This window comes from Marinobacter sp. W-8, from assembly GCF_044342215.1.
Classification (GTDB): domain Bacteria; phylum Pseudomonadota; class Gammaproteobacteria; order Pseudomonadales; family Oleiphilaceae; genus Marinobacter; species Marinobacter nauticus.
The window spans coordinates 2,972,981-3,428,674 of record NZ_CP172297.1 but is presented as its reverse complement, the minus strand read 5'-3'; the positions used below and the strand labels follow the sequence as shown (position 1 = coordinate 3,428,674).

Annotated in this window: 415 protein-coding genes, 2 tRNA genes, 2 other RNA genes, 6 pseudogenes and 1 riboswitch (1 of these 426 running past the window's edge); of the genes and pseudogenes, 229 read left to right on the top strand and 196 right to left on the bottom strand. The window is 57.6% G+C overall.

The annotated features are described in order from the left end of the window. The 3 genes from ACF8YQ_RS15995 to ACF8YQ_RS15985 all read right to left on the bottom strand — a co-directional run. Positions 1–118 carry the 5' end (the start) of an SIMPL domain-containing protein gene (locus tag ACF8YQ_RS15995; protein WP_226595953.1) on the bottom strand. 593 nt of this gene lie to the left of the window's left edge, so the window shows 118 of its 711 coding nt (coding positions 1–118); its start codon is at positions 116–118; its stop codon lies off the left edge, out of view. A 95-nt stretch (positions 119–213) separates the two neighbouring features. After that, positions 214–1,146, bottom strand: coding sequence for a ChaN family lipoprotein (locus ACF8YQ_RS15990; protein ID WP_396621965.1), 933 nt, complete (start codon positions 1,144–1,146; stop codon positions 214–216). 91 nt (positions 1,147–1,237) lie between these two features. Continuing rightward, positions 1,238–1,420 (bottom strand): hypothetical protein, encoded by a 183-nt coding sequence (locus ACF8YQ_RS15985; protein WP_011786883.1) that lies wholly within the window; start codon positions 1,418–1,420, stop codon positions 1,238–1,240. A gap of 127 nt (positions 1,421–1,547) precedes the next feature. Between ACF8YQ_RS15985 and dauA the strand changes: the two genes are divergently transcribed. Further along, the gene (gene dauA, locus ACF8YQ_RS15980; protein ID WP_396621964.1) at positions 1,548–3,284 is read left to right on the top strand and encodes a C4-dicarboxylic acid transporter DauA; all 1,737 of its coding nucleotides are present in this window, start codon (positions 1,548–1,550) and stop codon (positions 3,282–3,284) included. Positions 3,285–3,445: 161 nt separating this feature from the next. Next, positions 3,446–5,404, top strand: a complete 1,959-nt coding sequence (locus ACF8YQ_RS15975) for an ion channel DMI1 (RefSeq protein ID WP_396621963.1) — start codon at positions 3,446–3,448, stop codon at positions 5,402–5,404. Between the two features lie 24 nt (positions 5,405–5,428). Here ACF8YQ_RS15975 and ACF8YQ_RS15970 read toward each other — a convergent pair whose 3' ends face one another. The 3 genes from ACF8YQ_RS15970 to ACF8YQ_RS15960 are packed head-to-tail and all read right to left on the bottom strand — an operon-like array spanning position 5,429 to position 7,667. Next, positions 5,429–5,818, bottom strand: coding sequence for a CBS domain-containing protein (locus tag ACF8YQ_RS15970; protein WP_011786880.1), 390 nt, complete (start codon positions 5,816–5,818; stop codon positions 5,429–5,431). 14 nt (positions 5,819–5,832) lie between these two features. After that, a complete protein-coding gene (locus ACF8YQ_RS15965) occupies positions 5,833–6,183 on the bottom strand; it encodes a P-II family nitrogen regulator (RefSeq protein WP_114433808.1) in 351 nt (116 codons plus the stop codon). Continuing rightward, positions 6,180–7,667 carry a DUF1538 domain-containing protein gene (locus tag ACF8YQ_RS15960; protein WP_396621962.1) on the bottom strand — a complete coding sequence of 496 codons (1,488 nt, stop codon included), beginning with the start codon at positions 7,665–7,667 and terminating at the stop codon, positions 6,180–6,182. Before ACF8YQ_RS15960 ends, ACF8YQ_RS15965 begins: the two co-directional genes overlap by 4 nt. Positions 7,668–7,978: 311 nt before the next feature. Between ACF8YQ_RS15960 and ACF8YQ_RS15955 the strand changes: the two genes are divergently transcribed. From ACF8YQ_RS15955 to ACF8YQ_RS15935, 5 genes are all read left to right on the top strand, one after another. Further along, positions 7,979–9,571, top strand: a complete 1,593-nt coding sequence (locus ACF8YQ_RS15955) for an isocitrate lyase (RefSeq protein ID WP_113879193.1) — start codon at positions 7,979–7,981, stop codon at positions 9,569–9,571. Positions 9,572–9,954: 383 nt separating this feature from the next. Continuing rightward, positions 9,955–11,130: a hypothetical protein gene (locus tag ACF8YQ_RS15950; protein ID WP_396621961.1), complete on the top strand. Its 1,176-nt coding sequence runs from the start codon at positions 9,955–9,957 to the stop codon at positions 11,128–11,130. Between the two features lie 52 nt (positions 11,131–11,182). Then, positions 11,183–11,521 (top strand): hypothetical protein, encoded by a 339-nt coding sequence (locus tag ACF8YQ_RS15945; protein WP_011786875.1) that lies wholly within the window; start codon positions 11,183–11,185, stop codon positions 11,519–11,521. 15 nt (positions 11,522–11,536) lie between these two features. Beyond that, positions 11,537–12,322, top strand: coding sequence for a C39 family peptidase (locus ACF8YQ_RS15940; RefSeq protein WP_396621960.1), 786 nt, complete (start codon positions 11,537–11,539; stop codon positions 12,320–12,322). Positions 12,323–12,326: 4 nt separating this feature from the next. Then, positions 12,327–12,791: a hypothetical protein gene (locus ACF8YQ_RS15935; protein ID WP_199454020.1), complete on the top strand. Its 465-nt coding sequence runs from the start codon at positions 12,327–12,329 to the stop codon at positions 12,789–12,791. A gap of 6 nt (positions 12,792–12,797) precedes the next feature. On the opposite strand, the gene ACF8YQ_RS15930 is transcribed toward ACF8YQ_RS15935, so the two are convergent. Both ACF8YQ_RS15930 and ACF8YQ_RS15925 read right to left on the bottom strand, forming a co-directional pair. Continuing rightward, positions 12,798–13,859: a transporter gene (locus ACF8YQ_RS15930; RefSeq protein ID WP_396621959.1), complete on the bottom strand. Its 1,062-nt coding sequence runs from the start codon at positions 13,857–13,859 to the stop codon at positions 12,798–12,800. Continuing rightward, positions 13,856–15,238 carry a sigma 54-interacting transcriptional regulator gene (locus ACF8YQ_RS15925; protein WP_396621958.1) on the bottom strand — a complete coding sequence of 461 codons (1,383 nt, stop codon included), beginning with the start codon at positions 15,236–15,238 and terminating at the stop codon, positions 13,856–13,858. Before ACF8YQ_RS15925 ends, ACF8YQ_RS15930 begins: the two co-directional genes overlap by 4 nt. Before the next feature lie 261 nt (positions 15,239–15,499). Between ACF8YQ_RS15925 and ACF8YQ_RS15920 the strand changes: the two genes are divergently transcribed. Further along, the gene (locus ACF8YQ_RS15920; RefSeq protein ID WP_396621957.1) at positions 15,500–17,317 is read left to right on the top strand and encodes an SLC13 family permease; all 1,818 of its coding nucleotides are present in this window, start codon (positions 15,500–15,502) and stop codon (positions 17,315–17,317) included. Between the two features lie 7 nt (positions 17,318–17,324). Here ACF8YQ_RS15920 and ACF8YQ_RS15915 read toward each other — a convergent pair whose 3' ends face one another. After that, positions 17,325–17,933 carry a TetR family transcriptional regulator gene (locus tag ACF8YQ_RS15915; RefSeq protein ID WP_396621956.1) on the bottom strand — a complete coding sequence of 203 codons (609 nt, stop codon included), beginning with the start codon at positions 17,931–17,933 and terminating at the stop codon, positions 17,325–17,327. A gap of 222 nt (positions 17,934–18,155) precedes the next feature. Here ACF8YQ_RS15915 and ACF8YQ_RS15910 point away from each other — a divergent pair, with 222 nt between their 5' ends. The 3 genes from ACF8YQ_RS15910 (at position 18,156) to senA (ending at position 24,045) form a co-directional block, all read left to right on the top strand. Further along, positions 18,156–19,331 carry an efflux RND transporter periplasmic adaptor subunit gene (locus ACF8YQ_RS15910; RefSeq protein ID WP_396621955.1) on the top strand — a complete coding sequence of 392 codons (1,176 nt, stop codon included), beginning with the start codon at positions 18,156–18,158 and terminating at the stop codon, positions 19,329–19,331. Then, the gene (locus tag ACF8YQ_RS15905) at positions 19,331–22,444 is read left to right on the top strand and encodes an efflux RND transporter permease subunit (protein WP_396621954.1); all 3,114 of its coding nucleotides are present in this window, start codon (positions 19,331–19,333) and stop codon (positions 22,442–22,444) included. The genes ACF8YQ_RS15910 and ACF8YQ_RS15905 overlap by 1 nt, the downstream gene beginning before the upstream one ends. A 254-nt stretch (positions 22,445–22,698) precedes the next feature. Next, positions 22,699–24,045 carry a selenoneine synthase SenA gene (gene senA / locus ACF8YQ_RS15900; RefSeq protein ID WP_396623319.1) on the top strand — a complete coding sequence of 449 codons (1,347 nt, stop codon included), beginning with the start codon at positions 22,699–22,701 and terminating at the stop codon, positions 24,043–24,045. Here senA and ACF8YQ_RS15895 read toward each other — a convergent pair. From ACF8YQ_RS15895 to ACF8YQ_RS15840, 12 genes are all read right to left on the bottom strand, one after another. Further along, positions 24,015–25,586, bottom strand: a complete 1,572-nt coding sequence (locus ACF8YQ_RS15895) for a cation:proton antiporter (RefSeq protein WP_396621953.1) — start codon at positions 25,584–25,586, stop codon at positions 24,015–24,017. The genes senA and ACF8YQ_RS15895 overlap by 31 nt on opposite strands. A gap of 78 nt (positions 25,587–25,664) precedes the next feature. Beyond that, positions 25,665–26,600 (bottom strand): alpha/beta fold hydrolase, encoded by a 936-nt coding sequence (locus ACF8YQ_RS15890; protein WP_396621952.1) that lies wholly within the window; start codon positions 26,598–26,600, stop codon positions 25,665–25,667. A 103-nt stretch (positions 26,601–26,703) separates the two neighbouring features. After that, positions 26,704–27,990 (bottom strand): phosphoribosylamine--glycine ligase, encoded by a 1,287-nt coding sequence (gene purD, locus ACF8YQ_RS15885; protein ID WP_014422718.1) that lies wholly within the window; start codon positions 27,988–27,990, stop codon positions 26,704–26,706. Between the two features lie 22 nt (positions 27,991–28,012). Then, positions 28,013–29,593 carry a bifunctional phosphoribosylaminoimidazolecarboxamide formyltransferase/IMP cyclohydrolase gene (purH, locus tag ACF8YQ_RS15880; protein ID WP_396621951.1) on the bottom strand — a complete coding sequence of 527 codons (1,581 nt, stop codon included), beginning with the start codon at positions 29,591–29,593 and terminating at the stop codon, positions 28,013–28,015. Between the two features lie 104 nt (positions 29,594–29,697). After that, the gene (gene fis, locus ACF8YQ_RS15875) at positions 29,698–30,015 is read right to left on the bottom strand and encodes a DNA-binding transcriptional regulator Fis (RefSeq protein WP_011786861.1); all 318 of its coding nucleotides are present in this window, start codon (positions 30,013–30,015) and stop codon (positions 29,698–29,700) included. Continuing rightward, the gene (gene dusB, locus ACF8YQ_RS15870) at positions 30,012–31,010 is read right to left on the bottom strand and encodes a tRNA dihydrouridine synthase DusB (protein WP_011786860.1); all 999 of its coding nucleotides are present in this window, start codon (positions 31,008–31,010) and stop codon (positions 30,012–30,014) included. The genes fis and dusB overlap by 4 nt, the downstream gene beginning before the upstream one ends. 208 nt (positions 31,011–31,218) lie before the next feature. Then, positions 31,219–32,484, bottom strand: a complete 1,266-nt coding sequence (locus ACF8YQ_RS15865) for a DUF3426 domain-containing protein (protein ID WP_222448642.1) — start codon at positions 32,482–32,484, stop codon at positions 31,219–31,221. 73 nt (positions 32,485–32,557) lie between these two features. Further along, on the bottom strand, positions 32,558–33,454 hold the full coding sequence (gene prmA, locus ACF8YQ_RS15860; protein WP_022993098.1) for a 50S ribosomal protein L11 methyltransferase: 897 nt from the start codon (positions 33,452–33,454) through the stop codon (positions 32,558–32,560). Between the two features lie 2 nt (positions 33,455–33,456). Continuing rightward, positions 33,457–34,803, bottom strand: coding sequence for an acetyl-CoA carboxylase biotin carboxylase subunit (accC, locus tag ACF8YQ_RS15855; protein WP_011786857.1), 1,347 nt, complete (start codon positions 34,801–34,803; stop codon positions 33,457–33,459). A gap of 18 nt (positions 34,804–34,821) precedes the next feature. Further along, on the bottom strand, positions 34,822–35,292 hold the full coding sequence (gene accB, locus ACF8YQ_RS15850; protein WP_121207727.1) for an acetyl-CoA carboxylase biotin carboxyl carrier protein: 471 nt from the start codon (positions 35,290–35,292) through the stop codon (positions 34,822–34,824). Positions 35,293–35,318: 26 nt separating this feature from the next. Then, positions 35,319–35,759, bottom strand: coding sequence for a type II 3-dehydroquinate dehydratase (gene aroQ / locus ACF8YQ_RS15845; protein ID WP_011786855.1), 441 nt, complete (start codon positions 35,757–35,759; stop codon positions 35,319–35,321). Between the two features lie 255 nt (positions 35,760–36,014). Then, positions 36,015–37,628 carry a diguanylate cyclase gene (locus tag ACF8YQ_RS15840; RefSeq protein WP_226595933.1) on the bottom strand — a complete coding sequence of 538 codons (1,614 nt, stop codon included), beginning with the start codon at positions 37,626–37,628 and terminating at the stop codon, positions 36,015–36,017. A 213-nt stretch (positions 37,629–37,841) separates the two neighbouring features. Here ACF8YQ_RS15840 and ACF8YQ_RS15835 point away from each other — a divergent pair, with 213 nt between their 5' ends. Both ACF8YQ_RS15835 and ACF8YQ_RS15830 read left to right on the top strand, forming a co-directional pair. Next, positions 37,842–39,833 carry an EAL domain-containing protein gene (locus ACF8YQ_RS15835; RefSeq protein ID WP_396621950.1) on the top strand — a complete coding sequence of 664 codons (1,992 nt, stop codon included), beginning with the start codon at positions 37,842–37,844 and terminating at the stop codon, positions 39,831–39,833. A 22-nt stretch (positions 39,834–39,855) separates the two neighbouring features. Then, the gene (locus tag ACF8YQ_RS15830) at positions 39,856–40,908 is read left to right on the top strand and encodes a DUF2333 family protein (protein WP_011786852.1); all 1,053 of its coding nucleotides are present in this window, start codon (positions 39,856–39,858) and stop codon (positions 40,906–40,908) included. An 87-nt stretch (positions 40,909–40,995) separates the two neighbouring features. Here ACF8YQ_RS15830 and ppa read toward each other — a convergent pair whose 3' ends face one another. The 3 genes from ppa to rpiA form a co-directional block, all read right to left on the bottom strand. Next, positions 40,996–41,523 (bottom strand): inorganic diphosphatase, encoded by a 528-nt coding sequence (gene ppa / locus ACF8YQ_RS15825; protein ID WP_014422707.1) that lies wholly within the window; start codon positions 41,521–41,523, stop codon positions 40,996–40,998. 97 nt (positions 41,524–41,620) lie between these two features. After that, positions 41,621–42,760 (bottom strand): acyl-CoA dehydrogenase family protein, encoded by a 1,140-nt coding sequence (locus tag ACF8YQ_RS15820; RefSeq protein WP_014422706.1) that lies wholly within the window; start codon positions 42,758–42,760, stop codon positions 41,621–41,623. Between the two features lie 146 nt (positions 42,761–42,906). After that, entirely contained in the window at positions 42,907–43,584 is a 678-nt protein-coding gene (gene rpiA, locus ACF8YQ_RS15815; protein ID WP_396621949.1) for a ribose-5-phosphate isomerase RpiA, read from the bottom strand. Between the two features lie 135 nt (positions 43,585–43,719). On the opposite strand from rpiA, the gene ilvA reads away from it, so the two are divergent. Together ilvA and ACF8YQ_RS15805 are read left to right on the top strand one after the other, a co-directional pair. Then, on the top strand, positions 43,720–45,255 hold the full coding sequence (gene ilvA / locus ACF8YQ_RS15810) for a threonine ammonia-lyase, biosynthetic (RefSeq protein ID WP_219194283.1): 1,536 nt from the start codon (positions 43,720–43,722) through the stop codon (positions 45,253–45,255). Positions 45,256–45,405: 150 nt separating this feature from the next. Further along, complete coding sequence (locus tag ACF8YQ_RS15805; protein ID WP_022993092.1) at positions 45,406–45,570, top strand: hypothetical protein; 165 nt, start codon at positions 45,406–45,408, stop codon at positions 45,568–45,570. Here the strand turns inward: ACF8YQ_RS15805 and ACF8YQ_RS15800 are convergent. The 6 genes from ACF8YQ_RS15800 to ACF8YQ_RS15775 form a co-directional block, all read right to left on the bottom strand. After that, positions 45,552–46,187: a 5-formyltetrahydrofolate cyclo-ligase gene (locus ACF8YQ_RS15800; RefSeq protein WP_396621948.1), complete on the bottom strand. Its 636-nt coding sequence runs from the start codon at positions 46,185–46,187 to the stop codon at positions 45,552–45,554. The genes ACF8YQ_RS15805 and ACF8YQ_RS15800 overlap by 19 nt on opposite strands. Positions 46,188–46,191: 4 nt before the next feature. After that, a non-coding RNA gene (gene ssrS / locus ACF8YQ_RS15795) (6S RNA) lies at positions 46,192–46,372 on the bottom strand. 61 nt (positions 46,373–46,433) lie between these two features. Next, the gene (locus ACF8YQ_RS15790; RefSeq protein WP_094625425.1) at positions 46,434–46,730 is read right to left on the bottom strand and encodes a cell division protein ZapA; all 297 of its coding nucleotides are present in this window, start codon (positions 46,728–46,730) and stop codon (positions 46,434–46,436) included. Continuing rightward, entirely contained in the window at positions 46,730–46,936 is a 207-nt protein-coding gene (locus ACF8YQ_RS15785) for a TIGR02449 family protein (RefSeq protein WP_011786845.1), read from the bottom strand. The genes ACF8YQ_RS15790 and ACF8YQ_RS15785 overlap by 1 nt, the downstream gene beginning before the upstream one ends. Positions 46,937–47,054: 118 nt before the next feature. After that, on the bottom strand, positions 47,055–48,332 hold the full coding sequence (locus ACF8YQ_RS15780) for an ABC transporter permease (protein WP_396621947.1): 1,278 nt from the start codon (positions 48,330–48,332) through the stop codon (positions 47,055–47,057). Next, a complete protein-coding gene (locus tag ACF8YQ_RS15775; protein ID WP_396621946.1) occupies positions 48,329–49,042 on the bottom strand; it encodes an ABC transporter ATP-binding protein in 714 nt (237 codons plus the stop codon). The genes ACF8YQ_RS15780 and ACF8YQ_RS15775 overlap by 4 nt, the downstream gene beginning before the upstream one ends. Before the next feature lie 69 nt (positions 49,043–49,111). On the opposite strand from ACF8YQ_RS15775, the gene ACF8YQ_RS15770 reads away from it, so the two are divergent. Then, positions 49,112–49,627 (top strand): DUF3299 domain-containing protein, encoded by a 516-nt coding sequence (locus ACF8YQ_RS15770; protein ID WP_014422699.1) that lies wholly within the window; start codon positions 49,112–49,114, stop codon positions 49,625–49,627. A 4-nt stretch (positions 49,628–49,631) separates the two neighbouring features. On the opposite strand, the gene ACF8YQ_RS15765 is transcribed toward ACF8YQ_RS15770, so the two are convergent. Further along, positions 49,632–50,213 carry a DUF2796 domain-containing protein gene (locus tag ACF8YQ_RS15765; protein ID WP_396621945.1) on the bottom strand — a complete coding sequence of 194 codons (582 nt, stop codon included), beginning with the start codon at positions 50,211–50,213 and terminating at the stop codon, positions 49,632–49,634. A gap of 184 nt (positions 50,214–50,397) precedes the next feature. Between ACF8YQ_RS15765 and ACF8YQ_RS15760 the strand changes: the two genes are divergently transcribed. The 5 genes from ACF8YQ_RS15760 to ACF8YQ_RS15740 all read left to right on the top strand — a co-directional run bounded on the left by ACF8YQ_RS15760 (position 50,398) and on the right by ACF8YQ_RS15740 (position 55,840). Next, on the top strand, positions 50,398–50,994 hold the full coding sequence (locus ACF8YQ_RS15760) for a UPF0149 family protein (protein WP_011786840.1): 597 nt from the start codon (positions 50,398–50,400) through the stop codon (positions 50,992–50,994). A 12-nt stretch (positions 50,995–51,006) separates the two neighbouring features. Beyond that, a complete protein-coding gene (gene pepP / locus ACF8YQ_RS15755) occupies positions 51,007–52,326 on the top strand; it encodes a Xaa-Pro aminopeptidase (protein ID WP_396621944.1) in 1,320 nt (439 codons plus the stop codon). Between the two features lie 4 nt (positions 52,327–52,330). Continuing rightward, complete coding sequence (gene ubiH / locus ACF8YQ_RS15750) at positions 52,331–53,617, top strand: 2-octaprenyl-6-methoxyphenyl hydroxylase (protein WP_396621943.1); 1,287 nt, start codon at positions 52,331–52,333, stop codon at positions 53,615–53,617. Next, positions 53,607–54,833, top strand: a complete 1,227-nt coding sequence (locus tag ACF8YQ_RS15745) for a UbiH/UbiF/VisC/COQ6 family ubiquinone biosynthesis hydroxylase (protein ID WP_396621942.1) — start codon at positions 53,607–53,609, stop codon at positions 54,831–54,833. The genes ubiH and ACF8YQ_RS15745 overlap by 11 nt, the downstream gene beginning before the upstream one ends. A 92-nt stretch (positions 54,834–54,925) precedes the next feature. Continuing rightward, the gene (locus ACF8YQ_RS15740; protein WP_396621941.1) at positions 54,926–55,840 is read left to right on the top strand and encodes a DUF808 domain-containing protein; all 915 of its coding nucleotides are present in this window, start codon (positions 54,926–54,928) and stop codon (positions 55,838–55,840) included. 19 nt (positions 55,841–55,859) lie between these two features. Here the strand turns inward: ACF8YQ_RS15740 and ACF8YQ_RS15735 are convergent, their stop codons facing one another. The 9 genes from ACF8YQ_RS15735 to ubiE form a co-directional block, all read right to left on the bottom strand. Beyond that, positions 55,860–56,579 carry a 16S rRNA (uracil(1498)-N(3))-methyltransferase gene (locus ACF8YQ_RS15735; RefSeq protein ID WP_396621940.1) on the bottom strand — a complete coding sequence of 240 codons (720 nt, stop codon included), beginning with the start codon at positions 56,577–56,579 and terminating at the stop codon, positions 55,860–55,862. Beyond that, positions 56,579–57,361 carry a twin-arginine translocase subunit TatC gene (tatC, locus tag ACF8YQ_RS15730; protein WP_396621939.1) on the bottom strand — a complete coding sequence of 261 codons (783 nt, stop codon included), beginning with the start codon at positions 57,359–57,361 and terminating at the stop codon, positions 56,579–56,581. The genes ACF8YQ_RS15735 and tatC overlap by 1 nt, the downstream gene beginning before the upstream one ends. Next, a complete protein-coding gene (gene tatB / locus ACF8YQ_RS15725; RefSeq protein WP_014422691.1) occupies positions 57,358–57,813 on the bottom strand; it encodes a Sec-independent protein translocase protein TatB in 456 nt (151 codons plus the stop codon). Before tatB ends, tatC begins: the two co-directional genes overlap by 4 nt. An 11-nt stretch (positions 57,814–57,824) precedes the next feature. Beyond that, positions 57,825–58,052, bottom strand: a complete 228-nt coding sequence (gene tatA, locus ACF8YQ_RS15720) for a Sec-independent protein translocase subunit TatA (RefSeq protein ID WP_222448658.1) — start codon at positions 58,050–58,052, stop codon at positions 57,825–57,827. 86 nt (positions 58,053–58,138) lie between these two features. Further along, the gene (locus ACF8YQ_RS15715; protein WP_011786831.1) at positions 58,139–58,468 is read right to left on the bottom strand and encodes a phosphoribosyl-ATP diphosphatase; all 330 of its coding nucleotides are present in this window, start codon (positions 58,466–58,468) and stop codon (positions 58,139–58,141) included. 12 nt (positions 58,469–58,480) lie between these two features. Further along, positions 58,481–58,897, bottom strand: a complete 417-nt coding sequence (gene hisI, locus ACF8YQ_RS15710) for a phosphoribosyl-AMP cyclohydrolase (protein ID WP_014422688.1) — start codon at positions 58,895–58,897, stop codon at positions 58,481–58,483. A 27-nt stretch (positions 58,898–58,924) separates the two neighbouring features. Then, positions 58,925–60,568 (bottom strand): ubiquinone biosynthesis regulatory protein kinase UbiB, encoded by a 1,644-nt coding sequence (gene ubiB, locus ACF8YQ_RS15705; protein ID WP_396621938.1) that lies wholly within the window; start codon positions 60,566–60,568, stop codon positions 58,925–58,927. Continuing rightward, positions 60,565–61,206: an SCP2 domain-containing protein gene (locus ACF8YQ_RS15700; protein WP_396621937.1), complete on the bottom strand. Its 642-nt coding sequence runs from the start codon at positions 61,204–61,206 to the stop codon at positions 60,565–60,567. Before ACF8YQ_RS15700 ends, ubiB begins: the two co-directional genes overlap by 4 nt. Continuing rightward, a complete protein-coding gene (gene ubiE / locus ACF8YQ_RS15695; protein ID WP_058341856.1) occupies positions 61,206–61,988 on the bottom strand; it encodes a bifunctional demethylmenaquinone methyltransferase/2-methoxy-6-polyprenyl-1,4-benzoquinol methylase UbiE in 783 nt (260 codons plus the stop codon). The genes ACF8YQ_RS15700 and ubiE overlap by 1 nt, the downstream gene beginning before the upstream one ends. A gap of 116 nt (positions 61,989–62,104) precedes the next feature. Between ubiE and ACF8YQ_RS15690 the strand changes: the two genes are divergently transcribed. Next, positions 62,105–62,383, top strand: a complete 279-nt coding sequence (locus ACF8YQ_RS15690; RefSeq protein ID WP_094625439.1) for a polyhydroxyalkanoic acid system family protein — start codon at positions 62,105–62,107, stop codon at positions 62,381–62,383. 6 nt (positions 62,384–62,389) lie between these two features. Here ACF8YQ_RS15690 and ACF8YQ_RS15685 read toward each other — a convergent pair whose 3' ends face one another. Together ACF8YQ_RS15685 and ACF8YQ_RS15680 are read right to left on the bottom strand one after the other, a co-directional pair. Next, positions 62,390–63,139 carry an FFLEELY motif protein gene (locus tag ACF8YQ_RS15685; protein WP_121207708.1) on the bottom strand — a complete coding sequence of 250 codons (750 nt, stop codon included), beginning with the start codon at positions 63,137–63,139 and terminating at the stop codon, positions 62,390–62,392. Between the two features lie 81 nt (positions 63,140–63,220). Further along, positions 63,221–64,144: an alpha/beta hydrolase gene (locus tag ACF8YQ_RS15680; RefSeq protein WP_396621936.1), complete on the bottom strand. Its 924-nt coding sequence runs from the start codon at positions 64,142–64,144 to the stop codon at positions 63,221–63,223. Between the two features lie 347 nt (positions 64,145–64,491). On the opposite strand from ACF8YQ_RS15680, the gene ACF8YQ_RS15675 reads away from it, so the two are divergent. From ACF8YQ_RS15675 to ACF8YQ_RS15660, 4 genes are all read left to right on the top strand, one after another. Further along, positions 64,492–65,862, top strand: coding sequence for a WS/DGAT domain-containing protein (locus tag ACF8YQ_RS15675; RefSeq protein ID WP_396621935.1), 1,371 nt, complete (start codon positions 64,492–64,494; stop codon positions 65,860–65,862). Positions 65,863–66,041: 179 nt separating this feature from the next. Further along, positions 66,042–67,175 (top strand): porin, encoded by a 1,134-nt coding sequence (locus tag ACF8YQ_RS15670; RefSeq protein WP_396621934.1) that lies wholly within the window; start codon positions 66,042–66,044, stop codon positions 67,173–67,175. Positions 67,176–67,430: 255 nt separating this feature from the next. Continuing rightward, complete coding sequence (gene nosP / locus ACF8YQ_RS15665) at positions 67,431–68,591, top strand: nitric oxide-sensing protein NosP (protein WP_396621933.1); 1,161 nt, start codon at positions 67,431–67,433, stop codon at positions 68,589–68,591. Further along, the gene (locus tag ACF8YQ_RS15660) at positions 68,512–70,839 is read left to right on the top strand and encodes a NahK/ErcS family hybrid sensor histidine kinase/response regulator (protein ID WP_396621932.1); all 2,328 of its coding nucleotides are present in this window, start codon (positions 68,512–68,514) and stop codon (positions 70,837–70,839) included. The genes nosP and ACF8YQ_RS15660 overlap by 80 nt, the downstream gene beginning before the upstream one ends. A gap of 19 nt (positions 70,840–70,858) precedes the next feature. On the opposite strand, the gene ACF8YQ_RS15655 is transcribed toward ACF8YQ_RS15660, so the two are convergent. Beyond that, on the bottom strand, positions 70,859–71,536 hold the full coding sequence (locus ACF8YQ_RS15655; protein ID WP_058342435.1) for a response regulator transcription factor: 678 nt from the start codon (positions 71,534–71,536) through the stop codon (positions 70,859–70,861). Between the two features lie 334 nt (positions 71,537–71,870). Here ACF8YQ_RS15655 and ACF8YQ_RS15650 point away from each other — a divergent pair, with 334 nt between their 5' ends. From ACF8YQ_RS15650 to ACF8YQ_RS15640, 3 genes are read left to right on the top strand one after another with little or no spacing between them, the layout of a single operon-like run. Beyond that, a complete protein-coding gene (locus ACF8YQ_RS15650; protein ID WP_396621931.1) occupies positions 71,871–72,824 on the top strand; it encodes an ABC transporter substrate-binding protein in 954 nt (317 codons plus the stop codon). Beyond that, positions 72,821–73,597: an ABC transporter permease gene (locus tag ACF8YQ_RS15645; RefSeq protein ID WP_396621930.1), complete on the top strand. Its 777-nt coding sequence runs from the start codon at positions 72,821–72,823 to the stop codon at positions 73,595–73,597. The genes ACF8YQ_RS15650 and ACF8YQ_RS15645 overlap by 4 nt, the downstream gene beginning before the upstream one ends. Next, positions 73,590–74,261, top strand: coding sequence for an ABC transporter ATP-binding protein (locus ACF8YQ_RS15640; protein WP_396621929.1), 672 nt, complete (start codon positions 73,590–73,592; stop codon positions 74,259–74,261). Before ACF8YQ_RS15645 ends, ACF8YQ_RS15640 begins: the two co-directional genes overlap by 8 nt. A 38-nt stretch (positions 74,262–74,299) precedes the next feature. Here the strand turns inward: ACF8YQ_RS15640 and ACF8YQ_RS15635 are convergent, their stop codons facing one another. Genes ACF8YQ_RS15635 through ACF8YQ_RS15620 form a run of 4 tightly spaced genes read right to left on the bottom strand, consistent with a single transcriptional unit; the run spans position 74,300 to position 78,026 of the window. Continuing rightward, positions 74,300–75,103, bottom strand: a complete 804-nt coding sequence (locus ACF8YQ_RS15635) for an ABC transporter permease (protein WP_396621928.1) — start codon at positions 75,101–75,103, stop codon at positions 74,300–74,302. Between the two features lies 1 nt (position 75,104). Then, on the bottom strand, positions 75,105–75,827 hold the full coding sequence (locus ACF8YQ_RS15630) for an ABC transporter ATP-binding protein (protein WP_396621927.1): 723 nt from the start codon (positions 75,825–75,827) through the stop codon (positions 75,105–75,107). Continuing rightward, positions 75,824–76,798: a YVTN family beta-propeller repeat protein gene (locus ACF8YQ_RS15625; RefSeq protein ID WP_058341846.1), complete on the bottom strand. Its 975-nt coding sequence runs from the start codon at positions 76,796–76,798 to the stop codon at positions 75,824–75,826. Before ACF8YQ_RS15625 ends, ACF8YQ_RS15630 begins: the two co-directional genes overlap by 4 nt. A gap of 40 nt (positions 76,799–76,838) precedes the next feature. Further along, positions 76,839–78,026: an ABC transporter substrate-binding protein gene (locus ACF8YQ_RS15620; RefSeq protein WP_227537561.1), complete on the bottom strand. Its 1,188-nt coding sequence runs from the start codon at positions 78,024–78,026 to the stop codon at positions 76,839–76,841. Between the two features lie 163 nt (positions 78,027–78,189). Between ACF8YQ_RS15620 and ACF8YQ_RS15615 the strand changes: the two genes are divergently transcribed. Beyond that, complete coding sequence (locus ACF8YQ_RS15615; protein ID WP_396621926.1) at positions 78,190–79,431, top strand: histidine kinase; 1,242 nt, start codon at positions 78,190–78,192, stop codon at positions 79,429–79,431. 3 nt (positions 79,432–79,434) lie between these two features. Next, positions 79,435–80,091: a response regulator transcription factor gene (locus ACF8YQ_RS15610; protein ID WP_058341844.1), complete on the top strand. Its 657-nt coding sequence runs from the start codon at positions 79,435–79,437 to the stop codon at positions 80,089–80,091. 27 nt (positions 80,092–80,118) lie between these two features. Here ACF8YQ_RS15610 and ACF8YQ_RS15605 read toward each other — a convergent pair whose 3' ends face one another. Together ACF8YQ_RS15605 and ACF8YQ_RS15600 are read right to left on the bottom strand one after the other, a co-directional pair. After that, a complete protein-coding gene (locus ACF8YQ_RS15605) occupies positions 80,119–80,775 on the bottom strand; it encodes a pentapeptide repeat-containing protein (protein ID WP_396621925.1) in 657 nt (218 codons plus the stop codon). 73 nt (positions 80,776–80,848) lie between these two features. Then, the gene (locus ACF8YQ_RS15600; protein ID WP_396621924.1) at positions 80,849–82,696 is read right to left on the bottom strand and encodes a methanol/ethanol family PQQ-dependent dehydrogenase; all 1,848 of its coding nucleotides are present in this window, start codon (positions 82,694–82,696) and stop codon (positions 80,849–80,851) included. Between the two features lie 361 nt (positions 82,697–83,057). On the opposite strand from ACF8YQ_RS15600, the gene pedF reads away from it, so the two are divergent. From pedF to ACF8YQ_RS15565, 7 genes are all read left to right on the top strand, one after another. Continuing rightward, positions 83,058–83,486, top strand: a complete 429-nt coding sequence (gene pedF / locus ACF8YQ_RS15595) for a cytochrome c-550 PedF (protein WP_396621923.1) — start codon at positions 83,058–83,060, stop codon at positions 83,484–83,486. Positions 83,487–83,557: 71 nt separating this feature from the next. Continuing rightward, positions 83,558–84,514 carry a substrate-binding periplasmic protein gene (locus ACF8YQ_RS15590; protein ID WP_396621922.1) on the top strand — a complete coding sequence of 319 codons (957 nt, stop codon included), beginning with the start codon at positions 83,558–83,560 and terminating at the stop codon, positions 84,512–84,514. A 145-nt stretch (positions 84,515–84,659) separates the two neighbouring features. After that, on the top strand, positions 84,660–86,435 hold the full coding sequence (locus ACF8YQ_RS15585; RefSeq protein ID WP_114334585.1) for a PQQ-dependent methanol/ethanol family dehydrogenase: 1,776 nt from the start codon (positions 84,660–84,662) through the stop codon (positions 86,433–86,435). 204 nt (positions 86,436–86,639) lie between these two features. Continuing rightward, the gene (locus tag ACF8YQ_RS15580; RefSeq protein WP_058341837.1) at positions 86,640–88,160 is read left to right on the top strand and encodes an aldehyde dehydrogenase family protein; all 1,521 of its coding nucleotides are present in this window, start codon (positions 86,640–86,642) and stop codon (positions 88,158–88,160) included. Between the two features lie 229 nt (positions 88,161–88,389). Beyond that, positions 88,390–89,031 (top strand): TetR/AcrR family transcriptional regulator, encoded by a 642-nt coding sequence (locus ACF8YQ_RS15575; protein WP_121207676.1) that lies wholly within the window; start codon positions 88,390–88,392, stop codon positions 89,029–89,031. A 47-nt stretch (positions 89,032–89,078) separates the two neighbouring features. After that, on the top strand, positions 89,079–90,062 hold the full coding sequence (locus ACF8YQ_RS15570) for an MDR family oxidoreductase (RefSeq protein WP_396621921.1): 984 nt from the start codon (positions 89,079–89,081) through the stop codon (positions 90,060–90,062). A gap of 40 nt (positions 90,063–90,102) precedes the next feature. After that, the gene (locus tag ACF8YQ_RS15565) at positions 90,103–90,681 is read left to right on the top strand and encodes a peroxidase-related enzyme (protein WP_014422652.1); all 579 of its coding nucleotides are present in this window, start codon (positions 90,103–90,105) and stop codon (positions 90,679–90,681) included. 12 nt (positions 90,682–90,693) lie between these two features. Here ACF8YQ_RS15565 and ACF8YQ_RS15560 read toward each other — a convergent pair whose 3' ends face one another. After that, positions 90,694–92,802, bottom strand: a complete 2,109-nt coding sequence (locus ACF8YQ_RS15560) for a 4Fe-4S binding protein (RefSeq protein WP_396621920.1) — start codon at positions 92,800–92,802, stop codon at positions 90,694–90,696. A gap of 226 nt (positions 92,803–93,028) precedes the next feature. Between ACF8YQ_RS15560 and pqqA the strand changes: the two genes are divergently transcribed. The 11 genes from pqqA to ACF8YQ_RS15505 all read left to right on the top strand — a co-directional run bounded on the left by pqqA (position 93,029) and on the right by ACF8YQ_RS15505 (position 103,592). Then, positions 93,029–93,100 (top strand): pyrroloquinoline quinone precursor peptide PqqA, encoded by a 72-nt coding sequence (gene pqqA, locus ACF8YQ_RS15555; RefSeq protein ID WP_007153157.1) that lies wholly within the window; start codon positions 93,029–93,031, stop codon positions 93,098–93,100. A gap of 55 nt (positions 93,101–93,155) precedes the next feature. Then, the gene (gene pqqB / locus ACF8YQ_RS15550) at positions 93,156–94,073 is read left to right on the top strand and encodes a pyrroloquinoline quinone biosynthesis protein PqqB (protein ID WP_396621919.1); all 918 of its coding nucleotides are present in this window, start codon (positions 93,156–93,158) and stop codon (positions 94,071–94,073) included. Positions 94,074–94,081: 8 nt separating this feature from the next. Further along, on the top strand, positions 94,082–94,837 hold the full coding sequence (gene pqqC / locus ACF8YQ_RS15545; RefSeq protein WP_114433881.1) for a pyrroloquinoline-quinone synthase PqqC: 756 nt from the start codon (positions 94,082–94,084) through the stop codon (positions 94,835–94,837). Between the two features lie 10 nt (positions 94,838–94,847). After that, positions 94,848–95,111: a pyrroloquinoline quinone biosynthesis peptide chaperone PqqD gene (gene pqqD / locus ACF8YQ_RS15540; protein ID WP_023009649.1), complete on the top strand. Its 264-nt coding sequence runs from the start codon at positions 94,848–94,850 to the stop codon at positions 95,109–95,111. Beyond that, positions 95,108–96,241 (top strand): pyrroloquinoline quinone biosynthesis protein PqqE, encoded by a 1,134-nt coding sequence (gene pqqE / locus ACF8YQ_RS15535; RefSeq protein ID WP_396621918.1) that lies wholly within the window; start codon positions 95,108–95,110, stop codon positions 96,239–96,241. The genes pqqD and pqqE overlap by 4 nt, the downstream gene beginning before the upstream one ends. Continuing rightward, positions 96,222–98,045, top strand: a complete 1,824-nt coding sequence (locus ACF8YQ_RS15530; protein WP_396621917.1) for a prolyl oligopeptidase family serine peptidase — start codon at positions 96,222–96,224, stop codon at positions 98,043–98,045. The genes pqqE and ACF8YQ_RS15530 overlap by 20 nt, the downstream gene beginning before the upstream one ends. Before the next feature lie 92 nt (positions 98,046–98,137). Beyond that, a complete protein-coding gene (gene ercA / locus ACF8YQ_RS15525) occupies positions 98,138–99,301 on the top strand; it encodes an alcohol dehydrogenase-like regulatory protein ErcA (RefSeq protein ID WP_014422645.1) in 1,164 nt (387 codons plus the stop codon). Continuing rightward, entirely contained in the window at positions 99,285–101,039 is a 1,755-nt protein-coding gene (locus ACF8YQ_RS15520; protein ID WP_396621916.1) for an ATP-binding protein, read from the top strand. Before ercA ends, ACF8YQ_RS15520 begins: the two co-directional genes overlap by 17 nt. Positions 101,040–101,370: 331 nt before the next feature. After that, positions 101,371–101,658: a hypothetical protein gene (locus tag ACF8YQ_RS15515; RefSeq protein ID WP_014422636.1), complete on the top strand. Its 288-nt coding sequence runs from the start codon at positions 101,371–101,373 to the stop codon at positions 101,656–101,658. Between the two features lie 44 nt (positions 101,659–101,702). Beyond that, the gene (locus ACF8YQ_RS15510) at positions 101,703–103,079 is read left to right on the top strand and encodes a class II fumarate hydratase (protein ID WP_396621915.1); all 1,377 of its coding nucleotides are present in this window, start codon (positions 101,703–101,705) and stop codon (positions 103,077–103,079) included. 30 nt (positions 103,080–103,109) lie between these two features. Continuing rightward, the gene (locus ACF8YQ_RS15505) at positions 103,110–103,592 is read left to right on the top strand and encodes a CDP-archaeol synthase (protein ID WP_396621914.1); all 483 of its coding nucleotides are present in this window, start codon (positions 103,110–103,112) and stop codon (positions 103,590–103,592) included. Between the two features lie 2 nt (positions 103,593–103,594). Here ACF8YQ_RS15505 and ACF8YQ_RS15500 read toward each other — a convergent pair whose 3' ends face one another. Next, positions 103,595–104,566 (bottom strand): metallophosphoesterase, encoded by a 972-nt coding sequence (locus tag ACF8YQ_RS15500; protein ID WP_222448684.1) that lies wholly within the window; start codon positions 104,564–104,566, stop codon positions 103,595–103,597. A gap of 160 nt (positions 104,567–104,726) precedes the next feature. On the opposite strand from ACF8YQ_RS15500, the gene msrA reads away from it, so the two are divergent. The 3 genes from msrA (at position 104,727) to ACF8YQ_RS15485 (ending at position 106,671) form a co-directional block, all read left to right on the top strand. Continuing rightward, complete coding sequence (msrA, locus tag ACF8YQ_RS15495) at positions 104,727–105,377, top strand: peptide-methionine (S)-S-oxide reductase MsrA (RefSeq protein ID WP_396621913.1); 651 nt, start codon at positions 104,727–104,729, stop codon at positions 105,375–105,377. Between the two features lie 10 nt (positions 105,378–105,387). Beyond that, positions 105,388–105,813, top strand: a complete 426-nt coding sequence (msrB, locus tag ACF8YQ_RS15490) for a peptide-methionine (R)-S-oxide reductase MsrB (RefSeq protein WP_396621912.1) — start codon at positions 105,388–105,390, stop codon at positions 105,811–105,813. A 93-nt stretch (positions 105,814–105,906) separates the two neighbouring features. Further along, positions 105,907–106,671, top strand: a complete 765-nt coding sequence (locus tag ACF8YQ_RS15485) for a lysophospholipid acyltransferase family protein (RefSeq protein ID WP_396621911.1) — start codon at positions 105,907–105,909, stop codon at positions 106,669–106,671. Between the two features lie 19 nt (positions 106,672–106,690). Here ACF8YQ_RS15485 and ACF8YQ_RS15480 read toward each other — a convergent pair whose 3' ends face one another. Continuing rightward, positions 106,691–107,668: a calcium/sodium antiporter gene (locus tag ACF8YQ_RS15480; protein WP_011786811.1), complete on the bottom strand. Its 978-nt coding sequence runs from the start codon at positions 107,666–107,668 to the stop codon at positions 106,691–106,693. A gap of 463 nt (positions 107,669–108,131) precedes the next feature. Here ACF8YQ_RS15480 and mqo point away from each other — a divergent pair, with 463 nt between their 5' ends. Together mqo and ACF8YQ_RS15470 are read left to right on the top strand one after the other, a co-directional pair. Continuing rightward, on the top strand, positions 108,132–109,613 hold the full coding sequence (gene mqo, locus ACF8YQ_RS15475) for a malate dehydrogenase (quinone) (protein WP_396621910.1): 1,482 nt from the start codon (positions 108,132–108,134) through the stop codon (positions 109,611–109,613). Between the two features lie 44 nt (positions 109,614–109,657). Next, positions 109,658–111,328, top strand: coding sequence for an acetolactate synthase large subunit (locus ACF8YQ_RS15470; protein ID WP_396621909.1), 1,671 nt, complete (start codon positions 109,658–109,660; stop codon positions 111,326–111,328). On the opposite strand, the gene ACF8YQ_RS15465 is transcribed toward ACF8YQ_RS15470, so the two are convergent. Both ACF8YQ_RS15465 and ACF8YQ_RS15460 read right to left on the bottom strand, forming a co-directional pair. Then, entirely contained in the window at positions 111,325–112,212 is an 888-nt protein-coding gene (locus tag ACF8YQ_RS15465) for a chemotaxis protein (RefSeq protein WP_396621908.1), read from the bottom strand. The genes ACF8YQ_RS15470 and ACF8YQ_RS15465 overlap by 4 nt on opposite strands. Positions 112,213–112,395: 183 nt before the next feature. Continuing rightward, positions 112,396–112,992: an exopolysaccharide biosynthesis protein gene (locus tag ACF8YQ_RS15460; RefSeq protein ID WP_396621907.1), complete on the bottom strand. Its 597-nt coding sequence runs from the start codon at positions 112,990–112,992 to the stop codon at positions 112,396–112,398. 502 nt (positions 112,993–113,494) lie between these two features. Between ACF8YQ_RS15460 and ACF8YQ_RS15455 the strand changes: the two genes are divergently transcribed. After that, a complete protein-coding gene (locus ACF8YQ_RS15455; RefSeq protein ID WP_396623318.1) occupies positions 113,495–113,752 on the top strand; it encodes an HNH endonuclease in 258 nt (85 codons plus the stop codon). Between the two features lie 89 nt (positions 113,753–113,841). On the opposite strand, the gene ACF8YQ_RS15450 is transcribed toward ACF8YQ_RS15455, so the two are convergent. Further along, positions 113,842–114,573 (bottom strand): hypothetical protein, encoded by a 732-nt coding sequence (locus tag ACF8YQ_RS15450; protein WP_396621906.1) that lies wholly within the window; start codon positions 114,571–114,573, stop codon positions 113,842–113,844. Positions 114,574–114,595: 22 nt separating this feature from the next. Between ACF8YQ_RS15450 and ACF8YQ_RS15445 the strand changes: the two genes are divergently transcribed. The 5 genes from ACF8YQ_RS15445 to ACF8YQ_RS15425 all read left to right on the top strand — a co-directional run bounded on the left by ACF8YQ_RS15445 (position 114,596) and on the right by ACF8YQ_RS15425 (position 118,006). Continuing rightward, positions 114,596–115,270 carry an SOS response-associated peptidase gene (locus tag ACF8YQ_RS15445; protein WP_396621905.1) on the top strand — a complete coding sequence of 225 codons (675 nt, stop codon included), beginning with the start codon at positions 114,596–114,598 and terminating at the stop codon, positions 115,268–115,270. A gap of 104 nt (positions 115,271–115,374) precedes the next feature. Beyond that, entirely contained in the window at positions 115,375–116,103 is a 729-nt protein-coding gene (locus tag ACF8YQ_RS15440; RefSeq protein ID WP_396621904.1) for a TIGR04255 family protein, read from the top strand. A gap of 18 nt (positions 116,104–116,121) precedes the next feature. Beyond that, the gene (locus tag ACF8YQ_RS15435) at positions 116,122–116,493 is read left to right on the top strand and encodes a hypothetical protein (RefSeq protein ID WP_396621903.1); all 372 of its coding nucleotides are present in this window, start codon (positions 116,122–116,124) and stop codon (positions 116,491–116,493) included. Beyond that, complete coding sequence (locus ACF8YQ_RS15430) at positions 116,490–117,095, top strand: hypothetical protein (protein WP_396621902.1); 606 nt, start codon at positions 116,490–116,492, stop codon at positions 117,093–117,095. The genes ACF8YQ_RS15435 and ACF8YQ_RS15430 overlap by 4 nt, the downstream gene beginning before the upstream one ends. A gap of 491 nt (positions 117,096–117,586) precedes the next feature. Continuing rightward, positions 117,587–118,006: a hypothetical protein gene (locus ACF8YQ_RS15425; RefSeq protein WP_396621901.1), complete on the top strand. Its 420-nt coding sequence runs from the start codon at positions 117,587–117,589 to the stop codon at positions 118,004–118,006. Positions 118,007–118,097: 91 nt separating this feature from the next. Here ACF8YQ_RS15425 and ssrA read toward each other — a convergent pair. The 3 genes from ssrA to smpB all read right to left on the bottom strand — a co-directional run bounded on the left by ssrA (position 118,098) and on the right by smpB (position 120,593). Beyond that, positions 118,098–118,463, bottom strand: a transfer-messenger RNA (tmRNA) gene (gene ssrA / locus ACF8YQ_RS15420). Positions 118,464–118,557: 94 nt separating this feature from the next. Further along, positions 118,558–119,976, bottom strand: coding sequence for a wax ester/triacylglycerol synthase family O-acyltransferase (locus tag ACF8YQ_RS15415; RefSeq protein ID WP_396621900.1), 1,419 nt, complete (start codon positions 119,974–119,976; stop codon positions 118,558–118,560). Between the two features lie 134 nt (positions 119,977–120,110). After that, positions 120,111–120,593 (bottom strand): SsrA-binding protein SmpB, encoded by a 483-nt coding sequence (gene smpB / locus ACF8YQ_RS15410; protein ID WP_011786782.1) that lies wholly within the window; start codon positions 120,591–120,593, stop codon positions 120,111–120,113. 179 nt (positions 120,594–120,772) lie between these two features. On the opposite strand from smpB, the gene ACF8YQ_RS15405 reads away from it, so the two are divergent. From ACF8YQ_RS15405 to ACF8YQ_RS15395, 3 genes are read left to right on the top strand one after another with little or no spacing between them, the layout of a single operon-like run. Continuing rightward, entirely contained in the window at positions 120,773–122,359 is a 1,587-nt protein-coding gene (locus ACF8YQ_RS15405) for a sodium-dependent transporter (protein WP_396621899.1), read from the top strand. 51 nt (positions 122,360–122,410) lie between these two features. After that, the gene (locus tag ACF8YQ_RS15400) at positions 122,411–122,857 is read left to right on the top strand and encodes a type II toxin-antitoxin system RatA family toxin (protein WP_222196608.1); all 447 of its coding nucleotides are present in this window, start codon (positions 122,411–122,413) and stop codon (positions 122,855–122,857) included. Continuing rightward, on the top strand, positions 122,857–123,135 hold the full coding sequence (locus ACF8YQ_RS15395; RefSeq protein ID WP_199452724.1) for an RnfH family protein: 279 nt from the start codon (positions 122,857–122,859) through the stop codon (positions 123,133–123,135). The genes ACF8YQ_RS15400 and ACF8YQ_RS15395 overlap by 1 nt, the downstream gene beginning before the upstream one ends. 270 nt (positions 123,136–123,405) lie before the next feature. On the opposite strand, the gene ACF8YQ_RS15390 is transcribed toward ACF8YQ_RS15395, so the two are convergent. Then, the gene (locus tag ACF8YQ_RS15390; RefSeq protein WP_222196610.1) at positions 123,406–123,738 is read right to left on the bottom strand and encodes an outer membrane protein assembly factor BamE; all 333 of its coding nucleotides are present in this window, start codon (positions 123,736–123,738) and stop codon (positions 123,406–123,408) included. Between the two features lie 122 nt (positions 123,739–123,860). Between ACF8YQ_RS15390 and fur the strand changes: the two genes are divergently transcribed. Beyond that, entirely contained in the window at positions 123,861–124,280 is a 420-nt protein-coding gene (gene fur / locus ACF8YQ_RS15385) for a ferric iron uptake transcriptional regulator (RefSeq protein WP_014422607.1), read from the top strand. Between the two features lie 52 nt (positions 124,281–124,332). On the opposite strand, the gene recN is transcribed toward fur, so the two are convergent. Further along, entirely contained in the window at positions 124,333–126,012 is a 1,680-nt protein-coding gene (recN, locus tag ACF8YQ_RS15380) for a DNA repair protein RecN (protein WP_396621898.1), read from the bottom strand. A 260-nt stretch (positions 126,013–126,272) separates the two neighbouring features. Between recN and grpE the strand changes: the two genes are divergently transcribed. From grpE to greA, 7 genes are all read left to right on the top strand, one after another. Beyond that, on the top strand, positions 126,273–126,881 hold the full coding sequence (gene grpE / locus ACF8YQ_RS15375) for a nucleotide exchange factor GrpE (protein WP_031211578.1): 609 nt from the start codon (positions 126,273–126,275) through the stop codon (positions 126,879–126,881). A gap of 93 nt (positions 126,882–126,974) precedes the next feature. Beyond that, a complete protein-coding gene (gene dnaK, locus ACF8YQ_RS15370) occupies positions 126,975–128,900 on the top strand; it encodes a molecular chaperone DnaK (protein ID WP_023011656.1) in 1,926 nt (641 codons plus the stop codon). Positions 128,901–128,978: 78 nt separating this feature from the next. Beyond that, complete coding sequence (gene dnaJ, locus ACF8YQ_RS15365; RefSeq protein ID WP_014422603.1) at positions 128,979–130,103, top strand: molecular chaperone DnaJ; 1,125 nt, start codon at positions 128,979–128,981, stop codon at positions 130,101–130,103. A gap of 11 nt (positions 130,104–130,114) precedes the next feature. After that, positions 130,115–130,918 carry a 4-hydroxy-tetrahydrodipicolinate reductase gene (dapB, locus tag ACF8YQ_RS15360; RefSeq protein ID WP_278800422.1) on the top strand — a complete coding sequence of 268 codons (804 nt, stop codon included), beginning with the start codon at positions 130,115–130,117 and terminating at the stop codon, positions 130,916–130,918. 345 nt (positions 130,919–131,263) lie between these two features. Next, positions 131,264–132,394 (top strand): glutamine-hydrolyzing carbamoyl-phosphate synthase small subunit, encoded by a 1,131-nt coding sequence (carA, locus tag ACF8YQ_RS15355; RefSeq protein ID WP_278351146.1) that lies wholly within the window; start codon positions 131,264–131,266, stop codon positions 132,392–132,394. Positions 132,395–132,476: 82 nt separating this feature from the next. Next, on the top strand, positions 132,477–135,695 hold the full coding sequence (gene carB, locus ACF8YQ_RS15350; RefSeq protein WP_396621897.1) for a carbamoyl-phosphate synthase large subunit: 3,219 nt from the start codon (positions 132,477–132,479) through the stop codon (positions 135,693–135,695). A gap of 4 nt (positions 135,696–135,699) precedes the next feature. Then, entirely contained in the window at positions 135,700–136,179 is a 480-nt protein-coding gene (gene greA, locus ACF8YQ_RS15345; protein WP_011786769.1) for a transcription elongation factor GreA, read from the top strand. Between the two features lie 78 nt (positions 136,180–136,257). Here the strand turns inward: greA and yhbY are convergent, their stop codons facing one another. Then, entirely contained in the window at positions 136,258–136,566 is a 309-nt protein-coding gene (gene yhbY, locus ACF8YQ_RS15340; protein ID WP_011786768.1) for a ribosome assembly RNA-binding protein YhbY, read from the bottom strand. 279 nt (positions 136,567–136,845) lie between these two features. Between yhbY and ftsH the strand changes: the two genes are divergently transcribed. From ftsH to pnp, 13 genes are all read left to right on the top strand, one after another. Continuing rightward, on the top strand, positions 136,846–138,789 hold the full coding sequence (ftsH, locus tag ACF8YQ_RS15335; protein WP_181800037.1) for an ATP-dependent zinc metalloprotease FtsH: 1,944 nt from the start codon (positions 136,846–136,848) through the stop codon (positions 138,787–138,789). Between the two features lie 97 nt (positions 138,790–138,886). Next, positions 138,887–139,717, top strand: a complete 831-nt coding sequence (folP, locus tag ACF8YQ_RS15330; protein ID WP_396621896.1) for a dihydropteroate synthase — start codon at positions 138,887–138,889, stop codon at positions 139,715–139,717. Continuing rightward, entirely contained in the window at positions 139,717–141,060 is a 1,344-nt protein-coding gene (gene glmM, locus ACF8YQ_RS15325; protein WP_396621895.1) for a phosphoglucosamine mutase, read from the top strand. Before folP ends, glmM begins: the two co-directional genes overlap by 1 nt. 79 nt (positions 141,061–141,139) lie before the next feature. Next, a complete protein-coding gene (tpiA, locus tag ACF8YQ_RS15320; protein WP_396621894.1) occupies positions 141,140–141,898 on the top strand; it encodes a triose-phosphate isomerase in 759 nt (252 codons plus the stop codon). Between the two features lie 24 nt (positions 141,899–141,922). Then, positions 141,923–142,306: a preprotein translocase subunit SecG gene (secG, locus tag ACF8YQ_RS15315; protein ID WP_226595858.1), complete on the top strand. Its 384-nt coding sequence runs from the start codon at positions 141,923–141,925 to the stop codon at positions 142,304–142,306. An 8-nt stretch (positions 142,307–142,314) separates the two neighbouring features. Continuing rightward, positions 142,315–142,399, top strand: a tRNA-Leu gene (locus tag ACF8YQ_RS15310). Positions 142,400–142,712: 313 nt separating this feature from the next. After that, the gene (rimP, locus tag ACF8YQ_RS15305; protein WP_011786762.1) at positions 142,713–143,174 is read left to right on the top strand and encodes a ribosome maturation factor RimP; all 462 of its coding nucleotides are present in this window, start codon (positions 142,713–142,715) and stop codon (positions 143,172–143,174) included. 54 nt (positions 143,175–143,228) lie between these two features. After that, positions 143,229–144,722: a transcription termination factor NusA gene (gene nusA, locus ACF8YQ_RS15300; protein WP_011786761.1), complete on the top strand. Its 1,494-nt coding sequence runs from the start codon at positions 143,229–143,231 to the stop codon at positions 144,720–144,722. 20 nt (positions 144,723–144,742) lie between these two features. After that, complete coding sequence (infB, locus tag ACF8YQ_RS15295; protein ID WP_396621893.1) at positions 144,743–147,289, top strand: translation initiation factor IF-2; 2,547 nt, start codon at positions 144,743–144,745, stop codon at positions 147,287–147,289. Continuing rightward, entirely contained in the window at positions 147,289–147,720 is a 432-nt protein-coding gene (gene rbfA / locus ACF8YQ_RS15290; RefSeq protein WP_011786759.1) for a 30S ribosome-binding factor RbfA, read from the top strand. The genes infB and rbfA overlap by 1 nt, the downstream gene beginning before the upstream one ends. Then, on the top strand, positions 147,717–148,640 hold the full coding sequence (truB, locus tag ACF8YQ_RS15285; protein ID WP_014422592.1) for a tRNA pseudouridine(55) synthase TruB: 924 nt from the start codon (positions 147,717–147,719) through the stop codon (positions 148,638–148,640). The genes rbfA and truB overlap by 4 nt, the downstream gene beginning before the upstream one ends. An 80-nt stretch (positions 148,641–148,720) precedes the next feature. After that, positions 148,721–148,990: a 30S ribosomal protein S15 gene (gene rpsO / locus ACF8YQ_RS15280; protein WP_014422591.1), complete on the top strand. Its 270-nt coding sequence runs from the start codon at positions 148,721–148,723 to the stop codon at positions 148,988–148,990. A 345-nt stretch (positions 148,991–149,335) separates the two neighbouring features. Then, the gene (pnp, locus tag ACF8YQ_RS15275) at positions 149,336–151,450 is read left to right on the top strand and encodes a polyribonucleotide nucleotidyltransferase (protein ID WP_396623317.1); all 2,115 of its coding nucleotides are present in this window, start codon (positions 149,336–149,338) and stop codon (positions 151,448–151,450) included. A gap of 213 nt (positions 151,451–151,663) precedes the next feature. On the opposite strand, the gene ACF8YQ_RS15270 is transcribed toward pnp, so the two are convergent. The 3 genes from ACF8YQ_RS15270 to ACF8YQ_RS15260 all read right to left on the bottom strand — a co-directional run bounded on the left by ACF8YQ_RS15270 (position 151,664) and on the right by ACF8YQ_RS15260 (position 154,921). Then, positions 151,664–152,539 (bottom strand): alpha/beta hydrolase, encoded by an 876-nt coding sequence (locus ACF8YQ_RS15270; RefSeq protein WP_396621892.1) that lies wholly within the window; start codon positions 152,537–152,539, stop codon positions 151,664–151,666. Continuing rightward, the gene (locus ACF8YQ_RS15265) at positions 152,509–154,377 is read right to left on the bottom strand and encodes a DUF4105 domain-containing protein (protein WP_396623316.1); all 1,869 of its coding nucleotides are present in this window, start codon (positions 154,375–154,377) and stop codon (positions 152,509–152,511) included. Before ACF8YQ_RS15265 ends, ACF8YQ_RS15270 begins: the two co-directional genes overlap by 31 nt. Before the next feature lie 79 nt (positions 154,378–154,456). After that, positions 154,457–154,921 (bottom strand): DUF3015 domain-containing protein, encoded by a 465-nt coding sequence (locus ACF8YQ_RS15260; RefSeq protein ID WP_011786753.1) that lies wholly within the window; start codon positions 154,919–154,921, stop codon positions 154,457–154,459. 309 nt (positions 154,922–155,230) lie between these two features. On the opposite strand from ACF8YQ_RS15260, the gene ACF8YQ_RS15255 reads away from it, so the two are divergent. Continuing rightward, positions 155,231–155,659: a hypothetical protein gene (locus ACF8YQ_RS15255; RefSeq protein WP_041655081.1), complete on the top strand. Its 429-nt coding sequence runs from the start codon at positions 155,231–155,233 to the stop codon at positions 155,657–155,659. 67 nt (positions 155,660–155,726) lie between these two features. On the opposite strand, the gene ACF8YQ_RS15250 is transcribed toward ACF8YQ_RS15255, so the two are convergent. The 6 genes from ACF8YQ_RS15250 to ACF8YQ_RS15225 all read right to left on the bottom strand — a co-directional run bounded on the left by ACF8YQ_RS15250 (position 155,727) and on the right by ACF8YQ_RS15225 (position 161,743). Continuing rightward, on the bottom strand, positions 155,727–156,428 hold the full coding sequence (locus tag ACF8YQ_RS15250) for an ABC transporter ATP-binding protein (RefSeq protein WP_222533963.1): 702 nt from the start codon (positions 156,426–156,428) through the stop codon (positions 155,727–155,729). Between the two features lie 9 nt (positions 156,429–156,437). After that, a complete protein-coding gene (gene livG / locus ACF8YQ_RS15245; protein ID WP_011786750.1) occupies positions 156,438–157,193 on the bottom strand; it encodes a high-affinity branched-chain amino acid ABC transporter ATP-binding protein LivG in 756 nt (251 codons plus the stop codon). Between the two features lie 5 nt (positions 157,194–157,198). Beyond that, complete coding sequence (locus ACF8YQ_RS15240) at positions 157,199–158,470, bottom strand: high-affinity branched-chain amino acid ABC transporter permease LivM (protein WP_396621891.1); 1,272 nt, start codon at positions 158,468–158,470, stop codon at positions 157,199–157,201. After that, entirely contained in the window at positions 158,470–159,393 is a 924-nt protein-coding gene (livH, locus tag ACF8YQ_RS15235; protein WP_014422583.1) for a high-affinity branched-chain amino acid ABC transporter permease LivH, read from the bottom strand. Before livH ends, ACF8YQ_RS15240 begins: the two co-directional genes overlap by 1 nt. A 162-nt stretch (positions 159,394–159,555) precedes the next feature. After that, positions 159,556–160,668, bottom strand: a complete 1,113-nt coding sequence (locus ACF8YQ_RS15230; RefSeq protein WP_011786747.1) for a branched-chain amino acid ABC transporter substrate-binding protein — start codon at positions 160,666–160,668, stop codon at positions 159,556–159,558. Between the two features lie 163 nt (positions 160,669–160,831). After that, positions 160,832–161,743, bottom strand: a complete 912-nt coding sequence (locus ACF8YQ_RS15225; protein ID WP_396621890.1) for a TPR end-of-group domain-containing protein — start codon at positions 161,741–161,743, stop codon at positions 160,832–160,834. A gap of 175 nt (positions 161,744–161,918) precedes the next feature. Between ACF8YQ_RS15225 and ACF8YQ_RS15220 the strand changes: the two genes are divergently transcribed. Beyond that, the gene (locus ACF8YQ_RS15220) at positions 161,919–162,443 is read left to right on the top strand and encodes a MarR family winged helix-turn-helix transcriptional regulator (RefSeq protein ID WP_396621889.1); all 525 of its coding nucleotides are present in this window, start codon (positions 161,919–161,921) and stop codon (positions 162,441–162,443) included. Positions 162,444–162,490: 47 nt separating this feature from the next. Here the strand turns inward: ACF8YQ_RS15220 and lon are convergent, their stop codons facing one another. Then, complete coding sequence (gene lon / locus ACF8YQ_RS15215; RefSeq protein ID WP_121207592.1) at positions 162,491–164,941, bottom strand: endopeptidase La; 2,451 nt, start codon at positions 164,939–164,941, stop codon at positions 162,491–162,493. Between the two features lie 138 nt (positions 164,942–165,079). On the opposite strand from lon, the gene trxA (ACF8YQ_RS15210) reads away from it, so the two are divergent. After that, positions 165,080–165,943 carry a thioredoxin gene (trxA, locus tag ACF8YQ_RS15210; RefSeq protein ID WP_396621888.1) on the top strand — a complete coding sequence of 288 codons (864 nt, stop codon included), beginning with the start codon at positions 165,080–165,082 and terminating at the stop codon, positions 165,941–165,943. Between the two features lie 82 nt (positions 165,944–166,025). Here the strand turns inward: trxA (ACF8YQ_RS15210) and ACF8YQ_RS15205 are convergent, their stop codons facing one another. After that, complete coding sequence (locus ACF8YQ_RS15205; protein ID WP_396621887.1) at positions 166,026–167,390, bottom strand: KamA family radical SAM protein; 1,365 nt, start codon at positions 167,388–167,390, stop codon at positions 166,026–166,028. 662 nt (positions 167,391–168,052) lie between these two features. Here ACF8YQ_RS15205 and aceE point away from each other — a divergent pair. Together aceE and aceF are read left to right on the top strand one after the other, a co-directional pair. After that, entirely contained in the window at positions 168,053–170,716 is a 2,664-nt protein-coding gene (gene aceE / locus ACF8YQ_RS15200) for a pyruvate dehydrogenase (acetyl-transferring), homodimeric type (RefSeq protein WP_396621886.1), read from the top strand. Positions 170,717–170,726: 10 nt separating this feature from the next. Beyond that, positions 170,727–172,385 carry a dihydrolipoyllysine-residue acetyltransferase gene (gene aceF / locus ACF8YQ_RS15195; RefSeq protein WP_396621885.1) on the top strand — a complete coding sequence of 553 codons (1,659 nt, stop codon included), beginning with the start codon at positions 170,727–170,729 and terminating at the stop codon, positions 172,383–172,385. Positions 172,386–172,414: 29 nt separating this feature from the next. Here aceF and ACF8YQ_RS15190 read toward each other — a convergent pair whose 3' ends face one another. Genes ACF8YQ_RS15190 through ACF8YQ_RS15180 form a run of 3 tightly spaced genes read right to left on the bottom strand, consistent with a single transcriptional unit; the run spans position 172,415 to position 178,681 of the window. Then, positions 172,415–173,638: a hypothetical protein gene (locus ACF8YQ_RS15190; protein ID WP_396621884.1), complete on the bottom strand. Its 1,224-nt coding sequence runs from the start codon at positions 173,636–173,638 to the stop codon at positions 172,415–172,417. 19 nt (positions 173,639–173,657) lie between these two features. Continuing rightward, positions 173,658–174,755, bottom strand: coding sequence for a hypothetical protein (locus tag ACF8YQ_RS15185; protein ID WP_396621883.1), 1,098 nt, complete (start codon positions 174,753–174,755; stop codon positions 173,658–173,660). After that, entirely contained in the window at positions 174,752–178,681 is a 3,930-nt protein-coding gene (locus ACF8YQ_RS15180; protein WP_396621882.1) for an ABC transporter permease, read from the bottom strand. The genes ACF8YQ_RS15185 and ACF8YQ_RS15180 overlap by 4 nt, the downstream gene beginning before the upstream one ends. Before the next feature lie 147 nt (positions 178,682–178,828). Here ACF8YQ_RS15180 and ACF8YQ_RS15175 point away from each other — a divergent pair. Then, positions 178,829–179,698, top strand: a pseudogene (locus tag ACF8YQ_RS15175) (acyl-CoA dehydrogenase family protein); the annotation flags it as partial. Between the two features lie 456 nt (positions 179,699–180,154). On the opposite strand, the gene ACF8YQ_RS15170 reads toward ACF8YQ_RS15175, so the two are convergent. Continuing rightward, positions 180,155–181,294, bottom strand: coding sequence for a DcaP family trimeric outer membrane transporter (locus ACF8YQ_RS15170; protein ID WP_396621881.1), 1,140 nt, complete (start codon positions 181,292–181,294; stop codon positions 180,155–180,157). A 162-nt stretch (positions 181,295–181,456) separates the two neighbouring features. On the opposite strand from ACF8YQ_RS15170, the gene ACF8YQ_RS15165 reads away from it, so the two are divergent. From ACF8YQ_RS15165 to astB, 6 genes are all read left to right on the top strand, one after another. Beyond that, complete coding sequence (locus tag ACF8YQ_RS15165) at positions 181,457–182,920, top strand: exonuclease domain-containing protein (protein WP_396623315.1); 1,464 nt, start codon at positions 181,457–181,459, stop codon at positions 182,918–182,920. Between the two features lie 44 nt (positions 182,921–182,964). Next, positions 182,965–184,182, top strand: coding sequence for an aspartate aminotransferase family protein (locus tag ACF8YQ_RS15160; RefSeq protein WP_396621880.1), 1,218 nt, complete (start codon positions 182,965–182,967; stop codon positions 184,180–184,182). Between the two features lie 249 nt (positions 184,183–184,431). Continuing rightward, positions 184,432–185,448 carry an arginine N-succinyltransferase gene (locus ACF8YQ_RS15155; RefSeq protein WP_396621879.1) on the top strand — a complete coding sequence of 339 codons (1,017 nt, stop codon included), beginning with the start codon at positions 184,432–184,434 and terminating at the stop codon, positions 185,446–185,448. A gap of 27 nt (positions 185,449–185,475) precedes the next feature. Next, positions 185,476–186,573, top strand: a complete 1,098-nt coding sequence (astA, locus tag ACF8YQ_RS15150) for an arginine N-succinyltransferase (RefSeq protein WP_396621878.1) — start codon at positions 185,476–185,478, stop codon at positions 186,571–186,573. Beyond that, the gene (gene astD / locus ACF8YQ_RS15145; protein ID WP_396621877.1) at positions 186,561–188,036 is read left to right on the top strand and encodes a succinylglutamate-semialdehyde dehydrogenase; all 1,476 of its coding nucleotides are present in this window, start codon (positions 186,561–186,563) and stop codon (positions 188,034–188,036) included. Before astA ends, astD begins: the two co-directional genes overlap by 13 nt. 14 nt (positions 188,037–188,050) lie before the next feature. Continuing rightward, positions 188,051–189,391, top strand: coding sequence for an N-succinylarginine dihydrolase (gene astB, locus ACF8YQ_RS15140; RefSeq protein ID WP_113879247.1), 1,341 nt, complete (start codon positions 188,051–188,053; stop codon positions 189,389–189,391). Between the two features lie 11 nt (positions 189,392–189,402). Here the strand turns inward: astB and ACF8YQ_RS15135 are convergent, their stop codons facing one another. Then, complete coding sequence (locus tag ACF8YQ_RS15135; protein ID WP_014422565.1) at positions 189,403–190,047, bottom strand: TetR/AcrR family transcriptional regulator; 645 nt, start codon at positions 190,045–190,047, stop codon at positions 189,403–189,405. A gap of 163 nt (positions 190,048–190,210) precedes the next feature. Between ACF8YQ_RS15135 and ACF8YQ_RS15130 the strand changes: the two genes are divergently transcribed. Together ACF8YQ_RS15130 and ACF8YQ_RS15125 are read left to right on the top strand one after the other, a co-directional pair. Beyond that, complete coding sequence (locus ACF8YQ_RS15130; RefSeq protein WP_396621876.1) at positions 190,211–191,302, top strand: efflux RND transporter periplasmic adaptor subunit; 1,092 nt, start codon at positions 190,211–190,213, stop codon at positions 191,300–191,302. Continuing rightward, the gene (locus tag ACF8YQ_RS15125) at positions 191,302–194,328 is read left to right on the top strand and encodes an efflux RND transporter permease subunit (RefSeq protein ID WP_396621875.1); all 3,027 of its coding nucleotides are present in this window, start codon (positions 191,302–191,304) and stop codon (positions 194,326–194,328) included. Before ACF8YQ_RS15130 ends, ACF8YQ_RS15125 begins: the two co-directional genes overlap by 1 nt. Positions 194,329–194,352: 24 nt before the next feature. Here ACF8YQ_RS15125 and ACF8YQ_RS15120 read toward each other — a convergent pair whose 3' ends face one another. The 6 genes from ACF8YQ_RS15120 to ACF8YQ_RS15095 all read right to left on the bottom strand — a co-directional run bounded on the left by ACF8YQ_RS15120 (position 194,353) and on the right by ACF8YQ_RS15095 (position 199,605). Then, positions 194,353–195,411 carry a succinylglutamate desuccinylase gene (locus ACF8YQ_RS15120; protein ID WP_396621874.1) on the bottom strand — a complete coding sequence of 353 codons (1,059 nt, stop codon included), beginning with the start codon at positions 195,409–195,411 and terminating at the stop codon, positions 194,353–194,355. A 171-nt stretch (positions 195,412–195,582) separates the two neighbouring features. Further along, positions 195,583–196,305 carry an ABC transporter permease gene (locus ACF8YQ_RS15115; RefSeq protein ID WP_014422561.1) on the bottom strand — a complete coding sequence of 241 codons (723 nt, stop codon included), beginning with the start codon at positions 196,303–196,305 and terminating at the stop codon, positions 195,583–195,585. A 3-nt stretch (positions 196,306–196,308) separates the two neighbouring features. Then, a complete protein-coding gene (locus ACF8YQ_RS15110; protein ID WP_014422560.1) occupies positions 196,309–197,013 on the bottom strand; it encodes an ABC transporter permease in 705 nt (234 codons plus the stop codon). Between the two features lie 47 nt (positions 197,014–197,060). Continuing rightward, the gene (locus tag ACF8YQ_RS15105) at positions 197,061–197,813 is read right to left on the bottom strand and encodes a transporter substrate-binding domain-containing protein (RefSeq protein ID WP_014422559.1); all 753 of its coding nucleotides are present in this window, start codon (positions 197,811–197,813) and stop codon (positions 197,061–197,063) included. Between the two features lie 106 nt (positions 197,814–197,919). After that, positions 197,920–198,690: an ABC transporter ATP-binding protein gene (locus tag ACF8YQ_RS15100; protein ID WP_022990754.1), complete on the bottom strand. Its 771-nt coding sequence runs from the start codon at positions 198,688–198,690 to the stop codon at positions 197,920–197,922. A gap of 153 nt (positions 198,691–198,843) precedes the next feature. Further along, positions 198,844–199,605 carry an FCD domain-containing protein gene (locus tag ACF8YQ_RS15095; RefSeq protein WP_113879253.1) on the bottom strand — a complete coding sequence of 254 codons (762 nt, stop codon included), beginning with the start codon at positions 199,603–199,605 and terminating at the stop codon, positions 198,844–198,846. A 221-nt stretch (positions 199,606–199,826) separates the two neighbouring features. On the opposite strand from ACF8YQ_RS15095, the gene ACF8YQ_RS15090 reads away from it, so the two are divergent. The 6 genes from ACF8YQ_RS15090 (at position 199,827) to ACF8YQ_RS15065 (ending at position 205,841) form a co-directional block, all read left to right on the top strand. Continuing rightward, a complete protein-coding gene (locus tag ACF8YQ_RS15090) occupies positions 199,827–200,252 on the top strand; it encodes a heme-binding protein (protein ID WP_113879254.1) in 426 nt (141 codons plus the stop codon). A 15-nt stretch (positions 200,253–200,267) separates the two neighbouring features. Continuing rightward, positions 200,268–201,740, top strand: a complete 1,473-nt coding sequence (locus ACF8YQ_RS15085; RefSeq protein WP_396621873.1) for an FAD-linked oxidase C-terminal domain-containing protein — start codon at positions 200,268–200,270, stop codon at positions 201,738–201,740. After that, on the top strand, positions 201,733–202,800 hold the full coding sequence (gene glcE, locus ACF8YQ_RS15080; RefSeq protein ID WP_396621872.1) for a glycolate oxidase subunit GlcE: 1,068 nt from the start codon (positions 201,733–201,735) through the stop codon (positions 202,798–202,800). The genes ACF8YQ_RS15085 and glcE overlap by 8 nt, the downstream gene beginning before the upstream one ends. A gap of 2 nt (positions 202,801–202,802) precedes the next feature. Beyond that, entirely contained in the window at positions 202,803–204,011 is a 1,209-nt protein-coding gene (glcF, locus tag ACF8YQ_RS15075) for a glycolate oxidase subunit GlcF (protein WP_396621871.1), read from the top strand. Positions 204,012–204,117: 106 nt separating this feature from the next. Next, the gene (locus ACF8YQ_RS15070) at positions 204,118–204,555 is read left to right on the top strand and encodes a DUF4124 domain-containing protein (RefSeq protein WP_396621870.1); all 438 of its coding nucleotides are present in this window, start codon (positions 204,118–204,120) and stop codon (positions 204,553–204,555) included. An 83-nt stretch (positions 204,556–204,638) separates the two neighbouring features. Next, complete coding sequence (locus ACF8YQ_RS15065) at positions 204,639–205,841, top strand: multidrug effflux MFS transporter (RefSeq protein ID WP_396621869.1); 1,203 nt, start codon at positions 204,639–204,641, stop codon at positions 205,839–205,841. 6 nt (positions 205,842–205,847) lie between these two features. Here the strand turns inward: ACF8YQ_RS15065 and ACF8YQ_RS15060 are convergent, their stop codons facing one another. Genes ACF8YQ_RS15060 through ACF8YQ_RS15045 form a run of 4 tightly spaced genes read right to left on the bottom strand, consistent with a single transcriptional unit; the run spans position 205,848 to position 209,639 of the window. Next, positions 205,848–206,645, bottom strand: a complete 798-nt coding sequence (locus tag ACF8YQ_RS15060; RefSeq protein ID WP_396621868.1) for an ABC transporter ATP-binding protein — start codon at positions 206,643–206,645, stop codon at positions 205,848–205,850. Beyond that, complete coding sequence (locus ACF8YQ_RS15055; RefSeq protein WP_226374347.1) at positions 206,642–207,649, bottom strand: iron chelate uptake ABC transporter family permease subunit; 1,008 nt, start codon at positions 207,647–207,649, stop codon at positions 206,642–206,644. The genes ACF8YQ_RS15060 and ACF8YQ_RS15055 overlap by 4 nt, the downstream gene beginning before the upstream one ends. After that, on the bottom strand, positions 207,646–208,671 hold the full coding sequence (locus tag ACF8YQ_RS15050; RefSeq protein WP_396621867.1) for a FecCD family ABC transporter permease: 1,026 nt from the start codon (positions 208,669–208,671) through the stop codon (positions 207,646–207,648). Before ACF8YQ_RS15050 ends, ACF8YQ_RS15055 begins: the two co-directional genes overlap by 4 nt. A gap of 8 nt (positions 208,672–208,679) precedes the next feature. After that, positions 208,680–209,639, bottom strand: coding sequence for an ABC transporter substrate-binding protein (locus ACF8YQ_RS15045; RefSeq protein WP_396621866.1), 960 nt, complete (start codon positions 209,637–209,639; stop codon positions 208,680–208,682). A 129-nt stretch (positions 209,640–209,768) separates the two neighbouring features. Here ACF8YQ_RS15045 and ACF8YQ_RS15040 point away from each other — a divergent pair, with 129 nt between their 5' ends. The 4 genes from ACF8YQ_RS15040 (at position 209,769) to ACF8YQ_RS15025 (ending at position 214,667) form a co-directional block, all read left to right on the top strand. Beyond that, on the top strand, positions 209,769–210,722 hold the full coding sequence (locus ACF8YQ_RS15040) for a LysR family transcriptional regulator (protein ID WP_222179431.1): 954 nt from the start codon (positions 209,769–209,771) through the stop codon (positions 210,720–210,722). Between the two features lie 95 nt (positions 210,723–210,817). Beyond that, positions 210,818–212,848 carry a TonB-dependent receptor domain-containing protein gene (locus tag ACF8YQ_RS15035; RefSeq protein ID WP_396621865.1) on the top strand — a complete coding sequence of 677 codons (2,031 nt, stop codon included), beginning with the start codon at positions 210,818–210,820 and terminating at the stop codon, positions 212,846–212,848. An 11-nt stretch (positions 212,849–212,859) separates the two neighbouring features. Beyond that, a complete protein-coding gene (locus ACF8YQ_RS15030; RefSeq protein ID WP_396621864.1) occupies positions 212,860–213,726 on the top strand; it encodes an ABC transporter substrate-binding protein in 867 nt (288 codons plus the stop codon). An 86-nt stretch (positions 213,727–213,812) separates the two neighbouring features. Next, a complete protein-coding gene (locus ACF8YQ_RS15025; RefSeq protein ID WP_396621863.1) occupies positions 213,813–214,667 on the top strand; it encodes a hypothetical protein in 855 nt (284 codons plus the stop codon). Here ACF8YQ_RS15025 and ACF8YQ_RS15020 read toward each other — a convergent pair. After that, entirely contained in the window at positions 214,664–215,629 is a 966-nt protein-coding gene (locus tag ACF8YQ_RS15020) for a calcium/sodium antiporter (RefSeq protein WP_396621862.1), read from the bottom strand. The two genes, ACF8YQ_RS15025 and ACF8YQ_RS15020, sit on opposite strands and share 4 nt — an antisense overlap. 90 nt (positions 215,630–215,719) lie before the next feature. After that, a complete protein-coding gene (gene rhtB / locus ACF8YQ_RS15015; RefSeq protein WP_222179426.1) occupies positions 215,720–216,340 on the bottom strand; it encodes a homoserine/homoserine lactone efflux protein in 621 nt (206 codons plus the stop codon). Between the two features lie 75 nt (positions 216,341–216,415). Here rhtB and ACF8YQ_RS15010 point away from each other — a divergent pair, with 75 nt between their 5' ends. Together ACF8YQ_RS15010 and ACF8YQ_RS15005 are read left to right on the top strand one after the other, a co-directional pair. Beyond that, entirely contained in the window at positions 216,416–216,571 is a 156-nt protein-coding gene (locus ACF8YQ_RS15010; protein ID WP_022990772.1) for a hypothetical protein, read from the top strand. Between the two features lie 154 nt (positions 216,572–216,725). Continuing rightward, positions 216,726–217,493, top strand: coding sequence for a ParA family protein (locus ACF8YQ_RS15005; protein ID WP_396621861.1), 768 nt, complete (start codon positions 216,726–216,728; stop codon positions 217,491–217,493). A 12-nt stretch (positions 217,494–217,505) separates the two neighbouring features. Here ACF8YQ_RS15005 and ACF8YQ_RS15000 read toward each other — a convergent pair whose 3' ends face one another. Then, complete coding sequence (locus ACF8YQ_RS15000) at positions 217,506–218,453, bottom strand: RDD family protein (protein WP_396621860.1); 948 nt, start codon at positions 218,451–218,453, stop codon at positions 217,506–217,508. Beyond that, the gene (locus tag ACF8YQ_RS14995) at positions 218,453–220,135 is read right to left on the bottom strand and encodes an Hsp70 family protein (protein ID WP_396621859.1); all 1,683 of its coding nucleotides are present in this window, start codon (positions 220,133–220,135) and stop codon (positions 218,453–218,455) included. Before ACF8YQ_RS14995 ends, ACF8YQ_RS15000 begins: the two co-directional genes overlap by 1 nt. 150 nt (positions 220,136–220,285) lie before the next feature. On the opposite strand from ACF8YQ_RS14995, the gene ACF8YQ_RS14990 reads away from it, so the two are divergent. Continuing rightward, on the top strand, positions 220,286–220,954 hold the full coding sequence (locus tag ACF8YQ_RS14990) for an alpha/beta hydrolase (RefSeq protein ID WP_396621858.1): 669 nt from the start codon (positions 220,286–220,288) through the stop codon (positions 220,952–220,954). 27 nt (positions 220,955–220,981) lie between these two features. Here the strand turns inward: ACF8YQ_RS14990 and ACF8YQ_RS14985 are convergent, their stop codons facing one another. Next, a complete protein-coding gene (locus ACF8YQ_RS14985) occupies positions 220,982–221,626 on the bottom strand; it encodes a hypothetical protein (protein WP_396621857.1) in 645 nt (214 codons plus the stop codon). A gap of 196 nt (positions 221,627–221,822) precedes the next feature. Here ACF8YQ_RS14985 and ACF8YQ_RS14980 point away from each other — a divergent pair, with 196 nt between their 5' ends. The 4 genes and pseudogenes from ACF8YQ_RS14980 to ACF8YQ_RS14965 all read left to right on the top strand — a co-directional run bounded on the left by ACF8YQ_RS14980 (position 221,823) and on the right by ACF8YQ_RS14965 (position 224,206). After that, positions 221,823–222,071 (top strand): hypothetical protein, encoded by a 249-nt coding sequence (locus ACF8YQ_RS14980; RefSeq protein WP_031210043.1) that lies wholly within the window; start codon positions 221,823–221,825, stop codon positions 222,069–222,071. A 142-nt stretch (positions 222,072–222,213) separates the two neighbouring features. Further along, positions 222,214–222,777: an NADPH-dependent FMN reductase gene (locus ACF8YQ_RS14975; RefSeq protein ID WP_396621856.1), complete on the top strand. Its 564-nt coding sequence runs from the start codon at positions 222,214–222,216 to the stop codon at positions 222,775–222,777. A gap of 120 nt (positions 222,778–222,897) precedes the next feature. After that, positions 222,898–223,074, top strand: a complete 177-nt coding sequence (locus ACF8YQ_RS14970) for a hypothetical protein (RefSeq protein WP_396621855.1) — start codon at positions 222,898–222,900, stop codon at positions 223,072–223,074. 138 nt (positions 223,075–223,212) lie between these two features. After that, positions 223,213–224,206 (top strand): annotated as a pseudogene (locus tag ACF8YQ_RS14965) (serine hydrolase domain-containing protein). Between the two features lie 191 nt (positions 224,207–224,397). Here the strand turns inward: ACF8YQ_RS14965 and ACF8YQ_RS14960 are convergent. From ACF8YQ_RS14960 to ACF8YQ_RS14950, 3 genes and pseudogenes are all read right to left on the bottom strand, one after another. Continuing rightward, the gene (locus ACF8YQ_RS14960; protein ID WP_396621854.1) at positions 224,398–225,597 is read right to left on the bottom strand and encodes an ImmA/IrrE family metallo-endopeptidase; all 1,200 of its coding nucleotides are present in this window, start codon (positions 225,595–225,597) and stop codon (positions 224,398–224,400) included. A 12-nt stretch (positions 225,598–225,609) separates the two neighbouring features. Then, the gene (locus ACF8YQ_RS14955; protein ID WP_396621853.1) at positions 225,610–225,894 is read right to left on the bottom strand and encodes a type II toxin-antitoxin system HigB family toxin; all 285 of its coding nucleotides are present in this window, start codon (positions 225,892–225,894) and stop codon (positions 225,610–225,612) included. Positions 225,895–226,208: 314 nt separating this feature from the next. Next, positions 226,209–226,550, bottom strand: a pseudogene (locus ACF8YQ_RS14950) (type I restriction enzyme HsdR N-terminal domain-containing protein); the annotation flags it as partial. 261 nt (positions 226,551–226,811) lie between these two features. On the opposite strand from ACF8YQ_RS14950, the gene ACF8YQ_RS14945 reads away from it, so the two are divergent. The 3 genes from ACF8YQ_RS14945 to ACF8YQ_RS14935 all read left to right on the top strand — a co-directional run bounded on the left by ACF8YQ_RS14945 (position 226,812) and on the right by ACF8YQ_RS14935 (position 230,180). Next, positions 226,812–229,010: a hypothetical protein gene (locus tag ACF8YQ_RS14945; protein ID WP_396621852.1), complete on the top strand. Its 2,199-nt coding sequence runs from the start codon at positions 226,812–226,814 to the stop codon at positions 229,008–229,010. After that, a complete protein-coding gene (locus tag ACF8YQ_RS14940) occupies positions 229,010–229,558 on the top strand; it encodes a hypothetical protein (protein ID WP_396621851.1) in 549 nt (182 codons plus the stop codon). The genes ACF8YQ_RS14945 and ACF8YQ_RS14940 overlap by 1 nt, the downstream gene beginning before the upstream one ends. Positions 229,559–229,637: 79 nt before the next feature. Then, on the top strand, positions 229,638–230,180 hold the full coding sequence (locus tag ACF8YQ_RS14935; protein ID WP_224851318.1) for a hypothetical protein: 543 nt from the start codon (positions 229,638–229,640) through the stop codon (positions 230,178–230,180). A gap of 607 nt (positions 230,181–230,787) precedes the next feature. On the opposite strand, the gene ACF8YQ_RS14930 is transcribed toward ACF8YQ_RS14935, so the two are convergent. Both ACF8YQ_RS14930 and ACF8YQ_RS14925 read right to left on the bottom strand, forming a co-directional pair. Further along, the gene (locus tag ACF8YQ_RS14930) at positions 230,788–231,051 is read right to left on the bottom strand and encodes a tyrosine-type recombinase/integrase (protein ID WP_328798077.1); all 264 of its coding nucleotides are present in this window, start codon (positions 231,049–231,051) and stop codon (positions 230,788–230,790) included. Between the two features lie 193 nt (positions 231,052–231,244). After that, the gene (locus ACF8YQ_RS14925; protein ID WP_206853207.1) at positions 231,245–231,496 is read right to left on the bottom strand and encodes a hypothetical protein; all 252 of its coding nucleotides are present in this window, start codon (positions 231,494–231,496) and stop codon (positions 231,245–231,247) included. 289 nt (positions 231,497–231,785) lie between these two features. Here ACF8YQ_RS14925 and ACF8YQ_RS14920 point away from each other — a divergent pair, with 289 nt between their 5' ends. The 3 genes from ACF8YQ_RS14920 (at position 231,786) to ACF8YQ_RS14910 (ending at position 234,258) form a co-directional block, all read left to right on the top strand. After that, positions 231,786–232,811: a lipid A deacylase LpxR family protein gene (locus ACF8YQ_RS14920; protein WP_206853205.1), complete on the top strand. Its 1,026-nt coding sequence runs from the start codon at positions 231,786–231,788 to the stop codon at positions 232,809–232,811. A 114-nt stretch (positions 232,812–232,925) separates the two neighbouring features. Further along, entirely contained in the window at positions 232,926–233,249 is a 324-nt protein-coding gene (trxA, locus tag ACF8YQ_RS14915) for a thioredoxin (protein WP_224851316.1), read from the top strand. Between the two features lie 55 nt (positions 233,250–233,304). Continuing rightward, positions 233,305–234,258: a LysR family transcriptional regulator gene (locus ACF8YQ_RS14910; RefSeq protein WP_206853203.1), complete on the top strand. Its 954-nt coding sequence runs from the start codon at positions 233,305–233,307 to the stop codon at positions 234,256–234,258. Between the two features lie 125 nt (positions 234,259–234,383). Here the strand turns inward: ACF8YQ_RS14910 and ACF8YQ_RS14905 are convergent, their stop codons facing one another. Beyond that, a complete protein-coding gene (locus ACF8YQ_RS14905) occupies positions 234,384–235,007 on the bottom strand; it encodes a glutathione S-transferase (protein ID WP_224851315.1) in 624 nt (207 codons plus the stop codon). Between the two features lie 231 nt (positions 235,008–235,238). Between ACF8YQ_RS14905 and ACF8YQ_RS14900 the strand changes: the two genes are divergently transcribed. Further along, complete coding sequence (locus tag ACF8YQ_RS14900) at positions 235,239–235,835, top strand: TetR/AcrR family transcriptional regulator (protein WP_110651750.1); 597 nt, start codon at positions 235,239–235,241, stop codon at positions 235,833–235,835. A gap of 54 nt (positions 235,836–235,889) precedes the next feature. Then, positions 235,890–236,903 (top strand): NAD(P)-dependent alcohol dehydrogenase, encoded by a 1,014-nt coding sequence (locus ACF8YQ_RS14895; protein ID WP_206856395.1) that lies wholly within the window; start codon positions 235,890–235,892, stop codon positions 236,901–236,903. A 118-nt stretch (positions 236,904–237,021) separates the two neighbouring features. On the opposite strand, the gene ACF8YQ_RS14890 is transcribed toward ACF8YQ_RS14895, so the two are convergent. Further along, entirely contained in the window at positions 237,022–237,918 is an 897-nt protein-coding gene (locus ACF8YQ_RS14890; protein ID WP_206856391.1) for a LysR family transcriptional regulator, read from the bottom strand. Between the two features lie 156 nt (positions 237,919–238,074). On the opposite strand from ACF8YQ_RS14890, the gene ACF8YQ_RS14885 reads away from it, so the two are divergent. The 22 genes from ACF8YQ_RS14885 (at position 238,075) to ACF8YQ_RS14780 (ending at position 267,520) form a co-directional block, all read left to right on the top strand. After that, positions 238,075–239,577: an aldehyde dehydrogenase family protein gene (locus ACF8YQ_RS14885; protein WP_206856389.1), complete on the top strand. Its 1,503-nt coding sequence runs from the start codon at positions 238,075–238,077 to the stop codon at positions 239,575–239,577. A gap of 58 nt (positions 239,578–239,635) precedes the next feature. After that, positions 239,636–240,802, top strand: a complete 1,167-nt coding sequence (locus ACF8YQ_RS14880; protein ID WP_396621850.1) for an alkene reductase — start codon at positions 239,636–239,638, stop codon at positions 240,800–240,802. 260 nt (positions 240,803–241,062) lie between these two features. Then, complete coding sequence (locus ACF8YQ_RS14875; protein ID WP_396621849.1) at positions 241,063–241,830, top strand: hypothetical protein; 768 nt, start codon at positions 241,063–241,065, stop codon at positions 241,828–241,830. Positions 241,831–241,935: 105 nt separating this feature from the next. Beyond that, on the top strand, positions 241,936–242,406 hold the full coding sequence (locus tag ACF8YQ_RS14870; RefSeq protein ID WP_396621848.1) for a (2Fe-2S)-binding protein: 471 nt from the start codon (positions 241,936–241,938) through the stop codon (positions 242,404–242,406). After that, positions 242,403–244,601 (top strand): molybdopterin cofactor-binding domain-containing protein, encoded by a 2,199-nt coding sequence (locus tag ACF8YQ_RS14865; RefSeq protein ID WP_396621847.1) that lies wholly within the window; start codon positions 242,403–242,405, stop codon positions 244,599–244,601. The genes ACF8YQ_RS14870 and ACF8YQ_RS14865 overlap by 4 nt, the downstream gene beginning before the upstream one ends. 46 nt (positions 244,602–244,647) lie before the next feature. Beyond that, positions 244,648–245,838 carry a c-type cytochrome gene (locus tag ACF8YQ_RS14860; RefSeq protein ID WP_396623314.1) on the top strand — a complete coding sequence of 397 codons (1,191 nt, stop codon included), beginning with the start codon at positions 244,648–244,650 and terminating at the stop codon, positions 245,836–245,838. Positions 245,839–245,870: 32 nt separating this feature from the next. Next, positions 245,871–246,980 carry an XdhC family protein gene (locus tag ACF8YQ_RS14855; RefSeq protein WP_206856377.1) on the top strand — a complete coding sequence of 370 codons (1,110 nt, stop codon included), beginning with the start codon at positions 245,871–245,873 and terminating at the stop codon, positions 246,978–246,980. A 119-nt stretch (positions 246,981–247,099) separates the two neighbouring features. Further along, complete coding sequence (locus ACF8YQ_RS14850; RefSeq protein ID WP_206856375.1) at positions 247,100–247,519, top strand: organic hydroperoxide resistance protein; 420 nt, start codon at positions 247,100–247,102, stop codon at positions 247,517–247,519. Next, positions 247,519–248,676, top strand: a complete 1,158-nt coding sequence (locus ACF8YQ_RS14845) for an iron-containing alcohol dehydrogenase (protein ID WP_222180566.1) — start codon at positions 247,519–247,521, stop codon at positions 248,674–248,676. Before ACF8YQ_RS14850 ends, ACF8YQ_RS14845 begins: the two co-directional genes overlap by 1 nt. Before the next feature lie 11 nt (positions 248,677–248,687). Continuing rightward, positions 248,688–249,725, top strand: coding sequence for an NADP-dependent oxidoreductase (locus tag ACF8YQ_RS14840; RefSeq protein WP_224851312.1), 1,038 nt, complete (start codon positions 248,688–248,690; stop codon positions 249,723–249,725). A 30-nt stretch (positions 249,726–249,755) separates the two neighbouring features. Then, a complete protein-coding gene (locus ACF8YQ_RS14835) occupies positions 249,756–250,439 on the top strand; it encodes a type 1 glutamine amidotransferase domain-containing protein (protein ID WP_206856369.1) in 684 nt (227 codons plus the stop codon). 149 nt (positions 250,440–250,588) lie between these two features. Continuing rightward, positions 250,589–251,752: an MFS transporter gene (locus tag ACF8YQ_RS14830; RefSeq protein WP_206856367.1), complete on the top strand. Its 1,164-nt coding sequence runs from the start codon at positions 250,589–250,591 to the stop codon at positions 251,750–251,752. A 97-nt stretch (positions 251,753–251,849) separates the two neighbouring features. After that, entirely contained in the window at positions 251,850–253,049 is a 1,200-nt protein-coding gene (locus ACF8YQ_RS14825; RefSeq protein WP_206856364.1) for an efflux RND transporter periplasmic adaptor subunit, read from the top strand. 10 nt (positions 253,050–253,059) lie between these two features. Continuing rightward, positions 253,060–256,254 carry an efflux RND transporter permease subunit gene (locus ACF8YQ_RS14820; RefSeq protein ID WP_396621846.1) on the top strand — a complete coding sequence of 1,065 codons (3,195 nt, stop codon included), beginning with the start codon at positions 253,060–253,062 and terminating at the stop codon, positions 256,252–256,254. After that, positions 256,247–257,650 carry a TolC family protein gene (locus tag ACF8YQ_RS14815; protein ID WP_224851309.1) on the top strand — a complete coding sequence of 468 codons (1,404 nt, stop codon included), beginning with the start codon at positions 256,247–256,249 and terminating at the stop codon, positions 257,648–257,650. Before ACF8YQ_RS14820 ends, ACF8YQ_RS14815 begins: the two co-directional genes overlap by 8 nt. Positions 257,651–257,877: 227 nt before the next feature. After that, positions 257,878–259,326, top strand: a complete 1,449-nt coding sequence (locus tag ACF8YQ_RS14810; protein WP_224851308.1) for a YfcC family protein — start codon at positions 257,878–257,880, stop codon at positions 259,324–259,326. 25 nt (positions 259,327–259,351) lie between these two features. After that, complete coding sequence (locus ACF8YQ_RS14805) at positions 259,352–260,581, top strand: arginine deiminase (RefSeq protein WP_396621845.1); 1,230 nt, start codon at positions 259,352–259,354, stop codon at positions 260,579–260,581. Between the two features lie 18 nt (positions 260,582–260,599). Continuing rightward, entirely contained in the window at positions 260,600–261,601 is a 1,002-nt protein-coding gene (locus ACF8YQ_RS14800) for an ornithine carbamoyltransferase (RefSeq protein WP_023010693.1), read from the top strand. A 1-nt stretch (position 261,602) separates the two neighbouring features. Then, positions 261,603–262,511: a carbamate kinase gene (arcC, locus tag ACF8YQ_RS14795; protein ID WP_396621844.1), complete on the top strand. Its 909-nt coding sequence runs from the start codon at positions 261,603–261,605 to the stop codon at positions 262,509–262,511. A gap of 251 nt (positions 262,512–262,762) precedes the next feature. Next, a complete protein-coding gene (locus ACF8YQ_RS14790) occupies positions 262,763–263,674 on the top strand; it encodes an HlyD family secretion protein (protein WP_396623313.1) in 912 nt (303 codons plus the stop codon). Beyond that, positions 263,667–266,399: a ribosome-associated ATPase/putative transporter RbbA gene (rbbA, locus tag ACF8YQ_RS14785; protein WP_396621843.1), complete on the top strand. Its 2,733-nt coding sequence runs from the start codon at positions 263,667–263,669 to the stop codon at positions 266,397–266,399. The genes ACF8YQ_RS14790 and rbbA overlap by 8 nt, the downstream gene beginning before the upstream one ends. 2 nt (positions 266,400–266,401) lie before the next feature. Beyond that, on the top strand, positions 266,402–267,520 hold the full coding sequence (locus ACF8YQ_RS14780; RefSeq protein ID WP_206853159.1) for an ABC transporter permease: 1,119 nt from the start codon (positions 266,402–266,404) through the stop codon (positions 267,518–267,520). A 28-nt stretch (positions 267,521–267,548) separates the two neighbouring features. Here the strand turns inward: ACF8YQ_RS14780 and ACF8YQ_RS14775 are convergent, their stop codons facing one another. The 6 genes from ACF8YQ_RS14775 to ACF8YQ_RS14750 all read right to left on the bottom strand — a co-directional run bounded on the left by ACF8YQ_RS14775 (position 267,549) and on the right by ACF8YQ_RS14750 (position 272,274). Further along, positions 267,549–267,962 carry a hypothetical protein gene (locus tag ACF8YQ_RS14775; protein WP_224851484.1) on the bottom strand — a complete coding sequence of 138 codons (414 nt, stop codon included), beginning with the start codon at positions 267,960–267,962 and terminating at the stop codon, positions 267,549–267,551. Positions 267,963–268,098: 136 nt separating this feature from the next. Next, entirely contained in the window at positions 268,099–269,022 is a 924-nt protein-coding gene (locus tag ACF8YQ_RS14770) for a helix-turn-helix domain-containing protein (RefSeq protein ID WP_224851483.1), read from the bottom strand. A gap of 32 nt (positions 269,023–269,054) precedes the next feature. After that, a complete protein-coding gene (locus tag ACF8YQ_RS14765; RefSeq protein ID WP_224851482.1) occupies positions 269,055–270,290 on the bottom strand; it encodes a PLP-dependent aminotransferase family protein in 1,236 nt (411 codons plus the stop codon). Positions 270,291–270,412: 122 nt separating this feature from the next. Further along, positions 270,413–271,537, bottom strand: coding sequence for a radical SAM protein (locus ACF8YQ_RS14760; protein ID WP_226610424.1), 1,125 nt, complete (start codon positions 271,535–271,537; stop codon positions 270,413–270,415). After that, positions 271,534–271,932: a Phenylacetic acid catabolic protein gene (locus ACF8YQ_RS14755; RefSeq protein ID WP_396621842.1), complete on the bottom strand. Its 399-nt coding sequence runs from the start codon at positions 271,930–271,932 to the stop codon at positions 271,534–271,536. The genes ACF8YQ_RS14760 and ACF8YQ_RS14755 overlap by 4 nt, the downstream gene beginning before the upstream one ends. After that, positions 271,933–272,274 carry a hypothetical protein gene (locus tag ACF8YQ_RS14750; RefSeq protein WP_224851479.1) on the bottom strand — a complete coding sequence of 114 codons (342 nt, stop codon included), beginning with the start codon at positions 272,272–272,274 and terminating at the stop codon, positions 271,933–271,935. It lies immediately after the preceding gene. Between the two features lie 293 nt (positions 272,275–272,567). Here ACF8YQ_RS14750 and ACF8YQ_RS14745 point away from each other — a divergent pair. After that, positions 272,568–272,882 (top strand): annotated as a pseudogene (locus ACF8YQ_RS14745) (GFA family protein); the annotation flags it as partial. Positions 272,883–273,686: 804 nt separating this feature from the next. On the opposite strand, the gene ACF8YQ_RS14740 reads toward ACF8YQ_RS14745, so the two are convergent. The 4 genes from ACF8YQ_RS14740 to ACF8YQ_RS14725 form a co-directional block, all read right to left on the bottom strand. Then, positions 273,687–273,762 (bottom strand) — tRNA-Phe (locus ACF8YQ_RS14740). A 119-nt stretch (positions 273,763–273,881) separates the two neighbouring features. Further along, positions 273,882–274,154 carry an oxidative damage protection protein gene (locus tag ACF8YQ_RS14735; RefSeq protein ID WP_014422534.1) on the bottom strand — a complete coding sequence of 91 codons (273 nt, stop codon included), beginning with the start codon at positions 274,152–274,154 and terminating at the stop codon, positions 273,882–273,884. Positions 274,155–274,218: 64 nt separating this feature from the next. After that, positions 274,219–275,283, bottom strand: a complete 1,065-nt coding sequence (mutY, locus tag ACF8YQ_RS14730) for an A/G-specific adenine glycosylase (protein WP_224851478.1) — start codon at positions 275,281–275,283, stop codon at positions 274,219–274,221. Further along, complete coding sequence (locus ACF8YQ_RS14725) at positions 275,283–277,508, bottom strand: AsmA family protein (protein WP_396621841.1); 2,226 nt, start codon at positions 277,506–277,508, stop codon at positions 275,283–275,285. The genes mutY and ACF8YQ_RS14725 overlap by 1 nt, the downstream gene beginning before the upstream one ends. 196 nt (positions 277,509–277,704) lie before the next feature. Between ACF8YQ_RS14725 and ACF8YQ_RS14720 the strand changes: the two genes are divergently transcribed. The 5 genes from ACF8YQ_RS14720 to hisF all read left to right on the top strand — a co-directional run bounded on the left by ACF8YQ_RS14720 (position 277,705) and on the right by hisF (position 281,045). Beyond that, a complete protein-coding gene (locus ACF8YQ_RS14720; RefSeq protein WP_396621840.1) occupies positions 277,705–278,166 on the top strand; it encodes an SRPBCC family protein in 462 nt (153 codons plus the stop codon). 102 nt (positions 278,167–278,268) lie between these two features. Continuing rightward, on the top strand, positions 278,269–278,862 hold the full coding sequence (gene hisB, locus ACF8YQ_RS14715; RefSeq protein WP_011786615.1) for an imidazoleglycerol-phosphate dehydratase HisB: 594 nt from the start codon (positions 278,269–278,271) through the stop codon (positions 278,860–278,862). A 27-nt stretch (positions 278,863–278,889) separates the two neighbouring features. Continuing rightward, complete coding sequence (gene hisH, locus ACF8YQ_RS14710) at positions 278,890–279,531, top strand: imidazole glycerol phosphate synthase subunit HisH (RefSeq protein WP_396621839.1); 642 nt, start codon at positions 278,890–278,892, stop codon at positions 279,529–279,531. Continuing rightward, positions 279,525–280,262, top strand: a complete 738-nt coding sequence (gene hisA, locus ACF8YQ_RS14705) for a 1-(5-phosphoribosyl)-5-[(5-phosphoribosylamino)methylideneamino]imidazole-4-carboxamide isomerase (protein ID WP_023008635.1) — start codon at positions 279,525–279,527, stop codon at positions 280,260–280,262. Before hisH ends, hisA begins: the two co-directional genes overlap by 7 nt. Positions 280,263–280,271: 9 nt before the next feature. Beyond that, positions 280,272–281,045, top strand: a complete 774-nt coding sequence (hisF, locus tag ACF8YQ_RS14700) for an imidazole glycerol phosphate synthase subunit HisF (protein ID WP_023008634.1) — start codon at positions 280,272–280,274, stop codon at positions 281,043–281,045. On the opposite strand, the gene ACF8YQ_RS14695 is transcribed toward hisF, so the two are convergent. From ACF8YQ_RS14695 to gpmM, 4 genes are all read right to left on the bottom strand, one after another. Next, on the bottom strand, positions 281,042–281,860 hold the full coding sequence (locus ACF8YQ_RS14695; protein WP_014422528.1) for a divergent polysaccharide deacetylase family protein: 819 nt from the start codon (positions 281,858–281,860) through the stop codon (positions 281,042–281,044). The genes hisF and ACF8YQ_RS14695 overlap by 4 nt on opposite strands. Further along, the gene (locus tag ACF8YQ_RS14690) at positions 281,857–283,263 is read right to left on the bottom strand and encodes a S41 family peptidase (RefSeq protein WP_014422527.1); all 1,407 of its coding nucleotides are present in this window, start codon (positions 283,261–283,263) and stop codon (positions 281,857–281,859) included. Before ACF8YQ_RS14690 ends, ACF8YQ_RS14695 begins: the two co-directional genes overlap by 4 nt. Before the next feature lie 84 nt (positions 283,264–283,347). Next, complete coding sequence (locus ACF8YQ_RS14685; protein WP_396623312.1) at positions 283,348–284,448, bottom strand: murein hydrolase activator EnvC family protein; 1,101 nt, start codon at positions 284,446–284,448, stop codon at positions 283,348–283,350. Between the two features lie 56 nt (positions 284,449–284,504). Then, a complete protein-coding gene (gene gpmM, locus ACF8YQ_RS14680; protein WP_396621838.1) occupies positions 284,505–286,052 on the bottom strand; it encodes a 2,3-bisphosphoglycerate-independent phosphoglycerate mutase in 1,548 nt (515 codons plus the stop codon). Between the two features lie 200 nt (positions 286,053–286,252). On the opposite strand from gpmM, the gene ACF8YQ_RS14675 reads away from it, so the two are divergent. Together ACF8YQ_RS14675 and secB are read left to right on the top strand one after the other, a co-directional pair. Then, positions 286,253–286,669 (top strand): rhodanese-like domain-containing protein, encoded by a 417-nt coding sequence (locus ACF8YQ_RS14675; protein WP_011786607.1) that lies wholly within the window; start codon positions 286,253–286,255, stop codon positions 286,667–286,669. A gap of 132 nt (positions 286,670–286,801) precedes the next feature. Continuing rightward, positions 286,802–287,299, top strand: a complete 498-nt coding sequence (gene secB, locus ACF8YQ_RS14670) for a protein-export chaperone SecB (protein WP_011786606.1) — start codon at positions 286,802–286,804, stop codon at positions 287,297–287,299. Positions 287,300–287,365: 66 nt separating this feature from the next. On the opposite strand, the gene trmL is transcribed toward secB, so the two are convergent. The 5 genes from trmL to traF all read right to left on the bottom strand — a co-directional run bounded on the left by trmL (position 287,366) and on the right by traF (position 292,407). Next, a complete protein-coding gene (trmL, locus tag ACF8YQ_RS14665) occupies positions 287,366–287,830 on the bottom strand; it encodes a tRNA (uridine(34)/cytosine(34)/5-carboxymethylaminomethyluridine(34)-2'-O)-methyltransferase TrmL (RefSeq protein ID WP_396621837.1) in 465 nt (154 codons plus the stop codon). Then, entirely contained in the window at positions 287,830–289,008 is a 1,179-nt protein-coding gene (locus ACF8YQ_RS14660) for an acetyl-CoA C-acetyltransferase (RefSeq protein WP_396621836.1), read from the bottom strand. The genes trmL and ACF8YQ_RS14660 overlap by 1 nt, the downstream gene beginning before the upstream one ends. Positions 289,009–289,133: 125 nt before the next feature. Beyond that, entirely contained in the window at positions 289,134–289,874 is a 741-nt protein-coding gene (locus tag ACF8YQ_RS14655) for a pteridine reductase (RefSeq protein WP_014422521.1), read from the bottom strand. A gap of 13 nt (positions 289,875–289,887) precedes the next feature. Then, positions 289,888–291,009, bottom strand: a complete 1,122-nt coding sequence (locus ACF8YQ_RS14650) for a multifunctional CCA tRNA nucleotidyl transferase/2'3'-cyclic phosphodiesterase/2'nucleotidase/phosphatase (protein ID WP_396621835.1) — start codon at positions 291,007–291,009, stop codon at positions 289,888–289,890. 141 nt (positions 291,010–291,150) lie between these two features. Then, on the bottom strand, positions 291,151–292,407 hold the full coding sequence (gene traF, locus ACF8YQ_RS14645) for a conjugal transfer protein TraF (protein ID WP_396621834.1): 1,257 nt from the start codon (positions 292,405–292,407) through the stop codon (positions 291,151–291,153). Between the two features lie 442 nt (positions 292,408–292,849). Here traF and ACF8YQ_RS14640 point away from each other — a divergent pair, with 442 nt between their 5' ends. From ACF8YQ_RS14640 to ACF8YQ_RS14620, 5 genes are all read left to right on the top strand, one after another. After that, positions 292,850–293,527 (top strand): hypothetical protein, encoded by a 678-nt coding sequence (locus tag ACF8YQ_RS14640; protein WP_396621833.1) that lies wholly within the window; start codon positions 292,850–292,852, stop codon positions 293,525–293,527. Further along, the gene (locus ACF8YQ_RS14635; RefSeq protein WP_396621832.1) at positions 293,511–294,506 is read left to right on the top strand and encodes a DUF4402 domain-containing protein; all 996 of its coding nucleotides are present in this window, start codon (positions 293,511–293,513) and stop codon (positions 294,504–294,506) included. The genes ACF8YQ_RS14640 and ACF8YQ_RS14635 overlap by 17 nt, the downstream gene beginning before the upstream one ends. Before the next feature lie 18 nt (positions 294,507–294,524). Then, positions 294,525–295,364: a hypothetical protein gene (locus ACF8YQ_RS14630; protein ID WP_396621831.1), complete on the top strand. Its 840-nt coding sequence runs from the start codon at positions 294,525–294,527 to the stop codon at positions 295,362–295,364. Positions 295,365–295,548: 184 nt separating this feature from the next. Continuing rightward, positions 295,549–298,527, top strand: a complete 2,979-nt coding sequence (locus ACF8YQ_RS14625; RefSeq protein WP_396623311.1) for an SPOR domain-containing protein — start codon at positions 295,549–295,551, stop codon at positions 298,525–298,527. A gap of 157 nt (positions 298,528–298,684) precedes the next feature. Then, positions 298,685–300,229: a flagella assembly protein FlgT middle domain-containing protein gene (locus tag ACF8YQ_RS14620; RefSeq protein WP_396621830.1), complete on the top strand. Its 1,545-nt coding sequence runs from the start codon at positions 298,685–298,687 to the stop codon at positions 300,227–300,229. 20 nt (positions 300,230–300,249) lie between these two features. Here the strand turns inward: ACF8YQ_RS14620 and ACF8YQ_RS14615 are convergent, their stop codons facing one another. The 8 genes from ACF8YQ_RS14615 to yegQ form a co-directional block, all read right to left on the bottom strand. Further along, positions 300,250–300,711: a SufE family protein gene (locus tag ACF8YQ_RS14615; protein WP_396621829.1), complete on the bottom strand. Its 462-nt coding sequence runs from the start codon at positions 300,709–300,711 to the stop codon at positions 300,250–300,252. Next, on the bottom strand, positions 300,708–301,250 hold the full coding sequence (sufT, locus tag ACF8YQ_RS14610) for a putative Fe-S cluster assembly protein SufT (protein ID WP_022990808.1): 543 nt from the start codon (positions 301,248–301,250) through the stop codon (positions 300,708–300,710). The genes ACF8YQ_RS14615 and sufT overlap by 4 nt, the downstream gene beginning before the upstream one ends. A 25-nt stretch (positions 301,251–301,275) precedes the next feature. Further along, on the bottom strand, positions 301,276–301,632 hold the full coding sequence (locus ACF8YQ_RS14605) for an iron-sulfur cluster assembly accessory protein (protein WP_230715810.1): 357 nt from the start codon (positions 301,630–301,632) through the stop codon (positions 301,276–301,278). 12 nt (positions 301,633–301,644) lie between these two features. Continuing rightward, positions 301,645–302,898, bottom strand: a complete 1,254-nt coding sequence (locus ACF8YQ_RS14600; protein ID WP_396621828.1) for an aminotransferase class V-fold PLP-dependent enzyme — start codon at positions 302,896–302,898, stop codon at positions 301,645–301,647. Between the two features lie 5 nt (positions 302,899–302,903). Beyond that, on the bottom strand, positions 302,904–304,190 hold the full coding sequence (gene sufD / locus ACF8YQ_RS14595; protein ID WP_396621827.1) for a Fe-S cluster assembly protein SufD: 1,287 nt from the start codon (positions 304,188–304,190) through the stop codon (positions 302,904–302,906). Between the two features lie 15 nt (positions 304,191–304,205). Continuing rightward, the gene (sufC, locus tag ACF8YQ_RS14590; RefSeq protein ID WP_396621826.1) at positions 304,206–304,967 is read right to left on the bottom strand and encodes a Fe-S cluster assembly ATPase SufC; all 762 of its coding nucleotides are present in this window, start codon (positions 304,965–304,967) and stop codon (positions 304,206–304,208) included. A 209-nt stretch (positions 304,968–305,176) separates the two neighbouring features. Next, positions 305,177–306,625, bottom strand: a complete 1,449-nt coding sequence (gene sufB / locus ACF8YQ_RS14585) for a Fe-S cluster assembly protein SufB (protein WP_014422511.1) — start codon at positions 306,623–306,625, stop codon at positions 305,177–305,179. A 518-nt stretch (positions 306,626–307,143) separates the two neighbouring features. Beyond that, a complete protein-coding gene (gene yegQ, locus ACF8YQ_RS14580; RefSeq protein ID WP_396621825.1) occupies positions 307,144–308,466 on the bottom strand; it encodes a tRNA 5-hydroxyuridine modification protein YegQ in 1,323 nt (440 codons plus the stop codon). Positions 308,467–308,654: 188 nt separating this feature from the next. Here yegQ and ACF8YQ_RS14575 point away from each other — a divergent pair, with 188 nt between their 5' ends. Beyond that, positions 308,655–309,011 carry a helix-turn-helix domain-containing protein gene (locus ACF8YQ_RS14575; protein ID WP_396621824.1) on the top strand — a complete coding sequence of 119 codons (357 nt, stop codon included), beginning with the start codon at positions 308,655–308,657 and terminating at the stop codon, positions 309,009–309,011. On the opposite strand, the gene fabB is transcribed toward ACF8YQ_RS14575, so the two are convergent. Both fabB and fabA read right to left on the bottom strand, forming a co-directional pair. Next, positions 309,012–310,223 carry a beta-ketoacyl-ACP synthase I gene (fabB, locus tag ACF8YQ_RS14570; RefSeq protein ID WP_396621823.1) on the bottom strand — a complete coding sequence of 404 codons (1,212 nt, stop codon included), beginning with the start codon at positions 310,221–310,223 and terminating at the stop codon, positions 309,012–309,014. 11 nt (positions 310,224–310,234) lie between these two features. After that, the gene (gene fabA / locus ACF8YQ_RS14565) at positions 310,235–310,744 is read right to left on the bottom strand and encodes a bifunctional 3-hydroxydecanoyl-ACP dehydratase/trans-2-decenoyl-ACP isomerase (RefSeq protein ID WP_011786589.1); all 510 of its coding nucleotides are present in this window, start codon (positions 310,742–310,744) and stop codon (positions 310,235–310,237) included. A 202-nt stretch (positions 310,745–310,946) separates the two neighbouring features. Between fabA and ACF8YQ_RS14560 the strand changes: the two genes are divergently transcribed. Continuing rightward, entirely contained in the window at positions 310,947–311,462 is a 516-nt protein-coding gene (locus ACF8YQ_RS14560) for an SRPBCC family protein (RefSeq protein WP_396621822.1), read from the top strand. Between the two features lie 71 nt (positions 311,463–311,533). Here the strand turns inward: ACF8YQ_RS14560 and ACF8YQ_RS14555 are convergent, their stop codons facing one another. Next, the gene (locus ACF8YQ_RS14555) at positions 311,534–312,718 is read right to left on the bottom strand and encodes an NnrS family protein (RefSeq protein ID WP_396621821.1); all 1,185 of its coding nucleotides are present in this window, start codon (positions 312,716–312,718) and stop codon (positions 311,534–311,536) included. A 123-nt stretch (positions 312,719–312,841) separates the two neighbouring features. Between ACF8YQ_RS14555 and ACF8YQ_RS14550 the strand changes: the two genes are divergently transcribed. Continuing rightward, positions 312,842–313,213 carry a SirB2 family protein gene (locus ACF8YQ_RS14550; RefSeq protein ID WP_153741699.1) on the top strand — a complete coding sequence of 124 codons (372 nt, stop codon included), beginning with the start codon at positions 312,842–312,844 and terminating at the stop codon, positions 313,211–313,213. A 1-nt stretch (position 313,214) separates the two neighbouring features. Here the strand turns inward: ACF8YQ_RS14550 and ACF8YQ_RS14545 are convergent, their stop codons facing one another. The 3 genes from ACF8YQ_RS14545 to ACF8YQ_RS14535 all read right to left on the bottom strand — a co-directional run bounded on the left by ACF8YQ_RS14545 (position 313,215) and on the right by ACF8YQ_RS14535 (position 316,019). Next, complete coding sequence (locus ACF8YQ_RS14545) at positions 313,215–314,036, bottom strand: ion transporter (protein ID WP_219193606.1); 822 nt, start codon at positions 314,034–314,036, stop codon at positions 313,215–313,217. 77 nt (positions 314,037–314,113) lie between these two features. Beyond that, complete coding sequence (locus tag ACF8YQ_RS14540; protein WP_396621820.1) at positions 314,114–314,572, bottom strand: EVE domain-containing protein; 459 nt, start codon at positions 314,570–314,572, stop codon at positions 314,114–314,116. An 88-nt stretch (positions 314,573–314,660) separates the two neighbouring features. After that, positions 314,661–316,019: a nitrate/nitrite transporter gene (locus ACF8YQ_RS14535; protein ID WP_396621819.1), complete on the bottom strand. Its 1,359-nt coding sequence runs from the start codon at positions 316,017–316,019 to the stop codon at positions 314,661–314,663. Positions 316,020–316,290: 271 nt separating this feature from the next. Here ACF8YQ_RS14535 and ACF8YQ_RS14530 point away from each other — a divergent pair, with 271 nt between their 5' ends. The 3 genes from ACF8YQ_RS14530 to ACF8YQ_RS14520 all read left to right on the top strand — a co-directional run bounded on the left by ACF8YQ_RS14530 (position 316,291) and on the right by ACF8YQ_RS14520 (position 318,732). Beyond that, on the top strand, positions 316,291–316,752 hold the full coding sequence (locus ACF8YQ_RS14530; RefSeq protein ID WP_226596713.1) for a universal stress protein: 462 nt from the start codon (positions 316,291–316,293) through the stop codon (positions 316,750–316,752). Between the two features lie 46 nt (positions 316,753–316,798). After that, positions 316,799–318,304 (top strand): MFS transporter, encoded by a 1,506-nt coding sequence (locus tag ACF8YQ_RS14525; protein ID WP_396621818.1) that lies wholly within the window; start codon positions 316,799–316,801, stop codon positions 318,302–318,304. Between the two features lie 170 nt (positions 318,305–318,474). Next, positions 318,475–318,732 (top strand): ankyrin repeat domain-containing protein, encoded by a 258-nt coding sequence (locus ACF8YQ_RS14520; protein ID WP_224851489.1) that lies wholly within the window; start codon positions 318,475–318,477, stop codon positions 318,730–318,732. A gap of 82 nt (positions 318,733–318,814) precedes the next feature. On the opposite strand, the gene ACF8YQ_RS14515 is transcribed toward ACF8YQ_RS14520, so the two are convergent. Continuing rightward, positions 318,815–320,407, bottom strand: coding sequence for an antiporter (locus ACF8YQ_RS14515; protein WP_224851455.1), 1,593 nt, complete (start codon positions 320,405–320,407; stop codon positions 318,815–318,817). Between the two features lie 256 nt (positions 320,408–320,663). Then, a complete protein-coding gene (locus ACF8YQ_RS14510) occupies positions 320,664–321,815 on the bottom strand; it encodes an NnrS family protein (protein WP_226609524.1) in 1,152 nt (383 codons plus the stop codon). Between the two features lie 114 nt (positions 321,816–321,929). Between ACF8YQ_RS14510 and ACF8YQ_RS14505 the strand changes: the two genes are divergently transcribed. After that, positions 321,930–322,493: a YIP1 family protein gene (locus ACF8YQ_RS14505; protein ID WP_396621817.1), complete on the top strand. Its 564-nt coding sequence runs from the start codon at positions 321,930–321,932 to the stop codon at positions 322,491–322,493. On the opposite strand, the gene ACF8YQ_RS14500 is transcribed toward ACF8YQ_RS14505, so the two are convergent. Next, on the bottom strand, positions 322,490–323,155 hold the full coding sequence (locus tag ACF8YQ_RS14500; RefSeq protein ID WP_396621816.1) for a hemolysin III family protein: 666 nt from the start codon (positions 323,153–323,155) through the stop codon (positions 322,490–322,492). The genes ACF8YQ_RS14505 and ACF8YQ_RS14500 overlap by 4 nt on opposite strands. A gap of 207 nt (positions 323,156–323,362) precedes the next feature. Between ACF8YQ_RS14500 and wrbA the strand changes: the two genes are divergently transcribed. Beyond that, a complete protein-coding gene (wrbA, locus tag ACF8YQ_RS14495; protein ID WP_396621815.1) occupies positions 323,363–323,962 on the top strand; it encodes an NAD(P)H:quinone oxidoreductase in 600 nt (199 codons plus the stop codon). Between the two features lie 54 nt (positions 323,963–324,016). Here the strand turns inward: wrbA and ACF8YQ_RS14490 are convergent, their stop codons facing one another. The 9 genes from ACF8YQ_RS14490 to ACF8YQ_RS14450 all read right to left on the bottom strand — a co-directional run bounded on the left by ACF8YQ_RS14490 (position 324,017) and on the right by ACF8YQ_RS14450 (position 332,322). Next, positions 324,017–324,730, bottom strand: a complete 714-nt coding sequence (locus ACF8YQ_RS14490) for a Crp/Fnr family transcriptional regulator (RefSeq protein ID WP_114434496.1) — start codon at positions 324,728–324,730, stop codon at positions 324,017–324,019. 102 nt (positions 324,731–324,832) lie between these two features. Further along, positions 324,833–326,347 (bottom strand): cytochrome D1 domain-containing protein, encoded by a 1,515-nt coding sequence (locus tag ACF8YQ_RS14485; RefSeq protein WP_396621814.1) that lies wholly within the window; start codon positions 326,345–326,347, stop codon positions 324,833–324,835. A 38-nt stretch (positions 326,348–326,385) separates the two neighbouring features. Beyond that, on the bottom strand, positions 326,386–327,246 hold the full coding sequence (gene cobA / locus ACF8YQ_RS14480) for a uroporphyrinogen-III C-methyltransferase (RefSeq protein WP_396621813.1): 861 nt from the start codon (positions 327,244–327,246) through the stop codon (positions 326,386–326,388). An 11-nt stretch (positions 327,247–327,257) separates the two neighbouring features. Beyond that, positions 327,258–328,457 carry a heme d1 biosynthesis radical SAM protein NirJ gene (gene nirJ / locus ACF8YQ_RS14475; protein WP_396621812.1) on the bottom strand — a complete coding sequence of 400 codons (1,200 nt, stop codon included), beginning with the start codon at positions 328,455–328,457 and terminating at the stop codon, positions 327,258–327,260. Positions 328,458–328,590: 133 nt separating this feature from the next. Then, positions 328,591–329,112, bottom strand: coding sequence for an Lrp/AsnC family transcriptional regulator (locus ACF8YQ_RS14470; RefSeq protein WP_153740630.1), 522 nt, complete (start codon positions 329,110–329,112; stop codon positions 328,591–328,593). Further along, positions 329,087–329,587 (bottom strand): Lrp/AsnC family transcriptional regulator, encoded by a 501-nt coding sequence (locus ACF8YQ_RS14465; protein WP_023012285.1) that lies wholly within the window; start codon positions 329,585–329,587, stop codon positions 329,087–329,089. Before ACF8YQ_RS14465 ends, ACF8YQ_RS14470 begins: the two co-directional genes overlap by 26 nt. Further along, the gene (locus ACF8YQ_RS14460) at positions 329,571–330,107 is read right to left on the bottom strand and encodes an AsnC family protein (RefSeq protein WP_396621811.1); all 537 of its coding nucleotides are present in this window, start codon (positions 330,105–330,107) and stop codon (positions 329,571–329,573) included. The genes ACF8YQ_RS14465 and ACF8YQ_RS14460 overlap by 17 nt, the downstream gene beginning before the upstream one ends. Continuing rightward, a complete protein-coding gene (locus ACF8YQ_RS14455; RefSeq protein WP_396621810.1) occupies positions 330,104–330,568 on the bottom strand; it encodes an AsnC family transcriptional regulator in 465 nt (154 codons plus the stop codon). Before ACF8YQ_RS14455 ends, ACF8YQ_RS14460 begins: the two co-directional genes overlap by 4 nt. A gap of 29 nt (positions 330,569–330,597) precedes the next feature. Next, the gene (locus ACF8YQ_RS14450) at positions 330,598–332,322 is read right to left on the bottom strand and encodes a cytochrome D1 domain-containing protein (RefSeq protein WP_396621809.1); all 1,725 of its coding nucleotides are present in this window, start codon (positions 332,320–332,322) and stop codon (positions 330,598–330,600) included. 224 nt (positions 332,323–332,546) lie between these two features. Between ACF8YQ_RS14450 and ACF8YQ_RS14445 the strand changes: the two genes are divergently transcribed. Genes ACF8YQ_RS14445 through ACF8YQ_RS14425 form a run of 5 tightly spaced genes read left to right on the top strand, consistent with a single transcriptional unit; the run spans position 332,547 to position 336,001 of the window. Beyond that, positions 332,547–332,915, top strand: a complete 369-nt coding sequence (locus ACF8YQ_RS14445) for a cytochrome c (protein WP_224851443.1) — start codon at positions 332,547–332,549, stop codon at positions 332,913–332,915. A 14-nt stretch (positions 332,916–332,929) separates the two neighbouring features. Further along, the gene (locus tag ACF8YQ_RS14440; RefSeq protein WP_224851442.1) at positions 332,930–334,132 is read left to right on the top strand and encodes a cytochrome D1 domain-containing protein; all 1,203 of its coding nucleotides are present in this window, start codon (positions 332,930–332,932) and stop codon (positions 334,130–334,132) included. Between the two features lies 1 nt (position 334,133). Beyond that, positions 334,134–334,859, top strand: coding sequence for a hypothetical protein (locus ACF8YQ_RS14435; RefSeq protein WP_224851441.1), 726 nt, complete (start codon positions 334,134–334,136; stop codon positions 334,857–334,859). Positions 334,860–334,872: 13 nt separating this feature from the next. Continuing rightward, entirely contained in the window at positions 334,873–335,655 is a 783-nt protein-coding gene (locus ACF8YQ_RS14430; protein ID WP_396621808.1) for a CbbQ/NirQ/NorQ/GpvN family protein, read from the top strand. Continuing rightward, complete coding sequence (locus ACF8YQ_RS14425) at positions 335,627–336,001, top strand: hypothetical protein (protein WP_396621807.1); 375 nt, start codon at positions 335,627–335,629, stop codon at positions 335,999–336,001. The genes ACF8YQ_RS14430 and ACF8YQ_RS14425 overlap by 29 nt, the downstream gene beginning before the upstream one ends. Before the next feature lie 254 nt (positions 336,002–336,255). On the opposite strand, the gene ACF8YQ_RS14420 is transcribed toward ACF8YQ_RS14425, so the two are convergent. The 6 genes from ACF8YQ_RS14420 to ACF8YQ_RS14395 form a co-directional block, all read right to left on the bottom strand. Beyond that, positions 336,256–336,495, bottom strand: a complete 240-nt coding sequence (locus ACF8YQ_RS14420) for a cytochrome C oxidase subunit IV family protein (protein ID WP_396621806.1) — start codon at positions 336,493–336,495, stop codon at positions 336,256–336,258. A 10-nt stretch (positions 336,496–336,505) separates the two neighbouring features. Continuing rightward, on the bottom strand, positions 336,506–337,081 hold the full coding sequence (locus ACF8YQ_RS14415) for a cytochrome c oxidase subunit 3 (protein ID WP_396621805.1): 576 nt from the start codon (positions 337,079–337,081) through the stop codon (positions 336,506–336,508). 11 nt (positions 337,082–337,092) lie between these two features. Then, positions 337,093–338,916: a nitric oxide reductase activation protein NorD gene (locus ACF8YQ_RS14410; protein WP_396621804.1), complete on the bottom strand. Its 1,824-nt coding sequence runs from the start codon at positions 338,914–338,916 to the stop codon at positions 337,093–337,095. 14 nt (positions 338,917–338,930) lie between these two features. After that, a complete protein-coding gene (locus tag ACF8YQ_RS14405) occupies positions 338,931–339,881 on the bottom strand; it encodes a 4Fe-4S binding protein (protein WP_224851437.1) in 951 nt (316 codons plus the stop codon). A 61-nt stretch (positions 339,882–339,942) separates the two neighbouring features. Next, entirely contained in the window at positions 339,943–341,358 is a 1,416-nt protein-coding gene (locus tag ACF8YQ_RS14400) for a cbb3-type cytochrome c oxidase subunit I (RefSeq protein WP_396621803.1), read from the bottom strand. 10 nt (positions 341,359–341,368) lie between these two features. Beyond that, complete coding sequence (locus tag ACF8YQ_RS14395) at positions 341,369–341,818, bottom strand: cytochrome c (protein WP_094623702.1); 450 nt, start codon at positions 341,816–341,818, stop codon at positions 341,369–341,371. A 190-nt stretch (positions 341,819–342,008) separates the two neighbouring features. Between ACF8YQ_RS14395 and ACF8YQ_RS14390 the strand changes: the two genes are divergently transcribed. Further along, on the top strand, positions 342,009–342,926 hold the full coding sequence (locus tag ACF8YQ_RS14390) for an AEC family transporter (protein WP_396621802.1): 918 nt from the start codon (positions 342,009–342,011) through the stop codon (positions 342,924–342,926). Between the two features lies 1 nt (position 342,927). Here the strand turns inward: ACF8YQ_RS14390 and ACF8YQ_RS14385 are convergent, their stop codons facing one another. Together ACF8YQ_RS14385 and cadR are read right to left on the bottom strand one after the other, a co-directional pair. Next, positions 342,928–343,581 carry a cation transporter gene (locus tag ACF8YQ_RS14385; RefSeq protein WP_396621801.1) on the bottom strand — a complete coding sequence of 218 codons (654 nt, stop codon included), beginning with the start codon at positions 343,579–343,581 and terminating at the stop codon, positions 342,928–342,930. 64 nt (positions 343,582–343,645) lie between these two features. Beyond that, a complete protein-coding gene (gene cadR / locus ACF8YQ_RS14380; protein ID WP_011786550.1) occupies positions 343,646–344,110 on the bottom strand; it encodes a Cd(II)/Pb(II)-responsive transcriptional regulator in 465 nt (154 codons plus the stop codon). 104 nt (positions 344,111–344,214) lie between these two features. On the opposite strand from cadR, the gene ACF8YQ_RS14375 reads away from it, so the two are divergent. Both ACF8YQ_RS14375 and ACF8YQ_RS14370 read left to right on the top strand, forming a co-directional pair. Next, a complete protein-coding gene (locus tag ACF8YQ_RS14375) occupies positions 344,215–345,834 on the top strand; it encodes a BCCT family transporter (protein ID WP_022990840.1) in 1,620 nt (539 codons plus the stop codon). Further along, positions 345,806–346,267, top strand: a complete 462-nt coding sequence (locus tag ACF8YQ_RS14370) for a universal stress protein (RefSeq protein ID WP_011786548.1) — start codon at positions 345,806–345,808, stop codon at positions 346,265–346,267. Before ACF8YQ_RS14375 ends, ACF8YQ_RS14370 begins: the two co-directional genes overlap by 29 nt. An 18-nt stretch (positions 346,268–346,285) precedes the next feature. Here ACF8YQ_RS14370 and ACF8YQ_RS14365 read toward each other — a convergent pair whose 3' ends face one another. Both ACF8YQ_RS14365 and ACF8YQ_RS14360 read right to left on the bottom strand, forming a co-directional pair. Continuing rightward, on the bottom strand, positions 346,286–347,803 hold the full coding sequence (locus tag ACF8YQ_RS14365) for a deoxyribodipyrimidine photo-lyase (RefSeq protein WP_011786547.1): 1,518 nt from the start codon (positions 347,801–347,803) through the stop codon (positions 346,286–346,288). Then, positions 347,803–347,943 carry a DUF2256 domain-containing protein gene (locus ACF8YQ_RS14360; protein WP_011786546.1) on the bottom strand — a complete coding sequence of 47 codons (141 nt, stop codon included), beginning with the start codon at positions 347,941–347,943 and terminating at the stop codon, positions 347,803–347,805. The genes ACF8YQ_RS14365 and ACF8YQ_RS14360 overlap by 1 nt, the downstream gene beginning before the upstream one ends. Before the next feature lie 68 nt (positions 347,944–348,011). On the opposite strand from ACF8YQ_RS14360, the gene ACF8YQ_RS14355 reads away from it, so the two are divergent. The 7 genes from ACF8YQ_RS14355 (at position 348,012) to ACF8YQ_RS14325 (ending at position 356,342) form a co-directional block, all read left to right on the top strand. Then, complete coding sequence (locus ACF8YQ_RS14355) at positions 348,012–349,700, top strand: HAD family hydrolase (protein ID WP_396621800.1); 1,689 nt, start codon at positions 348,012–348,014, stop codon at positions 349,698–349,700. 123 nt (positions 349,701–349,823) lie between these two features. Continuing rightward, a complete protein-coding gene (locus ACF8YQ_RS14350; protein WP_396621799.1) occupies positions 349,824–350,540 on the top strand; it encodes a response regulator in 717 nt (238 codons plus the stop codon). Further along, positions 350,527–351,993, top strand: coding sequence for an ATP-binding protein (locus ACF8YQ_RS14345; protein ID WP_396621798.1), 1,467 nt, complete (start codon positions 350,527–350,529; stop codon positions 351,991–351,993). Before ACF8YQ_RS14350 ends, ACF8YQ_RS14345 begins: the two co-directional genes overlap by 14 nt. 110 nt (positions 351,994–352,103) lie before the next feature. After that, positions 352,104–353,363 carry an ABC transporter substrate-binding protein gene (locus tag ACF8YQ_RS14340; protein WP_396621797.1) on the top strand — a complete coding sequence of 420 codons (1,260 nt, stop codon included), beginning with the start codon at positions 352,104–352,106 and terminating at the stop codon, positions 353,361–353,363. 53 nt (positions 353,364–353,416) lie between these two features. Beyond that, a complete protein-coding gene (locus ACF8YQ_RS14335; protein WP_396621796.1) occupies positions 353,417–354,343 on the top strand; it encodes a carbohydrate ABC transporter permease in 927 nt (308 codons plus the stop codon). Beyond that, positions 354,336–355,205: a carbohydrate ABC transporter permease gene (locus ACF8YQ_RS14330; protein WP_396621795.1), complete on the top strand. Its 870-nt coding sequence runs from the start codon at positions 354,336–354,338 to the stop codon at positions 355,203–355,205. The genes ACF8YQ_RS14335 and ACF8YQ_RS14330 overlap by 8 nt, the downstream gene beginning before the upstream one ends. 18 nt (positions 355,206–355,223) lie before the next feature. After that, a complete protein-coding gene (locus tag ACF8YQ_RS14325) occupies positions 355,224–356,342 on the top strand; it encodes an ABC transporter ATP-binding protein (RefSeq protein WP_396621794.1) in 1,119 nt (372 codons plus the stop codon). 21 nt (positions 356,343–356,363) lie between these two features. Here ACF8YQ_RS14325 and ACF8YQ_RS14320 read toward each other — a convergent pair whose 3' ends face one another. Continuing rightward, positions 356,364–357,614: a hypothetical protein gene (locus ACF8YQ_RS14320; protein ID WP_396621793.1), complete on the bottom strand. Its 1,251-nt coding sequence runs from the start codon at positions 357,612–357,614 to the stop codon at positions 356,364–356,366. 77 nt (positions 357,615–357,691) lie between these two features. Continuing rightward, on the bottom strand, positions 357,692–359,224 hold the full coding sequence (locus ACF8YQ_RS14315) for a cryptochrome/photolyase family protein (RefSeq protein WP_396621792.1): 1,533 nt from the start codon (positions 359,222–359,224) through the stop codon (positions 357,692–357,694). A gap of 177 nt (positions 359,225–359,401) precedes the next feature. Between ACF8YQ_RS14315 and hemN the strand changes: the two genes are divergently transcribed. Beyond that, a complete protein-coding gene (gene hemN, locus ACF8YQ_RS14310) occupies positions 359,402–360,811 on the top strand; it encodes an oxygen-independent coproporphyrinogen III oxidase (RefSeq protein ID WP_396621791.1) in 1,410 nt (469 codons plus the stop codon). 77 nt (positions 360,812–360,888) lie between these two features. On the opposite strand, the gene ACF8YQ_RS14305 is transcribed toward hemN, so the two are convergent. Next, a complete protein-coding gene (locus ACF8YQ_RS14305) occupies positions 360,889–362,907 on the bottom strand; it encodes a methyl-accepting chemotaxis protein (protein ID WP_396621790.1) in 2,019 nt (672 codons plus the stop codon). Positions 362,908–363,191: 284 nt separating this feature from the next. On the opposite strand from ACF8YQ_RS14305, the gene ACF8YQ_RS14300 reads away from it, so the two are divergent. Together ACF8YQ_RS14300 and ACF8YQ_RS14295 are read left to right on the top strand one after the other, a co-directional pair. Beyond that, complete coding sequence (locus tag ACF8YQ_RS14300) at positions 363,192–364,187, top strand: peptidase U32 family protein (protein WP_396621789.1); 996 nt, start codon at positions 363,192–363,194, stop codon at positions 364,185–364,187. 12 nt (positions 364,188–364,199) lie between these two features. Continuing rightward, positions 364,200–365,114: a U32 family peptidase gene (locus ACF8YQ_RS14295; RefSeq protein ID WP_396621788.1), complete on the top strand. Its 915-nt coding sequence runs from the start codon at positions 364,200–364,202 to the stop codon at positions 365,112–365,114. Here the strand turns inward: ACF8YQ_RS14295 and ACF8YQ_RS14290 are convergent. Genes ACF8YQ_RS14290 through ACF8YQ_RS14275 form a run of 4 tightly spaced genes read right to left on the bottom strand, consistent with a single transcriptional unit; the run spans position 365,096 to position 370,657 of the window. Next, positions 365,096–365,566, bottom strand: a complete 471-nt coding sequence (locus ACF8YQ_RS14290; RefSeq protein WP_224851421.1) for a cytochrome c — start codon at positions 365,564–365,566, stop codon at positions 365,096–365,098. The two genes, ACF8YQ_RS14295 and ACF8YQ_RS14290, sit on opposite strands and share 19 nt — an antisense overlap. A gap of 48 nt (positions 365,567–365,614) precedes the next feature. Then, a complete protein-coding gene (locus tag ACF8YQ_RS14285; RefSeq protein ID WP_396621787.1) occupies positions 365,615–368,716 on the bottom strand; it encodes an efflux RND transporter permease subunit in 3,102 nt (1,033 codons plus the stop codon). After that, positions 368,713–370,035, bottom strand: coding sequence for an efflux RND transporter periplasmic adaptor subunit (locus ACF8YQ_RS14280; RefSeq protein WP_396621786.1), 1,323 nt, complete (start codon positions 370,033–370,035; stop codon positions 368,713–368,715). The genes ACF8YQ_RS14285 and ACF8YQ_RS14280 overlap by 4 nt, the downstream gene beginning before the upstream one ends. Continuing rightward, positions 370,019–370,657: a TetR/AcrR family transcriptional regulator gene (locus ACF8YQ_RS14275; RefSeq protein WP_396621785.1), complete on the bottom strand. Its 639-nt coding sequence runs from the start codon at positions 370,655–370,657 to the stop codon at positions 370,019–370,021. The genes ACF8YQ_RS14280 and ACF8YQ_RS14275 overlap by 17 nt, the downstream gene beginning before the upstream one ends. 202 nt (positions 370,658–370,859) lie before the next feature. Here ACF8YQ_RS14275 and ACF8YQ_RS14270 point away from each other — a divergent pair, with 202 nt between their 5' ends. After that, positions 370,860–372,191: a ferric reductase-like transmembrane domain-containing protein gene (locus ACF8YQ_RS14270; RefSeq protein WP_396621784.1), complete on the top strand. Its 1,332-nt coding sequence runs from the start codon at positions 370,860–370,862 to the stop codon at positions 372,189–372,191. A gap of 158 nt (positions 372,192–372,349) precedes the next feature. On the opposite strand, the gene ACF8YQ_RS14265 is transcribed toward ACF8YQ_RS14270, so the two are convergent. Further along, complete coding sequence (locus ACF8YQ_RS14265) at positions 372,350–372,538, bottom strand: hypothetical protein (RefSeq protein ID WP_224851416.1); 189 nt, start codon at positions 372,536–372,538, stop codon at positions 372,350–372,352. A gap of 71 nt (positions 372,539–372,609) precedes the next feature. Here ACF8YQ_RS14265 and ACF8YQ_RS14260 point away from each other — a divergent pair, with 71 nt between their 5' ends. The 7 genes and pseudogenes from ACF8YQ_RS14260 to ACF8YQ_RS14230 all read left to right on the top strand — a co-directional run bounded on the left by ACF8YQ_RS14260 (position 372,610) and on the right by ACF8YQ_RS14230 (position 377,863). Continuing rightward, complete coding sequence (locus ACF8YQ_RS14260; protein WP_396621783.1) at positions 372,610–373,086, top strand: AraC family transcriptional regulator ligand-binding domain-containing protein; 477 nt, start codon at positions 372,610–372,612, stop codon at positions 373,084–373,086. Further along, the gene (locus tag ACF8YQ_RS14255) at positions 373,050–373,256 is read left to right on the top strand and encodes a helix-turn-helix transcriptional regulator (RefSeq protein WP_396621782.1); all 207 of its coding nucleotides are present in this window, start codon (positions 373,050–373,052) and stop codon (positions 373,254–373,256) included. The genes ACF8YQ_RS14260 and ACF8YQ_RS14255 overlap by 37 nt, the downstream gene beginning before the upstream one ends. Before the next feature lie 60 nt (positions 373,257–373,316). Next, positions 373,317–373,520, top strand: a riboswitch (cobalamin riboswitch). Positions 373,521–373,662: 142 nt separating this feature from the next. After that, positions 373,663–375,417 (top strand): annotated as a pseudogene (locus ACF8YQ_RS14250) (ribonucleoside triphosphate reductase); the annotation flags it as partial. Then, positions 375,410–375,556, top strand: a complete 147-nt coding sequence (nrdD, locus tag ACF8YQ_RS14245) for an anaerobic ribonucleoside-triphosphate reductase (protein WP_048496192.1) — start codon at positions 375,410–375,412, stop codon at positions 375,554–375,556. The pseudogene ACF8YQ_RS14250 and the gene nrdD, both read left to right, overlap by 8 nt. A gap of 1 nt (position 375,557) precedes the next feature. Further along, positions 375,558–376,262: an anaerobic ribonucleoside-triphosphate reductase activating protein gene (locus ACF8YQ_RS14240; RefSeq protein WP_396621781.1), complete on the top strand. Its 705-nt coding sequence runs from the start codon at positions 375,558–375,560 to the stop codon at positions 376,260–376,262. Positions 376,263–376,297: 35 nt separating this feature from the next. Next, a complete protein-coding gene (locus ACF8YQ_RS14235) occupies positions 376,298–376,660 on the top strand; it encodes a DUF488 domain-containing protein (RefSeq protein ID WP_183576864.1) in 363 nt (120 codons plus the stop codon). Positions 376,661–376,768: 108 nt separating this feature from the next. Further along, a complete protein-coding gene (locus ACF8YQ_RS14230) occupies positions 376,769–377,863 on the top strand; it encodes a methyl-accepting chemotaxis protein (RefSeq protein ID WP_396621780.1) in 1,095 nt (364 codons plus the stop codon). Between the two features lie 197 nt (positions 377,864–378,060). Here ACF8YQ_RS14230 and ACF8YQ_RS14225 read toward each other — a convergent pair whose 3' ends face one another. Next, positions 378,061–378,507, bottom strand: coding sequence for a hypothetical protein (locus ACF8YQ_RS14225; protein WP_226596650.1), 447 nt, complete (start codon positions 378,505–378,507; stop codon positions 378,061–378,063). A gap of 64 nt (positions 378,508–378,571) precedes the next feature. Between ACF8YQ_RS14225 and ACF8YQ_RS14220 the strand changes: the two are divergent. Further along, positions 378,572–378,679 (top strand): annotated as a pseudogene (locus ACF8YQ_RS14220) (DUF2892 domain-containing protein); the annotation flags it as partial. Here ACF8YQ_RS14220 and ACF8YQ_RS14215 read toward each other — a convergent pair. The 4 genes from ACF8YQ_RS14215 to ACF8YQ_RS14200 are packed head-to-tail and all read right to left on the bottom strand — an operon-like array spanning position 378,659 to position 383,796. Then, positions 378,659–380,980 carry a heavy metal translocating P-type ATPase gene (locus tag ACF8YQ_RS14215; protein WP_396621779.1) on the bottom strand — a complete coding sequence of 774 codons (2,322 nt, stop codon included), beginning with the start codon at positions 380,978–380,980 and terminating at the stop codon, positions 378,659–378,661. The pseudogene ACF8YQ_RS14220 and the gene ACF8YQ_RS14215 sit on opposite strands and share 21 nt — an antisense overlap. Before the next feature lies 1 nt (position 380,981). Further along, positions 380,982–381,578 carry a c-type cytochrome gene (locus ACF8YQ_RS14210; RefSeq protein ID WP_396621778.1) on the bottom strand — a complete coding sequence of 199 codons (597 nt, stop codon included), beginning with the start codon at positions 381,576–381,578 and terminating at the stop codon, positions 380,982–380,984. 8 nt (positions 381,579–381,586) lie between these two features. Beyond that, a complete protein-coding gene (locus ACF8YQ_RS14205; protein WP_226596647.1) occupies positions 381,587–382,192 on the bottom strand; it encodes a cbb3-type cytochrome c oxidase subunit II in 606 nt (201 codons plus the stop codon). Then, a complete protein-coding gene (locus ACF8YQ_RS14200; RefSeq protein ID WP_058341681.1) occupies positions 382,189–383,796 on the bottom strand; it encodes a cbb3-type cytochrome c oxidase subunit I in 1,608 nt (535 codons plus the stop codon). The genes ACF8YQ_RS14205 and ACF8YQ_RS14200 overlap by 4 nt, the downstream gene beginning before the upstream one ends. A 343-nt stretch (positions 383,797–384,139) precedes the next feature. On the opposite strand from ACF8YQ_RS14200, the gene ACF8YQ_RS14195 reads away from it, so the two are divergent. Beyond that, positions 384,140–384,454 (top strand): hexameric tyrosine-coordinated heme protein, encoded by a 315-nt coding sequence (locus ACF8YQ_RS14195; protein ID WP_201785338.1) that lies wholly within the window; start codon positions 384,140–384,142, stop codon positions 384,452–384,454. Between the two features lie 43 nt (positions 384,455–384,497). On the opposite strand, the gene ACF8YQ_RS14190 is transcribed toward ACF8YQ_RS14195, so the two are convergent. Then, the gene (locus ACF8YQ_RS14190; RefSeq protein ID WP_396621777.1) at positions 384,498–385,211 is read right to left on the bottom strand and encodes a succinate dehydrogenase iron-sulfur subunit; all 714 of its coding nucleotides are present in this window, start codon (positions 385,209–385,211) and stop codon (positions 384,498–384,500) included. Positions 385,212–385,332: 121 nt separating this feature from the next. Here ACF8YQ_RS14190 and ACF8YQ_RS14185 point away from each other — a divergent pair, with 121 nt between their 5' ends. Beyond that, on the top strand, positions 385,333–386,403 hold the full coding sequence (locus tag ACF8YQ_RS14185) for a tellurite resistance/C4-dicarboxylate transporter family protein (RefSeq protein WP_396621776.1): 1,071 nt from the start codon (positions 385,333–385,335) through the stop codon (positions 386,401–386,403). Positions 386,404–386,424: 21 nt separating this feature from the next. Here ACF8YQ_RS14185 and ACF8YQ_RS14180 read toward each other — a convergent pair whose 3' ends face one another. Beyond that, positions 386,425–387,663, bottom strand: a complete 1,239-nt coding sequence (locus ACF8YQ_RS14180; protein WP_396621775.1) for an FAD/NAD(P)-binding oxidoreductase — start codon at positions 387,661–387,663, stop codon at positions 386,425–386,427. 289 nt (positions 387,664–387,952) lie between these two features. Between ACF8YQ_RS14180 and ACF8YQ_RS14175 the strand changes: the two genes are divergently transcribed. Genes ACF8YQ_RS14175 through ACF8YQ_RS14165 form a run of 3 tightly spaced genes read left to right on the top strand, consistent with a single transcriptional unit; the run spans position 387,953 to position 391,686 of the window. Further along, positions 387,953–389,743: an assimilatory sulfite reductase (NADPH) flavoprotein subunit gene (locus ACF8YQ_RS14175; RefSeq protein ID WP_396621774.1), complete on the top strand. Its 1,791-nt coding sequence runs from the start codon at positions 387,953–387,955 to the stop codon at positions 389,741–389,743. Further along, complete coding sequence (locus tag ACF8YQ_RS14170; RefSeq protein WP_264186955.1) at positions 389,743–391,443, top strand: NADPH-dependent assimilatory sulfite reductase hemoprotein subunit; 1,701 nt, start codon at positions 389,743–389,745, stop codon at positions 391,441–391,443. The genes ACF8YQ_RS14175 and ACF8YQ_RS14170 overlap by 1 nt, the downstream gene beginning before the upstream one ends. 15 nt (positions 391,444–391,458) lie before the next feature. Then, positions 391,459–391,686, top strand: a complete 228-nt coding sequence (locus tag ACF8YQ_RS14165; RefSeq protein ID WP_396621773.1) for a hypothetical protein — start codon at positions 391,459–391,461, stop codon at positions 391,684–391,686. A 40-nt stretch (positions 391,687–391,726) separates the two neighbouring features. Here the strand turns inward: ACF8YQ_RS14165 and ACF8YQ_RS14160 are convergent, their stop codons facing one another. Both ACF8YQ_RS14160 and ACF8YQ_RS14155 read right to left on the bottom strand, forming a co-directional pair. Continuing rightward, a complete protein-coding gene (locus ACF8YQ_RS14160; RefSeq protein WP_396621772.1) occupies positions 391,727–392,185 on the bottom strand; it encodes a hypothetical protein in 459 nt (152 codons plus the stop codon). Positions 392,186–392,202: 17 nt separating this feature from the next. Further along, positions 392,203–392,874: a hemerythrin domain-containing protein gene (locus tag ACF8YQ_RS14155; RefSeq protein WP_396621771.1), complete on the bottom strand. Its 672-nt coding sequence runs from the start codon at positions 392,872–392,874 to the stop codon at positions 392,203–392,205. A 242-nt stretch (positions 392,875–393,116) separates the two neighbouring features. Between ACF8YQ_RS14155 and ACF8YQ_RS14150 the strand changes: the two genes are divergently transcribed. Together ACF8YQ_RS14150 and ACF8YQ_RS14145 are read left to right on the top strand one after the other, a co-directional pair. Beyond that, a complete protein-coding gene (locus ACF8YQ_RS14150; protein WP_396621770.1) occupies positions 393,117–393,959 on the top strand; it encodes an iron-sulfur cluster assembly protein in 843 nt (280 codons plus the stop codon). A gap of 100 nt (positions 393,960–394,059) precedes the next feature. Further along, complete coding sequence (locus tag ACF8YQ_RS14145; protein ID WP_396621769.1) at positions 394,060–395,046, top strand: bacteriohemerythrin; 987 nt, start codon at positions 394,060–394,062, stop codon at positions 395,044–395,046. On the opposite strand, the gene ACF8YQ_RS14140 is transcribed toward ACF8YQ_RS14145, so the two are convergent. From ACF8YQ_RS14140 to ACF8YQ_RS14130, 3 genes are all read right to left on the bottom strand, one after another. Then, on the bottom strand, positions 395,021–395,566 hold the full coding sequence (locus ACF8YQ_RS14140) for an SCP2 domain-containing protein (protein ID WP_396621768.1): 546 nt from the start codon (positions 395,564–395,566) through the stop codon (positions 395,021–395,023). The genes ACF8YQ_RS14145 and ACF8YQ_RS14140 overlap by 26 nt on opposite strands. Positions 395,567–395,655: 89 nt before the next feature. After that, positions 395,656–396,315, bottom strand: coding sequence for a two-component system response regulator NarL (narL, locus tag ACF8YQ_RS14135; RefSeq protein WP_011786531.1), 660 nt, complete (start codon positions 396,313–396,315; stop codon positions 395,656–395,658). A 28-nt stretch (positions 396,316–396,343) separates the two neighbouring features. Beyond that, positions 396,344–398,200 (bottom strand): histidine kinase, encoded by a 1,857-nt coding sequence (locus tag ACF8YQ_RS14130; RefSeq protein ID WP_396621767.1) that lies wholly within the window; start codon positions 398,198–398,200, stop codon positions 396,344–396,346. 188 nt (positions 398,201–398,388) lie between these two features. Here ACF8YQ_RS14130 and ACF8YQ_RS14125 point away from each other — a divergent pair, with 188 nt between their 5' ends. The 14 genes from ACF8YQ_RS14125 (at position 398,389) to ACF8YQ_RS14060 (ending at position 417,166) form a co-directional block, all read left to right on the top strand. Further along, entirely contained in the window at positions 398,389–399,654 is a 1,266-nt protein-coding gene (locus ACF8YQ_RS14125; protein WP_396621766.1) for a nitrate/nitrite transporter, read from the top strand. Positions 399,655–399,784: 130 nt separating this feature from the next. Further along, positions 399,785–403,528, top strand: a complete 3,744-nt coding sequence (locus ACF8YQ_RS14120; protein WP_226596629.1) for a nitrate reductase subunit alpha — start codon at positions 399,785–399,787, stop codon at positions 403,526–403,528. Further along, entirely contained in the window at positions 403,525–405,102 is a 1,578-nt protein-coding gene (gene narH, locus ACF8YQ_RS14115) for a nitrate reductase subunit beta (protein ID WP_224851395.1), read from the top strand. Before ACF8YQ_RS14120 ends, narH begins: the two co-directional genes overlap by 4 nt. A gap of 10 nt (positions 405,103–405,112) precedes the next feature. After that, on the top strand, positions 405,113–405,853 hold the full coding sequence (gene narJ / locus ACF8YQ_RS14110) for a nitrate reductase molybdenum cofactor assembly chaperone (RefSeq protein ID WP_222179374.1): 741 nt from the start codon (positions 405,113–405,115) through the stop codon (positions 405,851–405,853). A gap of 19 nt (positions 405,854–405,872) precedes the next feature. Then, the gene (gene narI / locus ACF8YQ_RS14105) at positions 405,873–406,553 is read left to right on the top strand and encodes a respiratory nitrate reductase subunit gamma (protein ID WP_153740666.1); all 681 of its coding nucleotides are present in this window, start codon (positions 405,873–405,875) and stop codon (positions 406,551–406,553) included. Positions 406,554–406,613: 60 nt separating this feature from the next. Continuing rightward, positions 406,614–407,420, top strand: coding sequence for a peptidylprolyl isomerase (locus ACF8YQ_RS14100; RefSeq protein WP_396621765.1), 807 nt, complete (start codon positions 406,614–406,616; stop codon positions 407,418–407,420). 322 nt (positions 407,421–407,742) lie between these two features. After that, positions 407,743–408,492 carry a Crp/Fnr family transcriptional regulator gene (locus tag ACF8YQ_RS14095; RefSeq protein WP_224851393.1) on the top strand — a complete coding sequence of 250 codons (750 nt, stop codon included), beginning with the start codon at positions 407,743–407,745 and terminating at the stop codon, positions 408,490–408,492. Between the two features lie 55 nt (positions 408,493–408,547). Further along, positions 408,548–408,949 carry a ribonucleotide reductase subunit alpha gene (locus ACF8YQ_RS14090; RefSeq protein WP_226596626.1) on the top strand — a complete coding sequence of 134 codons (402 nt, stop codon included), beginning with the start codon at positions 408,548–408,550 and terminating at the stop codon, positions 408,947–408,949. A 143-nt stretch (positions 408,950–409,092) separates the two neighbouring features. Beyond that, positions 409,093–411,198 (top strand): transcriptional regulator NosR, encoded by a 2,106-nt coding sequence (gene nosR, locus ACF8YQ_RS14085; protein ID WP_264192179.1) that lies wholly within the window; start codon positions 409,093–409,095, stop codon positions 411,196–411,198. An 82-nt stretch (positions 411,199–411,280) separates the two neighbouring features. Further along, complete coding sequence (nosZ, locus tag ACF8YQ_RS14080) at positions 411,281–413,176, top strand: TAT-dependent nitrous-oxide reductase (protein WP_121207435.1); 1,896 nt, start codon at positions 411,281–411,283, stop codon at positions 413,174–413,176. Between the two features lie 337 nt (positions 413,177–413,513). Continuing rightward, complete coding sequence (locus tag ACF8YQ_RS14075; RefSeq protein WP_396621764.1) at positions 413,514–414,782, top strand: nitrous oxide reductase family maturation protein NosD; 1,269 nt, start codon at positions 413,514–413,516, stop codon at positions 414,780–414,782. After that, positions 414,779–415,711, top strand: a complete 933-nt coding sequence (locus tag ACF8YQ_RS14070; protein WP_396621763.1) for an ABC transporter ATP-binding protein — start codon at positions 414,779–414,781, stop codon at positions 415,709–415,711. Before ACF8YQ_RS14075 ends, ACF8YQ_RS14070 begins: the two co-directional genes overlap by 4 nt. Beyond that, complete coding sequence (locus tag ACF8YQ_RS14065) at positions 415,708–416,538, top strand: ABC transporter permease (protein WP_396621762.1); 831 nt, start codon at positions 415,708–415,710, stop codon at positions 416,536–416,538. Before ACF8YQ_RS14070 ends, ACF8YQ_RS14065 begins: the two co-directional genes overlap by 4 nt. A gap of 22 nt (positions 416,539–416,560) precedes the next feature. After that, positions 416,561–417,166: a nitrous oxide reductase accessory protein NosL gene (locus ACF8YQ_RS14060; RefSeq protein ID WP_396621761.1), complete on the top strand. Its 606-nt coding sequence runs from the start codon at positions 416,561–416,563 to the stop codon at positions 417,164–417,166. Between the two features lie 219 nt (positions 417,167–417,385). On the opposite strand, the gene moaA is transcribed toward ACF8YQ_RS14060, so the two are convergent. The 3 genes from moaA to ytfE form a co-directional block, all read right to left on the bottom strand. Then, positions 417,386–418,378: a GTP 3',8-cyclase MoaA gene (gene moaA / locus ACF8YQ_RS14055; RefSeq protein WP_014422443.1), complete on the bottom strand. Its 993-nt coding sequence runs from the start codon at positions 418,376–418,378 to the stop codon at positions 417,386–417,388. 151 nt (positions 418,379–418,529) lie between these two features. Beyond that, positions 418,530–420,815: a nitric-oxide reductase large subunit gene (locus ACF8YQ_RS14050; RefSeq protein WP_396621760.1), complete on the bottom strand. Its 2,286-nt coding sequence runs from the start codon at positions 420,813–420,815 to the stop codon at positions 418,530–418,532. After that, complete coding sequence (ytfE, locus tag ACF8YQ_RS14045) at positions 420,808–421,491, bottom strand: iron-sulfur cluster repair protein YtfE (RefSeq protein ID WP_396621759.1); 684 nt, start codon at positions 421,489–421,491, stop codon at positions 420,808–420,810. Before ytfE ends, ACF8YQ_RS14050 begins: the two co-directional genes overlap by 8 nt. A gap of 216 nt (positions 421,492–421,707) precedes the next feature. Between ytfE and ACF8YQ_RS14040 the strand changes: the two genes are divergently transcribed. Genes ACF8YQ_RS14040 through ACF8YQ_RS14030 form a run of 3 tightly spaced genes read left to right on the top strand, consistent with a single transcriptional unit; the run spans position 421,708 to position 422,812 of the window. Continuing rightward, positions 421,708–421,932 carry a hypothetical protein gene (locus ACF8YQ_RS14040; protein ID WP_226596613.1) on the top strand — a complete coding sequence of 75 codons (225 nt, stop codon included), beginning with the start codon at positions 421,708–421,710 and terminating at the stop codon, positions 421,930–421,932. A 23-nt stretch (positions 421,933–421,955) separates the two neighbouring features. Further along, on the top strand, positions 421,956–422,348 hold the full coding sequence (locus ACF8YQ_RS14035; protein ID WP_224849464.1) for a YbaN family protein: 393 nt from the start codon (positions 421,956–421,958) through the stop codon (positions 422,346–422,348). A 26-nt stretch (positions 422,349–422,374) separates the two neighbouring features. Then, complete coding sequence (locus ACF8YQ_RS14030) at positions 422,375–422,812, top strand: Rrf2 family transcriptional regulator (RefSeq protein ID WP_224849467.1); 438 nt, start codon at positions 422,375–422,377, stop codon at positions 422,810–422,812. 69 nt (positions 422,813–422,881) lie between these two features. Here ACF8YQ_RS14030 and ACF8YQ_RS14025 read toward each other — a convergent pair whose 3' ends face one another. Together ACF8YQ_RS14025 and ACF8YQ_RS14020 are read right to left on the bottom strand one after the other, a co-directional pair. Next, the gene (locus ACF8YQ_RS14025) at positions 422,882–423,955 is read right to left on the bottom strand and encodes a fatty acid desaturase family protein (RefSeq protein WP_396621758.1); all 1,074 of its coding nucleotides are present in this window, start codon (positions 423,953–423,955) and stop codon (positions 422,882–422,884) included. A gap of 45 nt (positions 423,956–424,000) precedes the next feature. Further along, a complete protein-coding gene (locus tag ACF8YQ_RS14020; protein WP_396621757.1) occupies positions 424,001–425,107 on the bottom strand; it encodes a ferredoxin reductase in 1,107 nt (368 codons plus the stop codon). Positions 425,108–425,302: 195 nt separating this feature from the next. On the opposite strand from ACF8YQ_RS14020, the gene ACF8YQ_RS14015 reads away from it, so the two are divergent. Further along, entirely contained in the window at positions 425,303–425,926 is a 624-nt protein-coding gene (locus tag ACF8YQ_RS14015; RefSeq protein WP_396621756.1) for a TetR family transcriptional regulator, read from the top strand. A gap of 12 nt (positions 425,927–425,938) precedes the next feature. On the opposite strand, the gene ACF8YQ_RS14010 is transcribed toward ACF8YQ_RS14015, so the two are convergent. After that, the gene (locus ACF8YQ_RS14010; RefSeq protein WP_114434538.1) at positions 425,939–427,363 is read right to left on the bottom strand and encodes a wax ester/triacylglycerol synthase family O-acyltransferase; all 1,425 of its coding nucleotides are present in this window, start codon (positions 427,361–427,363) and stop codon (positions 425,939–425,941) included. Between the two features lie 215 nt (positions 427,364–427,578). Between ACF8YQ_RS14010 and ACF8YQ_RS14005 the strand changes: the two genes are divergently transcribed. From ACF8YQ_RS14005 to ACF8YQ_RS13990, 4 genes are all read left to right on the top strand, one after another. Then, complete coding sequence (locus ACF8YQ_RS14005) at positions 427,579–428,472, top strand: bile acid:sodium symporter family protein (protein ID WP_396621755.1); 894 nt, start codon at positions 427,579–427,581, stop codon at positions 428,470–428,472. A 3-nt stretch (positions 428,473–428,475) separates the two neighbouring features. Further along, entirely contained in the window at positions 428,476–428,856 is a 381-nt protein-coding gene (locus ACF8YQ_RS14000) for a CidA/LrgA family protein (protein ID WP_224849475.1), read from the top strand. Beyond that, entirely contained in the window at positions 428,849–429,586 is a 738-nt protein-coding gene (locus ACF8YQ_RS13995; protein ID WP_022990872.1) for an LrgB family protein, read from the top strand. The genes ACF8YQ_RS14000 and ACF8YQ_RS13995 overlap by 8 nt, the downstream gene beginning before the upstream one ends. 101 nt (positions 429,587–429,687) lie before the next feature. Continuing rightward, entirely contained in the window at positions 429,688–430,068 is a 381-nt protein-coding gene (locus ACF8YQ_RS13990; protein WP_224849477.1) for a hypothetical protein, read from the top strand. 120 nt (positions 430,069–430,188) lie between these two features. Here ACF8YQ_RS13990 and ACF8YQ_RS13985 read toward each other — a convergent pair whose 3' ends face one another. Next, positions 430,189–430,653, bottom strand: coding sequence for a hypothetical protein (locus ACF8YQ_RS13985; RefSeq protein ID WP_396621754.1), 465 nt, complete (start codon positions 430,651–430,653; stop codon positions 430,189–430,191). A 149-nt stretch (positions 430,654–430,802) separates the two neighbouring features. Here ACF8YQ_RS13985 and ACF8YQ_RS13980 point away from each other — a divergent pair, with 149 nt between their 5' ends. The 3 genes from ACF8YQ_RS13980 to ACF8YQ_RS13970 are packed head-to-tail and all read left to right on the top strand — an operon-like array spanning position 430,803 to position 433,221. Continuing rightward, complete coding sequence (locus ACF8YQ_RS13980; RefSeq protein WP_396621753.1) at positions 430,803–431,189, top strand: PepSY domain-containing protein; 387 nt, start codon at positions 430,803–430,805, stop codon at positions 431,187–431,189. Beyond that, a complete protein-coding gene (locus ACF8YQ_RS13975) occupies positions 431,189–431,860 on the top strand; it encodes a response regulator transcription factor (RefSeq protein ID WP_022990876.1) in 672 nt (223 codons plus the stop codon). The genes ACF8YQ_RS13980 and ACF8YQ_RS13975 overlap by 1 nt, the downstream gene beginning before the upstream one ends. After that, positions 431,860–433,221: a sensor histidine kinase gene (locus tag ACF8YQ_RS13970; protein WP_396621752.1), complete on the top strand. Its 1,362-nt coding sequence runs from the start codon at positions 431,860–431,862 to the stop codon at positions 433,219–433,221. Before ACF8YQ_RS13975 ends, ACF8YQ_RS13970 begins: the two co-directional genes overlap by 1 nt. Here the strand turns inward: ACF8YQ_RS13970 and ACF8YQ_RS13965 are convergent. From ACF8YQ_RS13965 to tmpT, 4 genes are all read right to left on the bottom strand, one after another. Beyond that, on the bottom strand, positions 433,188–434,747 hold the full coding sequence (locus ACF8YQ_RS13965) for a SpoVR family protein (RefSeq protein WP_141067038.1): 1,560 nt from the start codon (positions 434,745–434,747) through the stop codon (positions 433,188–433,190). The two genes, ACF8YQ_RS13970 and ACF8YQ_RS13965, sit on opposite strands and share 34 nt — an antisense overlap. Beyond that, a complete protein-coding gene (locus tag ACF8YQ_RS13960) occupies positions 434,744–436,039 on the bottom strand; it encodes a YeaH/YhbH family protein (protein ID WP_396621751.1) in 1,296 nt (431 codons plus the stop codon). Before ACF8YQ_RS13960 ends, ACF8YQ_RS13965 begins: the two co-directional genes overlap by 4 nt. A gap of 20 nt (positions 436,040–436,059) precedes the next feature. Beyond that, positions 436,060–437,982 (bottom strand): PrkA family serine protein kinase, encoded by a 1,923-nt coding sequence (locus ACF8YQ_RS13955; protein WP_396621750.1) that lies wholly within the window; start codon positions 437,980–437,982, stop codon positions 436,060–436,062. A gap of 258 nt (positions 437,983–438,240) precedes the next feature. After that, a complete protein-coding gene (tmpT, locus tag ACF8YQ_RS13950; RefSeq protein WP_396621749.1) occupies positions 438,241–438,900 on the bottom strand; it encodes a thiopurine S-methyltransferase in 660 nt (219 codons plus the stop codon). Between the two features lie 74 nt (positions 438,901–438,974). Between tmpT and ACF8YQ_RS13945 the strand changes: the two genes are divergently transcribed. The 3 genes from ACF8YQ_RS13945 to ACF8YQ_RS13935 all read left to right on the top strand — a co-directional run bounded on the left by ACF8YQ_RS13945 (position 438,975) and on the right by ACF8YQ_RS13935 (position 442,701). Next, complete coding sequence (locus ACF8YQ_RS13945) at positions 438,975–439,910, top strand: D-2-hydroxyacid dehydrogenase (RefSeq protein WP_396621748.1); 936 nt, start codon at positions 438,975–438,977, stop codon at positions 439,908–439,910. A 139-nt stretch (positions 439,911–440,049) separates the two neighbouring features. After that, a complete protein-coding gene (malE, locus tag ACF8YQ_RS13940) occupies positions 440,050–441,267 on the top strand; it encodes a maltose/maltodextrin ABC transporter substrate-binding protein MalE (RefSeq protein WP_396621747.1) in 1,218 nt (405 codons plus the stop codon). Between the two features lie 78 nt (positions 441,268–441,345). Continuing rightward, positions 441,346–442,701 carry a YihY/virulence factor BrkB family protein gene (locus tag ACF8YQ_RS13935; RefSeq protein WP_114434550.1) on the top strand — a complete coding sequence of 452 codons (1,356 nt, stop codon included), beginning with the start codon at positions 441,346–441,348 and terminating at the stop codon, positions 442,699–442,701. Here ACF8YQ_RS13935 and ACF8YQ_RS13930 read toward each other — a convergent pair. The 4 genes from ACF8YQ_RS13930 to ACF8YQ_RS13915 form a co-directional block, all read right to left on the bottom strand. Further along, entirely contained in the window at positions 442,684–443,733 is a 1,050-nt protein-coding gene (locus ACF8YQ_RS13930) for an HDOD domain-containing protein (RefSeq protein WP_226596595.1), read from the bottom strand. The two genes, ACF8YQ_RS13935 and ACF8YQ_RS13930, sit on opposite strands and share 18 nt — an antisense overlap. Before the next feature lie 90 nt (positions 443,734–443,823). Continuing rightward, positions 443,824–445,053, bottom strand: coding sequence for a hypothetical protein (locus ACF8YQ_RS13925; protein WP_228223726.1), 1,230 nt, complete (start codon positions 445,051–445,053; stop codon positions 443,824–443,826). 276 nt (positions 445,054–445,329) lie between these two features. After that, the gene (locus ACF8YQ_RS13920; protein WP_396621746.1) at positions 445,330–446,064 is read right to left on the bottom strand and encodes a 16S rRNA (uracil(1498)-N(3))-methyltransferase; all 735 of its coding nucleotides are present in this window, start codon (positions 446,062–446,064) and stop codon (positions 445,330–445,332) included. Between the two features lie 11 nt (positions 446,065–446,075). Continuing rightward, positions 446,076–447,425, bottom strand: coding sequence for an adenosylmethionine--8-amino-7-oxononanoate transaminase (locus tag ACF8YQ_RS13915; protein ID WP_011786491.1), 1,350 nt, complete (start codon positions 447,423–447,425; stop codon positions 446,076–446,078). 199 nt (positions 447,426–447,624) lie between these two features. Between ACF8YQ_RS13915 and ACF8YQ_RS13910 the strand changes: the two genes are divergently transcribed. Next, positions 447,625–448,113, top strand: coding sequence for a DUF2505 domain-containing protein (locus ACF8YQ_RS13910; RefSeq protein WP_224849507.1), 489 nt, complete (start codon positions 447,625–447,627; stop codon positions 448,111–448,113). 9 nt (positions 448,114–448,122) lie between these two features. On the opposite strand, the gene ACF8YQ_RS13905 is transcribed toward ACF8YQ_RS13910, so the two are convergent. The 7 genes from ACF8YQ_RS13905 to ACF8YQ_RS13875 form a co-directional block, all read right to left on the bottom strand. After that, on the bottom strand, positions 448,123–448,869 hold the full coding sequence (locus tag ACF8YQ_RS13905) for an amino acid ABC transporter ATP-binding protein (protein ID WP_011786489.1): 747 nt from the start codon (positions 448,867–448,869) through the stop codon (positions 448,123–448,125). Between the two features lie 13 nt (positions 448,870–448,882). Then, the gene (locus ACF8YQ_RS13900; RefSeq protein ID WP_031210002.1) at positions 448,883–449,554 is read right to left on the bottom strand and encodes an amino acid ABC transporter permease; all 672 of its coding nucleotides are present in this window, start codon (positions 449,552–449,554) and stop codon (positions 448,883–448,885) included. 71 nt (positions 449,555–449,625) lie between these two features. After that, on the bottom strand, positions 449,626–450,384 hold the full coding sequence (locus ACF8YQ_RS13895; protein WP_222533877.1) for a transporter substrate-binding domain-containing protein: 759 nt from the start codon (positions 450,382–450,384) through the stop codon (positions 449,626–449,628). A 205-nt stretch (positions 450,385–450,589) separates the two neighbouring features. Further along, positions 450,590–451,459, bottom strand: coding sequence for a methylenetetrahydrofolate reductase [NAD(P)H] (gene metF / locus ACF8YQ_RS13890; RefSeq protein ID WP_141067046.1), 870 nt, complete (start codon positions 451,457–451,459; stop codon positions 450,590–450,592). A 12-nt stretch (positions 451,460–451,471) separates the two neighbouring features. Next, positions 451,472–452,866, bottom strand: a complete 1,395-nt coding sequence (gene ahcY, locus ACF8YQ_RS13885; protein ID WP_226596592.1) for an adenosylhomocysteinase — start codon at positions 452,864–452,866, stop codon at positions 451,472–451,474. Positions 452,867–453,315: 449 nt separating this feature from the next. Then, positions 453,316–454,506: a methionine adenosyltransferase gene (metK, locus tag ACF8YQ_RS13880; protein WP_023008553.1), complete on the bottom strand. Its 1,191-nt coding sequence runs from the start codon at positions 454,504–454,506 to the stop codon at positions 453,316–453,318. A 143-nt stretch (positions 454,507–454,649) separates the two neighbouring features. Continuing rightward, positions 454,650–455,651, bottom strand: a complete 1,002-nt coding sequence (locus ACF8YQ_RS13875) for a metalloregulator ArsR/SmtB family transcription factor (protein WP_396623310.1) — start codon at positions 455,649–455,651, stop codon at positions 454,650–454,652. Between the last annotated feature and the right edge of the window lie 43 nt (positions 455,652–455,694).

Here is a 455,694-nt window from a genome sequence, read left to right as displayed (position 1 = left end):
CCATGCCCTTGACCGTTACGAAGCGGTCGGCCGTGCGCAGTCCCATCAAGCCCTGGCTCAGCAGGGAGGCGGCAACAATGGCGCACAGGCCAATAATCAGTGCAGAGACAACTTTCATGGCTTACTCCTTGCGGTTCGGAAAACGTCCTGATGTCTGCGCAGGTTAACGGGAACCGGGGCTGCTGGGAAGGTGCGCCTTACGCGCCACGTTGGTCACTGGCAGCGGGTGCCAGAGTGGCGGCTGAAGCGTTCCTGCATGGCGCTACGCTGCCGTTCTGCATCCCGGTATTCCGGAGGCAGGGGCAGAATAAAGTAAAGGTAGTCACCCTTGTGACGGTTTGCTGCCACCGGCATCGCCTGTTCCGGGGGCGACCATTCAACCGGTGAGAGCACTGCAATGCTCAGCTCTGGTGCCCGCTGCTCAAGGACCGCAACGGTACCGAGCCGCTGTTCGCTGTGGAAGGTGCCGGTGGTGTGCAAAACCTGATGTCCGGGGTGTTCATTCAATGCAGTCAGTATCCGCTCGGCCATGGTGTTGTCCCGCAACAGCTGGGCCTGATAGGTGCTCAGCAGGCGCCCGGTCAGTTCTGTCTGTTCCGCACCGTGGCTGCCGGCAATGGCGTCGACGAATTTGTCACGGTAGTCCGGGGTATCCAGGAAGGCCTGTTCGGGCAGGGCGGCGCGTTGTGCTTCTGGAAGGCGTTGCAGATAGTCCATCCCCTCACGGCCGACACAGCGCACGATATCTGCCGGGGCGTTGGCCGCGATAACCGGCAACTGGTGTTCGCGGGCAAATTCCACCAGGGGCCGGTAGGAGCCTTTGTAGTTCTCCCAGGCGCCCGCGTCTTCGATCATTTCCGTTTCGCCGGTTTGTCCGGCCAGGTAGGCATCCAGGGCATCCTGGTGGTTCAGGTTGAACTGCTCCATGGTCAGGATCTGCCGGGGGTTGTGCCGGTACAGCGCCTGTTGGAGGTGGGCCTGCAACAGGTGCGAGGCATGGTGGCCGTGGTATTCCCCCGTCACCACCACATCGGTGTCTGCCAATTGCCGGGCCAGCTCTGCGACCGTGAGGATATCGCCGGTGTCGGCGTCGACGATCACGGCATCGTACTGGCTGACGGGCGCGGGCCGGTTCTCTGTGCGCATGACTGTGCATCCTGTGAAGGCGGCAACGGTTACAAGCGTCAGGACAAAGCGGGTGGCGTAAGCTTTCATATCCGATTGTACGTTGCCGGAGTCAGTCAGTTTTCTGGCCGCTGTGCTCGCGCCAGTCTGGCCCGAGCCGCTCTTCCACATATTCACGAATGAACTGACGCACCTTCTGGGAGGGAGTCACGTCCTCCTGCTTGCAAAGGGCCTCGAAAACTTTCTTCTTTTCAGGGTCAATCAACAGGGTCAGCCGGGCAGTTCGGTTTTCCATGGTGTTTCTGGTTCTCAACAGGTTCAGCGAAGATAGTTACAGACTAGAATGTTAATCATATTAACATTGAGTGTACAGACGATGAGCATATAATGTAACCAAATGCCTGGCCTGAGAGAGTCTGTTCATGCCCCATCGCGCCCATCTCTTTTCTCTTCGTACCGCTCACGCCGTTCGCGAGGCCTGCGTTGATGAACCCTACAGCAGCGGGCGCTTTTTCAAAGACCTGATGGCTGGCGCCACGGTTGGCATCATTGCCATTCCGCTGGCGATGGCGCTGGCGATTGCCTCCGGGGTTGCGCCGCAGTATGGCCTTTATACCGCTATCATAGCCGGTTTTCTGATTGCCCTGTTTGGCGGCAGCCGCTACAGCATTTCCGGACCAACGGCCGCTTTTGTCGTGATTCTCTATCCGATCGCCCAGAGCTATGGCCTGGGTGGCTTGCTGCTGGCTACGCTGATGTCCGGTGTGTTGCTGGTGATTATGGCGGTGATGCGCCTGGGCCGCTTTATTGAGTATATCCCCGAATCCGTCACTCTGGGATTCACCGGTGGCATTGCCGTGGTGATTGCCACCTTGCAGGTGAAGGACTTCTTCGGGCTCTCCATTGACGCGATGCCGGAGCATTACTGGGACAAGCTGGCGGTCCTGGGCCAGCAACTACCGGCGCTGGATGGGCTGAGCACGCTGGTGGCAGTGGTCACCCTGGCGGTGATGCTGCTCTGGCCAAGGCTGAAAACCCCGGTGCCGCCTCATCTGCCGGCGGTGATTGTCGGCAGTCTGCTGGCGTTGTGGCTGAATGCCGGTGGTGCAACTATTGAGACCGTGGGCTCACGCTTCAGTTACCTGCTTCCTGATGGCAGCACCGGCGCTGGCATACCTCCGTTTTTGCCGGAATTCGCCTGGCCCTGGCAGCAGGCCGGGGCGGATGGACAATCCCTTGGCCTGTCCTGGGACCTGTTCCGGGAGCTGATTCCGGCCGCCTTCGCCATCGCCATGCTGGGGGCCATCGAATCCCTCCTCTGTGCGGTGGTGCTGGATGGCATGACCGGTAAACGCCACAGTGCCAACAGTGAGCTGATGGGGCAGGGCATTGGCAATATTGTGGTGCCGTTCTTTGGTGGTATCACGGCCACCGCCGCTATTGCCCGGTCTGCCGCCAATTACCGGGCCGGCGCTGAATCGCCGGTGGCTGCGATGATTCATGCGCTGGTGGTGCTGCTGGCGCTGGTCTCCCTGGCCGGCATCCTTGCCTATCTGCCCATGCCGGCCATGGCCGCGTTGCTGGTGATGGTGGCCTGGAACATGAGTGAGGCGCCGAAAGCCGTGCACCTGCTGAGAACCGCGCCCCGCAGCGACATCCTGGTTTTCCTGACCTGCTTCGGCCTGACCGTGGCCCTGGATATGGTAATTGCCATCACCACCGGGGTGTTACTGGCCGCTGTGCTGTTCATGCGGGAAATGGCACAAATGACCAGGGTGACAGACATTACCGGCAACAAACGAGTGCAGCAGGTTGGAGTGCCGGAGGGTTGGCAGGTGTTCAAGATCAATGGTCCGCTTTTTTTCGCAGCCGCTGACCGCATCTTCGGCGAGCTGGCAGACTTGTCCCAGCAGGCTAAGGGCCTGGTGCTGTATATGGACGGCGTGACCATTCTCGATGCCGGCGGCCTGGCGGCGTTGAACAAGCTGATCGCCAGTTGCCGGAAAACCGGTACCCGCATTGTAATGGCCGACTTACAGTTCCAGCCGTTGAGAACCCTGGCCCGCGCTGGTGTAAAACCGGAGCCCGGAGTGAGCTATTTCTACCCGACTCTGGAGGCGGCGCTGGCTGAGTTGTCAGAGATGGACTGGCAGACCTAAAAAAACGGGCAGTTGGCATAACACGCCAGTGATCAACATAAGAATGCCTGAAGGCCGCATCATGTCAGGGCTAACCTTCCGGGACTGTTTGAACTATCCTAGGCGACAGAACCAGAAACCGGCAAACCGTTTGCCGCAGGAACGACGCTATAAGGGACCGAATGCTGCCATTTCGAATTATCGACCGGATCAAGTTCATTGTGGAGCGCCAGCTGGTCAAGGGGGCTGGTTTTCAGCTGCTGGTGGTTGGTGGCTTTATTGCGCTGATATCGCTGATTGGCGGTCTGCTGGTAGTGCTGCCCCAGGCCGGCGAGTTTGAAAGTGCCGGGCATGCCATCTGGTGGGCATTTTTGCGCCTGACCGATCCGGGTTACCTGGGAGACGATGTGGGCACCTGGCAACGCATTGTCTCTACTTTGCTGACGATAATGGGCTACGTGGTGTTCATGGGTACCCTGGTGGCCATTCTTACCCGTTGGCTGATTGCCAAGATGGAAGACCTGGAGCGGGGTCTTACCCCGGTGACTCTGAAGAACCATATCGTCGTGCTGGGCTGGACTGCCCAGACGCCGCCGCTGGTATCGGAACTGTTCGGCTCGTCCGGTCGTATGGCCCGGTTTCTGGAAAAGCATGACACACAGAAGTTGCGCCTGGTGTTGCTGGCGGAAGAGGCCAGTGCCGAGCATTTGCACGAACTGATTCGGGAGCCCGGTATTGGCCGGCGTGCCCGGGAAGTGATTCTGCGCAGTGGCTCAGCCATTCAGCCGGAAGCCTTGCATCGGGTTGCCTGCCTGGATGCGGCTGCGGTGATTGTGCCCAGCCAGGTGCACGAGGGGGGCTCGCTGGTAACCTCCGATGTTGAAACCGTGAAGGCGCTGTTGTCCATCGCCGCCCAGGCCAGGCACTACAACGCCCGGCTGCCCTTTGTGGTGGCTGAAATTCAGGACATGCGTAAACTGCCCGTTATCGAGCGGGCCTACCCCGGGGCCGTGGAAGTGGTGGCCGGTGATGCCACCATCAGCAGGTTGATGGTTCAGAACGTCATCCACCCGAACCTTTCCGAGGTCTACAACGAGTTGCTGACCGCCGGTGAAGGCAACGAGATTTTCGTGCGTGGGGGAGAAACCGCTGAAGGCCTGACCTTGGCAGAGCTGGCAAGCCAGCGGCCCAATGCGATTGTCCTGGGTTTGTTGCATCCAAACCCGAGCGGGGGCTGGCAGGTCAATCTGTTGGCAGATTCCGGCACGGTCATCCGCAACGAAGACCGGGTTGTGCTTCTGGCCCGGGATTACCAGCATACCGTGGCCGTGCCAAAGGCGGCGACGTTGCCGAAGCTGGAGCGAAGACAAAATCAGGCCCTGCCAGAGCCGGTTCCAGGTGTCCACCGGGTGCTGGTACTGGGCTGGAACCGCAGGGTGCCGACCATGGCGGCCGAGTTTGCCAGCTATGGCAGTCGGGTTTTTGAACTCGATCTGGTGTCGGCGATTCCGTTGGATGACCGGAATCGGGAAATGCAGCGTTACGGCGTTGACCTGTCGAAAGTAAACGGTCGCCTGCTGGAAGCCGACTACATGGTGGAAGAGGACCTTCGACGCCTTGATCCAGCCGGATACGACACAGTGATGTTGCTCAGCAGTGATCGAGTTGGCTCCGGAGAGGAAGCCGATGCCCGTGCCATGGTGGGCTATCTCCAGTTGGAAGATGTTCTGTCGGCCGCCCCCAGGCGACCGCAGATTATTATGGAACTGAGTGACCCGGACAACCGCCATCTGTTGTACGGCCACAAGAGCGAGATGCTGATCAGCCCGATGATCCTCAGTCATGTACTGGCTCAGGTGGCCCTGCGGCGAGAACTGCGGGTGGTGCTGGATGAACTGTTCACGGAGGGTGGGGCAGAAATCCAGTTCCGGAACCCCCACGACTACCCGTTGCCGGCCAGCGCGGATTTCCAGGTGCTGGAAAAGATTGTGGCGGAGCGCGGGGAAATTGCCCTGGGTGTTTATCGGGCCGGAGCGGATGAACGCGGGCGCCATTTGCAGATGAATCCGCCCCGGAGCCAGTACCTGGATCTGCGCGATGGCGATCAGCTGTTGGTGCTTTGCCTGGGGTCGGAAAACTGAGTCGGCGCCCCGGGGCCGGTGTTTCTAGTCGACGGTATCCAATAGTGCCTGCATGATGTCGTCCATGACCACGAACCCGGAAATGTCGTTGTCACACAGCACCAGCAGGCGTTTAACCCGATACTCGGTCATCAGTCTGGCCGCGTATTTCAGCGCCAGGTTCTCACCTACGCTGATCACCGGTTTGGCGCACACATCGTAGACGTTCAGCAAATCGATGTCGCCATCCTCCGAGATGACGGACTTGAGAATATTGGTATAGGTAATCAGCCCCCAGGCATCGTGCTCATTCTGGCGCTCCACCACCAGGGATTTCACATTGTGCCGCTTCATCAGGGACAGCGCCTCGCGAATGGTAGCGAAGGGCGAAATCCTGATGATGTCGGTGACCATCACGTCTTTGACCAGTTTCATTGTCTGTGCTCCGGTTACAGAGAGTCTTTCAGATGTTGCTCAAATTTTTCCACCTGAGCCATGTCGATGCCGCCCAGGTGTTCCAGTGGTACGGTGAAGATCATCCCCTGTGAATCTTTGGCGTCGGGCATGATGACTTTCTGGACGGCCTTCAGTACATCCAGCGACAGTCCTTTCTCCAGAACCATCAGCAGGACGCTCTGGCTGCCATCATAGGTCAGGCCAAAGAAGGTCTTTTTCGCGGTGTTGCTGATGCCCCGGCCGGACATCACAGTGATTCCTCCGGCGCCGCAATCCCGGGCAGCATCAATACACTCCTGCTCCAGGTCTTCAGGAACAATGGCCACCAGTGCCGAGAATTTCATGGTGTCTCCTTACGTGCTTCTGCAAGATACTGGGATACGATGGCATAGGCCATCACCGTTACGATAGGAAAGATTGAAGCAAAGGCAATCAGCCCGAAGCCGTCGATAAGAACGCTGCGTCCGTCAATACTGCTGGCCAGACCAATGCCCAGGGCGGTAACCAGGGGAACCGTGACCTCCGAGGTGGTGACGCCGCCCAGATCATAGGCCAGCGCAACGATGTAGCGGGGTGCAATCAGCGTCAGGCCGATCACCAGGATGTAACCGCCCATGATGTAGTAGTGAATGGAGTCGCCGGTGATGATCCGGTGAACACCTATGGTGATGCCAACGGCAACCCCGACTGCCACCAATATGCGAATGACATTGCCGTTCAGGGTGCCCCCGGCGGCTTCTTCCGCCTGCCTGCCGATGGCAATCAGCGCCGGTTCCGCCATGGTCGTGGCAAAACCGATCATCAGGGCGAAGAGGTACACGTAGAGATAATTGTCTCTGGCCGTCAGTTGTTCGGCCATGCTGGTGCCAATCGGAAACAACCCCATCTTGAGACCGATAACAAAGGCATAGAGCCCCAGAATCACCAGCGCAAAACCAAAGATAACCTTGCGTGGGTTGGGGAGTTTGCGGCGCAGCACCAGATACTGAAAGAACAGCACAGTGATGATGATGGGCAGAACATCCCGAATCATGGTGACCAGGTCCAGCAGGACGCCGACCACGCCGGACGGTTTGGCTTCTCCGGTATCCGCTGAGAGCGAGATACCTTCGGCTTCGGCAGAACCGGAGTACACCAGCATGCCGTAAACCTGCACGGTGATCATCGGTACCATCACCGCCAATGCAACCAGCCCGAAGCCATCTATCAGCGGGTTCCGGCCACGTATCGAGGCCGCCAGGCCGATACCCAGTGCGGCAATCAGTGGCACGGTCACGACATTGGTGGTGACACCGCCGGAATCGTAGGCCAGACCGACGATTTCCTTCGGTGCAAACCAGGTGACGATCACCACGATGACGTAACCGGTAATCATGAACCAGTGTAACGGGTAGCCGAAGATGGTCCGAAAAATGCCGAGGGCCACCACGAAACCAACGGACAACGCCACCAGCACCCGGAGTGTCAGGCTGTCGATGCGCCCCTCGCTGATGGTTTGCGCCTGCTCGGCCACCGCAATCAGGGCTGGCTCGGCGATCACCGCAGAGAAGCCCATAGCAAAGCCGAAGGCCAGGAGAATGACCAGGGAACCGCGCCGCGCAAATTGGTTCGACAGGCTCTTTCCTACCGGGAATATGCTCAGTTCAAGCCCTTGCAGAAACAGTGCAACGCCTATGGCAACCACGAATAGGCCAGCAACCATGCTGATCAGGTTGTCCGGTACCTGCTGGAGAATGGCGATCTGAAAGAACGTAACCACGACCATAATGGGAAACAGGTTCTTCAGGGCATGCAGGAGTGAATGACCGAAGGCGTGGAGATAGAACACAGAATGCCCCTGTAACCCGTGGATGGTGGTGGTTGCTGATATGGGTCAAGTGCCTGAATCATAGCACGCTGTAGTCTGCCCGAAATGACCCGCCTCAATAATAGGCCGTTAGCCTGTCGACAGGGATTATGTGTATTCATTTAAAAAATGCCGAAAATACACCATATAAATTTCAATTATAAATTCGAAAGCACTAAAGTTACGCCCAACGTCACCACCAGCCCGGTTAACCCGGCCGGTGGCTGGCTCCGGAGGCTGCTGGCAGCAGCGCTCCGAACCTTTTGAACACAAACGTAGAAAGGATAGAGACCATGCCTTACGCACAAGACGTCGACCAAATCGCTTCCATTCTGAAGCAGAACCCGACCTGGAACGCCATCAACCCGAAGCACGCGGCCCGCATGCGCGCCCAGAACAAGTTCAAGACTGGTCTGGACATCGCCAAGTACACCGCCAAGATCATGCGTGAAGACATGGCTGCTTACGATGCCGATTCTTCCAAGTACACTCAGTCTCTGGGTTGCTGGCACGGTTTCATCGGCCAGCAGAAGATGATCTCCATCAAGAAGCACTTCGGTACCACCAAGCGTCGTTACCTGTACCTGTCTGGCTGGATGGTTGCCGCCCTGCGTTCCGAGTTCGGCCCGCTGCCTGACCAGTCCATGCACGAGAAGACCGCTGTTTCTGGTCTGATCGAAGAGCTGTACACCTTCCTGCGTCAGGCCGATGCCTGGGAACTGAACCACCTGTTCCGCGCCCTGGAAGAAGCTGAAAACGCTGGCGACACTGCCAAGGCCGAAGAGCTGATCAAGCAGATCGACAACCACGAAACCCACGTTGTGCCCATCATTGCGGACATCGACGCTGGTTTCGGTAACGCTGAAGCCACCTACCTGCTGGCCAAGCAGATGATCGAAGCTGGTGCTTGCTGTATCCAGATCGAGAACCAGGTTTCTGACGAGAAGCAGTGTGGTCACCAGGACGGTAAAGTAACCGTTCCTCACGCCGACTTCCTGTCCAAGATCAACGCGGTTCGCCTGGCGTTCCTGGAACTGGGTGTGGACGACGGTGTGATCGTTGCCCGTACTGACTCCCTGGGTGCTGGCCTGACCAAGCAGATCGCTGTAACCAACGAACCGGGTGACCTGGGCGACCAGTACAACAGCTTCCTGGACGGCGAGTACATCGACGACGCTTCCCAGATCGAGAACGGCGACGTTGTGATCAAGTCCAACGGCAAGCTGCTGAAGCCGAAGCGCCTGGCCTCTGGCCTGTTCTGCTTCAAGCCGGGTTCTGGCGAAGACCGTGTTGTTCTGGACTGCATCACCAGCCTGCAGAACGGCGCAGACATGCTGTGGATCGAAACCGAGAAGCCGCACGTTGGCCAGATTGCTGGCATGGTTAACCGCATCAAGGAAGTGGTACCCGACGCCAAGCTGGTTTACAACAACAGCCCGTCCTTCAACTGGACCCTGAACTTCCGTCAGCAGGTATTCGATGCCATGCAGGAAGAAGGCAAAGACGTATCTGCCTACGACCGCGCCAAGCTGATGAGCGCCGAGTACGACAACACTGAGCTGGGTCAGCTGGCTGACGAGTGGTGCCGTAACTTCCAGCGTGATGCGTCCCGTGAAGCCGGTGTATTCCACCACCTGATCACTCTGCCGACGTACCACACTGCGGCTCTGTCTACTGACAACCTGGCCAAGGGCTACTTCGGTGACGAAGGCATGCTGGCCTACGTTGCTGGCGTACAGCGTCAGGAAATCCGTCAGGGCATCGCCACTGTGAAGCACCAGGACATGGCCGGTTCCAACATCGGTGATGACCACAAAGAGTTCTTCGCTGGTGAAGCGGCTCTGAAGGCCGGTGGTAAAGACAACACCATGAACCAGTTCGGTTAATCGACCGGTTCAGGTTGTCCGGCAGGCACCCGCAGGTGCCTGCCAACTACCACAAACCCCGCATGGCTATCGCCCTGCGGGGTTTTGTTTTTTAACACTGGCGGATTTTTCCAGGTTGCTGATATTCGGGGACAAAAGCGAAATGGCTGATATGTAGCCACCGTTTGCTGTTTCACCAGCGCAACAGTTCGTCAGTTCACAGTTGTTTTCTGGTGTTCTCGAAATTTTTATTTCTCTTTATTTTTCAATGTCCTGAGTAATTTATTTGGCTTCTGGCACGGGAATCGCTCTTGTCTTCTGCGGGTCTGGACCTTGGCTTACCCGAATGCTGGCGGGATGGGTTGGACCCCTTTAAGCCAATACCATCAAAAGGACATGACATCATGAATACCAAGAAAAATCTGCTAGCCGCTGCCATCGCCATGAGCATGGGTATCTCCGGATTTGCACTGGCTGACCAGGGTGGGGACGGTGACCCCAACAACAATGCCAATGACAATTCCGCTGCCAATACCAACTATTCCGGTAACGCGGACTCTGGCAACGACAACTCCACCAACAACTCCGATAACTCGGACAGCTCCGATAACTCCAACAATTCAGACAACAGCACCGATGTAGCGGACTCTTTCAAGATTGCCGACAGCGGAAACGACATGTCTGATAACTCGAATAATTCGGACAACTCCAATAACTCCGATAATTCGAACAACTCGGATAATTCCGATAATTCGGACAGCAGCACCAACGTGAACGACGCCTTCAAGATTGCCGACAGTGGCAATACCGATGCGTCTGACAACTCCGATAATTCGGATAACTCGGATAATTCCGACAATTCGGACAACAGCACCAGTGTTAACGATGCCTTCAAGATTGCCGACAGTGGCAATACTGATGCATCAGACAACTCCGATAACTCGGATAACTCTGACAACAGCACCAACGTCAACGACTCCTTCAAGGTTGCTGATAGTGGCAATGACATGTCAGACAACTCGGATAACTCCGATAATTCGGACAACTCAGATAACTCTGACAACTCCGATAACAGCACCAACGTGAACGATGCCTTCAAGATTGCCGACAGCGGCAACACCGATGCATCGGACAACTCGGATAATTCCGACAATTCGGACAACTCAGATAACTCTGACAACTCCGATAATTCCGACAACAGCACCAACGTGAACGATTCGTTCAAGATCGCGGACAGTGGCAACAGTGACAGTTCTGATAACTCCACCAATGCCACCGATTCCTACAACAGTGACAGCAGTGACAACTCAGACAACAGCACCACCACGCTGAACCTGTCGTTGGAAGTGTTCATGAACGATGCAGAGCTTAACGGCTCGGTCTCTGGCACCAATGTCACCTATGGCAGCGCCAACGGTGAAGGTTCCTATGTGGATACCCGCACTGGTAACGAGATCAGTGGTGGCTCCGCCAACTTCACCGGCGTCGGGGCATTTGCCCAGAATGCTGGCGTTGGCAGCGTAACCCAGGCCAATGTAAGCGTAATGTCCAACCTGAGTACCGGTGGTGGCAGCAACTGAGACAGGTCGGGCTGCCCGGCCAGGGCAGCCCGGTTTTGTCGGGAGATGTGTCATGGCCAGATTCATCAACAGGATGCTGATGGCTGCGCTGGTGTCTGTGGCGTCTGCAAGCTGGGCCGGGGATTGGCCTGATGCGGAACCAATGAGTGCTGATCAGTTGGAGGCTGCCAGCGGGCGACAGGGAATTCCGCTCCAGTGGCAACTCAATGAGTCAGAACAGAACGCTCTGGTCTCTGGCAATGTGTTGTCTGGCCCGGTCAAGACGGGAGACAACCGTATCAGTGATCAGGCTTTCGGCAACATGAGCGGCATTGCCACCGTCATCCAGAACACCGGCAACCAGGTGGTCATTCAGGACAGCACGCAAATCAATATTCTCATCAACCATTGAGGAGGGGCGGCCGCCATGGCTACCAATCGCATCGGGAACCGTCAGGAACGCATCCGTCAGGTGCGGTCGGCAACTCCCGTAGCACCCAGGCGTGGCGGCCTTTCCCGCCGGTCGCTTTTCAGGGGTTGTCTGGCCGGTGTGATGGCCGGAATGTTGTCAACCGCCGGTCACGCCGGCACCGTGTTGGTCCCCGGGCCTGCCGGGGATGTTCCGGTGTCTGTCACCAGTTTTCAGAATCAGCGATTTTCAGCTGTGTTCCAGCAGGAATACGATTTCAGCTGTGGCTCGGCGGCACTGGCATCGTTGTTGTCTTTTCACTACGGCGATGAGGTCAGTGAGCAGGAAGTATTTCAAGGCATGTGGACTCTGGCGGATCAGGACAAAGTGCGTCAGCAGGGCTTCTCCATGCTGGATATGAAACGGTATCTGGAGTCCGAAGGTTATCTGGCGGACGGATTCCGCATGCCGCTAGCCGGCCTTCGGGATCAGGTTCGCGTTCCGGTAATTGCTCTGGTAACGCTGGGAGGTTATCGACATTTTGTGGTGATCAAGGGCATCAGTGATCAGGAAGTGCTGGTGGGCGATCCGGCCCGGGGGCTTAAAGCCTACAGTTGGGCAGAATTTCAGAAGCATTGGGATGGCTCCGCCTTCGTGATACGCAGCCATCTGGATATGGGGCGAGCCAGTTTTCTGGATCGGGACGACTGGCCGGGCCTGGCCCGGGCACCTCTATTCAAGGGGCTTGGCTCACCGGCATTGGGACATACCCTGCCATACTGGCCCAGTACACAGGAGTGGTAAGACCATGGTTAAAGGATGGGCTGTTCTGATTACTCTGAGTCTGCTAGCCGGGCCGGTTCATGCCGAGCTGAGACTACCTGTTACCAGCCTGGCGGATACCGAGCTGGATCAGCTCCGGGGCGGCTTTGTGATGAACAATCTGGAGATCTCCATCGGCCTTGAGCAGGTACTGGCCGTGAACGGTCAGACCCTGGTGGTGAACCGCCTGACCATTCCGAATCTGAATGATCCCATGGCCGCAGACAGACTCAGTACCCAGTTGGCATCCATTCAGGGAGCCTGGGAGAGCGGAGCAGGGCAACTGGCGCTTGATACCGCAGTGGCCGGCTCGGGCGGCTGGATGACGGTCATCCAGAACAGCCTGAACGGAACCACTATCCAGAACATCCGGCAACTGAATATTGAACTGAACAACCTCGGTGGCGCCTATCGGTTGCCTCGGGATTTCAGTCTGCCCATGTTGCCGTGATCAGCCTCAGAGATTGATCGGCAGCTTGAGGGTGATCTCGCTGTTTGGAGCATTGTCGGTGACTCCCACCGCCACGGTGAGGCTCATGGTGGTTGAGGGCGATAGCCGGTGCGACAGCCCAAAGGACAAGGAGCCCACCTGAATTCGGTCGAAGTTGGACGAGAACAGGTCGTTGCCATGTTCAAAGGTGGTTTTGCGAATGACAGAATGATCGTAGCCCAGGCTGAACGAAGTGCGTTCATTAAACGCAAAGCCCATTCCGAAGCCGAATCGCACCACATCGCCAGGGTCGACGGTGCCGCCGTTTTCAAAGCCCTGCTCTTCCTTGATGGTCCAGGCGTAGCTCAGGTTTCCGAACAGAACCGCCGGGTCGCTCGGGTAGATAAAGGAAAGTCCCGGTTCCACCGCCCAGAAGCCTGAACCGGTGGGGCGGTTGGCCAGCTCTACCCCGATGGGGTTGCCGCTGCTGTCGGTAATGATTCGCTGGTCGACATCGTAGGGGCCTTCGCCGGTGGGCGCCCGGGCCCGGAACGTACCGATCAGGTAAGGCCAGCCATCGAGGCCATCGTTGAGCTGGTAACGTATCGATAACTCGGCATCACCGATGCCATCACCGGACGATTCCCGGACGGTATCGACCGGCGTTCCCTGAAACACTTCCCGTTCCCGAAGGTCTTCCCGAATGCTCAGGTAGGGCAATCGCAGGCTGCCTTCCAGCCGGCTGGTGAAACCGTATTTCAGGGATAACGCGCTGACGAAGATATCGCGTTGGATCTCGGAGATGTTGATCAATCCCACCAACAGAGCCGGAATGACTGTGTACCCCTCAACCGCCACGCGGGTGGCGTTGCTGTGGGCATGGGAAAACGATGGCTCGATGGTAAATCGCCCGGGCCGGGTGACGATACCCCGGTCTGCGGTAATGGAGGCAATCGTGGTTGCGCTGTCCTGGGCCGCCGCTTCCCGCTGCTCGGTGGTTCCGGCGGTGCGTTCATCCGGAGCAGGCGGTTCGGCCAGGGCAAGCGGAGTAAGGCATAGGCTGAAGCTGAACAGGGCCAGACGTTTCATGACAGATCTCCATGATCGCGTTTCTTGGGAAGGCCGTGGTTCGACGGTGGTTGCAGCTGGTGTTTTTCCAGCAGTCGGTAAAACGACACTCGGGAAATATTCAGTAGCCTCGCCGCCGCCGAGACGTTGTGATGCGTCAGGGCAAGGCTGGTCGCGATGGCTTCCTGGTCGGCCCGGGCCCGGTAGGCCTCCAGGCTGAACTGGTCGATGTGTGTGGGTAATGTGGCCGGAGGCAGCCCCAGGTCTTCGGGCTGGATGTTTAATTGCCGGGCAAGCAGAACGGCCTGCCGGAGCCGGTTCTGCAGTTCCCGCAGATTGCCCGGCCAGGAATGTGCGGCCATGGCCAGCAAAGTGGCGTTACCAAGCCGGTAGTGTTCTCCCTCGAATGCGCCCAGGGCCCGGCGGGCCAGGTACGGAAGGTCTTCCAGACGTTCCCTGAGTGGTGGCAGGGTCACCGTGAGGTTACCAAGCCGGTAGAAAACGTCGCTTCTGAAATTGCCCTGGGCGACTTTCTGGTCCAGCTGGGAATTGCAGGTGGCGATTACCCGTACATCCACCTGCACGGCATGGTTCGAGCCCACGGGTTCGATCGTGCCTTCCTCAAGAAAACGCAGGATGGCAGATTGCTGCATAAGGCCCAGTTCGTCGGCACCCAGTAGCACCAGAGAGCCGCCATTGGCGGCTTCGATACGGCCTTTTCTGGATTTCAGAGCGTGCGTGAAGGCACCCCGCTCATGGCCGAACAGTTCGCTCTGGGTCAGGGACTCTGGTAACGCGGCGCAGTTGATGACAACCAGAGGCCCGTGATGGCGCGGCGAGTGTTCATGGATAAACCGGGCCGCTGCCTCCTTGCCGGTGCCATTCTCCCCGTAAACGATGACGGGTTCATGGGTCGCTGCAAAGCGTCGCAACAGGCTGCGAGCCTGACGAATGGCCGGCGATGGGCCATCCAGTACATAGTCCTGATAACTGAGCAGTTCCGGTCCTGTCAGGTGCGCACTCAGGGAATGCATGCCCCACATGTGGCCCAGACTGTTGATCAGTCGTTGGTGGTCCAGTGGGAGGGTATGGTAATCCTGGCAGTAGTCGCGGATCAGGCGACAGACCGCCGCGTCATTCAGTTGCCGTCGCCTGACCATGGCCAGCCAGGAGGTTACCGGAAGCATCTCCAGCCAGCCTCTGATGGTCTCCAGGGCGGCCGGGTCCTGGTCAGCCAGAACACAGACCCCAACGGGTTTGCCCAGATAGTCGGGCATTGGCAGTACGGGGGCATGCCGACTACTGATGACGGTCAGCTGCCACCCGGGAAGGCTGGGCTGCCGTGTATTTTCAGCATCAGGGGCCGCTGACAACCAGACAAGCGGTCGTTTCTGTTCCATAGCTTTGCTCCGGCAAAGGGACTGAACAACCGACAACGCTGCATTCGAAAATGAGAGGGGACTGCTGCGGGAACTGCTATAGTCGACCACGACCCTGTGACCTGCCTGGGCTTCCATGCAGGTAATGTCTCAGCTGATCGATAGCAGGTTTTGCACCAGAATCGGGTAATCCCGTTAATACAGATGCTTGCTGATGGCTCCGGAGCCGGTGCAGGCTCGATCTGTAAAACTTATTGACGGTTATGGAGGAAGTCGAGGGGCATGGTAGCGGATCAATGGATTGTGTTTGCCGTTCTGTTTGTCACCCTGGCTGCGTTTATCTGGAACCGGTTGCGGTTTGATGTTGTCGCCATGCTGGCGCTGCTGGCGGTGGCTATCGCAGGGCTTGTGCCGGTTGACAGCGTATTTGCTGGTTTCGGGCACCCGGCCGTGATTACCGTGGCGGCGGTGTTAGTCATTAGCCAGGGACTGGTGAACGGTGGTGTGGTGGACCAGGTGGCGCGGCTGCTGGCCCGGGTAGGGAACAATGCCGTGCTTCAGGTGCTGACCCTGACCCTCGTGGTGGCCGTGTGTTCGGCATTTATCAACAATGTGGGGGCACTGGCGCTTCTGATGCCGGTCGCCATCTGGATGTCCCGGGAAGCCGGGCGTTCTCCGTCACTGCTGCTGATGCCGCTGGCATTCGGGTCGCTGCTGGGCGGCACCATTACGCTGATTGGTACCCCACCCAACATTATCATCGCCAGCTATCGTGAAGTCGGAGCCTTCGGGCTGTTCGACTTTGCTCCCGTGGGGCTGGCAATTACCCTGGCGGGCATCGTCTTTATCGGGCTGATTGGCTGGCGCCTGACACCTAAGCGGGAGGATCCTGCCGCCGGCGAGAAACTGTTCAGCGTGGGCGATTACCTGACGGAGCTGAAACTGACCGAAGGTTCTGACTATGCCGGTAGCACCCTGCACAACCTGCTGACGGCCGGAGACAGCCAGAACAATCTGGTGGTCTTGTCGTTGATCCGCGATGACAAAACAACGCCGGCACCCTCAACCTTTACCATTCTGCGTGAAAATGATGTCCTGCTGGTGGAAGCCGATACTGAGAGTCTGGGCGAGTTTCTGGAGATCACCGGTCTGACGTTGGCTTCGGGCGCGCCGAACGAGGAAGTAGAGAAGGATGGCACCGGGGGCAAAGGGCGTCGGCAACAGGCGGAGGATGAGCTGGTTGCTGGCGATGCCCGCTTGATCGAGGCGGTTGTGACTCCCGGTTCACAGCTGGTCGGCCGTACCGCAAACCGTCTGAATCTTCGGGAGCGCTACAGTGTCAACGTCGTGGCCGTCGCCCGGCAGGGCCACCGTCTCAAACAGCGGCTGGCGGATATCCGTTTTCGTTCCGGTGATATCCTGCTGGTGCAGGGCTTCGAGGAGACGCTTCCGGCTAATCTGAGGACGCTGGGCTGTCTGCCGCTGGCTGAGCGGGGGCTGGCGTTTGGCCGGGAGAAACGCCTTGGGCTGGCCGGCGGGCTGTTTGCAGTTGCCATCGTCAGTATTGTCGCCGGCTGGGTGACGCCTCCCGTTGCTCTGGTGGCCTGCGCCGTTGCCATGGTGCTGGCCGGACTGCTGGAGGCCAGCGACGCCTACAAGGCCATCGACTGGTCGGTAGTGGTATTGCTGGCGGCGATGATTCCGGTGGGGCAGGCCCTGGAAACCACCGGCGGCGCCGACCTTATTGCCCGTCAGATTCTGGCCATCAGTGAAGGGCAAGCACCCTGGCTGGTGCTGTCCATTATTCTTGTCGGCACTATGTTGTTGTCCAATGTGGTGAACAATGCCGCGGCGGCTATTCTGGTCGCACCTATTGCCCTGGGCGTTGCGGGTCAGTTGGGGCTGTCGTCGGATGCCACCCTGATGGCGGTCGCCATTGGTGCATCCTGTGCGTTTCTGACGCCGATCGGGCACCAGTCCAATGCGCTGGTGATGGAGCCGGCGGGTTACCGGTTCGGCGATTACTGGCGCCTGGGGCTGCCGCTGTCTGTGGTGGTCACGGCCACGGCCGTGCCGGTTATTCTCTGGGTATGGGGCTGACTGGAGCTCAGGCGTCGGGCTTGCCCAGCAGACCGCTGAAAACGGTTTCGACCAGCACTGGCGCAACCTCCGCCAGAGGCAGGCGTTCAGGTTTGGCCAGCCAGTCGAAGAACAGCCCCAGCATCTGGGTATGCACCAGATAGCCCGCCAGTTCCGGGCTCAGGCCCGGGCGCAGTTGTTTCGCGTTTTCAGGGCTGCGGAAAATGTCGGTGACAAAGGCAATGCCCTCTTCCGCAAGCTCCCGATGTTTGTTCAGGGCCTGATCAGACTCGTTACGGTGGAAAAGTATGTAGTACACCCGGAAGTACCGTTCGTCTTCGGCCAGCTTGCTGAGCGCTATAATGCAGAGATGCTTCAGGTTGGTCAGGCTGTCCTGGCTGGTGGCCGCTTCATCAAGCATTTCGCCAAGGGGTGCGCGAACGCGCTCCAGCATGGCATCCAGGATGTCCTGCTTGTTGCGAAAATGCCAGTACACCGCGCCCCGGGTAACACCGGCGGTACGGGCGATTTCTTCCAGCGATGCCCGGGCGACGCCTTTCTCCATGAATACGCTTTCGGCGGCATCAAGAAGGGATTCGCGGGTGGCTTCCGCCTCGGCTTTGGTCTTTCTCGCCATGATGGAGTCTTCCGGTGGTGTGTTGCGCCGGGTGTTGTCCGGCCCCGTCAGGGTATGAAACGCCTGCGGGGAAATACGTAAGTATACCGGAAAGCAGTTTACATACATACATGGATGAATGTATCTTGCCTGATCTTTCCGATTACCATTCCGGGCTGGCTTGCCCGGACACAAATTTATTATTGATGACACGATCTGTTTCGGTGTTCAGGAGACCGCGCCATGCCCGTTGAAATGTATCATCGCCCTAGCGCCCGTAAGGGACTGATGTTTTTTGGTTTATCTGCGCTGCTGGTGTTGGCAGGGTGCAGCAGTGAAGATGGCGAGGGTCAGCAGGCTGGCGCGGGCGGAATGCCTCCGGCGGCGGTGGTAGTGCAACAGGCGGAGCCGGCCGATGTCACGGTAAGGCAGGATTATGCCGGCCGTGCCCGCGGTGCCCGGGAGGTTGAAGTCCGGGCCCGCATCAGCGGCATTCTGGAGCAGCGGCTATACGAAGAAGGCCAGATGGTGCGGGAAGGCGATGCCTTATTCCGTATCGACCGCAAGCCCGCAGCGGCAGCACTGCAGCGAGCCCGGGCCCAGCGACAGGTTGCCGAGGCGGATGTCCAGCAGGCGGAACGGGAATGGAACCGTATTTCCTCGCTGTTTGAGCGCAACGCCGTCAGTGAACGGGATCGTGACTCGGCGCAGTCAGCACTGGAACTGGCCCGCGCCAATCTGGCCGTGGCCAATGCCGGCGTGGCCCAGGCTGAACTGGATCTCGGGTATACCGATGTCACGGCGCCGATCAGTGGCGTGACCAGTCTGGAGGATTTTCCGGAGGGCAGCCTGATCGATACCGGCACCCTGTTGACCACCATTGTTCAGCTGGACCCGGTTCACGTTCGCTTTGCGCTGCCGGAAAACGACGCTAACATTCGCCGTGCTGCTCGTGAGGGCATGGTGCGGGCAGACCAGGAGCAGAATGTCTCGGCGCGCCTGATTCTGGCCGACGGCAGCGAATATGGCCTTGATGGCCGCATCGACTTTACCGCTTCAACCCTCGACCCCCGCACCGGCACAGTGTCGGCCCGAGCCGTGTTCCCGAATCCGGAGCATGTGATTGTGCCAGGGCAGTTTGTCCGGGTACGGGTGGAACTGCAGAGTTTTGACGATGTGATTACCGTGCCCGAGAAGGCGGTAACCCAGGGGCAGAATGGCCCCGTGGTCTATGTGGTTGATGAAGAAAGCAAAGCCCGGGTCCGGCAGGTGGAGCTTGGGCCAGTGAGTGATGGCCAGCAAATCCTTCTGAGCGGCCTGGAAGCAGGCGATCGCTACATTGTCAGTGGTCTGGTGAACCTCCGTGATGGCGCCGCCGTCAACGTCACCAATCCGGATAGCCCGGAGGAGGCCAACTGATGCTGAGAACATTCATCGACCGGCCGATCTTCGCATCGGTTATCTCGATCATCATTACCCTTGGCGGGGCGCTGGCCCTGCTGGGTTTGCCGGTGGAACAGTACCCCAACGTGGTACCGCCTCAGGTGGTGGTGGACGGCCGCTTCCCGGGAGCCAGTGCAGATGTGATTTCAGATTCGGTGGTGGCGCCGCTTGAGCAGGAAATCAACGGCGTGGACGACATGATCTACATGGAATCCAGTGCCACCGACTCCGGCAGCTTTCGGGTGACGGTGTCGTTTGAAATCGGAACCGATCCGGACCAGGCCACGATCAACGTCAACAACCGCGTGCAGCAGGCTTTGGCCCGGTTGCCCCAGACCGTCCGGGACCAGGGCCTGAAGGTGGAATCCCGTTCCACCTCAATCCTGCAGGTGATTACCCTGTCGTCACCGGACAACTCCATGGATGTGGTGGAAATTTCCAACTACGCGCTGCTGAACGTGCTGGATGAGCTGGTGCGGCTGCCGGGTATCGGTGATGCCTCGCTGTTCGGCGCCCAGGATTACTCCATGCGTATCTGGCTGCGCCCGGACAAACTGGCCCAGTTCGAGCTGACACCGGCGGATGTGGCTGGCGCCCTGCGGGCCCAGAATGCCCAGTTTGCCGCTGGCCGGATCGGGGCAGAGCCGGCGCCGGAAGGCCAGGCGTTCACCTTCAGTGTGTCCGCTCCGGGCCGGCTCACCAGCCCGGAAGAATTTGGCGAAGTGATTCTTCGCAGTGATGATCAGGGCGCGTCGTTGCGCCTGAAAGACGTGGCACGGATTGAGCTGGGTGCCCAGAACTACGATTTCGCCGCCATCTACAACGGCGGAGCCACGGTGCCGATGGGGGTGTATCTGCAGCCGGGCGCCAATGCGCTGGATGCTGCGGAAGCCGTCAACGAAGCCATGAAGGAAATTGCCGACCGTTTCCCGGAAGGCCTCGAATACAATGTTCCCTACGACACCACCCGCTTCATTGATATCTCCATTCAGGAGGTGATCTCCACCTTCATCGTGGCGGTGCTGCTGGTGGTTGTGGTGACCTTCCTGTTCCTGCAGCATTTCAACGCCACGTTGATTCCGTTGATCGCCATTCCGGTATCCCTGGTGGGCACTTTTGCCGGCATGCAGGCCATGGGGTTCTCGGTCAACCTGCTGACCCTGTTCGGCTTGATACTGGCCATCGGTGTGGTGGTGGATAACGCCATCATCATCATGGAAAACGCGGAACGGCTGATCAAGGAAGAGGGCATGTCGCCCTACAATGCCGCCGTGACTACGGTCAGCCAGGTATCCGGGGCCGTGGTGGCGTCCACACTGGTGCTGGTGGCGGTGTTTGCACCGGTTGCGTTCCTGGGTGGGCTCAGCGGTGAACTCTACCGGCAGTTTGCCATCACCATTGCGGTATCTGTGGTGATCTCTGGTGTCGTGGCTCTGACGCTGACGCCCGCCATGTGTGCCCTGTTGCTCGGCCATGAAGGCAAACAGCTCACCGTATTCCGCTGGTTTGATGCCGGTTTCGACAAGGTCACCAATGGTTTCTCGGCGGTGGTGGACTGGCTTCTGCGCCACGCCGTGATCGGCGTGCTGCTGTTTTCCGCCATGATTGGTGGCACCGTTTTCCTGCTCAACAAGATGCCGTCCGGGCTGGTGCCCCAGGAAGACCAGGGTTTTGTGCTGACGGCTTATTCATTACCGGCCACGTCCTCCCTCAGTCGCACCGAAGCCACCCGGGACGAGCTGGCGCAGAACATGCTGCAGCTGCCTGAGGTGAAAGATGTCGTCGCCTTTGCCGGTTTTGACATTATTTCCAGTGCCTTGCGCACCAACAGCGGTGTCGCGTTCGTAACGCTGGAGGACTGGGCTGAGCGGGAAGGCGAAGGTCAGGGCGCGGCCGATATTGCCAACAAGATTATGGGTATCGGGTTTGGCATGCCGGAAGCCTTTGTTATTGCCTTCACCCCGCCACCGATCCAGGGGCTGTCGACCACCGGTGGCGTGGAAGGTTACATCCAGGCCCGTGGTGGCCGGACACCGGCCGAGATCAAGGCGATGGCCGACCGGTTCAGCCAGGCTGCGAATCAGCGCCCGGAGCTGACCAACGTCCGGGTGACCCTGGATACTGGTATCCCACGCTATCAGGCGATTGTCGACCGGGAAAAAGCCCAGGCGGCAGGTGTGCCGGTTGACCAGATCTTCACCACCATGCAGAGCACGTTTGGCGGCCTGTATGTGAACGACTTTACTCTGCAGGGGCGGAACTGGCAGGTGACCTTGCAGTCTGAAGGTGAATTCCGAAGCCATCCCGATGACCTGCGCAAAGTGTTCGTGCGCTCCTCCTACGGCGAAATGATTCCGCTGAGTTCTCTGGTGGAGCTTGAGCGGGAAAGCGGACCAGATATCCTGAACCGCTTTAACGTCTACCCCGCGGCCAAGCTGCTGGCAGACCCGACACCGGGCCATACCACCGGTGAAGCGCTGGCTGCGCTGCAGGAAGTTGCCAGCCAGCAGTTTGACCGCAACACGCTGCTGGGCTGGACCGGTGAAGCCTATCAGCTGCAGGATTCTGCGGATTCTGGCGTCCTGGCCTTCGGCATGGGGCTGCTGCTGGTGTTCCTGATTCTGGCGGCCCAGTACGAGCGCTGGGGCCTGCCGGTGGCGGTGGCCACCGCGGTGCCGTTCGGTGTGTTCGGGGCGGCACTGGCCTCGCTGTTGCGAGGGTTCCCCAACGACATCTACTTCCAGGTAGGGTTGCTGGTGCTGATTGGCCTGGCGGCGAAAAACGCGATTCTGATTGTTGAGTTCGCCGCCCAGAACCGGCAAACGGGCATGAGCTCGTTTGAGGCCGCCAGCACCGCAGCCCGCCAACGCTTCCGGGCGATCATGATGACCGCGCTGACCTTCATCGTGGGTTCTTTGCCGCTGGCCTTCAGTACCGGCGCGGGTGCCGTGAGCCGGCAGGAGATCGGCACGGTGGTGGTTGGCGGCATGCTGGTGGCCAGTACCCTGGCCTTGTTCTTCGTGCCCTTGTTCTACAAGCTGATCGAAGACCTGGCGGACTGGCGGCGTAAACGCAAGAAGGCCGCCTGAGGTGGCCTGATTTCCGTCGCCTATCGTGCTGATAGCGATCGAACCGCCGTGGGTTTCTGCCCTCGGCGGTTTTTTCTTTGTTACTCTTCACTGGAGTATGAAGCCGCGTCGGGAAGGCGTGTCCAAAAACCGCTCCTTGCGGCACATCCATGTGGCGCTTCTGCTCCGCCATCCATGGCTCCGCACATTTTTGGACACGCCTTCCCGACACGTCTTCCCATACCTTGGGAGTAACACGAGAGAGCGTGGCACTGATGGTGGTTGACGACATGAAATCTCAGCTTCTAGCTGAACTTGAGCTGGCTCGCAGCCGGACAGAACAGCTGATTATTACCTTGCCTGAAGAGAAACTGGATGTTCCGTATCATCCGGGTGTGAACCCACCGCTCTGGGAAATGGGCCACGCCGCCTTCTTCTACGAAGTCTTTGTCTTCAACCTGCTGGACGGAACACCGAGCTACGATCCCTCCATGGATGACCTGTGGGATTCATTCCATGTCGATCACAAAGACCGCTGGAGTCGGGATCTGTTTCCCGGCCGGGAGGAAACTCTCAAGTATTTCAACACCATCTACGACCGGGTTGCCGAACGCATCAAGGGTGGGGAACTGAGCGACCAGGAGCTGTATCTCTACCGCTACGCCATTTATCACCAGAACATGCACATCGAGTCGCTCATCTGGTGTCGGCAGACAGTCGGCTATCCGGCGCCTTTGGATTACAAAGGTGATCGGCCTGCTCCGGGCGAGTCGATCAGCGGTGATGCTCAGATCCCGGCCGGTCGCTGGGTTATTGGCATGCCCGGTGAGTCGCAACAGTACGCGACCGAAGACTTTGCCTTTGATGCCGAGAAGCCCCGTTTTGAGGTCGAGCTGCCGGCGTTTGCCATCAGTCGCACGCTGGTGAGCAACGGAGAATTCCAGGCGTTTGTAGACGATGATGGTTACAGGCGTCCCGAACTCTGGTCGTTCGGCGGCCGCAAATGGCTGGAATCGGAGCAGGACGTCAGCCTGGTCCATGGGGTTGGCGAGCCAATGATGCGGCTGCCCCGACATCCGCTGTATTGGCGGTGGCATGACGAACAGTGGCAGGTACGGGTGTTCGACCGCTGGCTGCCGTTGCAGCCAGACGCTCCGGTTACCCATGTCAGTTACTGGGAGGCGGAAGCCTTCTGTACCTGGGCCGGGCGGCGGTTGCCGACCGAGTATGAATGGGAAGTGGCCGCGCTGGGCAATAAACCGGGTAGGCCTTTTCGGCGTTTTCCGTGGGGTAATGAGTCACCGGATGCTGTGCGGGCGGATATGAATGCCCGGACCATCGCTCGTAACCCGGTGTCGGATTACCCGGCCGGCGATAGCCCGTTTGGCTGCCGGCAGATGGTTGGCTCTGTGTGGGAATGGACCAGCAACGAGTTCCTGCCCTATGACGGCTTCAAGGTAGATATGTACCCGTTCATGTCGACCCTGCAGTTTGCCACGCACAAAGTCACCAAGGGCGGCAGCTGTGCCACCTCATCCAACCTGATCCGTGGCACCTACCGGCAGGCGTATCTGCCGTTTCGCAGTGATGTTTACACCGGGTTCCGCACCTGCGCCGCCTGAATTCCTGATTTGTCCATAAGGTGACTTGCCAGGGCCACACCGGTCTCACTCATCGTGAGGTAGGCATCATTGGCGCCGGCTTCGCGAATTTTCACGGCTTCATCGGCATACATGGTGTGCGCCACGATATAGCCCTCGAAGCCGAGCTTGCGCAGCATCCGCGCGGCGATAAGCTTGCCTTCGATGTCACTCATTGCCAGCACCACCGAGTTGAGTTCCGGCATGTGCAGACCTTCCCAAAAGGTGGTGTCTTCGGCGTCTGCAAAGACGACATTGCGCCCATCTTTCTGGTGTTTCTCGGTTTTGGCAGGGTCTGAGTCGATCCCCATGATTCGCGTTTCATGGGGCGCAAGCCAATCGTAAGCCGCAGTGCCTGTTCGCCCCATGCCCATCACCAGAACCCGTGTATTACCCAGCGAGATAGGTTGCTCATCAGGATGACGTTTCTGACTCTCGAAACGAACCAGCTTGTGGGCAACATGCTCGTAAATACTGTGGGAAAAACGGTTGAGCGGCGCCGAAAATACAAACGACAGGGAAACCGATATCGCCAGCGGAACCAGCCATTCTGGCAGGGCAACACTGGCGACAATGAGCCCGAATTCACTGTAATTTGTGAGTGACAGCGAGGTGAGGAAGCTACTGCGAGCCCGCAGGCGGAAAGCCAGCAGCAGGAAGTAGAACAGGATGCCTTTGAGTGGCAAGAGCAAGGCTGCTACTGCCGCAAAGATCAGAGCTTGCTGGTCTGGCAGGCCGCCAATCCCGATCTGTAGGAAAAAACCGACCAGGAAGATTTCTTTTACGCTCCAAAGGGACTTGGCCAGTTCCTGGGAGCGGGGATGGTTGGCCAGCATGGCGCCGAACACCAGTGCACCCAATTCCGAACTCAGGCCCACAGCTTCAAACCCAAGACCGCCAACCACCAGGGCCAGCAGAAGCCCGAGCAGTACCAGCAGTTCGTCGTGCCCGCTGGCATCCAGCAGCCGGTAGAGCAGCGGCCGGAGCAACGGAAGGCCGAAGACAATGACGGCCCATTCTGAGGGTGTTTTGCCGGCCGCGAGACTCATCACCACCAGTGCAATCAGATCCTGCATGATCAATATGCCAATAGCGACCCGGCCGTGGAAGGCTCTGAGTTCCCGTTTGCTTTCCAGTACCTTGGCGGCCAGTACGGTGCTGGAAAAGGACAGGGCGATCGCCAGCATCAGGGCCGTTGTCCAGTCCAGGTCAAAAAGCAGGTAGAGGCCGGGGGCAAACACCACACAGGTAATCGCGAAGTGGAGCAGACTGCCGCCGATGACTTCCGGGCTGACAATGGAGCGTAGCTTCAGCTTCAGGCCGACTGTAAACAAGAGCAGCAAAACGCCAAGATGAGCAATGTGGGCCAGTACATCGGTAGGCTCTGCGGTGATGCTGGTAGTCGCGCTGAGGCCGCTGAGCACAAAGCCGGCGGCCAGATAGCCAACCAGAGGAGGCAAACCGATTCCCTTGACGAGAAGGCCGATAACAAAGGCAAAACTTATCCAGATGGCTTCAGGCATGGGCGAATCTTCTGACGACGGAATCCAAAGCTCTGAAGCCTACCTTTTTTTCGGGCCTAGCTGTAGTGGCGAATGGTTTCAGGGCTGCCGGTCGGCAAGAAAGTCCCGGAACAGGGCTGCCGATTCCTCCGGCGCCTCCACCATCGGCGCATGGCCGATCTCTTCCAGAATCGCCTTGCGCGCGTTCGGGATGGCCTCGACAAAGACATCGGCGTTGCGGTAGTCAATCACCCGGTCGAGTTTGCCCCAGACCACCAGAACCGGCGCCTGGATGTTGGTGATGGCGTTGCGGAAATCCGGCTCGAAGCCGGTGTCTCGGATGGCCCGGAAAATGACTTCGTTGACTTCCCGGTTGGCGATGGCCTTTTCTTCCATCACGTCAAAGATCGGCCAGGGCACGAAAGGGCGTTTTTCCAGAGCGAAGTCCAGCAGGCGGTCGAAATCGCCTTCCCGTTTCGGGATCAGCGGGTTGTCGCCATCCATGACCAGTTCCACCAGCTCACTTTCATATTCGAAGATACCGGCAGGGTCGAACAGTACGGCTGTGTGAACCTGTTCTGGATGGGTGGCAGCGTAGAGGGCAGTGATGGCGCCGCCCATGGAGTTGCCCATCATGTGGAAGCGTTCCACCCCGAGCTCCTTCAGTATCTGGTGGACGTAATCTACCTGATCCTCAAAACGGTAGCCGATGTCCAGGGGTTTACTGCTGTCGCCATGGCCTGGCAGATCAAGGGCATAGATGTTGAACTCACCCTGGAACTCTTTGGCCAGACGGGTCCAGTTATCCTTGTTGGCGCCGAAGCCGTGAATCAGCACCAGGGTGTCACCATCAACCGGTTCTTCGCTGCGAAGATAGGCAATGTCCAGACTGCCAACGGTGACTTGCGCGGGCTCCAGGCCGGCGCTTGAGCGTTCCCAGCCAATGGCGTTTTCGTAGATGCTCTGGCGGGAGCAGGCGCTGACCAGCAGGGTAACGGTCAGCAGCAGGAACAGCTTGAGGGGGGGGCGGCGCACAGGGAACTCCTTTTCGTTATGACTATTGTTGAATGCCAACACTAACCCATAAAAAAGCCCGGTCAATGACCGGGCTGACGCTGTTACTCGGCGAGCCGGAGCCTCAGCTCTGCTCCCGGGCAATGGCCCGGTAGGCAATGTCGTTGCGGTAGAACATCCCGTTCCAGCTGATTTTCTTTGCCAGCTCATAGGCCCGTTGCTGGGCTTCGGTGACGGTGTTGCCCAGAGCGGTAGCGCAGAGCACGCGGCCCCCGGCAGTGACGACATCGTCGCCGTTGAGTTTGGTGCCGGCGTGGAAGACCTTCTCACCTTCTGTTTCACCGTCCGGCAGGCCGGAGATGACATCGCCCTTGTCGTAGCTGGCGGGATAGCCACCGGCAGCGAGTACAATGCCGACAGAGGCGCGTTCATCCCACTCGGAATCGCACGCGTCCAGCTTGCCATCCACGGCGGCCTGGCACAGTTCCACCAGATCTGACTTCATGCGCAGCATGATCGGCTGGGTTTCCGGATCGCCAAAGCGGCAGTTGAACTCAATGACCTTGGGTGCACCGCTGGTATCGATCATCAGGCCGGCGTACAGGAAACCCTTGTACGGGTGGCCCTCCGCCGCCATGCCGTTGACCGTGGGGTAGATTACCTCGTCCATGATCCGCTGGTGCACATCGGCAGTGACCACCGGGGCGGGGGAATAAGCTCCCATGCCACCGGTGTTGGGGCCGGTGTCGCCGTCGCCTACGCGCTTGTGGTCCTGGGACGTGGCCATGGCCAGTACGTTCTTGCCGTCGACCATCACGATGAAGGAGGCTTCTTCGCCGTCCAGAAACTCTTCCACCACCACGCGGCTGCCGGCATCGCCAAAGGCGTTGCCTGCGAGCATGTCGCGGATGGCATCTTCGGCTTCTGCCAGGGTCATGGCGACGATTACACCTTTACCGGCGGCCAGGCCGTCGGCTTTGACCACGATGGGTGCGCCTTTTTCACGCACGTAGGCGAGGGCCTCGTCGACATCGGTGAAATTGGCGTAGTCGGCGGTGGGAATCTTCTGGCGGGCCAGGAAGTCCTTGGTGAAGGCCTTGGAGCCTTCCAGCTGGGCGGCGCCAGCGCTGGGACCAAAGATGCGCAGGCCGCGGGCTTCAAATTTGTCCACCACGCCGGCCACCAGCGGGGCTTCCGGGCCAACGATGGTCAGGCCGACGTTGTTCTGCTCGGCGAAGTTGGCCAGGCCGTCCAGGTCCATGACGTCCAGGTCGACGTTTTCCAGATTCGGTTCCCGGGCGGTGCCGGCGTTACCCGGTGCGACAAACACTTTATCCGCTTGCGGTGACTGGGCGGCTTTCCACGCCAGGGCGTGCTCACGTCCGCCACTGCCAATAACCAGAATGTTCATGTGTTACTCCTGAGTTCTTTGATCAGTGACGGAAATGGCGCATGCCGGTGAAGACCATGGCGATGCCATGCTCGTTGGCGGCATCGATCACTTCCTGGTCGCGCATGGAGCCGCCGGGCTGAATCACGGCGGTAATGCCGGCTTCGGCCGCGGCGTCGATGCCGTCACGGAACGGGAAGAACGCATCCGAGGCCATGACGGAACCCTTCACTTCCAGGTTTTCGTCGGCGGCTTTGATGCCTGCAATCTTGGCGCTGTAGACGCGGCTCATCTGGCCGGCGCCGACGCCGATGGTGCGGCCGGCTTTGGCATAGACGATAGCGTTGGATTTAACGTACTTGGCCACTTCCCAGGCGAACAGCAGGTCGTTGAGTTCCTGTTCGGTGGGCTGGCGCTCGGTGACCACTTTCACGTCTTCCATAGCTACCATGCCCAGGTCACGATCCTGCACCAGCAGGCCACCGGTCACCCGCTTGTAGTCCATGGTCTGGGCGCGTTCACCGTCGAACTCGCCGCAGGCCAGCAGGCGTACATTCTTCTTGGCGGCCACAATCTCGACCGCTTCCGGCGCTACGCTCGGGGCGATGATCACTTCCACGAACTGACGGTTCACGATGGCTTTAGCCGTCGCCGCATCCAGTTCCCGGTTAAAGGCGATGATGCCACCAAAGGCAGATGTCGGGTCGGTGGCAAAGGCCAGGTCGTAGGCCTGCAGGATGTCGGCACCGATGGCCACGCCACAGGGGTTGGCGTGCTTGACGATGACACAGGCCGGGTCGGCAAAGGGTTTCACACATTCCAGCGCCGCATCGGTGTCCGCCACGTTGTTGTAGCTCAGTTCCTTGCCCTGAAGCTGTTTGGCGGTGGCCACACAGGCTTCCTTCGGGTGGCGCTCGGCGTAGAAGGCAGCGCGCTGGTGCGGGTTCTCGCCGTAACGCATGTCCTGAACCTTCACGAACTGGGCGTTGAAGGTGCGGGGGAAGTCGGCGTTGTCGTTATCCGGGGTACGGCCGCCCAGGTAGTTGGCGATGGCACCGTCATAACCGGCCGTGTGCTCGAAGGCCTTCACGGCCAGATCGAAGCGGGTGCTGTAGGTCAGCTCGCCGTCGTTGTCCGCCAGCTCTTTCAGAACCCGGCTGTAGTCGGAGGCGTTCACAACAATGGCGACATCGTTGTGGTTCTTGGCGGCGGCGCGAACCATGGTAGGGCCGCCGATGTCGATGTTCTCGATGGCGGTGGCCAGGTCGCAGTCCGGGTTGGCCACGGTGTCCTCGAACGGGTACAGGTTCACCACCACCATGTCGATGGGATTGATTCCGTGCTTAGCCATGACGGCATCGTCGGTGCCACGCCGGCCCAGAATGCCGCCGTGGATTTTCGGGTGCAGGGTTTTGACCCGGCCATCCATCATTTCCGGGAAACCGGTGTAATCGGACACTTCGGTGACCGGTACGTTGTTTTCCTTGAGCAGGCGGAAGGTTCCGCCGGTGGAGAGCAGCTCGACGCCGCGTTCGGTGAGGGCACGGCCGAAATCGACGATGCCGGTTTTATCACTCACGCTGATCAGGGCGCGACGGACGGGGGTGTTTGCCTGGTTTGCCATGGGTCACTTTCTTCGCTGGTCAGATAAGCCGGATTGTAAGCCTGGGTGCAAATAACAAGGGCCTCGCGAACGCATCCGGGAGGCCCTTGTGGGGTCAGGTCTGATTATAGCAGACCGTATTGCTTGAGTTTCTTGCGCAGGGTGCCGCGATTCAGCCCGAGCATGGTGGAGGCCTTGGTCTGGTTGTTGCGGGTGTATTTCATCACCTGCTCCAGCAGCGGGGCTTCCACTTCTGACAGTACCAGTTGGTACACGTCGGTAACCGGCGCGCCATCGAGTTGCTCAAAGTAGTTCTTCAGGGCAACTTCTACGCTGTCACGCAGAGTGACGCTGTTGCCGCTGTGGTTTACCGTGTGCAACTGATGCAGATCATCGTTGGCCGGGGTGCTTAGGGATTGATTTGCCAAAGTCTCAGCGGTCATGCTGCGAATACCTCTCCATTTCGTAAGCCTGCAAAATACTGTGCGATGCTGTCTTTCTGCTCCAGCGCATCATCGATGGCGTTGAAGCGTTGTCGGAACTGTTTGCTGTCATCATGGGACTGCAGATACCAGCCCACGTGTTTTCTGGCGATACGCACGCCCATCAATTCGCCGTAGAAACGGTGCAGTTCTTCCAGGTGCCCGGCCAGAATCCGCTCCACTTCATCCATGGGAGGTTGTGGCAGGTGCTCTCCGGTTTCCAGATAATGAAGAATCTCCCGGAAAATCCAGGGCCGGCCCTGGGCACCCCGGCCAATCAGCAAGCCGTCGGCACCGGTATGGCTGAGTACCTGCCGGGCCTTCTCCGGCGTGGTAATGTCGCCGTTGGCGAATACCGGAATGCCAACGCTGGCCTTGACCTCTGCGATGGTGTCGTACTCCGCGTCGCCGTTGTATTTGTCTGCGCGGGTACGGCCGTGTACGGCCAGAGCCTGAATGCCGGCATCTTCCGCCATCCTGGCGATGACCGGAGCATTGCGGTTGTCTCTGTCCCAGCCGGTTCGCATTTTCAGGGTCACCGGCACATCTACCGCCTTCACCACGGCTTCCAGAATTTCCCGCACCAGCTTCTCGTCTTTCATCAGGGCCGAACCGGCGGCCTTGTTGCAGACTTTCTTGGCCGGACATCCCATGTTGATGTCGATGATCTGAGCACCGAATTCAGCGTTTTGCCGGGCTGCATCGGCCAGCATCTCGGGGTCGCCGCCGGCGATCTGGACCGATCTGGGCTCCGGTTCGCCTTCGTGATTCAGGCGAGTCCGGGATTTACGCGTATGCCAGAGCTTGCTGTCCGCTATGACCATTTCCGATACCGCCAGCCCGGCCCCCATTCGCCGGCATAAAAGCCGGAAAGGGCGATCGGTTACACCGGCCATGGGTGCAACAATCAGCGGGTTGGGCAGGGTGTACGGCCCGATTTTTGCCGTTGGCAGCATGATCTGAGTCCGTGTCACAGCGGGTTAAGCAAAATTCGGTTGGAGCGGTTGTTCAATTTCTGACCGCTCCGGTCTCCGAAGGGCGGTAATGATACCGCCGGGGGCAAGCTGATTGAAGGGGCGAAAGCGTTAAAAAATTGATTATTTTTCGCGCTTTCTGGTTGACTTTTGCGCTGTCAACTGTCGGCCCGAAGGCTATTGATTCGCATCAAGGCGCCCAGGGACGAAAGCTCAGGTTGTAGTTGACGGCATCCCGTCCGGGGTCGCGTATCCGGATGGCGATCCGCACCGGCGTCTCTACCGGCATGCTGGCAAGTTCTGCGGCCTCACCGGCCAGGTACTCTTCTGGCGTAAAGGTGCTTTGGGCCACCACATCGCCATTGAGGTTGGAGAAGGTCAGAGCTATCGCCGGGAACGGCTGCTCAAAGCCGGCGCGGTTGAGAATCACGGCATCGACAATGAGTTGATCCCGGTTCTCCGGGTCGGTACGCACCACCAGTTTACGGCTCTGGATAGCCTCGACATTCACCAGGGGTTTGAGTTCGCATCCGGCAATCTCGCAGCCCTTCTCGTAGAACGGTCGGAGCTGGGGGATGGCAGAAAGCCGGTCAAACTGGTACCAGGTAACCTGGGCAATCAGTACGCCCAACAGGGACAGCACCGCCAGTGCCCAGAATACGGTTCTGAGCCGGCCTCCGCCGTTACCGACGGATACAGGATCCCGTCGCAGGTCATGGTAGAGGGTGTCTGGCGCCGCTTGCTTGCGGGTACGGCTGACAATCGGGTCGCCCACGCGATCGTCATCCGCCAGGCTGAGGTCCGTGATATCCGGTTCCGTGGACGGCTCCGCTGAAGAGGTCTCCTTGGCGGGTAGGGTTGTTTCATCGGACTCGCTGTCCTCACGGCGAAGCGGCTCCGGCCGTGTTTCGGCAGCAGGGGACGTCTGAGGCGATTCCTGTTCCGGTTCGGGCTGCGCCGGGGCAGGGCGCTGAGGCTTCGCTGATTCTGGCTGAGCCGATGGCTTCGCGGGCTCGTCGTCGTTGAGCATGGCTTCGGCCCAGCTCTCGTCGATATTCTGGTTTTCCGGCGTCAGGTCGTCGTCGCTGAAGCCGGATTCCTCGGGCTCGTCGAAATTGCGGAAGCTGTCGCTGAGCTCATCATCTGAGAACGTCAGTTTGCTGCCGGCATAGCGGCCTTCGGTGGCATCTTCCTCGGGGTTGTCCGCAAAGATCAGTTCCTCTTCATCGTCGAACCGGCCGGGCCTGGGTGCTCCGGTTTCAGAGCCAGATGATGAGGGCGACGGGCGGGCCCCAGCATTATCTTTGCCAGAGACCACCTGGTGTTCGACCGCATTGAAAATCTTCATGCAGTTCCCGCAGCGTACCTTGCCCCTGGCGACGCTCAGCTGTTCGTCTGTTACCCGGAAACGGGTCTCACAGTTGGGGCATTGGGTCTGCAGGCTGCTCTGGGTCATGCTTCGTTCCTGAAAGCTCGATCTCTGGTCGATCACTACGATGGAGGCAGTTTAGACATAAACGCCTGTGTCGTCATCCGTCCTTGCGCCGTCCTGTGAGGCGTATCCAGTCTTCTTTCTGTTCCGGTTCGTCCATGATGAACCAGGGCTCATAGGCTTCCATCACGTCACGGGCCTGATTGAACAGGATGCCGGACAGTACCAGATCCCCGCCGGGCCTGGTCAGTTCGGCCAGTCTCGGTGCCAGGCCGATCAGCGGCTGGGCAAGGATATTGGCCAACATGATATCGGCTCGGGTGTCCGGATCGTTGCCGGGCAGGTACAAATCCAGGCGGTTATCTTCAACGCCATTCCGGCGGGCGTTGTCACGGCTGGCTTCCAGGGCTTGGGGATCGGTATCGACGCCAACGACATGTTCTGCCCCCAGTAACAGGGCGGCCAGGCCCAGAATGCCGGAGCCACAACCGTAGTCGGTCACTTGCTTGCCCGCGACATCCTGGCCGTCAAGCCATTCCAGGCACAGCGCGGTGGTCGGGTGGGTGCCGGTGCCGAAAGCCAGGCCGGGGTCGAGCAACAGGTTGGCGGCGTCCGGGTCTGGCGCCTCGTGCCAGCTGGGCACAATCCACAGGCGTTCACCGAACTGCAGCGGGTGGAAGTCGTCCATCCAGGCCCGCTCCCAGTCCTTGTCTTCCACCAGGGTAACGTCAATGTCGGCCAAAGACTGTTGGGTCTGCTGGTGCCAGGCGTCGCGAATCTCCGCCAGTAACTGTTCGATATTGCGATCAGACTGGAACAGGCCAGTGACGGTGGTCTGGCTCCAGAGGGGGGTGGTGCCCGGGTCGGGCTCGTACAGCGGCTGGTCGGCGGCGTCTTCCATGGAAACGGCATCGGCGCCCATTTCCATTAACAGATCTTCCAGCTGATCCGCAGTGTCCGGATCAGCTGGAATCTGGAGTTGTATCCAGGGCATGGTTAATCCCGCATCAGTTTCTCAAGGTAGTGGATGGTGAAGTCTACCTGTTTAAAGCCACCATCGCGTACCAGTTTTCGATGCAGGGGTTGGTTGGTCTTGATGCCCTCGACCAGCATTTCGTCCAGCGCATTCTTCATGCGCCGGCGGGCGATCTCCCGGTCGTCGCCCCAGGTAATCAGTTTGGCCACCAGGGAATCGTAATACGGCGGTACGGTGTAGCCGCTGTAAAGGTGGGAATCCACGCGGATGCCGTTGCCGCCAGGAGCGTGGAAATGACTGATCTTGCCAGGGCTGGGCACGAAGGTTTTCGGGTCTTCGGCGTTGATCCGGCATTCAATGGCATGGCCGGAAATGTGGATCTGGTCCTGGCTGTATTGCAGTGGCAGACCGCTGGCAATACGCAGCTGCTCGCGCACAATGTCCACACCAGTGACCATCTCAGAGACCGGATGCTCAACCTGTACCCGCGTGTTCATTTCAATGAAGTAGAACTCGCCGTCCTGATACAGGAATTCGAAGGTGCCGGCGCCGACGTAGCCGATTTCCTTGCAGGCATCCACGCAGGCCTTGAGCGTTCGCTCGCGGGATTCCTGGTTGATGTTTGGCGCCGGCGCTTCTTCAATGACCTTCTGGTTGCGGCGCTGCATGGAGCAGTCCCGGTCACCCAGATGGATGACGTTGCCGTGCATGTCGGCCAGAACCTGGACTTCCACGTGGCGTGGGGTTTCCAGGAACTTCTCCAGATACACGGTGGGATCGCCGAAGGCATTCTTGGCTTCGCTCTGGGTGATCTGTACTGCTTTCAGCAGGGCGGCTTCAGAGTGCACCACCTGCATGCCTCGGCCACCACCACCAGAGGCCGCCTTGATCATCACCGGGTAGCCAATCTGCTTCGCCAGCTTGAGGGTGCGTTCGTCGTCGTCCGTCAGCGGGCCGTCGGAGCCGGGAACTGTGGGTACGCCGGCCTTTTTCATGGCTTCGATGGCGGACACCTTGTTACCCATCAGGCGGATGGTCTCTGCACGGGGGCCGATAAAGCGGAAACCGCTTTTCTCGACCTGCTCAGCGAAGTCGGCATTCTCGGCCAGGAAACCGTACCCGGGGTGGATGCCCACCGAATCGGTCACTTCAGCGGCGCTGATGATGGTCGGGATATTGAGGTAGCTGTCTGTGGCACTGTTTGGGCCAATGCAGACAGATTCGTCGGCAAGGCGAACGTGCATCAGGTCGCGGTCTACCTGGGAGTGTACCGCAACGGTTTTGATGCCCAGCTCCTTGCACGCGCGGAGAATACGCAGGGCGATTTCACCGCGGTTTGCGATCAGAACTTTTTCTAACATGGCCATGGTTAGCAATCACCGAATTCAGGAAATGACGACCAGGGGCTGGTCAAACTCAACCGGCTGGCCATTTTCGACCAGGATTTCGGTAACGGTACCGGCCTTGTCGGCTTCGATCTGGTTCATCATCTTCATGGCTTCAACAATACAGATCACGTCACCCACGTTAACTTTCTGGCCCACTTCAACAAAGGAGCTGGCGGTGGGGGACGGCGCACGGTAGAAAGTGCCAACCATCGGGGATTTCACGGCGTGCCCCGAGGGGGCTGCCGGAGCCGAGGATTCCGCAGCCGGGGCGGCATCAGCCGCGGGTGCCGGAGCCGGGGCAGCGGCCTGGGGGGCTGGTGCCGCGTAATGGCTGACGTAATGTCCACCGGCGGCGGGCTCGCGACGGCGGGAAATGCGAACCGAATCGTCGCCTTCCTGGATCTCCAGTTCTTCGACGTCTGATTCCTCAAGGAGCTCAATGAGTTTCTTGATTTTGCGAATATCCATAACTGTTCCAGTCCCGTTTCTGTGTTCTATCGGTGAATTCGTTGCAGGGCTGCCTTCAGGGCGAGATCGTAGCCCTGGCTGCCCAGCCCGCAGATAACGCCTTCGGCGATATCTGAAAAATAAGAGTGATGGCGGAAAGGTTCCCGCGCATGCACGTTTGAAAGATGCACTTCAATAAAGGGAATGCCCGACGCCAGCATGGCATCCCGAAGGGCCACGCTGGTGTGGGTGAAGGCGGCGGGATTGATGATGATGAAATCCACCCCTTCAGCCCTGGCTTCATGCACTCTTTCTATCAATTCATATTCCGCGTTTGACTGCAGGTGTAACAGATGATGGCCTTTCTCAGCCGCCTTGCTGCGCAAGCGGTCGTCTATATCGGCCAGGGTTTCGTGGCCATAGACCTCGGGCTCTCGGGTTCCGAGCATATTCAGGTTCGGGCCGTGGAGCACAAGAATGGTCGACATGGTTCTGTCTGCCTTGATGGTTTTTTAACAGGATCGCCGAAGATGACGGCACGTTACCCCAATGGTGCGTGCTTGTTATCCCCAGATCAACACTTTTTGACAATCCTGCCGGTTGTCCATTGCTCTGAAAAGGTTACACAGCAACCTGCTGTCACGCGATGACATTTCGTTGATGACAATCATTGTTGATCATGGCGGTGAATGTCGGTATTCGACATTGGTTTCATGGGCCGGGCGATTGCCCGGCCCGGAAGGTCAGGTCTCAGCCAGGGTCACGCAGTTGCGGCCGTGCTCCTTGGAGGTATACAGGGCGCGGTCTGCGCGCTCGCACAGGGCCTGGGCGGTTTCACCCTGCCAGTCGGCAATACCGCAACTGAAGGTGACATTGAATTCCCGGTCGCCGGCCTGCTGGGTGAGCTCGGAGAAGCGCTCACGAATTTCGTTGAGGACATTGCGGGCATCGCCCGGGCGGGTGTTCGGCAGGATGATGGCGAACTCTTCTCCACCGTAGCGGCCAATATGATCGGTCTTGCGCAGACGTTGTTTCAGGAACATGGACAGGCTGCGCAGAATCCGGTCGCCAATCGGGTGGCCAAAGGTGTCGTTTACCTTCTTGAAGAAGTCGATATCGATCATGGCAAAGCACATGGGCTGATCTTTCTGGCGCGCACGCACGATTTCCTGCTCCAGCAGATGCAGGGTGTGGGTGTGATTGAACAGGCCGGTCAGGCTGTCGCGGATCATCAGTGCCAGCAGTGAGCGGGCCCGCCGACCCCGGTTGTGCAGGGTCGCAATCAGGTGCTTGGGATCGATGGGCTTGGTCAGGAAGTCGTCACCGCCCAGGCTCATGGCGTGCAGCTGTTTGCTGACGTCCTCTTCCGCCGACAGGTAAATGATGGGAACACTGTGGAAACGATCCTGCTGGCGGATGACACGGGCAATCTCCATGCCGGTGCAGCCGGGCATGTACATGTCCAGGATGATGATTTCTGGTGAGAACTCCTCCAGGGCATGAATGATCTGCATCGGATCGGTGATGATGTGAGCGGTCATTCCCGCCTTTTTCAATACCGTTTCCATGTATTTGGCCTGGGCCCGGGAATCGTCCAGGACCAGCACCTTGTAGGGCTCGACAGTGTTGCCGTGGGTATAGGTTTCGATTTTTTCAATCAGCTGGCCAGGATCCACCGCCGGGTAAAAGAATTCCTCCCCGCCACAGCGTGAGGCCCGTAACCGGGTTTCAATGCTGCCATCCTCGTCGCTGACAAAAATGATGGGGATCGGAGTGTCGTGTTGCTCCTGTAACTGTTCCACGGTCGCAATGCCGTCATTATCTCTGCCGCCGAAGCTTACATCCATCAGGATGGTTTCCGGTTTGCTGAGCGCACAGGCCTCAATCAGGCCTGCTGATGCACTGAAGGCGGAAGCGCGAAAACCGAAAAATTCCAGTTGCCGGATCAGTCGTGAGGCCATCTCTTCGTTCGACAGGGCGATATAAACTGGCGTGCGACGATACTGCTGGGGTGCGCTGGAAGTGTCCTGGTCGGTGCGGCGCTGGGTGGATAGGCGCAGGTTTTCGGTGGCATCTTCCAGGGCCTTGGCTTTGGCATCGTCCAGGGGGGTGTCCTGATGCCAGTCGGTCAACAGGGACAGGATCAGCTCGCCGGCAGCCGCGTGGCTGTCCATTTCGAAACGCCGGGCATAACGAACGAGTTTGTCGGCTGCGGCGGTCAGATCGTCCCGGTGGGCTGGCGCCTGACTGCGGTCGTCGCGGATTTTCTGCCAGGTATCAAGCACCACCCGGGCCTGGGTGGTGACACGGCGGGCGAAATGCTGCCTGAGTTTCTCTTTCTGGCTTTCGTCGTTCATGGTGCTCCGGCCTGTCTGTCCAATTGTTGATCGCGATATCCGTCTGCGCGAATTTTTGCCATTTATGAGTTATACAGAGGCTTTATGGTCCTTGTGTAGAGTCTATAGTGTTTAATGTTGTGGGCGTAGGTTGCGCTATGTAAATGTTTGTCAACTCTGCGGCCCGGGTCACAGCTAACCTGATACTCGTTTCTCTGATGGAGCCCCGATGTGATGGCAGGGATGCTCGACAACTTTTATAACCGCAGGCAGCGAGGGGAAATTACCTTGCAGACCTTGCTGTTGCTATTCGCTGGCACTCTGCTGACGCTCACGCTGGTGGTTGCGTTCGTGACCAGCTATGGCTATTTCCGGGACTATGTTGCCGATCAGCTGGCGGCTCATGCTCGCGATGGAGCCACTGCAACCGGGCTTTCGCTGTCCAATGCCATTGACGGCGCTGACCCGGTCGCCTCGGCGTCACTGATCGATGCGGTGTTCGACAGTGGCCGCTATCTGGCGGTTGAGTACCTGGGGCACGATGGCGAGGTGATTGCCGGTCGGCGCATGCCACTGCAGGCTAATCGTGCACCGGAGTGGTTTGTCTCCCTGGCTGCGCTGCCCTTGCCGGAGGCGGAAGCGGAGGTGGTCAGGGGCTGGAGCCGGTTGGGTAAGGTGCGTGTGGTGAGTCATCCGGGCCGGGCCTATGACGATCTCTGGCGTATTACCCTGGGGTTGGTGCTGTCCGCCCTGGTGATCGACATTGGAGGTTTACTGGGGCTGTTTCTGCTACTCCGGCGGACATTGAAGCCTCTGAAAGAGGTGGAGGTCCAGGCGCGGGCCCTTGGCCAGCGGGATTTCCGGAAGCGAGTGAGTATTCGCTCCACCCGGGAGCTGAACCGGGTGACGGAAGCCATGAACCAGATGGCGGATGATCTGGGCCAGTTGTTCGAGGGGCAAGGCAAGCTTATCCAGCATTTGCGGCGTGTGAACAATGAAGATCCGGTGACGGGATTGGCAAGCCGCAGCGCCTTTGACCAGCGCATGAAGGTGGAAGTGGAATCGGAAGAGAAATCGGCGCCCGGTGTTCTGATCATGCTCCAGTTGGCTTACTTCGCGGATTATAATCTGGCCTATGGCCGGGACGAGGGGGACCGATTGCTGCGCCAGGTTGCTGCCGGTATCCGTGCCTTTGTCGCCCGCCATGCTGAATCCTTCGCCGGGCGCAGAACCGGCGCGGAATTCGCCGTGTTTGTGCCCGGGGCTTCGGCAGCGGATGTGCGTATCTGGGCCGAGCAGCTGGTGCAGGAGTTGGATGGAATTTACTCCGACCTTTCCGCCCCGATGGATGCCCATGTGCATGCGGGCCTGGCGGTGGCGAGGCCCGATGAAGGTGTCAGAGCCTTGTTGGCCGCCGCTGATGAAGCCCTCAGGACCGCTCAACAACGGGAGGAGTCCTGCAGTCTGTTGCTTCCCGATTCCGGCGTTGAGAACCACCATAATATGGAGACCTGGCGAACCATTATTGCTCAGGCGATTCGGGAAGATAACCTGTCGCTCTGGCTCCAGCCAATGGTGCAGGGTGACGATCAGTCACTGGTCCATTATCAGGTGTTCTCCCGTATTGAGTCTGCAGAAGGGCCGCTGAAAGCCGGTTTGTTTGTGCCCATGGCCGAGCGATTGGGGCTGGTGAGCGATATCGACCGTATGCTGCTTACCCGGGCGCTGGAGTGTCTTGAACACCACCCGGAACGACGGCTGGCGGTATCACTGGGTAGTAATTCGATCGCGTCTGATAGCTTCCGTGACGATCTGCTGACCATGGTTACCCGGGCGGGGCGCACAGCCGGGCGCTTGTGGGTCGGTATTGCCGAAGTGACCATTCAGCATCACCGCAAAGCCGTCAGCTCTCTGGTAAGAGAGTTGTCGCGGCTTGGTGTACCGGTGCTGGTTGACCGGTTCGGCGTGGGCGGCGTGCCATTCAGTTATCTCAAGCGGCTGCCGTTCAGGGCCGTTCGGATTGATCACAGCTTCATCCACAACCTGGACCGTCATGATGAAAACCGGTTCTGGCTGGAGTCGGTTGTGGGTATTGCCCATAGTCGGGGGGTGAAGGTGTACGCTACGGGAGTAGAAACCGCGGCGGAATACTCGGTACTCTGTAGACTGGGTATTGACGGCGCCATGGGCTACCATCTTGGCAGACCATTTGCCGCAGACACGTAATCAACAGGAGATCAGGAGTCTTATGCCTGGCAAGATCAGACAGTACTTCAGGGACAAGAAAGACGATGTGCAGGATTACACCGGCGGTAGCGGTGTCATTGGCAAGTTGGTGGTTGCCTTGCTGGTGGTCTACCTGCTGATTGCGATGGTTCTGGGTATCTACTGGAGCAGTGAGCCAGATACCTTTTCTGTACGTGATCACACCCGTACGCTGGCAAGCACCATGGATAGGGAGCCGGTGACCGGTTTTGCCACCACCGCCACCATGATCCGTATTGCCGAGACATTGCTGGATAAGCCCGGCGGTTATATTTCCAACGACATCGCGCCTCCCGGTCTTTGGATGGACAATATGCCGAACTGGGAATATGGCGTGCTCGTGCAGTTGCGGGATCTTTCCCGGGCGATGCGTAAGGATATCAGTCGTTCCCAGAGCCAGTCAGCGGAAGACCCGGATCTGACCATTGCAGAGCCCCAGTTCCACTTTGACAGTGAAAGCTGGGCCATTCCATCGACCGAGAACGAGTACCGGCGTGGCATCAATGCGCTCAAGCGCTATTTGAATCGCCTGTCTGATCCGGCCCAGGCGGACGCCCAGTTTTTTGCCCGGGCGGATAACCTGAACAACTGGCTGGCGGATCTGGAAACCCGGCTGGGCAGCTTGTCCCGTACGCTCAGCGAGAGCGTGGGCAAGGCGTCGGTGTCGGATGCCGTGGCTAATCTGAATCCGGATGATCCTCTGGCGGAAGAGACCGGTGGCGAGGATGTCAAAACCTCGTGGACCAAAATTGATGATGTCTTTTACGAGGCGCGAGGCAGTGCCTGGGCGTTGCTGCATATTTTCCGGGCGGTGGAAGTGGACTTCCGGAAGGTGTTGCAGGACAAGAACGCCATGGCGAGCGTAAAGCAGATCATTATCGAACTGGAGGGCACCCAGGCTTCCATGTGGAGTCCGGTGATTCTCAATGGCAGTGGTTTCGGTGTGCTGGCCAACCATTCGTTGACCATGGCGGCTTATCTGTCACGGGCGAATGCTGCGATCAGTGATATGCGGGACCTGTTGTCGCGGGGCTGATAAGCGCCGTTGTCTGAGCTTTGGCTCAGGCACAAAAAAGCCGGGCAGTCGTTAGACTTGCCCGGCTTTTTTATGTTCGAAGCGTGATCAGCCCTTGTAGGCGTTGATGGCGTCTTCGATAGCTTTCTTGGCGGCTGCAGCGTTGTCCCAGCCCTGCACTTTCACCCACTTGCCGGGTTCCAGAGTCTTGTAGTTCTCGAAGAAGTGACGGATCTGATCACGCAGCAGTTCCGGCAGGTCTTCGATTTCACGAACGTTGTGGTAGGTCTGGGTCAGCTTGTCGTGGGGCACGGCCACCAGTTTGGCATCACCACCGGCTTCGTCTTCCATGTTCAGTACGCCTACCGGGCGGCAACGAATAACCGAGCCAGCCTGCACCGGGTACGGGGTGACCACCAGGACGTCCAGTGGGTCGCCGTCGTCGGCCAGGGTGTGGGGGATGAAGCCGTAGTTGGCCGGGTAGAACATCGGAGTGGCCATGAAACGGTCAACCAGCAGGGCGCCCATGTCCTTATCCAGTTCGTACTTGACCGGAGAGCTGTTGGCCGGGATTTCGATGGCAACGTAGATGTCTTCTGGCGGGTTCTTGCCAGCGGGGATGTTGTCGAATTGCATGTGCGATCCTTCCTGGTACGTTAGGGTTCGTTTAACTGCGTTTAAAAAGTGGGCGCAATTATACGGAAGTCTCTTGCCATTCGAAACTAAACCTTGGTCACAGCCTGATCTGTTTGGCAATCAGCTCCTTCATGATTTCCGTGGTGCCGCCGCCAATGGACAGAATCTTGGCATCCCGGTACAGCCGCTCCACCACCGACTCCCGCATATAGCCCATACCACCAAACAGCTGTACCGCCTCGCGGGTGACTTTTTCGCACACGTCCACGGCGAAGTTCTTGGCCATAGCCACCTGTTTAATGGGGTTTTTCCCGGCCTGCATCAGTGCGGCACAGCGGTAGGTGTATTCCCGGGCGATGTCGATCTGGGTGGCCATGTCAACGAGTTTGTGGCGGGTGACCTGAAAGCCGGCAACGGGGCGGCCGAAGGCCTGGCGTTGTCTGGTGTAATCCAGAGCGGCTTCGTAGGCGATCTGGGCGGTCATGTAGGCCATGACGGACAGGCTCAGGCGTTCAGCCAGGAAGTTGCTCATGATGGCGATAAAGCCTGCGTTTTCGGCGCCGATCAGGCGGTCGGCCGGTACCCGGCAGTCCTCGAAGAAGAGCTCGGCGGTGTCGCTGGCCCACCAGCCCATTTTCCGGAGTTTGTTGCCGGTGGTGAAGCCTGGTGTGCCTTTGTCGATCAGCAACAGGCTGATGCCGCCGTGGCCTTCGCCCCCGGTGCGCACGGCGACGGTGTAATGGTCGGCGCGGATGCCGCTGGTGATGAAGGTTTTGCTCCCGTTGACGATGTAGTGGTCGCCGTCTTTTACGGCACGGGTTTTCAGGTTGGCGACGTCGGAGCCGCCACCGGGTTCGGTCACGGCCAGGGCGGCGATTTTGTCGCCGCGCAGGACGGGCGGCACGATCTGTTCGCGAATGTCTTGTTTTGCCCACTTGGCCACCGGCGGCAGGCCGATATCCAGGGAGCCGATACTGGCCACGAAGCCGCCAGAGGTGGATCGCATCAGTTCCTCGGAAACTGCGACTTTCATAAAGATATCGCCTTCACCGATGCCGCCCAGAGTTTCAGGGAAGCCGATGCCCAGGAGTCCGGCGTCGCCGGCGAGTTTATAGATTTCACGGGGGAATTCACCGGCTTCTTCCCAGTCGTCAATATGGGGCCGTACGTGGGTCTCAATGAATTTCCGGGCGGTTTGGCGCACCTGTTCATGGGTTTCGTTGAAGTAGTCAGACACGGATTGGCTCCCTGTGTTCTTGTTTTGCGATGAGGTGAGTGTCGCGCAATCCCGGTCACCAAGCAAGCGCTTGGTTTGGGTTTGTTCCGGCAATAAAAAAGCTGGCCCGAATGGCCAGCTTGTCAGGCGGAGTGCCTTACAGGGGTTTATGCACCGCGGGCAATGCTTTTCACCCCGTCACGTGTGCCGAGTAGCAGCAGGTCGGCCGGGCGGCGGGCGAACAGTCCGTTGGTGACCACGCCGACAATGTTATTGAGCTTTTCTTCCACTACCAGCGGGCGGGAGATATCCAGGTTGTGGATGTCGATGATGATGTTGCCGTTGTCAGTGACAAAACCGTCCCGGTAAACCGGGTCGCCCCCGAGTTTTACAATCTCGCGGCCGACATGGCTGCGGGCCATGGGGATAACTTCCACGGGCAGCGGGAATTCGCCCAGGATGCCGACTTTCTTGGACTCATCGGCGATGCAGATAAAGGTCTTGGCGACGGCAGCTACGATCTTCTCCCGGGTCAGGGCACCGCCACCGCCTTTGATCAGTTCCAGGCTTTCATTGGTTTCGTCGGCACCGTCGACGTAAAACTCGATTTCGTTGACGGCGTTGAGGTCATACACCGGGATGCCGTGTTTTTTCAGCCGTTCAGCGGTCGCCTCGGAGCTTGCGACGGCACCGTCGAAGTCGTTGCGGTACTCGGCCAGGTAGTCGATGAAAAAGTTGGCGGTGCTGCCGGTGCCCACCCCGACAATGCTGCTCGGTTCCAGGTGAGGGGCGATGTGATCCACTGCAGCTTTGGCAACGGCTTGTTTCAGTTCGTCCTGGGTCATGGGGGGGCTCCCGGAGGTTTGCGTTGAATTTGGGCACTATTATACGCCTGCAGCAACTCTGCTTATAGACGGCAAGCGTGCAAACTTTCTACACTGTGGGTTTTTCCTGATCACTCACCAGCAACCGGAATCATCATGCCGCAACGCTATATCAAGAAGATACTCGATGCGCGCGTCTACGACGTGGCCATCGAAACACCCCTGACTGAAGCCCGTAGTCTTTCCAAGCGCTTTGGCAACAATATTATGCTCAAGCGTGAAGACCTTCAGCCGGTGTTTTCCTTCAAGATTCGCGGCGCCTACAACCGGATTGCTCAGCTGTCGGAAGAACAAAAGGCCAAGGGAGTTATCTGCGCCTCCGCTGGCAATCATGCCCAGGGCGTGGCTCTGGCCGCCAAGAAGCTGGGCATCAAAGCCGTTATCGTGATGCCGCAGACGACCCCGGAGATCAAGGTACGCTCAGTTCGCGACCACGGTGCCAGAGTGGTTCTCAAGGGTGATGCTTTTGATGAGGCTGCGGCCCACGCTCAGGAGCTGATCCAGAAACACGGGTACACCTACATCCCGCCCTACGACGACCCGGACGTTATCGCCGGTCAGGGCACTGTAGCCATGGAAATCATGTGGCAGTTCAGCAAGCCGATTCATGCCATCTTCATCTGTGTCGGTGGCGGCGGGCTGATTGCCGGCATGGCCGCTTACATCAAGTACCTGCGCCCGGAAATCAAAGTGATCGGTGTGGAGCCGGAAGACTCCAACTGCCTGCAGGCGGCGATGAAGGCCGGTGAGCGTGTGGTGCTGGATGAGGTGGGCATCTTCGCCGATGGCGTGGCGGTCAAACAGATCGGTAAGTATCCCTGGGAAATCTGCAAGGATCACGTAGATGAAGTGATCACAGTGTCCACGGATGAGATCTGTGCGGCCATCAAGGATGTGTTTGAAGATACTCGTTCCATTGCCGAACCGGCAGGCGCTCTGGGTGTGGCGGGTATCAAGAAGTACATCGAGCGGGAAAAGATCGAGGATGAAAACCTGATCGCCACCCTCAGTGGTGCCAATATGAACTTCGACCGACTGCGCTATGTGTCCGAGCGCACCGAAGTGGGAGAGAGGCGCGAGGCGATTCTGGCGGTAACGATCCCGGAGAAACCGGGCGCGTTCAAAACGTTCATCAATGCGCTGCACAAGCGCAGTATCACCGAGTTCAACTACCGCTATGCGGATGCTCAGAACGCCACCATTTTCGTGGGGATCCAGATTGCCGCTGGCGGACATGGCCGGGAAGAACTGGTGCAGGATCTTCGGGAAAGCGGCTACTCGGTGGTCGACCTTACCGACAGCGACCTGGCCAAGCAGCATATTCGCCATATGGTCGGGGGCCATGCGCCGACGATTACCAATGAAAAGGTGTTCCAGTTTGAATTTCCCGAGCGCCCGGGAGCTTTGTTGAAGTTTCTGATGTCGCTGGGAACGCGCTGGAATATTTCCATGTTCCACTACCGCAATCATGGTGCGGCCTACAGCCGGGTGCTACTGGGCGCTCAGGTTGAGGACAATGAGGTGGCGGACTTTGAGAGGATGCTCGACAAGGTTGGCTTTCGTTATGAAAACATGACTGACAATGAGGCTTATCGGCTGTTTTTGGGAGCAGGCAACGGGCGTTCCACCTGAGGGTGGAGCGCCACAACTCTTACATAACGGTAATCTGTCAAAAATTGTAAAAATCAAGTTACGTGTTAGTCTTTCGTCTAATTCTGCGAATCAGTAATAGTCGTCTGATTTTCCTGCCAATTGAATGAAAGAATAACGGGAATCCAAGAAATGGGGAGCAAGCCTGACATCATTCGTGCCATTGTGCTCATCTTTGCTGTCGGCCTTGTGATTACGGGTTTTACGTCCATTCAGGCGTCTGAGGACAAGCGTGCCGACCGCGAAGCATCTGCAGTAGGTTATGTTCTGTCTGCCAATCAGGGCCTGAAACGGTAACAACGCTTATCCGTTACCACACCGTGTAAAGGCACATCCCAGGGCTCAATTGGCAACTGTTCCACGCGCTGAAAATCGTGGGCCAGGCCAACCAGTTTTGGTGCCATGCAGGGCCTGATCCGGCTGAACGCGAAGGTTCGGTCGTAGAAGCCGCCGCCCATACCCAGTCGCCCTCCGGTTTCGTCAAACCCCACCAATGGAAACAGCACCGCATCCAGTGCCCAGGCCGGCTTGCGTCTTGAACGCGGGAACGGGGGTTCTGGAATGCCGAAGCAGTTTGCCGTCAGTTGTACGCCATCAAAATAGGCGCTGAAAACCAGCTTGCCCGGGTAGATCGGGTGCAGAATGGGCAGGTAGAAATGAATGCCTTTTTTACGCGCCAGGTCGATGTACAGGGACGGGTCAATTTCGCCGTCGTTGGCCAGGTAGATGCCAATGTGGCGGGCTCTATGCAGATCGGGGTTCTTCAGCAGGTTAAGGGCCAGGTTTTCCGAGGCTTGCGTCTGTTGCTCGAAGGTCAGTGACCGGCGTTTGTGTCGCAAATGCCTGCGTAATTCGGATCGGGAGAATTTATCGGGATGGGATTCAAACGGTTGTGGCGGCTGAAACTGAGTCAAAATAAAGCTTCCCGGGCTGCCGTTATCGGATGTAGCCCTTGAACCCAGAAGTTCAAGGTCGGTGGCCGCTGTGACATATTAGGCTTTCCCTCTTGGGGGACATGCTCACAATGCCCTGAAGTAGCCACCTGGGTAATGCGCATCGGCTCGAGGACGTACCCGACCAGCGAACAGCCCAGGAAGTTGGTTCCATTATACGGGCAGGGCCGGGGAGGATTGCAACCCCGTTTCCGGATTCTTTCCGGATCAGTTGCCCGAAGGCTCTCCCAGCGCTTCATCAAGCCGGTTATCCATGGCACGCAGGATGCTGCTGGTGGCGTCCGACATGGTGTCGCGTTCCAGCAGTTCATGGGTGATGTTTAGGGCGGCCATTACGGCAATGCGTTCGGTACCGAACACCTTGCCGCTGGAGCGGATTTCGCGCATTTTGGTGTCCAGATGCCGGGCCGCACGCAGCAGGGCTTCCTGCTCTTCCTGCGGACAGGCCACCAGGTATTCCTTGTCGAGAATCCTGACTTCCACGGTGGTTGAGGTCTGTGACATCAGTGGTGCTCCAGTGCCCGAAGACGGCCGATCATGGCTTCAATCTTGTTTTTGGCAAGATCGTTTTTGTGCATTAGCTGGGCCCGTTCCCGGTTCCAGTCGTCCTGCAGCTCCCTTAGCAGGGCGTTGTCTTTCTCCAGCTTGTCGCAGCGCTCAATCAGCTTGTCCAGCTTGTCCGCTAATGCCTGTACTTCGGACTGTTCCATGACCTGCCCAACATCAGTGATTTTGATGAGAGTTACTATAAGTGCGCGCGCCAGACCGGTCAATTTACCGCATTGTCATGGCGCGCCCGTCGTGAGGCCTGTCACCTTTTGCGTCAGTTTAGTTGGGTTCCTGTGCTCCGAACCCCTGCCGTCGGCCAGCACGCCACGTGTTCAATGCGGGCAGGGCGGACACTAGCAGGGCAGAGAGCGGCACTGCCACCAGTAACAGCCACTCCTCCCGGGCCAGCGGCCGAAGCCGGATTTGCAGTCCGTAGTGTTCCAGTAGCCAGGGGCTGAGGCCGGCGATGGCGGCAGCGCCGAGCAGCAGGGCGAACAGGCAACTGGCCAGGGCAAGCCCGACGCACTCCAGGCTGTACAGGCCGACAATCAGCCCCGGTGAAGCTCCGGTCGCTCGCAAAACGGCAATCTCCCGTTGCCGCTGGGCTTGCAGGGTGAGCAAAACCGCAATCAGTCCCACCAGGCTGGTGATCACGACAAAGCCGCTGATGCCCAGCAGGGCTTTTTCAAATTGCCCCATCATCCGCCAGAGCTCGCTCAGGGCCACACCCGGCAGGATGGCCGACAGAGGTTCCTCGCGGGCCTGGTTCAGCTCCCGTTGAACCTGGAAGGTGAGGATCGGGCGGTCCAGGCCAATGAACACGGCGGTGATGGTGTCCGGTGTGTAATCCCGGTTACGGGCCTGGTCGGCCGACAGGGTCCGGCCCGGGATGGCCACGCCGGATTCCCAGCCCACATGCATGGCTTCCATGGCTTCAAGGCTGATGTAAACCGCCTGGTCGACGGGCGTGCCGGTTGGCGCGAGAATGCCGGATACCCGGAATGGCAGGTCCTTGTGATTCGAGAAGCTGGTGCGGCCACCGCCATGGGAAAGGACCAGGTCGTCGTTCAGTTTATGGTCAAGCTGCCGTGCCACGCCGGCGCCGATCACCACGTCAAACAGGTCAGAAAACCAGTCTCCGCTCGCCAGGGTCAGCGGTTGGTCGTTGCCATAGCGGAAGCGGGCCAGGAACTGCTCGTTGGTGCTGACAACCCGAAAGCCGCGGTAGCTGTCGCCCAGGGAAATAGGTATCAGCCAGTCGATGCGGCTGTCCTCAGTCATGGACTGATAGGTGGACCAGCGAATGTTGTTGGTGGCATCACCGATGTGGAACACCGTGTAAAGCAGCAGATTCAGCTGGCCACTGCGGGCCCCTACGATAAGGTCGGTGCCGCTGATGGTACTGGTGAATGATTGTCGGATTTCTGTGCGCAGGTACTGGATGCCAAGCAGCAGGGTTACGCTCAGCGTCAGGGTCAGGCAAACGAGAGCCAGTACACGGCGCCGGTACCACAGACTGGCGGCGGAGAGGAAGATGGTGAGCTTGAGCTTGTTCATGGCGCCACCTCCAGGGCCATGCGATGATGAAAGTGCCTGGCCAGTGACTGATCGTGGCTGACAAATACAACCGAGCTGTTACTGCGCGCGGCCAGAGTTAGCAGTAGTTCAAGAAAGCGGTCCCGATTGTCGCTATCCAGAGCAGACGTGGGCTCATCTGCAAGAATGATCTCCGGAGCGCCGATCAGCGCGCGGGCGGCGGCCACCCTCTGCTGCTGGCCGATCGATAGCCGGGTCACTCCCTGGTGCCAGTGGCTTTGCGGAATGCCCAGTTGTGTCAGCAGGTGTTGGGCAGCTTCGGTGGCGGAGGGTATCGCACGCGAATGGCGCAGATTTGAGAGCCGGCAAGGCAAAAGTGCATTGGTCACAGCGCTCAGATAGGGCACCAGGTTGAACTGCTGGAAGATGACGCCCATATGATCGGCGCGAAGTCGATCCCGGGCGCCGGCCTTCATGGTGGTCAGTTCCTGATTCAGCAGCTGAAGGCTGCCACGGCTGGGCGTGTGCATGCCTGCGAGTAGTCCCAACAGCGTACTTTTACCCGTACCACTGGGGCCGTGCAGGAACAGGTGTTCACCCCGTGTCAGCTGAATATCGGGGAAGGCCAGTTCTCGAGCCTGGTTTTGCCATCGGAAGTGCAGATTCCGGGTTCGGATGGCCAGAGTGTCCGGGCGGGAACTGTCCGGCGGTTGTCGCGTCTTGCTGTTCATATCCGTATCGTGCTCGCCGTTGTATGATGGCGCCGGTTGCTGATCTGGTTTTTTGGAGAACCCGTGTTGATGTTCACTGATGTTCTGTCCCGCAAGCTGCTTGCCTGTCTTGGACTGGGCTTGTTGTTATTGGTTTCCCTGGCGGTCCGTGCCGAGCCCCGGGAGATCGACTGGCTTGAGTTAATGCCTGCGGAAGATCTGGCGCTGCTCGAGACTATGCCGGAAATCGAACATGAGGGCGATGGCCCGCCCCTGTTGCCGGACGAAATCATGACCGGGCGGGTGGTTCCGGAAATGGGCAACGTCGAGGGCCGGATTCCGGGCTTTGTGGTACCTCTGAAAACCACGGACGATATGCGCATTCTCGAGTTCTTCCTGGTGCCCTACTACGGCGCCTGCATCCATGTGCCGCCACCACCCCCAAACCAGATCATCCACGTAAAATACCATGAAGGGTTTACCCTGGAGGCTCTATACGACCCGGTCTGGATCGAGGGTGAACTGGTGATTGAGCGAACCGAGAATGATCTCGGCACTTCCTCCTATTCCATGGTGGCGCAGTCGGTAGAACCTTACACCGAGTAACGGTTCAGCGGCCAACCCGGAATTGCTGGTCGCCGGCTTCCAGTCTTGTGGCGCCTTGGCCTTCAGGGCCGATCCACTGAACATCCAGGTGTTCCAGTGCCGGAAAGTGCTTCACCATCGGTGTGGTCAGTGTCTGGTGATCGGCAAGTCCGTCACAGGTCAGTGATTGGGTAATCTCGATATCGCTGTGGTCGTTTGCTTGCCCGTCCTCGTGATCGTGGTCATGGTGTTCGTGCGCATGGTCACTGTGATGGCGGGTCGCCTCGGGCCACGAGCTGTGAACGCTGGCATCTTCCACGTTGCAGTTGCCATCCTCAGTGTTAATCAGAGGGGTCGACATCAGCCACTGCTCCAGATCCGCCAGTTGCCGATGCTGTTGCTCTGTGCGTGGCTCGTGCTCGAAGCCAAGCAGATTGTATGCGGGTGAGCGAAGGAAGACATCGGCGGTGTTGGTGTCTATGGCTACCTGGAGCTCCGCGTGGCCATGTTGATGGGCGCTGGGGTTGTTGGCCGCGCCCGCGGGCAGCGGAGCCAGTACGGCGCTTGCCAGTGCCACGGTCATGAGAGGCATAACGTATCTGCGCATCGGGTCATCCTGTCCATATCTGATATGTTATAACATTTTTGTCTGACGTGAAGATAAAAGCAACCCCGCCTGCCCGGGTATTCGTGCCAGGATTTCCCCAGAATGCTAGGATACGGTATTCGTCGGGGCACCGCCCCGGCGCGTATCTGAACGTACACCACCGATTTAAGGAAACGGCAGCTTCATGTCCGAAACCGATACCTCCGCCGCCCGTGCGGCTGAATTTGAACGCTGGGCCAACGTGTTTACCGCGCACAAGGCGTTCAGCCACCCCTCTGAGCTGCATGGCGTGCTCTGTGGCCGGCTGGCGGCAGGCTCCCGTATTGACGAGCCCGAGTGGCTGGCTATGGTTTGCGAACACATGGGGCTGGCTGATGAAGCGGCTGAAGAGTCGGATGACCTCGCCCCCTTTATGAACAGCGCCTACGGTAAAACGCTCAAGCAATTGCAGTCCACCGACATGAGTTTTCAGCCGTTGTTGCCAGATGACGACTATGCCATCGAACAACGACTGGAAGCCCTGGTGGCCTGGGTTCGAGGATTTCTGGAAGGCATGGCGCTGGCGGCCGGCGCTTCTCTTGGCCAGGCTCCGGATGAGATCCGGGAGCTGATCGAGGATATGGTAGCCATCAGCCAGCTGTCGGAGGACGAAGAATCCGACGACGAAAGTGAACAGCAACTGCTTGAAATTACCGAGTACGTGCGTCTTGGCGCGCTGGCGGTGTTCACCGAGTTCAATGAGCCGGAGAAACCGGCAGGCGATTCGCCCACCCTGCACTGATCAGGAGCTATCATGGCTGTGACCATTCCCGTGAAAGAGTTTGCTGAGCGCCGTCGCAAGTTGATGGACCGGATGGCCCCGGACAGCATCGCCATTTTGCCTGCGGCGCCGGAGCGGGTGCGTAACCGTGATGTGTTGCACCCGTTTCGTCAGGACAGCGATTTCCAGTATCTGACCGGCTTCGGGGAGCCCGAGGCGGTGCTGGCCTTGATTCCCGGCCGGGAACACGGCGAAACGGTGCTGTTCTGCAAGGAGCGGAATCCGGAGAAAGAGCTCTGGGATGGGTTTCTGGTGGGGCCTGAGGGCGCCATCGAACGTTACGGCTTCGACGATGCTTTCCCCATTGCGGATATCGACGATATTCTGCCCGGCATGATTGAAGGCCGCAGCCGGGTCTATTATCCGCTGGGCAAGGATCCGGCATTCGATAACCGGGTAATGGACTGGCTCAAGGTGATTCGCAGCAAGGTTCGTTCCGGTGCGCATCCGCCCGGGGAGCTGGTGGCGCTGGAGCACCTGCTGCATGATATGCGGCTGTACAAGAGTGCTGCCGAAATCAAGGTGATGGCAAAGGCCGGCCAGATCAGTGCCGAGGCCCACTGCCGGGCCATGAAGCGGGCTCGTCAGGGCGGGTATGAGTACAATCTTGAAGCTGAACTGATTCATACCTTTATGGAGCATGGTGCGCGCTCTACCGCTTATCCCTCCATCGTAGGTGGTGGTGCCAACGGCTGCATCCTGCACTACATCGAAAATGCGGCACCGCTGAAAGACGGCGACCTGGTACTGATAGACGCGGGTTGTGAGTTGGAATGCTACGCCTCGGACATCACCCGCACCTTCCCGGTCAGTGGCAAGTTCAGCCCGGAACAGAAGGCGCTTTACGAAGTGGTGTTGGCGGCCCAGTACGCGGCGATCGATGCGGTGAAGCCGGACAATCACTGGAACCAGCCCCATGAAGCGGCTCTGAGGGTGCTGACCCAGGGCCTGATCGATCTGGGCCTGCTCGCAGGCACGCTGGAAGATGCTCTGGCCAACGAATCCTACAAACCTTTCTTTATGCACCGCACTGGCCACTGGCTGGGGCTGGATGTCCATGATGTTGGCGATTACAAGGTGGGCGATGCCTGGCGGGTACTGGAACCGGGGATGGCGTTGACCGTTGAGCCAGGGCTGTATATTGCGCCCGACAATACCGACGTAGAGCCGCGCTGGCGGGGTATTGGCATCCGTATTGAAGACGATGTGGTGGTCACCAAAGAGGGTTGCCGAAACCTGACCGAGGGCGTGCCGAAGACCATTGCCGATATTGAAGCTCTGATGGCGGACTGATTCAGTGAATACCGAGCGCGTGGATACTGACCTGATCATTGCCGGTGGCGGCCTGGCCGGAGCCACTCTGGCCCTGGCCCTGGCGCGCCTGGTGCCGGAACTGAAGGTAACGGTAGTTGAGGCGTTTCCGCTGTCGCCAGAGGCGTTGCCGGAGGATTACCAGCCCAGCTATGACAGCCGGTCGACGGCACTGGCCTGGGGCTCCCGCCTGATCTTTGATCAGTTGGGGCTGTGGCGGCAGTTGTCTGAGCACGCCACCCCGATCCGCCACATTCATGTCTCTGACCGGGGTCGTTTTGGCGCTACCCGTCTGCATGCCAACGAACACGGTCAGGATGCCCTGGGTTATGTGGCAGACAACCGCTGGATGGGCCTGTGTCTGATGCGGGCTTTGCTGGACACCAGGGTAAGTTGGCAGGCGCCGGCTCAGGTGGAAGGCATGAAGCCCGTGGCTGGCGGTGTCCGGGTGGCCATCCGGAAGGATGGCGCGCAGGAGGAATTGACCGCGCGTTGTCTGGTGATCGCCGATGGCGGGCGTTCCGGGCTGCGGGAGAAGCTGGGCTTTGTAACCCGCACCGAAGCCTATGGTCAGAACGCGCTGATAGCCAATGTCTCCACCAGCGACAGCCACCAGTTTACGGCTTATGAACGTTTTACTGAGGCCGGTCCCATGGCTTTGCTGCCCCATGGTTCCCCGAAGCGGCCGGGGCATCAATCGGCCCTGGTCTGGACCCTGGAAGACGAGGCTCTGGCCGAGATCCTGTCACTGTCGGATGAACAGAAATGTCAGAAACTGCAGGAACGGTTCGGTTGGCGTCTTGGGCGTTTTACCCACATTGGCCAGTGCCATCATTATCCCCTGAACCTGACCACGGTAGATGAACCCGCCCGCCCGGGGGTTGTGCTGGTTGGTAATGCCGCTCATGCCCTGCACCCGGTGGCTGGCCAGGGCTTTAACCTGGCACTCAGGGGGTTAATGACCCTGGTGGAACAGTTTCGTCGGGCGGTTGATGAAGGGATTTCTATTGGTGAACTTTCGGTACTGGGGCGTTACCAACAACTGCATCGGCAGGACTGGCAGCAGACGGTGCAGTTCTCCGATTCCCTGATCCGGATATTTAAGCAGCCGCTGGCGCCCGTTGCCGCGGCCCGGGATGCCGGGCTGGTGGGGCTGGATCTGTTGCCGGGGGCCAAACGCTGGTTCGCCCGCAAAGCCATGGGCACCGGTGGGCGCAAGCCGCTGGTAGGCTCCGGAGTGTCATCTTTCGAGGCGGAAAAACATGACAGGTGAGTCGGTGGGTGCGGCGTGTTTTGACATTCTGGTGGTTGGTGGCGGAATGGTTGGCTCGGCCCTGGCTCTGGGGTTGTCTCGGCAAGGCTGGAATACCGGGCTGGTGGAAGGAGCCCGGGTTCAGGATCTGTTGGCCCCGGGAGCGACCGCCAGCCATACCGATGACTTCGAGCCCCGGGTCAGCGCCATCTCCCTGGCCAGTGAGCAGCTGCTGGAGCGTCTACGGGCCTGGCGCCATGTCCAGGCCGGCAGGCATTGCGGCTATCGTGGCATGACGGTCTGGGATGCCGACGGCACCGGTCGAATTCACTTCGATGCGGCTGAACTTCATGCTGATACCCTGGGTACCATTGTTGAGAACCGGTCGATTGTCCGCGCTTTGTTTACCGAGCTGGCGGACAGTAACGTTACGGTGATGGATGGTGTGCGTGTGCAGGGCTGGAGTGCCGGAGCCGGAATCCAGTTGGACGATGGCCGAACGCTGTCCGCCAAACTGGTGGTCGGGGCCGATGGTGCCCAGTCGCGGCTGCGCCAGTGGTCGGGACTGGCGACCCGGGAATGGGATTACGATCAGCAAGCGATTGTGTGCACCGTCCGTACCCGGCAGCCGCACCAGTACACTGCGTGGCAGCGTTTTTCGCCCACCGGGCCGCTGGCGTTTTTGCCGTTGTTGACGGAGTCTGGAGACGAGCACTATTGCTCTATCGTCTGGTCACAGGATACGGCCGAAGCCCGCCGCCTGATGGCGTTGGAGACCGAGCAATTCCGGTTGGAGCTGGAGCGGGCGATTGAGCAGCAGCTCGGGGTTATCGAGTCCGTTTCGCGCCGCTTTGCGTTTCCGCTGCGTCAGCGTCATGCCAAGGAGTATGTTGCCGACGGCCTGGCACTGGTGGGCGATGCTGCCCACACCATTCACCCGCTCGCCGGCCAGGGTGCAAACCTCGGCTATGGCGATGTGTCGGCCCTCCTGGACGAGCTGGGGCGGGCCAAAGAGCTCGCACTTTCGCCGGCAGACCAGACCGTATTGGCTCGTTATCAGCGCCGTCGTAAAGGCGAGAACCTGGCGATGATGGCGGCCATGGAGGGCTTCAAGCAGTTGTTTGCCCGGGATGAGCTGGCCATCCGGTGGTTGCGCAATACCGGTATGCGCTGGCTGGACAACCTGGCGCCGCTGAAGAACCGCATTGCCGCCGAGGCTATGGGTATAAAACGCTAACGGTTGTCCATTCTGAGTCGCCGGAACTGTTTTCCGGCGGCCTGTTTTCGTAAACTCCTCGCCTTCGTGTGCAATTTGCAAAGGAACTGTCTATGGCCGGCTCCAGCCTGCTCGTATTACTTGATGACATTGCTGCCGTACTGGATGACGTGGCGGTGATGACCAAAGCTGCTACCAAGAAAACCGCCGGCGTGCTGGGCGATGACCTGGCGTTGAATGCGCAGCAGGTCACCGGTGTTCGACCTGCCCGGGAAATCCCGGTGGTGTGGGCGGTCGCCAAGGGTTCGTTTATTAACAAGGCCATTCTAGTGCCGGCGGCACTGGCCATCAGCTTTTTTGTACCCTGGCTCATTACCCCGCTGTTGATGCTCGGTGGTGCCTTCCTGTGCTTTGAGGGGGCCGAGAAGCTGGTTCACAGGTTCCTTCACAAAGAACAGGAAGAGAAGCACCGCCAAGAGCTACGGGAGGCCCTGAAAAAGCCGGAGGTGAACCTCAAGGCTGTTGAGAAAGACAAGATCAAGGGCGCGATCCGGACCGACTTTATTCTCTCCGCAGAGATTATCGCCATCACGCTTGGTACCGTGGCAGACAAGAGCTTCGGAATGCAGTTTGCGGTGCTGACGGTGGTGGCGTTGATGGTGACCGTCGGCGTGTATGGGCTGGTGGCGGGTATTGTGAAGCTGGACGACGCCGGCCTTTACCTGAGCCAGAAAGCCAGTGCCTTCGCTCAGAAGCTGGGGCAGGGCATTCTGTGGCTGGCGCCCTGGATGATGAAAACCCTGTCGGTGCTGGGCACCATTGCGATGTTCCTGGTGGGTGGCGGTATTCTGACCCACGGCATTCCGGCGGTGTACGACGCCATTCACCATGTGGCCGGCATGGTCTCATCGGTGCCGGAGGTGCTGGTCACCACGTTGGGGGATGGCCTGTTCGGGTTGCTGGCGGGGGCTGTTCTGGTACTAGTGATCACACCGGTCTCGAAACTCTGGCAGCGCAAGGCGGCGTAACCTTCTCACGCCTGTCAGCTCACAGGCAGGCGTCAAACAACCGGCTGACCAGCACCGGTACAGCGGTTTCTACCCGCAGGATACGGGGGCCGAGGTGCACGCTCTGGCAGCCGGCTTCTTCGAGTTTACCCACTTCGTAGTCGGTGAAGCCGCCTTCCGGGCCGATGCACAGGGCGGCGGGTTCGTTCAGGTGGGTGGGGCAGGGCGCTGCCATGCCGGGGTGGGCGACCAGTGCCCGTTTTCCTTCCAGCAAGGCCGGTAATTCGTCTTCCACGAAGGGTTTGAACAGTTTGCGGATATGCACCAGTGGCATCACCGTGTCCTTTGACTGTTCCAGGCCCAGCGTGAGGTTTTCCCTCAGGTTGTCGTCTGACAACCAGGGCGTTTGCCAGAAGCTCTTTTCCACCTTGTAGCTGTTGATCAGCCAGATATCTTTCACGCCCAGAGAGGCGCAGGTTTGCAGCACCCGGCGGAACATCTTGGGGCGTGGCATGGCAAGGATCAGGGTCAGCGGCAGGGCGGCCGGTGGCGGGGTGTCCAGCGTTAGCTGCAGTTCCGCTTCGGAGTCGTTCAGCTTGAGTACTTCACCGTACCCCATCAGGCCGTTGACCCGGCCCACCGGAATGCGGTCGCCGGCACTGGCCTTGAGTACGGTTTTCAGGTGTTGCAGCCGGCGGCCCTGAAGCCGGGCACGGTCTGGGCTGACGAAGTCTTCGTCCAGCAGCAGGGCCAGGTTCATCAGGCTTCCGGTTCGTCTTCGGCGACCTGTTCACGCTCGCGGTAGGCCAGGCGGCCAAAGATGATGCCAAATTCGAACAGAATCCACATCGGCACCGCCAGCAGCGTCTGGGAGATGATGTCTGGCGGGGTCAGCAGCATGCCGATGATAAAGCAGCCGACGACCACGTACGGACGCTTGGCGGCGAGATCCTGCGGCGTAGTGGCGCCGGTCAGAATCAGTAGTACCGTCGCAATGGGGATTTCAAACGCAATGCCGAAGGCAAAGAACATCTTGAGCACGAAGTTCAGATAACTGCTGATATCAGGCAGTTCGACAATGCCCTCCGGGCCGATGGCGGTAAAGAAACCAAACACCAGCGGAAAGACCACGAAATAGGCGAAAGCCGCGCCAGCGTAGAACAACAGCACGGAAGTAAACAACAGCGGGAAGGCCAGCCGCTTTTCATGGGCATAGAGCCCGGGCGCCACAAAACTCCAGAGCTGGTAGAGAATGATCGGAATGGCGACAAATACCGCCAGAACCAGTGCCAGCTTCAGGGGCGCAAAGAAAGGCGAGGTGATGTCGGTGGCGATCATGGTCTGGCCGACCGGCAAAAGTTCGCGCAACGGCTGGGACAGCAGAAGATAGAGTTCGTTGGCAAACGGATAGATGACGGCGAAACAGATAATCACCGCCAGCACCATTTTCAGTAGCCGGTTGCGCAGCTCGAGCAAATGCTCGATCAGGGGCATTTCCTGCTGTTCAGACGACGTCTGCTGGCCGTTTTGGGTGGCACTCATGAATGCTTGTCCGAAGGGCTGGTCGGTGAGGATTCACTGGGTTGATCGCTGGCCGCCGCCTCGTCCCTGACGGGTTCATGCGGAGGTTCGGGCTGGTCGTCCGCCTCCGGAGAGGGGGGCGTGACCCGCCGGGTTGCCGGCGCCGGCCTGGGCTTGCGGGTCTGATCGTCCGGCAGGATCATGTGCTCGTACTTTTTCGCCTCATCCAGGGCGCCGCGCACGGTCTTCTCCACATCGTCCAGGCCCACATCACCCGCCTTGCGCAGCTCCTCCCGGAGTTCTTCGGCCTTCAACTGCCGGTCCAGTTCACTGGTGAACTGGCTGACCATGCGCCGGGCGCCACCGATCCAGCGGCCAGCCGCCCGCGCCGCCGTCGGCAAACGCTCCGGGCCGAGCACGAGCAATGCAATCACGCCGCAGATCAGCAGCTCTAGAAAGCCGATGTCGAACATTCAGGGGGTGCTCAGCCTTGCTTTTCTTTGGGCTTGTCTTCCGCCTGGGCTTGGTGCTCGGCGTTCTGTTTTTCCAGCGGTTGCTGTTCGGCGTTCTTCTCTTCCTCGTCGTTCATGGATTTCTTGAATCCACGGATGGCGCCGCCGAGATCGCTGCCGATGTTCCGGAGTTTCTTGGTTCCGAATAACAGGATGACGATGCCAAGTACGATAAGAAGTTGCCAGATGCTGATACCCATGAGGGTTCCTCGTTCAAATGTTGCTGTTGCATGACATTGTACGCCAACCGCTACCCCTTGCGGAAATACCCCTTGGGGGTACTCCTTTACGGATTCCGGGAGGCTTTTTCTTCCAGGCCTGACAGGTCGAAGCGGCTGGCCAGTTCATCCAGAACATCCTTCGGGCCCAGGCCTAACCGTGACAGCATCACCAGGCTGTGAAACCAGAGGTCGGCCGTCTCGTACACCAGGTCCCGGGTTTCGCCGGAATGCTCTGCATCCTTGGCAGCGAGCAGCGTCTCGGTGCACTCTTCGCCCACCTTCTCCAGAATCTTGTTCAGCCCCTTGGCATGCAGGCTGGCGACGTAGGACGTGTCGGGATCCGCGTCTTTGCGGGCTTCCAGTACCTGTGCCAGTCGTTCCAGTACATCACTCACGGTGTCTGCTCCTCAGTTGCTGCCGTAGATGGTGTTCGGGTCTTTGAGAACCGGATCGGCGCTCACCCACTGACCATCTTTCAGGGTTCGGTAAAAACAGCTTCGCCGGCCAGTATGGCAGGCAATGCCGCCTTTTTGTTCCACTTTCAGCAGCACCACATCGGCATCGCAATCGAGCCTGATATCCCGGAGCACCTGCTGGTGCCCGGAGCTCTCGCCCTTGCGCCAGAGTTTGCCACGGGAACGGGACCAGTAAACCGCCTGTCCTTCCTCAACCGTGAGCCGGAGAGATTCCCGGTTCATCCAGGCCATCATCAGGACATCGCCATTATTGGCGTCCTGGGCAATGGCCGGCACCAGACCGTCTTCTGTCCATTGGATCTCGTCGAGCCAGTCAGGCTGTACGACGTTAGCGGGAGAATCTTGCATTTTTATGAATCCTGAATCTTTGATGGTTCAGCGACTGCCCCGGAGCATGACGCCTGCCGCTCCGGCAAGCAAGACCCAGCTCCAGACCGGCAGATCGGCCAGCCATTGCCCGGCGTGGGGCTGGCTGCCCACCAGGGCCGCGCCTGCCAGAACCAGGGCGATGAAGCCCCGGCGCCAACGGCGTTCGCTGCGCATTTGCTGCTCTTTCATCAGCGCCAGGGTTGCCCGGTTTTGCGCTTCGGTGGGGCCGCTGGAGCGTATCTGTAGTAATGCGTCGTGAACCAACTGGGGCATCTCTGGCGATTGTTCGAGCCATGATGGCAGGTGATTCTGCAGAGACTTGATCAGGCCTGACGGACCGATGCGTTTACGCATCCAGTCTTCCAGAAACGGCTGGGCGGTACTCCACAGGTCCAGGTCCGGATAGAGCTGGCGGCCAAGGCCTTCGACATTGAGCAGGGTTTTCTGTAACAGCACAAGTTGTGGCTGCACTTCCATGTTGAAGCGCCGAGCGGTCTGGAACAGGCGTAACAGAAAGTGACCAAAGGAAATATCCTTCAGGGGGCGCTCGAAGATGGGTTCGCACACCGTCCGAATGGCGGCCTCAAACTCGTTGACGCGGGTTTCCGGCGGCACCCAGCCAGACTGGATGTGCAGTTGTGCTACCTGGCGGTAATCCCGGCGGAAGAAGGCCAACAGGTTGTGGGCGAGATAGCTCTGGTCGTCGGGGGCCAGAGTGCCGACGATGCCGAAGTCGATGGCAATGTACTTCGGGTCGGCGGGATTGCTGACATCGACAAAGATATTGCCCGGATGCATGTCAGCATGGAAAAAGCTGTCACGGAATACCTGGGTAAAGAAGATCTCCACCCCTTTTTCCGCCAGTACCTTCATGTTGACGCCCGCCTTTTCAAGGGCGGGTACATCGGCAATAGGAATGCCGTGAATGCGTTCCATCACCAGCACCGATTTGCGGGTGTAGTCCCAGTCGATAAAGGGTATGTAGATCAACGGGGAGTTCTCGAAATTCCGGCGCAACTGGCTGGCGTTGGCGGCTTCCCGTTGCAGATCCAGTTCGTCATGGATGGTGGCGTCATAGTCTGCCACCACCTCCACGGGGTGCAGGCGCTTACCCTCAGACCAGTACTTTTCGAGCAGGCCGGCCATCAGGTACATCAGGCCCAGATCCTGGCGGATGACTTTTTCGATGCCGGGGCGCAAAACCTTGACCACCACCTTCTGGCCGTTGGGTAGGGTTGCGGCGTGCACTTGAGCCACCGACGCCGAGGCCATGGGGTCTGGACTGAACTCGGCAAACAGTTCCGAGACAGGCGCAGCCAACGATTTCTCGATAATGCCTCGGGCCTGTTCACTGGGGAACGGTGGAACCCGATCCTGTAGCTGTTTCAGGGATTCGGCCATGTCATCCGGCAATAGATCCCGGCGCGTGGAGAGAATCTGTCCGAACTTGACGAAAACCGGGCCCAGCTCTTCCAGGGCCAGGCGCAGGCGGTCACCCCGGTTCAGTTTTGGCTGCGGGAACAGGTGCCAGGGTGCCAGCAGAAAAAAGATTTTCAGCGGTGTGGGCAGTTCAGACAAGGGCAGAAACGTGTCCAGCCGGTAGCGGCAGAATACCCAGGCAATTCGGAACAGGCGTTGCAGGCGGGTCACAGGGTCTCCGTATTGTTATCGCTACCGGGTGCTTGCAGTTGCTTCAGCCGAGCCTCCAGGCGTTCGGTGCGCAGGCTCAGCTCATCGATATCCTGAAATGTGGCCTCCAGCTCCCGCCGGCCGGGCAGAGTGCGGCTCTCTTCGTGGACATATTCCTCCACATTGGCGTTCATGGTGCTGAAAGCCTGGCGGCTCCACTTGACTGCCTGGCGGATGCGTTTGCCGATGAAATGGGCCGGCACATCGCCCAGGTGGTTTGCCATGGCCGCTTCCCAATCCGGTTGCAGCTGGTTCAGAGCGCGCTGCAACTGGTGGGCCAGGGCCGTGTCGCCCTCCACCGTCAGGCGTTCGTCGGCAAATACCCGGTCATCGCCCAGTGCCAGGGCGGCAAAGGCGACCGGCCGCCCGGTGATGATTAACACCGGTTGCGGATCGGGCTGGCTGCGAACCTGTACCCGTTCGCCAACGCGATTCAGGGTCCAGTGCATGGTGACCGGGGCCGTAATGGTGAACTGAACCGGCCCGCCCAAGGCGCCCAGCAAGGCGCGCTGGCCGGCCGGGTCCAATGTCAGCGCCCGGTTCAGGGCGCCCTCAATAATGGCGCCTGTCGCAGAAAGCAGGGTCGGGCCGGGGAGCATCAGGGCTTGATTCCCACGTGCAGGGCCACGATGCCGCCGGTCATGTTGTAGTACTTGCAGTTCACCAGGCCGGCGTTTTCCATCATGCCTTTCAGGGTTTCCTGGTCCGGGTGCATGCGGATGGACTCGGCCAGGTACTTGTAGCTTTCGCTGTCACCGGCAATCAGTTGGCCCATCAGCGGCAGGGCGGTGAAGGAGTAGGTGTCGTAGGCCTTGCTCAGCAGCGGGTTGGTGGGCTTGGAGAATTCCAGCACCATCAGTTTGCCGCCGGGCTTCAGTACCCGGGCCATGTCGCGCAGGGCCTGGTCTTTGTCGGTGACGTTACGCAGGCCGAAGGCAATGGAAACCGCCTGGAAATTGTTGTCCGGGAACGGCAGGTGTTCGGCATCGGCCTGCACGTATTCAATGTTGCCGGCATAGCCCCGGTCGGTCAGGCGGCTGCGGCCTACCTGCAGCATGGAGGCGTTGATATCGGCCAGCACTACCTTGCCGGACGGGCCTACCAGGTCGGAGAATTTCATGGTCAGGTCGCCGGTGCCACCGGCAATGTCGAGCACCTGGTGGCCGGGGCGAACACCGCTGAGCTCGATGGTGAAGCGTTTCCACAGGCGGTGGATGCCCATCGACATCAGGTCATTCATGAGGTCGTATTTGCCGGCCACGCTATGGAAAACCTGGGCTACCTGGCTGGCTTTCTGGCTCTTCGGTACATCGCGGAACCCGAAATGGGTGACGTCGTCCTGGCCGTTGCCGGGAGTGCCCGGTGCTTGCTGCTCGCTCATGGGTGTTCGTCCTGTCAGAATCTAAGGTTGGTATTCTAACCTTTGAGGGGTTGGCTACAAGTTTATTGCCGGCTTACACTGTAAAACCGTTTCCAAATCACCGAGAAAACTGATTCATGTCTGTTATCGATATCCATCGCGCCCATTCCCTGGACAAGGCCCATGCCCGCGAGGCCGCCGAAACCCTGGCCAAGGACTTGTCTCGGCAGTTCGACGTTAACTATCAGTGGGAAGGCGACCTGCTTAAATTCAAGCGCAGCGGCGTGAAAGGCCAGCTGGAAATTGCCGAGAGCGACCTGCATATCCGCCTTGAACTGGGCATGATGCTGCGACCGTTCAAATCCCGCATCGAGCAGGAAATTCATTCCCAGCTGGACCAGATCATCCAGGCCTGAATCCCGCTACAGGTCATCCGGCAGGGAGAAAGGGGTCGGGTGGCCCGCCAGAATGTTGTCCATCACTCGTTGTTCCCGGCTGAGCAGGCGATCAATCAGCAGGTCGACCCGATTCATTTTCCGAAAGGCGCTGTAGCCCCGGTGCAGAAAGCTGTGCAGATCACCCAGGTCGGCCATCTCGGCCGGACCGCGGGTCATGGACAGTAGCCAACCGAGGGTGCGGTTGCGAACGTAGCGATCCAGTTCCTGCCCGGTTTCCGCCACCAGAGCCAGTTGTCGCTCGCGAATTGCAAGCTGTTTGCTGGCGCGATAAGCCTCGCAGTAACGCTCATCATCAAGACCTGTTGCCGAAAAGCCCTGCTGCGCAAGTATCTCTGCCAGCTCAAGATCGAGGCTCTGGGTAATCAGGTTGAGCTCGACCAGGCCGGCAAAGGTGGCCAGCAGGTGGTCGGGAAGCCATTTCACCATTTTCGGGAACACCCGGTCGATGTTGTCATCACGGCGGGTCATGCCGGCAGGGGCATAGAGGTCGGTCAGCAGAAATTCCAGGCCGGTGTGGTAGCCCGGGTGACGGTATAAATCCTGGTGCGTGTTTTTCAGCCGCTCTGCCTGCCAGTCTGCCACCTGGTGGGCCTCGTCCCGCAGGGGGTGCCCGGCCTTGTGTTGGCGGAAATCGTGGTATTCCAGCAGCAGGCGTTTCAGGCGGTGGGCGTTCTCCGTGTGCACATCCGTGGCAACCAGCCGCTCACGATACATTAAAGGCTCCAATCAACCGGGCAGAAAAGCGCCAGTTTAACGAAGCCTTGGCTCTGGCGCACCTGCCCGTTACGGTTGAATTCAGCCCTGGGCGGCAGCCTCAAGGGTTTCCAGACCCGGCACCCATTCCTTGCTGTCCAGCGTGATGAAATGGCTGGGAGCTTCGGTTTCGACAATGCGCATGGTTGTGGGGCTGGTGCGGGCGCTGGCCAGCATGGCCTGGCGATCCAGTATTCGGTCGGTGCCCGGTATCAGGAAAGTCCCGTGGCGCACATGGCGATACACCGAGGTGTCGGTTCGGGCCATCCATTCCATGATGTTCTCGATGTTGCGAACAATGGTCAGATGGTCTTTGGTGGCGTAGAACAGTTTGCTCAGCAATTGGCGCTTGCGCGGGTTCATCTTGCCGAAGAAGGTCTGACCATAGGCCGACTGGGGGGCGCTGTTGATCAGGCGAATCAACCAGGGCCACATGCCATGGCTGACCGGTTCGAGCAATGTGGTTACCAGCGCATGCAATTTGCCCTGGGGCAGGACCGGTGCTTCCAGGACCACTTCCACATTTTCGTATAGTTCCGGCCACTGCCGGATGGCCTCCAGAATCACCGCGCCACCCCGGGAATGGCCGTGGATCCGAATGTTCTCGGTGCTGGGCAGGTTCTGCAGCGACTGGTTCAGGATGCAGGCATCGTATTCGATGGTGCCTTCCAGGTGTTTGATGGGCACTTCCCAGGCCGGATTCTCTGGCGTTACACCGTTCACCGGGATGTGATAGTTGCTGCAGGTGAGCAAAATCAGTTCGGTGGTGGGGCCATCGTAGGCCTGGGTAAAGTAACAGTGATTCTCAAGAAAGCCATGCACGCCAATAACGGTGTGCTCTGCTGTGCCACTGTGATTACGCACAGACACAGCACCCCGGCCCACGCGGTAAACCCGGCCGGAAAACATTTCGGAATAGGCGCTTTCGATCGGTTTGATCAGCTTGCGAACATGACTGGCTTTCATGATTCATCTCCCTCCGGCCGCTTTTCGTTGTGTTATTGGTTTTGCTGAGCCGGTATGACATTTGTACTGTGAATGCCGAACGGGTTTAGTGGCGCCAGTGCCTGCAAAAATGGTGTGTTGAGGCCAATTGGCCAATCCGGGACACGGTTTTATAACCATCGCACCGGACCATATAACCAGTATAGGACTGAACAGTTACTCACGTGTAATTTTTTGTAACTGTGCGCATGGTGTCCGAGGATGGAGCCGCTATCCGGACTCTGGCACAATGCCGGATTGGTTTTCTTTCCTACAGGCACGCTATTGATCGGGGATAATCGGGTTTGAGCCAGGAGCAATCGCATCTCATGCTGCCTTCGGATTCAGCCTGGCTGGCTTTGGAGCGGCCGGACAACCCCATGACCATCACCATCATGCTCCGGGTGGACGGGCTGACCGCCGGCCGTTTCCGGGAGTTTCTTGAGGTTTACTGGTCGGCCTGGGAACGCTTTGGTTGCCGCCCGGTGTGGAAAGCCCCGGCCTGGTACTGGCAGCCGGACGCTACCTTTAATGTGGCGCACCACCTGGATGTGGCGCTGGACCGGTTTGACCAGCACCAGCTGCAGGACTGGGTGTCTGCCCGACTGAACGAACCCCTGCCGCTTTATCGCCCGGCCTGGAAATTCTGGCTGGCCCCTAACGCCGAAGGCGGCGCTGCCCTGCTGCTGCGATTGCACCATTGCTATGCCGATGGTTTGTCGCTGTTGAGTATTTTCGACCAGTTGTGCCCGGCCTCGCCCCGGCAGTACCCGGCGGTATACGGTGCCCCGGAGCAGCCCCGGGTAGGGCGCTGGCTGGAAACCGCCCAGCAATGGCTGGGCTCACAGCTTGCCCGCTACGGCGCCACCACACAGACGGATTCAGAAAAGCCGGAGACCGGCCTGGAGCAAGCCCTTGCGGCCCGCACCGTACAGAACGGGGCGCGACTGATGCATGAGCTGAGCGAATTCCTGGCCGAGGAAGAAGATTCCCCCTCTGATCTCAAGCGGCCGCTGGCCGGCCAGCGCAATTGCCGGTGGTCGGCTCCGGTGCCGCTGGAGCGCTTTCGCGCCATTGCCCACCAAACCCGCACCACCATCAACGATGTGCTGCTGGCCTGCGTGGCTGCAGCGGTACGCCCGCGGCTGGGCATGACACCGGAACAGCTGGACGATGCGGTGATGCACGCCGCCGTGCCGGTAGACATCCGCACCCGCTTGCCCGAAGGCATCAAGCCCGAAGCCGGCGAGCCCGGCAACTGCTTCGGTACCGTGTTTGTGCCACTGCCGGTAGATGGCGAAAGTGCCCTGGAGCGGTTGTTCCGCATCAAGCATGAAACCCGCAAACTCAAGAAGAGCTGGCAACCGGGCCTGGCCTGGGGCCTGACTGCCTGCGCCTCCCTGCTGCCAGACATCGGCCGCAAACCCCTGGCCGACCTGTTCTTTCGCAAGGCCTCGGCCGTGGTTTCCAACGTACCGGGCACTCCGGAAACCCGTTACCTGGCTGGTTGCCCCATTACCGAGCAGATGTTCTGGGTGCCCCAGGCCGGCGATATCGGGTTGGGTGTGAGCATTGTCAGCTATGCCGGGCAAGTGCAGTTTGGTGTCGTGGCAGACGAGGCCATTTTGGCCAACCCTCATGAGTTTCTTGATGACTGCTTGTCTGAACTGGACCAGTTCCCGGGTGGTCTTTCCACGTAGTCGTACTTCCAAAGTTTCATTTCAGATGCCTCCCAAATGAGCAGAAAACCTGCTCGCTGGAAGCATTCCCCCCTCTTGTTGCATCACCGACCATGGAAATCAGGCGTCAGACCTCGCCTGGAGCGATCGGATAACCGGTCCTCTTATCCCAGATTTGCAAAAAAACAACCGGGGGATGTATGAAAAACAACAACTTCAGAAAGTCAGGGTTGGCCATTGCCATGATGGCGGCCATGGGAGCCAGTGCCGGAGCCAATGCGGCCATTGAACTGTACAATGAGGATGGCACCAGCTTTTCGGTGGATGGCTACTTCAATGCGTTTTACGTGAACCGTGATGACAAGCAGAAAGACGTTCGGGATTCCCGCATCAAGATGGGCTTTCTTCCTAACACCATCGGTTTCAATTTCAGCAAGGAAATGGGTGATTTGACCCTGGGCGGACGGTCGTCGTTCTGGACCACAATCAACGACAGTCTGGAGGTTGGTAAAGCGACAGACACCGCCATCGACGTGCGCCAGTTCTACGCCACGGTAGACGGCGATTTTGGTCAGGTACTGATCGGTAAGGACTTTGGCCTGTACGCCCGTTCTAACATTTTTCTCGATGAAATTCTGATGGGCTTCGGCTCCCCGGGCCTTGCCGCCGGTGGCGTTTCCTTCGGCAATATCCGCGCGGGCTACCCATACCCGACACCCTCCGCCCAGATTACCTATCGCTCGCCGGATATGAGTGGCCTCAAAGTTGCGGTCGGGGTACTGGATCCCGCCGATACGGTGACCGGTTCCGATGATGAAAACGCCGCACCCCGCTTCGAGTCTGAGATCACCTACAGCGCCAACCTGAACGACGTTGCCCTGACGGGTTGGGTGAATGGCCGCTACCAGTCTGCCGAAAATGGCACTACGACTGTGGACAGCACTGGGCTTGGATACGGCATCAAGGCTTCGGTTGCTGGACTGACCCTGGCCGCTTCCGGTTTTACTTCCAAAGGAGATAATCCTGTTCTTGCGGTTAACGCTCCTATTCAAGAAGAAGACGCTGACGGTTTTCTTGTTCAGGGTTCCTATGCCTTCGGTTCTAACCGTGTAGTGATTTCTTATGGTGAAACTGATGCAGACCCGAACGGTCTTGGTCCAGCTGGTCTCGGGGACTTCGAGACTGAGAGCACCACAATCGGGCTTTTCCACGACGTTAACAGTAACTTCAAGCTGGTGGCCGAGTACAACATGTTCGAGCAGGAGCGCAAGTCCGATGGTACAAAACAGGAAGACGCCAATACTCTGGCATTGGGTGCCGTTGTGATGTTCTGAGGAGCTTCGCTCCTCTCTATGGCCTTGCAGGTAGCCGGCAGGACGCCGGTGCGCCTGCGATGGCCGTCTCAGACTAAAGTGCCGGTTTGCTCTTGCCAAAACCTGGCTGCGTCACCGGACATTGATTCAAGGGGAGGATAATCAATGGCTTATGGAAGATTTGGCGCGCCGACAAAGTGCACTGAAGTCGCATTGGCTGGTGGTTCAGGAGGCGTAGAATCAGTGTCAGATTCCCGCATTCCGAGCAGGCTACCGATGAAGTCAGTCAGTCAGTTACCCGCAGTGCGAGTCGCCAGTTCCAGCGTCCGCAAGCCCGAGCTGGCTGCCGCAGAGCTTGCCAGGCAGCTTGTGCACGACAACCTGGGTTGCGTGCTGTTCTTCTGTTCTGTTGAGTACGACCTGCAGAAACTGGGCCCGGCTCTGCAAAAAGCCTTCTCTGGTGTGCGTGTCTACGGTTGCACCTCGGCCGGTGAGATTACCGAGCAGGGATACGACCGGGGCTGCATCAGCGCCATCGGGTTTGATGCCCGTTACTTCGCCATCGATTGTGCTTTGATTCGGCAGTTGGATCGATTCACCCTGCAGGACGCTCAGGGTGTCATTGACCAGATGCTGGCCACCTGCCGGGATGCCAACCTGGCGCCGGTCAAGGGTAATACCTTTGCCATTACCTTGCTGGATGGTCTTTCCAGCCGGGAAGAACTGGTACTGGCGACTCTCAATGCGGCTTTAGGCACAATCCCTCAGTTTGGTGGATCTGCGGGGGACGACGAGCGCCTGGCCGATACCCACGTTTATTACGATGGTGAATTTCACTGCGGGGCGGCCACCGTCATGCTGATCAATACCCCGCTGGATTTCCGGGTGTTCTCGACCCACCACATGGAACCGCTGGATGAAAAGCTGGTGGTTACCCGGGCCTGCCCGCAAAGCAGAACCGTCTATGAGTTGAATGCAGAGCCTGCGGCCGACGTTTATGCGCGGATGGTCGGGGTGTCGTCGGAGCAACTGGACCGCAAGGTGTTTGCCCTGCGGCCCCTGGGCGTTCGAGTGGGCGGGAACTATTTCGTTCGCTCTATCCAGAGAGTCAATCCTGATCGCAGTCTCACGTTCTATTGCGCAGTGGAGACTGGCATTGTGATGACCGCCATGGCGCCGGGTTCGCTCCTGGACAGTGTACGAACCCAGATTGAAGCCTCCGAGCGGGTGGTCGGCACACCGCTGGTGACACTGGGGTGCGACTGCTTTTTACGCCGGCTCGAAGCCGAGCTGACCGGCCAAAGTGACGCCGTTTCCGAATTCCTCAAAGCGCACCGTGTGGTGGGGTTCAATACCTATGGGGAGCAATTCAACGGCATGCACATTAATCAGACCTTTACGGGGGTGGTCATTGGCCAGCCTGAGTTCAGTACCTGATCTCCCCGAATCTTCCGGCGAGTCCGCCAAGGACCAACGCATTGCAGAGCTGGAGGCTGAAAACCGGCGCCTGCGTGACATCCGGGACGCGCTGATTGTTCGGGTGGAGTCTGGCTCTGCCCACAAGCCGGAGCCCTACGCGGCGTTCGAACACTCGGTGATACTGGCTGAGCAGGTCCGTGAGCGCACGGAAGCCCTGAACCTGACCATGGAAGAACTCAAAGCCAGCAACAAGGCTCTGAGTCGTGCCCGGGAAGAAGCTGAGACCTCGCGGCAGCGATTGAGTGATGCCATTGAAAGCATTGCCGACGGATTTGTGCTGTTTGACCGCGACCACTGCCTCATCCAGACCAATAGCCGGTTCCGGAGCTACTGGCGTCACGCGGGGGTGCCGGTACCCCAAGCAGGCACGCCCATTGAAGCGGTGAAAGCCCTGGCCCTGAGTTCCGGCCTGGTGGTTGAAGAGCACAGTCACGAAGACGCCGAAGGAACAGTGTTCCTGCTCTCTAACGGCCGCTGGGTACAAATGACCGAGCGTACCACCCGTGAGGGTGGTCAGGTGGTGCTCTACTCCGATATTACCGACGTCAAGAACAGTGAAATGGCCCGTCGCATCAAGGCGCTGGAAGAAAGCGAGCGCTGGATCCGGGTCGTCACCGACCATGTGCCGGCGTTGATTGCCTATGTAGGGGCAGACCTCACCGTCCAGTTCTGCAACAAGGTTTATCAGGCCTGGTATGGTCGTAATGGTGTGTCGCCACTGGGCAAGCGTCTGGAGCAAGTGCATTCCGATGAGTTCTACCAGCGTCTGCTGCCCCAGATACTGGAAGTACTGGACGGGCACAGTGTGAACTTTGAGTTCGAGGAAACCGGCGAGCATGGTGAACAGCGGTACATGTTGCGTTCCTATGTGCCCAACAGGGATGAAACCGGCGAGGTGACCGGCTTTTTTGTTCTGATCCGAGACATCACTGAAAGGCGCAAGACCGCGATCGCGCTGGAGCAGGCCTACGACGATCTAGAGCACCGGGTGCGAGAGCGCACCGCCGCCTTGACAGGCCTGAACCAGCAACTCCGGCAGGAAATTTCGGAACGTTCTGCAGTGGAAGCCCGTCTCCGGGAAGCGAAGCAGGAGGCTGAACAGGCCAACCTGTCCAAAACCAAGTTCCTGGCTGCTGTCAGTCACGATCTGCTGCAGCCGCTTAATGCCGCACGCTTGTTCACCAGTGCATTACTTGAGCAGAGCTTCGGGCCCAAGGCCGAGAGCCTTGTGCGTTCGGTCAGTACTTCGTTGGATGATGTAGAGAATCTGCTGGGCACACTGGTGGATATTTCCAAGCTGGATGCCGGAGTGATCACTCCGGACGTGACCGCCTTTGATCTCCGGGATCTGCTCAATAACATCGCCCGGGAGTTCCGGCAGATGGCCCTGGCTGAAGGGCAGCGGCTGGATTTCGTGCCCTGCTCTGCAGTGGTTCAGTCGGATTCACAGTTGCTGGCGCGGATACTGCGAAACTTCCTGACCAATGCCATTCGTTATACCGGCCAGGGCCGGATTCTGCTTGGTTGCCGTCGCGAGCATGACCACGTGTTGCTGCAGGTCTGGGACACCGGGCCAGGTATTCCGGCAGACAAGCTCACCGAAATCTTTCAGGAGTTTAAACGGATTCGCCCCAAGGGTGCCCAGGCAGACAAAGGGCTGGGCCTGGGCCTGGCTATCGTTGACAAGATTGCCCGGATGTTGGGCCATGAGGTCTCGGTATCATCTGTTGAGGGAAAAGGCTCCGTGTTCAGCGTCCGGGTGCCCCTCGGAGAACTTCAGCCAGCCCAACCGGCACCCCGAGGGCCTCACCTGCCGATGCTCGATAGTGGTTTGAAAGGCGCCCGGGGGTGGGTGATCGATAATGACCTGGCTATCTGCCAGGGGATGAAGACATTGCTGGAAGGCTGGGGTTGCCGGGTCACCACAGCCGTTTCTGCCGAGGGCCTGGCAGGGCAGGTAGATGTGGCAAGGGCTCCGGTAGATCTGATACTGGCGGATTATCACCTGGATAATGATGAAAATGGCGTCGACGCGGTGGCAGTGATCAATGCTCAGCGCTCACAGCCAGCGCCGGTCCTGATGATCACCGCCAACTACACCAATGAACTGAAACAGCATATCCGGGAGCTTGGTTACCTGTTGATGAACAAACCGGTCAAACCGCTTAAGCTCAGGAGTGTACTCAATCACGTGATGCGTTGCTGAGTGCTGATGCCGGCTGCGTTCAGCGTTTGAGATACTGACTGAAGTCCACATCCCCAGCCGATAGGATAGCCTGTACCCGGTTGTGAACACCGAGCTTTCTCAGGATCGCGGAGACGTGGGCCTTGACCGTGGTTTCTGCGATGTTGAGGTTGTAGGCAATTTGCTTGTTGGATTCACCCTTGGCCATACGTTCCAGCACCAACAACTGGCGCCGGGTGAGAGAGTTCAGTAGTTCCGGCGAAATCAGGTTCTCATCGCTTCGAGTACGCCGGTGGGAGCTTTCTTTACTTGTGCGGATAATGTCTGATGGCAGGTAAACATTGCCGTTCAGTATCTGCTGGATGGCCTCAGTCATCTGGGCCCGGGGTGAGGACTTGGTGATAAACCCTACCGCGCCATAGGTGATCGCCTGCAGCACTATCTGTTTGTCTTCCTCGGCAGAGACAATCACTACGGGAATGGTGGGTGCTTCGTTACGCAGGGTAATCAGGCCGTTGAGCCCGTGCATGCCGGGCATATTCAGGTCCAGTAGGATCAGGTCCAGGTCGTCATTCTCGCGGGTGATTTCCAGAGCGCTGTCCAGGTCATCGGTTTCGATGATTTCACTGCCTTCGAAACCGGAGGCGATAACGCTGCTGATGGCTTCCCGGAACAGCGGGTGGTCGTCGGCAATCAGAATCTTATACGCCGGTTCCATGGTTGCTTCTACCTGCTTGTTTTCATTGTCGGGGATGGCTTCCGAGTCATGATAGCGGTTTTCGGAAGACAGTGCGGCATCGAGCTCGTTCAGCATGGCGGCCTCCTGTGCAGAGAATCGCCGGAATCGGTTCCGATCCTCTGTTTATTATTGTGATGGTTTCATTACACGCCATCTTGGTCTCGGGTTGAATGCGACCATCGCACCAAAAAACAGGCACCAAAGTACTATTCTTGCCGGGCTGCGGGCTTCGTATCGTGTAGTAATGAGCCTACAACCAACAATAACGACCGTCTCCGCATTCTCTCTTGCTGATCCATGGATCAAACAGGCAATGGCCGCACTGCTATGTTTTCTTTTGAGTCTTGCTGGCGGTGTCCATGCCCGGGAAGAAGCATCTGACCTGCCCGTGCTGTCTGTCAGCGTGTTGCAGTTTGGAACCGCCCACTGGGAGCTCGATCATCTCCTGCATCGGGAGCTGGACCGGGAATATGGCTATCGGCTGGAGTTGAAACCGGTTGCCAATCTGCCTGCCTCCAGGCTGGCGGTCACCAGCGGTTCGGTGCACGGCGCTGTAGCCGATCTGCTGTGGGCACAGTCGCGATTCCAGGCCGGCACGCCCTACCTGTACGTGCCGTTCTCCTCCCAGATTGGCGATATCGTCGTCGCTGACAACTCTCCGATTCGCTCGGTGGCGGATCTGGCCGGCAAGCGCATCGGCGTTGCGGGCGGGCCGGACAGCAAGGGCTGGATACTGCTCAAGAAAGTCGCACAGCGCCAGGGAATCAATCTGGAAGAATCTGACGGAGTTCAGTTCGCAGCCCCGCCCTTGTTGAGCCAGGCGCTAAAACGCGGGCAGGTGGATGTCATCGTTACCTACTGGCATTTTGCGGCCCGCCTGAGGGGCGATGGCGGCTGGCGATCGGCGTTTGGTATGGCTGACCTGCTCACTGAGCTGGACCTGGATCGCAACCTGCCGGTGCTTGGTTATGTCTTTCCAGAGCGCTGGGCGCGAGACAATAGCCTGCTGATGGATCGGTTTGCAGCTTCCCTGCAACAGGCCAAAGCCGAGCTGGCGGAGAGTACATCCTACTGGCAGCGCTTGCGTCCTCTCATGGGAGATCCGGACGACAGTGTTTTCGCAGCACTGCGAGAGGGCTTTGTCGCCGGGACGCCTGCGCCGCAAACGGACCAGAGAATCGCTGACCTACAGCGTTTGATGACCCTCACCGGCGCCGACCCGGACAACCTTATGCCGGCCCATCTGTTTTACCAGAGGCAGCCGTGAAAGGCCGAGCCGGCCGGCCGCCGCTGTGGAGCTACTGGGTAGTCCTGCCGTTGTTTGTCCTGCTCTGGGGATTCATTGCCTGGCTGCTTCAGTCGCCCTTGCTGCCGACGCCTCTGAACGTGCTCGGCACCCTGATTCGTGAATCGGCCACCGGCGAGCTCTGGCATCATCTGGGCGCGACCCTCGGGCGTGTGGTGGTCGCCTTTATTCTGGCCATGATCATCGGTACAGCCATCGGCATCGTCATGGGCCGTTCGCCAACCACCAATGCCCTTTTCGATCCCTTGCTGGTGCTTTTGCTGAACCTGCCGGCCCTGGTCACCATCATCCTCATGTATGTCTGGTTCGGCCTGGTGGAAGTGGCGGCCGTGATGGCGGTCGTGATCAACAAAGTGCCCAACGTGGCGGTTACTGTCCGGGAAGGTGCCCGTAGCCTGGACTATAGGCTCGAGGAAATGGCCACCGTTTACGAGTTCACCCGATGGCAACGATTGCGGGAAGTCTGGGTACCCCAGCTGTTTCCCTATCTCATGGCGGCTACAAGAGGCGGCCTGGCCCTGATCTGGAAAATCGTTCTGGTGGTGGAGCTGCTCGGCCGTTCCAGCGGCGTTGGCTTCCAGTTGCATATGGCGTTTCAGGTTTTCGACGTGGCCGCCATTCTTGCCTACAGCCTGGCGTTTATTGCCGTCGTCCAGCTGATTGAACTGGCCATCCTCCAGCCCCTTGAGCGCCGCTCCAGTCGCTGGCGACAGCCGGGGGCGGCTCATGCTTGAGCTCAGAATCGCAGGCCGCGATTTCGGCCAGCCTGTGCTCGGAGAGGTCTTCGCAACCATAGAACGAGGCGACCGCATCTGCCTTCTGGGCCCATCGGGTATCGGCAAGACCACGCTACTGAACGCGATTGCCGGCCTCGATAAATCGGTTTCGGACGAGGCGGTTATTGGTCGCGACAAGCTCCGGGTGGGCTACCTGTTTCAGGAACATCGCCTGCTGCCTTGGCGCAGTCTGGATGCGAATCTGAAACTGGTGGGTGCCAGTGATCAGGAGGCTGAAAGCTTATTGGAACAGGTGGGATTGTCCGGTTATGGCCATTACCTGCCGGACCAGCTGTCCCTGGGAATGGCCAGAAGGGCGGCCCTGGCCCGTTGCCTGGCGGTGAAGCCGGATTTGCTGTTGTTAGATGAACCCTTCGCCTCACTTGACCCAGTGATGGCAGGTGAGCTTAAGGCGTTGATTGCCGGAATTTTGGATTCGCATCCGGATATGGCGATGATCTGTGTTACCCATGATGGCGGAGATGCAGAGATATTGGCGAACCGTCTGTGGTATCTCGACGGCAAGCCTGCGCGTCTTCAGTGGGATGACGCGATCGGTGAGCCCGGATTGATCGATGGGCTGCTTGGGGCGCTTCGTGATCCGGATTTGGCTGGTCTCTGAATCCGTGCAAGTCCGCTCCCCTACAACTGCCCCGAACACTATGCGGGCCTTCCGCCCAGTATTTTCGTGCGTTGCGGCCGGAAGCCAGCAGTCGCGAGCAAAGCGAGGGTAACTGTCACGCCGGCGGTAATCCCGTAGGCCATCGGGTTCCACTCCAGATACAGCGAAAACCGGATCGCCTCCACGGCGTGGGTAAACGGATTGAACTGGCAGATCCAGTAGAGCCAGGGACTGGCTTCGTTCATGCGCCAGAGCGGATAGAGCGCCGAGGACATGAAGAACATCGGGAAGATTACGAAGTTCATCACCCCTGCAAAGTTCTCCAACTGTTTGATCCATGTGGCGATCAATAGCCCCAACGCGCCCAGCATCAGGCTGGTAAGAATCAACGCTGGCAATACGGCCAGGTAGCCCCAGAGCGGTGGCTCTACATCCATCAGCAGTGCCAGCAGCAGGAACACATACACCTGGCCGATGGACACCACACCCATGGCCAGCAGTTTGGTCACCAGCAGGAAGGGCCGGGGCAGGGGACTCATCAGCAACACACGCATACTGCCCAACTCCCGGTCGTAGACCATGGACAAGGCGCCCTGCATGCTGTTGAACAGGATGATCATGCCGCACAGCCCGGGGGCAATGTAGGTCTCGTAGGTGATGTAGGTCTGATAGGGCGGGATGATGGAAATGCCCAGTACCGCCCGGAACCCGGCAGCGAATACCACCAGCCAGAGCAGTGGCCGGACCAGGGCGCTGGCGAAGCGGGTGCGCTGCTGCAAGAACCGCAACCATTCTCGAGTCTGGATGCCTACGAAACAATGCCAGTAGTGAGCTGCTTTCATATCAGCTGGCTCCGGTCAGGGAATGGAAGGTTTCGGCCAGGTCCCGGGTGCCGGCGGTTTCGCAGATGGCCTGGCCTTTACCGTCAGCCAGCAACTGGCCCTGGTGCAGGATCAGGACCCGGTCTTCCGCACGGACTTCCTCGATCAGGTGGGTAGCCCAGAGCACGGTCAGGTCGTCTTCCTTGCATAGGGTTCTTACGTGTTCGTTGAGCGCTTTTCGGCTGGCCACGTCAAGGCCCACCGTGGGTTCGTCGAGCAACAACAGCGAGGGTTCATGCAGCAAGGCGCGGGCAATTTCCACCCGCCGTCGGTGGCCGCCGTTGAGCTGGCGGACGGCATCGTTGGCCCGATCCAGCAGGCTGAAGCGTTCCAGCTCCCGGTCACCCCGAGCCCTGGCTTCCTTGCGGGAAAGGCCATGCAGCGCGGCGTGGTACTGCAGGTTCTGGCGAACGGTCAGATCCAGGTCCAGGGCGTTCTGCTGGAACACCACGCCGATCTGGCGCATGGCATCGGCAGGCTGCTTTTTCAGAGACTGCCCGGCCATGAAGATATCGCCCTGCTGCAGGGCTAGTAGCCGTGTGAGCAGCCCGAACAGGGTTGATTTGCCGGCACCGTTGGGTCCGAGCAAGGCGTGGAAGCGGCCAGAGGTCAGCGCAAAGCTGACCTCCCGGAGCACCGGCTTGTCGCCGTAACGAAAGCTGAGGTTGCTCGCTTCGATGGTCATGAAGTCGGGTCGATGACCACACCCCAGGGGTAGCGGCCTACCTTGATGGACTTGATCACCTTCAGGTCTTCCACATCAATCACGGACACGTCACCGGAGACCCCGTTGGTGGTGTAAAGGTGCTTTTCGTCTTTATCCAGGTCCAACTGCCAAACGCGGCTACCTACCAGAAGATAGTCCAGGACTTCGTAGGACTGGGCATCTACGACCGCCACATGGTTTGAGGGGCCCAGGGCCACGAAGGCATATTTGCCATCAGAGGTCAGCTCGATACCCACCGGCTGGACCCGATCCGGGCTAACGCCGGGTACCTTGAATGACATCTCGTGGACCTGCTCCAGGTTGTCTACATCAATGATGTGGACGGTACCGCCGATTTCAGCAGAGGCCCAGGCGATTTTACTGTCCTTGCTGAACTCGACATGGCGCGGGCGCTGGCCAACAACGATGTTTTTCTCGATCTCGAAGGTTTCGGTGTTGATCCAGTGCAGCATGCTGGTGGTTTCGGAGGTGTTTACTGCCCACTTACCATCCGGGCTCACCGCCATGCCTTCGGGTTCGATACCCACATCAATCTGGGCCAGGACCTCCTTGGTCTCAACATCCACCACGGTCACGATCGCATCATCTTCGTTGGCGATGTACAGATGTTTGTTGTTAGGGTGCAGGGAAAACTGCTCCGGGTCCTCCCCTGAGGGCAAAGTGTCAACAATCTTGCGGGTGGCCAGGTCAAAAACCTGTACGGTATCGTCATCGCTGGCGCAGATGTAGAGCTTGGTGTAGTCCTTGGACAGCAGAATGCCCCGGGGGCGCTGGCCAACATCGATGGTTTCGACCACTTCCTGGGTTTCGGTATCGATGATGGAAAGCGTGTTGTCCTTCTCATTGGAGACATAGGCCAGGCTGGCCAGTGCGGGCGTGGAAAGGCCAATCATGGCAGCCAGTGCCGTTTGCTTGAACAGGGTTCTCATGGGTAACTCCTTCTTGTTTTGAGTACTGCCGCCTCGGCGGTCAGTTGTTGATTCGGCATTTACTTTCCGGCTTGTCGTAGCCGAGGGTGTCCATCTCGCTTTCGGGATGCAGGAAACCCTCAAAGGGCGCCTGAGCAACCAGGCCCCTCGGGTGAACCAGCGGAATCGGCTGACGGAGTTGGCCATTCCAGTCCCGGAAGGTGAGCTTCCGGCCCTTGAAGCCAGCAAGGTCAAATTTGTCGCTGAACAGGAAGTCCCTGATGGCAGGCGCATCGGCTTTACTGATGGCCGTCACAGCGGTGCCGATGGCTCGCACTGCAGCCCAGGCCGCGTAGTCTTCGCTGTTCATATTTCGGCCTGACAGTTCCCGGAACCGGTTCTGAAGCTGGGCAGCGCCCCAGCTTTCGACCACCCGGTGCCAGGCAACCGGTGTCATGCCCTGGGTTCCCACCACCGGGCGCGGCAGCCAGGTGTTGAACGGCACGTACTCACCAAAATCACCCCGGACATCGGCGACGACTACCGCATCGTAGTCGTCGCCCTGGGTAAACAGGGGCAGTTCCTTTGAAGCGGTCCGGCGCAGATCCGCATCGAAGGTCCAGGGCTTATCTTCAACGATGTCTAATCCAAAACGCTTGCTGGTGCGGCGGAAGGCCTCGGCCCAGGCTTTGTCTTCTGGTGTCGGGCCGGTTATCAGAAACAACTCCTGCCAGCGGCGTTGCTTCAGCCACTGCCCCAGGGCATCCGTCAGCATGGCGTGGCTGGGTATAGTGTGTAACAGGTTAGCGTGGCAGCTGGCGGTCCTCAGGGCATTGTCCCGGGCACCGGCATTAAACAGCAGTGTTTTGTCGTCGGCACTTTCGACAACCTTGCGGAGGGTTTGGCCGGGAATCCGGGTAATGATCAGGTCGATACCGGCGTCCTGCAGTTCGGTAAAGGCGGCCAGGGCAGTCTCTTCAGAATCCGTCACACGGGTTTCCAGAAGATAGTTCTGCCCCAGAAACTTGCCGGAGGTGTTGTTGTCTGCCAGGGCAAGCTCAGTACCTCTCAAACCGGCATCTTCCGGTTCCGGGATGACATTGGAAAGTACCGGCCCCTGATCGGGTACGAACTGCAGGTAACCGATACGAATATCCAGGGCAAACGCGGGTGTGGCTGTTGCTAAGGCGCCGATCAGCGTGCATCGGGTAACGGCTGTCATCAGGGTCTGTCTGATGGAGAGGGTCATGGCATTCTCCGGGTTTTTATTGTCCTTCCAGCTTATGGAAGGGAAATCCTCCCGGAAATATTCAGAAAGTAGGAATGTGCCGGTACTAAAGAACTATTCCTGCAAAAAATGGCCGCCGTAGCATGTAGGTAAGGCCTCTAAATACCGCCAGATGGATAACGACATGACCGCCTACCGGAAACTTTCCCTGCTGATGCTGGCCGTTTTCCTGCTTGTATATGCAGTGGGCGGGGTGTTCTACACCCTTCAGGCGAGGGGAGATATTGAGCGGGAACTTGGGTCAGTGATGGAGCTGGCCGCAAGTCTTCCAGCACCAACGCAGCTGGCGCCGGAGCTGGTACCGGAAATGCGGCATCTCAGACCGGTTTCCGTTGGTGAGGCGGTTTCGGGTACCACACGGGAAATGCCGGATTGGTTTTATCGCCTGATGGCAGATGGCATTCCCGCTCAGGCGGTGAACGGCTGGCAGCTGGATCCTGCAGACGAAATTGAAGAAATCTGGGAGAGCTTTGTGCTGATCTCCGCGGCCTTTTTGCTTGGCATGACTCTTTGCTTTGTGGCCCTTGGTTGGGCTATCCGGCAGGGATTGCGGCCCCTGGCGGAGCTTGGTGAGGCTATGGCGAGTGTTGAGCGGGGCCAGCTGGCATCGAGGCTGGGTGCACAGAATCTGCAGGAGGTGAACGACCTGGTGGCGCACTTCAATACCATGGCGGCTGCCCTGGAGCAGGAGCAGAAAACGGTGCGCGAGCTGATGACGGAACTTTTACGGGTCCAGGATCGGGAGCGTGAACACATAGCCCGGGTTCTGCATGACGACCTGGGTCAGTATCTGACCGGTATTCGCGCCCAGGCGAGGGCATGGCTGTACGACCCGGCGCTGAACAGTGAACAGAAAAAACAGGCCAGTGAACTTGCGCATCATTGCGAAACTGTGCAAAAGCACTTCCGGCACCTGTTGCAGGACTTGCATCCGTTGGTGATGGAGCAGCTGGGACTGAACTCGGCCATAAGCCACCTGGCCGAGCAGTGGCAACAACTCAGTGGCCTTAGCTGCCAGTTAGAGCTGGATGAGTGCTTGCCGGAACTGACCGGTGAGCAGCAAACACACCTTTACCGTTTCTTGCAGGAAGCATTAAACAACATTTCCCGACATGCCCAGGCTACACGGGCATCACTGACAGTTGCCCAGTCAAGCGGTGCGCTGGAGGTGGTGGTTTGCGATAACGGTCGTGGTACCGGGGATCTGTCGGGCTGTCGCGGTTTGGGGTTGCGTTCGATGCGCGAACGGGCCCGTTGTCTGGGTGGCCGGATGGAACTGTTCAGCCATCTGGGAGAGGGTACCCGGGTATTGCTGGCGATGCCGGCGGCGGGAGCGGGTTCGCCTTCGGCCGGTTCAGGAGGTTAACGAATGAAACTAATGATTGTGGATGATCACCTGGTTGTCCGGCAGGGTATCGCCAACCTGCTGCGCAATCTGTTGCCGGCAGTCGCGATTACTGAGCTGGACAACGGGCAGGATGCCGTTGCCCGATATGGCAGTATTCAACCCGATGTGCTGATGCTCGACATGGGCCTGCCGGATATTTCCGGCCTTGAAGTGGCTCGGCGTATCCGCCAGCGCTGGCGGACTGCGGCCATTCTGTTTTTTACCATGCACGATGAACTACCCATGGTTCGGCAGGCGCTTGATGTGGGCGCGATGGGGTTTGTGTCGAAGAACTGTGCTCCGGAAGAACTGGCTGATGCCGTTCGAAGGGTAGGCGCCGGCCAGCCCTACATTGAACATCCGATTGCGACCCGGCTTGCCTTGAACCGGGAACGCCCTGTGGACCGTCGTCTGCGGGATATGACCCAGCGCGAAATGGAAGTGTTGCTGATGTTTGCCCGTGGTGATGCCGTGGCCAGAATCGCGGAACGCCTGTGCGTTAGCAGCAAAACCGTTTCCAACCATCTGGCGTTACTGAAAAGCAAGTTGCAGGTGGAATCGTCCATCGAACTGGTGCACCTGGCCGTTGATGCCGGGCTGGTGCGTTTCGGGCAGGGGCTTGATGCTGGCAATGCCTGAGCCGGACCCCGCCCTCTCCGGGTGCGCTTACCAGTCAAAGGGGCAGTCTGTGCAGCCTTCCATAAACGTGCCTTCAAAGGTGGCAAAGTGAATCCTTGCCCCGGATAACCGGGCCTTGGCAAGGTTGGCGTGCCCGAACTTGGCTTCCTGCAGGTCTGCTCCGGTCAGGTCTGCTCCTTGCAGGTTTGCTTTGGGCAACCAGGCAATTTCAAAGCTGCTGAACGGTGCCCGGGTATCGGCCAGTGTTGCTCCTGAAAAGCGGGAAAAGGCGAAGTTGGCGCCGGAAATATCCGTTCCGGTGAAGTCCGCTCCCTGGGCAAACAGGTATTCGCCTTGAAGGCCTGGCAGGGTAGCATTACGAACCTTGGCGCCGCGCAGGGATGCCCGGTAGAGCTGTAGCCGGTAGCCTGTGGCATTGTCCAGTTTTGCACCATTGAGGTTGGCACCCCGAAGGTTTGTGTGGTTTAGGGTGGCACCAGTCAGGTTTGATCCCCGCAAATCTGCGCCGCGAAGGTTCAGGTTTGACAGGTCTGCGGCTCGCAAGTCAGCGCCCGGGCAAGCGGTTTCTGCCTCCAGTTTGCAACCGTTGATCACCTGAACAGTGTCCAGGTGGGCCATGTCATCGTTGGCCATGGCCGGAAAAACAGCCGAGGTCAGGAGGGTTGCTGTGATCCATGATTTCATGTCTGGCTCTCTTTTTTATGGACATTCTTTGGCATGAAAAGGCCCGGCATTGCCGGGCCTGGTAGGTCGGCACTCAGCGTGAAGCCTGTGCCCATGACGGCAGCTTGAACACCCAGAATGATCCGCCCTGGGAAATCGGTTTGGTCAGCTCAGCCATGTCGCCGCCCCAAAGGGGTACAGCGCCGCCATAGCCGGAGGTGACACCGATGTACTGCTCGCCATCCATTTCCCAGGTGATGGGTGGGGAAATGATTCCGGAGCCGGTCTGGAACTTCCAGAGCTCCTCCCCGGTTTCGGCGTCAAAGGCTTTGAGAAAACCGTCGCCAGTCCCGGTGAATACAAGCCCACCCTTGGTCGTGAGCACACCGGCCCATAACGGCATCTTCTCTTTATGCTCCCACTCGATCTCACCAGTGAGGGGGTTCATCGCTCTCAACACGCCTACGTGGTCATCGTACATGCGTTTGATGCGGAAGCCCTGGCCCAGATAAGCAGCCCCTTTCTTGTAGGTGACTTCTTCAGTCCAGTAGTCTTCTTTCCAGTGGTTGGCGGGAATGTAGAACAGGCCAGTATCCTGGCTGTAAGCCATTGGGTTCCAGTTCTTGCCGCCCAGGAAGGGCGGTGATACTTCAATGGCTTCGCCCCGGGTTTCACCTTCCGGAACAGGTGGCGGCCGCTGGCCTTTGACTTCAATAGGGCGACCGTTCTTGTCGATACCCTTTGCCCAGGTGATGTTGTCCACAAACGGGAAGCCTTTCTTGAATTCGCCGTTGGTGCGGTCCACCACATAGAAAAAGCCGTTGCGGTCGGCGTGGGCAGTGGCTTTGACCTGCTCTCCGCCTTCGGTGTACTCAAACAGTACTAACTCGTTGTTGCCGGAGAAGTCCCAGGCATCGTTGGGGGTATGCTGGTAGAACCATTTCACCTCGCCGGTGGTTGGGTCTACGCCAACCTGTCCTGATGTGTATAGGTTGTCGTAATCGGCCGGATCTCCACCGGGCGCTGTTCTGGCCCAGGTATTCCAGGGGGCCGGGTTGCCGGCACCGATGATGATGGTATTGGTTTCCGGGTCAAAACTGGCGCTTTGCCAGGGCGCTCCGCCGCCGTGGCTCCAGGCTTCTACCTTGCCGGTCGGGCTGTTGGGGTCATCCGGCCAGCTGGGAGCCCTAGGGTCGCCGGTGGGGGTGCTTTTCTCGCCGTTGAGGCGCCCGTAATGGCCTTCAACGAAGGGACGCATCCAGACTTCCTCACCGGTGTCCGGATCGCGGGCGAAGAGTTTGCCCACCACACCGAACTCGTCTCCGGAAGAGCCGTGGATCAGCAGAACCTTTCCGGTTTTCTGGTCTTTCACCAGCGTCGGGGCGCCGGTCATGGTGTAGCCTTCTTCGTGGTCAGCGAACTTCTTGCGCCAGACGATTTTCCCGGTGTCTTTATTCAGGGCCACAATGCCCGCATCCAGAGTGCCGAAGAAAACCTTGTCGCCAAAAATGGCAGCGCCGCGGTTCACCACATCACAGCAGGGCCGAATGCCTTCCGGCAGACGATGGTTGTATTCCCATAGCCGTTCCCCGGTTTTTGCATCGAGTGCATACAGCCGGGAGTAGGAGCCGGTAACGTAGATCACGCCGTCGTGTACCAGCGCCTGAGACTCCTGGCCCCGTTGTTTTTCATCCCCGAACGAGAATGACCAGGCGGGAACCAGCCTCTCGATATTGTCCTTGTTGATGGTTGTCATCGGGCTGTAGCGCTGGGCCTTGGGGCCGATACCATAGCCCAGAACATCCTGGGTGGTTTCGGCGTCGTTTACGATGTCTTCCCAGCTCACTTCTTTTGCCTGAGTGGTCATGCTCAAGGCGCCCGCAGTCCCCATCGCCAGGGCCAGGCTGATGCCCCTGATCAGTGGATGTTGTCGACGATTCATATTCCTTCCCCTTGATTGTTGTTGTGAACAGCGCGTTAAGAACGCTGACGTTCCGAGTATTGGCAAATGCCCGGTAGTCCGGCGACGGAAAATGACAGGTGATGTTCGGGAAAATGTCAGAAATTATCGGGAAAATTTCCCGGATGATCGGTTTCTTGCTGAAAAATGGCTGGATTTTCGTTTTGAGGATGCTGCCTTGTGCTTTCGCCTTCGCCCGGATCGTGTACTACCAAGGAACTAAGCCGGAAACCCCAAAGTGGCATTCGGAACAGCGGTACAGGTTCTTAGACTGTCTGGCAGTGAGTTGGCAACCGACAAATCCAATAGCCAACACTGGGGCAACCACAAAGAGGTAGCAACAATGACAATGCCTATTTCAATCAGACCGCTTATTGCCATCGTGCTGGCAGGTGCTGCCGGTTTGGTCATGGCTCATGGCAACGTGACACCACAGCCGGTAAACACCGGTAACCTGCCTTCTCTTGGCGACGAAGTGCGTATCGAGAATCCATTCCGTGAAGGAAATGAGTTGAGTGAGTACTACAGTGAAGCCGTGAAAGTGGGCGAAAGCGCCTATGCCGGCAACTGTGCCAGTTGCCATGGTATTCGTGCCATGTCGGGCGGGCTGACGCCGGACCTGCGGGAGCTGACGGAGTGGGATGACGAGTACTTTATTACCCGGGTGCGTAACGGTACCGACCGGGGTATGCCGTCCTGGAAGAAAAGCCTGGATCAGAACGCAATGTGGGCCATCCGGACCTATGTTGAGTCTCTACCCAAGCCTGAATAACGCCATGATTGTCCAGATGCTCTGAACATAGCCGGCCCTGTGCCGGCTCGCTGTCGTTGGGGGAACCAATAATGAAAACAATTCTATCCTTTCTGATCTCTGTGCTCTTGTCGCTGCCCGTGGTGGCCCAGGAGGTTAACGATGGTGACGAGCTGCTGAACAGGCCGGCGGATCGCACTTACGATATCGTTCTGGATTCCGGTTACCTGAAAGTGGGGGTATATCGGGACTTTCCTCCCTACTCCTATGAGGTGGATGGGCAGCCCCGGGGTATTGATGTGGAACTAGGGAAGCTGATTGCACAGGAAATGGGTGTGGAGTTCCGGGTGCACTGGATCATCCCGGACGAAGAGCTGGGAGATGACCTGCGCAACAACGTGTGGAAAGGCCACTACCTGGACAAGCAGCGGCTGGCGGACGTGATGATGCGGGTGCCTTACGACAAGCAGTACGCCTACATGCAGGATTCCACCGGTGAATACATCAATGAGCAGGTGGTGCTGTTCGGCCCCTACCAGCAGGAAACCTGGCAAATTGCCTATAACCCGGAAAAGCTCGATACCGTCGATACCGTGGCGGTGTTCCAGTACCACCCCATCGGTGTTGAGATTGATACCTTGCCGGATTTCTATCTGAGTTCCGCGTTGCAGGGGCGAATGCGCAACCAGGTGCGCCACTACCCCAACGTCAGGGCAGCGTTTGAAGCCATGCGCAATGGCGAGGTCAGTGCCGTTATGGGGATGCGAGCAGAAATCCACCATGAGCTGGCAAAGCCTGAGAATGAGGCCTTTATGCAGGCCCAGAATGGTTTCCCGGGGTTGATGAAGCAGGTCTGGGATGTGGGAATGGCGGTCAAGCATACCCACCGTCAGCTGGGTTATGCCATTGAGGGAATTGTTAATCGACTGGTTACCGAGGGAACCCTTAATGAGGCTTTCACCGGAATGGAGCTTGCTTACAGCGTGCCGGGCTATTACCGGGATTTCCTGAGTGAGGAAGCCATTGCGCAGGCAGAAGGCCAGAAATAGGGCGGGTCTTACTACCAAGTGATGAGAAAACCTGTCCGTGGGGGCAATTGTTGAGTTTGCGAGGTTTGCGAAAAATCAACGCAGGGTCGGGAAAACTTCCCGGTTCGGCTCGAAACTGACAACAAGAGACTTGGAGAGCGCAACCATGAGATCGAACAAATTCGGGATTCGCATTGCCGCCAGTGCACTGGCACTGGCCGTATCCTGCGGGGCCCATGCGGTAACCGATGAAGATATTCTGAAAGACGCCGAAACCACCGACGACATCGTTAGCTATGGCATGGGCCTCCAGGGCCAGCGCTTCAGCCCGCTGACGGATCTGAATACTGATAACGTAAAGCACCTGCAGCCGGTGTGGGGTTTTGCCTTTGGTGGTGAGAAAATGAGGGGGCAGGAATCCCAGCCCATGATCAAGGATGGCGTGATGTATGTAACGGCTTCCTATTCCCGTGTCTATGCCATTGATGTGAAGACCGGTGAGGAAATCTGGCAGTACGATGCCCGGCTGCCGGATGGCATCATGCCTTGCTGCGACGTGGTTAACCGGGGTGTGGCGCTGTATAACGACAAGGTGATCTTCGGCACCCTGGACGCAAAGCTGGTGGCGCTGAATAAAGACACCGGCAAGCCCATGTGGATCAAGAAAGTAGCTGATTACCAGGCAGGTTATGCCATCACAGCTGCACCACTGATTGTTAAGGGCAAAGTGATCACCGGCGTATCCGGCGGTGAATTCGGTATTGTGGGTAAGGTAGAGGCCTACGACGCTAACACTGGTGACCTGATGTGGACCCGTCCGACCGTTGAAGGCCACATGGGGTACGTCTACAAAGACGGCAAGAAAATCGAGAGCGGTATTTCTGGTGGTAAAGCCGGACAGACCTGGCCGGGCGATATGTGGAAAAATGGTGGTGCTGCAACCTGGCTGGGCGGCACCTACGATGAAGAGACCGACTCTCTGTTCTTTGGCACAGGCAACCCGGCTCCCTGGAACTCTCATCTGCGCCCGGGCGACAATCTGTTCTCGTCTTCACGCCTGGCCATTGATCCTGATGATGGCAGCATCAAGTGGCACTTCCAGACCACGCCCCATGACGGCTGGGATTACGATGGCGTAAACGAGTTGATCTCGTTTGATCTTAAGGAAAACGGCAAGACCATCAAAGCGGCGGCTACTGCTGACCGTAACGGCTTCTTCTACGTGCTTAACCGCGAGAACGGTGATTTCATTCGCGGCTTCCCGTTTGTCGACAAGATCACCTGGGCTGAAGGCCTGGATCCGGAAACCGGCCGGCCGATCTTTGCCGAGAACGGTCGCCCTGGCGATCCCTCGAACTCTGAAGCTGGCAAGGGTGAAACGGTAGTGGCCCAACCGGCCTTCCTGGGCGGCAAGAACTGGATGCCCATGGCCTACAACCCGCAAACCGAGCTCTTCTACGTGCCGTCGAACGAGTGGTCGATGGACATCTGGAACGAGCCAGTTTCCTATAAGAAGGGCGCGGCTTTCCTGGGTGCTGGCTTCACCATCAAGCCCGCGAATGAAGACTATATCGGCGTGCTCCGGGCCATGGATCCGAAAACCGGTGAGGAAGTCTGGCGCTACGAGAACCCGGCCCCTCTTTGGGGTGGCGTAATGACCACTGCGGGAGACCTGGTGTTCACAGGAACCCCGGAAGGCTACCTGAAAGCCTTTGATGCGAAGACTGGCGAAGAACTCTACAAGTTCAATACCGGTTCAGGCGTGGTTGGTACACCGGTCACCTGGACCATGGATGGCGAACAGTACGTGTCAGTCCTCTCTGGCTGGGGTGGTGCTGTACCCCTTTGGGGCGGGGAAGTGGCCAAGGTGGTCAAGGATTTCAACCAGGGTGGTATGGTCTGGACGTTCAAGCTGCCCAAGGATCGTGTTGCCGCTAAATAAGCTGAGTTGAGTGTCTCTTCGGGCTGCCTGCGGGTGGCCCTTTTTTTATCTTTGCGATTGCTGGCACCCCGGCATCTACTACCAAGGTACCAGTGGTTCCCCTCCAACGAATCATTCACGAATCAGCGTGTGGCGACTACATTGAATACGTAAACGCGAAAGGCCGCGTTGCCAAGCGACAAACACAACAAAGAGGTCAACGTCATGATCTACGCACAACCAGGTAAGGAAGGCTCCGTTGTTTCATTCAAATCCCGCTACGAGAACTACATTGGCGGTGAATGGGTAGCGCCGGTAAAAGGTCAGTATTTCGAAAATATCACGCCGGTCACCGGCGAGGTTTTCTGTGAAATTCCGCGTTCCAGCGCTGAAGACATCGAGCTGGCGCTCGACGCCGCCCACAAGGCCGCGCCGGCCTGGGGCAAAACATCCCCTACAGAGCGTTCCAACATCCTGCTTAAAATTGCTGATCGTATCGAGGCCAATCTCGAAAAGCTGGCGGTGGCGGAGACCTGGGACAACGGCAAGGCCGTTCGTGAAACCCTGAATGCCGACATCCCGCTGGCGGCCGACCACTTCCGTTACTTCGCAGGCTGCCTGCGCGCCCAGGAAGGTCACATGGGTGAGATCGACCACAACACCGTAGCTTATCATTTCCATGAACCGCTGGGCGTGGTTGGTCAGATTATCCCCTGGAACTTCCCGCTGCTGATGGCGGCCTGGAAGCTGGGCCCATGCCTGGCCGCCGGTAACTGCACCGTGCTGAAACCCGCCGAGCAGACCCCGGCCAGCATCCTGGTGCTGATGGAAATCATTGGCGACTTGCTGCCGCCGGGCGTGCTCAACATTGTCAACGGCTACGGCATCGAAGCCGGCCAGGCCCTGGCCACCAGCAAGCGTATTGCCAAGATCGCCTTCACTGGCTCCACCCCGGTTGGCTCGCACATCCTCAAGTGTGCAGCCGAAAACATTATTCCGTCCACGGTTGAGCTGGGTGGCAAGTCCCCTAACATCTATTTCTCTGATGTGATGAAGGCAGAGCCGGAGTTCATCGACAAGTGCGTGGAAGGCCTGGTGCTGGCGTTCTTCAACCAGGGCGAAGTCTGCACCTGCCCGTCACGGGCGCTGGTTCAGGAAGATATGTTCGAAGAGTTCATGCAGAAAGTGGTTGAGCGCACCAAGGCCATCAAGCGTGGCAACCCGTTGGATACCGACGTTCAGGTTGGTGCTCAGGCGTCCAAGGAACAGTTCGACAAGATCATGTCGTACATGGAAATTGGTCGTCAGGAAGGCGCGGTTGTGCTGACCGGTGGTGACCGCGAGCACCTGGAAGGCGAGTTCAACAACGGTTTCTACATCCAGCCGACCCTGTTCAAGGGCGACAACAAGATGCGGGTGTTCCAGGAAGAAATCTTTGGCCCGGTGGTGGGTGTCACCACCTTCAAAACCGAGGAAGAAGCCCTGGCCATCGCCAACGACACCGAGTTTGGTCTGGGTGCCGGCGTGTGGACCCGCGACACCAATCTTGCGTACCGCATGGGCCGCAATATCCAGGCCGGTCGGGTCTGGATGAACTGCTACCACGCATACCCTGCCCACGCGGCCTTCGGTGGTTACAAGAAGTCCGGTGTTGGCCGCGAGACCCACAAGATGGCGCTGGAACACTATCAGCAGACCAAGTGTATGTTGACCAGCTACGACACCAACCCTCTCGGATTCTTCTGATCCGGATGCGTCGGGGCTGTCTGCATCGGCCCCTTTTTCGTGTGACCGCACAAGGACGGTGCTTTTGTTGAGCCCGGCGTCTGCCGGGTGGCTCCTGCTGGAGCCCGGGATGTTTTACCACTCTCCTTAGGCCCTTCCCAGGGCCTTTTTTTATGCCATTTGTTTTTTGTAGACGACTGGTCTAAAGTGTTTTCAGGTTTTTGTAGACGAGCGGTCTAAAGTAAGCGTAATGGCAGAATCCAAGACACCCCAACGCAGGCGCGGCAGGCCACCCAAGAGCCAGAACGTCAGCTATCAGGATACCCGGCAGGCGTTGATTGAATTCGGGTTGGCAGTGCTGACCGAGAAGGGCTATTCCTATACCGGTATCGACGAAATCCTGAGGCTGGCCGGCGTACCCAAGGGGTCGTTTTATCACTACTTCGACAACAAAGAAGCGTTCGGCCGGGCGCTGATCGAAGCCTACGGTGACTTCTTTGCCCGTAAACTGGAGCGATCCTTCGCTGACGATTCCCGGCCACCGCTTTCGAGGCTGGAGGCGTTTGTTCAGGACGCCAAAGCGGGCATGAAGAAATATGACTACCGGCGAGGCTGTCTGATCGGCAATCTGGGGCAGGAAATGGCGGCCCTCCCGGAAAGTTTCCGAGAGCTTTTGAGCGATACTTTTCGGGATTGGGAAGCCCGGGTTGCCCGAGTTCTTCAGCAGGCCCGACAAGCGGGTGATATCCCGCAAAGCGCGTGCTGCGAGTCGTTAGCGCAGTTTTTCTGGATTGGCTGGGAGGGCGCTGTGCTCAGGGCCAAACTGGAGCAGTCAGCTCAGCCGCTGGATCGGTTTGCCCAAGGATTCATGGCGCTTGTACAAAGAGCCTGAGAGCTCGATACGCAAGTTCACTGATTAAACGGAGAACGGGAGGCAACATGTTCAAAGCAATTGTGATTGAAGGCAGTCGGGGTGATCAGCAGGTGGCCCTGAAGTCTGTTGACGAGACCCAGTTGCCGGAAGGCGACGTCACGGTTGAAGTGGCTTACAGCACCCTGAATTATAAGGATGCGCTGGCGATTACCGGCAAGGCGCCGATTGCCAAAACCTATCCCATGGTGCCTGGTATTGACCTCGCCGGGGTTGTGACGGAATCCGACAATCGGGATTTCAAGCCCGGCGACCAGGTCGTGCTGAACGGTTGGGGTGTGGGCGAAAAACACTGGGGCGGGCTGGCTGAGAAGGCACGCCTCTCCGGAGACTGGTTGATTCCGCTGCAAGCACCGTTTACTCCGCGCCAGGCCATGGCTATTGGCACCGCGGGTTACACCGCCATGTTATGCGTGATCGCCCTGGAGAAGCAGGGCGTCAAGCCGGATTCAGGTGACATCCTGGTAACCGGAGCAACCGGAGGTGTTGGGAGTGTGGCGGTAGCGATCCTGGCTAAACTCGGATACTCGGTGACTGCGGTAACCGGCCGGCCCGAGGAGGAAGGGTATCTTAAGTCCCTGGGGGCGAAGCAGATTCTGGATCGGGCTGAGTTGACGGAGCCCGGCAAGCCGTTGGCCCGTGAAACCTGGGCGGGGGCTATTGATGTGGCCGGCGGACAAGTGTTGGCGAATGTCTGTGCGGCCATGAAGTATCGCGGTGTTGTTGCTGCCTGCGGTCTGGCGGCAGGGATGGACTTTCCGGCTACAGTCGCTCCGTTCATTCTTCGAGGCGTGACCTTGTGCGGTGTTGATAGTGTTATGGCTCCGAAAGCTGATCGCCTGTACGCCTGGAAGCGTCTGGCCGAGGACCTGTCCCCGGAGCTCCTGGACAGCATGATTACCGAGGTGTCCTTTGACGATGCTATCGGTGCCGCCGGACAGTTGCTCGAGGGCAAGTTGCGGGGCCGCGTGGTGATTCCGGTCGCCGGTTAACCGGCGTTTTGAACAGACTGAAAACAACAGAGGATGCAGAATGTCGGACCCAAAAGAACAACCGATCAGCCGGTTTCCGGTGCCAGAGCTGGGCTCGTTGCCCAGCGACATCCGCGACCGGATTCTGAAAGTACAAGAGAAGTCGGGGTTCATTCCTAACGTCTTCCTGGCGCTGGCACATCGCCCCGACGAGTTCAGAGCGTTCTTCGATTACCACGATGCTCTGATGGAGAAGGAGAGCAACCTGACCAAGGCTGAACGCGAGATGATTGTGGTGGCGACCAGCAACCTGAATCAGTGCCAGTACTGCGTGGTAGCTCATGGCGCAATCTTGCGGATCCGGGAGAAAAACCCACTGATTGCCGATCAGGTGGCGGTGAATTATCGCAAAGCGGATATCTCCGAGCGCCAGAAGGCGATGCTGGATTTTGCCGTGAAAGTGTCGCAGTCGGCCTATGCCGTGAATGAGGACGACTTTGCCACATTGCGCGCGCACGGGTTTACCGATGAGGACGCCTGGGATATTACAGGCATCACGGCCTTCTTCGGTCTGTCCAATCGCATGGCCAATGTCACCAGCATGCGGGCTAACCCGGAATTCTATTCGCTGGGGCGCTGAGTGCAGGGGCGTTTACGCCCCTGCTGCATCTGTGGCCAGAATCCGAGCCTGTTTCTGCCGCTGTTTGGCCTGAACAATGGCGTCTACGCACTGATTCTGGTCCCGCAGAATCACAACGCACTCCAGGCACTGGATGCATTCGTCGTAGTCCACCCGGCCATCCTTGCGGATGGCGTTGATACCGCATTCGTTTTTGCAATGCTGGCAAGGCTGGCCACAGCGTTTGACCCTCTCCAGCCAACTGAACACTCGCAGTCGCCCCAGCACCGCCAGTCCTGCTCCCAGCGGGCACAGATAACGGCAGTAGAACTTGTGAACGAACAGGCTGATCGCCAGTAAGGCGAGGGCGTACATTACAAATGGCCAGTGCCTGACGAAATACAGAGTAATGCTGGTTTTGAACGGCTCCACTTCAGCCAGTTGCTCGGCCAGGGTCAGTGAAAAGAACGCGGTGGTCACAAGCCCGGCCAGTATCGGGTATTTCAACAGGATGAGCCGGCGGTGCCAGCGCTCAGGTATTTTTATCTGCCGCAATCCGAGCCGCTGACCTATCCACGCGACCAGTTCCTGGAGTGCGCCAAACGGGCAGAGCCAGCCGCAAAAAAGCCCGCGCCCCCAGATAAACAGGGTGACAAAGGTGTAGGTCCATAGAATGAATATCACCGGGTCCAGCAGAAATACGTTCAGGGAGAAGCCATCCCAGAGAGCCAGCAACAAGGTATAGATGTTTACGACCGAGAGCTGCCCCTGGGCATAAAAGCCAATAAAGAAGAGCGTGAAGAGCAGAAAGCCCCAGCGGAAGCCGTGCACCAGCCGGGGATGGCGTGTCAGGGTTTTCTGGCGCGCAAAGAACACCGTCAGTATGGTCAGGCCAGCGACCAGCAGGCTGATCTGCCACCATCGTTCTTTCCAGAGCCCAATCCAAACCGGTTGCTGGCCTTCATTAAAGTCTGGTGCCACCTCGACCGGTTCAAACAGGTCCGGGGAAAAAGTCACGGGCAGCGTGAAGCGTGCGTGGTCGGTGATCAGGTGATTTCGTGGCGCAGTGATGTCCAGATGGAACGATGCCTCGGAACCCGGGTTGAAGCCCGCATTGCCGCCGACCCGGAACAGGTTCATGGCGGCCATATCGGGTGCGCCCGGAGCCATAATCTGTTGATTCGGTTCGAGCCAGTTCAGATCCCTCATCTCGATGGCCAGCTCATTCTGATTGAGACCGATTCGGCTGGGCGTACTGCCGGGCACAAAGGCTTCGCTGACATGAGAATATACGCCTTGTGACATCACCATAATGACTTTGCCTCGATCATTCAGGCGTTCTTGAAACGCTTTGTAGCCTTCGTCGCCAAGCAGGTTTCGCCCCACCATGGGTGAATTCACATAGGCAAAATAGATCTCTGTAAATGGCTCGCCGGATGGAGGCGACAGGTCGGTTGGGTAGTCCGTCAGCGGGCGGCCCAGCTTCGCCTCCACCTCCTGCGCTGAGAGTGTCCGCTTCTGGACGTAGCCGCGGTCCAGCAGTTGTTGCCAGGTCAGAGGTTCATAATAATCTTGTCGGGCCCTTGTGGGGGCCGCCTGGGCGAACCCTTCCAGCTTGCTTCTGGCAACTTGCAAGGCGGAGGAGAGTATTGTGTCATTGATGATCAGCACAGAAACCGTGGCCTTGCTCACACCATCAAAGTAGACCTGTTGGCCACCTGTGTCGCGACTGGAACGACTGGACGCCTGAACGATGATCTGGTCTTTCAGGGACCGCCCTTCATACTGCGCCACAAATTCGTTCAGAGGTGCTTCGCCCAGGCCATGCAGAAATACAGGCTCGTGATGGTGAAGTACGTCGACGCCCGTGAATCGGCCTTTGGTGTCCAGGCCGATCATCATGGTGATCGGCTTGCCCGCGAATCCCTGCAAGGTAACAAAATCGGTTGAGACATAGGCGTAGCCCAGCAGTTCCTGGAGCTGGTACACGGGGTAGACGGGAAAGTCCGGCAACTTGTCCTCAATGACGGTTGCTGATGGAAACAGAGACTGAATGACGGCCCTGGGCTCCGGTGGCGGCTCAGCCGCGTAGGCAGAGGCTGTGAACACCAGTGAGAGCAAGAGCATCAGGCGCCCCACCATGAGAAGTCTCCTGTGATTGTTATTATTTCTCTCATGGTAGGGCAGGGCCGGTGGGGCTCAATTCAACCTCCGGGCCAAAGGTCTGCTACTTTCAGGCGGGCAAAAACGGTCCCAAAGTACCATATGGCGTGGCAGGCACTGTGATTAGCATGAAAGTGATCGTGGGCGCTTGCCTGCGGTGCCCATAAATGCCAAGCACTAACAATCATGACAAGAGGTGAGCATCATGTGGACCAAGCCAGCTTATGAAGACCTTCGCATCGGTTTTGAAGTGACTATGTACTTCGCTAACCGCTGAGCCACGAATAGCCAGCCCCCGGGCTGGCTATTTGCGTTCTGCTCGGGAGGTTGCCATGCAGATTCGAATTCTGGGTTCAGGGGCCGGGGGCGGTTTTCCCCAGTGGAACTGTAACTGCCGGAATTGTGCCGGTTTTCGGGCCGGTACCCTGAATGCCCGTGCCCGGACCCAGTCATCCATTGCCATCAGCGACGATGGAGAGCGTTGGATTCTTTTCAATGCCTCACCGGATATCCGGGCCCAGCTTGCGGACTTTCCAGCCATGCAGCCGGGGCGTTCGCTACGCGACACCGGAATCTCGGCCATCGTCCTGATGGACAGTCAGGTTGATCACACCACCGGATTGCTGTCACTGCGGGAAGGGCTGCCGCTGGACGTTTGGTGTACTTCGCAGGTGCACAGCGATCTGTCCACCGGCTTCCCGCTGTTCGAGATGCTCCGGCACTGGAATGGCGGCCTGAATTGGCAAGCCATTGAGCCGAACGAAGATACGGCGTTCACCATACCGTGCGCGCCAACTCTGGCGCTAACGGCTATTCCGCTCCTGAGTAACGCTCCGCCTTATTCTCCAAGGCGAGACCAGCCTCACCCTGGCGACAATATTGGCCTATTCATTGAAGACTCCGCCAGTGGTCAGAGCGTTCTATACGCGCCCGGCCTGGGGCAGCCGGATGACCGGATCAAAGCCTGGATGGCCCGAGCTGACGTGCTGTTGGTAGATGGTACCGTTTGGCATGATGATGAAATGATCCGCCAGGAAGTCGGCACCAAAACCGGTCAACAGATGGGGCATCTCGCGCAGGCCGGGCCGGGTGGCATGATTGAGCTGCTGGACACATTGCCGGGCGCGCGCAAGATCCTCATTCACATCAACAATACCAATCCCATCCTTGATGAGGCCTCGCCAGAGCGCGCTGAGCTTGCGGCGCATGGTATCGAGGTGGCGTGGGATGGCATGCACATACACCTGTGAGGTCTGCCATGAACGCACAAGTTACGCCTGCCCTGCATCGGGACGATTTCGAGGCCGCGCTGCGTGCCAAGGGCGGCTACTACCATATCCATCATCCATTCCATCGGGCCATGTACAGCGGTGGATGCACACCTGCCCAGATCCGGGGGTGGGTGGCAAATCGCTATTACTATCAGATCAACATCCCCCAGAAGGATGCGGCCATCATGGCGAATTGCCCGGATGCCAGCGTTCGTCGTCTGTGGTTGCAGCGTATTCTGGATCACGACGGTCATGATGACGATGCCGGAGGCATTGAGGCCTGGTTGCTTCTGGCCGAAGCTGTGGGCCTGACGCGAGAGGAGGTGATTGATCAGCGGCACGTGTTACCGGGTGTCCGTTTTGCGGTCGATGCCTACCTCAACTTTGCCCGTCGGGCCACATGGCAGGAGGCTGCCTGTTCCTCGCTGACCGAGCTGTTCGCGCCGGAGATTCATCAGTCTCGTCTGGACAGCTGGCCAGATCATTATCCCTGGATTGAGGCGGAGGGTTATCGGTATTTCCGCAAGCGCCTCTCTGAAGCGCGCCGGGATGTGGAGCATGGTCTGAGTATTACGCTGGATCATTTTGTCTCGGCCGCGGACCAGCAGCGTGCGTTCGAGATCCTGCAATTCAAACTCGATATTCTCTGGACCATGCTGGATGCCATGACCATGGCGTATGTTCACGAGACACCGCCCTATCATACAGTGACAGATCAGCCGGTGTGGCATCGTGGTCTGTAAGGAGGTAACCATGGCTCAGGTCCCCCGCTTGCGTCGAGGTTTCCGGTTTCAGTGGGAGCCGGCACAGCAAAGTCACGTTCTGTTGTATCCGGAGGGCATGGTCAAGCTTAATGGCAGCGCCGGTGCCATACTGGCGGAAGTGAACGGTTCTCGCACCAGTACCGAGATTGTCGAACTTCTGGAGCGGGCGTTTCCGGAGGCTGGTCCCCTGTCAGCCGACGTCGAGGACTTTCTCGCCGAGGCAACCCGTCAACACTGGATTGAATGGCTATGAGTGGTGAACACGAAACGGTTGGTCACCCGCTCTGGCTGCTTGCTGAGTTGACCTACCGCTGCCCGCTCCAATGCCCGTATTGTTCCAATCCGCTGGATTATGCCGATCAGGCGCATGAGCTTTCGACGCGCCAGTGGCTGGAAGTGCTGAAGCAAGGCCGGGCAATGGGGGCCGCCCAGCTGGGCTTTTCCGGTGGCGAGCCCCTGGTGCGGCAAGACCTGCCGGAGTTGATCGCCGGTGCCCGGGGCATGGGTTACTACACCAACCTGATCACATCGGGCCTGGGACTGACGGAGGCGAAGGTTCAGGATTTTGCCGAGGCAGGGCTGGATCATATTCAGGTCAGCTTTCAGGCATCGGATCCTGAGCTCAACAATGCGCTGGCTGGCTCCAGAAAGGCCTTTGATCAGAAGCTGGCCATGGCGAGGGCGGTCAAGGCGGCGGGCTATCCGATGGTGCTCAACTTTGTGATCCATCGTCACAACATTCATCAAATGCCTGACATTCTTGCGTTGTGTGAGAAGCTGGGAGCCGATTATGTTGAGCTGGCCACTTGCCAATACTACGGGTGGGCGTTTGCCAACCGGGAAGGGCTGATGCCCTCGAGAGATCAATTGGTAACGGCTGAGGCCGCCGTGAATCGCTACCGCACTGATCTGCTTGCGCGGGACCATCCGATGAAGGTGATCTTCGTAACCCCAGATTACTACGAAGAACGTCCAAAAGCCTGTATGAATGGCTGGGGCAGCCTGTTCCTGACCGTTGCCCCTGACGGAACGGCGCTGCCTTGTCACAGCGCCCGGCTTCTGCCGATTGAGTTTCCCAATGTGACCGAGCAGTCGCTGGAGGATATCTGGTATCGCAGTCCCGGGTTCAATCATTACCGTGGTGACCTCTGGATGCCTGAACCCTGCCGTTCCTGTGACGAAAAAGGCAAGGATTTCGGGGGGTGCCGCTGTCAGGCTTACCTGTTGACCGGGAACGCCGACAATGCCGATCCGGTTTGCGGAAAGTCACCACATCACGACCGGATCCTGGCCGCCCGAACGGCAGCCGATCACGCGACGGCTGGTCTGGAGGATCTGATCTACCGAAACGCCCGGAATTCCCGTGTCATTTGCCGGGGATGAAATCCTGTCGGCCCGCACGGCGTGTCTTGAAACTCAGCAGTTTTCGGAACTGAAAGCCGACGGCGGGCTAGTGTACTGGCTGGCTTCTGAGCCCGGCTCCGGGCGTGTAAACCTGTGGCGCTTTGACGGCGAGCGGACACGAAGAATCGAGACCGGTAACGGTGTCGGCAGTCGCCTGAACGGATACGGTGGCGGTGCCTTTGCGGTGATGGGGCGATTCATATGCTGGGTGGCAGAGGATCAGAGTCTCTGGCAGCTGGATCTTGGAACGGGCGTTCGGCTCAGCCTGGTCGCTCCCTCCGGGGCACGGTGGGGAGGGCTGGTGGCAGACCCCCACCGGCAGCGCTGGTTGGCCGTACGAGAATACGGCGATCAACAGGCCCTGGTGGCGATTGACTCGTCTGGACAGATTGCGGTGCTCGACGACCGTTTTGACTTCTACAGCGCGGCGGCGCTCAGTCCGGACGGCAAGGCCTTGGCCTGGGTCAGTTGGCAGCTCCCGGACATGCCTTGGGATAGGTCCATGTTGTGTCTGGCGCGGCTTGGTGCCAACGGCGATGTGCGGGATGCGCTGGTTGCGGAACCGCCGGGAGGCGGGTCTGTCCAGCAGCCCCAGTTCGATGATAGCCAGCTCTGGGTTCAGTCAGATCACCTTGGCTGGTGGCAGCCGTTTCGGGTGGATCGAAATCACCACTCGTTGCGTTGGACCGCAGGAACTGAGGTCATGGCCGATCACGCCAATGCGCCCTGGCAGCTCGGGGAGCGGCATAGTTGCCCCCTGTCTGGCGGGGGGTGGGGGCTGGTCCGTTATGTCAGGGGGTGGGCCGAACTCTGGATTGATCGAGACGGCCGGCGTCGCCGGGTGGCATCGTCTTACTCGGATTTCCGGTGGCTGTCTGCGTGGAGTAATAGCCTCGTTTGTCTGGCCCGACGACCGGATAGCGCGGATCACATTCTCAGGATTGATCCGGACACCGGAAGGGAGGAGGTATTGAGTGCGGCCACTTCACCGATCGCAGAACGCGACTGGGTCTGGCCGGAGACGGTGTGCCTGCCTCCAGATGACCAGTTTTCGTTCGAGCTGCAAAGCTTTCTGTACCAACCGGCAAAGCCAGCCAAGGCCTCACCGCTCATCATCCTGGCCCATGGCGGACCGACCTCGGCTGCCTACGCTACCTTCAATGCCCAGATACAGTTCTGGTGTCAGCACGGGTTTGCGGTAGCGGACGTGAATTACACCGGCAGCACCGGTTTTGGTCGGGCATATCGTCAGGCGCTGGCTGGCAACTGGGGACGAGCCGATGTTGCCGATGTTGTAAGGGTGAAACATGCGCTTGGCGCCAGCCGCGGGATAGACCCTGAGCGGGTGTTTATCCAGGGGCGCAGTTCCGGTGGCTATACCGCGCTGATGGCAGCCATGCAGCCGGGACAGTTATTTCGTGGTCTCGGCAGTGTGTTTGGCGTGACCGAACCGTTGAAGCTGAAGGCAGCCACCCATCGGTTTGAGTCGGGCTATCTTGACTGGTTGTTGGGCCCACCGGGTTCTCGATGTGTTAACTGGCGTTCCCGGACACCGGCCCTCCAGGCAGGCCGGATTGCGTGTCCGGCGCTGTTTTTTCAGGGCGGAAAGGACCGGGTGGTGGTGCCGGAGCAAACCCGGGAAATGGTGGCGGCTCTCAGAGCGGCAGGCCAGTGCGCCGAAATGGTCTGGTTTGATGAGGAGGGGCACGGTTTCCGTTCCCCGGAGAATCAGGTCACGATGCTGGACACACTATGGCGCTTCTATCGCAGACTGGCAGAGTGAGCCGGCCTTAGCCAAAAGGCCGATGAAGCGCTCGCCAAGTTGCGTTAATATGTCAGTTACTCCTATAACAACAACCGTACGCGTCAGGCCCCATGAGTTACGACATTTCTGCTTTGCGAAAGTTTGTCTCTCCGGAGATCGTGTTCGGCGCGGGATCACGCCGATCGGTGGCCAATTTTGCCAGCAATTTCGGGGCGCGCCACGTGTTTCTTGTCTCGGACCCCGGTGTCCAGGCTGCCGGGTGGGTTGGTGAGATTGAAACGCTCCTGAAAGAAGCCGGCCTGGCCTGTACCACTTACACCGCAGTTTCCCCCAATCCCAAGGTGGATGAGGTGATGGCGGGCGCCGAGCAGTACCGGTCGAATGACTGTGACGTTATCGTCGCCATTGGCGGAGGCAGCCCGATGGACTGTGCCAAGGGCATCGGTATTGTCGCCACGCACGGTCGGAGCATTCTGGAGTTCGAAGGGGTGGATACCATCACCAATCCCCCTCCGCCCTTGATACTGATTCCGACGACGGCGGGAACCTCTGCCGACGTATCCCAGTTTGCGATCATTTCGGACCCCAATCGGCGCTTCAAGTTTTCCATTATCAGCAAGGCGGTCGTGCCGGATGTCTCTCTGATTGATCCGGAAGTCACGGAAACCATGGGTGCTTATCTGACCGCCTGCACCGGGGTGGATGCGCTGGTTCACGCCATTGAAGCATTTGTGTCTACCGGCAGCGGACCGCTCACCGACACGCACGCTCTCGAAGCCATCCGACTGATCAACCGGAACCTGGAGCCATTGGTTGCCAACCCGGCGGATCCGGTATTGCGCGAGCAGATCATGCTGGCCTCCATGCAGGCGGGCCTGGCCTTTTCAAATGCCATTCTTGGGGCAGTACACGCCATGTCGCATAGCCTTGGGGGCTTCCTGGACCTGCCCCACGGATTGTGCAACGCGCTATTGCTGGAGCACGTGGTGGCCTACAACTTCCCGTTTGCCGAAGACCGCTTCCGGCGTGTGGCGGAGGCGATGGATATTGATACCCGGGGAATGAGTAATGCCCAGGTCAAAAAACACCTGATGGCCCGTATTGTTGCGCTCAAGAAAACCGTCGGCCTCGAAGCCCGGTTGAAAGAGCTGGGTGTGACGACATCGGATATCCCCTATCTTTCAGGCTATGCATTAAAGGACCCCTGCATACTGACCAACCCAAGGAAGTCGTCGCTTCGGGATGTTCAGGTGGTTTATGAAGAAGCCCTCTGAATCGTCTGACAGTGGTTTTGGCGTTGGTGATCTGCTGGGACTTGGCAGTCAGTCGGTGCGTAAGAATTATTATCCGGCCTTGCAGGAACGTATTGAGGAATTGGAGCGGGAGCGCAACCGTTACAAATGGCTGTTCGAAAACGCGCTGCATGGCATTTTTCAGGCCAATCTGCGGGGTGGTTTTCTGGCCTGCAACCCGGCGATGGCGCGGATTTGCGGATACGACAGCCCTGAACAGCTTCAGCACCGGATGATCCGGCTTCGCGAACAGCTTTTTTTCAGCGCCGCAGAGTTTGATGTCATTCGCCAGGAATTGCTGGATTACGGCAGCCTTAGCGCGCGGGAGGCCCGTTTTCGTCGGGCCGATCAGTCGGCCGTCCATGTCGCCGTGACCATGCTGCGGCGGCCAGACCTCGGGCCTGAAGTGGTGGAAGCCTTTGTTGCTGATATCACTGACCGCGTTCAGGCCCGGGAAAAGCTCGAACAGCTCAACGCAGAACTGGAACGCCGGGTGGAGGAACGCACTGAAGCGTTGCAGAACGCCAACGTGGACCTCCGCTATCAGATTGAAGAGCGCGAGAAAGTTGAGCAGGAGTTGGTGATCGCTGTCGATGCCGCCAAAGATGCAAACCGGAGCAAAGACAAGTATCTGGCCGCCGCGAGTCACGATTTACTTCAGCCGTTGAATGCCGCCCGGCTCATGATCTCGGCGTTGCAGGACAGCACCCTGCCCGATGCCGAACGCCGGATGGTGCACCAGGCCCACCGTGCTCTGGAAGGCGCAGAGGATCTTCTGGCCGATTTGCTGGACATCTCCAAGCTGGATCAGCAGGCGATGAAGCCCGATCTGGTGTATACCGACGCCGATGAGCTGGCGCGCAGTCTCGGCAGCGAGTTTGAGGCCGTGGCGGCCAACGCAGGGCTTGGTTTTCGGGTCCGTTCTTCACCGGCCATGGTGCGCACGGATCAACGTATGCTCACCCGTATTCTTCGAAACCTGCTCAGCAATGCTTTCCGTTACACGCGGTCCGGTGGTGTGATGCTGGCGGTGCGTGTGCGGGATGATGACGTTCGGCTCGAAGTCTGGGATACCGGCGTCGGGATTGATGCCGCCAAGCTCGATGAAATCTTTACCGAGTTTCATCAGATCCTGCCGCAGGGAGGCGGTGGCAGGCAAGGGGTTGGCCTTGGGCTGGCCATTGTCGAGCGTATGGTTCGGGTTCTGGGCTATCGGATTGACGTGGCGTCAAGACCCGGGCTTGGCTCTCGCTTCACCGTAACGCTGCCACGCGTTCCCGTGCCAACGTTGCAGGCCTTCGCGAAGCCTGCCCCGGCCGTGTCGACAGACCGCGGTTTTGAGGGAGCTCCGGTTCTGGTCATTGATAACGAGCCAGCCGTCCTTGAGAGCATGGCGATGCTTCTCAGTCGATGGGGGTGTGTCGTGATTACGGCCGGTGGCCGGGATCATGCCCTGGCCCGACTGGATGAATCCGGCTTGACTCCGAGAGCCGTGCTTGCGGATTACCATCTCGATGATGGCCAGACCGGTTTTGATGCCATTCACTCGGTGCGGCGACATCTGGCGATGGACCTGCCCGGGGCCATCATTACGGCTGATCGCAGTGACGAGACGCGGGCATTGTTACGAGCCCAGTATCTTCCTGTATTGAATAAACCGGTCAAGCCCAACCGCCTGCGTGCATTGCTGACCAGCCTGATTGCCTCGTCGTCGTTCTGACGCTGTAAGACCGTCTTACAGACTCCCGTGCATTCCAGCCGCAATACTTCCTGAAGCCGGTTTTCCCCCGGCCACGATAGACAATCTTCACGATGCTCCGGTTGAGCCGGTCAACATTGGTGGCGATGGCGACCTTTACGCCCCGGATCGGATAATGGCCGTCTTGAGTGGTCATGACATTTCCCTCTTAAAAAGCCTTTCCTGACCCGAGCGTTCGGCAATGATGAGGGCAATCAGTATGAGGCGCAGACCGCCGACTTTGGCAATTGCCAGAGCCCGGTGCCTGAGAGCGACTACACTTATCGCTGAGTGCTTTCAGGAGGGACATGTCATGACCACTCAAGACGGCCATCTTACTAACCACGAAGTCACCATCTGCCTTGCCGGTGGTGCCGTGCTGGGTCCGTTCAATGCCACCTGGAGCCAGGACTCCGGCGGTGATGTGCGAGAACTGGTGCGCGAGTACGATGCCTTTCTGCAGGGCGAGAAGCAGAGCCGCTTCAAGTTTCACCTGCACGACACCTACACCAATACCGTGCACACACTGATTCTGAATTTTGAGCAGGTGACCGGCATCTGCGACCATGTCCGCCTGAAATCCCATGGTAACGGCACGTGAGGGCCGCTGTGGGAAGCTATCGAGCGTGACATAAGGAGGATGTAATGACCGAGTTCAGAACTGAAAAAGACAGCCTGGGTGAGGTCCGGGTGCCGGCAAAAGCGCTCTGGGGCGCGCAGACCCAGCGTGCGGTGGACAATTTCCCGGTCAGCGGGCAGCCGATGCCGCCCGAATTCATTGCCTCTGTGGTTCAGGTCAAACGTGCGGCGGCCCAGGCCAACGCGTCACTGGGCTTGCTGGAGCCGGAACTGCGTGATGCCATTTGTGACGCCTGCGACCGGTTGCTGAAAGGGGAACATGCGGATCAGTTTCCGGTGGACCGTTACCAGACCGGCTCCGGCACCAGCACCAACATGAACGTGAACGAGGTGATCGCGGCTCTGGCGGGCGAGCAGGGCGTGGAGGTTAATCCCAATGATCACGTCAACATGAGCCAGAGTTCCAACGACGTGATCCCGACCGCGATCCATGTCAGCGCTGTGCTGGCAGTGAAAAGCCGGCTGCTGCCGGCGCTGTCGCATCTCCGGGGAGTGATCTACGGCCGGGAGGCTGAACTGTCCGGGCAGGTGAAGACCGGGCGCACTCATCTGATGGATGCCATGCCGGTGACACTTGGCCAGGAGCTCAGAACCTGGCGGGAGCAGGTCGCGGCGACCGAGCTGCGTCTTGAACGGGCCATGGAGGATCTGGCGGCATTACCCCAGGGCGGTACTGCCGTGGGTACCGGGGTGAATGCGGCGTCGGAGTTTGCTGGCCAGTTTGTGAAGTTTCTGAAGCAGAATACGGGCTATCCGTTCCGGTCGCTGGAGCACAAGTTTCTGGGGCAGAGTGCGGTTGATGCACCTGTGGCACTATCTGCCCAGTTTCGTGGTGTGGCCGTGGTGCTCACAAAAATCGCCAATGATCTGCGCTGGATGAACAGTGGCCCGATCCATGGTCTGGCGGAAATCAGCCTGCCGGCCTTGCAGCCGGGCAGCAGCATCATGCCTGGTAAGGTGAATCCGGTGATACCGGAATCGGTGGCGATGGTGAGTGCCCAGGTGACCGGGCTGGATGCGGCTGTCGCCATGGCGGGCCAGTCCGGCAACTTCCAGTTGAATGTGATGCTACCACTGGTGGGCGCAAATCTGCTGGATATGTGCGGGTTGCTGGCCAATGCCTCGAACCTGCTGGCGGACAAGGCCCTGCAAGGGTTCACCGTTAATACCGAAAACCTGAACGCTGGGGTGGGTCGAAACCCGGTTCTGGTGACGGCATTGAACCCTGAAATCGGCTACGCCCTGGCCGCGGATATTGCCAAAGAGGCATACCGTAGCGGGCGCCCGGTTATCGACGTTGCCGAGGAGCGGAGCGGATTGAGCCGCAAACGGCTTGAGGAACTGATGGACCCGCTCAAGCTGACCCGGGGTGGCCTGACCTGATCTGGCCGGCTGTTAACAGGGGAAAGCAGAGTGCTGTTGTCGCTTGAGTTGTTTGTCATGCTGGTGCTGGCCAACGGGTCTCCGGTGGTTGTGGCGCGGTTGTTTCATCAGCATGGCAGCTGGCCCCTCGATGGTGGCCGGCTGTGGCGCGATGGCCGACCGCTGCTGGGGTCCAGCAAAACCTGGCGCGGGTTGGTATCCGGCGTTCTGACCTGCGCTCTGTTCGCCCTGTGGGTGGGGCTGGGCTGGCTGTTCGGGGCGCTGTTTGCGTTGCTGTCGCTGTGGGGCGATATGCTCAGCAGTTTTACCAAGCGCCGTATGGGACTGGCTTCCAGCGCCCGGGCGGTCTGGTTGGATCAGCTGCCCGAGGCGATGTTACCCATGGTGCTGGCCTGGTACTGGCTGTCGCTGCCATTGTGGGAAGCTATGGCGATTGCCCTTCTGTTCGCACTGTCCAATATGCTGTTCTCTCCGCTGTTTTTCCGCCTGGGTATTCGTAAACAGCCACACTGAACTCAAGGCCCGCGGGTGAGGGTGTGAATGGTCACTTCCGGAGGGCAGTTCAGGCGCACATTCAAGACCGAAGTGCCGGCTCCTGGTGAGGTGTAGCCTTGCATGCCGTTCACCTGCCAGAGCCCGCGGCCAAGGCGCCTCGGGCAATCGGAATCGAGCGTCAGCGGGATGCCACCAGGCAAACAGAGCTGCCCACCGTGGGTGTGGCCGCAGAGGAACAGGTCGTAACCGGCGTGGGCGGCTTCCCGCCAGATCTCCGGCGTGTGGCTGAGCAACAGGCTGATCCCCCCTGCTGGTATGTCGTCGCCGGCCCGGTGCAGGTTGTGAACCTTGTAATAATGGGCATCGTCCACGCCAGCCAGGTACAGGCGGCTGTCGCCCCGCTCCAGCGGTACCATTTCATTCATCAGTAGCCGATAGCCCATGTCTTCAAGAGCCGGCACCATTCGTACACTGTCGTGGTTGCCCAGCACGGCATAGGCGTCGCCGTGAATGGCCTGGCGCAGTCTGGCCATACCGTCCAGAGCATCGTCTACAGGGCCCCAGGTGCGTTGGCGGTAATCGCCGGTCAGAACGCACAGATCGTAATCCAGCGGGGCGATTTGCCGTATAACTGCCTGCAGGTTGGCTTCGTCCATATCGACATGCAGGTCGGTCAGGTGAAGGATGCGGAAGCCCTCGAAGGCCGAAGGGAGATCGGGCAACACGAAGGTGTTGTGCTCGGTGGTGAGTTTCAAACTGTTGGCCTGAGCCCGCCGTAGCAGGCCCACGGCCTTCAGGCAGAAACGAATCAGTTTCGGAGCGTTGGTCAGGTTTTCCAGATGGAACGAGCGCTTGTCCCGCCCGAACACCCGGGCTTCGGTTTCCCGCTCAATGCCGAGGCGTTGACGGGCATGGACGGGCCCGAGCCTCAGGCTCAGGCGGTAGTGGAGCAGCTCGTCCTGATCTTCCGATACGCGAACCCTTGCGGTCATGCTGTTATCCCTGATGCCGAGCGGAACCTTATCAGTGGTTCCTGTCTTAATTATGGTTGTTGCCCTGGGTAGTGCAAATTACAGGTGCTGATTTGGCTTTTCAGTATTGAGACGCCACAATCAGTGATCATTCGACGATGTATAGTGTACGGAGTGGCCCATGACCGATGCATGTAATCTGCCCGGCCTGAGTGTTCCCAGGAGTCGTTTCCCGGACCCTGAACAGGATCTGCCTGAAGCCGCCGGAGAGTCCCGGCTCGTGCTGGCGGGCGGCTGTTTCTGGTGTGTGGAAGCGGTCTTTCTGGCGGTTGACGGTGTTCAACGTGTGACCTCCGGTTATGCTGGCGGTGAGGCCAGTACCGCGAACTACGAGGCGGTCTGTACCGGGAAAACCGGGCATGCCGAAGTCATCGAGGTTTACTACGATCCGGAACGGGTCAGCTTCGGCCAACTGCTGAAGCTGTTTTTCTCGGTGGCCCATGATCCCACCCAGCTCAACCGACAGGGTAACGATGTCGGCAGCCAGTATCGCTCCGCGATATTCTATGAGACCCCAGAGCAGCACGATGTAGCCGAGGCGTATATCCGCCAGTTGGATGCCGCCGGCGTGTATCCGGATCGCATCGTGACTACCCTGGAACCCCTTGAAGCCTTTTATCCGGCCGAGGAGCACCACCAGAACTTTGCCGCCCGTAATCCCTGGCAACCGTACATCATGGCGGTAGCGGCACCAAAAATGGAAAAACTGGCCAACACCTGGCCCGAACAGCTGAAGCCCGAATTCAGCAAAGACGACCCGGACCAGGCTTGAGGAGGCACCCATGTCTGTATCTGCAGCAGGCTATGACCTGACACCGTTAACCCGGGCAGAAGTGGAAGCCCGGGCTGAGCATCTTTCTGAGGAAGAACGCCGGGTGCTGCTCGATCACGGCACCGAGCGTCCCTTCTGTGGCACGTTGCTGGATAACAAAATGTCCGGCACCTATCACTGCCGGTTGTGTGATTTGCCGCTGTTCAGCTCCGATTCCAAGTTTGATTCCGGCACTGGCTGGCCAAGTTTTTTCCAGCCCTTCGCCCCGGAGCATATCCGATACCTGGAGGACTCCAGTCTTGGAATGACCCGTATCGAAATTCGTTGCCCCCGTTGCGACAGCCACCTGGGCCATGTGTTCCCTGATGGGCCGCCGCCCACCGGGCAGCGTTATTGCCTGAACTCCATTGCAATGGTGTTCTCTGAATCGAACTAGAGTCTGAATATCGCGAGCTCTTTGTTGCGGCTATAATGCGCCTTTCTTTTTAGGGCCGACCGATCTGAAATCGGCTCTGGTGAAAGGTGATCGATGGTCAGACTGAAATTAAACCCGCTCACTGAATCGGCTACCCTGCTCCGACGTGCCGGCGTCGTGATTGGTTCCGTAGGGCTGACGGCGCTGTACTCGCTGTTGATCCTGTTGCGTGCGCTGTTCGGGCGCCTGAACCGGCCGATTGTCGACAAATATTGCCGGGAATGGTCGGCGGCGTTGTTGCGGCTGGTTCGGGCCAGCCTGGTTGTTCGCGGAGAAGTGCCGGACTTCAACGATGGCCGGCGCTACATCATCATGAGCACCCATGCCAGCCACTACGACATACCGGTCAGTTTTGTGTCACTGCCAGGTTCAATCCGCATGCTCGCCAAAAAAGAGCTGTTCAGCATTCCCCTGCTGGGTCAGGCCATGAGAGCCGCCGAGTTCCCGTCCATTGATCGTTCCCATCGCAATCGGGCGGTGAAGGATCTGGAGAAGGCCCGCCGGATGATGGAGAGTGGCATTGTGTTGTGGGCAGCCCCCGAAGGCACCCGTTCTCCGGACGGTCAGCTGTTACCGTTCAAGAAAGGCTGCTTTCACCTGGCCCTGGATACTCAGGCTGTGATTGTACCGGTGGCGATTCGGGGGATTCATCGGGTGCTGCCCGCGCGCACCTGGCAGATTAACCTTGGGCAGCCGGTGGATGTGCGCGTGGGCACCCCCATCGACACGGCAGGAAAAAGCAAGGACGACATTGCGGAGATTATGGCGGGCGTGCGGGAGAATCTGGAGGAATTACTGGGCAACGGCGAGGCAGAATAAGCTGCCCCGCCGGCGATGCTCAGGCGGCGGAGACCACGGTAGAGAACAGATAGCCGGTGTAACCGATGTAAACGGCCAGCAGCAGGGCACCGTCAACCCTCGATACGAGTTTGCGCCAACCGGTCAGGCCGAAGCCCATGACCAGAAGGGCCAGAGTCAGGCCCAGCATTAACGTCCAGTCCCGGTACAGCACCTCAGGGTCTACCGACAACGGTTGAATCGCCGCGGCGAGCCCCACCACGGCCAGGGTGTTGAAGATGCCTGAGCCCAGGATGTTGCCCAGAATCAGATCGTGCTCGTTCTTCTTCACGGCGGCAATAGCTGAGGCCAGCTCCGGCAGTGATGTGCCGATAGCGACAATGGTCAGGCCTATGATCAGATCACTCACACCCAGGCTCTGGGCAATAGCGACCGCACCCCAAACCAGAAGCCTTGAACTGACAATCAGCAGAATCAGCCCGATTACCAGCCAGATAATTGCGGTTTTCAGGGGCATGGGGTGGGCAACGATTTCGGACTCAGCATCCCCTCCAAGCGGGTCAGCTTTGCCACGTATCCCCTGATAGATGGACCAACCCATTACCGCGGCAAAGACGCCCAGAAGCACCCAGCCATCCAGTCGGCTCAGCTCTCCGTCGATCAGTTGCGCACCGGCAATCAGAGTGAGTACGACCAGTAGTGGCAGTTCTTTGCGGATGACCTGTGAGTGCACAGCGATCGGCGCGATGATGGCCGTCAGGCCAACAATCAGGGCGATGTTGGTGATATTGGAGCCGTACCCGTTTCCGAGAGCCAGGCCGGGGTTGCCGTCAGACGCAGCCATGGCAGAGACCGCAAGTTCCGGAGCAGAGGTGCCGAAGCCGATAATGACCATGCCGATCAGTAGCGTAGGCATGCCCAGGTGTTTCGCGGTGGCGGCGGCTCCTTCCACAAATTTGTCCGCGCTCCAGACCAGCAGGATCAGGCCGGCAATAACGGCACCGATGGCCATCAACATAGAGAAACCTCAAAAAGATTAACGTCGGAAACTCCGGCCCATGGCCCGGAGGAAAGTGTTTGGCGCACAAGATACCGTATTAGGGGGCGATTGGTCAGCACTGAGATGCGCGCCGTTGCAGGTAATTACGGATGATCCAATGGTTGGGTGCCGGGGTATCAGACTAAAGTGGCGCTGATATTGTTAACAAAACACGAGACAATCCCGGCAAAACGATAAAATGACGGGCAATGTGCCAACACACCGGTAATCGCACCACTGGTGCCAGCCGTGCCCGCAACCGACACGCATCAATTGATAATCGCAATTTATTCTTTCGGCGAAAATCGGGATAATTGCGCGCAATTTCAGACCGGAAGCTCACGGCAGCGCCGTCTACCTCGCGCCAGGCCGGCTTCCGACAGGCCACTTTGCTGATCGTGGAGTGGCAGCAGGCTTCAACACTAAGCTAGGGTGAAAACCAATGGCCGTTAGACAGGCAGATGTAGTGCTGGTCGGTGGGGGCGTCATGAGCGCGACCCTCGGCATGATGCTCAGGCAGCTGGATCCGTCCCTGGACATCGTCATGGTGGAACGTCTTGACCACGTTGCCCATGAGAGCACCGACGGATGGAACAATGCAGGTACCGGGCATGCCGGCTACTGCGAGCTGAACTACACCCCCGAAACCGATGATGGCGATGTCGAGATTGAGCGGGCGTTGAAAATCAATGCCCAGTTCGAGGTGTCGTTGCAGTTCTGGTCTTACCTGGTTGAGCTGGGCATCCTGCCGGAGCCGACTTCTTTCATTAATCGTACGCCACACCAGAGTTTCGTCTGGGGCGAGAAAGACGTGGCGTTTCTAAAGCGCCGTTACGAGCGTCTGAGCGGGCACCACCTGTTCCAGGAAATGGAATACACGGAAAGCCCGGAGGATCTCGAAGAGTGGATGCCGCTGGTGGTTCGCCACCGTGATCCTATGCAGCGTGTGGCCGCGACCCGAATCAAACATGGTTCCGACGTGGATTTCGGTTCACTGACCCGAAGCATGGTGAAGTGGCTGGAAACCCAGCCCAACTTTGAACTGATGCTCAGCAGCCCGGTGCACTACATTGACCAGCGCGACAATGGCCGCTGGAAACTGCGGGTGAAAAACCAGAAAACCGGCGAACTGACCAAGCTGGAAGCCGGTTTCGTGTTCCTCGGTGCTGGTGGTGGCGCGCTGCCGTTGCTGCAGAAGTCTGGCATTGATGAGGCCCGCGGTTACGGTGGCTTCCCGGTCAGTGGTCAGTGGCTGGTGTGCCAGAAGCCGGACATCGTCAAGGAGCACCATTCCAAAGTGTACGGTAAGGCACCGATTGGCGCGCCGCCGATGTCGGTCCCGCACCTGGATACCCGCATCATCAATGGCGAACCTGCCCTGCTGTTCGGGCCGTTTGCTGGCTTCACCACCCGCTTCCTGAAGCAGGGCTCCATCTTCGATCTGATTGGTTCGGTGCGCGCAACCAACCTGCGCCCGATGCTGTCAGTCAGCAAGAGCAATATGGACCTCACCCGTTATCTGATCGGCGAAGTGTTCCAGTCTCATGCAGACCGCGTGAATTCCCTGCGCAACTTCTTCCCGGATGCCCGCGAGGATGACTGGAAGTTGCAGATGGCTGGCCAGCGGGTGCAGATTATCAAGCAGACCGAAGAGGGTGGCGGCAAGCTTGAGTTCGGCACCGAGATTGTCGCAGCCAAAGACGGCACCCTCGCCGCCTTGCTGGGTGCCTCTCCCGGGGCCTCCACCGCGGCTAACGCTATGATCAATGTGCTTGAGCGCTGCTTCCCGGAGAAGATCAAGAGTGAGCAGTGGCAGTCCCGCATGAAGGAGCTGGTGCCATCCTATGGCCAGTCTCTGGTGGATAATGAGGAGCTGCTCAACAGCGTTCGTGAACGGACCCTGTCAACGCTCAAGCTCAGGTAATGCTATCCTCTTGATTTGAGAATTCTCAGATCAAGAGGACAGTTATGGCCAATGATCATCGTCAGGCGCTTAACGGCGCCGAAGTGTTTATCCGGGCACTTGAGAATGAAGGCGTAAAATACATTTTCGCCGTGCCCGGCGAAGAGAATCTCGCCTTCCTGGAAGCGTTACGCAATTCCAGTATCCGTCTGGTGCTGAACCGGCATGAACAGGCTGCCGGCTTTATGGCGGCGACCTATGGGCGACTGACTGGCCAGGTGGGAGTTTGCCTGTCCACGCTTGGGCCGGGCGCCACCAACCTGGTGACGGCTGCCGCCTATGCCCAGCTGGGCGGTATGCCCATGATGATGATCTCCGGCCAGAAGCCGATCAAGTCCTCCAAGCAGGGGTTGTTCCAGATTCTGGATGTGGTAGATCTGATGCGGCCGCTCACCAAATACACTCGCCAGATCAGCAACGCCAACACCATTCCCGCCAAGGTTCGTGAAGCTGTTCGCCTTGCCTCGGAAGAGCGCCCCGGCGCTGTGCACCTGGAGTTGCCCGAGGACATTGCCGAGGAGTGCGCCGAAGCGGGCATTCATATCTTTAATCCCAGTGATGCCCGCCGGCCAACGGCCAGTGAGAAGAGCCTGGACATGGCCTGCGACATGCTGCGCAGGGCCCATCATCCACTGATCATGATTGGTGCCGGCGCCAACCGTAAACGGGTATCCAAAGCCTTGCTGCATCTGGTGGATGTGACGGGTATTCCGTTCTTCACCACTCAGATGGGTAAGGGTGTGATTGATGAGCGTCATCCCCGTTACATGGGCAATGCAGCCCTGTCCGCCGGCGATTTCGTTCACTGTGCCATCGACCGGGCGGATCTGGTGATCAACGTCGGCCACGATGTAGTGGAGAAGCCGCCCTTCTTTATGACTCCGGGCGGTAAAAAAGTCATCCATGTGAATTTCAGTGGAGCCGATGTCGACCCAGTGTATTTTCCGCAGCATGAGGTGGTGGGTGACATTGCCAACAGTGTGGAGTACATGGCCGAGCACTGCGGCCAATGTGCCAACCACGATTTCACCGGCCTGATGGAAGTGAAACAGGCAGTCGACAAGCATCTTCAGGAGCGGGCCACTGATGACCGCTTTCCGGTGATCCCCCAGCGCATTGTCCACGATGTCCGATCGGTGATGCCGGATGACGGCATCATTGCGCTGGATAATGGTATGTACAAACTCTGGTTTGCCCGTAACTACCCGGCTTACGACAACAACACCGTGCTGCTGGACAATTCTCTGGCCTCCATGGGCGCAGGCCTGCCCAGCGGCATGATGGCGGCCATGCTCTATCCGGAACTGAAGGTTATGTCGATCTGCGGCGATGGCGGCTTCATGATGAACAGCCAGGAGCTGGAGACAGCTGTTCGCCTTGGTTTGAACCTGGTGGTGCTGATCATCAACGACAGTGCGTATGGCATGATCAAATGGAAGCAGGGCCAGGATGGCTATGAAGATTTCGGGCTGGATTACCGCAACCCGGATTTCGTGAAGTACGCTGACTCCTACGGTGCCATTGGCCACAGGGTTACCCGTGCCGAGGAATTGCGCCCCACCCTCGAGCGCGCACTGGAGGCCGGTGGTGTCCACCTGGTGGATGTGCCGGTGGACTACAGCGAGAACCGGCGAGTCTTTGATGAAGAGCTGGCGGAGCTCACCTGCCGGCTTTAGCCGGCCTGGGCAGCTCCGCGCAGCATGGCCTGTAACAGTTCCTCTGCGTCAAACTTGGTCAGGGCCTCGTTGGCCCCGACCTGATTGGCGTAGCTCAGGCTCATCTCACTGTTCAGTGAAGTATGCAGGATGATGTAGGGTTGCTGGAGGCTGGCATTATCCCGGATATCGAAAGTAAGCTCGTAGCCATCCAGGCCCGGCATCTCAATGTCACTCACCAGGATGTCGATCGGGTGCCCTAACTCATGCTCCCGGAGAAGAGCCTGCAGAGCTTCGTCGCCATTGGCGGTCACGTGATAGCTGATGTCTTTGCTGTCGAGGACGTCAGACAGCTGCTTTCGGGCCACCTGAGAGTCATCCACCAAGAGGATGTTCAGGGATTTGAGTGTCTCGCTCTGTACATCCGTAAGAGCCACGGTCTGGGCGTCGAGCGATTCCGGGTAGACCTTGGCGAGGAGGAGCTCGACATCCAGCAACTGGATAATGTCGCCATCCACATCCAGCAGGCCGGTAATAAAGGCGTTGGCGCCCAGGGCCTTGGGCGGCGGCATCACGCTCTTCCAGTCTGTCTCGATAATCTGCTGAACACTGCGCACCAGAAAGCCGATTTCCTGGCGCTGGATGTCGGTAACAATGATGGAGGCTTTTTCCTGCTCCTCGCGGGTAAGCGCCGGGTAGCCTACGGCCGCAGACATATCAATGACCGGCACGGCCGAGCCCCGGAAGGTTGCGGTTCCGATCACGGCATGGTGGCTGTGGGGCAGTTTGGTTAACCGCTGAAACGGAAGTATTTCCCGGATTTTCAGAGTGCCAATGCCAAACAGCCGCGAGCCGAACAGGCGGAACAGCAGGAGTTTCTGGGACTGCTTCGCTTTGCTGGACATAAACCGATCCTTGCAAAAAAGATAAAAGCTCCTTGCCGGAGCTCACGGTAATGATTCGTGCACTGACGACCACAAAACAAGGTGCCAGCGATCAAAAGGTTATGTAGCAATAGTAGCAGCTTTATACGCAGCCATTCGTTATCAGCTTTGTATCAAATGGTGACAGGTTTTCTGCCAGTTCGCTTACCAGGGTAGGTTGGTAATCACAAACCATCCGGTGCCACCGGTGGTGGCGACTGCAACCAGAGCCAGCAGCCCGTCCCGGGCGACAATGGACAGCCCGAACGCCATCAGTGCCAGGCCGCCGCCATTGGCGCTGAAGGGAATAAGTTCCATCAGCGGCATGGCAGCGGCAATCGCCATGCAGATCAGCGCCATCAGATACTGACCCGCACCTGATACGAGCCAGGGCAGCCGTCGCTGGGTCCAGCGATCGACAAAAGCCGCAGGCTTGTCCGCCCATTGCAGCGCCTTAAACAGTTTCTGTTTCGAAATATGGCGTTTCGATAAGCGGGAGGGAATCCAGACCGAGCGACGCTGGAACCGCAACTGGCCCAGGGTGAGCAGAACCAGCAAGCCCAGTAAGGTGGGTACGCCGGGAATGTCGCCAATAAGCGGCGCCACCGTTACCAAGCCGGCCAGCAGGACCAGCGGGCCAAAAGAGCGCTCACCCACTGCGGTCATCAGATCCCCGACTGATACCCGATCCTGATTCCGGGTATGGTCCCGTATTCTGGCGACCAGTTCCGTCAGGCTTTCCGGGTCGTTTGGCTGGTTCATGGTTGGCTTCCTTTTCCAGAGTGCTGCGAAGGTGCTGCAGGAATTGAGTCATTCCAGAAACGAAAAAAGCCCCTGAAATCAGGGGCTTTTCTCTTGCAAGGTGGTGGAGACGGCGGGAATTGAACCCGATGCCGCACCTGTTTTTACGCCCACAGAAAACCACAATAGCCCATAAAACAGCCACTTACAAAAACGGCATTCCACACAGAACCACTCAAAAACACAGTTGCGTTGACACTTTGTGGACACCTTAGGTTTACATGGCGGTCAAGCTTCTCTATTCTTTTTACCAATCTTCTTGGGTAGTTCGAATGTATTCGGCTGCCTTTAACTTGCCAGTTCGAGTCACTCGGCTGGTTCCTTCATTCTCGCTTTAGCGGGGTGTAGGGAGCCTGTTTTATTGCCGGGTAACTTCGTGTCGCAGAATAGATCCAACCTTAAAAAGCACCGTTCCATAGCCTTCTCACGCCAGAAAGGTCTTTGCTACTACTGCAATAAGCCCATGTGGCAGGAAAACATTGAGCGATACGCAAAAGAGCATGGCATTTCGCTAGCTCGTGCAAAGTATTTCCAATGCACCGGTGAACACCTGGTTGCTCATAGCGAAGGCGGTCCTGCATCTCGAAAGAACATTGTTGCAGCCTGTTTGTTCTGCAACCGAGGCAGGCATCAAAGAAAGAACCCACCTAGCCCCAAGGAATACGCTCACCTCGTTCAGAAGCGTCTGGATAAGGGCGCCTGGAACAGTCATCTGTTGTAGATCGAACCGTGACAATGAAAGGGCAAAGCAGTCCTATAGCCATTGAGCGTTAAGTAAGCTACCTTTCGGGATTGTCCCTGCTGTCCTAATCAAAGGAGTTGGTTTTGAGGTTCCTGGGAATAGTTGCCGCCGTATTCGTTGCCAACCTGATAACGCTTGTTTTCATTGCCATTGCATTTGCCCTGCTGATCTCGGACCAAGGCCAGGCTTTCATGCGCCACCTTGGCTATGACATATCGCCATTGGTTTCTGCGTACCATCAAACCCAGACCAAAGAATGGAACGATCCCAGGGTAAGACGTCTGACGTCTATAGAGATCACACCGCCACCGAAAGAACCCGAGCCTGTGCAACCAAAGCCGGCGCCCAAAACCGCAGATAACAAACCTGATCGCCATGCTATCCAGACAACACTGAACACCTGCAGGTTTTGGAACAACGAATACCGGAAAGACGGTACAGACCGCAGTAAAGGCTTCCGGGATGCGGCCTGCAACAGGTACGAAAGGCTCAGTGGAAGCGATGTAAACCGAGTTATAAGCCTTGCTACCGCTCCCCAGCGTCAGACCACAAGCCAGCAGAGCAACACCAGGCAATCGCAACAGGCAAACAATGACAATCGTCAACACGAAGCCTACTGCAAAAGGCTTCAGGAAAAGATCGACTACTATGATGCCAAACTCAGGTCTGGCGGTGATGGTAGCTACATGACCTACTGGCGAGGTGAGCGCCGAAAGGTCAGCAACAAATACTCCTGGGAATGCCTGCGGAAATAACCTTGCAGTAGTGGGGTAGCCTTCACTATAAACCTGTAGGTACATTCATTGAGGAGGCGCAAACACCATGTGCGGCCGATTCAACGTATCCGACGACCCCTTAGTCCAGGGCCTCCTGGACGAACTCGGCATCCCGCTCCGGATCGAGCCCCGCGTTAACATCGCCCCCGGAGCCAAAGCCCAGATCGTCTACGAAACCCACCGAGGCCGCACTCTACAGGACGCCATCTGGTCACTGCTCATAGAACGCAAACCAGACGGCACCGGCTACCGCCCCTCGCCAAAGTACAGCACCTTCAACGCCCGATCGGGCAGCCTGGGCACCAGCCCACTCTGGAAGAAACGCTTTCACAGCCAGCGTGCCATTATCCCGGCCAGCGGCTTCCATGAATGGACAGGTGAGAAAGGCCACAAGCAGTGCTACAACATCCACCCGGCCGACAGCGCCATAGCCTTTGCCGGCCTGTATGAGCTGTGGGACTTCCAGGAAGAAGTAGTACCGTCATTCACCATCATCACCCTGCCACCACACCCCAGGTTCAGCCACATCCACCCAAAAAGCATACCGCTCATGCTCAACCGGAAAGACTTCGACATGTGGCTGGACCCAAACCTGACTAACACAGACCCATTCCAGGGCTTACTCAAAACCCGAATCCGGCAACCACTGCTAGTAGAGCCAATCAGTTCGCCTACTGACTTCAACGGTATTGGGTCGGCCTTCTTCATCCATCCAGACTGATCTAGTCCTTGCGTAGCGCTGTACATTGAATTGGGGTGAAAAACTTCTTCTATTGGTCCATAATTCGCTCACGAATGAACTTTCGACTACGCGGGCGACGCTTTGTGGATTTGAAACTAAGCAACGATTCTATTGTAGAAGCTTTATTTGAGCTTAGGTTTAATAGTACTTTTGCCATGCCAAGTTCGGCATTTGCGGGACTTTTGTACTCGAAGCTACGGTCAGAGTATCCAAAGTTTGAGGAGCTCCCAGCGGCGAGTGTTCCTGAAGACGTAAGAACGAAAGATCCGCGTTTCCGTTATTCTCCAACTCATCGACTGACTGGTGACAACTATTCAGTTTCTGTAGGTGAGTCGGTTTGTGTAGTTTCTTGTCGAAAGCCTTATGGCCACTGGGAACACTTTAAACCGAAAATTGAATCAGTTTTGAACGAGGTCAAAGAGATTGGCGTCGTGGAATCTGTCGAGAGAACTGGTTTAAGGTATATTAATATCATCCCAAATGGCGTTGACCCTAAAGCCCAGTTCTCAAATCTACAGTTTGTCGCTTCATTAGCTGATCTTGATCTTTGCGAGTACATGACGTCGATACGTACAGAGATTCCTTCGGGGCGTTTTGTAAATATTGTTACGGTTTCTGCTAATGGTGAGGCAGTCAGCTCTGACAATCGTGACTCGGTTAGGGGGCTTATTTTTGATATAGATACTATATGCAAAGGTCCTCTTTTGGATTTTTGGTCAGAGGTTTCTGATTTGTTAGAAGAGGCTCATGCTGTGGAGAAGGAGATCTTTTTCAAAGGTCTCAGTGAATCTGGAAAGGATTTCTTGAAATAATATGGTAGGGAGTTTGCTATGTACGGTGAAATCATGCCCGCTTTAAATCCCGCGTTTTCTGCATTGGCTGCAGCTGCTGCGTCGGTTCCGTCTGGTTTTTGTGACGATGGCAACCAACAGCACCAACATTCTAGTCAGGTGTGGGCATCTGCTGCTATACATGTTCATCGGCAAGGCTCCGCACAGAATATAGATGGCTTTAATGGTTATTACGTCGTGCGGTCAGAGGGGGGTAGTAACTCTACTCTTTCCCTTTTTCAGGATAATGCGACTGAAAAGCTCAGAGAGGCAGGTAGTCGAGTCTCTCAGCATCTTCTACGTAATGAGACTGACTTTGACGATAATATAAAATCTATGATATCAGAGAACCTTTGGGAGCTTTACGGTTGACTGATTCGGTTCAGAAGGTAATGAATGTTGCCGAGACATTCTTGCCTTCTTACCTTACCCCCGCACAGAAGGAAGATTTGGTTTCGGAGCTTAGGAAGTTCCCTAACATTGTTAATTATTATCTTTCCTCTGGATTTGAGGATGAGGCTCTTCAAGGGGATGTGTGGTCAAATTTTGAGATTATAAATTTTGACTCCGGCGATAGGAGGGCTTGTTCAGGTATTATACTCTCAAATAGTTGTGATATTAGTCCTGATAATGAAAGGCACTTGCCTGTAAATAATGTGTTGTTTGCTCCTCTTCTTTCTCTTGATAAGCTCAAGAACTTTTTGTCAGCAAATCAGGTTCCTGTTGGAAAGGTCGAGAGCATTTTCCAAGGGATTAAATCTCAAAGTAATACTTCTACATTCTTTCTTCCTGGTATGCCGGGTGTTATTGAAGATTCAGTTGTTCTTCTCAGTGACGTGCACGTCGTGCCTGCTTCTTATTTCAAGGAAAACTGTAAAAAGAGTTTGACCTTGAGTATGCATGGTTTTTATATTTTTTTGATAAAGCTTTCTATTCATTTTTGTAGATTTAATGAAAGGGTTTACCGCTTTTAAAAGTGTGTCACGTCATTTTGAGTCTTGCTCTTTGATTTTATCTAAAAGCTTCATTGCCATTTCTGTCGCATTCATTGTAAAGTCTTCGGATCCAGTGGCACTGCTGCTCTTCGCAAATATTCGGTTTGCCATTCTTGCTTTTATTTGATCTTGGTCGTCTTTTCCAGGCTTGCGATGAAAGGAGATAGTGCTTTTAGATCGAGAGATTTTTCTAAGTAACTGTTGTGCTTATCTCTATGCTTTTTTGATTCTCTCGCCAGATAAGCTGACGGTGACCTGGCTATCAACATGACGATGCGATATGCGCATTTGTCGCCTAAACATTTGTATAGTGCGGTTGAATTTAGGCCAATAATTCGGGGTCTTGAGTGAAACCGATTACACGGTGGAAGCTCTATTGCGGTAGGATCTCTAATCGATTGGTTTTGTCTCTGCAATATGGCTTGCAGTTAATATCGACGGATTAGAATTAGTCAAAAAAAGGAATGAGTATGAACTTTAGGGCAAGTTTCCTCGCTCTGGTTGCTGTGTTGCCGCTAAGTGTGTCTTCTGCCGAATACCTTGATGGTTGGGATTCTGAGCCTTTTTATGAGGCAGTCAACTTTTGTCGCAGTTCGATAGTTTATCCAGGCACTCAGGATTATATAGGTAAAGCTGAAGAAAGCGGCACTCCCAGTGAACAAGCACGTGAGGATGCGTTAAAAACTATGCCGGTTCTTGATTCCTTGGCAACACCGATATGCTTCTGCGTTGTGAGTGAAATAGCGAAAGATCATGCCCCCTCTGATTATCCTGAGAGTGTCGATTTAGAGGCATACATGCAGGTTCCGCGTTGTGCAAACGCCATGAAAGAGCGAATGGAATGGATTCAAAGCAACCCGGAAGAGGTTAGATCTCTCCGTCTCCGGTAATGTTAGATTTTTGAGCGTTGACACTAAAGCGAAATTTTGACGTCCACAAACGAAAAAAGCCCCTGAAATCAGGGGCTTTTCTCTTGCAAGGTGGTGGAGACGGCGGGAATTGAACCCGCGTCCGCCAGCACTAGGCCTTGAGGTCTACATGCTTAGTGTCCTTCTATTGATTTAACCTCTGGCGACCCGAAGGTCAGGGTGCAAGAGGCGAGCTCTTTAATCTTAGCCGAACACCAGTGAGCTCTGGTGAACGGAGCAGCCTATAAGCGATGACGTCCTGGGATGTTGCTACTGAGTTATAGGCGCCTCAGCCAGGACGACTGGAACGGCTTACGCCGCCAGTGCGTAGTTTTCGTCGTTTGCGACTATTACGTTGCAGCTTTGGATTTACGAGATTCGCTGCCATCTCGGCATGCACCCAAGGGTTCGTCACCGGCGTCGAAGCCAAGTCGTCCCCTTGTTAATTCAGTATATGTGTCCGGATTGCCAGACTTCAAGGCTTCTTTGTGTAACGGCGTTACTATTTGTACCTACCGCTGGCTCTGGTGAGCCTAGGAGGCCTGGCGGAAACCGCCGGCGCCGGCTTTCTCGAGTGCAGCCTGATGCAGATTCTCGAAGCTGTCACGGAAATAATCCATCACCTCGCCCGGGTCGGCTTTAATGCCTTTGTCGACGGTTATGCCGAACTGTACCGTGCCAGCGTAACTGAAAATGCTCATGCCTATACCGATGTTGCCGCTCTGGGGCACCCAGAACATGGGTTGAACCAGTTTGCTGCCCGCCAGGTAAACCGCATGGCGTGGTCCGGGAACGTTGGTCAGAACTGCTGAAGCCTTGTTGCTGAGCAGGTCCAGTGCCCGGCGTTCGAGAATGTCCGGGCCGCGGCCAAACAGGTCCAGCAGGCTATAGGTTACCTGGGCCTGGTATGACCGTTTGAGCCGGTTCATGTTTTCCTGAACCTGGCGAAAACACATGATTGGATCTGTTACCTCAACGGGCAGGCACACCAGCACCAGGCCAAACTGATTGCCGAGGTTTTCGATGGGTTGGTCCAGCGGTCTCAGGTTGAAAGGAACGGCAACCCGAATGCCGCAGTCCGGAATGCTCTGGCCGTGCTCCGTAAAATGCCGGGTCAGCGCACCGGTCGCGGCGCAAAGCAATACGTCGTTGACGGTTCCGCCCAGTGTCCGCGCGCACTGTTTCACGGTTTCCAGTTCAAGGGGCTCGGCCCAGGCCACTTGTTTGCGGCCCAGCAGCGGGCTTTTCAGGCTGGTTTTGGGCTCGAAAGGGGCAAGTCCCAGTTTGGCCAGGTCCAGAACAATATCGCCGGCGGTGGTGGCCAGCTTCAGTGGGTAGTCAGGCTCTTTGCGAATGGAATCCACGAACAGGTTGGCCTGTCCCCAGGCCGCCTGAGTGCTGTCTACAATCCGGTGCAGGAACCGGCTGGCGGCTGTGCCATTGGGTTTTGCGGGTAGCTTTGAGTGTGCAACGCGCTCTAGCTTGGGTTCAGGAGTGCGATCGGTCAGCGAAAGCAGTACCCGCACCAGGGAAATGCCATCGGCAATACAGTGGTGAATCCTGATTAACAGGGCGCAGCCGTTCTCATAGTTGTCGATGTAGTGTATCTGCCAGAGTGGGCGGCGGAAATCGAGGGCGGTGCTGTTGAAGTCACTGGCCAGGGCCTGAAGCTCCTGCTTGCCGGCATTTCCCGGCAGAGCGATGGTGTGCAGGTGATTGTCCAGATCGAACAGGGGATCGTCTTCCCAATAGACCTTGTCACCTTTGTCAACGATGCGTTGCCGAAAGCGCCGGAATTTCAGGAAACGTTCTTCCAGGGTGCGCTTGAGTCGCTTGAGCGGAATGGGGTGTTCAAAGGCCAGTACCGCGGAAATCATCATGGGATTTTCCGGGGTATCCATGCGTAACCAGGAGCGATCGACCGAGGTCATGGCCGTCCGTTTTGCTGACATAAGCCCTCCCTAGGCTCTGTGCCGGAGTCCGGGCCGCCTGGTACTGCCATCGGGGCCAACTGACGAAAGGCCTAAAAGTATAGGAGGCTTTTTGAAATCAGCAAAGAGAGTGCATATGCGACACAGTTTTGGTGTCAGGTGTTGGCCTCGCGCATGATGCGCTGTTTCTGGCGGTTCCAGTCGCGTTCTTTCTCGGTGGCGCGCTTGTCGAACAGCTTCTTACCCTTCACCAGGGCGATCTCGCATTTTACCTTGTTCTTTTTCCAGTAGAGCGCGAGCGGGATGCAGGTATAGCCTGCCTGATTCACCTGGCCGACGATCTTGGCGATTTCCTTGGCGTGCAGCAGCAGTTTGCGGGTGCGGGTCGGGTCCGCAATCACATGGGTAGAGGCGGTGTTCAGAGGCGTGATGTGGGAGCCCAACAGCCAGGCTTCGCCATCCTTCAGCAGTACATAGGCGTCAACCAGTTGTGCCTTACCGGCACGCAACGACTTCACTTCCCAGCCAAGCAGGGCCAGGCCAGCCTCGAAGCGCTCCTCAATATGGTATTCGTGCTTCGCCTTCTTGTTCAGGGCGATGGTGTTGCTGGTTGGGGCGTTTGCTTTCTTCTTGCTCATGAATCCTGTCCGGGATCGGAAGAATGACGGTGCTGGTCTTGTCAGTACGCCAGCAAAGCGCGCATTGTAGCGCAGGAGTGCAAGAAGGGTCACGGATTCGCCGTCTGGCTCGGGTTTAGTGTCGTTCCTGCAGGCTTGCTTCGGCTACAATGATGCGCTCGTCACTGCCTGGGGAAGTAATGCTGCGCAAGTACCAGACGTCAATAGGGTCGTTTACCCGAAAATCCACCTTTTTCTGGGCTTCTGTGGGTGCCACGGTCGGCCTGGCCAATCTGTGGCAGTTTCCCTATCTGGCCAGTATCCACGGCGGCGGCTTGTTTATCTTGCTGTACCTGGCCTGTCTGCTGATTGTTACCCTGCCGCTGATGGTGACGGAGGCTGTGATTGGCCGTCATGCCCGGCATGGGATTGTGCTGGCCATGGACGGTATGGTGAAAAACGCTGGCTGCTCACCGTTCTGGCGACTGGCGGGGCCGCTAAGCATTCTTGCGGCGTTCGTGGTGCTCTCCTTTACCGCTGTTTTTGGCGGTATTGTTCTGGCTTACATCTTTTTCGGTGCAACTGACCGTTTCGAGGGTGCTTCGGCGGCCTCAGCAACTGCTGTTCTGTCGGAGTTGGTGTCGGACCCGGGCCACTATCGGCAGTTTATGGCCTGGCATGTTTTCTTCGTGATTCTTGTGGTTGCGGTTTCGGCCCGCGGGGTGGTCAAGGGCCTGGAGCGATCGATGCGCATGATCGTACCCTGCACCCTGCTGTTGATGTTGGTGCTGTTCGGGCTGGCAGCCATGGGGGGGAGCTTGCAGTCCGGGATAGATCACGTTCTGGTGATGCGGCCGGAGCAGGTAACAGCGGCCAGTATCAAGGCAGCGTTCTTCCATGCTTTTTATACCTTGGGTCTCGGAATGGGGGTGTGGGCAATATTTGGCGCCTATTCCACCAGCCATACCCGCCTGAAACGCTCAATACTGGCTGTGGTGTTGATGGACACCCTGGTCGCCATCATGGCCGGATTGATGATGTTTTCAGTTGCAGCGGACGGTAGCAGCCTTGAGGGTGAACGGGGTTTCAGCCTGCTTTTTGTTTCCCTGCCGGTCGCGCTATCAGGCTTACCCTACAGTCAGGTGGTGATCGCGTCGGTTTTCCTGCTGGTGGTGCTGATTGTCTGGGCGACGGGGTTGTCTCTGCTCGAACCGGTGGTGGGATGGTTCCGGGAGTGGACCGGGGCGCCTCGGGGCTGGTCTGCGGTCATTGTCGGGCTTGCAGTCTGGTTCGCCGGGCTGGCTTCCCTGTTCTCCTTCAATCTGTGGGCAGATTACCGCATAGGCGGTGCCACTGTATTTCGATGGCTGGAACTGGCCGCCGGTGGCATTGTGATACCGGCGGTGGCTATTCTCATTGCCACATTTGCCGGCTGGTGTATCACCCGGCGCTTCGCGGCAACCATTCTGGGCAATGCGCCGGTTGTGTTCCGGAGAATCTGGTTCTGGGTCATGCGCCTGGTGCTTCCTGTTGTGGCGGCCTGGATCGGGCTACAGTACACGCTTTTCTCACTCGGCAACCTGTGTGACAACGGCAGTGCGGCTATCTGGTGCCAGCAAACTCCGGCATCTGCCGAGGCGCAGAAGGGGGCTCCCGAAGATAGCGAGGTTCAGGAAGATGCACTTCCGCAGGCACCTGAAGAGGCCGTGCTGCCAGCAGAGAATGGACAATCCGAACCTGACGAAAACGCCCCCAAAGAGGGCGATATCCTTTATCATAGTGTCTGAACAGTCCGGCTGGGCTGTAATGACGTTCGAAATGCAGGAAATCCGGTTTACATGCCACATCAGATCGACAAGACCGCATTGGTCATGCACTCGGCGGAGCGTATGTTTCATCTGGTCAACGACATTGCCCGTTACCCTGAGTTCTTGCCCTGGTGTGCCGGGGCAGAAGTCCATGAACAGAACGATGCTGAAATCATGGCCTCACTGGATATCGCCAAAGGGGGCGTTCGTCACCGGTTGACAACACGCAACCAGTTGCTGATGCCAGAGACCATTGAAATGAAGCTGGTGGATGGGCCGCTCAGAAATCTAACGGGTCGCTGGCACTTTCGGGCTCTGGACGATAATGCCTGCAAAGTAATTCTGACCCTGGAATTCGAGTTTTCCGGCTCGCTTTCACGAATGACCTTTGGCCCGGTATTTAATCAGGCGGCCAACACCATGGTGGATGCTTTCTGTCGTCGGGCAGACGAGGTGTATCGCGGAGGAATCATGTGATGGAAGTGGAAGTAGCCTATGCCCGCCCGGACAAGCAGCAAATAGTGCCAGTGGTGGTACCTCCGGGTACCACCGCCCTTGAAGCGGTGAAGCTCTCGAAGATTGCGGAGATCTTTCCGGAGATCGATGCGGACACTATCGATATGGGGGTGTTTGGCAAGGTGGTAAAAACCCCGGCCGAGCATGTCCTGAGAGAAGGCGACCGGGTGGAGCTGTACCGCCCGCTCAAGATTGATCCCAAGCAGGCACGCCTGAACCGGGCTAAAAAGAAAGCGTAAGCGCTAGTGTCCCGTCTGGCTAATTCCTTAACCTACTGAGCTTCTGAAAAACCGAAGAGCTAGGCGTGCTGGTGAAGGTTTGGTGGTTCCAAATCGAGCCAGCAGAACGACGTTCTTCGGTTTTTCAGAAGCTCCCGGAGGGCTTGTCTCTGAGGACTCTGAGCCCTGTGTTGCCAGTCCTTGATGTGGAACCACCACATCTGCAGACTGGCGCCTTGGTCAGAGTCCTCAGAGGCAAGCAGTAGATTAAGGAATTAGCCAGACGGGACACTAGTAGGCTGGCGTTTCTTCCAGAAGCTGGGCTTCGTAGTGGCTCAACTGATCATTCTCGTAGTAAACGATGATGCGCTGCTCTTCGATGTCGTTGCCCCGGCGCTGAAAGGTGTAAACAAAGTATTCCCGGGACGGGTCGACGGGGTTCAGCATCAGCGGGGTTCCCAGCAGGGCGTGAACCTGGCTTCTGGGCATGCCTTCAGACAGTTCTTTCAGCTCCTCGTCGGTCACAATGTTGCCCTGCTGGACATTGATTTTGTAAACGCCCGGAAAAACACAGCCGGACAAAGATAAAATGCTAATAAGAACGATAGCGGGGAGCTTTTGCATCGCCGGGGGAAATCCTCTATCTTGAATTCGCCTGCGTTAAGCAGGTGTGAAACGGGTCATCCGTCGTACTGCGGCTTCATCATACCGGAAGCCGTGAGGCACACCAAAGAGCGAATGGTAACATGTCATCTGAAAACGCCGAATTACGAAAAGTCGGTCTGAAGGTTACTCTGCCAAGGGTCAAGATCTTCAATATCCTTGAGAATGCCGAAGAACATCACCTGAGTGCTGAAGACGTTTATAAAAAGCTGCTGGACCAGGGCGATGACGTGGGCCTGGCGACAGTCTACCGGGTGCTGACCCAGTTCGAAGCTGCAGGCCTCGTGTTGCGTCATAATTTCGAAGGCGGTCACGCGGTGTTCGAGATGGCCGGCGATGATCATCACGACCACATGGTCTGCACCCAGACTGGCGAAGTTGTTGAGTTCGTCGACGAGGTCATTGAGGAGCGCCAGCAGAAGATTGCGGCAGAGCACGGCTATGAGATTGTCGATCACAGCCTGATCCTTTACGTGAAGCCGCTGAAGTCCGATAAGAAATAAAAAAGGGCCAGCGACAAGGCTGGCCCAGAAGCTCTCCGAAACGAGAGGGGGATTAGTGATGGGTTGCCTGGCCCTTTACAAACATCTCCCGGGCATGGGCTATCGTCTGTTCTGTCATGTGCACCCCGCCAAGCATCCTTGCGACTTCGCTGATTCTGCCCTGATCATCCAGGGGCTCGATGCGTGAATAGGTCGCGTCTTTTTCCGTAAATTTGCTGACGAACAAATGCTGGTGGCACTGGGCCGCCACCTGGGGCAGGTGCGTGACGCACAGTACCTGGCCATTCTCACCGAGTGCTCTCAGCAGGCGGCCTACGACCTCCGCGGTGCCACCACCGATGCCGACATCCACCTCATCGAACACCAAAGTTGGTGTGGTGGAGGTTTGTGCCACAACCACCTGAATGGCCAGGCTGATGCGGGAAAGCTCACCGCCGGAAGCCACCTTGGCCAGCGATCGGGCGGGTTGGCCCGGGTTGGCACTCACCAGGAATTCCACCTCTTCCATGCCGTGAGGGGCAGGTTCGTCATCACTGTTCCGGCTCAGGTGGCTGACAAACTGCACCGATGGCATGCTCAATTGTGCCAACTCCCGGGCGATTCGCTGGTCGAGCTCCATGGCGGCATCCCGGCGAGTTTCTGTCAGCTTGGTGGCCAGGGCGTCAAACCGTGCCCGCAGGTTTTCCAGCTCGGCCTGAAGTTGTTCCAGGCTGCCTTCGCCGCCATCCAGTTCGGCCAGCTCCTGGCTCAGGCGTTGATGCAATTCCGGTAACTCCTCCGGGGTGATCCGGTGTTTGCGCGCCATCTGATAAATGGCGCTGAGCCGTTCTTCCACTTCGTTCAGTCGGACCGGGTCGGCTTCGTAGTCGTCTACGAAGCGGCGCAGGTTGTCGCCGGCTTCTGAAATCTGAATCTGTGCTTCGTTCAGCATCTGGATGGTGTCGGTCAGTGCCGGGACATCAACCGGCAGTTGCTCCAGTTGGTGCAGTGCCTGGCGCACCAGGTCTGCGGCCGAAACCTCATCTTCAGTGCATAGCAGGGCGGCCTGGTGGCTGCTGTGAAGTACGGCGTCGGCCTGGCTGAGCTGTGCCTGTTCGGTTTCCAGGGTTGTCTGTTCATCCTCGCCCAGCGCCAACCTGTCCAGCTCTTCCACCTGATAGCGCAGCAGCTGTAAACGGGCCTCGGCCTCATCAGCATTGTGCTGGCGTTGCTGTAGTTTCTGACGCGTCTGGTGCCAGGCTTTCCATGCAGATCGGGTTTCGTCGGCCAGGCTTTCCGCGCCGGCGAACTCGTCCAGCAGCTTTCGGTGAGTTTCCTTACGCAGCAGGGATTGATGCTGGTGCTGACTGTGGATATCCATCAGCAGGCCGCCCAGTTCTTTCAATTGTGACAGCGGGCAGGGCTGGCCATTAATGAATGCCTTGGAGCGGCCGTCCTTGCTGATGGTCCGGCGCAGGATGCAATCGTCCTTGTCGTCCAGCTCATGGCTGTCCAGCCAGGACCGGGCTTCGGGGATGCGGGATATATCGAAGCTGGCGGTAATGTCGGCACGCTTGGCGCCATGGCGAATAGCGCCGGCATCGGCCCGGCCTCCCATGGCCAGGCCAAGGGCATCAAGCACAATCGACTTGCCGGCGCCGGTTTCCCCAGTCAGGGCTGTCATACCGCGGTTGAACTGGAGTTCAACCCTTTCTGCAATGGCGTAGTTCGATACCGTGAGTTGTGTGAGCATGCCGCAACCTCCGCTCGTTCTTGAGCAAGTAATAACTCTAACCACTGTTCGTTCATACAGTTGCTGTGAATATATACAGGGTTTTTCCGGTTTGCAAACAGGAAATGATGAAAACATCAAAGATTGCGTGGGTGACGGTTGAAACCCGGGAAGTGGGCCCCATATCGGTTCGCAAAGCGATTCTTTCCTGCTTTCTGCACAAGCGGGAGTGGTTATTTCTGCAGGCCTCCGTGGCCGTGAAAACGTTATCAGGAGTTGTCATGAGTGCTGACGAAAAGCGCAACGAACAGGTAGAAGAACGCAACGAGGCAGCAGAAGCTGCGGCGGAAGAGCAGGCTGCAGGTAACCAGGATGCCGAGCAGTCACCGGAGCAGGGCTCCGAGCTGGATGTGCTGCAGCAGAAACTGCAGGAGTACCAGGAGCAGGCCTTGCGGGCACAGGCGGAGATGCAGAATGTTCGCCGCCGGGCCGAGATTGATGTGGAAAAAGCTCACAAGTTTGCGCTCGAGAAGTTTGTGAAAGAGCTGTTGCCGGTGGCCGACAGTCTGGAGAAGGCGGTCGAAAGCACCGAGGGTCACGAAAACGCAGGCGAGCTGGTTGCGTCCATTCGCGAAGGTGTGGAAATGACCCTTACGCTGTTCATGAACAGCCTGAAGAAATTCAACGTTGAACAGCTCAACCCGGTGGGTGAGCCGTTCGATCCGCAGCAGCACGAAGCCATGTCCATGGTGCCGGCGCCGGATGCCGAGCCTAACAGCGTGGTTGCGGTTGTGCAGAAAGGTTATCTGCTTAATGGCCGGGTAGTTCGTCCGGCGATGGTCGTGGTGGCGAAGGCAGAAGACGCGCCAAAAATCGACGAGCAGGCTTGAAAAGTCGAGCAGAGCGCCAATATAGCGATTAAACAGCAAAGGCCGGGGTAGGCATTCTCCGGAACAGCATTCAGAAAGATTTGGAGTGATTCGATGAGCAAGATTATTGGTATCGACCTGGGAACCACAAACTCCTGTGTGGCCATCATGGATGGCGACAAGGTAAAGGTAATTGAAAACGCAGAGGGTGATCGCACCACCCCGTCCATCATCGCCTACACCGATGACAACGAGACTCTGGTTGGCCAGTCAGCCAAGCGTCAGGCGGTGACCAACCCGCACAACACTCTGTACGCCATCAAGCGTCTGATTGGTCGTCGTTTTGAAGACGATGTGGTTCAGAAAGACATCAAGATGGTGCCCTACAAGATCGCCAAGGCAGACAATGGTGACGCCTGGGTTGAGGTGAAGGGCCAGAAAATGGCGCCGCCGCAGGTGTCTGCAGAAGTTCTGAAGAAAATGAAGAAAACTGCAGAAGACTACCTGGGTGAAAAGGTAACTGAAGCGGTTATCACCGTGCCCGCGTACTTCAACGACAGCCAGCGCCAGGCCACCAAAGATGCCGGCAAGATCGCTGGCCTGGAAGTGAAGCGGATCATCAACGAGCCGACCGCTGCTGCCCTGGCTTATGGCCTGGACAAGAAGAGCGGTGATCGCACGGTTGCTGTGTACGACCTGGGCGGTGGTACCTTCGACCTGTCCATCATTGAAATTGCGGACGTAGACGGCGAGCACCAGTTCGAAGTGCTGGCCACCAACGGTGACACCTTCCTGGGTGGTGAAGATTTCGACCTGAAAGTGATTGAATACCTGGCCGACCAGTTCAAGAAAGACAGCGGCATCGATCTTCGCGGCGACTCTCTGGCCATGCAGCGTCTGAAAGAAGCGGCGGAGAAGGCCAAGATCGAGCTGTCCAGCAGCCAGCAGACCGACGTAAACCTGCCGTACATCACTGCAGATGCGTCTGGTCCCAAGCACATGAACGTGAAGCTGACCCGTGCCAAGCTGGAATCGCTGGTAGAAGACCTGGTTCAGCGCAGTCTGGAGCCCTGTAAGGTGGCTCTTCAGGATGCGGGCATGAAGGCCGGTGAAATCGACGAGGTTATTCTGGTCGGTGGTCAGACCCGTATGCCGCTGGTGCAGGAGAAAGTAAAAGAGTTCTTCGGCAAAGAGCCCCGTAAAGACGTGAACCCGGACGAGGCCGTCGCCATGGGTGCAGCGATTCAGGGCGCGGTACTGTCTGGCGACGTGAAAGACGTACTGCTGCTGGACGTAACCCCGCTGACCCTGGGTATCGAAACCATGGGTGGCGTGGCCACTCCGCTGATCGAGAAGAACACCACGATTCCGACCAAGAAATCGCAGACCTTCTCTACAGCGGATGACAACCAAACTGCAGTGACCATTCACGTGGTTCAGGGTGAGCGTAAGCAGGCGGCACAGAACAAGTCTCTGGGTCGTTTCGATCTGGCCGACATTCCGCCGGCACCGCGCGGTGTGCCGCAGATCGAAGTAACCTTCGATATTGATGCCAACGGTATCCTGAACGTGTCTGCCAAAGACAAGGCGACCGGCAAGGAACAGTCCATCGTGATCAAGGCCTCTTCTGGTCTGAACGATGACGAGATCGAGAAGATGGTTCGCGATGCGGAGGCCAATGCCGAGGAAGATCGCAAGTTCGAGGAGCTTGTCCAGGCCCGTAACCAGGGTGATGCCATGGTACACGCCGTGCGCAAGACCCTGAGTGAAGCCGGCGACAAGGTCTCCGACAGCGAGAAGGAGTCCATCGAGGCGGCCATCAAGGATCTGGAAGAGGCCCTCGAGGGTTCTGATAAGGAAGCGATCGAAGCCAAGACTCAGAAGCTGACCGAAGTGTCCTCTGAGCTGGCTCAGAAGATGTACGCGGATCAGGCCGACCAGGCTCAGCAGGCCGGTGGCCAGGAAGAAGGTCAGGCAAAGAGTGCTGACGACGCCGTCGATGCCGAGTTCGAGGAAGTCAAAGACGACGACAAGAAGTAATTCCGAAGTACATCAAGTAGTTGGGGAAACGCGGGCCGGGCTCGCGTTTTCCTCGTTATAAAAACAGGGTTTTGAAGCATGGCCAAGCGCGATTATTACGAAGTACTCGGGATCTCCCGGGATGCGGACGAAAAGGAAATTAAGCGGGCGTATCGAAAGCTCGCGATGAAGTACCACCCGGACCGTAACCCGGATGACAAGGATGCCGAGAACAAATTCAAAGAGGCCAGCGAAGCCTACGAAATCCTGGCGGACTCCAGTAAGCGCGCCGCCTACGACCAGTTTGGTCATGCCGGTGTAGACGGTCAGGCCGGCGGCGGCTTTGGCGGCGGTGGCGCCAGCTTCTCCGACATCTTTGGTGATGTGTTCGGTGACATCTTCGGTGGTGGTGGCCGTGGCCGAACCACCCGCGGTGCAGATCTTCGCTACACCCTGGAGCTGGATCTGGAAGAGGCCGTTAAGGGCAAGACCGTCAAGATCAACATCCCTGGCCATAAAGAATGTGAAGCCTGTGACGGCAGTGGCGCAGAAAAAGGCTCTCGCCCGGAAACCTGTGGCACCTGCCAGGGCATGGGTCAGGTCCGGATGCAGCAAGGCTTCTTCACCGTACAGCAAGCCTGTCCTACCTGTCGTGGCTCCGGCCAAATCATCAAGAACCCGTGTAAGAGCTGTCACGGCCAGGGTCGGGTGCGCCAGGAGAAAACCCTCTCGGTCAAGGTGCCGCCAGGTGTTGATACTGGCGACCGTATTCGCCTGTCCGGCGAAGGTGAGATGGGTGTAGACGGAGGGCCTCCTGGAGACCTTTATGTACAGGTCGCCGTTCGTGAGCATTCCATTTTCACCCGTGACGGTCGCAATCTTTACTGCGAAGTGCCCATCAGCATCGTCGACGCCACCCTCGGTGGCGAGCTGGAAGTACCAACGCTGGATGGCCGCGTAAAGCTCAAGATTCCGCCTGAGACCCAGACCGGCAAACTGTTCCGTCTGCGCAACAAAGGCGTCAGCCCGGTCCGCGGTGGCCCGGCCGGTGATTTGTTGTGCCGGGTGATTGTGGAAACGCCGGTGAACCTCACCAAACGCCAGAAGGAGCTGCTGGAAGAATTCCAGCAAACCCTGGATGGTAACAACGGAACTCATCATGCCCCCAAGAAAACCTCATGGTTTGAGGGTGTGAAAAACTTCTTCGACGAAATGAAATTCTGAGGGTAGAGCAGATGAGGGTAGCGATCATCGGCGCCGCCGGGCGCATGGGTAAAGTGCTGATCGAAGCTGTCGACGGTACCGAAGGCCTTGAGCTCGGCGCTGCCATCGTCGAGCCGGGCAGCAGTCTGATTGGCGCCGACGCCGGTGAAATGACCGGCATCGGCAAAACCGGCGTAAAAATGGCCGCCAGCCTGGACGACGTCAAAGACGACTTCGACGTACTGGTGGACTTCACCTTCCCGGACCTGACCCTGGAAAACGCGAAGTTTTGCAGCGCTAACGGCAAAATGCTCGTGATCGGTACCACCGGCATGACCGACGCCGAAAAAGAGCAGCTGGCCCTGGCCGCCGAAAACACTCCGGTCGTTTTTGCGCCCAACATGAGCGTGGGCGTCAACGTCGTCCTCAACCTGCTGCGCACCGCCGCGGCAACGTTGGGTGATGACTACGACGTGGAAATCATCGAAGCACACCACCGCCACAAAAAAGACGCTCCCTCGGGCACTGCTCTGCGTATGGGTGAAGTGGTGGCTGATGCTCTCGGTCGCGACCTTAAAGAGTGTGCCGTCTATGGCCGTGAAGGCTTCACCGGCGAACGCACCCGCAAGGAAATCGGCTTCGAAACCATCCGCGCCGGTGATGTGGTGGGTGACCACACCGTTCTGTTCGCCACCGAGGGCGAGCGCATTGAGATTACCCACAAGGCGAGCAGCCGGATGACGTTTGCTAAAGGCGCCATGCGGGCCGCGTTGTGGCTGAAGGGTAAGGCGGCTGGTCTTTACGACATGCAGGATGTTCTGAACCTGAAAGGTTGAGGTTGAGCTACATACTCAGAGGCTGCGGGAGCAGGGCGCCTTCCCGAAAATTTCGGAGGCCATGGATGGCCGGAGAGAAGCGCACATGGAAGTGCTTGTAGCGGTTTTCGGGAAGGTGCCCTGCTTCCGTGGCCGGAGTTTGCGTCAGGCCGAGAGCAATTCGGCGTGGACAAAAAACGCCAAAATCGCTTACAATAAGGCGATTTGACTGCACCAAGCGTACCTTTGAAAAGTTTATAAAAGCGGGACCGGGTTTTTACCTTGTCTCGCTTTTTTGCAACCTGAGATTATGCGCTTGCGTTCCTGTTCGTGACGAACTTACGCCACTCGATGAGGATACAAGCCTTGAGCACACCAGCAATCCTTGCACTCGCAGACGGAAGCCTCTTCTACGGCACCGCCATCGGCGCAGACGGAGAAACCAGCGGCGAGGTAGTGTTCAACACTGCCATGACCGGCTACCAGGAAATCCTGACCGATCCGTCCTACTCCCGCCAGATCGTTACCCTGACGTATCCGCACATTGGCAACACCGGTGTTAACGAAGAAGATGTAGAATCCGACCGCATCCAGGCCGCTGGCCTGATCATCCGGGATCTGCCCCTGCTCGCCAGCAGCTGGCGAAACAAGGGTAGCCTTGATGACTACCTGCGAAGCAACAACATTGTTGGCATTGCGGACATCGACACCCGCCGTCTGACCCGCATCCTCCGGGACAAGGGCTCCCAGAATGGGGCCATCGTCGCTGGTGAAAACGCTACTGCCGAACGCGCACTGGAACTGGCTAACGCCTTTCCCGGCCTCAAAGGCATGGACCTGGCCAAAGAAGTCACCTGCAGCGAAGCCTACCAGTGGAATCAGGCCGAGTGGGATCTGGTAAGCGGCTACAGTGACCGCTCCGAAGGCAAATTCAAGGTGGTGGCCTGGGATTACGGCGTAAAATACAACATTCTGCGCATGCTCGCGGCCCGCGGTTGCGAGATCACCGTCGTGCCCGCGCAAACCCCGGCCTCTGATGTGCTGGCGATGAATCCCGATGGCATCTTCCTGTCCAACGGCCCGGGTGACCCCGAGCCTTGCGACTATGCTATCAAGGCCATTCAGGAAGTGCTGAAAACCGAGATTCCGGTATTCGGCATCTGCCTGGGCCACCAGCTGCTGGCCCTGGCCAGTGGTGCAAAAACCATGAAAATGGGCCACGGCCATCACGGTGCCAACCATCCGGTGCAGGACATTGCCAAAGGCACTGTGATGATTACCAGTCAGAACCACGGCTTTGCTGTGGATGAAACAACCCTGCCCGCCAATGTGGAAGCGACTCACAAATCGCTGTTTGACGGCACTCTGCAGGGCATTCGCCGCACCGATAAGCCGGCCTACAGCTTCCAGGGTCACCCGGAAGCCAGCCCGGGCCCCCACGATGTGGCTCCGCTGTTTGACGAGTTTATCCAGCTGATGGAAGCGCGATCTGCCTGAGGGCAAGGCCATCAACGATAGCTCACCGGCGCTGAATACCGCGCTGCAAGAATTCAAAAGTTGCTGACAGGTTTACCAAGACATGCCAAAACGTACCGACATTAAAAGCATCCTGATCCTGGGCGCCGGCCCCATCGTGATCGGGCAGGCGTGCGAATTCGACTACTCCGGAGCCCAGGCCTGTAAGGCGCTGCGCGAAGAGGGCTACCGGGTGATCCTGGTGAACTCCAACCCGGCCACCATCATGACCGACCCGGCCATGGCCGATGCCACCTACATCGAACCGATCACCTGGAAGACGGTCGAAAAGATCATCGAAAAGGAAAAGCCGGACGCCCTGCTGCCCACCATGGGTGGTCAGACTGCGCTGAACTGTGCGCTGGATCTGGAAAAGCACGGCGTGTTGGAGAAGCATGGCGTTGAAATGATTGGCGCCAACGCTGACACCATCGACAAGGCCGAAGACCGCGACCGCTTCGACAAGGCCATGAAGAAAATCGGTCTGGAGTGCCCGCGCGCGGCCATCGCCCATTCCATGGACGAAGCCTGGAAGATCTCCGAAGACATCGGTTTCCCGTGCATTATCCGTCCATCGTTCACCATGGGTGGTTCTGGCGGTGGTATTGCCTACAACAAGGACGAGTTCGAGGAGATCTGTACTCGCGGTCTCGATCTGTCCCCGACCAACGAGCTGCTGATCGACGAATCCCTGATCGGCTGGAAAGAGTACGAGATGGAGGTTGTTCGCGACAAGAACGACAACTGCATCATCGTCTGCGCAATCGAGAACTTCGACGCCATGGGCGTGCACACCGGTGATTCCATTACGGTGGCCCCCGCCCAGACCCTCACCGATAAGGAATATCAGATCATGCGGAACGCCTCGCTGGCGGTGCTGCGTGAGATTGGTGTGGAAACCGGCGGTTCCAACGTGCAGTTCGGTATCAATCCGGATACCGGCCGTATGGTGGTGATCGAAATGAACCCCCGGGTGTCGCGTTCCTCGGCGCTGGCGTCCAAGGCCACCGGTTTCCCGATCGCCAAGGTCGCAGCCAAGCTGGCCGTCGGGTACACCCTTGATGAGCTGCAGAACGAGATCACCGGCGGCGTCACCCCGGCCTCGTTCGAGCCGTCCATTGATTACGTGGTTACCAAGATTCCCCGGTTTACCTTCGAAAAATTCCCCCAGGCCGACGCCCGCCTGACCACCCAGATGAAATCTGTGGGTGAGGTTATGGCCATTGGTCGGACCTTCCAGGAATCGGTGCAAAAGGCATTGCGTGGCCTGGAAGTGGGTTCCGAAGGCTTCGATGAAAAGCTGGAAGATCTGGACTCCGAGAACAGCCGCGAAACCCTGACCCGGGAGCTGAACGTACCCGGTGCCGAGCGTATCTGGTACATCGGCGATGCGTTCCGCGCCGGCATGACCGTGGACGAAGTGTTCCGCCACACCAAGGTAGACCCCTGGTACCTGGTGCAGATCGAGGACATCGTGCGCGAAGAACAGGCCCTCAAGTCGGCCGGTAAGGCCGATATCGACAAGGCCACCCTGTTCCGCCTCAAGCGCAAGGGCTTCTCCGATGCCCGCCTGGCCAAACTGCTGGGTATTTCCGAAGTCAGCCTGCGCAAGCTGCGTCACGACCTGGGCATTCGCCCGGTGTACAAACGTGTCGATACCTGTGCGGCGGAATTTGCCTCTGATACCGCCTATATGTACTCCACTTACGAGGAAGAGTGCGAGGCGGAGCCGTCCGACCGCGAGAAGATTGTGGTCATCGGCGGTGGCCCCAACCGTATCGGCCAGGGCATCGAGTTTGACTACTGCTGCGTGCACGCGGCTCTGGCCATGCGTGAGGACGGCTACGAAACCATCATGATCAACTGCAACCCGGAGACCGTGTCGACCGATTACGACACCTCCGACCGGTTGTATTTTGAGCCGATCACCCTGGAAGACGTGCTGGAAATCATCAACGTCGAGAAGCCCAAGGGTGTAATCGTCCAGTACGGCGGTCAGACTCCGCTGAAGCTGGCGCGTGGCCTGGAAGCCGCCGGTGTGCCCATTATCGGCACCAGCCCGGACGCCATTGACCGCGCCGAAGATCGCGAGCGCTTCCAGCAGATGATCCAGCGCCTGGGTCTGAAGCAGCCGGAAAACGCCACTGTGCGCAGCCACGAGGAAGGCATCGTGGCGGCCCGCGAGATTGGCTACCCGCTGGTGGTGCGCCCGTCGTACGTGCTGGGTGGCCGGGCCATGGAAATCGTCTATGACGAAACCGAACTGGTGCGCTACATGCGTAACGCGGTGCTGGTCTCCAATGACAGCCCGGTTCTGCTTGATCACTTCCTGAATGCTGCCATCGAGGTGGATATCGATGCCATCAGTGACGGCACTGATGTTGTGATCGGCGGTATCATGCAGCACATTGAGCAGGCCGGTGTTCACTCTGGTGATTCCGCCTGCTCCCTGCCGCCGTACAGCCTGAGCAAGCAGGTACAGAACGACATGCGCGAGGCCGTGAAGAAAATGGCCATCGAGCTGGATGTTATCGGCCTGATGAACGTGCAGCTGGCCTATCAGGACGGCGAGATCTACGTGATCGAAGTGAACCCCCGGGCTTCACGTACCGTGCCGTTCGTGTCCAAGGCCATTGGGGTGTCGCTGGCGGCGGTCGCGGCCCGGGTTATGTCCGGCAATAGCCTGAAAGAACTGAACTTCACTCAGGAAATCGTGCCGACCTACTACGCGGTGAAAGAGTCGGTGTTCCCGTTCAACAAGTTCCCGGCCGTGGACCCGATCCTCGGGCCGGAAATGAAATCCACCGGTGAGGTGATGGGCCTGGGCGACAGCTTTGATGAAGCCTTTGCCAAGGCCGCTCTGGCCGTGGGCGAGCGCTTGCCGGCCCAGGGCGTGGCCTTCATGTCGGTGCGCGATGTCGACAAGCCGGGTGCGGCCAGTGTCGCCCGCGACCTGGTGGATGCTGGCTTCAAGATTATTGCCACCACCGGCACCGCCAAAGCGCTGGAGTCCGAAGGCATTGCCGTTGAAAGGGTGAACAAGGTTCGCGAGGGTCGCCCGCACATTGTGGATGCCATCAAGAATGGTCAGGTTCAGCTGATTATCAATACCACGGAAGGTCGCAAGGCGATTTCTGACTCGGCGCAGATTCGCCAGTCTGCCTTGCAGACCAAAGTAACCTACACAACCACACTGGCAGGTGGCGAAGCTTTCTGCCGTGCCATCAAATTTGGCCCGGAGCGCACCGTTCGTCGCCTCCAGGAACTACACGCAGGAAAGTAAGGCTATGGCTGACAGAGTACCGATGACCAAGACGGGCGAAGCCCGTCTGCGTGAGGAGCTGAAAAAGCTGAAGTCCGAGGATCGGCCGCGGGTGATTGCGGCCATTGCCGATGCCCGTGAGCACGGTGATCTGAAGGAAAATGCTGAGTACCATGCGGCCCGGGAGCAGCAGAGCTTTATCGAAGGTCGCATCCAGGAAATCGAAGGCAAGCTTTCCGTGGCCCAGGTGATTGATGTGACCACCATGGAGAACACCGGCAAAGTGATCTTTGGTACCACCGTGCATCTGGTCAACATGGAAACCGACGAAGAGGTTACCTACCAGATCGTGGGTGAAGATGAGGCGGACATCAAGGCTGGCAAGCTGTCGGTGTCCTCGCCGATCGCCCGCGCACTGATTGGTAAGAACGAAGGTGATGTGGTGGCGATCCGCATCCCCTCAGGTACCGTGGAGTACGAGATTTCCGAAGTGGAATATATCTGACTCGGTTGTGCTGATCGGGCACAAAGAAAAAGCCGGCACTGGGGAACCAGGCCGGCTTTTTCGCGTCTCAGCTTACGCTTATTTGTTGCGCAGCAGATTCGACAGCTTGGGGTTCGGCTTCTTCGCCCGACGCAGAATGACGGCGATTTTGCCGATTGTCTGTACCAGCTCGGCGCCAGAGCTTTCGCACAGGGCCTGAATGGCTTCCTGGCGGACTTCGCGATCCTGGCTGGCAACTTTGATCTTGATCAGCTCATGGTCGTTCAGGGCACGGTCCAGTTCGTCCTGCAGCCCTTCAGACAGGCCTTTGTCGCCAACGATGATGACGGGCTTTAGGTTGTGGGCAATAGCCCGGTATTCCCGGCGCTGTTCCGGTGACAGACTCATGATGTAATCTCTTAATAGGTGCAATTAACAAAAGGTCAGCGGTGAATCCGCTGGCAACCACGTATAATTCAGCGATTGTAACAGATAGCGACTCATGACAAATGGCCGTATTCACGTACAGAGGGTGTTGTAATTCCGGTCAGAGCGTCCCATATAGGTAGTATCGCGATCGGTTCCGGATGGGCCGTTTCTGGTTTACCGGCGTACAATTGGTGTAAGGTGTCGGAAAAGGATTGGCGGCCTTCAGGCGCTGATCCTGCAATTCACAGGTGATGATCCTTGAACGATATGGCAAAAAATCTGGTTCTCTGGCTAATCATAGCCGCCGTGCTGCTGATGGTGTTTCAGAATTTCTCTCCCACCACCACCGGCCAACAAGTTAACTATTCCCAGTTTGTCGAGATGGTCCAGCAGGGCCAGGTGCGGCAGGTGACCATTGATGGTCTGCAGGTGCAGGGTGTCCGCAACGACGGTTCCCAGTTCCAGAGCATCCGGCCACAGGTGTCTGACAACAAGCTGATGGATGACCTGCTCGCCAACAACGTCGAAGTGATCGGCAAAGAGCCCGAGCGCCAGAGCCTGTGGACGCAGCTGCTGGTGGCCGCGTTCCCGATTCTGATCATCATCGCATTGTTCGTGTTCTTCATGCGCCAGATGCAGGGCGGCGGTGGCGGCAAAGGCCCCATGTCGTTCGGCAAGAGCAAGGCGCGCCTGATGAGTGAAGACCAGATCAAAACCACGTTTTCCGATGTCGCGGGTGTCGACGAAGCCAAGGAAGACGTGAAAGAGCTGGTGGATTTCCTCCGGGATCCCAGCAAGTTCCAGCGCCTTGGTGGTCGCATCCCGAAGGGCGTATTGATGGTGGGCCCTCCCGGTACCGGTAAGACCCTGCTTGCCAAGGCCATCGCGGGCGAGGCCAAGGTGCCGTTCTTCTCTATCTCCGGCTCCGACTTCGTGGAAATGTTTGTGGGCGTGGGTGCCTCCCGTGTTCGCGACATGTTCGAGCAGGCGAAAAAGCAGAGCCCCTGCATTATCTTCATCGATGAGATCGATGCGGTTGGCCGTCACCGCGGTGCCGGTATGGGCGGCGGTCACGACGAACGTGAGCAGACCCTCAACCAGCTGCTGGTGGAAATGGACGGCTTCGAAGGTAATGAAGGCGTTATCGTGATTGCCGCGACCAACCGTCCAGATGTACTGGACCCGGCATTGCTGCGCCCGGGCCGGTTCGACCGCCAGGTGGTGGTGAGCCTGCCGGACATCATTGGCCGTGAGCAGATTCTGAAAGTGCACATGAAAAAAGTGCCGCTGGCCGACGGTATTGATCCTGCGGTTATTGCGCGGGGCACGCCGGGCTTCTCCGGTGCCGATCTTGCCAACCTGGTTAACGAAGCGGCCCTGTTTGCGGCCCGTCGTAACCAGCGCCTGGTCTCCATGGAAGAGCTGGAGCTGGCCAAAGACAAGATCATGATGGGCGCCGAGCGCAAGTCCATGGTGATGAGCGAGAAGGAAAAGCGGAACACGGCTTACCATGAGTCTGGTCACGCGATTGTGGGCCGTCTGATGCCTGAGCACGATCCGGTCTACAAAGTGAGTATTATTCCTCGTGGCCGCGCCCTGGGTGTGACCATGTTCCTCCCGGAAGAGGACAAGTACAGCCATTCCAAACGCTATCTGATCAGCTCGATCTGTAGTCTGTTTGGTGGCCGTATCGCCGAAGAGCTGACCCTGGGCTTCGATGGTGTCACCACTGGTGCGTCCAACGACATCGAGCGGGCCACGAGCCTGGCCCGGAACATGGTGACCCGCTGGGGGCTGTCCGAGAAGCTTGGCCCTTTGCAGTACGACACCGATAGCGAGGAACCCTTCCTCGGCCGTTCCGCGGGGCAGGCACATACGGTGTACTCGCCGGAGACCGCCCAGCGGATTGACGAGGAAGTTCGCAACATCATTGATGAGTGCTACGAAAAGGCCAAGCAGATCCTGATTGATAACCGGGACAAGCTGGACATGATGGCCGAAGCACTGATGAAGTATGAAACCATCGATCGTTACCAGATTGACGACATCATGGCTGGCAAGGAACCTCGGCCGCCCAAGAACTGGGGTGACAGTGGTCCTGCCGGGGGCGTCAAAGCCGAAGAGCCTGAGCAGGCGCCGGAGCCCAGAAGCTCTGACGACGGCCGGCAACCTGGCGTCGGGCGTCCTGCCGGCGAGCACTGACTCGCCGTCAAAGCCTGAGTAACTGAATGCGCCGCCCGGGCCCCCGGGCGGCGTTTGTTTTTGTCTCTCCGAAAACTCTGCCTGTGGTAGTCGCGTTATGAAAATGAACTTTGCCGGTCACGAACTGGATCTGTCTCGGTGCCACGTGATGGGCATTCTGAACGTCACCCCTGACTCGTTTTCCGATGGCGGATACTTTAATTCCAGGGAGGCTGCACTCGTGCGGGCCCGGCAGATGGTCAGCGACGGGGCTACTTTCATTGACGTAGGCGGTGAATCGACTCGCCCCGGTGCAACTGAAGTGTCGACCCAGGAAGAGCTGGACCGCGTGTGTCCGGTAGTTGAAGCCATTGCCAAAGAGCTGGATACCGTGATTTCAGTGGACACCAGCAATCCCGTGGTCATGGCGGAAACCGCCCGGCTGGGTGCCGGCCTGATCAACGATGTCCGCGCCCTGCAGCGCGAAGGCGCGCCCGATGTGGCGGCAAAAGCCGGCATTCCGGTGTGCATTATGCACATCCAGGGTGAGCCGGATACCATGCAGGACGATCCCCGGTACCGGAATGTGCGGCGGGAAGTCAGCTCTTTTCTGACGGAGCGTATGCGAGTAGCTGAGCAGGCCGGTATTCGTGCCGATAACATTATTCTTGATCCCGGCTTTGGCTTCGGCAAAAGCGTGGAGCACAACTATCAGCTGCTCGCCACCCTTGAGCAGTTGCATATTCTCCGACACCCCTTACTTGTCGGGGTCTCGCGAAAGTCCATGCTGGGTGCGGTCACCGGTCGCGATGTGAATGAAAGGTTGCCGGCCAGCCTCGCTGCCGCGACAATATCGGCCATGAAAGGGGCGAGCATCCTCAGGGTGCACGACGTTAGGGAAACTGTGGACGCCGTCAGGATCGTGACGGCAGTGAAGGAGGCAATCTGATGACCCAGCGCAAATACTTTGGTACCGATGGCATTCGTGGCCGGGTCGGAGACAGTCCGATTACGCCGGAGTTCATGCTGCATCTGGGTTGGGCTGCGGGGCAGGCGTTCAAGCGTGCGGGCCAGCGCAACAGCGTACTGATCGGTAAGGATACCCGGTTGTCCGGCTATATGTTTGAGTCGGCACTGGAAGCTGGTCTGGCCGCGGCGGGTGTAGATGTCAAGTTGCTGGGTCCTATGCCGACCCCCGCGATTGCCTACCTCACTCGTACCTTCCGGGCATCTGCCGGTATTGTCATCAGTGCCTCCCACAACCCTCATCACGATAACGGCATCAAGTTTTTTTCCTCCGCCGGTACCAAGTTGGACGACGCCCTGGAAGCCGAGATCGAGCGCTGGCTGGATCAGCCGATCAAGGTGTGTGAGCCGGAAGAGCTGGGCAAGGCGAGCCGGGTAGACGATGCGCCCGGACGCTATGTTGAGTTCTGCAAGAGTACGGTGCCGAACGAATTTACTCTCGATGGCATGCATCTGGTGCTGGACTGTGCTCACGGTGCTACCTATCACGTGGCGCCAAAAGTGTTCCGTGAGCTGGGGGCAAAGGTGACCGTGATTGGCGCCGAACCGGATGGTCTGAACATCAATCTGAACGTGGGCTCTACTCACCTCGACGCCCTGAAACAGGCGGTTGCCGAGAAAAAGGCGGATCTTGGGATTGCCTTCGACGGTGACGGCGACCGGGTGTTAATGGTGGATCGGGATGGCTCCGAAGTGGATGGCGACGAGCTGCTGTATATCCTGGCTTCCCAGCGCCAGGCTGAAGGGCGGCTGAACGGTGGTGTGGTTGGTACTTTAATGACCAATCTGGGTGTTGAGTTGGCTCTGCGTGAAATCGGCGTCGAGTTCGAGCGGGCCAAGGTCGGCGATCGTTATGTGATGGAGCGCCTGTTGGCCAATAACTGGCTGATTGGAGGCGAGGGTTCCGGACATATGGTAATCCGGGATTGCACCACCACGGGTGACGGTATTGTCTCTGCGTTGCAGGTTCTGCTGGCAGTGCGGAAGTCCGGCAAGACCATGGGAGAACTGCGGGCCGGTATGAGCAAGCTGCCGCAGAAAATGATCAACGTACGCGTTGCCGAACGGTTTGATCCGTTGGGTAGGGCGGATATTGTTGAGGCTATGGCCCGGGCAGAGGCTACGTTGGGGGATGCCGGGCGCATTCTGCTGCGGGCATCCGGCACCGAGCCCCTGATCAGGGTAATGGCCGAAGGCCAGAGCGCAGACGATATTACCCGAGTGGTGGAAGAGCTCGCCCGGGTAGTGGAGCGCTCAACACCCTGATTTCGAAGGGTGGTTGTGTACCGCGGGTGACTGCTGTATAGTTCCGCCTCCCTTTTGTTCGGGACTGTCGAGGACAGAGATGCGTCGCAGAATTGTTGCCGGAAACTGGAAAATGAACGGGTCGAAAGACCTGGTGAAACAGCTGGTTGGCGCAGTTCGCGAACATTCCGGCAGTGTTGGCGAAGAAGTGGAGGTGGTTATTGTCCCTCCTGCCATCTACCTGGGCCAGGTTGCCGAGCAGGGAGGTGAGCGGATCGCTACCGGCGTGCAGAATGTGTCCCAGTGGCAATCTGGCGCGTATACCGGAGAGATCTCTGCCGAAATGGCCCGCGATATGGGTTGTGGCTATGTGCTGGTTGGCCACTCCGAGCGCCGGCAGTTGTTTGGTGAGACGGATTCTGTGGCGGCCGCCAAGGTGGAGCAGGTTCTGTCGAGCGGTTTGGTCGCGGTGCTGTGTGTTGGTGAAACGCTCGCAGAGCGGGAAGCCGGTAAAGCCGAAACGGTGGTTGCCGAGCAGGTTCGCAACGGGCTGGCAGTTGTAGCTGGCGACCAGTGGTCCAGGGTTGTTGTGGCGTATGAGCCGGTCTGGGCTATCGGAACCGGAAAAACCGCGACAGCAGGTGATGCCCAGGCCATGCATTCGGAAATCCGCAAGGTGCTGGCTGGTATGAATGCGCCAGCTAATGAGATTTCGGTACTTTACGGCGGCAGTGTAAAAGCGGATAATGCGGCCGCTTTGTTTGCAGAGCCGGATATTGATGGCGGTCTCATCGGTGGTGCATCGTTGAAGGCCGAAGAATTTATCAGCATTTGCCGGTCTTTCCCGGCAGGTGTCTAAGCCGACACGTTTACGAGAGTCTGTATGGATTGGTTGGAAACACTGGTAGTTGTTGTTCACGTCGTGATCGCCGTGGCGCTGGTGGGCCTGGTTCTGATCCAGCAGGGCAAAGGTGCAGACGCCGGCGCAGCCTTCGGTGGTGGTGCGTCCCAGACCGTGTTTGGTAGTCAGGGCAGCGGAAGCTTCCTGACGCGGATGACCACCTTTATGGCGGTTGTCTTTTTTGTGACAAGTTTTTCGCTGGCAATTTTTGCCAAGCAGCGCGCCGAAGTGGCTGGCGAGGCAGGTATTCCGGTTGTTCAGGAATCGTCTCAGGCAGGTGCGCAAGCTGAGCAGGCTCCCTCTGCTGATGAGCCTGCAGCTAACAGCGAATCCGAGGGTGGGGACGCGCTCCCCGAACTCGAGTAAAGAATGATGCCCGGGTGGTGAAACTGGTAGACACGCCATCTTGAGGGGGTGGTAGCGAAAGCTGTGCCGGTTCGAGTCCGGCCCCGGGCACCATATTAAAAGAAGACGGCTTGGCAAACCCAGGCCGTTTTTTTTGGTCAGTCCTTGACCAGTCCGCGTGGCGTCACTATACTCCCGCGGATATTGGAGCCTGCGAGTATCGAGGCTTCCAGGCAGGCCAGGTGTCTGTCGGCAGAGCGCTTGAAAGGGTTGGCGCTTTGCGAATTCTTGCAACAAAAAGCCCCATATTTCAGGGGCTTTTTGATTAAGGGGCCTGGCGCAAAGGGCCCTGGTGCATAAAAGGGCTGATTAACAGCCCTTTTTTTGTTTTTGTACCCTGAAAATTCGGAAACGGAGGCGGCGACACTTGTCAGCCAAACTGAAACAACTGGAAGACATCCTGCGCCCGGTGGTCGAGGGGCTGGGTTATGAGTTCTGGGGAATTGAATTCCGCTCCCATGGACACCATTCCAAGCTTCGGGTGTTTATTGATGATGCCGAGAACGGCATCGCGATCGACGACTGCGAGAAAGTCAGTCGTCAGGTCAGCGGGGTGATGGATGTGGAAGACCCCATCCAGACCGAATATACGCTGGAAGTGTCTTCGCCCGGTATGGACCGGCCGCTGTTCCGGCTGGAGCAGTACGAGGCATTTATTGGTCATAAAGTGCAGATCAAACTGCGTATGGCGTTTGAGGGCCGGCGCAAATTCCTGGGCCTGATCAAAGGGGTGGAGGGCGACGACGTGGTAGTTGTAGTAGATGACCACGAATACCTGTTGCCCTTCGACAGTATCGAAAAAGCCAACATCGTGCCGGTTTTCGAGTGACACATTCGAATAAATCTATAGATGTATCGTTTATTTTGAGGGCAGGGCAATCCCATGAGTAAAGAGATCTTGCTGGTAGTGGAATCCGTCTCGAACGAGAAAGGTGTCGAGAAGGATGTGATTTTCGAGGCGATTGAACTCGCACTCGCTACCGCTGCCAAGAAACGTTATGAAGACGAAGAGGCGGATATCCGGGTTGCCATTGATCGCCGCACCGGAGAATACGAAACCTTCCGCCGCTGGCTGGTGGTCGATAATGATGCCGTTCCTGCGTTGGGCACTGAGCTGACCCTGCAGGAAGCGGAAGAGATCGACACCAATCTGAAGCCGGGTGATATGTACGAAGAGAAGGTGGAGTCTGTGGCGTTCGGGCGCATTGGTGCCCAGGCGGCCAAGCAGATCATCTTCCAGAAAGTGCGCGAAGCCGAGCGCATGAAGATTGTCGACAGCTACCGCGATCGTATCGGTGAGCTGGTGTCCGGTACCGTCAAGAAGGTGACCCGGGACAATGTGATTGTGGATCTGGGTGGCAACGCAGAAGCTCTGCTTCCCCGTGAGCACCTGATTCCCCGTGAAACCTTCCGGATGGGCGATCGCGTTCGTGCTCTGCTGCTGGAGATTCGCACCGATCATCGCGGACCACAGCTGATTCTGAGCCGTACCGATTCGCAAATGCTGATCGAGCTTTTCCGCATCGAGGTTCCCGAGATTGCCGAGGAGCTGATCGAGATTCGCGGTGCCGCTCGCGATCCGGGCTCTCGGGCCAAGATTGCGGTGAAGACCAACGACCGCCGTATTGATCCGGTTGGCGCTTGTGTTGGTATGCGGGGCTCCCGCGTACAGGCAGTGTCTAATGAGCTGGGCGGTGAGCGTGTGGATATCGTGCTTTACGACGATAACCCGGCTCAGTTGGTCATCAACGCGATGGCGCCTGCTGAGGTGGCCTCCATTGTCATGGATGAAGACCGTCACACCATGGATGTAGCCGTTGCCGAAGATAACCTGGCGCAGGCCATTGGCCGGAACGGCCAGAACGTTCGTCTGGCGACCGAGCTGACCGGTTGGACCCTGAACGTGATGACGGAAGAAGAAGCCGGTGAGCGCCAGGAGCAGGAATACAACCGCCTGCTTGAACACTTTACCGCTCATCTGGATGTTGATGAAGAATTTGCCGGTGTTCTTATCGAGGAAGGCTTTACCTCCATTGAAGAGGTGGCCTACGTACCGATGGAAGAAATGCTGGCGATTGAGGGCTTTGACGAGGAAACCGTCACTGAATTGCGCCGTCGTGCCAAAGACGTATTGCTGAACCAGGCGCTGGCCAGTGAAGAAGCCCTGGAGGGCGCTGAGCCCGAAGACGATCTTCTGAACATGGACGGCATGGACCGGGCGCTGGCATTCAAGCTTGCCGGCATGGGCGTGCGCACAATGGAAGATCTGGCGGAGCAGTCGATTGATGAGCTGCTCGAAATTGAAGGTATGGATGAAGAGCGTGCTGGTCAGTTGATTATGACTGCGCGCGCACCCTGGTTTGAAGACCAGGCCTGATTCGGGAGAGGAGGACCAGTATGGCTGAAGTAACGGTAAAACAACTGGCCGCAGATGTAGGCGCTCCCGTGGATCGTTTGCTGAAGCAGATCGTGGAAGCGGGCCTGAAAGCTCGCAGCGAAAACGACGCTGTCACCAGCGATGAGAAGCAGCAGTTGCTGGCCTATCTGAGAAAAAACCATGGCGAGGCGGAAGCTGAACCGCGGAAGATTACACTCAAGCGCAAGACCACGACGACGCTTAAGGCCGGCAAGGCCAAGACTGTCAACGTAGAAGTGCGCAAGCGCCGCACCTATATCAAGCGTGCAGAGCTGCAACCCGAACCGGAAGCTGAGGCGCCGGTAGCGGAAGAGCCGGTACAGGCACCGGCCGAAGAGCAGGCACCGGTGGAAGAAGCGCCGAAGGTCGCAGCGGAAGCTGCACCTGCCGAAGCCCCCGAAACGGAAGCTCCGGCCGCAGCGGAAACCGAAGCCAAAGCTGCTCCGGAACCTGCTGCAGAATCCACAGAGCCTGCCATCGCGCCGGAGGATATTCCCATGCCTCCGCCTGAGGATGAAGGTCGGGATCGCAAGCCGAAGAAGAAAAAAGAGAAGGTGCGTGAGCGCGGCGATGATATTGAAGAAGGCAAGCCGAAGAAGAAGCAGGCTGGCCATCGCGGTCCTCGCAGCCGTCCGGTAGAAGAACCGGTAGTACTGAGCGAAGACGAAGAGGAAACCACTCTTCGCAAGCCGCTGCGGGCCAAAAAGAAACCGAAAGAAAAGCGTCATGCTTTCGAGAGGCCCACAAAGCCCATGGTCAGAGAAGTACAGATTCCGGAAACCATCACCGTTGGTGATCTCGCCCAGCGCATGGCCGTCAAGTCCGCTGATGTTATCAAGACCCTGATGGGTATGGGGGTGATGGCAACCATCAATCAGGCGCTGGATCAGGAAACGGCGATCCTGGTTACCGAAGATCTGGGCCACAAGCCGAAAGCGGTGAGCGAGGATGCTTTCGAGGAGGAAGTCCTGAGCGAAATCACCGGCCCGGATGAAGGCAAAGAGAAGATCAAGCGCGCGCCGGTTGTCAGTGTTATGGGTCACGTTGACCATGGTAAGACCTCACTGCTGGACTACATCCGCCGCGCCAAGGTTGCCGCCGGCGAATCCGGTGGTATTACCCAGCATATCGGTGCCTACCACGTAGAAACCGACCACGGCATGGTGTCCTTCCTGGATACCCCGGGCCACGCGGCGTTCACTGCCATGCGTGCCCGCGGTGCCCAGTGTACCGATATCGTTATCCTGGTGGTGGCGGCTGATGACGGCGTTATGCCGCAAACCAAGGAAGCCGTTGAGCACGCCCGTTCTGCCGGCGTACCGATCGTGGTTGCCATCAACAAGATGGACAAGGAAGAAGCCGATCCGGACCGCATCAAGAACGAGCTTTCAGCTCTGGAAGTCATTCCGGAAGACTGGGGCGGCGACGTTCAGTTCGTGCCTGTTTCTGCACACACCGGTATGGGCATCGATGACCTGCTGGAAGCCGTCTTGCTGCAGGCTGAAATCCTTGAGCTTGAAGCGTCCCCGGATGCAGCGGCGAAAGGTGTTGTGGTTGAATCCAGCCTGGAACGCGGCCGTGGTTCTGTTGCTACCGTGCTGGTTCAGAACGGTACGCTTCGCCAGGGCGACATGGTGGTGGCCGGTTCCTTCTTCGGTAAGGTGCGCGCCATGACAGACGAAGCCGGGCGCCAGGTGAAAGAAGCCGGCCCGTCGATTCCGGTCGAGATTCTGGGCCTGAATGGCACGCCAGACGCCGGTGACGAATTCTTCGCTGTGGCAGACGAGAAAAAAGCCAAAGAGCTGGCTGAATTCCGTCAGACCCGTGAGCGTGAGCAACGTCTCCAGCGCCAGCAAGCTGCCAAACTCGAGAACATGTTCGAGAATATGGGCAAGGACGAGGTCAAGACCCTTAACGTCGTACTCAAGACCGACGTGCGTGGTTCTCTGGAAGCCATTACCAAGGCCCTGCAGGACCTGGGCAACGACGAGGTTCAGGTGAAGATTGTTTCGTCTGGTGTTGGCGGTATCGCCGAGACCGACGTCAGCCTGGCCATGGCCACCAACGCCGTTATTTTCGGTTTCAACGTGCGTGCGGATACCGCATCCAAGCGTCTGGTTGAGCAGGAAGGTCTGGATCTGCGCTATTACAGCATCATCTATAACCTGATTGATGATGTGAAAGCGGCTTTGACAGGCATGCTCAAGCCGGAATTCCGCGAAGATATCGTGGGCATTGCCGATGTGCGTGACGTATTCCGTTCGCCGAAGTTTGGTCAGGTGGCTGGCTGTATGGTGACTGAGGGCACCGTATACCGTAACAAGCCGATCCGCGTACTGCGTGACAACGTGGTGATCTTTGAAGGCGAGCTGGAATCCCTGCGTCGCTTCAAGGACGATGTGGCGGAAGTTCGCAACGGTATGGAATGTGGTATCGGTGTTAAAGGCTACGACGTGAAAGTGGGCGACCAGATCGAAGTATTCGATCGCGTCCGTGTTGAACGTCAGCTTGAGTCCACGGGGGCCTGATGGCACGGGAATACAGTCGCGTAGATCGCATCGGCGATCAGATGCAGCGAGAGCTGGCGCAGCTGATCCAGCGCGAGGTGAAGGATCCTCGCGTTGGTATGGTCACGGTTAATGATGTGAAAGTCAGCCGTGACCTCGGCTATGCCGATATCTATATTTCGTTGCTGTCCACCGAGGAACTCACCGAAGATTCACCCGAAGTGCAGGACTCCCTGACGGTGTTGAACAAGGCCTCCGGGTTTCTGCGCGGGCAGGTTGGTCGCGCCATGAAATTGCGTGTGGTGCCCCATCTGCGGTTTCACTTCGACAAACTGTTGGGGCAGAGCCGCAAGATGGATCGCCTGATCCGCGAAGCGGTTGGCGACAAGCCTGCCGTGCCCCGGGACGACAACGATGACCCGGTTTCCGATAACCCGGAGCGTGACGCTTGAGCCGAAGACGCAAAGGCCGTGACGTAAACGGCATCCTGGTAATCGACAAGCCCCAGGGCGTTACCTCCAACGGGATTCTGCAGCAGGTCAAGCGCCTGTATGGTGCGGCGAAGGCCGGCCATACCGGTGCGCTTGATCCGCTCGCCACTGGCGTGCTGCCCCTGTGTTTTGGTGAGGCCACCAAGTTCTCCCAGACCATGCTGGACAGTGACAAGGCGTATATCACCACCGCACGCCTGGGCATCCGGACAGAAACCGGAGACAGCGAAGGGGCTGTGGTGGAGGAAAAGCCGGTTCCCCACTTCAGTGAGGAAGAAGTGGAGGCCGTACTGGCCCGGTTCCGTGGCGACATTCAGCAAGTGCCCTCCATGTACTCGGCTCTGAAGCATCAGGGCAAACCACTGTACGAATACGCCCGCGAGGGTATCGAAATTGAGCGCCCGGCCAGGCCGGTGACCATTTACGAGCTCAAATTGTTGGCGGTTCGGGAACAGGAGCTGGATCTTGCGGTTACCTGTACCAAGGGTACGTATATCCGCTCACTGGTTGAGGATATTGGGGAAGTTCTGGGCTGTGGAGCTCATGTCAGTGCTCTGCGTCGCACCCTGGCCTCCGGCTACACCCTGGCAAATGCCCACGATGTCAAAGACCTGGAAGCCATGCGCGAGCGCGGGGAAAGCCTGGATGGCCTGCTGTTGCCGCCGGAAACCGCCCTCACCATGTTTCCCGAGTACCGATTGTCCGGCGTGCCGCTGGTATCGATCTTGAACGGACAACCGGTTAGAATACCGGGTCAGCCTTTTGAAGGTTTCGTCCGCCTGTATGGCGAGCATTCCTTCGTAGGGCTGGCAGAAGCATTGCCGGAAGGCGATGGCACTCAACTGGTGCCTCGCCGTCTGGTCAAGAACAGCAAACGGTAAACGCCTTTTGCTGATTAGCCGGGCTGTAGAGATGCGCGGTTCGGCTGAATAGGTATGCATCGCAACCAATGAGGTGAAATATGGCACTGTCTGCCAGTGAGAAAGCTCAGATCGTTAAAGATTTTCAGCAAGGTGATGGCGATACCGGTTCCCCTGAGGTTCAGGTAGCTCTGCTGAGCGCCAACATCAACAAGCTGCAGGATCACTTCAAGGCCAACAAGCAGGATCACCATTCCCGCCGCGGCCTGATCCGGATGGTAAACCAGCGTCGTAAGCTGCTGGACTACCTCAAGCGTAAAAACGCTGACCGTTACCTGGACCTGATCCAGCGTCTGGGTCTGCGTCGCTAATCCGGTTTAGCGACCTGATGGCTGGCCCGGGGGTTCCCGGGTTCAGCCGTGCTTCTCTCCCGCTCCCTGCCTTGCTCATTCCGAACAAGCAGGAAGCGTTTTTTGCTGCAGTTGATTTGTCTGTGAAACCGAAGGATTTTCCCTGTCACAATGGAAAGCCGCTATTGATAGCAGGTTGTTGAAAAGCCCGGGAACTCTGGCCGGGGTTTTGCAACAGCCTGTTAGCTTTCAGACGGGTTGCCTTTCGGTTCACTGATCAGACTGCTGCAGTTGTTGGAAAATGGCGAATGAATGGGTCATTGGCCAGAATCAAAACCGCTGAAAATGCAGGAGTTTATTGTGGAACTGCAACCACGTATCAAGACATTTGAAATGGGTGGGGAAACCTTCACCCTGGAAACCGGTCGTATTGCCCGTCAGGCAACCGGCTCGGTACTGGTAAGCACCGGCGACACTGCCGTTCTGGGCACCGTTGTTGGCGCCAAAGAGCCCAAGCCGGGCCAGGGCTTCTTCCCCCTGACTGTGAACTACCAGGAAAAAACCTACGCCGCCGGTAAAATCCCGGGTGGCTTCTTCAAGCGTGAAGGTCGTCCGTCCGAGAAAGAGACGCTGACCTCCCGCCTGATCGACCGTCCGATTCGCCCGCTGTTCCCGAACGGCTACATGAACGAAGTTCAGGTTGTGCTGACGGTTATGTCTGCCAGCAAGAACCACGATCCGGATATCGCTGCCATGATTGCTGCATCTGCAGCCCTGGCCATCTCCGGTATCCCGTTCGACGGCCCGATTGGTGCTGCCCGTGTGGGTTACACCAACGAGAAAGGCTACTTCCTGAACCCGACCTTCGAAGAGCTCAGCACTTCCCTGCTGGACATGGTTGTGGCCGGTACCGACGAAGCGGTGCTGATGGTTGAGTCCGAGGCCAAAGGCCTGACAGAGGACCAGATGCTGGGCGCCGTACTGTTCGGCCACCAGGAAATGCAGACTGCGATCACTGCCATCAAGGAATTTGCTGCCGAGAACGGCAAGCCGCGCTGGGAATGGCAGCCCGAGGCGGAAAACACTGAGCTGCTGAACGCCATCAAGGCCGAGTTCGGTGGTGCCATCGAAGAAGCCTACGCGATTCGCGACAAGATGGCCCGTTACGAGCGTCTGGGTGAGATCAAATCTGCTGCCGTTGAAAAACTGGCCGGTGAAGAAGAAGGCCAGCCTTCCGAAGAGGAAGTGAAGAAGTACTTCGGCAAGGTCGAGAAGTCTGTCGTTCGTCTGCAGGTTATCGAAGGCAAGCCGCGTATCGATGGCCGTGACAACAAGACCGTTCGCCCGATCAAGGTGGAAGTTGGCGTACTGCCGTCCGTTCACGGTTCCGCCCTGTTCACCCGTGGTGAGACCCAGGCTATCGTTACCGCTACGCTGGGTACCACCCGTGACGTGCAGATCATCGATGCCCTGGAAGGTGAGCGCAAGGACCCGTTCCTGTTCCACTACAACTTCCCTCCGTACTCCGTAGGTGAAGCTGGCCGCATGGGCAGCCCGGGCCGTCGTGAAATTGGTCACGGTCGTCTGGCCAAGCGTGGTGTAGCCGCGGTTATGCCGACCATCGAAGAGTTCCCGTATGCCATTCGTGCGGTTTCCGAGATCACTGAATCCAACGGTTCCAGCTCCATGGCTTCCGTGTGTGGTTCTTCCCTGGCCCTGATGGACGCTGGTGTGCCCCTGAAGGCGCCGGTGGCCGGTATCGCCATGGGTCTGGTCAAGGAAGGCGACAAGTTCGCGGTCCTGACTGACATCCTGGGTGACGAAGACCACCTGGGCGACATGGATTTCAAGGTTGCCGGTACCAAAGACGGCGTTACTGCGCTGCAGATGGATATCAAAATCCAGGGTATTACCGACGAAATCATGGAAATCGCCCTGGAGCAGGCCAACGCTGCGCGTCTGCACATCCTGGACGAGATGAACAAAGTGATCGCCGAGCCCCGCGCCGAGCTGTCTGAGCGTGCGCCGAGCATCACTACCATCAAGATCCATCCGGACAAGATCCGTGATGTTATCGGTAAGGGTGGCGCTACCATCCGTGGTATCTGCGACGAAACCGGTGCGTCTATCGACCTGGACGACGACGGCAACGTGAAGATCTACGCCGACAACGCAGCAGCTGCACAAGCCGCCGTGAATCGGGTGAAGGAAATCACTGCCGAGATCGAAGTGGGTGCTATCTACAAGGGCCGCGTTGAGCGCATTGTGGACTTCGGTGCCTTCGTTAACATCCTGCCTGGCAAGGATGGTCTGGTGCACATTTCCCAGATCTCCGAGCGCCGTATCGAGAACGTCACTGACGAGCTGAGCGAAGGTCAGGAAGTTCTGGTCAAGGTGCTGGATGTGGACAACCGTGGTCGCGTTAAGCTGTCCATGAAGGAAGTTAAGGAAGGCGAGCAGCCGACTGACTTCGCTGACTAAGATGATTCTTGGTTAGAAAAACCCGCCCGGCTTCAAGTCTGGCGGGTTTTGTCGTTTATGGGCCTTGTAGTTTTAGTGCCTGCAGCGGTTGTGGGAAGCCTTTCCAAAAGACGCTACGAGCACATCCATGTGCGCTTCTTTCGGGCCGTCCATGGCCCTCAAGACTTTTGGAAAGGCTTCCCACAACCGCTGCGCTAGACCTTGTGCTTGCCTCTAAAGGTCTTTTTTCATGAATTCCAGTACTGCCTCCCTGTATGCGGGAATCACAAACGTCGCCGCATGGGGCGTATCGGTCTGCAAGAACTCCTTGGGTTGCTCCGCCGCCTCATACAACCGGACACCGTGCTCAAACGGAATGATGCCATCCCGAACGCTGTGGATAATCATCACCGGCACCGGTGACACGCCTGCGATCTTGTCGGTGCCTTCGTAGTCATCCGGGATGGTCCAGCTCAGGGGGTACTGGAACGGCCAGGTGAGCCAGAAAAGGTCGAGTTTTTCCCGGGCAATGTAGCGGAAGCCGGAGAAGGTGCCGTCGAGGATGATGCCGTTTAGCTCTGGTTGTTCGTCTCGCTGCACCCATTCGCTGGCCAGGGCGATACCGAGGGCGCCGCCGAGGCTTTGGCCGAGGATATAGAGCGGGTGTTCACTATCGGCGCGGCGTTGGGCCAGCCAGCGCAGTCCGGTTTCCACGTCGTGCAGTGCGCCTTCGATATCGGGGGCGCCGGTGGATTGGCCGTAACCGCGATAATCGATGGTGAACACGTTGTAGCCCTGTTCTGGCAGCCAGGCGGCGTTGAGGATGTGTGCGCTGATGTTCTGGGCGTTGCCGTGCAGGTAGTAGATGGTGCCCTTGGCGGGTTCGTCGGTGAGGGCAGGGAGCCACCAGCCGTGGAGGGTTTCGCCGTCCGCGGTCTTGAGGTAGATGTCTTCGTATTCCAGGTTGAGTCGGTCCGGGGTGATGTAAGTGGCATTGTCCGGATAGAAGAACACGCTGCTGCATCCGGTTTGCAGCAGCGTGGTGATGGCCAGCAGGGTGATGAGAGCCGTTTTGGTATTCAGAAGTAAGCGTGTAGGCCGGCTTGCCATGTGCTTTGGTACCTGTCGTAGTGGTCTTCCCGGGTGAATTTGGCGAATAGGCTGAATTCCCGGCCAATGTGCCAGTTGGCTTCGGCGTAAAACTGGTCTTGCCGGTGTTGGCTGCTGACGATCCAGGCTTTGGTTTTTACGCCGGTCAGCAGGCTGAAGCGGTTGTTCTGGTGCAGCAGGCCGAGGTCTGCGCCCGGTGCGAAATCGTAGCCCCGCTTGATGTCATCATCGATTTCCACATCGGCCGTGGCAATGGTGAAGGCTTGGGTGTTCTGGCCCAGGCTCCAGCTGCCGCCGGCTCCGCCTTCGAGATAGGGGGCCAGTACGCGGTCATTGCCGGTGTCCGTGCGGCGGCCGCCGAAGCCAACTTGCCAGGAGATCGGTGCAAAGAACTGGTTCCGGGGGCTCAGGGAGCGTATTTCCACGCCGGTGATCTGTTCCACCTGAAGTTCGTCGTTTTTGTGGTAGAGCCTGGCGTCCAGGCGCAGGAATTGAAGCTGTGCACCGGTACGGTAACCGGCGGGCGGATCCAGTACGTCGTGGTAGGCCGGCCGGATGGTCAACTGGGTGAAATCGCTGTGGGCGAGCTGGCCGGAACCGAGACTCAGGCGAAAGGTGTCATGCCCCTGATCGTCGCGGATCTCCGGTTCGGGCACGTCTGGAAGTTCTGCCGCATCCTCAATCTGGCTGCGGGCGACCAGTAGTTGATGAGACAGCGGCGCCGCGTGTTCCCGGGGCCAGCCTTCGGCTTCGCTCTGGTAGCGTACGTAATCGTACGTGGCATCCAGGAGTTGGGCGCGGTCGTCTTTACCAAGCTTACGGACTTCCGGGTCGTTCACTGCCACATAGCCATTGGCCAAGGCTGCGGCGATGGTCTGGTGGTCTGCGGGCAGGCTGTCCAGGCTATGGGCTACCGAGGTGGCGGCAGACGGGCGGTAATGGATGCTTTCAAGCAGGCCGGCATCTCTCACCCAGCGCACGGTGTCAGACGGGATAGCGTGAGTGCTTACTTCGTCGAGCAGGTCTGTTCCCGGGCGGGCGGCATCGATCAGGGCTAACAGGCGGTAGGCGCAGTTCTCATCGAAGAAATAGTAATCAAAGTTCTTGTCCTGAATTTCCCAGGTATGGGCCAGCAGGGTGTCAACCTCCTGTTGGTCGAGATTCAGGGTGTACTCCCAGAGATCCCGGTGTTCGATGTCGTTGTACAGCCGGATCATTTCGTAATAGGGCTTGATGGAGGTAATGCCTGGATAGCCCCCGAAAATACCCCGATAGGCAAACAACAACTCGCTGTCATGTTCAGCGGCATCGGCTGCGTAGGAAATAGTGTTGGCAAGCAGCAGATCGGTTTCTTCGTCATCCTGGGGGGGATCGAGCCGCAAGAAGGTGTGTCCGAACATGGATGAGGGACTGTTCAGGTAGGACGCAGCAAACACCAGGGTGACTTTCTCGGTATTCAGTGTGCCTGCCCATTCCTCGAAAGCGGGGCAGTTTACCGGTGTATCCGGCAACTCCAGTTGTTCTCTCAGCCAGGCATCCCGGGCCGGGAATCGACAGCGGGCGTGGCTATCACCACCTCCGGGACGTTGTATGGCCTCCAGGGTGGCTTCCAGCTCGGCTCTGGGCGATGTCTTGCCGTTGTCACTCAGAAAGAACGCCGGGTCATCGGCCTGGCTGGTGTAATCGGAACCGAACCTGTCCTGATGATAGTGGCCGAGGGTCAGCCAGGTTGGATGAAGGTGAAGGTTGTCAGGCAGTGTAACGGTTTCTGCCTGTGCCCAGGCGGTACTGCATGCAAGCCATAAAACGGCCTGCCCGGTGCGAAGGGTAAAGCCCATGGAGTTGGTAGTTCCGGATTGGTGGCTCTGGGGTTTGTGCGCCGTCCCTGGCGCCATTCTGTTCCATTGTCGCCCGTGATCAGGCGGCCACGTATTTGCTCAGAGCGTCGTTCTGCTCCAGCAGGGCCACGATGGCGTCTACGGCTTCACCTGAGGTGGTATCAGCGTTGGGGAAAATGGAAGCAAAGTTGTCTTGCAGTACTTTGCGGAAGGTATCACGGTCAGTTTCTTCTACACCCAGCAGGACTGCCAGAGTATCCAGGTTTTCGCCAGAACCGCGGGACATGTCGCGGGCAACCTTATCGATGTTGCTGTCCATGTACATGGCCATGGATTGAACAGACTGGTTGGTCTGGCAACCCAGAGTGCCGGTGGTCATGCCGAAGGTCTGGTTACCGAAGGTTCCGTTGGTGGTAGCGGCCAGGACATGTGGAGCAATGCCGGACTGCCCTTTCCAGATCATGGCACCCACGCCACAGCCGGGCTGTGCGAACGCCATGGAGGAAGCACCAAGAAGAATTGCACCTGCGATCAGTTTTTTCATTATCCACTCCTTTCTGTGGTTATAGCTTTGTCGCATACCCTGCAGCGTTCGAATTCCGTGGCTGCAAGACAACGGCCAGTGTCTGGTTTGGTTAAAAGACCGTCTGTTTGAGTATAGATCAAAACCTGAAATCGCAAGTTAAGCCACTGTTAAAAAAGGTAGCGGCCTGATACACAGAAATACGAACATGTGTTCATATTTCTAAATCGAACAAAAAATCATCTGTTAGCCGCTATTGTTATATAGAGTGTATTTCAGTATAGTGCGCGCGGCCATGAGGGCCATGCAACAACATATGGAGAGTTTGTTTTGAAAAAAGCGCTTATTGCATCAACACTCGTTCTGGCCGGCGCTATGTCCGGTTGTTCCTCCCTCAACGTAAGCTCCAGCTCCATGCCTGTTACTGCTCCTCTGCAGACAGACGTGAAAGCAGACGTTGAAGTAGGCGAGAAGATTTCTGGCAAGGCTTCCGTTACCAAGGTTCTGTTCTTCACCATCGGTAGCGACAAGCAGTTCTCTGACGGCGTTTCCTACGGTGGATCCACCGGCGGTGGCCTGCCCTTTGGCGATCCGGTTGCCAAGGCCAAGTCTGCAGCAGCTTACAAGGCCATTGAGTCTTCTGGCGCAGACATCATCGTAGCTCCGCGTTACACCGTTGAAACTGAAGACTTCGTTGTTTTCGGTACCATCAACGTAACCGTTGAAGGCTACAAGGGCACCATCAAGAGCATCAAGTAAGCTTTTGTGAGTCCCAAAGAAAAGCCGGAGCGCTGATTGCCTCCGGCTTTTTTGGTTCTAGAGTGGGTTAACCACCCAGGTAGGCATCCCTCACTTCCGGATTGGCCAGCAGGTTCGTGCCGGTGTCGTGCAGGCGGATACGGCCGGTTTCCAGCACATAGCCCCGGTCTGCCAGGCTCAGGGCCTGGTGAGCGTTCTGCTCCACCAGGAACACCGTAATCCCTTCCTCTCTCAACTGGCCGATGATCTCGAAGATCTGCTGAATGATGATCGGCGCCAGCCCCAGTGACGGTTCGTCCAGAATGATCATTCTGGGTTTGCTCATCAGCGCCCGGCCGATGGCCAGCATTTGCTGTTCACCGCCGGACATGGTGCCGGCCCGCTGATGTTCACGCTCTTTCAGCCTCGGGAACAGCTCATAAACGTGATCCTGGCTTTTGCGGATTTCCGATTTGGTGTTGAAGAAACCGCCCATGTGCAGGTTCTCTTCCACCGTCAGCCCGGGAAACACCCGGCGGCCTTCGGGCACAATGGCAATGCCGGAGCGCATGATGTTGGAGGTGGCTTCATTGGTAATGTCGCGGCCTTCCAGAATCACCCGCCCTGAGCTGGCCTGCGGGCTGCCGCAGACGGTCATCAGCAGCGTGGTTTTGCCGGCGCCGTTGGCGCCGATCAGTGACACAATCTCGCCCTTCTTCACTTCCACGGATACGCCGTGCAGGGCCTCGATTTTGCCATAGTGGGTATGTACGTCTTCCAGTACCAGCATGGTGTCTCCTCAGGCCTCGCCCAGATAGGCTTTGATCACATCGTCGTTCTGGCGAACTTCGTCCGGTGTGCCGGCAGCCAGGGGGCGTCCCTGGTTGATGACGGTAATCCGGTCTGAGATGTCCATAACCAGGCTCATATCGTGCTCAATCAGCAATACGGAAACGTTGTAGTCCTCTTTCAGGCTGACAATCAGCTGGTTGAGGTCTTTGGTTTCCGCCGGGTTCAGGCCTGCGGCTGGTTCGTCCAGCATCAGCAGTTTCGGTTCGGTCACCATGCAGCGTGCAATTTCCAGCCGGCGCTGCTGGCCATAGGCCAGGTTGCCGGCCTCCCGGTTGGCCAGTTCCAGCAGGCCAACCCGATCCAGCCAGTAGGCGGCCCGGTCAAGGGACTTGCGTTCCCGCTCCCGGTAGTCGGGTGTCTTGATCAGGCCGGATATCAGGTTGGTGTTCAGGTGCCGATGCTGGGCCACCAGCAGGTTTTCCACTACGGTCATCTGGCCGAACAGGCGCACGTGCTGGAACGTTCGCACCATGCCCAGTCGGGAAATCTTGTAGTCCGGTTTACCCTGGACTTCATTACCTTCAAACAGGATCTTCCCGCCCGTGGGCTTGTAAAAACCACTGATGCAGTTGAAGACCGTGGTTTTGCCGGCCCCGTTGGGGCCGATGATGGAGACTATTTCGTGTTCCTGCACGTCCAGGCTTACCTGGTCGACTGCCAGCAGGCCGCCGAAGCGCATGGACAGATTCTGTACTTCTAACATGTCTGTCACTCCTGGCGTCTGAGTTCAATGTGAATGCGGCGCATGGGCATCAGCCCCTGTGGCCGCCAGACCATCATCAGCACCATGGCGGCACCGAACACCAGCATCCGGTAGTCGGAAAACTCCCGGGCCAGTTCCGGCAGGATGGTCACGGCAACGGCTGCAAGCACGACGCCCAGCTGCGATCCCATGCCGCCGAGCACCACGATCGCCAGGATGATGGCAGACTCAAGGAACACAAACGACTCCGGGCTGATAAAGCCCTGCTTGGAGGCAAATACAGTGCCGGCAAACCCGGCAAAGAACGCGCCAATGGTAAAGGCGGAGAGCTTTACCGCGGTGCGGCTCAGTCCCAGGGATCGGGCCGCAATCTCGTCCTCCCGCAGGGCTTCCCAGGCACGGCCAACGGGCATGCGCATGAACCGGCGGATGATCAGGGCTGTGATCACGGCCAGAACCAGAGCGATCAGGTAAAGGAATATCACCTTGTGCTCGCCGCTGTAGGCGATACCGAAGGTCTCATGGAAGGAGGTGTTGCCTTCTTCGCGCACCCTACGGCCGAATTCCATGCCGAACAGGGTAGGGTCGGGAATGCCGCCAATGCCGTTGGGGCCGCCGGTGACGGCCGTCCAGTTATTGAGCAGAATCCGGATGATTTCACCGAAGCCGAGGGTGACGATGGCGAGATAGTCCCCTCGTAACCGCAGCACCGGGAAGCCCAGAACCAGGCCAAACAAGGCCGCCAGGCAAGCCCCGATAGGCAGCGCCATCCAGAAGGAGATGCCGGCGTATTGGGACAGCAGGGCAAAGGTGTAGGCGCCAACCGCGTAGAACGCCACGTAGCCAAGGTCCAGCAGGCCGGCAAGACCGACCACGACGTTCAGGCCCAGTGCCAGCATGACGTAGATCAGGACCAGAGTGGCCAGATCCACAGCACCTCGGGAAACGAAGAAGGGCCAGAACAGGGCCAGAACGACAATGCCGGTAAGCACCCAGGATTCGATTTTCGCCCGCTTGTTCTCGGCCATCGGCTCCTTCTGGGTTTTGGGCATTGGGCTGGGGATGCTCTTGAGCCCGCCCATGATCTGATCCCGGAACAACTGGAACAGGAACACGATCACCGCGGCCAGCAACACGAGGACGACTGTGCTGGTGTCGGCGCCGGTCAGGGTCACGCTGATGCCCTGGGCTTCCAGATTAAAGCCGATGATCGGGTAGGAAATAATCAGTGTGATGATCGCGCAGAAGAGCGCGTGTCTGAAATTGTTGGCAGCCATCAGATCTTCTCAACCTCCGGTTTGCCCAGCAGTCCGGTGGGTTTGAACAGCAGAATCAGAATGAGCAGGCTGAACGACACCACATCTTTGTATTCACCACTCAGGTAGCCCGAGGTCATACTCTCGGCAACGCCGAGGATGAGGCCGCCCAGCATGGCGCCGGGAATGCTGCCGATACCGCCAAGGACGGCTGCGGTGAAGGCTTTCAGGCCGGCAATAAAGCCGAAGAGTGGATCCACAGACCCGTAATACATACCAAGCAACAAGCCGGCGACGGCTGCGAGGGCTGCACCAATCACGAAGGTTGCCGAGATGATGCGGTTGGTATCGATGCCCAGCAGGTTTGCCATGCCGAGATCCTGCGAGACCGCGCGGCAGGCCCTGCCGATACGGGAGCGGGAGATGAACAGGGAAAGTGCGGTCATACAGATCAGGGTAGTGATGAAGATGGTGATCTGAATGTAGGAGATGGACATCGGGAAGGTATCTTCGGAGCCGAACTGGAAACCACCTTCAATCAACGCCGGGAAGCCGATGTTGCGGGAGCCCTGGGCGAGGTGGACATAATTCTGCAGGAAGATGGACATGCCGATGGCGGAGATCAGTGGAATCAGGCGGTGACGCCCGCGTACCGGCCGATAGGCCACTCGTTCCACGGCCCATCCCATGGAGCTGGAGACAATCACCGCGCATATAAGCGCAACGATCAGTACTAGGGGTAACCAGGCGATACCGAGGGTGGCCAGGCCCGTTATGGCGATCAGCGCGGTGTAGGCGCCGATCATGTAAACCTCACCATGGGCAAAGTTGATCATGCCGATGATGCCGTAAACCATCGTGTAGCCGATGGCGATCAGGGCGTAAGTGCTCCCGATCGTCAGCCCGTTAATGAGCTGTTGAAAAAAATACAGGAGGTCTTGCATGTTTGTGGAACTCCGAAAGCCCGCTCCCTCGCCTGGCTGCGACCGATCACTGGTGTCGCCGGTGCGGATGCAGTGAGGGTCTGCAGGAGCCCAGAAAAACACCTTCCCCCGGATCGCGGTGGGAAGGTGCTCTCATTATTACCGTTAGTTAACGATTTTGGCTCAGTTTACCGGAGTTTTACTACCGTCTGAATGCCATTCGTACACCACAAACTCGAACGACTTCATGTCGCCGGCTTTGTCGTACTGAACGGTGCCGATGGGGGTCTCGAAGCTTCCGGTACGAAGGGCCTGGGCCACATCGAACGGATCTTTTGAGTCGGCCGCTTCAATGCCTTCCGCAATCAGCTGTACGGCGGCATAGGAGGTGAGTACGAAGGGACCGGAGGGATCTTCACCTTTGGCATCAAAGGCGGCGATCAGCTCCTGGTTTTCCTCTTTCTGGTCGAAGCTGGGGGGCAGGGTAACCAGCAGGCCTTCGGCGGCTTCACCCGCGATGGTGTTGATGTCTTTGTTCCCCACGCCTTCCGGGCCCATGAACTTGGCATCTACGTCAGACTGGCGTGCCTGGCGGAGGATCAGACCCAGCTCAGGGTGGTAACCGCCGTAGTACACGTAATCGACATCGGCCTGTTTGATTTTGGTGACGAGGGAAGAGAAGTCCTTGTCACCGGCGGTAATGCCCTCAAACATGGCGATTTCGATGCCGGCATCCTGCAGGGTGTCGCGTACGGCGGTGGCAATACCTTCACCGTACTGCTGCTTGTCGTGCACGATGGCCACGCGCTCGGGGCTCTGGCTGGCAATGTAGTTGCCGGCAACCGGCCCCTGCATGCTGTCCAGGCCGATGGTGCGAAACACCAGTTCGTAGCCGCGCTCGGTGATTTCCGGGCTGGTGGAGGCCGGCGTGATCATCAGAATGCCTTCGTCTTCATAGATGTCAGACGCCGGCTGGGTGGAGCTGGAACACAGGTGGCCCACCACGTAGCGAACACCTTCATTGACCAGACGGTTGGCAACGGTGACGGCCTGTTTCGGGTCGCACACGTCGTCCACTTCCACGGCCACCAGGTCTTCACCCATAACACCACCGGCGGCGTTAATGCGCTCGATGGCCATGCGGGCACCAGAGAACTGCATGTCGCCATACTGGGCAACGGGACCGGTCATCGGGCCGGCAATACCAACTTTAATTTCAGCGGCGGCCTGGCCGGCAGCCATCAGAGCAACGGACGCGCCTACAGCGGTAGCGAGTTTCTTTACGGAGGTTTTCATCGTGTTTTTCCTGTTTGTGTCAGGGTTATTCTTATGTTCTCAGAGACTTAAACAAACACCACAGTCTGTTGCTTGTCAAGCAAATCAGGCCAGGGTGTCCGCTCTGGAACACGGCGCAGCTATCGGGAAAGAATTAGCAAACGCCGTGCCGTCCTGAGCAGTGTCACGCGTCCGTGCTGTCGTCCTTATCTTGAAAGACAAGATTCCTGAAACTTTCGTGATCGTGCAGCTGTTCGAAGCTAGGGTCAACCGATGCGTCGTCGCGATAGGCTTCCGCGATATCAATGGCTTTTTCCAGATTGCTGACGGCATCTTCCCAACGGCCGATCTCGGCATAGGCGCACGCCAGCTGGTAGTGAGCGTGGCCGTTGTCTGGTGCCAGTTTCAGTGCCCGCTGGCACAGGCTGATGGCCCAGAGGGGCTCCTGCATTTCGAGTACAGCGTCGGCTTTATAGCTCAATGCCTCAACATCGTCGGGGCGCAGGTCAAGAATCTGGTCGTAGGCGGCGATCTTGTTCTGTTGTGAGGTCTCCTGGCTTGCCTTCAGCCAGAGCGCATGCACCTCGTTGGTGCGCTCAATCTCAGCCTGGTTCTGATGAATAATCTCGGACTTCTGCTGCAGTTGTTCCTCAATGGACTTCAGGCGCTGTTCATATTCCACCACCAGCTCGTTTACCCGTTTCTCGGCCAGGCTGGTCAGCTGGTTGCGCATGTCGCGGATGGAGTTCCAGCCAATCACCACCAGAATGGAGGTGGCGCCGGCGATCAGGTAGAAAAAGTAAGTCACCGTGTCGGTGGCGTAGGACATGGTTTTGTCGGCCACGGACAGTTCCTTGTCCACCACTTTCTCGATCAGTTCCGCCCGGGTATTCTGCATCTCCTGGCGCAGTGCCTTGGTCTCCTCCAGCAGGTAAAGCTCCACAAACGGGGTATACATGGGTTTTTCCAGGGTTCGTGTGCTTTCCTCTACGTCTTCCGCGGTCAGCTCTTCTTCCGGGCCGAGTTGTTGTTGCTGGGCATTAGCCTGGCCGACAAAAGTGAGCGCGAGGGCGAACATGAGGTAATACCTGATCATTAACCAGATCCATCAGTCAGTGAATTGAAGCGATTGCTGACCTTAGCATAGTGGCTGGCAGAAATAATGCTGCATTGCCCACCGGAGGGGGTAATGCCAACAAGAAAGCAAGCTAGCAAAACTGCACACTTGCAATCCTTGGTGCAAAGACCTCTAATAATTAGTGGTATAAATAATGGTCAGACATCTCTTCCGGGGGACGGATGTGAACAGCTATGAGCAGGTTTTGGTGGCATTACGCCGGGTAATCCGGGCCACGGATCTTCATTCCAAGCGACTCAGCAAGCACGCCGGGCTTACCGGCCCCCAGTTGCTGATCATGCGCACCATCCGGGATCTGGGTGAGGTTACGATCGGCACGATTGCCGAGAACGTGAGTCTCAGCCAGGCCACGGTGACGACCATTCTCGACAGACTGGAGCATCGCAAACTGGTGTACCGGGTTCGCAGCACGAGAGACAAGCGCAAGGTTCACGCCCATCTCACGGAGGAAGGTGCTGAGATTCTGGCTCGTGCGCCCAACCCTCTGCAGGAGGACTTCATCCAGAAGTTTCAGAGCCTGGCGGAGTGGGAGCAGACCATGATTCTGGCCTCGTTGCAGCGCGTGGCCAACATGATGGATGCCGATGATATTGATGCTTCACCGGTGCTGACCGTTGGTTCGGTTCTGAAAGACGACGGCTGGAAAGAAAAGCCCTGACCTGGTTTTGAGACCGGCCCTGATCGAGGGCCGGCCTCAGCAGTTCATTAATGAACGCTTGATCCCTGCTTCGGCTTGTTGCCAAAACACACCTGGAACACATCGTTGTAGTGTTTGGCAAAGTTCACCGAGATACCTTCTTTCAGATAATCGGGAAGCTCCTCGTAATCCCCGCGATTCGCTTCCGGCAGGATCAGGTTATTGATCTTCTGTCGGCGTGCGGCAATCACCTTTTCCCGAATGCCACCCACGGGCAGGACCTGCCCGGTTAACGTCAGTTCCCCGGTCATGGCCAGGTTCTGTTGCGGTGCTTCCTTGCGGGCAATGGACAACAGGGCGGTGGCCATGGTGATGCCGGCGCTCGGCCCGTCTTTTGGCGTTGCACCCTCGGGCACGTGCAGGTGGACAAAGGATTTGTCGAAGAAAGTCGGGTCACCCTTGAACCGCTTGAGGTTGGAGGACACGAAGCTGTAGGCGATTTCGGCCGATTCCTTCATCACATCTCCCAGTTGTCCGGTGAGCTTGAAGCCCCGCTGGCTGCTGTGAATGCGTGAGGCCTCAATGCTGAGAGTGGCGCCGCCCATGGCGGTCCAGGCCAGGCCCGTCACCACGCCGGTGCCTTTCAGGGACTTCTCCTTCTTGAATGCCGGCTGGCCGAGATAGTCGGTCAGATCGCCAACACCCACTCGAACCGGGTCATCCGGGTTTTCCAGCAGGCGCACGATGCCCTTGCGGACAATCTTGTGCAGCAGCTTCTCCAGATTCCGCACGCCGGCTTCCCGGGCGTAGCCCTCAATCACCTGGCGAATGGCAGCGTCGCTGATGTTCAGCTGCTTCTTCAGCAGGCCCGCCCGTTTGAGCAAGCGAGGTACCAGGTAATGTTTGGCAATGGCCAGTTTTTCTTCGCCGATGTAGCCGGACAGGCGGATCACGTCCATCCGGTCCAGCAGCGGCCGGGGGATCGTGTCCAACTGGTTGGCGGTACAGATGAAGAGCACTTTCGAGAGGTCCATGCGCACATCCAGGTAGTGATCCAGGAACTCCCTGTTCTGTTCCGGGTCCAGGGTTTCCAGCAAGGCTGAGGCCGGGTCGCCCTGGTAAGAGCTGCCGATCTTGTCGATCTCGTCGAGCATGATCACCGGGTTGGCCACTTTGCTGTCTTTCAGGGCCTGTACGAACTTTCCGGGCATGGCGCCGATGTAGGTGCGACGGTGTCCCTTGATTTCGGCTTCATCCCGCATGCCGCCCACGCTGAAACGGTAGAACTCCCGGCCCAGGGCATCCGCTACCGAATGGCCGATAGAGGTTTTACCGACCCCGGGCGGGCCGACCAGCAGCAGTATGGAGCCGCTCACTTCGCCCTTGAACGTGCCTTCAGCCAGAAATTCAATGATCCGGTCCTTTACATCGTCCAGGCCGTCATGGTCCCGGTCCAGAATCTTGCGGGCCTCGGCCAGATCAAAATGATCCTGTGAATGCACGCCCCAGGGTACCTGCGTTATCCAGTCCAGATAGTTGCGGGTTACCCCGTATTCCGGTGAGCCCTGCTCCAGCACCTGCAGTTTCTGGATTTCATCCTTGAATCGCTCCTGCACGGCTTCCGGCGGATTCAGTTTCGCCATTCGCTCTTCGAAGCGTTCCACGTCCGCCGTCTTGTCATCCTTGGCAATGCCCAGCTCCCGCTGGATCACTTTCAACTGCTCGCGCAGGAAAAACTCCCGCTGGTGCTTCTGCACCTTCTCGTTCACTTCCTCGTTGATCTCGGATTGCAGGCGGGCGACCTCCTGCTCCTTACGCATCAGCAGCAGTACTTTTTCCATGCGCCGGAGCAGGGGCACGGTATCAAGAACATCCTGAAGTTCGCGACCCGGAGCGCTGGTCATGGATGCACCGAAGTCCGCAAGGGGTGAGCTGTCATCGGGCCCGAAGCGGGACAGATATTGCTTCACTTCTTCGCCATAAAGCGGGTTGGTGCGCAGCAGTTCCTTGATGGCGCTGATGATGGCCAGGGTGTAGGCCTTGAGTTCGTCGGCCGGTTCTTCGGGCTCCTGTGGGTATTCGACTTCCACCAGATAAGGTGGGCGACGGCGAAGCCACTGGACAATTCTGAACCGTTGCAGACCCTGGGCAATGAACTGAACCTTGCCACTCTCATTCTGGGCTTGATGCACGCGCACGGCGCAGCCCATGGTCTCAAGGTCTTCACTCTCCGGAATGCCGTTTTCGGCTTCTGGATTCTCGACAAAGCAGATGCCCAGAACCCGATGATCGGTTTCACCAACCCGCTTCAGGGTTTCCTGCCAGGGGTCCTGGTTGACCATGACTGGCTGTACCTGAGCAGGAAAGAACGGCCGGTTGGAGACCGGCAGAATATACATGCGCTGCGGCATAACCTGCTGTGGCAGCGCCAGGCTCTTGCTGTTTTCGTCTTTGCCGATGTATTCGGTCACGTCTTCTTCAAATTCTTCCAGGGAGTCTTTGCGGTTCTCGTCATTCATACCGGATTGCTCTCAAGGCGTGAGTGGTTAAAGACCTATGTAACGACAAAAGCCGGGTTTTCAAGCTGGCTTGATTTTTCCGCCGCTGGCTCCATATCTTCAGACAATTTCATTCATTCTGGTTCAGGTTCCCGACATATGAGCAATTCGCCGCATATCTTTGATGCCACCGCCGACAACTTTCAGCAGAAAGTGATGGAAGCCTCTGCCACCACGCCGATTCTGGTGGATGTATGGGCGGAGTGGTGCGCGCCCTGCAAACAGCTGATGCCGATTCTGCAAAAGCTGGCGGAGGAATATCAGGGTAACTTCCAGTTGGCCAAGGTGAATGCCGACGAACAGCAGGAACTGACGGCCTCCCTGGGAGTGCGCAGTCTGCCGACCATCATTCTGGTGAAGAATGGTCAGGCCGTGGATGGCTTTAACGGTGCACTGCCAGAGAGCGAGATTCGCAAGATTCTGGAAAAGCACGTTCAAGCCCCGGCAGAAGACCCTTACGAGAAAGCCCACGCTCTTTGGGACGCGGGTGATGTGGATGGAGCTCTGGCCATCCTCACGGAGTTGAACCAGAAAGACCCGGAAAACCTGGACGTGCTGATTGACCTGGCCCAGTTGAAAGCCGAGCAGGGCGATCTGGATACCGCCGAACAGGTGCTCAACAGCCTGCCGCCGGAAGAAAAAATGCAGCACAAAGCCAAGCAGCTGGCGGCCAGGGTGAAGTTCCTCAAACAGTCGGGTGAACTGCCCGCGCAGGTGGAGTTGGAGGCAAAACTTGAAGCCAACCCGAAAGATCCTGAGGCCCTGCATCAGTTGTCCCTGCACATGGTTTTGCAGGACAAAAACGCGGAGGCCATGGATTTGCTGATCCGGCTGATGCAGGCCGACAGCACCTACAAGGACGGCGTCGCCAAAACCACATTGGTGGAGCTGTTTGAGAAACTGGGCAACAACAATCCGGATGTGCGCACGTATCGTAGGAAGCTGTATACGTTAATGCATTGAACGGTATGTTTGTTTATCTGACTGGAAATAAAAGGCCGGAAGGGTAATCCTCCGGCCTTTTTGGTTAGTGCAGGCTGAGCGGTCAGCCATTCCCCTTCTTCATCGCCTCAAACTCATCCTCAAAGAAGAACTTCTCCTCCCCGAAGGCAGGCTCCAGCTCATGCAGCCAGGTGGCCGTTTCGCTGTACTTGGCGAAGAACGGGCGCTGCACCCAGTCCGGGTTGCGGCCCTGCAGGAAGCGCAGTACGAAGACCTTCTCGCCCTTGATTTCGGTGATGCCCTGGATCTCCACCTTGCCGGGGCCGGCGCTCATGCTGGGGCCGCGGGCGGTGCGGGCCAGGCCGCTGACCTGCTTCATGGCCTCACGGTAAATGTGGTAGGCCTCAGCCAGGGGCACTTCGAAGTAGTTCTTGGCGCCGGTGTCCCGCTCTACAAACATGTAGTAGGGGATGATGCCCAGCTTCACTTCTTTCTTCCACAGCTTGGCCCAGGCATCGGCATCGTCGTTCACATGCTTGATCAGCGGGCCCTGGGCGCGGATCTCGGCACCGGTGGCGCGAATGCGGCGGATGGCCTCTTCCGCGATGTCGGTGGTGATTTCCTGCCAGTGGTTGTAGTGGGCCATGATGGCCACGTGCTTGCCGGCATCAACCAGCTTGGCAAACAGTTCGATCAGCTCGTCGGCATCCTTGTCGGTCACGAAACGGTACGGCCAGAAGGTGAGGGCCTTGGTGCCGATGCGGATGGTCTGGATGTGGTCGAACTCCGGCTGAAGCAGCGGTTCCAGGTACTGCACCAGGTTCTTGGTCTTCATTACCATGGGGTCACCGCCGGTCACCAGCAGGTCGGTCACTTCGGTGTGTTCCTGCAGGTAGCCGTGCAGTTTCTCGGCATCGGTGCTGGCCATTTTCAGGTCTTTGTCACCGACAAACTGTGCCCAGCGGAAGCAGAAGGTGCAGTAGCTGTGGCAGGTCTGGCCTTGGGATGGGAAGAACAGCACGGTTTCGCGGTACTTATGCTGCACGCCGTCCAGCACCTCGCCGTCCAGTTCAGGCATGTTCATTTCCATCTGCCCGGCCGGGTGTGGGTTCAGTGCGTCGCGGATTTCCTTGGCGGCGGCCTGGATGTCTTTCTTGTCGGCGCCTTCCCGGTGCAGTTGCGCCATGCGCTCGTAATGTTCGTCCTTGAGCATGCCTTTCTGGGGAAAGACCAGTTGATAGATCGGGTCGTTGGGCACCTTGTCCCAGTTGATCAGTTCGTTGATCACATATTCGTTAACCCGGAAGGGCAGCACGCTGGCCACCACTTTCATTTCAAACAGGGTTTCCTCGGGGAGATTCTGGATCGCCTCAATCTTGTCGAGCTGGCGGTCGGTAAAAACCTTGAACCGGCGCTCCTCGAATTCCTGAACCGGAATTCGGTTCGGAAAGGTGACGATGGAGTTCATGGATCGCCCTCTGTTGTGAGCCAAAGACAAAAGGAGGTGTGCCTCCTTCACTGGTTAAAAAACGGGCAGGCAAGTATACATAAATCATAATTTATTTTCAGGTCTAATTAATAAAACGGAGGTCCGGGCGAGGGTTTTCGGTCGTTCAGTCGGTATTAGCGCCTATTTGTCGTTAAAGGATGCGAAAAGTCGTGAACGACAGTTTTAGATTATGCTTAGTGTGTTGATGTAAATGAGCGCTGGGAGAGGGTTCGACCTTGGTCGGAGATCGGTTGTTTCGTGATCGGAATATCGCCATTATTGCGTAAGTAATCTAAATAAATGGCGGCTATCCGCCATTCAAACAGGTGTTTGTTTGTTTCTTAGTGTCATTTTGTAGTAAAAAAACGAAAGTTTTGCTTCTGCTGGATAGTCAGGGCTGGCAGAACCATTCTCCGCGCAATCGGTCCGTGCCAAAAGCCATACCGATAACCGTTCGCGCGGCAGGAAAAATGAGAAAGCTGTTCTATGCTTGAGAGAGGTCAATCACGCAGCTCAGCCTTTCTTACAAGCTGACGTTTCCACAAAAATACTGCATACCATCGCAGCTTATCGACTTCGCACCGTCTGTGGCTGCTGATCGTGGCCGGCGTTGCACCTTTTGATGCCAAGGGGAGGGTTTGATGTACCAGGATGATGATCCCATTGAAACCAGCGAATGGCTGGATGCGCTGGAATCTCTGATCGAGAACGAAGGCGTAGACCGGGCCAAATACATACTTGAACGGCTTTCCGAGCGGGCCAGCCGTGATGGCACGGAGTTGCCCTATTCCATCACCACGCCATTCCGAAACACCATCCCGGCGACCCAGGAATCCCGTATGCCGGGGGATCTGTTTATGGAGCGCCGTATCCGCTCGCTGATCCGCTGGAATGCCATGGCCATGGTGGTGCGCGCCAACAAACGCCCGGGCGATCTGGGTGGCCATATCTCCACGTTTTCCTCGGCAGCCACCCTGTACGATGTGGGCTTCAACTATTTCTTCCACGGCGGTGGTGAGGACCGTGCTTCAGACCTGGTGTATTTCCAGGGCCACGCGTCGCCGGGCATCTATGCCCGTTCCTTCCTGGAAGGTCGCTTCAGCGAAGAGCAGCTGGACAAGTATCGCGAAGAAGTCGATGGCGAAGGCCTGTCTTCTTATCCACACCCCTGGCTGATGCCGGATTACTGGCAGTTCCCGACGGTATCCATGGGGCTGGGGCCGATCCAGTCCATCTACCAGGCCCACGTGATGAAGTACCTGCACAGCCGTGAGCTGATCGATATGGACGGCCGCAAGGTGTGGGCGTTTGTCGGCGACGGCGAGTGCGACGAGCCGGAAACCCTGGGCTCCATTTCTAAGGCCGGCCGCGAGAAGCTGGACAACCTGATCTGGGTGGTTAATTGCAACCTGCAGCGCCTGGACGGCCCGGTACGGGGCAATGGCAAGATTGTTCAGGAGCTGGAAGGCGTGTTCCGCGGTGCTGGCTGGAACGTCATCAAGGTGGTCTGGGGCCGCATGTGGGATCCGCTGTTCGAGAAAGACGAAGACGGCGTGATGCAGCGGGCCATGGATGAGCTGTGCGATGGCGAATTGCAGAACCTGACGTTCAAGGGTCCCGCCTATACCCGCAAGGAGTTCTTCGGCAAACATCCGGAGCTGGCCAAGCTGGCGGATAATCTGTCAGATGAAGACATCAGCAAACTTAACCGTGGCGGCCACGATCCTTACAAGGTCTACGCGGCTTATCACAAGGCTGTGAACCAGGCCAACGGCAAGCCCACCGTGATTCTGGCCCACACCATCAAGGGCTATGGTTTTGGTGCAGCGGGTGAAGCCCAGAACACGGCACACTCTTTGAAGAAGCTGGACATCGATACCCTGAAAGCATTCCGGGATCGTTTCGGTGTGCCGCTGAAGGACGAAGAACTGGAAGACGTGCCTTATTACCGTCCGGCGCCGGACAGCCCGGAACTGGTCTATATGAAGAAACGCCGGCAGGAGCTGGGTGGTTTCTATCCCAAGCGCAACAAGGACTGCCAGCCGCTGCAGATTCCGGAACTGGATATCTTCAAGCAGGTGCTGGAAGGCTCCGGTGGCCGTGAGATTTCAACTACCATGGCCTTTGTCCGGATTCTGAGCGCCCTGGTCAAAGACAAGCGTATCGGCAAGCGCGTTGTACCTATCGTGCCCGACGAAGCCCGTACTTTCGGTATGGAAGGCATGTTCCGTCAGTTGGGTATCTACACGGCGGAAGGCCAGAAATACGTGCCCCAGGATCGTGACCAGATCATGTACTACCGCGAGGACAAGAAAGGCCAGATCCTGCAGGAAGGCATCAACGAAGCGGGTGCCATGTCCACCTGGATGGCCGCGGCGACTTCGTACAGTACCAACAGCTTCCCGCTGATTCCGTTCTACGTGTTCTACTCCATGTTCGGCTTCCAGCGCGTTGGCGATCTGGCCTGGGCGTCTGGCGATATGCAGGCCCGTGGCTTCCTGATCGGCGGTACCGCTGGCCGTACCACCCTGAACGGCGAAGGCCTGCAGCACCAGGACGGTCACAGCCACGTACTGGCGAACACCATTCCGAACTGTAAGGCCTATGACCCGGCCTACGGCTACGAAATGGCCGTGGTGATCCGTCACGGTATGAAGGAGATGTTCGAAGACAACCAGAACGTCTACTACTACCTGACCATCGAGAACGAGAACTACGAACAGCCCGCCATGCCGAAAGACTGTGAAGACGGCATCATCAAGGGCATGTACAAGTTTGAGTCTGTGGAAACCAAGGGTCGCAAGAAGAGCCCGCGGGTTCAGCTGCTGGGCGCCGGCTCGATCATGAACGAAGTGCGCGCCGCCGCACAGATGCTGAAAGACGACTGGGGTGTGGCTTCCGATGTGTGGAGCGTAACCAGCTACAACGAACTGGCCCGTGACGGCCAGCACGTGGAGCGCTGGAACCACCTGCACCCGGACGACAAGCCCCGCAAGGCCTACGTGACCCAGTGCATGGAAGATGCGCAGGGGCCGGTGGTGTCGTCTACCGATTACATCAAACTGCACTCTGAGCAGTTGCGGGCATTCATCCCGAAAACCTACATGACCCTGGGCACCGACGGTTTCGGCCGCAGCGATACCCGTGAGAAGCTCCGTAACTTCTTCGAGGTGGACCGTTACTATGTGGCGGTTACCGCCCTGGCCGCCCTGGCTAAAGATGGTGAGATCAAACAGGAGCAGGTTCTCGAAGCCATGCGCAAGTACGGAATCGATCGCAACAAACCGAACCCGGTGCTGAGCTAAGGAGACCGCCATGAGTGAACAGGAAATCAAGGTTCCCGATCTCGGCGGTGCTGATGAAGTCGAGATCATCGAAATCATCGTCAGTGAAGGGGATTCGGTAGAGGAAGAAGATCCGATTCTGACCGTGGAATCCGACAAAGCCTCGGTAGAACTGCCGGCCCCCGCCGCCGGCAAGATCACCAAAATCACCGTGAAGGTGGGTGACAAGGTGAAAGAGGGCGACGTGATCGGCATGCTGGCCGCCAGTGGGGATGCTGGCGGCTCGGACGATGCCGGGGATGACAAGTCGGAACAGGCCGAGGAAAAAACCGAGGCGCCATCTGAGGCCAAATCGGAAGACACCAAGCCGGCTCCGAAAAAGAAGAAGTCTGGTGGCTCTCGCACCGAAGTGGTGAAAGTGCCGTCGCTGGATGGCTTTGAAGATGTGCCGGTGATTGAAATCAACGTGGCTGAAGGCGATACGGTTGGTGAGGAAGACCCGCTGGTAACAGTGGAGTCCGACAAGGCCACCATGGAAATTCCATCGCCCTACGCGGGCAAGATCGGCAAGATTCTGGTGAAGGAAGGCGACAAGCTCTCCGAAGGTTCAGACCTCCTGGAAATGACCATCGAAGACGATGGTGACGACGAGGACGAATCTGCAGATTCCGGTGACAGCGCCCAGGCAGACAGCCAGGAAAGCAAACCGGAGAAACCCCAGGACAAACGGGATTCCGAGCCTCAGCCGCAGGGCTCTACCTACGAGCCACCGTCACCTGGCACCAAGGTGCACGCCGGTCCGGCCGTGCGTAAACTGGCCCGGGAGCTGGGGGCAGACCTTACGCGCGTGAAAGGTTCCGGCCCGAAAGGCCGGATCGTGAAAGACGATGTGCACGCCTACGTGAAGAGCCAGTTGCAGCAGGCCCAGCAGGGCAGTGGCGTAGCCACTGGCTCTGGCATTCCGGGCGTGAAGCTGCCGGACTTCAGCCAGTTCGGTGAGATCGAGCGTGAAGGCATGTCCCGCATGATGGCGGCCACGGCCACCAACATGCAGCGCAGCTGGCTGAACGTGCCCCACGTAACCCAGTTCGACGATGCCGACATCACTGAAATGGAAGCCTTCCGCAAGGGCCAGAAAGCGGCCGGCGAAAAGCGTGGCGTGAAAATGACCCCGCTGCCGTTCCTGCTCAAGGCCTGCGCGGCGGCACTGGCGGAACTGCCTCAGTTCAACGTGTCCCTGGACATGGAGCGCAAAGAGGTGGTGCGCAAGAAGTACATCCACATCGGCATTGCGGTGGATACACCCCACGGCCTTATGGTGCCGGTGATCCGGGATGTAGACCAGAAGGGCCTGTGGGAACTGGCGGCCGAAAGCGCCGAACTGGCCCAGAAGGCGAGGGACAAGCAGCTGAAGCCGGCAGAAATGCAGGGTGCCTGCTTTACCATCACCAGCCTGGGCGGCATTGGCGGCACAGCGTTCACGCCGATCGTGAATACGCCGGAAGTGGCGATTCTGGGTGTGTCCAAAGCCTCCATGAAGCCGGTTTGGGATGGCAAGGCATTCCAGCCGCGGCTGATGCTGCCGCTGTCGCTGTCTTACGACCACCGTGCGGTGAACGGGGCGGATGCTGCCCGGTTTACCAACCTGCTGACGCAGCTGCTGGGGGATATTCGTACTCTGCTGCTGTAGTCCTGAATTGAGGGCCGCTCCGTAGCTTCTTAGTGGCGGGGCGGCTTTCTCGTCTTTGCGTTGAGCCTGGCCAAACCTATAGCAATTTGCTGCATAAGATTCGTTCCTGCCTTTGGCCTCAACTGGATGCCCTGGTCGGGCCGCCGTTTGTGGCTGGCGTATGGTATATACTCTGGTGAAGCCTTACGCTGCCGGCGTGTTCTTGGTGAATACGCCCAACTATTCCGCATAATATCCAGCCGCCCTGGGGTGTTCAGCCGGAGCACCTGAAGCGTCATCTCGTCGTTTTTCTGTTTCCAGGTATCGTTATCCATGTCTCGCCAGTAACGGGGCGGCCGATTGGTTCGTCGGTCGTGTTCGGCGGTGACCGGGTCATTGGCGCGATGTTCTTCCCACAGGGGAATGTCCGGCAGTGGCCGGCTGGTGTCCATGAAGTTCTGGAACATGTCCCACAGGGCGTAGCACTCCTCGGGGTTGGTTTTGCCGATCAGGGTGCCTATGGGGATCAGGATGTTGCGGTACCGATGGGCCAGGTACAGGGTGTGCACCACCCCGCCGCCGTGGATCAGTTCGTTGGAGGTGTAAGCGTCAAACTCGTAAAACGGCGCGGTTTCTTCTTCCGGCTGGCCGGTTTTACCCCAGGTGCCTTTTTTATCGTAGTGAAACACCGTTACCAGGCCCGTGCGGCGATTGAGTTCCCACAGCGGGCCCTTGTCCGGCTTGATGAGCTGCCGGGGGAAGAGTTTGAACAGGGCGGTGGGGATGAGGTTGCAGGCGATAAGGGGGGCAAATACCCATGCCGCAAAATAGGCCCAGTCCGCTAGATAATCAAGATGGCCCACACTTGCTGGCTTATCGTAGTAATAAACTCCCAAAGTGAAGAGCATGGGTATGGCTACGAAACCAATGATTACAGGATTGCCAAAAGCATTGATGAACAATAGAATTCGAGTTCTCAAGGCAGCATTGGCAGCTCGGTAGCATTCATGGTCAATGCGCTGATGGCTCTGCAGGTCTCCGAACGGGGTCGGGTTTTTCTCGAACTGCCGGAGCACTTCGGGACGATTTCGCCGTCGAATGATCTGTGGCACGACATCCTCTGTGTGCCCCCAAGGCAGTTTCCGGTCGGCTTTTCGGTTAAACCAGGGCAGTGCCGGGTTGGCGCCCGGTGCCGGGCGCTTTTGCTGGGGGAGATGTCCGGAATCATAGGCCTTCGGGCCGTAGTATCCCGATGCAGGTTTATCGGTTGTCATGCCGTGGTTGCCATTACGTTCACTCAGTGGCCTGTCGTGGGGCAACGGGCCGCTGTCGCCGAGGCCTTGGTGAGGACACCCAACTATTCCGCATGATATCCAGCCGTCCCGGGGTGTTCAGCCGCAGCACCTGAATTGCCATCTCGTCGTTTTTCTGTTTCCAGGTGTCGTTATCCATATCCCGCCAGTAACGGGGTGGGCGGTTTGTTCGCCGGTCGTGTTCGGCGGTGACCGGGTCGTTGGGGCGGTGTTCTTCCCAGAGGGGAATGTCCGGCAGGGGGCGGCTGGTATCCATGAAGTTCTGGAACATGTCCCACAGGGCGTAGCATTCCTCGGGGTTGGTTTTGCCGATCAGTGTGCCGATGGGGATCAGAATGTTGCGGTACCGGTGGACCAGATACAGGGTGTGCACCACCCCGCCGCCGTGGATCAATTCGTTGGAGGTGTAGGCATCAAACTCGTAGAAAGGGGCGGTTTCTTCCTCCGGCTGGCCGGTTTTGCCCCAGGTGCCTTTTTTGTCGTAGCGGAACACCGTTACCAGGCCAGTGCGGCGATTGAGTTCCCACAGCGGGCCCTTGTCGGGCTTGATAAGCTGCCGGGGGAAGAGTTTGAACAGGGCAGTGGGGATGAGGTTGCAGGCGATAAAGGGGGCATAGACAAGGGCGACAAAGGGTGAAAAATCGACGATTGCATCGAGAAAGCCAGTTCCAGAGGGTTGGTGATACCAATTGGTTAAAAATGTGAAAAGCATCGGGAAGGCAATGAATGCCATAATTATTGGGTTGCCAAAAGCATTGATGAACAACAGAATTCGAGTTCTCAAGGCAGCATTGGCAGCTCGGTAGCATTCATGGTCAATGCGCTGATGGCTCTGCAGGTCTCCGAACGGGGTCGGGTTTTTCTCGAACTGCCGGAGCACTTCGGGACGATTTCGCCGTCGAATGATCTGTGGCACGACATCCTCTGTGTGCCCCCAAGGCAGTTTCCGGTCGGCTTTTCGGTTAAACCAGGGCAGTGCCGGGTTGGCGCCCGGTGCCGGGCGCTTCTGCTGGGGGAGATGTCCGGAATCATAGGCCTTCGGGCTGTAGTATCCCGATGCAGGTTTATCGGTTGTCATCCCGTGGCTCCCGGGTTGCTGAATTCATTGATCCAGAAAAGCTGCTTTTTGTCGCTGAAGTCCGGCTCCGTATGCTCATTGTCTCTGGCGTCAAAAATAGTTGAATCCTTGGGTGGCGGTGCGGGAAACGCGAGTTCCCGGATGCCCGTTTCCACACGGATTTGGGCTTTTGGTTGCCAGGTATAGCTCACATTGTGAGTGCTGAGCGGTATGCCAAGGAATTTGGTCGTTTCCGTATGGGGAGAGGGTGTTCTGACGATGTATTCGTAACCATCCGGCGTGACGCCCTCCCGGAGAATGTAGCTTTGCATTTCGGTGCCTGGAACTTGCTGAGGGGCCAATGGAACCGAGTGGTTGCTGTCTTGCTTAACTCGGTGGCTGAGCAGTTGAAGCTTGAACGTCATTTGTTGTTCCGTGAAGCCGGTCAAGCCCGGTAAATTGGTTTCCAGGCGGATGAGGTGTGTTGCCTGGGCAAGATCATGATTGTCCAACCCCTGGCGTTTCAGCGCTACGCGGGTAATTTCCGGAATCGGGGATAGGGTTACCCGCACCTGAGAGAGCAAGTAGACCAGCCGGTACCAGGCTTCCAGAGCATTGTTGTCGCCTTGCAGGTGGGGCAGTCCGTCATGTTCACCGAAAGGGCCGTTTTTGAGCCAGTTCTCTATAGGTTCATCTTCGTAGAGTGCCACAAGTGCCGCACCACCAAGGATCAGGCATAGGCCGGCCCAGCCCAGAGGGCCCATGCCTAGCAGAGTGAGTTGGGCTGGAATCATCGCTGATAGCGTTGTTGCAACTCCCCCTACAGTAACAATGCCATGCCCGAGTGCTGCCTGATCGCCTGTATTTATTGCATAAATGGTGTCAGACAGGCTGACGCCTGTGAGGGCCAACCCTCCAATACCGCCGAGCAGCATTTTTACGGTCAGCGCTTTTGCACCGAAGAATTGGGCGATAGCGGTGGCAGCTTGGTGCTCGAATTCATAGCTGAGAACAGCAGCGATGCTTCGTTTGAGGCTTTCATTGGCAAAACGTTCACCGAGTAAAATGCTGGCGAGTCCAGCGCTGTAGTAGCTGGCCAGGACTCCCAGGTCGGCTCTTACGGCACCTCTTTCTCGTGTTGTTTTAGCGTGTGACGCGGAAGCATTCGCCACATTAACCGCCTCAATAGCCAGCACCACCAACGGCAAAGCCGGTGTATTCAGCACCCGGTGCAACCGGCTTCGTTCGGTAGCGTTGAGGTCCACCCGGTGTGCCTTCGCTTCGCTCTCCAGCTTGCGAATCTCCGCGTTGATATCCCGAATCCGGCCGCCGGTCTGTTTCAGTTCGTCGACCACCTGATTGTACCGGCTCTGGGCCGCCTGCAACTTCGCCCTGAGTTCTTCGTGGTTGCCATTGGCTTCGGCCAGGGCCCGGCGTGCCAGGGTCAGCTGATTCTCGGCCCGAGTCAGTGCCTGGATAGCCTGGGTGGTGGGCTTGTCCCGGCTCAGAACCCAAACCAGGGCCTTGCCTGCGGCGGGTGTTTCCGGGTTATAGCGTGCGCCGTCTGGCCCCAGGTCTTCCAGGCCGAGTACGTATTTGCCTTGGGCAATGGCGTCGCTCAGGGGCATTTGCCGTAAATCGGGCAGCATTTCCGGCATGGCGCGGCGTATACCTTCCATCGGGTTCGCCATGGCGGCAATGCGCTGGGCCATCAGGCGCTGCTGGATAGCCTGCCGGGTTTGGGCGTGTTGCTGTTCCAACCGCGCACTGGCGTCATCGAAGTCTTTGAGGGCTTTGGCGGCGGCCTGTTCTTTCCTGAAGGCTTCGTCGCTGTTGCGCTTCATCCATTCCCGGCTGGCCGCGTCGTGTTCGGCTTTCAGGGCGGCGCGGCGCTGGGCCAGGCGGGTTTGTTCGTCAGTCAGGTTCTGGAGTTGTCTGTCGTTGTTCTCCAGCGCGGCCATGGCGGAACGGATGGACTGGTGCAGCTCAGTATGTGAGCTGTCCAATGCCTTCATGCCGGAGTTCATGCCCGCGAGCATCAGTGTGGTCAGTGCGCCGCTTTGAATGTCATCAGCTAAACGCAGTCCTTCCACCGTCAGTATTTCGCTCAAATCCTCCGGCAAATCCAGCGTTTCCAGGGCGGCGAGTGCAGCGCCCCGGAATACACCCGTGCCATCGTTGGGTTCAGGCGTTTCCGGGGGCTGGTAGGGTTCGGTTTGACTGTCTGGTGTGGTTTGCGGCCACAACATGCGGGCGAGAGAGACTTCCTCTCGCGAGGCACTGGCGGCGGCCTGCTCCGTACAAAGCGATCTTACCCAGGCCTTGCCGTCGCTGTCCGGGCTGGGCTGGCTGTGCTCTGGGTCCAGTGGGTCCTGCTTGCATACAGGCTCCAGAGTATCGTTGATAAACCGCCCGGCGCAGCGGAAAGCGCCTGCGTAGTCGAAACCTTCGGTGCAGAACAGGTCTGCCAGGGCTTGCTGATAGGGCTGGCGTTTCAGGCATTGCAGCAGTTCGGCCTGGGCCAGGGTCAGGTAGTGTTGGCCCAGGGTGCGCTCTTCGGTCATCAGTACCCGACGAATTTTCTGCCGGCCGCTGGAGGGCAACGCCAGGCTGTATTTGAACAGCGGGTTCTTCTGGCGACCGATCCGGCCCGGCAGGATGATCTGGTTTACCAGGAGGGCGTTTTCCAGTTGCGGATTTTTACGGGCTTTTTCGGCACACAGTTCCAGCAGGTGGCGCGCCGTGTTGATGCGTGCTTGCTGGTGCCGCATCTCGTAAAAATGATCTTCAATGCGCAGGCCGCACACGCCCCGGTTTCTCAAATCTTCAAGGACGTCTGTTTGGCAATCGCTGGTTCGCCACTCATCGTAGCTGAATGGCCGCTTCGCTTGGCTTTCGCTGGACCGGTCCAGATCTTTTTGAATCGCAATGCCGAGCGCGGCCGGCTCGGGGTGTTCGAAGGGGGCCAGGGGCTCGGTGCGCTCACCGGTATTCCACTCTTCATAAAGGCTGGCCGCCATATCCAGGGCTTTGCCGGCGTAGGTTCCGGTGGTATCGGCCAGGTATTCCCAGGGCCGCTCAAACTGCCATTCTTTGGCGGGTGCCCTGGGCCTTTGCGCTTCAACTTTGTCTAATCGGAATACGGTTCGTTTAGCGGCATCTGGCCAGCGGGCAAAGCCCATCTGGGGTTGGTCGGCGGGGTAAAGGTCCCGGAACTGGCTGCACCGGTAATGTCGAAGCCCGGAATCGCTCTGCAGGCAATTCAGCCGCGCTGCAGAGAGGGGAGATTCGCTGAAGGCGGCTTCAAGGGACTGGTCCTGGCCGTCAAGGCGAACGGGTACCCAGACATCGGCCAGCGGTTTGCCCACGGCGGGGCGGCGGTCTTCGGTAAATTGTCCGTCTTCCGTGCGATGGTCCGCGAGCCTTACGTCGCGGAATTGCGGCCGGTTGCCTTCCCAGGCGATTTGCAGCTCTCGCCAGAGCATGCCGTTGCGGAACAGATACAGAAACCCGGGGCGGGCGAGAGCCGGCCAGGTCAGGTGCTTGCCTTCGTGATTCATTCCCCGTACCCAGGCCATTGGCACGGTTGGCATCAGGATATTGGTGGTGGTTTCGGAATGGATGCTTTCGGGCGCCGGGGCATCTGTGAGCGGAAGGTGAATCGGCGCGCCGGATTCTGCGTCCACCTCCAGCACCGCCCGGCTGGCAGGCTGAGTGCGCCAGGGCCATATGTGCAGGGCGGATTCCGCATTGCTGACCTCGCGCAGATAACTTTTCTGGATACCATCCGGCAGGCGCCGTTCAACTCCGGGGTAAGCCGACTCGGCAGTCTGAAATACCACCGGGCGTTGCCCCTTGCTGTGGTTGTTGCCAAGCACTGCAACAATGAAATCGCAGAAGGTGCAGGGAGGGCCGTCGGAAAGGCGGCTGTGGGCCAGATTGCTCATGGTGACGTTCCTTATCAAGGGCTGAGAGAAGCTCCATGCTTCAATGCTTCGGAATTTTATATGGCCCGGATGGTGATGTCACATTGCTGCACCTGTCAGTGCCGGAATGTGTGATGCGTTTCGGTAGCTTGAAACCAGTCCGGGCTAACCTCTCTGGTGATGGTACCGATCTACGAATTCGGCAACGAAGAAACCCGCCAGAAATATCTGCCCAAGCTGGCCTCTGGCGAGTGGATTGGCTGCTTCGGCTTAACAGAGCCCAATCATGGCTCTGATCCAGGCTCGATGATTACTCGCGCCCGCAAGGTGGAAGGCGGCTATCGCCTGACCGGTAGCAAAATGTGGATCACCAACAGCCCTATTGCCGACGTGTTTGTGGTTTGGGCGAAGGACGACGACGGTGCCATCCGCGGTTTTGTGCTGGAAAAGGGCTGGGAGGGCCTGAGTGCTCCTGCGATTCATGGCAAGGTAGGCCTGCGGGCATCCATCACCGGCGAAATCGTGATGGATGGGGTGTTTGTGCCAGAGGAAAATGCCTTCCCGGACGTGCGTGGGCTGAAAGGCCCGTTTACCTGTCTGAATTCCGCCCGCTACGGTATTTCCTGGGGCGCCCTGGGTGCGGCCGAGGATTGCTGGCACACCGCCCGACAATATGTGCTGGACCGTCAACAGTTTGGCCGGCCTCTGGCGGCCAATCAGTTGATCCAGAAAAAACTGGCGGATATGCAGACCGAGATCTCACTGGCCCTGCAAGGCTGCCTGCGTCTGGGGCGGATGATAGACGAAGGCACTGCCGCCGTGGAGGTTACGTCCATCATGAAGCGCAACTCCTGCGGCAAGGCTCTGGATGTGGCCAGGCTCGCCCGGGACATGCTCGGTGGCAACGGCATCAGCGATGAATTCGGCGTGGCCCGCCACCTGGTGAACCTGGAAGTGGTGAACACTTATGAAGGCACCCACGATGTCCATGCCCTGATTCTGGGGCGGGCACAGACCGGGATCCAGGCTTTCTTCTGAAGGCTGGTGTAATGCTGAAACGGGCTGTCCTTCTGTGGGGCAGCCCGTTTTTTTATGGCTGAAGTTCAGTCTGGCCAAAGCAACAGTCAGACTGAAAGCGCGTCAGTTGGCAAAGAACATCCAGTCAAAATAGTCGTGCAAATCCTGCATGGCCCAGGCTTCTGCCGGTTGGGTCAGTTCGAACAACAGGTTTTGGTCTTTGGCGAGTTTCATGGCGTTACCTCACGTCGTTGCGATGGGAATGCGAGTTCGCTGTCGCCAGCGTATCCAAGCTTTTGCATTGGCCGTGCCAAATCTTTCGGCAGAAGGTAAGTTTATGAAAATGTTAGGTAAGGAATGATTGGTTTTGAGGCTGGAAGATGAGAGCTGAGCAGGAATGGTGCCGGTGCACCATCCTGGAACGAAAAACCCCGGCCAAAGCCGGGGTAATTCTGAGTTAACTTCTGATAGGAAGGATCAGAAGTTGTACTGTGCGGCGAACATGATGCGGTTGGCGTCTTTGCTGTCGCCATCCACGTTTTCTGTATCCCAGTAGCCGTATTCAACGCCCATCATGGTGTTTTTCACCGGAGTCCACTGGTAGTTCAGGAACACGTTCTGGTTGGTTTCTTGAGCTCCGCCCACGCCGACGATGTTGTCGTCTTCCGCGTCATCCCAGTCAGCTTTGGTCATGCCATAGCCGAGATTGATGCTTCTGCCGCCACCGAGGCTGATTCCAGTCCCGATTGAGCCACCGTAAGTGGTAATGGTTTCGAGGCTGTCGCCATCGAGGTAGGCATCGTTAGCACCCGACAGATAGACGTAGCTGTTTGCGCCATTACCATAGTTAAGCGCACCCTGAATTGTAACCATGTCGGTCAACTGGAACTTAAGCGCACCAAATGCGGCAAAGCCGATGGCTGAGTCGTCGTCGCTGCCATCGTCATAGCTAACCTGTTTCATCAGCGCCGCAGCCGAGTAGGACACAGCGCCGGCTGAATCCTCCACCCGAACCGTAAAGGTTGGCATGCTATCTTTTGCAGAGCTCAGTGTTGACCGCTCGCTTTCGGCAGCGTCCCATGCGTAGATCGAACCCTTATTTTCTTCAACAGAGAACGAGAAGGGGCCGCTGGTGTAACGAGCCTGAACGCTCCGGAGTTGATAGCCGGCCCAACCTGCCTGGCCGGTAAAGTCCAGGACTGAAGTATTACCGACGAAAGAGTTGTAGTTTGACCAAGTCTGACCGATCAGCCAGTTTTCATACTGACCGTAGGCATGCCGAAGACGGAAATCGCCTCCGTAAAAATCGCCCTCAACGTTTACTTTTACGCCCTCTGAGTGTGTGGCAGTAAAGCCGAAGCGTGACTGTTGGGCAGAGGCGCCGAAATGCCCGTCAATTTCATCGTTTGAGCTGGTGAGATTGCCGAAAGAGCCTGACTGACTGCTATCAGCAATGTCAGCATCCATGTCATAGCTAGCATTCATGCGCACATAGCCGTAGAGGCTAGCGTCAACGTCGCCTGCGTTCAGGTTAAACGCCTGAGCCTGAGAAGCCAGACCCATAACCGTCATAGCCGCCGTCGCACGAATTGCCATTCTTAATTTGTTGCTTTGCATTGTTGTTGTCTCCACACGTTTATTGTTGTTGGACCCACAGACAAAGTAGTTACGAATCTATGACAATTCAAACAGAATCGGTGATTATTTAGACGAATGTCTATAGGCCTTCGATTCAGTCATGGTGGCATTCGGAGGAGTACTTTGGTCGTAATGGGCAAGATGACTTTCAAACACGAGATGCTATCTGAACCTACGTTTGCCTTCGTCGATATTGAAACCACCGGCGGCAATGCCCAGCGGGACCGGATTACCGAAATTGGTATCCGCTTCTGGCGCAACGGGGCCGTTGTGGGGGAATGGCAAACGCTCCTGAACCCGGAAGCCCGGATCTCCGGGTTCATCGAACGACTGACGGGTATCTCCAATGCCATGGTGGCGAGTGCCCCTCGTTTTGAGACCATTGCAGACGAGCTGGAGCGGCACCTGGACGGGTGCATTTTTGTCGCCCACAACGCACGCTTTGATTACGGTTTTATCAAGAGTGAATTCCGCAGATTGGGGCGACTGTTCAGTGCCCGGGTGCTTTGCACTGTTCGACTTTCCCGGGCGCTCTATCCGGAGGCCGAACGCCATAACATGGATGCGCTGATCGCCCGGCACGGATTACCCCCTGTTGAGCGCCACCGGGCCATGGGCGATGTCACTGCCATGCTGGCGTTCTTTGAACACACCTTGCTTGAGCAGGGCGAAGACACCGTTGGTGCCACCATCAACCGCCTGCTCCAGCGCCCCAGTACACCCTCCAACGTACCCGCGGAAATGCTCGCTGACTTGCCTGCGGGGCCCGGTGTGTACCGGTTTTACGGTGATAACGATGTACTGCTGTATGTGGGCAAAAGCACCAATATTCGCCAGCGGGTGGCCTCGCATTTTTCTGGTGATCATCAGAGCAGCCGTGGAATCCGGCTGTCCGAAAGCCTGCGCCGGGTGGAGTACACCGAAACTGCCGGAGAGCTGGGTGCCCTGTTGCTGGAACTCAAACAGATAAAGACCCTGAGCCCGCTGTACAACCGTCGCTCACGGGCGGCGAAAAACCTGGTCAGCATCGCCCTGCACCCGGACAACTCCGGCTACCTGAATGCCGAGTTGGCCAGAACCATCAAGCCGGATCAACTGGGAGATTACTTCGGCCTGTTTCGCAGCAAGCGGGACGCGTTAAGTGCGTTACGGGGCATCGCCAGCAAAAACGACTTGTGCGGAAAACTCCTGGGACTGGAGCCGGCAACCCCGGGACCATGCTTTCAACGATCCCTGGGGCGGTGCAAAGGTGCCTGTGAAGGCGCGGAAGACGTCACCCGGTTCAACCTGCGCATGCAGATCGCTTTCCATAATCTGCGTCTGAAAACCTGGCCCTGGCCCGGCCCCGTCGCCCTGGCCGAAGAAAACCCGGAAAACGGACGCACGGACTGGCTGATCATCTGGAACTGGATTCATGTAGAAACGCTGCGCAGCGACCAGCACACCGAGGCCGATCTGTACGACTATCAGCCCGGGGAAGACCCGGTCACCTTTGATCTGGATTCCTACAAGCTGCTCATTAAAGCGCTCCTGGGGAAAGATCGAAACCACCATCGCATCATCGAGTTACATGCTATAACACAACCGGCTGTTCTTATGCCCTGAGTGGCGTATTATGGGGAGGAATCCATCCACTCAGAGAGAGATCCATGAACAGAGAACCTGTCTCCCGCGAACTTTTTGATGAAGTCATGGTGCCCAACTACGCCCCCGGAACCATTATCCCGGTGCGAGGCGAAGGCTCCCGCGTGTGGGATCAGGAAGGCCGAGAATTCGTGGATTTGCAGGGTGGTATTGCCGTCACCAGCCTTGGCCACGCCCATCCGGGGCTATTGGGTGCGTTACAGGAACAGTCAGAAAAAATCTGGCACCTGTCGAACGTCATGACCAACGAGCCTGCCTTGCGGCTGGCCAAAACCCTGTGTGACCTCACCTTCGCCGAGCGGGTGTTCTTTGCAAACTCCGGCGCTGAAGCCAACGAAGCTGCCTTCAAACTGGCCCGTCGCTACGCCTGGGAACACTACGGTCCGGAAAAACACGAGATCATTTCGTTCAAGAACTCCTTCCACGGCCGCACCCTGTTCACCGTCAGCGTGGGTGGCCAGCCCAAATACCTGGAAGGCTTTGAACCGGCCCCCGGCGGCATCCATCACGCCGAATTCAACAACCTGGGCTCGGTAAAAGCGCTGATCTCCAAAGAGAAAACCTGCGCTGTCGTGGTCGAGCCCGTCCAGGGCGAAGGCGGCGTCATGCCGGCAGATCCCGAATTCCTGCAAGGGCTGCGAGAGCTCTGCGACGAACACAACGCCCTGCTGGTCTTCGACGAAGTCCAAAGTGGCGTGGGCCGCACCGGCTACCTGTACGCCTACGAAATGTACGGCGTAACACCGGACATCCTCTCCAGCGCCAAAGGCCTGGGCGGCGGCTTCCCGGTTGCCGCCATGCTGACCACCGCCAAAGTCTCGGCCAGCCTGGGCGTAGGCACCCACGGCAGCACCTACGGCGGCAACGCGTTGGCTTGCGCCGTGGCCCAGAAAGTCATCGACACCGTCAGCCAGCCGGAAATCCTCAAGGGCGTCAAAGCCCGCTCCGAGAAATTGCGCAAAGGCATGATGGACATCGGTGAACGCTACGGCGTGTTCTCCGAAGTTCGCGGTGCTGGTCTACTCTTGGGTTGTGTGCTGACCGAACAGTGGCAGGGCAAGGCCAAAGACTTCCTGAACGCCGGCCTGGATGAGGGCGTGATGGTCCTGGTAGCCGGAGCCAATGTGGTGCGGCTGGCGCCTTCGCTGATCATTCCGGAAACGGACATTGAGGAAGCATTAGAGCGTTTCGAAGCGGCAGTAAAAAAGCTGACGGCTGAGTAACATCTAGCCCTTGGGGCCGGGGTCGCCCTCCGGAAATGTCGGAGGCCATGGATGGCCGGAGAGAAGCGCACAGGGGTTCGGCCGAGCGCTTATGAAGCAAAGCTTCATGCGACAGCCGAACGACCACAATCTGCGATTGTGGGCCGGACCCCGGAGGGGAGCTCGTAGCGGTTTCCGGAGGGCGACCCCAGTTCCAAGGGCGGGCGAGCTGGCTCCATCGCTCGCACCCGTCCGATAAAGGAGCGCATCATGTGGCGAGTCAGACCAGCCAAACTGGATGACCTGCAACAAATCCTGGACATAGCCGGCGCCCAAACCGCCAGGCTCTCGTCCACCCTGCCCAAAACCGAAGAAACCCTGGCCCGGAAAATCCAACACGCCCGAGCCTCCCTGGCCGACAACGCCCCCGAAGGCACTCCGCGCCGCTTTCTGTTCGTACTCGAAAACACCGACACCGGTGAAATCGCCGGCACCGCAGGTATCGACAGCCGCGCCGGCAACGGCCACCCGTTTTACAATTACCGGCGCGACTACCTCATCCACGCCTCCCACGAACTCAACGTCTCGCGCCGCGTCGAAGTCCTGTACCCGAGCCACGCCCTGACCGACCTGACCCTGCTGTGCTCCTTCACCCTGAAAGAACAACACCGCAACACCCCGGTCTTCGAGCTGCTATCCCGGGCCCGAATGATGTTCATTGCCAGCCACCGGGCATGGTTCACCAACCGAACGGTGGTTGAAATCCAGGGCATACAGCACGAAAACGGCAGCGTGCCCTTCTGGGACAGCCTGGGGCGACATTTCTTCAATATGGACTTTGAAACCGCCGATCAATACTCCGGCCAGCTCAGCAAAACCTTTATCGCCGAACTCATGCCGCCGAACCCGGTGTACGTCACCCTGCTCAGTACCGAGGCTCAGGAAGCCCTCGGTCAGCCCCATCCACTGACGGAGCCTAACTATCAGCTGCTTCAGCGCGAAGGTTTTCAGCCCGGTTGCTACGTCGATATCTTTGATGGCGGACCGGTGATGGAAGTACGCACTGACAGCCTGAAAACCCTGGTGACCAGTCAACCCAAAAAGCTGCACGGCAGCCACCAGGACAATGGCGAAACCTGCCTGATCAGCGCCGGCGAAGGTGAGCACTTCCGCTGCCTGTTGACCCCGGTGGCAGAAACGTTGGCGGATGATGTGAAAGTGCCGGTGAGCACCTGGCATGGCCTGGAAAGCAGCGCCGGCGACCCGGTAAGGATTTCACCGTTATGAGCATGCAAATACAGGGGAGGGCGTAACATGCTGGTGATCCGCCCGCTTCAGTCGGACGATCTGGAAGATCTCTATGCCATGTCCCAGAAGGCCGGCAAAGGCCTGACCACACTGCCCGCCGACCGGGAATTGCTCCAGCGCAAGATCGACCGCGCCCGTGAATCCTTCAATCAACGCTGCGCGCCGGAAGCGGCCCTGTATCTGTTTGCGCTGGAAGATATCCGGGCCAGAAAAACCGTTGGCATCAGTGGCATCGAGGCCCGGGTTGGTCTCGAAGAAGTGTTCTACAATTACCGACTGAGTGTCACGGTCAATGCCTCGAAAGAGCTGGGTGTGCATGTGCGCACGCCCACGCTGAACCTCTCCAACGACATGACCGACACCACCGAAATCTGCTCGCTGCTGCTTTCGGACGAGTATCAGGGCGGTGGCAATGGCCTGTTGTTGTCTCGCTGTCGCTTTATGTTCCTGGACGATTTCCGTAAACGTTTTTCCGACAAAGTGTTCGCGGAAATGCGTGGGGTCTCGGACAAAGACGGCAAAAGCCCCCTGTGGGACGCCCTGGGCAGCAAGTTTTTTGACATGGAGTTCAGCCAGGCCGACATGCTCTCCGGGCTTGGCAATAAATCGTTCATTGCTGAACTGATGCCGAAATACCCCATCTACCTGCCCATGCTGCCAGACGCCGCGCGGGCGGTCGTTGGCATGGTGCACGATAACACCCGGCCGGCGCTGAAGATGCTGCAGGCGGAGGGTTTCAACTTCAACGGCATGGTGGATATCTTCGATGGCGGGCCTGTGGTTGAGGCCTTTGTCCATAACATTCGTACGGTGCGGGAAGCGGTCAACCGGCATGCCATGGTGGTCAGTCACAGCGTTGATCTGGATGTGCCGCCAGAGCAGCGGGTGATGATTTCGAATCGGTCGTTCCGGGACTTTCGGGTAACCACCATACCCATGAACTGCATCGGGCCCGACACTGTCAAAATTCCCAAAGTGCTGGCAGAGGCCCTGCTAGTGGAGTCGGGCGATCCGGTGCGTATTGCCCCCTTGAAGGAGGGCGCCTTGTCGCCCATCCGTCCAAACAATTCCGAACCGGGAGGTGGTAAACAATGGCAAACCTGACAGGCAATGTGTACATCGACGGGCTCTGGCTGCAAGGCCACGGAGCGCCCTTTGAATCGGTGCAGCCGGTGACAGGTGAAACGGTCTGGGATGGCAATGCTGCCAGTCTCGAAGATGTGGACGCAGCGGTTCGGGAAGCTCGCAAGGCATTTCTGGCCTGGCGCCGGAAAAGTCTCGCAGAACGCCAGGCGGTGATTGAGGCCTTTGGCGAACTGCTTGAGGCCAACAAGGAAGAACTGGCCCATCAAATCGGCCTGGAAACGGGAAAGCCTCTCTGGGAGTCCCGCACTGAAGTGGCGGCCATGATGGGTAAAATCCCGATCTCCGTGAAAGCCTACAACGAGCGCACAGGCCATACCGAATCCGACGTGGCTGGTGGTCATGCAGTGTTGCGTCATCGCCCCCATGGCGTGGTGGCTGTGTTTGGCCCCTATAACTTCCCCGGCCATCTGCCCAACGGACACATTGTGCCGGCCTTGCTGGCCGGTAATACCGTAGTGTTCAAACCCAGCGAACTGACCCCGGGGGTGGCGGAACTCACCGTCAGGCTCTGGGAAAAAGCCGGTCTGCCGGATGGGGTGATCAACCTGGTACAAGGCGGTTCCGATACCGGCAAATGTCTGGCCCGGCACCCGCTGATTGACGGTTTGTTCTTTACCGGCAGTTCCACCGTGGGGCACCTGCTGCACGAACAGTTCGGCGGCCAGCCGGAGAAAATCCTGGCGCTGGAGATGGGCGGCAATAACCCGCTGATCGTCCAGAACGTGTCGGATCTGGATGGCGCCGTGCACCATGCGCTGCAGTCCGCGTTCCTGTCGGCCGGGCAGCGCTGTACCTGCGCTCGCCGGTTACTGGTGCCCAAAGGCAAGAAGGGCGATGAATTTCTGGCACGGCTGGTGGAAGTGGCGGCCCGCATCACCGTAGCGGAATTCGATGCTGACCCGCAGCCGTTCATGGGCTCGGTGATCTCAGCCGAAGCGGCGAACCAATTGCTCAAGGCCCAGGCCGCAATGCTGGAAAAAGGCGCGACCTCTCTGCTGGAAATGAAACAGCTCAAGCCCGATACCGGCCTGTTGTCGCCGGGGATTGTGGACGCGACCGGGATAGGGCTGGAAGACCAGGAGTTTTTCGGCCCGCTGCTGACGGTATATCGCTACAAAGGCTTTGATGAGGCTCTGGAGCTTGCCAACAACACCCGCTACGGCCTGTCTGCCGGCATCCTGAGCGATGACCGCAAACTCTACAACCGCCTGGTGGAGGAAGTGCGTGCCGGTATTGTTAACTGGAATAGGCCCCTAACCGGTGCCAGCAGTGCCGCACCGTTCGGCGGTGTCGGTGCCAGCGGTAACCATCGCCCGAGCGCCTACTATGCGGCCGACTACTGTGCCTGGCCGATGGCCTCTCTGGAAGCCGGCAAGAGCGAGCTGCCGGACAGCCTGGCCCCGGGCCTGAATTTTGACTGACAGGAACAGCTGCCATGGTTAAGCATGCGGTAGAAGCAAACTTTGACGGCCTGGTGGGTCCGACCCATAACTACGCCGGGCTGTCCTGGGGCAATGTGGCCTCAAAATCCAACGTCAATGCGGTGGCCAACCCCAGGGAGGCGGCACTCCAGGGATTGGCGAAAATGAAGCGGCTGGCGGACCGGGGCTATGTACAGGGCATTCTGCCGCCCCACGAGCGCCCGCACATTCCCACACTCCGTGCGCTGGGCTTTGAAGGCAATGAGCGCCAGATTCTGGAAGCCGTAGCCAAAGCAGATCCCGCCATTCTGGCGGCGGTGTCGTCGGCGTCCTGTATGTGGACAGCGAACGCGGCTACCGTCTCCCCGAGTGCCGATACTGCGGATCACCGGGTGCACTTCACCCCGGCCAATCTCAGTGCCAAGTTCCACCGCTCCATTGAGCACCAGGTCACAGGTCGTTCGCTGAAAGCGATCTTTGGTGACGAAAGCTACTTTGCCCACCATCCGGCGCTGCCGTCAGTCAGCCATTTTGGTGATGAGGGCGCGGCCAACCACACCCGCCTGTGCAGTCGCTACGGGGAGCCGGGCGTTGAGCTGTTTGTGTATGGCCAGGTCGCGTTCAATGAATCCGCGCCGGCGCCAGGCAAGTACCCGGCGCGCCAGACCCTCGAAGCGTCACGGGCCATTGCCCGCCTGCATGGCCTGACCGATCGCCATGCCGTGTTTGCCCAGCAGAATCCGGCGGCTATCGATGCCGGTGTGTTTCACAACGATGTGATCGCCGTCGGTAATGGCAATTGCCTGTTCTATCACGAGCAGGCTTTTCTTGATGAAGCCCGGGTACTGGCAGACATCCAGGAACGCCTGACCGGTGCCGAGCTGGAAGCCGTGCGTGTTTCATCAGCGCAGGTGCCCATCGAAGATGCGGTGGCTTCCTATCTGTTCAACAGCCAGCTTCTGAATACCGCAGACGGCATGCTGCTGGCGGTACCGGGTGAGTGCCGGGAAGTGGCCTCGGTCAGCCGCTATCTGGATGAACTGGTGAAAGCCGACACGCCGATCACCGCGGTGGAAGTGTTTGATGTCAAACAGTCCATGCGCAATGGTGGTGGGCCTGCGTGTCTGCGCTTGCGGGTGGTGCTTAACGACGACGAGCTGCACGCCATCAACCGGGGTGTGATCCTGACCGATGCGCTGTATGAACGACTGACCTCCTGGGTTGAAGCCCACTACCGCGACCAGCTCAGCCAGCAGGACCTGGCCGACCCGATGTTACTGGAGGAAGTGCGCAAGGCGCTGGATGAACTGACCGGTATTCTTGGCCTCGGCAGCATCTACGATTTTCAGTTGTAAGGCTGGTCAGCTCAGCGTACCGGCTCGCTGGAGATAGACCGGGTGAGCATATCCATGGTGTGACGAATGAGTGCTTCGGAAGGAAACTCCCCGGCCTCGGTGGATTCCGCCTGGCACAGCATGATCACGCCATGCAGGGCGCCGCGCAGGTAAAGCGCGGTTTGCGCTGGCGACTGGATACGGTCGCGGCTGATGGTGCCGTCTTCCAGGCCAAGATGAATCGCCGCTTCCATCAGCACCATCAGTTCGTTCTTTGAACACAGCATCTCCCTGGCCTGGTCTTCTTCCGCATCGGCGATAGCGGTGGAAGCCTTGGTCAGAGCGGTGAAGTAGTCCGGAGCTTCCACAAAGAAACGGTAATAAGCTTCTCCCATGGCGCGAATCTTCCCGAGCCCGGTATCGGTTGCCTGCATCGCCCGCTCAAACCGGGTCACCAGATCCTGCCCGGCCCGCAGCATGATGCCTCGCTGGATGGCGGCCTTATCCTTGAAATAGACATAGAGCAGAGCCCGGCTCAGACTGGCTGTGCGCGCAATGTCGTCCATGGAGGTGCGGTCGTAGCCCTTTTCTGAGAATACCAGTTCGGCGGCGTCCAGAATGGCGTCGTACCTGGCCTGTTTTTCCCGTTCCCGTCGTGACTTCAGCGGTTCATTCATTGTGATCCCGAGCTTTCCGGCTTTGGCTGCATGATAACTGATAACTGATGAAAGCCGATTATTGACAATTTGTCAAAGAGTGACATGATGTCGGAAACAATGGGCAACCTCCGATGGACCGGAGGTCACAATCAACCTGTTCAGGGAAAGGGGCTGGAACACTATGTCTCTCACACTACGTCACTCTCCGTTTGTTCTGGCCAGTGCGCTGCTGGCCGTGCTGTCTGTCTCCGGCTGCCGCGGTGGCGGCACCGAATCCGGCGAAAACGCTGAAAATACGCCGGTCGCCGTGCGGGTATCCGCTGTCACCGGGGGCCAGATGGAAGAAATCCCTCTGCGGTTTTCTGGCATTGTCCGTGCGGCCCAGCGGGCAACCCTGACATTTCAGGTCAGCGGGACGCTGAAGGAACGCCCGGTTGAGCTGGGGCAGACGGTAAAGCCCGGTGATGTGCTGGCGCGTCTGTACAATCCGGCGCTGGAACCGGCGCGGGATTCCGCGGCTGCCCGCCTGGAGGAACTGAGAACCCAGTTTGAACAGGCTCAGCGGGAGTGGGAACGCTCCAGCCGGTTACATCAGCGAGGCGTGGTCTCGGAGCAGACGCTGGAACAGATTGCCGCCCGCCGGGACTCTCTCAGGGCAAGCATGGCGACGGCCGAAGCCTCACTGGCCGAAGCCACAAGGCTGCTTGAGGAAAGCGTTTTGAGGGCGCCCTTTGCCGGGCAGGTGGAAGCATTGCTGGTGGAGCGGGATGAGTTCGTGGGAGCCGGGCAGCCGGTCATGCGCTTGTCCTCGCCGCTGGGGCGGGAAGTGGAAGTGCGGGTGCCCGCGCACTTGCTCGGCCATGTCCGGATTGGTCAGGAGTTACCGGTTTGGCTGGTGCAGGACCGCAACCGTGAACCTGCCACCGGCACTGTGGTGGAGATTGCCCAGGGCAGTTCCATCCGTGGGGAACTGCATCCAGTATTGGTCAGCCTGCCGCCCAATTCCCTGTCCTCTGGTGAGCCGGTGGAAGTGGGCATTGCCCCGGTGCGGGAATCTGCCATTACCGTGCCCCTGCTGGCGGTCGTTCGCGACAGTACCGGCACCAGTGTGTTCCGGGTGCAAGACCAAGTGGCTCAGCGGGTTCCAGTAGAGGTTGACCGGGTGATCGGTGAGCGTGTCATGGTGCACCCCGGCGCATTGAGCCCGGGAGATCAGGTGGTGTATGCCGGTATGACCCGGCTGGTGGATGGTGACACCGTGGAGGTGCGCTGATGACCCGCCGACTGCTTAATTATCAACGCTTGCTGGGCATGGTGGTGACCATGCTCTGTCTGCTCGGTATTGCCGCCTACAGCACCATGCCCCGTCAGGAAGATCCGAGTTTCCCATACCGGGCCGGTATGATCACGGTGAGTTATCCCGGTGCCAGTGCCGAGGCGGTTGAGCGCCTGGTGCTTCAGCCGCTGACCGATGAGTTGCGCCAGGTCGAAGAGCTGGACTGGAGCCAGGGCACCGCCAGAACCGGCGTGGCACTGGCCCGGCTGAAACTCCGGGACCGCATCTATGACACCGATTCGGCGTGGGATCGGGTTCGTCAGGCCATGGAGCGGGCGCGCCAGGATTTCCCCGATGATGTGGGCCTGATGGAGCTGGATGACCGTTTGATCGACATCCCGGCCGTGGTGCTGGCCGTGGGCGGTTCACCCTCAGTGACTGAGCTTTCGGAGGTGGCCGAACGCCTGAAACAGAACCTGCTGGATATCCCTGGCATCTCCCGCATTGAACTTGAAGGGGATGCCGACGAACAGATTACCCTGGCACTTGACGACGCCGCGCTGTATCGCCTGGGAGTTCCGCCCAAGCGGATACTCGACACCCTGGCCCGGCGCAACCAGACCATCCCCGGTGGCTTCGTGGTGGTGGAAGGCAAACGCCTGTCAGTGTTGCCGAACACTGAGTTCACGGATATAGACGCGATTCGCGCCACACCCATCGAGCTGCCAGACGGCTCCCAGGTGCCCCTGGCCGCGGCCGCAGAGGTATGGCGTGGGCCGGCCGAGCCCCGGCAGCCAGAGACCTGGTTCGACGGCGAGCGGGTGGTGTTGCTGTCAATCATCATGGAAGAAGGTTCCACCGACGCCATCCGCTTTGGCGAGCGGATCCGGGAACGGCTGGACCAGGTGCGTCCAGACTTCGAGCCCTACCAGCTCCGCGAGATGTTTTTTCAGCCCGACAAGGTGTCTGACCGGCTGGATGACCTGGCCTGGAGCCTGGTGCTGTCGGTACTGATCATCGTGGCGGTGGTATTTACCGGCATGGGCATCCGCATGGGCCTGCTGGTGGCGTCCATCCTGCCCATGGTGGCCCTGATCAGCGTGGGGCTCTACGACCTAGGGGGCGGGGTGTTGCATCAGATTGCCGTCATCGGGATGGTCATTTCCCTGGGTATCCTGATCGACAACGCTATTGTTATTGTGGAAAACATACAGGGCCATCTGGATGAAGGCATGCGCCGGCTGGATGCCCTGCGCAAAGCGGTCGGTGAACTGGCCGGGCCGTTGGGTGCGTCTACCGGTACAACACTGGCCGCTTTTGCACCGCTGTTGATGGCCAAGGGTGGCGCCGCGGATTTCACCCGGGGCGTACCGGTGATGATCATGCTCACCCTTTCGGTCAGCTACCTGCTGGCGATTTCTGCGGTGCCCCTGCTGGCGGCGCGTTTTCTGAAGCCCCGGAAAAACCTTCACAAAGACCGGCTTATCGGCCTGGCCAGCTACCTCGGTGGCCTGGTGTATCGGCACCCGGGCCGGTTGATCACCGCCGGCGCCCTGCTGGTGGTGATCAGCCTGGGCATGACCCCGTTCATGGCCCAGCAGTTTTTCCCTAACGCAGACCGCCCTCGTGTCATCGTCGAGATGTACATGCCCGAAGGCACCGATCAGGCCCGAACCGCTGAAGTCGCCGCGGTTCTGGAGCAGGCTATCCGGACGCGGCCAGAGGCACTGGAGGTGCACCGCTTTGTCGGCTTTACCGGGCCCTCGTTCTATTACAACCTGCAGCGCTCGCCACAGGCGCCTAACCGGGCAAGGCTGGTGGTTCGCACGCCGACGCTGGCCGATACCACCGACCTGGTGAAATGGATCCGCCACGAGGCCGCCCGGTCGCTGCCAGAGCTGGATATCACCGCCGGGATTCTGGGGCAGGGACCACCGCGGCCTGCGCCGGTAGAAGTCCGTATCTTCCATCCGGACGACAACGCCCGCGCCCGAGCCACCGAGCAGGTCTATTCCATTCTCAGGGGTGTTGAGGGCACGGTGGATGTTCGCCATGATCTCGACATTGGTGTGCCCAGCATCGCCATCAATGTGGACGACGCCACCGCCGCCCGCTATGGCCTCACCCGAGCCGATGTTGCCCAGAGCCTGTATGGCCAGAGCTACGGCGCCGTGGCTGAGCGTTATCGACAGGAGGACGACCCGATACCCATCGTGTTGCGCTCCCGCGAAGGCACGTCGTTGTCACTGTCGCGCCTGCTATCTGTGAATACCTACAACGACCAGGGCGATGCCATTCCGCTATCCGCCGTGGCCACGGTGGAAACCACCTGGGAACCGGCGGCGGTTTACCTGCGCAACGGGGTACGGGTGAATACGGTCAGTGCCAATCTGGAGGAAGACTACAGCTTCAGCCAGGCGCTGGACGGCCTGTATGCGGGCCTGGAACAGAACCCGTTGCCGGCGGGCACGCGACTGGACATGGGAGGAGATGCCGAAGGTTCTGACCGTGCCAACTCCGCACTGCTTACCGCGGCACCGATCGGCATGCTGCTGTTGCTGTTCTTCCTGCTGTTGCAGTTCAACTCCTTCCGGCGGGTGGGCATTATCCTGCTGACCGTACCGCTGGCAACCGTGGGCATCTTTCCGGGGCTGGTTCTGTCCGGCTCGCCCTTCGGTTTTCAGTCGCTGCTGGGGGTGATTGCTCTGGTTGGTATCGTGGTGAACAACGCCATCGTCCTGCTGGACGTAATGGATCGGGAGCTGGAACGGGGCCGAGCCATTGCCGATGCGGTGCGCACCGCTGTGGAACGCCGTACCCGGCCCATCCTGCTGACCACCGCAACCACCGTGGCCGGCCTGCTGCCGCTGGCGTTCTCAAGTTCCACCCTGTGGCCACCCATGGCCTGGGCCATCATCAGTGGTCTGCTGGCTTCGACGGTCCTGACCCTGCTGGTGATACCGTCAGTCTGCACCAAACTGATCAAGCTGCCGGTGGGCGAACCCGAAAACGCGCCGGCCTGATCCCGGTGCCATGTTCAGGGTCGCTCACAAAGAGCTGGCCCTGTACACCTCCCTGGCTCGAATCATCAACCCGACGCGCTGGCCCACAGGCACTGCCGGGTTCGGAAACACCACCGCCTCCGGTGCAGTGCCGACTCGATAGCAATCCTGATCATCCTCCCAGATCACCGTGCCGGGCTGATACTCGGTAAAGTTCGCCACATTGTCCGGCACATGAAACCGGAAAGCCGGCCCGGTATTGAGCACCTCATGCACCACCTCAAACACCGTCAGATGATCAAATGGTGGCTGCACTGCGGGCGCTGCCTCGCCCCGGAAACGCCGGCGCAAGGCTCGCTCAATGCCTAGGAACCGTCGCAGATCATTCCGGCCAAACGGCTCCACCTTGCCCAGTTCAATGGTAAAACTCTCCGCCTTCAGAGTGCTGGCAGTGAACGATGAAAACACTGTCGACTCCTTATGCTGCAGCAACAAGGTTTCCACCTCTGCCTCCAGCAGGAACGCACACTGGCCGGCCGGAACCGACCGCCCTTCCACAAACGGGTACAACGCAAAGCGCTCCCGTTTCGACGGGCGAATAGCGGTATGCAGATCATAATGGCTTAACGCCAGGCCCTGATGCGCCATCGCAAACTGCCGACACATCTCCTCCAGAAACCGAGCCCGCCGGCCCTCCGCAAGCCCGGAATATTCCGGTTTGCCATGGGCGCCATTGAACAAACGGTTCATGTTCACATCCAGAAACCGCTCACCCGCCACCATTGCCGGAGGGTTGCCCAGGATCAGCAGCAGCGGGCACGCCAGCGACCACTCTCCGGAAAACAACTCCGACACCAGCATGTTGAGCACTTCAATCGGCGCCGTCTCATTGCCATGCACACCGGCGGAAATGATCAGGGCTTCCTGATTCGGGTTAGCCCTGTCAGCCGGTGGCGTCAGCCACAGAACCCCGTTGGCCTTGCGGGAAATCTGGGTGCCATCGGGCAGGGTAGTTTTGGTTTCGGGCAGATCAGCGGAAGCGTTGGCGAGGGTATGGCTAAGCCAGTCCGGATGGAAATCAAAAAGACGATTCGAAGCGTTCATCGATACCCCGCAAAAGGTTCGGGGTCAGCCGGCGGGAACGTCTTCCGGGAATGTCGAAGGCCAAGGATGGCCTTCGAGAAGCGCACATGGATGTGCTCGTAGCGGTTCCCGGAAGACGTTCCCGCCGGCTGGCCGTGCACCAGGATTGGATGATGGGTTGTAGGGCGCTGCTCAGGAATTAACCGGCCGCTGATGCCGCAAAAGATGGTTTTCCAGCTTGCGGAAAGCAAACACCAGAATAAACGTCAGCGCCATATAACAAAGCGCCACGAAAATAAACGCATCGAACGGCGCATAAAACCGCGAATAGATGTTCCGCGCTGCCCCCGTCAGATCAACAATGGTGACCACACTGGCAATCGCACTGGCGTGCAGCATGAAAATCACCTCATTGGAATAGGCCTGAACCGCCCGACGCGCCGCGCTTGGCAGAATGATCCGGCGCATCCGCAGAAACCAGTTCATGCCATAGGCTTTCGCCGCCTCGATTTCACCATGGGGCGTCGACATAATCGCCCCCCGGATAATCTCCGTGGTATAGGCCGCGGTATTCAGCGTGAAGGCCAGCAGGGCAGGATACAGAGGTTCCCGGAAGATCTCCCACCAGAACGTCTCCTGAATCCCCGGAATCTGCGCTACTCCATAATAGATAATGTACAGCTGGATCAGCAGCGGCGTGCCCCGGAACAAATAGGTGTAGATCCAGATTGGCCCGGACACCAGCGGATTCCGGACCGTACGCAGAATCGCCAGCGGCACCGCCACCACCAGGCCGATGACCAGCGACAGAAACACCAGGTGTACGGTCGTCACCAGACCGTCCCAGTACTCCATCAGCGTCATGGCCGTGAAAATTTCGTTCTTGTTCAACCACTCGGCAATGAAATCAGGCATCGTTTAATTCCCCTGAACCACGCCGACATTGGCTCGACGATCAAGCCACTTGATAAACAGCTCCGACCCCGCCGTCAGCGCCAGATACACGGCAGCCACCGGTACGAAGAAGTGGAAAGGCATGCGCTCCGCCTTGGCGGCTTCCTCCGCCACCCGAACCATATCGGTCAGGCCGATGATGGACACCAGCGCTGTGGTCTTGAGCAACACCTGCCAGTTATTGCCGATGCCCGGCAGGGCATGGCGCAACATCTGCGGGATCATCACCCGCCGGAAGGTATGCCAGCGGGAAAAGCCATAAGCCTTGGCTGCTTCAATCTGACCGACATCCACCGCCAGAAAGGCACCGCGGAAGGTCTCGGTCATGTAGGCACCGAAAATCAGGCCGATGGTTACCACGCCGGAAATGAAAGGATCAAACTGGAAGAAAAAGTCGATACCGCGGGTTTCCCACAGATAATCCGAAAGCATGTTCACCGCTACCTGGCCGCCATAATAGAACAACAGCATCATCACCAGATCCGGAACCCCGCGAATCAGCGTGGTATAGGCGGTTGCGATGCCGGCGGCAACACGGCTGCCGGAGAGTTTTGCGCTGGCACCAACCAGGCCAAGCGCCAGGGCCAGGGCCAGAGACAGGAAGGCCAACTCAATGGTGATGACCGCTCCTTCTGCGAGGGCCGGGCCATAGCCTTTCAGATCAAACATGGGAGTATCCGGTCAGCGGGGGCGACGTGGCGCCGCCCCCGTGGTCATTACATCTTGATATCGTAGTTAAAGTACTTCTTCATGATGGTGTCGTAGGTGCCATCTTCCTTCAACGTGCGCAGGGCGGCGTTTACTTCATCGGCCAGGTCGGCATCACGCTTGCGCATGGCAACGCCCACACCTTCACCCAGTTTCACAGGCTCGCCCACTTCCTTGAAGCCGTCTTTGGTCAGAACGGTCTGCTCACCTACCGGATAGTCAACAAAGACCACATCCAGACGCTGGCCTTCGAGGTCCAGTACCATGTCGTCAGCGGTGGTGTAGCGCTTGATTTCAACAATGCCACCCATGTTCTCTGTCACGTAGGTGTCCATGGTAGTACCGCGCTGCACGCCGACAGTCTTGCCTTTCATGGCATCCATGTCGGTTACGTCGGTGCTGAAATCGTTGGGGCCGAACCAGCCGCCCGGGGTGTTGTAGTACGGCTCGGAGAAGAGCACGCGCTCGGCACGCTCCGGTGTGATCGACATGGAAGACATGATCAGATCAAACTTACGAGCCAGCAGGCCCGGAATCATACCGTCCCATGCCTGAATGACGAATTCGCAGTTGGCGTTCATCTCTTCACACATGGCGTCCGCCAGCTCTACTTCAAAACCGGTCAGCTCACCGTTTTCGTCTTTGTACTCGAATGGCTCGTAGGGCACATCAAAAGCAATGCGCAGGTTTCTTTCCTGAGCCTGGGCCGTACCGGCAACCAGGGCCAGGGCGCAACTTGCTGCAACAATCAGTTTTTTCATGTGTCACTTCTCCAGTAATTTGCCACAAAGGCTTTATTTTTTATGGAAGTTTCGGGAGCTTTTCTTCAACTCCTCGTCCAACACCGATTCAAGATAGCACTGGTGTTCAGAACTTGGGAGCAAGAAATTGCTTCATACGCTCGGAATCCGGGTTGTCAAAAACCTTGTCCGGGGTTCCCTGCTCCTCAATCACGCCCTGATGCAAAAACAGGACCTGGCTCGACACATCCCTTGCAAACGCCATCTCGTGGGTGACCACGATCATGGTTCGGCCTTCCTCGGCCAGACTCTGCATAACTTTCAGGACCTCGCCCACCAGCTCCGGGTCCAGGGCCGAGGTTGGCTCATCAAACAGCATCACTTCGGGTTCCATGGCCAGCGCCCGGGCAATGGCCGCCCGCTGCTGCTGTCCGCCGGACATCTGTGCCGGGTAGTAGTCCTTGCGTTCGTAGATGCCGACCTTGTTCAGGTAGGCCTCTGCGCGCTCAATCGCTTCTTTTTTCGGAATCTTCAGAACGTGAACCGGCGCTTCGATAATGTTCTCCAGCACCGTCATATGGGACCAGAGATTGAAGCCCTGGAACACCATGGAGAGGCGAGCCCGGATCAGTTCCACCTGGCGGTTATCGGCGGGCACCCGCTCACCTTTGCGGTTCTCGGTGAACCGGATTGGGTCGCCGTGCACAATAATGTCGCCGGAGGTGGGGGTTTCCAGCAGGTTGATGCAGCGCAGAAAGGTACTCTTGCCGGAACCAGAACTGCCAATCAGGGAAACCACATCACCCTTGCGGGTTTCCAGAGAGATGCCCTTGAGAACTTCCAGCTTGTCAAAGGTCTTGTGGATGTCCCTGCAAATAAGAGGCGCTGGTTCCGCCATGGCTGGCTCCTGAGACTGTCATACAAAGGCGCATGTTTTACGGACTGTTGCCGTGGAAATCAATACCGCTTTGTTGGGTTTTCGTGAATTTCAAGGCGGGTTATTGAAGGTAATATTGGCCTAATTGTTGATCAATGCAAACATTTTGGCGTCTCAGTCGTCTGAGCTGGCGTTAAGTAATTCCTGCAGATCGTCCGGCGCGGGAATACGAAGCAGCTCGTCACCTTCTTTCTCCATGTCCTTCATGGTTTTTCTCACAAAGCACACGTGCGCCATTGCGATTTTACGTGCCTGGTCTGGCTTTGAGGCCATGATGGCTTCATACAGCTGCCTGTGCTGGCGCATAATTTTACGGCGCATGTCTTCCCGGGGGTTCAGGTTGGAGACCGAGGCCTGAACTGTCAGCAGCATCATGTTTTTGAGCCCGTTCAGGATGTGCACAAGAATGGGGTTGTGAGAGGCTTCGACAATGGCCAGGTGGAATCCGTGGTCTGGTCTTGCATTGCTCAACGGGTCGGTGTCTTCCAGCGCCCGGAAAGCCTTGGTTAGTCGGTGGCGATCAAGGTTGTTGGCCCGCTGTGCGGCTAGAAAAGCTGCTTGCCCCTCAAGCTGTTCTCTTACCTCCAGCAGGTCGTAAAGCGTTCTGGAATGGCCTTGATACAGGTACATCAGAGGATTGTCGGCGCCCCGCACGTTCGATTCGGGGACGATGCTGGCCACAAAAGACCCCTTGCCGTGGCGTGTTTCAATCACGCCACGGGCTTGCAATTCATGCAGCGCTTCTCTGATGACAGACCGTGAGACACCCAGCCGCTTAACGAGTTGGCGCTCGGACGGCATCTTTTGTCCGGGTGCAAGGCCCCCATCGAGAATCAGGTGCTCAAGCTTGTAAGAAATCTCTCTGGCTATGCTCATGCTTTCAGCTGGTCTGACCAGTTACGGTTAATGTTAACAATTCTATGTCAGGGCACCAGTCACCAACAAATTTCATTTGTAGCGGCAGGTTAGACCTCAGAGGCTGTGGAAGTAAGTGACAAACTGGTCAGACCAGTTGGCAAAATGATGGACGGCTCAGCTGAGTAGGGTGACTATGATATGTCCATCTGTTTTGTAACAAAAAGCACCGGAGCTGAGACATGATAACGATCAAACGACTGGACCTTGATGATGCCCGCACTCTGGTAAAAGGCGCTGCTGACAAAGCTCGGGAGATCGGAGTACCCATGTGCATCGCGGTCGTGGACGAATCCGGAAATCTGATTGCCTTCGAGCGAATGGATGGTGGAAAAACATCCAGCGTGGTTGTTGCGCAGGACAAAGCTTTCACAGCCGCTGCCGCACGCAAAGCAACACACGAATACAATGCTGCCAATGTGCCAGGCAATCTGGCTTTCGGAATTCATACTGAGGTGGGAGGACGCCTTAGTACTGTTGGAGGGGGCCTTCCGGTGATAGTGGATGGCGAGGTTGTCGGCGGTATTGGTCTGAGCTCTGGCACGCCTCAGCAGGATATGGATTGTGCTCAGTGCGGTATCGACTATTTTTTAAGCAACTACAAATAGAAAACTGAGAATGCTATGACAACCAAAGCAAAAGTCAGCAAATCCCGGCTGGCGGAGCAGTTCCGGGCCTTTATTGACCCGGACTTCGTCATCACCGATGACGAAACCCTGAAACCCTATGAGTGCGATGGCCTGGCCATGTACCGGGAAATGCCCATGCTGGTGGTGCTCCCGGAAACCGTGGAGCAGGTGCAGCGGGTCATGCGTATATGCCACGAACACGGTGTGCCGGTGGTGGCCCGTGGTGCCGGTACCGGTTTGTGTGCCGGTGCCATGCCGCATAAGGAAGGGGTTGTGCTCTCGCTGGCCAAGTTCAACCGGATTCTGAACATTGATCCGATTGGTCGCACCGCACGCCTGCAGCCGGGTGTCCGTAACCTGGCGATCAGTGAAGAAGCCGCACAGTATGGCCTCTATTACGGTCCGGATCCTTCTTCTCAGATCGCCTGCACCATTGGCGGCAACGTGGCCGAAAACTCCGGTGGCGTGCACTGCCTGAAATACGGCCTGACCGTGCACAACATCCTCAGTGTGGAAATGATTACCGCCGAGGGGGACCGGGTGACGGTCGGCAGCGATGGTCTGGACAGCTGTGGTATGGATCTGCTGGCACTGCTCACCGGCTCTGAAGGGCTGCTGGGCGTGGTCACCGAGGTGAAGGTGAAACTGCTGCCCAAGCCGGAAGTGGCACAGGTGATCATGGCGGGCTTCGACAGCATCGAGAAAGCGGGCGACGCGGTGGGTGGTGTGATTTCCCACGGCATCATCCCCGGTGGCCTGGAAATGATGGATGGTCATGCCATTGTCGCGGCCGATGACTTCTGCGGAGCCGGGTATCCACGGGATGCCAAGGCCCTGCTGCTGTGTGAAGTGGACGGCACCGAAGAGGAAGTGCACGAACACATCGCAGAGGCCGAAGCGCTGTTCCGTAAGCTGGGCGCGACCTCCATTCGCACCTCACAGAGTGAGGAAGAGCGGGCGCTGCTGTGGAAAGGGCGCAAGTCGGCCTTCCCGGCGGTGGGGCGTATCTCGCCGGATTATTACTGCATGGATGGCACCATTCCGCGTCGTTATCTGGCCAAGGTATTGCTGGAAATGGAAAAGATGTCAGAAGAGTTCGGCCTGCGGGTGGCGAACGTGTTTCATGCAGGCGACGGCAACCTGCACCCGCTGATCCTGTTTGATGCCAACGTGCCGGGAGAGTTTGAGCGCACCGAGGCGTTCGGCAGCAAGATCCTGGAACTCTGTGTTGAGGTGGGTGGCTGCATCACCGGTGAGCATGGCGTGGGCGTGGAGAAAATTCGCCAGATGGCGGTGCAGTTCAATGACGACGAGCTACAGCAGTTCCACGATGTGAAGGCGGCCTTCGACCCCACCGGAATTCTGAACCCGGGCAAAGGGGTGCCCACCCTGAAATTCTGTCAGGAATACCGCTCCATCGAGCACAAGCAACACAAGCACGAAGAGGCGGACACTGCCCATGGCTGATCAGATCCAAACGATACAGGAGCAGGTGCTCCAGGCCCGCAGGAACGGGCAGAAACTCAACATTGTCGGCGGCGGAAGCAAGTCCTTTATGGGGCGCCAGAGCGATGCAGATGCCAGCACTCTGAGCCTTGCCGAGCACACCGGCGTGGTGGAATACCATCCGGTAGAGCTGGTGCTGACGGTACGCGCCGGTACCACCGTGCAAGAGATTGAAGCGGTGCTGGCGGAGCAGGGCCAGTGTCTGCACTTTGAGCCGCCGCATTTTGGCGACGCATCCACCATCGGTGGCACCCTGGCCTGCAACCTGTCCGGCCCCGCCAGGCCCTGGACGGGCTCGGTGAGGGATCAGGTGCTGGGTATTCGCTTGCTGAACGGCAAGGGCGAACACCTGCGTTTTGGTGGCCAGGTGATGAAAAACGTGGCGGGATATGACGTTTCCCGTTTGCAGGCCGGCGCCATGGGAACGCTCGGGGTGATCACCGAAATCAGTCTGAAAGTCATGCCGAAGCCGGCGGCCACCGTTACCCTGGTGCGGGAGATGGCCATGGACGAGGTGGTGGAATACATGAACCGCCGTGCCGGTGAGCCCAAACCCATCACCGGTGCCTGCTGGGTAGATGGCAAGGTGTACCTGCGCCTGGCCGGTGCAAAATCAGCGGTTGAGGCGACCGCTGAGAAGTGGGGTGGCGAGGTTATGGCTGAGGGTGACCAGTTCTGGCGAGAGGTTCAGGACATGCAGCACGGCTTCTTTGACGATCCGGAAGCACCTCTCTGGCGGTTCTCCCTGGATTCCACCGCCAGAACGCCGAAGCTGGACGGCCCCTGGATGATCGACTGGGTTGGCTCCCAGCGATGGTATCGCGGCCAGGCCTCACTCAGCGATCTGGAGCCACTGGCTCGTGCTGCGGGTGGTCAGGTTAGTCTGTTCCGGGGTGGTGATCGCACTGCCGAAGTGATGCAAAGCCAACCCGAGGCGCTGAAAGCCATCCAGCGCCGCGTGAAACACTCGTTCGATCCCGACGGCATTTTCAATCCTGGCCGTCTCTATAGCTGGTTGTAATTATGCAAACGAATCTGGTTCAACAATTTGCCAATGATCCCGAAGGTCAGGAAGCGGAGCAGATACTCAGGGCCTGTGTGCATTGCGGTTTCTGCACCGCGACCTGCCCAACCTACCAGGAACTGAACGACGAGCGGGACGGGCCCCGTGGCCGCATCTATCTGATGAAGATGTTCCTGGAAGGCGGCGAAGTGACCGAGAAAACCCGCGAACACCTGGACCGCTGCCTGACGTGTCGAAGCTGCGAAACCACCTGTCCCTCCGGTGTGAAATATGGCCGCCTGGTGGATATCAGCCGTGGCTTGATGGAGAAAGAGCTGCCGCGTAAGCCGCAGGAAAAATGGTTGCGCTGGGCGCTGACCCGCTTCCTGCCGGACCGCCGGCTGTTCGGGTTGATGCTGCGTCTGGGCCAGGCCTTCCGTCCGGTCCTGCCGGAGAAGCTGCGCACCAAGGTACCACCGCGCCGGCACGCCAGCCCCTGGCCCTCGTCGAGCCACAGCCGTGTGGTTCTGGCCCTGGCCGGCTGTGTTCAGCCGTCGGCTGCGCCCAATACCAACGCGGCTGCGGCCAGGGTGCTGGACAAGCTCGGCGTGACCATGGTGGAAGCCCCCGAGGCAGGATGTTGTGGTGCGGTGAACTATCATCTGTCGGAGCATGAGCGTGGTCTGGAACAGATGCGTCGCAACATTGATGCCTGGTGGCCCGCCATCGAAGCCGGAGCCGAGGCCATCATCATGACTGCGTCAGGTTGTGGTGCCATGGTTCAGGATTACGGCCATCTGCTGAAAGATGACCCGGTCTACGCCAATAAGGCAAGGAAGGTCAGCGAGCTGTGCACTGATCTTGGGGCGTTCCTGTTGAAGGAAGACCTGGAGCCCCTGAAGGCCAGTGCCCAGGCGGGCAAGGTGGCGTTCCACTGTCCGTGTACCCTGCAGCATGCCATGAAACAGAATGGGGTGGTGGAGCGGGTGCTCACCAAGGCGGGTATCGACCTGGCGGCCACCAAAGACAAGCACCTGTGCTGTGGCTCGGCGGGTACCTATTCCATTACCCAGCCGGAGATGAGCCAGAAGCTGCTGGATAACAAGCTCAAGGCGCTGACGGTGGATAACCCGGTACGGATTGTCACGGCCAACATTGGCTGCCAGTTGCACCTGGAGAGCAAAGCAGACGTACCGGTGAACCACTGGATCGAGTTGCTGGACCGCTGACCCGTTCCTGAAAGTGGCGCTGGCTTTCGGTATAGTTATCAGCGCCTGTCCCGCTGCTGTGATGGTGGCGGGGCTCTCCCTCAAACTACTCACAGGATGTGAACCCATGCCAAGGAAACTGGCCCTGAGCCTGCTTTTCGTTACCGCGGCAGCGCCCGCCACTGCTGAAATCTACCGCTGGACCGATGCCAACGGGTCCATACACTTTTCCGATACGCCACCCAGGCAGCTGCGACATTCCAGTGTTTCGGTGAAACCACCGGTGACCGTCCCCATGGGCGAAAACATCCGCCAGGCCGACCGGGTGCGGCAAAGCCGGGCTGAAGTGGAACGCTTGCTGGCTCCCGGCAGCAAGGATCGCTATGCCCAGGCCAGAGAGGCAAAAAAGCAGGCGCAACAGTGCGAGAAATATCGGAAGCAGTTGGACCGGATTCAGGGCCAGTTGCGAGCTGGTTACAGCAATGATCGAGGCAATGGCCTGCGCCAGAAACGACGCAAACTCAGCCAGCTCTATAGCCGGGAGTGCATGCTCGACCAGAACTGATATCCGCGCTGGCTTCGGAAACCGCGCATTGCGGTCCTTTCTTGAATATTGTTAGCTATCTATCTAGTCAGCGGAGGTAGCACTTGTCTCATTTTCAGCTCGCGTTATTACTTGGTATGACCGTCGCCCTGGGGCCTCTGGCTCTGGATGCGTATTTGCCAGCGTTCCCCGATATTGCCGACGGATTTGGTATTCCCCACGCGGATGTGGGCCTGACTCTGAGTGCCTATGTCGCCACCCTTGGTCTCGCCCAGCTGGTGGGCGGGCCTTTGTCGGATCGCTATGGTCGCAAGCTGATACTTTTCGTTGGACTGACCATTTTCGCCATTGCCGCGATGATGATTGCTGGTGCTGATACCTTGGCGGAGTTGGTGGGCTGGCGGATCGTGCAGGGCATCGGCGGTGCTTTCTGTGCGGTCTCGGTGCCGGCGATTGTCCGGGACCAGGTGGGCGGACAGGAAGCCGCGCGCCTGTTCGGCCTGATTGGCCTGATCATGTTTATTGCCCCGGCTGCGGCACCTTCACTCGGTGCGTTGATGCTCGCGCTCGGCGATTGGCACTGGATCTTCGTATTTCTGGCCGGCTACGCGCTCTTGCTGGCGGTCGTGCTGCAAATTGCCCTGTTTCCCAGGTTGAAACCCAGGCCCCAGGCAACGACGCCGGTGAAAACTCTGGTGACCAACTACCTGCTGGTGCTTCGCCACGGCACAACTATGCGCTTTATCGGGATTCAAGTGATGTGCTTCAGCACCATGCTGCTGTTCATTACCCACTCGTCGTTTATCTACCAGGAGTGGTTCGGCCTGTCCAACGCCAGTTTCTCCATGCTGTTCGCGGCCAATATCGGATTGATGGCGGTGCTGAATCTGGTCAACCGGCCGCTGTTGCGGCGCGTCCCATCAGTCATTCTGTTGCGGGTACAGGTTATGCTGCAGTTCCTGATGCTGGTCGGGTTGGTTACCGTGGTCATTCTGGACGGGCCGTTCTGGGCGGTGGCGTTGTTCATCATTGGCGCCATTGGCTGTCAGGGCGGGATCGTGCCCAACAACATGGCCAACGCTCTGGAGTTCTTTCCGCATCTGGGCGGAACCGCCGCCGCTATGCTGGGCGCCTCTCAATTCACCCTGGCCGGAGGGATCAGTGCGCTGTCATCGGCTTTAGGAGGTGATGCACTGCTGCCTATTGTGCTGAGCATGCTGGCCTGCTCGGCTGGCGCGGTGGTGCTGGCGGCCGGAGCTCCAGCCGCGATTGCCCGGGAAAAGGCCAGGGCCGAAACCCAGGCCTGATACCGCTCAGGGATTGCGGCGCACATTGACCAGTAACGGGCTACCGGTGGCCGGGTCGTGAATCAGGTCGCAGCTTACCCCGTAGAGTTCCTGCACCAGTTCCGGTGAGACAATCTCCGCCGGAGCGCCCTCCTCAATAATGGTTCCATTTTTCATGGCCACCATATGGTCCGCATAGCGACAGGCACTGGCCAGGTCGTGCACCACCATGGCGATGGACTTGCCTTGTCCGCTCAGTGCCCGGATCAACTCAAACACTTCAATCTGGTGGCCCAGATCCAGGGCCGATGTAGGTTCGTCCAGCAGTAACAGCGGCGTTTGCTGGGCCACCGCCATGGCAATCCAGGCCCGCTGGCGTTGCCCGCCAGAGAGAGTGTCCAGTGCACGGTCAGCCAGTCCGGCAACATCGGCGGCCTGTATCGCCTGATCGAAGGCCCGTTGGTCTTCTTTCGACCACTGTGCCATCCAGCCCTGATGAGGCTGACGGCCGAAGCGCACCAGGTCGGCAACGGTGAGGCCTTCCGGGGCGGTGTTGTCCTGGGGTAGCAGGGCCAGTTTCCGGGCGACCTCTTTGGACGGCAGGCGATGGATATCCTTGCCGTCCAGAAGCACCGAGCCGCCCTTGGGCGTATGAATCCGGGCCAGGCCATTCAGCAAGGTGGATTTTCCGCAGCCGTTGGGGCCCACGATGGCGGTGACCTGGGCCGTTGGCAGATGAAGGCTCAGATTCTCCGCTACAACAAACTGACGGTGCGCCAGAGTGATGTCGTCGGCGGCAAGGGTCGCGGTTTGGGGTTGGCTCATGTCAGGCTCCGTGGCGAAGGTCTCAGCAGTATCCAGAGCAGGTAAGGGCTGCCGACGATGGCGGTAATGATGCCCACCGGAATTTCCAGCGGCGCAAACAGCGTGCGGCCTAACAGGTCGGCAACCAGCATGAAGCTGGCGCCCGCCAGGGCCGCAGCCGTGAGCGGAACCTTGCCCGGGCGGCACAGGGCCCGGGCAAGCTCCGGCGCCAGTAGGGCAATCAGGCCAACCGGCCCGCAGACCGATACTGCCAGGCCCGTGAGCATCACCGCCAAACCCAGGCCGATTATGCGGGTGGCTTTCAGTCGTGTGCCCAGGGCAATGGCCACCGCATCCGTGAACTGCAAGGTGTTGAGGGCCCGGCTGAGGCTCATCAGAATCAGGTAGCCAGCCGCAAGGCCCAGTCCGAGCACCAGCACACTCTGGCCGGAACGGGCATTCAGACTGCCCACGGTCCAGGGATAGGCCGCATTGGCGGCATCAATCGCCACCCGACTGAGCATTACCTGGGTGACTGCGCCCGCGATGGCTCCAATACCGATGCCGGCGACGATAAAGCGATAGCCGCGGGTACCATTGGCGCCCGCCAGACCGAAGGCGATCGCCGTGGCGGCTGCCGCTCCGGCCAGTGCCATGGCTGATGGCGCTAGCGATAGTCCCACACCCACCACCGACGCGACGGCAAAGGCGGTAGCCGCGTTATCGATGCCGATAATGCCCGGTGTCGCCAGACGGTTACGGGCCAGGGTCTGCATCAGGCAGCCGGCCATGGCCAGCGCCGCGCCACTCAGTAGTCCCGCGATTACCCGGCTCAGACGAAGCTCGTTGATCACGAAATCGGTCATCGGGTCTGCGTGGCCGGCTAATGCCCTGAGGGTATCGAACAGGGAAACCTGCACGGTACCGGTGGCCAGCGAGATGATGGTTGCCAGGACTAACAGCCCGAGCAGGGCGGTATTAACCAGCGTGTTGCGTTTATCCGGCATGGCGAATCCTGCGGTCATAGCGAAGGCATCCGGCCGGCCCGGACAATGGCCAGCAGCACCGGAGCGCCAATCAGCGCGGTAACCACCCCCAGAGGCATTTCGGCGGGCGCGGCAATCAACCGGGAAACCACGTCGGCACCCAGTACCACGGCGGGGCCAACAGGCACACACAGCAAGAGGGTCTTGCGGATATCGGGCCCGGAAAAGGCCCGGGCAATAAACGGCACCACCAGTCCGACAAAGATCAGCGGCCCGGCCAGGGCCGTTGCCGAGCCCACCAGCAGAGCAACCGTGAAAGTGATCAGGAAGCGGATTCGCCCCGGATGATGTCCCAGCCCAACGGCCGCTTTTTCGCCCAGGGCCATGGCTGCCAGTGGTCGTGCCGCGATAGCAATCAGAACCAGGGCGAGCGTGATGGAAGGAAGCGTTGCCCAAAGTATGGACAAGGGTTTGCCGGCCACGCTGCCGGTAATCCAGAAGCGAATCTCATCGGCGGCGCGCTGGTCCATCAGCATCAACATGGAGGTCAGAGCCAGCAGCAGACCGGTCATGGTGGCCCCGGCCAATACCAGACGCACAGGATCATTGCCCAGGCCCTGCACCCTGGTAGCGGCAATCACCAGGGCACAGCCAGCAAGCGCTCCAAGCTGGGCGGCCAGGGTGGTGAGAGTAGCTGTGGTGGCGCCCAAGAGGATGGCCAGGGCCACTGCAAAGCCACTGCCAGCACTGACGCCCAGCAAGCCCGGCTCGGCCAGTGGGTTGCGGGTCATGGACTGGAGCAGGGCACCGGCCAGGCCCAGTGCGAGGCCGGTGATCAGGGCAATGATGGTGCGGGGCAGCCGAAGCTCGGTGACCACGAACCAGGCTTCCTCCGTGCCATTGGCCATCAGCGCCGCCATGGCATCGCTGGCAGACACCGGACCGGCGCCATAGAGCAGGCTGGCCAGTACCACCAGCAACAATAGAAATCCCGCAGCCAGAAGCGGCGGGAAAAAAGCGCGAGACGCAACCACGCTAGTCGGGGATAGAGCGTTCAACATTGGGCGCTTCAGGGCTGAATGGCAGTGACCGCGGCTTCGATGTCATCAAGAATGGCCAGTACCGCAAGAGGTCCGGTAGCGCTGGTCCAGAGTTGCCCGCTGACGGTGATCACCCGGTCGTGTTCAACCGCATCCAGGCGGGCAAAGGCCGGGGATTGGCGGGCTGCCTCCAGTGCTTTGTCGCCATCTTCATTCAGTGTCGCCAGGAATACCCAGCTTTGATCCATGCTGGACAGGTTCTCCAGGCTCAGTGGTTCGCTATGGGGGCGACCTTCTTTAACCAGATCATTGTCATCTATCCGGAAGCCTACTGCCTGAAGAATCGAGGCCGAGAACAGGCCTTCCGCCATCACCAGGGGCCCCTGGGGCATCCAGCGAACCAGAGTGGCATCTCGCTGGGCTTCCGGGATGCGAGCCGCCACAAGGGCGGCCACTTCGCCAATGCGGGATTCGACTTTGGCACGCACCTGCTCAGCGGCCTCTTCCTTCCCCAGGGCTTCGGCGAACAGGCGGGTTTCCCGTTCCCAACTGTCTGGCTGGAACATGGGAACATCTGACACGATCACCGGCGCAATCCGCGACAGCAACTGGTATTGCTGCTCATTGGTGCGCGGTGCTGCAAGAATCAGATCGGGCCGGACGGAGATAACCGCTTCAATATTGGTTTCGGCCGGTGCGCCCACAATAGCGATATCGCCTGCCCGGGACTTGATGTAATCGGCAACGTCGCTGCCGCCACGGGTAATTACAGCACCCACTGGGTTGGCATCGACAGCCAGTGTCGTGTCCAGGGCCCCCTCGTACAGTGTGACTACGCGCTCTGGCTGGCCGTTGACCGTTACCGGGCCATAGGCCGTTTCCACAGACCGGCTATCCGCGAGACTGGCACCCACACCCATGGCGGAGAGCGTCAGTACGGCAATGGAACGGAGAAGCGTCTGTTTGAGGGCGTGAGTGCGGCATGTCATGGTCAGTGCGCTCCGGCAGCGGGGTGTTAGATAGCTTGCAAATTTTAATCGAAAATAATGATAATGGTTCTCGTTAAGGTTTTAAAGTGATAAATTGGAACGGTCAGTTGCAAATGATGGAACCAAATCATGTATGACTTGCAGGAGCTGGAAGCTTTCGTGTCGGTAGTGCGCACCGGCAGCCTGACCGCCAGTACCCGGGATCTGGGACTACCCAAGTCCACTCTCAGCCGCCGGATTCGACAACTGGAGGAGAATGTGGGGCAGCCACTGTTGCTGAGACAATCCCGGAAGATCGTGCCGAACGATGCCGGGCGTGTGTTCTACCGCTACTGCAACGACATTCTCGAGTTGGTGGTGCAGGGGCGGGAGGCACTGGACGAACTCAAAGCCGAGGTAACCGGCAAGCTGGAATTGCGCTGCCACGAATCGTTTGTGCGTGGCTGGTTTTCCGGGGTGGTTGAGTCCTTTATGGCTGACCATGACGACCTTCGTGTTGCGATTCACACCCAGAGGAACGTGCCGGAAGCGGTCGAGGACGGTGTGTGTATCTGGCTGGGCGAGACCGGCGAGACAGCGCTGCGCCAGGAGGTGCTCGGTGTACTCAAGCAGGGTATTTTCGGTAGCCCGGCCTATTTCCGGCAGCACGGCAAGCCGGCTGCGCCGGGAGAGCTTGCCCATCATCCCTGGGTGGATCTGCTGGGTATGGCAGACACCGGGGTGATATTGCACCACTCCCGCCAGGGCAATTTTCCGCTGTCGCTACCGGACCGTCGGTTTACCGTGGACCAGTTCAATGTGCAGGGTGATGCCATTGCCGCGGGCCGCGGCCTGGGCTTGATGCCGGTCTGGCTGGTGGAACGTCGGCTGACGGCTCATCCCGGCAGTTTTCAGTCCTGTCTACCGGAGTGGTATGGACCCGACCTGCCAGTGACCTTGCTTTATCCTCATGGTGTTCTTCCCCGTCGGGTGCGGGCCTTTATTGCTCATCTACGAAGCTGTATCCCGGAGGAATGGACTGGAGGCGGTGGTACTGCCACACAGGCTGTTCCGAAAAGCGGAACGCATCATTCCAACACCTGAACCCTTGCGCTGTGTTAATGTTCATGCCACTGATAATGATTCGCAAATGCGAAAACTGATACATCGTGAACGTTGCATAACACAAGGAGTTATTCATGCGCCGTCGTTTTCCTTTGCTGGCGTCAGCGGTTGCCCTGGCCAGTGTCAGCACCGCAAGTCTGGCCCAGGCTGAGCCCGTTGAGCTGGGTGAAATTGTGGTGACTGCCGCTGGCTTTGAGCAGAACATCTCGGATGCGCCGGCCAGTATTTCGGTGATCTCTGGCGAGGAGCTGGCGAAGAAGTCCTACAAGAGTATTGTCGATGCGGTGAATAACATCCCGGGAGTGTACGTAACCGGTGGCGGTGGTGCGCAGGATATAAGCATTCGGGGGATGGACGACAGTTACACGCTTTACCTGATCGATGGCCGGCCGGTGTCGGCCGGGCGATCGGTCAACACCAACGGCCAGGATGGTGGCAAGCAGATCGCGTTGCCGCCGATTTCAATGATCGAGCGGGTGGAAGTCATCCGTGGGCCTATGTCTTCGCTCTATGGTTCTGAGGCCATGGGGGGCGTTATCAACATCATCACCCGTAAAAACCGTGGTGAGTGGGCGGGCACTATCTCATCCGAGTACACCAAATCTCTGAACGATGTCAGCAACGACAGCCGGCAGACCAGCCTGTTTGCCGGCGGCGCATTGGTGGAGGACCTGCTCAGTGCGGAAGTGAATGCTGCCTGGGGAGGGGATGATGAGAGCGATTTTGCCGGTGCCGATGACTCCGCACGCAGTACCCCGGAAAGCAAGCGCAAGCAGGGTGGTGCCAAGCTGATTCTGACTCCGGATAGTCGCAACGAATTTGCCCTGAGTTACGACAGCTCCCGTCTGGAAGAGACCAGCACACCCGGCAAGAGTGTGGCAGAGGATGAAACCGGCTCAAACTACATCTATGACAAAGATGTATACGTGCTGTCTCACGCCGGCAACTATGGCGATTGGTTGACCCGGAGCTTTATCCAGCATGACCTGTCCGAGCGGGTACAGGATCAGACCAAGAAAGAGAAAGTATCGATGCTGGATACCCAGGCTACACGGTTCTGGGGCGACCATGTGCTGACGGTGGGTGGCCAGTACAAAAAGGAAAAGCTGACCGACGAAACCAACGGTTTGCTGACATCCAATATTCCAGGCGCCGTCCGCAGTGTTGATCGCTGGATCGCTGCGGTGTACTCGGAAGTGGAGTGGGGGCTGACCGAGCAGTTGTCGGTGACCACAGGGCTGCGTTACAACGACGACGAGCTGTTTGGCGGTGAGTTTTCACCAAGGGTTTACGCACTTTACGATCTGACGCCAGAGCTGACCCTCAAGGGTGGGGTGTCTACGGGATATCGTCAGCCGGGTCTGGCCGATGTGACCGAAGGCTTCGGCCGTGGCACTGGCGGCGGTGGCTCACCTGCGCCGCATCCACGGGCATTGATCATCGGCAACCCGGAACTGGATCCGGAATCCAGTATCAGCTACGAGGCGGGAATGGTGTTTGATAGCCGGGCCAAGGGGCTGAACGCCAGCGTTATGCTGTTCCAGACCGATTTCAAAGACAAGATTGCCGAAGACCGGCTCTGTGAGTCTCCCAATGGGGATCGCGATGACCCGGCCACCTGGGTCTGCAGCTTTCAGGGCAACGATTACCTGTTCCTGAGCACCCGGGCCAACATCGACGAAGCCGAAATGCGAGGCGTCGAACTGACGCTGGATTACCGGCTGACCGACGCGGTCACTCTGAATTCCAGCTACACCTACACCGACTCTGAACAGAAGACCGGGGAATACAAAGGCGAACCGCTGAACAAAATTCCCGAGCACATGGCTAACGCCAACCTGGACTGGCAAGCGAATAACCGGCTGAATCTTTGGTTCCAGGCCAACTACCGTGGCGAAACCAGCGATTACCTTGGCCGCCGTAGCATGTCAGATGGCACGCCGGGTTACACGCTGATGGATGCCGGCCTGCTTTACCAACTGACCGATACTGCCCGGGTGACCGCGGGTCTGTACAACCTGGCTGATAAAGAAATCACCAATGATGACTATGGCGTGGTGCTGGATGGCCGTCGCCTGAACCTTGGCCTGGCGGTCGACTTCTGAGGATAGTAACCATGACTTCAATGAAACGAATTATGGCTTTTGCTCTGGCCGGCATAACCCTGACCGGGTGCGCGACCACGACGGAAGTAACCGGCCCCACGGTGATCAGCTACGATCACGGTGCACTGGACACCTTGCTGGAGCTGGGTCTGGAAGAAAAGGTTGTGGCCATTCCACACCAGAGCCTGCCGGATTATCTGGTGGGTCTGGGCAAAAGGTTGCCGGACGCAGGCGGTCTCAAGACACCCGACCTGGCATTGGTCACGGATCTGAAACCGGGATTGGTACTGATGACCGGGCGCCAGGGCGCGGAAGCCCTTGCGTCCTTTGCGAAGGTGGCTCCAGTACGTGATGTCACGCTGGAGGGGGACGGTCTTCAGGCAGCGGTGAATGACCGTGTGCTCAGCCTGGCTGGCTACTACGGCCTTGAAGAGGCGGCTGGCGCAGAGCTGGACGCGCTCTGGCAGCACGTCGAGGCGCAAAAGGCGACCTTGGCTGACGCAGGTACCGTTACCGTGGTGACCCATAATAACGGGAACTTTTCACTCCGGCAGGAAGCATTAGTCTACGAACTGTTGGCATTGACGCCAGCGGCTGTACCAGACAGTGTGCAACCGGTGATGCGTGGCGAGCGTACCTTCTATCCGGTAACAGCCGATGTTCTGGTGCAAATGGCGCCGGATACCCTGCTGGTGGTTGATCGCAGTGCCGCGATCGGGGATGAACCGCTGGCGCCGGAGACGTTGAAAGCTTCGTTGGCAGAGGCTGGTGTGTCTACCGAAGTCGTGGTGCTTAACCCAGGCCTCTGGTACCTGTCCGGTGGCGGCTTGCAGAGCGTACGGCTGCAAGTGGACGAAGTGGTGAACGCGGTGCGGTAACTTCCGCGCAGCAGAATCTTAAGGCCTGCCGGCAAACGCCGACGGGCCTTTTTTGTTTGCGCCGCTTTGGTCAATAATGCTCGGCTATGAAACTGATCCTCAGCAGAAAAGGCTTCGACAGCTCCGCAGGTGGCTGTCCCAATCCGGTCTTCCCGGATGGCAGCTGCCTGGCGCTGCCCATTCCGGACGACCAGTCGCCCATTCGCTACAGCCAGGTCCGGCACCATGGCGAAAGCATTGGTTCGCTGGTGTCGCAGTTGACGGGGCAGCGGGCGTTTTCCAGACGTGGTGCGCATCTGGATCCGGATGTCATCGAAAGCGCCTATCCCCGGCTGCCAGGCTGGCGCCCGGTGCTTGGCCAGCATAGTTCGGCCCAGGCGCACCTGGCCAATCATTGCATTGGTCCTGGTGATCTTTTTCTGTTTTTTGCGCTGTTCCGACCGGTGGAACGTTATCGTAAACGATGGCGCTTTGTGCCAGGTAGCCGACCGTTTCACGCTGTCTGGGGCTGGTTGCAGGTGGCAGACGTCTGGCCTCTGGGTGACGTGCCGTCAGTACCGGAGTGGGCGCACTATCATCCACATCTGCATGGCGAGCGATCAGTACGGAACTGTCTCTATGTCAGCGGCGACAGGCTTCAGATTCCAGGCTTGCGTGAGGATTTGCCAGCCGCCGGTACCGTGCAGGCTTTGTCAGACCAACACCGGCTGACCGCGTCCGGAGCTGCAAAGGTCACGGACTGGCGCTTGCCGGCAGCCTTCATGCCCCAACCTGGTAAGTCGCCCCTGAGTTATCACCACAATCCGGAACGCTGGCGCCTGGAGGATTCCGGAGAATACTGCCGCTTAAAGTGCGCGGCACGTGGTCAGGAGTTTGTCCTGGATCTGGAGCAGTATCCGGGAGTCAGTGAATGGTTGCTGACCCCGGGACTGCTCTCTTAAAAGGTGGTGCTTAGCAGGTAGGCCGTATAGCCCACGAAGACGGCCAGCAGCCCGGCACCTTCGACACGATTGATACGCCCAGGCCCGCGAAATCCATAGCCCAGCACAAACAGGGCAAGGGTAAGGCCCACCATCACTGGAATATCCCTGATCAATACTTCATTGGCCACCGCCATGGGGGCAATGGAGCCGGCAATACCCACCACGGCCAGGGTGTTGAACAGGTTGGAGCCCAGAATATTACCCAAGGCCAGATCATGCTCGCCCTTGCGGGCCGCAATGATAGAAGAGGCCAGTTCCGGCAGGGATGTGCCAATAGCCACAATGGTCAGGCCGATCACAAGGTCACTGACGCCAAAGCGAGTGGCAAGATCGACTGCGCCCCAGACCAGAATACGGGAGCTGATAATCAGCAGAACCAGCCCCACGACCAGCCAGAGCATCGCCTTGCGAATGGGCATGGGATGAGTGGCAAGCTCGGCATCCATTTCGGTGGCGAAGGCATCATCGGTTTTTCTCATGCCAGACCAGATACTCCAGCCCAGCACCAGCGCAAACAGCACCAGCAGGCCGGTCGCATCCAGCCGGCTGAGTTCGCCGTCAAACAGCAGCCAGGCCGCCGCCAGGGTAACCAGGGCCAGAATCGGCAATTCCTTGCGCATCACCTGAGAGTGTACGGCAATGGGGGCAATCACGGCGGTGATACCGAGAATCAGGGCGATGTTGGTGATGTTGGAACCATAGGCATTACCCAGCGCCAGGCCGGGGTTGCCCTGAGAGGCAGCCAGCGCGGAAACCACCATCTCCGGTGCCGAGGTGCCAAAGCCAACCACCACCATGCCAATCAGTAAAGGTGGCATTCCGAAATGGCCAGCCGTAGCGGCCGATCCTTCAACAAACCGGTCGGCACTCCAGACCAGAAGGGCAAGGCCGGCAAGAATGGCGAGAGATGCAATCAGCACGTTGTTGGCTCCCAGGTTGATGTCGGAGTATTTGACGGCAATCGCAGTGGCCGCACAATTACACAGAACTACCTATCAGCCAATGGCAATTCAGGCTCTCTTGAAACTGGCCAGGGCCACCGCTGCGGTCACGAACAGGCCACCAAAAACCCGGTTCATTTGCCGTTGGCGCGCAGGGGTGGTCATGAACCGGAACAGCTGGCTGGCGAGAATGGCATAGCCTACCATCACCAGGATATCGACAAAGATCAGCGTGGCCCCCATGGTGGCCAGTTGAGGGCCATGGGGCGCGCCCGCCACCAGAAACTGAGGGAACAGGGCAATCAGGAAGATGGTGGCCTTCGGGTTGGTGAGGTTTACCAGAGCTCCGTTCCAGAACTGCTGTCGTGGGCTGAACCCGGACAGGTCCGCTCGGGTTGCCTCAATGGGTGGCTCCCGCCATTTCTGGATGCCGAGCCAGATAAGGTAAACCACGCCAATCCATTTGATCACTGCCAAAGCAGTATTGGAGGAGGCGACGATTGCGCCCAGCCCGGCGCCTACCAGCACGATCTGTGCGCCGTAACCGAATTGCTGACCGGCAATGGTGGGCAGAGATTTACGCACCCCGTAGCGAAGCCCGCTGCTCATGGAATTCACCGCGCCGGCACCAGGCGAAATACTGATAAAAACAGCTGCGACCAGAAAGGTCAGCCAGACAGTGAGTGTCATTGCTTACGCTCTTGCTGAATCCGAAGATGTTATACTAACCGCCACAAAACACCGGCCAGAAGAGGAGACTGTGACATGGCCAGAAAACGGGCGAAAGCCACGCAGCATAGTGCTGTGCAACGGGAATTGAGAACACCAAAATACCAGATGCGTGTGGTTGAGGACAAAACCAAATACAAGCGCAGCCGGGACAAGACGGTTCGGTCGGAGGGCTTTCGCAAAGCCGCGTGAAAGTGGTTTTACGAAAGCCTTTCGTGCCCTCCTATCCCGGACAGTTGTTGCCAATCGCCGCTTACCGGTTGTCATAAAAGCTTCATGAATGGCCGCTGGGTCGCTGTTATCCTGTAGTGTTTACTGACATGGAACACGGCAGGAGCCGCACAGGATGAGAATCATCGCCTTCTACAGCCCCAAGGGCGGGGTTGGAAAGACCGCCGCTGCGGTCAACACCGCTTATCTGGCCAGCCGGGACAATCTGAGGACCTTGCTCTGGGATCTGGACCCACAGGGGGCATCCAGTTTTTACCTTGCCGGAGCGGAGCCCGTGAAGGGCCGGAAACTCTCCAAACTGCTGGAGGGGAAATCGCCTATTGCCCGCTTTATTCACGAAGACGTTTATCCCAACCTGGATTTTATCCCCACCCATTCCAGCTTTCGAAATTTCGACATCAAGCTCGAACAGGAGCACGGTGGCAGCGCGCTGAAAGACCTGTTGGCGCCTTTGTCGGAAGACACCAGTCTGGTAATTCTGGATTGCCCGCCCACGTTATCCCGGCTTACCGAGCAGGTGCTGGATGTGGCTGACAAGGTGTATGTACCGGTGGTACCCACCTGGTTGTCCCTGAACAGCTGGGATCAGTTGAAAGACTTTGTAAAAGATAAAAAACTCGGTGTTAAGAAGCTGCGTCCGTTCTTTTCAATGGTGGATAGGCGTAAGAATCTGCATCGGGATCTGTTGGCAAGGGGAACGGAGCTGCTGACGAATCCGATGCCGGTCGCCGTTCCCTATGCCAGTGTGGTGGAACGAATGGGGGAGGAGGGTCAGCCTCTGGAACGATTGGCGCCTCGCAGTCCCGCAGCCGAGGAATACCGGAAAATGTGGCAGGCGATTCAGGCCGATCTTGGTCTCAGCCGGAAACGAATGCTTCGCTAGTTTGTTCAGCCTTCAGGGAAGGTTGCTCACATGTACAACGTAGCTTTTACTAAGCCGATCATGCAGTAGCCGGCCGCGCAGAAACGCATTGACCAGCCAGATGCCTTTCCAGAGCAACGCGGTGGTCACAACGAATGTAAAAATGCGCCCCAGGCTGTGGCGTTTTGATAGCGGCATCAGTTCGCGATTGACCACTTTGAGCCCGAACAGTTTTTTCCCGGGGGTGGCCTGCCAGCGTGACCCCTCGAAGAGCAGAGCCGCCAGTGGGTAAGTTGCCGGAGCTAAAATCCATAGAGGCAGGCCCGCTTTACCCGTAATGGCGGTTAACAGGAATTGGCCAACGGCCAGAGCAACCGCTATGGCAATCGTATCCAGTGCAAACGCCAAAGCCCGCATTCGGTAGCTCGCCACTGGGGTACCTTCAATCGGTGGTGGTGCCGCGGTGCTACGTCCGCCCCGGATGAACCGAAAGATTTTTTCGCGGGGGATGGGGCTGGCCGGGTCAATATCCGTCTGTGGGGGCGGTTCGGTTTCAAGTGTGAGCTTTGTGTTTTCGAGGGACTCGGGTTTGTTCTCCGTGTTGTCGAAAAAAGGCTTGTTGTCTGGAGGAGGCTCATTGACCTGAAGTGGTTGCTCTCCCGCAGGCTGACCCGGGAATGGGTCAGCGTTTGGCGGTGGCGTGTTGCCAGAGTCATTCAGCGGTTGAAACAGTTTTGATGCCGCAGAGGGTTCTTCTGGCGTCTGTATCGGCTCTGGCGGTGCCGGCTCATCAAACTTGGGAGCCGGGTGCTGGTTCTTTGGTTGTGCGCTGGCCAGTGCCTCTTTGTAGGCCTGGTGCAGGCGCTGGAAGGCTTCAGGGTGTTCGTCGGGCCGGGTCTGTTTCAGAAGCCTGGCATAGGCTTTCTTGATGGCCCGGACATCGTCGGTTGATTCCAGCCCGAGCTCAGACCAGGGCCACATCAGAACCAGTGCTCGCTTTCCAGCTGATCCAGCATGTCTTTCATATAGGCCTGTGCTTCCTCTATCTCATGAGGAAGCTGCCGGTCCAGAGCGTAATGAAAGCGATCTAGCAATTTGCCAACAAACTCTCGCCGGTGGTCCAGACTCGATTCATAGAGGCGCTCCGCCCTTGCTACGAGCATCCGGTTTTCTTCGCCGTCCCGGGGGTGGAATTTGAGCCCGGCGAGTTTAGCTCTGGCGGCCTCTTTTTCAGCGTCACTGAGAGCTCCCGGGGCACGTTCTATAACCAGTTGTTTGTTCACCCCGGTGGAGACCACTGTAACATCCACTTCCAGAATGCCGTTGGCATCATAGCTGTAACGCACATCCACAGCTTCAACGCCTTTGGGGCCTTTTGGTACCCGGACCTTTATCTCACCCAGGAATATGTTCTTGTTTATGTTCGGGCTTTCGCCCTGGTAGACCTTAACACCCACCACCGACTGGTTGTGGCTTGCTGTATAGAGTCTTCGAACGATACTGATTGGAACCACGCAGTTGCGTTCAATGATCGGAAGGTAGCTGAGTTCATCGACATAGGGTTCGTTGAAGGCAGCCGTACCCAATGTGAACGGGCAGACGTCGGTCAGCACGATATCGTCCAGGGCTTCGTCCCGCATTACCAGCCCGGCCTGAATGGTGGCGCCCATGGCAACCACGGTGTCCGGATCAATATGGCAGGAGGGCAGTCTGCCGAACATACGCCCGACCATGGCGCGGAATGGAGCCAGCCGGGTTGACCCGCCCACCAGGATGACATCGTCTATGCTGGATACGGGTATCTTTGCATCACGCAGTGTTCTTACGATAGGTGCCTTGGCGCGTAGCAAAAGTGGGGTGCAGATTTCGATAAACCAGTCCTGGGTTACCTCGAATTCCACCGTTTTCTTCCCAAGCGTCAGTGTGAGCGTTTGGCCCGGCCCCAGCTTGCGTTTCGCACCCTCCATCTGGAGATACAGGTTCTGCAGATCAAGGGGTGGAATAGCTTCCTGGGACAGGCCGTTGCGCGCCAGCACATCCGCCACCATGACGTCGACAAAATCCTCGCCACCCAAGTGGTTATCACCGGCGCTGGCATGAACTTCCATAACACCGTCAAAATATTCGAGCAGGGAGACGTCGAAGGTGCCGCCACCAAAATCCAGAATCAGGAACATACCTTCCTGCTTTTCATGCAGACCATAGGCAATCGCGGCGGCTGTGGGCTCGTTAATCAGTCGCTCCACCTTCAGGCCGGCAAGCTCTGCCGCTTGCCGTGTCGCCTGGCGCTGATTGTCGCTGAAGTAGGCGGGAACGCTGATGACGGCGCTGGATACCGGTTCTCCGAGAAAGGCCTCCGCGTCTTCTTTAAGAGACCTTAGAACCAGCGAAGACAGTTCCGTCGCGTTGAACCCCATGCGGCCAAGAAAAACGGTATGGTCCGTACCCATCAGCCGTTTGAACGTGGCCACGGTACGATCGCTGTGATTGATCAGACGTTGCCTGGCGCCCCGGCCGACAAGCAATTCGTTGTTGGTGTCAAGGCTGACCACGGAGGGTGTCAGGATTTCGCCAAGGCGATTGGGAATTAGTTTTACGCCGTCTTTCGTCCAGACGCCGCAGGCACTGTTGGTGGTGCCAAGGTCGATACCAATGGTTGTCATTGTACGTCCATGTTCCTTTATAGTGGGCTGCCGAATTCAAATCGGCAGGCTGTGCGCTCGCTGTATCCATCAGGCCGAGCGTGGCAAGGACTGGAAAATTATCGAATCTACAGGCGGATGACAACCTGTTACTGACATAACGGAGAACGGATGGGCACTCTGAATACTTTGCAAATCGACACCGGCGACAACCCGCAAACCAGCATCATCTGGCTGCACGGTCTTGGCGCCAGCGGTCATGACTTCGAGCCGGTGGTTCCGGAGTTCCGGTTCTCGCGGGAGCAGCCCGTCCGTTTCATCTTTCCCCATGCACCGGAGCTGCCGGTTACCATCAATGGCGGAATGGTGATGCCGGCCTGGTACGACATTCTTGCCATGGATGTCGATCGTAAGGTTGATGCCGAACAGCTTCGCGCGTCCGCAGCCATGGTGGCAGTGCTGATCCGGGCCGAGCGGGAGCGTGGTGTTGCCAGTGAAAACATTATCCTGGGTGGTTTCTCCCAGGGCGGTGCGGTGGCTTATGAGCTGGCCCTCAGCTATCCGGAGCGTCTTGGCGGCCTGTTTGCGCTGTCTACTTACTTCGCTACGGTTGATACCATTGAGCTGAGCGAAGCCAACCGCAAGTTGCCGATATTTATCGGCCATGGGCGCTTCGACCCTATTGTGGCCGAATCACTTGGCCAGGCGGCACTTCGGAAACTTCAGGATCTCGGGTACGAGCCGGAGTTTCAAAGCTATGGGATGGAGCATAGCCTTTGCCTTGAAGAGGTAAGAGACCTGGACGCTTTCCTGTCTCGGCTCACCTCGGGAAACCGCTAACTCGGACAGGGACTCATCTTCCCCGTTCTATTCGCTGGCGGACTGGTCGGAGCTGTCGGATTCCGAGCGTCCTTTGCATTTAGGCTGAAGTTCTGCCTCCAGCCAGCGGCGCACCTCGTTTCGGTCTTTGCGCCGATGTAACTGCTCGCTGTGAATGTTGTGGGGGAAGATTTCCGGTTTGCCGTTGTGGCGCAGGGTGAAGCTTCGGCGCACACCTACGGGGTAAGGGCTTGGACCATGAATCACGGCTGCTCGGATTTCCACCCCGGTAATGTCCTCGAAAAGATAGTCGCTGTCATCGTCCTCGCTCTTCTTGCCGAGAATGACATTCCGGAACGAGCCCAGCACAAGATAGCCACCTGACGGCACCGGGCCTTGCCTGAGAGCATCCTGTACGTTGGAGTCATCCGGTGCGACGCGCTCGTATTCGGTAACGGTCAGGGTTTTCTCGTCTCCGGCCCGGGTATGCAGCACTACCTGTACACACTGCACGTGAACCGTTTCCTGCCCCATATTCACCAGCAAACACAGTGCATCCGGGTTCTCGTTCTGGGCATGGTGGATGACCAGATAGGGGCGGTTATTTCGTTTGTATTGCAGGAAAAACAGCTGGAAATAGACAATCCAGACAGCCGCCATTACGGCGCTGCTGATTGGGCTGATGTAGTCCATTGTGGTGGCCTCCGGTTCCTTTTGAGGAACTAACTTAACAGCCAGCCTGTCCAGGGTTCAAAGAAGTGGATTGTGACAGTCTGCGGAACACGGGAAAGGTCTTGAGGTGTGTCAACGCAGCGACACAAATCCTGCATACACTGACCGTGACGTATCGAAACCGGTCCCTTGCCTGAGTACCTGAAGAGGTTTTGCCATGAACCCACACATGCTCGATATCGCACTTCCCGGAAACCCGAACCTGAAACTTCAAGAAGTCGCTCCTGACAGTGATGATCACAGCACGACCCATGAGAAGAACACCTCCTTCGAAATGATTGCCGAAGATGGCCAGGTGGTTGGTTACGTTAAGACCTGGCATGAATCCGACGGTTATTCCGGCTATGTTCAGTTTGATTCCGAGGGAAATGTTCTGGACTGGAAGGTGCTCCGGGATCGTCAGTAAAACTGAACAATTCCTGCAGAAGCTTGTGTTATCTATCGCCTGGCGCTGAGACTAGACTGATCAAGACTACATAACGGCGTGAACCGGTTTTGCCGTACGGTTTGCGCGGTAGATCGGTCTATTCAGCAAAAGGAAGCGTGCCATGTCCCTCAAGTTACAGACAATCATCTGCAGTACTCGCCCCGGCCGTGTCGGCCCAGCCATCGCTGAGTGGTTCAACGGTTTTGCCAACGAACAGGGTGCTTTTAACAGTGAGCTGGTGGATCTGGCGGATTTCAACCTGCCGGTTTATGACGAGCCCAATCACCCGCGTCAGCAGCAGTATCAGCACGAGCACACGAAAAACTGGTCGGAGAGTGTGTCCGGCGCGGATGCCTACGTGTTCGTGCTTCCGGAGTACAATTTCTGCCCGCCGCCTTCGTTCATGAACGCGATCAATTACGTCTACAACGAGTGGAATTATAAACCGTGTGCCTTTGTCAGCTATGGCGGCGTCTCTGGCGGGCTTAGGTCTGCCCAGATGGCAAAACAACTGGTGACCACCGTTAAAATGATGCCGATGGTGGAAGGCGTAATGGTGCAGATGCCCTGGGAACTTCTGGACGAGAATCGCAAGTTCCAGGCGACTGAGCATCATACCGGATCTGCCTCGACCATGCTGACAGAGCTGGCCAAGTGGGCCGAGGGAATGAAGGCCATGCGCTGAGTTACTGAGCGCTCTGATTCCCGATCATTATTTGCCACAATTCGAGCATAAAGCTTTCGGGATTCTACCTCCGTTGGTCGTTTATGGTGAACGCATACCTAACGAAAACGGAGGTGAACCATGAGCACAGTAGAGCTTATCGAACAGTGGCTGGAGAAGTGCGACCAGGCACATCAGGCGCAGACACGCTACGACCGGGACCCAACGCCGACCAACTATTCCCGGCTTAAAAGAGCTCAGGAAGAGCGCGGTGCGGTGGAGCGGCGAATGGCTCCGTTGGCGGGGGTGTTGGGGTGAGCTTTATTGGATAGAGCACGTTGATGGCGATGTCATCCGCCATGAGCAGGAACCCAATATAGGATTTTTGCAACGCACGGGGATTTTCCTGTTGTCGATACTGCCAATTGAGTGGCTGCTTTGAATAAGGAAAAGACAATGAACTCAGCTGTACATCTGGGCTTTGCGCTGTCTCTGGTGCTTGGCGGGACTGCTGTGGCCCAGCAAACAACACCGCTGTCTGCGCCGGACTCCACTCCAGATGCCCTTGGCCTGATGCAGGGTTTTCCTCCGGCGCCCGACAAAACGATTCGTTTCACGGATCCGGACTATTTTGCCTTTCCAAAGCTGCGCTGGACGGTCTGTCATTTCCGGGAGCTGATGCCGACGACGGCGGTTCGTAATGGCAGCGAAGGCGCCAGTGAGCTCACTCTGCACAGCGCAATGTCCGTCACCAAGAGCCTGACGGGGCTTCTCGGCGAAGTTCTGGTGGCGGAAGGCAAGCTGGATGAAACCGCTTTGGTGGGAGACATCATTCCCGAACCGGCGCGCAGTGCATTCGGTGATGCAACGGTTCGCCAGGTTCTGGATATGACCACCGCAGTGGACTATTCGGAAGACTATTCTGATCCTGATGCCGAAGTCTGGACCTATGCCAGGGCCGGGAGCCCGTATCTGGTCAAAGATCGGGGCAGAGCGTGAAGCGTTTTATACCGTCGATTCCATAGGCACTCCGTTTGCCGGCGGCGGATTCAACGCCACGTTGCGTGATATGGCCAGGATCGGTCTACTCGTATTGAACGACGGCAAGTGGGCAGGGGAGCAGATTATCCCCGCCCAGGCGATTGCCAGTATTCGCAATGGTGCCGATAAAGCCGTGTTTGCAAAAGCCGGATATGAACTTCTCGATGGCTGGAGCTATCGTGGCATGTGGTGGATCAGCCACGACGACCACGGGGCGTTCGCGGCGCGCGGTGTGCATGGCCAAACGATCTGGATTGACCCTGCTGCCGATATGGTCATCGTCCGCTTTGCCTCCAACCCGGTTGCCGGCAATGCGGCGAATGATCCGACTTCCTTGCAGGCTTACCGGGCTGTGGCGGATTATCTGATGAGTCAGGAGCGCGGTGCAGGGCCAGCGGGAAGGCCTTGATGGCGCGAAGGCGGTGAGCGATGAGGCAGTCGATAGGTTGTGATCTGGTAAGCCAAACTTGAGTAATGCACCCCTCGTGTTTAGTATTTATCGCAACACGGCCCCAATCGGTGGATCTGCTCTGCAGTTAAGCTGCTGCGGGGTTTTTTTATTGCCTGCGTTTTCGAAAGGGTGCGGTCAATGCCCAAGTTTTAATAGTCTGTCCTTATCGTCACTTTTTCTCTGAAAGCACTTCCAAATAGCCGGTGATTACCTGTCTCATGGCGGATTCTGCCTGCGACAATGACTGGAGAGATATTCAGCTCACTTGCCAGCTTTCGGACCGAGGTTGCGAGAGTAATCTCACGAAAATCAATGTTGTCGGGAAGTAAGGCTAGCTGTGCGAGGGCGTCGGCTTGCTGTTCTTTGTCATCCCCGGACTCGGCATCCAGATTGTCGATAAACCACGCCTCGCTGCCATCAAGATGCAAAGCCACATGGGCAAGCTCGTGCATCAGGGTAAACCAGAAATTATCGAGCCTTTCATGCCGGAGAGTGAGCGCGATAACTGGGCTGTCATTGGTGCCCACGCAGACGGCACCGTCAAGATAAGTCTTGGGTAAATGCGGTTCAATAACGAGGTGAATGCCTGCCTTTTCAAGATACTCTCGCGCGAGTTCTGGCCCTTTGTCAGACCATGAGAGCCGGCTGAGATTCTGCATCCATTCCAGAGTGACCGTGCCTTTAACGTATGTGCAGGGTAGCTGCCGTTCTGCGGCCTTCTGCAAAACCCTTGCCTGCCACGCCCATAGTGCATAGGGATCGCTGACTTTTTCGTTAGTGCGCAGATGTGCCGTGGTGCGCAGCAGTGCCGGTTCCAGGTCAAAGCCACCTCGGACACTTCTAAATAAACGAGTCAGCCACTCCGCCGCATATTCTTTCAGTTCCGGTAGCGAGTCCTCGAAGCCTTCAAAATAGCTGCGCTTACGCATTTCCGCGAGGGGGAATGCTTGCCAGTCGATTGCCCTCTCACTTGCGGCTTCCTGAACGGGCTCCTGTACCAGGATGTCCGCCGGTATGCCCAGACCATGGCTCAGCCTGCGAATCATGTTCAGGCTGAGGGGGCGGACACCATTCAATACTTCGCTAACTTTGGAGGCTGAACCGATAAAGGGAACGAGATCTTTGTTCTTCAGCCCCTGCTGCTCCATACGGAAACGGATGGCTGATACGGGGTCGGGAAGGTCAATGGGGAATTGGCGCTGTTCATACTGATCGATCAGCATCGCCAACACTTCAAGTTCGTCAGCTTCCCGGGAACCCTCTTCTGGATCAGCCTCCATCAGTGCCATAAGGCGCTCCAGAGCAGCCTCATGCTCTTCTGGAGTTTTGATAATTTTCAGATGGTCCATGATGCCGTTCCCTCAAAATGTTTTCTTGCTGTATTCAGCATGTGTTCCAACCCACTCCACCACGACGATACCGTTTTGATAGCGCACCTTAACAACTAGCCGGAAATGGTTGCCCTTGATATTGAAGATAACCCGGTTATCAGCGAGAAAGTCGGCACTGGAGAATCGATCCTTGATATCTTGTGGCGTTTGCCAATCACTCCTCTCCGCTTCGGCAAACCATGCTTCAAGGGCCTTGCGTGAGGAAGCGTGTTTGCGCATAAAGTCGGTCAGCTTGTTCCTGGCTAAGACCTTCATGGGATAAGAAAGTTCCTTTTTCGGGAATTTTACTCAAATTTCCCAAAATGGGAAATAACGTATGGGTATATAAACCAGATTGGTTGACGAATCATTCGGTTGTTTGCCGTGGTTCTGATTTCCTCAGGGGTAACGCTTGCCTAATTAGTGTGCACCCCTTAACCTTTCGGTTAACACGACCCCTGCCTCTTGGTTCCGACAGGAACTTACGCGGGGGTTCTTATTTTCTACCTCCCCGTGTTACCACCAGCTTTGCCAGTCCTCCGGTAGTCCTATATCCATTCTCGATAGTGCCCTTTGCGAGTATTGCGCCGGGAACGTCTGCAGATGGGGAAGCCGTCAACGTTACTGCTGAACACGAAGGGAGCATCCAGTGCATCGCTGTATGCCAGGGCCTGCTGCATGCCATCGCCAAGGCTGTGGTTGTTGTCCTTGGCCTCAATGATGGCAATGGGCATGTTCTTCTTGTAGCTGAGAACGTAATCCGCCCGGCGGCGTTTGCCACGGGTGTGCAGCCTGCCACGCACGATGATGCGGCCAGCGGTGAACGAGACCTCTTCCCGCACTTGGCTGTGCATATCCCAGCCTGCATTCTGCAGGGCAGGGTTGATGTACTTGGTGCAGATGTCCCGCTCTGTGAGCTTTTTCTTGTCCATGCGCTCGCCGCCGTTACTTCTTGATTGCAACCATCTGGTTTTGCGTGGTTTTGCGTGGTTTTGTGGCTTTAGGTTAGCCCATATTGTTAGGTTGCAGAAGGTTTGTGTAGTTGATCACGCATGGCGCTTGCATTTCTTTAGTCGCAAGAGGTATTTTCCTTAGCGCTCAGGAGAGCACAGGGAAAGATAAGCGGACAAGGAAATGGAATTGTGTCCTACCAGTTATACGTTACCGGTGGCTACGGCTTTACCGAAAGGGTTTTGCCGTCGCTGCTACACCCTTCCGACGCGGTGTCCATCGCACAGGACTATTTTTCACGCGGTTACCAGGGCGCTCACATAGAGCCACCTCCGGATGGGGGCTATCGCGCCCTTGAGCAATCATCCAGCAGTGAGCGCCAGGCAATACTGGATGCCTTGCAAAGCGGCCAACTGGTTCTGGGCCGCCTGGATAGCGCAGCCTTTGGCATTTTCACCGACCGCACAGCAAGTCCAGAGCACCTTCGCTCGGATTTGCCGGCACCCCTGGCAAACCGTTTGCGAGACCGCTGGCCCTCTGGAGCCATTGGCGGGCCTGCTGTCCGATCCGATTCCCTGCATGCGCCAGCCACTCAAGACTATCCGCTTATACCGGAGCCGGTCGCGGAGCCCGTGCCAGGCCAAGGCCCCTACAGCCTGACCATTGAGTATCGTTGGCCCGATGGCACCGGTGTAGCGAACCTACCTTTTGAGGTGGGTACGGACCTCGAGAGCGTGACTGGAGTTCTGGACCATCGAGGTGCTGCTTCGGTGGAAGGGCTGAATGGCCGGTTTGCAACTGTCAGGCTGGGCTCAAGCGCTACGGATGATATGGTCCGGCAAGAACGCAAGGTAATCATAGCCGGTCTGCAACGCCTGCTGGAGCAGGAAAGGAAGGACACCGAGGCCCGGGAAACGGTCTACCAGCAGATGCCTCGCTATGAAAAAGCTCTGGTGAACACCGGAGCTGTGTTTCAGGGCGCTTATGATGCAGGGATTGGTCTGTTTGATTTTGTGGTTGGCGTTAGTGATTTGGCGCATCCAACCAAAGCGCTGATGGATGGGCTCAAATCGGCATGGTCTGCAAATCAAGGTAACGGAGCCAATAGCTGGTACGAAAGCTTCAACAGCTTGTATGACGACAAGCGTCGGGAGCGTTGGGTGCGAGCAATTGGGTTCTCGCCCTCCGACATCAGCCGGGAAGACATTGCAAAAGCCTATGAGTTGGCCAGTCTGGTTATGACGGATGCTCAGCTAAGCGCTGCTCTGAAAGACTTTGTAACCGATTATGCCGCCATTCAACATCACACTGAGTATGCCTACATTGGCGGAGCGATAGCGTTTGAGCTGGTATTGGCTGGTTTGCTGGCGGCAACCACATTGGGAGCGGGTAATGCAGCGCAGGCATCCAGCCGTATTCGCCATGCTCGGATTCTGGCCGGGCTCGGGCCGGCATTCGGGCGATTTGCCGAGGCCCTTAAACTCCAGGGGTTGCGCAAGATCTGGCGCGATTTCGACCTGAACAGGAAAAAACGTTTTGAGGCTGAAGCATCACCTCGTCCAAAGGGCGTGGACCCCGATCCCGTCCAGCTAAGCACTAGACCAGGGAAAGTGCTGCCCAGGTCCTTTGGCGAGGCAAAGAAGCTTTTAGCTGATGCGCGAAATTCCATCATCGCCAATGGCAAGGCCCCGTCGCCCAAGTACACGCAGGAACAACTGCATCACATCGCTCAAGAGGGTTTTGCAGACGAGAAGTTCATTGTCCGCTTGGTAGAAGAGCCCCATGTGCATCGAAATGGCCCCCACAACGGAACCTTGGGTAAGGAAGGTCCGGCCGGTGTGCAGGTCTGGTCAACGAGTTTTGATCAGATAGCTCACCTGGATACAGATCCCAAATTGATCACTGAAGCGATGGGTGTGAATTACAAGCCAGATGCCAAGTACAAGCTGGCCATCATTGATCAGGCGGACGCGGTTAAGTATGCGGATGCTGAGACGATTGTTCCCACATACGGAAATCTCACGAAGTTTGTTGAGGAAAAGTTGCCGGGAAAAGTTGAAAATCCTGCTTTGACGAAGGAGGTTATGACGCCGGAATATTCGCGGGAGTATGAGGCGCTGATCAAAGAGATGCCGGAAGACGCTTGGAGTGATCCCTTGGGCAGGGCAAGGTACTTGAGGCGAAAAGGACTTAATGCAGAGGAAGGTAAAGCCTTCGACACACGCTTTAGCATTCAGAGCAACACGGGGGCCAATGAACACTATACCGGTAATGGACTGACCAAAACGATCAGCTCTACTGTAGACCAGCCGGTGTATGGCGCCGTTGAGGCATTCAGTCTACACAAGAGTCCTAAAACCTTCCGTCAGATGACCGGTATGGACGGCGGCACTCAGTGGGTGGAGCTGGTGGACCTTGAACCGATTAACTTTGGAGCTTAATGATGGCGCATCCGAAACTACCTGAGTGGCCAATTATCGACCCAAACAATCCTCCAAGTGAATACCTGGAAGTAGCATGTGTAATGGACCCAGAATTAACGTCGGCCCCGTGGCACTTCTATGTGTCGGGTAACCATTTGCTTATTGTTAGGAAAAAATGGGTTCAATTTGACGAAAATGATCCGGGAGAGTTTGTTTCAGGCCAATATGAGTATCCCATCGGAGCTGCTCGCTGGTTTCTGGAAACTCTGGACCGTTTTTTCTTGGAGCCAGATCATCCAAATGCCGTTCCCCGTGGCGCAATCACAATAGAGGAAGACGTTGACGGGGAAAGGCTGGGTGTTACCCGAGGTGCGCAATATGGCAGCGTATTGAAGGGTATACCAGGATATTCATTGGATAACCTGAATCGTTTTGAGCACACCTCTTTCGGCCCCAGTACAAACTGGTGCCAGATGTTCAAAATGGGTGATCCGTGGTTGTTTGAGCACGGTTTGCTAGACGTATTCAAAGATATCGCCGAGCGTCACGAACGGGGCGAGTTTTGATAAGCGGCTGATCGGCAGTGTGGCGATTTATCATGGGTCGAATTCGCCGCTTTAAACGGATGCAGTATGAGGCTTAAGAATGGCATATCCTAAGTTGCCTGAGTGGCCGATCATAGACCCTGACAGTCCTCCGGAGGGCTATGTAAAAGTGGCTCATCACGAAGATAAAGATCGGAATAGTATTCCCTGGGATTTCTTTGTGTCGGATGGATATTTGCTGTTAGTCAGCAAGGAATGGATTCAGTATGGAGGCAAACCGGGCAGGTTTATTACCGAACAATATGAGTATCCTATTGAAGTCGCTCGCTGGTTTGTAACGACTATTTCTCGTTTCTTTCTGGAGCCAGGGCATCCGAATGCGGTACCTCGAGGTGAGATTACCATTGAGGAGAAGGTTGGCGGGGAAATCCTGGGCGTTACCCGGGGGGCTCAGTACGGTAGTATCCCTAAGTCGATTCCTGGTTACTCGTTAGATAACCTTAATCGCTTTGAGCATACGTCTTTGGGACCCGACGACAACTGGTGTCAGATGTTCAAAATGGGTGATCCGTGGTTGTTTGAGCAAGGCTTGCTGGATGTCTTCAAAGATATCGCGGAACGGCATGAGAAAGGTGAGTTCTAGAAAAGGGTGGACACTTCGTGGACACCAGAAACAACAAAGCCCGCACAAGGCGGGCTAAGTCATTGAATTCATGGTGCCCGGAGGCGGCACTCTCACCCCAGTAATGACGGGGGGCCCCGAGCAATTGTCGTGATTTTGTCGTGACTATCGGGCGACTGGTTTCATGCTTCTCGGATCTGGGGGCGAACAGCCGCTTTTTGAACCCGGCAATTGCGATGTCATCAAAAGCCCGGGGGCAGGTCAAGGGCATCTATTTCTGGTTGGTGAACTCATGGTGGCAAACTGTACGCTATGAGAGGGCTGGTTGCAGGCAAAAAGGCTTGCGCTAGCGGGCGTGTTGCTATTCACGTTCGGCCGCAACCGAACCGAAAATGAACTACATCCGCCTCCACTTCAACTGAGGCGTCATATCGGTCTTTGCTTGAGCCGCCGGCGCTGCTCATTTGACCGTGTGAATACATTGATCGCAAGGTCGGGAAGGGTAAATATACTCGCCAGATGACGATGACCGCAGATGCGAGTGCTCGATAATTAAACAAAAGCGAACATTCGGATCGCCTCAGATATCCTCGGCTCTTTCTGCACTGGTTGGACGCTTGGTCATTTCTCAAGAACCCGGCAAACGATCAAGTGGACTAGCTGTACCAGCTCTTCGATCGCCAATAATGTGGGTGTGGCTTTCAGTCGTCCGAATATCGCCGTGGCCGAGGATTTCCTGGACCGTTCGGATATCACTTCCCGATTTCAGCAGCTCGGTGGTTAAAGCGTGGCGAAAAGAATGAGCCGTAACCGGTTTGGTAATTCCGCTCCCTTTCACGGCCTGCCTTAATTGCCGCGCGTATGTCGAATGATGAAGGTGATATCGGCACACATAGCCTGCAATTGGGATAACGCGTTGTGTTTAAGATGGGAATAGATATGGCCAGTCAGAGTTTTTCGTGACCGAGCAGTGCCTCTATCTTCAATACCGCTTGGGTCTTGAAGAGAAGAACCGCAGATTCCAAGCAAATCGATCCAAAAACGCACCGTCCCTGGTGCCAAGACGCAAATGAAACTCTTTATGTTCAGCCGTGGCTTTCGGAGCGTACTTCGCCACGTATAACTATCTGGCCGCTGTACGGGGATAGCTCAGAGAAGCCACTCTTTGCAACCCGATCCTGGATTTCACCGCGAATTACGGTTTGGCCACTATAAGGAGCCGGCTGAGCCGGCTCGGAGCGGGGCTCATCGGATTTACGGTCTGCCAAGGTGGCGTTAGCGGGCAGGGCGGCGGCGGCAAAAAGTGAAGCCAGGGTGATCGATACAAATTTACGCATAACGTTATCTCCAAAGTTCGATAGGTTGATGCTCATACCGGAGTCGCCAAAGGACCCGATATCAGATGGAGCGAAGTATGGAGTTGAAGAGAGACAACGAATAATTCCCAAACGGTATGCAATACATCAATTTGGGTGATGGGCACAGCTAGATCAGCTCAAAAATGCACGCAAAACTACTTACCCATAAGTATCGATGATGTTTTGAATACCGACGCTTGATTAGTCCTCAGCGCCAGTCAATCGAAAAATAGCGCCAACTTTACCGACACACTTTTCGGAGTTGGCTATGAATTCTCGTTTTCTAGTACCGATGCTCTTGGTCTCCCTGCTGGCATTTACCGCGCATGCCGAGTCCTCAGACTCGGTGATGGCTTTGTCTACGGATAACGATCTCTTCGCTCCAGCGCAGACAGATCGGGATTACACTGCTGGCGTGGCCATTACCTATTCCTCGAATTCAGAGGCATTCGTAAACAACCCGGTTTCGAGTTTCAGTCAGGGGCTGGACGGGTATGTCCTGCCATACCTGGGGGGCAAGGGTGAAAAGCCAAAAAGCGCGGCGCTCGAGTTTGGGGTTTATGGCTTCACGCCCGAGGAGATCAAAGAGTCGGCCATTGACCGGAACGATCGCCCGTACAGCAGTCTTGTTTACCTGTCGTCGAGCCAGAGCTATCAGGCACTGAGCGCAAAATCGGGCTGGACAACATCGATGACCGTAGGCGTGCTGGGGCTGGATATTTTCAAATCCGGCCAGAATGCGGTTCACAAGGTCGTCGGTAGCGACCGTGCTAATGGTTGGGGCCACCAGATTTCCAACGGCGGAGAGCTGACTTTCCGGTATTCCGCTGCATACCATCAATACCTGGATGCGAGTCAGCCGAATCAGCAGTTCAAAGTGACGTATTTCGGTTCAGCCGGGTACCTCACTGAATTCGGCGCGGCCCTGGTTTTCAGGGGCGGTCTGATCTCATCACCCGATAACCGGTTTAACCCCGAATTGATGGCTTACGGTGAGCGCGCACCTGGGGTGTCGGTACCTGGTGGACGGGAGAATTATTTTTGGGGCGGAATGTCAGTCAAAGCTCGCGCCTATAACGCGTTCTTGCAGGGACAGTTTCGGGATTCGGAGCATGAGCTGAATGCCGATGATTTGAACATTCTTTTGGCAGAGGTCTGGGCTGGTTATACCCACGGTTTCCTGGCTGGTATAGAGTTGAGTTACGTACTGCGAGTGCAGAGCTCCGAGATTAAGAGCGGTACCGGGAACCGCACGCTCGCTTGGGGCGGCCTGGTCTTTAGTAAACGCCTGTAAGCGTTAAGGCACTCATCATCCTGAGAAATAGGATCTATATGGCCCCGCAATTAGTTTTTATTGTTCCAAGCTCACATTCTTACGATCAGACGCTTCCAACAAGGAGATTATCTAATGAGTCAAATTATTCACGTAACAGACGTGAACTTTAAGCAATCCGTGGTCCAGAGTGATCGGCCAGTCTTGGTGGATTTTTGGGCCCCGTGGTGCGGCCCCTGCAAAACAGTTACGCCGATGCTGAAGGAAATTGCTGATGAGCTGGGCGATCAGTTAACCATCGTCAAAGTGAACGTGGACGAGAGTCCGGAGATTGCTGCCAAGATGCGTATTCGGAGCATTCCGACTCTTGCTCTTTTTAATGAGGGCGGTGTGATTGCACAGAAAACAGGTGCCGGAAGTTTGAGTGAATTGAGAGCCTTTGTTAAAGGTAACTTATAAGTGCATAGCACAAGCCTCCTGCTTGGGAGGCTTTTTGCATCTCGGGAAAAGTCTGATGAAAACCCAAGAACTTCAACTGTTGTACGTGTTCGATGCCATCATGACAGAGCGTTCAGTGACTCGCGCGGCCGATCGTCTCGCGATGACACAGCCGGCAGTGTCCAATGCAATTTCCAGAATGCGTCAGATTTGGAATGATCCGTTATTTGTACGCAAGGGCAGGAACATCGAGCCAACCTCCTATGCCTTGAGTCTCTGGGATCAGGTTAGTGATCCTTTGTTTGCTCTCACCAACGCGGTCAGTGCGACACAGTTTGATCCAGGAACATCGAAACGCAGGTTTCGAATTGCAGTAACCGATATGTTCGTGGAGTTGGTCTGGCCTCAGTTGATTAAACTGCTTGAGCGTGAGGCGCCGGCAGTGGACGTCCATGCCGTTCCGTACACGCCGGAGGGAACGCACCATGATCTCAGGGAGGCTCATGTTGATCTCGCTGTAGGTGTTCTCACTCAGCACGACCATAGTCTACGGAGTACTTGGTTATTCGAAGGTGGGTATTTGCTCGCTATGCGTGCAGACCACCCGCTTGCCGGAAGACCCATTACCATGGATGAGTTTCTGAGTGCCCGTCACCTGCTTGTAACAATGTCTGGGGATGCGCACGGGTTCGTCGATAGTTATCTGGATCAGAAGGGACATAGCAGGCGTATAGCATCGACGGTAAACCATTTTTCGATTGTACCGAAGATATTGCGAGCGTCAGACTTGATTGCGGCAGTACCCGAGTTGATCAGTCAGGATTGCGGTTTTGTGAACGGGTTGTGGATGGGTGAGCTTCCTTTCAGCGTCGATCCCACCAGCCTGTATCTAATCTGGCATGCTCGGCACGATCGTGATCCCGGTATTGTCTGGTTGCGAACACACGTTGAAAGGCTTCTTCAAGAGCGCTGGCATGACATCATGACCAAGTCCCCATGCAGTCGCCTCACCTCCAAAGCGATTGCATAGTCAAAGCATTCTATCGATCAGAGCCATGTTTGCCGGAAGACTGTTTGATTGATCAGGGCGGTCCTTAAGACCGCCCTTTCTCAACTGGTAACGGGAATAACGTTTGTGCTCGAGGCATCAGAACATTACGCCAACTTGTACACGCCGCCCCTGGCAATAGCCGATTGATAAGCAGGTCTGGAGTGAAGTCGTTCAAGCCAGGCTTGCAGATTGGGGCGCTGGCTCAGTAATTGAAACGACTTGGCAACTTCACCAATAAAGCTCATCTGAATGTCGGCGGCACTAAACGTATCGTTCACCAGATAGCTTTGTCCTTTCAGTGAGTTTTCGATAAAGCCCAGATGGTTGTCCAACTCGCTATTGATCCGCGGGTGTAGGGGGGCGCCATTGTTGCCAAGAGGATCAACGTAAATTTTCAGGAGCAACGGAAGCATTGCTGATCCTTCGGCATAGTGCAGCCATTGCACGTATTGATCATATTCCTTGGTGGTGCGGGGCGGCTGCAGATTAGCCCCGTCATAGTGCCGGAGGAGGTAGTCAATAATCGCACCAGATTCATGGATGATGGTTTGCCGGTCTTCAATGACGGGAGATTTGCCCAATGCGTGGATCTGGAATAATTCCTGTGGTGCCAAGTGGGTATCAGGGTCTCTTTTGTAGCGTTTAATATCGTATTCGAGGCCCAGCTCTTCGAGCAGCCAGAGAATCCTCTGCGAGCGTGAGTCATTTAGATGATGAACAATAATCATAGTTTCCTTCCGTTTATGGTGTATCCAGATTGCTTCACTAGTTACGGAGGCTGGGCGTGAAATGTCTTAATGTTTTGCACTATAGACGACTGGTCTAATTCTGGCAAATGCTGAGTTCAGAGGCGACCATTCAGGGTCGCGGTAAAGAGGCTGGATAGAGTAACTGGCTCTTGGTGAAGTGTGACCTATTGACAACTAGACAATTGGTCTAGTGCGGCCTAAAATCGCCCCATGGAATCAAAAACAGTTTCTCACGATGTGCGAAAGCACGTTCTTAAAACGGCAGAAGTCATCATCAGTGGTAAGGGCTTCAGTGCTGTCGGATTAAATGAAATTTTGAAAGCCTCTGGTGTTCCCAAAGGGTCTTTCTATCACTACTTTGGGTCTAAAGAGGCTTTTGGTGAGGAGCTACTGAAAAGCTATTTTTCTGAATACCAGAGTTCCCTGGATTCGTTGTTGTCCCGCCCCGGCATGTCGGGGGCTGAGCGTCTTCTGAGTTATTGGGAATCCTGGTTAGAAACGCAATCCACGTGTGACCCCAAAGGCAAGTGTTTAACGGTTAAGCTTGCAGCCGAAGTTTGCGATTTATCGGAAGCCATGCGCAACGTATTAGCCAGAGAGACTGGCCGGGTTATTGCCAGACTGGCGCAAACCGTCGAGGAAGGAATCTCGGATGGGTCTCTGCCAGCCACACTTAACCCCAGAGGAACGGCTACTACTCTTTATCAGCTTTGGTTAGGCGCCAGTCTGCGTGGCAAGATCACCCGTGACCGGGAGCCGATGGAGTCCGCTTTGGAAGCGACCAAGGTGTTACTGGGCCAAACCTGACTTTTTTTGAACTGAAACTATACGACCGGTCTACTTATTTTTGGAGGAAATGCTATGAAAACGGTAACTCTTCGTGCTCCAGGTGGGCTTGATTCGCTGGAGGTAAGAGACACTCCAGACCCGGGGCAGCCGGGACCGGGGCAGATACGGGTTGCAATACGTGCCACCTCTCTGAATTACCATGACCTGTTGGTGGCGAATGGTAGTATCCCGACGGAAGACGGTCGGGTTTTAATGTCAGACGGGGCCGGCGTTGTTGAGGCTGTCGGTGAAGGCGTCACAGAGTTCCAGATAGGTGATCATGTTGTTTCCGGTTTTTTCCCTCAGTGGCAGGACGGGCAAGCCTACGACAGAGTTGGAAATTTTGCAGAAACCCCGGGCGATGGCGTCGATGGCTTTGCTGCAGAGTACGCGGTTCGCGCAGCCACTGATTTTACTCACGCTCCTACTGGGTGGAGTCATGCGGAAGCGGCGACTATCACTACTGCGGGATTAACAGCGTGGCGCGCTTTGGTTGTAGAGGGCAACTTGAAGGCTGGGCAAAGTGTTTTGGTGCTGGGAACCGGCGGGGTCTCAATCGCAGCTCTGCAAATTGCCAAAGCAATGGGGGCCAGGGTCATTGTGACCTCTTCGTCAGATGCAAAGCTCGCAAGGGCTAGAAAGCTCGGAGCGGATCAAACCATTAACTATCGACGTTGTCCGGATTGGGGGCATGAGGTTCTCTCATTAACCGAGGGTCGAGGCGTTGACCATGTTGTTGAAGTAGGAGGGCCTGGTACTCTCAGTCAGTCTTTTCAGGCGGTTTGTGTAGGCGGCCACATAGCCCTTATAGGTGTTCTAACCGGTCGTGAGGGTCAGGTTCCTACGGGGCTGCTCATGGCGAAGCAGGCCCGGCTTCAGGGTTTGATTGTCGGTAATCGGCGGCAACAACAGGACTATATTGCGGCTCTTCAGCAAAATGATCTGCGCCCGGTGATAGATCAAAGCTTTCGTCTGGACCAATTAGCGGAGGCATTTGCCGTTCAACAAAGTGGCGGTCATTTTGGCAAGATCGTTGTTGAGTGGTGAGAGCTGTCGTGATGGCTAATCGGGTGATGTTGCGTCCGAGGCTCGGTTAGCATTAGGCAATGTGAAGCGTTGTCTCTTTGCCGTCCAGCACACTGGTGTTGAGGCGGCTTTTTTTGGTCTAGATATTCGGAAACTCTTGCTGAAGAAGGGTCAGTATCCAACTGTGCAGCGGATCCTGACTGGAACGAGAATGCCAGGCTGCGATCACATCGAAACACGGAGGCGATTGGTCGAGCTCGATCTCTTTCACCAGTGGGTTTGGCAAAATGCGTGATGGTAGGAATGCGATGCAGTCGGTTGATGCCACGCAAACCGGTGCGGCAGAGAAGCTTGGGACAGACATAACGACATTGCGTTTATAGCCATTACTGGCAAACCACTCATCGGCTGAGCCGATCAGGTTGGCTCGTGTCGGAGAGACAATGAGTTGGGGCAGTCCGGCAACGTCGCCTATCGTAAGTGGTCGGGCGAGCAAGGGAGAATCCTTTCGGGTTACGCAGACATGGTGCTCTGAAAAAAGCCATTGTGTCTGACAGCTTTCAGGAACAAATGCCGGAAAAGTCAGCGCGAGGTCCACGTCTCCCGATGCCAGTAACGCATAGAGTCGATCACTTTCAAAATCTCGCACGATTAACTTCAATCCCGGTGCCAGCTTTCGTAACTTCATCATCAGTCTTGGCAATACAACCGCTACAGCGTAATCCGTCGCTGAGATCACGTAGGTCGCTTCCACAGTGGTCGGATTGAAGTCGTCAGGCGCCATCAAACGATCAATACTCTCGAAAACAGCGTTAACTCGTGGTTCTAGCTGTTCAGCAAGTGGCGTGGGTATGACCCCTTGTCCGGATCGTATGAACAGTCGATCCTGAAAGGCATCTCTGAGTTTGCTGAGCTGAGCGCTGACGGCTTGTTGGGTCATGCCCATCTGACTCGCGGCTCGTGTGACACTCCTCTCTTTTAACAGAATTTTGAACACTCGCAGCTGCTTCAGGTCGACTCGGCTAATATCACTCATAATTGTATCTCTAACCAACAAATACTGTTTCTATTTGTTATTTTATCCGCATAGCATGCTCTTGTCATGACTCGCCACCCAGCGGCCTGGAATCTAGACATCGGTCTGTTGTGGGTGACGCGTTGATCCTATGCAGCGATAAGGTGAGAGCATTTCATGAGTCATAGTACTGATAGCGAACTAGTTCAACGGTCAATAAAGACCGACTATAAGATGTTCATTGACGGGCGATGGGTGACAAGTCTGTCTGGACGTTCTTCTCCTTCGATTAACCCGGCTACAGGTGCCGTGTTGACCAACATACCGATGGCCAACAAAGAAGATGTTGATGCTGCAGTGAAATCAGCGCGTAAAGCGCTGGCTGTTTGGGGTCAAACATCTCCCCAGGAGCGTCAACAGGCGTTGCTTGCAATTGCGAGCAGACTCGAAGCGCGAGCAGAAGAGTTTGCAATCCTTGAGACGCTTGACAATGGCAAGCCGGTCCGAGAAACCAGACAGATTGACGTCCCCCTGGCGATTGATCATTTTCGGTATTTTGCCGGTGTGATTCGTTCTCACAGCGATGAAGCTGTGCAGCTCGATAACAACACATTGAGCCTGGTGTTAAATGAACCTGTTGGTGTGGTTGGCCAAATCATTCCCTGGAATTTTCCGCTATTGATGGCAGCCTGGAAATTAGCGCCCGCGCTTGCAGCTGGCAATACTGTTGTCATCAAGCCATCCGAGATGACGTCTATAACCCTTCTTACATTGGGTGAAATTCTCAATGATGTACTGCCACCAGGAGTCGTAAATATTGTTACCGGTCAGGGTGCAGAAGCGGGACAAGCTCTTCTTGATCACCCAGACGTGGATAAACTTGCTTTTACGGGATCGACGGCGGTTGGGTACCGCGTGGCGAAGGCTGCGGCAGAAAAGCTGATCCCGGCCACTCTGGAGTTGGGCGGTAAATCAGCCAACATCGTGTTTCCCGATGCCAACCTGGAGAAAGCCCTGGAAGGAGCTGCTCTCTCTATTCTTCTCAATCAGGGAGAGGTCTGTGAGGCCGGGGCCCGTTTATTCGTTCATCACTCCATCTTTGAAAAATTCATTGGAGCGCTAAAAGAGCGTTTTGAACAAATCAGAGTAGGAGATCCTTTGGATCCTCAAACCCAAATGGGAAGCCAGGTCAGTGAACAGCAGATGGCGAGGATTCTGGGGTATGTCGACCTGGCGTCGCAGGAAGGCCTCAATGTTCTTACCGGTGGAAAGCGCTTGACCGGTGGGGCGCTGGGCCGCGGAAGTTTTATCGCGCCGACCATCATTACGGATGTATCAAACGATATGTCAGTGGCTCAGGAAGAGATTTTCGGCCCAGTGTTGGTGGTTATGCCATTTGAGGATGAAGCTGATGTTATCGCGTTGGCGAATGAATCCGATTATGGCTTGGCCGGGGCCGTCTGGACTCAGGACATCAATCGGGCCCTGCGAGTAGCTCGTGCAATTAAAACTGGACGGATGTGGGTCAACACTTATCACGAATTGCCCGCGCACGCACCCTTTGGTGGATATAAAAAATCTGGTATTGGCCGCGAAACTCACAAGATGATGCTCGATAGCTACACCGAGAAGAAAAACATAATCATCAGTTTGAATGAGTCCACGTACGGCCTGTTCTAGGGGCTTTTAGAGAGACCCTAAAGCAACATTAGAAACATACCTGAGAGGAATTAAAGTGATGAATGTAAGTTCTCTTTTTGAGTCGGTGAAATTGGGCCGTTTAAATCTGAAAAATCGTATTGTTTTGCCCCCTTTGACGCGATCAAGAAGTACGCAGCCCGGAAACATTCCAAATGATCTCATGGCCACCTACTACGCTCAGCGAGCCACAGCCGGTTTTATGGTAACCGAAGGCGTGCAGATTGAGCCGCGAGGTCAAGGCTATGCCTGGACTCCAGGTATCTTTACCGCAGAACAGATCGAGGGCTGGAAAAAAGTGACCCGCGCTGTTCATAGTCAGGGTGGCACAATTTTTTGTCAATTGTGGCACGTAGGACGGGTTTCCCATCGTTCGCTGCAGCCTGATGGGCAGGCTCCTGTTGCCCCATCCGCGATTCGCGCCGAAGGCGTAAAAGTTTTTGTTGAAACAGGGCCTGGGACGGGCGCGTTGGCAGATCCTGACGAGCCTCGTGAGTTAACCACGGCGGAGGTGCAGGAATTAGTTGCTATGTATGCGCGTGCAGCTCGTAACGCTGTTGAGGCCGGTTTTGATGGGGTAGAAATTCATAGTGCTAATGGCTATCTGGTCAATCAGTTTATCTCGGAGCATTCGAATCACCGGACCGACCAGTACGGCGGAAGCCTGAAAAACAGACTCCGGTTTCTTGAGGAAATCGTGTCTGCTATTTCTGCAGAGGTAGGCGCGGAGCGCCTTGGGGTGCGTTTTGCTCCATTGTTCGAGAGTACCGAGGAGGAACGAGTATATCTGGGGCTGGTTGAATCAGACCCGCATGAAACTTATCTGGAGGCTGCAAAGCTTCTGGAGAAGCGGGGGGTGGCCTATATCTCTATTGCCGAAGCGGATTGGGACAACGCACCAGAGCTTCCGGAAAGTTTCTGCGTGGCTCTGCGAAACGCGTTCAGCGGTGTTTTGATTTTTGCTGGCCGTTACACGCCTGAAAAAGCAATTCGCATGCTTGAGGCAGGTTATGGTGATCTGTTCGCTTTTGGTAAACCGTTCATAGCGAATCCTGATCTACCTGATCGAATTCGGAAGGGCTTGCCCTGGAACGATGTAGATCCGACAACGATGTACGGTGGAACTGATAAAGGATATACCGACTATCCGACTGTTGAGTCCCATTCCGATTCCCTCTCCAGAGAAAGGGTTACTGAACAGCTTTAAACAATGTCCCACGCAAATCCTCTTCCGAATCGGAAGGGGATTTGGTTGTTTTAAGTCTCGATGTACGAAGAGGGCGAAATCATACTTTCAGCAAAATTCATCATTTCAGGTGATGGTAGGCATATAGCGCAGTAATTATTCATATGAAAATCATTCCTTGATAATCAATCAACAATAGTAGATCGGCACGTTCAATAGTTTGAATTTTAGCCTCTCATCTGCTGCATCGTTGGAGTTCACGTCCGTTAAGGAAATGACCGATGAGTATTCATAGTACTGACCTTCTAGAGTGTATTGATTTGCGTAACCAAGCTGGTGAGGAAGAGGGGAGGTTTCCCAGGCGCTGGTATAAGCCCGTCACTGCAGTGATTCACAGCCAGAATGGTGATAAGCGAGTGATGAAGAAATACCCTAACGGAGTGTTTCCTTTATCATGGTATTTTCGTCTGTTGGCGAAGCATGAATACCGAATGCTCATCAGGGCGGATGGAACCGCGTTCACCCCCAGTTTGGCAAGCCGTTGTTCTGACGATCCGTGGACGATCACATATCGATATATCGATGGCATCGGTTTGAAAGATGCCTTCAGACAATCAGCGATTCCTGAAGATTTCTTCGTGAAGCTATACGCATCTGTGCAGCAGTTGCACCGGTACGGCATTGTCCATCTGGACCTGGGTAATTCTGGTAACGTATTGTGCTCGACTTCCGGGGATCCCAAAATAATCGATTTTGGATCTGCTCTTCCTCTGTATCTGCTTCCTCGTTCTATCGGAAGCTGGGCACGCAAGAGAGACTTGCTGGGCGTATTAAAGCTCTGGTATCGGTTTGATCGGAGGAGTATGCCAGAGGCTACGCTCAGATTTTTTCGGACAAACTATAAGAAAAATATCTACACCCCAAAGCGCTTTTTAAAAGCGTTGAAGCGCTGTTTGGCTAATCCCTCGCAAGCACGGCAAGGGTCGTCGCCCGTAGCCGCCATTATCGGGTTGTTCATTTCTCTGCTTTTGTTGACGTTCATCATTTAACGTGATGTTAGGACCTTATCTTGAGCTGTTTCTTGACGGCACTATACGACCGGTCTAATCTATCGGTTTGATATCTTTTAGATTTAATGGCGACAAGAGGGCACCATGCAGACGGTGAAAGTAAACAATCAGACTCATGTTGTGGATGTGCCCGGTGACATGCCATTGCTCTGGGTGTTGCGGGACATTCTCAAACTGACGGGTACCAAGTTCGGCTGCGGGATTGCCCAGTGTGGCGCCTGTACGGTCCATATGGATGGCCAGCCTATCCGTTCCTGTGTCATGCCGGTGGGCGATGTCTCGGGCCGCGAGATCACCACCATTGAGGCCATCGGCGAGCAACCGCTGGCGCAAAAGGTTCAGCGTGCCTGGCTCGACCATGAGGTTGCCCAGTGCGGGTATTGCCAGTCTGGCCAGATTATGTCTGCGGTGGCGTTGCTGGCCAACAACACCAGCATCGACGATCACGCGATTGACCAGGCGATGGCGGGCAACATCTGCCGTTGTGCCACGTACACCCGGATTCGCAGTGCCATTCAGGACGTCAGCGAGAGTGTAGGAGTCTGGCAACCATGAGCGATAACCATCTGACACAGGAAAGCGCATCCCGCCGGCAGTTTCTGAAAGGCAGCACCGCGGCCATGGGCGGGCTTATGGTAGGCGCCTGGCTGCCGCCGTTTGCGCCCAAAAGCGCCGCCGCAGCGGCCGTCGCCACCCAAAAGGGCGCCCTGGGTGACCGTTTTGCCAAAGGTTTCGGTGCCTTTGTCCGGGTGGGTCATGACGGCCGGGTTGCGGTGATCTCGCCCAAAATCGAGATGGGGCAGGGCATTCACACTGGTATTGCCATGATGGTCGCCGAGGAGCTGGAAGTCGGGCTTGACCAGATTGACCTGCAAGAGGCACCACCCGATGCCGAGCTTTATACCGACACCCTGCTGCAGTTTCAGGCTACCGGCGGTTCAACCTCAACCCGCTATACCTGGGAACCTCTGAGGCGGGCCGGGGCGACCGCACGAATATTGCTGGTTGAGGCCGCCGCCTCGGTCTGGAAGGTTGAGGCGGGGCAGTGCCAGGCCCGGGACGGTCAGGTGCTCGGGCCGGATGGTCAGGCGCTCGGTTATGGAAAACTGGTAGATCTGGCTGCGACTTATCCCCTGCCCGAGACCGTGGAACTCAAGCAGCCGGATGCGTTCCGGCTGATCGGAACTCCGGCGCAACGTCTGGATACCCCCGCGAAAGTGAATGGTGAGGCGAAATTCACCATTGATCTGGATGTTCCGGGCATGCTGATCACCTCGGCCCGGGCCTGCCCGGTCTACGGCGGTACTGTGCGCCAGGTTTCTGATCGCGCAGCGCGGGCGATTCCCGGGGTAAAGGACGTTGTGGTTCTGGAGAATGCAGTAGCCGTTACGGCCACGAATACCTGGGCGTGTTTTGAGGCTCTCAAGGCCCTGGACATTGAGTGGGACTACGGCGCCAACCGTGAACTCGATTCCGCCCGGCTTGGTGAGAAACTGCACGAGGCCAGCCGCCGTGATGGGGTGGTGGCGGCCGAGAACGGCAACATTGACCAGTCACTGGATACGGCAGCGACGCAATTTGAGGCCGTTTATGAACAGCCGTTTCTGTCCCATTCCCCGCTTGAGCCGATGACCTGCGTGGCCCATGTGCAGGCGGACGGTTGCGATCTCTGGGTGGGTACCCAGGTGCCCGGCCTGGCACAGCAAACCGCCGCGTCGATCACCGGGCTCAGCCCGGAGCAGATCCGGATCCATAACCAGTGGATTGGTGGTGCGTTCGGGCGCCGGCTGGATTTTGATTTCATCACCCAGGCCGTCCAGATTGCCAGCAAGGTGGATTATCCGGTCAAGCTGACCTGGAGCCGGGAAGAAGACATGACCCACGATATGTACCGTCCCCGGTACGTTGACCGCATGACCGCCGCCATCGGGGACGATGGATATCCGGCGGGATGGCGCCATCGCATTGCCGGAGGTTCGATTATTGCGCGCTACCTCGGTGGCTTGCCAGACAATGGTGTGGATTTCGATGCCGTTGAAATCGCGGTGGACCCGGTGTACCACCTGGATGATCTCAAGGTCCATTATATTCGGGAGGAGCCGGAGGTGGTGCCCATCTCCTGGTGGCGAGGAGTGGGGGTGTTGCGGGGCATTTATGCCGTCGAATGCTTCATCGATGAGCTGGCTCACAACGCCGGGATCGACCCGCTGACGTACCGCAAAACACTGCTCCAGCATCGCCCCAGGGTAGTGGCGGCACTGGAACGGCTGGCTGAGCAGAGCAACTGGGGCGACCCGCTGCCCGAGGGCCGAGGGCGCGGCCTGGCGGTCGGTGAAGTGTTTGGCAGTGTGGTGGCGACAGTAGTGGAGCTGTCGGCGGTGGGCGACAAGGGCATCCGTATAGACCGCCTGGTGACGGTGGTGGATTGTGGCCTGGTAACTAACCCCACCTCTGTAAAAGCGCAAATGGAAGGCGGCACGCTGTTTGGGTTGTCGGCGGCGCTGTTCAATGAAATCGAGATCGAGCAGGGGCAAGTACAGCAGGAAAACTTCCACGAGTATCGCCAGTTGCGTATGGGCGAAGCTCCCTCGGTGGAAGTGGATATTGTGCCCAGCGCGGAGGCACCGGGAGGCGTGGGTGAAGCAGGTACTGCGCTGATTGGTCCGGCGCTGGTCAACGCCGTTCATGCCGCATTCGGTGATCGTGTGCGCCAGTTACCGCTGACTCGTTCAGGCTATTACATTGTTTAAGGGAGGCGCTGTGAGAACGCTGGTTTATGGTTTGCTCGCGTATCTGATGACCGCAGCCGGGATGTCCCTGGCAAGTGAAGATGCGGCGATGCTTGAAAAAGGCAAATACTTGGCCAAGGCGGCCGACTGCGTGGCTTGCCACACCGCGCCCGGCAAGGAACCCTATGCCGGCGGGTTGGCCTTCGAACTGCCGTTTGGCACGCTGTATTCGCCCAACATCACGCCAGACCGGGAAACCGGTATCGGCGGCTGGAGCGATGAGCAGTTTGTCAAAGCCCTGCAAGAGGGTATTGGCCCGGAGGGCGATCATTACTACCCCGCCTTTCCCTATACGTCGTACACCAAAATGCCGCGCGAGGATATTCTGGCCATCAAGGCCTATCTGTTCAGTCTGGACCCGGTAGAGCAGTCTGCCCCGGAGAACGATATCGCGTTCCCCTTCAATCAGCGCTGGGGGCTGTATTTCTGGAATCTGCTCTTTCTGGACGAAGGCCGCTTTGAGCCCGACCCGGATCGCAGTGATGACTGGAACCGGGGTGCCTATCTGGTCACAGGCCCCGGACACTGCGGGGAGTGCCATACACCGAGAAATCTGTTTCAGGCCATGGATAGCAGCGAGCGCCTGGCCGGGGCCGACCTGGGAGGCTGGCGTGCGTACAACATCAGCGGTAGCGATTCCCATGGCATTGGCACCTGGACAGAAGAGCAGCTGGTGAACTATTTCAGGCAGGGCTATGCCGAGGGCCTGGGCGTTGCCGGCGGCCCCATGGCAGAGGTCGTCGAGCTGAGCCTGCGGCACCTGAACGACCGGGATCTGCGGGCGATAGCGACCTATCTGAAACAGACCGAGCCACAGGCCACCGGCTTGCCCCGGCCGACGCCCCTGGCAGACACATTGGCGGCACCGGAGCAGCCCGGGCTGGGCAGCAAGGTGTTTGCCGAGGCCTGTGCCAGCTGTCATCAGTGGAACGGAGAGGGTAACCAGTCGCCGGCTGCGACCCTGGCGGGCCTGAAAACGGTTCACGATCCGAAGGCGCGGAATCTGATGGGTATACTGATGGAAGGCAATCCGGCGTCCTCGCTGCCGGTGAACCACCGGATGCCGGATTTCGGAACCATTTACAACGATTATGAGCTGTCGGCCCTGGCCACCTTCGTTCTGCAACACTTCGGTGGCCTGGACGCGGAGGTGACACCGGAGCAGATCCGGGAACGTCAGGCTGCGGCCTTGCATTAAACCTACACGGGTATTCCAGGATGTCGGGATTGGTGTCGCTGTTAGAGGCGATCGCGAATCAGGAGCGCGCCGGCGAGGAGTTCGTTCTGGCGACGGTGGTGAAGGTCGAAGGCTCGGCCTACCGGCGGCCGGGCGCGCGTATGCTGATTTCCTCGATGGGACAGTCGGAAGGCACGGTCAGTGGTGGCTGTCTGGAGCAGGATGTCATCCGTAAGGCTTTCTGGCTGACCTCAGATGGGCCGACCGTGCGCAGTTACAGCACGGACGAGGAGGGCGAGGCCAGTGATACCTCCTATCATTTCGCACTAGGGTGTGATGGCAAGGTGCATTTGCTGTTTGAGCGGGTTACTCCCGACACCCAGTCCGATTTGGTGGATATCCTTAAACGTGTGAGAGCCGATATGCAGCAGGCGGTGGTTGCCACCGTCATCGGGGCGCCCGATGATTCCAGGGTTACCATTGGTGAGCGCCTGATACTTGCGCACTCGGGTGAACTGAAGGGCGGCCTGAGGGATGACGCTATCCGGCCGACTGTTCTTGCCGACATGAAGTCGGTGATGGCGAACGGTCGATCTCGGGTACAAAAATATCGTGGTCCAAACGGCAGCATTGAAGTGTTTATCGAGCTGGTGTCACCACCACAAAAGCTCGTGGTTTTCGGTGCTGGGCATGACGCTCAACCGCTGGTCAAGTTTGCAAAAATGCTGGGCTGGCACGTCACTGTCATCGATGGTCGCGCCACGTTTGCCGTCCCGTCACGGTTTCCTTTGGCTGACGAGGTTCGGGTAATTGAGAGTCATGATTCGCTGTTATCGACAGAAGAGCTCCTTGATAACGCGGCCGTCGTTATCATGACGCATAGTCTTGAGCAGGACAAAAACTGGCTATCGCTGGCCTTGAGAAGCCGCGCCAGTTATGTCGGGCAGTTGGGGCCACGATACCGGACTGAACGCTTGCTGTCCGGGATGGATGAGTCGAATGGGTCGGAAGTGACACGAGAAAAATTGCATTATCCCGTGGGGTTGGATTTGGGGGGAGACACCCCTGAAAGTGTCGCTATGGCGATAGTATCGGAAATCAGTGCCGTTCTGCGTGGGCGCAGTGGCGGCATGCTCATGCACCGAAGTGGCGCAATTCACTAGCCGCTTGAGGGCGCAATCGAGTTGAGAGGCCGTTGAAGACGGTTCCGCCGAATGGCGGTTTGGAGAACATTTTTTTGCCGGGCGAATATACGACCGGTCTAATAAGCAGGAGGTCAATAATGAAGGTTTTTTACAAAACGGCTGCCACGGCATCTGGCGGGCGGTCAGGAACGTCCACACTGAATGACGGAAGCTTTTCCGTGCAAATGGTACCGCCTGGTAGCAACGTTACCGGTGTTAATCCTGAACAGTTGTTTGCTCTTGGCTATGCCGCCTGTTTTGACAACGCCATGCAGCTCATGGCGAAGCAACTGAAGGTGGACGCACAAGGGGCCAAAACCTCGATCGAAGTGGGCATAGGCCAACTAACCGAGGGCGGTTACGGCCTTGATGTCGATATTACAGCTCATTTGCCCGGGATGGCCAGTTCGGACGCCGAGCGATTAATCGAAGCGACGCATGAGCTCTGCCCATACTCTAACGCGATTCGCGGCAACGTGGATGTTCGCCTACACATAGAAACGGAGACAACCCAATAATGAAGAACTTTAACTTCAGAAACCCGACTCGAATATTATTCGGTAAAGGCACCATCGCAGATATTAAAGACCACGTTCCCGCTGATGCGAGAGTTCTTGTTCTATACGGTGGTGGCAGTGCGGAACGGACCGGTGTGCTGGCTCAGGTACGTGATGCACTCTCTGCCCATACGTTTTATGAGTTTGGCGGCATTGAGCCGAACCCACGCTACGCTACAGCGCTGAAAGCAGTTGAAACGATCCGGGAAAAGGATGTGACATTCGTGCTTGCCGTCGGCGGAGGATCCGTCATCGACGCAGCCAAGTTTATTGCAGCGGCTGCAGACTATGACGGTGATCCCTGGGAAATCCTCACGACACGTGGTTCAGTTATCACGAGAGCGATCCCATTCGGCACTGTGCTAACGCTGCCTGCAACCGGATCTGAGATGAACTCAGGCGCAGTGATTACGAATGCTGAAAAAGGCGCTAAGCTTCCATTTAGCAGCCCTCATTGTTATCCCACATTTTCGGTACTCGATCCCGAGGTTACCTACACCCTACCTCCCCGCCAGGTCGCGAATGGCGTGGTAGACGCGTTTGTCCACACAGTTGAGCAGTATCTGACATACCCTGTTTCTGCTTTCGTCCAGGATGGTTTCGCTGAAACTCTGCTGCGTACCTTAATCGAGCTTGGACCCAAGGCACTCGAGACACCGGATGATTACGATACCCGCGCCAACCTGATGTGGACAGCAACGATGGCTTTGAATGGATTGATTGGAGCCGGGGTACCGCAAGACTGGGCCACTCATATGATTGGTCACGAAATTACCGCGCTGAATGATACCGATCACGCTCGCACGCTGGCGATTGTTCTGCCTTCACTTCTGAATGATCAACGTGTCCCGAAACGAGAAAAACTTCTTCAGTATGCCCGTAATGTTTGGGGGATTGTTGATGGCGGTGAGGAGGACCGCATTGATGCTGCCATTGAAGCGACACGGGAATTCTTTCAGCGGATGGGGATAAAAACACAGCTGCGGGATTATGGCATCGCCGAACCCGAAATTGATCAGATTGTCACCGGCCTACAGGAGCATGGCATGACTGCACTCGGGGAATACGGTGTGATTGCTCCTGAAGATGCCCGTCGGATACTCGAAGCAGCACTGTAGGGAGAGCAATCATGACAAACATTGAAACGGTGAACCGAAAGTTCGTGCTTGCGAAACGTCCGAAAGGCGAGCCGACGAAAGACACACTTAAACTTGTCAGAGAGCAGATTCCCTCGGTTGGGAATAATCAGATGCTCTTGCGCACTGAATTCCTGTCTCTGGACCCCTACATGCGGGGCAGGATGAGCGATGCACCCTCCTACGCGGCCCCGGTGGAACTGGGCGAAGTCATGGTCGGCGGAACAGTCGCAAGGGTTGTGTCGTCTCATATCGAGGGCTTCTCGGCGGGAGACTGGGTGTTAAGTGGCAATGGTTGGCAGGACTATTCGCTGTCAGACGGGGAAGGGGTGATTAACCTGGGTTCCTCACCGGCACATCCGTCCTGGGCGTTGGGGGTGCTAGGCATGCCCGGGTTCACTGCCTGGGCCGGATTAACACAGATCGGTCGGCCGCAGTCCGGAGAAACCATAGCGGTGGCTGCAGCAACCGGCCCGGTAGGTGCCACTGTTGGTCAGATCGGTAAGCTCCTTGGGTGCCGCGTAGTTGGTATTGCCGGTACCCCGGAAAAGTGTGCTTATGCGGTCGAAGAGTTGGGGTTTGACGCGTGCCTTGATCACACTTCACCTGACTTCGCAGACCAGCTAACCAACGCGTGTCCGGACGGTGTTGATGTCTATTTCGAGAATGTAGGCGGCAGGGTCCTCGATGCTGTGGTTCCGCTTCTGAATACCAACGCGAGGGTACCGGTATGTGGACTTGTATCGCAGTACAACGCCACCGAACTACCGCCGGGCCCAGACAGGATGAACTGGCTGATGTCGGTGATTCTGCGCAAAAGGCTCAAGGTGCAGGGATTCATTATCTTCGAGGATTTCGGCCATCTCTACCAGGACTTCGCTGAAGTAATGGGTGACTGGGTCGAAGCCGGAAATATCAAGTATCGAGAAGAAATCATTGATGACCTGGAAAATGCCCCCGAGGCATTCATAGGCCTTCTCAGGGGCGAAAATTTTGGTAAACGGGTTATCCGCGTAGGTCGTCGCGCATAACGCAGAATCTGTGATTAATTGAGGCAAGCAATGAAGATATTAATGGTACTGACTTCACATGATGAGCTGGGGGATACCGGCGAGAAAACTGGCTTCTGGCTGGAAGAACTGGCTGCGCCCTATTACGCCTTCAAGGATGCGGGAGCGGATATCGTATTGGCGTCGCCCAATGGAGGACAGCCGCCGTTAGACCCGAAAAGCAATGAGCCTGATTTTCAGACGGATGCTACGCATCGTTTTGAAGCTGATACCGAAGCAGTAGCAGCCCTGGCTTCAACGGTCAAACTCGCAGACGTGGTGGTTTCCGATTTCGACGCCGTATTCTATCCGGGCGGCCATGGCCCGCTGTGGGATTTGGTTGAGAACTCCGAGTCCATCGCGCTCATCGAAAGCGCAATTCGCGCGGATAAACCCGTGGCTGCAGTTTGTCACGCCCCGGGAGTACTCCAACACGTTAAAGACAACAATGGATTCCCCCTCGTTAGGAATAAGCGGGTGACCGGGTTCACCAATACAGAAGAGGAGGCGGTCGGCCTCACTAACGTAGTTCCATTCCTCGTGGAGGACATGCTGAAAGAACATGGAGGCAGCTACAGTTGTGGTGATGACTGGCAGTCATATGTGGTTACTGATGGTCTTTTGGTCACCGGGCAAAATCCAGCTTCTTCGGAGGCTGCTGCCCAAGCGTTGTTAACGCTTATAGCATCCAACTAATCTGGATTCAGGGCGTTATTACCCTCGAAAGCTGAACCAAATCAGCGAAGTCGGCCGGGATATGATTCAGGCTGGCCCATTTCCCTCACCGGGCCCACTTGCCTTTTGGCATCCAAGAGACAAGTGGGCACTCGATAATGTAATCCCTCATGAAAAAGCTACTCATCCTGTCTTTTGGAATGTTCGCTATTGGCACCGGTAGTTTCATTATGGCGGGCCTGCTACCCGAGGTTGCAGAGAGCCTTAATGTCAATGTCGGAACAGCTGCAGGCATGATTGCCGCCTTTGCTGCTGCATATGCATTGATGACTCCTATTTCCGCCACGCTACTTGTGAATTTCTCTTACAAACCAATTCTGATCTTTGGTATGGCTGTCCTGGCTGTAGGGCATATCCTATCTGCAGCATCTTCGGATCTTGAACTGATAATCGCTGGCCGAGCCTTGGCGGGCTTTGGTTGCGCCTTGTATATGCCAATTGCCGGAGCTGCAGCGACCGCAATAGTTGCGCAGGAATACTGGGCGCGTTCATTATCCTTGATAACAGCCGGGCTGAGTGCCTCGACCGCTATTGGGGCGCCATTGGGAATTGCGCTCTCAACGAGTTTTGGTGACTGGCGGCTTGGTATGTGGTTCGTTGCCATTCTGGCCAGTTTGGCAGCTATCGGACTGGTATTTTTACTTGACCCTGCCCTTAAGCCAGCCACAAGAAAGAGACCCTTGGATCTTCTAAAACCGATCAAGAGACTCTCCATTTTGGGAGTCCTGGGAACAACCTTGTTTCTGATGACAGGGTCATACATCGTGCATAGCTACGCCAGTGTTCTTCTTGAGCCCGCCACCGCTGGTAATGGCCAGACTTTGGCTTTAATGATGGCTTGCTGGGGTGTTGCAGCGACTATAGGAACCTTCTCTGCTGGTAGATTAACTGATAAATGGGGCGGCAGGACGGTCATCTTTGCAGGGCTTGGATTGCTGGGCCTGGACTTCTTGATTTGGCCATTGCTTTCATCTTCGCCCGTTATGGCGGTGGTGCCAATTGTCGTATGGGGCGCCTTGGCCTGGGGCTGTCTGGTGCCTTTGCAACACCAACTAGTTAAAACCGCGCCCTCCAGTGCGTCGATTGTTCTTGGCCTGAACACATCCGCCATCTATCTGGGAGTTTCGTTCTCCACATTTATTGGGAAGCATGTATACCAAACACTCGGAACCGACTCTCTGAATGTAGTCGCAGCGGGCTTTATAGTTCTTGCCTTCGGGATATACAGCTTTAGCCATCACATCAGTTTGAATGATAAAGCCAATATAACGTGATGATTATTTTTGGCGCTTTGAAGTAAAGATAATTCCTGCCACGCGTCACTCCGGCATTGATTTAACAATCTACTCGGTGCCGGCTTCAGAGTTCCTAATGAAAACGAAAAAGGTTGAGTCAATGAGATATCGATTTCTCGTCGCACTGAGTGCGGCCGTTTTTATTCTTGCGGGTTGCGATAACGTAGCTCAAAACAATGTCTCCGACTCTCAGCCACCCGCGGTTGAGGTCGTCGCCGCAGCCCGCGTTGGTGTTCAACCACAGAAAACCTACACCACGCGCATTGAGGCGCCAGAGAACGTGGAACTTCGTCCCCGGTTGTCCGGTGTGATCGATAGAGTTCATTTTCAGGAGGGGCAAAGGGTAAATAAGGGCGACGTTCTCTTCCAACTGGATGATCGCCACCTGAATGCTCGAGTGGAGCAGCTTAATTCCGAGCTGGCTCGTGCCCGGGCCGCGCTTCATCAAGCCAAAGCCGAAGCCGAGCGTGCTGGTCGATTACTGCGCAGCAATGCCATTTCCGAAGAACAGGCGGAACTTCGCGAGTCGGTTCGTCGTCAGGCAGAGGCGGAAGTTTCATCTCTTAACGCCCAGCTCAAGGAAGCAGAGCTTCAGTTGGGCTACGCCACCATTCGGTCTCCGATCGAAGGTGACATTTCCAGAGCGAATATCACGGCCGGAAACACCGTCATTGCGAACCAGAGTCGTCTGACGACGATTGCATCGAATCAGGATCGCTACGCTTATTTTGATATGGACGAGAGCACTTGGTATCGCTTCTTCCAGACACGTGATCAGGCACTTGGATCTCCGGTACGCATCCAGTTAATTGGGGAAAGCAATTTTTCACACGTGGGCGAGATCGACTTTGTCGACAACAGCATTGATTCCGACACAGGAACGCTCCGTTTGCGCGCGGTATTGTCAGATTCAGGCGGCACTCTGGTTCCGGGTGCATTTGCACGTGTGAAAATCGCTGTGGCCGGTACAGAACAGAAAATTCTTGTCCCGGATAGAGCCATTGCTACCGACCTGGACAGCCGATTTGTGCTCACGGTAAACGATCATGGCGAAACTCGTTACACCCCCGTGGAAATTGGCCAGCGCTACGGCACTTTCCGTGTGGTAGAGCAGGGCATCGCCGAGGGCGATCTGCTGGTAGCAAATGGTGCTGCCAAGGTGGGGCCAGATATGAAGATTGCTCCAACTTTGCTCTCAGAAGCGCCTTCTGACATTGCTTTTACCCTTGAAGATCACGCATCGACAGTCCAGCAGACCGCTGGCGTCGAGTTCTGAGGCCTGCTATATGAAGTTTCCACATTTCTTTATCGACCGGCCGATTTTCGCCGCCATGCTGTCCCTGATCATACTGATCGGGGGGGGCATTTCCCTTTTCCAGTTACCGATCAGTGAATATCCGGAAGTCGTGCCTCCAACCGTCGTGGTTACCGCGAACTATCCGGGCGCCAACCCCAAAGTGATTGCTGAGACCGTGGCTTCTCCTATTGAGGATGAAATTAACGGCGTTGAGAACATGCTGTATATGTCCTCGCAGGCAACCGCAGACGGTCGAATGACGCTTACAGTGACGTTTGCCCTGGGCACGGATCTGGACAAAGCTCAGGTACAAGTACAGAACCGCGTTGATATCGCTCTGCCACGACTACCAGAGGAGGTTCAGCGCCTTGGCGTGGTGACGGAAAAGTCGTCTCCTAACCTGAGCATGGTCGTACATCTGCATTCTCCCGATCAGAGCCGGGACATTACCTACCTGGCGAACTACGCCGAACTGAATGTAAAAGATGAAATCGCCCGCCTGGGCGGAGTAGGGGATGTGCGGTTGTTTGGTGGGAGTGAATTTGCCGTGCGTCTATGGCTGCGCCCTGACGACCTGGCTGCCCGTAATCTCAACGCGACGGATGTTGTTAACGCGGTTCGTGCCCAAAATCGACAGATCGCTGCGGGCACTTTGGGCGCACAGCCCGCGCCAACGGATAATCAGTTTCAGTTGATGTTGAATGTCCGTGGGCGACTGACTTCCCTGGATGAGTTTCGGGATATTGTGCTGAAAATCGGCGAGAACGGTGCTATCACTCGTCTGTCGGACGTTGCCCGGGTCGAATTGGGACAGAGCACTTACGCACTGGAAGCAGGGTTGGACGGAAAGCCGGCGGTTGCCATGCCCATTTTTCAGCGCCCCGGCGCTAATGCGATTGAGCTCTCCGACAGTGTCCGGCAGACTATGAACAAGCTGTCGGAATCCTTTCCGAAAGGCGTCACCTACGACATTGTCTACGACCCGACCGTGTTTGTTCGTGGGTCTATCGATGCAGTCATTGCCACGTTGCTCGAAGCCATTCTTCTGGTGGTGCTGGTGGTTGTGCTGTTCTTGCAAACCTGGCGCGCCTCAATTATTCCGCTTGTTGCAGTTCCTGTATCGCTTGTGGGCACCTTCGCGGTGATGCAGTGGTTTGGCGTTTCGATCAATACGCTCTCACTGTTCGGGATGGTACTGGCCATCGGGATAGTGGTTGACGACGCGATAGTGGTGGTGGAAAACGTCGAGAGGAACATTCATCAGGGATTGTCACCTCGGGAAGCTACCAAGGTAGCCATGAACGAGGTAACTGGCCCGATCATCGCCATTGCTCTGGTGTTGTGTGCAGTCTTTATTCCGACCGCATTCATCACCGGGTTGTCGGGTCAATTCTATAAGCAGTTTGCGTTGACCATCACAATCTCGACCGTCATCTCGGCAATCAACTCCCTGACCCTGTCACCGGCTCTTTCAGCCCTGTTATTGAAAGGCCATGATGAAAAGCCGGATCGACTTTCCCGCTTACTTGACAAGGTCTTCGGTCGTTGTGTGTTCCATCCCTTCAACCGATTCTTTGACCGGATCGGTACAGCGTATGAGTTGTTGGTCAAGAAACTGGTTCGCTACGGCGCCATTGTAGGCGTTGTGTATGTGGGCCTGACGGTATTCTCTGGCCACTTGTTCAATGTTGTTCCTGGCGGATTCATTCCGCAGCAGGACAAGCAGTACCTGGTTGCTGTGGCTCAACTCCCGGATGCGGCCAGCCTGGATCGAACTGTTGCGGTGGTTGATGAGATGCAAGAGCTTGCCCTTGGAATAGACGGCGTGGCTAATACGGTCGCCTTTCCGGGGCTGTCGATTAATGGCTTCACCAACAGTTCCAACAGCGGCGTTGTGTTCTTGCCGCTGGATGATTTTGATAAGCGGACGACGCCCGAACTGAGCGCCGGTGCCATTGCCGTAAGGCTGAATGCAGCCTTTGCCGGTATTGATGAAGGCTTCGTGGCTGTGTTCCCGCCCCCACCGATTTTGGGGCTGGGTACGACCGGCGGGTTCAAACTGCAGATCGAAGATCGCAGCAGTAAGGGTTTTGAAGCGCTTTTTGGTAGCTTGCAAACTACGTTGAAAGAAGCCCGGAAACACCCCGCGCTGACTGGTTTGTACTCCAGCTTTCGGGTTCAGGTACCGCAGTTTGATCTGGATATCGACCGGGAGCGGGCGATGCTTCTGGGCATTCCGCTGGAGTCGGTGTTTGATACTCTTCAGGTGTATCTGGGCTCGGTCTACGTTAACGATGTGAACCTGTTTGGTAGCACTTATCAGGTGATTGCACAAGCGGAGGCCGAGAAGCGACTGGATCCCGAGCACATTCTTAACCTGAAGGTTCGCAACCAGCAGGGTCAGATGATCCCGCTCTCGGCGATCTTGAATGTGGAGTCAACCATTGGGCCGGATCGTGTGATGCGTTACAACGGCTATCCTACGGCGGAGCTGAATGGGTCGCCCGCTCCGGGCTTCAGTTCTGATCAGGCTCAGGCAGCTATCGAGGAAGTGCTGGCTCAGACGCTACCGGATGGTATGACCTTCGAATGGACAGAGGTGACCTACCAGCAAGAGCTTGCAGGTAACACCATGGTGTACGTGTTCCCGCTTGTTATCCTTTTGGTGTTCATTGTGCTGGCTGCTCAGTATGAGAGTCTTCGTCTGCCGTTTGCCATCATTCTGATTGTGCCAATGACCCTGCTATCCGCATTGGCCGGCGTTTGGTTGGCCGACGGGGACAACAATATATTCACCCAGATTGGCTTGATCGTGCTGGTGGCCCTGGCGAGCAAGAACGCGATCCTGATGGTGGAATTTGCCAGGGACCTGAATCTGAGTGGTTACACGCATTATCAAGCGATTATCGACGCTTGTCGCCTGCGGCTTCGCCCGATCCTGATGACGTCAATTGCCTTCACCGCAGGCGTAGTGCCGCTGGTGCTGGCCAGTGGTGCCGGTGCGGAAATGCGACACGCGATGGGTATAGCTGTGTTTTCCGGGATGATCGGTGTCACCGTTTTTGGCCTTCTCTTTACGCCCGTGTTTTATGCCGTCATTCAGCGTGCAAAAGCGGACGCAGCCAGAGCCCGTGAGAAGAAAGCGGCGACCAAGGATCAGATCACGGAGAACAACCATGCTTAAGAGCGCAGTCTGGATAGTCTTTGGATCAATCCTGCTCACCGGCTGTGCCGCGACCCCGGATTATGAAGCTCGACAGGCCGCCAATGCTCGATACTTGGATAGCCTTGAGTTCGATGTGCAGCCGGCAGGCGCCAACACACTGGCGTGGTGGCGAGATTATCAGGACACCCAGCTCAACCAACTTGTTGAGGTTGCCCAGACGGCAAATCTGGACCTGCTGGCTACGCGGCAGAGAGTTCGCCGGGCTATTGCAGACCTCGGGGCCGACGAAAGTCGGTTGTTGCCACAGGGAGAGGTAGTCGTCGACTATGACGCTACGGACCGAAACAGCGTCCAGGAAACTGCTTCTGTGGGCCTGTCGGCGTCTTGGGAGTTGGACCTGTTTGGACGGCTTAGAGCTTTGGTAGATGCGGGGGAAGCCAATCTTGAAGTTGCACTGAATAATCAGCGTGCGATGCTGAAAGAAGTGACTGTCGGTGTTGTGCGGGCCTACATAGAGTGGGTGGCAGCCCGACAGCGCGTTCAGCTAATCAAGGAAGATATACGGACTCTTGAAAATACCCGTAAGGTAATGGCGTTACGGGTCCATGAGGGGCTCTCGCCAGACCTCGATCTGGCGAGAGCGGACACCTTGCTGGAGCAGCAAAGGGCCAAATTGCCGGATGCCCGAGCCCAGTTATATCGGGCAAAAGCGGTGCTGTCAGTTCTGGTGAATGAAGACCCGGAAACTCTGACCCTTCGGCCGGCGTCGGGAGTGTTAGCTGTGTCGGTTGGTGTGCCGGGGGCTAATAGGGCGAATGAGGCAATGCAACGCCGAGCTGATATTGGCGGAGCACTGGCGACGCTCGCCAAAGACGTCGCGCAAGGCAATGCCCTGCGGGCAGAACTCTACCCACAAGTTTCGGTGGAGGGCTTCCTTGGCGTGACGGATGTAGCGGGCCAGTCTGATGGATTCGAAAGTACTGCGAGTATCGCCCCACGGATTTCCTGGTCGTTGCTGAGTTATCCGGTGATTATGCAGCGCGTGGACAGTCAGAACGAAGTGTCGGAAGAAAGCTATATTCGCTATCGGCAAACGATAATCAAAGCGGTAGCGAGTGCGCGGGTAGCGGTTTTCGACTACGGTCGAGCTGTTGAGGCCGATCGCGCAGCGGGCAGGGCCTTTGAGGCAGCCAATCAGTCGTTCAGCATCGCGTCTACCATGCATGGCGAGGGGGCGATCGGCTATCTTGATCTGCTTGATGCCAATCGAACCTTTATTTCGGCTCAACAGGATCGGTTGCTGGCCAGGCTTATGCGCGCCAATGCACAACTTGAGGTGCTTGCGGAGTTCAGTGGTGTGTGGTCGTCGGCGATTCATCAGAAGCTTTTAATAGAGCAGTCGTCCGGCTCTTAAGCGTTGGTGTGCAGTTTGGCGGGTACACCTACAGTGTTCCAGTATCGCATTGTTGGTGGGACATTCGTTAAAAAATGACCTGTCTCAACCCCGTATGTGTCTTATTTTGGCAATGTGTAACCTTTATGATCATTTAGTACGCATGCTAATATTGTACGATTGCTCCTTGCTGCTTTGGCTTCCGGGGGGCTAGCCTGCACAGTGCTAATAAGGACAGGAGACGCATCGTGACTGAAGACAAGAAGCTGTCAGAAAATCCCGAACATGACCTTGCTTCGAGATTCCCCACTGCATACACCATTCTTTTTGGCCTGATCGTTTTTGTAGCTGCGCTAACCTGGATTATCCCGGCCGGGCAATATGAGCGTGTCATGAATGAAGAGGTTGGGCGTGAAGTTGCCGTGCCCGGGACCTATCAAACCGTGGACCCGAATCCTCAAGGCTTCGTCGATGTCATGCTGGCGCCGACAGCGGGCTTCTATGATCCCGACAGCTATGTCGCCAACGCCATCGATGTTGCTCTCTTTGTGTTATTCCTGGGCGGCTTTCTCGGCGTGATGAATGCGACGGGGGCCATAGATACTGGGATTCGCAGCGCGATGCGGCATTTGAAAGGCCACGAAATCTGGATGATACCCATCCTGATGACATTGTTCGCCATCGGGGGCACGACCTATGGCATGGCCGAGGAGACCCTCGCGTTTTACTCCATTCTTATCCCGGTGATGATCGCCGCCGGCTACGATGTTGTGACCGGTGTTGCCATTATTCTTATTGGCGCCGGAATTGGTGTACTGGGCTCGACCATAAATCCGTTTGCTACCGTAATTGCGGCTAACGCTGCGAACATTCCGTTTACCGACGGCATCGTGCTCCGGTTCGTGCTCTTGGTGGGAGGGGTGGTTATCTGCGCTGCGTATGTGATGCGCTATGCCCACCGGGTCAAGCAGGATCCATCGCGGTCGGTTGTCGCCAAGCAGTGGGGGGCGCATCGTAAGTTGTTCCTGAAAGGTCATGATGAAGGATTTGAGGATGCAACTCTCAATGCCACTCAGATCATCGTATTGGTCATCTTCGCCATGACGTTCGCCGTCATGATCTGGGGCGTATCCTCCCAGGGCTGGTGGATGGCGCGCATGGGTGCTCTGTTCTTTGGCGCTGCCATTGTCATCGGCCTGGTTGCCCGTCTGGGCGAGAAAAAGCTCACAGCCAGTTTTGTTGATGGTGCCCGGGATCTGTTGGGTGTTGCACTGGTGGTCGGGCTGGCCCGTGGCATCGTTGTCATCATGGATCAGGGCATGATCGCCGACACGATTCTGCACAGCGCGGAGACGTCGCTGGGCGGACTGCCCGAGCTTGCGTTCATCAACCTGATGTTCTGGATCGAAGTGGGCATGAGCTTCTTTGTGCCGTCGTCGTCTGGCCTCGCGGTGTTGTCGATGCCGATTCTTGCGCCACTGGGCGATTTTGCCAACGTTGGCCGTGACCTGGTGGTTACCGCCTATCAATCCGCCAATGGCCTGGTGAACCTGATTAACCCGACCTTTGCCGTGGTGGTTGGTGGTCTGGCGATCGGACGGGTGTCCTATGATCGGTGGATTGCTTTTATCTGGCCATTGTTGCTGATTCTGACCGTGTTCATAACCCTGATTATCAGCATCGGTACTCTTATCTGATTCCCCGCTAGTAAAGGAGATTGCCATGTCTGAACCGACACTGGGTGTTCACTCGGAAACCGGAACCCTGCGCCAGGTCATCGTTTGTCGGCCTGGGTTGGCGCACCGTCGCCTGACGCCCTCCAATTGCGATGCGCTGTTGTTCGATGATGTCTTCTGGGTCAAGCAGGCCCAGAAAGACCATGACGTGTTTTCAGGCCTCATGCGTGCCCGGGGCGTAGAGGTGCTGGACGTCAACGAGTTGCTGGCAGAGACGCTGGATATTGCGAAGGCTCGCAAGTGGATACTGGATCATCGCATTACCTGGAACGAAATCGGTGTCGGGATGGTCTCGGATCTACGGGCCTGGATGGACGAACTGCCGGGGACCAGGCTGGCAGAGTTTCTTATTGGAGGCCTTGAAGTAGCCGATCTGCCTTTTGATCCGGTTGGCCTGTTTGGCAACCATCTCGGTCATTACGGCTTCGTGTTGCCGCCACTGCCAAACTTCCTGTTCACCCGCGATAACAGCGCCTGGATCTATGGTGGCGTCACCCTGAACCCCATGTACTGGCCGGCGCGGAAGCCAGAAACCCTGCTTATGGCGGGTATCTACAAATTCCATCCCAAATTTGCCGGCAAGGTTAATGTGCACTGGGGCGATCCTCTCAAAGACCACGGTCTTGCCTCCCTGGAGGGTGGGGATGTCATGCCGGTGGGTAATGGTGTCGTGTTGGTGGGTATGGGGGAGCGCTCGTCCCCTCAGGCTATTGGTCAGTTGGCCAGGTCGCTTTTTGAAAGTGGCTCAGCCGAGCGCGTCGTTGCCTGCCAGATACCCAAGTCCCGCTCAGCGATGCATCTGGATACCGTCTTTACCTTCTGTGGCGGCAATGTGGTCACGACCTTCAAGGAAGTGGCCGATGAAATGGTCTGCTATGACCTGCGCCCCGGAGAGGGCAAAAAGCATCTCGCATTTCGTCAGGACCCGCGTCCGTTGTTCGACGTAGTAGCCGACGTACTGGGTTATAAGCAACTGGAGGTCGTTCCCACCGGCGGCAATGACCCGGCGGAGCGAGAGCGTGAGCAGTGGAACGATGGCAATAACGTCCTGGCGCTAAGCCCGGGAGTCGTCATTGGCTATGATCGCAACGACGATACCAACGCTGCTCTGGAAGCTGCAGGTATCGAAGTGTTGGCAATACCGGGAGCGGAACTTGGGCGTGGCCGGGGCGGCGGTCGCTGTATGAGTTGTCCAACCATTCGCGATGCTGTCTGACAGCAAAGGAGAGGCTCAATGGCTTTCAATCTCAAGAACCGGCATTTTCTGACACTGCGGGATTTTAGCCCCAGGGAAATCGCCTTTTTGCTGAAGCTGTCCGCGGATCTCAAGACCGCCAAGTATGCGGGCACTGAAGTGCCCAAACTCGACGGCAAGGACATCGCGCTGATCTTCGAGAAAAACTCCACTCGAACCCGGGTCGGGTTTGAAGTGGCCGCCTTCGACCAGGGGGCGCGGGTTACCTACCTGGGGCCGACCGGAACCCACATTGGCCACAAGGAATCGGTGAAGGATACGGCGCGGGTTCTTGGCAGGGTCTACGACGCCATCGAGTACCGGGGGTTCGGACAATCCGTTGTCGAAGAGCTGGCGCAGTACGCAGGCGTGCCGGTCTACAACGGGCTCACCAACGAATTTCATCCCACCCAGATACTGGCGGATTTCCTGACCATGCAGGAGCATGTGGAAAAGCCATTGCGGGATGTGGCCTACGTGTTTATCGGCGATGCCGCCAACAACATGGGTGACAGCCTGCTGATCGGCGGTGCCAAGATGGGTATGGACGTGCGCTTGTGCGCACCGAAGGCCTGCTGGCCCAATCAGGCCGTGCAGGAGGAAGCGCGAGCGCTGGCGGCTGAAACCGGAGCACGCATCACCATTACCGAAGATATCGACGCCGCGGTTGCCGGAGTCGATTTCGTGTATACCGATGTCTGGGTTTCCATGGGCGAGCCAAAGGAAAAGTGGGCCGAGCGGATCAAGCTGCTGATGCCTTACCAGGTCAATGCGGCCCTGATGGCCAAAACCGGCAACCCACGGGTTCGGTTTATGCACTGCTTGCCGGCCTTTCACAACACCGAAACCGTGGTGGGCAAGGAGATTCAGGAAACCTATGGCATAGACGCCATGGAGGTGACGGAAGAGGTGTTCGAAAGCCCGGCTTCGATTGTTTTCGACCAGGCCGAGAACCGGATGCACACCATCAAGGCCGTCCTCGTGGCGACCCTGGGAGGCTGACATGCTGGTGGTGGCAGCCTTGGGTGGAAACGCCCTTCTGAAACGTGGTGAGCCGCTGACCGCAGAGGTTCAGCGAAAGAATGTGCAAGCCGCGGCAGTTTCGCTAGCAGCTATTGTCCGTGCCGGTCACGATCTGGTTGTCACCCATGGCAACGGTCCGCAGGTCGGGTTGCTGGCCTTGCAGGGCGCCGCTTACAAACCGGATGAGGTCTACCCGCTGGATGTCCTGGGAGCGGAAACCGAGGGCATGATCGGCTACATGATCGAACAGGAGCTGGAGAACGCCCTGGAACATGACCGGCCTGTCGCAACCTTGCTGACCCAGGTCGTGGTGGATCCCAGAGACCCGGCTTTTGAAAAGCCGACCAAGTTTGTGGGCCCGGTCTATGACCGTGAAGAAGCAGAGCGCCGGGTAGCCGCTGCGGGCTGGAGCATTGCGCCGGACGGCGACAAATGGCGCCGGGTGGTGCCTTCTCCAAAGCCCCTGGAAATACCGGACATGCGCGTACTGAAGTTGCTGCTCGACCAGGGCGTGGTTGTGGTGTGTGCCGGGGGTGGCGGAATACCGGTGCTGCGCAGGGACGACGGCAGCATGGTCGGCATTGAGGCGGTCATCGACAAGGATGCCGCCAGTGCCTTGTTGGCCAGGCAATTGGGGGCGGACGCCCTGCTCTTGCTGACCGATGTGGATGCTGTCTACAGGGACTTCGGCACTGACCAGTCGACACCACTTTCCGAACTGACCGTGGGCGAGGCGCGGGCGCTGGACATGCCTGCCGGATCCATGGGCCCGAAACTGCAGGCCGCCTGCGATTTTGCCCAGGCTGGCGGGATCAGCGGCATCGGGCGCCTCCAGGATGCCGTGGCTATACTTGAGGGATCGGCGGGCACTCGCGTGTCGGCCGGGTAATGCGCTTGTTGAAGCGCATTCTGCTGATCTTTTTCTTCTGGTTTTCGATGGAAGGTTAGTTACTATGAAAGGCTTAGGCTGATTGGAAGAAATACCAGAACTCTCCATTTTATTTACGACCAGATTCCGTATCCTGAAACCTGTTTACCTAGAGAAGACTCATGCCTGATTCAAAAGCCCACGTCGGCCTGAAGGGCCTTTTAATGTTGTGTGTTGTGTTAGCTATTCTGGCCGCTGTCGTCTGGCGGATCATGGTCGACGATGAGGAGCTGTCAGAGCATATTGCCTCCGGTAACGGGCGCATCGAGGCTACGGAGGTCGACATTTCAACTCGTATCCCTGGACGGCTGGAAAGCTTCGCCGTTGCAGAAGGCGACTTGATTGAGGTGGGCCGCTCGATAGCAAAGATGGATACCGATGAACTGGAAGCCAATCTGGCTGCCGCCGAGGCAAACCTGAACCAAGCGCGCGAGAGCAAACGCCTGGCGGAGGCGGTTGTCACCCAACGGGAGAGTGAGCTACGCCTGGCAAGGGCTGAGCTGCGCCGTTTCGAGAGCCTGATGGAGAAAGGGCATGTTTCCCGCGAACAGTTTGATCAGGCACAAACCAAGGCTGAAACAGCTGCGGCTGCTTTGCAGGCAGCCAGAGTTCAGGTTGCTTCGGCCGGTGCGGGTATTGACGCCGCGCAAGCCAGTATTCGTGGGATAAAAACAACAATTGATGACAGTCACCTGGAGAGCCCGGTGGGTGGGCGGGTGCTGTATCGGTTGGCTGAGCCTGGCGAGGTTCTCGCAGCTGGTGGAAAAGTTGCGACAGTGCTGGATGTGACTGATGTCTACATGACCATTTTTCTGCCAACATCGCAGGCAGGCAAAGTCAGGGTTGGAGCGGATGCACGGATTATACTTGATGCCCTGCCAGATTATGTGATCCCGGCGGAAGTTAGCTTTGTTGCCGCAGAAGCCCAGTTTACGCCGAAATCCGTAGAGACCCAGAGCGAACGTGAGAAGTTGATGTTTCGGGTCCGGATCCGCATCGATGCAGACCTGTTGAAAGCCTACCGCGATCGAGTTAAGGCTGGCGTGCCCGGTGTTGCCTACGTCCTGCTAGACGAAAGTCAGGGTTGGCCAGCTCATTTGCAGGTAACTTTGCCCAATGACTGACACCGTTGCTCGCCTGGAGGGCGTTAGCCACGTTTATGGTGGGCTTCAGGCACTGACTGATATTCATATTGAGATACCTTCCGGTCGCATGATCGGCCTAATAGGACCGGATGGCGCGGGAAAATCCACGCTTTTGGGGCTGATCGCCGGTGCCCGGAAACTGCAAGCCGGGTCATTGGAGGTGCTTGGCGGCGATATGGGGAGTCAGCAGTTTCGCAATCGGCTCGCGCCGCGCATTGCTTACATGCCTCAAGGGTTGGGAGGTAATCTTTACCACGCACTGACTGTTGATGAGAACATTGGCTTTTTTGCTGATCTCTTCGGGCTGACCGGTGATGGGCGAAAACAACAGATCCACCGGCTGCTGGAGGCCACTGGGTTACTCCCTTTCAGGAATCGACCGGCCGGCAAGTTGTCGGGGGGTATGAAACAGAAGCTCGGCCTCTGTTGCGCCCTGATCCATAACCCCGATCTATTGATACTCGACGAACCCACCACCGGTGTCGACCCTTTGTCCCGTGCCCGTTTCTGGGATCTGATTGATAAAATTCGAGCCCAGCAAGCAGGTATGAGCGTCCTGGTAGCCACCGCCTATATGGAAGAAGCGGAACGGTATGACTGGTTGGCTGCTCTGGATGGCGGAGCCATTCTGGCGACTGGCTCGCCCAGGGAGCTGCGTGCGCAGACTAACACTAGAACGCTGGATGAAGCTTTCATCGTTCTGTCGTCAGGAACAGCCGACGAAACCGCCAGAGACAATATAGAGGCCGAAGCTTCCCTGGCAGCGTCCCATGCGATGGATGCCGTCCCTGCCATCGAGGCAAACCATCTGACCCTGCGGTTTGGCGACTTTACTGCGGTCAAAGACGTCAGTTTCTCGATTTCCAGAGGGGAGATTTTTGGCTTCCTTGGCTCCAATGGCTGTGGCAAGACCACGACCATGAAGATGTTGACTGGGCTATTGCCTCCTTCCGAGGGTGACGTTTTACTCTTTGGTAAGCCACTGGATGCCAGGGATCTGAGCACAAGGCAGCGCGTTGGCTATATGTCGCAGGGGTTCTCCCTGTATGGGGAACTGACGGTGAGGCAGAATCTCGAACTGCACGCCCGTTTGTTTCACCTTCCAGTAGACCAGGTCAGTATCCGGGTGGATGAGCTGGCACAGGAGTTCGGGCTGGCCGATGTAATGGATCAGCTGGCGAGTCATCTACCACTGGGGGTTCGCCAGCGGCTTTCATTGGCCGTGGCTGTTGTACATCGACCAGAATTGCTGATCCTCGACGAACCAACTTCAGGTGTTGATCCTGGCGCCCGGAACCAGTTCTGGGCATTGCTTTTCCGCCTGTCCCGTGAGGATGGGGTGACCATATTTATTTCTACCCATTTTATGAACGAGGGTGAGCGGTGTGACCGAATTTCCCTTATGCACGCCGGTGAGGTGCTGGCGTCCGACAAGCCGGATGTACTGATCCGGGAGGCCGGTGAGCAAAACCTTGAGGGGGCATTCATGCGAACCCTTGAGACTGCCACTGGAACCGAGGACATCGGCAGCGGAGCTGTACTCACCGGTGGTCATGGGCACGAGCCGGAACATCGATGGTTCAGTTTCCGGAGATTGTGGGCCTATGGACACCGAGAGGCACGGGAGTTGATCCGGGACCCAATCCGTATGGCGTTTGCCTTTATCGGCTCGGCCCTGCTGATGTTGATACTTGGTTATGGCATTACTCTTGATGTAGAAGATTTGTCTTTTGCGGTATTGGACCAGGATCAGACTCCGCAAAGTCGGGATTACGTCACCGCATTTTCCGGATCGCGGTATTTTATCGAGCGCCCCCCCATCAATGACATGTTGGAATTGGGAAAGAGAATGCAATCTGGAGAGCTGAGTCTCGCGCTCGTGATCCCTCCGGGTTATGGCAAAGATCTGAAGCGAGGACAGGACACCGAAATCGGAGTCTGGATTGACGGTGCCATGCCGTTCCGGGGTGAGACCATTGCCGGTTATGTTGAGGGAATCCACTACAGCTACCTGGCGGACCTGGTATTTCGTACCTATGGAACCGTTCCGACACTAAGCCTCGTCTCGATTGAAGACAGGTATCGGTATAATCAGGATTTCAGGAGCCTGGATGCGATGGTGCCCGCAGTTATCCCCATCCTGCTTATTTTTATTCCTTCCATCCTGATGGCTCTGGGTATCGTTCGGGAAAAAGAGCTGGGGTCGATCACTAACCTATACGTTACCCCGGTAACACGCCTTGAGTTCCTGTTGGGTAAGCAACTCCCGTACATCGCTTTCAGTATGATCAGTTATGTCAGTCTAGTGATGCTGGCGGTTTGGATATTTGAGGTACCACTCAAAGGGGGATTATGGACACTATCGCTCGGAGCCCTGTTGTACGTGGTTGTGACCACTGGGCTTGGGCAGGTTATTTCAGCCTTTGCCTCCACCCAGATTGCTGCATTGGCAGCAACTGCGATTATTACACTCTTGCCCACCGTCCAGTTCTCCGGTCTGACTGAGCCGGTATCCTCTCAGGAAGGGGTGGGTGCGCTCATTGGTGAGTTCTGGCCCGCAACCTGGTTTCTTCAGGTCAGCCGGGGGGTTTTTACCAAGGGACTATCCTTCATTGACCTTCAGCAGACGTTACTAAGCCTGGCAGCCTTCATCCCGGTGTTAACGTTGATATCGGTCGTTCTGCTCAAGAAACAGGGGCGCTAACGGTGAAGTCACTGGCGAATATCTGGAATCTTGGCCTCAAGGAGTTGCGCAGCCTTTTGGGCGATAAAGTGCTGATGGTGTTTGTTCTGCTGGCATTCACTCTGATTATCTATACGGCGGGCTCGGCCGGATCCATGGAATTGAACAATGCCCCCGTGGCCGTGGTAGATGAGGATCAGACCATACTGTCAGGGCGGATTATTCAGTCTTTCCAGCAGCCATGGTTTCTCAAGCCAGATCTGATCCGATACGACCAGATTGATACCATGCTCGACCGGGGATCACATACCTTCGTTCTGGTTATACCTGAAGGCTTTGAGCGGGATGTGCGAAAAGGTCACGTTGTCAGTGTGCAGCTGAATATCGACGCAACCCGAATGACCCAGGCGTTTATCGGGGCCAATTACATTCAATCGTTTGTAATGACCGAAGTTGCGGAATTCATTGAGCCTGGCAGTGGCTCAACGGAGCTCCCGGTTAACCTGGTGAATCGGGTAAGCTTTAACCCCAACCTTGAGGGTTCCTGGTTCGGGGGAGTGATGGAGCTGATTACCGAAATTACCCTGATCAGCATTATTCTGACCGGTGCCGCCCTGATCAGGGAACGGGAGCACGGCACCATCGAGCACCTGATGGTGATGCCGTTGCGCTCCTACGAGATCATGGCGGCCAAAGTCTGGGCCAATGCGTTGGTGGTAATGATTGCGGCCACGCTATCGGTGACTGTGGTTATTCAGGGTTGGCTTCAGGTGCCCGTTGCTGGATCTGTTTTACTTTTCCTCTTCGGGGCCTTGATTCACCTGTTCTCCACGACCGCCATTGGCATTCTGGTTGGCACCGTGGCCCGAACCATGCCTCAGTTCGGTCTCTTGCTGATACTGATCATACTGCCGCTACAGCTGCTATCTGGCGGGATTACACCGCGGGAGAGCATGCCGGACCTCGTTCAGGAAATCATGCTGCTGGCACCGACGACTCACTTTGTGAGCCTGGCTCAGGGGATTCTGTATCGCGGTGCCGGTCTTGATGTGGTGTGGCCTCAGTTTTTGGCTCTGACTGCCATCGGAGCGGTGTTTTTCGGGGCAGCTCTGGTGTTGTTCCGGCGTCATATGTCTGTGTGAACGCACTTTCCTGGCTGCCCCTTCTGTATCACATGTTAGGATGGTGGCGTCCTTCGTAAATTTTAACGCGATCAATTTCGACGCCGTCGAACTTTCTCACATATGTGTCCTGGTCGACCTGCTCGAAGACGCTACAGCCGCCTCGGTGGCCATAGCCGATGCTGGTACAGAACTCCCCGTCTTTCACCTCCCAGGTTCCTATGTAACGGGTATAGCCGGATGCCTGCTCGGCTCGCTTGTCTTGGCCGTAGATTTTTCCGTCTTCAGAAAAGTATTCATAGAAGGTGTGTCGGAGCTTGCCATCTTCTCGATAGTCGGCTTGCAGAGTATTACCTATCAGCGCATCACGAATCTGTTCCCCATCAAGAATATCTTGACCCGCAGCGATACCCGAGAATGAAATAACAGCGGTCACTACACTGAATCTAATAAGTTTTCTCACCTTTTTATACCTTTTCAGATGTTTAGACTCAAGCATAGATCATCGGCCTGAATTTGCCATTCTGATCTGCTCGATTCCGGATGGAACTGTAATATGAATTTCGGTATGAGGGGCGTTTCATGGCATGGTCCCCTGCTCATGGCGTCACTCTCCTGTGGATACCATTAAATTTCTCAAATTCTCTACGATAGTGTGATGGGGTTTGTCCGGTAAACTTCTTGAATTGTTTTGAAAAGTTGGAGGCGTCTGAAAAGCCTGAAGAAAGTGCAATTTCTAAAATGGGGTATTCGTTGCTCTGGAGTAACTGACTAGCATATTCTATTCGCTTTCTTAATATATAAGCGTGAGGGGAGTCGCCGGTTGCGGATTTGAATACACGACAAAAATAAAAAGGACTTAAAGCTACTTGCCGAGCTAAGTCATCTACAAAAATTCGATAGGAAAGATTCGATTCGATATATTCATCGATCCAGCGAACTTGTCTGGTTGTCAGGGTTGACCGGGTGGTGTTATCGGTTCTCACTCTCCTTGTGTTTTCGCAGATGATCTGAGCCGCTAACGCTTTACCATAAAATTCGGCAAACATTGGACCATGCGGGTTGCCGTCTCGGATTTCATTGTCGATTGCCAGAGCGGTTTCCAGAAGCAAGCTGTTTTGTTTGAAAAACAGAGGATGACCGTGGAAGCGGCTAACGCCCATTTCTTCCGCCACGCTTGAAACAAGTTTCTCTGGGATGGTCATCAACAGCAGCTTACCCAATGGCGATGTATAACTGACCTGGTGGGGGCAGTTGTGGGGCAGATACACTGCAGAGCCCCTGTTTTGCGATTCTTTTCGGACGGTACCATCTACGCGTCGGTTAGCCTGAGAGGCCGAATTGAGCTTTACCATTAAGTAATGACCGGTCAAAGCATGTTCGATGGTTTCAAAATGATCTTTTTCTACTCGCTCGAAAAAGACACTCTGCCATCCAAACTCACGACTTCCCCTGCCATCGTTGTCGGCGAGAAGCTGCTGTCGATCGTCTTCATGTTGGAAGTTAAATTGTTTCAGGCCCATAAAAATTCCGTTTAAAATGGTCGGTGTTTGCGCTAGTCCTGAGTTTCGCGTTGTTCCGTCCGCTGGATCGCAATCGCAAGCCGCTTAACAGCTTCGTCCGCCAGGGACGGAGTGATCGTTGAGAACGAAAGGCGAATCGAACTTAAGTCAGGTGTTTCACTATAAAAATATTTCCCCGGAACGAACATCACGCTCTGGCTGAGAGCTTGCTGAAGAACGAGTGATGCGTCCAGCCCGCTTACAAATCGCCCCCAAAGAAACATTCCACCGTCGGGCACGTTGAGTTCCAGGGTGTTTGGCAAATGTTCAGAAATAGCTTTTATCAGCGCATCACGCCGGCATTTGTAGGCCTTTTTAAGAAGTTGAAGCCGGCCATCAAGACGGCCGCTTTTCAGGTAATAACCTGCAATGTATTGCGAAAGCGTACTACTGTGAAGGTCCATAGATTGCTTGGCACGGCATAGCGAGTGAAAATAGCTCTCCGGGGGAATACACCAACCCAAGCGTAATCCGGGGGCGACAGTTTTTGAAAAAGACGAAATGTAGATAACCCGGTTTTTCGAGTTAAATGACTGTTCGGCTATTTCAAAGAGTGACGCAACATGCTCTCCGTCGTATCGAAGATCTCCGTATGGGTCGTCTTCAACGATCATAATGTCATGACGGATAGCAAACTCAACAAGTTTTGTCCTTTCGGGAAGTCGCAGGGTTGTGCCGGTTGGATTACTGAAGTTGGGAACAAGGTACATCAGCTTAATACGGTTATTGGCAACCAATGATTCCAATCGTGTGAAATCAATGCCGTACTGATCACCTTGGAATACTAATGTCTTCGCTCCTGCCATATTGAAAACCTGTAATGCGGCCAGATAGGTTGGCTCTTCAACCAACACACTATCACCCTCATCAAGAAAGGCTCTGGCTACAATGTCGAGCGCCTGCTGCGAACCGCTTGTAACTAGAATATGGTCGGGTTCCGCGCTGATTCCCTGCGCTACCATGCGGGAGGCAATTTCTTCCCTTAAGAACAATTCTCCTTCGGTCAGTCCATATTGATAGGTGGCATTTCTTGCACTTTCAACAGCTCGGAAAGTGGCCGCTTCAAGCCCTTCGGTATCTATGAGATCTGGTGCGGGTATTCCTCCCGCCAGTGAGATCATACCAGGGATTTTGGAATGCCTGAGCAGATCCCTTATCGCGGAACTGCTCATTGTCTGCATTCGACGAGAAAGAATGCTCTCGGAGGAGCTTGATGATCGACGGCTCATTTCAGATCCATGTGTTTTTCCAGAAGCATCTTCTGGTGTGTAGGTAACCCTTGAGCGGCTAAGATAATACCTGGCCGACAGCCCTGCTAGGTGCTCTACAGGGCCCCCTTCGGAGCGTAAAATTAACTGGTAGCAATTAGGCGATTGTTGATGCTGGTGTCTGTGACCTGGCAATACGGTGACCAGATGAACTGGCTCCAATATGCCTCGGCTACTTCTATCCAGGTTTTTAGTGATTCTTCACTCCCTAGAGATGCTTTCAGGCCAGTAAGAAGCCAGCTATAGACTGCCTGACTGTCGCGGCAATCGCTACAGTGGCCGGAAGTGCAACAAACCTCAAGAGTTTCCAGGTCTGGTTTGTAAGTGTTAAAGCCCGGAAGTATGGGGTTTCCGTTTGATTTGCGTGAAACGTTATCCGGGTGATCGCTGCTTATGCTTGGGCATACTTCGTAGCTAAACGTTCCCAGCCAGGAGTTGCCCGTTACTATTGCTTTGATATGCTCCGGGTGGTTGGTGATCGTTTTAGGATATTTGGCTTTCAGATTGCTTAGGAGCTCAAGCAATCGTCGCTCATTATCAAGTTTTAAAGGATGATTGCTGTCGTATTTGCTATAGAAATTGAATGTCAGACGATTTCCGTTATCTCTGATCTTCTTAACGGTATCCTCAATATATTCAATCCCATCTTCGGTAACTGCATATACGAAAGTAGCCCTCGGGTCGTTTCTGTAGTTGGCAAGCGCTGAATCGAAAAGACCCGTGAATGCCTTGCCATTAGGCTTTATAGCTCTGAGATCATCATCAAGCGGTCCTCCGCCAAATAGTGAAATGAACACAGTGGCATTGGTGAAGGGGGCGCTGAATGGCAGCTTTATTAACCCATTGGTCGAGATAGCCAGAGTGTCCATGTGTATTGCAAATTCAGCTATTCTCTCTTCGAAAAGAGTAGGCTCACCACCAATCAGGAGTGCCGAGTTCACACCTCTTTCACTTTCCCGCTTTATGAAATCTCGCCAGTCAGCTATGTCTGTCTTCTCCCTCGCGCCTTTATCGTGACCATATTCGAAGAACCAGCAGCCTTTACATCGAATGTTACAGGCATTGGTGAGATGGTATTCTGATGATCGGATGCTTGATGAGAAGCCCTTTACTAACTCGAAACGAGTAATCCAATCTTCTTGATTAGCGAGTAATTCAAGCGCTTTTCCGGTGGCCCTCGTGCGGTAGTGATCGGCTGTGTAGTTCATGCGCTAACTCCTGTCCCATGATGAGGCACTGTGAGACCAACGGCCGCGAGTTTCGGGATCGTTTTCTTCTTGAAATTTTCTCTCAGTTCTCCGTTGAGGGTTTTTCTAAAACCCCACTTTACATATGCCCGCGAACGTTGGGATTTCTCATGTCCGAAAAGACCTAATATATGAGGCCACAGCCTATCGAGTGCCTGTTGTGCCTGTGCACGGCTTTCGTCATTTGAGCTGGCTTCACGAATGATTCTGAATCCATGGGCAACATGCACATGTTCATCCCGAATGATTTGATCTTCGAATATTTTCGCAAATGGCTTATAGCTGCAGTCCTTAAACTCAAGAAGGTGTTCTAGAACCACGGATTCTCCCAGGAAAGAGAAAATACCGCGCTCCATCTAGTTTCTGACGCCCGTAACAAGCTCATTTGAGTAGTAAGGTCTCTCCGTGAAGTGCTGAGAAAGCATGTGATGGGTATCAATATTTATGTCGGAGAGAACTTTTGCTGTTAGCTCGAAGTGCTGTATTTCCTCAGCGGCCCGCTCGCAACAAATTAGTTTTTCATATGCGTTGGGCGCCATCTTATAGAAAACCTGTGTGTAATCGTCGGCTCCGGTCAGTTCACCTTCCGCATGTACCAGCATCAGGTGGCTCGCAAGTGATCGATACTCTTCAGGCATTTTGAAGAATTCATCCGGAGTACTTACTTCATGGCGCCCAACTTCTACCGTCTCTGTCATCGGTTCTCTCCTTGAGTCTTTGGTAACTATTTCGCGGTGTTATAAATGGTAGGGCCGGATGAAAGTGCTTGTCTTGGTTCAGATTGCGAAATTTGTGTTACTTTGCTCCTTGTTGGCCGCTGGCGTGATAGAAGCGGTATGGCATTTAACCATGTTACCAACCGCTTTAGCCGATGGGACGCGTCCAATTTATTGGGGGAAGTCCACACCAAACGCTAACCGCATCGGTTCCCACCGCTGGCGCTCCGGCACGCCGCAAAGCCAAGCGTTCAATGTACAGAAGGAGATCCCCTATGGGGCTGAAGGGAAGCTGTTTGTGTGGCGAGATAAGTTACGAGATCGACTCTGTGGATATGCCGATTGTGCATTGTCATTGTCAGACTTGTCGTAAAGCCCATGCGGCCTCATTTGCCGCCACTGCGGGAGTAAAGCGCGAGAACTTCCGTTGGCTCAGCGGCATAAATTCTATTTCTACGTTCGAATCATCTCCTGGCAAATCGCGCCATTTTTGCAAACGCTGTGGTTCTCATTTGGTCGCCGAGAGGCCTGCGCAGCCACACGTAATTGTTCGGGTAGCTACTTTGGACGTTGACCCTGAATTGAGGCCAGAGGGAGCTGAAGCTGAAACCACTGGCCTTAAGGTAGGCTTCAATTTCTGTTGAAGCGATCACCCTGTCACGAGGCTTATTTTCCGGCGGCCTTGAGACTCCGGCCATGGGGTGTTCTGTCAGCCACTGCCATTCGCGCCAAGCCAGCTTGCAGGCATGCGTCAACAAGTTGAACTCTCGATTGACAGTGGAGCCAGAGACTTTTTTCATTCGTGCGTCCCGCCATGCCGAAAAATGCCGCGGCCCAACATCCACAAGCCTCACATCTGCAAGAAGTGGATCCCGCATCATCTGGTTGAGTCTGGTGATTTCCCAACGGGCCCCACGTTTCTTTGGAGAGATGTCATCTCGATAACGTTTAAGCACGTCGTGCATTCTGGCATTTGCGGGTGCGGCACCTGGAGTGTGATGGCCACTTTCGATTTCGTACTCGACCTGGTTCGACCAGGCTATAGCGTCTCGTTTAGATCGAAAGGTTTTCGATCTGCGGACTCCTTTCTTGAAAACATCGGCTCGCCAACCGGTAGTGGTTTTTTTGAAACTTGCCACTGAATATCTCCTCACATTAGAAAACCAAATGCGCAGGCCAGCGGAAAGGGGCTTACGCCCATAAATTACGGCCTGGGAGATATTAGGAAAGGGTGGGGCGAGTCGTGATTGTGTCGTGACGAGTTTTACCAGATTTTCCCGATTTAGGAAAATCAATGGGTTACATTTGTACGTTCCGTACACGACATTGGTTGATCTTAATCGATCATTAGTCTTTTAAAACAGTGGGTTACGCATTTCTGGGGAGGGAGGAAATGGTGCCCGGAGGCGGAATCGAACCACCGACACGGGGATTTTCAATCCCCTGCTCTACCAACTGAGCTATCCGGGCGTGTTGAGCTGTGTGCTGCAACGGGGCGCTATTAAACCGGTTTAGGGTTTGGGAGTCAAGGCCGGCCGGCAAAAATTTTCGGAAGTTTTTGCCGGTTGTTCAGGCCTTGATCAATCGTCCTATTTTTCAGGCGGTACATAGCCTTCGGCCTGGTCGAACGGCTCGTTGTTGAAGAACCGGTCCATCTGCGCCTGCAGGTATTTCCGGTTGTTCACGTCCATCAGGTTCAGGTGTTTTTCGTTGATCAGCATGGTCTGCTGGTTCTGCCATTCTTCCCAGGCCAGTTTGGATACGTTCTCGTAGATATCCTGGCCTTTGGGGCCGGGCATCGGGGGCATGGCCAGGCCTTCCAGTTCTTTCTGGTACTTGCGGCAGAATACAGTGCGGCTCATGTCGGCTCCTGTGCTGAGGTCAGTATGCCGGCATGATAACAGACCATCCGGCACCTTGGCTTGGTTACAGCAGGGTGGCTTGCTCGGGTTCCGTCAGCAGGGTTCGGATCGGGGCAGGCAGTCCCAGGTTGAGGGCTTCATCCCGGTGCAGCCAGCGCAAGCGGTCGGAATCGCGAACGTGGGTGTTGCCGGCCACGGGCAGGCGTACCGGTTGGATGTGCAGATGATAATGGCTGAAGGTGTGGCGAAAACCGCTGATGGGTTCCGGGCTGTGGCAGTTCAGCCCCAGCTCCCTGGCACAGGCGTCCTGCAGTTCATCTGCGCCATAGGCCGGGTCAAGTTCGGGCAGGCTCCACAGGCCGCCCCAGATGCCACTGGGTGGCCGGCGTTCCAGTAAAATTCGGCCCTCTGCGTCTTCCAGGATCAGCATCCAGGTGGTTTTTTCCGGTTTTTCCTTCTTGGGCTTTGAACCGGGGTACAGGCGAATCTCGTCACGGGCGTAGGCCAGGCAGCCATCGTTCACGGGGCAGGCTTCACACCCGGGTTTGCTGCGGGTACACACCATGGCGCCCAGGTCCATGATCGCCTGGGTGTAGTCTTTGATCCGGGCTTCCGGCGTGTGGCTCTCCGCGTGCTCCCAGAGCTGGTTCAGCACGGCAGTCTGCCCCGGCCATCCGGGAACGGCATGGTAGCGAGCCAGCACGCGTTTCACGTTGCCATCCAGAATGGTTGCGCGTTTTTCAAAGGCCTGGGCGACAATGGCGGCGGCGGTAGAGCGGCCAATCCCTGTGAGGCTTTCGAGTTGTTGCTGGTCGGCCGGGAATTCGCCGCCGAACTCATCCACTACCTGTTTTGCGGCCTTGTGCAGATTGCGTGCCCGGGCGTAATAGCCCAGGCCGGACCAATGACCGAGCACATCATCGACCGGCGCCGAGGCGAGGGCGTGCACATCGGGAAATCGGGCCATGAAGGCTTCAAAGTAGGGAATTACCGTGGTTACCTGGGTCTGCTGGAGCATGATCTCCGACACCCACACCCGGTAAGCGTTTCGGTTGTGATGCCACGGCAGGTCGTGCCTGCCGTGTTGGTCGTACCAGCGAAGCAGTTTGTCGGCAAAACGGTCCGGCATCAGTTGAACAGTCCCTTCAGGGCGTCCTTCACCTTCTCTCCAGTATCCTCGCCCAGCTTTTCTTTCAGTTTTTCCTGCACCTTCTCTTCTGCTTTTTCTTTGGCGCGGTCCACTTCTTCGCGGGCTTTTGCCTTGGCAGCGTTGGCCGCAATGTCTTTCAGGGTGTCCCGGAAGCGGGAGCCATCAAATGAACACAAGCCGGCCGGGTCTTCGGCGAAGTTGCCCCGGCATTCCACCGGAATGACTACGTTTTCCACATACTCGGTCACGCGACAGGCTTCGTCCCGGTGAATTTCACCAACAATGCGCAGGCCGAGTTCGTAGTCCAGGTCGGTTTGCTCAAGATCTACGGTGCCGTTGCCCTCCAGTCGCATACCGGCAAGCGCAGCGACCAGGTCGGTGTTGTTCAGGGTGTTACCGTCGATTTTTAGTGTGCCCCGCATGTCGTTGAACGGGGTAGTCGTGCCCCAGTCAGTGGTCGTCAGGGATTCCTGGTTGGCGAGGGCGATACCCTGGCAGGCCATACGGGTCAGGTTCATCTGGCGGAACTCGCCTTCGGCCAGGTTAAAGCTGATCTCGCCGTTGGCGTTTTCACGCAGGGCAGAAATCCGGTTGCCAGTGGTATCGACAGCCACTTTCAGATTGGCACCACCAGAGAGCATGTCTACCTCGGCCAGATCGGTTAACAACGGCAGGGTCTGTACGTTGGTCACGTCCGAGCGGATGCGCCATTTCGGGTTGTCGGTACGGGCGTCGATGGTGGCGTTGGCGCCAAAGCTGCCGTAATAGAGCTTGCCGCTGAATTCGTCCACTTGCAGCAGTCCATCTTTGGCGGTGGTGCTGGCGGCGATGTCGTTGATGGTGAGGTTGCTGACAATCAGCTCGCCCAGGCCGAAATCAATGTCCAGCAGCAGGGTGCGCAGGGTCTCCAGTGGCAGCAGGTCGGTTTCAGGCTGTGATGCCCCAGCTGTTTGAGTGTTGCTGTCGGTCTGTGTTTCGCCGTTGCCTGCTCCTTGCGAATCGCCTTCGGCCGAGGGTGGCAGGTAACGATCAGCGTTCAGCTTGTCACCTTCAAGGTCGAACACCAGCCCACCTGAGGCGAGGTTATAGCTGCCGCCACCGTTGAAGCGGGTATCGTCCAGGTTGATCACTAGATCAGACAGCGCGACAACGCCGGGCTCGCCACCCAGGTTGGTCGATAGCGCGATCGCTTTCAGTACTTCAGGATCCGTGGTTTCAATGGCGGGTTGTCCCAGATTGTTGAGAAGCTCCTTCAGGGAAAACTCGGAAATCTCAATGCGACCGTCCAGAGCCGGTTTGTCGCCAAAGCCTTTTACATTCAGGTTGGTATTGAGGCTGAGATTGGCCAGGCTGGCGGAGAAGTCGCTCAGGGACGCGGTTTCGTTTTCCAGGTTGGCGGCCAGGGAGCCGGCCAGTTCTGCGGTCACCGATTCGCCACCAAACGGCTCGCCCGACATATCAAATACCGCGTTCAGGCCAGATACCGCAAATTCGTTGAGCGCCTGGTTTGCCTGGATGCGGGCGTTTATGCTTCCGTCAACCGCAAACTGCGGCTGGCTGGTCTCAACACGGAAGCGGATATCCAGGGGGAATTCGGAACCGAGGGTGATATCACTGGCGGTCACCGTGAAGTCCTCCAGCGTAACGGACTGACCAGTGCTCAGATCGTTGTAGTGAACGCTGGCGTTACTGATTTCAACGTTCTCAACATTAAAGTTGAGAGCCTCGCCGCTGGCGGATTGTGACTCCGGCTCGGCGGTTTCCTGGGTGGGTTGTTGTTCGGCAGCATCGGTGCCGGCCTCTGCGGTGGCGGTTTGCTCCCGCATTATCCGGGTCCAGTTGCCTTCGCCCTGCTCGTTAAGTTCCAGGTGGGCATCCAGGCCATTCAGCAGGAAGGTGTTTACCTGCGGAGACATGGCAATCAGAGACCAGAAATCAATCTGGGCAATCAGTTGCTCCAGTGCGACGAACCGTTCGCCGTCCAGGTTGGCCTCAACCTGATTCAGCTCCAGGCCCAGGGGGATGAAAGACCAGCCGATGTCGCCCTCCAGCATCAGGTCCAGATTGGTCTGCTTCTCAACAGCCGCTTCAATCTGGGGTTTGTAATCGTTGGGGTTGATCACCGCAACCGCAATGGCGACGGCGGCCACTGCCAGTAACAGCAGCGCAATAACGGCGTAGATCGCATAGCGGATAACTTTCATGGCTGGGTTCCTTTTCCTGTCGGCAGGCTGGTAGCCGGCGTTTTATTGCGTGAATAAAGCAAAGGATAACGCAGGGTTAGCAAATTAACAGTGCAGGAATATGACAATGCGGTAGTCTTGGTTCAAAATACACCCCCAACTTATCCGCCGGGGCAGCCAGCCCCGAGGCACAAATAAACATAAGAAGGAGTCGGCTGTGGCCATTACCGTATCGATTGAGCTGAACCGGGATCTGGAAATTCCGGCGAGCTATGATGAAGTCTTCGATCTGTTGGCAGACGTTCCAAAATCTGCCAGCCACTTCCCGAAAGTCGATAAGCTGGTGGATCTGGGCAACAATGCCTACCGCTGGGAAATGGAAAAAGTGGGCGTCGACAAACACGCTATCCAATCGGTTTACGCCTGCACCTACCACGCTGACAAAGAGGCCGGCAAGATCACCTGGTCGCCCATCAAAGGCGAGGGCAACGGGGTTGTCAGTGGTTCCTGGACCCTGAGTGCCAAGGGCGACAACACCACCGCAGTGAAATTCCAGACCAGCGCAGAGCTGACCGTTCCCCTGCCTAGCCTGCTCAAGCTGGCCATCAGCCCGGTGATCAAGCACGAGTTCAACAGCCTCGTGGACACCTACATGGCCAACCTGAAAAAAGCGTTCTGAGCTATCAGGGTCATTGATCCGGTTGCGGGACTCCGGTTGAGTTAACAGGTATAATCCGCAAACAAAGTTTACGGTAACAAGCCAGTTTTCAACGGAGTCTCCATGGCCGAACGCAAGGCTCGGGTAGAACGCAATACCCTCGAAACCCAGATTACCGTCGAGATCAATCTCGACGGCACCGGCAAAGCCAATTTCGACACTGGTGTGCCGTTCCTTGAACACATGATGGACCAGATTGCCCGCCATGGCCTGGTGGATCTGGACATTACCTGCAAGGGCGACCTGCACATCGACGATCACCACACCGTGGAAGACATCGGCATCACTTTGGGCCAGGCCTTCAAACAGGCTGTGGGCGACAAAAAAGGCATTCGCCGCTATGGCCACGCCTATGTGCCCCTGGATGAAGCTTTGTCACGCGTGGTCATCGACCTGTCCGGCCGCCCCGGTTTGCTCATGGACGTACCCTACACCCGCGCCAGCGTGGGCGGGTTTGACGTCGATCTGTTCGCAGAGTTCTTCCAGGGCTTTGTGAATCACTCCATGGTGACCCTGCACATCGACAACCTGAAGGGCAAGAACACCCATCACCAGATCGAAACCGTGTTCAAAGCCTTCGGCCGCGCACTGCGCATGGCGATTGAAATGGACGAGCGCATGGCGGGCATCACCCCGTCCACCAAAGGCGCCCTGTAACCGGTCACCAATAGGAACAGAACCACCATGAAGACCGTCGCCATCATCGACTACGGCATGGGCAACCTGCATTCCGCCCGCAAAGCCGTGGAGCACGTGGCCCCGGACTGCACCGTACTGGTTACAGACGATGCCGCCAAAATCCGTGAAGCTGACCGGGTGATTCTGCCCGGTGTGGGCGCCATCCGTGACTGCATGGCCGAAATGCACCGTTTGGGCGTGGTTGAACTCGTCAAAGAAGTCTCTCAGGACCGCCCGTTCCTCGGCATCTGTGTTGGCATGCAGGCCCTGATGGCCCGCAGCGAAGAAAACGGCGGAGTGGAAGCTATCGGCCTGTTCCCGTCTGAAGTCCGCTACTTCGGCGACAACCTCACTGAAAACGGCGAACGCCTGAAAGTGCCTCACATGGGCTGGAACCAGGTGTACCACACTCAGGACCACCCGCTATGGCACAACATACCGGACGGCGACCGCTTCTACTTTGTGCACAGCTACTATGCCGAAGCTAAAGGCAACGCCGACATGGCCGGCCGCACTCATTATGGTGTCGACCTGGCGGCAGCGGTGGCGAGAGACAACATCTTTGCAGTGCAGTTCCACCCTGAGAAAAGTGCCCGGGCGGGGCTGCAGTTGCTGGAAAACTTTACGAACTGGACCGGAAAATGCTGATTATCCCCGCTATCGATCTGAAAGACGGCAAATGCGTAAGACTGCGCCAGGGCCGCATGGAAGACTCTACTGTATTCGGTGACGACCCCGTCGACATGGCCACCAAGTGGGTAGATGCTGGCGCTCGCCGCCTGCACCTGGTTGACCTTAACGGCGCTTTCGCCGGCGAGCCGGTAAACGGTGAGATCGTAAAGGCAATTGCCGTGAAGTACCCGAATCTGCCCATCCAGATCGGCGGCGGCATCCGCTCGGCGGAAACCATTGAGGCCTATCTGAAGGCTGGTGTGCAGTGGGTCATCATCGGCACCAAGGCGGTTAAAGAGCCTGAGTTCGTCACCGAAATGTGCAAGGAATTCCCCGGCCACATTATTGTGGGTCTGGACGCCAAAGACGGCCGCGTCGCCACCGACGGCTGGGCCGAAGTCTCTGAAGTCATGGCGGTAGATCTTGCCAAGCGCTTCGCCAACGACGGCGTATCCTCAATCGTATACACCGACATCGCCCGTGACGGCATGATGCAGGGCGTGAACGTCGAAGCCACCGCCAAGCTGGCAGAAGAAGGTGGCATCCCGGTGATTGCGTCTGGCGGCGTTACCAACATGGATGACCTCAAGCGCCTGGCCACAGTTGCCGACAAAGGTGTCATCGGTGCGATCACCGGCCGCGCCATCTACGAAGGCACTCTGGATGTGGCCGAAGCGCAAGCCTATTGCGACAGCCTGAAAAACTGAGGACTGACAATGGCATTGGCAAAACGCATTATCCCCTGTCTGGACGTCGACAAAGGCCGAGTGGTTAAAGGCGTGAATTTTGTCGATATCCGCGACGCCGGTGACCCGGTGGAAGTGGCCCGTCGCTACAATGAGCAGGGCGCGGACGAGATCACTTTCCTGGACATCACGGCCAGCAGCGAAAGCCGCGATACCACCTACGAAACGGTAGAGCGCATGGCGGCGGAAGTGTTCATCCCGCTGACCGTGGGCGGTGGCGTGCGCACCGTCGATGATATCCGCAAACTGCTCAATGCCGGAGCCGACAAGGTCTCCATCAATACGGCCGCAGTCTTCAATCCCGAGTTTGTGCGCGAGGCAGCGGAGCGTTTTGGCCGGCAATGCATTGTCGTCGCCATTGATGCCAAGCGCGTGAGCGCAGAGGGCGAGGAGCCGCGCTGGGAGATTTTTACCCACGGTGGTCGCAAGCCAACCGGGCTGGATGCCGTAGAGTGGGCGAAGAAAATGGTTGAGCTGGGGGCAGGGGAGTTGCTGCTGACCAGTATGGATCGTGATGGCACCAAGATCGGCTTTGATCTTGGCCTGACCCGTGCCATCAGCGATGCGGTAGTCGTACCGGTGATTGCTTCAGGTGGTGTCGGTGAGCTACAGCATCTGGCGGATGGCGTTACCCAGGGTGGCGCAGACGCGGTTCTGGCGGCATCCATCTTCCACTTCGGTCAGCACACCATCCCTGAAGCCAAAGCCTTTATGAAGGCTCAGGGCATCGAAGTCCGCGATTAATTGCTGCGTGCATAGGCAGGCCGAATGGCCTGCTTCTCACCTTCCGCAAACATCTCCCGATTACCGTTACGCATGGCCCAGAGACCACTGACCGTGGCGATGGCAATGCCCTGTTCATCCAGCATCGGCAGGTGCTTCTCCAGATAATCCACGGTGACCTTGTGCGGGTGTCCGATACCGATGGCCGTGCCTTTTTCCCTGGCGGTCTGAATCAGCAGTTTGAACTGTTTGTCGACAAACTCTTCCGTCTGTTCGTGATCGAGAAACACATCGCGCGTCAGGCTCGGGATGTTGTAGGCATCGGCCACACTGCCGGCGATGGAATTGGCAATGGTGCGGCTGTCGACGAAATACACCGGGTAGCGGTCCAGCTCTTTCATGACCCAGTCCATGGGTTCCAGTTGCTGGGTAAGTAGGCTGCCCATGTGATTGTTCACACCGCTGACAAAGGGAATGGACTGCAGTGCCCGGCGCAGGGTGGTGGTGATGGTCGTCTCGTCCATATCCGGTGTCAGTCCGCCCGGGCCGAGACCGAAGTTGCGGGTGTTGGCCATCGGGGCGTGCAACATGATTTCCTTGGATTGGGCGTGGGCCAGCTTCGCCAAGGGAACTGTGTGGCGCCGGTAAGGCAGGAAGGCCAGTGTCAGGGGCTGGTCAAGCTTTGCCAGTCGCTCGCCCTCGTACCGATTGTGGCCCATGTCATCAATAATGATGGCAATGGTGGGCTGCTGGGGTTCACCCGGCCCTGACGCAAACGCAGCGACAGGGCTGATGGCCAGAAGCGCCAGCAGCGCGAGGGTAGAACGTAAAGTCACTGGGCGTTTTCCTGCGGCTTGCTGTCGTTCTTCCGGTTAAGGATGTGCAAGCCCTTCAGCAGGTTCAGGGCCGACCGCAGCTGATAGTCCCGGTCGGCCGCAGAAGCCTGTGCTTCCGCAGCCTGTTCTCTGGCCTTGCGGGCCTCCTCCTCATTCTCCCCTTCAAGATGACCGCTCAGGTCGGCTTCGGTGAAGAATGGTCTGCTGTCGAGTTCTTTCAATTCCGCCGGGCGCACCTCGATGTCCGGCTTGATGCCGGTGGCCTGGATGGAGCGACCATCCGGCGTGAAATAACGGGCTGTGGTCATTTTGATGGCGTGGGTCTCGTCCAGCGGTATAACCGTCTGAACACTGCCCTTGCCGAAGGACTGGGTACCCATCACCACGGCACGTTCATGGTCCTGGAGCGCGCCGGCAAGGATTTCCGACGCGGAAGCAGAGCCACCGTTGATTAGCACGACAATAGGTGTGCCAGCCATGACGTCGCCGGGTTTGGCACTGAAGCGCAGGCGTGAACTCTGGATACGGCCTTCGGTGTAAACAATCAGGCCTTCGTCCAGCAGGGCATCCGCGGTCTCTACGGCAGCTTGCAACACACCGCCGGGGTTGTTGCGAAGGTCAATGATCAGGCCGTCCAGATCGTTGCCGTGTTCGTCTTCCAGATCGCTGAGGGCTTTCAGGAACTGCCGGCCAGTCTCGGCCTGGAATTGCGTGACACGGACATAGCCGTAGCCGTTATCGATCATCCGGGATTTAACGCTGGTGACTTTGATCACATCCCGGGTGACATCAATCTCGATAGGCGCACTTTCGCCCTCGCGCATGATGGTCAGAGTAAGCACCGTGCCGGGCTTGCCGCGCATCAGGTTGACGGCTTCTTCCAGCGACATTCCCTTCACCGGCTTTTCGTCCAGCTTGATGATCAGGTCGCCGGCTTGAACGCCCGCTTTCTGGGCCGGGGTGTCGTCGATCGGAGAGATGACTTTGACAAAGCCGTTCTCCATGCCCACTTCAATGCCAAGGCCGCCAAATTCCCCGGAGGTACTTTCTTCCAGTTCCTCGTAATCCTTGGGGGCCAGGTAGGTAGAGTGCGGGTCCAGGTCGGACAGCATGCCCTTGATGGCGCTCTCGAGCAGCTGGGTGTCGGAGACATCTTCCACGTAGGCGTCTTTGATGCGGCTGAACACTTCGGTGAACTTGCGCAGGTCTTCCAGCGGCAGTTGTTCTTCCGGGTCTGGAAGTTTCAGTTCAACCCGCTCGCCACTCTGAATGGAGTCCAGAATCTGCTGGGTCTGAGCGTCCTGATCCTGCGCCAGGGCCAGTCCGGGGGCTGTGAAACAACAGGTGGCAAGAATCATGGTGCGCAATGGCGAGGTCTTGAGTGTACTTCTGGCCCGTTTCATTCACATATCCTGTTTGGTTTCCAATAGTTGGACTGGTTCCTGACCCGGACAGTATGGCGCCCGCAACGCCGTTTGTCAGCCCTGTTATGGCTTGCCCAGCCAGCTCCTGGGATTCACGGGTTTGCCGTTGCTACGTACCTCGAAATACACGGCCGGGTCCTCGGTGCCGCCGGTGCGTCCGGCCAGGGCAATGGTCTCGCCCGGGCGCACCCAGTCACCGGGGGTTGTGAACAAGCTGCTGCTGTGGCCGTAGAGGGTCATGTAGCCATCGCCGTGATCAATGATGGTGATCAGCCCGAACCCGCGCAGCCAGTTGGCAAATACCACCCGGCCATAGTGCACGGCCTTGATTTCGGCTTCTTCGGCGGTGTTCATCAGGATGCCGTTACGGCGCAGTTTGCCATCGGCGTACACGGCGCCGTAATTGCTGACTACCCGCCCTTTCGCGGGCCAGGGCAGTTTGTCACGGCGGGATTTGAACGGGCTGGATTCGTTCGGGGCCGGAATGCTGGCAATGGCCTGCTGCACCTCTTTCAGCAATTGCTCCAGGCGCTGGCGATCGGCTTCCAGGGACTGGCGCTCGCTACGGCGGTTCTGGATGTCGTCATTCAGGGCGGCCAGTGTTCTGGCCCGGTCCTGCCGGCTCTGGGTCAGTTGCTGCTGGCGCTGTTCCAGATCGGCTTCGGTCTTGGCCAGTTCGGTGCGGGTGGTCTGAACGGCGGCGCGGGCGGTTTTCAGTTCCTGAAGGCTGCGCTGGAACGCTTCCAGGCGGGAGACGGTATTCTTGCTCAGGTATTCGTAGTAGGTCAGGGTGCGGGCAACTTCGCTGGGCTCAATCTCGTTCAACAGCACTTTCAGAGCCGGCGCGTCGCCTTCCATCCAGGCTGCCCGGATCTGTAGTTTCAGGTTTTCCCGTTGCTGTTCGAGGGTATTGGCCAGCTCGCTTTCCTGGGCGCGAAGCTCGGTCAGTCGTTCCTGCTGTTCCCGGGCCTGCTGCCGAAGAGTGCGGCGTTCCCGGGTCAGGGTGCTGATTTTGCGCTCGGTGGCCGCCAGTTGCTGCTCAAGGGTTGACCGGTCTTCTTCGGCATCGGCCAGCCAGCGGTCGATGTCGGCGATGCGCTCCTTGAGCGCCTCGACCTGTGCGGGCGTCACATCCTGCTGGGCAGCCAAAGGTGTGGCCCCCATTGCGAGGGCCAGCACCATGACGGTCAGTTTACGCAACACGTTGACCGGCGGAGCGATCAGTCGAACTCGACCAGGCTGTGCCCGGTCATTTCCGCAGGCTTTTCGGTACCCATCAGAGCCAGCAGTGTCGGTGCGATATCGCACAGGCTACCGTCATTCCTGAATTGTACATTGCGGTGGCCGGTGTACACCAGGGGCACAGGGCCAATGGTGTGGGAGGTGTGTACCTGGCCGGAGTTGGGATCAGTCATCTGTTCGCAGTTGCCGTGGTCGGCGGTAATCAAGGCTTCGCCACCCACTTCATCCAGTGCCTCCACCACACGCTGCACACACTGGTCCAGGCACTCGGCGGCCTTGATGGCGGCGTCCAGCTTGCCGGTATGGCCAACCATATCGCCGTTGGCATAGTTGCAGACGATCAGGTCGTACTTGCCGCTCTTGATGGCTTCGACCAGCTTGTCGGTGACTTCCGGCGCGCTCATTTCCGGCTGCAGGTCGTAGGTGGCCACTTTGGGCGACGGCACCAGAATGCGGTCTTCGCCTTCGAAGGGGGTTTCCATGCCGCCATTGAAGAAGAAGGTCACGTGGGCGTACTTCTCGGTCTCGGCAATGCGCAGCTGGGTTTTGCCCTGCTTGGCCATGTACTCGCCCAGGCCATTGGTCAGTTGCTCGGGCGGGTAGGCACAGGCGGTTTTGATGTCAGCGGCATATTCGGTGAGCATCACGAAATCTGCCAGTTCCGGGTGCTTGCGGCGGTCGAAACCGTCGAAGTCCTGCTCTACGAAGGTGCGGGTCATTTCCCGGGCGCGGTCGGCACGGAAGTTCATGAACAGCACGGTGTCACCATCATTGATGGTGCCCTCGGGTTCGCCGTCGGCCCGGATATGGGTGGGCTTCACGAATTCGTCGTTCTCGCCACGCTCATAGGCCTGTTCCAGCGCCGCCACCGGATCGTCACTGATGAACTCGGCTTCGCCCAGGGTCATGGCGTTGTAGGCCGCTTCCACGCGGTCCCAGCGGTTGTCCCGGTCCATGGCAAAGTAACGGCCAACGATGGTGGCTACCCGGCCAACGCCCAGGCTTTTCATCTTCGCCGCGGCTTTCTCCAGGGAGGGGCGGGCACTGCGTGGTGGCATGTCCCGACCATCCAGGAAGGCGTGGATGTAAACTTCTTTGGCGCCCCGGGCCGCAGCCAGCTCTGCTGCCGCCAGAATATGATCTTCATGGCTGTGGACACCGCCCGGAGACAGCAGGCCCATCAGGTGTACGGCCTTGCCATTGGCAACGGCCTTGTCGATGGCATTACAAAGGGCTTCATTCTTCTGGAATTGGCCGTCTTCGAGATCTTTATCGATGCGCGTCAGGCTCTGATACACCACGCGGCCGGCGCCGAGATTCATATGGCCCACTTCGGAGTTACCCATCTGGCCCTGGGGCAGGCCAACAAACATCCCTGAGGTGTTGATCAGAGTTTTCGGCTGGTTCTGCCAGATCTTGTCCCAGAAGGGGGTGTTGGCGTTGGAGATGGCATTGTCTTCCGCCGGGTCACGGTGGCCCCAGCCGTCGAGAATAATCAGTGCAGTGGGCTTGCGCGTCTCGGTCATCGTGTCGTCCGCTTGGTTGCAAAAAGAACAGAATTTGAGTGGGGCAGATTGTAACCGTTTTCATTTACTCAGGCCACGCGCGTTCGCTGAAGCATTGCTCATGATGACGATGTGCTGGCGCTATCATGGCGGGGCGATTGCCTTCTGTGAGCCGGTGTGGGTGTGTATAATCCGGCCAAACCAATTGTCAGGGTAGTTTCATGGACCGCTTGTTTGAATTTGTTGTTAACCACTACATTCTGGTGTCGCTGTTTGTGGCGTTCCTGCTGGCCATTATTGTGCTGGAATCGCGCCGGGGCGGTGCCAAGATCTCGGCCCAGGGCGCGGTCACGCTGATCAACAAGGATGAGGCGGTGGTGCTGGATATCCGTGATCGCAAGGATTTCAACGAAGGCCGCATTACCGGCTCGCTGAACATTCCGCTTAACAGTCTTAAAAGCCGCGTTAACGAGCTGAGCAAGCACAAGGAAAAACAGATTATCGTTGTCGACAAGATGGGCCAGCATGCCGCCATGGCGGTCAAGCAGCTCAATGCCGAGGGCTTCAGCAATGTGGTGCGTCTGAATGGTGGCATTACCGACTGGAAGGCCAGCAACCTGCCACTTGTGAAAAAGTAACAGGGCTTGATCTGAGTGGCGATCTGACGCACTGTTTCACATTACCATTCGGAACCTCGCAGTAGACTGTTCCGGCAGACGACGACATAACAACGGGCCTGGCCCCATAATACGGAAACGAAAGGACTGATCATGGCTGAGAATCAGCAAGCCGCAGGCAACGAGAACCAGAACCAACCACAGTTTGCCCTTCAGCGCATCTATGTGAAGGACCTGTCTTTTGAATCCCCCAACTCTCCGCTGGTTTTTCAGGAGCAGTGGAAGCCCCAGGTAAACCTGGATCTGAACACCTCCCACAACAAGATCAGCGACAACCAGTACGAAGTGGTTCTGTCCCTGACGGTAACTGCCAAGGTGGGTGAGAAGGTGGCGTACATCGTCGAAATCCAGCAGGGCGGCGTATTCATGATCTCCGGCATTGAAGGCCCGCAGCTTGGCCAGATGCTTGGCGCCTACTGCCCGACGATTCTGTTCCCCTATGCCCGCGAAGCGATTGACGGCATTGTGAACAAGGGCAGCTTCCCGGCCCTGATGCTGGCTCCGGTTAACTTCGACGCGATCTATGCCCAGGCGCTCAAGCGCAAGCAGGAAGAAGCGGCGGGTGAAGCCAAGGAAGAGCAGACTCACTAAGCGCTGCTGCTCAACGAAAAAAACCGGCTTCGGCCGGTTTTTTTGTGGGTGATTACCCGGGATAGGTCAGATCGAGCCCTCAAACCCAAGTTGCCGCCAGGCCTCATAAACCACCAGGGCGGCGGTATTGGAAAGGTTGAGGCTGCGACTTTCCGGACGCATGGGTACCCGAAGACGGTGTTCGGCGGGTAGCCCGTTGCGCACGTCTTCCGGCAGGCCCCGGGTTTCCGGCCCGAACATCAGGTAGTCACCGCCCCGGAACACTACCTCGTGGTAATGGCGACTTCCCTTGGTGGTGAGACCGAACAGCCGCGAAGGCTGCTCGGTGGCCAGAAAGCTGTCGTAATCCGGATGGATCTTTACCGTAGCGTATTCGCTGTAATCCAGCCCGGCACGCCGCATCTGCTTGTCCTCAAGGGAGAATCCCAGGGGTTCAATCAGGTGCAGCTGGCAGCCGGTGTTGGCGCAGAGCCGGATGATATTGCCGGTGTTCGGCGGTATCTCCGGCTCGTACAGGACCACGTGCAGCATCAGCGCTCAACGGCCAGGGCCACACCCATACCACCGCCAATACACAGCGTGGCCAGACCTTTCTTGGCATCTCGGCGGGTCATTTCGTGCAGCAGGCTGACCAGAATGCGGCAACCGGAAGCGCCAATCGGGTGGCCCAGGGCAATGGCGCCGCCGTTCACGTTTACCTTGGTGGTGTCCCAGCCCAGGTCCCGGTTGACGGAAATCGCCTGGGCGGCGAAGGCTTCGTTGGCTTCGATCAGGTCCAGATCGTCAACAGTCCAACCCGCCCGCTCCAGGCAGCGCTGACTGGCCGGAATCGGGCCGGTGCCCATGATGGTGGGATCCACGCCGGCATTGGCGTGGGCTTTGATGGTTGCCAGCGGGGTCAGGCCAAGCTCTTTCGCCTTGTCTGCGCTGCACACCATGACCACGGCAGCGCCGTCGTTCAGGGAGGAAGCGTTGCCGGCAGTTACGGAGCCGTCTTTCTTGAAGGCCGGGCGCAGTTTGCCCAGGCTGTCGCCGGTGACGCCGTCGCGGGGGCACTCATCCTTGTCCACCACCAGTGGGTCGCCTTTGCGCTGGGGAATGGTGACAGGAACAATCTGGCCGTCAAAGTAGCCGGCCTTTTGCGCAGCGACGGCTTTCTGCTGGGATGCGGCGGCAAAGGCATCCTGCTCGTCCCGGGTGATGCCGTATTTCTCGACGATGTTCTCAGCGGTGATACCCATGTGATAATCGTTGAAGGCATCCCACAGGCCGTCGGTGATCATGGTGTCGATCATGCTCCAGTTGCCCATGCGTTGACCGTTGCGGCTGTTGGGCAGTACGTGGGGCGCTTGGCTCATGCTTTCCTGGCCACCGGCCAGAATCATCTCGGCATCGCCGCACTGGATGGCCTGAACCGCCATGTGCACGGCTTTCAGGCCGGAGCCACAGACCTTGTTGATGGTGATGGCTGGCACGGAAGCTGGCAGGCCAGCATTGATGGCAGACTGTCGGGCCGGGTTCTGGCCGCAGCCGGCGGTGAGTACCTGGCCGAGGATAACCTCATTGATCTGGTCGCCGGCGACACCGGTTTCTTCCATCACGGCCTTGATCACGGCCGTACCCAGCTGGTCTGCACGCAGGCTGGACAGACCACCACCGAAGCTGCCGATGGCGGTGCGTTTGGCGGCAACAATAACAACATCACGCATGAGAACTCTCCGTTAATCTGGGCACCTGGTTGGGTGGCGCCCGTTTATAAGAATGGCAGGCATTGTAGCGGTAAAGCGCTTGCCGGCCAAAACAACGAAGGTCGGGGTTGTTCTGGTGCGGGTGATCACATATTCAGGCTGCGGCCGCCATCCACCGACAGTATCTGGCCGGTGATAAACGGCGCGTCGCATACCAGGTAGGCAATGGCACCGGCAATGTCGGCGGGGTTGCCGGTGCGGGTCAGGGGCGTTTTATCGAGAATGGCCTGCTGGTGGGCTGCGTCCACGGCTGATTCGCCTTCCGGCCAGAGGATGGCGCCTGGCGACACGCCATTTACCCGAACATCCGGCGCCAGATCTTTGGCCCAGGAGCGGGTCAGGGCTGCCAGCCCCGCCTTGCTGGCGCAGTAAAGGGGGTGGTCCTTCAGTGGTTTCTCACTGTAGATGTCGATCATGTTGACCACACTGCCGGAGGCCGCTTTTAGCGCAGGCAAACATTGCTGAAGCAGGAAGAAGGGGGCTTTCAGGTTGGCGCCCAGTATCGTGTCCCAGTCCTGTTCGGAGGCATCTTCGGTGGGGTTGGGGTAAAACACGGAAGCGTTATTGACCAGCGCATTCAACTGCCCCCAATGCGCGCAGGCCTGTTCCGCCAGTTGCCGGAGCTGGTTCATGTCGGTGAGATCGGCGTGGTAACACACGGCGGATTCCGGGCGCTGCTGGTTCAGCTTGTCGGCCAGTGCGCGGGCCTGTTGTTGACGGCCACGGTAATGAATCACAACATTCCAGCCGCGAGCGTGCAGGGTTTCTGCTGTCTGGGCGCCCAGGCGATGGGCTGCGCCGGTGATCAGGGCGACGGGGTGGGGCATGGGGTATTTTTCCTTATTCCGGTAAGTGCAGTGCCTCAGTAATACGGGCGACGCGCTCTTTCCGGATTGCTTCGCCCAGAGCTTTGCCCTGAATGCCTTTTTGCAGGAACGGGTGAGGGGTTACGCTCTGGGCCCGATGTGCGGCCAGTTCCAGTTGCTGAGCTAAATGGGCGGGTTCGCTCTGAAGGGTGCAGGCGAGGGTACCCAGCAAAACGCCGAAACGATCGGGCCGGCGCCAGAAATCGGCTGTGTCCAGAAGCTCCATTGCGAGTTCCGGTGTCAGCCGGGTTTCAGGCGAGGCTCCGTTCAACTGAGCCATGAACAGGCAGACCAGGTGGGTCAGTTCCCGACAGTCGTTGGGGCTTTTCATGGCTTTCGCCCTGGCAACGGCGTCTGGCTCGGGCACGCCACTGAGCAGCGCCGCGTAATGCTGGGCGGTAGACCCCTGTTTGCGGTGGATGCACTGCAGGGCGCTGAGACCCTGGCGGAAAGCCTGCTCATCGACCAATTCCGGGATCAGCACCTTCAGGGCGTCAAGCTCCCGAAGCACGTCGAAGAACACACCGGGAGCCTGTTCATGCAATGCCCTTTGGACTTCCTGCCACACCCGCTCTGGCACCAGATCCCCGAGTTCGCCGCTGGCGACCATCTCCCGCATCAGCGCCATGGTTTCGCGGCAGATGCTGAACCCCAATGGCTGGAGGCGCGCGGCGAAGCGGGCGGTGCGAAGGATGCGCAGGGGGTCTTCCGCGAAGGCTTCAGAAACATGCCGAAGCTTTTTCTGTTCCAGGTCCGCATGGCCGTTGAATGGGTCTACGAGGTCGCCATGCTCGGTTTCTGCCATGGCGTTTATGGTCAGGTCACGGCGGCGAAGGTCGTCTTCCAGGGAGACATCCGGTGCACTGTAAACGCTGAACCCGTGGTACCCGCGCCCCTGCTTGCGCTCGGTCCGGGCCAGGGCGTATTCCTCGCCGGTGTCCGGATGCAGGAAAACCGGAAAATCCGCCCCTACCTGTTTGAAGCCTCGCTGGAGCATGTCTTCCGGGGTGGCACCAACCACTACCCAATCCCGGTCTTTAACGCCCAGGCCGAGCAGCTTGTCGCGGACAGCGCCGCCCACCAGATAGGTTTGCATAATGCGGTTTGTTCCTGATTGCCAATTCATCGATAACCGCGATTATCCGGCCACGACCGTCCAGAGGCAAACAGGCGGCGTGAAATAAGAAAGCCCGGGCTGCGCAGGGCAGACCGGGCTTTTGCGGCCGGGGGCGTCGGCTTAGAAGGAGGTGCCGAGTTCCAGGGCTGCGCCGACATCGGCGCTGCTGTACAGGGCGCCGATATCCACGCGAACACCAATGATGTTCAGGCCAAGACCCGCGGTGAACTGAGTGTCTTCCTCGATGCCGTCGTTGTCGTCGTTACTGGCCAGGTTGTGGCGAACACCTGCGCGCAGCTGGGCGTAACGCCAGGCGTCGAATTCCGCGCCCAGGGCCAGCCACTGGGTATCGTCTTCATACCCGAAGGCTTCTTTCTTGGTCAGGTCCACTTCTGCCGTGATTACGTGGTAGTCGCTCTTGTGGGCGATACCCGCAGTGACCATCGGGTTGAGTTCGAGGGTGTATTTTTCTTCGGTCGGGTGGCTCTGAGCCGAATCCAGTTCCATCGGGATCAGGTTTTTGACGACGACGCCTGCGTTCCACTGGTTTTCAGCGCCGAAGGCATAAGCAGCACCGATGTCCAGGTTGAAGCCGCTTTTGTCGGTTTCGTACTCATCACCATCGAATTCGTCATCCTCAAAGCCCGAGACGGTTTCGGTGTATTGGAAGGTGCGAAGCTGTACATACTTCGGTGAAACGCCAAGCTGCAGCGCGTTAGTATTATTCAACTCGAAAGTTTTGGCGAAGCTGATGCCTGCCTCGACTACGGCAGATGCAAGGATTCGGCCCCGGGACTGCAGATTGTCCTCCAGGTTTACGGAATCAACCGCTGAGGGGTCGAGCGCTGCAATCCCTTCAAGGATGACTCGGTCACGCTCATCAAACTCACCACGAACGGTGGCAGTGAGGTTGCCTGCGGTAAAGAAGCCTACCGAAATGGAGTTGGTCGGGATGGCAAAGCCCAGCCCCAGGCCCACGTTGGCACGCATAGTGTCGCGGTCAAATGCTTCCAGCCGGTCAATCAGTTCCCGAGCGTTCGCCTGAGCTTCTGTCGGGTTGCTGGATTTAAAGTCTTCAAAGCCGTCGATCAGATCCTGAATATCGTCAACCTGATCAATCACCTCTTCCTCATCGGCCGCACGCACATTCACAGACGGCAGCATCAGGCCGAAATCGTCCGCCCAGTCATGCTGTTCAGCAGCCATCATGGCCGGGTTGGCGCTCGGCGCGGAGGATGGATGGGCAACGGCAACACCGGTGCCGCCCATGGCGAAGGAACGGGCAGACATAAAGGCCTGTGGGCTTGCCAGTGCAGATGTGGTGGCAACAGACAGGCCAATGGCCAGGGACAGTTTGCTGAGGCGGTTTGCTTTCATGGGCAGTCCTGAGTTGGTTTTATTGCATGAACAAATCATTAAGTGTTTGAAAGGTTAGACCAGTTTTTTTCATGGAACAGCCTACAACCGGTAACGGTTTGTTCTAGGTGTGTAAACGAGGGTGCGCCCAAAGTGCAATTGTGGCTTGGATCGCAGGAATGCCGTACTTCAGAGGCATTAATAGGCAGCTTTTGGGGCGGCCCGGCTGAATTCGAGTCTTTCGGGTGAGTCAGATATGCCGCGTAGCGATACACTTTTTTACAAAAAAGCTGAGACATTTTTGTGAACTGGTATTAAGTTTTGGGCAACACTAGCGTTAAACAAACAGTGGGTTGGCTAGCAGAGCGTGAAAGTCTGTGCGCACGACCACGAAGGACTGAGTTCAAAACACTCAACTCTGGCTTGAATGCCAAAAAATTAGAAAATATAAGGACAGAAAGTAATGACCAAGAAGATCGGGATGATGCGTGCAGTAGGCTTGGCTTCCGCCGTGAGCGCTTTGGTTTTCGGGGCTGCTTCATTGCAGGCCGAAGAGTTCAGCGCTTCTGCAACTATTCAAAATACTGTGGCTGTTGAAAAAGTTCAGGATATGGATTTTGGGGTATTGTATGCGTCAGGCGCCAATAATAAAGCTGTCGCTGGTCTCAAGTTGGCTCCAGAAGGTGGCATTACCAGTGTCACGCCGCTTGTTGTTGATGCCGGCGGCTTAACGACGGACGCCCCTAAATTTTTGTCCTTGGGTGATGGGCAGGCCGCAAGAGGTCGGATCAATTCAGGTTTGAATGTGACGATAACTGTCCCTGGCGGAAAATCGTCGCTTTTAGCAACAGGATCCGCATGGGCTCCAGGTGAAGGTGAGCCCCTGAGTGTTAATGGGGACAGCACGGAGCCAAAATTCTACCTTGTGGACTTTGTGGTAGGTGACGTGGACGGCGGAACCGCAGACGTCGGAACCAACCCTGGGGATTTTGACATCACCGCCGACTTTGGCGCTGAGTCTATAGAGTTCGGTATTGGCGCAACGATCTTCACGGATGGTGGTGCTGGCGACAATGGAATTAAAGAGTCTTATCAAGCGGCCCTGTACACGGGAACATTTGAGGTTGAAGCAAGCTATTAATCAATATTCCCTCACAAAGGAGGCATCGATGAGATGCCTCCTTTTCTTGTTTTATATATCGCCCTCAGTAATCTCGGCTCAGGAAATTGAAGAGTCGATTGCATTGAGTTTCGGCACGGTTGCCATCACCGGAAACAACTCTATCTCCACGCTTGAGCTCCCCCGCAGCGGTCGAAATTTGGTGATCACAGGTAATCTGATCGCAGTAGAAAATGGTGAGCCAGGCCGGTATCGGCTCACTGGTTTTCCGCCCAATACCAGCGTCGATATAGAAGTTGACTCTGCAAGCATGACGGCCGGTGGTACGGGCATTCCCGAGCCGATCACCGTTCACAATTTTGATATCGCCAGCGTATTTACCAACGACCTGGGCGAAGCGGAGTTCCAGCTCGGTGCCAGCTTCTCTACTTCCGGTAATGGCGGCGACTACCAGGATGCTCCCTACTCCGGGGGCGCGCAAATGCGGCTGAATTTCTGGGCACCGAGTGTAGCCGATTTTGTAACCGTGACGCAGAACGTTGAGTTCCGCGGTGAGGTTCGCAGCGGCTTTGCGTTGAATGAGGCGGTTGCCATGCACTTCGGTACTCTGTTTGCCCGTGGTGAGCCGAATAATCAGGCAAGCTTGCGACTGTTTCCGGATGGCCGGCTTGATATCGACAATAATGGGGATGCCAAAATTCTCTCGCTCTCACCACCGCGTGCTGCGGTGTTGGTGGTCAGCGGTGCGGCACCCAATCGGGAGTTGAGTATCGGTGTTGATTCCTCGGACATAGAAATGCGCCACAGGGATAACCCTACCGGGCCACACTTTATTCTCACGAATATCGAAACCAGCCCCAGCGGTACAGGCCGCACGGATGATACCGGTGAGCTGGAAATTGGTGTGGGCGCCACCCTGACAACTCAGAAAACCTCTTCAAACGTTGTGTACCCGTCGGGTACTTACGAAGCCACCTATTCGATTACCGTGTCTTACTGAAACAGGAACGTTCTGCTCATGACTTTCAAGTTTGCCCTGCGATTCGCTTTGAGCTGCCTGGTGCTGGCGATAGCTCTGGTTGCTCCGGCCTGGTCTGATATGTTGATCAGCCCAACGCGTGCTTACATGGACAGCAATAATCGCTCAGCCACGCTGATACTGCGCAATACCGCGGATGGTGCCAGAACCTACCGGTTGTTCTGGGAAGACAAACGAGTTAATGCCGAAGGCGATTATGAAATGGTACAAGAGGGCGAGCGTTGGCCGTCTGCCGCGAAAATGATCCGCTTCTCGCCACGGCAGATTACCGTGGGCCCTGGTGAGAACCAGACGGTAAGACTCAATTTCCGCCCGCCGGCTGACCTTGAGCCCGGAGAATACCGCTCGCACCTGAAGTTACAGGTGGTGGCTGAAGAGTCAGAGCCTGCTGGTGTGATTGAAATGGACGACCCGGAACGAGAAGGTGTGGGCTTTCGGTTGTTTATGCAGATGTCTTTTTCGATTCCCGTGGTCGCCCGCCATCAGGTTTCGGCCCCAGAGGTAAGCATCTCCGAGGTTTCAGTGGTGCCCGCAACAGAAAAGCATAATACCGCACTGGCGATAACCTTGAACCGAGCCGGGCAGGCCAGCAGTTACGGCAACCTGGTGGTGGAAATGCAAAAAGACGCCAACAGCCCGGTTGAGCTGATTGGCCAGCGTAAAGAGCTCTATGTGTTTCACGAGACCGATCGTAAGATTGTTCGGGTACCTCTACGAGACAAAGCCATTCCAGCCGGAGCCTGGATTCGCATTGCCTATAACGGAGCCGCCGAGTACGAGGGAATACTTTGGGATGAGCGGGTATTCCAAAGTAAGTGATTGATGTTGGTCCTCTAAAATCCCGCTTCTGTAGCCATTTGTGGCCTGTCTATTGCTTGTCTCCAGCTAAGCGTCGGATTTTCGACAGTATTTAGCTGGAGGCTTGGTTATGCCCCCCTACCGGATGCCGGTAATTTACTTTTGGTGTTTTGCAGCTCGCACTTTCGGTGGGCTGTTGCTTTTGATGTTTGCTCTGCAGGCCGTCGCCCAGCCTGCAACGCAGGCCGTGCCAGAGCTTAAGCTGGAAAATGAACTGCTGCTTGATGTTCAGCTAGATAGCTCATCATTGGGTTTTGCCATTCTCGGTTATCAGGACGGTGACCGTTTCTGGTTGTCGTTGTCTGAACTGATGGATGTTCTGCAGTTTCCCATTAATGTTGATGCAGATTCCGGGCGTGCGGGAGGCTGGTTTATTGACGAAACGCGCGCGTTCTCTCTGAATCTGAACGATGACTCAGTGAGTTCCGGGGGAGAGAGCTTTTCGGTAAATGGTCAGGCTGTTGCCTTTGAGGGGGATATCTTTGTACTGGAAGATGCTCTCGAAGCCTGGTTTCCGATATTGCTGGATGCGCGAATCCGTGAACTGGCACTGAGTGTTGAAACAACTGAGACAATTCCGTTGCAAGCCCGGCTTTCGAGAAGCCGAGGCCGGATTTTTTCCGGTGCCGGTGCAGCAAGCCGGCAACCCGAACTGCCGTTCCAGGAAACGCCCTACCGCTTTCTTGGTTCTCATGCGACGGATATCCGGTTAAACCTCAATAGCGTGCTGGAAGATGAGGATGATCGCAGCACCAGCGTGGGGGGTAACTACTCCATTCTTTCTCGTGGTGATCTGGCGTGGATGACCTCTACGATTGCCGTTACCGGGAGCAAGGACGACGATGTCAGTGACGGCCGTTTCAAGCTTGAGCGGTCTGATCTGGATGGCCCGTTACGCCTTGAGTATGTGGAAATCGGTGACGTGGATGCAGGTTCCCGCGGGATGCTGGTTCGTGGTGGTGGCGCCCAGGAGGGACTGACGGGCTTGTTCTCTGATGAAGAGGTAGATCTGCGGGGTGATATTCCTCCCGATTGGGAAGTAGAGCTTTACCGTAATGGCGTGTTGGTCGATTTCCAGGTGGTAGGTAGTAATGCTCAATACGAGTTCCTGGATGTGCCTCTGGAGTTTGGTGAGAACCGGTTTGAGTTGGTCTTTTACGGGCCTTTCGGTGAAGAACGGAGGGAAGAGCGGGTTTTCTTTGCAGGGCGAAGCGGGTTAAGTCTGGGGGAGGTCAGCTATGAGCTTGCGGCTGTTCAGGATGGCCGCAGTGTATTTGATGTACGGCAGGGCTCGAGTAAGGGTGATGTTGACACCGGGCGATTCCTGGCGGACTTCAACATAGGTTTGGCCTCCAATGCCGTGGCATCGTTAGGCGTTGACAGTTTTGTGGCCGATGATGAGCGTGAGCAGGATTACAGTGCCGGTTTGAGCGTTAACTTTGCCCGGCTGCAGACCAGTGCCGGTTATGAGCGCCGTGCCCTGGCCCAGGATGAGGCGACCGGTCTTCTTCGGGCTCGTGTAGGTTCTGCAACGACAACCTCCCTGCGGTATACCCATTACCTGGACGATGGGTTGCCGGCAGAGCTGACGCCGGCAGACCGACCCCAATGGCGTAGTGATGTCAGTCTCTCTACACGTATTGGCGCTGTGCCACTGAACTTTGACGGCATTCATCAGGAGCGTGAACAGTCAAGCGCCTCTTCTGCGAGTGTGGGCACCACTATCTCAACCGAGGGTGGTGCGCGGGTTTCCAAATCATTCTACTACGATCGGAACAATGAAGCAGGGCTTACCGATGAACGCACGGGTGGTGTGCTGAACGTTTCTACCGGTTTGCGTCCGTGGCGGTTTCGGGCCGGTGTTGGCTACAGCCTTTCTCCGGAAACGGAGATCAACACGGTAAATGCCTCAGCCAACGTGCGTATTGATTCCAACATGACAATGAATTTCGATGTTAATCACAGTGCCCGCAGTGATTACACCACCTACCGTGCGGGCTTTAACTGGTTGCTGGATTATCTCCAGGTCAGTCCTCAGATTATCTATGACAGCAACGAACGTTGGGTGGGGCTGGTGAGCTTGTCGACCAGCCTGAATCCCCGGCCAGGAAGAACTTGGCCAGCCGTGGACCGGATGTCCCAAACCGGATATGGCGCAGTGCATGCACGGGCTTTTCTGGATGAGAATGGCAACGGCGTGATGGATGGCGATGAAAATGGCCTGGAAGGCGTTCGAGTAGATGCGGTTCAGGCCTGGCGTCTGGCTCATACTGAGCCCGATGGCAGTGGTTATCTGACGCGATTGTCCAAAGATCGGATCACAGATGTAGCGATTGATCCGTCCACGTTGGCTGACGTCGACATGACGCCGGCCACGCCGGGTGTTTCGGTACAACCGCGGCCAGGAAGCTGGAGTCAGGTGGATTTTCCGGTCATTCGAACCATGGAGCTCGAGGGGCATGTATACCTGAGAAATCAGGCGCAAGCTGATCTGGTAGCCTTTGAACGAGCACCGGTTTTACTGGTGAACGAACGCGGTGATGTTGTCGCCCAGCAGCGCACGGCCTTTGACGGATTTTTCCTGTTTGCGGATGTGCCCCCTGGTGTCTATTCCCTCAAAGTGGGTGACACCTTGAGAGACCGGGTGATTCAGGCGCCCCGTAAAGTGGGGGTAAGTGCCAGTGGGGGCGTGATTCGGAACCTGGACTTTATACTTGGCCCTGTGGCTCAGCGGCAACTGGCCATAAAGTCGCCAGTTGAAGAAGCAGTTCGGTCCACAGAATTGTCATCAGCAGGTGCAACACCAATACTGGCTGCGGAGCCGGAGCCGGAGCCGGAGCCGGAGCCGGAGCCGGAGCCGGAGCCGGAGCCGGAGCCGGAGCCGGAGGGTGACTGGTTTGTTCAGTTAGGGGCCTTTAGCCAGCTCGGCAATGCACAGAATTACTGGCGGCAGCTGAAAAACAAAGGCGTTCTACCGGATGCCCTTGAGCCCCGCTACGAGCAAACGGGCAACCTTACCCGTTTGTTGGCGGGGCCGGGTAGGGGAGAAAATCAGGCGAGTAATCTGTGTTCAGTGATTAAAGACAGTGGCAGCGATTGTCTGGTTCGAAAGCTGAGCCGATAACTGGCGGCAATATACTGCCGTCTTTTCGGTAGGTTCGTCGCGTTGTGGTTTCTCTGGTCGCTTACCCTCTGATTTTTTTGGCATTGTAGCTGTTGGCATGAAGGTTTCATGCAGTTGGTCATATTTTGGTTGAGTGCCGGGTTTTGGAGGCGGGTAAATGATAAAGAATCAGCATAATGTTGATGCACAGGCTCCTCGTTGGCTTATGGCCAGCGTGGTGTGTCTGGGACTTGTGCTGGCACCCGGTGGCGTAAGGAGTGCCGACCGTAATGTTGTCTCTGAACAAACGGAGAGCTTCCTCGAGAGTGGCTCAAGTGTTGGCGCGCTGGTGGGCGGCATCCTGGCGGGAGCCTCTTTCGCAAACCCCTTTGCCCCCCTTGGAGGCACAATCATTGGGTTTTTTGTTGGTAAGAGCACGGACTTTTCGGAAAAAAATGAGTCCGACGTTCGTTATTCGCGAAGAAGTTTTGCGCCGGTCAGTGCGGAAACCACAACTGAAGCCGGTTCGTTAGCGCTTAGTGGTAATGGCAGCGGAGAATCTGCCTCCTTGGTGTTTGCAGACGACGCTGACATTGATGCTGGCGACGGTTCTATCACGGTTGATCAGGGCCCGGACAGTGATAAGGATTCGGGCCAGGGTGATAGTCCTGAGACGGCGCAGGTGAAGGTTGACGGTGCAGAACAAGAAGCAGCGCCCGGTGTTTCCGTGTCTGAACCCGCTTTTGAACCGGTAAACCTGGTAATTACCAAGAATGTGGGTGGTTTCCAGAAAGATCTTGATGAGTTGGCGGAGATCATTCGGCGAGAGCAAGACCGGCCGGAATTCATTCCCAGTGAACGTTGCCCTGAGCGGGACGCGCCGCGTTATCGTAAGAAAGTGGCTGTGGCGGGGTTCACCCTAGAGCATCCGGATCAGGCCTCGCTGGGAGGTCTGAGTGAGGCGGGTTCGTCGGTCTCTGAAATTTTGTACCAGCATTTTAGTAGACAGGGGGAATTGTTGCCTTACATGGCGCAAAATTGGCAGATGTATGCCAGCCTGGACAGTGCCCCAACTACCCGTGATTTTACTAATCAGCTAAATAAGTATTCGGCTGTCAGCCGGGAAATGGGAGCACAGTTTGTCGTTTCTGGTGTTATTCGTAGTGTTGCGGTTCGTAACGCGGGTACCTGGGGCTCCTCAGTCTATTCGAAAACCAAGCGTAAGATGTTCGGTGGCGATGAGGGGCGCAGCTTTGTGCTGGATGTCGTTGTACATGACGGTTACACCGGTCGGGTAGTCTTCGAAAAGCGTTATGAAACATCTGGAGCGTGGGAGCCGGATCGCTATGAAATGGTGGGTTTTGGGACAGCACGATTTGCTGAAACGGGGTATGGCCAGGCGGTTTCGGAGTTGCTTTCGGATGTCAGTAAAGAGGTGTCAGATCGTCTGGCATGCCAGCCTATGCTGGTACCGATTTTGGAAGTGAGTGGACAAGACCTGGTTCTGGATGTGGGGACAGATTCCGGTCTGCTGCCCGGCGATAAAATGAAGATAGTCAGGGCTCAGTCGTCCTGGAGAAATCTTGATGGGCCACCGCGTCTGGTTGATGCTGGAGTTTGGCTGCACATCCATGAATTGACGCTGGACCGGGCCCACGCATGGATGCCAAAGCAGGGCAGTGTCGTCAATATTCAGTCAGGTGATTACGCTGTCATTTACTGACAGCGCCATCCTGGTTTTGCTTAGGCCGCGGCCTCGGCCGCCGCAATATCCCGGATCTTGCCGACCATGGCCCGCAGGCCGTTGCCCCGGGTGGGGGAAATATGGCGGAACAGATCCAGCTGCTCGAACAGCTCATCGATATCGGTGGCTAGCAGCTCTCGCGGCGTCTTGCCGTTCAGGGCCACCAGAATGATGGCGGCCAGGCCGCGTACAATCATGGCATCGGAGTCGATCAGCAGGAACAGTTTGCCGCTGTCCTCATCGTAACGATGAATCAGCCATACCTGGCTCTGACAGCCGTGTACGTAGTTTTCTTCAACCCGCTCATCATCCGGAAAACCGGGCAGCTGTTTGCCCAGGTCGATAATGTAGGCGTAGCGTTCTTCCCAGTCGTCCAGAAACTCAAATGCATCCAGAACGTCTTCAAGGGTGGTGTCTTTGCCCAGGGGGTTGTTCAGAAATTGTTCCTTGCTGGCGGTCATAGCATTCCCAGTTCGAGTTTGGCTTCGTCGGTGAGCATATCGTTGTTCCAGGGCGGATCAAAGGTGAGCTCAACGGTTACCTTGTCCACATTGGGTACATGCTCCACCTTTCGCTTCACATCGTCGGTGATTACCGGCCCCATGCCGCAGCCAGCTGCGGTCAGGGTCATTTTGATGTAAACGTGATTGCCGTCTTCGGTGCCGTTCTCAATACGGCATTCGTAAATCAGGCCCAGGTTGACTACGTCCACCGGGATTTCCGGGTCGTAGCAGTTACGCAGTGCTTCCCATACCTGGTTTTCGTTGATAGTGCCGTCTTCCGGGGTCTCGAAGCTGCTTTCCAGCGGCTGCTTGCCCAGGGCATCGGCGTCGTGGCCTTCAATGCGGGCAAGATTGCCGTTGACCGCCACGGTGAAACTACCGCCGAGGGATTGGGTAATGGTCACAAAGGTGTCTGACGGAATCATGATTTCCGTTCCGGCAGGTACCAGGCGGGCTTCCACTTCGCGTTTGGTCAGGACGACTTCGCGTTCTTGCATGTTTGATCAGTCCTATCTTTGTGCTTTACGCCACCGTGAAGCTTTCACCACAGCCGCACTCAGCGGTGGCGTTGGGATTGCGGAAGCGGAACAGGGAGTTCACACCCTCGGTGACAAAGTCGATTTCGATGCCGTTCACCAGTGGCAGGTGTTCCTGCTTTACGAACACATCTACGCCGTCGATGGTAAAAATACGGTCATCGGATTCCGGTGTTTCTACCCATTGGGTTTCATACTTGAAGCCGGAGCAGCCACTCTTTTTGATGGCCAGGCGAATGCCCTTGGCGTCCGGTTTCTTGTCCAGTTGTTTGCGAACGTGTTTGACCGCTGTTGGGGTCATGGTCACGTTCACATCGCTTGGGGTGAAGACTTCAGCTGTCATGTTTCCACCTCCTCAGGCAAACAGGCGCTGGATCTTTTGCAGGCCGGTAAACAGTTTCTCGACCTCTTCCAGCGTATTGTAGAACGCAAACGAAGCCCGGGCTGTACCGGGTACTCCGTAGAAATCCATCAATGGCATGGCGCAATGGTGGCCGGTGCGGATGGCAATGCCTTGCTGGTCCAGCAGGGTGCCTATGTCGCTCGGGTGCAGGCCGGCAATCTTGAACGACATCACCGGTACTTTCTGCTTCGCGGTGCCGATAATCTCCATGCCTGGTACGGTTTCGACCAGTTCATTGGCCCGGCGCAGCAAGGCATTCTCGGCCGCTTCCATAGCCTTTCGGTTCAGCGAATTCAGATAGTCGATGGCGGCGCCCAGGCCCACTGCTTCGGCAATAGCCGGAGTGCCGGCCTCGAATTTGTAGGGCAGCACATTCCAGGTGGTTCGCTCGAACGAGACCCGTTCGATCATTTCACCACCGCCCTGGTAAGGCGGCATTTCTTCCAGCAGTTCGGCACGGCCATAAAGCACGCCAATGCCCGTGGGCCCGAACAGTTTGTGGGAAGAGAATACATAGAAATCACAGCCCAGAGCCTGAACGTCCGGCTGGAAGTGGGGCACCGCCTGGGCGCCGTCCACTAGGGTCAGTACACCCTGTTTTTTCGCCTGTTCGATCAGGGGCGCAATCGGGTTCACGGTGCCCAGCACGTTGGACACGTGGGTGATCGCCAGCACCCGGGTGCGCTCGTTCAGCAGGCTGTTGAACGAATCCAGATCCAGCTCGCCTTGCGGTGTCACCTGAATGGGCACAACCCTGGCGCCGGTACGCTCGGCCACCATCTGCCAGGGCACAATGTTAGCGTGGTGTTCCATGTGGCTGACCAGAATCTCATCGCCGGCTTTCAGGCGTGGGGCCAGGCCATTGGCTACCAGGTTGATGGCTTCGGTGGTGCCACGGGTCCAGATGATTTCGCGGGTGCTGGGCGCATTCAGAAATTCGCGCACGGTTTCCCGGGCGCCCTCAAAGGCGGCGGTCGCACGATCACCCAGGGTATGGGCGCCACGGTGCACGTTGGAGTGCATCTCGCGGTAATAGCGATCCATGGCATCCAGCACGGCCTGAGGCTTCTGCGCCGATGCACCGTTGTCCAGATACACCAGAGGCTTCCCGTTGATCTCCTGATGGAGAATCGGGAAGTCGCGGCGAATGGCTTGTACATCAAACGCCATCGACTGGGTGTTGTTTGCCACGGACAGATCAGTCATGCCCCTCAGGCCTCCTGAAAGGTTTGCTCAAAGAAATCACTCAACCGCGCCTGGGCGGTTTCACGCACGGCTTCGACCGGAATCTGTTGCACCAGCTCGTTAATAAACGCCATGGTGAGCAGAACATTGGCCTGCCGGCGGCCGATCCCGCGCGATACCAGATAGAACACGGAGGTTTCGTCCAGCTGGCCGATGGTGGCGCCGTGCGCACACTTCACATCGTCGGCGTAGATTTCCAGTTCCGGTTTGGTGTCAATCTCTGCCCCGTTGGACAGCAGCAGGTTCTTGTTGTTCATATCCGCATTGGACTTCTGGGCGTCCTGGTGGATATGAATCCGGCCGTTGAACACGGCATGGGACTGGTCCGCAGCAATATTGCGATAGGTCTCTTCGCTGTTACAGTGAGCGGCGACATGGTCAATGGACGTGTGGTTGTCGTAGTGCTGTTTGCCCTGGGTAACCACCACGCCATTGAGCTTGGTTTCCGCACCTTCGCCTTCAAGCCGCACCTGCAGATCGTGCCGGCGCAGGGGGCCGCCAAAACCAACACAATGGCTCTCGAAACGGGAGCTGCGCTGCTGCAGCACACCGGTAGCGCCAATGTGCTGAACATTCTCGCCTTCCATGTTCAGGCGGATGCTGGTGACATTGGCGCCATCGGCCAGGCTGAATTCAGTTACTGTGCTGACCAAGGCGGATGCTTCACCACTGGAGGTGTATTCCTCTACCAGAGTCAGCTGGCTGTTGGCGCCGGCTTCCACGTAGATACGTGGATAGGCGGAGCCGCTGGCGTCAGCGCTGGTTTCATGGATGATGAACAACGGCTGATCCAGCACCGCGCCGGGTTTCAGGCGAATGAACAGGCCATCTTCGAAGCGCGCCCCGTTCAGGCGGGCGAATTGAACCTGGTCGTGATTCAGGGTGCTGCCCAGTTTTGCAGACAGGGCTTCAGCTTCGTCGTTAGCCAGATCGTTGAAGCTCAGGATCTCGATACCGTCGAGATCCGGATACTCGCTGGCTTCAGGAATCATCACGCCGTTGATGAAAACCACTTTGTAGCCGGGCACAGCGAGACTGTTGCCGGTCTTGCCTTCGGCCGGCAGGGAAATGGCCATATCGTCGGCCAGCTTCAGGTACTTGCTGGAGTACTTCCAGTTTTCGGTCTTGCGAGTAGGCAGCGGCATATCCACCAGCGCACTGGCCCGCTCCTTGCGCAGCGCCAGCAACGGCTCCGGCAGGGTTTCCCCGGCCGGATGCAGGAAGGCGCTGGAAAGCATGGGTACAGATTTCATTCCACGGCCTCCTGATCAGTTGCTGGTGTCGTCGTCTTTGATGCCCAGCCAGCCGTAACCTTTTTCTTCCAGTTCCAGGGCCAATTCACGGCCGCCGGACTTGATAATCTTGCCGCCAGCCAGTACGTGGACATAATCCGGAACAATGTGGTTCAGCAGGCGCTGGTAGTGAGTGACCATCAGAATGGCGCGGTCTCCCGAGCGAAGGGCATTCACCCCGTCAGAAACCACCTTCAGGGCGTCGATGTCCAGGCCGGAATCGGTTTCATCCAGAATGGCCAGTTTCGGCTGCAGCAGCAGGGCCTGCATGATCTCATTACGTTTCTTCTCGCCACCGGAGAAGCCTTCGTTCACGCCGCGTTTCAGGAAGGCCGGGTCCAGATCTACCTGTTTGGAAACTTCCTTGGCCAGCTTCATGAACTCGGCCGCGTTCATCTCGTCCTGGCCCTTGTGCTTGCGCATGGCGTTGACGGCGGTGCGCAGGAACTGGAGGTTGCTTACGCCAGGGATCTCCACCGGGTACTGGAAGGCCAGGAAGATGCCTTCGCGGGCGCGTTCTTCGGTTTCCAGATCCAGGAGGTTGTCTCCGTTCAGGGTGACTTCACCCTCGGTGACTTCAAATGCGTCGTTGCCTGCCAGAACCTGTGACAGGGTACTCTTACCGGAACCGTTCGGGCCCATGATGGCGTGAACTTCCCCGGCCTTGATCTCCAGGTTAATGCCCTTGAGGATTTCTTTGCCCTCAACGGAGGCGTGCAGGTTTTTGATACTCAGCATTTGTAGATGTCTCTCTGTATCCTGAATTTCGATCTATAAGTTCGTACCCTTTGATGCCCCTGAAAACGTTCGGGACAGTGAGCGGTGGAGCTTTCCGGGATCGTCAAAATCAGGGATGATTTTGTCGAGCGTACAGGGATGTATTCACAGCGTATCCCGGAAAGCTCCGCCGCTCGCTGGCCTCCTCCGAGGCCAGCGGGGCATAGCGTTTAACCAACGGACCCTTCAAGGCTGACTTCCAGAAGCTTGCCAGCCTCAACCGCAAACTCCATCGGCAGCTCCTTGAACACCTCTTTACAGAAGCCGTTCACAATCATGGACACTGCCTGCTCCGGGTCGATGCCGCGCTGGCGGCACAGGAACATCTGCTCGTCGCTGACCTTGGAAGTGGTCGCCTCGTGTTCCACGATGGCCGACTTGTTCTTGCTCTCGATGTACGGGAAGGTGTGCGCGCCGCAGCGGTCGCCGATCAGCAGCGAATCACACTGGGTAAAGTTACGCGCGCCCTCTGCGCCCGGGCCGAATTTCACCAGGCCGCGGTAGGCGTTGGAGCTCTTGCCGGCGGAAATACCCTTGGAGATGATGGTGCTGCGGGTATTCTTGCCCAGGTGGATCATCTTGGTGCCGGTATCGGCCTGCTGGTAATTATGCGTCAGCGCGACAGAGTAGAACTCGCCAACGCTGTTCTCACCGCGCAGTACACAGCTCGGGTACTTCCAGGTGACGGCGGAGCCGGTTTCCACCTGGGTCCACGAAATCTTGGAGTTCTTGCCGATACAGGCGCCGCGCTTGGTCACGAAGTTATAGATACCACCCTTGCCGTTTTCATCACCCGGGTACCAGTTCTGTACGGTGGAGTATTTGATCTGGGCGTCGTCCAGAGCCACGAGTTCAACCACGGCCGCGTGCAGCTGGTTCTCGTCGCGCATGGGTGCGGTACAGCCTTCCAGGTAGCTTACGTAGCTGCCTTCGTCGGCGATAATCAGGGTGCGTTCGAACTGGCCGGTGTTGGCGGCGTTGATGCGGAAGTAGGTAGACAGCTCCATGGGGCAACGCACACCCTTGGGCACGTACACAAAGGTGCCGTCAGAAAACACCGCCGAATTCAGGCCCGCAAAGAAGTTGTCGCCGTGGGGAACCACGGTGCCCAGGTATTTCTGGACCAGTTCGGGGTAATCACGAACGGCTTCGGAAATCGAACAGAAGATCACGCCGGCTTTGGCCAGAGGCTCTTTGAAGGTGGTCGCCACGGAGACGGAATCAAAGACTGCATCCACGGCAACGCCGGCCAGTTTTTCGCGCTCGTGCAGGGGAATGCCCAGTTTTTCGTAGGTTTTCAGCAGCTCCGGATCCACTTCATCCAGGCTTTGTGGCATATCCTCTTTGCGCTTGGGCGCGGAATAGTAGGAAATCGAGTTGTAGTCGACTTTCGGGTAGCCGACATGAGCCCAGTCTGGCTCTTCCATTTCCAGCCAGCGACGATAGGCTTTGAGGCGCCACTCCAGCATCCATTCCGGCTCTTTCTTGATGGCGGAAAGGCGGGCAATGACGTCTTCGTTCAGGCCGGGTTCGAACGTGTCGGCTTCGATTTCTGTCACAAAACCGTGTTCGTATTCCCGTTTGATCAGCTCTTTCACCTCGTTGTCGGTGGTCGCCATGATCGTCGCTCCGTAATTCTCTCATCCAGGGCTTGCGCCCTTTGTGTCATCGGCAGCCCTTGGGCTGGCGGATGGGTGTATTCGGTTTGCTGATGTCGCAGTGGTCGCTCTCTCCGTGAGTACGCCCTGCAATCGGTTTTTGGATGACGGGAAGGGCTGCTGGCCGGTTTCCCGTTGCTTCTGGCGAGCGATTATACAATACCAGAGTAAAATAGTCAGGTATTAAATCGGTTGTGTAGGGATTATACCTTAATCGGCCTTTGGGGCACTAAGGGGGCGAGTGTTGCGCTGATAGACTTTGGTTTGTTGTTGGCGCCTGGTTTCGCAGCCTTCCGGTCTTGGTGCGGTCGCCGGTCGGGTAGGCCTTCCCAAAACACGCTGTGGATACGTCCCTGTACGCTCTGCTCCGCCATCCATGGCTCCGCAAGGTTTTGGGAAGGCCTACCCGACCAGCTCCTTCGACGATTTCGGTTCATCCTCTATCTGGATCGAGCGGGGTGATGATCGTTTTCGTGAGCTTAGATGTTTGTATTCTCAGGGAAAATCTTGGTCAGATAGGTGAAGTCCAGTTTTTCCGGCACGTTCGCGGGTTTAGGAATTTTGACGATGTGGCCACTGCCTGGTGCGCACTCCATGGCCTCGCCGTGGCGGTTTTCCATCGTGTTGGCAGAGAATCGCAGGTTGCCGGCCGGGGTGATGAGTTCCAGCTGGTCGCCGGGGGCGAATTTGTTTTTTACGTCGATGGTGAGCCATCGGTCATTCGCATCGGCAATGGTGCCTACCACCTGCTGGGTGCCGAGATATGAGGAGCCCTGTTCGTAGGTCTGGTATTCCTGGGGCACGTGCCGGCGCAGGAAGCCTTCGGTGTAGCCGCGGTTCGAGAGGGCTTCGAGTTCGTCCATCATGTGCATGTCGAAGGGTTTGCCGGCGAGGGCGTCGTCGATGGCTTTTCGGTACACCTGGGTGGTGCGGGCCACGTAGTAGGTGCTTTTGGTGCGGCCTTCGATTTTCAGGGAGTGAACGCCCATTTTGACCAGTTCGGCGACGTGCTGGACTGCGCGCAGGTCTTTGGAGTTCATGATGTAGGTGCCGTGTTCGTCTTCGTAGGCCGGGATAAAGCCGCCGGGGCGGTTGGGTTCTTCCAGCAGGATTTCTTTGGGTTCGTAGGTTTCCACCGCATCTGCGGAGGTGGCGATCAGGTCGCCGGTCTGGTCGTGGCTGTGCTGGACTTCTTTGTAATTCCAACGGCAGGCGTTGGTGCAGGCGCCCTGGTTGGCGTCGCGGTGGTTCATGTAGCCGGACAGTAGGCAGCGGCCCGAGTAGGCCATGCACAGGGCGCCGTGTACAAACACTTCCAGTTCCATCGCTGGGACTTTTTCGCGGATTTCGCGGATTTCCTCCAGGCCCAGTTCCCGGGACAGGATCACGCGGCTGATGCCCTGGCGGCGCCAGAATTCCACGGTGGCCCAGTTAACGGCGTTGGCCTGCACCGACAGGTGGATCGGCTGATCCGGCCATTTCTCCCGTACCAGCATGATGAGGCCGGGGTCAGACATGATCAGGGCGTCGGGTTTCTGTTCAATGACCGGATCCAGGTCTCTCAGGTAGCTGCGCACCTTGTTGTTGTGGGGGGCAATGTTGGAAACCAGGTAGAACTGTTTGCCCAGTTCGTGCGCTCGTTCAATGCCTGCGCCCAGGGCTGCAACGTCTTTGAAACTGTTGTTCCTTACTCTCAGCGAATATCTCGGCTGGCCGGCATAGACGGCATCTGCGCCATAGGCGAAGGCGGTTTCTAGATGTTCGGGGGTGCCGGCGGGAGCAAGCAGTTCCGGGGTGGTCATGGTGTCTCCGGGTATTAACTGAAAAGCGGATGGATGCAGGTAGGGCATTCTGAAAGGCGGCATTGTGCCGCAAATAATCCACTGCGCCATTGATCTTGCTCAAAGGTCGTATTGATTGATTTCAGCTAACATATGTACGCTGATGGAGTTGGCAGTTTGGGCCAGGATGATAGGCAGGAGGAACCAGCATGGCATCAGAGCCATTAAGGCCTGAAAATTCAAAGCGTTCGCTGAGTATGAGGGTCAGCAAGCTGATCCGGATTCAGTTGGAGCGAGGGAAAGTAGGTGTTGAGACGGTGGCCGAGCAGTTGAATATGAGCCGGTATACGTTGCACAAGAAGTTGCGCCAGGAGGGGCTGACGTTTGCGGCTCTGCTGGAGCAGGTTCGCCGGGAGCAGGCGATCACCTATATGAAAGATAAATCCAAGCCGCTGGTGGAAATTGCCGAGCAGCTCGGATTTTCGGAATTGAGCGCCTTCAGCCGGGCGTTCAAGCGCTGGATGGGAACGCCGCCGGCTGAATACCGCTCGCTTCGCTTGTCCTGATCAGACTTTCTTGAAGATCAGGGTGGCGTTGGTGCCGCCAAAGCCGAAGCTGTTGCTCATTACCAGGTTCAGATTCTGGTCGTCCATGCGTTCACGCACGATCGGGTAGCCTTCGGCGCCTTCGTCCAGGGTCTGGATGTTGGCGGACGGGGCAATAAAGCTCTCCCGCTGCATGATCAGGCTGTAAATGGCCTCATGTACGCCTGCGGCACCCAGTGCGTGGCCACACAGAGGTTTGGTGGAGCTCAGTGGCGGGATCTTGTCGTCAAAGGTTTCCTTGAGCGCTTTCAGTTCGGTTACATCACCTGCCGGCGTGCTGGTGCCGTGGGTGTTGATGTAGTTGATCTCGCCGTCGATGTTGGCCATGGCCTGCTTCATGCATCGAATGGCGCCTTCACCGCTGGGTGCAACCATGTCAGCGCCGTCGGAGGTGGCGCCAAAGCCGACCAGTTCCGCCAGAATGGTGGCACCGCGGGCTTCTGCGTGTTCCAGGGATTCCAGTATCAGCGTACCGCCGCCACCGGAAATCACGAAACCGTCACGGTCGGCGTCATAGGTGCGCGAGGCCTGTTCCGGCGTGTCGTTGTATTTGGTGGACAATGCGCCCATGGCATCGAACATCAGGCTCAGGGTCCAGTGGATGTCTTCGCCGCCACCGGCCAGCATCACGTCCTGGCGGCCCAGAGCGATCTGATCGGCGGCGTGGCCGATGCAGTGGGCGCTGGTGGCGCAGGCAGAGGTGATGCCGTAGTTGATACCGGTGATACCAAAGGCGGTGGTGATGGATGCGTTGATGGCGCTACCCATGGTGCGGGGTACCCGGTACGGGCCCACCCGGCGAAGGCCTTTGTCGCGGTGAGTGTCGATGGCGTCCAGCAGTTCGACGGTAGAAGCACCGCCGGTACCGAACACGGCGCCGGTGGTGTTGGCGCGCAGTTGCTCGTCGGTCAGGCCAGCCTGCTCAATGGCCTCTTTGGCGGCCAGGTAGCAGTAGCCGGCGGCCGGACTCATAAAGCGCCAGATCTTGCGGTCGATCAGTTCTGACAGGTTCAGGTCGATCTTGCCGGCGACGTGGCTGCGCAGGCCGTTATCCCGGGCTTCTTCGCTGAAGGCAATGCCGGAGCGGGATTCGCGAAGCGACTGGGCCACTTCTTTCTGGTTGGTTCCAAGGCTGGAGACAATCCCCATGCCGGTAACTACAACGCGACGCATTGTGCTAACTCCTAAAAGTCATCAGTCGATGTGAACAGGCCGACCCGAAGGTCTTTGGCGGTGTAGATTTCCCGCCCGTCCACTTCCATGCGGGCATCCGCAATGGCCATGGTCAGTTTGCGGCGAATCAACCGCTTGATATCCAGATAGTAGGTGACCTTTTTGTTTTCCGGCAAAACCTGTCCGAAAAACTTCACCTCACCAGCGCCCAGGGCGCGACCCTTGCCTTCGCCGCCACTCCAGGCCAGGAAAAAGCCGACCAGCTGCCACATGGCGTCCAGGCCCAGGCATCCAGGCATCACCGGGTCGCCCTCAAAATGCACTTTGAAAAACCAGAGATCCGGGTTGATGTCCAGTTCGGCCACCAGGCTGCCTTTGCCGTATTCGCCGTCATCGGCTCCGATATGAGTGATGCGGTCGACCATCAGCATTTCGTCGATGGGCAGACGCATGGCGCCGGGGAACAGCTGGCCGTGGCCGCAGCGGATCAGGTCTTCTTTGTCAAAGTGATCAGGATACATGTTGCCTGTGTCTCTGTTGCAAAATGATTTCTTCTACTTTAGCGCCTGTTCTGTGAACGGCTATTGACCTTTAGTGGATGATTACCGCCGATAAGTTCCCTGGAACCTGCAGCCAGAGCCGGTTGATGGTCATCAAGGCTATTTTTTGTCCGGTTTGATACTTTCGTCGAATCTGTGAAGTTCGCCATATTAGGGAGGGACTATGTCTGCGGATGAGGAGTTCATCGATGGGCGAATCCGGTTCGAGGCGGGTCGGGTATTGGTGCACCTGGAACGGTTGCTGGAACATCCTCCGGAGGCTGTCTGGAATATGCTGACCGATTCGGTGCATCTGGCCAGCTGGCTGGCGGCAGGGTCTCTGGAGGCTCGTGAAGGTGGCCGGGTTCAGCTGGATTTTGGCAACAGTGGCATGCCAATCGACTGTACCATTACCGCCTGCCGGCCTCACCGGCTGTTGTCCTACTCCTGGAGTTCCGGCGATGCCCCCGAGCGGCCGCTGACCTGGGAATTGCTGCGGGAAGGAGTCTGTACCCGGCTTTGCCTGACGCTGTCGTTACCGGACGATGAGGTGGTGCCCATTGCCTGCGCCGGCTGGGATGCCCATCTGGAAATGCTGATGGCGGCACTGGAAGGTATCAGCATTCACTTTCCGGCAGCCCGGTTCCGTGCGGCGCGCTCCCATTTTGAAAAGCTGCTAAAAGAGAAGCTGGCGGCTTAAAGTCCTGTCGCTGAAAACAGAAAGGCCGGCTCGGTTACGCCCCGAGCCGGCCTTTTGTATCTGCAACCGGATCAGCCTTCGCGCCCGTCTGGCCGGGGGCTGGCCAGAATGCCGGTGTAACGCACCAGGAACAGGCCATAGGCCAGTATCCACAGCAGGGTGCTGGTGCCAATGCCGGGGTGCCAGGGAATCAGATTGAAGGCGGTCAATACCCGAATAACCGCAGCGAGCTGGATGGCCACGAACGCCAGGACCATGCCCTTTGGTAACACCAGCGGGCGGCCGGTGTGGCCCAGTGACACGCGAGCAATCACACCGAGAATCAGGCAGCCGATGGCGCCGGTGCCGGCGGCATGGCTCCAGGCATTGGTTGGCCACCCCGCTACCAGAGAACCCGCCAGCAGAATCAGTGCAACCGGCACCCAGAGAATGGACAGGTGCAGAATCCAGAGCAGGGGATCTTTGCGCACCAGCCAGCCTTTCCAGTTATACAGGCGCACGAGCATCAAGGCTGCAGCAACCACCGCAATCACGGCGGTGGCGGTTTGCCAGCCGGTAACCAGAGATGCCATCAGCAGGATCATGGAAAACAGTGCCGCCATGTCCAGTGCCGGAATCATCTTGACCGCCTCCGCATTGGCGCTACGCTGGCGCAGCCATCCAGCCGAAAATGCCGGGGTAATCCGGCCTCCGATGATGCTGATCAGTGCCATGGCCATGATCAGCGCACCATAGCTGAATGCCATGTCCAGCCGGGTGACAAAGCCGATCTGCATCAGCCAGAGTAACCCGAGCACCACCAGGATCATCAGCTGTCGTTTCTGGCGGGCCTTCCACACGCGCCAGCCGGCATCAATCATCACCAGGGGCAGGAACGTCAGATTCACGCCCTGTACCAGCCAGTCCGGCAGGTTGCCGCCAAAGGCCAGTAACAGGCGACCGGCCAACCACACGCCCCAGAGTCCTGCAAGCAGTGCACCATGGGTTCGGTTGGTCTGGGTCCAGACGCAGACAGCGGTGAGCAGAAAGCCTGCGATGGCAGCAGAGAGAAAGCCGAACAGCATTTCGTGCTGATGCCAGAACAGGGCGGGCAGAGCCAGTGGCAGCTGAACCATGCCGGTGACTTCCAGAACCCAAAGCGGGACGGCAACAATGGCCAGTACCGTCATGGACAGGAAAAAAATCCGGAAAGGATAGGAAAAGAGTTGGCTGAGGCTGGCAGACGCCCGTTCAGGGGAAGTCGGTATGGCCTGCATAGATGTCTCCCATATACATGTATTCTGGGTATATGTTAAACCTTCATGCCAGTATTAACCATACCTGCTTGGGGGTAGTTTGCGTACAATGGCCGCAAATCGTTTGTTAACAAAGGAACTTCCATGACCTCGTACATGATCCTGAAGCACCTGCACATGACCACCGCCTACCTCACCATCACGTTGTTTGCCCTGCGGCTACTGCTCGATGCGGTCGGGCGACCAGGCTGGCGCCAGACGCCGCTGCGGTTCATTCCCCACATTAACGACACCATCTTGCTGGTCGCGGCGATTGCGCTGGTATTTGTGGCCGGTTATGCCTCTGCCATGCCCGGTTGGCTGATTGCCAAGATCGTGTTGTTGTTCGGTTACATCATTGCCGGGGTGTTTGCGCTGAAAACCACTGTCGGCAAGCCCGCACGCATTGTGGCGGCGGTACTTGCCCTGGTGCAGGTGACGGCTATTCTCCATCTGGCCATGGCCAAGCCGTTCTGAATCAGCGTTTCTCGCTGACCTGCTTCGTCAGTTCCTGCAGCTGTTCCTGTACAGCCTGGAGCTGACGAGCAATCTCATCCCGCTCGTCGTGGGCCTTCTGGGCCTGTTTGGCGTTCTGCTCCTCGCTCATCACCTCCAGTATCGCCCCGATCATCATATTCAGGAACACAAAGGCCGTCAGGAAGATAAAGGTCAGGTAGTACAACCAGCTCATGGGATAGTCTTCCATGGTGGCATACATCACGTCGGTCCAGTCCTCAAAGGTGGCAACCCGGAACAGCGTGAGCATGGCGATGGCGACATCGCCCCAGAGCACTTCATCCACACTGGCGAAGAACATGGAGCCCATGGCAGCGTAGATGTAGAAGATAATAAACATCAGCAGGGCAATGTAGCCCATGCGCGGAATGGCTTTGAGTAACGAGTTGATCAGAAAGCGCAGCTCGGGCACCACTGATACCAGTCGAAGCACCCGGAAGACCCGCAGTAACCGGCCCAGTAGCACTGCCTCGGAATTGTCCAGAGGGATCAGGCTGCCGATCACCACAATGGTGTCGAACAGGTTCCAGCCGTCCATGAGAAAGCGCCGTTTGAGGGGGCAGGCGGCGAACCGGAACAGGATTTCCACCAGAAAGAACAGAGTGATGGCGTTGTCCATCACCGACAGGCTCTGTTCCACCAGAGGTGGCAGATCATAGGTTTTGGCGCCGATGGTCAGGGCAGACAGAATAATGATGGCGATAACAACAGTCTGAAACACCTTGCTCGATTCAATGCGCTTGAGCTGGGCAAAGCTGCTGGCGGGATTCATGTCCATGGACATCTCGACGGCTCCGGGAGAATTGAAACGCGGCAATTCTAAAGCTCCGGAGCCGGCGGTGGTAGGTCTGTGGTGTGAGTTTAATCGACCTGGCGGAGGATTTGCTGCCACTCGGCATCACTGACCGGCATGACCGAGAGCCGGCTGCCTTTGCGTACCAGAGGCAGCTCACTGAGTTCTGGCATGGCTTTGAGTGAGTCCAGGGGGATCAACGCCGGCAGTTTCCGTTCAAACTGCAGGTCGACCGCCTGCCAACGAGGTTTTTCCGCCGTGCTTTTGGCGTCGTAGTAGGGAGACTCCGGGTTGAACTGGCTTGGGTCCGGGTAGGCCGCCTTCACTACGCGAACAATACCGGCAATGCCGATGCGCTTGCAGCTGGAGTGATAGATAAAGACCAGATCTCCCTCCTGCATCTGCGCCAGAAAGTTGCGGGCCTGGTAATTGCGCACACCGTCCCAGGGAATAACGCCCTCAGGCTGACGGGCAAAATCATCAATACCGCATTCAGAGGGTTCGGTTTTAACCAGCCATTTTGTCACCAGAGGAGCTCCACTCGATCATTGTCGGGCCAGTATACAAAAAAGCCCCGAAGGCGGGGCATAAAGCACGAAACGGTGTCCGGGGCGGTTATCCGTGTTGGTTGGACCCCTGCCTGGGGGCACCCGCTGCCGGATGACGGTTCATGGGATAGAACAGCTGCGGGGAGGCCAGCTCCGGCAGATCGGTCTGCTCGGTCTGGGCCGCCCATTCCACCCGTTCCGCTTTGCGGATGGCGTAGTGCATCCAGGCCAGGGCTGCTGCCACAATGGCGAACATCAGCATGAAGCAGCTTTGCCAGATGCCGGTTATGTCGTTCAGCACACCAAAGGTGAGTGGCAGGATGAAACCGCCGATACCGCCGATCATGCCCACCACACCACCCACGGCACCGACATGCATCGGGTAATACACCGGAATGTGTTTGTAGACCGCCGCTTTACCCAGTGACATGAAAAAACCGAGGATAAAGGTGAGCACCACGAACATGGGCAGGCTCATGGCCAGCGTGAAATGGATATCTCCCTCGATGCCATGCACCACATAGCGGGTGGGCGGATAACTGAGCAGGAAGGTACAGACTACCGAGGCAATGAATGTCCAGTACATCACACGTCGGGCGCCGTAGCGGTCCGACAGCCAGCCCCCGAGGACGCGGAACAGGGATGCCGGGATGGTATAGAGCGCGGCGATCATGCCGGCGGTTTTGATGTCCAGGCCATAAACGCCGATCAGGTAATGGGGTAGCCAGAGCGCCAGGGCAACAAAGGCGCCGAACACAAAAAAATAGTACAGGGCAAAGCGCCACACTCGAAGCTCCCGGAGCGGTGCCATCTGTTCGGCAAACGATTTCTGTTCGGCGCTGCGGCGTTGTTCGGCCAGCGGGTCGGTTTTCGCCAGTAGCAGGAAGGCAATGCCCATGATGGCCAGCACCGTGGCGTATATCTGCGCGGTTTTCTCCCAGCCGAAAGCCACCAGCAGAAATGGAGCACCGAAGTTGGTCACAGCAGAACCGACATTGCCGGCGCCGAAAATGCCCAGTGCCGTACCCTGTTTTTCCGGTTCAAACCAGGCCGCGGTATAGGCCACCCCGACAATGAAGGCGCCGCCCGCCAGGCCCACCCCGAGGGCCCCGACCAGCATCATGGCGTAGGTGGTGGCAAAGGTCAGCAGATACACGCAGGCCGACGTGGTCAGCATCAGAATACCGAACACCCAGCGCCCGCCATAACGGTCGGTCCAGATGCCCAGGAATAAACGGCTGATGGAGCCGGTAAGAATCGGCGTGGCCATCAGCAATCCCAACTGGGTGTCGGACAGCGCCAGCTCTTCACTGATGCGAATGCCGATGATGGAAAAGATGGTCCAGACGGCAAAACACAGGGTGAAGGCGAAGGTTGAAAGGCCCAGCGCCCGATATTGCTGAGCTTTTGCGGGCGTGCTCGTCATGGTCTCTCCTGGCCAGATAACTCTCTTCTGAAACCATACCAAAAAGCCGGATTTCCGGGCCGGCGCATTGGAGGTACCTCCTGCTGGGGGCAAAGGGGGTAGGTCAATGGCCACTATCCCGGGAAAGGTGATATTCCGGGGCTTTCTCTGGTGGGGTACGCGAGTTCACGCTTGATCAAGGTCAATTATGGCAGTTGGGTGCTATGGAGTAATGCTGACTGATATCAACTCGAATGCCTCCGTCTTGGGGGTGTGATACCGGGAGAACCCCATGAATATCATGATTGCCTACGACGGTTCCCGAAACGCGAAACTGGCGCTGGCCCAGACCATTACCATGTTTCGGCGGCTGGAGCCAAAAATCACGCTGGTTGCGGTGGCAGAAAATCCCCGTGACATCACCTCTGGTAATGAAGACCTGTTTCAGGAAGAAGTGGGCGAGCTGAAGCAGCATCTGAAAGAAGCTCTGGAACTGTGCGAAAGCGAGCAGGTAAGCGCTGAGACCCTGATGCTGGAGGGTGACGCCCGAAAGAGCCTGCTGTTTGCCGCAGAGAAGAAGGTACGGCCAGACATGCTGGTCATCGCTCGTCACAGTCATGAGCCTGACGGCGGCTTCATTGCCCGATCATTGACCTATTTCGTGGACGAACTGGATTACATGACCTTCGGCAGCGTCAGCTCCTTCCTGGCGCGCCGGATCCAGTGCCCACTTCTGATTCTGCCCAGCCGTTGATGGCCGGGATTACCTGTTTCCATTGTCTTAGCCCCGGGAGGCTGAAATGAAAGTCGCTGACGTATTCCGCGTCCGCAATCCGGAGATCAGGGCGCTGCACCTGACCTGGATTGCCTTCTTTATCACATTCTATGTCTGGTTCAACATGGCGCCACTGGCGTCCAGCATGCTCAAAAGCGTGGACTGGTTGACCAAGGACGACCTGCGCTTGTTTGCCATCTGTAACGTGGCGCTAACGATTCCTGCCCGCATTATCGTGGGTATGGCGCTCGACCGCTTCGGCCCTCGCCGGGTGTTTTCGGTGCTGATGGTGGTGATGTCAATTCCGGCACTGGTGTTTGCCTTTGGTGACACCATGGCTCAGTTGCTGGTCAGCCGCCTGGTTCTGAGCTCCATTGGTGCGAGCTTTGTGGTGGGCATTCATATGACCGCTATGTGGTTCAAACCCAAAGACATCGGGTTTGCAGAGGGCTTCTATGCCGGCTGGGGTAACTTTGGTTCTGCTGCGGCAGCCATGTCACTGCCGACCATTGCCATTACCATGTATGGCGGTGAAGACGGTTGGCGCTGGGCCATTGCCCAAAGCGCCATCGTGATGGCGGCCTATGGTGTTTACTACTGGTTTGCGATTACCGACGGCCCTGCCGGTACCGTGCATCGCAAACCCCGCAAGGCAGTGGCGCTGGAAGTCAGCACCTGGGGCGATATGGTCAAGCTGATTCTGTGGACCATTCCGCTGGTGGGCGTGCTGGCAATCTTGGTGTGGCGTATCCAGAACATGGGGTACCTGACCACCACTGGGGCTGCTATCTGTTACGCGGTGATTTTCGCCATTGTCTGCTATCAGATTATCCAGATCCTGCGGGTAAACGTACCCATCCTGAAAAAAGGGGTGCCGGAAGACGACAAATACCCGTTCAACAGTGTCGCCGCCCTGAACAGCACCTACTTCGCCAATTTTGGCGCCGAGCTGGCGGTGGTCTCCATGCTGCCAATGTTCTTCGAAGAGACCTGGAGCCTGAGCGCGACGGCCGCTGGCCTGATCGCGGCCTCTTTCGCCTTCGTGAACCTGATGGCACGTCCGATGGGGGGCCTGGTATCTGATCGCATGGGGAACCGCCGTTTCGTGATGCTCAGCTACATGTTCGGCATTGCGGTAGGCTTCGGCCTGATGGGGCTGCTGGATTCCAACTGGCCGCTGATTGTGGCAGTGGCGATCACTGTGTTCACGTCCTTCTTCGTACAGGGCGCAGAAGGTGCCACCTTTGGCATCATCCCCTCTATCAAGCGTCGCCTGACCGGCCAGATATCTGGTATGGCTGGTGCCTATGGCAACGTAGGTGCGGTGGTCTACCTGACCATCTTCACCTTTGTCACCCCGACCCAGTTCTTCTTCATCATCGCCGCTGGAGCCTTTGTTAGCTGGATACTGTGCATTATGTGGCTGAAGGAACCCGAGAGCGGCTTCTCTGAGGAATACCACGTGTCTTCTGTCGATCTGCAGATCGAAGAAGAGGAGCGCCAACGGTTGGCGGGCCAGACAGCACGGTAAAAACGCTCCCTTTACAACGGGAGCTGTGACAACCCGCCGCGGAGCAATCCCGGCGGGTTTTTGTATGCTCGGAGGAAAGTGGTCGCAACAGGAGAGAGGCCATGGGGTTCTGGGAACGCTGGTCCGGGCTGCTGGGGGCGGCAAGCGCCAACGAGCCGTAGGCTTTACGCCTGCTACTGACCAGAGGTGCCGATCCCGACATCCAGGAATACGAGAACGGACAGACCGCGCTGATGATGGCGGTGCGCAACCGCAATCCGGAACTGGTTCGATTGCTGCTCTCTGCCGGGGCAGACCCGGAGCTGGTTAATAAATCGGGAAAGAGCGCCAGAGATCTGGCGCTGGTCGCAAGTGCCGGGGAGGGGGAGCCCATGCAGCAGGTAATCAATGCCCTGGGCTGTGAGCCCGCAGCTGTGCAGAAGCGCTGATCGTTGGCAGTTCCCTGCCGCCATAAAAAAGCCGGCCCTTGTGGGGCCGGCGAGCAGAGGTCTAACGCTTGGATTCTTGCTGTTACGGATTCTTGATGTAGGCGTTCTTGCGCAGGTAGAACCACCAGTTAACTACCAGACACACCGCATAGAACACTGCGAACCCGTACATGGCCACTTCTGGCGTGCCGGCCTGGATCTCCTGGCCCATCACACGAGGGGCGATGAAGGCGCCGTAAGCGGCGACGGCCGAGGTCCAGCCCAGTACCGGGCCCTTCTGCTGCTGGTTGAAGATGAAACCAATGCTGCGGAAGGTGGAGCCATTGCCAATACCGCTGGCGGCGAACATCACAATGAACAGGATCAGGAACAGGGCAAAGTAGCTGTTCGGATCAGTTGAGTTGTAGGCGAGCATCATCACGTAGCCGGTAGCGACCGAGGCGACGACCATCACTACTGAAATGATCTGGGTGACGATGGAGCCGCCCATCTTGTCGGAAATCCAGCCGCCGACCGGACGAATCAGGGCGCCGACGAACGGCCCCATCCAGGCCCAGGTCAGTGCGCTGGGCGCCTCCGGATTGACCACACGAGTCATGGTACCGTCGGCGCCTACTTCCATCATGTTGCCGAAGATGACGCTGATGGACAGGGGCAGGGCGGCAGAAAAGCCGATGAAAGAGCCGAAAGTCAGAATGTAAAGCACGGTCATGGACCAGGTGTGCTTGTTGCTGAAAATGGCAAACTGGTTCTTGATGTTGGGTTTGATGTCACCGGGGATCAGTCTGAGCAGCACCACAGTCAGCACGATGGTGATGGGCAGGGCCAGCCACATGTTCATGACTGACAGGGCCCAGACGCCGGCAATAGAGGTCAGCAGGCCAACGCCATAGAGACCAAGAATCTTGCCGAAGGCCGACATTGGGTTGCCGGGATTGGGAGTCACCACCTTGAGGTTGTTCATGCCGAACCAGCCCGCGAAGGCCAGCGGAATCAGAAAGACCAGCCAGATGAAGCCGGCGTTCTGGATCCAGGTGTCGGTGCCGGCCTCAATACGGCCGATCAGGGTGCCGCTGGGGCTTTGCAGTTGCATGGGATCACCGGCAAGAGCGCCGAACACGCCGACGGTCATTACCAGTGGAATCAGAATTTGCATGGTGGTCACGCCGAAGTTACCCAGGCCGGCGTTCATGCCCAGACCGTAACCCTGTTTGCTCTTCGGATAGAATGCACTGATGTTGCTCATGGAGCAGGCAAAGTTACCGCCACCAATACCGGACAGCAACGCCAGTGCCTGGAACACGATGAACGGTGTGTCTGGATTCATCAGGGCGACACCGGTGCCGAACGCCGGGATCATCAGCAAGGCCGTGGTCAGAAAAACGGTGTTGCGGCCGCCGGCAATCTTGATCATGAACGATGCCGGAATTCGCAGGGTGGCGCCAGAAAGGCCGGCAATGGCAGTCAGCGTGAACAGCTGTTCAACGGTGAAAGAAAAACCCAGGTTTTTCATCTGGGTAGTGATCATTCCCCACATCAGCCAGATGGCGAATCCCATCAGCAGGCTGGGGATGGAAATCCACAGGTTGCGGGAGGCGACTTTCTTGCCCTCCCGCTCCCAGAATTCCTCACTTTCCACATCCCAGTGTTCAATGTCAGCGTTGGTTTTTGCCATGGTTAAGCTCCTCGTTTCCTCGACCCGGAGCCACCCGAATCAGTGGCTGTCACGGCGTTGGGCTCATTTTGCAAACGAGGCAGGTGTTTCAATTCTGATAAATATCAAGGAAGGTTCTCGGTAATATGATCTCGCAATCAGCGTGGTTTGGTGGCAGTTTTTTCGGGCTTTTAAATCCTTAAGAAACAGTTGGTTATGGCGGTGGTATGCCGTAGGTAGTAGTTGCCTTTCGAGTTGGCGCAGTGGAGGTAGCCAATCATTTCCGGGGGGTATTGCGGGCCGTGTGGGGCTTTTGAGCACCTGGATAGAGGCCCAGTACCTGACCGGCGATGCCTCCGAAGGTCAGGGTCCAGCAGCCGGCGGAGAACCACAGTAGCAGGGGTTGTGAGTAAGGCGTGGCCCCCGCCAGGTAGCGGCTGATGGAGGCGGCTGCGACCAGAATCGCGATGGCGATAACCTGCCATGCCGGCGGAAATGTCCGGCGTGCCCGCTGCCAGGCCAGTCGAAGCATCACGCTACCCGACAGCGTCCCCAGCGCTCCGACAACAATGAGGTGTAATGCGGGCAGAACCGGATGCCCGGTTAGCAGACGTGCGCCTGCGAACGCCGCACCGATGGCCAGCCACAGATAGCCAAGGGCCAGCACTAGCAGGTCGGGCCGGTTGCTACAGTGCCAGAGTTTCCATCGGGCGATCCGGATAACCACCAGCGCACTGGCTGAGACAAGAAGAAGTCCGGCCAGCTGTTCGGTGGCACTGAACAGCATCAACGTCATGGCGATCGGCAGGACGACCAGCAGTGCTCCTTCTATGTGCGGTTGTACCCTGGCTTCCAGGGGGATGCCCCGCTTTTCCAGCGTGCCGGCCACGGCCGGGGCAATAATCCTTCCGCCCATAAAAGTCATCAGTAATAGCAGGCCCAGGATGGTGGTTTGGAGCAGGCGGCGGGTGTCTGGCAAAGGCAGGCCAGCTTGTGTCAGAAAGTAGATCAAAGCCATCAGGCAGAGCACGAGAATCAGCGGTCCGGCAATTTTGTTGCGCCATTTCTTGGCGGCCTGAAACCGTGGCACCACGTGCCATGCCAGTAGCAATGCAAAAGCCGGGCTGAGTAACTGGGCGACCAGAGTGTCTGGTGCGAGCAGCCAGACGAACCGGGCCGCTAACCAGAGCCCAAAGAGCGGAACCAGTACACGCCAGGGTTGAGGCCCAAGTGTGTAACCGGCGATCAGTGCCAGGGCGAAACCAAAAATCAGCTCATGGCCATGGCCGGCGCCAATCAGCCCGGGTGGCCAGCCGGAGCCGGATAGCACCGCATATATCGATAGCGGAACCACCGCTGCGGCCCAGAGCGATGCCGCCGGAAAGAACAACCAGAACGTATGGATGGGCTTCAGGGGCCTGGTGGTCATCGTTCGCTCTCCGGCAGGTGGGGGGAGACTTGCTCAAGGTCATCTGGCGACCTTGAAGCCGTTGTGGTGCTCCACTAAAAGTGAGATTAAGAAAGCATGATACAGGTGGATACCATGACAATGACACAACTCCTGAGCCTGCCGTTCTCCGCGAATGGTGTCTGGCGCGAACTCAAGGGAATGAACCTCTCCATCCCGTTTCTGGCCTGGGTGATTGTGGTGCCCATGTCTTTTCTGCCACCGGTGTTGTTGTATTACGCCGGAACTCACTACGGTGACAGTTTCATTAACGGGTTTGCGGATAAGGAATGGCGTTTTATAACCACCATTCTGTTTCTGGCAGAGCTGTTGACCTTCTTCGTAATGGGGTGGCTGATCAAGGCGGTACTTGATGGTCATCAGCTACAGATTGAGTACCCGGATGCTTACCTGCTGGCCGCCATTGCACCACTGCCGCTGTGGCTGTCGTCCCTGGCGCTGCTGGTTCCGGTGCTGGCGGTGAGCGTCATCGCTGTGTTTGCAGGTATGTTTCTGTCCTGTGCGCTTATCTACCAGGGGGTTCGTTCCTTGTGCCAGCGCACAGATAACGATGTGGTGGCCATGTCGGCCACCTACACGGTGATGGCCGCCTCGCTGTTGGCCTGGGGTATCCTGATGGCGATGGTCTGGGCGTTCTAGACGCTGTGCGGCAATACACCAAAATAAATGGCGCTGAAGTGACAGGCGCTGCCGCCAATCACGAACAGGTGCCAGATCGCGTGCATGTAAGGAATGCGGTCGGCCAGGTAAAACGCAACGCCGGCGGTGTAGACAATGCCGCCGGCGATGGTCAGTTGCAGGGCCGTTTCACTGAGGTTGGCCACCAGGTCGGATGACGCGAAGGTGATCAGCCAGCCCATGGCAATGTAGATACCTACCCGTGCCAGCTTGAAACGGTTTTTGAAGATCACCTTCAGTACCACGCCGGTCAGCGCCAGGGACCAGATAACGGCAAACAGGGTCCAGCCGGTGGTGCCACGCATGTTGACCAGCAGAAAAGGTGTGTAGGTACCGGCAATCAGCAGGAAAATGGCGCAGTGATCCAGGGTCTTGAAGGCCGTTTTCAGGCGAGGATGGCGGGCGCCGTGATAAAGCGCGGACGCTATGTACAACAGAATCAGTGAGGCACCGAACACGCTGAAACTGATAATCTTCCAGACATCCCCCAGCTGGCTGGCGCCTGCGATCAGGGCGACCGTCCCTACCACACTCAGCAGGGCTCCAATACCGTGGGTGGCGCTGTTAATCCACTCTTCTATCCTGTGATGAACGGAATCTGGCTGACTGTGGCTGTGAGTCATGGTATGGGTACGTGCCTTATGGGAAATTGCGGTTCAACGAAAGTATAGGGTATTTCAGCGTACAGGTGTACGCAAATTATGACGCATGAACATTCTGTGACTTCGTTCAGAAAAACTGAAAGACCTGCCGGAAATCTTCCGTTTTTGTCTTGCCGTCAGAGCAGTTAGGCTTTGAATCATTGAACGCACACACAGGAGATTGTTGCGATGGCGAAAGTTCTTGTTCTTTATTACTCCATGTACGGTCACATTGAGACCATGGCCAATACCGTGGCAGAGGGCGCTCGCGGTGTTGACGGAGCCGATGTTGTTGTCAAGCGTGTTCCGGAGACCATGGCCGATGAAGCCTTTCTGAATGCCGGTGGCAAGGCAGATCAGGGCGCCCCGGTGGCGGACCCGAAGGAACTGGCGGACTACGATGCTATTATCTTTGGTACCCCGACCCGCTTCGGCAACATGGCGGGCCAGATGCGTACATTCCTGGACCAGACCGGCGGCCTTTGGGCTGAGGGCAAACTGCATGGCAAGGTCGGCAGTGTCTTCACTTCTACCGGCACTGGTGGTGGCCAGGAACAGACCATTACCTCGTTCTGGACCACCCTGGCACACCACGGCATGGTGTTGGTGCCGCTGGGTTATGGCATACCGGAGTTCTTCGATATTTCAGAAGTGAATGGTGGTACGCCTTATGGCGCTTCGACCATTGCCGGCGGAGATGGCAGCCGCCAGCCCAGTGAGAAAGAACTGGCCATTGCCCGTTTCCAGGGCAAGCATGTGGCGAAACTGGCGATCAAGCTGCACGGTTAATCGCAGAAGGACCCTAACTCAGGTATTGGCGGCGGACGAAGTTCCGCCGCTTTTTTATGGGTTCTTGCTCTGGTTGGCAAAGGCGGTCTTGAGACGGGAGAAGGTAGCTGGCACCACGCCCAGCCAGGAGGCGAGCTGGTTGTCCGGCACCCGCTTGACCAGCTCCGGATATTCCTCCAGTAGCAGCTGGTAGCGTTCCCGGGCTGACATGGTGTGTTTACGGTATTCCCGCATGCTGGTCAGTTCTGCGATTTCCTCGGTCAGCACCAGGGCAAACTTGTGCCACTGGCCATCGCCGTAACTTTGGATGGCCGAACGGAACGCCGAAAAATCAGCTACCCACAGGGTGGCAGGCAGAACACTGGTCAGGCATAAGGTATTGCGAACCGTGCGGCTGCGACCAAAGACCGGCCAGATCAGGTCACCCTCTGAAAAGAAATGATGGACGGCGACTTTGCCGGCCGGGGATTCCCGGAACAATCGGAGGATGCCGTACTGAACCAGATAGACATTGCCCCAGGGACGGTCGTGTTTTTCCAGCGGGGTTTCCGGGTCGACCCGTTGTTGCTGAAACAGGCTGGCGAGATGACTGAGAAACCGGGCCTCCGGATTGTCCTGGTTTTCGTTCAGGCAGATTCCGAAGGCGTGGCTCAGGCCATTCAGGAGTGCCACTTCGGCAGGTGCGACACTGTAGTGAATCAGATCATCACTGTCGCTACCCAGCAGGCATGGTGCTGAGGCCACGGGTGGCCTGAAACTGCTGTTCATATCTTGACCCCGGCTGCATTAGCTTAGGTCAATTATCCTACCATGAAAGCTACATTCGAAATGACTTAAACCATTAAGCCTATGTTACTCAGTCGATAAGGGTCAGTGGCTGGTGCCTTCCTCGTAGTTGATCTTGTTCCAGACGTTGTACTTGCCGGACGGCTTGTTCATCGGAATGCGTTTTTCCTCTTCCAGGGTGTCTGCGTCATAGACGATGATGGCGCCTTCGTTATCCCAGATGCTCAGCAGCAGTTTCTCGCCATGGCGGTCGAATTCCACGTGCGCGGCCACTTTTCCCGGCTCCGGCTGAAGCGTTTTGACGATCTCCAGGGTCTGCTTGTCGATAATGTGCACCTTGTCGGCGTTGGGGCCGAAGAACACATCTGCCCAGGCGTAACGGGAATTTTCGTGACTGCGCATGAAAAACCCGGGACCTTCGGTTTTCAGAGTCTTGATCACTTCCCAGGTGTCCATGTCGATAATGGAGATGGCGCCGGCCCGGAAGTGGGGGGTAGCCATTACCCGACGACCTTGGTACTCCCAGGTAATTCCGGAACCCAGGTGAGGCATGCCGGGCAGCGGCAGTTCAGCCGTGGTTTTGCCGGTATCCAGGTCGATCACTACGCCGTGCTTGCCATCCCGTGCAGCGCCGATCAGGTGCTGGTAGCCCGGGTCGAAGAAGAAGTCGTCCAGCAGGGTGTCGGTGGCCATTCGGCGCACCTTTGCCTCGCGGTTTTCGACGGTGATTTCCCAGGCTTCGGGAATGTCTTTCAGTGCAGCGATAAAGCTGCTTCTGGGTGGTGCGGCGTAGACGGCGCTTACTCGAGAGCTGTCGCCGGCATCGTTTTCAACGGGGATAAAATCCAGCATCTCCAGATTGGCGGCGTCGAACAATACCATGGAGTGGGGCAGGTAGTTTGCTGCCAGCACATAGTTGCCGTCAGCGGAAACTGCGATGTTGCGCATGTTGATGCCGGCGCGAACTTCGGCCATCACTTGCAGGTTGTAGATATCGTATTTGGTAATCCAGCCATCCCGGGAGCCGAAGTACACATAACGACCGTCCGGGCTGTACTTCGGCCCGCCGTGCAGGGCAAAGCGGCTGGGAAACCGGTGAATGGGCTCCATCTTGTCGCCATCGAGCAGGGTGACATGGTGATCACCAATCTCCACCACCAGGAACAGATTCATCAGGTCCGCCTCAAACACTGGCTCATCCGGCAGTGAGCCCTGGGGGTGGCTGACTTCCCGGCTGCTGCGGATTTCCGCCTCGCCCCATTTCAGCTCATGGCGCGGGGGCTGATAGATGAAGTCGGTCAGCGCCGCGATCTGCGGGTCGTTGAGGATGGTTTTATAGCCAGCCATCTGAGTGGCCGGTCGTCCCTCCCGGATGACCTGCTCGGCCTCGGCTTTTTTCAGCCGGCCGAGGTTCTCCGGCAGCAGCGCAGGGCCCATGCCGCCCAGCCTGTCCGGGCCGTGGCAGGCTGCGCATTGCTGCAGGTAGAGAGTCTCTGTGCTGTGGTTGTTAGCCTGTTCGGCCAGGGCCGGGCCTGTTATCAGGGCACCGGCAATCAGCAGGATTTTGTTCAGGTTTGCTCGGGCTTGGTTCAGGTTCACCAGCTACAGCTCCCGGTTGGTCAGATAGCGTTTTGCGTTCAGGCGGGCCGTTGGCCGGCGGTGACGGCAGACTCGGTCAGGGCGCTGTTCCATCCTGCCTGGGCCGGGCGGGCCAGCTTGTCCGCCAGTTGCACCACCTCGCCCACAATAATCAGGGTGGGTGGCTGGAAGTCTTCCCGATCAATGGTGTCTACCAGATCTTTCAGGGTGGTGACCGTCATGTGTTGCAGTGGCGTGGTGCCGCGTTCCACCAGAGCCACCGGGCAGTTTTCTGACAGGCCATGGGCCGTCAGTTCACGCACAATGGTCGGTGCATTGTGCAGGCCCATGTAGAACACCCGGGTTTGTCCCGGCGCGGCCAGTACCGGCCAGTTCAGTTCCAGAGTCTGGTCGGCCTTGCGGTGACCGGTGACGAACGTCACGCTCTGGGAATAGTCACGGTGGGTCAGTGGAATGCCGCAGTATGAGGCACAACCCGCCGCAGAGGTAATGCCGGGTACCACCTGGAAATCGATGTCATTGTCCACCAGAAACTCGGCTTCTTCACCGCCGCGGCCGAAAATGTACGGGTCGCCCCCTTTCAGGCGCACTACCCGCCGCTGTTTCATGGCCAGATGCACCAGCAGTTCGTTGGTTTCTTCCTGGGGCACGTAATGGCATCCGCTGGCCTTGCCCACATGAATCCGTTCGGCACGGGGGTTCACCAGTTCCATAATCTGCGGGGAAACCAGACGGTCATAAACGATGGCATCGGCCTGCTGAATCAGCATCAGCGCGCGCAGCGTGAGTAACCCGGGGTCGCCCGGACCGGCGCCGACGATGGCAACTTCGCCCGGGCGCAACGGTTGCTCCGCAAGCTGGAACTCCACCAGGCATTTCTTTCGCGGGTTTGTGGTCATGGCGTCGTTCCTTAAAGATTGTGAACCGGGATTTCGATCACCGGAGCGGCGACCCGTCGGGGCGTGGTATCAACCACTCCGATTTCCTCGTTGGTGAGATAGCAGCCCGGATCTTCCTCCCAGAAGTCGCCAGACACGTTGTAAGCCCGTACCCGGGTATTGCCGTTGCAGATATTCAGGTATTTGCAGTCCGCGCAGCGCCCTTTCACCGGGCGCGGATGCTGGCGGAAACCTTGCATCAGCGGATCGGTCGTTTCCGACCAGATCTTTGAGAACGGGGTTTCCCGCACATTGCCAAGGTTGTGATCCCACCAGAAGGTGTCCGGGTGCACCACGCCGAGGTTGTCGATATTGGAGATATTTACGCCGGAGGAGTTGCCGCCCCAGTTGGTCAGACGCTGGGTGAGGGCATTGACCTGGTCCGGGTAATGCTCTTTGGCCCACTCGATCAGGAAGGGGCCGTCAGCATCGTTGTTGCCGGTAACGTATTCCCGCTCGATGCCGCGCTTGAGTTCGTCGTGGCAGTGGTTGAACAGCAGATTCATGGCGTCGCGGGTCATGTCGTACCAGGCGTCGCGCTTCTTGTTGCGGCCGCCCCGGCCGGAGTAGTTCAGGTGCGACAGGTAGAACTTGTCGATCTGGTGCTCGTCCAGCATCTCCAGCATGGCCGGTAGTTCCGGGTAGTTATCCTGGGTCAGGGTGAAGCGCAGGCCCACTTTGATGCCGGCTTGCTTGCACAGGGCTACGGCGTGCATGGACTCTTTGAAGGCGCCTTTTTTCTGGCGGAATTCGTCGTGGGTGGCTTCCAGACCGTCGATACTGATGCCCACGTAGTCGTAGCCCACCTCGGCGATTTTGCTGATGTTGTCTTCGGTAATCAGGGTGCCATTGGTGGACAGGCCCACGTAGAAGCCCATGGCTTTGGCCCGGTGGGAAATATCAAAGATGTCCGGGCGCATCAGCGGTTCGCCGCCGGAGAGGATGAGTACCGGCACGCCGAAGGCTTTGAGGTCGTCCATTACCTTGTAGACTTCCTGGGTGGTGAGTTCGCCTTTGAAGTCGATGTCCGCTGAAATCGAATAGCAGTGTTTGCAGGTGAGGTTGCAACGGCGAATCAGGTTCCAGATCACCACCGGGCCGCTGGGTTTGGGGACCGGGCGTACCGGTGCCGGATTCATCAGGCTTTTGATGTAGCGGGTCATGCGAAACATAGTTTTTCTCTCTCATCGGGAGTGGCTTTCTTGCCTCTCCGGGCGGGCCTTTACCGGCTCTCTGCCCTTCTAACTATCCCCCTGCGGGCGCTGGGTATCCATACCTTTGATGGAGTACTTCAGGGGGTACGTGCTACTGCTTATCTGTTTGTTTTTTCAATCGTAATCCGGTTTTTTTCAGGATGGCGGAGCTGTACAGGATGGTGTGTCCGGTGCAGGCATCGCCGAGTACCTCGCGGATCTGTGCTGCCTTGTGCTCCACCTCGTCCCGGCTGACCCCATGCACCATGGCAAAAAGGTTGTAGCTCCAGTAGGGCAAGTGCCGGGGGCGCCGGTAGCAGTGGCTGACAAAGGGCAGGCAGCCGATTTTCTCGCCCAGTTCGGCAATCGCATCGTCGCTGACATCCCAAACGGTCATGCCGTTGAAGCGAAACCCCAGACGGTAATGGTCGGGTACCGCCGCTACCCGGCGGATAACACCGGTCGCCTGCATCCTCTGAAAACGTGTCAGCACTTCATCGGCGGGCATATCCAGTTGTTTGCCCAATTCGGCCCAGGGGTCGGAAACCAGGGGCAGTCCGGACTGGGTGGCGACAATGAGTTCGCGGTCTCGCGCACTCAGCACAGAGTCAGACTTCGAAGTGAAGGTGGACATGGAACTCCTGCTCCTTGGGCATGTTGTAAACCGGGTAGCCAGTGAGAGACTCAATGCGCTGGATGGTTTCGATAATGCCTTCCGGGGTTTCTGTGGCCAGAACAAACCACATGTTCAGTTCATGCTCGCGGCGGTAGTTGTGGGCCACCTCGGGAAAGCTGTTCACCTGCTCGGTCACCCTGCTGAAATCCGCTTCCGGAATCCGCATGGCTGCGAGCGTCAGGCCGCCGCCCATTTCCCCGGCATGGAACATGGGCCCAAAGCGGGTCAGCGTGCCGTTGTCCAGCAAGGCCTTCAGGTGCTGCAACAGCGTGACTTCTGATACGCCCAGTTCATCGGCCACGTCTTTGTAGGGTGCCGGCGTGAGCGGCAGGCCGTACTGCAGGCGATTGATGATGGCGCGTTCCAGGGGCGTGAATTCGGGTAGCGTCGGCTTGTCGTCCGATGACTTTGAACGCTCAGCAATTGCTGACATAACGGCCTCCGCGCTGCAGGTAGGCTTTGTTGCTGAACAGGATGGCATGGTCCACATCGTTCAGCTCGTGTTGCTCAATCAGGCTCGCAAGCTGGTTCAGAACCCGTTCGCGACTGACGCCGTGAATCATGCAGAACAGGTTGTAGGGCCAGTCTGGCAGGCGCCTTGGGCGCTGATAACAGAGGGTGACACAGGCGACGGCTGCCATGGCCTCGCCCAGTGTTGAAACCCGGTCGTCCGGCACGTTCCAGACCACCATAGCGTTGGCGCGATAGCCCAGGGTGCGGTGCTTGACCACCAGCCCCAGGCGTTTGATCAGCCCCTGCTGTTGCCACTGGCTGACAGCGTTCATAACCTGTTGTTCGGACAGCCCGGTGCGCTCGGCAAGGGTCTGATATGGGCGAGGTGTCAGGGGCAGGCCGTTTTCCAGCTGCTCGCGCAACCTCAGCAGGCCCCAGGCACTCATGGATTCGGTATCAAACAGATAACTGTAGTTCGGGCCGGTGGCAGGCAGGTTCATGGTAATGCCTCCCAGTCGATGTCAAAGCCCAGGTCGATATGGTAACCCTCGACCATTGGCAGTCTCAGCATCGGCAGCTTCAACTGGTGTTCCAGCTCGTCCAGCCGTTCCTCCAGAGTGTCTTCATCCGGAGCGGTCATCACGAACCAGAGGTTGTAGGTGTGCTCCCGGGCGTAGTTATGATTCACGCCCGGGGCACGGTTGATCCGGGCCGCCACCAGATCTATTTGTTCTTCTGGCGCGGCCACGGCAGCCAGCAGGCTGGCGCCCGCCTGACTGTGTTCAAACACCGGGCCGACCCGGCTGAGCACCTGCTGTTCCTGCAGGGCAGACAGTCTCTGGATAACCTCTTCCTCGGTCAGGCCCAGTGTCCGGGCCATTTCCTCGTAGGGGCGTTCGCAGACCGGCAGGTTACGCTGGTAACTGTCGATCAGTTGTCTGTCTGCCGCATCCAGTCTCATCAGGTTGCTCCTCCGGGCCGGGGCCGGGATCAGTACACGTCGTGCTGGGTGTTGTAAGTGTTGAACTTACCGGTCGGGGTGACCATGTAGTCGCCCTTGATCACCTTCTTCAGCTTGCGTGTCTTGTCGTCGACTACAACGATGGCGGATTTCTTGTCCTGGGTGTTCCAGACAGAGAACCACACTTCATCGCCCGCCTTGTTGTATTCCGGCTGAACCACACGCTTGGGACCTTCGCCCAGCTCGGCCCACTCGGCAATCGGCAGCACTTCGTAGCCGGCATCGAAGTTGTTGATGTCGAATACGGCAACGCTCTGGCTTACGGCTTCAGCCGGGTTCAGGGCGGTGTCTACCCACAGGTTCTTGGACTTCGGATGGGTCTTCACGAACAGTGAGCCGCCACCCTGGCCATCCACGGTGCGAACCACTTTCCAGGCTTTGTCCGGATGACCTTCCGGGTCGGTACCGATCATCTGGATGGTTTGATCGCCCAGGTGAGAGGTTGCCCAGACCGGACCATGCTCGGGGTCTACGAAGTTGGCGCCGCGACCCGGGTGGGGGATCTTGCCTACATCAACCAGTGCTTCCAGGTTACGATCCTGGGCATCTACAACCGCAATCTGGTTGGAGTTGTTGGCCGCAGACATGAAGTAACGCATGCTGGAATCCCAGCCACCATCATGCAGGTATTTAGCGGCGTCGATGTAGCTGATATTCATGTTGTCCAGATCTTCGTAATTCGCCAGCATGATCTTGCCGGTTTCCTTGACGTTGATGATGAACTCCGGATGCGCATGGGAAGCAACAATGGCAGCAACACGCGGCTCAGGATGGTATTCCTGGTCGCCGACGGTCATGCCACGGGTACCGATGATTTTCTTCGGCTCCAGGGTGTCACCGTCCATGATCACGAACTGTGGCGGCCAGTAGGTGCCGGCGATGGCGTACTTGTCTTCCCAGCCTTTGAACTTGGAGGTTTCAACAGAACGCGCTTCCATGCCGACCTTGATCTTGGCTACGGTTTGTGGCTCTTCCATCCACAGGTCGATCATGTTGATCAGGGCGTCACGGCCGATCACCATCACGTAACGGCCAGAGGCAGACATCCGGGAGATGTGCACCGCGTAGCCGGTTTCGATGATCTTCACAACTTCCTTGGAGTCGCCGTCAATCAGGGCAATCTGGCCGGCGTCACGCAGGGTGACACTGAAGATGTTCTCCAGGTCCAGATCGTTCATCTGCTTCTTGGGGCGATCTTCCGGTGGCACGATCACTTCCCAGGTTTTCTTCATGTCGGCCAGGCCGAACTCGGGAGGCTGTGGCGGCTCGTGCATAACGTACTTGGCCATCAGTTCTACGGTTTCTTCATCGAAGTCACCGGAAGTCAGCCAGTTCGGCATGCCTCCCGGAGAGCCGTAGCTGATAAAGGCCTTCAGGTAGTCGATGCCGCGCTCCTGGGTAATATCCGGGGTCAGCGGCTTACCGGTGGCGCCTTTACGCAGTACACCGTGACAACCGGCGCAGCGCTGGAAGTAGATTTCCTTGGCTTTTTCGAATTCGGCATCGGTCAGATCCGGTGCGCCAGGGCTGCGAACAACCTTTGCAGATTCGGCATCAACCGCACTAGCAGTTCCCTCATAAGCGAGGGAGGTGCCGTCCACGTGCTTCTCGGCAGCGTGGGCAGACATTACGCCGAGCGACGTAACAGCCACGGCCAGAGCCAGTGGTTTCATAATCATTTTGGTCACTCTCATCGGGTTCTCTCCTTAGGATTCAAGAGTACGTCCTAGGGTTCTCTTGTTGGGCTTCTCAGACATTGATTTATGTCAGATAAATACAGGTAATCAAGAGAGTACCTCCCCATGGGTAGATGGCGTATAACCAAAGATCACTGGATACCGCAGGAGAATTTAATCAATATCAATGCCATGGAAATACTGGAATTGCAGCATGTGCTGAAGCTTCCCGGAGACCCGCAATGAAAACGACCGGTCAGGCCTGCTCCTGGCACTCATTGGTACTGGCGATGGCGCTGGCGATCACCTCCGTTCAGGCCCAGGCCGGCGCGCCCGAAAGCGAGGCCGAGCTGAAGAACTTCGTCACCCAGGATTGTGGCTCCTGCCACGGCCTGAAACTCAAAGGCGGGCTGGGACCACCCCTGCGGCCAGCAGACATTGAAGCCCTGCCGGAAGCTGCGATTTCCGCCATCATCCGGGAAGGCGTGCCGGGCACAGCCATGCCGCCCTGGAAAGCCTTGCTGACCGACCAGCAAATTGCCTGGATCAGCGAGCAGCTCAAATCCGGTGCCTTGATTGCTCCCGAATCCGATTCCCCCCGAAGCCGATAACTGAAGGACCCACGATGAAACGTCTGTTTGCACCGATTGCACTGACCATCGCCGCTACCCTGACGGCCGGCTGCCAGAGCTTGTCTACGCCGGAGCCGGTTGAACTGCGCGGCACGGGTGACCTGGGCCTGATCATCGAACGGGCCACCGGCTCGGTATTGGTGGTTGACCACTCCGAACATGAAATCCTGGGCCGGGTAGAAGGTCTGGGCGATTTGTCCCACGCCTCCGTGGTGTACTCGCGGGATGCCCGCTACGGCTACGTGTTTGGCCGTGACGGTGGGCTCACCAAGGTTGACCTGCTCACTCGTACGGTGACCGATCGCGTTATTCAGTCCGGCAACAGCATTGGCGGAGCCATCTCCCAGGATGGCCGTTATGTGGCGGTGTCCAACTACGAACCCGGCGGGGTAAATATTTTCGACAGTGAAACCCTGGATACCGTGGTGGAAATTCCCGCGTTCTACACCAATGCCCAGGGCGAGCAGGATCAGTCCAAGACTGTGGGCCTGGTAGACGCCCCGGGCAACCAGTTTGTTTTCAGCCTGTTCGAGGCCGGTGAAATATGGACCGTGGATATGCACAGCAATCCGCCAGGTGTGACCCGCCATGAGGCCGGGAAAGAACCCTACGATGCCCTGATCACACCCGACGGCCGCTTCTATATTGCCGGCCTGTTCGGGGAAGACGGCTTGTCGATGATGGATCTGTGGGAGCCGGAGCAGGGCGCACAGACCATTCTGCCGGATTACGGCAAGGGCGAGCAGCGCTTGCCGGTCTACAAGATGCCGCACCTGGAAGGCTGGGCCATCGCCGACGGCTACGCCTTTGTGCCGGCGGTCGGTCGCCACGAGGTATTGGTCGCCGATATGGAAGACTGGGGCATGGTGCAGCGCATTCCGGTACAGGGCCAGCCGGTGTTTGTCATGGCCAGCCCGGACAACCGCCAGATCTGGGTCAGCTTTGCGCACCCGAAAAACGACGTGGTTCAGGTGATTGATTCCCGCACCCGGGAAATCATCCGTACCCTGGAGCCCGGCAAGTCTGTGTTGCACATGGAATTCACCCCGCGCGGTGAGGAAGTGTGGGTATCTTCCCGGGACAGTGACCGGGTGACCATCTACAACACCCGCACCCTGGAAGAAGTTGCTACCCTGCAGGCGCAAAAGCCGTCTGGCATCTTCTTCACCAACCGGGCGCACCAGCTGGGCTTGTGAGGTGAGGGTTACCGCCGGCGGTTGGCTGTTCGTGCTTTGCACCAGTGCCGTCAGCGCCGGCCAGTTTTCCGGACCGGTGCGGCTTGAAGTACACACTGAAGCCAGGTCTGTCACCGTCGCCAGTTACCGGCTGCAGCGTTATCTCGACACACAGAACTGCACGGCAGAACTGGTGTTCAATCAAGCCGGTGACGGTGACCTGGTGTACCGGCAGGATGGCCTGGCAGACAGGCTCAGGCTCCGGGCCGTCAACGCCGATGGCAAGGATCCGGTTCCGGTCTGGGTAACCCGGAAAACCGCCGGTGTGAGAACACTGGGGGAGCTGGAAGGGCGGGACGTATCCCTGCTAGCAGGAACCGACCCGCTCTCCGGGCGGCTTGCACTGAAGGCCCTGGCTGCCGAGGGCGTAACGCCGAAACGGGGCCAGCGTTACGAGGCCGGTGATTTCAGCTCTGCCCTGGGATTGTTGCTGCACAACAACACCCATGCTGCGGTCTCGGAACTCGGGTTGGTCACGCCGTTCCTGGAGTCCCAGGGCCTGGCCATTACCTGGCAGGGAGAACCCGTTTCAGGTGCTGGCTGGTATGCCGGCACCGACACCACGAACCCCGGATTGCAGCCGTGCCTGAAAGCACTGCTTGAACTGAAACGCAGCGACGATCTCCAGATATTCAATCTTTTCCCGGAATGGGTGTACGGCTTTGCCTCACCCGATTCCCTGCAATAAAAGGAACCTGTATATGACCTTCTACCAACCCGCCGGTAACGAAGTGGAGCTGTTCACCGCCGCTGCCGACAACGGCCTGCCGGTACTGATCAAAGGCCCCACCGGCTGTGGTAAAACCCGCTTTGTCCGCTACATGGCGGAAAAACTCGGTCGCCCGGTCTACACCGTGGCCTGCCACGATGACCTTACCGCCTCTGACCTGGTTGGCCGCCACCTGATCGGCCCCGACGGCACCTACTGGCAAGACGGCCCCCTGACCCGGGCGGTACGGGAAGGCGGAATCTGCTACCTTGATGAAGTAGTGGAAGCACGAAAAGACACCACCGTGGTACTGCACCCGCTGGCGGACGACCGCCGGGAACTGCCCATCGAACGCACCGGCGAACTGCTGAAAGCCGCTCCGGGCTTTATGCTGGTGGTGTCTTACAACCCGGGTTACCAGAGCTTGCTGAAAGGCATGAAGCCCAGTACCCGGCAGCGGTTTGTCTCCATGAGCTTCGATTACCCGACGCCGGATGTGGAGCAGACCATCGTCCAGGAAGAGTCCGGTTGCGATGCCGACCTTGCGAAGCAGCTGGTGGGGCTGGCAACCTCGTTGCGCAAGCTGAAAGATCACGATCTGGAGGAAGCAGCGTCGACGCGCCTTCTGATTCATACTGCATACCTGGTCGCTTCCGGTATGCCCCACATCGAAGCCTGCCGGGCCGGGATGATCGAGCCGCTATCGGATGATGCGGTGACTGTGAATGCACTGATGGAGGTGGTGTATGCCGTATTCGGGCAGTCCGAAGACTGAATCTCCCGGGGCGATTGCCCCGGTTATCTGGTACTTGCTGAACCTGCTGGCGTTGCCGGTTATCGGCTTCATCGGTTTGCTGGCGATTGCCATGAAATCCGGCGATGCCCACGCTTTGCGGCGGGCCCACAGCAAGGCGGCAGTCTATATGTCGATACTAGGCGCTGTGCTGATCAGCGGCGGCGTTGCCGTTTGCTGGCTCATCTACGGCAACACCGGGTTGTTTTGGACCTACGCAATCGTCTGGGCCGTCGTACTGCACACATCGTTTGTGCTTTGGGGCATGATTTCCCTGGCTCAGGCAATCGGCAACAAGCCGCCGACATTCCCGAAGAAGTTGCTGTAACCACCAGAGTCAGGGCGCCGTGGCGGGGGTAGGCCTTCCAAAAATGTGCGGAGCCATGGATGGCGGAGCAGAAGCGCCACATGGGCTCAGCCGAGCGCTTATGAAGCGAAGCTTCATGCGACAGCTGAGCGACCGCAATCTGTGATTGCGGGCCGGACCCCGGAGGGGGGCCGCAGGAGCGGTTTTTGGAAGGCCTACCCCCGCCATGGTGCAAGCTCCAGCCCGGAAGACTACCGTTGCGCCCGGCTCGGGTGTCAGCCGGCCAGGTGGATTCCGGCCAGAACTGATACCACCACGACAGCCCAGCCCTGGGCTGCCATGCGCCAGCCCCAGGGGGCATGTTTCATTTCCATGAAATGGTCGACGAGTAGAACCGCTTTTACGATCACTAAAGCGAATACCAGCCAGACCAATACAGACATATCGGCGCCAGCCTGCATGGCCACAACAGGAGCCATGGTGCAGATCATCAAGGCCACATAAACCGCTAACATATCAACCTCCTCAGGCCAGAACGTAGAGCATCGGGAACAGCACCAGCCACACCAGGTCGACCATGTGCCAGTAAGAGGCGCCGGATTCCATGCCGTTCATGTCGTCGCCGTTGTAGTCACCTTTCTTAACCTTCACCGCCAGCACCACCAGGATGATCTGGCCCAGTACCACGTGCATGAAGTGGAAGAAGGTGAGGAAGAAATAGAACATGAAGAAGGTGTCGGTGCCCAGGTTGTAGCCGTTGGCGTACAGGTCGGCGTATTCCCAGAGCTTGCCGAAGGTGTAAATGGACGACGCCGCGATGGCGGCCCAGAGCAGGGCAGTTGTGCCGGCTTTTCGGTCCCGCAGGCGATGAACGGACAGGGCGACCAGGTAGCTGGCGGTGATCAGGCCAACGGTGTTGATCAGTCCGGTCCAGGGGTGCAGGGCGTCCTTGCCGGCGGAGAAGGTGGCCGGGTCCACGCTTCGGGCTACGCCATAGCCAATAAACAAAATGCCGAACACCGCCAGTTCCGCGAAGATGAAAAGCCATACGGCGATGTCGCCGGGCAGGTGCCGCCCGCGGGCGGCTTGAATGTCAGCCATTACTTACTCCGTTAACGGGTCAGGTTCATGTACAGCTTGGGTAGCTGGCCGGGCAGCTGGGTCGGGTCTTTGATGACCACAAAGTTGGTGCTGCCGAATACGTAGGGCAGGTATTCGTTGGCTTCTTCGTCGATGGTCACGCAGAACGGGGTCAGCCCCGCCTTGTGGGCTTCCTGCACAGCCATACGGGTGTCTTCCACGCCGTAGCGGCCTTCGTACAGGTCCAGGTCGTTGGGTTTGCCATCGGTCACCAACAGCAGGATTTTCTGGTGTTCCGGCCGGGCCTGCAGCAGTTTGATGGACTGTCGGATGGCCGCGCCCATGCGGGTATAGTAGCCCGGTTCCAGGGCCTGTATCCGGCCTCTTGTTGTGTCGTTGTATTGCTCTTCAAAGCTCTTGATATGGTGGAAGCGGATGTGGTCCCGACGCCGTGACGAGAAGGCAAACAGCGCAAACGGATCACGGCTGGCAGTGAGTGCTTCGCTCAGCAGTTGCAGGCCGTCCCGGGCGATGTCGATCACCCGCTGGTGGTTGTTGATGTAGGTGTCGGTAGACAGGGAAATGTCTGTCAGTACCAGGCACGCCAGGTCCCGCTGGTTCTGTTTGCACTGGCGGAAGAGTTTCTGGTCTACCTCGCCGATGCCGCGTTTGTGCTGCACCATGCGCTCCAGGCAGGCGTCAAGGTCCAGCTCTTCGCCTTCCATCTGCCGGCGCTCCCACTGGCGCAGGGGCTTCAGGGCGCTGAACTGGCGGCGCAGGGTCTGGGCAGAACGGTTCAGGTGCTCGGGCAAGGGCGAGGGCACGGCGTCTTTGCTCAGAAGGGGTTGCAGGCAGCAGAATTTTTCCCGGTAGTCCTGCCGGCGCCAGTCCCATTCCGGCAGGTGAATGCCCGGCCCCAGGTGCAGATCGTCGTTTTCTTCCGAGGGCAGGTCCAGGTCAAATTTGATGGCGGAAGACGCTTCGCGGCGGTCCTGGGACACGGAGATCATATCCATGTCGTCGGCCACGGCGTCGGCGTCTTCCTCTTCGCTGTCGTCGCCGGCGCGGTCGATGGGAATGAACTCAGACCATGAAAACAGGCTTTCCAGCCGGAATAGCATCAGCCCCTGATCTTTGTCGAAGGCATCCACCCGCTCGGCGCGGCGGCGTTTCCGTTTTTTGGCCAGGCCGCCGGATTTCGACATGGTGTTGTCGTCGCCAATGATCTGACCTTTGAGTTTGCCCCGGCCCAGCACCGGGTAGAGCCAGAGTACCACCGGCCAGGGATCGGTCAGGGCGTCCGGCAGATCGTCTACGCTGCCCGGGTGAATCAGGGCCTGGCGAATGGCGGCTTCACGCTTGCCTTCGGTGCCTGGCAGGCTCTCCGGCGCAGGCCGCCACCGCAGCGTGTGTTTGACCAGGCGCTGGTACATGGGCTCAAGGCCGGGCCAGCGCTCAAGTAGCTGCTGCACCATGGCCTGATTACCTTTGAGCCAGCTGTGGTGGTTAATCTCGCCCAGAGAGGCCAGGGCGGCAAGCCACAGGTACAGCTCCCGGTTCACCTTGCGAGAGGGAAACAGCGCCAGGCGGTCTGGCAGGCGCAGGCTTTCTTCGTCCCGCCAGGCCAGTTCGAACTTGCGGTGTGTTCCGGCCAGCTTCTGCAGGAACTTCCGGCGAATCTGGAAATGCCGGGGTTCAGCCGTCACCAGGCTCAGGGCGGGATCGCCGCCCATGGCCCGGAACAGCACGCCCAGCGTGCGGGCTTCGTCTTTCAGGTGCACGGCGTACTCGGGGAACTCGCCCATGGCCTGGCGGGTTACGTAGTCGTGCCATTTAAGTCCGACCCACTCTTCCATTTCGTGTCCTCGTATCAGGCCCGTGTCTGGCGCGGGGTAGATTCCACCTGGCGCACGGGAATCAGCACCGTCTGCTTGCCAGGTGCGCCGGGCTCCCAGGTCAGCAGGGAGCCTTCAGGGTTGTCTTTCTGCACCTCGCGGCAGGCGCTGACGCACTGCAGGCACTGGGTACAGCTGAATTTTGCCCGCTTGTGGCTGCGGGTGGGCAGGCGCATGGGGCAGGCTTCGTCGCAGGCTTTGGTGCAATCCCGGCAGGCGGCGGCCCGCTTGGTGTCGAAGGTCACTACCCGGCCCTTGCCGTTGGTCATCCAGGCGATACTCTGTACCAGGCCTACGGCGCAGCCGTATTTGCAGAACAGGTGCCGGGCGAATAGAAAATCGAAGGTAAACACAGCGGTGGCTACCGCCAGGAAAATGCCCGGGTACAGGCTGAGCTGGCCGGTGATCAGGTCGGTATACAGAGGGACAGGCGGCAGCAGGTAAGACAGCAGCGCCAGTGCCCAGGAAAAACCGATCAGTGCGCAGATCAGGGTCAGGCCGGCCCAGTGGATGGCCTTGCCGGTGCTGCCTTTTTTCAGCGCTTCCCACAGGGTAGGGCGACCGGTAACGCGGGTCATCAGGTCGTTGATGGTTTCTACAACGGAGAAGTGCGGGCACAGCCAGCCGCAATACAGGCGGCCCCATTTGAAGGCAATCCAGAGTACCAGCGGCACCAGCACCAGGATGGGCAGAATGAACCAGAACAGGATCTGGCCCGCTACTTCGGCCGGGGTGCTTTGGGCAACCCAGTCCAGGTTCAGGTTAAACGACAGGGGGAAGCCCAGCAGGATGAAGCGGGTTTCGGTCAGGTCGTAACGGAAAATATTGAGAACAGGCGCAAGCAGGAACAGCAGGAAGAAGGCGCTGCGGGTAATCAGGCGCTTCTGCTGGAGGGTGTCTTTCGGGTTGACGGTTTGCGCATGCACAGAGGTTGTCCAGGGGTTCGGGAATGTGCCGGGGCCCGAAGGCCCCGGCGATCAGACTTTATCAGGCGTCTGCCGTGGCAGGACCACGGACTTCCTCAGCCGGGCTGGCTTCGCCCTTGATGAAGAAGCTACCGAAGTACACCACCAGACCGGCCATGAAGAAGGCACCGGCGACAAATCGCATCCAGTAGAACAGGGCGATCTGATCCTGGCCTGCCATGAAGGACAGCGCTTCACCGCTTTCCGGAATACGCTGCAGCCAAACCTGCAGGACGCCGGCACCGGTCAGGAACAGGGTGATGAACACCATGGAGATGGTCATCAGCCAGAAGCCCCACATTTCCACAATCTGAGCGGTATTGCTGTTGCCGTAGGGGCGACCGCGCATGATCGGCATGGCGTAGGAAATAATGGTCAGTACAATCATTACGTAGGCGCCATAGAAGGCCATATGGCCGTGGGCTGCGGTAATCTGGCTACCATGGGTGTACCAGTTCACCGGAGCCAGGGTGTGCAGGAAGCCCCACACGCCAGCGCCCAGGAATGCCATGACGGTTGTACCCATGGCCCACAGCATCGCGGCCTTGTTGGGGTGGTTACGGCGGCGACGGTTGATCATGTTGAAGGCAAACACCACCATCATGAAAAACGGCAGAGGCTCGATGGCAGAGAACACAGAGCCCAGCCACAGCCAGTACTCAGGCGGCCCGATCCAGAAGAAGTGGTGCCCGGTGCCGATGATGCCGGAGATCAGTGCCATGGCAATGATCACGTACAGCCACTTCTCGATCACTTCGCGGTCCACACCGGTGAGCTTGATCAGCACATAGGCCAGGATAGCGCCCATGATCAGTTCCCACACGCCTTCTACCCACAGGTGAACCACAAACCACCAGAAGTACTTGTCGGTGGCGAGGTTACCGGGGTTGTAGAAGGAGAACAGCCACAATACGGCCAGGCCTACCAGACCGGTGATCAGTACGATGTTGACCACGGTCTTGCGACCTTTCAGGGCAGTCATGGCAATGTTGAACAGGAACGCTACCACAACCACGGCGATACCAATCTTGGTTATCGTCGGTTGTTCCAGGAACTCCCGCCCCATGGTGGGCAGCAGCTTGTTCATGGTGACCTCCGCCAGGGTGGCGTAGTCTACGAACAGGTAGCCCAGAATGGTCAGGGTGCCGGCTACAGCGAACACCCAGAACAGAATCCACGCCAGCAGCGGGCTGTGCAATTCAGTTTGAGCTTCTTCCGGAACCATGTAGTAGGTTGCGCCCATAAAGCCGAACAGCAGCCAGACAATCAGCAGGTTGGTATGAACCATCCGCGCAACGTTGAAGGGAATTTCCGGAAACAGGAAATCGCCCACAACGTATTGGAGACCCAGAATCAGGCCGAACACAATCTGGCCGGCAAACAGAATCAGGGCAAAGATGAAGTAGGGCATTGCTACCCTTTGAGATTCGTATTTCATGTCTGCTCCCTTACCCTTCGATGTTGGGTGGCCAACCGTTGTCGTCGATCTTGGATGTCCACTCCAGGAAGGCGGCCAGGTCTTCGATCTCGGAATCGCTCAGATTGAAGTTAGGCATCTGGCGCCGGCCCGGGATATTGGTGGGCATGGCGTTCATCCAGGCTTTCATGTAGGACTTGAAGACCTCGGTATCACCACCGCCACGGCGGTCGAATACGTTAGCCAGTTCCGGAGCGAAGTAAGCACCTTCGCCCATGAGGGAGTGACAGCCAACACAGTTGTTGTTCTCCCACAGGTGTTTGCCCCTGACTACCTGCTCGGTCAGTTGGTCGCGGTTATCCCGCTCGGGCATAGCTCGCAGCTGAGTGTCAAAAGTCAGGGCCAGGAACAACAGGACGAAGAATGCACTCCCCCCCAGATATATGTTCCTGGCCATGCTTTTGGTAAAGCGCTCGGCCATTGGTCTCTCTCCTTGGTTGTTACGAATACCTGACTGCCCCACTAGGATATAAAGATGCATCCCTAATGCTATTGATGATTATCAAAGATGATCCCGGGTTTCTCTATTGCGCTGGGGAGTTACCTCTTGATGGGTAGGTGGTAGACTGCCCCGCTGGTTGTATTTTCACGGTTTTACGCCCGGAGAGATCATGTCTGCTGCCCTGGCCCTGCTGCTTAAACTTCTTCCGCTTTATGTCACCGTTGCACTGGGTTGGATTGCGGGTCGGTTCCTGGAAGCCAGTGGCCGGCATATTGCCGGCATCATGCTGTATATCATTACGCCGTCGGTGGTGTTTTCTGGAGTGATGGCGGCGCCGCTCAGTGCCGAGGTGATCCTGTTGCCGGCCCTGGTGTTTGGTTTCTGTACCGTGATTGCCCTGGGGCACATGGCCGTTGCCCGAAAACTGCTTTCAGACGGCAGTGCGGCCGTGATCCCGTTATCGGTGGGTACCGGTAACACCGGCTATTTCGGTATTCCGGTGGCGCTGTTGCTGTTTGGAGAGGAAGGCCTGGCGCTCTACATTGTCTGTATGCTGGGCACGACTCTGTTCGAGAATTCCGTGGGCTTTTATCTGGCGGCACGGGGCAAATACAGCATTCAGGATGCGTTGCTAAGGGTGGTGCGTCTGCCCTCCGTCTATGCCTTTCTGGCCGCAGTTGTACTCAACCTTTCCGGAGCCCCCATTCCTGACGTCTTTGTACCCCTGTTCGATAATCTGCGCGGCGCCTACAGTATTCTCGGGATGATGATTATCGGCATGGGCATTACCAGCTTTCGGGGATTGGCCGGCAACCCCCGGTTCACTGCCCTGGCATTTTTCGGCAAGTTTGTGATCTGGCCATTGGTGGCTATCGTGTTCTGGTGGGTTGATTCAACGCTTCTGGGAATTTATGAGCCGGCAGTGCATCAGGCCATATTCCTGATTTCCATCACACCGATTGCCGCCAATACCGTGGTGATTGCCACGCTGCTCGATGCATCACCCAGGCAAGCAGCAGGCACGACACTGCTCAGCACGTTGTTTGCACTGGGTTTCATTCCAGTGATGATTGCCTGGGTGTTCTAAGTTATGAGTCGTTACAGGCCGCCGTGGCGGCTTGTGCACCGCTGGCTTTGGCTTTTTCAATGTCACTTCGGGCATGGCGAACCACGCTAACTCCGGCGGTGACGGCCAGCGTACCCATGATGGCTGCGACGATCAGATCTGGCCAGGCACTGCCGGTGCCGAACACGCCCAGTGCGGCGGCCATAACGGCCATATTGCCGATAGCGTCGTTGCGGCTGCAAAGCCAGACCGAGCGCATGTCTGAGTCACCGTCCCGGAACCGGAACAGCATCACGGCAACAAAGACATTGGCGGCAAGCGCCAGCAGCCCCACCATGCCCATGGTCAGTGGCTCGGGCGTGATGCCGCTTTGCAGTACCCAGACGGCCCGGCCCCAGACCACCAGTCCGAACACGGCCATGGTCAGACCTTTTACCATCGCCGCCCGCCCGCGCCAGAGCATCCCCATTCCCAGAACGCTCAGAGAAAGCAGATAGTTGGCGCTGTCGCCAAAGAAATCGATGGCATCGGCCATCAGGGAAACGGACCCGGATTGCAGGCTGGCGAAGCCTTCCACCAGAAACATCACCAGATTCACCCACAGCGCCAGCCAAAGCGCTTTTCGGAACCCCGGAGCGGGAGTTTTGGGTTCAGGTGCAGAACAGGAACACGCCATATAGACCTCCAATGTTTAAGTGTCTCCATTAAAAACCCTGTAGTTGCTACAGGGTCAACACCTGCTAATCATGATGGCCTGATCCATGAGTGCCTGGTACATGGTTATCCGATGCGGTGGGTTCCGGGATGGTGGCCAATTCGTCGCTGAGCCCGCCCAGAATCCCACATTCCCGGATGGTCCGCGGGTCTGAACAGGCGTTCTGTAGGTTGACCAGCATCTGTTCCAGGCTTTTCAGTTCGTTGAGCCTGGCCCGCACATGTGACAGGTGTCGAGCCAGCAGAGCATTGACGTCTGAGCAATCGGCAGTGGGTTTTTCAGCCAGCCGGATGAGTTCGCGAATCTCGTCCTGAGCCATGTCCAGATTGCGGCAGCGCCGGATAAACAGGAGGCGGTCGAGGTGTTCCTGACGATAATAGCGATATCCGTTTTCGCCGCGCTCTGGCTTGGCCATCAGCCCGATTTTTTCAAAATAACGGATAGTTTCTACCGGAACACCGGCCTGCCGGGACAACTCTCCAATTTTCATGATGTATTCCCTTGAATGCCTGACATCGGTCAAGTCTCAGCCCGAAGACGATACTGTCACTATGGTACAGTGGCGCGGTGGTTTCATGGAATGAGGAGGCGACTGTGCTGGAGCGCCTGCAACACCGGCTGGGCTTGCAGACAATACCCGGAGTGTTCTTTAGCTCAGCTGCTATTGCCGCGCTGTTTGTGGCTTTGGCGATTCCTTTTGACCAGGCTGTGGCCAGCAGTTTCGGGCAGTTGACCGGATGGGTGGCCCGTAACCTGGGCTGGTTCTATATCCTGGCGGTGTCTTCGCTTCTGATTTTTCTTCTTGGTCTGGCGCTCAGTCGCTACGGCAGCATTCGCCTTGGGGCGGATGACAGTCGGCCGGACTACTCGAATCTCACCTGGTTCACCATGCTGTTTGCTGCTGGCATTGGCACTATCCTCATGTTCTGGGGGGTGGCTGAGCCGGTGTCCCACTTTGCCAATCCGCCATTCGATGGTGTGCAGGGCGGCACCGAGCAGGCCGCTACCGACGCCATGACCATTGCCCTCTATCATTTCGGCCTTCACACCTGGACCATCTTTGCCATGCCGGGCCTGGCCATTGGCTATTTCTCCTATCGCCACAGCCTTCCCATGCGTATCAGCAGCCTGTTCTACCCGATTCTTGGTGAGCGCACCTTTGGTCCATGGGGCTGGGCGGTGGACGTTATCGCGGTGTTGGGCACGCTGTTCGGGGTGGCGACGTCGCTCGGGCTGGGCACGTTGCAGCTGAACAGTGGACTGAATTACCTGTTCGGTGTTCCTTCCGCGGGCTGGGTTCAGGTTCTGCTGATTACGGTTATTGCCAGCATTGCAGCGACCTCGGTAGCGCTAGGTCTGGACAAAGGGGTGCGGCGGCTGTCCCAGGTGAATATTCTTCTGGCGATTGTGTTGCTGCTGTTTGTATTTGCTCTGGGCCCTACCGTGTTTATTGCCGAAGGTATGGTTCAGAGCGTGGGTGATTATTTTGATGCCTTGCCCTGGCTGGCGTTCTGGACAGAAACCTTTCGCGAGTCGGACTGGCAACGCAACTGGACGTTGTTCTACTGGGCCTGGACGATTTCCTGGGCGCCCTATGTGGGTATTTTCATTGCCCGGATTTCCCGTGGGCGAACCATTCGGGAGTTCGTAGCCGGCGTACTGTTTGCGCCAACCGCGTTTACGCTGGTGTGGTTCGGCATCTTTGGTCTCTCTGCCATTAACGTTGAGATGAATGGCCTGGTGGCACTGGCGGATCAGGTGCAGAGGGATCCGTCGGTGGCCATCTTTGCATTTCTTGATGTTTTTCCGCTGGCGGAGGCGGCTTCTGCTCTGAGTGTGGTCATTATTGTCATTTTCTTTACCACGTCATCGGACTCCGCCTCCCTGGTGATTGATATGCTGACACGCAGGGACGACCAGCCTTCGCTGATTCGCCAACGGATTTTCTGGGCGGCGGCCCAAGGGGTAATTGCGGCCACTCTGTTGCTTGCCGGCGGGCTGGATGCTCTGCAGAACGTGATCACTTCACTTGGTTTACCGTTCTGTATTCTGCTGGTTTTTATGGCGGTGTCCCTCTATCGCGCCCTGCACGCCGATTATCGCGGCTACAGTGTGGATGAGCTGGTGCGAGGCCGCGCCTTCCCGGAAGTGGAAGCCGATTCTGAACCCAAACAGGAGAAAGGTTATGTACCGGAAGCTGCTGATCGCGATTGATCCGAAAGACGACGGGGAGGGCAAGCGTGCACTGGAAGCGGCCCTGAAGCTTCTGGAGGAGGGTGGCGAGTTGCACCTGGCCAGTGTCTTCAACCCGGGTGGCAGCGGTTTCTTTCCTCACGTCACCGAAGAAGCACCGGAAGACAAAGAAGAACAGGTGCGGCACCACCTGGATCTGCTGGCCCGGAAATACCTGCCCCTGAACCGGGAGGCGATCCTGCACGTGGTGGCCGGTTCGGCCGGTGAGAAACTGGTGGCACTGGCCGGCCAGCTGTGTGCAGACCTGATGATTCTGGTCTCCCGTGGCGGCGGCAGCCACTGGCCGTTACGCAAGGCAACGGTGGAGTATGTGTCGGTCAATGCCCCTTGTTCGGTGCTGGTGCTTCCCAGTATGGAGAAAAACGAGAGCGACGGACCTGTAGAGAGCGAGTAAGGTCCTTGTCCATTGGGATCAAAAAAGAGGGAGCTGTGATGCCGGTTCAGAGTCATGGCTGCCAGTCCTGGGCCGGTTCTGTGTCGGCCCCTTCCGACTGCCATGACGGTTAAGAACCCGGTCCGTCTCTGTCTGGCTCACTTGCCGCTTCCTGAACTCTCCGACCGCCTTGCGAGCCACCCGTGCTGCCTGCTCATGATCACAGACTGGTGAAATATAGGTATTGCCGCCAAAGCGCTGCTTCTGGGCCGGCGTCATCAGCCATGGGGTGTGGATCATCTCCGCCGGGACGCCGGCCAGCTCCGGTATCCAGCGGCGGATGAACTCACCTTCCGGATCCAGTTTCTGGCTTTGCAACACCGGGTTGTATATGCGCAGGGCGTTGATGCCGGTGAGCCCTGATTGCATCTGGGCCTGGGGATAGTGAATGCCGGGCTCGAAATCGGTAAACAGTCGAGCCAGGTGCAGTGCCGGGTCCCGCCAGTGAAGCCATAGCTGATAACTGGCCACCGCCATCAGCATGGCCCGCATGCGGAAGTTGATCCAACCGGTGTGCTCCAGGCTGCGCATGCAGGCATCCACCAGTGGCCAGCCGGTCTGGCCCTCCTGCCAGCGATGCAGTCGCTCGCTGTTGTTTGGTCCGGTTTTCAGGTGCTCCAGTTCCCGATGCATGGCACGGAATTCCAGTTCCGGTTCATCCTCCAGCTTCTGGATAAAGTGGCAATGCCAGTGCAGCCTTGAGCGAAAGCTGGTGAGGCTTTTCTTCTTGCGGGGCAGCGTGTTGCGGTGGTCTCCGGTCTCTTTTGACTGCTGATAGACATCGCGCAGGCTGATGGTGCCCCAGGCCAGGTGAGGGCTGAGCCGTGAGCAGGCGCGAGGTGCGGTAAGCGGTGAGGACATGTTGTACTGATAACCCACGCACCGCCGTTCCAGAAACGAATCCAGCAGGGCAATGGCCCGTTCGCTGCCGCCGGCCTGACGATCCGGGCACGGGCCACCGTTAAGCTGGGCGGGTGCGGGTAAGCTCTGCGGCCAGCCGGAGGTATCCGGCGAACGAATCCCTTCGGGTGCAGGCAGGCGTGTGCTTTTGATGATCCGGTTCCAGTGCTGGTCCCAGTCGTCTCGGTTGACCAGTCGCCGAACGACACCAAAGCCCTGCCATTCGCGGAACTCAATCTGCTGGCTCTGGCACCAGGCAATCACCGCTTTATCCCGTTGAAAGGTCCAGTCCCCGCCGGTTTCCTGATGGCAGAACACCTGTGTGATGCCGTACTGCTGTTTCAGGTCATCCAGGGTTCTGATGACCTCCCCGTGAGCAATCAGCAGATCACTGCCCAGGCGTTTTAACTGCTTGCGCAAGGATTCGAGAGACTCCGCAACGAACTGCCACTGCCGGCGGGAGGTGTCCGGTTGCTGCCAGTATTCCGGCTCCACCACGTACAAGGGCACCACCGGCTGCCCCGATTGCACAGCGGCGTAAAGTGGGCCGTGATCCTCCACCCGTAAATCCCGTTTGAACCAGACCACGACTGCCATCAGTGCGGCCCCCGATTGCGCCGGCAACGCTCACTGCAGTATTTCACCTGGTCCCAGTCCTTTGCCCACTTCTTGCGCCAGGTGAAAGGGCGGTGGCAGGCCGGGCAGATTTTTTCAGGTAAGTGCGGTTTTTTGTGCATGGGCGGTTTATGGGTTTAACTGAAAGAGGTGTGTGGATATACGTGACTGAGCTTCCAGAGGTTTTGCCATGTCCCGAGTCGACGACAACATCCTGCCACCCTCGGTCCTGATCTTCGACTGGCACGGTACCCTGGTGGACACCCATGATGCCATGTTCAGCGCCATGGAGGAGATGTTACCGCAATTGGAAGAGCTGGGCCTCGTGGAGCAGTTGCTGCCTGAAGACCAGTGCCGCACCGAAGACGATGCCCGGTTGGTGCGTTACATTCGCATCTATCGCCGATTGCACCCGCGGATTCTGGCTGAGCGCCGGGTCTCCCGAACGGATATTTTCAACGCCATCTTTGGTGAGAACAAGGCTGCCAAGCTGATCGCCCATAAAGCCTACAACCAGGCCTACCGGAAGTACTTCGGCCAGGTGAAACCGTTTCAGCCGGGCGCTTATGAGTATCTGTCGGCCCTGAAAGCCCTGGGCATCAAGCTGGCGGTGTGCACCAACCGCAACCGGGAATTTCTGGACAGGGAACTGCAGATTGTCGACGAGGGCCGCTGGCAGCATTTGTTCGATGCCACCGTATGTGCCGATGATGTCACCGAGTACAAGCCCGATCCGGAGGTGATTCTCAAAGCGTTGGAAAAACTGTCGATTCCCAGGGGTGAACGCGTCTGGTACATCGGGGACAGCTATGTCGATATGCTCACCGCACACCATGCCGATGTGGCCGGTGTCTTCTACAACGGCGCCTGCTGGGAGCCGGACCGGATCAGCGGCTGGTTCACCAAACGGGACGCCCCGACGGCTGTTCTCGACAGCTTTGAAGACCTGATGGACCTGCTCGCTCTGTTGGAGCGGGAGCAGCCAGAAGCGTTTGCCGCCAGCCCGGCAGAGGTGCGCCCGAAACCCTTCCCGGCGCCAGAGCGGCCGGAGCCCCGCATCGAGCCGGACTGGCACCCGGCGGTGGTGAAACTGATTCGCCCGGCGGTGATCCTGTTCGACTGGCACGCCACCCTGGTGGATACCCTTGATGCCATGTACCACGCGGTGGATGACATGCTGCCGGATTTTCACAAGCTGGGATTGATGGACCGGATGGTGGCGCCGGAAGACAGCAAAACCCCGGAAGATGCCCGCCTGGTGGCTTACGTGCGGGAATTCGCCAAACTGCACCCCAAGGTAAAGGCTGATCGAAAAATCTCCCGCACCGATATTTTTGAAGTGCTGTTCGGTGAGGATCAGGACGCCAAGCAGGTTGCCCACAAAGCCTTTAATCATCACTACCGGAATCACTATGGCACTGTGAAAGCCTTTGAACCCCGGGTGCGAGAAATGCTGGAAGGGCTGCTCAAGCTGGGTATCCAGGTGGGCGTGATCACCAATCGGGACCGGGAGTTCTTCGAGCATGAACTGGCCGCGGTGGAAGATACCGGCTGGACACACCTGTTTGACGTTAACGTGTGTGGTGATGACACCCCGCTGCGCAAGCCCCACCCGGATCAGTTGCTTCTGGCCGTGCAGAAACTGGATTACCCACCGGATCCCAGCGTGTGGTACGTGGGTGATTCCACCACCGACATCATCGCGGCCAAACGGGCCGGCATGACCGCCGTGTTCTTCAACGGCGCCCAGTGGGATTTGCCGTGGCTGAACCGTATTTTTCCCGGTACTCACAAACACCCGGACAAACCGGATGTGGTGGTCAACGATTTCTCCGAGTTCTGGGCCTTGGTACTGGCCTGCGAAGTCGGGCCGCCATAACCACCAGCCGTGACAGCCAGGGCGCTCTCGTTATAGAGTTCCTGCGGCAGGCTTCTGCGAGAGGCTCGCCGGTATACTAACGGGATGACTCTGTAACCATGAACAACAAAAAGAACGATCGCAATGACTGATGCCAAAGCCTCGATTCTGGTGGTCGACGACGATGCCGCTATTCGTGAGTTATTGCAGGAACACCTGTCCCGGGTCGGCTATGAGATACGGACAGCCGCTGATGGAGACCAGATGCGGCAACTGCTGGGCGAGCGGCCGGCCGATCTGATCGTGCTGGATGTAATGCTTCCGGGTGATGATGGCTTCACCCTGTGCCGGCAGATCCGTGAGCATTCCCAGGTACCGATTATTATGCTGACCGCCAGTTCTGATGAGACCGACCGTGTCGTGGGGCTGGAGATCGGAGCGGATGATTACCTGGCCAAACCCTTCAGTGCCAGGGAGTTGCAGGCCCGGGTCAAGGCGTTACTGCGCAGGGCCAGGTTTGCGAGGGCGGATAATCCCCGGTTTGTCCTGTTCGACCGTTGGCGGCTCGATACCCTGGCCCATGAGCTGATCGACGAAGATGGCGAAGCAACGGCGCTCTCCGGCGCTGACTTTGCCCTGTTGCAGCTGTTTCTGACCCACCCCAATCAGGTACTGGACCGGGATACCATCTCGGGCGTTACCCGGGGGAGGGAGTCCATGCCGCTGGATCGAGTGGTGGATGTGGCCGTTAGCCGGCTTCGGCAGCGGTTGGGAGACCAGGGCCGAAACCCTCGATTGATCAAGACAGTGCGGGGAGCGGGCTATCTGCTCGCCGCTACAGTCAGTCATGCCCCGGAATAGCGCGGGACAGAAGCCACCGTTGACATGGCGCTGGCTGCCGTCCTCCCTGCTTGGGCGGGTGTTGCTGCTGACGTTGCTGGCCATGGCCGTTGCCCAGGTGGTTTCCAGTGTGGCCTGGGTGGCCACCTATCGGGCCCAGCAGGAAGAGGGGCTGGTTGCCACCACTCGCAACCTGGCCCAGTCCGCATCGGCAACGGTGCAGTTTTTTAACTCCCTGCCTCAGGAGTATCGCCACATTGTTCTCGACCAGTTGCGGGACATGGGCGGTACCCGCTTTTTTGTCTCCCTGAATCAAAAACGCCTTGAGATGAGAGCGTTGCCAGACACTGCCCGTAAACGGCTGGTTGTGGACGAGGTGGTGTCGGTACTGCGCCGGCGCCTGGGGAACCGGATCAATCTGCATGTGGATTTTGTTGACCCCGGCGATTTGAGAATCCTCAATACCGAACTGCCGCTGGACGCGTTACCAAAGTCCTGGGCTCATTATGCGCTGACTCTGGAGCCGCTGAATCCGCCGGTCATGGTCACCCAGATTGAGGTGGATCAGGACGAATGGCTTTATCTGGCGGCGGCCCTGCCGTCCCCCTTCGTTTCCCTGGAAGATGAGGGCGTTCCCGGCCAGCAGATCCTGTTTGTGGTGGTGATGATCGGTATCCTGTTCCCGGTACTGGCGTGGCTGATCCGGCAACAGACCCGGCCCTTGCGAAAGCTGGCCAAGGCCACCCGGGATCTGCCGCTGGAGGATGATACGCCGCCATTGAAAGAGCAGGGCAGCGCCGAGATTGTGGCCGTCACCCGCAGCTTCAACACCATGCGCCGGCGCCTGCAAAGTTATATCAGTGACAGGGAACAGCTGTTCCGGGCAATTTCCCACGACCTGAAAACCCCCATTACCCGGCTGCGATTGCGGGTCGACCTCATCGACGACGAGCCCATGCGCGAACGCCTGGAGGCAGACCTGAAAGAGCTGGAATTGCTGGTCAAGAATGCGCTTCAGTCCATGAAAGACACCGACATCCACGAGAACACCGAGCCGGTGGATGTTGAGGGCATGTTGCGCGGTATGGCGGAGGCCTACCAGTCGGGAGATTCGCGGCGCGTTCATGTTCAGGGGCACTGCCGGCGATACCGGGGCAAGCCCCTGGCCCTGAAACGATGCCTGGGCAACCTGGTGGATAACGCGGTCAAGTATGGTCATGTTGCAAGGGTGCGCATAGAAGATGAGTCCGGGCGTCTGATTATTCATGTGGAGGATGAAGGCCCGGGGGTACCGGAAGATCAGCTGGCACGGATCTTTGAGCCCTACTTTCGGTTGCAATCCAGCCAGCGTAAGGGCCACGGCCTGGGGCTTGGCATCGCTCGTAACATTGCCCAGAACCACGGTGGCGAACTGGCCATTGCCAACCGGCCCGAAGGCGGCTTGCACGTCATGCTGAGCTTGCCCCGTCATTGAATGGTCAATGTAACAAATCCGTTACATCGTTCTTTCAGTTTGATACTCATCGTCTCGGTTTGCTGCCATAGACTCCGGAAATACCAAGACAACAAAAACAAGGAGTCGTTATGACCATATTCAAGAAACCCCTGACCGCTGCGGCCGTGGCTGCCGCATTGCTTCCGGCCCAGGCCCTTCAGGCCGGTGAAGTGGAAGTGCTGCACTGGTGGACGGCGGGCGGCGAAGCCCGTGCCGCGGCCGCCCTCAAGGGTATGATGGAAGAGCAGGGCCACAGCTGGAAAGACTTTGCCGTGGCCGGTGGTGGCGGTGAAGCGGCCATGACCGTGCTCAAGACCCGGGCAGTGTCCGGCAACCCGCCGGCCGCGGCCCAGATCAAAGGCCTGGATATCCGGGAATGGGCCAAACTGGGCTTCCTGACCAGCCTGGACGACGTGGCCGAAGCCAACAACTGGAACCAGCTGGTTCCGCCGGTGATTGCCGACGTCATGAAATATGAGGGCGAATACGTGGCAGTGCCGGTGAACGTGCACCGGGTGAACTGGCTGTGGGCCAACCCGGACGTTCTGGAAGACGCCGGCTTGTCCGTTCCCAAGACCCTGGATGAGTTCTACCAGGCCGCCGAAAAACTGGAAGCGGCCGGTGTGATTCCCCTGGCCCATGGTGGTCAACCCTGGCAGGACGCTACTGTATTCGAGGCCGTGGCTCTGGCGGTCATGGGTCCGGTGGATTATGCCAAAGCCTTCGTCGAGCATGACATGGACGTGATCAACAGTGCCCTGATGGAGGAAGTCTTCACCGAGTTTGCCAAAGTCATGAGTTACGTGGACGACAACGCCGCTGGCCGTGACTGGAACACTGCCACCGGTATGGTGATTCGGGGTGAAGCGGCCATGCAGATCATGGGTGACTGGGCCAAGGGCGAGTTTACCGCCGCCGGCCTGACCCCGGGTGAGGACTACATCTGCGCGCCGGCTCCGGGCACGACCGCGCAGTTCACCTTCAACGTGGATTCCTTTGCCATGTTCAGCCTGAGCGATGAGGAAAACGCCGAAGCCCAGAAGGATCTGGCCCGGACCATCCTGGAGCCCGAGTTCCAGACCGTATTCAACGAGGCCAAAGGCTCGATCCCGGTCCGTACCGATATGGATATGTCTGGTTTTGACACCTGCGCCCAGGCCTCGATGGACACCTTCAAGAGCAGTGCTGACGACGGCGGCCTGGTGCCCAGCTTTGCCCACGGTCTGGCCACTACCAGCTATGTCCAGGGCCAGATCTTTGATGTTGTCACCAACTTCGTGAATTCCGACGACAAGGATCCGGTTCGGGCCACCGACCAGCTGGCGGCTGCCATCCAGGCGGCACTCTGATCCGGTAGGGGCCATCCACTCGGGTGGCCCCCGATCCTCTCGGGAGAACTCTCATGGAACACATTCAACGTCACCCTGCCCGGGTGGCCAGGGCACCCTCGCGCCTGCTGGACGGGTTGCAGCGCTGGTTACCAAAGCTGGTGGTGGCCCCCACCTTTGTCCTGGTGGGCATCGGTATCTACGGTTATATGCTCTGGACCGGTGTGCTGTCTTTCACCAGCTCCAGCTTCCTGCCGGTCTATGACTTCGTCGGATTCGACCAGTACGCCAAGCTGATGACCAATGACCGCTGGCTGACGGCCTCGGTCAACCTGGGTATCTTTGGCGGCCTGTTTATCCTCAGCTGCCTGTTGATCGGTGTGGTACTGGCCATTTTCCTGGACCAGAAAATTCGCCAGGAAGGCGCCATCCGGACCATCTACCTCTATCCCATGGCGCTGTCCATGATCGTTACCGGCACCGTCTGGAAGTGGATCCTGAATCCCAGCCTCGGGTTGGAAAAACTGATGCATGACTGGGGCTGGGACTCGTTCAGTTTCGACTGGCTGGTGAACTCGGATATGGCCATCTACACCATCGTGATGGCGGCGGTCTGGCAGGCTTCCGGATTCGTGATGGCGCTGTTCCTGGCCGGCCTCCGGGGTGTGGATTCCTCCATCATCCGGGCCGCCCGGGTCGACGGCGCCAGCCTGCCGCTGATCTACTGGAAGATCATCCTGCCCTCGCTGAGGCCGGTATTCTTCAGTGCCGTGATGGTGCTGGCCCACATTGCCATCAAGAGCTTTGACCTGGTCATGGCCATGACGGCCGGTGGCCCCGGTTACTCCACCGATCTGCCGGCCGTGTTCATGTACGCCCACACCTTCACCCGCGGTCAGATGGGACTGGGGTCGGCCAGCGCCATGCTGATGCTGGGCGCCATCCTGGCCCTGATCGTGCCTTACCTGTACTCGGAACTGAGGGAGAAACGCCATGACTGATGTGGTTCGTACCGGCTTTCGTCCCAGCCGCGTGGCCATCTACGGGGTGTTGCTCCTAGCCGCGCTGGTGTACCTGATCCCGCTGTTTATCATGCTGGTGACCAGCTTCAAGACGCCCATGGATATCCGCACCGGCAACCTGATGGCCCTGCCCACGGACTGGACCACCATCGGCTGGACCAAGGCCTGGTCCGAGGCCTGCACCGGCGTCGAGTGCAACGGCATCAGCGGCTATTTCTGGAACTCGTTCAAGATGACCGTGCCGGCGGTGCTGATCTCCACCTTGCTGGGCGCGTTCAACGGCTACGTGCTGTCCAAGTGGAAGTTCAAGGGTTCCGACCTGTTCTTCGGCATGCTGCTGTTCGGGTGCTTTGTGCCTTTCCAGGTAGTGCTGCTGCCGATGGCCGCGACCCTGGGCCAGCTGGGCCTGGCCAATACCACCACCGGCCTGGTGCTGGTGCATGTGATTTACGGGGTGGCCTTCACCACGCTGTTCTTCCGGAACTACTACGTGGCCATTCCGGATGCGCTGATCAAAGCAGCGCGTCTGGACGGTGCCGGCTTCTTCACCATTTTCTTCCGGATCCTGCTGCCCATGTCCACGCCCATCTTCATGGTGTCGCTGATCTGGCAGTTCACCCAGATCTGGAACGACTTCCTGTTCGGTGTGGTGTTCGCCAGCGGTGACAGTCAGCCCATTACCGTGGCGCTGAACAACCTGGTAAACACCAGCACCGGGGTGAAGGAATACAACGTGGATATGGCTGCGGCCATGATCGCCGCGCTGCCCACACTGGTGGTCTACATCGTCGCCGGCAAATACTTCATCCGGGGCCTGACCGCCGGATCTGTCAAAGGTTGACCTGAGAGGATAACAATAATGTCTCAACTGGAACTGCGGAGCATCCGCAAAACCTATCCGGGCGTTGCCGAGGAAACCCTCAAGGGCATCGACATCGACATCGCTTCCGGCGAATTCCTGATACTTGTAGGCCCATCCGGCTGTGGTAAATCCACCCTGATGAACACCATCGCCGGCCTGGAAACCATCACCAATGGCTCGATCGTTCTCGACGGCAAGGACATCTCCACCATGGAGCCGAAAGACCGGAACATCGCCATGGTGTTCCAGTCCTACGCCCTGTACCCGACCATGTCCGTGCGCGAGAACATCGCCTTCGGCCTTAAGATCCGGGGATTGCCAAAGCACGAGATAGACCAGGAAGTGGAACGGGTGGCCGATTTGTTGCAAATCTCCCAATTGCTCAACAAGAAGCCGGCTAACCTTTCTGGCGGGCAGCAGCAGCGGGTTGCCATGGGCCGGGCGCTGGCCCGCAGGCCGCGTATTTACCTGTTTGACGAGCCGCTCTCCAACCTGGATGCCAAGCTGCGGGTGGAGATGCGCACCGAGATCAAGAAACTGCACCAGCGCCTGAAAACCACCATCGTGTACGTAACCCACGACCAGATCGAGGCCATGACCCTGGCGGATCGGATTGCCGTGCTCAAGGATGGTGAGTTGCAACAGCTGGGCACGCCAAAAGAAGTGTATGACCGGCCGGAAAACCTGTTTGTAGCTGGATTCATGGGCTCACCGGCGATGAGTTTTGTGCCGGTAACCGTGGAGCAGGGTGAAGGCGGGCTAGAGGCGGAGGTGCGTGGAAATGATGGCCGGGCCGTGAAGCTGCCGGTGCCGGAATTTCTGGTGGATCGGGTGGGCAAAAAGGTGATTCTAGGCATCCGCCCGGAGCACATCACCCAGCCCCAGGATCAGAAAAACGAGCAGACCCTGGTGGCGAAGGGCGAGTTCACCATCGAAGTGACCGAGCCCACCGGCCCGGACGTGATTGCTCTGATTCAGCTGAACGATACCAACGTTCATTGCCGGATTGATCCGGAACACCCGGTGACCTGGGGCGAGACTGCCGAGCTGATGTTCGATATGAAGAAGGTCGTGTTCTTCGATCCGGACACAGAAAAGCGGATTGCGCCTCACTGAGGGCGTTGGCTAAGGCTCTGATTATTGGTGGCCATGGAGGGCGTGTTTGATGTCGAGCCCGAGTACCAGCACGCCTTCCAGTCCGTTGTTGGGTTCCTCCAGCGGCACTGGAAAGCTGACCGTAACCTGGAAACGGGCGGTGGAAGTGTCGTAGAGGATGGGTGATATCCAGATATCGCTTTTCCGCTCAACACCTGTATCTGTCTTCAAGACGATTTCCTGAACCTTGGGTTCGTCGCCCTGCCAGTAGTCTGAGGACAGGCGGCTCATGGCGGCCAGCGCCCCGACTTTGTCGGTCAGCAGGACTTCAGTTATGAGTGGGGCATGGCTGGCCTGCCAGTTTACCAGTGCCCGGGAAGCCGGCAGGTCAAGTATTTCCCCTGCCAGCGGTGTGGGATGGTGGGGTGCAAGCGCCTGCCAGAGTGTGTCCTTGGTCAGGATATCGGTCAGGTTGTCGTAGGTCGGCCCCTGGTAGATGGCATTGGTCAGATTGATGATGCCGGAGAGATCCGCCATCAGCGCTTGCGCCAGCCCCTGAACTTTTGTTGCTTCCTGTTCGGACAGTTGCATGCTTGGCATGGCACAGCCGGCAAGATGTTCGTTAAATCCGGACAGGAAGCGAGGGTGGCCTTCCGCAAATCGAGGGTTTACATACAGGTGCAAAGGGGCATACCGAACAAATTCGGAATTCAGTGACCAATCTACCCCGGATTTCTGGTCTTGCAGATATTTCATGGCACGCTGGTCCATCAGGGCGAGATCAATGCGCTTTCGTACCAGCAGTGCCGGTAGCTGCTCAGCCCCGGTGACCGTGATAAACGGCTTCAGGCCACTTTCTTCCAGCCAGATGGCTTCATTGCTGCCACCGACCACACCAATTCTTGCCTTGCCAGGATCCGGTTTGGTTTCGGCGGTAAAGAACCAGTGCCACTTCTCCAGGGCGACCGGGTGCGACCGAACGGCAGATTGATCCATTTCTTCGGATGGCCCGACGGCAAAGTAGCCGTCCACCAGATTGCGTTCCAGCGAGTAACGGGCCCGGCTTTGGGGCATCAGGCTTATTCGGGCCTGAAATCCGGCCTTGTTAAGGGCGCAACGGATGGTTTCAGTGGTTTCACCTGTCACCACGGGAATCTGGGGTTCCGTATACTGGTAAGGCGGCGCCAGAAAGGTATACAGGCTGAACACCCGGTGGTCTGCCCTCACGGTCACCGAGGCCAGAACAAGGCATAGTCCGATAATCAGGCTGCGGGCATCCATCTGCGTACTCAAGCGTCCAGATTGCTGACAATGGCAAGAGCATAGCAGTCATAATCCCGCTTTTCCGTACTTCATTCGGAGTAGTCGGATTACAGTGTTTCCATATTGGCCAGAACCCAGTCGGCCCTTGCCAGCAGGGCTTCCCGCCGCTCTGGCTTCTGTTTGTCCCAGTTGCGGTACATCATGGTCATCCGGGGATTGTCGGCAAAATCCTCCCGGTGCCGGTCAATGAAGTGCCAGTACAGGCTGTTGAGCGGGCAGGCGTTTTCACCGGTGGCGTCCTGCACCCGGTAGTGGCAGTTCTGGCAGTGGTCAGACATGCGCTGGATGTATTTGCCGCTGGCGGCATAGGGCTTGGAGCCCAGGTAGCCGCCATCGGCGTGCATCACCATGCCCAGGGTGTTGGGCAGCTCTACCCAGTCGAAGGCGTCGATATACACCGCCAGGTACCAGTCACAGATGGCCTCCGGTTTCACTCCGGCCAGGAGGGCAAAATTGCCGGTGACCATCAGTCGCTGGATGTGGTGGGCATAGGCGTTGCGGGCCGTGGCGTCGATGGCCTTGTGCATGCAGCGCATCTTGGTATCGCCGGTCCAGTAGAACCAGGGCAGCTCACGGCTGTTGCCCAAACGGTTTTCCCGGGCGTAATCGGGCATCAGCAGCCAGTAGATGCCGCGCACGAATTCCCGCCAGCCGATGATCTGGCGGACAAAGCCTTCTACAGCATTCAGCGGCGCCCGGCCGGCGTGCCAGGCCCGTACCGCTTCTTCACACACCTCCATGGGATCCAGCAAGCCGGTGTTGAGATAGGGGGACAGGATGGAGTGGAACAGCCAGTCTTCGTTGTCTGACATGGCATCCTGGTAGTCGCCGAAGCAGGGCAGGGCGAAGTCGATGAAGTGGGCAAGCGCGTCCAGCGCCTGTCCGGCGGTAACGGCGTAGTGGAAATCTTCCGTGGTACCGAAATGTTCTGAAAAGTATTCGTTTACCAGCTCGATCACTTCGGTGGTGATGGCATCCGGCTCCTCCCGGAACGGAGTCGGAGCAGGTGGCTTGCCGGTCCATTTCTTGCGGTTATCGGCGTCAAAGTTCCAGTGGCCACCTTCGGGCTGGCCATCTGGCGTCATCAACAGGCCGGTTTTCTTGCGCATCTCCCGGTAGAAGAATTCCATGCGCAGCTGCTTTTTGCCGTCGGCCCAGCGGGCGAACTCGTTAATCTTGCAGACGAAGCGGGTATCTGGCCGGATTTCCACGGGGATGCCCAGTGCTTTGTGCCAGCGGCTGATCTGTTCGTGTAAACGCCACTCACCACATTCTGTCGTAATGACTCGCTCCGGTTGCCACTCCCGTACCAGCTCCGCTATTACCTGTTCAATAGATTGTGCCGGATTGTCCGGGTGATAGCGCTGATAGTGAACCCGCCAGCCATCCTCCTCCAGTGCATCGGCAAAGTGCCGCATGGCGCTGAAAATGAACACCAGCTTCTTCTTGTGATGGTTGGTGTAGCTGGCTTCACTGTGGACCTCGGCCATCACGACCAGGTCGTTGTCCTTGTCTGCGCCATTCAGGGCAGAGAGTCGGGGGCTGAGCTGATCGCCCAGAATCAGGATGAGATTGGCCATGTCGGGCTCCGGCTGAGTTTATCCTTTAGAGGTAGGCAGAATACGCCATGGGCGCAAGGGTGGTTCATTGGTTAAGCTGGTACACTCAGCTGATTCGCATCAAACAGTGACTGTCGCCGGTCAGGCATAATCCGCGCTTTCCGGCTTGCCAATCCTATTCGACGTTAGAGTTTTACTATGGCTTCTGATACTGCTGCAGCAAACAACCTGCCCGCTTTTATCTGGGACGAGGCGCTCATCCGCCGCTATGACCTGAGCGGCCCCCGCTACACGTCTTACCCCACGGCAGTGGAGTTCACCCCGAACTATTCCATTGAAGACATGGTCAAGGCGGCTGGCCGCAGCAAGGCCGCTGGCGGACCCATCTCGCTGTATACCCATCTGCCGTTCTGTGCGCACCTGTGCTACTACTGCGCCTGCAACAAGGTGATCACCAAGAAGCGTGACAAGGCCATGCCCTATGTGGAGCGGGTGCTGAAAGAAGCGGCCATCCAGTCGAAACTGTTCGGTGCAGACCGCCCGGTCAAGCAGTTGCACTGGGGCGGTGGCACGCCCACCTTCCTGCCCCGGGATGTGATGCAGCACCTGATGGCTGGTTACGGTGAGCTGTTTAACCTGCAGTCCGGCGATGATCGGGACTACAGCGTGGAAATCGATCCCCGGGAAGTGGACGAAGATACCCTGTCTACCCTGTGGGAACTGGGCTTTAACCGTATCAGCCTGGGCGTTCAGGATGTGAACCCGGAAGTGCAGAAAGCGGTGAACCGTATCCAGCCCCGGGACATGACTGAGGCGGTCTTGAACGAAGCCCGTCGTATCGGTTTCCGTTCCATCAACCTGGATCTGATCTACGGCCTGCCGTACCAGACCCCGGACAGCTTTGCCGAAACTCTGGAATCGGTGATCGAGATGTCGCCGGACCGGCTCTCGGTGTTCAGCTACGCGCATCTGCCGGACCGGTTCTACCCGCAGACCCGCATCCAGGCGGATACCCTGCCGAGCCCCCAGCAGAAGCTGACGATTCTGCACAACACCATCAACCGTTTGCTGGAAGCCGGCTACGAATACATCGGCATGGACCACTTCGCCAAGCCGGACGACAGTCTGGCGGTGGCCCAGCGCGAAGGCCGTCTGCACCGAAACTTCCAGGGCTACACCACCCACTCGGATTGTGACCTGGTGTCCCTGGGCGTATCCGCCATCGGCCAGACCGACGATGCCTACTTCCAGAACAACCACGACCTGCCGTCCTGGGAGGCGTCCATCGATGCTGGCCAGCTGGCGATTATTCGCGGCGTGGGCCTGACCCGCGACGACCGCATCCGCCGCTGGGTGATCGGTCAGCTGATCTGCCAGTTCCGGCTCGATCGCAAGCAGTTTGCCGAACAGTGGAATGAAGATTTTGACCGCTATTTCGCGGATGAAATGAACCGCCTGAAGCCGATGATCCAGGACGAGCTGATTGCAGACTCTGGCTCATTGCTGCAGGTTCAGCCGGCCGGCCGGTTGCTGATTCGGGCCATTTGCCAGATTTTCGATCTTTACCGGAAGGAAGGGGCGAGCCAGCGGTTCTCCAGGATTATCTGACCGGAGAACAATGGGCACAAACGCAAGAGGGCTGCCATCTGGCAGCCCTCTTGCGTTGAACGGGGGGTGTTTTCGGGTCAGGCCACTTTGAACTCATTGGCCAGATCCTGCAGCTGGCGGGCGAGCCGCGCCTGTTCCTGGGTGACCTGAGTGATTTCCTGGGAACCGGTCAGGGTCAGGATGGCGGCTTCGCTGACCGACTCCATATTGCCCGCCAGTTCTCGGGTAACGGCTACCTGCTGTTCTGACGCGGTGGCAATCTGGGTGGCCATGTCGGAGATGCTGTTTACGTCCATCAGGATCTCGCCAAAGGTTTTTTCCATCTCGGAGGCCTGTTCGCTGGTCTCATTGGCCAGCTTGTGGCTGGCGATGATTGAGCGGCTGGCGCTGTCGGTAATGTTCTTGAATCCGTTAATAATGTCTTCAATCTGGGTGGTGGACTCGTGGGTCTGCTGGGCCAGAGTTCGAACCTCATCGGCTACCACTGCAAAGCCACGCCCATGCTCACCGGCACGGGCTGCTTCAATAGCCGCATTCAGTGCCAGCAGGTTGGTCTGGTCCGCCACTTTGCGGATCACATCCACCACATCACTGATGGTGGTGCTGCGTTCTTCCAGTTCCTCGATGACCTGATTCACTTCCTGAACGGATTCGGCCAGGGAGCGGATTCGGGTCACACTGTCGTGCAGTACCTTTTCGCCGGTCTGGCTTTTCTCCATGGCGCGATTGGACGCATCAGCCACCTGTTGGGTGTTCTGGGAAATTTCTTCGGACGTTGCCGACATTTCCTCAGTTGCCGCTGCCACCTGTTCGATTTGTTGCTGCTGGCTCCGGACCTGGTTGGAGTTCTGGCCAGCGGTCGAGCTGGTTTCCTCGGTAGCCGTGGCCAGTTGAACGCTGGCCTTGTCAATTTGCAGCAGCGCATCGCTGAATCGTGCGAACAGGTCGTTGATGGCGCGCGCAATAGTACCGGTTTCGTCGTTGCTGGTCACCGGAACTTTATGGGTGAGGTCTTTATTGTCCATGGCAAAGCGAACGCCGGAGAGCAGCTGATGCACTTGCTTGTGGATTGCATGGATGATGATCATCATCAAAAGGATGACCACCAGCACCGCGCCGGCGGCAATGGCTGAGGCCACGATGAGGTTGGTTCTGGCGGCTGATACAGAATCCTGGGCCAGAACCTCAACGTGTGTCAGGCTTTGGTTGCGGATGGAGTTGATGGTGTCAATGCGAGCAGTTGTAGCGTTAAACCAGTCGGTGGCGTCCAGGGCGTACATGCCCGAGGGGCTGCTCAACAGTGTTTCCCGTTGGGCCAGAAGGTTGCGGTGCTCCGCCGTTGCCCCAAAGCCTTCCAGCTGATTACGAAGTTCGGAGCCCGAGGCCATCATGGCTGTTGCGGTACGAAGGTACGAGTCCTGTTGCCCGGCAAGCGCGGTAGTGCGGCCGGTCAGGCTCAGGTCAAAGTCGCCGCTGCGGATCAGGCCAGAGCCTGCGGCTCGCTCCCGACCTGCCATTTCGGCAGCCTGTGCCAGCGCGAAGTATGCGTTGATCTGGCGGGCGAGCTCTGGGTCAGTGGCGCGGCGTACCAGCAGGGGAACCCGATTGACCACTTCCATGATCAGTTTGGTGTACTGCGTAGCGGAGTCGGCTCCATTCAAGCTGCGATTGTCGACCTCCGACCGGAGTTTTGACAGGCTGCTGATTTGCTGTTCAAAGCGGGAGAGGCTTGATGCGATAGCGCTGTCAAACTCAGCATCTGCCATCAAAGTGTCGAGTCCATCCCGATAGCTGCGCAGGCGATCATCGGTTTGTGAGCGCTGGGTGTCCAGGGTGCGTTTAGCCTGTTGTTCTTCGTTGGAACCGGCAGCACTCGACAGCACAATGGCCGAACGGCCACGCTCTCTCTGCAGTGCCTCTATTACCGGATCACCCAGTTTGGCCAGGCTGACCATGTCCTGAAGCTGCCGTGTGTTGGCGAGGTCTTCGGCATTGCGGGTAATGCTTGTGCCAGCGAAGAATACGATGACGAGTAATGCTGGCAGAACGAGGGTAATGAGCTTGCTCCGCATTGAAAGGTTGTTGATGAGGTTCATGGCCAGATCCTTGCTGATAACAGTTGGTTAATTCTGGACAAGCCTGCGACACATCGCTACTCGCCAAAAGGGCTATTTCAGAGGTAGGTAATACGTTTTCACCTTATGTTTCATCGTGTTAACGATCTGTTTTCAGAGAACTTTAGCCGCCTATCGGTTTCTTCGTATGAGTACTCATAAAGGGGTATAAGGGTGTTCTGAAACCTGTGATTCCGCTGACAAAGGTCAAGGTGGTCAAGGGCTTGAGGCGGTATGGTGCTGCAAGATTTTCAGCGGAGATAACCATGGAACTTGTCTGCCCTGCCGGTAGCCTGCCCGCTCTCAAAACTGCCGTAGACAACGGAGCCGATGCGGTCTATTTCGGATTCCGGGACAGTACCAACGCCCGGCAGTTTGCCGGTTTGAACTTCAACGACAAGCGTGCCGCCGAAGGTATTGAGTATGCTCACTCAAAAAATAGCAGAGTATTCTGTGCTATCAACACTTACCCCCAACCGGATGGCTGGGAGCAGTGGAAGGGGGCCGTTGATCGCGCTGCCGGCATGGGCGTAGACGCCATCATTCTGGCTGATATGGGCTTGCTGGATTATGCCGCCAATCGATACCCCCATATCCCCAGGCACCTTTCGGTACAGGGTTCTGCCACCAGCTACGAGGCCTTGTCTTTCTATAAGGACAACTTCGATATTCGCCGTGCGGTGCTGCCCCGGGTGCTGTCGCTTGATCAGGTCAGGGGCGTGGCAAAACACAGCCCGGTAGAGCTGGAGGTGTTCGCCTTCGGCAGTCTTTGCATCATGGCGGAAGGGCGGTGCTATTTATCCTCCTATCTGACCGATGAATCTCCAAATACCCGGGGTGCCTGTTCTCCCGCAAAGGCTGTGCGCTGGCAGGAAACACCGCAGGGACTGGAGTCGCGCCTGAATGACGTGCTGATTGACCGGTACGGCCCCGGTGAATCCGCCGGGTACCCCACCCTGTGCAAAGGCCGCTTCGAGGTTGAGGGCAGCGTTTACCACGCCATCGAAGAGCCGGTCAGCCTGAACACCATGGATCTTTTGCCGGAATTGCAGGAGCTGGGTATCAGCGCAGTAAAAATTGAAGGCCGGCAGCGCAGCCCGGCCTACATTGCCGATGTCGCCCGCACCTGGCGCCAGGCACTGGACGAACTGGGCGCTCACCCCGGATCGTTTCAGGTTGAGCCCGAGTGGCGCAATACCCTGTCCGGTCTTTCCGAAGGCGGCCTGACCACCATCGGCGCCTACCATCGCAAGTGGAAATAAGGTTCTGCGATCATGATGAAGCTATCCCTGGGCCCGATCCTCTGGTTCTGGTCCAAGCAGAGTGTTTTCGATTTTTACGCCAAAGCCGCTGAATGGCCGGTTGACACCATCTACCTGGGGGAGGTCGTTTGCTCCCGCCGGCGTGAGCTGAAACCCGATGACTGGCTCGAGCTGGCCCGGGACCTGAAGGCCTGCGGCAAAAATGTAGTGCTTTCCACCCTGACCTTGATTGAATCCGAAGCGGATCTTCGGCGCCTTCGTCGTTTCTGTGAGCAGGATGAATTTCTGGTAGAGGCTAACGACCAGAGCGCCCTGCAGGTGGCGATTCGCAACAAGATTCCGTTTATCACCGGCCCGTCCATGAACATCTACAACGTGGCCACCCTGAAAATCCTGGCCAGGCAGGGCCTGCAGGGCTGGAACCTGCCGGTGGAACTGGGCAAGGAAACCCTGGAACAGCTGATCAACGAGCTGAAGGCTGAAGGCCTGGATCTGCCTGCGGAGGTGTTCTCCTGGGGCTTCCTGCCGCTGGCTTGGTCTTCCCGCTGCTTCACTGCCCGCCATTACAACCTTCCCAAGGACAACTGCGAGTTCCGTTGCCTGGAACATCCGGATGGCATGGAGCTGCGCTCCCGGGAAAGCCAGGAACTGTTCCGGATCAATGGCATTTCCACACTCTCCGGCTCGCGCTACGACCTGATGCGGGAACTACCGGAGATGGAGCGTATGGGTGTCAGTACCGTGCGACTGAGCCCGGAGCATCAAGGGATGGAACAAGTGGTCAAACGCTTTGATCAGGTACGCCGGGGGGAAGTGCCGGTCGCCGACCCGCTGCAGCTGGTGGAAGCACCACCCTGCAACGGGTACTGGTATGGCAAGCCGGGGATGGACCTGGTGCCTGAAACGGCTCAGTCGTCGATGGGTTGAACGCCCGGGAAACGGTCGGAAACGTAAGTGCTGTGGCACTGGATGCAGTTTCGTGTCATCTCGCCAAACAGTTTTTGCTGTTGTTCGGTGTTCTCGTTTCGGCCGGCCTCTGCCAGTGAGGCGGACAGCTCGTGAAATTCCTGGTCCAGTTTTACGAAATCTTCGGGCACTGCGGACATCAGGTCCTTTCGGTCCTGGTCCGTCATGGATTGCGCAAGGATAAAGCTGTCGTGGATCCGTTGGGCATTTTCCGCGACAGTCTCATGCTGCCCCATGACCATGGCAGAATGAATCGCGGTCATCGCAGCCTGTACCGAGCGCATTTCTTCCTTTAACAGCTGGCTCAGTTTGTCAGTGAGCTTGGGGGTGACGGGCTCTGCCGCCATTGAGCCGGTTGAGAGTGACAGGCCCAGCAGTAAGGCTGTCAGCAAATTTCCACTTCTGGTCATCATTTTATTGACTCCTTTTACTTGCAGGTTTTAGACACCATAGCAGTGGGGCTAGGCTTTGTCAGGGAGCGGCGCTCTGGCCCACCCCAGGTCCTCAAGAATGGCATAGAGCGCTGGCAAGGCCGCCAGGATCAGCACGGTGGACACCAGCAAGCCGAACACCAACGAGATCACCAGCGGAATCACCGCCATGGCCTGGGTACTGGTTTCTGCCAGCAGGGGCAGCATGCCGGCGACGGTGGTGCTGGTGGTAATCAGGATCGCCCGGAACCGGGCACGGCTGGCGGCACCGGCCGCTTCCCGCGCGTTCATGCCCTGTTCCCGGTAACTCTTGATGAACTGCACCAGCAGAATGGCGTTGTTCACGACAATCCCGGCCAGTGAGGCGGCTCCGATCAGCGAGGGCATAGACAGGTTATAGCCCATCAGCATGTGGCCCCACACGGCTCCCATAAAGGCCACCGGGATGGCCAGCATCACGATGATCGGTTCCAGGTAACTGCGGAACTGGAACGACAGGATCAGGAAAATTCCCAGCAGCCCGATCAGCAACCCCCGGGCGATGGACTGGCCGGTTTCCCGGGAGCGGGCGGTCTGACCTTCCACCTGCAGGGTGACCTCCGGCCATTGTTCGCGCAGCTCTGGGAATACCGTGTTCTGAAGGTCGGTGATAATGGCATCGGCATTGGTCTTCCGGCCGTTGACATCGGCCGAGACCGTCACCGTGCGCAGGCCGTCAATGCGGGTGACCTGCGACCATTGCCGTTCCTCGGTGATGGTGGCCACTTCCCGCAGCGGCACCATCTGGCCTTTGCCGGTGGTGATCACCGTATCTTCCAGGAATTGCCGTGTGTTGCGTTCAGCGCTGGTCTGGCGCAGCAGGATTTCTATGTGCTGGTCTCCAATCTGTACGGTATCCACGATATCACCGAGCAAGCCGGTGCGAACCTGGCTGGCCACGTCGGATGCCGTCAATCCGAGCGACAGTGCTGTGTCGTTCAGTGACAGTATGCGCTGGGGCTTGCCGGGCCGAAGGTCATCCAGCACGTTGAAGGTGCCGTTGTAGCGGGCGACTTCGGCACCCAGGTACCGGGCAGCGGCTTTTAGTTCACCCAGGTCGCTGCCTTGCAGGCGGATTTCGATCGGAATGCCGGCGGGGCCGAATCCGGGCTCCTGGATGTTCAGGGCAATCAGGCCGGGTATCTCACCGATCTCTTCGTACCAGCGGTCGGTGAGGGTGGCCAGGTCCACAGTGCGCAGTTCTGCGGTCAGCAAATCGGCCATCACCGTGGCCACGTGGGCGCCTTTTTCACCGGCACCGGCGTGCTGGTTGAAGCGGGTCTGGATGTTCTGTACCAGTGCTTGCTGGTCGGGCTGGTCTGGCGTGTATTCCTCGTTGAGCCGGAGCATGGCCGAAGTGATGCGTTCGGTAATGGCCCGGGTCTGGTGCAGGGGGGTGCCCTGGGGCATCAGTACCCGGGCTTCGAGTACATCGCCGTCGATTTCCGGCATGGCTTCCATGCGCACATGGCCGCCGGCCATCAGCCCCACCGAACCCAGCAGTGTCAGCAGCATGGCGGCCAGTACGCCGTAGCGGAACCGGATGGCGCGGTCGGCCAGTTGCCCCACTTTCTCCCGGACGTTTTCAAAACCGTTGTCGAAGGCGGAACGAAAGCGGGAAGGGGCCTTCTCGCGCCTTTTGCCCAGGCCGCTTTTCAGGTGGTGAGGCAGTATCCAGAAGGCTTCGATCAGCGAGGCGGCCAGGGCGGCAATCAGCACCACTGGCAGTACCTCCAGCACCGCTCCCAGCTCTCCGGCCAGAAACGCCAGCGGGATGAACACGGACACCGTGGTCAGGAAGGAGGACAGCACCCCGGGCAGGATCTCCTGGGTTCCTTTGGCGGCCGCCTCCAGCGGGCTGTTGCCGTCGGCGTGCCACTGGGCAATGTTGTCGGTGATCACCACCGAATCGTCCATCACAATACCGATGGCCATCAGCAGTGCCACCAGGGTAATCATGTTCAGGGACAGGCCGGTGAGGGCCATTACTACAAAGGCCCCGGCAAAGGCAGCGGGCAGGCCAAACAGGGCCCAGAAGGCAAGGCGGGGGCGGAAGAACAGGGCCATCACCAGACCCACCAGCAGCAGGCCGGTGATGCCGTTGCCTACCAGCATTTGCAGGCGGTCTTCGACGATGGAGGTCATGTTCTGGGTGATTTCCAGCTCGACATTGCCGCCACGGCGGGCCTTTTCCTCGTCGATAAAGGCTTCCAGGGAATCCATCACCCGCAGGGCATCGTCATGGCGGTTTTTGTGGATCTCCAGAACGATGGCGCGCTGGCCGTTGAAATCCACCCGTTCCTCCTCCCGTTCGTGGGCCTCGGTGATGGTGGCAATGTCGCCCAGCGTCAGCACAGCGCCGGCTGCTCCACCGATAACCGGCAGTTCGGCCAGGGCCTGCAGGGAACGGCGTTCATCCACAAACCGCAGCTGGATGTCCTGGCTGTCGGTCTCGATAGTGCCCAGGGGCATGTCCAGGTTCTGGCTATTGATGGCCCGGGCTATGTCGCGTACGCCGAGGCCGTACTGGCGCAGCAGGTCCCGGGACACTTCGATGTGCCACTGGCGCTGGGACAGGCCCACGGGAATCACATCGGCCACCCCTTCCATGGCGAACAGGCGGTCTTCCAGCTGGCTGGTGTAGGCCTCCAGGTGAGAGAAACTCATGGGCCCGTACACCGCGATGGCCGCGACCAGGCTGGTGCGGTAAAGCTCCCGGATGACCGGGTCTTCGGCCTCTTCGGGCAGGTCGGTCAGGGCTTCGATTTCCGTGCGGATATCATCCAGGAACCGGCCCATATCGCCCCGGGGTTCCATGCTGGCAATGGTCTGGGCCTGGTTATCCCGGGCGGTGCAGGAAACCTCCTTCATGTAATCCACCCGCTGCAGCGCTTCGCCCAGTCGCTGGCAGATGGCTTCCTCCACATCCGCAGCGGTGGCACCCCGGTATTCCATGGTGATGCTGACTTCCGGCGGCAGGTAGTCGGGGAAGGTTTCCCGGGTCAGATTGGGCGCGGCGAACAGACCCACGGCCAGAATCAGGATCAGCAGCAGGTTACCGGCGGTCGGGTGCCCCGCGAACCAGCGGATCATGGCTGATCTCCCGGGGCCAGCAGGGTGCCGTCGATGGCAGGAACCAGGTCATCCAGAACCAGCCGGCCTCCCGGTGCCAGTCCGTCATCGATAATGACATCTTCACCTTGTTGCCAGGCGACAGACACGGGCTGGCGTTGCAGGCGGTTGTCCTCATCGGCAAGGTACACCATGCCCTGATGCACCGCGCTGGCGGGGATGACGATGACCGGCTCGGGAGTCTGCGCGGTAATGCTGGCCTGCACAAACATGTTGCGGACCAGGGGCGGGCGTGCCGGCGGGTTGGCGTTTCGGTAGGGTTCGTCTACAGAAATAACGGCCTGAACGGTGCGGGTGGCCTGGTCCAGGCTGCTGGTGACCCGGGTGAGTTTGCCCGGCCAGTGGGCATCCGGAATGTTGGTGGGGGTTACCCGGATATCCAGGTCGTCCAGGGGTAATTGGTCATGAAAGTCGGCGAAGCGGTTGTTGGAGCCGGTTTCCGGCAGGCTGCTCCCGGACAGCTGCGACAGCACCCGGCGCAGTTCCGCCACTTCCAGCTGCACGGTGGCTTCGGCGCGGGTGATGTCGTCGGCAATAAACAGCGTCTGCCCGGGGCTGACATGCTGGCCAGTGTCGATGTCGGCCTGGTGGACACGGAGATCCCAGGGCGCTTCAAAACGGGTGTCGTCCAGGTCTTCCCGGGCACTGGCCAGGGCAGACTCGGTTCTGGCCATACGGGCTTGCAGGGTCTCCCGCCTGGCAGGAATCAGGTTCTGCTGGTTGCGCAGGGTCTGGACTGCCTGCTCCTGTTGCAGGGTGGCCCGTTGTTGCTCGTCGTAGCGGGTTTGCGACAGGGCACCCCGCGCCACCAGGGTTTCAGCCCGGTCCAGCTCCCGCCGTGCCAGTGTTAACCGGTGTTCTTCCAGCTTGAGTAACTCGCCGGTATTGCGTTCTTCCTGGTCCAGTTGTCGCAGCTCCGCTTCAATGCCAGCCAGGTCGGCCTTGGCGGAGGCTTCGGCCAGTTCATAGCGGGTCGGGTCGATCTCAAGTAGCCGCGTGCCCTCTGAGATGATATTGCCGCTCTCCAGCTCCGGGTGTTTCCAGATAACCCGGCCACCCACATTGGCCACCGCATTCCAGCTTCGGGCCGGCAGCACCTGACCATAGCCGCGGGCTTCGGTACGGAACTTACGGGGAGTGATTTCCATAATCCGCACCGGCGTCGCAGTTGCTTGAGCCTCGCCCCTTTCCGGGGGTTGTTTCAGCTTTACCATGATGACCACAAAGGCAATGCCGGCAATCAGGGCCAGCGCCAGCGTCAGTTTATTTTTCCGGGTCATTGCTCATCTCCTGAAAACTGGCGCTGTAAAGTTTGAAGATTCGGGGGGCGGTCTGCTCAAGGGTGGCAATCTCGCCGCTGACCATGCCCTGAACCACCAGCCCCTGAATGGCGCCCAGATACAACACCGCCGCCGCTTCGGTATCGATACCGGCGGCTATGCGACCCTGTTCGATGCCGAGCTGCAGTAAACCGACCACCTTTTTGCGGTAGCGGGCAAGGGTCTGGCGAATGATGGTTTTGGCCGGGCCATTGCCGGGTTTTTGCAGCTCACCCAGCATCAGACGGGGAATGCCCGGGTGTCGGGCGATAAAGCCCACATGGGCGCGAAACATGGCTTCCAGGGCCTGATCAGCGTGTTCGTGCCGGTCCGCCTCCCGGAACACCTGGCTGGTCAGTTGCTCCGAGACCCAGCCTGCCACGGATTCCCACAACCGGCTTTTGTTCGGGAAATGCTTGAACAGCGCACCCTGCGACAGCCCCACTTCATCGGCAATCCGGGCGGTGGTCAGGGTGGCCGGGTCCTGTTCGGCACACAGCTGGACGACCGCCTCGATAGTGGCGGACTGGCGCAGTTCGGTGCTTTGGTAGGTTCGTTTTTCGGGCGCTTTTGTGGTTGCCATTGGAGCTTCCCTGAAAGAAAGTAATCAATTGCTTTATTCTGGTAGGTGGTTGCCGATTACGCAAGAAACAAGGTGGGCTAGTCATGGTTCAGGGTGTAGGTAAAAACCGTGTAAAGGCCATCCGGTTTGATTTACCTCAAGCATTACGATCGGTGGTAAGCGTAGTTTGCTATTTGTTGATGGCGACGCAGAGGAAATTGTCATGTCGCGTATTCCGTTGTTTTTCTGGGGGCTGGTTGCAGTCGTCAGTGTTGTCTGGTTCGCAGCCGATAGCCTTTGGGTGAGCCCGTTTGCTTACTTCCCGTTCCGGTCGGTGTTTGTGCAGTTTTCCGGCATTCTGGCCGTAGTGATGATGGCAGTTGCGTTGGTGCTGGCACTGCGGCTCCGGGTTCTGGAGCGTTGGGTTGGTGGCCTGGACAAGGTGTACCGGCTGCACAAATGGCTGGGCATTGGTTCACTGGTGCTGGCTACGTTGCATTGGTGGTGGGCCAAGGGCACCAAGTGGATGGTGGGCTGGGGCTGGCTGGAGAAGCCGGCCGGCAAAGGGGCGGGACAGCAACTCGCCGGCCTGGAAGCCTGGTTCAGGGGGCAGCGGGGGCTGGCAGAAACCCTGGGAGAATGGGCTTTCTACGCCGCGGCCGTATTGATTGTGCTGGCATTGGTAAAAGCCTTTCCTTACCACCTGTTTCGTAAAACTCACAAACTGCTGGCGGTGGCTTTTCTGCCCCTGGCCTGGCACAGCTTTATCCTGATGAAGTTTGATTATTGGGCGGCGCCGATTGGCTGGCTGACCCAGTTCGCTGTTGTCGCCGGCAGTATCGCAGCGGTTTTACTTCTGCTTGGCTGGCCGGGCAAGGTTCGGAAGGTGCCGGGGGAGGTGGTTTCGGTCACCCGATATCCGGACCTGAAAGTTTTCGAATTTCTGGTGAAGCTAACGCAGGGTTGGTCTGGCCATAACCCCGGGCAGTTTGCCTTTATCACCTCGGATGCGGCGGAAGGCCCGCACCCTTACACCATTGCATCAGACTGGAACCCGGAAACCCGGTGCCTGAAGTTTGTGGTCAAGGAACTGGGCGACCACACCCGCCGGGCCAGCCGCCGGATCTGCGAGGGTATGCCGGTTGCGTTGGAGGGGCCCTATGGCGGCTTTGATTTTGAAGATGATTGCCGCACCCAGATCTGGGTAGGGGCGGGTATTGGTATTACGCCATTTATTGCCCGGATGGGACGCTTGGCGGGTTGTCCTGACAATCGCACCGTTTACCTGTTCCATCCTACCGCGGATGTCAGCGAGGAGGCCCTGGCCAAGTTGCGGGCAGATGCGGAAGCCGCGGGCGTGAACCTGGTCATTCGATGCAGCCGCACCGAAGGCCGGCTGACGCCGGAGGAAATCCGGGATGCGGTACCCGACTGGCAGAACGCCAGCCTGTGGTACTGCGGCCCGGTGGGGCTGGCCAATACGCTGTTCAACCAGTTCCGGAAATGGGGTATGCCGGCCCGGCGGATGCACCGGGAGTTTTTTGATATGCGTTGAGGGCTGCACTTACTGGTGCTGGAGCCAGCCTTGCTTCCGAGCTTTCTGATACAGATTACGCCCACACCAGTTCTGCTGCTGCCAGAAGAACCGGAAGCGCCAGGCGAGCTCTGGAATCCAGAAGCGCTCGGGCGTTTCCAGTGAGGGCTCTCCGGGCGTCAACTCCAGGTCGGCGGTAATGCCCCCGGGGCCTTCTTGGCGGTGGCGTGACCAGGGCGATGCCGGTTTCGTTGTAGCTGGCGACGGCGAGTGCATAGCGGTGCCAGCTGAAGGCGGTTGTGAACAAAGCGCCTGGCTTCGTCCAGAAACAGCTCCAAGTCTGCGCGGTCTTCAGCAGCTTGGCTCATCTTGATGTACCTGTGGTTATTGTTTTTGTGGTTTGGTTCAGACTACGTTGACTCCGGGCTGGGGACATTCCATGAGCTGCTTCGACGAATATCGGCGCGGAATAACCAGTGCCCGGCTGATGGTGGATTTCTTTCAGGCGCAGGGCGCCAGTGTGACACGGCTACTGGCAGGAACAGGGCTGGCCGAGGGTGACCTCAATAATCCCAATACCGACATTCTGGCTCGCCAGGAGCTGCGCCTGGTCGCGAACATTCTGGCTCAGGTGCCGGATGCGCAAAGCCATGCGGCGGCTCTTGGCGATCACTACCACTTTTCTGCCTATGGTTTGTGGGGCTATGGTCTGGTGTGCTGCAACACGGCGGCACAGGCATTGTCACTGGCCCTGAACTATCTGCCGCTGACCTATGCGTTCAGTGGTATCGAATACCGGGAAGAAGGCGATAAGGATTTTTGTGTTTCACGCCACCACCTCTGGAACCGGAGGTCAGCCAGTTTGTGCTGGCGCGGGATATGGTGGCGGCTGCCTTGTTGGTTCGGGAGCTGTTAGAGCAGTACCGCAATGCTGAGGCCTGCCGGCTGTTGCAGCCGAGTGATCTGACCATCAGTGACATTGCACTCCGGCTGGGATTCAGTGATACCTCTACGTTTTCCCAGGCATTCAAACGATGGCAGGGCGTGGCGCCAAGCGTTTACCGAGTGCCTCCTCCCTCTTTTTAATCCATTCTGTGAAAGTGACAAGAGCCTGCAGGATTTCCTTGAATCCAGATTTATTGGCGTATATAGTGCTCTTGTCTTGGTAAGCCACAACATGTTGTGTTTGTGGCAAGGAATCCGGTGAGAATCCGGAACTGACGCGCAGCGGTATTGGGGAACGAACGTGGCATGATGACACTGGCGCAAGCCGGGAAGTCGCTACGTAAGGCAGAGCCGGAAGGCTCACGCCCCTGAGTCCGAAGACCTGCCAGGGCACAAGCACTGCACCTTCGCGATTCAGGGTGAACAGCTGATCATGTCTCGGGTATTCGCCCGTGCCTGTCCTCCTGTCTTCGCGAACGTTGCTGTACCTATTGCAACAACCTGACGCGCTTCCAGGAGGAACCTGATGTCTGCCCACACCACCTCGCACCCTGCTGACCCGGCCTTGCTGGATATCTCCGCTACTGTTGGTGAATACCTGCACCGCAGTGACTGGCGGGTGAATGCCAATGCCAACCAGGGCTATTCCCTCGGCGGCCTGATTCTGAATACCGCCGGCAAGGTGATTGCCAACTACTGGCTGAACGAGGTGTATACCCCGGAAATCGGCCAGGCTCACCGTCAGGCAGACCTGCACATTCACGACCTGGACATGCTCAGTGGTTACTGTGCCGGCTGGTCTTTGCGTACCCTGTTGCACGAGGGCCTGAACGGCGTGCCAGGCAAGGTGGAAGCGGCCCCGCCCAAGCACCTCTCAAGCGCCATCGGCCAGATGGTCAATTTTCTTGGCACCCTGCAGAACGAATGGGCCGGCGCCCAGGCCTTCAGCTCCTTCGACACCTACCTGGCCCCGTTTATCCGCAAGGACAACCTGGACTACGCCACCGTGCGCCAGTGCATCCAGGAGTTTGTTTACAACCTGAACGTGCCATCCCGCTGGGGCACCCAGACTCCGTTCACCAACATCACCTTCGACTGGGTATGCCCGGGCGACCTGCGGGAACAGATACCCATTATTGCCGGTGAGGAAATGCCGTTCAGTTACGGCGAGTTGCAGGCCGAGATGGACATGATCAACCAGGCCTACATTGAGGTGATGACGGCGGGTGACAGCAAGGGCCGGGTGTTCACCTTCCCGATTCCCACCTACAACATCACCCGGGACTTTAACTGGGAATCCGACAATGCCCTGCGGCTGTTTGAGATGACTGCCCGCTATGGCCTGCCGTACTTCCAGAACTTCCTCAATTCCGACCTGGAACCCAACATGGTGCGCTCCATGTGCTGCCGCCTGCAGCTGGACCTACGGGAACTGCTCAAGCGGGGCAATGGCCTGTTTGGCTCAGCGGAACAGACCGGCTCGCTGGGTGTGGTCACCGTCAACTGTGCACGGTTGGGTTACCTGTATAAAGGAGACAAGCCGGCGCTCTATGCCCGCCTGAGTGAACTGATGGATCTGGCCCGGGACAGCCTGGAAACCAAGCGCCAGGAGATCGGCCGACTGATGGTGGAAGGCCTGTTCCCCTACACCAAGCGTTATCTGGGCACCCTGAGAAACCACTTTTCCACCATTGGAGTGAATGGCCTGAACGAAATGGTCCGCAACTTTACCAGTGATCAGGAAGATATCAGCACCGAGCAGGGCCGGGCCTTTGCGCTGGAACTGCTGGATCATGTGCGGGAGCGGATGAAGCAATACCAGGAAGAAACCGGCCATCTCTATAATTTGGAAGCCACTCCGGCCGAAGGCACCACCTATCGGTTTGCCAAGGAAGACCAGAAGCGGTTTGCCGGTATCCTGCAGGCAGGTACACCGGATGCCCCCTATTACACCAATTCCAGCCAGCTTCCGGTGGGTTACACCGACGACCCGTTTGAAGCTTTGGATCTTCAGGATGAACTGCAAACCCGTTACACCGGTGGCACGGTGCTGCACCTGTACATGCGTGAACGCATCAGCGATGCCGCCACCTGCGGCCGGTTTGTGAAAACGGTGCTGGAGAATTACCGGCTGCCGTACATCACAGTCACGCCCACCTTCTCTATCTGCCCGGTACACGGGTACCTGAACGGAGAACACGAATTCTGCCCGAAATGCGACGAGCTGCTGCTCGCTGGGCAGTCACAGTCGGTCACGACCGACACTTCCCCAAGAAGCAAAGAAGGAGTTCAGCATGGATAACCAGAAACTTCCCGATGACAGCCAACGCCAGCGCTGCGAAGTGTGGACCCGGGTAATGGGTTACCACCGCCCGGTCTCAGCCTTCAACAAAGGCAAGCAATCCGAGCATCGCGAACGCACCCACTTCCGGGAGCGTTGAAATGACGGCGGATAACCTGGTGATCGGAGGCATGGCCGCCTTTTCCACCGTCGATTATCCGCAACACCTGGCGGCAACCCTGTTCCTGCAGGGTTGTCCCTGGCGTTGCCATTACTGCCATAATCCTCATCTCATACCACTGGGAGCCGATGATGAAGAAATAACCTGGGAAAAAGCCCGCCGGCACCTGAAAAGCCGGCAGGGTTTACTGGATGCCGTAGTGTTCAGCGGTGGCGAACCCACCATCCAGAAAGCCCTGCTACCGGCCCTTCAGCAAACCCGCGAACTAGGTTTTCGTAACGGCCTGCACACCGGTGCCCCGCACCTGAAGTTGCTGGAGCCGCTGCTGCCCTGGCTGGACTGGGTGGGCCTGGACATCAAGGCGCTACCTTCAGACTATGAAATCATCACCACCAACCGCCATTCCGGGCAGGAGAGCTGGGCGGCTATCTCCGCATTGCAAAAGGCCGACGTGGACTTCGAATGCCGGATGACCTGGCATGGTGCCCTACAGTCACCGGAGCAGGTAATTACCGTGGGGGAGCAGTTGTCAGATCAGGGCGTGCGCCGGTTTGCAGTGCAGATCGCGCGCAGTGATCAGATGCTGAACGACACCATCGGGGCCGGGTATCTGAGTATGGAAAACAAGCAAAACGTCAGTAACAAACTCACTCCGCTTTTTGAAACCCTCGACATCCGGGAGTAGTCTGAGGGCAGACTCATTCAATCGGGAGAGCGTTTATGGATATCCGACTCAAACGAGCCTACGACACCGCCGCCCGCTCAGACGGCCCGCGTATACTGGTAGACCGCATCTGGCCCCGGGGCGTTGCCAAAGAAGATGCCGACATTGCTCACTGGCTGAAAGGGCTGGCGCCGTCTACCGAATTACGCAAATGGTTTGGCCATGATCCGGACAAATGGCCGGAGTTTAGGGAACGCTACCTGAAAGAACTCAAGTCCGACGGAGCCGCAGAGGATCGGGAAACACTCCGGAAGATCATTGATGAGCACAAACGCATAACGCTGGTGTTTGCTGCCAAAGACACCGAGCACAACAACGCGGTGGCGCTGCGGAATTATATCCTGAACGAAACGCTCTGAAGCCATCCGCTACCCGCTTTGGGTTCGGCCTGTTGTTACAAACCCTTACTGCCACGATCTAAAACATGTATAAAATATGAATCATTATTGAAGGGCTGGAGTAGTATTATGGGTTTTTGGCCGTCCACAAAGCGTGTGGAAGCGCTTCAAGCGGAGCTGTCGGCATTGAACAAGGCATATGCTGAGCGAGATGAGCAGAATCGCAGGCTGGAAGCCGAACTGGAGGAAGAGCGCAATGCGCTGGTAAAGACCCGCTCAGAACTTGAGCTTGGCCACCGACTGATGGCAGGTCTTGGTCAGTTCGGTTCCTCGCTGAGCGAACTCAAAGGATCCTTCAGCGAGTTGTCGGATTTGCTCGGTTCCCGGCGTAGTGAAGCCCTGAAAACCCGGGATGAATCCGGCCGGGTGCGCGACGGCATGGCAACGCTGGTACAGCGCCTGGATGGCGCACGCCAGAAGGTAGTGAGTTCTTCGGAGCAGATCGAGGCGCTGGAAACAGAAACCGGAAGCATAACGTCGCTGGTGGATGTTATTGACGGTGTGTCTGACCAGACTTCGCTACTTGCCCTGAACGCCAGCATCGAAGCCGCCCGGGCCGGCGAGCACGGGCGGGGGTTCAGCGTGGTGGCGACAGAAGTCCGTAACCTTGCATTCCGGGCGGGTGAGGCCACCCGTGAAATCGATGAGGCCATCAACCGGATTCGCAGCCAGACCTCCGCCGTCTCCGGGGCCAGCAAGGCGAGCAGCGAAGAAATGCAAAAGCTTGCCGAAGAGGCTGAAACCGCCCGGGACCGTTTAATGTCGTTGATTGATCTTGCGGACAATTCGTCTACGGCTTTGGGCAACGCCGCCTTGTTGTCGGAAATCGAGTTGGCCAACCTGGAAGAGCTGGAAATCAAACTCACCGTTTACCAGATTCTTGCGGGGCTGTCTGATCGAACTGCAGACACTTTGCCCTCTGAAACTGAATGTCGGCTCGGCCAGTGGTACTACCAGGGTGATGGCAATCAACAGTACGCCGGCCGAATGGATTTTAAAGCCATTGAGGAGCCGCACCGATTGGTACATGTATATGCTATCGAGGCAGTGCAGGCCCACCACGACAGTCGTCCTGAAGATGCGCTGAAAGCACTGGAGGGCATGGAAGCCAACAACCTGGATGTGATGAGTCGATTGAGGCGGCTGGTTTCCTGTGCTGATTAACACAATAACCAATACCGCCCACAACGACTTTCGTTTACCTGAAGCCATCTCATTACTGAGTGCAGGCGCTTCAGATCAAGACGCCCCCGTCGCGGGATTTCGCCGGTCTTACCCGTATTTGGAGTGTGACAGAGGCAATATTCAAACCTGGCAGGCCAATGAGATTCGGCAGTTGATTTGAGCTTAACCCGGCCGGTTCATTGCCATACGGCAATGAGTGCGCCCGACCCCAGAACCAGTGTGCCCCCTATCTCGGCAACAATCAGCAGCACCATAAAACCATGAATCAACGAGGGTGGTAGTGTTGCATTACCGAGTCTGTGGGGTTTGCGCAGTTGGTTGCTGGTGTCCCGAAGCAGGCCGTGAATGATGTAGGTGCCGATGGCCAGGGTGAAGAAGCCAAGGGCGGCCGCCGCTGCCAGGATGTTCAGCCAGCCGGGGTAAACGCTGTAACCGGCAAACCAGCCCAGCAGCATGGCTGCAAAACTGTACATCAGGGAGCTGCGGTGGGCAATGTCCACATAGCGCGGTGCCGCAGCCCTGGGGCTTCGGGCTATGCAGGCGTACTTCCAGACACCGGTCAGCAGGCCGGTGATAAAGAAAAGCGCAGCGGCGCTGAGGCAGAGTTTTTCGGCCAGTGACATGAACACGTCCTGTTTTGGATAAAGGGGATGGTTTAGGTTTTTATACCAACTTGGGAGATTGATTATGACGGTTACTGAAGGCCTTCGCCTGATGGCCGGGGTATTTACCCTGGTGTCGATCCTGCTTGCCCATTACGTTAGCCCTTACTGGTTATTGTTCACCGGCTTTGTAGCACTCAACCTGATTCAGTCGGCGTTTACCCGATGGTGCCCGGCGATGATGATCTTGCGCAAACTCGGGCTGCGGGATGCGTGATTCAGGCCTGGTTTGACCGGGTTCGGAGGTGTTGATTGGGGTTTGATCGCCGTGGTGAATGCGCAGGCTGTTGCCGAGCACACACAGGCTGCTCAGGGACATAGCCACTGCGGCGATCACCGGCTGCACCCAGCCTGCTACCGCCAGCGGCAGAGCCAGGCCGTTGTAGGCGATGGCCCACACCAGGTTCTGCCGCATCAGTCGCCGCGCCTGGCGGGCAAAATCGAGCGTGCTGGCAACGGTACCCAGGCCACCGGTAAGCTGCACCGCCGCGGCCGATTGGACGGCCTCCGGGGCGGTGTTGATGGCGATGCCGATGCGGGCAGAAGCCAGCGCCAGGCCATCGTTCAGTCCATCGCCGATAAACGCGGTGGGGTAGTGCTTCTGCAGGTTTTCGACAAACCGCAGTTTTTGCTCCGGTGACGCTTCGGCTATCACTCTGGCTGGCGGTATGTTCAGGCGCTTTGCCAGCGCCAGGCTGGCGTTTCGGGTATCGCCACTGACCATATAGATGGCGATGCCCCGGGCTTTGAGCTGTTCGATCAGCCCGGCAGCCTCGGGATTCAGCCGTTCCTGAAAATCAATCCGGCCCGCGTACTGGCCATCGAAGGCCAGGTGCAGGCTCATGCCGGTATCTGCCAACTCTGGCAGGCTCACTCCCTGCTGTTCCAGCCAGCGACTTCGACCAGCCAGTACCCGATGCTCGCCTAACCGCCAGAGGGTTCCCTGGCCGGGTATGGCGGTGCGGGTCCCCATGGCTTCGGGCAGGCTGGGTGCGCCTTCCAGTGCCAGGCCCCGGGCCGTGGGATGGCTGGAGCCCTGCAGGGTGTTGATGGCCAGTTGCAACAGGGCTTGAGGTGTCCAGCCGGGTTGTGGATGGCAGGCTGCGATGGTGGGGCGGTCGGTGGTGAGCGTGCCGGTTTTGTCGAAAACCACCACCTGAATATCAGCCGCCAACTCAAAGGCGGCCGGATCCTGCAACAAAATGCCCCGGGTCGCCAGCCGGGCATAGCCCATAATAATCACCAGCGGAATCGCCAGGCTCAGGGCGCAGGGGCAACTGATGATCAACACGGCCAGCCCCCGGGCCAGTGATTCACCCGGCGTGGCGCCCTGAAACCAGGCCAGCACCACCGAGGCCAACGCCGCAACTACCACGGTGGGCAAAAGCACCCGGGCGATGCGGTCGGTCAGCCGTTGCAGTGAGGTTTTCCGGCACAAGAGTTGGTGTATGGCACGGGTAATACCGTCGATGCGCCGCTGGCCGACTGCTGACGTTACCCGCAGCTGCGGGCAGCCCTCGATCAATACGCAACCGGCATACACCCGGTCGCCGGGCCGAACCGGGACGGGTTGGCTCTCGCCGGTGATCAGCGCGAAGTCGACCAGCGCCTCGCCTGCGGTGATATCGCCATCCAGGCTGAGCGGTTGCCCGGCCTCCGGCCGAATCCGCATGCCAGGTGTCACCTGGTCTGCCGGTATTTGCCGGAAACTGCCGTCGTCGAGAGTCACCGGGCTGCTGTTGCTCTGGCCCAGGTAGCGGTGAATGATGTCGGTGGCCCGGCGCCGTACATTGGTATCCAGCAGCCGGGCAATCAGTTGAAAGGTAATCAGCATGACCGCCGCATCAAAGTAGACGTGGCTCTCGCCCTGGCTCAGGCGCCAGGCGGATAGCAGGGTGGCGGCCACCACCGCGAAGGTAATCAGGGTATCCAGCCCGGGCACCCCCATGCGCAGCGTGCGCCAGCCAGCGCGGTAGAAGTGGGCGCCGGAGTAGGTGATGACAGGCAGGGCAAACACGCCGCTGGCCAGCGCCAGTGGCCAGGTTGCCTCCGGCTCCACCAGCCCCAGAGGCGCAAGGTAAACTAGCAGCGCGGGCATCATGCACCACATCCCGAACACCACGGCAGCGGCCAGTCGCCACTGCAGTTTTTTTCGGGCCAGATCGACCCCCTGGCTATTAGCGTTCGGGGGCGCATCCTGCAGTCGATAACCCAGCCGGTGAACCACCTGCGCCAACGCTGCAATGCCGGTTTGAGAGGTGTCCCAGCGCAGCAGGGCGGTGCCGGCGGCAAAGTTGACGGCCGCATCCAGCACCCCCGGCTGGCGTTTGAGCAGGCTTTCCACCGCGGCTGCACAGCTGCCGCAGTACATGCCCCGAACGAACAGGATGGTGTCGTCCGGTTGTTGCTTGCTTGCGACGCGTGGCGCGTTCACATCAGGGGGCCTGATAGGTTTCCTTCAGTTCATCGGCTGACCAGGGCCCTCGTTCGCCAACGCCAGCCTGATGTTCCTCCACCTGGGCCCCGGTGATGGGTTCCGCCTGGTTTCCCCATTCCTGACGAACGTAGCTGAGCACGGCGGCAATTTCGTCATTGCTCAGGGTGCCTTTGAACGCGGGCATCATGCCGTTGTAGGTCTGGCCTTTAACCTCAACCTCGCCCTGCAAGCCATCATGGACAATGGCAATAGGGATGTCGCGGGCCGCCACCACCCACTTGCTGCCGGCGAGCGGTGGAAAGGCTCCTGGCACACCCTGGCCATTAGCCTGATGGCAGGCTGCACACTGGGCATTGAACACGGTTTTTCCGTTGATACCACTGCCGCCTTCGCCGCCGGCACTGCTGACGTTTACCTCTGGCGCCGTGCGGCTGTCGCCGCCCAATAATGGCTTGCCGATGTTGTAGGCGTAGTAGCCCACCCCCCAGACAATCAGCACCGCAATCCACAGCAAAACGATCATCGGGGTTTTCCGCATCCCTTCTTCGGGTTCCGGATTTTCTCTCTGGCGTGCGCGTTCGTTGTCGGTTATCACGGTGGCAGTTACTCCTGGGTCTTTTCAGGTTCGGGCAGCGTTGGCGCCGGATAGGTGTGATCCAGCGCCAGCAGATAGTCCACCAGGGCCAGCGCCTGTTCTGTGGGCACGATGTAGCCTTCTTCCGGAGCATAGGGTTCCGGTAAGCGGACGACCGTGTCGTCCTCACCCACCGAGCGAACCCAGCGGAACAGGAACCGATAGGGTGGCATGATGCTGTCTTTCACCACCGCCTGCGGGTTGTAAAGATGTAGCAGGTGCCAGTCTTTACTGGGCTGGCGGGCACCGATATTGAACAGATCCGGCCCGGTACGCATGGTGCCCAGCAGGTGGGGCGTGTCGTAGGCATAGTCGCCGGGCACAGACGGGCGGCCCCAGCCGCGGTCTTTGTCGCCGCTGGCGAAGGACGGATCGCGGGGCTGCTGGCTGTGGCAGTAAACGCAGCCATTGGCAATGTAGATTTGCCGCCCTTCGAGTTGCCGCTCGGTGTAGGGTTTCAAGTCTGGTGGCACCTGTTCTGCAGACATTTGCAGATAGGGCATAACCACCAGTGTCAGTGTGGCCAGCAGCAGAATCAGTGCGGCGCCAACCATGATTGCGAGTGCGCGTTTCATTGGCTTACCTCCCGGGCCGGATTACGAAACAGTGTGGGCTGGTCTTGCAGCCGGCCTTTTCGCAACAGCATGGCGACAAAATGGAACGCAAAAACGATGTGGCCAGCAGTCATCAGGCTGCCACCGATAGTTCTTGCTTCGAGGTAAGGCAGAGTCATTCTTACAATATCCATAAACGGTGTGTCGGCGGTGAGCAGTTCCACGCCCTGTTTCCAGCCACCAATGGTCAGAGACACCACGTAAATCAGGATGCCGATGCTTACCAGCCAGAAGTGCAGGGCAATCAACCGCCGCCACGGCCATTCCCAGTTCATCAGCCGGGGCATGATGAAATAGACCGCGCCAAACAGAATAAAACTGAGGAAGGCGTACATGCCCAGGTGGGCATGGGCCACGGTGTAATGCGTGAAGTGGGTGATCACGTTGACGCTGCGCAGGGCTTCCATGGAACCCTGTAACGACGACACCGTGTACATCAACGCGCCGATCCAGACAAACCGCAGCGTGGGTGAGTCTTTCAGCCGGTGAAAGTTGCCCATCATGGTGCCGTGGTGGTTGATGGCAACGGTGATTACCGGGATCGACATCATCACGCTGTGCACAATCGACAGGGTGACCAGCCAGGTGGGAATGGGGCCGCCCACCAGATGGTGAATACCCACCTGGCTGTAGAACAGCGCCAGCGACCAGAAACCGATCAGTGACAACTGATAGGAAATAATCGGCCGCCCGAGGATTTTAGGAATCATGTAGTAGGCGATGCCGATGCCAATGGGAGTTACCCAGAGCCCGAGCACGTTGTGAGCAAACCACCAGTTAACGGTGGCGCCCGAGGTGCCGGGAAAGACGTAAGGCAGGTTGGCGATCAGAAACAGGAACGGGAACCACACCAGTGCCGCCAGAAAGTACCAGCTGGTGACATAAAGGTGAGAGACCGTCCGTTGCTTAGCGGTCAGCAGCAGCGGCACAGCGGCGAGCGCACCACCGGCAACGAACAGCAAATCTACTTGCCAGGGAAATTCCAGCCATTCCTTGCCGTCGGACAGTCCCAGATTGATAGCCCCCAGCCCAAGCACCAGCCCGATGTTCCAGAGCACTGCGCCGATAACCGCAAAACGGCCACCGGCCAGGCGGGTTTTGAACAACCGCGGAATCAGAAAAAGGGCAATGGCAATCCCGGCCATGGAGGCCCAGCCATAGGTGACCGCATTCAGGTGCATGGGGCGAACCCGGCCGAAGGTCAGGAACTCGCTGTTGGCTAGCAGCTCCGGCATATGCATCTTGGCGGAGGACAGCAACCCGTAAGCGGAGCCAAGCAACAGCCAGAACACGCTGGACGATAGCCAGCTCAGCGTGGCCAGCCGGGACGATTGATCGGCATCGTAACGGGCCCGATATTCGGCATCCGACAGTTCCTGCTTTTGTCGTTGCGGTGCTTCTGCGGGGTCTTCTCCAATGCCTTCCTCGCCGGGCGAGAAGATCGTTCGGGCCGATTTCTGGCCGTGGCTGAACTGGTTGTTGGCGATCGACCAGATCAGCAGCAGCAAGCCGACGGTTGAGAGCAGGAAGGTGATGATCAGGAGAACGGCAATGGTGGGCGTCATAGATCTTCCCGATTAGATTTATTTAAAATGCGTTAATTTGACCGTGTTCAATGTGAGTGAGTGAAGCGGATGTGCCTGATAGGCTCTTTCCAGCACAACCCGTGGTAACCATAAGATTAACCAGCGGAGTTATCGAACGGTAAATTGATTCAGATCAATTTATCCTGGTCGTGAGGGTGATTTTTCGGGGAGAAGCGCTTTTTGATGATCATTTCTAGCACTTAAGATGTATTGAAAATAAATCTATTGTAGTTCTTAATGCCGAGATGGTGGCCTTGGTGTTCGATTAAAGGAGCCGCCATTGGATGTCCAAATAACAAGAGATGAGATCAAGGAGCTTCAGATGACCCATCTAAAACGACAGTCATTGATGATACTGGCTGCTGTACTGTTGGCGTTTCCCCTGGCTGGCCACGCCGAAGACGAAAAAAAGACCGACGTTTGGCTGCCGAGCCTGATCACCGAAACCCCGCAGCAAGGATTTGAACTGGCGATCAAGCTGTCCCGTATGGGGGTGAAAAGTACCCAGTCGAACAAGGAGGTGCTGTTTCGCGAGCGGGCCGAGTATTCCCAGGATGGTGAGGCACTGATCCACGCCTCAGAAGTGATTGCGGTGCACTTTCAGACCGTGGCTGCTGCCAATAACTACTGGAAATAAGACGTTGAGCACCCGGCCAGTACCGCGTCTGGCCGGGCCTGTCTCACACCCGTGTTTTTACCAGCATGGTCTTGATGTGGCCAATGGCTTTCATCGGGTTCAGGCCTTTCGGACAATAGGCGGTGCAGTTGCCGATACCCCGACAGCGAAACACGCTGAACGGATCTTCCAGACGGGACAGCCGTTCCTGGGTGGCGGTGTCTCTGGAATCTACCAGAAAGCGATAGGCCTGCAACAGTCCCGATGGCCCGATGTACTTTTCCGGGTTCCACCACCAGGACGGGCAAGCCGAGGTGCAACAGGCACACAGAATGCACTCGTACAGGCCGTCCAGTTTGGCCCGGTCTTCCGGGCTTTGCAGTCGCTCGATGGCGGGGGCAGGGCTATTGTTGATCAGCCAGGGTTGCACTCGTTCATATTGTTTGAAGAACAGCGATTGATCCACCACCAGATCCCGGATTACCGGCATGCCTGGCAGGGGCCGGATTTCGAGGAGGTTTTTCTTGCCGAGGGCGTCCTTCACCCGGGTTATGCAGCCCAGGCCATTGCGACCATTGATGTTGAGGCCGTCTGAGCCACACACACCCTCCCTGCAGGAACGGCGGAACACCAGTGTTACATCGCGGGTTTTCAGGTGCTCCAGAACGTCCAGTACCATCCGGTTGCGGAATTCACCATCAACGTCCACATCCTGGCTGTAAGGCACAGCGTCTTGCTCGGGATTGTATCGGTATAAGCGAACGGTGAACGGGCTCATTCTGCCTCCTCTCTATCGGATCGCGGTCTGGAGATTACAGGTTAGCAGACAAACGTGAGGTTTGCGGCTCAGTTGAAAACACCCGTGTGCTATATGGCAGAAAACAAAAACGGAGTATCAGATGGTGAGTTCGACAGGTCATTTTCCTGCAAACGTTATACATCTTGTTGGTTCAGCCGCGGCCGGGCTGTTTCCAGGATACTTTGCAGTTGTGATGGCAACTGGCGCTACGTCAATTGCCTCCAATATGCTGGGTTACGAAACCGTGTCAATGTTGCTGTTGCTGGCCAACTGCCTTGCCTACGCAGCTCTTTGTGCCCTGACCCTGATACGACTCGTTCGCTATCCCCGGCTTATTGTGAACGACATGATCAGCCACGCCCGGGGTCCCGGTTTTTTTACCCTGATTGCCGGTACTTGTATTCTGGGGGTTCAGTTTGAGGTGTTACTGGGCTGGGATCATGTTGCCGCTGCTTTCTGGTGGCTGGGGGTCGGCTTATGGGCTGTGATCATGTACCTGTTTTTTATCTCTGTGACGACCCGTGAGACCAAGCCAACCCTGGATACAGGGATAAACGGAGCCTGGTTGCTGGCGGCGGTAAGTACGCAGTCTGTGGCCATTCTGACAGCTCTGGTGCCCTGGAGCGGGCCTGAAGACCTCCGGTTATTTTTTGCCCTGTGTATGTTCATGGTTGGCTGCATGCTGTACCTGGCCATCATCACGTTGATTTTCTATCGCCTGACCTTTCTTAAGCTGAGTGCGGAAAATCTCAGTCCACCCTACTGGATCAATATGGGGGCGGTTGCCATTGCCACTCTGGCTGGTTCAACTCTGATTATCCGGGGAGAGCAAGGCAGTCTGCTGGCAGATTTCCTACCCTTCATGCGCGGTTTTACCTTGTTTTTCTGGGCGATTGCCAGCTGGTGGATTCCACTGTTGATTGGCCTGACATTCTGGCGCCATGTACTGCGTCACCACCGGTTGCAGTACGAGCCCCAGCTGTGGAGCATGGTGTTTCCGCTGGCGATGTATACCACTGGTACGATTCGCCTGGTGGATGCTCTGGGAACCGAGTTTCTGATGATCATCCCGGCAGTAACCATCTGGCTGGCACTGGCGGCCTGGGTCTTTACCAGTATTGGTATGTGGCGACACTTTGCCGGAGTGGTGCGGGAAAAAATGGCGGGTTAGCAAGACTAACCCGCCGTAACGTCACTTCAGGGGTTTGTGGGCAATATCCCGCTCTTTACCCTTGAGCATGTAGTCAAAGTAAAACGGCGGCAGAACCCGCTTCTTTACGTGCCAGTAGAATCGGGATTCCTTGAACGGGCTCAGGGGCAGCGTGGGCGTTACCTTACCGCCATAGATGAACTCGGCCAGCATAACGGTGCCATAGCCGGTCACTACCGGGCATGAGGTGTAGCCATCATAGCTGGCATCAAGACCACGGCCTGACAATCGGGCCAGTATGTTGGCAGCGGCAACCGGTGACTGTTTGCGAACGGCTGCAGCGGTTTTGGAGGTGGGCAGAGAGCTGGCATCACCCAGGCTGAATACGTTGTCGTAACGAACGTGTTGCATGGAATGCTGATCTACCTCTACCCAGCCTTCGGCATTGGCCAGGGCGCTGTTCCGGATAAAGTCCGGCGCGCACTGTGGCGGTGTAACATGCAGAAAGTCGAAGTTCTCTTTCACCTCGCTGACTTCGCCGGCGCTGTTGGTGAAACGGAAGGTGGCAACCTTGTTCTCGCCGTCAACGGCAACCAGATTGTGGTTCATCAGCAATCCGACATTATGTCGTTTGGCGACCTGAGTCAGGGGTGGAACGAAATCGGGCACGCTGAACAGCGCACCACCGGCTGCGTAGAATTTCAGTTCGCTGCTGCCACTGAGGCCTTTTTTGCGCACATAATCTGCTGCAAGGTAGGCGATTTTCTGGGGAGCACCGGCACATTTGATGGGTGCTGGTGGTTGAGTAAACAGGGCTTTGCCGCCCTGGAATGCCTTCAGGCATTGCCAGGTGTATTCCGCCATTGCCGGGTCGTAATTACTGCAGACGCCATTGCGCCCGATTGCGTCTCGCAGGCCTTCCACTCCGTCCCAGTTCAGTTTCAGGCCCGGTGTCACTACCAGAATGTCGTAAGCCAGTTTGCGGCCATCCGAGAGCAGCAGGGTGTTGGTGTCAGGCTGCAATTCGGTAACGGCAGCTCTTACCCAGCGGGCGTTGTCTGGCAGGGTTTCGGCCTGGGGTCGGGCCGTTTTGGCAAGCGAATAGGCACCGCCGCCCACCAGAGTGAATGCGGGCTGGTAATAATGAACATCGCTGGGCTCAACAATCGCAACGTCCAGCCCCGGGCGCTGGCGGAGTAGCGAGGCGGCAACGCTGGTGCCGGCGGCGCCGGCGCCGATAACAACGACGGTGTGATGCTGGGTAGTTTCCGGTTTGGCCATAATGCTATTCCACTTGTCGGTTATATAGACTAAAAAGTTTGGAAGGAAGCATAAATCTAAAACCAAATATCATAAAATGATCGAAGTCATCTCCGGCTTATTATTTTTGAATATGCTTAAACCCCTTTAAAAACAAATGTTTAATATGTAAATCGATAAATTGGATAACTAAAATAAAAATAATCTGATTTATCGGGGTTGTGTTAGCTTCCTAGAGTGCCCGTGACATTTTCGGCTCAACCCGGGTAGGTCCCGTGGGGCCATTAACGATGTGTTTCGGTGGCTTTTCATGACAAACAATCTCAGTTCATCTCCGCTGTCTGCAGAGCAGCAGCAACGCCTGGGCCAGTTACTGGCTGAGCTTGGCTCTGATCAGATTTACTGGCTTGCCGGGTACCTGGCAGGCTATTGCTTTTCCAACTCCCCGTCAGCAACCGCGTCTCAAGCTTCAGCTGTCGGTGGCCGCGAGTTGACCATCCTCTTCGGTTCCCAGACGGGCAACGCCGAAGGCGTGGCGGAGCAACTGGCGGTCCGTGCGGCGGAGAAAGGCATAGCCGCAAAAGTTGTTGATCTCGCGGACTACAAGCCCAAGCAGCTCAAGCAGTCACAGTTCCTGGCGCTGGTGACATCCACCCAGGGCGAGGGCGATCCCCCCGACAACGCGCTGGATTTCCACGAATTCCTGATGGGCAAGAAGGCCCCGAAACTGGGCCAGTTGCGCTACAGCGTTCTGGGCCTCGGAGATTCCAGCTACCAGCATTTCTGCCAGACCGGCAGGGATTTTGATCAGCGCTTGACGGAGCTGGGGGCCTCCAGACTGGCCGAGCGGGTTGACTGTGATGTGGACTATGAAGACCTGGCAGAACAGTGGATTGAACGGGTGCTTGAGGCCGTGGCATCCGAGGCCGGCGCCTCCCAGCCGGTCGCCTCTGCCACAACGGCCGTTGGTTCGACAGCCGCATCGCTCTATAGCCGCAAAAACCCGTTTCAGGCGACGATCCTGACCAACCAGCTGTTGAATGGCCGGGGTTCTGACAAGGAAGTTCGGCATATAGAGTTTTCCCTGGAAGATTCGGGGCTGCAGTACAAGCCGGGCGATGCCCTGGCGGTGTGTCCGGAAAACAGCCCGGCACTGGTGTCACAACTGTTGTCAGCACTGGACTTTGACAGTGAAGCCCCGGTGGACATCAATGGCGTGGCCGGTACTCTGGGCGAGGCCCTGGCCCGGCACCGTGAGATCACCCTGCTGACGCCACCACTGATCAAACAGTGGGCAGAGCTGGCGGGTCAGGAGGAGTTGAGCGCCCTGGCCGACAACGCTGGCGAGCTCCGGGACTGGACGGGGGGGCGGGATCTGCTGGATCTGGTTCAACGCTGGCCAGTGCCATCACTGCAGCCGCAGCAACTGGTGAATCTGCTGCGCAAGTTGCCACCGCGGTTGTACTCCATCAGCTCCAGTCAGGCCGCTGAGGAAGATGAGGTCCATATTACCGTCGCCGCCGTGCGCTATCGCAGCCACGAACGGGATCGTGAAGGCGTGGCTTCCACCTGGCTGGCAGACCGCCTGGAAGAGGGCGCTACCGTGCCCGTATACATCGACCCGAACAAGAACTTTGCACTGCCGGACAACGATGAGGCTCCGATCATCATGGTCGGCCCCGGTACTGGCGTGGCACCCTTTCGGGCCTTCATGCAGGAGCGGGAAGAACGGGGGGCAACGGGAGATAACTGGCTGATTTTCGGTGACCGCCGCTTTCGCAGCGACTTCCTGTACCAGAGTGAATGGCTGAAGTGGCGCCGGGATGGCCTGTTGACCCGGCTGGATGTGGCCTTTTCAAGGGATCAGCAGGAAAAGCGTTATGTTCAGCATTGCCTGCGGGAGCAGGGGGCAGAAGTCTGGGCCTGGCTTGAGCGCGGCGCCAGCCTCTATGTCTGCGGTGATGCCGAGCGCATGGCACCGGATGTCCATCAGGCACTGCTTGATATTGTTTGTGAGCAGGGCTGCAAAACTGCAGAGCAGGCTGAAGATTACCTGCGCCAATTGAACCGGGATAAACGTTACCAGCGGGATGTGTACTGATGAGTGAGAAACTGCCAGAAGCCGAGATAATCAAGCGCGAGAGCGACTACCTCCGGGGCACTATCCTGGAAGGTCTGCAAGACCGGGCCACCGGAGCCTTGCCGGAGGATGACACCAAACTGACCAAATTCCACGGCAGTTACCAGCAGGATGACCGTGATCTGCGGGACGAACGCCGGCGCCAGAAGCTGGAGCCTTTGTATCAGTTCATGGTGCGCCTGCGCCTGCCGGGTGGGGTGCTGTCCAGCCAGCAGTGGCTGGGGCTGGACCGGATTGCCGATGAGTGTGCCAATTCCACTCTGCGGCTGACCACCCGCCAGACCTTCCAGTTCCACGGTGTGTTCAAGGAAAAAATGCAGACCTTCATGAGAATGGTCAACGAACTGGGGCTGGATACCCGGGGCGCCTGTGGCGACGTCAATCGCAACGTGATCAGCAACGTCAATCCGCAGCTGTCCCACCTGCACCGGGAGATTCACGAACTGTCGCTGGCCATCAGTGACCGCCTGCGCTGGCGCTCCGGTGCCTATGGTGAAGTGTGGCTGGGCGAAGAACGAGTGGCAGCCCTGGGGGAAGAGGAAGAGCCGTTCTACGGCTACAAATACCTGCCCCGGAAATTCAAGATAGCCCTGGCCATTCCGCCGGAGAATGACTGCGATGTATTCGCCAACGACATCGGCCTGATTGCCATTGTCGAGGATAACCGGATACAGGGCTTCAACCTGGTGGTTGGCGGAGGCATGGGGCTCACCTATGGCGATCCGGCAACTTACCCACGGCTGGCGACCATGGCCGGGTATGTGCCTAAAGACCAGATAGTGGATGCCTGTCAGGCCATCTGTGCCATCCAGCGGGATTTCGGAGATCGCACCAACCGCGCCCATGCCCGCTTCAAGTACACCATTGATGACCATGGCATGGACTGGTTCCGGGAAAAGTTTCAGGAATACCATGGCCAGGCTTTTGAGAAGCCCCGCAGTTTCAGTCTGAGCAGTAATGGCGACCGGTTTGGCTGGGTAGAGGGCGAAGACGGGCTGCAACACCTGACCCTGCTGATTCCCACGGGCCGGGTGGCTGATACAGAAGAGGGCGGCCAGATACGCACAGCGTTGCGAAAGATTGCCGAGCTTCACTCGGGTAATTTCCGGATTACCTGCAACCAGAATCTGGTGATTGCCGGGGTCTCCGCTGAGCAGCGGCCTGCCATTGATGCGCTGGTGGAAGAGTATGGCCTGGATGCCGGCAACCGCAGCACACCCCTGCGCCAGCACTCTATGGCTTGCGTTGCCTTCCCGACCTGCGGCCTGGCCATGGCCGAATCCGAGCGTTTTCTGCCGGGGTTTATTGATCAGATTGAACGCTTGATGGCCGATGAGGGGCTGGAACCAGACGCTATCAACATCCGGGTAACCGGCTGCCCCAATGGCTGTGCCCGGCCCTACCTGGGCGAAATTGCCCTCACCGGCAAGGCTATTGGCAAATACAACCTGTACCTGGGGGCGGACTTTGCGGGCCAGCGGATGAACCGGCTGTACCGTGAAAACATTGATGTTGATACGGTTCTCGCCGAATTGCGGCCGCTGTTCCGTGCCTACCGGGAGCAACGCCAGGCGGGAGAGCATTTTGGCGATTTTCTGGTGCGCACCGGGGTGGTTGAAGCCGAGCGTACGCCGGCTATGCTCCATGAAGCGCTGAAATAACTCTGGAGATGATCAATGGATACCCCGGAGAGTCTGGAATGGCAAAGGCTTGCTTTTGTTGAGAACCGTGATGGTATGGCAGCGGCGTTGACCTTCGCACGGCAGGGTGTTGCCCAGTATGCGTCTGCCCTTCGGGAGTCGGATTCCGGTGGCAACCAATACGGTGCCGCTTTTCGGGAAAGCCTGCTGGCCTCCATCCAGGTATACCGGGAGTATCTTCAGAAAAACGAAACCCCGGCTTGACCGGGGTTTCATGCGGACCGTAAGCGTTGGTGGTGCGTCGTTAGTACATTTCCAGCCGCCCAATATCCCTGGATTGCAGGCGGGCTTCTGCCTGTTGGTTGGCTGCCAGCTCCCTGAAGAGTTCCGCCTCACGATTATTCTGGGCAAGTTTGGCGCGCAGTTCATACATTTCCGTCAGGGTTTTGTGTGAACCCAGAATGTTCTTCAGAACATCCTGTATGTCATGGCACCCTGTACAGGCTGGTATCCGGTCCGGGATCCGGCGGCTTTCGAAATCCTGAGAGTCAACCAGCCAGGCGTCCATCAAATCATCGTCGGCATCCTGCAGGAAGTCCTCCATGGCTTCCGCCTGGCGATGCTCCCGACTTGCCAGAAAACTGAGTGCCATTTGTATACGTTCGTCTTCCTGCACTGCAGCCAGTATCTCATATTGTTTTTCGAGCAGTTCGTGGTATTCGGTTATCCACTCGATCAGGTTTTTCAGTTGTTTAAAGGCCATAATTCTGTCCCCTCGGTTCAGAACTGAAAGCGCGGGAACAGCACATCCCGCTCCAGGTAGATTTGCTCAGAAAGCCTGAAATCCAGAGCTTTCAGTTCATGGTAGAAGCGCCTCCATGAACGACATGCAGACTCCGGTGCCCGATAGTTTTGGGTCATATCGCGGAGCTTTTTCAGTTGTTTTTTGATGATTGAATGTTCTTCGTTCATTTGGGCGATGGGCGTTTCCGGGCGCGGAGGCTGGTCATGCACCATCTGATTCAGTACGTGAGTGTTCTCCTTCTCGATATGATCTCGAAGCAGGTGCTCCAGCTTTTTGACCGCCAGCGTGATGCCTTTCGGTACGTCCGGATTTGCTCTGTGAACCGCTTCAATCTTGCGGGCGAGCCGGTGGATTTCGGGCAGCTTGGCGAGGTGAGCGGCATCGTACCCCCTCAGTATCAGCTCCAACAGTACGTCAGTATCCAGCTCTTCAATCGATGCCTGCTCCATGACAGTGTCAAACAGCTCCTGGCATAACTTCCCAGGGTCAACATTGGCAATGGAGGCGACCATAGCCACGGTGGCCAGGCGGTGGTTCTCGATATGCGGCACGTATCGGCGGAATACATCGAGTGTTTCCGGGCATTTGCTTGCCAACTGGCTGACCGTGGTTTCGCTGCAGCGTCCAAGAATATCCTGATAGTTCATTGCTCATCCTCCTTTCTTGCTTTAACATACATATAAGATACATTTTAATAGTGGTCAAGAATTATTCTCATTTTCTTGTCGTGTGAGGGAGGAAATGATGAGGAAGTGCCGTAAGCCGGAACACATAAAAGATGAGCTTTGGGCGCAGCACCTGAGTTGGCTGGAGCTGGTTCGGGATGAATGCAAATCCAACCGGGCGAAATATCTACGGGAAAAACAGAGAGAGCGGGAGGTGGTTAACTGTGGAGATCAACGCTGAAGTAACACCGGCTGCCCGCGACTATCTGAATGCGGTGTTGGCAAAGCAGGAAGTGCCGGGTATGGCCGCCAGAGTGTATGTGGATAAGGGCGGTACCTCTCAGGCAGAAACGTGCCTGGCCTTCTGTCCGCCGGGAGAGGAGTCCGCCAGTGATATCCGTCGGGATTTTGAAGACCTGACCCTGTTCTTTGATGCCTCCAGTGTGCCTTACCTCAAAGATATGGAAATTGGTGTGCAGGGTGAAGGCAAGCTGCAGGCTCTGACCATTAAGGCCCCGAACAGCAAGAAGCCGGCAAAGCCACCCAAAACCTTCGCGTTATCTCAGGATTGTCCTGCCTTGCGCGTTCCCTACGGCACGGACTTTACGATCCCGGAGGGGGCAGAGGTCACCATTACTCAGGCACTTGGCGGCAGTTTTACAGTGAACTACGAGGGTAACCTTTACCGTTTGTCTCCGGAGGTGGCCCGTCAGTTGGGCCTGCAAACCGATATCATCATGTTTGAACCACCGGAGGATGGCCTGATCAGTGAAGATCAGTGCCGGGACAGCCTGCGCCAGGTGTATGATCCGGAAATTCCCGTCAATATCGTCAGTCTGGGCCTTGTCTATGGCCTGGATATTAACCAGGAAAAACAGTTGGTGAAGGTCACCATGACGCTGACCTCGCCGGGGTGTGGTATGGGCGACATTATCGCCGATGATGTCAGGAGCAAGACCTTGCAGGTGCCTTATGTACAGGAGTGTCAGGTGGATATCGTGTTCGATCCGCCCTGGAGTTATGACAGCCTGGATGAGGAAGCGCGGCTTGAACTGGGGCTGATCTGAGCCACTATCTGCAGTCCGAGGCTCTCTGACATTAAACAAGTTCATATGACAGCAGTTGAACTATGCTCAAAGCGGTGGTTTCCGTTTTGGGAGTCCTTCTGTGACCAATAATGTGCCGAATGCCTTCGAAATCTTTCCCTGGAACCGGAATTTCGAAACCGGCATTGATGATATTGATCAACAGCACAAGGTGCTGGTCAATATCCTGAATCGACTGGCGTGGCACTTTGCGTCGGACACCTCCGAGTTAACGCCCGATCAGATTCTTGATGAGTTGCTTTCCTACGCGGCGTTTCATTTTGAATACGAGGAAACGATCTGGAACAAAACCCTCAGTGAAGCAGCGATGGCGAAAAGCCACTGCGAGTCACACCAGATGTTTTTTGCGCAGGTTGAGGAGCTGCGCAACAGTCGCGAACCTCAGGAAGAGGTGTTGACCCGGCTGTTTGACTTTCTCACACGCTGGTTAGCCTTCCATATTCTCGAGTCTGATCGCCGAATGGCGCTAACGGTTGAACTGGTTCAGCAAGGTCTGGGAGTGAGTGAAGCCAGGAACCGGGTCGATTCAGAACTGAGCGGCTCTGCCTCGGTGCTGGTCAACGCGTTGCTGGAAATTTACGGAAAGCTTTCATCAAGCACGATTCAGTTGATGCGGGAGAAAATGGCTCGCTTGAGGGCAGAGGATGAGCTTTCCCGAATCCAGCATGAAAGGCTTCATCAAGCATTGGAAGAACAGGCCCTTGAGTATCAGCAACATCTGGAGACCCTCGCTTATACCGATGCCTTGACCGGCCTCTGGAACCGCAATGGCATCGTTCGCCGAGTCCGGGAATATCTGGGCGAAGAAGTAAGACCTGAGAACTCGGCAGCCCTGGTGTCTATTGATCTTGATAACTTCAAGGATCTCAACGACTGTCTCGGTGAAGATGCCGCGCATCGACTGCTTGGCGTGACCTTTTCCCTGGACGACTTCGGTACCGGCTATTCATCGTTGTCTTTTCTCAAGCGCCACCCTCATCCTGCCTGGGTTACCAACTGGCGAACCTTCCCGGAGTGGGCGCTTACCAGGGTTTCAGAAAATCCCTGAGCCGCAGATGCCAGTCCAGGCTGTCGAGCAGATTTTTCAGGGCCAGCCCCAGTTCAGTATCCCCCTCAATAACCAGCCGGCGCTGGAAAAATAACTGATCGGGGTCTTGCTTTCGTTCCGCCAATGTACGGAATGCACCAACGGACCCTCGGATAGTGGCTTCACCAGGACCGTTCAGCACCCGCAGGCGCCCGGCCCAGTAACCGAGGGTGATGCCTGGCTGGCCGCCATTGATTTCGAGGCGGATTCGACGGCCCTCGAAATCGTCGAATTCACCTTCTGCAATGGCGTCCGAGAAAAGCCGGTTGAGGGGGGCTTCCGCTGCCAGTTGTTTCAGGTGGAGGGGAATTCGCTGATCAATGCCGTTCAGGAGCGGCACCGGTGACGGGGCATACTCCCGGATGATGGCTATGGTCTGGCCCGCAAGCGGATTGTGCTGGAGTTGACTGCTCAGGCGTTGCAGCTGCGCGAACCCGGGCGGTGTGGGCAATTTGCCGAAACTGGGCATGGTGGGCAGCATGGCAGGCTCTCCTGGAATCATTGAACAGATCGGGAGAGCCTACCTCAAACCGTACAAAACGGAGTTGATATAACTCAGGCGAATGCCAGTCAGCCCTTGTGCAGGCCTTCCTCGACCGCCCAGACGGCCACTTCCACCCGCGAGCGCAGGTTCAGTTTTTTCAGCAGATGTTTAACGTGAACTTTGACAGTGCCGTCACTGATGTCGAGTTTTCGCCCGATCATCTTGTTGGACAGGCCTTCGGCAATCAACCGGAGGATGTCTTTCTCCCGCGGCGTCAAGCTGTCGAAGTCGGGACGGCTGGTCTGCTGCGGTTTGTTGGAGCGCAGGGCTTCGGCCAGCAGGGTGGTGAGGCGGTCGCTGATTACCATCTTGCCTACGGCCGCCTGATGCAACTGGGCGATCATGTCCTCCGGCTCCATGTCCTTGAGCAGGTAACCGTCGGCGCCCGCGCGCAGTGCCGCAACCACATCGTCTTCCTGGTCGGAGACGGTGAACATCACAATGCGAGAACTGACATTCTGTTCCCTGAGCTTTCTCAGGGCTTCGATACCGTCCATTTCCGGCATGTTCAGGTCCATCAGGATCAGGTCCGGCTCCAGCTCGGTGGCCAGACGGATGCCATCGGCGGCATTGCTGGCTTCGCCAATCACTTCCATGTCGTCTTCCATGCCGATCAGCTGTTTGATGCCCTGGCGCAGCAGCGGGTGGTCGTCGATCAACAGAATGCTTGCGGGTGTCTCAGACATTGTTTCTCTCTTTTGTCCTGCGCTCGGCTCAGGCCGGCGAAGTTTCCGTTGGAATCAGATTGCGGCTCTTGGGTACGAATGTTAGCGTGACTTCCACGCCGCCTTCATCTCTGTTTCGCACATTCACCTTGCCGCCGAGTGTTCGGGCGCGATCCTGCATGATAACCAGGCCATAGTGGTTTACGGGCTGGTCGCCACCGGGTAATCCCCTGCCATTGTCCTGTATGCTTGCTCGCACCTGCGGTGAATCGAACAGAACTTTAACAGAGATGTCAGTGGCGTCGGCGTGTTTGACGGCATTGGCCAGCCCTTCACGGATGATCTGCAAAGTATGGATTTCTTCATTGGGCGACAGCGTCTGCGGCGGCAGGTTGTACTCGAACACTACCGGTTTACCGAGGCGCTCCGAGAATTCATCGATGGTTTTACGCAGGGCAGTCGCCAGATCCGGCGTATCCAGCTTCAGCCGGAAGGTGGCCAGCAGCTCTCGCAACTGGCGATAAGCGCTGTTCAGACCGGTGCTCAACTCTTCCAGAATGTCATCGTGGATAGGCTTCTGTTCACCTTCAATATTCAGCCGGCGCAGACGGGTCACCTGCATTTTCAGGTACGAAAGCGATTGTGCCAGGGAATCGTGCAGCTCCCGGGCAATCACCGTGCGTTCTTCTGCCAGCGTCAGCTGTTGTTCTTCGGTGATCTGTTTTTCCAGGAAAATGGCAGTTGCCAGCTGGTCGGTCAGGGTTTCCAGCAGGCGGCGAGAGGTCTCCGGTAATCCTTTCTCAGCCGGATACCAGACCTCCAGGGTGCCCAGCAACTGCCCGGGAGTGCGGATGGGCAGCAACAGCCGCCGGCCGTCATTATTTTCCAGCGGCATCCCATCGTAGACCTCGGGGGTTACCAGGCAAGCATTGCAATGGTGATCCCGGCAATAGAAGGGGCGTTTGGGTGTGGCGGTGGTAATGGCCTCTACCGGTTCTGCCGATTCCTTGTCATGCAGGAACAGGCGGATGGGGCCGATGCCCAGCAGCTGCTCCAGATCCTGCAGCATCGGGATGGCGCCACTGCACAGATCATGATTGGCGAACAGCCCTCGGCTGGCGGAGTGCATTACCTGCAGAGCCGCGTGGCTGATTTCAAGTTCTTCGGTTTTCTGCCGGGCCCGGCTTTCAAGCTCGTAGTAGGTCAGCGCCAGTTCACTGGTCATCTGGTCAAAGGCCTGGCCCAGTTGTGCCAGTTCATCGGAGCCTTTGAGGTTGGCTTTGTGGCTGAAATTCTGCTCTCCTACGGCTGTAGCAATACCCACGAGTTTTCGCAGTGGCCTGAGAATCCGGTTTTTAAGATCCAGGAATAGCGCGACGACGATCAACACCGAGAAGATCATGCTGATTATCTGGATAAGATGGAGCAGATCAATGCGGGCTTCGGTGCGCTGCTCCAGCATCGAAACCAGAAGATCCACTTCTCCGGTGAACTCTTCCACTGCCCCAACCATTGCCGCAGTGATAGGAGTGCCCGCCTCATGGGTTTCAAGTTCCAGTCTGAGCTGAGTGGCCCATTGTTCATTAACCCTTCGATATTGCTGCAATAGCGGGTGATCATCGGTGCCGGGCAATGAACGGGTGATGGCGGGGGCTTTCAGCCGTTCCTCATATTCGGCGATGCGCTCCAGGATCGCCCCCTGGCCATTCCGGTAGTCTTCGGTCGCTGAGCGGGCCACCAACTGAAAAGCGCCCATGCGCAGAGAACCGGCAAGGTTAATGGCGGTGGCATTGCCCTCAATGCTGTTGGATACAGCCAGAGTTGTGGCCATGCTGACGATAGCTGTCAGCACAATGGCGCCAATGATCACCGCGAGGCGGTTTACAAGAGGGCTTCTGGAAGTCATGGATGTCTTTAATGCTCAAGGGAAGTGGAATAGCGCAAGGCGGTAAGAAATTATCGTGTAAAACCAGCCGCCGTGATACCTCCTTGAGGATAGTCAATTACCCCAATGGTTTATATCCCATCATAGCCTTTGACCCTTGATCGGGCAAAAGTTGACACTAAAGGTTGGTTATTTTTCGGGGTAACAGAATGCATTCGCAATCGGAGCAGGATGACGACAGGCTGGCGTCGTTAGCGGTGGTACTGCCGTTGGCGCTGACAGGCTTTGTTGTGGCGGCCGGTTGCTGGACGCTGTTCGCCGTTGCCGGGGTGCATCTCAGAGCCGATTTGGGCCTCAGCAGTTTGCAGTTTGGGATATTGCTGGCCATGCCCATGGCGGTCAGCGCCATACTTGCCATTCCTGCCGGGCTTGCGGCACAGCGATACGGTGCCCGTGAAATCATGCTGTTGTGTCTGTGCGGTCTTGCGGTGTGTATGGGGATACTGCTGCTGACAGACACCTATATTGGTTACCTTGTGGCCGCGGCCGGGCTGGGGCTGGCGGGCGGTTTCTACGGTGCCGGACTGCAGTTTGTAATCAGTCATTGCGATCAGCGAAGGCTGGGCCTGGTGCTGGGTATTTTTGGCGCAGGCGTGACCGGGGCTGGTTTCAATTACTATCTGGTACCTTTATTTCACGAGGCGTTTTCTTGGCAAGGGGTGCCGATGGCCTACCTGATTACCCTTTTGCTCGTTATTGCGCTTCTGATCATGCTGACCGATGCCACCAGTGAGGAAGACGAGAGCCGTGAAAGGTCCGTTCGGGAAATTCTCGGGGTCATACGGCGGGGCCGGAACCTGCCCCTGTGTCTTTATTTCGGCGTGGTGGCCGGTAGCTTTTTTGCTCTTGCGCTCTGGCTGCCGGATTTTCTCTCTGGTCAGTATCAGTTATCACTCGATGACGGCGCGAGGCTGGCGCAATGGTTCGTGATTCCCGGTGCTGTGGCCCAGGCTATCGGTGGCGGTCTGTCAGACCGTTATGGCTCGGCCAGGGTTGCTACCCGCTCATTAGCCGCGTGCCTGCTGTCATTATTGGTGCTTTCCTACCCACCCATGACGCTGTTCATTACCGGGGTAGAAAAGATATTGATTGTGGAGTTTGTGCTCCCCGTCATCCTTGAGAGCGGCCTGGTGGTGGTTCTGGGAGTTGCCATGGGCACCGCCATGGGGTCGCTTCAGCGCATGGTGATACTGGCCAATCGACAGGAAGCGTCCCTGTTTGCCGGTGTATTGCTGGTCAGCGCCTGTGCCGTTGCGTTTGTCCTGCCGGTTGCGTTTGGCGGCTTGAATCAGTGGCTGGGGGTGCGCACCGCAGTATTCATGATCCTCTTCCTGTTACTGAGTGGCAGTTTGCTGCTTTTCTCCCGGCACGCCCGCAGAGAGGAGCGAAACATGCTTCTCCACCCCGGGATATAGATCACCTACCCACAGGGTGGTACACCCGGGTTATGTGGTAGTAACCACGCAGATTTCAGGGTTTTGATGCCACACAATGGTCTCCATTCGGAACAACGATCCGGCAAACGGGTTGATGGAGAGAGAGACCATGAGTCATTTGATCGACAAGTTGAACTACTTCAGGAAGAACCGCGAATCGTTCTCCAACGGTCACGGTGAAACCCACGAAGTGAACCGCGACTGGGAGAACAGCTACCGCCAGCGCTGGCAGCATGACAAGATCGTGCGCTCCACCCATGGCGTGAACTGCACCGGCTCCTGCAGCTGGAAAATCTACGTCAAGAACGGCCTGGTCACCTGGGAAACCCAGCAGACCGATTACCCGCGCACCCGCCCGGATCTGCCCAACCACGAGCCGCGTGGCTGCCCCCGTGGCGCCAGCTACTCCTGGTACATGTACAGCGCCAACCGGTTGAAGTACCCGCTGATGCGCAAGAGCCTGGTTAAGCTCTGGCGAGCAGCCAAGGCCGAGCACAAAGACCCGGTGAAAGCCTGGGCCTCCATTGTTGAAGACCCCCTGAAAACCGCCGAATACAAGCCCCGCCGTGGTATGGGTGGCTTTGTGCGTGCCAACTGGGATGAAGTCAACGAGCTGATCGGTGCCGCCAACGTCTACACCGCCAAGGAAGTGGGACCGGACCGGATCATCGGCTTCTCTCCGATTCCGGCGATGTCCATGGTGTCTTACGCCTCCGGTGCCCGTTACCTGTCACTGATCGGCGGCACCTGCCTGAGCTTCTACGACTGGTACTGTGACCTGCCTCCGTCCTCTCCGCAAACCTGGGGAGAGCAGACCGACGTGCCGGAATCTGCCGACTGGTACAACTCCGGCTACATCATTGCCTGGGGTTCCAACGTGCCCCAGACCCGTACCCCGGATGCCCACTTCTTTACTGAAGTCCGCTACAAGGGTACCAAGACCGTTGCTATCACACCGGACTACGCGGAAGTCTCCAAGCTGTCTGATGAGTGGCTGAACCCGAAGCAGGGCACCGATGCCGCTCTGGGCATGGCCATGGGCCACGTTATCCTGAAAGAGTTCCACGTTGACAAGCCCAGCGAATACTTCACCGATTACGTGCGTCGTTACACCGACATGCCTAACCTGGTCATGCTGGAGCAAAAGGACGATGGCAGCTTCGCGCCGGGTCGTTTCCTGCGTGCCAGCGACCTGGTAGACGGCCTGGGTGAAGAGAACAACCCGGAATGGAAAACCATTGCCATCGACGAAACCTCCGGAGAACTGACCGCCCCGAACGGCTCTATCGGTTACCGCTGGGGTGAGAAAGGCAAGTGGAACCTGAAGCAGACCGCCAAGGGCGCTGATGTAAACCTTCAGCTGTCCATGGTTGAGAAGCACGACGAAGTTGTCGATGTTGCCTTCCCGTACTTCGGAGGCATCGAACACGACCACTTCAAGCACGTGGAAGTTCGCGACATCCTCAAGCACAAGCTGGGTACCCGTAAGGTTCAGCTGGCTGACGGCACCGAAGCCCGCGTGGTCACGGTATACGACCTGATGGTTGCCAACTACGGCATCAGCCGTGGCCTGGGTGACGATGACGGCGCCACCTCCTACGACGAAGTCAAGCCGTACACACCGGCCTGGCAGGAAAAGATCACCGGCGTGCCCGCCGAGAAAGTGATCCGCATTGCCCGTGAGTTTGCCGATAACGCCGACAAGACCAAGGGTCGTTCCATGGTGATCGTCGGTGCCGGTATGAACCACTGGTACCACATGGACATGAACTACCGCAGTTTGATCAACATGCTGATCATGTGTGGTTGCGTCGGTCAGAGCGGTGGTGGCTGGAGCCATTACGTGGGCCAGGAAAAGCTGCGCCCGCAGACCGGTTGGCAACCGCTGGCCTTTGGTCTGGACTGGAGTCGTCCGCCACGCCACATGAACGGTACGTCCTTCTTCTATGCGCACTCCGGTCAGTGGCGCTATGAAAAGCTGGGTGTGGACGAAATCCTGTCTCCGCTGGCAGACAAGTCCAAGTTCGGTGGCAGCCTGATCGACTTCAACGTGCGCGCCGAGCGCATGGGCTGGCTGCCGTCGGCACCGCAGCTGAACCGCAACCCGCTGACCCTGGCCGCAGAGGCTGAGAAGGCCGGCATGGATGCGTCTGATTACGTGGCCAAGTCGCTGAAAGACGGTTCCCTGGCCTTCGCCAGTGAAGATCCGGAGGCGAAAGAGAACCATCCGCGCAACATGTTTATCTGGCGTTCCAACCTGCTGGGTTCCTCCGGCAAGGGCCACGAGTACATGCTCAAGTACCTGCTGGGTACCCGGAATGGCCTGCAGGGCAAGGACCTGGGCGTGGAAGGCGGTACCAAGCCGCAAGAGGTCAAGTGGCACGACGAGGCGCCGGAAGGCAAGCTCGACCTGTTGGTGACCCTGGACTTCCGGATGTCTACCACCTGTCTGTATTCCGACATCGTTCTGCCGACGGCCACCTGGTACGAGAAGAACGACCTGAATACCTCAGACATGCATCCGTTCATCCACCCGCTGACCGCGGCCACCGATCCGGCGTGGGAAGCGCGCAGTGACTGGGAAATCTACAAGGGGATTGCCAAGTCCTTCTCAAAGGCGGCCGAAGGCCACCTGGGTGTCGAGAAAGACGTGGTCACCCTGCCGTTGCTGCATGATGCACCGGATGAGCTGGGCCAGCCGTTTGAAGTGAAGGACTGGAAAAAAGGTGATTGCGAGCTGATTCCGGGCAAGACCGCGCCCAAGTTCATTACCGTTGAACGGGATTACCCGAACACCTACGCCCGTTTCACTTCGCTTGGGCCGCTGATGGACAAGCTGGGTAATGGCGGCAAGGGCATCAGCTGGAACACCGAGAAGGAAGTCAACTTCCTGAAAGAGCTGAACTACACCCACCTTGAGGGTGCCAATGCGGGCCGACCGAAGATCGAGAGTGCCATCGACGCGGCCGAGGTGATTCTGACTCTGGCGCCGGAAACCAACGGTCAGGTGGCGGTCAAAGCCTGGGCAGCGTTATCCGAGTTCACCGGCCTGGATCACACCCATCTGGCCACCAACAAGGAAGAGGAAAAAATCCGCTTCCGGGACATTGTGGCGCAACCGCGCAAGATCATCTCCAGCCCGACCTGGTCTGGCCTGGAAGACGAACACGTGTCCTATAACGCCGGTTACACCAACGTGCACGAGCTGATTCCCTGGCGCACCCTGACCGGCCGCCAGCAGTTCTACCAGGATCACGAGTGGATGCGAGCCTTCGGTGAGAGCCTGCTGGTGTACCGTCCGCCGATCAACACCAAGGCGGCGGCTCCGATGCTGGGTGCCAAGTCCAACGGTAACCCGGAGAAGGCGCTGAACTGGATCACGCCGCACCAGAAATGGGGTATCCACAGTACCTACAGCGAGAACCTGTTGATGCAGACCCTGTCTCGCGGCGGCCCGATTGTGTGGCTCAGTGAAGACGATGCCAAAGAAATCGGTGTGGAAGATAACGACTGGATCGAGCTGTTCAACGTTAACGGTGCCATTGCCGCCCGTGCGGTGGTGAGCCAGCGGGTTATGCCCGGCATGGTGATGATGTACCACGCCCAAGAGCGACTGGTGAACATTCCGGGTTCTGAAGTCAGCGGTACCCGTGGCGGTATCCACAACTCGGTTACCCGTGTGTGCCCGAAACCGACCCATATGATTGGTGGTTATGCCCAGTACTCCTACGGCTTCAACTACTACGGCACCGTAGGTTCCAACCGGGATGAGTTTGTGGTGGTTCGCAAGATGAAGAATGTGGACTGGCTCGACGGTGAAGGCAATGACTATGCTCAGGAGGCTGTAAAATGAAAATCCGTTCCCAAGTCGGCATGGTGCTGAACCTGGACAAGTGCATTGGTTGCCACACCTGTTCCGTCACCTGCAAAAACGTATGGACAAGCCGTGAAGGCATGGAATACGCCTGGTTCAACAACGTCGAGACCAAGCCTGGTATCGGCTACCCGAAAGAGTGGGAGAACCAGGACAAGTGGAAGGGCGGCTGGATGCGCGACAGCTCCGGCAAGATCAAGCCTCGTATTGGCGGCCGCTTCCGGGTGCTGGCGAACATCTTTGCTAACCCGGACCTGCCGGAGATTGACGACTACTACGAGCCGTTTGACTTCGACTACCAGCACTTACACAACGCGCCGGACAGCAAACACCAACCGATCGCACGGCCGCGCTCACTGATTTCCGGCGAGCGCATGAAGAAAATCGAATGGGGCCCGAACTGGGAAGAAATCCTGGGTACCGAGTTTGCCAAGCGCCGCAAGGACAAGAACTTTGACCAGGTGCAGGCAGACATCTACGGCCAGTTCGAAAACACCTTCATGATGTACCTGCCTCGCCTGTGCGAGCACTGCCTGAACCCGGCGTGTGTCGCCAGCTGCCCGAGCGGTGCCATTTACAAGCGTGAGGAAGACGGCATCGTCCTGATCGACCAGGACAAGTGCCGCGGCTGGCGGATGTGTGTCTCCGGCTGCCCGTACAAGAAGATCTACTTCAACTGGAAGACCGGCAAGTCCGAGAAGTGCATCTTCTGCTATCCGCGGATTGAAGCGGGTATGCCGACCGTGTGTTCCGAGACCTGTGTGGGCCGGATCCGCTACCTGGGCGTGCTGCTGTATGACGCAGACCGCATCGAAGAAGTGGCCAGCACACCGGGCGAGCACGAGCTGTACGAGAAACAGCTGGAAATCTTCCTGGACCCGTTCGACCCGAAAGTGATCGAACAGGCGAAGAAAGACGGCATCCCGATGAACGTCATCGAAGCTGCTCAGCAGAGCCCGGTCTACAAGATGGCGGTGGACTGGAAGCTGGCCCTGCCGCTGCACCCGGAATACCGCACCCTGCCGATGGTCTGGTACGTGCCGCCCCTGAGCCCGATCCAATCGGCGGCGGAAGCCGGCAAGGTTGAGTTCGACGGCGTACTGCCGAAGATCGAAAGCCTGCGGATTCCGGTCAAGTACCTGGCGAACCTGCTGACTGCCGGTGATGAGAAGCCCATCGTACTGGCCCTCAAGCGGATCATGGCCATGCGTTTATACAAGCGCGCCGAAACCGTGGAGGGTAAGGAAGACCTGCGTGCCCTGGAAGAGTGTGGCCTGACCAAGGCCCAGGCGGACGAAATGTACCGCTACCTCGCTATCGCCAACTACGAAGATCGTTTTGTGATTCCCACCAGTCATCGTGAGCTGGCCAAGGAAGCCTTCCCGGATGCGACCGCTTACGGCGAGCGCGGCGGTTGTGGCTTCAGCTTCGGCGATGGCTGCAACGGTGGTGACAGCGACTTCAGCCTGTTCGGCGGCAAGAAACAGACCACCAGCATGGTCAGCAAACTGGCGACCGTGAAGCAGGTTGACCCGAAGCAGCTGCAGGACTGAGGAGGCCACAATGCAACTTTTGAAAGTACTGGCGCGGGTACTGGAGTACCCCACCGAAGAACTGCAGCAATCCAAAGACGCCCTGGTCGCCGCTGTCCTGGAGGACAGCCGGCTGCCGCGGCAGAACAAAGAACAGCTGCTGACCTGTATCGACCGCCTGTGCGACGGCGACCTGATGGACCTTCAGGAAGCCTACGTAGGCACGTTCGACCGGGGCCGGGCCACCTCCCTGCTGCTGTTCGAACATGTGCACGGCGAATCCCGCGACCGCGGCCAGGCCATGGTAGACCTGATGGAGCAATACCGGGCCAACGGCCTGGAGATTGATGCCAAAGAACTGCCGGATTACCTGCCGCTGTTCCTGGAATACCTCTCCACCCGCCCCTGGGAGGAAATCCGCAACTGGCTGGAAGATATTCACCACATTCTGGGTCTGCTCGGCGAGCGGTTGTACCAGCGTGAGAGCTTCTACCACGTCGCCATGGATTCCCTGCTGGTACTGTCCGGACGCAAGGCTGACAGGCAGGAGCTGGCGCAGCTCGTTGCCTCGGAAGAACGCGACGATACCCCGGAAGCCCTGGACAAGGTCTGGGAAGAGGAAATGGTGAAATTTGTGGATGACCAGGGTAGCTCCTGTGGCACCGGTGGCGTGGTTGGACAGCGCCGCCGCGAACTGGAACAGACCCAGACCATTCACCTGAGTGATCAGCTGATGACGGACGCAACGCCCCGTCCGGCAGGGCGCGCCTGAGGCGCAGGAGGAAAAGACAATGTCCTATATCAACACACTCTTGTTCGGAATCTATCCCTACATCGCCCTGATTGTACTGTTTGTCGGTACCTGGGCGCGTTACGACCATGGCCAGTTCACCTGGAAAGCCCATTCCAGCCAGATGCTGCGCAAGAAAAACATGGTGATGGCCAGCGTGCTGTTCCACGTCGGTGTACTGGTGATCTTCTTCGGCCACCTGGTGGGCCTGCTTACTCCGCACTGGGCTTACGAGTGGATCATCACCCCGGGCCAGAAACAGGTGATGGCGATCCTGGTGGGCGGTATTGCCGGCATCATGGCCATCATCGGTGGCGGCATGCTCGCCTGGCGCCGCATGACCGACCCGCGGGTTCAGGCCAGTAGCACCTTCGCTGACAACATGATCATCATCATTCTGGTGGTTCAGCTGGTGTTGGGCATGCTCACCATCCTGCCCACCATGGGCCACCTGGATGGTAGCACCATGCTCAAGTTCTCCGCCTGGGCCCAGGGCGTGTTCACCCTGGAAGGATCCGGCATCGCCGCCTACATCGCCGACGTGCACTGGATCTACAAGACCCACATCTTCCTGGGCCTGACCATCTTCGTGCTCTTCCCGTTCACCCGACTGGTGCACATGCTCAGCGTGCCGGTGGAGTATTTCGGACGGAAGTACCAGGTGGTTCGTAAGCGCGCATAACGATGAGTTTGCCACGGAACCTCTCGGCTCCGTGGCAAAGTATCTTTCTGGAGAAGCAACATGCAAATGATCCCCGTCGGCGAAGCCGGCAAACCCAGAAACCAGTTCCCGCCGGTCTACGTGGGTGACACGCTGATCCACGAAGATGACATCGCTCGGGAAATGCAGCATCACCCCGCCGAGGAACTGGCGGAAGCCTGGCACGAAGCAGCCAGAAGCCTTGTCATCCGCGAACTGTTGCTGCAACAGGCCGGCCGCCTGAACCTGGATAACATCGAAGACGAAGAAGACCGCATCGCCCGGGTACTGGAACTCGAACTCGATGTGCCAGACCCCAGTGAACAGGACTGCGAACGCTTCTACGCCGCCAACCCCGGCCGCTTCTGCAGCCCTACCATCATGGCCGTCAGCCACATACTGCTGGCTGCCGCTCCAGATGATATTGAAGAGCGCATGCGCCAGGAAGAAGCCGGCCGACAACTCCTGTCCGCGCTTCTGGACGGCCGCTCCCAGTTCAACGAACTGGCCAAACAATATTCCGCCTGCGAATCCCGCCACCAGGGCGGCAGCCTCGGCCAGATCAGCAAGGGCCAGACCGTCGAAGAATTCGAGCGCCCGGTCCTGAGCCTGAACGAAGGCCTGCACCCGGAACTGATCGAAAGCCGCTATGGCTGGCACATCGTTCGAGTAGACCAGCGAATCAACGGCGAACTGCTACCTTATCAACATGTAAAACCACAAATTCGCCAGTATCTGAGTGAAAGCGTGACCCGCCGGGCATTCCGGCAATACCTCCAGGTATTGGCTGCGGAAACCGGTGTGGAGGGCGTGGACCTGGAACTGCCGGATTCGCCATTGATGCAGTGAGTATTTGAGTAGAAGAGACTTGACGGCGCACTCCATTGCTCTGGAGTCCGAAGGCAGGGGCGCCTCCCAAAACCGTGCGGAGCCATGGATGGCGGAGCCGAGCGTACAGGGAGGTATTCACAGCGTGTTTTGGGAGGCGCTCCTGCCTTCGGGCTGAGCGCCGAATATGCGGTTTTGGTTAGTAAAGCGAATAGTTGAGCTAAGTCAATTACTCAGGAATAACCCCGAAGATACCCCCATCGGGGGAGCGATTTTTCATTGGTATCCTTCTACTATTTAAAACAAGATTTTGAATGCATGAATATGCAGAGGGGATACACCCATGGCCATGACACAAACTGCCGAACAGCGATACACCAAACCGGTGCTTGTCGCCATCAACAAACCGTTTGATGAAGAAGACAGCCTGAAAGCCCTTCGCAGCCATGCCCTGTTCTGCAACCTGCGCCCCAAAGACCTCGACAGCCTGATCCAGCAATCACGCCGCCTGAGACTGGGCCACCACCAGTTGCTCTACCGCCAGGACATGCCGGCGCACCACTTCTTCTTCGTGATCTCCGGTCGCCTGCGGCTGTACCGCCTGGATTCCTCCGGCATCGACCGGACTCTGGACAGCATCGCCCCCGGCGACTGCTTTGCTGAAGTCATGATCTACGCCAACCCACCGCAGTACGCCTGCTACGCGGAAGCGCTGAAATCCAGTGAAGTGCTCATGATTCCGGTCAAAGCCTACCGGGAATTGCTCGACAAAAACCCTGAGTATGCTCAAGCGGCCCTGAGTCATTATGCCATGCGCGCCGTAACCCGTTTCCACGACCTGGAAATCATGACCGTACAGAACGCCCGCGACCGTTTGATTCGCTACCTGATCGACCTGTTGCCCAATGGCATCGACGAAGGTGGCGAAGTTGAACTGCCGCTACCCAAATGCCTGGTGGCCTCACGCCTGGCCATGCAGCCGGAGACTTTCTCCCGCATTCTGGCGGACCTGAAATCCAACGGTCTGATCCGGGTAAATCGCAGCAAGCTCTTTATTTCCGACCCTCAGCGGCTGATCGCGATCAGCCAATAGCCTCTCCGGGCCCCCGGGCCCGGTTTTTTAAAGCCTCGAACAGCAGGGGATAGACATGATCAGCAGTTACCAGGACCTCGTTCAGGCCAGCAAGAAAGAACCGGAGCCCCAGCGCTTCCTGTTTGTATTCTGCAAGGCGGAGTTGCCGGACGACGCTTCCGCAGCCGAGCGCGCCGCCTTTGAACGCGGTGAGGGCGGGGCGCTGACACCGGTGATCTGTGTCGACAAAACTCCTGATGAAGTGCCGTATTTTGACCTGCTGGCGGAGGAATCTCGGACCACGGGTCAGGATTGGGACATGGTCTTTGTTGCGGCCATGTCCGGCCGTGGCGGCATTGCACCTTCCAGCGACGAAGCCCAGCAACCCATGACCATGATGGTGGAGAGCATCCGCATGGGCCATTTGGGTAACTACCTGCCACTCAGCCGCTCGGGTGAGGCAATCAGTCTGGGGTAAGCCCTGGCTGATTGCCGGTACCACAGTCTATTCCTATAGAGGTATTTGATTTTCCTCAAATTTGAACCACCCTTGCTGTAGTCCATTGGATTTTGGGAGTTGTAGTGACAAACGTAATCCGCTCTACGCTGTCTGTATTGTTGATGTTCGCAGCCGCTCTGGTATGCGCCCAGCCTGTCTCAGAATACAGCCCCCCCGCCGGGCGTCAGGTCATCGAAAAAGCCTTTCCGGACGCCACGGAACTCCAGCCCATGGAGGGCAACCGTGCCATCCAGCAGGTGTATTCCGGTGAGGAGCTTATAGGCTACGCCTACCAGTCCCTGGACTTTGTTCAGACCCCCGCCTATTCCGGCAAACCCCTGAATGCCATGGTGGTACTCGATACCGCCGGAGAAATTCGTGCCGCTAAAGTCATACATCACGATGAACCCATCCTGCTGGTGGGTATCCCCGAAAGCAAGATGCATGAGTTCACTGACCAGTACACCGGTCTGAAAGCTGACCAGCGGGTAACCGTTGGTGGCACGTCTACCGAACGCAAGGTGGCGGTGGATGGCTTGTCCGGCGCTACGGTCACCGTGATGGTTATTAACGAAGTCATTATGCGCACTGCCCACCGGGTGGGTGTCGAGATTGGGTTGATTGAAGGTGGCAAAAGCAACCGGCCGCCCATGGCCAATGTGAACGCGGAACAGTTTCAGGAAAAGTCCTGGCAGGAGTTGACCGGTGACGGTTCCATTCGCCGCCTGGTGTTGACCAAAGGGCAGGTCGACGACTCTTTTGTAGGAACCCCTGCCGAGGGCATCGAAACTGCAGAAGCGGGCGAACGCGATGACACCCTGATCGAGCTCTACGCTGCCTATCTGGATGCGCCGACCATTGGCCGCAACCTTCTGGGTGAAAGCCAATACCAGTGGCTGATGTCGGAACTCCAGGAGGGAGAACATGCCATCGCGGTGATGGCCAACGGAGAATACTCCTTCAAAGGTTCCGGCTACGTACGGGGCGGCATTTTTGACCGGGTGCAGATCCGCCAGTTTGGCGACACCTTCAACTTCCGGGATCTCGATTTCCATCGGCTCAGCGACGTTTACGGTGAGGGTATGCCCGAGTTTTCGGAAATGGCGATCTTTGTCGTGCGCCAGCAGTACAACTTCGACCCGGGCACCCCCTGGACGCTGGAGCTGACTGTCAAGCGCCAGACCGGCCCGCTGGACAGTGAATTCCAGGTGTTCCCTCTGGAGTACCAGTTGCCAGACCAGTACTACACCCGCCCGGAACCGGTTCTGACCGACGAAGAGTGGCTTGAAAACCAGCCGCTGTGGATTCAGGTGTGGTACCAGAAGCAGTTCCAGATCACCGTGTTGGGTCTTGGTATTGCTGTGCTGCTGTTCATCCTGTTCTTCCAGGACTGGCTGGTACAGAAGCCGAAAATGATGCGCTGGATTCGCCACGGCTTCCTGGTTTACACGCTGTTCTTCATTGGCTGGTATGCCCTGGGTCAGCTTTCCATCGTTAACGTGCTGACGTTTGTGAACAGCCTGATCAGCGGTTTCAAATGGGAAACCTTCCTGATCGATCCGATCATGTTCGTGCTCTGGGCCGTGGTGGCTGGCATCGTCCTGCTCTGGGGGCGGGCGGTGTATTGCGGCTGGCTGTGCCCGTTCGGGGCCCTGCAGGAGTTGATCAACGAAATCGCCCGTAAATTGAAGGTACCTCAGTACACCGTGCCTTTTGCCTGGCACGAGCGCCTGTGGGCCATCAAGTACATCATTCTGCTGGTACTGTTTGGTATCTCCCTGGAATCCATGGCCACCGCCGAGCGCATGGCCGAAGTGGAGCCGTTCAAGACTGCCATCACCCTGCACTTTGACCGCACCTGGCCATTCGTGACCTATGCCGTGCTGTTGCTGGTGGTCAATATCTTCACCCGCAAGGTGTACTGCCGCTACCTGTGCCCGCTGGGTGCCGCCCTGGCGTTGCCCACCAAACTGCGGGTGTTTGACTGGCTCAAACGTCGCAAGGAATGCGGTAACCCCTGCCGTCTCTGCGACAAGGAATGCGAAGTCCAGGCTATCCATCCGGATGGACACATCAACTACATGGAATGTCACTACTGCCTGGATTGTCAGATGACCTATTTCGATGACCACAAGTGCCCGCCGCTGATCGTGAAGCGCCGTGGCAAGCGCCGTGGTCATAACGCACCCGGCCACCCTGAGGAAATTCCGGTGGTGCAGGTGAACTGAGTAGTCCCGAGGAGCCAACCATAAGGCCCCGGAAAGCCATGAGAAGCAATAACCGCCATAACCAATAACGGAGTTGGATGCTATGAAAAAAAGAGATGATCTGACTAAGGACACGCCGGAGGTTTCCGAAGGTGGTCTGAGCCGTCGTCGCTTTATGGGTGCGGCTGCGCTGGCCGGTGTCGCTGGTGCGACCGGTCTGGGCACCTCGGTCATGTCGCGGGAAGCCTGGGCAGCCGCCGCCGAAGAAGCCCGTAACAAGGTACACGTGGGCCCCGGTGAGCTGGACGAGTACTACGGCTTCTGGAGCGGTGGTCACCAGGGCGAGGTTCGTGTTCTGGGCGTACCGTCCATGCGTGAGCTGATGCGTATTCCTGTATTCAACATTGACTCCGCCACTGGCTGGGGCATCACCAACGAAAGTAAAGATGTGCTGGGCCATGATAACGAGTACCTGAACGGCGACTGCCACCACCCGCACATTTCCATGACCGACGGTCGTTACGATGGCAAGTACCTGTTCATCAACGACAAGGCCAACACCCGGGTTGCCCGTATCCGTCTGGACATCATGAAGACGGACAAGATCACCCACATTCCTAACGTTCAGGCTATCCACGGTCTGCGTTTGCAGAAAGTGCCAAAGACCAATTACGTGTTCTGTAACGCCGAGTTCGTAATTCCTCAGCCCAACGATGGCAGTGAGTTCAGCCTGGATCAGAGCTATACCATGTTTAACGCCATCGACGCGGAAACCATGGAAGTAGCCTGGCAGGTGATTGTTGATGGCAATCTGGATAACACCGATGCCGACTACACCGGCAAGTATGCTGCTTCTACCTGCTACAACTCAGAGCGCGCAGTAGACCTTGCGGGCACCATGCGTAACGACCGCGATTGGGTGGTGGTATTTAACGTAGAGCGTATCGCAGCGGCGGTGAAGGCTGGCAATTTCAAGACTATTGGTGACTCCAAGGTGCCGGTCGTAGATGGCCGTGGCAAATCCGAGTTCACCCGCTATATTCCGGTGCCGAAGAACCCGCACGGCCTGAACACGTCTCCGGATGGCAAATACTTCATTGCCAACGGCAAGCTGTCGCCAACCGCATCCGTGATTGCCATCGACAAGCTGGACGATCTGTTCGACGACAAGATCGAACTGCGCGATACCATCGTGGCCGAGCCGGAGCTGGGTCTTGGGCCCCTGCATACTACCTTCGATGGCCGTGGCAACGCTTACACCACGCTGTTTATCGACAGCCAGGTCTGTAAATGGAACATTGCCGATGCCATCAAACACTATAATGGCGAGAAGGTGAACTACATCCGCCAGAAGTTGGATGTGCATTACCAGCCGGGCCACAACCATGCGTCTCTGACTGAGTCCCGCGATGCCGACGGCAAATGGCTGGTGGTTCTTTCCAAGTTCTCGAAGGACCGCTTCCTGCCGGTTGGCCCTTTGCACCCGGAGAATGACCAGCTGATCGATATTTCCGGTGAGGAAATGAAACTGGTTCACGACGGCCCGACCTTCGCTGAGCCGCACGACTGTATCCTGGTGCGCCGTGATCAGATCAAGACCAAAAAGATCTATGATCGTGACGACCCATACTTTGCCAGTGCCCGGGCCCAGGCGGCCGAAGACGGAGTCACCCTGGAATCCGACAACAAAATCATCCGTGACGGCAAGAAGGTGCGTGTTTACATGACCTCCGTTGCGCCGCAGTACGGCATGACCGAGTTCAAGGTGAAGGAAGGCGATGAAGTCACGGTTTATGTCACCAACCTGGATATGGTTGAGGATGTGACCCACGGCTTCTGTATGGTGAACCATGGCGTGAGCATGGAGATCAGTCCGCAACAGACGTCTTCAGTGACGTTTACAGCGGGTAAGCCAGGGGTTTACTGGTACTACTGCAACTGGTTCTGTCATGCCCTCCACATGGAGATGGGCGGGCGGATGCTCGTCGAAAAGGCCTGATAGAGAGTTGCCTGACTTGGGGTCCCGTTTTCGGGGCCCTAGTGTCCCGTCTGGCTAATTCCTTAACCTACTGAGCTTCTGAAAAACCGAAGAGCTAGGCGTGCTGGTGAAGGTTTGGTGGTTCCAAATCGAGCCAGCAGAACGACGTTCTTCGGTTTTTCAGAAGCTCCCGGAGGGCTTGTCTCTGAGGACTCTGAGCCCTGTGTTGCCAGTCCTTGATGTGGAACCACCACATCTGCAGACTGGCGCCTTGGTCAGAGTCCTCAGAGGCAAGCAGTAGATTAAGGAATTAGCCAGACGGGACACTAGTTGCTTATCACTATCTCGAGATCTATTGATGTATCAACTATTGCGTTATGGAGTGGCCCTGTCAGTCGCTCTGTTTGCGCTCTCCGCCAACGCGGACCTGCAGCAAGAGCTGGATAACCTGGCCCCGGGTTCGTCGTTTGAACTTCCTCCGGAAACCTTGTCTCCTCTGGCTATCAGGGTGCCTGGGGTGTCTGTGTCCTGCGCTCCGGAAACGGTGATTGACGGTGCCGGGCAGGGCAATGCGGTTGAGATTCTGGCAGAGCGGATAACGTTTTCCGGTTGCCAGGTTCGCAATTGGGGCAAAGACCTGAACGAACTGGATGCGGGAATCTTCGTGGCCCGTGAGGCGAAGGGGGCGGTGGTGGAAAACAACCGTCTTCAGGGCCCGGCATTCGGCGTGTGGCTGGATGCAACACCGGATGTGACCGTGCGGGAGAATCACATTCGCGGTGATACCAGCTTGCGGTCCCAGGATCGTGGCAATGGCATTCACCTGTTCAACACCACGGGTGCGCTGATTGAAGGTAACGATATCAGTGAGACCCGGGATGCCATTTATATCGAGACCGCGAACCGAAATACCATTCGCGGCAATGTGATGAGTGACCTCCGGTACGGCATTCATTACATGTATTCGATGCATAACCTGTTGGAAAACAACGTCACGCGGGGTACGCGTACCGGGTATGCGTTAATGCAGAGCAAGTACCTGAAGGTGTTCAATAACCGCTCTGAGAATGACGAGAACTACGGCATTCTGATGAATTTCATCACCAACTCCGAGTTGCGCAATAACGTGGTCACCGGAGTGTCCCAGGGTCAGAGTGCCGGAGTGGTCATTTCCGGTGCCGAGGGTAAAGCGGTGTTTATCTACAACTCGCTGTACAACACCTTCGAAGGCAATTATTTCGGCCACAGCAATATCGGTATTCATCTCACTGCGGGTTCCGAGGAAAACCAGGTGTTCAACAACGCCTTTGTGGAAAACCAGCGCCAGGTGAAGTACGTGGCCACTCGCACCCAGTTCTGGGCCGAGGATGGCAAAGGCAACTACTGGAGTGACTACCTGGGCTGGGATCGAAATCAGGACGGCCTCGGCGATGTGCCTTATGAACCGAACGACAACGTGGATCGGCTGCTGTGGAAGTATCCGGAGGCCAAAGTACTGATGTTCAGCCCGGCGGTGGATACCCTGCGTTGGGTGCAGGATGCTTTCCCGGTAGTGAAGTCTGCCGGAGTGAGCGACCCCCACCCCTTGATGCGAATTCCCGACCACCTGCAATCGGAGATCCGATGAACTGTTTTCGACTGGAGAACGTCAGTCACCGTTACGACAAGGCCACGGTGCTGCACGGGGTAGATCTTCGGCTGGAGCCGGGGGAAATTCTGGGCCTGTTCGGCCACAACGGCGCGGGTAAAACCACCTCGATCAAGCTTATCCTGGGCCTGATGCAGCCCACCGAGGGCAAGGTTTCCGTGCTGGAAGGCTCGGCTGGCGATCCCCAGGTAACCCAGCACATCGGCTACCTGCCGGAGAACGTGATGTTCTACCCGCAGCTGACCGGCCGGGAGATTCTCAGCCACTTTGCCCGCCTCAAAGGCGCACCGCTGAAGCAGGTGCCTGAACTGTTGGAGCAAGTGGGCCTGGGAGACGCCATGGACGCCCGCACCAAAACCTATTCCAAAGGCATGCGCCAGCGCCTTGGCCTGGCCCAGGCTCTGCTCGGCAAGCCCAAATTGCTGATGCTGGACGAACCCACCGTCGGCCTGGACCCGGTTGCAACGGCGGATCTGTACCGCCTGCTGCGCCAGCTTCGGGATGAGGGGGCCGGAATCGTGCTCTGTTCGCATGTACTGCCGGGGGTCGAACCTTACATCGATCGCGCTGCGATTCTGACCGAAGGCGCCCTGAAAGCAGCCGGCGACCTGCCGTCGCTGCGGCGGCAGGCAAACATGCCGGTGACCCTGACCCTGCAGCCTGCCACGAGCCTGTCGGCGTTGGAAAAAGCCATTGACCAGGCCGAGCAGCGTGCCGGATTGATGATGAAAAGTGAAAACGGGCGATTGCAGGTAGACGTGAGACCTCAGGAAAAAATGGAACTGATCAAGACCTTGATGGCCTCCGGCGAAGTGGCAGACCTGGGCATCCATCAGCCCAGCCTGGAAGACATCTACGTACACTTTATTGGCTCGGGTGGCCTGGCCCACCGGGGAGGAAGCCAATGAACGCCATCTGGACCATCGCCCGCAAGGAGCTCAGCGACAGCTTCCGCAACCGCTGGCTGGTTGCCATTTCCCTGGTGTTCGCCACCCTGGCACTGGGCATCGCCTGGTTCGGTGCCGCCGCCTCCGGGCAGGTGGGCTACGCCTCCACACCTGCGACCATTGCCAGCCTGGCCAGCCTGGGGATCTTCCTGATCCCGCTGATTGCACTGTTGTTGGCCTACGACGCCATTGTGGGGGAAGAGGAGGGCGGCACCCTGTTACTGCTGATGACCTACCCCCTCAGTAAAAGCCAGTTACTGTTGGGCAAATTCCTCGGCCACGGCCTGACCCTGGCGCTGGCTACCATCATCGGCTTCGGTGTGGCTGGTATTGCCATTGCCGTGTTGGTGGAAGATGTCGCCATTGCCGCCCTGGCGGTGGCCATGGGGCGCTTTGTGGGTTCCACCGTGTTGCTGGGCTGGGGCTTTATCGCACTGGCCTACCTGGTGAGTATACGGGTGAGCGAGAAACCGGTCGCTGCCGGACTGGCCCTGGCGATCTGGTTCTTCTTCGTACTGATCTTCGACCTGATGCTGCTGGGCACCCTGGTGGCCAGCGAAGGCAAACTGAATCCCGAACTGCTGCCCTGGCTGCTGATGCTCAACCCCACTGACATCTACCGCCTGCTCAACATCGTCGCCTTCGGCGACAGCGGTCAACTCAGTGGCGTACTCAGCCTGGGTGCAGACCTGCCTATCGGCGCTGCGGGCCTCTGGCTAGGCCTGATCCTCTGGTGTGCCATACCCCTGACCGGCGCACTGTTACTGTTCAAAAACCGACGAATCTGATCCCGACCGGAGACACACAAACATGGCAAACCCAGCAACCAAATGGCTCATCGCCGCCTTCGCCGCCACCCTTCTGGCGGGCTGCTCCGGAGATGAACCCGAAATCGTTGAAAAACCCGACCCGGTACAGTTTGAATCCGGCGACGAGTGCCACGTCTGCGGCATGGTCATCACCAACTTCCCGGGCCCAAAAGGCCAGGCCTTCACCGAGCGAGAGCAGAACATCCGGAAATTCTGCTCCACCAAAGACATGTTCGCCTGGTTCCTGCAGCCTGAAAACGAAAACCGGGATCACACCCTCTACGTCCACAACATGGCCGAAAGCCACTGGGACAGCCCGGATGACACCCACCTGATCGACGCCCGCGAGGCCTTCTACGTGGTCGGCTCAAACCTCAACGGTGCCATGGGCCCAACCCTGGCCTCGTTCGCCAACAAAACCGACGCCACAGACTTTGCGGCCGAGCACGGCGGCAACGTACGGGCGTTTGCCGACGTCACGCTGGAGGATCTGAATAATGGTATGACGATGCACGATATGAGCGGGATGGATGATATGGCTGGTATGCACGATGCAGATGAAGCTGGTATGGCTGATGATCACAGTAGCCATGGCGCGGGCCATTGAAGTGGCTACCCTAAAACCAAGGTTGCAAGGTCTTATGCTCGAATTACAGGTCTTCAGAGACTATATCTCCAAAGATTGAGAGAGTGGGTGAGGGTAGGTTTTCCAAAAATTTGCGGAGCCAGGGATGGCGGAGCAGAAGCGACACAGGGAAGTGCCGTAAGGAGCGTTTTTTGGAAAACCTACCCTCACCCGCTCCAACTCCGAAGCTGGCAGGCCAGGTCAGCCGCCAGTCATATTCATAAATCGAAGAATCTGCACATCCCCATTGCTGGAAAAATGATGCCGCTCCGGCTTCAGATCCATGGCCTTGATGATCGCCTCCTGCAGCTTGTCATCCGTCACCGGATGCCCCCGCAACACCCGGCGAAGATCCACTGAATGCTCATTGCCCAGGCACAGCAGCAGCCGCCCCTCCACCGTCACCCGAACCCGATTGCAGGTCGAACAGAAATTGTGGGAATGCGGCGAAATGAACCCGACACGAACCTCGCTGTCCGGCATCCGGAAATAACGCGCGGGGCCACCGGAATCTTCCGTTGCCGGAATCAGCTCATGGCGCCTGCGGATAATGTCCCGCACCTCCTCACTGGTGCACAGAGCCAAACCACGATCGTGCTCTGAAATCTCCCCCAGCGGCATCTCCTCGATAAAGCTGATGTCCACCTGCTTTTGACGGGCAAACTCAATCAGCTCCGGAATCTCCTCGTCGTTGCGGCCTTTCATTACCACCGTATTCAACTTGATACCACGGAAGCCTGCGTCCCGGGCGGCATCAATACCATCCAGAACCTGGCTGAGATTACCGGTGCGGGTAATGGCGCGGAATTTATCAGCGTCCAGGGAATCCAGACTGATATTGAGACGGTGCAAACCGGCTTTGCGCAATGGTTCCGCCATGGTGGGCAACTGACTGCCGTTGGTGGTCATGGCGAAGTCACGGAGGCCATAAGTGCCGACTTCGCGCACCAGTTCCAGGATGTCTCGTCGCACCAGCGGCTCTCCGCCGGTCAGCCGGATCTTCTCTGTGCCCAGAGCAACAAAGTTTCGTGCCAGCCGGGCGATCTCTTCAAGGGTCAATACCTGTTGGCGTGGCAGAAAGGTCATGTCTTCCGCCATGCAATACACGCAGCGGAAATCGCAGCGGTCAGTTACCGACAGGCGTACGTAATTGACGGTGCGGCCAAATCGATCGGTCAGCTTGGCATGCGGCATAGGCAGGTTACCCTGTCTTGAATCATATGGTTAAAGGATAGCCAAAGTATCACAGATAACCCAACTCAATCCGATACCTCTCGGGGGGTAATCCCCCTGCCGAACGAAAAACGGGGCCACACAGGGCCCCGTTGTCACAGCTGGAAACCGACTACGCGCGTTCAGTAACGGCGGTTTCTGAAGCGCTCTCCAGCGGTACCAGGTCCGGGAAGAATATCCCTTTGACCACCTGCCAGGTGACCGCAAGTGCTCCCACAATAAACACCACATCGCCAATGGTGCGAATCCATCGTAGGGTCTGCAGTATGTCGCTTTGCAGGAAGGCTTCACTTCGGGCGTACCAGAGTCCTTCACTGGCGCTGGCGAGGAACTGGATAATTCCGACCGGCAGCAGGCTGGTGAACAGCATGAGGACCAGGCCGATGTTCAGCCACCAGAAACCGATCTTCATCAACCGCTCGTCAAATACGATGCGCGGACGGATGTAGCGCAGTATCAGCAGCGAGAATCCCAGAGCCAGGAAGCCATAAACACCAAACAGTGCGGCATGAGCGTGAGTGGGTGTCGGATTCAGCCCCTGAATATAGTAAAGCGCAATCGGCGGGTTGATCATGAAACCAAGCACCCCGGCACCCAGCATGTTCCAGAAGGCAACGGCGACAAAGAACATGAGCGGCCAGCGGATGTTCTCCATCCACGGAGCGCGGGTTTTAAGCCGCCAGTTTTCCCAGGCCTCGTAACCGAGCACAACCAGCGGCACCACTTCCAGGGCACTGAAGGTGGCGCCCACCGCCATAACCGGCGTGGTGGTTCCGGAGAAGTAAAGGTGATGGAAGGTACCGGGAACACCGCCGAGCATGAACAGGCTCGCCGAGGCCAGACTGGCGGAGGTGGCCACGGTGCGAGACACCAGCCCCATGCTGCAGAAGATAAAGGCCAGCGCGGCAGTGGCAAAGACCTCAAAGAAGCCCTCTACCCACAGGTGCACAATCCACCAGCGCCAGTATTCCATGATGGAAATGTGGGTTCGCTCACCATAGAAGAAGCCTGCGCCGTAGAACAGGCCAATGGCCACCACCGACGCGGTCAGCAGGGCCAGCAGGTTCTTGTCGCCCGGTTGGCGAAGCGCCGGAACAATGCCCCTCAGCATTAACACCAGCCAGAACACAATGCCCAGGAATTTGCCGATCTGCCACAGGCGGCCCAGGTCAACGAATTCATAGCCCTGGTGGCCCAGCCAGAAACTCAGGTTTGGCGGCATAATCTGGGCAATCGCCAGGAAATTACCGATGAACGAACCGGCAACTACCACCACAAGGGCCCAGAACAGCACATCGACCCCCAGTTTCTGGAACTTTGGATCTTTGCCACCGTTGATGATAGGGGCCAGGAACAACCCGGCAGCCAGGAAGCCGGTGGCAATCCAGAACAGAGCGGCCTGGATATGCCAGGTTCTGACCAGAGAATACGGCAGCCATTCTGATGTATTGATACCGTAGAAACCCTGGCCTTCCACCGTATAGTGCGCAGTGAAGCCGCCAAGCATGACCTGGAAAGTGAACAAACCGACCACCAGTAACAGGTATTTTCCCAAAGCCTTTTGTGAGGGGGTGAGTGCGACAGCGCTGATTGGGTCCTTCAATGGTGCCGCCGGCTCCTCCTCTTCATGCTTGCGCAGGAAAGCCCACGCCCAGATCAAGCCACCGACACCGGCAATGAGCAGAATGACACTGATCACCGACCAGACGATGTTTTCACCACTGGGCTTGTTATCAATCAGGGGTTCGTGCGGCCAGTTGTTGGTATAGGTGACATCGCTTCCCGGGCGTTCGGTGGCTGCAGCCCAGGCGGTCCAGAAGAAAAACTCGGTCATCCGCTGCCGGCGCTCAGCACTGGGCAGGGTGTTCTCTTTCATGGCGTAATTTGAGCGGGTCGCCTGTAGCTCTGGTGCATCGCTGAACAGCCGGCTGTAATAGTCCGCGGTCTCGGCAATGGCGCGGGCTCTGCGTTCCGAAATCCGAAGGGTGCCGGTCGCATCGTCATAGCTGTTAGTGCGGTATTCGGTTTTCAGATCATACTGAAGTGCATTCTGTTGTTGGCCACTGAGGCTGTGCCAGTCGGCGCCGAATTCCTCCTGCGCTGCGATTTGCAGCCAGGCCTTCAGTTCCCGGTGAAGCCAGTCAGCAGTCCAGTCCGGAGCCTGGTAGGCGCCATGCCCCCAGATAGAGCCAACCTGCATGCCGCCCATGGATTGCCAGGCCGTCTGACCGTCTAGGATGCTGTCCTCGGTCATCAGGGGTTTTCCGCTGGTGGAGACCACCTGATCGGGGATGGGCGGGGCTTCACGGTAGACCTCCCGGCCAAAGTAGCCGAGCAGGGTAAACGTGACTGCCAGGATACCAATCAGAATCCACCAGAGTTTCCGGTACTCAGCCATGGCGGGCACCTCCCAGCTGGCCGTCCACGCGATGGAACAACACGTTGTTCTCCAGGTGAATGTGTTGCTTCAGGTCGTTCTCCAGCTCGGTCAGGCCGGAGTACAGGGCTCGCCATGTATTGCAGGCGCCCTCGGGCAGGGTCAGTTTGAAGGTGAGGTTGTGAATTCTGGCGAGCGCATTACCGTGATCGTCATGCTCGCTGCGCATGACCGATACCGGCCCTACGGCCATGCCGGTGATTCCGCGCGCTATCATCGGAAACAGGATTTGTTCTTCCTTTTGCATGTGTGCTTCAAGTTCGGCCTGCATGCTCTCCAGGTGGGCACTCAGGCCGCTGGGGCAACGTGGATGCTGGCTGTGAACCCGCTCAACTCTCTGCGCCAGACGAATCAACTCAGGCAGTTGATCGCGGTGAACATCGTGATAGCGAGTGAGGATATGTTCAATCAGATCCTCGTTACCGATTTTCTCAGCGGGTATGTTCTTTTCCATCCTGATTCTCAGTGAATCCAGTTGGCTGGCAAGAGTGTCGGGGTCCAGCCCCTTGGCAATAGCGGCGTCTGCCAGAGAGGTGTTGCCTCCGCAGCAGAAGTCCAGCTTGTGGCGATGCAGTACCGCAGAGGCGCCGGGAATGTCCCGCGCCAGCTGGCCGATTGGCTGTTCTGTCAGATTCATGGTCTCATCTCCTCTCTTAAAGATTTATTTAAGATGAATCTTTATGGGCGATTCTTTATTGATTCATCTGGTATGTCAATTAAAAAATCTTGGGTGCGTAGTCTCCCGGAATCTTTGATGGCAAAGTTTTTAAAGTGTCGGTGGTTGCTGGTTGATTTTCGATCGCTCGGCCTCTAGTATAAAAATGTATAAAGTATCTATGTTATTGGGGTTGCTATGGAACATTTTGAGAAATGGCTGGTCCTATCCAATGCCGGGGTGTTGGTGTCGTTTATGGGGTTGTTGGTCACGGTGGTACTGGCCTACCCATTGGCGGGAGCCCTGGCCTTGCCTGCGCAGATTGCGGCCCATATGGGCACCCTGTTCTTTGCGGTAGGGGTTAAGATTGCTTACGTCGCCAGGCTTGCGTTCCTCAGCAAACTGGGAAGACCTGTGCACTGAATCACGGTAGAATAGATGCAGTTATGAACGGTCAAGAGGCCCACGCCATGGGCGCACAGCCAGGTAAAACCGGTTTCCGGATTCTTGCGTATATGAGTGTGGGGTTGGCGGCAGCGGGTGTGGTTTTGCCGCTTTTGCCAACAACCCCTTTTGTTATTCTCGCGGCCTTTTTCGCCAGCAAGAGCTCCCCGGCCTTTGCCCGGTGGCTGGAAGACCACCCGACTTTCGGCCCGGCGATTGAAGAATGGCGCGCCCGGCGAGCCATTCCGCGCAAGGCCAAGTTGATGGCGTTTGCCATGATGGGGTTGAGTTGGAGCATGCTGGTCTGGCTCGGGTCGCCGGTTGTGGTACTGGCTATCTCGGGGCTGTTTTTGTTGGGGGTAGCCGGGTACATGTTGAGCCGGCCATCCTATTGATGATTTTTGTCATTTTGGAGTTATGAATGCACATCACCCGTTACACCGATTATTCACTCAGAGTGCTGATCTATCTGGCTGCAGAGGGTGATCGTCTGGCGACCATTCAGGAAATTGCCGACAGCTACGACATATCCAAGAATCATCTGATGAAGGTGGTCCACCAACTCAACAAGAAAGGCTACATCGAGACTATCCGTGGCAAGAAGGGCGGGATGAGGCTGCATATGGCGCCGCAGGATATCAATATCGGAATCCTGGTGCGTGAAACCGAGCAGGACTTCAGTATCGTGGAATGTTTTTCCTCCAAAAATGCCTGCAAGATCACTCCGGTATGCGGACTTAAAACCATGTTTGGTGAAGCCCTGAAAGCCTTCCTTGAGGTGCTTGATCGATACACGCTCGCCGACGTGATTCAGGACCACCACCGACCACAGCTGTTGCGACTGCTCCAGATTGCTTGATTGCTGAACTGACGCACTGCTCTTTGTGCAGTGCGTCAGACCTCCCAGGCTTCAAACGAGTATCCAGAATTATACGTTTACGGGGTTCGCGGATCTCCGTTCCGGCAGTGAATATCGCAGGACTCTCTGCAGCACAGTTTTATACTGGCTCATAAATGAGCCGGTGTTGTAGTGAATGCCGTGTTTGCGACAGATTTCCTGCACCCGCTCGGAAATCTCAGGATAGCGGTGCGCTGGGAGATCCGGAAACACGTGATGCTCGATCTGGTAGCTCAGGTGTCCACTCAGAATGTGCAGCCAGCGGCCACCTGTGAAGTTGGAAGAGCCGGTAAGCTGGCGCAGATACCAATGGCCCTTGCTCTCACCTTCGCATTCCCGTTCTGTAAAGGTTTCTGCATCCTGAGTGAAGTGACCGCAGAAAATCACCGTTGAGGCCCAGAGGTTCCGGATCAGGTTAGCCCCGACGTTGCCGGCCAGCACGATAGGGGCCACTGGCAGAGTCAGCAATGGAAAGAAGACATAATCCTTGAATGCCTGGCGGCCGCCTTTACGAAAAAAGTCTTTCAGGAACGGCAGTTTCTCGCGCCAGGAGACCTCCCGGCGACGTAGCTTCTCGGTTTCCAGTTCATGTAAACCCACGCCCCACTGAAAGAACACGCTCAGCAAGATGTAGTTGATGAACTGCAACGTGTGCCAGGGCTTCCAGGGCTCGTCATCGCTCAGGCGTAGCACCGCATAGCCGTAGTCCCGGTCTTTGCCGATGATGTTGGTGTAGGTGTGGTGCTCGTAATTGTGAGTCCGGCGCCAGGACTCACTGGTGCATACCGTATCCCACTCGTAGGTCTGCGAGTTGAGGGTGGGATCATTCATCCAGTCGTACTGGCCGTGCATCACATTGTGGCCAATTTCCATATTTTCCAGAATCTTTGCCACGCCGAGGGTGGCTGTTGCCGCCACAAACACCGGCGGAATAAAGCCGAAGGGCATCATCACCCGGCCGCCGACTTCAAGGGCGCGGTGCAGGCGAACGATCTTGCGAATGTAGCGGGCATCCCGCTCGCCAAGATCGGCCAAGACCTCATCGCGTACGGCATCCAGATCTTTCTGAAGTTCGTTGAGCTGTTGTTCGTCAAGTTTGATCATAAGGTCTCCTTGCGGCTGTATGAGGCCACGCTCGAATTCTGTGTGTCAGGCTTCCAGAGTCACCGGGCCACGGGGTACGGAAATGCAGAGTTGAACGCTTTCCTCTCCGGGACCGGAGGCTTTACCCGTCAGCCGGTTAATCACGGTGCCGCTGGTTTTTCGGCAACTGCATTGGTGGCAGATGCCCATGCGGCAGCCGTATTGAGGTTTGAGGCCCGCGGCTTCTGCGATCTCCAGCAGTGTGGCATCGCCGGAGGAATCCACATTGAGGTCCGCGCGGGCAAAACTCACCTGGCCGCCGAGTGTTTCATCACCGAGAGGGGAGGAAACCGGAGGGGCGAAAAACGTACAGTGAATCTGTTCTTCGTCCAGACCACGCTGGTAAAGCAGTTCATTGGCGAGATCCATCAGCCCGCCCGGTCCACACAGATAAACCTCCCGGGCCTTCAGGCCGGGCACGGAATCCAGGTCGGCGTCGTTCAGGTAGCGCGGTTCGTCGCTTTCGTGGGTGCATATGATCTGGACCGAGAGCGCTGAGTAACGAGCCGCAAGTGCTTCCAGTTTTTCACCGGCGATGACATCATCCCTGGTGCGCACGAAATAGAGCAGTGTGACTGGCGCCCGGAAGTGTTCCGCCGCCATGGTCTCCAGCAAGCTCAGAATCGGCGTAATGCCGCTTCCTCCGGCAATCAACAGCACCGGTTTTGACACGGCTGGCATCAGGAAGTCGCCAAAGGCTTCGGTCAGGCCCAGCACAGAACCTTCTTCCAGATGATCGTGGAGCCAGTGGGTGACCAGCCCTCCGGGCAGGCGTTTGATGGTCAGTGTGATCATGCCATCGTTCTGCCAGAGCAAGGGAGAGCTGGACAAGCTGAAGGTACGCTGGCGCCGAACTCCGTCAATATCAACACAGATGTTCACGTGCTGGCCGGCATGAAAGCCACTCCATCGGCTGGCAGGCCGGAGCACAAAAGTCTTGGTGTCGTGAGTCTCGACCAGAATGCGCTCTACCCGTGCAGGTGTGTACGCTTGTATCCACATGGGATTGATGGCCTCCGCCAGTGGATCAAAATAACTGGCAGGGTTGCTTCGATTCAGTAACTGTCGGCCAAGCCAGTGCATGGCGCGGGTCTGGTTCATTTTTGCCAACATAGGTTTTCTCCACGGTTTGTACCTGATCGTTGGTAACGATGTGTACACTTGTTCACTTATGTGTACGACTGTACACAGTGAGGGTTGTCGTAACAATCAGGGGGGCGCTTCGTTGGCTCAGAATGACAAGTTTTGCGGACTTTTCTGCCGTCAGATGTGTACACTTGTTACCGCAACTATCGTGATAGGAAGACCATGACAGACAGACCGAAACGCAGGTCCGGCGAAACCCGAGAGAAGCTGATGAACGCAGCGCTGACTCTGGTGGGCAAGGGGCGGCACTTTGCCAGCCTGGGTATTCGGGAAGTGACCCGGCAGGCCGGCGTGGTGCCAACGTCGTTCTACCGTCACTTTCGCAGCATGGACGACCTGGGGTTGCAGCTGGTGGACGAGCTCGGGCTGGTCCTCAGGCGGATGATGAGGGAGGCCCGGGCCAACGTGTTGCAGGCCGACAAGCTGATTGAGGAATCGGTGGGTATCTTTGTGGCCCATGCCCAGGCCAACCGCAGTTTTTTTCTGTTTATGGCTCAGGGGCTGGCAGGCGAGAGCCGGGCCGTTCAGGAAGGGATTCGCAGCGAGATGCGGTTTTTTGCCAGTGAGCTGGCCAATGACTTGCGCCGGCTCCGGCTGATGGAACACCTGAGCGATGCCGATCTGGAGTTGACCTGCGATCTGGTGGTGCGCACCGTCGCCTTCAGTCTGACCGATCTGCTCAGCATTTCCGAAGACGACGATTATCAGATCGGGCAGGTGCGAAAACGCACGACCCGATTCCTGCAGATGATCTTTGTCGGGGCTGGTCACTGGCAAAGCGACTGACCCCGTCCTGGGTTACTTGCGGGTTCGGGCGCGCTTCTTCTTCGGCGGCAGTATCAGCGATTCCAGCTCATCCAGAGCCTCACCGGTATAAACCGCCAGTTTCTGCATGCTCGGCAGCGTATCCCTGCAGCCGGTAAAACCGAAATTCAGCGATCCGGCATAGCTCAGGCAGGTGATGTTCAGTGCGCCGCCGTGAGCAATCAGCGATACCGGATACATGGCCTCAAGCCGGGCACCTTCATAATACAGCGTGTCTTCCGGGCCGGGCACGTTGGAGATAGTCACGTTGAAGACTGGTCGCATCCGCCCCCCGAGACCCGACATCAACTGCAGAATGTAGGGTGACATCAGCAGCATGGTGTACTGGGTCAGGGCACTTTTGGGAAGTTTCTGCAGGTGCTCCTTGGCCCGTCGGGTCGAGGTTTTGATCTGTTGCAGGCGGTTCAACGGGTCAGCTTCGTCGGTGGCCAGCGAGGCAATCATGAAACTGATCTGGGTGCCCGTACCCTCGTCGTCTGCCGGTCGGATATTTACCGGTATACCGGCCGTTAGCGGGGTGTCGGGCAGATTGTTCTGCTCCGCCAGAAAGCGCCGCAATGCGGTGCCACACAGGTAAAGCACGATGTCGTTCAAGGAGCCGCCGGAAGCATGGGCCAGGTTTTTCAGTCGGTCCAGTTGATAATGCTGGGTGGCGAAACGTCGCTGCGCGGTAACCCGGTGATTGAGCACCGAAACCGGGCCTGTGAAGGGCGCGGTCAGTCCGTCTTCCGGGTGTCGAACCGAATGCACCAGGCGATTGCCTGCCTGCCATAGCCTGGGGGCCATGTCTGCCTGGAGTTTCAGGGCGTCCATGGCCTGGGAAACCGCAGCGGGCACGCTGGCCTCTTTGTCGGTTTTTGCGCCACGGCGTTGGTGTGGGCGTACCGTCCAGGGCGGCGGCATATTGCAGCGTTCGGGATCGGTGGTGAGCACCCTTTGCATCAGCCGCACGCCACTGATGCCGTCAATCATCGAGTGGTGCATTTTGGTGTAAAGGGCGAACCGGTTGTTTTCCAGGCCTTCAATAACGTGGCATTCCCACAGCGGCCGGGAAAAATCCAGGGGGTTAGAGTGCAGCCGGGATACCAGAATACCCAGTTCGCGCTCGCCGCCGGGGCGGGGCAGGGCTGAGTGCCGGACGTGATAATCCAGATCGATATCCTTATCGACTTTCCAGGCCGGGGCGATCACGCGCCCGAGGAAACCGGACCAGGCCAGTTTGTATCCCCAGGGTGGTGCCACATCGCCGGCTTCTTTCATTCGAGTGACCATGTCACGCAGGAAGGTTTCTGGTGCCCCTTCCGGCAGTGAGAATATCTGAAGCGTACCCACATGCATCGGGGTGTCTTCAGATTCAACCGCCAGCCAGGAGGCGTCCAGGGTTCCGAGACGTTTCATTCCTTGTCATTCTCCGCCAGTCATTTGTGTTTTGGTTGTTTCTTACAAGTATACTGATATCGGTAGGTTCACACGATCAAAACCGGGATTGGGCTCCCATCTTTTTGCAGGGTTTCACGGTTACATAATGTCGCGAAGCCGGGCTCCCGGTCAGAAGGTTCGTGTGCTAATTTCTAAGGCCATAGGAACTAACAACAAGAATATTCGGAGGCTTTGTGGAATCCAGCCCGCTGGTCTCGGCAGGTTTGCCGATCGCATTGTTCATTATCATGATCGGTATCGGTATGACGCTTACCCTGAGGGATTTTCGCCAGGTGGCGGTGTATCCGAAGGGCATGATTGTGGGCACCTTCGCCCAGATTCTCCTGATGCCGATGGTGGCGTTCGGGCTGGCTTATCTGTTCGGTGTGGCGCCGGCCATTGCCGTTGGTCTGGTGATCATCGCGGCCTGCCCTGGAGGTACCACGTCCAACCTGTTTGTGCTTCTGGCCCGGGGTAATATTGCGCTTTCCATCGTGCTGACGGTCTCCGCAAGCCTGATCACCATTCTTACCCTGCCACTGTTTACCAACATGGCGCTGCAGCATTTCATGGGCACGAAAGAGAACATCTCGCTGCCGGTGGGCAAGACCATTGCCATGCTGGTGGTTATTGTTCTGCTGCCGGTGGCCATTGGCATGCTGGTGCGAACCCGCAAGCCGGAGCTTGCGCGCAAGGCTGAGAGCCTGGTCAGCATCTTTGGTGGCATCGTGCTGGCGGTGCTGATTGTGGCGCTGCTCTATGGCGTTCGGGACCAGGTGTGGGATCTGCTGAAGCAGGCAGGCCCCTCCACTATCGCTCTCAATGTCGCTGGTATCGCCCTGGGCTTGCTGGCGGGCAGGGTGGCCGGACTGACCCAGCGGGAATCCCTGGCGGTGGCAGTGGAGCTCGGTGTGAAGAACGGCACCATTGGTTTGATGGTCACCCTCACGTTGCTGGAGTCCAGCACCATGTCGATTCCCGCTGCCGTTTACGGTGTGCTTATGTTCCCCATTGGCTTCCTGCTGGCAATGTATGGCCGGAAGGTGATTCCCAAAAGCAACGTGGCACATGCAGCTGGGGGAGCCTGATTGATGAAGTTTCTGAACGGTGTGACGTTACTGCTGGTTTATCAACTGACAGGCGAGATTCTGGTACGACTTCTCGGGCTGCCGATCCCGGGGCCGGTGCTTGGCATGGTCATGCTGTTCGTTACCTTGATGATCCGAGGTAGTGCCCCGGATTCCCTGAGCGAGGCCTCCAGCGCGTTACTGAGCCATCTGTCACTGCTCTTCGTGCCTGCGGGCGTGGGGATGATGACGCATTTCGGGCGTATAGCGGATGAGTGGCTGCCGATCACCCTGGCTCTGTTTCTGAGCACGGTGATCACCATGGTTGCCACGGCGTTGATTATGCAACTGACGACGCGCTGGTTTGTCCGTTCCGTTTCAGAAAAAGGTGGGCAGCATGAATGAACCGGGTTTGCGCGACATCTGGGTCTACCTGTCGGCGTCGCCACTGCTAGGGCTGACCATTACTCTGGTGGCCTACGGGCTGGCCTACCGGCTCTATCTGAAAACACATTCCAACCCGCTGGCCAATCCCGTCGTTACTTCGGTGGCGATGCTGATTCTCCTGTTGTTGGCAACGGGCACCTCATACAGCGATTACTTTGAGGGCGGTCAGTTCGTGCATTTTCTGCTGGGGCCGGCAACGGTGGCACTGGCGGTTCCTCTGTATCAGCAGTTTCGACGGCTCCGTCAACTCTGGTTGCCGGTCGCGATATCGTTGATCAGTGGGGTGGTTATTGCTGCTGGCAGTTCGGTGGGCCTGGCAAGGTTGTTGGGAGGCTCCCTGGAAATCCAGATGTCGCTGGCGCCTAAATCGGCAACGGCACCGGTGGCCATGGGTATTTCCGAGAAGATTGGTGGTTTGCCGTCGCTCACGGCGGTGCTGGTGGTGTTGACCGGAATTACCGGTGCGGTGCTGGGCACCAAACTGTTTGAGTGGTTGCGCGTCAAAGATGACACCGCAAAAGGGATTGCCATGGGCGTGGCGGCCCATGGTATTGGTACCGCCCGGGCATTCCAGGTCAGTTCCCAGATGGGCGCGTTTTCAGGCCTGGCCATGGCGCTTTCGGCATTCGCTACGGCGCTGCTCGTGCCCTGGCTGGTGGACATGCTGGAAAACTGGTTGCCCATGTAAACGCGCAGTTCTTACCGGGGCGCCGCTGTACACTCTTTTTATGTCAGTCTGGAATGGCTATGCTCAGCCAATCATTGGCACAACATCAGGGTCTTGACACCATGCAAACCAAGTTCTTGCTCGACGAAGAACAGATGCCCAGGTATTGGTACAACCTGCAGGCGGATTTCCCCGAACCCCTGCCTGCCGTTCTCCACCCGGGAACAAAGCAGCCGGTCGGTCCAACGGATCTGGAGCCATTGTTTCCTGCGTCGCTGATTGAACAGGAAATGACCACCGAACGGGAAGTGGAGATTCCGGAGCCCGTTCGCGATGTTTATCGGATGTGGCGGCCGGCGCCCATGTTTCGGGCGCATCGGCTGGAAAAAGCCCTGGGCACCCCGGCCAAGATCTTCTACAAGTACGAGGGGGGAAGTCCTGCGGGCAGTCACAAGCCCAATTCTGCGATTCCGCATATACCTCGTATTTTGCCGGTGAACTGAGCGACCATGAGTACGGCGAGCAGGAGCTGGCTATGGCGTTGTCGGGGCTGCCCTCGGTCAGCGTCTGATTGAACTTGCCCCCGGTCAGGCACTGTGCCTGACCGGGTTGCGGCCTCCTGCTCACTTGTCCCTTTCGATCTTCAATGGCTCCAGGCTTCCGGTCCGGAACTCCAATTCCAGTTCCGCACCGTTTTCATCATCGCCTTCCACTTCAATATCGCCATTGCGATTGACCTTTAGTTCCTCGATCGTGGCCATTCCCTGCTGCTGAGCGGCTTTCAGATAAGAGCGCACATCGTCCGCGCTCACACCGTAGATCTCGCCTTTGGCTTTGCGGCGTTGCTCCCGGTCGATCTCGCCGTTGCCGTTCAGGTCTAGTTCCACGAACCAGTCCTGGCCCATCCAGCCCTCGAGCTCGATTTCATTGTCATGGTCGTCGTCAAATTCGATGCTCTGGAAATGGCTGATACCGTAGTTGTTGCCCACCTGAAGCATGCGGTCCGCATCGTCAAAGCTGCCTTTGGCGAAGGCTGCGGGGGCTGCGACAAGGCCGCTGATCAGCGCGATGGTCAGAGTCTTTTTCATGGTGTTCTCCTAGCTTGTCTGTGTTTGAAAAACTGCCGGTTCTGCCCGGTTGGCTACCAGCTTGAGCCCAGATTAACGGGGCAGGGCTTTCAGCATCGTGATAGGCTCATTCATGATTCGTTCATCTGGCTTTTGTCACCATAAACACCATGACCAGACCTCGTTTACATTCATCGCTGCTACCCGCAGACCGGTTTTCACGCCGGGTGTTCCGGGTGTTGTTGCTGACTCTGTTTGCGGTGGGCGCGCTTCCGTTTGCCCAGGTGGCCTGTGCCGATGATGATGACGACTGGCGGCGCCTGCACCACGAGGTTGAGGCCGGCCGTATCAAACCCCTGAGCGAAATCCTGGACAGCCTTGCCCGCGACTGGCGCGGAGACGTGATCGATGTGGATATCGAGAAAGATGATGGTGAGATCCTCTACGAGATCGAGTTGTTGGGCCCGGAAGGCCAGGTGGTGGAGTTTGAGATCAATGCCCGGACTGGAGAGGTTCTGGAAATAGTGGGCAGGAATATCCAGGGCATGAAACGCTGATGAAGATTCTTCTGGTGGAGGATGATGCTGCGCTGGCACAAGGGCTGGCCGGTAGCTTGCGGGATGCCGGGCTGCTGGTGGAAGTTGCCGGGGAAGGCCGCACGGCCGACTTTCTGGTGAGCACCGAACGATACGATGCGGTGGTACTGGACCTGGGCTTGCCGGATGGCAATGGCACCCAGTGGCTGGCCGGTTGGCGGGAGCGGGGTATTGATCTGCCGGTGCTGATTCTGACTGCCCGGGAGCGCTGGTCCGATAAAGCTGCGGGGTTCTCTGCCGGTGCCGATGACTATGTCACCAAGCCCTTTGAAACGGCAGAAATCCTGTTCCGCCTACGGGCCCTGGTGCGCCGGTCCCACGGCCACGCCCACCCGGTGATTACCGTGGGTGACATTGCTCTGGATACCCACGCCGGGCAGGTCACCCGCTCTGGTATGCCGGTTTCACTCACGGCCCAGGAGTTCAGGCTGTTATCGCATCTGATTCACGCCGCGCCCAGAATCGTGTCCCGCACCGAGTTGTCCGAACATGTCTATGACGGCGACCAGGAGCCGGATTCCAATGTTATCGATGTCCAGGTCAGCCGGTTGCGGCGCAAACTCGGCGCCCAGGCTATCGAGACCATCCGTGGCCAGGGCTACCGTATGAACGGCCACGGAGAACCATCCTGATGCTGACACGTCTGCGCCGCTGGCCGGTGGCGCTGCGGATGCTGGTGTCTGCCCTGGTATTGGTTTTGGTGGTGTTGCCGCTGGCCGGTACCGTGTTGGCCTGGAACTTCCGCCAGACCCTGAGCCAGTCCTTTGATGAGCGCTTGTTATCGTTCCTGAATGTGGTCATTGCCGGCATTGAGTCTGACCCCGAGACCGGTGAATTGACCCCTGGCCCGCAACTGGGCGATCCGCGCTTCGAGCGGGTGTATTCCGGCTGGTACTGGCAGGTCAACGACAACAGCGGGCGGGTGATCACCTCCCGGTCATTGTGGGACCAGCGACTGCCACAGATCAGTGGCCGGGGGCCGGACTGGGCCCAGGCCCCGGGGCCACGTGGCCAGCTTCTTCGGATAGTGGAACGGGATGTTCAGTTGCCGGCGTTCGAGGGCTGGTTGTCGGTGTCTGTGGCGGCTGACCAGGGGGAGCTGGATGCCCAGGTTGCACGCTTCAACCGGTTGCTGGTGGTTTCGCTGACCACGCTCGGTACGTTGTTACTGGTGATGATCGGGTTGCAGATCCGCTGGGGCCTGGCACCACTTCGGCGCCTGGAGCGGGATCTCCGGGCCATGGAGTCTGGCCAGACCCGCTCACTGACCAGTGACCTGCCGGAAGAGCTTGCCAGGCTCTCCGAGGCCATGAATCAGGTGCTTGAACGGGACCAGATACTCATTGAGCGGGGGCGGACGGCTGCAGGCAATCTGGCCCATGCCCTGAAAACGCCGCTGTCTGTGCTCACAACCCTGAGTGATCGTTTATCGCCGGCACAGAAAACCGCGTTCCGTACCGAACTGAGCCGCATTGATGACGCCGTGCGCCATCATCTGGCCAGGGCTTCAGCGGCCGGACCGGCCGCCCTGGGGCGTGTGGATCTTGGTGAAACCCTGGAGCCGGTGCTGTCGGCACTCAATACTCTTGCGCAACGCCGTGGCGTTACCCTCGAAAGCGACCTGGGCGATACGGGCGCGGTTCGGTTTGAGCAGCAGGATCTTCAGGAAATTGCAGGCAATTTGCTGGAAAATGCCATCAACTGGGCGAAAAGTCAGGTAAAGTTTCGGGTAGAAGGCTTGCCGGATGGTCTGGCGCTGATGGTGGAAGATGACGGCCCTGGCCTGTCTGACGCCGATATCGAGCAGGCTCTGACACGGGGCACCCGGCTGGATGAAACCCGGTCCGGTTCCGGTCTGGGCCTGGCGATCGTCAAAGAGCTGGCTGAACTGTATGGCGGCACGCTGACCCTGGCCCGATCTCCCCTCGGAGGGTTACAGGCCAGTGTGCGCTTTCCATCTCACTCATCGTCCAAGGCCCGCGGCGGGCAGTGATGCTCCTCCACCAGCGTACCTTCATCCACGCTTTCCAGGTGCACATCAAAGCCCCAGAGCCGGTGTACGTGCCGCAGCACTTCATCCGTTTCGTTGCCCAGCGGCACCCGGTCTACCGGGATGTGTCGCAGGGTTAACGAACGATCACCGCGAATATCCACACTCCATACCTGAATGTTCGGCTCCCGGTAACTGAGGTTGTATTGGCGGGCCAGCTTTTCCCGCAGCGCGCGATAACCGGGCTCATCGTGAATGGCGGTGACGGTGTAGTGGTCTTCCCGATCGTCGCTTTCGATGGCGAACAGCTTCAGGTCACGCATCACCTTCGGTGAGAGAAACTGCTGGATAAAGCTCTCGTCCTTGAAGTTGTGCATGGCGAAATGCAGGGTTTCCAGCCAGTCTGTACCGGCGATGTCCGGGAACCATTCCCGGTCCTCATCGGTAGGGTTTTCACAGATACGTCGAAGATCGGTGAAGATGGAGAAACCCAGGGTGTAGGGGTTCAGGCCGGAATACCATGGGCTGTTGAAGGGTGGCTGGTATACCACGGCGGAGTGGCTTTGCAGAAATTCCAGCATGAAGCCATCGTTCACCAGCCCCTTGTCGTACAACCGGTGCAACAGCGTGTAGTGCCAGAACGTGGCCCAGCCTTCGTTCATTACCTGGGTCTGGCGTTGTGGATAGAAATACTGGGCCAGCTTGCGCACGATGCGCACCAGTTCCCGCTGCCAGGTTTCCAGTAAAGGCGCGTTTTTCTCGATGAAGTACAACAGGTTTTCCTGAGGCTCCTCCGGATATCGGGGCCTGCGGCGAATCGGGTCCCCGTCGTCCTCTGCTTTGGGGATGGTTCGCCACAGATCGTTGATGCGGCGTTGTTCGTATTCTTCCCGCTCCTTCTGCCGGCGGGCCTCCTCGGCGGCTGAAATCGGGGCAGGGCGCTTGTAGCGGTCAACGCCGTAGTTCATCAGTGCGTGGCAGGAGTCGAGAATTTCTTCCACGGCATCCACGCCGTGTCGCTCCTCGCACTCCGACACATAATGCCGGGCAAACACCAGGTAATCGATGATGGCACTGGCGTCTGTCCAGGTGCGGAACAGATAATTGCCCTTGAAGAACGAGTTGTGGCCATAGCTGGCGTGGGCAATCACCAGGGCCTGCATGGGCAGGGTGTTCTCTTCCATCAGGTAGGCGATACAGGGATTGGAATTGATCACAATCTCATAGGCCAGCCCCATCTGGCCCCGCTGATAGCCCTTGGAGGTTTGCAGAAACTGCTTGCCGAAGGACCAGTGATGATAGCCCACCGGCATGCCGACGGAGCTGTAGGCATCCATCATCTGCTCGGCGGTAATCACTTCAACCTGGTTCGGGTAAGTGTCCAGTCCGAACTCGGCGGCGCATTTGGCAATTTCCTCGTCGTATTTCTGGATCAGTTCGAAGGTCCATTCCGAACTGGTGGAAATGGGCTTACCTGCCTTGGGTTGTTCGCTCTCCGGTGCGTTCGGGCGATCAATCAGGCTGCTCATGCCGCTTTCCTCTCGAACAACTGTCGGAAGACCGGGTAAATGTCGCCAGGATCGGCAATCTGCTGCATGGCGAAGCTCTGGGGAAACTGCTCCATGATTTTCTCGTATTCGTACCAGAGCATCTGGTGATCCTGGGGCGTGATTTCGATGTAGGAGTAGTACTGAACCAGCGGCAGGATTCGCTCAGACAGCAGTTTGCCGCAGATGGGTGAGTCGTCGTTCCAGTTGTCGCCGTCGGACGCCTGGGCGGCATAAATGTTCCATTCCGCTGGCGAGTATCGGGCTTCGACAATCCGGTGCATCAGTTTAAGGGCGCTGGAGACAATGGTGCCCCCGGTTTCCCGGCTGTAGAAGAACTCTTCTTCGTCCACTTCCTTGGCGCTGGTGTGGTGGCGGATAAACACCACTTCGATTTTCTTGTAGTTCTTCTTCAGGAACAGATACAGCAGGATAAAGAAGCGTTTGGCGATGTCCTTGTGCATCTGGGTCATGGAACCGGATACATCCATCAGACAGAACATGACCGCACTGGTGGCGGGTTTGGGCTGCTTCAGGTGTTGCCTGTAGCGCAGGTCGATCTCGTCAATGAAGGGAATGCGTTTGACGTTGGCTTTCAGCCGCGCAATTTCCTCTTCCAGCACCTTGATCTGGTCTTCATGGCTGAAGGCCGGATCGAGATCATTCGGCGCGCTTTTCAGCGCCTCGAGCTGTTTTTCCAGGTCCCGGATCTTTTTCTTGCGTGCGCCGCCCAGGCCCAGACGCCGCGCGTGGGCGCCCCGAAGGGAACGCACCACATCCAGCTTGGCGGGCACTCCCTGGGTGGTGAAGCCCGAGCGTACATAACTGAAGGCTTCGGTGTCCTTGAGTTTTTTCCGGGCCAGATTGGGCAGCTCCAGATCGTCGAACAGGAAATCGAGGAATTCTTCCTGGGTAATCTGGAAGGCGAACTCATCCATGCCTTCTCCGTCCGGGCTGGCCTGGCCTTGCCCCTGGCCCTGGCCGCCGCCGCTCTCGGGTTTGGGGATGGTGTCCCCGGCCACCCATTCCTGATTGCCGGGGTGCACCGCCTCTCGCCGGCCACCGTGGCCGTGGTGGAATATGGGCTCGTCAATATCCCGGGCGGGAATGCTTACTTTCTCGCCCCGTTCGATATCGGTGATGGAGCGCTTCTGCACGGCATCCGACACCGCCTTCTTGATGTGGTGGCGGTAACGGCGCAGGAACCGTTCCCGGTTCACTGCGCTCTTGTTCTTGCCGTTCAGGCGCCGGTCAACAATGTGGGTCATACCCATGGTACTGCTCCCGCTGGCCGTTAATGGGATTTCCGAACACGCAGGTACCACTCGGCAAGCAAGCGAACCTGTTTCTCGGTGTATCCACGGTCAACCATGCGTTCCACAAACTGTTTGTGCTTTTTCTGGTCTTCCTGGCTGGCCTTCGGATTGAAGGAAATCACCGGCAACAGGTCTTCGGTGTTCGAGAACATCTTCTTCTCAATCACGCTGCGCAGCTTCTCATAGCTGAGCCAGGACGGGTTCTTGCCACCGTTGTTGGCCCGGGCCCGCAGCACAAAGTTGACCACTTCGTTGCGGAAGTCCTTGGGGTTGGAAATGCCCGCCGGTTTCTCGATTTTCTCCAGCTCGTCGTTGATGGAGGAGCGGTCCAGAATCTCGCCGGTTTCCGGATCCCGGAACTCCTGATCCTGAATCCAGAAGTCGGCATAGGTGACATAGCGGTCGAACAGGTTCTGGCCGTACTCGCTGTAGCTTTCCAGATACGCCGTCTGGATTTCCTTGCCGATAAACTGGACGTAGTGGGGCGCCAGGTATTCCTTGATGAAGCGCAGGTATTTTTCCTGCAACTCCGGCTGGAACTGTTCCTGTTCGATCTGCTTTTCCAGCACATAGAGCAGGTGAACTGGGTTGGCGGCAATCTCGGTGGTGTCGAAATTGAATACTTTTGACAGGATCTTGAAGGCAAAGCGGGTAGACAGACCGTCCATGCCTTCCATCACCCCGGCAGCATCCCGGTACTCCTGGATGGACTTGGCCTTGGGGTCTGTGTCCTTGATGCTCTGGCCGTCGTATACCTTCATTTTGGAGAAGATGCTGGAGTTTTCCGGCTCCTTGATCCGGGACAACACCGAGAACTGGGCCAGCATATCCAGGGTGTCCGGCGCACAGGGGGAGCCCGCCAGAGAGCTGTTTTTCAACAGTTTGCGGTAGATCTCGATCTCTTCGGTCACGCGCACACAGTAAGGCACCTTGACGATGTACACCCGGTCCAGGAAGGCTTCGTTGTGTTTGTTGTTGCGGAAGGTCTGCCACTCGGATTCGTTGGAGTGGGCGAGGATTACTCCATCAAAGGGCACTGAACCCATGCCTTCAGTGGTGTTGTAGTTGCCTTCCTGAGTGGCCGTCAGCAGCGGATGCAGCACCTTGATGGGGGCCTTGAACATCTCCACAAATTCCATCAGGCCCTGGTTGGCTTTGCACAGGCCGCCGCTGAAGCTGTAGGCGTCCGGGTCGTCCTGGGAATAGTCTTCCAGCATGCGGATGTTGACCTTGCCCACCAGGGCCGAGATGTCCTGGTTGTTGTCGTCGCCCGGCTCGGTCTTGGATACACCGATCTGGTCCAGCACCGAGGGGTAACGTTTCACCACCCGGAACTGGCTGATGTCGCCGCCAAACTCATGCAGGCGCTTGACCGCCCAGGGTGACATGATGTTTTTCAGGTAGCGGCCGGGAATGCCGTATTCCTCTTCCAGAATCGGGCCGTCCTCGGCCGGGTCGAACAGGCCTAGCGGGCTTTCGTTCACCGGAGAGCCCTTGATGGCGTAGAAGGGCACCTTCTGCATCAGGGCTTTGAGTTTTTCAGCCAGGGAGGATTTACCACCGCCGACAGGGCCGAGCAGGTAGAGAATCTGTTTCTTCTCCTCCAGGCCCTGGGCCGCGTGGCGGAAGAACGAAACGATGTTTTCTACGGCATCTTCCATGCCGTAAAACTCGTCGAATTCCGGGTAGCGCTTGATAACCTTGTTGGAAAAGATGCGTGACAGGCGGGGGTCACGGGAGGTATCGATCAGTTCTGGTTCGCCGATGGCAATCAACATCCGCTCCGCGGCGGTGGCGTATGCCGTTGGGTCCTTTTTGCAGATCTCCAGGTATTCCTCAAGGGAGTATTCCTCCTCCTGAGTCTGTTCATACCGGTCTTTGAAGTGCTGCAGAATGCTCATAGATGGCCCCTCGCTTATTCTTGCCTGTTATAAATTCACGTAATGTCCTCGTTGCTGTTTCGCCGCCTGTCCCGGCGGTGTCTCTGGTAATGGAATGAATGGGATGGTGTTAAGCAGGTATACGTTATCCGGAGGTTTCCGGCCTGCTTATTCTGAGCTTAGTTCAGAGTTCGGGGGTTGGACAGTGGGCAGTCAAATTAGGTTCATTAAATTATGTTATGAGCGGCAAGCCAGGGGCTTGCCGCTCATGATCGAAGGTTATTTCTTGGCGAGGGTAAACACGCTTTCCGTGGCGCCGTTTCTCAGGCCGCGACGTTTGGCAAACGGGTTGTCACGGGCCATGTCCCGTTTCAGCACGTGGTTGATTTCGTAGTCCTCGCCGTAGAGCCTGAACACTTCGTCGTCAGTAACATTGAACGGCGGGCCCTGCATTTCCGAACTGTCGTAATCCAGCGTGATCAGCAGGATTCTGGTGTCGTCCGGGATGATGGCGGTGAGGTGGTCGACATAGCCCTTACGCATTTCCGGGGGTAGGGCAATCAGGGCAGCACGGTCGTACACCAGGCGAATGTGCTTGAGATCGTCCGGCACCAGCTGGAAATAATCGCCACACAAGATTTGAAGATCGTCATGGCGGAAGGTGGTAAAGGGTTCACCCGGGTGAACGCTGGCTTTCTCCTGCGCCTCTTCAAAAAAGTCCTTGCAGGCAATCTCGCTTAACTCCACGCCGATAATCGGATGCCCGCGGTCGTGCAGCCACCACATGTCGTGGGCCTTGCCGCACAGGGGAACGAAAACGGCGTCTGTGCCATTGCCTGCCAGTTCGCCCCAGTGGTCATGCAGGTACTGGTTAACCGTGCCTTCGTGGAAGCCGATTTGGTCTTTTGCCCAGCGTTCGTGCCAGAATTCGTGTTCCATGGGTAGCCTCCCGGAGATTGATCGTTTTCCTCAGTCTACCCTAATCTGTGGGGTCGATGAGTCAGGAGAAAAGTATGAAAGCCGTTTTTCTGGATGCCGCAACACTGGGCGAGGATGTGGATCTGAGCCCCATTGAAAACATCACCGGCGGACTGACCTGCCACCCGCGCACCAAGCCGGATCAGGTGATTCAACGGATTCGGGGCTTTGATACGGTGCTGGTGAACAAGGTGGTGCTGAACCGCGAACATTTTGAAGCCTGCCCGGAACTGAAAACCATCGCGGTGGTGGCAACCGGCCTCAATAACATCGATCTGGAAGCCGCCAAGGCCCACGACATCAAGGTAATGAACGTTACCAACTATGGCCGTTCCACCGTTGCCCAGCACACCATGGCACTCATCCTGGCACTGGCCACCCGGCTGCTGGATTACAACCGGGATGCCCGCAATGGCCAGTGGGCCAAAAGCGATATGTTCTGCCTGATGGACTACCCGATTATGGAACTGGAAGGCAAAACGCTGGGCATTGTTGGTTACGGCGATCTGGGCCAGGGTGTCGCGGAACGGGCCAAAGCGTTTGGCATGAACATCGTACTTGGCTGCCGGCCTGGCCAAGAGCCCGGAGAAGTGGACGGCTATCCTCGAGTTCCGCTGGATGACCTGTTGATGCAGGCTGATGTGCTATCACTGCACTGCCTGCTGACAGAAGAAACCCGCAACATGATTGGTGCCCGGGAACTGGGTTTAATGAAGTCTTCGGCACTGCTGATCAACACCAGCCGGGGTGGCTTGGTCGATGAATCGGCGTTGGCTGATGCCTTGCGGAATGGTGATATTGCCGGCGCGGGCTTTGATGTGCTGACCGAAGAACCTCCCCGCAATGGCAACCCGCTGCTGGCAGACGCTATTCCCAACCTGATTCTCACCCCGCACTCGGCCTGGGCCAGCCGCGAGGCCAGACAACGGATTGTTGAGATTACGGCGCGGAATCTGGCATCGGGTGCCTGAGAACTGCTCGAATCCGCCAGGGGGATAGCGATACGCCCCTGGCGTACTCCCCGAAAAGTTGGCCGTGGTATGACGCGATCATTGATGCTCTTTGCTTACATGTTCGAAACGCCGAATAACAAGAAAAGGGCAACATGCAATGATCCGAACCATTCTGGCTGTTCTGCTGTCTTTCAGTGTGTTTTCACCTCTGGCTTCTGCCTTTGAACGTGGCGAGTTACTCATCTGGATAAATGCCGACAAGGGCTTTAATGGCCTTGCGGAGGTGGGTAGACGGTTTGAGCAGGAAACTGGCATTCCTGTCACTGTAGAGACTCCCGAAGATCTGACTACTCTCTACGATCACTATGGGTTCACGGCACGGGCCCCGGACATCATTATCTGGCCCCATGACCGTTTTGGTAGCTGGATCAACGAAGGTCATTTGGAGCCCGTCGTTCCCTCTCCCCATGTGCGAGAGGTTATAGCGCCATTCGCCTGGCAGTCGGTCTCTGTTGGCGAACGGGTCTATGGCTATCCCATTGCCATGGAGGTGGTCAGCTTGCTGTACAACAAAGATCTGGTCAGTACGCCGCCTAACACGCTGAAGCAGGTTGCTGAGCTGGATCGTGAGCTGCGTGCCCGGGGTGCCCGTGCCATTGCCTGGGATTATCTGAACGTGTACTTCTCCTGGCCGGTCTTTGCCGGTTCTGGGGGCTACAGTTTTGGCGCCAGGGACTTTGTTTACGACCTGAGTGATGTGGGTGTAGCGACTGATGGCGCGATCGAAGCCGTGGCCGGAATCCGCACGTTGCTTGAGCAAGGGGTGCTGAATCAGGGGGCGGATTATGGTGCCATGATGAATGGGTTCAAGGCAGGCGAGGTGGCGATGATTATCAACGGTCCCTGGGCCTGGAGCGAGTTGCGGGATACGGGCATCAGGGTAGGTATCGCTGATGTCCCTACGGTAGACGGTTCACCGGGGCGGCCGTTTGTGGGTGTGTTGGCAGCTGGTATCAGCGCGGTATCCACCAACAAGGAGATCGCCCGTCAGTTTCTGGAAGACTACCTGCTGACAGAAGACGGGCTCCATGCGGTCAACAGCGATAAACCCCTGGGCGCCGTGGCCCATCTTGATGTTGTAGAAAGCCTGAGTGCAGACCCGTTCATAGATCACACCTTCCGCTCCGCGCGTAAGGGAGAGATCATGCCTAACATCCCCGAAATGAAACGGTTCTGGGATCTGATGACCCATCGCTTTGCCAGCATGCTGACGGAAGACGCGCCAATTCGGCCTACGCTGACCAATGCTGCTACCCGGTTGCAGCGTCTGGATAAATTGAGGGGTTGGACGCGGCGGCACTTTGTCGGGGAGTGAGCGAAATACCCGGTTTCCGGGTTGTTTACTGACAGCTGCCTGATAAGCTTGAAGAAACACTGACAAGCAGGATGTTGCGTGGCTTCTTCTCAATTGAAAGACCGGCTTCAGGCCGCTGAAGACTGGATACTGTCCAACTCCAACCCGCCGCAGACCTGGCCCTGGACCTGGCTATACAAGGTCGGGCGCTCGGCCTACGCGCTGATCCGCGATGTGATCAGTGGTCAGCTCACGCTGCACGCCATGAGCCTGGTCTACACCACGTTGTTGAGCATCGTGCCGTTGCTGGCTCTGAGTTTCTCCGTATTGAAAGCGCTGGGCGTGCACCAGCGCATGGAGCCCTTCCTGTTTCAGTTCTTCCAGCCCATGGGGCCACAGGGTGTCGAAGTGGCCGAGCGGATTCTGGAATTCGTCGACAACATGAAAGTTGGTGTGCTGGGCTCGGTGGGGTTGGCGTTGCTGGTTTATACGGTCATTTCCCTGGTTCAGAAGATCGAACGCTCGTTCAACATGATCTGGCGGGTGCCGGAAATGCGTTCCATGGCGCAGCGTTTCAGTAATTATCTGAGCGTGATTATGGTGGGGCCTTTGTTGATGGTCTCGGCTATCGGGGTAACCGCTACCATCTTTTCTTCAGAAATCGCGCAGGACCTTATGGCCATCGAGCCCTTTGGTTCGCTGATTGTGCTTGCCAGTCGTTTCACACCGTTTTTCCTGGTGGTGGGCGCGTTCACCTTTGTTTACATCTTTATTCCTAACACCCGGGTGAAGCTGCGCTATGCGTTTATCGCCGGGCTGGTGGCGGGGGTGTCCTGGCAGGCTGGCGGTATGCTGTTTGCCTCGTTCGTGGCCGGTTCTGCCAAGTATGCGGCCATTTACTCCGGTTTTGCGGTTGGCATCATTCTGCTGATCTGGACCTATCTGAACTGGATGATCCTGCTGCTCGGCGCCAGCCTGGCGTTCTATCTGCAGAACCCGGGGGCCGTGGCCAAACGCCGCAATGTTCAGCTTGCACCGGAATTGCAGGAGCGGGTAGGGCTTGCCCTGATGTGGATGGTGGCCAAGCCATTCAGCCGTGGTGAACCGGCGCCTCAGCAGGAGTCTCTGGAGCAGCAGTTGAGGATTCCCGGCGAAGTCACCCGCAAGATCAGCGACAAGCTGATCCGCGCCGGGTTGCTGAATCTTGCCGGGCGCGATGGCGATCAGCTGGTTCCAGGGCGAACACTGGACCTGATTACGGTCGGCAGTGTGCTGCGGGCTGTGCGCAAGGACGAAGACCGGGTGGTGGATCGTCTTCCAGCCGGTGCCATGCCGCGGGAGTTGATCGATCTGGCGCCCACCAGCGATGACGTCAGTTTTGCCAGTCTGCTGAATGCCGGTACACCGCCCGGTGCGGACATTGTCAAAGCACCGGAGTCAGGTCCGAACCTGTGAACTCTTGCCTTCCTGGAGCATTCTGAGCAATACCGTACGTACCCTGCCCAGTTGCTCCGGGGACAGGTGCACAATGCGAATCAGATTTTCTTCCGACAGGTTCCTCTGGCGGGCATGGCGCAGCACTTCCCGGGTGCCCAGAAGCAGGCCGTCGGTCAGTGCGGAGTGGGCCTGCCGCGGCGCCGGCCGTTCCGCCGACAGCAGCCAGGCATGGTATTTTGGGGGCAGATTCCAGACATTGGCCAGTAACTGGCAGGTGGCCCACTGATAGCGGGCCAGGGCCAATCTCAGTAAGGCCGGTTCCGGTTCATTGCCGGAGCCTTTGGTGCGGCAGATGCGCCCCAGTTCCCGGCGAATGGTGATGTAGGCCAAGGCCGGCAGCAGGCCAACCATAAAGTGGGCGCTGGTGTCATCCCGGTGAATCTTCGCAATCAATTCCGCTGCCCGTGCGCAGGTCAGGCCCCAGCGCCAGGACCGTTGTGCGAACAGTGCTTCCCGGCTGTTCCTGGCCGCCATCATGGGGCGCATCACCGCTGCCGCAATTACGTTCCGGATGCCATCCACGCCTAGCACAAACACCGCCTGATCCACGGACTCAATCACATGGTCACCGGGGCGGAAATAGGGGCTGTTGGCCACCTGAAGCAGTTGGTCAGTCAGTGACGGGTCGCTCAGAATGATTCGGGTAAGCTCTTTGCGTTCGGTCGTTTCATTGGACAGTGCCCGCATCAACATGGGCAAGCTGCCAGGTTTCCGGGGCAGCTCTTCCATCTCGTTCATTTGCAGGCGCCGTTCCAGTTCGGCCAATTCCTTTTCACCGCTGTCTGTGCTGGCACGAAGGCGCGCGGGTTCCACATCCAGCAACCAACTAAACAGGTGGTCTTCCAGCTGGCCGACGATGTCGCCTTCATCGTTGCTCTGGCTTGGCTGGCTGGTACTGGAAGGATTAAAGAGCCGGGTTTCGGACGCAGCCTGCGGAACGGGTTGAGTGCTGTTGAACAGGCCTGATATCCAGGAAAAAAAGCCCGGCATCCTTTGCCTCCGGATAGCGTGTATAAAGAATGGACTGGTTATCTGGCCAGTATAGTAGCGTAATGCAACCCTGCACAGCCCTGACAACGATCAGAAAAAGGACTCGCCAAAGACAAAGACCAGTTGGCACACACCGGCCACCAGACCCAGGAAGGCGCCCACCAGAATCAGTTTGATCTCGTCTTCCTGGAAGCACGGGCGCAGCAGATCCTGGAATTCTTCCGAGGACAGGGCATTCATCCGCTCCACCATGATGGACTCCACCGCCCGGGCACGGTCTCGCTCAAACACGGGGTTGTTGAAGGAACTCTGGGATATCGCGATGGCTTTTTCGCCCACCTGGTTTTTCAGGGTGGCAAAACCCGTTGGGCCGAACGCCATCTGGGTCAGGGCCTTGCCCATGCCTGCGGTTTCATCCACCAGTGGTTTGATGTGTTTTTTCACCATGTTGCGGGCGCGGTCACCTTTGGGTCCTTCGAGGATGGCGTTGATGATGTTGCCCACGGTGAGTATCTCGTGGGTCACGATATGGCAGAAGGATTCTGCTACTTCCGGCTGGCGCTTGAGGAACAGGCCCTGGATGCGCAGAGGGCCGACCTTGTGTTCATGCAGGGGCCGGAAGATCACATTCAGCGCAATCCAGTTGGTGGCCCAGCCCACCAAGAGGCCAAACAGGGGCAGTACCCAGATGGCCGGGTACAGGTACCACACGCCCATTTGGATAATGCCGAACAGAAAGCCGAAGTAGAGGCCGGAATTGATGATGAAGCGGAACTCCACGTCACCGCACTCCAGAAATATCCGGTTGAGCAGCTTTTTATCCCGGGCCAGGCGCTCGATGACCATGCCTTTGATGTCGAGCAGGTCTTCAATGTTGTCGGAGATGTCTTCAACCAGGTTGTCGACCAGTTGCGGGGTAGATTTGCGTACCCGGTCATAGACCATTTTGCGGGCCGAGGCGGGCAGGTTTTCCCAGAAGGTGGGGTACTCCCGCAGCATGAGTTCGTCGACATATTCTTCAATGCGCGGATCGACGGTGTAGATGATGTGGGCGGCCAGAACTTTGGGGTCGATCTGTTCGAAGATTTCCTGAACGGTACCGATTTTGGAAATGGTGGCATCCACGCTTTTGGCGGCCATTTTGCGGGCTTTGGAGGGAATAATGCCCTGCCAGCCCAAAAGCGGTGGCTTGCCGATGAACTCCAGAGGGTAGAAGGTCATTTTGATGGCGAGCCAGTTGGTGCTCCAGCCGATGAGGGCGGCGATCACGGGGATGCTGAGGTATTGCCAAAATTCCGGATTGGTAAGTAGGTCTGTCATCCTGGACTCGCATGTTTATTTGTTTTACCGAAGCCTCGGTGATTTGCAGCCGGTTGCGGTAGGGCTTTCCAAAACACGCTGTTAATACGTCCATGTACGCTCCGCTCCGCCATCCATGGCTCCGCAGGGTTTTGGAAAGCCCTACCGCAACCAGCTGCTCAAGTGCCGGTGGTAGCTTCAGGCTTTTTTGTCAGACAAGAATAATGTTGATCGCCCCCGTGTCTGTCAATGACTGGGGTGCCAGGACGTGACGCCATGAATAGTCACCCGTCTGTCTCAGGAGCCGATATCTCCCCAGAGCCACTGGCACAGGGCGATGGCGGCAACCGGTGCGGTTTCGGTGCGCAGTACCCGGGGGCCCAGGGCAACAGGCAGAAAGCCGTGACTTTCGGCCAGGGCGATTTCTTCAGCGGTCAGGCCGCCTTCGGGGCCGATCATCAGGGCGATGCTGGAGGGCTTTTCGAGGGTGTTCAGGGACTGTTCGGTGCGGTGGTGTAGTACAAGGCGCAAGTCGCAGGCCCGGGCGTGTTCCAGCCACTGTTGCACGGTCATAACCGGCTGTATTTCTGGAATCCGGGCCCGGCCGCACTGTTCGGCGGCGCTGATGGCAACCTGTTGCCAGTGCCGAAGGCGTTTGTCTTCCCGGTCGCCTTTGAGTTTGACGTCGCAGCGTTCGGTAGTCAGTGGCACGATTTCGCTCACGCCCATTTCCACCGCTTTTTGTACGGCGTAGTCCATGCGGTCGCCCTTGGACAGGGTCTGTGCCAGTACTACTCTGAGGGAAGATTCTGTTTCGTTTTCAGCGGCTTCCGTGACTGCCACCTGCACGTGTTTCTTTCCGGCTTCGGTAATGGTGGCGTGATAGTCATGACCATCACCGTTGAAGAGCAGAAGTGCCTGGCCTGCCTGCATGCGCAGGACCCGGCCTACATGGTTGGCGGCGTTGTCGTCCAGCTGGCACTGGCTGCCGACAGCCAGGGGGCTGTCGGTGAAGATGCGAGGGATTCTCATGGCGGCGGTTCTCAGTCCTTGACCGCGATTTCGATGCCTTCGGTGGCCACCTGAGCCAGATGGCGAATCTGTTCTTCGGTGATCACGTAGGGCGGCATGAAGTACAGCACGTTACCCAGGGGGCGCAGCAAGGCCTGGCGGGTGAGTGAATGCTTATACACCCTGATGCCACGGCGTTCCTGCCAGGGGAACGGGGTTTTGCTGGCTTTGTCTTTAACCATTTCAATGGCCATGGTCATGCCGTGCTGGCGGATGTCGCCCACGTTCGGGTGGTCGGCCAGATGGGCAACGGACTCGGCCATACAGCGGGACAGCTGGCGGTTGTTTTCGATGACGTTCTCATCCCGGAAGATGTCGAGCGTGGCCAGGGCGACGGCGCAGCCGATGGGGTTGCCGGTGTAGCTGTGGCTGTGCAGGAAGGCGCGCATGGTTTCGTAGTCGTCGTAAAAGGCGTTGTAGACGTTGTCGGTGGTGAGCACCACGGACAACGGCAGGTAGCCGGCTGTCAGGCCTTTGGACAGGCACATGAAATCGGGGGTGATACCAGACTGTTCACAGGCGAACAGCGTACCGGTGCGGCCAAAGCCGACGGCAATTTCATCCGCGATCAGGTGCACCCCGTAACGGTCGCAGGCTTCCCGCAGTTTGGTGTGGTAAACCGGGTGGTGCATGCGCATGCCACCGGCGCACTGGATCAACGGCTCCACCACCACAGCGCAGATTTCGTCGTGTTTCTCGGCCAGCAGTTTGTCCATGGCCTCGAACTGGCGCAGGGCGTACTCTTCATCGGTTTCGCCCGGCTCTTTGTTGTAGGCGTCCGGTGAGGGGGCGGTCAGCACTTCCATCAGCAGCGGCTGGTAGGTGTCCTTGTACAGGGCCACATCGCCCAAGGCCAGCGCGCCCAGGGTTTCGCCATGGTAGCTGTTGCTGAGGTTAACGAAGTTCTTTTTGCCCGGTTTGCCGTGGTTTTTCCAGTAGTGGTAACTCATCTTCAGAGCGGCTTCGATGGCCGAGGAACCATTGTCGGCATAGAAACACTTGTTCAGGCCTTCCGGCGTTACCTCGATCAGCCGCTCCGACAGATTAACCACTGGCTCATGACTGAAACCGGCCAGAATCACATGTTCGAGCTGACCGATCTGTTCCTGAATGGCGGAGTTGATGCGCGGATTGGCGTGGCCGAACAGGTTAACCCACCAGGAGCTGACGGCGTCGATGTAGCGGTTGCCCTCAAAGTCCTCCAGCCAGACACCTTCGCCCCGTTTGATGGGGATCAGGGGCAGGGTTTCGTGGTCTTTCATCTGGGTGCACGGGTGCCACACGGATTTAAGATCCCGTGCGACCAGATCGGCATTGCGCATTGTAGTCTCCTGTCAGCTCCCGGGCCGTTTGTTCGGTTTGTTAAAATCCTCACATGATACTTGCCCGGGCCATCGCTTAACAGCGCCAGAATGTGAACCAATCGGTCTGGCTTGCTTGCCCGGATTGCTTGCCCGCCCGGCCAATGTTGCCACGCCGGGCGACCGCAACAATAGGGGGAAGACAGGTTCGGAGGTAATCATGGAACTCAATCTGGAGCACCCCTACGAGCGGGGGCTTGATCAGGTGATCGAGCGTTTCTTCGATGAGGCGCATATTCGCAACAAAAACGAGCAGTTGGGCGCCCGCAATCTCAGAGTGACCGAGCTGAAAAAGGACGAAATGTCGGCCAAACTGGTGATCGAGCGGGAAATGACCGCCTCGGCACCGGTGCCGGGTGTGCTTTCCGGTTTCCACCGGGAATGGAACCGGGTGCGGCAGGAAGAGCACTGGTTCCGCAAAGACGATGAGGAGTGGCACTGCGAGTTTCGGGTGCGCATTGACGGGGTGCCGGCGAAGATCAAGGGCGCGATGCGGCTGTTGGGCAACGGCGACCGTTGTATCAACTACGTGAGCCTGTCGGTGCTGTGCGAGGTGCCGTTTCTGGGCCGGAAGATTGCGAAGTTTCTGGCGGATGACTCCCACGCCAAGATTGAACGTGAGTATGATGTCATCCGCCAGTTGCTTTAAACGCGAGGGTCAGTGAGCCAGTACCCGGGACAGGAATGCCTGGGTGCGCTCATTCTGAGGGTTATCGAACACCTCGTCGGGTTTGCCTTCCTCGACAATCTGGCCTTCGTGAATGTAGATCACCCGGTCGGCCACCTCGCGGGCGAAGCCCATTTCATGGGTGACGACCATCATGGTCATACCTTCTCTGGCCAGCTCCCGCATGACATCCAGCACTTCCCCGATCATTTCCGGGTCCAGCGCTGACGTGGGTTCGTCGAACAGCATCAGCCTGGGTTCCATGGCCAGAGCCCGGGCGATGGCCACCCGCTGTTGCTGGCCGCCGGATAGCTGGCTAGGGTATTTGTCGGCCTGGTTGCCGATGCCTACACGTTCCAGCAGGCGTTCGGCGGTGGCGTTGGCAACCACTTCGGCCGTTCTTTTTACCTTCATGGGCGCCAGCATGATGTTCTTTTTCACCGTCAGGTGCGGGAACAGGTTGAACTGCTGGAACACCATGCCCACTTCCTTGCGGATTTCCGCCAGGCTGTTCTGATTTCCGCCTTTCGGGGCCAGAGGGTGGTTATCCACCTCAAGCGAACCGGATTCGTATTCTTCCAGGCCATTCACGCAGCGAATCAGGGTGGATTTGCCGGAGCCACTGGCGCCGATGATCACCACCACTTCGCCCTGTTCCACGGTCAGGTCGATATCCTTGAGGACATGCAGTTTGCCGAAGTATTTGTTCATGCCCTTCATTTTTACAATCTGTGTCATTGCTCGGGCTCCTTCAGGCAGACGCGACACCACGGCGCTCAAGCAGCCGCAGGATCAGTGACAGGGACAGCGTAATGGCCAGGTACATGATGGCCACCACAAAATACACCTCGAATGCGGTGAAGGTATTGGCAATGTACACCTGGCCCTGGCGTACCAGTTCGCCCACGCCGATGACCGAGAACAGTGAGGTGTCCTTGATGCTGACGATGGCCTGGTTGCCCAGGGGCGGAATCATGCGTCGGAAGGCCTGGGGCCAGACAATGTTCCAGAAAGTCTGGGAGCGTGACAGGCCCAGAGACAGACCGGCTTCGGTCTGGCCTTTGTCAATGGATTGCACGCCGCCACGGACGACTTCGGAGATATAGGCACCGGAGTTAAGGGCGATCGCGGCAATACCGGCTGTCAGCGGGTCGATCGGGCCGCCAACCAGGTCGGGCAGGCCGTAGAAGATAAACAGCACCTGTACCAGGATGGGGGTGCCGCGGAAAATCTCGATGTAGGCAGTGGCGGGCCAGCGCAAGAACCAATTCTTGTTGATGCTGAGCAGGCCGAACACGATGCCCAGAACAAAACCGATGGCCAGGCCACCGAAGGAAATCATCAGGGTGTAGGGAATACCCTTGGCCAGGTAGGGAATGGAATTGATGGCCGCCTGCCAGTCAAACTGAAACTGGAATTCCACAGTGTGTTTCTCCGTTGGGTTGGGAGGAATCGGCCAGGGCATTGTGTGCCCCGGCCGGTTCGAGTGGCGGGTTACTTGTCTTCAGGCATGGGGCCGAACCATTTTTCATAAATGGTCTTGTAGGTGCCGTCTTCCTTGATTTCTGCCAGGGCCTCGTTAACCGGGCCGACCCATTTGCTGCCGCTCTTCAGGGCAATACCGTACTGCTGGCCTTCGTACAGGGGGCCTACGGTCTTGACCTTGCCTTTGCCGCGGGTGCTGGCGAAGTAGCCAACGTTGGGGGCATCGTAGAAAACGGCATCAACGGCACCGGACATCAGCGCCATGTACATGTCAGAGCTGCCGGGGTACGGCGTTACACCGTCGTTGTCGTCCAGGCTCTTCATCAGGAAGTCATAGCTGGTGCTACCAATCTTGGTGCCCACTTTCATGCCTTCCAGGTCCGACATTTCATCAACGTCTCCGTTGTTCTGGCTCACCAGAATGCGCAGACCGGAATCGTAGTAAGGATCGGAGAAATCGACGATTTCCTCGCGCTCATCGGTAATGGTGATGCCAGCGATGGCAATGTCCACGTTGCCGGTTTGCAGGGCCGGGATAATGCCGTTGAAGTCCATGGTGTTGAGGTCGTAGTCAAAGCCTGCACGTTCGGCGACTTCGGCAATGATCTCCATATCGAAACCGATCATTTCTCCGGTTTCCTGATCCATCATTTCAAACGGGACGAAGCTTGGGTCGGTAACCACGCGCAGGGTCTCTGCGCTGACTGAGGTTGCGGCTACAGACAGTGCCAGACCAGCACCCAGTGTTTTCAGCCATTTCGTGCTCATGCTTTCTCCTTTCTGTTTTTTTATGCCCCGGCTGCCCGGTAAGGCAGTCTGTGAAAGCACTCTTTGTGACCGTGCATCACAGGGAGCGTTGATGGGGATGCATCAGATACAGTCTAGACTATGGAGACAGGATTTGCAGGAAATCAGGCGGTTATGAAAGGAAAGAGGGGCCGGAGCCCCTCTCTTCAGCGGCTGGGAAGGCGTGTCAGAACGCGATTTTCTCCCGGTCGCTGATACCCAGGTTCTTCCAGATGGAAAGGCTGGGTTCGGCCTGGTTCAGGGTATAGAAGTGCAACCCTGGAGCCCCGGCCTTCAGCAGTTTTTCACACATGTCAGTGACCACTTCCTCACCGAACTTGCGGATGCTGTCGGTGTCGTCACCGTAGGCTTCCAGCTGCTTGCGGATCCAGCGCGGGATCTCGGCGCCGCACATGTCCGAGAACCGCACCAGGCTGGAGAAGTTGACGATGGGCATGATGCCCGGCACCACCGGAATGGTGACACCCATCTGCTCCAGACGGTCGATGAAGTAGAAGTAGCTGTCGGCATTAAAGAAGTACTGGGTGATGGCGCTGTTGGCACCGGCCTGTACCTTCCGTGCGAAGTTCTTCAGGTCTTCCTCGGCGTTACGGGCCTGGGGGTGGAACTCAGGGTAGGCGGCCACTTCCAGGTTGAAGTGATCGCCGCTGTGCTCCCGGATGAATTCCACCAGTTCGTTGGCGTAACGCAGTTCACCGGAAGCGCCCATACCCGAGGGCAGGTCGCCGCGCAGAGCCACGATCCGGTTGATGCCGTTTTCTTTGTACAGATCCAGCAGCTCGCCGATCTCTGCGCGGGTGCCTCCCACACAGGACAGGTGCGGTGCCGTGGAAATGCCCTGCTTGTGCAGGTCCAGTACCGTTTCAATGGTGCGGTCCCGGGTGGAGCCGCCGGCGCCGAAGGTGACCGAGAAGAAATCCGGGTTCACCTCGGCCAGCTGGTTACGCACCGCCTGCAGCTTCTCCTTGCCCTGATCGGTCTTGGGCGGGAAAAACTCGAAACTGAAGCGGCGTTTGAATTGCTTCTGGGATTCCATGTTTGTGTCCGATTAGTACCTGTAGCTTTCCGGCTTGTACGGGCCTTCGACCGGTACACCGATGTATTTCGCCTGGTCCGGAGTCATCTTGGTGATCACGCCACCAAAGCCTTCCACCATGGCGCGGGCCACTTCTTCGTCCAGTTGCTTGGGCAGTACCTGAACGTAAACACCCTTGGCCTTGGATTCCTCCGGCAGGTCGGCAAACTTGCGCTCGAACAGGTACATCTGCGCCAGCACCTGGTTGGCGAAAGAGCCGTCCATGATGCGGGACGGGTGACCGGTGGCGTTGCCCAGGTTCACCAGGCGGCCTTCGGACAGCAGGATCAGGTGGTCGTTGCTGGCCTTGTCGCGGTAGATCACGTGCACCTGCGGCTTGACCTCGTCCCACTCCCAGTTCTTGCGCATGTAGGCGGTGTCGATTTCGTTATCGAAGTGCCCGATATTGCATACCACGGCGCCGCTCTTCAGCGCTTTCAGCATGTTGGCATCGCACACGTTGACGTTACCGGTGGTGGTTACCAGCAGGTCGGTGTTGGCCAGCAGATCCTTGTTGATGCCCTGCTCGGTACCGGTGTTCACGCCGTCAATGTATGGGGACACAACTTCAAAACCATCCATGCAGGCCTGCATGGCGCAGATCGGATCCGCTTCGGTGACTTTGACGATCATGCCTTCCTGACGCAGGGACAGAGCGGACCCCTTGCCCACGTCGCCGTAGCCGATGACCAGCGCTTTCTTGCCAGACAGCAGGTGGTCGGTGGCACGCTTGATGGCATCATTCAGGCTGTGACGACAACCGTACTTGTTGTCGTTCTTGGATTTGGTCACCGAGTCGTTGACGTTAATCGCCGGGATCTTCAGGGTACCGTCACGCAGCATTTCCTGCAGGCGGTGTACGCCGGTAGTGGTTTCCTCGGTTACGCCGTGGCACTTGGCGATCACCTGCGGGTATTCCTTGTGCAGCAGCTCGGTCAGGTCGCCGCCGTCGTCCAGGATCATGTTCGGCTCCCAGCCGTCTACGTCCGCACCGACGGTCTTGTGCAGGCACCACTCGTATTCTTCGTCAGTCTCACCTTTCCAGGCAAACACGGGAATGCCTTGCGCCGCGATGGCGGCAGCGGCCTGATCCTGAGTGGAGAAGATGTTGCACGATGACCAGCGTACGTTGGCGCCCAGTTCGACCAGGGTTTCGATCAGCACGGCGGTCTGGATGGTCATGTGGATGCAGCCCATGATGTTGGCGCCTTTCAGCGGCTGCTCGGCTTTGTATTTCTCGCGCAGTTTCATCAGGGCGGGCATTTCGCCTTCGGCGATCTTGATTTCCTTGCGGCCCCAGTCGGCGAGGGTGATGTCGCGGACTTTGTAGTCGTCGAAGTTGTTCAGTTTTTCTGCCGGAGTGCTCATTTGGGTTCTCTCCTGTCAGCCTTTCTCTACGGCCCCAGAACATTATCGGGTACCGCCTGTATGGGTTGTGTCGGAGATGGGGAACGTCTTTCGCGGAACCGCTACGAGCACATCCATGTGCGCTTCTCTCCGGCCATCCATGGCCTCCGAAATTCCGCGAAAGACGTTCCCCATCTCCTTTCTCAAACTTTTGGCGTGTGCCGTCTCCGGTACGCCGAAATACTGAATTTGGCCTTCTTTCAGCGTCTTGCATGAAAGCGTATTCGATAAGCCCTCACCACAAGTGCAAAAGCGGTGGTGAGGAACGTCTTTCCGGGACTATCTTTGGCCATGGATGGCCAAAGCTAAGCGCCCACGGACGGCTTGAGCGTGTCCCGGAAAGACGTTCCTTGCCGCCGCCCACTCCAAAATGAGAGGGCTGGGCCGCGACAAGAAGCCAGTGCCAGTCATCAGATACCCGCAGCGTCCTTCAGAGCCGCAGCGCGGTCAGTCTTCTCCCATGGGAACGCGGTGAAGGTCTTGCCGCCAACGGTCATCTCGTACGGATCACGGCCGAAGTGGCCGTAGGCTGCGGTGGCCCGGTACATCGGGTGCAGCAGGTCGAGCATGTTGGTGATCGCGTACGGACGCAGGTCGAAGTGCGCGCGAACCAGGTCGATGATCTTGTCGTCGCTGATCTTGCCGGTGCCAAAGGTGTTCAGGGAAATGGAGGTCGGCTGAGCTACACCGATGGCGTAGGACACCTGAATCTCGCACTTCTCGGCCAGCCCGGCGGCGACGATGTTCTTGGCGACGTAACGTCCGGCGTAGGCAGCAGAACGGTCAACCTTCGAGGGGTCTTTGCCGGAAAAGGCGCCACCACCGTGACGGGCCATGCCGCCGTAGGTGTCTACGATGATTTTGCGGCCAGTCAGGCCACAGTCGCCCACCGGGCCACCGATCACGAACTTGCCGGTCGGGTTGATGTGGAACTGGGTGTCTTTGTGCAGCAGTTCAGCCGGCAGGGTATGCTTGACGATCAGCTCCATCACCGCTTCTTTCAGGTCGGCCTGGGTGACGTCGGGGTCGTGCTGGGTAGACAGAACCACAGCATCGATACCCACAACCTTGCCGTTCTCGTAGCGGCAGGTGACCTGGCTCTTGGCGTCCGGACGCAGCCACGGCAGCAGGCCACTCTTGCGGGCTTCGGCCTGGCGCTGAACCAGGCGGTGGGAGAAGGTGATCGGCGCCGGCATCAGCACGTCGGTTTCGTTGCTGGCGTAGCCGAACATCAGGCCCTGGTCGCCTGCGCCCTGGTCTTCCGGCTTCTGGCGGTCAACGCCCTGGGCGATGTCGACGGACTGTTTGCCGATGATGTTGATCACACCACAGGTGTCGCCGTCGTAGCCTACTTCAGAGGAGGTGTAGCCGATGTCTTTGATCACACCGCGTACCAGGTCTTCCAGATCGACCCAGGCGCTGGTGGTGATTTCACCGCCGACGATTGCCACGCCGGTCTTGACCATGGTTTCGCAGGCCACGCGCGCGTGCGGATCGTCGGTAAGGATGGCGTCCAGTACCGCATCGGAAATCTGGTCGGCCAGTTTGTCCGGATGGCCTTCGGAGACCGATTCGGAGGTGAAGATGTTGTAGTCAGACATAGGTGTGCTCCTCTTGAGCAATTGCAAATTCGTACCGGCTCCGTCTTATTTGACCTACCGGCTGCCTTGGTTGTTGTCAGGGCATACGTAAAACTACCTACACCCATATCAAAAGTTTTTGATATTCCTGTGACGGCGACTGGTTACGCCGTTTCCGTACTCTTCCAGAACTCTCTTACCTGCACCTGGAACCCGTTGCGCAGGCCGATAAAGAGTTGTTCGCCCGCGGTCAGACCGGCGTCGGCCGCCCAGGCGGTCAATTCTTCCGGTTCGAAGCCCAGCCACAGGTCGCCGCAGTTTTCTTTGGCCCAGTCCTGGTCGTGACTGCACAGATCACTGACGACCAGACAACCGCCACTGTTCATCAGGGCTGCGGCGTCCAGAAAAATGTCCGCCGGGCTGGGCACATGGTGCAGCACCATGTTGGCTACAATCAGGTCAAAGGCGTCGCCCCGCGCCAGCAGGGTGTCGGTCACGCCTTCGATCAGGTCGACGTTGTTCAGGTGTTCCTCTATGCAGGTGCGCGTCGCCTTGGCCAGCATGTCTTTGCTGTTGTCCAGGCCAACCACATGCTGGAACAGCTCCGACAGTACCGGCAGGAACCCGCCTTCACCCGGTCCGATTTCCAGAACGCTCAGCCATGACTGCCTCGCTGCACGCTTGCGAATCAGTTCCGCTGTAGGCTCGGCGTACAGGTCAAAGGCGGCAATCAGCTCCTGCTGTTCCCGGAATTGTTCGGAATGCCGGGAGAAAAAGGCCTGGGACTGCCCCGCCCGTTGCTCTCGTATGGCTTCAATCTTTTCGTCCAGATGCCGGGGCAGGGCAACCCTGTCGACGGTTTCGAAAATCTGGCGGATGGCCTGGTCGGCCAGTTTGTCACTGTCCAGATTCAGCGGGCGACGATAGAAAATGGCATTGCCTTCCCGCTGCGGCTCCAGCAAACCGGCCTTGTGCATCACTTTCAGGTGATGGCTCATGCCGGACTGGCGCATGTCAAACATCTGGCTCAGCTCCAGCACACCGAAGGTGTCCCGCCGCAGTACCCGCAGGATTTCCAGGCGCAGCGGGTCGCCGCTCGCCTTGAAGATCGGGGCCAGTACGTCCACAGAGGACAATTCATTCGCATGTGCATTGAGTGAGGTCATGGTTGGCAAGTGTAGGGGCGTTCTGTTGGTCGATCAATAGCCA

Coding starts and splice junctions, on each gene's coding strand:
- ACF8YQ_RS15455 (WP_396623318.1), top strand. CDS start 113,495: ATGTGGCAGGAAAACATTGAGCGATACGCAAAAGAGCATGGCATTTCG.
- ACF8YQ_RS15585 (WP_114334585.1), top strand. CDS start 84,660: ATGAGATCGAACAAATTCGGGATTCGCATTGCCGCCAGTGCACTGGCA.
- ACF8YQ_RS15225 (WP_396621890.1), bottom strand. CDS start 161,743: ATGATCAGGTATTACCTCATGTTCGCCCTCGCGCTCACTTTTGTCGGC.
- pedF (WP_396621923.1), top strand. CDS start 83,058: ATGACAATGCCTATTTCAATCAGACCGCTTATTGCCATCGTGCTGGCA.
- ACF8YQ_RS15240 (WP_396621891.1), bottom strand. CDS start 158,470: ATGGCTGCCAACAATTTCAGACACGCGCTCTTCTGCGCGATCATCACA.
- ACF8YQ_RS15600 (WP_396621924.1), bottom strand. CDS start 82,696: ATGAATCGTCGACAACATCCACTGATCAGGGGCATCAGCCTGGCCCTG.
- ACF8YQ_RS15055 (WP_226374347.1), bottom strand. CDS start 207,649: ATGACCGCAGGATTCGCCATGCCGGATAAACGCAACACGCTGGTTAAT.
- trmL (WP_396621837.1), bottom strand. CDS start 287,830: ATGCTGCACGTGGTCCTGTACGAGCCGGAGATACCGCCGAACACCGGC.
- hisI (WP_014422688.1), bottom strand. CDS start 58,897: ATGCAAGATTCTCCCGCTAACGTCGTACAGCCTGACTGGCTCGACGAG.
- ACF8YQ_RS14530 (WP_226596713.1), top strand. CDS start 316,291: ATGAATATCATGATTGCCTACGACGGTTCCCGAAACGCGAAACTGGCG.
- ACF8YQ_RS14205 (WP_226596647.1), bottom strand. CDS start 382,192: ATGAAACGCGCACTCGCAATCATGGTTGGCGCCGCACTGATTCTGCTG.
- aceF (WP_396621885.1), top strand. CDS start 170,727: ATGAGTGAACAGGAAATCAAGGTTCCCGATCTCGGCGGTGCTGATGAA.
- ACF8YQ_RS15770 (WP_014422699.1), top strand. CDS start 49,112: ATGTTCACTGATGTTCTGTCCCGCAAGCTGCTTGCCTGTCTTGGACTG.
- ACF8YQ_RS14175 (WP_396621774.1), top strand. CDS start 387,953: ATGACAAACAATCTCAGTTCATCTCCGCTGTCTGCAGAGCAGCAGCAA.
- ACF8YQ_RS15480 (WP_011786811.1), bottom strand. CDS start 107,668: ATGTTGATGGCCATCGGTGCCGTTATTGCCGGCCTGATCCTGCTGGTC.
- ACF8YQ_RS14445 (WP_224851443.1), top strand. CDS start 332,547: ATGAAAACGACCGGTCAGGCCTGCTCCTGGCACTCATTGGTACTGGCG.
- ACF8YQ_RS15570 (WP_396621921.1), top strand. CDS start 89,079: ATGTTCAAAGCAATTGTGATTGAAGGCAGTCGGGGTGATCAGCAGGTG.
- ACF8YQ_RS15670 (WP_396621934.1), top strand. CDS start 66,042: ATGAAAAACAACAACTTCAGAAAGTCAGGGTTGGCCATTGCCATGATG.
- ACF8YQ_RS15485 (WP_396621911.1), top strand. CDS start 105,907: ATGGTCAGACTGAAATTAAACCCGCTCACTGAATCGGCTACCCTGCTC.
- ACF8YQ_RS14660 (WP_396621836.1), bottom strand. CDS start 289,008: ATGCGTGATGTTGTTATTGTTGCCGCCAAACGCACCGCCATCGGCAGC.
- ACF8YQ_RS14460 (WP_396621811.1), bottom strand. CDS start 330,107: ATGAACCTGCCTGCCACCGGCCCGAACTACAGTTATCTGTTTGATACC.
- ACF8YQ_RS15425 (WP_396621901.1), top strand. CDS start 117,587: ATGAACTTTAGGGCAAGTTTCCTCGCTCTGGTTGCTGTGTTGCCGCTA.
- ACF8YQ_RS15510 (WP_396621915.1), top strand. CDS start 101,703: ATGACCGAGTTCAGAACTGAAAAAGACAGCCTGGGTGAGGTCCGGGTG.
- ACF8YQ_RS14075 (WP_396621764.1), top strand. CDS start 413,514: ATGTATCAACTATTGCGTTATGGAGTGGCCCTGTCAGTCGCTCTGTTT.
- ACF8YQ_RS15775 (WP_396621946.1), bottom strand. CDS start 49,042: ATGAACAGCAAGACGCGACAACCGCCGGACAGTTCCCGCCCGGACACT.
- pepP (WP_396621944.1), top strand. CDS start 51,007: ATGGCTGTGACCATTCCCGTGAAAGAGTTTGCTGAGCGCCGTCGCAAG.
- ACF8YQ_RS14675 (WP_011786607.1), top strand. CDS start 286,253: ATGGACCGCTTGTTTGAATTTGTTGTTAACCACTACATTCTGGTGTCG.
- ACF8YQ_RS15390 (WP_222196610.1), bottom strand. CDS start 123,738: ATGCAAAAGCTCCCCGCTATCGTTCTTATTAGCATTTTATCTTTGTCC.
- ACF8YQ_RS14030 (WP_224849467.1), top strand. CDS start 422,375: ATGCACATCACCCGTTACACCGATTATTCACTCAGAGTGCTGATCTAT.
- ACF8YQ_RS14420 (WP_396621806.1), bottom strand. CDS start 336,495: ATGTTAGCGGTTTATGTGGCCTTGATGATCTGCACCATGGCTCCTGTT.
- ACF8YQ_RS14280 (WP_396621786.1), bottom strand. CDS start 370,035: ATGACCCGGAAAAATAAACTGACGCTGGCGCTGGCCCTGATTGCCGGC.
- ACF8YQ_RS13930 (WP_226596595.1), bottom strand. CDS start 443,733: ATGCCGGGCTTTTTTTCCTGGATATCAGGCCTGTTCAACAGCACTCAA.
- ACF8YQ_RS15460 (WP_396621907.1), bottom strand. CDS start 112,992: ATGAACCAGCCAAACGACCCGGAAAGCCTGACGGAACTGGTCGCCAGA.
- ytfE (WP_396621759.1), bottom strand. CDS start 421,491: ATGAATCTGACAGAACAGCCAATCGGCCAGCTGGCGCGGGACATTCCC.
- ACF8YQ_RS15605 (WP_396621925.1), bottom strand. CDS start 80,775: ATGAAATCATGGATCACAGCAACCCTCCTGACCTCGGCTGTTTTTCCG.
- dnaJ (WP_014422603.1), top strand. CDS start 128,979: ATGGCCAAGCGCGATTATTACGAAGTACTCGGGATCTCCCGGGATGCG.
- ACF8YQ_RS15615 (WP_396621926.1), top strand. CDS start 78,190: ATGACCGCCTACCGGAAACTTTCCCTGCTGATGCTGGCCGTTTTCCTG.
- ACF8YQ_RS14360 (WP_011786546.1), bottom strand. CDS start 347,943: ATGCACAAAAAACCGCACTTACCTGAAAAAATCTGCCCGGCCTGCCAC.
- ACF8YQ_RS14905 (WP_224851315.1), bottom strand. CDS start 235,007: ATGATTATTGTTCATCATCTAAATGACTCACGCTCGCAGAGGATTCTC.
- ACF8YQ_RS14840 (WP_224851312.1), top strand. CDS start 248,688: ATGACAAACATTGAAACGGTGAACCGAAAGTTCGTGCTTGCGAAACGT.
- ACF8YQ_RS13895 (WP_222533877.1), bottom strand. CDS start 450,384: ATGAGCACGAAATGGCTGAAAACACTGGGTGCTGGTCTGGCACTGTCT.
- ACF8YQ_RS15000 (WP_396621860.1), bottom strand. CDS start 218,453: ATGTGGCCCTGGTCTGAGCTCGGGCTGGAATCAACCGACGATGTCCGG.
- ACF8YQ_RS14050 (WP_396621760.1), bottom strand. CDS start 420,815: ATGGCTGAGTACCGGAAACTCTGGTGGATTCTGATTGGTATCCTGGCA.
- ACF8YQ_RS14355 (WP_396621800.1), top strand. CDS start 348,012: ATGTCCCGAGTCGACGACAACATCCTGCCACCCTCGGTCCTGATCTTC.
- ACF8YQ_RS14090 (WP_226596626.1), top strand. CDS start 408,548: ATGATCAGCAGTTACCAGGACCTCGTTCAGGCCAGCAAGAAAGAACCG.
- ACF8YQ_RS14120 (WP_226596629.1), top strand. CDS start 399,785: ATGAGTCATTTGATCGACAAGTTGAACTACTTCAGGAAGAACCGCGAA.
- ACF8YQ_RS13945 (WP_396621748.1), top strand. CDS start 438,975: ATGAAAGCCGTTTTTCTGGATGCCGCAACACTGGGCGAGGATGTGGAT.
- ACF8YQ_RS14845 (WP_222180566.1), top strand. CDS start 247,519: ATGAAGAACTTTAACTTCAGAAACCCGACTCGAATATTATTCGGTAAA.
- ACF8YQ_RS15110 (WP_014422560.1), bottom strand. CDS start 197,013: ATGTTTGATCTGAAAGGCTATGGCCCGGCCCTCGCAGAAGGAGCGGTC.
- ACF8YQ_RS15030 (WP_396621864.1), top strand. CDS start 212,860: ATGACTTCAATGAAACGAATTATGGCTTTTGCTCTGGCCGGCATAACC.
- astD (WP_396621877.1), top strand. CDS start 186,561: ATGGCAAACCTGACAGGCAATGTGTACATCGACGGGCTCTGGCTGCAA.
- ACF8YQ_RS14995 (WP_396621859.1), bottom strand. CDS start 220,135: ATGACAACCATTGGTATCGACCTTGGCACCACCAACAGTGCCTGCGGC.
- ACF8YQ_RS15560 (WP_396621920.1), bottom strand. CDS start 92,802: ATGGTGGGGCGCCTGATGCTCTTGCTCTCACTGGTGTTCACAGCCTCT.
- ACF8YQ_RS14890 (WP_206856391.1), bottom strand. CDS start 237,918: ATGAGTGATATTAGCCGAGTCGACCTGAAGCAGCTGCGAGTGTTCAAA.
- ACF8YQ_RS15205 (WP_396621887.1), bottom strand. CDS start 167,390: ATGAACTCCATCGTCACCTTTCCGAACCGAATTCCGGTTCAGGAATTC.
- ACF8YQ_RS14805 (WP_396621845.1), top strand. CDS start 259,352: ATGTCTGAACCGACACTGGGTGTTCACTCGGAAACCGGAACCCTGCGC.
- ACF8YQ_RS15740 (WP_396621941.1), top strand. CDS start 54,926: ATGGCCGGCTCCAGCCTGCTCGTATTACTTGATGACATTGCTGCCGTA.
- pqqD (WP_023009649.1), top strand. CDS start 94,848: ATGGCTCAGGTCCCCCGCTTGCGTCGAGGTTTCCGGTTTCAGTGGGAG.
- ACF8YQ_RS15050 (WP_396621867.1), bottom strand. CDS start 208,671: ATGTTGAACGCTCTATCCCCGACTAGCGTGGTTGCGTCTCGCGCTTTT.
- moaA (WP_014422443.1), bottom strand. CDS start 418,378: ATGCCGCATGCCAAGCTGACCGATCGATTTGGCCGCACCGTCAATTAC.
- ACF8YQ_RS14335 (WP_396621796.1), top strand. CDS start 353,417: ATGGAACACATTCAACGTCACCCTGCCCGGGTGGCCAGGGCACCCTCG.
- ACF8YQ_RS14170 (WP_264186955.1), top strand. CDS start 389,743: ATGAGTGAGAAACTGCCAGAAGCCGAGATAATCAAGCGCGAGAGCGAC.
- ACF8YQ_RS14065 (WP_396621762.1), top strand. CDS start 415,708: ATGAACGCCATCTGGACCATCGCCCGCAAGGAGCTCAGCGACAGCTTC.
- ubiE (WP_058341856.1), bottom strand. CDS start 61,988: ATGAGCGAGCAGCAAGCACCGGGCACTCCCGGCAACGGCCAGGACGAC.
- glcE (WP_396621872.1), top strand. CDS start 201,733: ATGGCTGATCAGATCCAAACGATACAGGAGCAGGTGCTCCAGGCCCGC.
- ACF8YQ_RS14455 (WP_396621810.1), bottom strand. CDS start 330,568: ATGAGACTGGATGCGGCAGACAGACAACTGATCGACAGTTACCAGCGT.
- ACF8YQ_RS14275 (WP_396621785.1), bottom strand. CDS start 370,657: ATGGCAACCACAAAAGCGCCCGAAAAACGAACCTACCAAAGCACCGAA.
- ACF8YQ_RS14885 (WP_206856389.1), top strand. CDS start 238,075: ATGAGTCATAGTACTGATAGCGAACTAGTTCAACGGTCAATAAAGACC.
- ACF8YQ_RS15270 (WP_396621892.1), bottom strand. CDS start 152,539: ATGGCAAGCCGGCCTACACGCTTACTTCTGAATACCAAAACGGCTCTC.
- ACF8YQ_RS14100 (WP_396621765.1), top strand. CDS start 406,614: ATGCAAATGATCCCCGTCGGCGAAGCCGGCAAACCCAGAAACCAGTTC.
- ACF8YQ_RS15905 (WP_396621954.1), top strand. CDS start 19,331: ATGCTGAGAACATTCATCGACCGGCCGATCTTCGCATCGGTTATCTCG.
- ACF8YQ_RS14490 (WP_114434496.1), bottom strand. CDS start 324,730: ATGAACAGCAGTTTCAGGCCACCCGTGGCCTCAGCACCATGCCTGCTG.
- nrdD (WP_048496192.1), top strand. CDS start 375,410: ATGGATAACCAGAAACTTCCCGATGACAGCCAACGCCAGCGCTGCGAA.
- ACF8YQ_RS15910 (WP_396621955.1), top strand. CDS start 18,156: ATGCCCGTTGAAATGTATCATCGCCCTAGCGCCCGTAAGGGACTGATG.
- ACF8YQ_RS14155 (WP_396621771.1), bottom strand. CDS start 392,874: ATGAACTATCAGGATATTCTTGGACGCTGCAGCGAAACCACGGTCAGC.
- ACF8YQ_RS14895 (WP_206856395.1), top strand. CDS start 235,890: ATGAAAACGGTAACTCTTCGTGCTCCAGGTGGGCTTGATTCGCTGGAG.
- dusB (WP_011786860.1), bottom strand. CDS start 31,010: ATGCTGCCAACGGCAAAAATCGGGCCGTACACCCTGCCCAACCCGCTG.
- narH (WP_224851395.1), top strand. CDS start 403,525: ATGAAAATCCGTTCCCAAGTCGGCATGGTGCTGAACCTGGACAAGTGC.
- dapB (WP_278800422.1), top strand. CDS start 130,115: ATGAGGGTAGCGATCATCGGCGCCGCCGGGCGCATGGGTAAAGTGCTG.
- hisF (WP_023008634.1), top strand. CDS start 280,272: ATGGCATTGGCAAAACGCATTATCCCCTGTCTGGACGTCGACAAAGGC.
- ACF8YQ_RS14860 (WP_396623314.1), top strand. CDS start 244,648: ATGACCGCAGCCGGGATGTCCCTGGCAAGTGAAGATGCGGCGATGCTT.
- ACF8YQ_RS14550 (WP_153741699.1), top strand. CDS start 312,842: ATGACCTCGTACATGATCCTGAAGCACCTGCACATGACCACCGCCTAC.
- ACF8YQ_RS14925 (WP_206853207.1), bottom strand. CDS start 231,496: ATGCGTAAATTTGTATCGATCACCCTGGCTTCACTTTTTGCCGCCGCC.
- ACF8YQ_RS14935 (WP_224851318.1), top strand. CDS start 229,638: ATGGCATATCCTAAGTTGCCTGAGTGGCCGATCATAGACCCTGACAGT.
- ACF8YQ_RS15115 (WP_014422561.1), bottom strand. CDS start 196,305: ATGCCTGATTTCATTGCCGAGTGGTTGAACAAGAACGAAATTTTCACG.
- ACF8YQ_RS14095 (WP_224851393.1), top strand. CDS start 407,743: ATGGCCATGACACAAACTGCCGAACAGCGATACACCAAACCGGTGCTT.
- ppa (WP_014422707.1), bottom strand. CDS start 41,523: ATGCAATTCGACAACATCCCCGCTGGCAAGAACCCGCCAGAAGACATC.
- ACF8YQ_RS14650 (WP_396621835.1), bottom strand. CDS start 291,009: ATGCAAACCTATCTGGTGGGCGGCGCTGTCCGCGACAAGCTGCTCGGC.
- ACF8YQ_RS14735 (WP_014422534.1), bottom strand. CDS start 274,154: ATGAGCCGCACTGTATTCTGCCGCAAGTACCAGAAAGAACTGGAAGGC.
- ercA (WP_014422645.1), top strand. CDS start 98,138: ATGAGTTACGACATTTCTGCTTTGCGAAAGTTTGTCTCTCCGGAGATC.
- ACF8YQ_RS14970 (WP_396621855.1), top strand. CDS start 222,898: ATGAGCACAGTAGAGCTTATCGAACAGTGGCTGGAGAAGTGCGACCAG.
- ACF8YQ_RS15220 (WP_396621889.1), top strand. CDS start 161,919: ATGGTCAGACATCTCTTCCGGGGGACGGATGTGAACAGCTATGAGCAG.
- ACF8YQ_RS15070 (WP_396621870.1), top strand. CDS start 204,118: ATGCCAAGGAAACTGGCCCTGAGCCTGCTTTTCGTTACCGCGGCAGCG.
- ACF8YQ_RS15170 (WP_396621881.1), bottom strand. CDS start 181,294: ATGCAAAGCAACAAATTAAGAATGGCAATTCGTGCGACGGCGGCTATG.
- ACF8YQ_RS14440 (WP_224851442.1), top strand. CDS start 332,930: ATGAAACGTCTGTTTGCACCGATTGCACTGACCATCGCCGCTACCCTG.
- pqqE (WP_396621918.1), top strand. CDS start 95,108: ATGAGTGGTGAACACGAAACGGTTGGTCACCCGCTCTGGCTGCTTGCT.
- ACF8YQ_RS14975 (WP_396621856.1), top strand. CDS start 222,214: ATGTCCCTCAAGTTACAGACAATCATCTGCAGTACTCGCCCCGGCCGT.
- ACF8YQ_RS15915 (WP_396621956.1), bottom strand. CDS start 17,933: ATGGCGAGAAAGACCAAAGCCGAGGCGGAAGCCACCCGCGAATCCCTT.
- infB (WP_396621893.1), top strand. CDS start 144,743: ATGGCTGAAGTAACGGTAAAACAACTGGCCGCAGATGTAGGCGCTCCC.
- ACF8YQ_RS13970 (WP_396621752.1), top strand. CDS start 431,860: ATGCTGACACGTCTGCGCCGCTGGCCGGTGGCGCTGCGGATGCTGGTG.
- msrA (WP_396621913.1), top strand. CDS start 104,727: ATGACCGATGCATGTAATCTGCCCGGCCTGAGTGTTCCCAGGAGTCGT.
- ACF8YQ_RS13955 (WP_396621750.1), bottom strand. CDS start 437,982: ATGAGCATTCTGCAGCACTTCAAAGACCGGTATGAACAGACTCAGGAG.
- ACF8YQ_RS14285 (WP_396621787.1), bottom strand. CDS start 368,716: ATGATCCGCTGGTTCGCGGGGCACCCGACCGCCGGTAACCTGCTGCTG.
- ACF8YQ_RS15005 (WP_396621861.1), top strand. CDS start 216,726: ATGAGAATCATCGCCTTCTACAGCCCCAAGGGCGGGGTTGGAAAGACC.
- ACF8YQ_RS14465 (WP_023012285.1), bottom strand. CDS start 329,587: ATGTCAGCAATTGCTGAGCGTTCAAAGTCATCGGACGACAAGCCGACG.
- ACF8YQ_RS14270 (WP_396621784.1), top strand. CDS start 370,860: ATGTCGCGTATTCCGTTGTTTTTCTGGGGGCTGGTTGCAGTCGTCAGT.
- ACF8YQ_RS14515 (WP_224851455.1), bottom strand. CDS start 320,407: ATGGCAAAAACCAACGCTGACATTGAACACTGGGATGTGGAAAGTGAG.
- ACF8YQ_RS14820 (WP_396621846.1), top strand. CDS start 253,060: ATGAAGTTTCCACATTTCTTTATCGACCGGCCGATTTTCGCCGCCATG.
- ACF8YQ_RS14560 (WP_396621822.1), top strand. CDS start 310,947: ATGTCTGCGGATGAGGAGTTCATCGATGGGCGAATCCGGTTCGAGGCG.
- ACF8YQ_RS15515 (WP_014422636.1), top strand. CDS start 101,371: ATGACCACTCAAGACGGCCATCTTACTAACCACGAAGTCACCATCTGC.
- ACF8YQ_RS14235 (WP_183576864.1), top strand. CDS start 376,298: ATGGATATCCGACTCAAACGAGCCTACGACACCGCCGCCCGCTCAGAC.
- ACF8YQ_RS15130 (WP_396621876.1), top strand. CDS start 190,211: ATGTCTCTCACACTACGTCACTCTCCGTTTGTTCTGGCCAGTGCGCTG.
- ACF8YQ_RS15105 (WP_014422559.1), bottom strand. CDS start 197,813: ATGAAAAAACTGATTGTTGCAGCAAGTTGCGCCCTGGCCCTGGTTGCC.
- ahcY (WP_226596592.1), bottom strand. CDS start 452,866: ATGAGCACTCCGGCAGAAAAACTGAACAACTTCGACGACTACAAAGTC.
- ACF8YQ_RS13910 (WP_224849507.1), top strand. CDS start 447,625: ATGGAACTCAATCTGGAGCACCCCTACGAGCGGGGGCTTGATCAGGTG.
- nosZ (WP_121207435.1), top strand. CDS start 411,281: ATGAAAAAAAGAGATGATCTGACTAAGGACACGCCGGAGGTTTCCGAA.
- ACF8YQ_RS15655 (WP_058342435.1), bottom strand. CDS start 71,536: ATGGAACCGGCGTATAAGATTCTGATTGCCGACGACCACCCGCTGTTC.
- ACF8YQ_RS14200 (WP_058341681.1), bottom strand. CDS start 383,796: ATGACGCCCACCATTGCCGTTCTCCTGATCATCACCTTCCTGCTCTCA.
- ACF8YQ_RS14295 (WP_396621788.1), top strand. CDS start 364,200: ATGATGAAGCTATCCCTGGGCCCGATCCTCTGGTTCTGGTCCAAGCAG.
- ACF8YQ_RS13920 (WP_396621746.1), bottom strand. CDS start 446,064: ATGAGAATCCCTCGCATCTTCACCGACAGCCCCCTGGCTGTCGGCAGC.
- ACF8YQ_RS14240 (WP_396621781.1), top strand. CDS start 375,558: ATGACGGCGGATAACCTGGTGATCGGAGGCATGGCCGCCTTTTCCACC.
- carB (WP_396621897.1), top strand. CDS start 132,477: ATGCCAAAACGTACCGACATTAAAAGCATCCTGATCCTGGGCGCCGGC.
- ACF8YQ_RS15920 (WP_396621957.1), top strand. CDS start 15,500: ATGGTAGCGGATCAATGGATTGTGTTTGCCGTTCTGTTTGTCACCCTG.
- ACF8YQ_RS14545 (WP_219193606.1), bottom strand. CDS start 314,036: ATGTCCATGGACATGAATCCCGCCAGCAGCTTTGCCCAGCTCAAGCGC.
- ACF8YQ_RS13960 (WP_396621751.1), bottom strand. CDS start 436,039: ATGGGTATGACCCACATTGTTGACCGGCGCCTGAACGGCAAGAACAAG.
- tatB (WP_014422691.1), bottom strand. CDS start 57,813: ATGTTCGACATCGGCTTTCTAGAGCTGCTGATCTGCGGCGTGATTGCA.
- purH (WP_396621951.1), bottom strand. CDS start 29,593: ATGGCAAACCAGGCAAACACCCCCGTCCGTCGCGCCCTGATCAGCGTG.
- ACF8YQ_RS15840 (WP_226595933.1), bottom strand. CDS start 37,628: ATGAACGACGAAAGCCAGAAAGAGAAACTCAGGCAGCATTTCGCCCGC.
- ACF8YQ_RS14690 (WP_014422527.1), bottom strand. CDS start 283,263: ATGAAACGGGCCAGAAGTACACTCAAGACCTCGCCATTGCGCACCATG.
- ACF8YQ_RS14955 (WP_396621853.1), bottom strand. CDS start 225,894: ATGAAGGTCTTAGCCAGGAACAAGCTGACCGACTTTATGCGCAAACAC.
- tatA (WP_222448658.1), bottom strand. CDS start 58,052: ATGGGTATCAGCATCTGGCAACTTCTTATCGTACTTGGCATCGTCATC.
- tmpT (WP_396621749.1), bottom strand. CDS start 438,900: ATGGAACACGAATTCTGGCACGAACGCTGGGCAAAAGACCAAATCGGC.
- aceE (WP_396621886.1), top strand. CDS start 168,053: ATGTACCAGGATGATGATCCCATTGAAACCAGCGAATGGCTGGATGCG.
- ACF8YQ_RS14725 (WP_396621841.1), bottom strand. CDS start 277,508: ATGAAAGTTATCCGCTATGCGATCTACGCCGTTATTGCGCTGCTGTTA.
- ACF8YQ_RS15155 (WP_396621879.1), top strand. CDS start 184,432: ATGTGGCGAGTCAGACCAGCCAAACTGGATGACCTGCAACAAATCCTG.
- ACF8YQ_RS15090 (WP_113879254.1), top strand. CDS start 199,827: ATGATAACGATCAAACGACTGGACCTTGATGATGCCCGCACTCTGGTA.
- ACF8YQ_RS13915 (WP_011786491.1), bottom strand. CDS start 447,425: ATGCGCAATGCCGATCTGGTCGCACGGGATCTTAAATCCGTGTGGCAC.
- grpE (WP_031211578.1), top strand. CDS start 126,273: ATGAGTGCTGACGAAAAGCGCAACGAACAGGTAGAAGAACGCAACGAG.
- ACF8YQ_RS15120 (WP_396621874.1), bottom strand. CDS start 195,411: ATGAACGCTTCGAATCGTCTTTTTGATTTCCATCCGGACTGGCTTAGC.
- ACF8YQ_RS14790 (WP_396623313.1), top strand. CDS start 262,763: ATGGTCGACGATGAGGAGCTGTCAGAGCATATTGCCTCCGGTAACGGG.
- ACF8YQ_RS14605 (WP_230715810.1), bottom strand. CDS start 301,632: ATGACAGCTGAAGTCTTCACCCCAAGCGATGTGAACGTGACCATGACC.
- ACF8YQ_RS15680 (WP_396621936.1), bottom strand. CDS start 64,144: ATGAAAGCCAGTCATGTTCGCAAGCTGATCAAACCGATCGAAAGCGCC.
- ACF8YQ_RS14015 (WP_396621756.1), top strand. CDS start 425,303: ATGACAGACAGACCGAAACGCAGGTCCGGCGAAACCCGAGAGAAGCTG.
- ACF8YQ_RS13925 (WP_228223726.1), bottom strand. CDS start 445,053: ATGACAGACCTACTTACCAATCCGGAATTTTGGCAATACCTCAGCATC.
- hisB (WP_011786615.1), top strand. CDS start 278,269: ATGGCCGAACGCAAGGCTCGGGTAGAACGCAATACCCTCGAAACCCAG.
- ACF8YQ_RS15085 (WP_396621873.1), top strand. CDS start 200,268: ATGACAACCAAAGCAAAAGTCAGCAAATCCCGGCTGGCGGAGCAGTTC.
- ACF8YQ_RS14575 (WP_396621824.1), top strand. CDS start 308,655: ATGGCATCAGAGCCATTAAGGCCTGAAAATTCAAAGCGTTCGCTGAGT.
- ACF8YQ_RS14920 (WP_206853205.1), top strand. CDS start 231,786: ATGAATTCTCGTTTTCTAGTACCGATGCTCTTGGTCTCCCTGCTGGCA.
- trxA (WP_396621888.1), top strand. CDS start 165,080: ATGAGCAATTCGCCGCATATCTTTGATGCCACCGCCGACAACTTTCAG.
- narL (WP_011786531.1), bottom strand. CDS start 396,315: ATGTCTGAGACACCCGCAAGCATTCTGTTGATCGACGACCACCCGCTG.
- ACF8YQ_RS14765 (WP_224851482.1), bottom strand. CDS start 270,290: ATGAGCCGTCGATCATCAAGCTCCTCCGAGAGCATTCTTTCTCGTCGA.
- ACF8YQ_RS14755 (WP_396621842.1), bottom strand. CDS start 271,932: ATGGAGCGCGGTATTTTCTCTTTCCTGGGAGAATCCGTGGTTCTAGAA.
- ACF8YQ_RS15405 (WP_396621899.1), top strand. CDS start 120,773: ATGCTGCGCAAGTACCAGACGTCAATAGGGTCGTTTACCCGAAAATCC.
- ACF8YQ_RS15250 (WP_222533963.1), bottom strand. CDS start 156,428: ATGCTGGTACTGGAAGACGTACATACCCACTATGGCAAAATCGAGGCC.
- accB (WP_121207727.1), bottom strand. CDS start 35,292: ATGGATATTCGCAAAATCAAGAAACTCATTGAGCTCCTTGAGGAATCA.
- ACF8YQ_RS14940 (WP_396621851.1), top strand. CDS start 229,010: ATGATGGCGCATCCGAAACTACCTGAGTGGCCAATTATCGACCCAAAC.
- ACF8YQ_RS14760 (WP_226610424.1), bottom strand. CDS start 271,537: ATGAACTACACAGCCGATCACTACCGCACGAGGGCCACCGGAAAAGCG.
- ACF8YQ_RS14035 (WP_224849464.1), top strand. CDS start 421,956: ATGAACGGTCAAGAGGCCCACGCCATGGGCGCACAGCCAGGTAAAACC.
- ACF8YQ_RS15635 (WP_396621928.1), bottom strand. CDS start 75,103: ATGAAAGCAGCTCACTACTGGCATTGTTTCGTAGGCATCCAGACTCGA.
- ACF8YQ_RS15465 (WP_396621908.1), bottom strand. CDS start 112,212: ATGTCCAGCAAAGCGAAGCAGTCCCAGAAACTCCTGCTGTTCCGCCTG.
- fabA (WP_011786589.1), bottom strand. CDS start 310,744: ATGTATCCTGATCACTTTGACAAAGAAGACCTGATCCGCTGCGGCCAC.
- ACF8YQ_RS15955 (WP_113879193.1), top strand. CDS start 7,979: ATGCCTTACGCACAAGACGTCGACCAAATCGCTTCCATTCTGAAGCAG.
- glcF (WP_396621871.1), top strand. CDS start 202,803: ATGCAAACGAATCTGGTTCAACAATTTGCCAATGATCCCGAAGGTCAG.
- ACF8YQ_RS14830 (WP_206856367.1), top strand. CDS start 250,589: ATGAAAAAGCTACTCATCCTGTCTTTTGGAATGTTCGCTATTGGCACC.
- ACF8YQ_RS14910 (WP_206853203.1), top strand. CDS start 233,305: ATGAAAACCCAAGAACTTCAACTGTTGTACGTGTTCGATGCCATCATG.
- mutY (WP_224851478.1), bottom strand. CDS start 275,283: ATGCCGGACCGTTTTGCCGACAAACTGCTTCGCTGGTACGACCAACAC.
- tpiA (WP_396621894.1), top strand. CDS start 141,140: ATGCGTCGCAGAATTGTTGCCGGAAACTGGAAAATGAACGGGTCGAAA.
- ACF8YQ_RS15785 (WP_011786845.1), bottom strand. CDS start 46,936: ATGGAACAGTCCGAAGTACAGGCATTAGCGGACAAGCTGGACAAGCTG.
- ACF8YQ_RS14230 (WP_396621780.1), top strand. CDS start 376,769: ATGGGTTTTTGGCCGTCCACAAAGCGTGTGGAAGCGCTTCAAGCGGAG.
- ACF8YQ_RS13980 (WP_396621753.1), top strand. CDS start 430,803: ATGACCAGACCTCGTTTACATTCATCGCTGCTACCCGCAGACCGGTTT.
- narI (WP_153740666.1), top strand. CDS start 405,873: ATGTCCTATATCAACACACTCTTGTTCGGAATCTATCCCTACATCGCC.
- ACF8YQ_RS15835 (WP_396621950.1), top strand. CDS start 37,842: ATGGCAGGGATGCTCGACAACTTTTATAACCGCAGGCAGCGAGGGGAA.
- smpB (WP_011786782.1), bottom strand. CDS start 120,593: ATGAGCAAGAAGAAAGCAAACGCCCCAACCAGCAACACCATCGCCCTG.
- senA (WP_396623319.1), top strand. CDS start 22,699: ATGGTGGTTGACGACATGAAATCTCAGCTTCTAGCTGAACTTGAGCTG.
- ACF8YQ_RS15450 (WP_396621906.1), bottom strand. CDS start 114,573: ATGTACCTACAGGTTTATAGTGAAGGCTACCCCACTACTGCAAGGTTA.
- astB (WP_113879247.1), top strand. CDS start 188,051: ATGGTTAAGCATGCGGTAGAAGCAAACTTTGACGGCCTGGTGGGTCCG.
- ACF8YQ_RS14500 (WP_396621816.1), bottom strand. CDS start 323,155: ATGACTCACAGCCACAGTCAGCCAGATTCCGTTCATCACAGGATAGAA.
- ACF8YQ_RS14985 (WP_396621857.1), bottom strand. CDS start 221,626: ATGGACTACATCAGCCCAATCAGCAGCGCCGTAATGGCGGCTGTCTGG.
- trxA (WP_224851316.1), top strand. CDS start 232,926: ATGAGTCAAATTATTCACGTAACAGACGTGAACTTTAAGCAATCCGTG.
- ACF8YQ_RS14340 (WP_396621797.1), top strand. CDS start 352,104: ATGACCATATTCAAGAAACCCCTGACCGCTGCGGCCGTGGCTGCCGCA.
- ACF8YQ_RS15765 (WP_396621945.1), bottom strand. CDS start 50,213: ATGCGCAGATACGTTATGCCTCTCATGACCGTGGCACTGGCAAGCGCC.
- nosR (WP_264192179.1), top strand. CDS start 409,093: ATGTTCGCAGCCGCTCTGGTATGCGCCCAGCCTGTCTCAGAATACAGC.
- ACF8YQ_RS15165 (WP_396623315.1), top strand. CDS start 181,457: ATGACTTTCAAACACGAGATGCTATCTGAACCTACGTTTGCCTTCGTC.
- ACF8YQ_RS15745 (WP_396621942.1), top strand. CDS start 53,607: ATGACAGGTGAGTCGGTGGGTGCGGCGTGTTTTGACATTCTGGTGGTT.
- ACF8YQ_RS14640 (WP_396621833.1), top strand. CDS start 292,850: ATGACCAAGAAGATCGGGATGATGCGTGCAGTAGGCTTGGCTTCCGCC.
- ACF8YQ_RS14025 (WP_396621758.1), bottom strand. CDS start 423,955: ATGATCAAACTTGACGAACAACAGCTCAACGAACTTCAGAAAGATCTG.
- ACF8YQ_RS13990 (WP_224849477.1), top strand. CDS start 429,688: ATGCAAACCAAGTTCTTGCTCGACGAAGAACAGATGCCCAGGTATTGG.
- ACF8YQ_RS15965 (WP_114433808.1), bottom strand. CDS start 6,183: ATGAAATTCTCGGCACTGGTGGCCATTGTTCCTGAAGACCTGGAGCAG.
- ACF8YQ_RS14225 (WP_226596650.1), bottom strand. CDS start 378,507: ATGTCACTGGCCGAAAAACTCTGCCTCAGCGCCGCTGCGCTTTTCTTT.
- ACF8YQ_RS15520 (WP_396621916.1), top strand. CDS start 99,285: ATGAAGAAGCCCTCTGAATCGTCTGACAGTGGTTTTGGCGTTGGTGAT.
- rhtB (WP_222179426.1), bottom strand. CDS start 216,340: ATGACACTCACTGTCTGGCTGACCTTTCTGGTCGCAGCTGTTTTTATC.
- ACF8YQ_RS14300 (WP_396621789.1), top strand. CDS start 363,192: ATGGAACTTGTCTGCCCTGCCGGTAGCCTGCCCGCTCTCAAAACTGCC.
- ACF8YQ_RS14040 (WP_226596613.1), top strand. CDS start 421,708: ATGGAACATTTTGAGAAATGGCTGGTCCTATCCAATGCCGGGGTGTTG.
- aroQ (WP_011786855.1), bottom strand. CDS start 35,759: ATGTCGACCATTCTTGTGCTCCACGGCCCGAACCTGAATATGCTCGGA.
- ACF8YQ_RS15660 (WP_396621932.1), top strand. CDS start 68,512: ATGGGGAGCAATTCAACGGCATGCACATTAATCAGACCTTTACGGGGG.
- ACF8YQ_RS15010 (WP_022990772.1), top strand. CDS start 216,416: ATGGCCAGAAAACGGGCGAAAGCCACGCAGCATAGTGCTGTGCAACGG.
- cadR (WP_011786550.1), bottom strand. CDS start 344,110: ATGAAAATTGGAGAGTTGTCCCGGCAGGCCGGTGTTCCGGTAGAAACT.
- mqo (WP_396621910.1), top strand. CDS start 108,132: ATGGCCGTTAGACAGGCAGATGTAGTGCTGGTCGGTGGGGGCGTCATG.
- ACF8YQ_RS14000 (WP_224849475.1), top strand. CDS start 428,476: ATGAAGTTTCTGAACGGTGTGACGTTACTGCTGGTTTATCAACTGACA.
- ACF8YQ_RS15040 (WP_222179431.1), top strand. CDS start 209,769: ATGTATGACTTGCAGGAGCTGGAAGCTTTCGTGTCGGTAGTGCGCACC.
- ACF8YQ_RS14260 (WP_396621783.1), top strand. CDS start 372,610: ATGAGCTGCTTCGACGAATATCGGCGCGGAATAACCAGTGCCCGGCTG.
- ACF8YQ_RS14900 (WP_110651750.1), top strand. CDS start 235,239: ATGGAATCAAAAACAGTTTCTCACGATGTGCGAAAGCACGTTCTTAAA.
- ACF8YQ_RS15970 (WP_011786880.1), bottom strand. CDS start 5,818: ATGAAACTGGTCAAAGACGTGATGGTCACCGACATCATCAGGATTTCG.
- ACF8YQ_RS15985 (WP_011786883.1), bottom strand. CDS start 1,420: ATGGAAAACCGAACTGCCCGGCTGACCCTGTTGATTGACCCTGAAAAG.
- ACF8YQ_RS14555 (WP_396621821.1), bottom strand. CDS start 312,718: ATGCAGGCCATACCGACTTCCCCTGAACGGGCGTCTGCCAGCCTCAGC.
- ACF8YQ_RS15700 (WP_396621937.1), bottom strand. CDS start 61,206: ATGCTCCCCGGCCCGACCCTGCTTTCTGCGACAGGCGCCATTATTGAG.
- ACF8YQ_RS15400 (WP_222196608.1), top strand. CDS start 122,411: ATGCCACATCAGATCGACAAGACCGCATTGGTCATGCACTCGGCGGAG.
- ACF8YQ_RS14505 (WP_396621817.1), top strand. CDS start 321,930: ATGACAATGACACAACTCCTGAGCCTGCCGTTCTCCGCGAATGGTGTC.
- ACF8YQ_RS14450 (WP_396621809.1), bottom strand. CDS start 332,322: ATGAGAGTGACCAAAATGATTATGAAACCACTGGCTCTGGCCGTGGCT.
- ACF8YQ_RS14655 (WP_014422521.1), bottom strand. CDS start 289,874: ATGCCCCACCCCGTCGCCCTGATCACCGGCGCAGCCCATCGCCTGGGC.
- ACF8YQ_RS15650 (WP_396621931.1), top strand. CDS start 71,871: ATGGCCGCACTGCTATGTTTTCTTTTGAGTCTTGCTGGCGGTGTCCAT.
- sufC (WP_396621826.1), bottom strand. CDS start 304,967: ATGCTGAGTATCAAAAACCTGCACGCCTCCGTTGAGGGCAAAGAAATC.
- ACF8YQ_RS14425 (WP_396621807.1), top strand. CDS start 335,627: ATGCCGTATTCGGGCAGTCCGAAGACTGAATCTCCCGGGGCGATTGCC.
- greA (WP_011786769.1), top strand. CDS start 135,700: ATGGCTGACAGAGTACCGATGACCAAGACGGGCGAAGCCCGTCTGCGT.
- fur (WP_014422607.1), top strand. CDS start 123,861: ATGTCATCTGAAAACGCCGAATTACGAAAAGTCGGTCTGAAGGTTACT.
- ACF8YQ_RS13995 (WP_022990872.1), top strand. CDS start 428,849: ATGAATGAACCGGGTTTGCGCGACATCTGGGTCTACCTGTCGGCGTCG.
- ACF8YQ_RS13965 (WP_141067038.1), bottom strand. CDS start 434,747: ATGAGCAGCCTGATTGATCGCCCGAACGCACCGGAGAGCGAACAACCC.
- ACF8YQ_RS15060 (WP_396621868.1), bottom strand. CDS start 206,645: ATGAGCCAACCCCAAACCGCGACCCTTGCCGCCGACGACATCACTCTG.
- ACF8YQ_RS14385 (WP_396621801.1), bottom strand. CDS start 343,581: ATGGCGTGTTCCTGTTCTGCACCTGAACCCAAAACTCCCGCTCCGGGG.
- ACF8YQ_RS15830 (WP_011786852.1), top strand. CDS start 39,856: ATGCCTGGCAAGATCAGACAGTACTTCAGGGACAAGAAAGACGATGTG.
- cobA (WP_396621813.1), bottom strand. CDS start 327,246: ATGACCACAAACCCGCGAAAGAAATGCCTGGTGGAGTTCCAGCTTGCG.
- ACF8YQ_RS14980 (WP_031210043.1), top strand. CDS start 221,823: ATGAACCCACACATGCTCGATATCGCACTTCCCGGAAACCCGAACCTG.
- ACF8YQ_RS15135 (WP_014422565.1), bottom strand. CDS start 190,047: ATGAATGAACCGCTGAAGTCACGACGGGAACGGGAAAAACAGGCCAGG.
- pqqB (WP_396621919.1), top strand. CDS start 93,156: ATGCAGATTCGAATTCTGGGTTCAGGGGCCGGGGGCGGTTTTCCCCAG.
- pqqC (WP_114433881.1), top strand. CDS start 94,082: ATGAACGCACAAGTTACGCCTGCCCTGCATCGGGACGATTTCGAGGCC.
- ACF8YQ_RS14415 (WP_396621805.1), bottom strand. CDS start 337,081: ATGGCTGACATTCAAGCCGCCCGCGGGCGGCACCTGCCCGGCGACATC.
- rpsO (WP_014422591.1), top strand. CDS start 148,721: ATGGCACTGTCTGCCAGTGAGAAAGCTCAGATCGTTAAAGATTTTCAG.
- ACF8YQ_RS15640 (WP_396621929.1), top strand. CDS start 73,590: ATGCTTGAGCTCAGAATCGCAGGCCGCGATTTCGGCCAGCCTGTGCTC.
- ACF8YQ_RS13985 (WP_396621754.1), bottom strand. CDS start 430,653: ATGAAAAAGACTCTGACCATCGCGCTGATCAGCGGCCTTGTCGCAGCC.
- recN (WP_396621898.1), bottom strand. CDS start 126,012: ATGCTCACACAACTCACGGTATCGAACTACGCCATTGCAGAAAGGGTT.
- ACF8YQ_RS14835 (WP_206856369.1), top strand. CDS start 249,756: ATGAAGATATTAATGGTACTGACTTCACATGATGAGCTGGGGGATACC.
- tatC (WP_396621939.1), bottom strand. CDS start 57,361: ATGAGTGCCACCCAAAACGGCCAGCAGACGTCGTCTGAACAGCAGGAA.
- folP (WP_396621896.1), top strand. CDS start 138,887: ATGAAAATGAACTTTGCCGGTCACGAACTGGATCTGTCTCGGTGCCAC.
- ACF8YQ_RS13905 (WP_011786489.1), bottom strand. CDS start 448,869: ATGACACAGATTGTAAAAATGAAGGGCATGAACAAATACTTCGGCAAA.
- ACF8YQ_RS15260 (WP_011786753.1), bottom strand. CDS start 154,921: ATGAAAAAACTGATCGCAGGTGCAATTCTTCTTGGTGCTTCCTCCATG.
- ACF8YQ_RS15805 (WP_022993092.1), top strand. CDS start 45,406: ATGGGGAGCAAGCCTGACATCATTCGTGCCATTGTGCTCATCTTTGCT.
- ACF8YQ_RS15620 (WP_227537561.1), bottom strand. CDS start 78,026: ATGACCCTCTCCATCAGACAGACCCTGATGACAGCCGTTACCCGATGC.
- traF (WP_396621834.1), bottom strand. CDS start 292,407: ATGAAAGCAAACCGCCTCAGCAAACTGTCCCTGGCCATTGGCCTGTCT.
- ACF8YQ_RS14315 (WP_396621792.1), bottom strand. CDS start 359,224: ATGGCCAATCTCATCCTGATTCTGGGCGATCAGCTCAGCCCCCGACTC.
- ACF8YQ_RS14815 (WP_224851309.1), top strand. CDS start 256,247: ATGCTTAAGAGCGCAGTCTGGATAGTCTTTGGATCAATCCTGCTCACC.
- ACF8YQ_RS15470 (WP_396621909.1), top strand. CDS start 109,658: ATGGCCAATGATCATCGTCAGGCGCTTAACGGCGCCGAAGTGTTTATC.
- ACF8YQ_RS15675 (WP_396621935.1), top strand. CDS start 64,492: ATGCTGCCTTCGGATTCAGCCTGGCTGGCTTTGGAGCGGCCGGACAAC.
- ACF8YQ_RS14060 (WP_396621761.1), top strand. CDS start 416,561: ATGGCAAACCCAGCAACCAAATGGCTCATCGCCGCCTTCGCCGCCACC.
- ACF8YQ_RS15865 (WP_222448642.1), bottom strand. CDS start 32,484: ATGACCCAGAGCAGCCTGCAGACCCAATGCCCCAACTGTGAGACCCGT.
- ACF8YQ_RS14535 (WP_396621819.1), bottom strand. CDS start 316,019: ATGACGAGCACGCCCGCAAAAGCTCAGCAATATCGGGCGCTGGGCCTT.
- ACF8YQ_RS15735 (WP_396621940.1), bottom strand. CDS start 56,579: ATGAACCTGGCCCTGCTGCTGGACGAAGACTTCGTCAGCCCAGACCGT.
- ACF8YQ_RS14825 (WP_206856364.1), top strand. CDS start 251,850: ATGAAAACGAAAAAGGTTGAGTCAATGAGATATCGATTTCTCGTCGCA.
- ACF8YQ_RS14600 (WP_396621828.1), bottom strand. CDS start 302,898: ATGACTGATCTGTCCGTGGCAAACAACACCCAGTCGATGGCGTTTGAT.
- ACF8YQ_RS15045 (WP_396621866.1), bottom strand. CDS start 209,639: ATGACATGCCGCACTCACGCCCTCAAACAGACGCTTCTCCGTTCCATT.
- ACF8YQ_RS15935 (WP_199454020.1), top strand. CDS start 12,327: ATGGTTAAAGGATGGGCTGTTCTGATTACTCTGAGTCTGCTAGCCGGG.
- ilvA (WP_219194283.1), top strand. CDS start 43,720: ATGCCGCAACGCTATATCAAGAAGATACTCGATGCGCGCGTCTACGAC.
- accC (WP_011786857.1), bottom strand. CDS start 34,803: ATGGCCATGTTAGAAAAAGTTCTGATCGCAAACCGCGGTGAAATCGCC.
- ACF8YQ_RS14290 (WP_224851421.1), bottom strand. CDS start 365,566: ATGATGACCAGAAGTGGAAATTTGCTGACAGCCTTACTGCTGGGCCTG.
- fis (WP_011786861.1), bottom strand. CDS start 30,015: ATGACCGCTGAGACTTTGGCAAATCAATCCCTAAGCACCCCGGCCAAC.
- ACF8YQ_RS14185 (WP_396621776.1), top strand. CDS start 385,333: ATGGTGAGTTCGACAGGTCATTTTCCTGCAAACGTTATACATCTTGTT.
- ACF8YQ_RS15580 (WP_058341837.1), top strand. CDS start 86,640: ATGATCTACGCACAACCAGGTAAGGAAGGCTCCGTTGTTTCATTCAAA.
- ACF8YQ_RS14685 (WP_396623312.1), bottom strand. CDS start 284,448: ATGGGGGCCACACCTTTGGCTGCCCAGCAGGATGTGACGCCCGCACAG.
- secB (WP_011786606.1), top strand. CDS start 286,802: ATGGCTGAGAATCAGCAAGCCGCAGGCAACGAGAACCAGAACCAACCA.
- ACF8YQ_RS14195 (WP_201785338.1), top strand. CDS start 384,140: ATGACCCATCTAAAACGACAGTCATTGATGATACTGGCTGCTGTACTG.
- ACF8YQ_RS15125 (WP_396621875.1), top strand. CDS start 191,302: ATGACCCGCCGACTGCTTAATTATCAACGCTTGCTGGGCATGGTGGTG.
- ACF8YQ_RS15790 (WP_094625425.1), bottom strand. CDS start 46,730: ATGTCACAGACCTCAACCACCGTGGAAGTCAGGATTCTCGACAAGGAA.
- ACF8YQ_RS14630 (WP_396621831.1), top strand. CDS start 294,525: ATGACTTTCAAGTTTGCCCTGCGATTCGCTTTGAGCTGCCTGGTGCTG.
- msrB (WP_396621912.1), top strand. CDS start 105,388: ATGTCTGTATCTGCAGCAGGCTATGACCTGACACCGTTAACCCGGGCA.
- ACF8YQ_RS15990 (WP_396621965.1), bottom strand. CDS start 1,146: ATGCGCACAGAGAACCGGCCCGCGCCCGTCAGCCAGTACGATGCCGTG.
- rbfA (WP_011786759.1), top strand. CDS start 147,289: ATGGCACGGGAATACAGTCGCGTAGATCGCATCGGCGATCAGATGCAG.
- rpiA (WP_396621949.1), bottom strand. CDS start 43,584: ATGACCCAGGACGAACTGAAACAAGCCGTTGCCAAAGCTGCAGTGGAT.
- ACF8YQ_RS14990 (WP_396621858.1), top strand. CDS start 220,286: ATGGGCACTCTGAATACTTTGCAAATCGACACCGGCGACAACCCGCAA.
- ACF8YQ_RS14010 (WP_114434538.1), bottom strand. CDS start 427,363: ATGAAACGTCTCGGAACCCTGGACGCCTCCTGGCTGGCGGTTGAATCT.
- narJ (WP_222179374.1), top strand. CDS start 405,113: ATGCAACTTTTGAAAGTACTGGCGCGGGTACTGGAGTACCCCACCGAA.
- ACF8YQ_RS15415 (WP_396621900.1), bottom strand. CDS start 119,976: ATGTCAGCAAAACGGACGGCCATGACCTCGGTCGATCGCTCCTGGTTA.
- nosP (WP_396621933.1), top strand. CDS start 67,431: ATGAAGTCAGTCAGTCAGTTACCCGCAGTGCGAGTCGCCAGTTCCAGC.
- ACF8YQ_RS14160 (WP_396621772.1), bottom strand. CDS start 392,185: ATGGCCTTTAAACAACTGAAAAACCTGATCGAGTGGATAACCGAATAC.
- secG (WP_226595858.1), top strand. CDS start 141,923: ATGGATTGGTTGGAAACACTGGTAGTTGTTGTTCACGTCGTGATCGCC.
- ACF8YQ_RS15230 (WP_011786747.1), bottom strand. CDS start 160,668: ATGAAAACCTCCGTAAAGAAACTCGCTACCGCTGTAGGCGCGTCCGTT.
- ACF8YQ_RS14510 (WP_226609524.1), bottom strand. CDS start 321,815: ATGACCACCAGGCCCCTGAAGCCCATCCATACGTTCTGGTTGTTCTTT.
- ACF8YQ_RS15185 (WP_396621883.1), bottom strand. CDS start 174,755: ATGACAACCGATAAACCTGCATCGGGATACTACAGCCCGAAGGCCTAT.
- ACF8YQ_RS14180 (WP_396621775.1), bottom strand. CDS start 387,663: ATGGCCAAACCGGAAACTACCCAGCATCACACCGTCGTTGTTATCGGC.
- ACF8YQ_RS15575 (WP_121207676.1), top strand. CDS start 88,390: ATGGCAGAATCCAAGACACCCCAACGCAGGCGCGGCAGGCCACCCAAG.
- fabB (WP_396621823.1), bottom strand. CDS start 310,223: ATGCGTCGCGTTGTAGTTACCGGCATGGGGATTGTCTCCAGCCTTGGA.
- nusA (WP_011786761.1), top strand. CDS start 143,229: ATGAGTAAAGAGATCTTGCTGGTAGTGGAATCCGTCTCGAACGAGAAA.
- ACF8YQ_RS14365 (WP_011786547.1), bottom strand. CDS start 347,803: ATGGCAGTCGTGGTCTGGTTCAAACGGGATTTACGGGTGGAGGATCAC.
- glmM (WP_396621895.1), top strand. CDS start 139,717: ATGACCCAGCGCAAATACTTTGGTACCGATGGCATTCGTGGCCGGGTC.
- ACF8YQ_RS15610 (WP_058341844.1), top strand. CDS start 79,435: ATGAAACTAATGATTGTGGATGATCACCTGGTTGTCCGGCAGGGTATC.
- rbbA (WP_396621843.1), top strand. CDS start 263,667: ATGACTGACACCGTTGCTCGCCTGGAGGGCGTTAGCCACGTTTATGGT.
- sufT (WP_022990808.1), bottom strand. CDS start 301,250: ATGCAAGAACGCGAAGTCGTCCTGACCAAACGCGAAGTGGAAGCCCGC.
- nirJ (WP_396621812.1), bottom strand. CDS start 328,457: ATGTTTCGCATGACCCGCTACATCAAAAGCCTGATGAATCCGGCACCG.
- ACF8YQ_RS15445 (WP_396621905.1), top strand. CDS start 114,596: ATGTGCGGCCGATTCAACGTATCCGACGACCCCTTAGTCCAGGGCCTC.
- ACF8YQ_RS14140 (WP_396621768.1), bottom strand. CDS start 395,566: ATGCTGCCCACCATGCCCAGTTTCGGCAAATTGCCCACACCGCCCGGG.
- ACF8YQ_RS14125 (WP_396621766.1), top strand. CDS start 398,389: ATGCATTCGCAATCGGAGCAGGATGACGACAGGCTGGCGTCGTTAGCG.
- astA (WP_396621878.1), top strand. CDS start 185,476: ATGCTGGTGATCCGCCCGCTTCAGTCGGACGATCTGGAAGATCTCTAT.
- metF (WP_141067046.1), bottom strand. CDS start 451,459: ATGGAATCCCAGAAGCAATTCAAACGCCGCTTCAGTTTCGAGTTTTTC.
- ACF8YQ_RS15095 (WP_113879253.1), bottom strand. CDS start 199,605: ATGAGCATAGCCAGAGAGATTTCTTACAAGCTTGAGCACCTGATTCTC.
- ACF8YQ_RS14870 (WP_396621848.1), top strand. CDS start 241,936: ATGCAGACGGTGAAAGTAAACAATCAGACTCATGTTGTGGATGTGCCC.
- ACF8YQ_RS13975 (WP_022990876.1), top strand. CDS start 431,189: ATGAAGATTCTTCTGGTGGAGGATGATGCTGCGCTGGCACAAGGGCTG.
- ACF8YQ_RS14620 (WP_396621830.1), top strand. CDS start 298,685: ATGATAAAGAATCAGCATAATGTTGATGCACAGGCTCCTCGTTGGCTT.
- metK (WP_023008553.1), bottom strand. CDS start 454,506: ATGTCTGACTACAACATCTTCACCTCCGAATCGGTCTCCGAAGGCCAT.
- ACF8YQ_RS15395 (WP_199452724.1), top strand. CDS start 122,857: ATGGAAGTGGAAGTAGCCTATGCCCGCCCGGACAAGCAGCAAATAGTG.
- ACF8YQ_RS14410 (WP_396621804.1), bottom strand. CDS start 338,916: ATGGAAGAGTGGGTCGGACTTAAATGGCACGACTACGTAACCCGCCAG.
- ACF8YQ_RS15565 (WP_014422652.1), top strand. CDS start 90,103: ATGTCGGACCCAAAAGAACAACCGATCAGCCGGTTTCCGGTGCCAGAG.
- ACF8YQ_RS14875 (WP_396621849.1), top strand. CDS start 241,063: ATGAGTATTCATAGTACTGACCTTCTAGAGTGTATTGATTTGCGTAAC.
- ACF8YQ_RS15590 (WP_396621922.1), top strand. CDS start 83,558: ATGAAAACAATTCTATCCTTTCTGATCTCTGTGCTCTTGTCGCTGCCC.
- ACF8YQ_RS15025 (WP_396621863.1), top strand. CDS start 213,813: ATGAAACTGATCCTCAGCAGAAAAGGCTTCGACAGCTCCGCAGGTGGC.
- ACF8YQ_RS14615 (WP_396621829.1), bottom strand. CDS start 300,711: ATGACCGCCAGCAAGGAACAATTTCTGAACAACCCCCTGGGCAAAGAC.
- ACF8YQ_RS14255 (WP_396621782.1), top strand. CDS start 373,050: ATGGTGGCGGCTGCCTTGTTGGTTCGGGAGCTGTTAGAGCAGTACCGC.
- ACF8YQ_RS15940 (WP_396621960.1), top strand. CDS start 11,537: ATGGCTACCAATCGCATCGGGAACCGTCAGGAACGCATCCGTCAGGTG.
- dauA (WP_396621964.1), top strand. CDS start 1,548: ATGCCCCATCGCGCCCATCTCTTTTCTCTTCGTACCGCTCACGCCGTT.
- hisA (WP_023008635.1), top strand. CDS start 279,525: ATGCTGATTATCCCCGCTATCGATCTGAAAGACGGCAAATGCGTAAGA.
- ACF8YQ_RS15975 (WP_396621963.1), top strand. CDS start 3,446: ATGCTGCCATTTCGAATTATCGACCGGATCAAGTTCATTGTGGAGCGC.
- ACF8YQ_RS14400 (WP_396621803.1), bottom strand. CDS start 341,358: ATGAAATACGAATCTCAAAGGGTAGCAATGCCCTACTTCATCTTTGCC.
- yhbY (WP_011786768.1), bottom strand. CDS start 136,566: ATGAGTCTGTCACCGGAACAGCGCCGGGAATACCGGGCTATTGCCCAC.
- ACF8YQ_RS15685 (WP_121207708.1), bottom strand. CDS start 63,139: ATGTATCGTGAGCGGCTGGTTGCCACGGATGTGCACACGGAGAACGCC.
- sufB (WP_014422511.1), bottom strand. CDS start 306,625: ATGGCGACCACCGACAACGAGGTGAAAGAGCTGATCAAACGGGAATAC.
- lon (WP_121207592.1), bottom strand. CDS start 164,941: ATGAATGACGAGAACCGCAAAGACTCCCTGGAAGAATTTGAAGAAGAC.
- ACF8YQ_RS14865 (WP_396621847.1), top strand. CDS start 242,403: ATGAGCGATAACCATCTGACACAGGAAAGCGCATCCCGCCGGCAGTTT.
- ACF8YQ_RS15760 (WP_011786840.1), top strand. CDS start 50,398: ATGTCCGAAACCGATACCTCCGCCGCCCGTGCGGCTGAATTTGAACGC.
- hemN (WP_396621791.1), top strand. CDS start 359,402: ATGGCTTCTGATACTGCTGCAGCAAACAACCTGCCCGCTTTTATCTGG.
- ACF8YQ_RS14390 (WP_396621802.1), top strand. CDS start 342,009: ATGTCTGCTGCCCTGGCCCTGCTGCTTAAACTTCTTCCGCTTTATGTC.
- ACF8YQ_RS14130 (WP_396621767.1), bottom strand. CDS start 398,200: ATGACTTCCAGAAGCCCTCTTGTAAACCGCCTCGCGGTGATCATTGGC.
- ACF8YQ_RS14265 (WP_224851416.1), bottom strand. CDS start 372,538: ATGAGCCAAGCTGCTGAAGACCGCGCAGACTTGGAGCTGTTTCTGGAC.
- hisH (WP_396621839.1), top strand. CDS start 278,890: ATGAAGACCGTCGCCATCATCGACTACGGCATGGGCAACCTGCATTCC.
- prmA (WP_022993098.1), bottom strand. CDS start 33,454: ATGCCCTGGATACAACTCCAGATTCCAGCTGATCCGGACACTGCGGAT.
- ACF8YQ_RS15500 (WP_222448684.1), bottom strand. CDS start 104,566: ATGACCGCAAGGGTTCGCGTATCGGAAGATCAGGACGAGCTGCTCCAC.
- ACF8YQ_RS14190 (WP_396621777.1), bottom strand. CDS start 385,211: ATGAGCCCGTTCACCGTTCGCTTATACCGATACAATCCCGAGCAAGAC.
- yegQ (WP_396621825.1), bottom strand. CDS start 308,466: ATGACCACCCCGGAACTGCTTGCTCCCGCCGGCACCCCCGAACATCTA.
- ACF8YQ_RS14345 (WP_396621798.1), top strand. CDS start 350,527: ATGCCCCGGAATAGCGCGGGACAGAAGCCACCGTTGACATGGCGCTGG.
- ACF8YQ_RS14880 (WP_396621850.1), top strand. CDS start 239,636: ATGAATGTAAGTTCTCTTTTTGAGTCGGTGAAATTGGGCCGTTTAAAT.
- ACF8YQ_RS14850 (WP_206856375.1), top strand. CDS start 247,100: ATGAAGGTTTTTTACAAAACGGCTGCCACGGCATCTGGCGGGCGGTCA.
- ACF8YQ_RS15100 (WP_022990754.1), bottom strand. CDS start 198,690: ATGGCGGAACCAGCGCCTCTTATTTGCAGGGACATCCACAAGACCTTT.
- ACF8YQ_RS15945 (WP_011786875.1), top strand. CDS start 11,183: ATGGCCAGATTCATCAACAGGATGCTGATGGCTGCGCTGGTGTCTGTG.
- purD (WP_014422718.1), bottom strand. CDS start 27,990: ATGAACATTCTGGTTATTGGCAGTGGCGGACGTGAGCACGCCCTGGCG.
- ACF8YQ_RS14770 (WP_224851483.1), bottom strand. CDS start 269,022: ATGGGCCTGAAACAATTTAACTTCCAACATGAAGACGATCGACAGCAG.
- ACF8YQ_RS15625 (WP_058341846.1), bottom strand. CDS start 76,798: ATGAGAACCCTGTTCAAGCAAACGGCACTGGCTGCCATGATTGGCCTT.
- ACF8YQ_RS14750 (WP_224851479.1), bottom strand. CDS start 272,274: ATGACAGAGACGGTAGAAGTTGGGCGCCATGAAGTAAGTACTCCGGAT.
- livG (WP_011786750.1), bottom strand. CDS start 157,193: ATGTTAGAAGTACAGAATCTGTCCATGCGCTTCGGCGGCCTGCTGGCA.
- ACF8YQ_RS14800 (WP_023010693.1), top strand. CDS start 260,600: ATGGCTTTCAATCTCAAGAACCGGCATTTTCTGACACTGCGGGATTTT.
- malE (WP_396621747.1), top strand. CDS start 440,050: ATGATCCGAACCATTCTGGCTGTTCTGCTGTCTTTCAGTGTGTTTTCA.
- ACF8YQ_RS15630 (WP_396621927.1), bottom strand. CDS start 75,827: ATGACCATCGAAGCGAGCAACCTCAGCTTTCGTTACGGCGACAAGCCG.
- ACF8YQ_RS14350 (WP_396621799.1), top strand. CDS start 349,824: ATGACTGATGCCAAAGCCTCGATTCTGGTGGTCGACGACGATGCCGCT.
- ACF8YQ_RS14625 (WP_396623311.1), top strand. CDS start 295,549: ATGTTTGCTCTGCAGGCCGTCGCCCAGCCTGCAACGCAGGCCGTGCCA.
- ACF8YQ_RS15180 (WP_396621882.1), bottom strand. CDS start 178,681: ATGAGCAATCTGGCCCACAGCCGCCTTTCCGACGGCCCTCCCTGCACC.
- arcC (WP_396621844.1), top strand. CDS start 261,603: ATGCTGGTGGTGGCAGCCTTGGGTGGAAACGCCCTTCTGAAACGTGGT.
- wrbA (WP_396621815.1), top strand. CDS start 323,363: ATGGCGAAAGTTCTTGTTCTTTATTACTCCATGTACGGTCACATTGAG.
- gpmM (WP_396621838.1), bottom strand. CDS start 286,052: ATGACCGAGACGCGCAAGCCCACTGCACTGATTATTCTCGACGGCTGG.
- ACF8YQ_RS14525 (WP_396621818.1), top strand. CDS start 316,799: ATGAAAGTCGCTGACGTATTCCGCGTCCGCAATCCGGAGATCAGGGCG.
- ACF8YQ_RS14305 (WP_396621790.1), bottom strand. CDS start 362,907: ATGAACCTCATCAACAACCTTTCAATGCGGAGCAAGCTCATTACCCTC.
- livH (WP_014422583.1), bottom strand. CDS start 159,393: ATGCAAGACCTCCTGTATTTTTTTCAACAGCTCATTAACGGGCTGACG.
- ACF8YQ_RS15035 (WP_396621865.1), top strand. CDS start 210,818: ATGCGCCGTCGTTTTCCTTTGCTGGCGTCAGCGGTTGCCCTGGCCAGT.
- ACF8YQ_RS14070 (WP_396621763.1), top strand. CDS start 414,779: ATGAACTGTTTTCGACTGGAGAACGTCAGTCACCGTTACGACAAGGCC.
- ACF8YQ_RS13875 (WP_396623310.1), bottom strand. CDS start 455,651: ATGACCTCACTCAATGCACATGCGAATGAATTGTCCTCTGTGGACGTA.
- ACF8YQ_RS14960 (WP_396621854.1), bottom strand. CDS start 225,597: ATGGACCATCTGAAAATTATCAAAACTCCAGAAGAGCATGAGGCTGCT.
- ACF8YQ_RS14165 (WP_396621773.1), top strand. CDS start 391,459: ATGGATACCCCGGAGAGTCTGGAATGGCAAAGGCTTGCTTTTGTTGAG.
- ACF8YQ_RS15160 (WP_396621880.1), top strand. CDS start 182,965: ATGAACAGAGAACCTGTCTCCCGCGAACTTTTTGATGAAGTCATGGTG.
- ACF8YQ_RS14430 (WP_396621808.1), top strand. CDS start 334,873: ATGACCTTCTACCAACCCGCCGGTAACGAAGTGGAGCTGTTCACCGCC.
- ACF8YQ_RS15925 (WP_396621958.1), bottom strand. CDS start 15,238: ATGGAACAGAAACGACCGCTTGTCTGGTTGTCAGCGGCCCCTGATGCT.
- ACF8YQ_RS15690 (WP_094625439.1), top strand. CDS start 62,105: ATGTCTGTTATCGATATCCATCGCGCCCATTCCCTGGACAAGGCCCAT.
- ACF8YQ_RS14395 (WP_094623702.1), bottom strand. CDS start 341,818: ATGGCCGAGCGCTTTACCAAAAGCATGGCCAGGAACATATATCTGGGG.
- ACF8YQ_RS14330 (WP_396621795.1), top strand. CDS start 354,336: ATGACTGATGTGGTTCGTACCGGCTTTCGTCCCAGCCGCGTGGCCATC.
- ACF8YQ_RS15930 (WP_396621959.1), bottom strand. CDS start 13,859: ATGAAACGTCTGGCCCTGTTCAGCTTCAGCCTATGCCTTACTCCGCTT.
- ACF8YQ_RS15190 (WP_396621884.1), bottom strand. CDS start 173,638: ATGACAACCGATAAACCTGCATCGGGATACTACGGCCCGAAGGCCTAT.
- ACF8YQ_RS14325 (WP_396621794.1), top strand. CDS start 355,224: ATGTCTCAACTGGAACTGCGGAGCATCCGCAAAACCTATCCGGGCGTT.
- ACF8YQ_RS14020 (WP_396621757.1), bottom strand. CDS start 425,107: ATGTTGGCAAAAATGAACCAGACCCGCGCCATGCACTGGCTTGGCCGA.
- ACF8YQ_RS15950 (WP_396621961.1), top strand. CDS start 9,955: ATGAATACCAAGAAAAATCTGCTAGCCGCTGCCATCGCCATGAGCATG.
- ACF8YQ_RS15435 (WP_396621903.1), top strand. CDS start 116,122: ATGTACGGTGAAATCATGCCCGCTTTAAATCCCGCGTTTTCTGCATTG.
- ACF8YQ_RS15265 (WP_396623316.1), bottom strand. CDS start 154,377: ATGGGCTTTACCCTTCGCACCGGGCAGGCCGTTTTATGGCTTGCATGC.
- ACF8YQ_RS15895 (WP_396621953.1), bottom strand. CDS start 25,586: ATGCCTGAAGCCATCTGGATAAGTTTTGCCTTTGTTATCGGCCTTCTC.
- ACF8YQ_RS14370 (WP_011786548.1), top strand. CDS start 345,806: ATGTACCGGAAGCTGCTGATCGCGATTGATCCGAAAGACGACGGGGAG.
- sufD (WP_396621827.1), bottom strand. CDS start 304,190: ATGAAATCTGTACCCATGCTTTCCAGCGCCTTCCTGCATCCGGCCGGG.
- dnaK (WP_023011656.1), top strand. CDS start 126,975: ATGAGCAAGATTATTGGTATCGACCTGGGAACCACAAACTCCTGTGTG.
- ACF8YQ_RS14470 (WP_153740630.1), bottom strand. CDS start 329,112: ATGTCCACCTTCACTTCGAAGTCTGACTCTGTGCTGAGTGCGCGAGAC.
- ACF8YQ_RS15780 (WP_396621947.1), bottom strand. CDS start 48,332: ATGAACAAGCTCAAGCTCACCATCTTCCTCTCCGCCGCCAGTCTGTGG.